Source organism: Rhizobium bangladeshense (genome assembly GCF_001662075.1).
GTDB classification, from domain to species: domain Bacteria; phylum Pseudomonadota; class Alphaproteobacteria; order Rhizobiales; family Rhizobiaceae; genus Rhizobium; species Rhizobium bangladeshense_B.
In genome coordinates this window covers 1-382822 of the sequence record NZ_LYPL01000006.1, presented here as the reverse complement: position 1 = coordinate 382822, position 382822 = coordinate 1, and the positions used below count along the sequence as shown (strand labels likewise).

Annotated in this window: 376 protein-coding genes, 10 tRNA genes and 12 pseudogenes; 157 read left to right on the top strand and 241 right to left on the bottom strand. The window is 61.2% G+C overall.

Annotation, left to right across the window (positions count from 1 at the left end; all coding sequences use genetic code 11):
- Positions 1–319: 319 nt before the first annotated feature.
- The 3 genes from A7X77_RS15395 (at position 320) to A7X77_RS15385 (ending at position 6721) form a co-directional block, all read left to right on the top strand.
- A complete protein-coding gene (locus tag A7X77_RS15395) occupies positions 320–2581 on the top strand; it encodes a bifunctional diguanylate cyclase/phosphodiesterase (protein WP_064683731.1) in 2262 nt (753 codons plus the stop codon).
- Positions 2582–2721: 140 nt separating this feature from the next.
- A complete protein-coding gene (locus A7X77_RS15390) occupies positions 2722–5967 on the top strand; it encodes an adenylate/guanylate cyclase domain-containing protein (protein WP_064683730.1) in 3246 nt (1081 codons plus the stop codon).
- A gap of 73 nt (positions 5968–6040) precedes the next feature.
- Complete coding sequence (locus A7X77_RS15385) at positions 6041–6721, top strand: peroxiredoxin-like family protein (protein ID WP_064683729.1); 681 nt, start codon at positions 6041–6043, stop codon at positions 6719–6721.
- 143 nt (positions 6722–6864) lie between these two features.
- On the opposite strand, the gene A7X77_RS15380 is transcribed toward A7X77_RS15385, so the two are convergent.
- The gene (locus tag A7X77_RS15380) at positions 6865–8373 is read right to left on the bottom strand and encodes a winged helix-turn-helix domain-containing tetratricopeptide repeat protein (protein ID WP_064683728.1); all 1509 of its coding nucleotides are present in this window, start codon (positions 8371–8373) and stop codon (positions 6865–6867) included.
- A 145-nt stretch (positions 8374–8518) separates the two neighbouring features.
- Between A7X77_RS15380 and A7X77_RS15375 the strand changes: the two genes are divergently transcribed.
- The 3 genes from A7X77_RS15375 (at position 8519) to A7X77_RS15365 (ending at position 11000) form a co-directional block, all read left to right on the top strand.
- Positions 8519–9688 (top strand): MFS transporter, encoded by a 1170-nt coding sequence (locus tag A7X77_RS15375; protein ID WP_064683727.1) that lies wholly within the window; start codon positions 8519–8521, stop codon positions 9686–9688.
- Between the two features lie 111 nt (positions 9689–9799).
- Positions 9800–10306, top strand: a complete 507-nt coding sequence (locus A7X77_RS15370; RefSeq protein WP_064683726.1) for a MarR family winged helix-turn-helix transcriptional regulator — start codon at positions 9800–9802, stop codon at positions 10304–10306.
- Between the two features lie 13 nt (positions 10307–10319).
- Positions 10320–11000: a GNAT family N-acetyltransferase gene (locus A7X77_RS15365; protein ID WP_064683725.1), complete on the top strand. Its 681-nt coding sequence runs from the start codon at positions 10320–10322 to the stop codon at positions 10998–11000.
- Positions 11001–11071: 71 nt separating this feature from the next.
- On the opposite strand, the gene A7X77_RS15360 is transcribed toward A7X77_RS15365, so the two are convergent.
- On the bottom strand, positions 11072–13918 hold the full coding sequence (locus A7X77_RS15360; protein WP_064683753.1) for a M16 family metallopeptidase: 2847 nt from the start codon (positions 13916–13918) through the stop codon (positions 11072–11074).
- Between the two features lie 302 nt (positions 13919–14220).
- On the opposite strand from A7X77_RS15360, the gene A7X77_RS15355 reads away from it, so the two are divergent.
- Positions 14221–15201: a substrate-binding domain-containing protein gene (locus tag A7X77_RS15355; protein ID WP_064683724.1), complete on the top strand. Its 981-nt coding sequence runs from the start codon at positions 14221–14223 to the stop codon at positions 15199–15201.
- Between the two features lie 67 nt (positions 15202–15268).
- Here A7X77_RS15355 and A7X77_RS15350 read toward each other — a convergent pair whose 3' ends face one another.
- The 6 genes from A7X77_RS15350 to A7X77_RS15325 all read right to left on the bottom strand — a co-directional run bounded on the left by A7X77_RS15350 (position 15269) and on the right by A7X77_RS15325 (position 20942).
- Positions 15269–16534, bottom strand: a complete 1266-nt coding sequence (locus A7X77_RS15350) for an ABC transporter substrate-binding protein (RefSeq protein ID WP_064683723.1) — start codon at positions 16532–16534, stop codon at positions 15269–15271.
- 25 nt (positions 16535–16559) lie between these two features.
- The gene (locus A7X77_RS15345; RefSeq protein ID WP_064683722.1) at positions 16560–17393 is read right to left on the bottom strand and encodes a carbohydrate ABC transporter permease; all 834 of its coding nucleotides are present in this window, start codon (positions 17391–17393) and stop codon (positions 16560–16562) included.
- Positions 17390–18313 carry a carbohydrate ABC transporter permease gene (locus A7X77_RS15340; RefSeq protein ID WP_064683721.1) on the bottom strand — a complete coding sequence of 308 codons (924 nt, stop codon included), beginning with the start codon at positions 18311–18313 and terminating at the stop codon, positions 17390–17392. The genes A7X77_RS15345 and A7X77_RS15340 overlap by 4 nt, the downstream gene beginning before the upstream one ends.
- Positions 18306–19535 carry an ABC transporter ATP-binding protein gene (locus A7X77_RS15335; protein ID WP_064683720.1) on the bottom strand — a complete coding sequence of 410 codons (1230 nt, stop codon included), beginning with the start codon at positions 19533–19535 and terminating at the stop codon, positions 18306–18308. Before A7X77_RS15335 ends, A7X77_RS15340 begins: the two co-directional genes overlap by 8 nt.
- A complete protein-coding gene (locus tag A7X77_RS15330) occupies positions 19532–20362 on the bottom strand; it encodes a metallophosphoesterase family protein (protein WP_064683719.1) in 831 nt (276 codons plus the stop codon). Before A7X77_RS15330 ends, A7X77_RS15335 begins: the two co-directional genes overlap by 4 nt.
- A 184-nt stretch (positions 20363–20546) precedes the next feature.
- Complete coding sequence (locus A7X77_RS15325; RefSeq protein WP_038688926.1) at positions 20547–20942, bottom strand: hypothetical protein; 396 nt, start codon at positions 20940–20942, stop codon at positions 20547–20549.
- 209 nt (positions 20943–21151) lie between these two features.
- On the opposite strand from A7X77_RS15325, the gene A7X77_RS15320 reads away from it, so the two are divergent.
- The 6 genes from A7X77_RS15320 (at position 21152) to A7X77_RS15295 (ending at position 25558) form a co-directional block, all read left to right on the top strand.
- The gene (locus A7X77_RS15320) at positions 21152–21340 is read left to right on the top strand and encodes a hypothetical protein (RefSeq protein ID WP_064683718.1); all 189 of its coding nucleotides are present in this window, start codon (positions 21152–21154) and stop codon (positions 21338–21340) included.
- Positions 21341–21487: 147 nt separating this feature from the next.
- Positions 21488–21994 carry a winged helix-turn-helix transcriptional regulator gene (locus A7X77_RS15315; protein WP_064683717.1) on the top strand — a complete coding sequence of 169 codons (507 nt, stop codon included), beginning with the start codon at positions 21488–21490 and terminating at the stop codon, positions 21992–21994.
- Between the two features lie 13 nt (positions 21995–22007).
- A complete protein-coding gene (gene fabF, locus A7X77_RS15310; protein ID WP_064683716.1) occupies positions 22008–23273 on the top strand; it encodes a beta-ketoacyl-ACP synthase II in 1266 nt (421 codons plus the stop codon).
- Positions 23274–23354: 81 nt separating this feature from the next.
- On the top strand, positions 23355–23783 hold the full coding sequence (locus tag A7X77_RS15305) for a DUF4864 domain-containing protein (RefSeq protein ID WP_064683715.1): 429 nt from the start codon (positions 23355–23357) through the stop codon (positions 23781–23783).
- A gap of 86 nt (positions 23784–23869) precedes the next feature.
- Complete coding sequence (locus A7X77_RS15300) at positions 23870–24253, top strand: hypothetical protein (protein ID WP_064683714.1); 384 nt, start codon at positions 23870–23872, stop codon at positions 24251–24253.
- 222 nt (positions 24254–24475) lie between these two features.
- On the top strand, positions 24476–25558 hold the full coding sequence (locus A7X77_RS15295; protein WP_082928815.1) for an acyltransferase family protein: 1083 nt from the start codon (positions 24476–24478) through the stop codon (positions 25556–25558).
- A gap of 2 nt (positions 25559–25560) precedes the next feature.
- On the opposite strand, the gene tgt is transcribed toward A7X77_RS15295, so the two are convergent.
- The 5 genes from tgt to coaD form a co-directional block, all read right to left on the bottom strand.
- The gene (gene tgt, locus A7X77_RS15290) at positions 25561–26691 is read right to left on the bottom strand and encodes a tRNA guanosine(34) transglycosylase Tgt (protein WP_064683713.1); all 1131 of its coding nucleotides are present in this window, start codon (positions 26689–26691) and stop codon (positions 25561–25563) included.
- Positions 26688–27773 (bottom strand): tRNA preQ1(34) S-adenosylmethionine ribosyltransferase-isomerase QueA, encoded by a 1086-nt coding sequence (gene queA, locus A7X77_RS15285; protein WP_064683712.1) that lies wholly within the window; start codon positions 27771–27773, stop codon positions 26688–26690. Before queA ends, tgt begins: the two co-directional genes overlap by 4 nt.
- A 69-nt stretch (positions 27774–27842) precedes the next feature.
- A complete protein-coding gene (locus tag A7X77_RS15280; protein WP_064683711.1) occupies positions 27843–28352 on the bottom strand; it encodes a peptidylprolyl isomerase in 510 nt (169 codons plus the stop codon).
- A 28-nt stretch (positions 28353–28380) separates the two neighbouring features.
- Positions 28381–28953, bottom strand: a complete 573-nt coding sequence (locus A7X77_RS15275; RefSeq protein WP_064683710.1) for a peptidylprolyl isomerase — start codon at positions 28951–28953, stop codon at positions 28381–28383.
- 58 nt (positions 28954–29011) lie between these two features.
- Entirely contained in the window at positions 29012–29506 is a 495-nt protein-coding gene (gene coaD / locus A7X77_RS15270; RefSeq protein ID WP_064683709.1) for a pantetheine-phosphate adenylyltransferase, read from the bottom strand.
- 90 nt (positions 29507–29596) lie between these two features.
- Between coaD and A7X77_RS15265 the strand changes: the two are divergent.
- The 3 genes and pseudogenes from A7X77_RS15265 to A7X77_RS34215 all read left to right on the top strand — a co-directional run bounded on the left by A7X77_RS15265 (position 29597) and on the right by A7X77_RS34215 (position 30343).
- Positions 29597–29886, top strand: a pseudogene (locus tag A7X77_RS15265) (hypothetical protein).
- A gap of 130 nt (positions 29887–30016) precedes the next feature.
- Positions 30017–30172: a hypothetical protein gene (locus A7X77_RS33520; protein WP_197486839.1), complete on the top strand. Its 156-nt coding sequence runs from the start codon at positions 30017–30019 to the stop codon at positions 30170–30172.
- A 36-nt stretch (positions 30173–30208) separates the two neighbouring features.
- Positions 30209–30343: a hypothetical protein gene (locus A7X77_RS34215; protein ID WP_280950336.1), complete on the top strand. Its 135-nt coding sequence runs from the start codon at positions 30209–30211 to the stop codon at positions 30341–30343.
- 149 nt (positions 30344–30492) lie between these two features.
- Here the strand turns inward: A7X77_RS34215 and gyrA are convergent, their stop codons facing one another.
- Positions 30493–33315, bottom strand: a complete 2823-nt coding sequence (gene gyrA, locus A7X77_RS15260; RefSeq protein WP_064683708.1) for a DNA gyrase subunit A — start codon at positions 33313–33315, stop codon at positions 30493–30495.
- Between the two features lie 237 nt (positions 33316–33552).
- On the opposite strand from gyrA, the gene A7X77_RS15255 reads away from it, so the two are divergent.
- Positions 33553–34200, top strand: a complete 648-nt coding sequence (locus A7X77_RS15255; RefSeq protein ID WP_064683707.1) for a MarC family protein — start codon at positions 33553–33555, stop codon at positions 34198–34200.
- 104 nt (positions 34201–34304) lie between these two features.
- Here A7X77_RS15255 and A7X77_RS15250 read toward each other — a convergent pair whose 3' ends face one another.
- Positions 34305–34820: a single-stranded DNA-binding protein gene (locus A7X77_RS15250; RefSeq protein ID WP_064683706.1), complete on the bottom strand. Its 516-nt coding sequence runs from the start codon at positions 34818–34820 to the stop codon at positions 34305–34307.
- Between the two features lie 285 nt (positions 34821–35105).
- Between A7X77_RS15250 and uvrA the strand changes: the two genes are divergently transcribed.
- From uvrA to A7X77_RS15235, 3 genes are all read left to right on the top strand, one after another.
- A complete protein-coding gene (uvrA, locus tag A7X77_RS15245; protein ID WP_064683705.1) occupies positions 35106–38027 on the top strand; it encodes an excinuclease ABC subunit UvrA in 2922 nt (973 codons plus the stop codon).
- Entirely contained in the window at positions 38024–38422 is a 399-nt protein-coding gene (locus tag A7X77_RS15240; protein ID WP_064683704.1) for a GNAT family N-acetyltransferase, read from the top strand. Before uvrA ends, A7X77_RS15240 begins: the two co-directional genes overlap by 4 nt.
- A gap of 117 nt (positions 38423–38539) precedes the next feature.
- Positions 38540–39346 carry a DUF72 domain-containing protein gene (locus tag A7X77_RS15235; RefSeq protein ID WP_064683703.1) on the top strand — a complete coding sequence of 269 codons (807 nt, stop codon included), beginning with the start codon at positions 38540–38542 and terminating at the stop codon, positions 39344–39346.
- 354 nt (positions 39347–39700) lie between these two features.
- Here the strand turns inward: A7X77_RS15235 and A7X77_RS15230 are convergent, their stop codons facing one another.
- Positions 39701–41173, bottom strand: coding sequence for a bifunctional ADP-dependent NAD(P)H-hydrate dehydratase/NAD(P)H-hydrate epimerase (locus A7X77_RS15230; protein WP_064683702.1), 1473 nt, complete (start codon positions 41171–41173; stop codon positions 39701–39703).
- A gap of 344 nt (positions 41174–41517) precedes the next feature.
- Here A7X77_RS15230 and A7X77_RS15225 point away from each other — a divergent pair, with 344 nt between their 5' ends.
- From A7X77_RS15225 to hspQ, 3 genes are all read left to right on the top strand, one after another.
- The gene (locus tag A7X77_RS15225) at positions 41518–41856 is read left to right on the top strand and encodes a P-II family nitrogen regulator (protein WP_003539626.1); all 339 of its coding nucleotides are present in this window, start codon (positions 41518–41520) and stop codon (positions 41854–41856) included.
- 78 nt (positions 41857–41934) lie between these two features.
- Entirely contained in the window at positions 41935–43344 is a 1410-nt protein-coding gene (glnA, locus tag A7X77_RS15220) for a type I glutamate--ammonia ligase (protein ID WP_064683701.1), read from the top strand.
- 158 nt (positions 43345–43502) lie between these two features.
- Positions 43503–43832 carry a heat shock protein HspQ gene (gene hspQ, locus A7X77_RS15215; RefSeq protein WP_008526562.1) on the top strand — a complete coding sequence of 110 codons (330 nt, stop codon included), beginning with the start codon at positions 43503–43505 and terminating at the stop codon, positions 43830–43832.
- A 299-nt stretch (positions 43833–44131) separates the two neighbouring features.
- Here hspQ and A7X77_RS15210 read toward each other — a convergent pair whose 3' ends face one another.
- Positions 44132–44785: an invasion associated locus B family protein gene (locus A7X77_RS15210; protein ID WP_010030460.1), complete on the bottom strand. Its 654-nt coding sequence runs from the start codon at positions 44783–44785 to the stop codon at positions 44132–44134.
- Between the two features lie 286 nt (positions 44786–45071).
- Here A7X77_RS15210 and A7X77_RS15205 point away from each other — a divergent pair, with 286 nt between their 5' ends.
- Entirely contained in the window at positions 45072–46874 is a 1803-nt protein-coding gene (locus A7X77_RS15205) for an extracellular solute-binding protein (RefSeq protein WP_064683700.1), read from the top strand.
- A 61-nt stretch (positions 46875–46935) separates the two neighbouring features.
- Positions 46936–47607 (top strand): DsbA family oxidoreductase, encoded by a 672-nt coding sequence (locus A7X77_RS15200; RefSeq protein ID WP_064683699.1) that lies wholly within the window; start codon positions 46936–46938, stop codon positions 47605–47607.
- Between the two features lie 30 nt (positions 47608–47637).
- Here A7X77_RS15200 and A7X77_RS15195 read toward each other — a convergent pair whose 3' ends face one another.
- From A7X77_RS15195 to A7X77_RS15185, 3 genes are read right to left on the bottom strand one after another with little or no spacing between them, the layout of a single operon-like run.
- Positions 47638–48105 (bottom strand): OsmC family protein, encoded by a 468-nt coding sequence (locus A7X77_RS15195; protein WP_064683698.1) that lies wholly within the window; start codon positions 48103–48105, stop codon positions 47638–47640.
- Between the two features lie 16 nt (positions 48106–48121).
- The gene (gene mfd, locus A7X77_RS15190) at positions 48122–51625 is read right to left on the bottom strand and encodes a transcription-repair coupling factor (RefSeq protein ID WP_064683697.1); all 3504 of its coding nucleotides are present in this window, start codon (positions 51623–51625) and stop codon (positions 48122–48124) included.
- Positions 51622–51927 (bottom strand): succinate dehydrogenase assembly factor 2, encoded by a 306-nt coding sequence (locus tag A7X77_RS15185; protein ID WP_003579224.1) that lies wholly within the window; start codon positions 51925–51927, stop codon positions 51622–51624. Before A7X77_RS15185 ends, mfd begins: the two co-directional genes overlap by 4 nt.
- A gap of 92 nt (positions 51928–52019) precedes the next feature.
- Here A7X77_RS15185 and recG point away from each other — a divergent pair, with 92 nt between their 5' ends.
- A complete protein-coding gene (gene recG / locus A7X77_RS15180) occupies positions 52020–54125 on the top strand; it encodes an ATP-dependent DNA helicase RecG (RefSeq protein ID WP_064683696.1) in 2106 nt (701 codons plus the stop codon).
- Here the strand turns inward: recG and A7X77_RS15175 are convergent.
- The 14 genes from A7X77_RS15175 to pcsA all read right to left on the bottom strand — a co-directional run bounded on the left by A7X77_RS15175 (position 54122) and on the right by pcsA (position 70402).
- Positions 54122–54829: a DUF502 domain-containing protein gene (locus A7X77_RS15175; protein WP_064683695.1), complete on the bottom strand. Its 708-nt coding sequence runs from the start codon at positions 54827–54829 to the stop codon at positions 54122–54124. The two genes, recG and A7X77_RS15175, sit on opposite strands and share 4 nt — an antisense overlap.
- 135 nt (positions 54830–54964) lie before the next feature.
- Positions 54965–56791, bottom strand: a complete 1827-nt coding sequence (glmS, locus tag A7X77_RS15170; RefSeq protein ID WP_064683694.1) for a glutamine--fructose-6-phosphate transaminase (isomerizing) — start codon at positions 56789–56791, stop codon at positions 54965–54967.
- 110 nt (positions 56792–56901) lie between these two features.
- Positions 56902–58263 carry a bifunctional UDP-N-acetylglucosamine diphosphorylase/glucosamine-1-phosphate N-acetyltransferase GlmU gene (glmU, locus tag A7X77_RS15165; RefSeq protein WP_064683693.1) on the bottom strand — a complete coding sequence of 454 codons (1362 nt, stop codon included), beginning with the start codon at positions 58261–58263 and terminating at the stop codon, positions 56902–56904.
- Positions 58264–58427: 164 nt separating this feature from the next.
- Positions 58428–59213 (bottom strand): FadR/GntR family transcriptional regulator, encoded by a 786-nt coding sequence (locus A7X77_RS15160; RefSeq protein ID WP_064683751.1) that lies wholly within the window; start codon positions 59211–59213, stop codon positions 58428–58430.
- A gap of 16 nt (positions 59214–59229) precedes the next feature.
- Positions 59230–60198, bottom strand: coding sequence for a galactofuranose ABC transporter, permease protein YjfF (gene yjfF / locus A7X77_RS15155; protein WP_064683692.1), 969 nt, complete (start codon positions 60196–60198; stop codon positions 59230–59232).
- Positions 60195–61208 (bottom strand): ABC transporter permease, encoded by a 1014-nt coding sequence (locus tag A7X77_RS15150; protein WP_064683691.1) that lies wholly within the window; start codon positions 61206–61208, stop codon positions 60195–60197. Before A7X77_RS15150 ends, yjfF begins: the two co-directional genes overlap by 4 nt.
- Complete coding sequence (ytfR, locus tag A7X77_RS15145; protein ID WP_064683690.1) at positions 61205–62728, bottom strand: galactofuranose ABC transporter, ATP-binding protein YtfR; 1524 nt, start codon at positions 62726–62728, stop codon at positions 61205–61207. Before ytfR ends, A7X77_RS15150 begins: the two co-directional genes overlap by 4 nt.
- Positions 62729–62848: 120 nt before the next feature.
- A complete protein-coding gene (gene ytfQ, locus A7X77_RS15140; protein ID WP_003559333.1) occupies positions 62849–63811 on the bottom strand; it encodes a galactofuranose ABC transporter, galactofuranose-binding protein YtfQ in 963 nt (320 codons plus the stop codon).
- A gap of 145 nt (positions 63812–63956) precedes the next feature.
- Positions 63957–65033 (bottom strand): BMP family ABC transporter substrate-binding protein, encoded by a 1077-nt coding sequence (locus A7X77_RS15135; protein WP_064683689.1) that lies wholly within the window; start codon positions 65031–65033, stop codon positions 63957–63959.
- 49 nt (positions 65034–65082) lie between these two features.
- Complete coding sequence (locus tag A7X77_RS15130; protein WP_064683688.1) at positions 65083–66003, bottom strand: ABC transporter permease; 921 nt, start codon at positions 66001–66003, stop codon at positions 65083–65085.
- Positions 66000–67085, bottom strand: a complete 1086-nt coding sequence (locus tag A7X77_RS15125) for an ABC transporter permease (RefSeq protein ID WP_064683687.1) — start codon at positions 67083–67085, stop codon at positions 66000–66002. Before A7X77_RS15125 ends, A7X77_RS15130 begins: the two co-directional genes overlap by 4 nt.
- Entirely contained in the window at positions 67075–68643 is a 1569-nt protein-coding gene (locus A7X77_RS15120) for an ABC transporter ATP-binding protein (RefSeq protein WP_064683686.1), read from the bottom strand. Before A7X77_RS15120 ends, A7X77_RS15125 begins: the two co-directional genes overlap by 11 nt.
- A 39-nt stretch (positions 68644–68682) precedes the next feature.
- Positions 68683–69663: a quinone oxidoreductase family protein gene (locus A7X77_RS15115; RefSeq protein WP_064683685.1), complete on the bottom strand. Its 981-nt coding sequence runs from the start codon at positions 69661–69663 to the stop codon at positions 68683–68685.
- A 10-nt stretch (positions 69664–69673) separates the two neighbouring features.
- Entirely contained in the window at positions 69674–70402 is a 729-nt protein-coding gene (gene pcsA / locus A7X77_RS15110; RefSeq protein ID WP_010060952.1) for a phosphatidylcholine synthase, read from the bottom strand.
- Positions 70403–70749: 347 nt separating this feature from the next.
- On the opposite strand from pcsA, the gene A7X77_RS15105 reads away from it, so the two are divergent.
- Positions 70750–71562, top strand: a complete 813-nt coding sequence (locus tag A7X77_RS15105; RefSeq protein ID WP_010060954.1) for a ferredoxin--NADP reductase — start codon at positions 70750–70752, stop codon at positions 71560–71562.
- A 50-nt stretch (positions 71563–71612) separates the two neighbouring features.
- Here the strand turns inward: A7X77_RS15105 and A7X77_RS15100 are convergent, their stop codons facing one another.
- The 7 genes from A7X77_RS15100 to A7X77_RS15070 all read right to left on the bottom strand — a co-directional run bounded on the left by A7X77_RS15100 (position 71613) and on the right by A7X77_RS15070 (position 77061).
- Entirely contained in the window at positions 71613–72227 is a 615-nt protein-coding gene (locus A7X77_RS15100; RefSeq protein WP_064683684.1) for a GntR family transcriptional regulator, read from the bottom strand.
- A gap of 342 nt (positions 72228–72569) precedes the next feature.
- Positions 72570–72929 (bottom strand): VOC family protein, encoded by a 360-nt coding sequence (locus A7X77_RS15095; RefSeq protein ID WP_064683750.1) that lies wholly within the window; start codon positions 72927–72929, stop codon positions 72570–72572.
- A 70-nt stretch (positions 72930–72999) separates the two neighbouring features.
- Entirely contained in the window at positions 73000–74202 is a 1203-nt protein-coding gene (locus A7X77_RS15090; protein ID WP_064683749.1) for an ABC transporter permease, read from the bottom strand.
- Positions 74192–74908, bottom strand: coding sequence for an ABC transporter ATP-binding protein (locus A7X77_RS15085; protein WP_064683683.1), 717 nt, complete (start codon positions 74906–74908; stop codon positions 74192–74194). The genes A7X77_RS15090 and A7X77_RS15085 overlap by 11 nt, the downstream gene beginning before the upstream one ends.
- Positions 74909–74920: 12 nt before the next feature.
- Positions 74921–76210, bottom strand: a complete 1290-nt coding sequence (locus tag A7X77_RS15080; protein WP_064683682.1) for an efflux RND transporter periplasmic adaptor subunit — start codon at positions 76208–76210, stop codon at positions 74921–74923.
- Positions 76211–76468: 258 nt separating this feature from the next.
- Positions 76469–76843, bottom strand: coding sequence for a GFA family protein (locus A7X77_RS15075; RefSeq protein ID WP_064683681.1), 375 nt, complete (start codon positions 76841–76843; stop codon positions 76469–76471).
- A gap of 8 nt (positions 76844–76851) precedes the next feature.
- Positions 76852–77061, bottom strand: a complete 210-nt coding sequence (locus A7X77_RS15070) for a hypothetical protein (RefSeq protein WP_064683680.1) — start codon at positions 77059–77061, stop codon at positions 76852–76854.
- A 376-nt stretch (positions 77062–77437) separates the two neighbouring features.
- On the opposite strand from A7X77_RS15070, the gene A7X77_RS32365 reads away from it, so the two are divergent.
- Complete coding sequence (locus A7X77_RS32365) at positions 77438–77620, top strand: hypothetical protein (protein ID WP_082928814.1); 183 nt, start codon at positions 77438–77440, stop codon at positions 77618–77620.
- A 57-nt stretch (positions 77621–77677) separates the two neighbouring features.
- Here the strand turns inward: A7X77_RS32365 and A7X77_RS15060 are convergent, their stop codons facing one another.
- The 5 genes from A7X77_RS15060 to A7X77_RS15040 form a co-directional block, all read right to left on the bottom strand.
- Entirely contained in the window at positions 77678–78757 is a 1080-nt protein-coding gene (locus A7X77_RS15060; protein ID WP_064683678.1) for an ABC transporter ATP-binding protein, read from the bottom strand.
- 18 nt (positions 78758–78775) lie between these two features.
- The gene (locus A7X77_RS15055) at positions 78776–79828 is read right to left on the bottom strand and encodes a carbohydrate ABC transporter permease (RefSeq protein WP_064683677.1); all 1053 of its coding nucleotides are present in this window, start codon (positions 79826–79828) and stop codon (positions 78776–78778) included.
- Complete coding sequence (locus A7X77_RS15050; RefSeq protein ID WP_064683676.1) at positions 79825–80862, bottom strand: carbohydrate ABC transporter permease; 1038 nt, start codon at positions 80860–80862, stop codon at positions 79825–79827. Before A7X77_RS15050 ends, A7X77_RS15055 begins: the two co-directional genes overlap by 4 nt.
- Before the next feature lie 11 nt (positions 80863–80873).
- The gene (locus tag A7X77_RS15045; RefSeq protein ID WP_064683675.1) at positions 80874–82133 is read right to left on the bottom strand and encodes an ABC transporter substrate-binding protein; all 1260 of its coding nucleotides are present in this window, start codon (positions 82131–82133) and stop codon (positions 80874–80876) included.
- A 65-nt stretch (positions 82134–82198) separates the two neighbouring features.
- Complete coding sequence (locus tag A7X77_RS15040) at positions 82199–84721, bottom strand: hypothetical protein (RefSeq protein WP_064683674.1); 2523 nt, start codon at positions 84719–84721, stop codon at positions 82199–82201.
- A gap of 186 nt (positions 84722–84907) precedes the next feature.
- On the opposite strand from A7X77_RS15040, the gene A7X77_RS15035 reads away from it, so the two are divergent.
- A complete protein-coding gene (locus tag A7X77_RS15035; protein WP_064683673.1) occupies positions 84908–85963 on the top strand; it encodes a LacI family DNA-binding transcriptional regulator in 1056 nt (351 codons plus the stop codon).
- A 214-nt stretch (positions 85964–86177) separates the two neighbouring features.
- On the opposite strand, the gene A7X77_RS15030 is transcribed toward A7X77_RS15035, so the two are convergent.
- From A7X77_RS15030 to A7X77_RS15010, 5 genes are read right to left on the bottom strand one after another with little or no spacing between them, the layout of a single operon-like run.
- A complete protein-coding gene (locus A7X77_RS15030) occupies positions 86178–86921 on the bottom strand; it encodes an ABC transporter ATP-binding protein (RefSeq protein WP_064683672.1) in 744 nt (247 codons plus the stop codon).
- Positions 86918–87763, bottom strand: coding sequence for an ABC transporter ATP-binding protein (locus A7X77_RS15025; RefSeq protein ID WP_064683748.1), 846 nt, complete (start codon positions 87761–87763; stop codon positions 86918–86920). Before A7X77_RS15025 ends, A7X77_RS15030 begins: the two co-directional genes overlap by 4 nt.
- A 16-nt stretch (positions 87764–87779) precedes the next feature.
- Positions 87780–88682: an ABC transporter permease gene (locus tag A7X77_RS15020; RefSeq protein WP_064683671.1), complete on the bottom strand. Its 903-nt coding sequence runs from the start codon at positions 88680–88682 to the stop codon at positions 87780–87782.
- On the bottom strand, positions 88679–89707 hold the full coding sequence (locus tag A7X77_RS15015) for an ABC transporter permease (RefSeq protein WP_064683670.1): 1029 nt from the start codon (positions 89705–89707) through the stop codon (positions 88679–88681). The genes A7X77_RS15020 and A7X77_RS15015 overlap by 4 nt, the downstream gene beginning before the upstream one ends.
- Before the next feature lie 20 nt (positions 89708–89727).
- Positions 89728–91323 (bottom strand): ABC transporter substrate-binding protein, encoded by a 1596-nt coding sequence (locus tag A7X77_RS15010; RefSeq protein ID WP_064683669.1) that lies wholly within the window; start codon positions 91321–91323, stop codon positions 89728–89730.
- Between the two features lie 133 nt (positions 91324–91456).
- Here A7X77_RS15010 and A7X77_RS15005 point away from each other — a divergent pair, with 133 nt between their 5' ends.
- The 3 genes from A7X77_RS15005 (at position 91457) to kdgD (ending at position 94180) form a co-directional block, all read left to right on the top strand.
- On the top strand, positions 91457–92167 hold the full coding sequence (locus A7X77_RS15005; protein ID WP_064683668.1) for a FadR/GntR family transcriptional regulator: 711 nt from the start codon (positions 91457–91459) through the stop codon (positions 92165–92167).
- A 63-nt stretch (positions 92168–92230) separates the two neighbouring features.
- Positions 92231–93205, top strand: a complete 975-nt coding sequence (locus A7X77_RS15000; protein WP_064683667.1) for a mannonate dehydratase — start codon at positions 92231–92233, stop codon at positions 93203–93205.
- 36 nt (positions 93206–93241) lie between these two features.
- The gene (kdgD, locus tag A7X77_RS14995) at positions 93242–94180 is read left to right on the top strand and encodes a 5-dehydro-4-deoxyglucarate dehydratase (RefSeq protein ID WP_064683666.1); all 939 of its coding nucleotides are present in this window, start codon (positions 93242–93244) and stop codon (positions 94178–94180) included.
- Between the two features lie 256 nt (positions 94181–94436).
- Here kdgD and A7X77_RS14990 read toward each other — a convergent pair whose 3' ends face one another.
- The 4 genes from A7X77_RS14990 to A7X77_RS14975 form a co-directional block, all read right to left on the bottom strand.
- On the bottom strand, positions 94437–95510 hold the full coding sequence (locus tag A7X77_RS14990; RefSeq protein WP_064683665.1) for an ABC transporter ATP-binding protein: 1074 nt from the start codon (positions 95508–95510) through the stop codon (positions 94437–94439).
- Between the two features lie 23 nt (positions 95511–95533).
- The gene (locus A7X77_RS14985; protein WP_064683664.1) at positions 95534–96382 is read right to left on the bottom strand and encodes a carbohydrate ABC transporter permease; all 849 of its coding nucleotides are present in this window, start codon (positions 96380–96382) and stop codon (positions 95534–95536) included.
- Positions 96375–97313, bottom strand: coding sequence for a carbohydrate ABC transporter permease (locus A7X77_RS14980; protein ID WP_064683663.1), 939 nt, complete (start codon positions 97311–97313; stop codon positions 96375–96377). The genes A7X77_RS14985 and A7X77_RS14980 overlap by 8 nt, the downstream gene beginning before the upstream one ends.
- A gap of 81 nt (positions 97314–97394) precedes the next feature.
- Positions 97395–98699, bottom strand: coding sequence for an extracellular solute-binding protein (locus A7X77_RS14975; protein WP_064683662.1), 1305 nt, complete (start codon positions 98697–98699; stop codon positions 97395–97397).
- Positions 98700–98897: 198 nt separating this feature from the next.
- Here A7X77_RS14975 and A7X77_RS14970 point away from each other — a divergent pair, with 198 nt between their 5' ends.
- The 3 genes from A7X77_RS14970 to A7X77_RS14960 are packed head-to-tail and all read left to right on the top strand — an operon-like array spanning position 98898 to position 101891.
- Entirely contained in the window at positions 98898–100097 is a 1200-nt protein-coding gene (locus tag A7X77_RS14970) for an ROK family transcriptional regulator (protein WP_064683661.1), read from the top strand.
- A 34-nt stretch (positions 100098–100131) separates the two neighbouring features.
- Positions 100132–101232 carry a Gfo/Idh/MocA family protein gene (locus tag A7X77_RS14965; RefSeq protein WP_064683747.1) on the top strand — a complete coding sequence of 367 codons (1101 nt, stop codon included), beginning with the start codon at positions 100132–100134 and terminating at the stop codon, positions 101230–101232.
- Positions 101233–101249: 17 nt separating this feature from the next.
- Positions 101250–101891, top strand: a complete 642-nt coding sequence (locus A7X77_RS14960; protein WP_064683660.1) for a ThuA domain-containing protein — start codon at positions 101250–101252, stop codon at positions 101889–101891.
- Between the two features lie 197 nt (positions 101892–102088).
- On the opposite strand, the gene A7X77_RS14955 is transcribed toward A7X77_RS14960, so the two are convergent.
- Positions 102089–102568, bottom strand: coding sequence for a DUF2938 domain-containing protein (locus A7X77_RS14955; RefSeq protein WP_064683659.1), 480 nt, complete (start codon positions 102566–102568; stop codon positions 102089–102091).
- A 539-nt stretch (positions 102569–103107) separates the two neighbouring features.
- Here A7X77_RS14955 and A7X77_RS14950 point away from each other — a divergent pair.
- The 4 genes from A7X77_RS14950 (at position 103108) to A7X77_RS14935 (ending at position 106046) form a co-directional block, all read left to right on the top strand.
- Positions 103108–103995: an AraC family transcriptional regulator gene (locus A7X77_RS14950; protein WP_064683658.1), complete on the top strand. Its 888-nt coding sequence runs from the start codon at positions 103108–103110 to the stop codon at positions 103993–103995.
- A gap of 165 nt (positions 103996–104160) precedes the next feature.
- The gene (locus tag A7X77_RS14945) at positions 104161–104559 is read left to right on the top strand and encodes a GlcG/HbpS family heme-binding protein (protein WP_064683657.1); all 399 of its coding nucleotides are present in this window, start codon (positions 104161–104163) and stop codon (positions 104557–104559) included.
- A 54-nt stretch (positions 104560–104613) separates the two neighbouring features.
- A complete protein-coding gene (locus A7X77_RS14940; RefSeq protein ID WP_064683656.1) occupies positions 104614–105417 on the top strand; it encodes an SDR family oxidoreductase in 804 nt (267 codons plus the stop codon).
- A gap of 80 nt (positions 105418–105497) precedes the next feature.
- Positions 105498–106046 (top strand): nuclear transport factor 2 family protein, encoded by a 549-nt coding sequence (locus tag A7X77_RS14935; protein WP_064683655.1) that lies wholly within the window; start codon positions 105498–105500, stop codon positions 106044–106046.
- A gap of 162 nt (positions 106047–106208) precedes the next feature.
- On the opposite strand, the gene A7X77_RS14930 is transcribed toward A7X77_RS14935, so the two are convergent.
- The 3 genes from A7X77_RS14930 to A7X77_RS14925 all read right to left on the bottom strand — a co-directional run bounded on the left by A7X77_RS14930 (position 106209) and on the right by A7X77_RS14925 (position 106988).
- The gene (locus tag A7X77_RS14930) at positions 106209–106445 is read right to left on the bottom strand and encodes a hypothetical protein (RefSeq protein WP_064683654.1); all 237 of its coding nucleotides are present in this window, start codon (positions 106443–106445) and stop codon (positions 106209–106211) included.
- Positions 106445–106615, bottom strand: a complete 171-nt coding sequence (locus tag A7X77_RS33080; RefSeq protein ID WP_164517744.1) for a hypothetical protein — start codon at positions 106613–106615, stop codon at positions 106445–106447. The genes A7X77_RS14930 and A7X77_RS33080 overlap by 1 nt, the downstream gene beginning before the upstream one ends.
- 115 nt (positions 106616–106730) lie before the next feature.
- A complete protein-coding gene (locus A7X77_RS14925; protein ID WP_064683653.1) occupies positions 106731–106988 on the bottom strand; it encodes a DUF982 domain-containing protein in 258 nt (85 codons plus the stop codon).
- Between the two features lie 416 nt (positions 106989–107404).
- Here A7X77_RS14925 and A7X77_RS14920 point away from each other — a divergent pair, with 416 nt between their 5' ends.
- The gene (locus A7X77_RS14920; RefSeq protein WP_064683652.1) at positions 107405–108241 is read left to right on the top strand and encodes a nickel-binding protein; all 837 of its coding nucleotides are present in this window, start codon (positions 107405–107407) and stop codon (positions 108239–108241) included.
- Between the two features lie 291 nt (positions 108242–108532).
- Here the strand turns inward: A7X77_RS14920 and A7X77_RS14915 are convergent, their stop codons facing one another.
- On the bottom strand, positions 108533–108826 hold the full coding sequence (locus tag A7X77_RS14915) for a DUF982 domain-containing protein (protein ID WP_064683651.1): 294 nt from the start codon (positions 108824–108826) through the stop codon (positions 108533–108535).
- 854 nt (positions 108827–109680) lie between these two features.
- Here A7X77_RS14915 and A7X77_RS14910 point away from each other — a divergent pair.
- Positions 109681–111471 carry an ABC transporter ATP-binding protein gene (locus A7X77_RS14910; protein WP_064683650.1) on the top strand — a complete coding sequence of 597 codons (1791 nt, stop codon included), beginning with the start codon at positions 109681–109683 and terminating at the stop codon, positions 111469–111471.
- 141 nt (positions 111472–111612) lie between these two features.
- Here the strand turns inward: A7X77_RS14910 and A7X77_RS14905 are convergent, their stop codons facing one another.
- Positions 111613–113019, bottom strand: a complete 1407-nt coding sequence (locus A7X77_RS14905; protein ID WP_064683649.1) for an adenylate/guanylate cyclase domain-containing protein — start codon at positions 113017–113019, stop codon at positions 111613–111615.
- A gap of 261 nt (positions 113020–113280) precedes the next feature.
- On the opposite strand from A7X77_RS14905, the gene A7X77_RS14900 reads away from it, so the two are divergent.
- Positions 113281–114018, top strand: coding sequence for a hypothetical protein (locus A7X77_RS14900; protein ID WP_064683648.1), 738 nt, complete (start codon positions 113281–113283; stop codon positions 114016–114018).
- A gap of 15 nt (positions 114019–114033) precedes the next feature.
- On the opposite strand, the gene A7X77_RS14895 is transcribed toward A7X77_RS14900, so the two are convergent.
- Together A7X77_RS14895 and A7X77_RS33515 are read right to left on the bottom strand one after the other, a co-directional pair.
- Positions 114034–115527, bottom strand: coding sequence for an FAD-dependent monooxygenase (locus A7X77_RS14895; protein ID WP_064683647.1), 1494 nt, complete (start codon positions 115525–115527; stop codon positions 114034–114036).
- Positions 115528–115869: 342 nt separating this feature from the next.
- On the bottom strand, positions 115870–116040 hold the full coding sequence (locus A7X77_RS33515) for a hypothetical protein (RefSeq protein WP_197486838.1): 171 nt from the start codon (positions 116038–116040) through the stop codon (positions 115870–115872).
- A gap of 265 nt (positions 116041–116305) precedes the next feature.
- Here A7X77_RS33515 and A7X77_RS14890 point away from each other — a divergent pair, with 265 nt between their 5' ends.
- Positions 116306–116929, top strand: coding sequence for an outer membrane protein (locus tag A7X77_RS14890; protein ID WP_064683646.1), 624 nt, complete (start codon positions 116306–116308; stop codon positions 116927–116929).
- A 578-nt stretch (positions 116930–117507) separates the two neighbouring features.
- Here A7X77_RS14890 and A7X77_RS32355 read toward each other — a convergent pair.
- Positions 117508–117756, bottom strand: coding sequence for a DUF982 domain-containing protein (locus A7X77_RS32355; protein WP_348626298.1), 249 nt, complete (start codon positions 117754–117756; stop codon positions 117508–117510).
- A 186-nt stretch (positions 117757–117942) separates the two neighbouring features.
- Between A7X77_RS32355 and A7X77_RS14885 the strand changes: the two genes are divergently transcribed.
- Both A7X77_RS14885 and A7X77_RS32350 read left to right on the top strand, forming a co-directional pair.
- Positions 117943–118209: a BON domain-containing protein gene (locus A7X77_RS14885; RefSeq protein WP_064683645.1), complete on the top strand. Its 267-nt coding sequence runs from the start codon at positions 117943–117945 to the stop codon at positions 118207–118209.
- Positions 118210–118249: 40 nt separating this feature from the next.
- Positions 118250–118572 (top strand): annotated as a pseudogene (locus A7X77_RS32350) (DUF1236 domain-containing protein); the annotation flags it as partial.
- Between the two features lie 108 nt (positions 118573–118680).
- On the opposite strand, the gene A7X77_RS14880 reads toward A7X77_RS32350, so the two are convergent.
- Positions 118681–118756, bottom strand: a tRNA-Lys gene (locus tag A7X77_RS14880).
- Positions 118757–118967: 211 nt separating this feature from the next.
- Between A7X77_RS14880 and A7X77_RS14875 the strand changes: the two genes are divergently transcribed.
- The gene (locus A7X77_RS14875; RefSeq protein ID WP_064683644.1) at positions 118968–119717 is read left to right on the top strand and encodes a cytochrome c biogenesis CcdA family protein; all 750 of its coding nucleotides are present in this window, start codon (positions 118968–118970) and stop codon (positions 119715–119717) included.
- A gap of 66 nt (positions 119718–119783) precedes the next feature.
- A pseudogene (locus A7X77_RS14870) lies at positions 119784–120032 on the top strand (AEC family transporter); the annotation flags it as partial.
- Here the strand turns inward: A7X77_RS14870 and A7X77_RS14865 are convergent.
- The 6 genes from A7X77_RS14865 to A7X77_RS14840 are packed head-to-tail and all read right to left on the bottom strand — an operon-like array spanning position 120000 to position 125487.
- Positions 120000–121211, bottom strand: coding sequence for a UbiH/UbiF family hydroxylase (locus tag A7X77_RS14865; RefSeq protein WP_064683642.1), 1212 nt, complete (start codon positions 121209–121211; stop codon positions 120000–120002). The pseudogene A7X77_RS14870 and the gene A7X77_RS14865 sit on opposite strands and share 33 nt — an antisense overlap.
- 37 nt (positions 121212–121248) lie before the next feature.
- Complete coding sequence (locus A7X77_RS14860; RefSeq protein ID WP_064683746.1) at positions 121249–121761, bottom strand: DUF934 domain-containing protein; 513 nt, start codon at positions 121759–121761, stop codon at positions 121249–121251.
- A gap of 10 nt (positions 121762–121771) precedes the next feature.
- The gene (locus A7X77_RS14855) at positions 121772–123442 is read right to left on the bottom strand and encodes a nitrite/sulfite reductase (RefSeq protein ID WP_064683641.1); all 1671 of its coding nucleotides are present in this window, start codon (positions 123440–123442) and stop codon (positions 121772–121774) included.
- Between the two features lie 8 nt (positions 123443–123450).
- Positions 123451–123765 (bottom strand): DUF2849 domain-containing protein, encoded by a 315-nt coding sequence (locus A7X77_RS14850; protein WP_010014500.1) that lies wholly within the window; start codon positions 123763–123765, stop codon positions 123451–123453.
- Between the two features lie 2 nt (positions 123766–123767).
- Entirely contained in the window at positions 123768–125204 is a 1437-nt protein-coding gene (cysG, locus tag A7X77_RS14845) for a siroheme synthase CysG (RefSeq protein ID WP_064683745.1), read from the bottom strand.
- Positions 125188–125487: a hypothetical protein gene (locus tag A7X77_RS14840; RefSeq protein ID WP_064683640.1), complete on the bottom strand. Its 300-nt coding sequence runs from the start codon at positions 125485–125487 to the stop codon at positions 125188–125190. The genes cysG and A7X77_RS14840 overlap by 17 nt, the downstream gene beginning before the upstream one ends.
- Here A7X77_RS14840 and A7X77_RS14835 point away from each other — a divergent pair.
- Both A7X77_RS14835 and mazG read left to right on the top strand, forming a co-directional pair.
- Positions 125471–126058, top strand: coding sequence for a deaminase (locus A7X77_RS14835; protein ID WP_064683639.1), 588 nt, complete (start codon positions 125471–125473; stop codon positions 126056–126058). The two genes, A7X77_RS14840 and A7X77_RS14835, sit on opposite strands and share 17 nt — an antisense overlap.
- Positions 126059–126078: 20 nt before the next feature.
- Positions 126079–126924: a nucleoside triphosphate pyrophosphohydrolase gene (mazG, locus tag A7X77_RS14830; RefSeq protein ID WP_064683638.1), complete on the top strand. Its 846-nt coding sequence runs from the start codon at positions 126079–126081 to the stop codon at positions 126922–126924.
- A gap of 322 nt (positions 126925–127246) precedes the next feature.
- Here mazG and hflX read toward each other — a convergent pair whose 3' ends face one another.
- The 8 genes and pseudogenes from hflX to A7X77_RS33075 all read right to left on the bottom strand — a co-directional run.
- Positions 127247–128572, bottom strand: a complete 1326-nt coding sequence (gene hflX, locus A7X77_RS14825; protein WP_064683637.1) for a GTPase HflX — start codon at positions 128570–128572, stop codon at positions 127247–127249.
- A 77-nt stretch (positions 128573–128649) separates the two neighbouring features.
- Positions 128650–128892 (bottom strand): RNA chaperone Hfq, encoded by a 243-nt coding sequence (gene hfq, locus A7X77_RS14820; protein WP_003539403.1) that lies wholly within the window; start codon positions 128890–128892, stop codon positions 128650–128652.
- Between the two features lie 111 nt (positions 128893–129003).
- Positions 129004–129867, bottom strand: a complete 864-nt coding sequence (locus tag A7X77_RS14815; RefSeq protein WP_064683636.1) for a D-amino-acid transaminase — start codon at positions 129865–129867, stop codon at positions 129004–129006.
- A gap of 57 nt (positions 129868–129924) precedes the next feature.
- The gene (locus tag A7X77_RS14810; RefSeq protein ID WP_064683635.1) at positions 129925–131289 is read right to left on the bottom strand and encodes a sigma-54-dependent transcriptional regulator; all 1365 of its coding nucleotides are present in this window, start codon (positions 131287–131289) and stop codon (positions 129925–129927) included.
- Entirely contained in the window at positions 131279–133549 is a 2271-nt protein-coding gene (locus tag A7X77_RS14805; RefSeq protein WP_064683634.1) for a sensor histidine kinase NtrY-like, read from the bottom strand. Before A7X77_RS14805 ends, A7X77_RS14810 begins: the two co-directional genes overlap by 11 nt.
- Before the next feature lie 298 nt (positions 133550–133847).
- On the bottom strand, positions 133848–134138 hold the full coding sequence (locus tag A7X77_RS14800; protein ID WP_064683633.1) for a hypothetical protein: 291 nt from the start codon (positions 134136–134138) through the stop codon (positions 133848–133850).
- Positions 134139–134291: 153 nt separating this feature from the next.
- Entirely contained in the window at positions 134292–135281 is a 990-nt protein-coding gene (locus tag A7X77_RS14795) for a potassium channel beta subunit family protein (protein ID WP_064683632.1), read from the bottom strand.
- Positions 135282–135845: 564 nt separating this feature from the next.
- Positions 135846–136047: pseudogene (locus A7X77_RS33075) on the bottom strand (helix-turn-helix domain-containing protein); the annotation flags it as partial.
- A gap of 99 nt (positions 136048–136146) precedes the next feature.
- Here A7X77_RS33075 and A7X77_RS14790 point away from each other — a divergent pair.
- The 4 genes from A7X77_RS14790 (at position 136147) to A7X77_RS32335 (ending at position 138121) form a co-directional block, all read left to right on the top strand.
- Positions 136147–136371 carry a hypothetical protein gene (locus tag A7X77_RS14790; protein WP_432431341.1) on the top strand — a complete coding sequence of 75 codons (225 nt, stop codon included), beginning with the start codon at positions 136147–136149 and terminating at the stop codon, positions 136369–136371.
- Positions 136320–136445, top strand: a complete 126-nt coding sequence (locus A7X77_RS34415) for a hypothetical protein (protein WP_432431343.1) — start codon at positions 136320–136322, stop codon at positions 136443–136445. The genes A7X77_RS14790 and A7X77_RS34415 overlap by 52 nt, the downstream gene beginning before the upstream one ends.
- A gap of 175 nt (positions 136446–136620) precedes the next feature.
- Positions 136621–137505, top strand: a complete 885-nt coding sequence (locus tag A7X77_RS14785) for a universal stress protein (RefSeq protein ID WP_064683631.1) — start codon at positions 136621–136623, stop codon at positions 137503–137505.
- Positions 137506–137764: 259 nt separating this feature from the next.
- Positions 137765–138121 carry a TraR/DksA family transcriptional regulator gene (locus tag A7X77_RS32335; RefSeq protein ID WP_082928811.1) on the top strand — a complete coding sequence of 119 codons (357 nt, stop codon included), beginning with the start codon at positions 137765–137767 and terminating at the stop codon, positions 138119–138121.
- 142 nt (positions 138122–138263) lie between these two features.
- Here A7X77_RS32335 and ntrC read toward each other — a convergent pair whose 3' ends face one another.
- The 3 genes from ntrC to dusB are packed head-to-tail and all read right to left on the bottom strand — an operon-like array spanning position 138264 to position 141882.
- Positions 138264–139715 carry a nitrogen regulation protein NR(I) gene (gene ntrC / locus A7X77_RS14775; RefSeq protein ID WP_064683630.1) on the bottom strand — a complete coding sequence of 484 codons (1452 nt, stop codon included), beginning with the start codon at positions 139713–139715 and terminating at the stop codon, positions 138264–138266.
- Positions 139712–140866 (bottom strand): two-component system sensor histidine kinase NtrB, encoded by a 1155-nt coding sequence (locus tag A7X77_RS14770; RefSeq protein ID WP_064683629.1) that lies wholly within the window; start codon positions 140864–140866, stop codon positions 139712–139714. The genes ntrC and A7X77_RS14770 overlap by 4 nt, the downstream gene beginning before the upstream one ends.
- The gene (gene dusB / locus A7X77_RS14765; protein WP_064683628.1) at positions 140863–141882 is read right to left on the bottom strand and encodes a tRNA dihydrouridine synthase DusB; all 1020 of its coding nucleotides are present in this window, start codon (positions 141880–141882) and stop codon (positions 140863–140865) included. Before dusB ends, A7X77_RS14770 begins: the two co-directional genes overlap by 4 nt.
- A gap of 143 nt (positions 141883–142025) precedes the next feature.
- Between dusB and A7X77_RS14760 the strand changes: the two genes are divergently transcribed.
- Positions 142026–143243 (top strand): bifunctional 2-C-methyl-D-erythritol 4-phosphate cytidylyltransferase/2-C-methyl-D-erythritol 2,4-cyclodiphosphate synthase, encoded by a 1218-nt coding sequence (locus A7X77_RS14760; RefSeq protein WP_064683627.1) that lies wholly within the window; start codon positions 142026–142028, stop codon positions 143241–143243.
- Positions 143243–143743, top strand: a complete 501-nt coding sequence (locus tag A7X77_RS14755; RefSeq protein ID WP_064683626.1) for a CinA family protein — start codon at positions 143243–143245, stop codon at positions 143741–143743. Before A7X77_RS14760 ends, A7X77_RS14755 begins: the two co-directional genes overlap by 1 nt.
- A gap of 18 nt (positions 143744–143761) precedes the next feature.
- On the opposite strand, the gene A7X77_RS14750 is transcribed toward A7X77_RS14755, so the two are convergent.
- The 3 genes from A7X77_RS14750 to A7X77_RS14740 form a co-directional block, all read right to left on the bottom strand.
- Positions 143762–144214 carry a type II toxin-antitoxin system RatA family toxin gene (locus tag A7X77_RS14750; RefSeq protein ID WP_064683625.1) on the bottom strand — a complete coding sequence of 151 codons (453 nt, stop codon included), beginning with the start codon at positions 144212–144214 and terminating at the stop codon, positions 143762–143764.
- A gap of 94 nt (positions 144215–144308) precedes the next feature.
- The gene (locus A7X77_RS14745) at positions 144309–144839 is read right to left on the bottom strand and encodes a cytochrome b (RefSeq protein WP_082928810.1); all 531 of its coding nucleotides are present in this window, start codon (positions 144837–144839) and stop codon (positions 144309–144311) included.
- The gene (locus A7X77_RS14740; protein ID WP_064683624.1) at positions 144820–145296 is read right to left on the bottom strand and encodes a MarR family winged helix-turn-helix transcriptional regulator; all 477 of its coding nucleotides are present in this window, start codon (positions 145294–145296) and stop codon (positions 144820–144822) included. Before A7X77_RS14740 ends, A7X77_RS14745 begins: the two co-directional genes overlap by 20 nt.
- A gap of 97 nt (positions 145297–145393) precedes the next feature.
- Here A7X77_RS14740 and A7X77_RS14735 point away from each other — a divergent pair, with 97 nt between their 5' ends.
- Positions 145394–145762 carry an antibiotic biosynthesis monooxygenase family protein gene (locus tag A7X77_RS14735; RefSeq protein WP_064683623.1) on the top strand — a complete coding sequence of 123 codons (369 nt, stop codon included), beginning with the start codon at positions 145394–145396 and terminating at the stop codon, positions 145760–145762.
- Between the two features lie 141 nt (positions 145763–145903).
- Here A7X77_RS14735 and A7X77_RS14730 read toward each other — a convergent pair.
- From A7X77_RS14730 to A7X77_RS14665, 14 genes and pseudogenes are all read right to left on the bottom strand, one after another.
- A pseudogene (locus tag A7X77_RS14730) lies at positions 145904–146430 on the bottom strand (AAA family ATPase).
- A 211-nt stretch (positions 146431–146641) separates the two neighbouring features.
- Positions 146642–147613: a lipoyl synthase gene (gene lipA / locus A7X77_RS14725; protein ID WP_064683622.1), complete on the bottom strand. Its 972-nt coding sequence runs from the start codon at positions 147611–147613 to the stop codon at positions 146642–146644.
- A 48-nt stretch (positions 147614–147661) separates the two neighbouring features.
- The gene (locus A7X77_RS14720) at positions 147662–147910 is read right to left on the bottom strand and encodes a GlsB/YeaQ/YmgE family stress response membrane protein (RefSeq protein WP_064683621.1); all 249 of its coding nucleotides are present in this window, start codon (positions 147908–147910) and stop codon (positions 147662–147664) included.
- A 14-nt stretch (positions 147911–147924) separates the two neighbouring features.
- The gene (locus tag A7X77_RS14715) at positions 147925–148179 is read right to left on the bottom strand and encodes a GlsB/YeaQ/YmgE family stress response membrane protein (RefSeq protein WP_064683620.1); all 255 of its coding nucleotides are present in this window, start codon (positions 148177–148179) and stop codon (positions 147925–147927) included.
- Between the two features lie 137 nt (positions 148180–148316).
- Positions 148317–149762, bottom strand: a complete 1446-nt coding sequence (gene lpdA, locus A7X77_RS14710) for a dihydrolipoyl dehydrogenase (RefSeq protein WP_064683619.1) — start codon at positions 149760–149762, stop codon at positions 148317–148319.
- Between the two features lie 16 nt (positions 149763–149778).
- Complete coding sequence (locus A7X77_RS14705) at positions 149779–150360, bottom strand: GNAT family N-acetyltransferase (RefSeq protein ID WP_064683618.1); 582 nt, start codon at positions 150358–150360, stop codon at positions 149779–149781.
- Positions 150361–150364: 4 nt separating this feature from the next.
- Positions 150365–151006, bottom strand: coding sequence for an SGNH/GDSL hydrolase family protein (locus tag A7X77_RS14700; protein ID WP_064683617.1), 642 nt, complete (start codon positions 151004–151006; stop codon positions 150365–150367).
- A 19-nt stretch (positions 151007–151025) separates the two neighbouring features.
- Positions 151026–152378 carry a pyruvate dehydrogenase complex dihydrolipoamide acetyltransferase gene (locus A7X77_RS14695; protein WP_064683616.1) on the bottom strand — a complete coding sequence of 451 codons (1353 nt, stop codon included), beginning with the start codon at positions 152376–152378 and terminating at the stop codon, positions 151026–151028.
- Between the two features lie 15 nt (positions 152379–152393).
- Positions 152394–153791: a pyruvate dehydrogenase complex E1 component subunit beta gene (locus A7X77_RS14690; protein WP_064683615.1), complete on the bottom strand. Its 1398-nt coding sequence runs from the start codon at positions 153789–153791 to the stop codon at positions 152394–152396.
- A 16-nt stretch (positions 153792–153807) separates the two neighbouring features.
- Complete coding sequence (pdhA, locus tag A7X77_RS14685) at positions 153808–154854, bottom strand: pyruvate dehydrogenase (acetyl-transferring) E1 component subunit alpha (RefSeq protein WP_064683614.1); 1047 nt, start codon at positions 154852–154854, stop codon at positions 153808–153810.
- 145 nt (positions 154855–154999) lie between these two features.
- Positions 155000–155320 (bottom strand): FtsB family cell division protein, encoded by a 321-nt coding sequence (locus A7X77_RS14680; protein ID WP_064683613.1) that lies wholly within the window; start codon positions 155318–155320, stop codon positions 155000–155002.
- A 137-nt stretch (positions 155321–155457) separates the two neighbouring features.
- Entirely contained in the window at positions 155458–156732 is a 1275-nt protein-coding gene (gene eno / locus A7X77_RS14675) for a phosphopyruvate hydratase (RefSeq protein WP_064683612.1), read from the bottom strand.
- A 138-nt stretch (positions 156733–156870) separates the two neighbouring features.
- Positions 156871–157716: a 3-deoxy-8-phosphooctulonate synthase gene (gene kdsA, locus A7X77_RS14670; protein ID WP_064683611.1), complete on the bottom strand. Its 846-nt coding sequence runs from the start codon at positions 157714–157716 to the stop codon at positions 156871–156873.
- Positions 157713–158609: a VOC family protein gene (locus A7X77_RS14665; protein WP_064683610.1), complete on the bottom strand. Its 897-nt coding sequence runs from the start codon at positions 158607–158609 to the stop codon at positions 157713–157715. Before A7X77_RS14665 ends, kdsA begins: the two co-directional genes overlap by 4 nt.
- A 194-nt stretch (positions 158610–158803) precedes the next feature.
- Between A7X77_RS14665 and lexA the strand changes: the two genes are divergently transcribed.
- Positions 158804–159523 (top strand): transcriptional repressor LexA, encoded by a 720-nt coding sequence (lexA, locus tag A7X77_RS14660; protein WP_064683609.1) that lies wholly within the window; start codon positions 158804–158806, stop codon positions 159521–159523.
- On the opposite strand, the gene A7X77_RS14655 is transcribed toward lexA, so the two are convergent.
- On the bottom strand, positions 159504–161936 hold the full coding sequence (locus A7X77_RS14655) for a ComEC/Rec2 family competence protein (RefSeq protein ID WP_064683608.1): 2433 nt from the start codon (positions 161934–161936) through the stop codon (positions 159504–159506). The genes lexA and A7X77_RS14655 overlap by 20 nt on opposite strands.
- 289 nt (positions 161937–162225) lie before the next feature.
- On the opposite strand from A7X77_RS14655, the gene gltA reads away from it, so the two are divergent.
- Positions 162226–163515: a citrate synthase gene (gene gltA, locus A7X77_RS14650; RefSeq protein ID WP_064683607.1), complete on the top strand. Its 1290-nt coding sequence runs from the start codon at positions 162226–162228 to the stop codon at positions 163513–163515.
- Between the two features lie 28 nt (positions 163516–163543).
- On the opposite strand, the gene lpxB is transcribed toward gltA, so the two are convergent.
- From lpxB to A7X77_RS14580, 14 genes are all read right to left on the bottom strand, one after another.
- Positions 163544–164713, bottom strand: coding sequence for a lipid-A-disaccharide synthase (gene lpxB, locus A7X77_RS14645; protein WP_064683606.1), 1170 nt, complete (start codon positions 164711–164713; stop codon positions 163544–163546).
- Positions 164710–165591 (bottom strand): LpxI family protein, encoded by an 882-nt coding sequence (locus A7X77_RS14640; RefSeq protein WP_064683605.1) that lies wholly within the window; start codon positions 165589–165591, stop codon positions 164710–164712. The genes lpxB and A7X77_RS14640 overlap by 4 nt, the downstream gene beginning before the upstream one ends.
- 3 nt (positions 165592–165594) lie before the next feature.
- Positions 165595–166413, bottom strand: a complete 819-nt coding sequence (lpxA, locus tag A7X77_RS14635; RefSeq protein WP_064683604.1) for an acyl-ACP--UDP-N-acetylglucosamine O-acyltransferase — start codon at positions 166411–166413, stop codon at positions 165595–165597.
- Positions 166410–166877, bottom strand: a complete 468-nt coding sequence (gene fabZ, locus A7X77_RS14630; RefSeq protein WP_064683603.1) for a 3-hydroxyacyl-ACP dehydratase FabZ — start codon at positions 166875–166877, stop codon at positions 166410–166412. Before fabZ ends, lpxA begins: the two co-directional genes overlap by 4 nt.
- Positions 166870–167937, bottom strand: coding sequence for a UDP-3-O-(3-hydroxymyristoyl)glucosamine N-acyltransferase (gene lpxD / locus A7X77_RS14625; RefSeq protein WP_064683602.1), 1068 nt, complete (start codon positions 167935–167937; stop codon positions 166870–166872). Before lpxD ends, fabZ begins: the two co-directional genes overlap by 8 nt.
- 50 nt (positions 167938–167987) lie before the next feature.
- Positions 167988–170327, bottom strand: coding sequence for an outer membrane protein assembly factor BamA (gene bamA / locus A7X77_RS14620; protein WP_064683601.1), 2340 nt, complete (start codon positions 170325–170327; stop codon positions 167988–167990).
- A 196-nt stretch (positions 170328–170523) separates the two neighbouring features.
- Positions 170524–171657 (bottom strand): RIP metalloprotease RseP, encoded by a 1134-nt coding sequence (rseP, locus tag A7X77_RS14615; protein WP_064683600.1) that lies wholly within the window; start codon positions 171655–171657, stop codon positions 170524–170526.
- 25 nt (positions 171658–171682) lie between these two features.
- Positions 171683–172516, bottom strand: coding sequence for a phosphatidate cytidylyltransferase (locus tag A7X77_RS14610; protein WP_064683599.1), 834 nt, complete (start codon positions 172514–172516; stop codon positions 171683–171685).
- Complete coding sequence (locus A7X77_RS14605) at positions 172516–173256, bottom strand: isoprenyl transferase (protein WP_064683598.1); 741 nt, start codon at positions 173254–173256, stop codon at positions 172516–172518. Before A7X77_RS14605 ends, A7X77_RS14610 begins: the two co-directional genes overlap by 1 nt.
- A 37-nt stretch (positions 173257–173293) precedes the next feature.
- Positions 173294–173854: a ribosome recycling factor gene (frr, locus tag A7X77_RS14600; protein ID WP_004678618.1), complete on the bottom strand. Its 561-nt coding sequence runs from the start codon at positions 173852–173854 to the stop codon at positions 173294–173296.
- 73 nt (positions 173855–173927) lie between these two features.
- Positions 173928–174650, bottom strand: a complete 723-nt coding sequence (gene pyrH, locus A7X77_RS14595; RefSeq protein ID WP_064683597.1) for a UMP kinase — start codon at positions 174648–174650, stop codon at positions 173928–173930.
- A 96-nt stretch (positions 174651–174746) separates the two neighbouring features.
- Positions 174747–175673, bottom strand: coding sequence for a translation elongation factor Ts (gene tsf / locus A7X77_RS14590; protein WP_064683596.1), 927 nt, complete (start codon positions 175671–175673; stop codon positions 174747–174749).
- Between the two features lie 239 nt (positions 175674–175912).
- A complete protein-coding gene (rpsB, locus tag A7X77_RS14585) occupies positions 175913–176680 on the bottom strand; it encodes a 30S ribosomal protein S2 (RefSeq protein WP_008526906.1) in 768 nt (255 codons plus the stop codon).
- A 404-nt stretch (positions 176681–177084) separates the two neighbouring features.
- Positions 177085–177921, bottom strand: a complete 837-nt coding sequence (locus A7X77_RS14580; protein WP_064683595.1) for a cell envelope integrity EipB family protein — start codon at positions 177919–177921, stop codon at positions 177085–177087.
- Between the two features lie 136 nt (positions 177922–178057).
- On the opposite strand from A7X77_RS14580, the gene A7X77_RS14575 reads away from it, so the two are divergent.
- From A7X77_RS14575 to A7X77_RS14560, 4 genes are all read left to right on the top strand, one after another.
- Entirely contained in the window at positions 178058–178528 is a 471-nt protein-coding gene (locus tag A7X77_RS14575) for a RidA family protein (protein ID WP_064683594.1), read from the top strand.
- Complete coding sequence (locus A7X77_RS14570; RefSeq protein ID WP_064683593.1) at positions 178525–179244, top strand: glycerophosphodiester phosphodiesterase; 720 nt, start codon at positions 178525–178527, stop codon at positions 179242–179244. Before A7X77_RS14575 ends, A7X77_RS14570 begins: the two co-directional genes overlap by 4 nt.
- A 78-nt stretch (positions 179245–179322) precedes the next feature.
- Positions 179323–180513 (top strand): GNAT family N-acetyltransferase, encoded by a 1191-nt coding sequence (locus tag A7X77_RS14565; protein WP_064683592.1) that lies wholly within the window; start codon positions 179323–179325, stop codon positions 180511–180513.
- A 54-nt stretch (positions 180514–180567) separates the two neighbouring features.
- On the top strand, positions 180568–180999 hold the full coding sequence (locus A7X77_RS14560) for an HIT family protein (protein ID WP_064683591.1): 432 nt from the start codon (positions 180568–180570) through the stop codon (positions 180997–180999).
- Positions 181000–181013: 14 nt separating this feature from the next.
- On the opposite strand, the gene A7X77_RS14555 is transcribed toward A7X77_RS14560, so the two are convergent.
- Genes A7X77_RS14555 through A7X77_RS14510 form a run of 10 tightly spaced genes read right to left on the bottom strand, consistent with a single transcriptional unit; the run spans position 181014 to position 188373 of the window.
- Positions 181014–182051 carry a Gfo/Idh/MocA family protein gene (locus tag A7X77_RS14555; protein WP_064683590.1) on the bottom strand — a complete coding sequence of 346 codons (1038 nt, stop codon included), beginning with the start codon at positions 182049–182051 and terminating at the stop codon, positions 181014–181016.
- A 6-nt stretch (positions 182052–182057) separates the two neighbouring features.
- On the bottom strand, positions 182058–182507 hold the full coding sequence (gene aroQ, locus A7X77_RS14550; protein ID WP_064683589.1) for a type II 3-dehydroquinate dehydratase: 450 nt from the start codon (positions 182505–182507) through the stop codon (positions 182058–182060).
- A gap of 32 nt (positions 182508–182539) precedes the next feature.
- Positions 182540–182908, bottom strand: coding sequence for a 5-carboxymethyl-2-hydroxymuconate Delta-isomerase (locus tag A7X77_RS14545; RefSeq protein WP_064683588.1), 369 nt, complete (start codon positions 182906–182908; stop codon positions 182540–182542).
- A gap of 14 nt (positions 182909–182922) precedes the next feature.
- The gene (locus tag A7X77_RS14540; protein WP_064683587.1) at positions 182923–183771 is read right to left on the bottom strand and encodes a shikimate dehydrogenase; all 849 of its coding nucleotides are present in this window, start codon (positions 183769–183771) and stop codon (positions 182923–182925) included.
- Positions 183772–183789: 18 nt separating this feature from the next.
- The gene (locus A7X77_RS14535; protein ID WP_156668114.1) at positions 183790–184551 is read right to left on the bottom strand and encodes an amino acid ABC transporter ATP-binding protein; all 762 of its coding nucleotides are present in this window, start codon (positions 184549–184551) and stop codon (positions 183790–183792) included.
- Between the two features lie 19 nt (positions 184552–184570).
- The gene (locus A7X77_RS14530) at positions 184571–185395 is read right to left on the bottom strand and encodes a transporter substrate-binding domain-containing protein (protein WP_064683585.1); all 825 of its coding nucleotides are present in this window, start codon (positions 185393–185395) and stop codon (positions 184571–184573) included.
- A 40-nt stretch (positions 185396–185435) separates the two neighbouring features.
- Positions 185436–186086 carry an amino acid ABC transporter permease gene (locus A7X77_RS14525; RefSeq protein WP_064683584.1) on the bottom strand — a complete coding sequence of 217 codons (651 nt, stop codon included), beginning with the start codon at positions 186084–186086 and terminating at the stop codon, positions 185436–185438.
- A 9-nt stretch (positions 186087–186095) separates the two neighbouring features.
- Positions 186096–186764 (bottom strand): amino acid ABC transporter permease, encoded by a 669-nt coding sequence (locus A7X77_RS14520; RefSeq protein WP_064683583.1) that lies wholly within the window; start codon positions 186762–186764, stop codon positions 186096–186098.
- Between the two features lie 47 nt (positions 186765–186811).
- Positions 186812–187636, bottom strand: coding sequence for a sugar phosphate isomerase/epimerase family protein (locus A7X77_RS14515; protein ID WP_064683743.1), 825 nt, complete (start codon positions 187634–187636; stop codon positions 186812–186814).
- Positions 187636–188373: a GntR family transcriptional regulator gene (locus A7X77_RS14510; RefSeq protein WP_064683582.1), complete on the bottom strand. Its 738-nt coding sequence runs from the start codon at positions 188371–188373 to the stop codon at positions 187636–187638. The genes A7X77_RS14515 and A7X77_RS14510 overlap by 1 nt, the downstream gene beginning before the upstream one ends.
- 247 nt (positions 188374–188620) lie before the next feature.
- Between A7X77_RS14510 and A7X77_RS14505 the strand changes: the two genes are divergently transcribed.
- From A7X77_RS14505 to A7X77_RS14490, 4 genes are read left to right on the top strand one after another with little or no spacing between them, the layout of a single operon-like run.
- Positions 188621–189514: an intradiol ring-cleavage dioxygenase gene (locus A7X77_RS14505; protein ID WP_064683581.1), complete on the top strand. Its 894-nt coding sequence runs from the start codon at positions 188621–188623 to the stop codon at positions 189512–189514.
- Between the two features lie 21 nt (positions 189515–189535).
- A complete protein-coding gene (gene hpaH / locus A7X77_RS14500; protein ID WP_064683580.1) occupies positions 189536–190318 on the top strand; it encodes a 2-oxo-hept-4-ene-1,7-dioate hydratase in 783 nt (260 codons plus the stop codon).
- Positions 190319–190325: 7 nt separating this feature from the next.
- The gene (hpaI, locus tag A7X77_RS14495) at positions 190326–191090 is read left to right on the top strand and encodes a 4-hydroxy-2-oxoheptanedioate aldolase (RefSeq protein ID WP_064683579.1); all 765 of its coding nucleotides are present in this window, start codon (positions 190326–190328) and stop codon (positions 191088–191090) included.
- 10 nt (positions 191091–191100) lie between these two features.
- Complete coding sequence (locus tag A7X77_RS14490; RefSeq protein WP_064683578.1) at positions 191101–191772, top strand: transporter substrate-binding domain-containing protein; 672 nt, start codon at positions 191101–191103, stop codon at positions 191770–191772.
- A gap of 70 nt (positions 191773–191842) precedes the next feature.
- Here the strand turns inward: A7X77_RS14490 and clpA are convergent, their stop codons facing one another.
- The 6 genes from clpA to A7X77_RS14460 all read right to left on the bottom strand — a co-directional run bounded on the left by clpA (position 191843) and on the right by A7X77_RS14460 (position 197706).
- Positions 191843–194332 carry an ATP-dependent Clp protease ATP-binding subunit ClpA gene (clpA, locus tag A7X77_RS14485; protein ID WP_064683577.1) on the bottom strand — a complete coding sequence of 830 codons (2490 nt, stop codon included), beginning with the start codon at positions 194330–194332 and terminating at the stop codon, positions 191843–191845.
- A gap of 10 nt (positions 194333–194342) precedes the next feature.
- Entirely contained in the window at positions 194343–194696 is a 354-nt protein-coding gene (gene clpS / locus A7X77_RS14480; RefSeq protein WP_008526939.1) for an ATP-dependent Clp protease adapter ClpS, read from the bottom strand.
- A gap of 276 nt (positions 194697–194972) precedes the next feature.
- On the bottom strand, positions 194973–195344 hold the full coding sequence (locus A7X77_RS14475; RefSeq protein ID WP_064683576.1) for a phasin family protein: 372 nt from the start codon (positions 195342–195344) through the stop codon (positions 194973–194975).
- A gap of 272 nt (positions 195345–195616) precedes the next feature.
- Complete coding sequence (locus A7X77_RS14470) at positions 195617–195820, bottom strand: DUF3126 family protein (protein ID WP_038688627.1); 204 nt, start codon at positions 195818–195820, stop codon at positions 195617–195619.
- 138 nt (positions 195821–195958) lie between these two features.
- Positions 195959–196792: a serine O-acetyltransferase gene (gene cysE, locus A7X77_RS14465; RefSeq protein WP_004675925.1), complete on the bottom strand. Its 834-nt coding sequence runs from the start codon at positions 196790–196792 to the stop codon at positions 195959–195961.
- Positions 196793–196920: 128 nt separating this feature from the next.
- Positions 196921–197706, bottom strand: a complete 786-nt coding sequence (locus tag A7X77_RS14460; RefSeq protein ID WP_064683575.1) for an alpha/beta fold hydrolase — start codon at positions 197704–197706, stop codon at positions 196921–196923.
- A gap of 158 nt (positions 197707–197864) precedes the next feature.
- Here A7X77_RS14460 and A7X77_RS14455 point away from each other — a divergent pair, with 158 nt between their 5' ends.
- The gene (locus A7X77_RS14455; RefSeq protein ID WP_010024961.1) at positions 197865–198110 is read left to right on the top strand and encodes a zinc-finger domain-containing protein; all 246 of its coding nucleotides are present in this window, start codon (positions 197865–197867) and stop codon (positions 198108–198110) included.
- A gap of 29 nt (positions 198111–198139) precedes the next feature.
- Positions 198140–199291: an FAD-dependent monooxygenase gene (locus A7X77_RS14450; RefSeq protein ID WP_064683574.1), complete on the top strand. Its 1152-nt coding sequence runs from the start codon at positions 198140–198142 to the stop codon at positions 199289–199291.
- Positions 199292–199326: 35 nt separating this feature from the next.
- On the opposite strand, the gene A7X77_RS14445 is transcribed toward A7X77_RS14450, so the two are convergent.
- Complete coding sequence (locus tag A7X77_RS14445) at positions 199327–200517, bottom strand: cystathionine beta-lyase (RefSeq protein WP_064683573.1); 1191 nt, start codon at positions 200515–200517, stop codon at positions 199327–199329.
- Positions 200518–200870: 353 nt separating this feature from the next.
- Here A7X77_RS14445 and A7X77_RS14440 point away from each other — a divergent pair, with 353 nt between their 5' ends.
- The 4 genes from A7X77_RS14440 to A7X77_RS14425 all read left to right on the top strand — a co-directional run bounded on the left by A7X77_RS14440 (position 200871) and on the right by A7X77_RS14425 (position 205133).
- Positions 200871–201896 carry an amino acid ABC transporter substrate-binding protein gene (locus A7X77_RS14440; protein ID WP_064683572.1) on the top strand — a complete coding sequence of 342 codons (1026 nt, stop codon included), beginning with the start codon at positions 200871–200873 and terminating at the stop codon, positions 201894–201896.
- 95 nt (positions 201897–201991) lie between these two features.
- Positions 201992–203194, top strand: coding sequence for an amino acid ABC transporter permease (locus A7X77_RS14435; RefSeq protein ID WP_064683742.1), 1203 nt, complete (start codon positions 201992–201994; stop codon positions 203192–203194).
- A gap of 1 nt (position 203195) precedes the next feature.
- Positions 203196–204341 (top strand): amino acid ABC transporter permease, encoded by a 1146-nt coding sequence (locus A7X77_RS14430; protein ID WP_064683571.1) that lies wholly within the window; start codon positions 203196–203198, stop codon positions 204339–204341.
- An 18-nt stretch (positions 204342–204359) separates the two neighbouring features.
- A complete protein-coding gene (locus A7X77_RS14425; protein ID WP_038688615.1) occupies positions 204360–205133 on the top strand; it encodes an amino acid ABC transporter ATP-binding protein in 774 nt (257 codons plus the stop codon).
- Between the two features lie 120 nt (positions 205134–205253).
- On the opposite strand, the gene A7X77_RS14420 is transcribed toward A7X77_RS14425, so the two are convergent.
- Positions 205254–205517 carry a hypothetical protein gene (locus A7X77_RS14420; RefSeq protein ID WP_156668113.1) on the bottom strand — a complete coding sequence of 88 codons (264 nt, stop codon included), beginning with the start codon at positions 205515–205517 and terminating at the stop codon, positions 205254–205256.
- Between the two features lie 259 nt (positions 205518–205776).
- On the opposite strand from A7X77_RS14420, the gene A7X77_RS14415 reads away from it, so the two are divergent.
- From A7X77_RS14415 to A7X77_RS14390, 4 genes are all read left to right on the top strand, one after another.
- A complete protein-coding gene (locus A7X77_RS14415) occupies positions 205777–206220 on the top strand; it encodes a DUF3597 domain-containing protein (RefSeq protein WP_064683569.1) in 444 nt (147 codons plus the stop codon).
- Positions 206221–206459: 239 nt separating this feature from the next.
- Complete coding sequence (locus A7X77_RS14410; RefSeq protein WP_064683568.1) at positions 206460–206771, top strand: hypothetical protein; 312 nt, start codon at positions 206460–206462, stop codon at positions 206769–206771.
- A gap of 132 nt (positions 206772–206903) precedes the next feature.
- Complete coding sequence (locus A7X77_RS14405; protein ID WP_064683567.1) at positions 206904–207236, top strand: hypothetical protein; 333 nt, start codon at positions 206904–206906, stop codon at positions 207234–207236.
- A 1388-nt stretch (positions 207237–208624) separates the two neighbouring features.
- On the top strand, positions 208625–210637 hold the full coding sequence (locus A7X77_RS14390) for a M10 family metallopeptidase C-terminal domain-containing protein (RefSeq protein ID WP_064683564.1): 2013 nt from the start codon (positions 208625–208627) through the stop codon (positions 210635–210637).
- A gap of 730 nt (positions 210638–211367) precedes the next feature.
- Here the strand turns inward: A7X77_RS14390 and A7X77_RS14385 are convergent.
- Together A7X77_RS14385 and A7X77_RS34410 are read right to left on the bottom strand one after the other, a co-directional pair.
- The gene (locus A7X77_RS14385; protein WP_064683563.1) at positions 211368–211715 is read right to left on the bottom strand and encodes a YciI family protein; all 348 of its coding nucleotides are present in this window, start codon (positions 211713–211715) and stop codon (positions 211368–211370) included.
- A gap of 78 nt (positions 211716–211793) precedes the next feature.
- A complete protein-coding gene (locus tag A7X77_RS34410) occupies positions 211794–211946 on the bottom strand; it encodes a DUF1127 domain-containing protein (protein WP_432431342.1) in 153 nt (50 codons plus the stop codon).
- A 271-nt stretch (positions 211947–212217) separates the two neighbouring features.
- Here A7X77_RS34410 and A7X77_RS14375 point away from each other — a divergent pair, with 271 nt between their 5' ends.
- On the top strand, positions 212218–212394 hold the full coding sequence (locus A7X77_RS14375; RefSeq protein ID WP_156668112.1) for a hypothetical protein: 177 nt from the start codon (positions 212218–212220) through the stop codon (positions 212392–212394).
- 316 nt (positions 212395–212710) lie between these two features.
- On the opposite strand, the gene A7X77_RS14370 is transcribed toward A7X77_RS14375, so the two are convergent.
- Together A7X77_RS14370 and A7X77_RS14365 are read right to left on the bottom strand one after the other, a co-directional pair.
- Positions 212711–212787 (bottom strand) — tRNA-Arg (locus A7X77_RS14370).
- Between the two features lie 57 nt (positions 212788–212844).
- On the bottom strand, positions 212845–213150 hold the full coding sequence (locus A7X77_RS14365) for an ETC complex I subunit (protein ID WP_064683560.1): 306 nt from the start codon (positions 213148–213150) through the stop codon (positions 212845–212847).
- A gap of 581 nt (positions 213151–213731) precedes the next feature.
- Between A7X77_RS14365 and A7X77_RS14360 the strand changes: the two genes are divergently transcribed.
- Positions 213732–213808 (top strand) — tRNA-Pro (locus A7X77_RS14360).
- A gap of 72 nt (positions 213809–213880) precedes the next feature.
- Here A7X77_RS14360 and A7X77_RS14355 read toward each other — a convergent pair.
- Both A7X77_RS14355 and A7X77_RS14350 read right to left on the bottom strand, forming a co-directional pair.
- Positions 213881–214363, bottom strand: coding sequence for a DUF192 domain-containing protein (locus tag A7X77_RS14355; protein WP_064683559.1), 483 nt, complete (start codon positions 214361–214363; stop codon positions 213881–213883).
- Position 214364: 1 nt separating this feature from the next.
- Positions 214365–214943, bottom strand: a complete 579-nt coding sequence (locus A7X77_RS14350) for a cold-shock protein (protein WP_064683558.1) — start codon at positions 214941–214943, stop codon at positions 214365–214367.
- 195 nt (positions 214944–215138) lie between these two features.
- On the opposite strand from A7X77_RS14350, the gene gloA reads away from it, so the two are divergent.
- From gloA to A7X77_RS14325, 5 genes are all read left to right on the top strand, one after another.
- Entirely contained in the window at positions 215139–215579 is a 441-nt protein-coding gene (gene gloA / locus A7X77_RS14345) for a lactoylglutathione lyase (RefSeq protein WP_064683557.1), read from the top strand.
- 166 nt (positions 215580–215745) lie between these two features.
- The gene (locus A7X77_RS14340) at positions 215746–216810 is read left to right on the top strand and encodes a D-Ala-D-Ala carboxypeptidase family metallohydrolase (RefSeq protein WP_064683741.1); all 1065 of its coding nucleotides are present in this window, start codon (positions 215746–215748) and stop codon (positions 216808–216810) included.
- Positions 216811–217008: 198 nt separating this feature from the next.
- Positions 217009–217083 (top strand) — tRNA-Glu (locus tag A7X77_RS14335).
- Positions 217084–217157: 74 nt separating this feature from the next.
- Positions 217158–217232 (top strand) — tRNA-Glu (locus tag A7X77_RS14330).
- A 298-nt stretch (positions 217233–217530) separates the two neighbouring features.
- A tRNA-Glu gene (locus tag A7X77_RS14325) sits at positions 217531–217605 on the top strand.
- A 47-nt stretch (positions 217606–217652) separates the two neighbouring features.
- Here the strand turns inward: A7X77_RS14325 and recJ are convergent.
- The 5 genes from recJ to A7X77_RS14300 all read right to left on the bottom strand — a co-directional run bounded on the left by recJ (position 217653) and on the right by A7X77_RS14300 (position 223225).
- Positions 217653–219455: a single-stranded-DNA-specific exonuclease RecJ gene (gene recJ / locus A7X77_RS14320; protein WP_064683556.1), complete on the bottom strand. Its 1803-nt coding sequence runs from the start codon at positions 219453–219455 to the stop codon at positions 217653–217655.
- An 80-nt stretch (positions 219456–219535) separates the two neighbouring features.
- Positions 219536–219781, bottom strand: a complete 246-nt coding sequence (locus A7X77_RS14315; protein WP_064683555.1) for a hypothetical protein — start codon at positions 219779–219781, stop codon at positions 219536–219538.
- 204 nt (positions 219782–219985) lie between these two features.
- Entirely contained in the window at positions 219986–221311 is a 1326-nt protein-coding gene (locus A7X77_RS14310) for a homoserine dehydrogenase (protein WP_064683554.1), read from the bottom strand.
- A gap of 62 nt (positions 221312–221373) precedes the next feature.
- A complete protein-coding gene (locus A7X77_RS14305; protein ID WP_064683553.1) occupies positions 221374–222591 on the bottom strand; it encodes an LL-diaminopimelate aminotransferase in 1218 nt (405 codons plus the stop codon).
- Between the two features lie 220 nt (positions 222592–222811).
- The gene (locus A7X77_RS14300) at positions 222812–223225 is read right to left on the bottom strand and encodes a hypothetical protein (protein ID WP_064683552.1); all 414 of its coding nucleotides are present in this window, start codon (positions 223223–223225) and stop codon (positions 222812–222814) included.
- Between the two features lie 148 nt (positions 223226–223373).
- Between A7X77_RS14300 and A7X77_RS14295 the strand changes: the two genes are divergently transcribed.
- Together A7X77_RS14295 and A7X77_RS14290 are read left to right on the top strand one after the other, a co-directional pair.
- Positions 223374–225239: a PHA/PHB synthase family protein gene (locus A7X77_RS14295; protein WP_432431340.1), complete on the top strand. Its 1866-nt coding sequence runs from the start codon at positions 223374–223376 to the stop codon at positions 225237–225239.
- Positions 225240–225447: 208 nt separating this feature from the next.
- Positions 225448–226791, top strand: a complete 1344-nt coding sequence (locus A7X77_RS14290; RefSeq protein ID WP_064683550.1) for a DUF2778 domain-containing protein — start codon at positions 225448–225450, stop codon at positions 226789–226791.
- A 33-nt stretch (positions 226792–226824) separates the two neighbouring features.
- Here the strand turns inward: A7X77_RS14290 and A7X77_RS14285 are convergent, their stop codons facing one another.
- Entirely contained in the window at positions 226825–227982 is a 1158-nt protein-coding gene (locus tag A7X77_RS14285; RefSeq protein WP_064683549.1) for a pyridoxal phosphate-dependent aminotransferase, read from the bottom strand.
- On the opposite strand from A7X77_RS14285, the gene A7X77_RS33510 reads away from it, so the two are divergent.
- The 7 genes and pseudogenes from A7X77_RS33510 to A7X77_RS14255 all read left to right on the top strand — a co-directional run bounded on the left by A7X77_RS33510 (position 227941) and on the right by A7X77_RS14255 (position 233019).
- Complete coding sequence (locus A7X77_RS33510; protein WP_197486842.1) at positions 227941–228114, top strand: hypothetical protein; 174 nt, start codon at positions 227941–227943, stop codon at positions 228112–228114. The two genes, A7X77_RS14285 and A7X77_RS33510, sit on opposite strands and share 42 nt — an antisense overlap.
- A gap of 77 nt (positions 228115–228191) precedes the next feature.
- Positions 228192–228950: a DsbA family protein gene (locus A7X77_RS14280; protein WP_064683548.1), complete on the top strand. Its 759-nt coding sequence runs from the start codon at positions 228192–228194 to the stop codon at positions 228948–228950.
- Between the two features lie 151 nt (positions 228951–229101).
- Positions 229102–229539, top strand: a complete 438-nt coding sequence (gene aroQ / locus A7X77_RS14275; RefSeq protein WP_064683547.1) for a type II 3-dehydroquinate dehydratase — start codon at positions 229102–229104, stop codon at positions 229537–229539.
- Positions 229540–229559: 20 nt separating this feature from the next.
- Positions 229560–230033 (top strand): acetyl-CoA carboxylase biotin carboxyl carrier protein, encoded by a 474-nt coding sequence (accB, locus tag A7X77_RS14270; protein WP_064683546.1) that lies wholly within the window; start codon positions 229560–229562, stop codon positions 230031–230033.
- A gap of 4 nt (positions 230034–230037) precedes the next feature.
- Entirely contained in the window at positions 230038–231393 is a 1356-nt protein-coding gene (gene accC / locus A7X77_RS14265) for an acetyl-CoA carboxylase biotin carboxylase subunit (protein WP_179363877.1), read from the top strand.
- Between the two features lie 7 nt (positions 231394–231400).
- Complete coding sequence (gene aat, locus A7X77_RS14260; protein WP_064683545.1) at positions 231401–232015, top strand: leucyl/phenylalanyl-tRNA--protein transferase; 615 nt, start codon at positions 231401–231403, stop codon at positions 232013–232015.
- A gap of 62 nt (positions 232016–232077) precedes the next feature.
- Positions 232078–233019: pseudogene (locus tag A7X77_RS14255) on the top strand (DUF2167 domain-containing protein).
- Between the two features lie 76 nt (positions 233020–233095).
- Here the strand turns inward: A7X77_RS14255 and A7X77_RS14250 are convergent.
- The 5 genes from A7X77_RS14250 to gatB all read right to left on the bottom strand — a co-directional run bounded on the left by A7X77_RS14250 (position 233096) and on the right by gatB (position 236634).
- Positions 233096–233536, bottom strand: a complete 441-nt coding sequence (locus A7X77_RS14250) for a DUF2155 domain-containing protein (protein WP_064683544.1) — start codon at positions 233534–233536, stop codon at positions 233096–233098.
- Positions 233537–233649: 113 nt separating this feature from the next.
- Positions 233650–234048 carry an NADH:ubiquinone oxidoreductase subunit NDUFA12 gene (locus tag A7X77_RS14245; protein WP_064683543.1) on the bottom strand — a complete coding sequence of 133 codons (399 nt, stop codon included), beginning with the start codon at positions 234046–234048 and terminating at the stop codon, positions 233650–233652.
- A 102-nt stretch (positions 234049–234150) separates the two neighbouring features.
- Complete coding sequence (locus A7X77_RS14240) at positions 234151–234561, bottom strand: GNAT family N-acetyltransferase (RefSeq protein ID WP_245293753.1); 411 nt, start codon at positions 234559–234561, stop codon at positions 234151–234153.
- 63 nt (positions 234562–234624) lie between these two features.
- Complete coding sequence (locus tag A7X77_RS14235) at positions 234625–235128, bottom strand: GNAT family N-acetyltransferase (RefSeq protein WP_064683541.1); 504 nt, start codon at positions 235126–235128, stop codon at positions 234625–234627.
- A gap of 3 nt (positions 235129–235131) precedes the next feature.
- A complete protein-coding gene (gene gatB / locus A7X77_RS14230) occupies positions 235132–236634 on the bottom strand; it encodes an Asp-tRNA(Asn)/Glu-tRNA(Gln) amidotransferase subunit GatB (protein ID WP_064683540.1) in 1503 nt (500 codons plus the stop codon).
- A 263-nt stretch (positions 236635–236897) separates the two neighbouring features.
- Here gatB and A7X77_RS33505 point away from each other — a divergent pair, with 263 nt between their 5' ends.
- Both A7X77_RS33505 and A7X77_RS14220 read left to right on the top strand, forming a co-directional pair.
- Positions 236898–237074: a hypothetical protein gene (locus A7X77_RS33505; RefSeq protein ID WP_197486837.1), complete on the top strand. Its 177-nt coding sequence runs from the start codon at positions 236898–236900 to the stop codon at positions 237072–237074.
- A gap of 7 nt (positions 237075–237081) precedes the next feature.
- Entirely contained in the window at positions 237082–237456 is a 375-nt protein-coding gene (locus A7X77_RS14220) for a VOC family protein (RefSeq protein ID WP_064683538.1), read from the top strand.
- Positions 237457–237534: 78 nt separating this feature from the next.
- Here the strand turns inward: A7X77_RS14220 and A7X77_RS14215 are convergent, their stop codons facing one another.
- On the bottom strand, positions 237535–238041 hold the full coding sequence (locus tag A7X77_RS14215) for a GNAT family N-acetyltransferase (RefSeq protein WP_064683537.1): 507 nt from the start codon (positions 238039–238041) through the stop codon (positions 237535–237537).
- Between the two features lie 312 nt (positions 238042–238353).
- Between A7X77_RS14215 and A7X77_RS14210 the strand changes: the two genes are divergently transcribed.
- Positions 238354–238611 carry a YjhX family toxin gene (locus A7X77_RS14210; protein WP_064683536.1) on the top strand — a complete coding sequence of 86 codons (258 nt, stop codon included), beginning with the start codon at positions 238354–238356 and terminating at the stop codon, positions 238609–238611.
- 51 nt (positions 238612–238662) lie between these two features.
- On the opposite strand, the gene A7X77_RS14205 is transcribed toward A7X77_RS14210, so the two are convergent.
- The 5 genes from A7X77_RS14205 to A7X77_RS14185 form a co-directional block, all read right to left on the bottom strand.
- Positions 238663–238938: a hypothetical protein gene (locus tag A7X77_RS14205; protein ID WP_064683535.1), complete on the bottom strand. Its 276-nt coding sequence runs from the start codon at positions 238936–238938 to the stop codon at positions 238663–238665.
- Positions 238939–238958: 20 nt separating this feature from the next.
- The gene (locus A7X77_RS14200) at positions 238959–239429 is read right to left on the bottom strand and encodes a GNAT family N-acetyltransferase (RefSeq protein WP_245293754.1); all 471 of its coding nucleotides are present in this window, start codon (positions 239427–239429) and stop codon (positions 238959–238961) included.
- 20 nt (positions 239430–239449) lie between these two features.
- Complete coding sequence (gene gatA / locus A7X77_RS14195) at positions 239450–240931, bottom strand: Asp-tRNA(Asn)/Glu-tRNA(Gln) amidotransferase subunit GatA (RefSeq protein WP_064683533.1); 1482 nt, start codon at positions 240929–240931, stop codon at positions 239450–239452.
- Positions 240932–240991: 60 nt separating this feature from the next.
- Entirely contained in the window at positions 240992–241279 is a 288-nt protein-coding gene (gene gatC, locus A7X77_RS14190) for an Asp-tRNA(Asn)/Glu-tRNA(Gln) amidotransferase subunit GatC (RefSeq protein ID WP_009992749.1), read from the bottom strand.
- Between the two features lie 69 nt (positions 241280–241348).
- Positions 241349–242053: a metal-dependent hydrolase gene (locus A7X77_RS14185; RefSeq protein WP_064683532.1), complete on the bottom strand. Its 705-nt coding sequence runs from the start codon at positions 242051–242053 to the stop codon at positions 241349–241351.
- A gap of 113 nt (positions 242054–242166) precedes the next feature.
- Here A7X77_RS14185 and ruvX point away from each other — a divergent pair, with 113 nt between their 5' ends.
- A complete protein-coding gene (gene ruvX, locus A7X77_RS14180; RefSeq protein ID WP_064683531.1) occupies positions 242167–242661 on the top strand; it encodes a Holliday junction resolvase RuvX in 495 nt (164 codons plus the stop codon).
- Here the strand turns inward: ruvX and A7X77_RS14175 are convergent.
- The 3 genes from A7X77_RS14175 to A7X77_RS14170 form a co-directional block, all read right to left on the bottom strand.
- The gene (locus A7X77_RS14175) at positions 242598–242930 is read right to left on the bottom strand and encodes a DUF6105 family protein (RefSeq protein ID WP_064683530.1); all 333 of its coding nucleotides are present in this window, start codon (positions 242928–242930) and stop codon (positions 242598–242600) included. The genes ruvX and A7X77_RS14175 overlap by 64 nt on opposite strands.
- Positions 242927–243100, bottom strand: a complete 174-nt coding sequence (locus A7X77_RS33500; RefSeq protein WP_197486836.1) for a hypothetical protein — start codon at positions 243098–243100, stop codon at positions 242927–242929. Before A7X77_RS33500 ends, A7X77_RS14175 begins: the two co-directional genes overlap by 4 nt.
- 130 nt (positions 243101–243230) lie before the next feature.
- A complete protein-coding gene (locus tag A7X77_RS14170; protein ID WP_064683529.1) occupies positions 243231–243890 on the bottom strand; it encodes a TetR/AcrR family transcriptional regulator in 660 nt (219 codons plus the stop codon).
- A 236-nt stretch (positions 243891–244126) separates the two neighbouring features.
- Between A7X77_RS14170 and map the strand changes: the two genes are divergently transcribed.
- From map to A7X77_RS14135, 8 genes and pseudogenes are all read left to right on the top strand, one after another.
- Positions 244127–244963: a type I methionyl aminopeptidase gene (map, locus tag A7X77_RS14165; protein ID WP_064683528.1), complete on the top strand. Its 837-nt coding sequence runs from the start codon at positions 244127–244129 to the stop codon at positions 244961–244963.
- Between the two features lie 7 nt (positions 244964–244970).
- Positions 244971–245795 (top strand): RadC family protein, encoded by an 825-nt coding sequence (gene radC / locus A7X77_RS14160; protein ID WP_064683527.1) that lies wholly within the window; start codon positions 244971–244973, stop codon positions 245793–245795.
- A 73-nt stretch (positions 245796–245868) separates the two neighbouring features.
- Complete coding sequence (locus A7X77_RS14155; RefSeq protein ID WP_064683526.1) at positions 245869–247230, top strand: hypothetical protein; 1362 nt, start codon at positions 245869–245871, stop codon at positions 247228–247230.
- A gap of 259 nt (positions 247231–247489) precedes the next feature.
- On the top strand, positions 247490–248677 hold the full coding sequence (locus tag A7X77_RS14150) for an alpha-hydroxy acid oxidase (protein WP_064683525.1): 1188 nt from the start codon (positions 247490–247492) through the stop codon (positions 248675–248677).
- Positions 248678–248682: 5 nt separating this feature from the next.
- A pseudogene (locus A7X77_RS34210) lies at positions 248683–248815 on the top strand (JAB domain-containing protein); the annotation flags it as partial.
- A gap of 117 nt (positions 248816–248932) precedes the next feature.
- Complete coding sequence (gene sthA, locus A7X77_RS14145) at positions 248933–250339, top strand: Si-specific NAD(P)(+) transhydrogenase (RefSeq protein ID WP_064683524.1); 1407 nt, start codon at positions 248933–248935, stop codon at positions 250337–250339.
- 55 nt (positions 250340–250394) lie between these two features.
- Positions 250395–251198 carry an endonuclease/exonuclease/phosphatase family protein gene (locus tag A7X77_RS14140; RefSeq protein ID WP_064683523.1) on the top strand — a complete coding sequence of 268 codons (804 nt, stop codon included), beginning with the start codon at positions 250395–250397 and terminating at the stop codon, positions 251196–251198.
- Between the two features lie 161 nt (positions 251199–251359).
- Entirely contained in the window at positions 251360–253129 is a 1770-nt protein-coding gene (locus A7X77_RS14135) for a B12-binding domain-containing radical SAM protein (protein WP_064683522.1), read from the top strand.
- An 81-nt stretch (positions 253130–253210) separates the two neighbouring features.
- On the opposite strand, the gene A7X77_RS14130 is transcribed toward A7X77_RS14135, so the two are convergent.
- The 5 genes from A7X77_RS14130 to A7X77_RS14110 all read right to left on the bottom strand — a co-directional run bounded on the left by A7X77_RS14130 (position 253211) and on the right by A7X77_RS14110 (position 257395).
- Positions 253211–253633, bottom strand: coding sequence for a nuclear transport factor 2 family protein (locus A7X77_RS14130; protein WP_064683521.1), 423 nt, complete (start codon positions 253631–253633; stop codon positions 253211–253213).
- Between the two features lie 154 nt (positions 253634–253787).
- Complete coding sequence (gene tig, locus A7X77_RS14125) at positions 253788–255272, bottom strand: trigger factor (RefSeq protein WP_064683520.1); 1485 nt, start codon at positions 255270–255272, stop codon at positions 253788–253790.
- Between the two features lie 203 nt (positions 255273–255475).
- Positions 255476–255560, bottom strand: a tRNA-Leu gene (locus A7X77_RS14120).
- A gap of 153 nt (positions 255561–255713) precedes the next feature.
- Entirely contained in the window at positions 255714–256304 is a 591-nt protein-coding gene (locus A7X77_RS14115; protein WP_064683519.1) for a GDYXXLXY domain-containing protein, read from the bottom strand.
- Positions 256301–257395 (bottom strand): DUF2157 domain-containing protein, encoded by a 1095-nt coding sequence (locus tag A7X77_RS14110; RefSeq protein ID WP_064683518.1) that lies wholly within the window; start codon positions 257393–257395, stop codon positions 256301–256303. The genes A7X77_RS14115 and A7X77_RS14110 overlap by 4 nt, the downstream gene beginning before the upstream one ends.
- An 893-nt stretch (positions 257396–258288) precedes the next feature.
- Between A7X77_RS14110 and A7X77_RS14105 the strand changes: the two genes are divergently transcribed.
- The 3 genes from A7X77_RS14105 to trmFO all read left to right on the top strand — a co-directional run bounded on the left by A7X77_RS14105 (position 258289) and on the right by trmFO (position 260409).
- Complete coding sequence (locus tag A7X77_RS14105) at positions 258289–258435, top strand: DUF1127 domain-containing protein (RefSeq protein ID WP_004678838.1); 147 nt, start codon at positions 258289–258291, stop codon at positions 258433–258435.
- 299 nt (positions 258436–258734) lie between these two features.
- The gene (locus A7X77_RS14100) at positions 258735–258878 is read left to right on the top strand and encodes a DUF1127 domain-containing protein (protein ID WP_004678841.1); all 144 of its coding nucleotides are present in this window, start codon (positions 258735–258737) and stop codon (positions 258876–258878) included.
- Between the two features lie 100 nt (positions 258879–258978).
- The gene (gene trmFO, locus A7X77_RS14095; protein ID WP_064683517.1) at positions 258979–260409 is read left to right on the top strand and encodes a methylenetetrahydrofolate--tRNA-(uracil(54)-C(5))-methyltransferase (FADH(2)-oxidizing) TrmFO; all 1431 of its coding nucleotides are present in this window, start codon (positions 258979–258981) and stop codon (positions 260407–260409) included.
- 9 nt (positions 260410–260418) lie between these two features.
- On the opposite strand, the gene A7X77_RS14090 is transcribed toward trmFO, so the two are convergent.
- The 5 genes from A7X77_RS14090 to yajC all read right to left on the bottom strand — a co-directional run bounded on the left by A7X77_RS14090 (position 260419) and on the right by yajC (position 265140).
- Positions 260419–260886, bottom strand: a complete 468-nt coding sequence (locus tag A7X77_RS14090) for a hypothetical protein (RefSeq protein WP_039619399.1) — start codon at positions 260884–260886, stop codon at positions 260419–260421.
- A 70-nt stretch (positions 260887–260956) separates the two neighbouring features.
- On the bottom strand, positions 260957–261814 hold the full coding sequence (locus tag A7X77_RS14085; RefSeq protein WP_064683516.1) for a phytoene/squalene synthase family protein: 858 nt from the start codon (positions 261812–261814) through the stop codon (positions 260957–260959).
- A gap of 2 nt (positions 261815–261816) precedes the next feature.
- Positions 261817–262203, bottom strand: coding sequence for an Mth938-like domain-containing protein (locus A7X77_RS14080; protein WP_039619395.1), 387 nt, complete (start codon positions 262201–262203; stop codon positions 261817–261819).
- 4 nt (positions 262204–262207) lie between these two features.
- Positions 262208–264748, bottom strand: a complete 2541-nt coding sequence (gene secDF, locus A7X77_RS14075) for a protein translocase subunit SecDF (RefSeq protein WP_064683515.1) — start codon at positions 264746–264748, stop codon at positions 262208–262210.
- Positions 264749–264792: 44 nt separating this feature from the next.
- Positions 264793–265140 carry a preprotein translocase subunit YajC gene (gene yajC, locus A7X77_RS14070; RefSeq protein ID WP_064683514.1) on the bottom strand — a complete coding sequence of 116 codons (348 nt, stop codon included), beginning with the start codon at positions 265138–265140 and terminating at the stop codon, positions 264793–264795.
- Positions 265141–265342: 202 nt separating this feature from the next.
- On the opposite strand from yajC, the gene A7X77_RS14065 reads away from it, so the two are divergent.
- Entirely contained in the window at positions 265343–266215 is an 873-nt protein-coding gene (locus A7X77_RS14065; RefSeq protein WP_064683513.1) for an ATP-binding protein, read from the top strand.
- Positions 266216–266273: 58 nt separating this feature from the next.
- Here the strand turns inward: A7X77_RS14065 and A7X77_RS14060 are convergent, their stop codons facing one another.
- From A7X77_RS14060 to A7X77_RS14000, 13 genes are all read right to left on the bottom strand, one after another.
- On the bottom strand, positions 266274–267863 hold the full coding sequence (locus A7X77_RS14060; RefSeq protein WP_064683512.1) for a LysM peptidoglycan-binding domain-containing M23 family metallopeptidase: 1590 nt from the start codon (positions 267861–267863) through the stop codon (positions 266274–266276).
- Positions 267864–268002: 139 nt separating this feature from the next.
- The gene (locus A7X77_RS14055) at positions 268003–268656 is read right to left on the bottom strand and encodes a protein-L-isoaspartate(D-aspartate) O-methyltransferase (RefSeq protein WP_039619385.1); all 654 of its coding nucleotides are present in this window, start codon (positions 268654–268656) and stop codon (positions 268003–268005) included.
- The gene (gene surE / locus A7X77_RS14050) at positions 268653–269426 is read right to left on the bottom strand and encodes a 5'/3'-nucleotidase SurE (RefSeq protein WP_064683511.1); all 774 of its coding nucleotides are present in this window, start codon (positions 269424–269426) and stop codon (positions 268653–268655) included. Before surE ends, A7X77_RS14055 begins: the two co-directional genes overlap by 4 nt.
- 4 nt (positions 269427–269430) lie before the next feature.
- Complete coding sequence (gene serS, locus A7X77_RS14045) at positions 269431–270714, bottom strand: serine--tRNA ligase (RefSeq protein WP_064683510.1); 1284 nt, start codon at positions 270712–270714, stop codon at positions 269431–269433.
- Positions 270715–270811: 97 nt separating this feature from the next.
- Positions 270812–271639, bottom strand: a complete 828-nt coding sequence (gene tatC, locus A7X77_RS14040; protein ID WP_064683509.1) for a twin-arginine translocase subunit TatC — start codon at positions 271637–271639, stop codon at positions 270812–270814.
- Positions 271636–272253 carry a Sec-independent protein translocase protein TatB gene (tatB, locus tag A7X77_RS14035; protein ID WP_064683508.1) on the bottom strand — a complete coding sequence of 206 codons (618 nt, stop codon included), beginning with the start codon at positions 272251–272253 and terminating at the stop codon, positions 271636–271638. The genes tatC and tatB overlap by 4 nt, the downstream gene beginning before the upstream one ends.
- 51 nt (positions 272254–272304) lie before the next feature.
- Positions 272305–272496 carry a twin-arginine translocase TatA/TatE family subunit gene (locus tag A7X77_RS14030; RefSeq protein ID WP_064683740.1) on the bottom strand — a complete coding sequence of 64 codons (192 nt, stop codon included), beginning with the start codon at positions 272494–272496 and terminating at the stop codon, positions 272305–272307.
- Between the two features lie 185 nt (positions 272497–272681).
- Complete coding sequence (scpB, locus tag A7X77_RS14025) at positions 272682–273386, bottom strand: SMC-Scp complex subunit ScpB (protein ID WP_064683507.1); 705 nt, start codon at positions 273384–273386, stop codon at positions 272682–272684.
- Positions 273383–274240 (bottom strand): segregation and condensation protein A, encoded by an 858-nt coding sequence (locus tag A7X77_RS14020; protein ID WP_064683506.1) that lies wholly within the window; start codon positions 274238–274240, stop codon positions 273383–273385. Before A7X77_RS14020 ends, scpB begins: the two co-directional genes overlap by 4 nt.
- An 18-nt stretch (positions 274241–274258) precedes the next feature.
- Positions 274259–275272: a beta-N-acetylhexosaminidase gene (gene nagZ, locus A7X77_RS14015; RefSeq protein ID WP_064683739.1), complete on the bottom strand. Its 1014-nt coding sequence runs from the start codon at positions 275270–275272 to the stop codon at positions 274259–274261.
- A gap of 110 nt (positions 275273–275382) precedes the next feature.
- Entirely contained in the window at positions 275383–278559 is a 3177-nt protein-coding gene (locus tag A7X77_RS14010) for an SPOR domain-containing protein (protein ID WP_064683505.1), read from the bottom strand.
- A gap of 61 nt (positions 278560–278620) precedes the next feature.
- Complete coding sequence (gene argS / locus A7X77_RS14005) at positions 278621–280378, bottom strand: arginine--tRNA ligase (RefSeq protein WP_064683504.1); 1758 nt, start codon at positions 280376–280378, stop codon at positions 278621–278623.
- Between the two features lie 63 nt (positions 280379–280441).
- Positions 280442–281659 (bottom strand): deoxyguanosinetriphosphate triphosphohydrolase, encoded by a 1218-nt coding sequence (locus A7X77_RS14000; protein WP_064683503.1) that lies wholly within the window; start codon positions 281657–281659, stop codon positions 280442–280444.
- Positions 281660–281879: 220 nt separating this feature from the next.
- On the opposite strand from A7X77_RS14000, the gene erpA reads away from it, so the two are divergent.
- Both erpA and xth (A7X77_RS13990) read left to right on the top strand, forming a co-directional pair.
- The gene (gene erpA / locus A7X77_RS13995; RefSeq protein ID WP_064683502.1) at positions 281880–282212 is read left to right on the top strand and encodes an iron-sulfur cluster insertion protein ErpA; all 333 of its coding nucleotides are present in this window, start codon (positions 281880–281882) and stop codon (positions 282210–282212) included.
- Between the two features lie 125 nt (positions 282213–282337).
- The gene (gene xth, locus A7X77_RS13990; RefSeq protein ID WP_064683501.1) at positions 282338–283129 is read left to right on the top strand and encodes an exodeoxyribonuclease III; all 792 of its coding nucleotides are present in this window, start codon (positions 282338–282340) and stop codon (positions 283127–283129) included.
- 62 nt (positions 283130–283191) lie between these two features.
- Here xth (A7X77_RS13990) and exoR read toward each other — a convergent pair whose 3' ends face one another.
- From exoR to A7X77_RS13955, 7 genes are all read right to left on the bottom strand, one after another.
- On the bottom strand, positions 283192–283989 hold the full coding sequence (gene exoR, locus A7X77_RS13985) for an exopolysaccharide production regulator ExoR (RefSeq protein WP_064683500.1): 798 nt from the start codon (positions 283987–283989) through the stop codon (positions 283192–283194).
- Positions 283990–284008: 19 nt separating this feature from the next.
- A complete protein-coding gene (locus tag A7X77_RS13980; RefSeq protein ID WP_064683499.1) occupies positions 284009–284470 on the bottom strand; it encodes a hypothetical protein in 462 nt (153 codons plus the stop codon).
- 238 nt (positions 284471–284708) lie between these two features.
- Positions 284709–285956, bottom strand: a complete 1248-nt coding sequence (locus tag A7X77_RS13975; RefSeq protein WP_064683498.1) for an OmpP1/FadL family transporter — start codon at positions 285954–285956, stop codon at positions 284709–284711.
- Positions 285957–286356: 400 nt separating this feature from the next.
- On the bottom strand, positions 286357–289200 hold the full coding sequence (locus tag A7X77_RS13970) for a valine--tRNA ligase (protein WP_064683497.1): 2844 nt from the start codon (positions 289198–289200) through the stop codon (positions 286357–286359).
- Between the two features lie 117 nt (positions 289201–289317).
- Positions 289318–290187 (bottom strand): PopZ family protein, encoded by an 870-nt coding sequence (locus tag A7X77_RS13965; RefSeq protein ID WP_064683496.1) that lies wholly within the window; start codon positions 290185–290187, stop codon positions 289318–289320.
- Positions 290188–290551: 364 nt separating this feature from the next.
- Positions 290552–291217 (bottom strand): protein-L-isoaspartate O-methyltransferase family protein, encoded by a 666-nt coding sequence (locus A7X77_RS13960; RefSeq protein ID WP_197486835.1) that lies wholly within the window; start codon positions 291215–291217, stop codon positions 290552–290554.
- 465 nt (positions 291218–291682) lie between these two features.
- Positions 291683–291756 (bottom strand) — tRNA-Cys (locus tag A7X77_RS13955).
- A 259-nt stretch (positions 291757–292015) separates the two neighbouring features.
- Between A7X77_RS13955 and A7X77_RS13950 the strand changes: the two genes are divergently transcribed.
- Complete coding sequence (locus A7X77_RS13950; protein WP_064683495.1) at positions 292016–292354, top strand: KTSC domain-containing protein; 339 nt, start codon at positions 292016–292018, stop codon at positions 292352–292354.
- A gap of 55 nt (positions 292355–292409) precedes the next feature.
- Here A7X77_RS13950 and A7X77_RS13945 read toward each other — a convergent pair whose 3' ends face one another.
- Positions 292410–292697, bottom strand: a complete 288-nt coding sequence (locus tag A7X77_RS13945) for a hypothetical protein (protein WP_064683494.1) — start codon at positions 292695–292697, stop codon at positions 292410–292412.
- Between the two features lie 95 nt (positions 292698–292792).
- Positions 292793–293110: a PGPGW domain-containing protein gene (locus A7X77_RS13940; RefSeq protein ID WP_064683737.1), complete on the bottom strand. Its 318-nt coding sequence runs from the start codon at positions 293108–293110 to the stop codon at positions 292793–292795.
- 117 nt (positions 293111–293227) lie between these two features.
- On the opposite strand from A7X77_RS13940, the gene A7X77_RS13935 reads away from it, so the two are divergent.
- Together A7X77_RS13935 and A7X77_RS13930 are read left to right on the top strand one after the other, a co-directional pair.
- A tRNA-Asn gene (locus tag A7X77_RS13935) sits at positions 293228–293302 on the top strand.
- 138 nt (positions 293303–293440) lie between these two features.
- Complete coding sequence (locus A7X77_RS13930; RefSeq protein ID WP_064683493.1) at positions 293441–294385, top strand: hypothetical protein; 945 nt, start codon at positions 293441–293443, stop codon at positions 294383–294385.
- Positions 294386–294816: 431 nt separating this feature from the next.
- Here the strand turns inward: A7X77_RS13930 and A7X77_RS13925 are convergent, their stop codons facing one another.
- Positions 294817–295326, bottom strand: coding sequence for an HNH endonuclease (locus A7X77_RS13925; protein ID WP_245293751.1), 510 nt, complete (start codon positions 295324–295326; stop codon positions 294817–294819).
- A 637-nt stretch (positions 295327–295963) separates the two neighbouring features.
- Here A7X77_RS13925 and A7X77_RS33955 point away from each other — a divergent pair.
- Entirely contained in the window at positions 295964–296149 is a 186-nt protein-coding gene (locus A7X77_RS33955; protein WP_082928809.1) for a hypothetical protein, read from the top strand.
- A 196-nt stretch (positions 296150–296345) separates the two neighbouring features.
- Here A7X77_RS33955 and A7X77_RS13915 read toward each other — a convergent pair whose 3' ends face one another.
- The 8 genes from A7X77_RS13915 to A7X77_RS13895 all read right to left on the bottom strand — a co-directional run bounded on the left by A7X77_RS13915 (position 296346) and on the right by A7X77_RS13895 (position 300176).
- Positions 296346–296669 carry a hypothetical protein gene (locus A7X77_RS13915; RefSeq protein WP_064683491.1) on the bottom strand — a complete coding sequence of 108 codons (324 nt, stop codon included), beginning with the start codon at positions 296667–296669 and terminating at the stop codon, positions 296346–296348.
- A gap of 93 nt (positions 296670–296762) precedes the next feature.
- A complete protein-coding gene (locus tag A7X77_RS13910) occupies positions 296763–296969 on the bottom strand; it encodes a helix-turn-helix transcriptional regulator (RefSeq protein WP_064683490.1) in 207 nt (68 codons plus the stop codon).
- Positions 296970–297484: 515 nt separating this feature from the next.
- The gene (locus tag A7X77_RS33950) at positions 297485–297796 is read right to left on the bottom strand and encodes a tyrosine-type recombinase/integrase (protein WP_245293750.1); all 312 of its coding nucleotides are present in this window, start codon (positions 297794–297796) and stop codon (positions 297485–297487) included.
- A complete protein-coding gene (locus tag A7X77_RS13905) occupies positions 297793–298566 on the bottom strand; it encodes a tyrosine-type recombinase/integrase (protein WP_245293749.1) in 774 nt (257 codons plus the stop codon). The genes A7X77_RS33950 and A7X77_RS13905 overlap by 4 nt, the downstream gene beginning before the upstream one ends.
- Entirely contained in the window at positions 298484–298669 is a 186-nt protein-coding gene (locus A7X77_RS34280; RefSeq protein ID WP_348626297.1) for an Arm DNA-binding domain-containing protein, read from the bottom strand. The genes A7X77_RS13905 and A7X77_RS34280 overlap by 83 nt, the downstream gene beginning before the upstream one ends.
- 280 nt (positions 298670–298949) lie before the next feature.
- A complete protein-coding gene (locus A7X77_RS32320; RefSeq protein ID WP_082928808.1) occupies positions 298950–299255 on the bottom strand; it encodes a hypothetical protein in 306 nt (101 codons plus the stop codon).
- Positions 299256–299643: 388 nt separating this feature from the next.
- Complete coding sequence (locus A7X77_RS13900; RefSeq protein ID WP_064683489.1) at positions 299644–299847, bottom strand: CsbD family protein; 204 nt, start codon at positions 299845–299847, stop codon at positions 299644–299646.
- Positions 299848–299996: 149 nt separating this feature from the next.
- Positions 299997–300176, bottom strand: coding sequence for a hypothetical protein (locus tag A7X77_RS13895; protein ID WP_064683488.1), 180 nt, complete (start codon positions 300174–300176; stop codon positions 299997–299999).
- A 286-nt stretch (positions 300177–300462) separates the two neighbouring features.
- On the opposite strand from A7X77_RS13895, the gene A7X77_RS33945 reads away from it, so the two are divergent.
- From A7X77_RS33945 to A7X77_RS13880, 3 genes are all read left to right on the top strand, one after another.
- Entirely contained in the window at positions 300463–300693 is a 231-nt protein-coding gene (locus A7X77_RS33945) for a hypothetical protein (protein ID WP_064683487.1), read from the top strand.
- Positions 300694–301154: 461 nt separating this feature from the next.
- A complete protein-coding gene (locus A7X77_RS13885; RefSeq protein WP_064683486.1) occupies positions 301155–302075 on the top strand; it encodes a hypothetical protein in 921 nt (306 codons plus the stop codon).
- Positions 302076–302314: 239 nt separating this feature from the next.
- Entirely contained in the window at positions 302315–302674 is a 360-nt protein-coding gene (locus tag A7X77_RS13880) for a low affinity iron permease family protein (RefSeq protein ID WP_064683485.1), read from the top strand.
- A gap of 12 nt (positions 302675–302686) precedes the next feature.
- On the opposite strand, the gene A7X77_RS13875 is transcribed toward A7X77_RS13880, so the two are convergent.
- The gene (locus A7X77_RS13875; RefSeq protein ID WP_064683484.1) at positions 302687–303094 is read right to left on the bottom strand and encodes a low affinity iron permease family protein; all 408 of its coding nucleotides are present in this window, start codon (positions 303092–303094) and stop codon (positions 302687–302689) included.
- 210 nt (positions 303095–303304) lie between these two features.
- Complete coding sequence (locus tag A7X77_RS13870) at positions 303305–303604, bottom strand: DUF6074 family protein (RefSeq protein WP_064683483.1); 300 nt, start codon at positions 303602–303604, stop codon at positions 303305–303307.
- A gap of 186 nt (positions 303605–303790) precedes the next feature.
- Between A7X77_RS13870 and A7X77_RS13865 the strand changes: the two genes are divergently transcribed.
- Positions 303791–305059, top strand: coding sequence for a glycerate kinase type-2 family protein (locus A7X77_RS13865; RefSeq protein WP_064683735.1), 1269 nt, complete (start codon positions 303791–303793; stop codon positions 305057–305059).
- A 12-nt stretch (positions 305060–305071) separates the two neighbouring features.
- On the opposite strand, the gene A7X77_RS13860 is transcribed toward A7X77_RS13865, so the two are convergent.
- The 3 genes from A7X77_RS13860 to A7X77_RS13850 all read right to left on the bottom strand — a co-directional run bounded on the left by A7X77_RS13860 (position 305072) and on the right by A7X77_RS13850 (position 307894).
- The gene (locus A7X77_RS13860; RefSeq protein ID WP_064683482.1) at positions 305072–306025 is read right to left on the bottom strand and encodes an NAD-dependent epimerase/dehydratase family protein; all 954 of its coding nucleotides are present in this window, start codon (positions 306023–306025) and stop codon (positions 305072–305074) included.
- A gap of 98 nt (positions 306026–306123) precedes the next feature.
- Complete coding sequence (locus tag A7X77_RS13855; RefSeq protein WP_064683481.1) at positions 306124–307080, bottom strand: lytic transglycosylase domain-containing protein; 957 nt, start codon at positions 307078–307080, stop codon at positions 306124–306126.
- A 154-nt stretch (positions 307081–307234) separates the two neighbouring features.
- Complete coding sequence (locus tag A7X77_RS13850) at positions 307235–307894, bottom strand: peroxiredoxin (RefSeq protein WP_064683480.1); 660 nt, start codon at positions 307892–307894, stop codon at positions 307235–307237.
- Positions 307895–308252: 358 nt separating this feature from the next.
- Between A7X77_RS13850 and A7X77_RS13845 the strand changes: the two genes are divergently transcribed.
- The 6 genes from A7X77_RS13845 to A7X77_RS13820 all read left to right on the top strand — a co-directional run bounded on the left by A7X77_RS13845 (position 308253) and on the right by A7X77_RS13820 (position 317259).
- A complete protein-coding gene (locus A7X77_RS13845) occupies positions 308253–308840 on the top strand; it encodes an ANTAR domain-containing response regulator (RefSeq protein ID WP_064683734.1) in 588 nt (195 codons plus the stop codon).
- Positions 308841–308874: 34 nt separating this feature from the next.
- The gene (locus tag A7X77_RS13840; protein WP_197486834.1) at positions 308875–310158 is read left to right on the top strand and encodes a CmpA/NrtA family ABC transporter substrate-binding protein; all 1284 of its coding nucleotides are present in this window, start codon (positions 308875–308877) and stop codon (positions 310156–310158) included.
- A gap of 393 nt (positions 310159–310551) precedes the next feature.
- The gene (locus tag A7X77_RS13835) at positions 310552–311793 is read left to right on the top strand and encodes an MFS transporter (protein WP_064683478.1); all 1242 of its coding nucleotides are present in this window, start codon (positions 310552–310554) and stop codon (positions 311791–311793) included.
- Between the two features lie 18 nt (positions 311794–311811).
- Positions 311812–314262 carry a nitrite reductase large subunit NirB gene (nirB, locus tag A7X77_RS13830; protein WP_064683477.1) on the top strand — a complete coding sequence of 817 codons (2451 nt, stop codon included), beginning with the start codon at positions 311812–311814 and terminating at the stop codon, positions 314260–314262.
- A 4-nt stretch (positions 314263–314266) separates the two neighbouring features.
- Entirely contained in the window at positions 314267–314602 is a 336-nt protein-coding gene (gene nirD, locus A7X77_RS13825; RefSeq protein ID WP_156668111.1) for a nitrite reductase small subunit NirD, read from the top strand.
- Complete coding sequence (locus tag A7X77_RS13820) at positions 314602–317259, top strand: nitrate reductase (RefSeq protein ID WP_064683475.1); 2658 nt, start codon at positions 314602–314604, stop codon at positions 317257–317259. Before nirD ends, A7X77_RS13820 begins: the two co-directional genes overlap by 1 nt.
- Positions 317260–317287: 28 nt before the next feature.
- On the opposite strand, the gene A7X77_RS13815 is transcribed toward A7X77_RS13820, so the two are convergent.
- Positions 317288–317965, bottom strand: a complete 678-nt coding sequence (locus A7X77_RS13815) for an HAD-IA family hydrolase (protein ID WP_064683474.1) — start codon at positions 317963–317965, stop codon at positions 317288–317290.
- Positions 317966–318079: 114 nt separating this feature from the next.
- On the bottom strand, positions 318080–318397 hold the full coding sequence (locus A7X77_RS13810; protein ID WP_064683473.1) for a hypothetical protein: 318 nt from the start codon (positions 318395–318397) through the stop codon (positions 318080–318082).
- Between the two features lie 197 nt (positions 318398–318594).
- Between A7X77_RS13810 and A7X77_RS13805 the strand changes: the two genes are divergently transcribed.
- Together A7X77_RS13805 and A7X77_RS13800 are read left to right on the top strand one after the other, a co-directional pair.
- A complete protein-coding gene (locus A7X77_RS13805; RefSeq protein WP_064683472.1) occupies positions 318595–318921 on the top strand; it encodes a hypothetical protein in 327 nt (108 codons plus the stop codon).
- A 143-nt stretch (positions 318922–319064) separates the two neighbouring features.
- Positions 319065–319853: pseudogene (locus A7X77_RS13800) on the top strand (class I SAM-dependent methyltransferase); the annotation flags it as partial.
- On the opposite strand, the gene A7X77_RS13795 reads toward A7X77_RS13800, so the two are convergent.
- Positions 319854–320687 (bottom strand): SDR family NAD(P)-dependent oxidoreductase, encoded by an 834-nt coding sequence (locus tag A7X77_RS13795; RefSeq protein WP_064683471.1) that lies wholly within the window; start codon positions 320685–320687, stop codon positions 319854–319856.
- Positions 320688–320786: 99 nt separating this feature from the next.
- Positions 320787–321443 carry a ChrR family anti-sigma-E factor gene (locus A7X77_RS13790; protein ID WP_245293748.1) on the bottom strand — a complete coding sequence of 219 codons (657 nt, stop codon included), beginning with the start codon at positions 321441–321443 and terminating at the stop codon, positions 320787–320789.
- Positions 321444–321665: 222 nt separating this feature from the next.
- On the opposite strand from A7X77_RS13790, the gene A7X77_RS13785 reads away from it, so the two are divergent.
- The 5 genes from A7X77_RS13785 (at position 321666) to A7X77_RS13765 (ending at position 325763) form a co-directional block, all read left to right on the top strand.
- A complete protein-coding gene (locus tag A7X77_RS13785; protein WP_064683470.1) occupies positions 321666–322703 on the top strand; it encodes a cysteine synthase A in 1038 nt (345 codons plus the stop codon).
- 5 nt (positions 322704–322708) lie between these two features.
- Positions 322709–323446 carry an alanyl-tRNA editing protein gene (locus A7X77_RS13780; protein ID WP_064683469.1) on the top strand — a complete coding sequence of 246 codons (738 nt, stop codon included), beginning with the start codon at positions 322709–322711 and terminating at the stop codon, positions 323444–323446.
- A gap of 14 nt (positions 323447–323460) precedes the next feature.
- A complete protein-coding gene (sseA, locus tag A7X77_RS13775; RefSeq protein WP_064683468.1) occupies positions 323461–324330 on the top strand; it encodes a 3-mercaptopyruvate sulfurtransferase in 870 nt (289 codons plus the stop codon).
- A gap of 5 nt (positions 324331–324335) precedes the next feature.
- The gene (locus A7X77_RS13770; RefSeq protein ID WP_064683467.1) at positions 324336–324896 is read left to right on the top strand and encodes a GNAT family N-acetyltransferase; all 561 of its coding nucleotides are present in this window, start codon (positions 324336–324338) and stop codon (positions 324894–324896) included.
- A 351-nt stretch (positions 324897–325247) separates the two neighbouring features.
- Complete coding sequence (locus A7X77_RS13765; RefSeq protein WP_064683466.1) at positions 325248–325763, top strand: DUF1203 domain-containing protein; 516 nt, start codon at positions 325248–325250, stop codon at positions 325761–325763.
- A gap of 9 nt (positions 325764–325772) precedes the next feature.
- On the opposite strand, the gene ald is transcribed toward A7X77_RS13765, so the two are convergent.
- Positions 325773–326891, bottom strand: a complete 1119-nt coding sequence (ald, locus tag A7X77_RS13760; protein WP_064683465.1) for an alanine dehydrogenase — start codon at positions 326889–326891, stop codon at positions 325773–325775.
- Positions 326892–327047: 156 nt separating this feature from the next.
- Between ald and A7X77_RS13755 the strand changes: the two genes are divergently transcribed.
- The 4 genes from A7X77_RS13755 to A7X77_RS13740 all read left to right on the top strand — a co-directional run bounded on the left by A7X77_RS13755 (position 327048) and on the right by A7X77_RS13740 (position 331243).
- Positions 327048–327509 (top strand): Lrp/AsnC family transcriptional regulator, encoded by a 462-nt coding sequence (locus tag A7X77_RS13755; protein WP_004672173.1) that lies wholly within the window; start codon positions 327048–327050, stop codon positions 327507–327509.
- A 72-nt stretch (positions 327510–327581) separates the two neighbouring features.
- Complete coding sequence (locus A7X77_RS13750) at positions 327582–328463, top strand: DMT family transporter (RefSeq protein ID WP_064683464.1); 882 nt, start codon at positions 327582–327584, stop codon at positions 328461–328463.
- Positions 328464–328548: 85 nt separating this feature from the next.
- Positions 328549–328950, top strand: a complete 402-nt coding sequence (locus A7X77_RS13745; protein WP_064683463.1) for a PilZ domain-containing protein — start codon at positions 328549–328551, stop codon at positions 328948–328950.
- A 304-nt stretch (positions 328951–329254) separates the two neighbouring features.
- Entirely contained in the window at positions 329255–331243 is a 1989-nt protein-coding gene (locus A7X77_RS13740; protein ID WP_064683462.1) for a bifunctional 2',3'-cyclic-nucleotide 2'-phosphodiesterase/3'-nucleotidase, read from the top strand.
- A gap of 39 nt (positions 331244–331282) precedes the next feature.
- Here the strand turns inward: A7X77_RS13740 and A7X77_RS13735 are convergent, their stop codons facing one another.
- The gene (locus tag A7X77_RS13735) at positions 331283–332251 is read right to left on the bottom strand and encodes a LysR family transcriptional regulator (protein ID WP_064683461.1); all 969 of its coding nucleotides are present in this window, start codon (positions 332249–332251) and stop codon (positions 331283–331285) included.
- 139 nt (positions 332252–332390) lie between these two features.
- On the opposite strand from A7X77_RS13735, the gene A7X77_RS13730 reads away from it, so the two are divergent.
- Positions 332391–333005, top strand: coding sequence for an FMN-dependent NADH-azoreductase (locus tag A7X77_RS13730; RefSeq protein ID WP_064683460.1), 615 nt, complete (start codon positions 332391–332393; stop codon positions 333003–333005).
- 48 nt (positions 333006–333053) lie between these two features.
- Here the strand turns inward: A7X77_RS13730 and A7X77_RS13725 are convergent, their stop codons facing one another.
- Complete coding sequence (locus A7X77_RS13725; RefSeq protein ID WP_064683459.1) at positions 333054–333629, bottom strand: TetR/AcrR family transcriptional regulator; 576 nt, start codon at positions 333627–333629, stop codon at positions 333054–333056.
- 107 nt (positions 333630–333736) lie between these two features.
- Between A7X77_RS13725 and A7X77_RS13720 the strand changes: the two genes are divergently transcribed.
- Entirely contained in the window at positions 333737–334513 is a 777-nt protein-coding gene (locus A7X77_RS13720; protein ID WP_064683458.1) for an SDR family NAD(P)-dependent oxidoreductase, read from the top strand.
- Between the two features lie 88 nt (positions 334514–334601).
- On the opposite strand, the gene A7X77_RS13715 is transcribed toward A7X77_RS13720, so the two are convergent.
- From A7X77_RS13715 to ilvA, 3 genes are all read right to left on the bottom strand, one after another.
- The gene (locus A7X77_RS13715) at positions 334602–335870 is read right to left on the bottom strand and encodes a GGDEF domain-containing protein (protein ID WP_064683457.1); all 1269 of its coding nucleotides are present in this window, start codon (positions 335868–335870) and stop codon (positions 334602–334604) included.
- 243 nt (positions 335871–336113) lie between these two features.
- A complete protein-coding gene (locus A7X77_RS13710) occupies positions 336114–336437 on the bottom strand; it encodes an HlyU family transcriptional regulator (protein WP_064683456.1) in 324 nt (107 codons plus the stop codon).
- Positions 336438–336474: 37 nt separating this feature from the next.
- The gene (gene ilvA, locus A7X77_RS13705; protein WP_064683455.1) at positions 336475–337725 is read right to left on the bottom strand and encodes a threonine ammonia-lyase; all 1251 of its coding nucleotides are present in this window, start codon (positions 337723–337725) and stop codon (positions 336475–336477) included.
- Positions 337726–337943: 218 nt separating this feature from the next.
- On the opposite strand from ilvA, the gene A7X77_RS13700 reads away from it, so the two are divergent.
- Positions 337944–338318 carry a VanZ family protein gene (locus A7X77_RS13700; RefSeq protein WP_064683454.1) on the top strand — a complete coding sequence of 125 codons (375 nt, stop codon included), beginning with the start codon at positions 337944–337946 and terminating at the stop codon, positions 338316–338318.
- Between the two features lie 460 nt (positions 338319–338778).
- On the opposite strand, the gene A7X77_RS13695 is transcribed toward A7X77_RS13700, so the two are convergent.
- A complete protein-coding gene (locus A7X77_RS13695; protein WP_064683453.1) occupies positions 338779–340773 on the bottom strand; it encodes a hypothetical protein in 1995 nt (664 codons plus the stop codon).
- Positions 340774–341087: 314 nt separating this feature from the next.
- Positions 341088–341173, bottom strand: a tRNA-Leu gene (locus tag A7X77_RS13690).
- Positions 341174–341677: 504 nt separating this feature from the next.
- Here A7X77_RS13690 and A7X77_RS13685 point away from each other — a divergent pair.
- The 7 genes and pseudogenes from A7X77_RS13685 to A7X77_RS32310 all read left to right on the top strand — a co-directional run.
- Positions 341678–342454, top strand: a complete 777-nt coding sequence (locus A7X77_RS13685; RefSeq protein WP_064683452.1) for a competence/damage-inducible protein A — start codon at positions 341678–341680, stop codon at positions 342452–342454.
- A 105-nt stretch (positions 342455–342559) separates the two neighbouring features.
- Positions 342560–343402, top strand: coding sequence for a universal stress protein (locus A7X77_RS13680; protein ID WP_064683451.1), 843 nt, complete (start codon positions 342560–342562; stop codon positions 343400–343402).
- Between the two features lie 199 nt (positions 343403–343601).
- Positions 343602–344096 carry a xanthine phosphoribosyltransferase gene (gpt, locus tag A7X77_RS13675; protein WP_038688405.1) on the top strand — a complete coding sequence of 165 codons (495 nt, stop codon included), beginning with the start codon at positions 343602–343604 and terminating at the stop codon, positions 344094–344096.
- Positions 344097–344719: 623 nt separating this feature from the next.
- Entirely contained in the window at positions 344720–348535 is a 3816-nt protein-coding gene (locus tag A7X77_RS13670) for a vitamin B12-dependent ribonucleotide reductase (protein WP_064683450.1), read from the top strand.
- Between the two features lie 317 nt (positions 348536–348852).
- A complete protein-coding gene (locus A7X77_RS13665; protein WP_064683449.1) occupies positions 348853–349386 on the top strand; it encodes a SixA phosphatase family protein in 534 nt (177 codons plus the stop codon).
- Positions 349387–349563: 177 nt separating this feature from the next.
- Positions 349564–349756 (top strand): annotated as a pseudogene (locus A7X77_RS33070) (hypothetical protein); the annotation flags it as partial.
- Positions 349757–349923: 167 nt separating this feature from the next.
- Positions 349924–350275 (top strand): annotated as a pseudogene (locus A7X77_RS32310) (TSUP family transporter); the annotation flags it as partial.
- A gap of 129 nt (positions 350276–350404) precedes the next feature.
- On the opposite strand, the gene phnE (A7X77_RS13660) reads toward A7X77_RS32310, so the two are convergent.
- The 6 genes and pseudogenes from phnE (A7X77_RS13660) to A7X77_RS13640 form a co-directional block, all read right to left on the bottom strand.
- Complete coding sequence (phnE, locus tag A7X77_RS13660; RefSeq protein WP_064683448.1) at positions 350405–351916, bottom strand: phosphonate ABC transporter, permease protein PhnE; 1512 nt, start codon at positions 351914–351916, stop codon at positions 350405–350407.
- Positions 351917–351929: 13 nt separating this feature from the next.
- The gene (phnE, locus tag A7X77_RS13655; protein ID WP_064683732.1) at positions 351930–352889 is read right to left on the bottom strand and encodes a phosphonate ABC transporter, permease protein PhnE; all 960 of its coding nucleotides are present in this window, start codon (positions 352887–352889) and stop codon (positions 351930–351932) included.
- Between the two features lie 71 nt (positions 352890–352960).
- A complete protein-coding gene (gene phnD / locus A7X77_RS13650; protein WP_064683447.1) occupies positions 352961–353866 on the bottom strand; it encodes a phosphonate ABC transporter substrate-binding protein in 906 nt (301 codons plus the stop codon).
- Between the two features lie 77 nt (positions 353867–353943).
- Positions 353944–354786, bottom strand: coding sequence for a phosphonate ABC transporter ATP-binding protein (gene phnC, locus A7X77_RS13645; RefSeq protein WP_156668109.1), 843 nt, complete (start codon positions 354784–354786; stop codon positions 353944–353946).
- A gap of 105 nt (positions 354787–354891) precedes the next feature.
- Positions 354892–355053, bottom strand: a pseudogene (locus A7X77_RS33940) (arsenical resistance protein ArsH); the annotation flags it as partial.
- Between the two features lie 48 nt (positions 355054–355101).
- Positions 355102–356370: a patatin-like phospholipase family protein gene (locus tag A7X77_RS13640; protein WP_064683445.1), complete on the bottom strand. Its 1269-nt coding sequence runs from the start codon at positions 356368–356370 to the stop codon at positions 355102–355104.
- A 212-nt stretch (positions 356371–356582) separates the two neighbouring features.
- On the opposite strand from A7X77_RS13640, the gene A7X77_RS13635 reads away from it, so the two are divergent.
- Positions 356583–357395, top strand: coding sequence for a hypothetical protein (locus A7X77_RS13635; protein WP_245293747.1), 813 nt, complete (start codon positions 356583–356585; stop codon positions 357393–357395).
- 199 nt (positions 357396–357594) lie between these two features.
- The gene (locus A7X77_RS13630; protein WP_064683444.1) at positions 357595–358065 is read left to right on the top strand and encodes an MEKHLA domain-containing protein; all 471 of its coding nucleotides are present in this window, start codon (positions 357595–357597) and stop codon (positions 358063–358065) included.
- 18 nt (positions 358066–358083) lie between these two features.
- Here A7X77_RS13630 and maiA read toward each other — a convergent pair whose 3' ends face one another.
- The 4 genes from maiA to hppD all read right to left on the bottom strand — a co-directional run bounded on the left by maiA (position 358084) and on the right by hppD (position 362337).
- Positions 358084–358746, bottom strand: a complete 663-nt coding sequence (maiA, locus tag A7X77_RS13625; protein ID WP_064683443.1) for a maleylacetoacetate isomerase — start codon at positions 358744–358746, stop codon at positions 358084–358086.
- Positions 358743–359768, bottom strand: coding sequence for a fumarylacetoacetate hydrolase family protein (locus tag A7X77_RS13620; protein ID WP_064683442.1), 1026 nt, complete (start codon positions 359766–359768; stop codon positions 358743–358745). Before A7X77_RS13620 ends, maiA begins: the two co-directional genes overlap by 4 nt.
- An 18-nt stretch (positions 359769–359786) precedes the next feature.
- Positions 359787–361148, bottom strand: a complete 1362-nt coding sequence (gene hmgA / locus A7X77_RS13615) for a homogentisate 1,2-dioxygenase (RefSeq protein ID WP_064683441.1) — start codon at positions 361146–361148, stop codon at positions 359787–359789.
- Between the two features lie 79 nt (positions 361149–361227).
- On the bottom strand, positions 361228–362337 hold the full coding sequence (hppD, locus tag A7X77_RS13610) for a 4-hydroxyphenylpyruvate dioxygenase (RefSeq protein WP_064683440.1): 1110 nt from the start codon (positions 362335–362337) through the stop codon (positions 361228–361230).
- A gap of 128 nt (positions 362338–362465) precedes the next feature.
- On the opposite strand from hppD, the gene A7X77_RS13605 reads away from it, so the two are divergent.
- Positions 362466–362966, top strand: coding sequence for an Lrp/AsnC family transcriptional regulator (locus tag A7X77_RS13605; RefSeq protein WP_064683439.1), 501 nt, complete (start codon positions 362466–362468; stop codon positions 362964–362966).
- Between the two features lie 42 nt (positions 362967–363008).
- Here A7X77_RS13605 and A7X77_RS13600 read toward each other — a convergent pair whose 3' ends face one another.
- Positions 363009–363470 (bottom strand): Lrp/AsnC family transcriptional regulator, encoded by a 462-nt coding sequence (locus tag A7X77_RS13600; RefSeq protein ID WP_064683438.1) that lies wholly within the window; start codon positions 363468–363470, stop codon positions 363009–363011.
- 122 nt (positions 363471–363592) lie between these two features.
- Here A7X77_RS13600 and A7X77_RS13595 point away from each other — a divergent pair, with 122 nt between their 5' ends.
- A complete protein-coding gene (locus tag A7X77_RS13595; RefSeq protein ID WP_064683437.1) occupies positions 363593–364384 on the top strand; it encodes a phenylalanine 4-monooxygenase in 792 nt (263 codons plus the stop codon).
- Between the two features lie 44 nt (positions 364385–364428).
- Here A7X77_RS13595 and A7X77_RS13590 read toward each other — a convergent pair whose 3' ends face one another.
- The 7 genes from A7X77_RS13590 to A7X77_RS13565 form a co-directional block, all read right to left on the bottom strand.
- On the bottom strand, positions 364429–365421 hold the full coding sequence (locus tag A7X77_RS13590; protein WP_064683436.1) for a L,D-transpeptidase family protein: 993 nt from the start codon (positions 365419–365421) through the stop codon (positions 364429–364431).
- Positions 365422–365518: 97 nt separating this feature from the next.
- On the bottom strand, positions 365519–366394 hold the full coding sequence (locus tag A7X77_RS13585; protein ID WP_064683435.1) for a hypothetical protein: 876 nt from the start codon (positions 366392–366394) through the stop codon (positions 365519–365521).
- A 103-nt stretch (positions 366395–366497) separates the two neighbouring features.
- Positions 366498–366812 (bottom strand): hypothetical protein, encoded by a 315-nt coding sequence (locus tag A7X77_RS13580; RefSeq protein ID WP_064683434.1) that lies wholly within the window; start codon positions 366810–366812, stop codon positions 366498–366500.
- A gap of 115 nt (positions 366813–366927) precedes the next feature.
- On the bottom strand, positions 366928–367509 hold the full coding sequence (locus A7X77_RS13575) for a BA14K family protein (protein ID WP_064683433.1): 582 nt from the start codon (positions 367507–367509) through the stop codon (positions 366928–366930).
- Positions 367506–367670 (bottom strand): hypothetical protein, encoded by a 165-nt coding sequence (locus A7X77_RS33490; protein ID WP_197486833.1) that lies wholly within the window; start codon positions 367668–367670, stop codon positions 367506–367508. The genes A7X77_RS13575 and A7X77_RS33490 overlap by 4 nt, the downstream gene beginning before the upstream one ends.
- A 53-nt stretch (positions 367671–367723) precedes the next feature.
- Complete coding sequence (locus tag A7X77_RS13570; RefSeq protein WP_064683432.1) at positions 367724–368590, bottom strand: DUF1236 domain-containing protein; 867 nt, start codon at positions 368588–368590, stop codon at positions 367724–367726.
- Between the two features lie 113 nt (positions 368591–368703).
- The gene (locus A7X77_RS13565) at positions 368704–369102 is read right to left on the bottom strand and encodes a DUF1236 domain-containing protein (RefSeq protein ID WP_064683431.1); all 399 of its coding nucleotides are present in this window, start codon (positions 369100–369102) and stop codon (positions 368704–368706) included.
- A 195-nt stretch (positions 369103–369297) separates the two neighbouring features.
- On the opposite strand from A7X77_RS13565, the gene A7X77_RS13560 reads away from it, so the two are divergent.
- Positions 369298–369570 (top strand): hypothetical protein, encoded by a 273-nt coding sequence (locus A7X77_RS13560; RefSeq protein ID WP_010030741.1) that lies wholly within the window; start codon positions 369298–369300, stop codon positions 369568–369570.
- Positions 369571–369629: 59 nt separating this feature from the next.
- Here A7X77_RS13560 and A7X77_RS13555 read toward each other — a convergent pair whose 3' ends face one another.
- Positions 369630–370481, bottom strand: coding sequence for a class I SAM-dependent methyltransferase (locus tag A7X77_RS13555; protein ID WP_064683430.1), 852 nt, complete (start codon positions 370479–370481; stop codon positions 369630–369632).
- Between the two features lie 161 nt (positions 370482–370642).
- On the opposite strand from A7X77_RS13555, the gene A7X77_RS33485 reads away from it, so the two are divergent.
- From A7X77_RS33485 to A7X77_RS13545, 3 genes are all read left to right on the top strand, one after another.
- Positions 370643–370819 carry a hypothetical protein gene (locus tag A7X77_RS33485; protein ID WP_183838791.1) on the top strand — a complete coding sequence of 59 codons (177 nt, stop codon included), beginning with the start codon at positions 370643–370645 and terminating at the stop codon, positions 370817–370819.
- Positions 370820–370882: 63 nt separating this feature from the next.
- A complete protein-coding gene (locus A7X77_RS13550) occupies positions 370883–372271 on the top strand; it encodes a sensor histidine kinase (RefSeq protein ID WP_064683429.1) in 1389 nt (462 codons plus the stop codon).
- 4 nt (positions 372272–372275) lie between these two features.
- Complete coding sequence (locus A7X77_RS13545; protein WP_010029651.1) at positions 372276–372899, top strand: response regulator; 624 nt, start codon at positions 372276–372278, stop codon at positions 372897–372899.
- A gap of 94 nt (positions 372900–372993) precedes the next feature.
- Here A7X77_RS13545 and A7X77_RS13540 read toward each other — a convergent pair whose 3' ends face one another.
- Positions 372994–373488 carry a hypothetical protein gene (locus A7X77_RS13540; protein WP_064683428.1) on the bottom strand — a complete coding sequence of 165 codons (495 nt, stop codon included), beginning with the start codon at positions 373486–373488 and terminating at the stop codon, positions 372994–372996.
- A 290-nt stretch (positions 373489–373778) separates the two neighbouring features.
- Here A7X77_RS13540 and A7X77_RS13535 point away from each other — a divergent pair, with 290 nt between their 5' ends.
- From A7X77_RS13535 to A7X77_RS13520, 4 genes are all read left to right on the top strand, one after another.
- Positions 373779–374246 (top strand): hypothetical protein, encoded by a 468-nt coding sequence (locus A7X77_RS13535; RefSeq protein ID WP_064683427.1) that lies wholly within the window; start codon positions 373779–373781, stop codon positions 374244–374246.
- A 10-nt stretch (positions 374247–374256) separates the two neighbouring features.
- On the top strand, positions 374257–374658 hold the full coding sequence (locus A7X77_RS13530; protein WP_064683426.1) for a GFA family protein: 402 nt from the start codon (positions 374257–374259) through the stop codon (positions 374656–374658).
- 31 nt (positions 374659–374689) lie between these two features.
- A complete protein-coding gene (xth, locus tag A7X77_RS13525) occupies positions 374690–375481 on the top strand; it encodes an exodeoxyribonuclease III (protein WP_064683425.1) in 792 nt (263 codons plus the stop codon).
- A 107-nt stretch (positions 375482–375588) separates the two neighbouring features.
- Positions 375589–375771 carry a hypothetical protein gene (locus A7X77_RS13520; protein WP_064683424.1) on the top strand — a complete coding sequence of 61 codons (183 nt, stop codon included), beginning with the start codon at positions 375589–375591 and terminating at the stop codon, positions 375769–375771.
- 18 nt (positions 375772–375789) lie between these two features.
- Here the strand turns inward: A7X77_RS13520 and A7X77_RS13515 are convergent, their stop codons facing one another.
- From A7X77_RS13515 to A7X77_RS13495, 5 genes and pseudogenes are all read right to left on the bottom strand, one after another.
- Positions 375790–377877, bottom strand: coding sequence for an FAD-dependent oxidoreductase (locus A7X77_RS13515; protein ID WP_064683423.1), 2088 nt, complete (start codon positions 377875–377877; stop codon positions 375790–375792).
- A gap of 6 nt (positions 377878–377883) precedes the next feature.
- Positions 377884–379053: a Gfo/Idh/MocA family protein gene (locus A7X77_RS13510; RefSeq protein WP_064683422.1), complete on the bottom strand. Its 1170-nt coding sequence runs from the start codon at positions 379051–379053 to the stop codon at positions 377884–377886.
- Positions 379054–379064: 11 nt separating this feature from the next.
- Positions 379065–380720, bottom strand: a complete 1656-nt coding sequence (locus A7X77_RS13505) for a GMC family oxidoreductase (protein WP_064683421.1) — start codon at positions 380718–380720, stop codon at positions 379065–379067.
- Positions 380721–380729: 9 nt separating this feature from the next.
- On the bottom strand, positions 380730–382268 hold the full coding sequence (locus A7X77_RS13500) for a GMC oxidoreductase (protein ID WP_064683420.1): 1539 nt from the start codon (positions 382266–382268) through the stop codon (positions 380730–380732).
- A gap of 15 nt (positions 382269–382283) precedes the next feature.
- A pseudogene (locus A7X77_RS13495) lies at positions 382284–382822 on the bottom strand (TOBE domain-containing protein); the annotation flags it as partial.

Below are 382822 nucleotides of genomic sequence, written 5' to 3'. Positions count from 1 at the left end.
CTTGGCTATCGAACGCCGGCAGAGGTCTTTCGAAAGAAACTGCTCGCGCAGATTCGTTATGCTGGTTAGTTTGGCCGACCCCGCAAGTCGCGCTTCAACATGAACTCACACGGCTATTTAGTAATGCGACAGTTGGGCCAGTTAGAGATGCGACAGTCTCGCCTCCTCGCCCACCTCCCGGCACCGGAAAGATGGACGCACCCGTGCGTCCCGACTGACCATATTCCCGACTGTCTTTCCGGCAATCGGATCGACGGTTTAGCGTTGCCTTAAAGAAACTGTGCAAGGATGCAAGCCTGTCATTCACACCGGCGACCTGATGAAGTTTCGAAGAAATACAAAGATAATTCGCAGACTCGCGGGCTCCCTGCTGAGCCATGCGAGCGCATTCGCTCCGGCACTATTTGCGGCCATTATCGCAGCCATCGTCGTCTGGGTGGCAACGAACTGGCGGCTTGAGCGGTCGTTGGCCGACGAACGCTCGGTTGTTGCCGGCGAGCTTGCGACGATGTCATCTCGACTGCAGACGAACCTCAATAGCAATGTGAAGCTGTTGCAAGGTTTGGCGGCGGGTATCGCGGTCGATCCGGCGATGGGCCAGAGCAGATTTTCCAAACTTGCCGCGCAGATTCTGCAGCCAGAGTCACAATTGCGAAGCTTCGCTGCAGCGCCCGACATGGTGGTCCAGTGGGTCTATCCGGAAAAAGGAAACGAAAGGGCCATCGGACTCGACTACCGTAAAAATGAGAAGCAACGGGCCGCCGCGATGCTGGCGCGTAACACACACAATATCGTCCTGACTGGCCCGGTGGAGCTTGTCCAAGGCGGAACCGCTTTCGTTGTCAGGTGCCCGGTTTATATCGACGACGGAAACAGCCAGATCTTTTGGGGTCTGCTTTCGGGAATCATCGATATTCCGAGGCTATACCGGGATAGCGGTCTCACTTCGACCGACCTGGAGATCGCTATCAGCACGACGCCGGAGCCGACTTCGGCCAAACAGGTCTTTCTTGGCAACCTGGAAACTTTTGGGAAGAAACCGGTCGTCGCCTCCGTCGATATGACGTACGGCCGGTGGTCCATCGCCGCAATTCCCAGGCATGGATGGGGCCAGAACAACGGCATCGGCACTTTTGAGCTCTATGCCAGTCTGTTGGCCTTGTGTGTCGTCGCGCCGATCGTCTGGGTCGGCATTTTGACCAAATCGCGCCAGAAGACCATCGAGAAACTTCGCCTTCACAAGAGCAAGCTTGTACGAGCGCGACAGAGGCTGGAGCACCTATCACTGCATGACGCCCTCACCGGGCTACCCAATCGGCGGTTTGTCGACCAGATGATCTCGCAGCCGCCAAGGCCCGATCCGCAAGACCGCCTGATCCTTATCCATATCGACCTTGACCGGTTTAAAGAGATCAACGACACGAAGGGGCACGCCGGCGGCGACATGGTCCTGCAAACAACGGCTTCGCGGCTTGCCGACTTGACCGGCCCAAACGACGTCGCGGCGCGCATCGGCGGAGACGAGTTCGTCTTCGCCAGCTGGAGCAGTAATCCCGAGCCTAAAGCAATCGAATTGGCCAGGCGGATTGTCGACACGCTGCAGCAGACCATCTTTATCGACGGAGCCGGTTATGTGGTCGGCGCAAGCGTCGGTGTCGCCTGGGAGACTGAACGCGCTCGCGACCGGGATCTCGGTCAGCTGCTTCTGAATGCCGACTTGGCTCTGTACGAGGCGAAGAAAGGCGGCCGCGGCCGCGCCGCCGTTTTCACCGAAGAGCTTCGCAGCGCCGCCGTTCATTCAAAAGAACTGGCGGATGAATTCAATCAAGCGCTCGACCGCGATGAACTCGTTGCATTCTTCCAGCCGCAGTTCAATGCAAACACGCTCGAGATCGCAGGCGTCGAAGCGCTCGCCCGCTGGGATCATCCGCGAAAAGGTCTGCTCGGCCCGAACGCGTTTCTCGATGCTGCGGAAAGACTGGGGCGCAGTGGCGACATGGACAGGCTGATCCTGCAAAAGGCGCTGTTCGAGCTGACACGATGGGACGGTTTGGGAATGCAAATCCCACGGGTTTCAGTCAATATTTCAGCGCGCCGGCTGGCGCAGACAAATCTGCTCGGCGAGCTTTCCGCGCTTCCCGCAGCAAAGGGTCGCCTGTGTTTCGAGCTGCTCGAAACGATCTCCTTCGATGAGCTTCAGCCTGCCCTCAATGAGGTCATTCCGGCAATCAAAGCGCTCGGCATTGAAATCGAGATCGACGATTTCGGAACGGAACATGCCAGCATCGTCAGCTTGCTTCGATTTGAGCCGCGCAGACTTAAGATCGATCGAGAAATCATCAAGCCGATCATCGCCTCCCCCTCGCAACGCCGTCTGGTCTCCTCCATCATCGAAATCGGCCGGTCGCAGAACATCGACATCGTTGCCGAGGGCGTGGAGACAATGGAGCATGCGAAGATCCTGAAAGATCTCGGTTGCCACTTGCTGCAAGGTTATGCCCTGGCCCGACCCATGACCTCGGATCAGTTGATCGAATTTTGCCGGATGAAGGGCAAGGGAACGGCAATGAAAAGCCGATAGCCTCGGCTGCATTCAAAGGGTGATCGTTATTCGCCGCGTGTTTGTGCTTGCGAGCTTTCGTTAGCAGGTTCATTCTTATCTCTTGTGAAGCCCGCCGGCTGACATGGCCGTAGCACATCGGGTTTCGTGAGATGCCAGCGATGGACTGCGCCGGCTGCGGTTTCGATATTCAAAGCGGTTTTGCTTTCTGTCCGCGATGCGGCGCAAGGCAGCCCCTCTCCTGCGCCGCCTGCGGCTATGCGTGTCAGCCCGATTTTGCCTTCTGCCCAAAATGCGGTGCATCGATCTCAGCTAAAGCCCCGCCTGCGCCGAAGCCGCTTATTGAGCTCGTGCCGACGAAATCCGACGGCGATGCCGACCGGCGGCCGGTGACGGTCCTCTTTGCCGATCTCTGCGGCTTCACCACGCTGAGCGAGCAGATCGACCCCGAAACCATGCGGGTGCTGCAGAACGAATTGTTCGAGGAGATGACCCGGGCGGTGGAAGCCTACGGCGGCTTCGTCGACAAGTTCGTCGGCGACGCGCTTCTGGCGCTGTTCGGCGCGCCGGTTGCCCATGAGGACGATCCGGTGCGGGCGCTTGGCGCCGCACTTGATATGATCGACCGGGCCGCCGCGGTCGGCACACGCTGGCAGTCGCGCGCCGGGGTACCGCTGCGGCTGCATATCGGCATCAACAGCGGCCCTGTCGTTACCGGCGGCTTCGGCGCGGTCGGCGCCAAATCCTATTCCGTGACCGGCGATACGGTGAACACGGCCCAGCGGCTGCAATCCATGGCCGGCGAAAACGATATTCTTGTCGGTCCGCTGACCTATCGCCTCACCCGTCACGCCTTTGCCTTCGACAGTCTCGGCGCGCAGACCTTGCGCGGCAAGAGCGGAAACGTTCTCGTCCATCGGCTGACCGGGCTGCTGGAAACGCCGCATACTGCGCGCGGGCTCGAAAGTTTCGGCCTTCAGGCGCCGATGATCGGACGGGATGCGGAATTGTCGCGGCTGCTCACCTGCCTGGATCTCGCCTGCGACGGTGCGGCGCAGCTTGTCCGCCTGATCGGCGAAGCGGGTATCGGCAAATCGCGGCTGGCCACCGAATTCGTCGGGCTCGCCGCGAATGCGACCCGTTTCCCCGGCCTTGCCATCCGCAAAGCCACCTGCTCGCCCCTTGGCGAACAATCATACGGCACCCTCGCCGCGGTCGTGCGCAGCGCCTACGGGATCGGCGAGCGCGACGACCGCGACAAGACACGACAGTTGTTGACGACGGGGTTTCGAGCACTCGATCTGACGCAGGACGATATCGACGGGCTCCTGCCGCTTTTTCTGCATGTGCTCGGCCTCGGTGATCCCGACGGTGCGTTGCGGCACATCGAGCCGGAGCAGTTGCGGCGGCAGATCTTCTACGCGATCCGCACCGTCTTCGAGCGGCGGCTAGCGCAAGGCCCTCTCCTGCTGGTCATCGAGGATCTGCATTGGGCGGACGCGGCTTCGCTGGAAGTGCTTCGCTTCATGATGGACCGGCTGGAGCGCAGCCGGCTGATGCTGCTTGTGATCTACCGGCCGACAGCGCAGACCGACCCGCTGAACTCCAATCGCGTCAACGTCACCGTCCAGCGTCTTGGCCCACTCGCTGCTGCCGACGGGCAGAGGCTGCTTGCCGCCTTTTTTGGCGAGGCCCATGGCAAGCTGCCGGTCGCAATGCGCAAACGCATCCTCGACCGCGCCGGCGGCAATCCGCTCTTCATCGAAGAAATCCTGCGAGGACTGATCGACATGGGCACATTGCATCATGACGGTGAGCGCTGGCATGTTGCGGCGGACGACACGGATGTCGCCATCCCGGTGACCCTGCAAGCTCTGTTGCTTGCCCGCGTCGATCGTCTGCCGCAGGAAATCAGACGGTTGGCGCAGGAGGCGGCGGTGGTCGGCCCGAAATTTGATACCGCGCTGCTCCGCGCCGTCGCCACCGATCCGGCCGCCATCGATGCCGCACTGGACTATCTCTGCGATGCCAATATCGTCGAGGAATTGCGTGGCCCCGATGCCGGCGGGTCACCTGGCTATCGCTTCAGTCAGACATTGATGCATGACGTCATCTATCAGAATCTGCTGCTGCAACGGCGCATGGAGCTCCATGGCAGGATCGGCCGAGTTCTGGAGCGCCAATATGGCCTGGCGCCCGAGCGTCCCGAGCATCTGGCGCAACTCGGCCATCACTTCAGCCTGACCACCGACAAAGCCAAGGGCGCCGCCTACCTGATGGCGGCGGGCGATCAGGCGCGCAAGACCTATGCCAATGACGATGCAATGCGCCTCTATCGTCAAGCTCTCGCAGCCTTCGCTGACGAGCCCGAGGTGACGCCGGAGCAATTGGCGCTGCTGGAACGCCTTGCCGATCTCTGCGGCCCTGCCGGCCGCCGCGACGATGCCTTGAGCCATTATCAGCAGGCACTTGCGGTCCACCGCGCTAATGACGACCGGATCGCCGCAGGAAGGATATTGCGAAAGATCGGCCGCCTGCATCTCGATGCGGGGCGCCGCGATCAGGCGGAGACGCATTGCGCCGCGGCGGAAGCGATGATCGCGACGATCGATGCGCCGGTCGAACATGCCCACCTGCTGCAGGAGCGCGGCCATCTGGCCTTCCGCATGGGTGATCAGGCCGCCGCCGCCGAGTGGGCGACACAGGCGCTGCAATGCCTGCAGACCCTGCCGATCGACGGAACGACCGAGGCCGGCCGCGAGGCAGCCCGGGCGATGGCCGAAGCGTTGAACACCAAGGGTGCGGCGCTCGCGCGCCTCGGACGCCGGCGCGATGCCGTGCAGGAAGTGGAGCGCAGCCTCTCGGTCGCCGAAAAGGCCGATCTGCAAAGCGCCGCCTGCCGCGCCTATTCCAATCTCGGCGTTCTCTACACGATCGTCGATCCCGCCAACGCCATCACCATCTGCCGCCGTGGGCTGGAGGTCGCAACCCGTATCGGCGATCTCGGCTTCCAGGCGCGCCTTCTCGCCAATCTTGCAGTATCCTGCTGCACCTTCACCGATCGCTGCGCGGCCGAAGGCGTGCCGGCGGCGGAAAAGGCAGTCGAAATCGATCGGGCGCTCGATCAGCGCGATCATCTGTCGGTGCCACTGATCGTGCTCGGCCAGATTCATCAATGCCATGGGCAGCCGAAGCTAGCTCGTAAGTATTACGAAGAAGCTCTTGAGGTTGCTAAGGAAATTGACGAGCCGCAACTGCTCTTTCCGTGTTATGATGGCCTGGCGACGCTGAGCCTCGAACATGACGATATGGACGAAGCGGAACGGTATTTCACGCTGGCGCAGGATGTTTGCATCCGCCACAACCTGGATCCAGGTACGCTCGTCGTCTTGCCGTTTCTCGACTAAAGGGTTCGCATCCGCTGATCGCCTGATATCGAATATATCAAGCGATTCAAATATATAAAGGGAGGAACGAACAATGCAGGAGAACCACGCCGATCGACCACTACAGCCTGGAGATCGCGCGCCCAACGTGGTGCTGGATGCGATCACCCGCCAGGGCAAGATCGCCATCGACGATTTTCGCGGCCAGAAGCCGGTGCTCGTCGGCATCTTCCGCGGCCTTCATTGCCCCTTCTGCCGCAGGCAGATCGCCGCCATGGCCGAACTGACCGACGCATTGCAGGAGAAAGGCATCGACAGCCTGACCGTCGTCAATACCCCGATAGAGCGCGCCCGCCTCTATTTCCGCTACCATCCGCTTCCCAACCTACTGGCGGCCTCCGACCCCGAACGGGTGTCGCACCGCGCCTTCGGCCTGCCGCGCGTTCACTTCACCGAAGCCGAAAACGAGTGGCCGCACAAGGTCAGCAAGGACACGGTGATGTCGATGCGCGTCGACATGCCGGGCGAGCTTCCCGAACCGATGAACCCGATGGCGGCGATGGAAATTCTCGACAGGGCCGACGGCTACGAAATGACAGAGGATGACAAACGGATGCTCGTCCCCGGTGAAGGCCAGCTTGTCGGCGAATTCCTGCTCGATCGCGATGGCGTCGTGCGCTGGTGCTTTACCGAAGTCGAGGAGGCCGGCCGTCATATGTTCGGCGTTCCCGCCCCTCGGGAAGTGATGTCGGCAGCGGCCAATATGGCGGTCTGAAGCGGCCGCCCTAAATCACCTGATCCGGAATGCGAAGCCGGCGCCCGCGGTCGGCGAAGGCGTGTCCGGGCGGCCTCTTGTCGAGATCCGGACATCGCCGCGCCATCCATGGCACGCTCGCCGGCCGTGAGTGCTGCGGCGGATTAATCCGGAAGACCGGCCTTGCGGTAGCCTTCTACGAAATGGTCTAGCGTGCGAGCGTCGCGAAACGGTTCGGTCGCCGCCCAATGGCGGATGGAAAAGCCGGGGTTGGCGACAAGAAAGAGTTCGGTCTCCGCCTGCGCCTCGTCGAGCCGGCCGAGCTGAGCAAGGCTTGCCGCCAGGAAACGGCGCGAGCTTGTGCGATACGTCTCGTCGCGGCGCAACGTCTCGACGGCGGCCGCATATTGCCCGGCCGCATATTGTGCCTGGCCGAGCGTGAGATAATACCAGCTTGCCGGAAACGGGTTCAGCCGGAATGCCTTGCGAATCTGCTCAAGCCCCTCCTCGACCCGCCCTGCTAGGACGGTAACGTCGGATAATGCCGCAAAGGTATCGGCCTCGTTCGGGTCAAGTTCGATCGCCTTGGCGAACTCCGCATCCGCCGCGGCAAAATAGCGTTCATAGGCAAGAAGGTAGGCCAGCACCCAGCGGCAGCCGGCATCGTTGGGGTCGATCGCAACCGCCTTGCGCGCTAAGTGTAAGGCGATGCTGCGGCTCGCTTCCGTCGGCCCGCCGCTATGAACCCACCCCATCCAGTGGTTCATGGCCAACCAGCGATAGGCCTCGGCATAGTCGGGGTCGAGGACGACTGCGCGGGTCAGCATCAGATGCGCCTCCTCAGCCGCCTGCGGGGAATCATCCATCAGCTTGCGCGCCCGCACGCAGAGATCGTAGGCCTCAAGACTTCTGGGCCGATGGCGCGGCGGCGGGGTGCGCAGCCGGCCGAGCAGCGCCTCGACGATCCTGGCGGTCACCTCGTCCTGAACGACGAAAATATCGTCCATGCTACGATCGAAGCGTTCCGCCCACAAATGAGTGCCGGTGACGGTGTCGACCAGCTTGGCGTTGACGCGCACGCGCCCCGCGGCGCGCCTCGCACTGCCCTCCAGCAGGTAGCGTACGCCGAGCTCCTCGGCGATCTCCCGTACGTCAACCGCCCTGCCCTTATAGGCGAAGGCCGAGTTGCGGGCGATGACGAACAGACCCGGCATTCTCGAAAGGTCGGTAATCAGGTCCTCGGTCAGCCCGTCCACGAAAAAGTCCTGTTCGGGATCGTTGCCGATGTTCAGGAAGGGCAGCACGGCGATCGATGGTTTGGCAGGCAGCGGCAAGGTCTTTCGCTTCACGCCGCTCAGCCGCTGCATGGCACCCGTGAAGCGGTAGCCGACGCGCGGAACCGTTGCAATCCATTCGCCGCCGTCGGCAGCGGGGCCGAGCAGCTTGCGCAGCTGCGCGATCTGGACGGTGAGGTTGCCTTCCTCGACCGACATCCCGGGCCAAGCCGCGTCCATCAGCTCGGTCTTGGCAAGGATTTCGCCGGATCGCCCGACGAGCGCCGCAAGCAGCTTCAGCCCGCGATGGCCAATGGCAACGGGTTCATCATTCCGAAGGAGCGTTCCCGCCTCCGGATCAAGCACGAACGGACCAAACGCAAATCGCAATCCCTGCATAGAGCGGATCTATAGTCCGTTTGGAAGTTTTTGAGAACTTTTTGGAGCGGCTTAATTACGCCGCTCCTACTATTCCGCAGAATTTATCCTCTTTCGGGCGGGGCTTCTGCCCCCTCACCCCATGCCGACTGACGAGGAGATCTGTATGACTGCCGCAAGCACGACAGCACAGCGAGACGATCGGGCCCCCTGGGCCGCGATGGCAGGCATCATCGCGACCGTGACCGTGTTTGCCGTGGCGCAAGGGCTGACCTATCCGCTGCTGAGCTTCATCCTGGAGCGGCAGGGAACGGCCTCTGGCCTGATCGGTCTGTCGGCAGCGATGACGCCCTTGGGCTTCATTATATCGGCACCCGTCATTCCGGTGCTCTCGCGGCGGGTGGGCGCAGCGCGGCTTGCGATCCTCTGTTCGATCCTGGCCGCCCTCACCCTGATTGCGATTGCCGGGCGGCAGGACGTTTGGGCCTGGATGCCGCTGCGCTTCCTACTCGGCTTCTTTGCCAATCCACTCTATGTCATCAGCGAGACCTGGCTGATCGCGATCACGCCGGCGTCGCGCCGGGGCCGCATCATGGGCCTCTATTCATCGATCGTTTCGGCCGGCTTTGCCGTCGGTCCGCTCTCGCTCGGCCTCAGTGGCACGGAAGGCTGGGCACCCTTCCTGATCGGCATTGGGGCCTTCCTTGGTTGCGGCCTGATCGTGCTAGTTGTCGCCTTCCGCCTGCCTGACATGCCCGGCGGAGGCGAGGCAATATCGGTCGGCGGCTTCCTTGCGCGGGCGCCGCTGCTGCTGTTTGCGGTTTTCACCGCCGCCGCCTTCGAGCAGATTCTGCTCTCCCTGCTTGCCGTCTATGGCGCGGCACTCGGCAGCACTGAAAGCCGCATCGCTTCGCTTATCACCTGTTTCGTTGCCGGCAATGCCGTGCTGCAGATTCTGCTCGGGCGCGTGGCGGAACGGTTCGGCGCGACGCGCACCATGTTATTCTGCGTCCTCACTTGTCTTTCCGGCTGCCTGCTGCTGGCGTCAACCTTCACCACCTGGTTCATCTGGCCACTCGTTTTCATCTGGGGCGGCGTCTCGTTCGGGCTCTACACCATGTCGCTGATCCAGCTCGGCGAGCGTTTCAACGGTCAAGCCCTGATCGCTGGAAATGCGGCCTTCGCCTTCGCATGGGGCATCGGCGGCATGGCGGGCTCGCCCACGGCCGGACTGGCAATGCAGCTGTTCGGAGATCAAGGGTTGCCATCGTCCCTCGCCCTACTCAGTTGTCTCCTGGCGATTTCTTTGTTGGCCGCGAGGCGGCGTGAGCAATGAAGGACCTCGCGTGCTTTCGATAAGTCCCTCGGCCGCGAGATTCCTACTCTTGAATTTCGCCCGCAAATATATAACATGTTATATAACATTCAATGCAATTGGAGAGACTGAATGGTCGAAGATGTGGTGCGAACACTTGGCCTTTTGTGTCTGGGCAGCCGGTTGCGTCGCATCGGCGAGAGACTGCAGGCCGATACGCAGCAGGTCATCGACGAAGCCGGCGTCGCCATCCAGGCAGGTCAGTATCCATTCCTCGCAGCGATCGACCGGGCCGGGCCGCTGACGATCGGCGAGCTGGCGCAGGCGGTGGGCATCACTCAGCCCGGCGCGACGCGGACCATCGGGCAGCTTCTCGAACTCGGCTTCGTCGATATGCAGCCGGCGCCGGACGATCAGCGCCGCAGATTGGTGTCGCTATCCGACAAAGGAAAGGAACTCGTCGATCATTCGAAGGCAACCATCTGGCCGCGCGTTGCGGCTGCGGTTGCGGATCTCTGCGGCGACCTCGACGGACCGATCCTGGAGCAGCTCGCCGCCATCGAAGATAGGCTTGCGGCACTGCCGCTCATACGCCGGAGCACGGTTACAGGCCCGCACGCCCTTTCCAACGCGCAATAGGGAGAGAAAGACTATGATTCACGTGCTCGACCGGCCGATCTGGAGCGCACTCAAAACCGCGCATGCCGCTCTTGCCGAAGGCAACAGCTACGCACGGCGATACCCGCCCTCCATCGTCCCTTTCGCGGCCTCTGCCGACGATAGCCCTGAGAGCCTCGATACCCTGGAGAATCTGCCGTCGGCCGAAGAGAAGATGTTTCTCGTCGAGGCCGGGCCGATTGCCATTCCACCCGGTCTTGCCGTCGTCATGGAGGCGCCGGTGACCCAGATGGTTGCCGAGCGGCCCCATGAGAGGATTTCGGATTCCCGCATTCAGCCGCTGACCGAGGCCGACGCCGCCGACATGCTTGACCTGGCTAGCTTGACCAGACCCGGGCCGTTCACCCTTCGCGCCCAGAGCCTCGGCAGCTTCTGGGGGATCAGGCACGAAGGCCGTCTGGTGGCGATGGCCGGGCAGCGTATGCGGCAGACCGGTTTCATCGAACTGAGTGGCCTTTGCACCCATCCCGAATTCCAAGGGCGTGGCCTCGGCACCCTGCTGTTCCGGTTCGTTGCCGGCGAAATCGCTGCTAGCGGCGACACGGCCTATCTGCATGTCTATGCGGGGAACACCTCCGCCATATCCCTCTACAAGGCGCAAGGCTTCACGCTTCGCTCGGATATGAACATGCGGGTGGTCAAACGCCACGCCTGAGCTGTTGCTCAACGGCTGGGACGGCGTCTCCTCCCCAGCACCGCCAATTTGAGGGGCTTCGGTTCGAGAAACTACCTTACGGCCGCCGGCAGCACTTCGTATTTCCAGAATTTTTCCGGGCTGAAATAGGTTGTGGCGAATTCGCGGATATTTGCGGCGGTAACCTCGTCGTAGCCGCTGAGATTGCTGCGTATGCGGTCCAAACGACGCGGATCGGTCTGGGCGCCGCGCAGATATTCAACCCAGTACTCGTTGCCCTGCCGCTGGTGTTTCAGTGTCTCGATGATGGGTTCGCGAGCGCGTGCGAGCTCGTCGGCAGAGACATCATGCGACCCGAGATCATTGGCGATCTCGTCGACAAGTTCATAGAAGCGCGCGAGCTTTGCCGGATCCGTCTCGACATAGAAATAGGCGTAGCCATAGCCGGGAATTTCCCTCGACAGATTGACGTCGCCGTCCAGCGCGTAGCTTGCCCCTTCTGCAATACGAAACTGGTCGGTCAGCCTATTCTGGAAGATCCGGGTGGCAATATTGGCGGTGAAGGAGCGCGAGAGATCGGAGAGCAAATCGCCGACGGGAGCCCCGACGACGGCGGCGGCGCTATCTGCCCTTCCGTTATGGGTCTGCATAACGGGCTTCTCGGTGGCCGCCGGAAAACGCACGTTACCCCAATCATTGCTCGGCGCCGCCTCCGGGCGTGGTGGCAAAGCGCCAAAGGTTTCAGCTGTCAGCCGGATGGCGTCGTCCACCGTCACGTCCCCGACGATGGTGATATCGATCGGGCCATTGGACACCACAGGCCGGAAAAGCGCCTCGAAATCGTCCGGCCTGGTGGCGGACAACTGCGCGCGATCGGGAAAGGTCCAGCGCGGATCGCCGGAGTGGACGAGACCTCCGAGGTTACGGCTGACAACGCCGCCAGGGGTCGCCTCATACTGATCGAGGCCGCTCAAAAAGGCCTGCTGCACCCGCCTGAACGCCTCGGGGCGGTATGCGGGATCGGAGGTGTATGCCGTCATGAGCTGCAATTGCGTCGCCAGATCCTCAGTCCGCGTACGACCGTCGAACTTGAAGGAGCTGTCGCCTACCGAGACGTCAAGGCCGACGATGTTGGCGGTCAGCGCCTTCTGCATATCCTGGTAGTCCATGGCCTTCACGCCGGACAGCGCGACCGCCGGCGATGCCCAGATCGGGAGGGGACGGTCATGTGGCAAGTCCAGCCGGCCCCGGCCGATATCCTCCCGCACCAGCACTTCATTGGCGCGCAGCTTGGTTGGCTTGACGGTAAGCCGTACGCCGTTGGAAAAGCGCACCATGGTCAGGCCGAGATCTTCGATGGCGCGGCGTTCGACCACAGCGCCCGGCGCGCCGAAATGGGTGTAGGGCCAGGCGACATCGGCTGCACTGGAGGGCGCCGAGACGGCAATCGCCTTGGAAGCGTGATAGACCTGCCGGAGCGCGTCGGCTCCGCCCCGCGGCGATTGGGCGGTCTGGAGCACGATCTGCGGACCATTGCCGGAGAAAGCACGCTGCAGGGCCTGATTGACCTCGGCCGCGGTGGCGCCGTTCGTCACCCTCTCGAAGAGCGAGAGGTCGTCGGCAGGCGACGTGAAGACGTGATTGTCATCGACGCTGCCAGCCAGCGCCGAAGCGATATCGGTGGTCGTGCGCGTCGTGGCTCCGGCGGCAGCAGCCTTCAGGGCCGAGCGATATTCGAGGATTTCGCGATCGAGCTCAGCCTGGGCAACGCCGAACTGTTGAATACGACGCTGTTCCTGGTCAATGGCACCGAGTGCCGTCTGCCATTTGTCCGGTTCGGAATTCGCCGTGACCAGGACGACATGAGCGGAATCGAGGAGATCCTGGGAGCCGACGCCCGCGCTGATGAAAGGCGCGTCCGCCTTGCTGGCGATGGTGCTGACCCGGCGTTTGAGCACCATCAGGCCGAGATCTTCAATAAGCTGCGTGCGCCGCTTGGCCAAGGTGTCGGGTGCGGCGTCATAAGGACGCGTCCAGGCGATCTGGACGCTGGTCATGCCGCCGGGAACGACGATGACGTCCGCGCTTTCGCCTTTCGCCTGCAGCGCGCCAGTATCCTGACTTGCAGGCGTCGGTCCTATGGCTTTCCAGTCGCCGAAGCGCTGCCGGATTTCGATTTCCATGGCAGCGGGGTCGATATCGCCCACCACGATCAGCGTCGCCCGATCGGGCCGGTAATTGGCCCGGTAGTAATCGCGGACGAGGTCTACAGGCGCATTGCTGATAATATCGGCTTTACCGATCGGCGGGCGCATGGTCACGCGCCGGCCGGCGAGCAATGAATTCAGGATTGCGAGCCCCGCGCGGTATTGCGGCGTATCGCGTAGCCGCTCTTCCGACAGGATGACGCCGCGCTCGCGATCGAGGGCGCTGGCATCGAGGGTCAGCTCGCTCGCCGTCTCTCGCATCAGCATCAGGCCCGTGGAAAGCGTGTCTGGATCGACCTCGGGGAGATCGAGCGCATAGACAGTCTCGTCATAGGAGGTATGGGCGTTGGTGTCCGGTCCAAAGGCCAGGCCCTTGCGCTGCAGGATACGGATCATCTCGCCTTCGGCGACATGCGTCGAGCCTTTGAAGGCCATGTGCTCAAGAACATGCGCCAGGCCCTGCTGGTCGTCGTTTTCCTCCAGTGAGCCGGAGCCGATGCGAAAGCGGATCGCTGCCTGTCCTGATGGCGTGGCGTTGCGCATGATTGCAAAGCGCATGCCATTGGCGAGCACGCCGAAATGGACATTGGAATCGGCTTGAATGTCGCTTTGCGTTTGCGGCCAGGCGGTGGACGGCGTGTCGGCATAGGCCGGCGATGCGAAAATTGCGACAAGGGAGACCGTCGCGAGAAACCGCCAAGCGGCGGCGCATTCCATTTGTTTGGGAGACATTCTTATCCAGGCGATGAGCATGAAGAGAGGAAACGGCTTTGACCCGTCCATTCCATAAGTTGCATATCGCTTCAACTTCCATGTGTGAATGGATAAGACACAGATAATTCGGGTTAGGGCTCGCGGGAGCTCCATAGAAATCTTAGAATTATCTAATAAGCTGTTGATATTTAAATATTATGATGGCAATGGACATCGTCATTCCCGATGGAATTCCCCACATCTCGTCAATTGTCAGATCACTGTCATCGAGCCCGACTAAAGGATTGCGCTTCGACGCTGTGAACAAAAGGACGCATTCGATGGCGACATTACAGCAAGTCGCATTCCGGGCAGGATGTTCGCTGGCGACGGCAAGCCGGGTTCTCAATCGCAACGGACCGGCCAGCGATCTGATGGTGCGCAAGGTGCGCCGTGCCGCCGCCGAACTCGGTTATCGCCCGGCTGGCCATGCTGTCGGGCGGCTCGGGCGCAGACCGGTAATCGGCGTCTTGATCCCGAGCATCACCAATCCGGTCTTTGCCTCGTCGCTGTCGAGCATCCAGAACCGCATGCTCGTCGCCGGCCATGGGGTGTTGATCGCCCAGTCGAATTACGATCCGGCACGCGAGGCCGATGCCGTCGCCGCACTTCTGAATGACCGGCCGACCGGGCTGATCCTCACCGTCTGCGACCCGTCGACGAGCGAGGCGCTGCTCCCCAAGCTGCCGCCGACCGTGCTTCTCAACAACCTCCCGACGGCTCAGTTTCCGGCGGCCGTCACCGCCGACAATCGCGGCGCCGGCCGGGAGATCACGACGTTCCTGATCGGCATGGGCCACCGCCACATTCTCTTTCTCTCCGGCAATTTCGCCGCCTCCGATCGCGCTCGTCTTCGCTACCAGGGTTACCTCGACGCCATGGCCGAGAACGGCCTGACGCCGCTCGACGCGATCCAGATCTCCTTCGTCGGCGGCTATGACCAGCTCGATCTCAGTGCGGCGATGACCTCGCTTTCGCCGACGGCGATCATCGCCTCCAACGATCTTCTGGCGCTCGGCGTCATCGGCGCGCTGAAGCGCGAGGGGCTGTCGGTGCCGGGGGATGTTTCGGTCGCCGGCTTCGACGGCATCGCCATCGGCCGGCTGATCGATCCGCCGCTGACGACCATCGAAATGCCGGATGCCAGCATGGGCGCGACGGCCGCCTCGCTACTGCTCGACATGGCGGAGAATGCCGCCCCTGCCCGCCACCTCGACGTCGCCTATACGCTGCGCCGCGGCGGCACGGTGCGCGCCATCTAAACCACCCGGAGATAAAAGGCCGCCGCGCGCTCGGCGTGGCGGCCCCTTCTTCTGACGCGGAAAACGATCAGCTGCGCGGCAGCATGCCTTCGACATCGGCGGCTGCATCGTCGAGCGCTTCCTTCGGCTCGGCCGACTGGTCGACGATGCGCGAAAGATTGTCGACGATTGTCTGGGTGACCTTGACGCCGTTCGAGCCGGGGAAGGCATACCAGGGGATCATGACCGGCATCTGGCTGAGGCCAGCCTGGAACAGCGGGTTCTGCTTGTAGAAATCGCCGAGATATTCGGGCGACTTGGCGGCAAGCTCGTTGTTCGGGACATAACCGGTGCCGGGCACAACGACCGAGGCGCCGTAAGGGCCGGCGGCGAATTTGGCGAATTTCCAGGCGGCGTCCTGCTTGGCGGCGTCATGGGTCAGGATGACGACGGCATTACCGCCTGTGGGAAGGCGGCCGTTCACCGGATCGATCAGCGGGATCTTGGCGGTGCGCAGATCGAATTTATTGCCGACATTCTTGATCGTGTTGCGCAGCGCGCCTGTGGTCTGGAATTCGAAACCGACCTTGCCGGCGGCGAAAGCCTGTTCGCCGGCGGGCTTGGTGAAGACCGGCATGCCGCCCTCGGTGACCAGACGATGCAGGACCTCGACGGCCTTCTGACCTTCCGGGCCGTTGAAGGCGACCTTGCTTTCGTCATCGCTCAGCATCTTGCCGCCGGCGCCGAAGAGCAGCGCCGAAAACATCCAGTCGTCGCCCTGCCAGCGGAAATCGATGCCGTCGACGCCGTTGCCGAGCGCCTTGATCTTGCCGCCGAGCGCAATGACCTCATCCCAGGTCTTCGGCGGATTGTCGGGATCGCCGCCGGCCGCCTTCACGAGATCGGCGTTGTAATACATGATCGGGTTGGAGGTCGCGAAAGCGAGGCCAACCTGCTTGCCTTTGACCTGGGCGAGCTTGAGGATCGTGTCGGAGAAGCCCTGCTCGGCCATGTTGCCGTCCTTCTTGACGAGCGGGCCGAGGTCGACGGCGACATCGCGTTCGTCGAGCATGCGCAGGCGGTTCAGGCCGATGAAGGTGATATCGGGCATTTCGCTGGTGCCGGCCTGGCGAAGGATCGTCTGGATGCCTTCTTCATAGGTGGCCGAGGGGCTGGCGAACTGGATCTTGATATCGGGGTTCTCAGCCATGAACTTCTTCGAGATCGTGTCCATAACGTCCTTGAAGAAACCCGGCATCGGGTAGTGAACCGTCAGCGTCGTCTCGGCATGCGCGGGAAGCGCGATTGCCATCGATACGGCCGCTGCGGCGAGAATCTGGGTGATATGTTTCATCGCTCGTTCTCCTGGTTGAAGCCGGTCAGCCTTTCAGACCGGTCATGGTGATGCCCTCGACGAAACGCTTCTGCGCAAGCAGGAAGGCGGCGACGAGGGGAAGGGTTATGATGAGGGTCGCCGCCATCAGTGCGCCGTAGTCGTCGCCGGCCTCGGCGGCGCGGAAATACATCAGCCCGAGCGGCGGCGTGGCATAGTCCTGCTTGCTGATGACGATCAACGGCCAGTAGAGATCGTTCCAGTGGGCGACGACCGAGAAGATGGCGAAGGCGGTGACGGCTGGCCAGGCATTCGGCACGATGACGCGGGCGACGATGCCGAGCTCCGACATGCCGTCGAGGCGTGCAGCATGGATGAGGTCGTCAGGCATGGCACGGAAGAACTGCAGGAACATGAAGATCGCGAAGACCGAAATCGTAAAAGGCGCGACCAGGGCGGCATAGCTGTTGAGCAGCGCGGCCCGGTCGAAGGCGACATAGAGCGTCAGCGCCGTGGCATGGATCGGCACGAGAAGTCCGAGCATGACCAGCACCATCATGGCCCGCGCCGCGCCGAAACGCAGCTTCGCCATGGCATAGGCACAGGGGATGGCCACCAGCACCTGAAAGGAGAAGATCAGCCCGCAGACGACGACGCCGTTCCACAGGAGCCGCGCCATCGGCACCCGGCTCAAGGCCTTGGTGAAATTCTCGGCATAGGCGAGATGCGCCGGGATGAGCGACAGCGACGAGGTAAAGATGTCGCTCTGCGTCTTGCCCGCCGCCGAGATCATGAAGACGTAGGGCGACAGGAAGATGATTGCGCCCAGCGAAAGCAGCGTCAGGCGGATGATCCTGCCAAGGGAAAATGCGCTCGTCATGTATAATGCACCCGGCGATCGAGAATGCGGTATTGCAGGAACATCAGCACCACGAGGATCAGCAGGAAGACCACGGTCATCGCCGAGGCATAACCGACGCGTAGGTAGACGAAACCCTCCTGGTAGATCGTGAAGAGCAGCACTTCAGACGCCTTGTTCGGGCCGCCCTCGGTCAGCGTTTTGACAGTCTCGAAGACCTTGACCGCATTGGTGATGCTAATGGTGATGACGAAGAGCGTCGTCGGCCCGAGCATCGGCCAGGTCACCAGCAGGAAGCGATCGAAGGAGGATCTGGCGCCGTCAACTTCGGCCGCGGCGTAAAGCTCGCGCGGGATCGCTGTCAGACCGGCCAGAAACAGCACCATGTTGAAGCCGGCTGATTGCCAGACGCCGATGATCGACAGGCTGTAGAGCACCGTGCCCGAGCTGCCCAGCCAATTCGGACCGGCCAGGCCGACGAATGACAGCAGCGCGTTGAGCGGGCCGATCGTCGGGTGGAACATATATTGCCAGACGGTCGCCATGGCGACGATCAGCGAGGCAACCGGCAGGAAATAGGCGGTCCGGAAAAAGCTGCGGGCCGCGGTCTCGCTCTCGATCAGCAAGGCGATGCAGAGACCGAGCAGGATCGAGACCGGCGCCACGATTGCCGTATAGACCGTCGTATTCCATAGCGACTTGCGGAAGGTGCGGTCGGTGATCAGGTGAGCGTAATTCTCGAAGCCGACGAAGCGAAACTTGCCGTAGCCGAGTTCGAAATCGGTAAAGCCGAGCACGACGACAGCCGCGACCGGCAACAGCACGAAGAGAAAAAGCAGGATCATCGCCGGCAGCACCAGCATCCAGGCGATGCGGGCCTCACTGCGGCGATGAGCAAGGGCGGAATGATCGGGGATGGCCAGTGAGGCGGTACTAGCCATGCGCCCTCTCCCGCTGGGCATCGGAAGCGCCAGCGAGCCCGGCATCAGCAGCGCTGAGCCCGGCATCAGCGGAGCTGAGCCCGGCATCGCCGCCGGCGACGAAGCCGGCCAGCCGGCTGCCGTCCTCGGCAAAGATCAGCGTCCGGCCGGGCGACAGTCGCAGTCCCACGGCATCGCCGGCCGCAAGCCCGGAGGCTTCGGACGGCTGTACCTTGGCGATGACGGTCTCGCCGATCGCATCGAGCCGGCAATGGAGGATAACCTCGGACCCCAGGAATTCGACGCGTTCGATCCGGGTGGCAAGGCCGTCATGTCGGTTCTTGGAAAGAAAGACGAATTCGGGGCGAATGGCGAGCGTAACCGGCATGTTCCCGGCGAGTGCATTTTCAAGCGTCAGCCGCAGGCCGCCGCAGAGGATGACGCCGCCTTCGGCAAAGGCCGGAAGCAGGTTGATGCGCGGCTGGCCGATGAAGCGGGCGACCTCGATATGGGCCGGATCGTCATAGATCACCTGAGGGCTCGCGATTTGCAGCAGCCGGCCGCCCATCATTACGGCGACGCGGTCGGCCATCGACAGCGCTTCTGCCTGGTCATGGGTGACATAGAGCGTCGGCACGCCGGCACGGCGATGCAGGTCGACGATTTCGCCTCGGGCGTGAACGCGCAGGTTGGCGTCGAGGTTGGACAGCGGCTCATCCATCAGGAAGATGCTCGGCTGGCGCACCATGGCCCGGGCGAGCGCCACGCGTTGGCGCTGGCCGCCCGACATCTGGCCGGGTTTGCGGTCGAGCAGATGGTCGATCTTCAGCGAGGTCGCCATATCGCGGACGTCGCGGGCGATCGCCGCACGGGTGGCGCGCTGGCCCGGGATCAGCGATCCGATGAAAGGCAGCCGCTGCGTCCTCGACAGCCGGCGCATCGCCAGCGGCACGGCGATGTTCTGAAACGCCGTCAGATGCGGATAGAGCGCGTAGGACTGAAAGACCATGGCGATGTTGCGCTCGGCGGCCGCCACACCGGACATGTCGTTCCCGCCGATCAGGATTTCGCCGCTATCGGCATGATCGAGGCCGGCAAGGACGCGCAAGAGCGTGCTCTTGCCGCAGCCCGAGGGGCCGACCAGGGCGATGAATTCACCGGCCCCGACATCGAGGCTGACGCCGTTGAGGATCGGGTTGCCGCCGAAGGCCTTGATGATGCCGCGAAGCGAGAGCGCGCTCATTCGACAGGTTCCCGCTGCTTGACCGCCTGCGGATAGACCTCGAGCACGACATCGTCGAGCACATGCGCGGTCATGCCGGGAACGGCGACGATCTGGCTTTCGACCGATATATCGAACTCGTGGACAACGGCGCCGATCAGGCGCTCGCCCGGCATCTCGCGCTCCATCTTGTCGATGATGAAGGCAGCCGACGGGCCCCACGTCAGCTGGGTGTTGTCGAAGCGACCCTGCCAGGCCCAGTGAAGGTGGCCGCTGGCAAACAGCGCCACGTCATGGGCTGCGATCAGATCATAAAGCCGCCGGCGCTGAGCCGGGCGAACGCTCCAGTAGCCGGTATCGCCTTCATCGGGTGTATCGACGAACAGAGGCTTATGCGCGAAGAGAGCCGCGCGCCGTCCTGCCCTGTCTTCAAGCGCCTGGGCGAGCCATTCGAACTGGGCCTCTTCCTCATCATCCTCATGACCGAGAAGCAGCGAATTCAAGCCGATGAAGCGCCAGCCGGCCGCATCCTCGAGCCAGCGATCGTCACCGGCAAGGCTGCGCCAGCGGGCCAGCCGCTCGGCATTGACAGGCTGCTCGGTTTCCCTGAAGTGACCGACATCGTGATTGCCGGGAACGATCAGCATCGGGATCGACACTTGGCGCATCAGATCCATCGAGAAGGTGATGTCCTCGTCCTTGTCGGCGCCGTCGACGGTGAGATCACCGGTATGGACGATCAGATCGGCGCCGGTCGCTTCGATCCAGTTTAAAAGCGGCGCCCAATTGCCGTTGAAATGCGGTTTACTCGGGCTGAAATGGGTGTCGGTGATCTGAATGATTTTCATGAGGGCGCGTCTCCGAGACCTGGAAGCGCGTCACTGACGCTCCCTTCTCGGACCCTCTCTAGAAGGCTCCCATGTCAAACAGGCATCCGCGGTTTTCAGCTGTTTTTCAGTTTTGACATCAATCCGTCATGCAGGCGCAGACCGCCCACGAGAATGGGGCGGCCAGCGGCAGGGTCCGCGGAGGTCAGTGCCGCGGCGCGGTGGCGGGAATTGACGACACGGTTGCCGAAACGGGGTCGCTTGCTGGAAAGCTATCTTCGAGGCCTTCGTTCAGCTCCTCTTCCAGCGTTTCACTGTCATGGGTCGAACGTGCGCTCGGCTGACCTTTCAAACCCTTGCTGCCTTCGTCGAAGTTGCCGTTGCTCAAGGCGTCGTAACGGTTGATGCTGCCGTCTGCGCCGCGGCCGGGAAAGGCGGTCAACTGAACCATCATCACCTTGGCGTGGTCGAGCGCCGTCGAGCTGTCGAGTTCGCCATGGGAATTATCGATTTTGACGGAAACCGATTCTCCTCCCTCGCCCAGGAATTCGACGGTGAAGAAGTCGCCGGACTGCGTCACGCGTGTATCAATCAACTGCATGGAAACCTCCTGTGTTCATGCCGGATCAACGGCGATCAACATCAGGAGTTCCCGCGGCAATACCATTTCAATCGGAGACGCATGCCGCGCCGAGGTTGCAGTGGCTTACCCTCGACCGATATTTATGGTTAATTTATTAATAATTCAGCTTCTATAGTTGGAACAATGCGGCCTTTCCGAGTGTTGATCTGCGCCGTGGAGGAACCCCGATGATCTTGAAAATCCTTGCTCCGAAGACCGACGCCGATTGCCATGATACCGGCACCTATCCTGACGGGATCTTCGCCGAAAACCGTATCGACCTTTCCTCGCGCCGCGACGACCGCCGCCGCTCGCCGCATGAGCGCGATTACGGCGCCGACAGGAAACTGGAAAACCTGCCACTCGGCTTCGCCTGAGATTCCTCTGGGAGAAGTGGGACGCCCTGCTGTTTGCCGCTCAACTGGCATGCGCATCACCCGCAACCGCGCGCTGGTTTTTGTCAAAAGCGGTACGCGACAGAAGTAACTTGCATGATGATAGTCGCTGCTGTAGTGACTATCATCATGCAACGGACGAGCTTCAGTCACTTCAAATGCCCGGCAGCACGCGCGCTCGACAGCGTCGGCGACTGGTGGAGCATTCTGATCCTGCGTGATGCCTTCCAGGGGCTGTCGCGCTTCGATGAATTCCAGAAAAGCCTTGGCGTGGCTCCGAACATCCTGACGCGGCGGCTCAAACACCTTACGGATCAGGGTCTGTTCGAACGGCGGCTCTATCAGCAGCGCCCTGCCCGCTACGAATATCTGCTGACGGAGAAGGGCCGCGATTTCTTTCCGGTGCTGATGGCGCTGTTTTCCTGGGGAAGCCGCCATATTCCGGAAGAGGATCTCGCCTTTCTTCTTAGCGATGCAGCCTCCGGCAGAACGCGCGAGACCATGCTGGTCGACGCGCAGACCGGTGAACAAGTGACACCCGAAAACACCGGCCTGATTGCAGGCCCTGCAGCCGATGACGCGGTGCGCGCGCGGATCGCCCGCATGCGCGCCTGGTATCTCGGCATTGACGCATAGAAAGGAAAATATCATGGACCGCGTTGTTGTTACCGGCATGGGACTTGTCTCGCCGCTCGGCACCGGCGTCGAGCCCGCCTGGAAACGCCTTGTCGGCGGCGCCTCCGGTCTGAGGGCACTGCCCGAGGATGTCGTCGGCGAACTCGCGGCCAAGGTCGGCGGTATCGTTCCCGGTATCACCGAGGATGTCGAGGCCGGCTTCGACCCCGACCGCTACATCACACCCAAGGACCAGAAGAAGATGGACCGCTTTATCCATTTCGCCATGGCGGCGACGGAAGAAGCGGTGAAGCAGGCAGGCTGGATGCCGACCGACGAAGGTGAGCGCGAACGCACCGCGACGATCATCGCCTCCGGCGTCGGTGGCTTTCCGGCCATTGCTGAAGCGGTGCGGATCGGTGAGGCGCGCGGCGTGCGGCGGCTGTCGCCGTTCACCGTGCCCTCCTTCCTCGTCAACCTCGCGGCCGGCCAGGTCAGCATCCGCTACGGCTTCAAGGGGCCGCTCGGCGCACCGGTAACGGCCTGCGCTGCCAGCGTCCAGGCGATCGGCGATGCGGCGCGGCTGATCCGCTCGGGCGAGGCTGATGTGGCGATCTGCGGCGGCGCCGAGGCTTGCATCGACAAGGTGAGCCTTGGCGGCTTTGCCGCTGCGCGTGCCCTTTCCAGCGGCTTCAACGAGACGCCGGAGCTGGCCTCGCGCCCCTTCGACACGGCCCGCGACGGTTTCGTCATGGGCGAAGGCGCCGGTATTTTGGTGATCGAGACGCTCCAACATGCGCTCGCCCGCGGGGCGACGCCACTTGCCGAACTCGTCGGCTACGGCACGGCGGCGGATGCCTACCACATGACCGCAGGTCCCGAGGACGGCGACGGCGCGCGCCGGGCCATGGAGGCCGCGCTCAGGCAGGCGAAGATCCCTGCTTCCGAGGTCAAACACCTGAACGCGCACGCCACTTCAACGCCGGTCGGTGACAAAGGCGAGATCGCCGCGATCGGCACCGTCTTCGGCCGCGATGGCGCCATCGCCGTCAGCGCGACGAAATCGGCGACCGGCCATCTGCTCGGGGCCGCCGGCGGGCTGGAGGCAATCTTCACCATCCTGGCGCTGCGCGACCAGATCGCGCCACCGACCCGCAACCTCGATGAAGCCGATCCTGATGCCGACGGCATCGATATCGTCGGCAAGACGGCGCGAACGCTGGCGATGGACTACGCCATCACCAACGGTTTCGGTTTTGGCGGGGTGAATGCCAGCGCCCTCTTCCGGCGCTGGTCGTAAAGTCCGCTTTCCTTGCGCTGGAAATGGCCTACACTTCCACTCCATCGGGGATCATTCCCCGATAGAGCTGGAGATCAACCAATGCGCGCCTTCTTCGCAGTTGTCATTCTGTGTGCCGCGTCCCTCCTCTCCATCGTCTCGGCCCGCGCCGAAGATCCGATCGACACGACGCGGACGATGATCGAAAACCAGATCAAAGCCTTCCTCAAGGACGATGCCGAGACCGCCTATTCCTTCGCCGCTCCCGGTATCAAGGCGATGTATCCCGACAAGAACCTGTTCTTCTCCATGGTCAAGAAGAGCTACGAGCCGGTCTATCACCCCGGCAACTACGCCTTCGGCCGCAGCCGCTCGATCGACAACGGCGCGCTGATCTACCACGAGGTGCTGATATCAGGCCGCGACGGCAAGGACTGGACGGCGGTCTACCAGATAACCCGCCAGCCGGATGGCAGCTACCGGATCAACGGCGTGCAGATCATGCCGGATGCCGACAGCAAAGGCATCTAGACTATTGCGTATTTTCTCAGATTAAAGTTGTGCTCTGCATCCCCAGCACGTAGAGAACTGATGTTTTTCTGCCAGGGTAAACCTCAATGCCTATTTCCTTCACGCGGTCGCTCGCAGCGCTCATCATCAGCCTTTCCACCGTGCCAGGTGCGGCGCAGGCGGAATCCTTTTCTAAGCTCGCACAGCAGGGCTACGCCATCGGTAAACTCACCAAAGGAAAGCACGGCGGCTACGGCTGGGTCGTCTCGAACGGCAGCAAGCAGTTCTTCTGCCGGCTGGATGCCAGCCTGGCTTATGTGAGCAAGAAGGAGATGGTGAGCATCCTTTCAAGCGGACGGCTGGTCATGCTGGACCGTGCCGCGTTTGAGGCATCGATCGGTGGCCCTGATCCGTCCATACCGCAATGGAGCGATCTTCAGGCCGGCCGCGTCAAACCGGCCGATGTCGGAAGTTGCACCCCCACCCGCTGATTGACCGAGCGCACCAAGGTGGAGGACGAAGCGGTCTTCAGCGATCGCCTTGCGGATCCTGCGTCAGTTCCGGAATAGCGGCGTGCCGATCATGCCGGATGCCAACAGCAACGGCATCTGATGTGCTGTTCTTGGCTGGATCAACAATGCAGCACTGATTCCTTGCACTAACTATTTTGAAATCGTGCTGGAGTAAAAAACCGCCAGCGGGGGATTGGCAGGTTGAATACTGGAAAGCGATATTTCACGGCTCTTGAAGCGTTGCGGGGAATCGCGGCCATCATGGTCATGTTCCTGCATACTGGCGGCACGCTCGGTCCGATACCGGGGAATATCAGCTATCTCGCCGTGGACCTCTTCTTTCTTTTGAGCGGCGTCGTTCTTGCAAATTCATACGAAAGGCAACTGGCAACGGGACAGATCTCGCCTGCCGGATTTTTGCTGCAACGTATCATTCGGCTCTATCCTGTTTATCTGCTTTCTCTTCCTGTCGGCCTTGTCAGCTATACAATTCAATTCGGCTTCGATTATCTTACCCTCGCCGGCCTTCTGCTGAGGGCGATTCTGTTCATTCCAAACGCGGGCACGGGGGGCGCCTTTCCGTTAAACGGGCCGAGTTGGTCGCTCTTCTTCGAACTCTGGGCTGGAGTGCTGTTTTCCGTTCTTCTGGTACGACTATCGTCCAGAATCTTGCTCGCCATCGCCCTCGGAGCAGCGGGTATCACCTTGTACGGAGCGCTTGGAGGCAATTTCGACATTGGCCATCAGGCGGGCTACTTCGGATTTGGCTTCTCGAGAATTTTGTTCTCGTTCTCGCTCGGGATCTGCCTTCACAGGTTGTACGAGGTACGGCCGCCGAATGCGGTCAATAGAGGAAATACCATCGGCATTCTCCTCTGTGGTTGCCTTATTGTGATCACGAATATACCCGCGAGCACATTCTACGGCCTTCCCTATTTTGATCTTCTAATATGCCTGACGATTTTCCCGGCGATTGTCTGGGTCGCAATGCGCACGAGGCAGACTGGCCTTGTCGAGCTGGCATTCCGCTGGCTGGGGATCGTTTCCTACCCGATTTATATCCTCCACGCGCCCATCTTCGAGTTGCTTCATCTACTGCGGCAAAAGGGCTTGGACCTCCCGGCCTCCCCAGGCGCCGGTATGGTCGTCGTGATCGCGATTTTCATCATGGCCGGCATCGTCGCCATTCACTTCGACGAGCCAGTGCGCAAAAAGCTCAAAACAATGGTCGTGCCGAGACCAGCATCTGAGGTTCCCGCGGAGCGCCGCGCGGGAGCGAGCTAGTCTTACACCGGGTCGAGATCGCCCCTTGCCCATTCCGCCATCGTTTCCGCCATGAAATCGGCGAAGCGGCCTTCGTCGATCGCCTTGCGAATGCCCTGCATCAGTTCCTGGTAATAGGCGAGGTTGTGCCAGGAGAGCAGCATGCCGCCGAGCGCCTCGTTGGCGCGGACGAGATGGTGCAGATAGGCACGCGAATAATCGCGCGAGGCCGGGCAGTTCGATTGCTCGTCGAGCGGGCGCATGTCCTCCGCGTGGCGGGCATTGCGGATATTGACCTTGCCGCGGCGGGTGAAGGCGAGACCGTGGCGGCCGGAACGGGTCGGCATCACGCAGTCGAACATGTCGATGCCGCGGGCGACCGATTTCAGGATGTCGTCAGGCGTGCCGACGCCCATGAGGTAACGCGGCTTTTCCGAAGGTAGCACCGGCAGCGTCGTTTCCAGCATCCGCAGCATGACGTCCTGCGGCTCGCCGACGGCAAGACCGCCGACGGCATAACCCTTGAGGTCGAGCTGGCTCAGCGCCTCGGCCGAGCGGATGCGCAGCGCCGGAATGTCACCGCCCTGGACGATGCCGAACATCGCCTTGCCTGGCTGCTCGCCGAAGGCGACCCTGCAGCGCTCGGCCCAGCGCAGCGACATCTCCATGGCGCGCTCGATCTCCTTCGGCTCGGCCGGCAGCGCCACGCATTCGTCGAGCTGCATCTGGATATCGGAGCCGAGCAGCCCTTGAATTTCGATGGAGCGCTCCGGCGACATGTGATGCAGGCTGCCGTCGACATGCGATTTGAAGGTGACGCCCTGCTCGTCGAGCTTGCGCAGGCCGGAGAGCGACATGACCTGGAAGCCGCCGGAATCCGTCAGGATCGGATGTTCCCAGCGAATGAGCTTGTGCAGGCCGCCCAGACGGGCGACGCGTTCGGCGGTCGGGCGCAGCATCAGGTGATAGGTATTGCCGAGGATGATGTCGGCGCCGGTCTCGCGCACCTGGTCGAGATACATGGCCTTGACGGTACCGACCGTTCCGACAGGCATGAAGGCCGGCGTGCGGATTTCGCCGCGCGGCATGGAGATTTCGCCGAGGCGCGCTCCGGCATCGGTCTTCTTCAAGGTGAATTGGAAGTTCTCGGTCATTTGTCTTTCCGGAAAAGAAGGCTCGCGTCGCCGTAGGAGTAGAAGCGGTAGCCTGTCGAAATGGCATATTCATAGGCGGCGTGCATGGTTTCGAAGCCTGAGAAGGCCGAGACCAGCATGAAAAGGGTCGAGCGCGGCAGGTGGAAATTGGTCATCAGAATGTCGACCGCCTTGAAACGGTAGCCGGGTGTGATGAAGATACCGGTGGCGCCGGACCAGGGCTTGATCTCTCCGCTTTCCCCGGCCGCGCTTTCGATCAGCCGCAGCGAAGTCGTGCCGACGCAGACGATACGCCCGCCCCTTGCCTTGACGGCATTCAGCCGGGCGGCGATTTCACCGCTGACATAACCACTTTCGAGATGCATCTTGTGATCGTCGGTATCGTCGGCCTTGACCGGCAGGAAGGTGCCGGCCCCGACATGCAGCGTGACGAAATGGCGCTCGATGCCGGCCTTATCCAACGCCGCAAACAGATCAGGCGTGAAATGCAGGCCGGCGGTGGGGGCGGCGACGGCGCCCTCCTCGCGAGCATAGATCGTCTGGTAATCGGCGCGGTCGCGCTCGTCCTCGGGACGTTTGGCGGCGATATAGGGCGGCAGCGGAATATGGCCGACGGCAGCGATCGCCTCGTCGAGGGCGGGGCCGGACAGATCGAATGCGAGCGTCACTTCGCCGGCCTCGCCCTTTTCCTCGACGGTGGCATCGAGCGAGCCGAGGAAGCAGCTTTCACCGGAATGGCCGAAGGCGATGCGGTCGCCCTCCTTGATGCGTTTGCCGGGCTTGGCAAAGGCCTTCCAGCGGCTGGGGCCGACGCGCATATGCAGCGTTGCCGACACCTGCTGGCTGCCGGCGCCGTCGCGATGGCGGATGCCTTCGAGCTGGGCGGGAATGACCTTGGTATCGTTGAAGACGAGCGCGTCACCGGCGCGCAGAAACGACGGCAGATCGTAAACGTGATGATCCGAGAGCGCGCTTTCCGCATGGGGATCGACGATCAGTAAGCGCGCGCTATCGCGCGGTTCGGCGGGCCGCAACGCGATGCGTTCATCGGGCAGATCGAAATCGAAAAGGTCTACGCGCATAAGAGCACTTTCAAAGCGAAACCCGCCCCCGCGCTTTCGCGCAAGGGCGGGTTCCAGCAGAAATCACAATCAGACGTCGGCGGCAACCCGCATGGAGACGATCGAGTCCGGATCGGAAACCGGTTCGCCGCGCTTGATCTTGTCGACATTGTCCATGCCTTCGATCACCTGGCCCCAGACGGAATACTGCTTATTCAGCCACGGCGCGTCGGTGAAGCAGATGAAGAACTGCGAGTTGGCCGAGTTCGGGTTCTGCGAACGGGCCATCGAGCAGGTGCCGCGAATATGCGAAGTCGCGGAGAATTCAGCCTTCAGGTCCGGCTTGGAGGAGCCGCCCATGCCGGCGCGGCCGGGATTGAAGGTTTCGGAACCCTTCTTGCCATATTCGACATCACCCGTCTGGGCCATGAAATCCTGAATGACGCGATGGAAGACGACGCCGTCATAGGCCTTCTCACGGGCGAGTTCCTTGATGCGGGCGACGTGCTCCGGGGCGACCTGCGGCAGCAGCTGAATGACAACCTTGCCCTTGGTGGTTTCCAGAATGATGGTGTTTTCGGGATCCTTGATCTCGGCCATTGCCTTCTCCTCTTGTTTGTCTCGTAACTTACTTCTTGCCCAGGGTGACCTTGATCATCCGGTCGGGATTTTTGACTTCGCCGTTCTGGCCTTCGCCGCGCTTGATCTTGTCGACATTCTCCATGCCGGAAACGACCTTGCCGACGACGGTATACTGGCCGTTCAGGAAGGAACCGTCGGCGAACATGATGAAGAACTGCGAATTGGCGGAATTCGGATCCTGGGAGCGGGCCATGCCGACCGTGCCGCGCACGAACGGGGTCCTGGAGAACTCAGCCGGAATATCGGGCAGATCGGAGGAGCCGGTGCCGGCCAGGCTGGCATCGAAGCCCTTTTCCATGTTGCCATATTTGACGTCGCCGGTCTGGGCCATGAAGCCGTCGATAACACGGTGGAAGCCGACATTGTCGTATTCGCCCTTCTTGGCCAGCGCCTCGATCTGGGCAACGTGCTTCGGCGCGACATCAGGCATCAACTGGATGACGACAGGGCCGTTCTTCAGCTGGATGGTGAGATAGTGATCGGCCGCCTGGGCAAAGGCATCCCCGGCGAAGGAGGCCAGATAGAGCACGCCGGCAAATGCGAGATAAAAGAGTTTCATATGGGCTCCGTTGCGGCGAGTTCCGCCTGGTCTTTGCGTTTGCTAGACTTTTTACTTGCTAGTTTGGGCGCTTGGATGTGAGGGCTTGCAAGACGGCGGCCGGCACGAAAGCGCTGACATCGCCGCCCATGGCGGCGATCTGGCGGACCAATGTGGCGGTAATGGGCCGCGAAGCCGTGCCCGCCGGCAAAAAGATGGTCTGGATGTCGGGCGCCATCGCCCTGTTCATGCCGGCCATCTGCATTTCGTAATCAAGGTCGGTACCGTCGCGAAGGCCGCGGATCAAAAGCGTTGCGCCATGGGCACGGGCGGCATCGACGACCAGATTGTCGAAGGCGACGACAGTGATGTCGCCGGTCTTGCCGGGCAGCGCTTGCGCCAGGGAGAGGCGGATCAGCTCGGCTCTCTCGTCGAACGAAAAGAGCGGTGCCTTGCCGGGATGGATGCCGATCGCGACGATCAGCTTTTCGGCGACGTTCAGGGCCTGGACCAGAACATCCACATGTCCGTTGGTGATTGGGTCGAAGGACCCAGGATAGAACGCTGTCGTCATCTAGCTCAGCCGTTGGTTTGACGCCTTTTGTCATGGATGCTGCCTTGCCGCAAGTGATTTGCCCCGCCGTTTCCTACGGCTGAACGGCGAATGAACGTGCCATTCAAGGCTGTTTCAGACAGAACCTGCTTAACTGGATCATCAAGGCAGCCGATGCCATTCCGACATCCGGCGTTCCCCGAAAGACCATGTTCATGCTGATCGTGCTCGTTGCGCTTGCCGTCCTTTTCTCTCTCGCCGCCGAAATGGCCTATGGCTTTTTCGCCGATCGCTACGAGGTGAGCTGGGTGCGGCCGGAGCTTGCCGAACATGCAGCGATCGTGCGCGCCCAGGGCCGGCTGCGCGAACAAAACCGGGTCTCGAATCTGAACGCCAGATGAACGAGACATTCAAGGAGGCTTCAGATCGCCATTGGTAAACACCCCTCAACATCCGACGGAACCATTTTCAAACGGATGCGTTCACTCAACCGACCCATAGATGCGATTAGCGCGGCAGGAAGGACTAAACATGCCCGGCAAGATTACGATGATTAACGTGCTCTGGATGGTAATGGTCACGGGCATGCTCACCGCAACTGTCGCTCTCTATGATCAGAAGGCCGATACGTCCAAGGTTTATGGTCCCTATGCTTCGGCCCGCGCGGCCGTGCTGGGCCAGTACTGAGGGGCGAGAACGCAACTCCCCAGGAAAGGAATGCCTATGTTCACGATCTTGACAGTACTCACCGCCCTCATCAGCGTGATGTTCATCGTGTCTGTGGCCTCGACGATTTCAGCGCTCCGGCGCGAAGACGCGGAGATGAAAGCGCTGAACGAAAAACATAGCGCATTCTGACATTCCTCCCTTCCCCACCCAAGAGCGGCACCCTTCCGCCGCCTCGGGTCCTTCAAAGCCGGATGCACCCAGCGTCCGGCTTTTTTCTTGGGGATAAGCCAGGCTAAGCCCAAAAGAAAAGGGCGGCCCGAAGCCGCCCTTTCAGCTGATCATTCCTCGGCAGGCCCGGCGGGATCACCATCGGCAACCGGCGTTTCGCCGACTGAACCTTCCTCAGCAACGGAAGCACCTTCGGCGGTCTCGACGGCTTCCTCCGTCTCATCCTCTTCCGGCTCGCTGATGCGTTCGACCGAAACGACCTTCTCGTCCTTGGCCGTCGAGAAGATAGTGACGCCCTTGGTGGCGCGGCTGGCGATACGGATGCCGCCGACCGGCACGCGGATCAGCTGGCCGCCATCCGAAACCAGCATGATCTGATCGCCGTCATCGACCGGGAAGGCCGCAACCAATTCGCCGATTTCGCCGGTTTTCGAGGTGTCGGTGGCGCGGATGCCCTTGCCGCCGCGGCCGGAGATGCGGAAGTCATAAGACGACGAGCGCTTGCCGAAGCCCTTCTCGGAGACGGTGAGCACGAACTGCTCGCGTGCCTTCAGCTCTTCATAACGCTCATCGGAGAGCTGCCCCTCCTCGGTGACTTCCTCGCCGACGAGAGCGATATCCTCTTCATCGACGCCCGTCGCGCGACGTTCGGCGGCAGAGCGCTTCAGATAGGCGGCGCGCTCCCACGGCTCGGCATCGACATGGCCGACGATGGTCATCGAGATAATGCGATCGCCCTCGCCGAGATTGATGCCGCGCACGCCGATGGAGTTGCGACCGGCGAAGACGCGAACATCGTCGACGGAGAAGCGGATGCACTGGCCGAGCGCGGTGGTCAGCAGCACGTCATCACGTTCCGTGCAGGTCTCGACGGAGAGGATTTCGTCGCCCTCCTCCTCGAGCTTCATGGCGATCTTGCCGTTGCGGTTGACCTGGACGAAGTCCGACAGCTTGTTGCGGCGAACCGTGCCGCGCGTCGTCGAGAACATGACGTCGAGATTGTCCCAGCTCGCCTCGTCCTCGGGCAAGGGCAGGATGGTGGTGATGCGCTCTCCGGGTTCGAGCGGCAGCATGTTGATCAGCGCCTTGCCGCGCGAGGTCGGTGTGCCGATCGGCAGACGCCAGACCTTCTCCTTGTAGACGATGCCTCGCGAAGAGAAGAACAAAACCGGCGTATGAGTATTGACCACGAATAGCCGGCTAACGAAATCCTCGTCGCGGGTGGTCATGCCGGAGCGGCCCTTGCCGCCACGGCGCTGAGCGCGGTAGGTGGTCAGCGGTACCCGCTTGATATAACCGAGATGCGAGACGGTGACGACCATGTCCTCGCGGGCAATGAGATCCTCATCGTCCATTTCGAGGCCGCCATCGACGATCTCGGTGCGGCGCGGTGTGCCGAACTCGTCGCGCACGGCGGTGAGTTCATCCTTGACGATGGTCTGGATGCGGACACGCGAGGACAGAATATCGAGATAATCCCGGATTTCCTCGCCGATCTTGTTGAGTTCGTCGCCGATTTCGTCACGGCCAAGGGCCGTGAGGCGGGCAAGACGCAGCTCAAGGATGGCGCGGGCCTGCTCTTCCGACAGGTTGTACGTCATGTCCTCGTTAATGCGATGGCGCGGATCGTCAATCAGACGGATCAGGCTTTCGACATCTGCCGCCGGCCAGCGGCGGGTCATCAGTTCTTCGCGGGCCGACTGCGGATCAGGCGCCTGGCGGATGACGCGGATGACTTCGTCGATGTTGGCCACCGCAATGGCAAGGCCGACCAACACATGGGCACGCTCGCGCGCCTTGCGCAGCAGGAATTTTGTTCTCCGGCTAACGACTTCTTCGCGGAAGGAGACGAAGGCGCGCAGCATGTCGAGCAGCGTCAGCTGCTCCGGCTTGCCGCCGTTCAGCGCCACCATGTTGCAGCCGAATGAGGTCTGCAGCGGCGTATAACGATAGAGCTGGTTGAGGATGACCTCGGCATTGGCGTCGCGCTTCAGCTCGATGACGACGCGATAGCCCTGCCGGTCGGATTCGTCGCGCAGGTCGGAGATGCCCTCGATGCGCTTTTCGCGCACCAGTTCGGCCATCTTTTCGATCATCGTCGCCTTGTTCACCTGATAGGGGATTTCGGTGATGATGATCTGCTCACGGTCGCCACGCATCGGCTCGATCGTCGCGACGCCGCGCATGATGACCGAGCCGCGGCCGGTCTCGTAGGCCGAGCGGATGCCGGCGCGGCCGAGGATCTTGGCGCCCGTCGGAAAATCCGGGCCGGGAATGATCTGCATCAGTTCCGGCAGTTCGATCGCCGGATCGTTGATCAGCGCGATGCAGCCGTCGATCACTTCGGAAAGATTGTGCGGCGGAATGTTGGTCGCCATGCCGACGGCGATGCCGCCGGCGCCGTTGACGAGCAGGTTCGGGAATTTCGCGGGAACCACGACCGGTTCGGACAGCGTGCCGTCGTAGTTGTCGCGGAAGTCGACGGTTTCCTTGTCGAGATCGTCGAGCAGCGAATGGGCGGCCTTTTCGAGGCGGCATTCGGTGTAACGTTCGGCCGCCGGCGGATCGCCGTCGACGGAGCCGAAATTGCCCTGACCGTCGATCAGCGGCAGCCGCAGCGACCAGGGCTGCGCCATGCGGGCGAGCGCATCATAGATCGCGGCATTGCCGTGCGGATGGTATTTACCCATCACGTCGCCGGTGACGCGGGCGCATTTGACGTATTTCTTGTTCCAGTCGATGCCGAGCTCGGACATGCCATAGAGGATGCGCCGGTGCACGGGCTTCAGGCCGTCGCGCACGTCGGGCAGCGCGCGGCTGACGATGACGCTCATGGCGTAATCGAGATACGACCGCTGCATTTCCTCCATGATGGAGATGGGCTCGATGCCTGGCGGGAGCTTCCCGCCGCCGGGGGGTGTTTGCTCAGTCAAAACAGATCACGATCTCTTCTAGAATCACTTGAAGATTTATAGCGGAAAGCCTGTTCCCGCGCCAATTTCCGAGCGCGTTTTGAACAGGCTTTTGCGGCCGAAAAAGGGTAAAGCACGGGACTTGTGCGGCCGGACCGGACAAATCCGCAACGGCCACCCGCGGCATATTTGCCAAATCCAGATCCCCGCTTCACAATTGCAGAAAATCACGCACCCATATGGGCTTTCGGAGAGACGATGGCAAGCGCCGACCAGTTGATCAACGCCTTCACGACGCTTCTCGTCACCATCGATCCGCCCGGGCTGGCACCGCTGTTCCTGGGGTTGACGACCGGCATGAGCAGGGCCCAGCGCACGCAAGTGGCGCTGCGCGGTTCGACCATCGCCTTCATCATACTCGCCGTCTTCGCTTTGTTCGGCGCCGGCGTGCTCGGCGTGCTCGGCATCTCGATCGGTGCCTTTCGCATCGCCGGTGGGCTGCTGCTCTTCTGGATCGCCTTCGAGATGGTCTTCGAGAAGCGACAGGACCGCAAGGAGAAGGCGACCGAGGTGGCGATCACCAAGGATCATATCGAAAATGTCGCCGTTTTTCCCCTCGCCCTGCCACTGATCGCCGGCCCCGGCGCGATTTCGGCGACGATCCTGCTTGCCGGGACGCTCGCGACCTCGATCGGAAAGCTGCAGCTGATCGGCGTCATCGCCGCCAACCTGCTGCTGACCTTCCTGATGCTGCTCGTCGCCGAACGGCTCGACCGCTTCCTCGGCGTCACCGGCCGGGCAATCCTGACCCGGCTCCTCGGGGTCATCCTCGCCGCGCTCGCGGCGCAATTCGTCGTCGATGGCGCGAAAGCAGCGCTCAATCTCATCAGCGCGACGCCGCACTGAAAAGGCGCCAGCGGAAGCAATCGTCGCTGGAAAACAGAGAAGAGCATGATGCCGTTCAGGACACCATGCTCTCAGCTGCTCATAAAATCAGGAACGGCAACCGATCAGAACGGGATATCGTCGTCGAGATCGCGCGAGAAGTTGCCGCCGCCGCCGCCGCGGTTCGACGATGAGGACGATGCCGGAGCGCCGTAGTCATCGCCGTAATCATTGTTGCTGCTGCCGCCGCGGCTGCCGCCGAAGCCGGAGCTCGCACCACCACCGTCGCCGCGGCCATCGAGCATGGTCAGCGTCGAGCTGAAGCCCTGCAGCACCACTTCCGTCGAATAGCGGTCCTGGCCCTGCTGATCCTGCCATTTGCGGGTCTGCAGCTGACCTTCGATATAGAGTTTGGCGCCCTTCTTCACATATTGCTCGACGACCTTGCAGAGGCCTTCGTTGAAGACGACGACAGTGTGCCATTCGGTCTTTTCCCGGCGTTCGCCGGAATTGCGATCACGCCAGGTCTCCGAGGTGGCGATACGGAGATTGGCGATCGGCCGGCCATCCTGAGTGCGGCGGATTTCGGGGTCTGCACCCACGTTTCCAACCAGAATTACCTTGTTTACGCTACCAGCCATGCTTCTCACCCTGCCTGCCGCCCTGCCCGGCGGCGTTTCAATCGATCGGCGCACCTTAAACCATCACGGACCGCCGATGCGCATGGGCGGCATTTAATCCACATGTTTATCCATCAGAAAGCCGCATGCATTCATCAGGAATTTTTGTTCTTTATTTGTTCTAGTTTATCCGTATGATCCTGTCAACAGAATCGAAAACCTTGAACCTTCCCGGATATTCAGCCTCGACTCGCCCGCCGGCATCACTAAATAAGGGCTGTTATCCAGAAAACCAAAGCAGAGACGATGAGCGAACTGAAGACGATCTCCATCCGCGGCGCGCGCGAGCACAATCTGAAGAGCATCGATCTCGATCTGCCGCGCAACAAGCTGATCGTCATGACCGGTCTTTCGGGCTCGGGCAAATCCTCGCTCGCCTTCGACACGATCTACGCCGAGGGCCAGCGGCGCTATGTCGAGAGCTTGTCAGCCTATGCCCGGCAGTTCCTCGAAATGATGCAGAAGCCCGATGTCGACCAGATCGACGGGCTGTCGCCGGCCATTTCAATCGAGCAGAAAACCACCTCGCGCAACCCGCGATCGACGGTCGGCACCGTCACCGAGATCTACGACTATATGCGCCTGCTGTTTGCCCGCGTCGGCGTTCCCTATTCGCCGGCGACCGGCCTGCCGATCGAAAGCCAGACGGTCAGCCAGATGGTCGACCGCATCCTCGCTTTCGGCGAAGGCACCCGTCTTTATATTCTCGCGCCGCTCGTGCGCGGGCGCAAGGGCGAATACAAGAAGGAACTGGCGGAGCTGATGAAGAAGGGCTTCCAGCGCGTCAAGGTCGACGGCCAGTTCTATGAGATCGCCGAGGCGCCGGTTCTCGATAAGAAATACAAGCACGACATCGACGTGGTTGTCGACCGCATCGTTGTACGCTCCGATGTTTCGGCGCGCCTGGCCGACAGCCTGGAGACCTGCCTGAAGCTCGCCGACGGGCTGGCGGTCGCCGAATTCGCCGACAAGCCGCTGCCGCCGGAGGAAACCTCGGCCGGCGGCTCGGCCAACAAGTCGCTGAACGAGACGCATGAGCGCGTGCTGTTTTCGGAGAAATTCGCCTGCCCGGTCTCGGGCTTCACCATCCCGGAGATCGAACCCCGGCTGTTTTCCTTCAACAATCCCTTCGGCGCCTGCCCGACCTGCGACGGCCTCGGCGCCCAGCAGAAGATCGACCCCGACCTGATCGTGCCCGAACCCGAGCGGACGCTACGCGACGGGGCGATCGCACCCTGGGCCAAGTCGACCTCGCCCTACTACAACCAGACGCTGGAAGCGCTCGGCAAACATTACGGCTTCAAGCTCGGCACGCGCTGGAACGACCTTTCCGATGAGGCCAAGGATGTCATTCTCAACGGCACCGACGACAAGATCGAATTCCACTACGCCGACGGCGCGCGCTCCTATACGACCCACAAGAACTTCGAGGGCATCATCACCAATCTCGAGCGCCGCTGGAAGGAGACGGATTCCGCCTGGGCGCGCGAGGATATCGAGCGTTTCATGTCGGCAGCCCCCTGCCCGGCCTGCAATGGCTATCGCCTCAAGCCGGAAGCGCTCGCCGTGAAGATCAATAGGCTCCATATCGGCGAAGTCACCGAGATGTCGATCCGCGTCGCCCGCGACTGGTTCGAGACGCTGCCTGCCAGCTTCAACGCCAAGCAGAACGAGATCGCCGTGCGCATCCTCAAGGAGATCCGCGACCGGCTGCGCTTTTTGAACGATGTCGGCCTGGAATATCTCAGCCTGTCGCGCAACTCCGGCACGCTGTCGGGCGGCGAGAGCCAGCGCATCCGGCTTGCCTCGCAGATCGGCTCCGGGCTGACGGGCGTGCTTTACGTGCTCGACGAGCCGTCGATCGGCCTGCATCAGCGCGACAATGCCCGATTGCTCGACACGCTCAAGCACCTGCGCGATATCGGCAATACGGTCATCGTCGTCGAACACGACGAGGATGCGATCCTGACGGCAGACGACGTCGTCGACATCGGCCCGGCGGCCGGCATCCATGGCGGCCAGGTCATCGCCCATGGCACGCCGCAGGACATCATGGACAATCCGAAGTCGCTGACCGGCAAATATCTCTCGGGCGAACTCGGCGTGCCGGTTCCAGACGAGCGCCGCAAGCCGAAGAAGGGTCGCGAGATCAAGGTCGTCGGCGCGCGCGGCAACAATCTGAAGAATGTCACGGCCTCAATCCCGCTCGGCGTCTTCACCGCGGTGACCGGGGTTTCCGGCGGCGGCAAGTCCACCTTCCTGATCGAGACGCTGTATAAATCGGCGGCGCGCCGGGTCATGGGTGCGCGCGAAATCCCCGCCGATCATGATCGGATCGACGGTTTCGAACATATCGACAAGGTGATCGACATCGACCAGTCGCCGATCGGTCGCACGCCGCGCTCGAACCCGGCGACCTATACCGGCGCCTTCACGCCGATCCGCGATTGGTTCGCCGGCCTGCCGGAAGCCAAGGCGCGCGGCTATCAGCCGGGCCGCTTCTCCTTCAACGTCAAGGGCGGACGCTGCGAAGCCTGCCAGGGCGACGGCGTCATCAAGATCGAGATGCACTTCCTGCCCGACGTCTACGTCACCTGCGACGTCTGTCACGGGAAACGCTATAACAGAGAGACGCTCGACGTCACCTTCAAGCAGAAGTCGATCGCCGACGTGCTCGACATGACGGTGGAGGAAGGCGTCGATTTCTTCGCGGCAGTGCCGGCGGTGCGCGACAAGCTGCAATCGCTGAAGGATGTCGGCCTCGGTTATATCAAGGTCGGCCAGCAGGCCAACACGCTTTCGGGCGGCGAGGCGCAGCGCGTCAAGCTCGCCAAGGAACTGTCGAAACGCTCGACCGGGCGCACGCTCTATATTCTCGACGAACCGACGACCGGCCTGCATTTCCACGACGTCGCCAAGCTGCTCGAAATGCTGCACGAACTCGTCAACCAGGGCAATTCGGTCGTGGTGATCGAGCACAATCTCGAAGTCATCAAGACGGCCGACTGGGTGCTCGATTTCGGGCCAGAAGGCGGCGATGGCGGCGGCGAAATCGTCGCAACCGGCACGCCCGAGGCGATCGTCAAGGAGACGCGGTCCTATACCGGACACTTCCTCAAGGAATTGCTGGAACGGCGGCCGGCCAAGAGGGCGGCTGCGGCGGAATGACGATGAGGCTGGCGTCGCGTGACGATCTCCAAACGATCACGACGCTGACGGCAGCCGCCAATCTGCCTTATACCGAACTCTTCGGCTCGCCACCGATCCCGGTGACGGAAGACTACAAACCACGGATCATGCTGTTCAGCATCGCGGTCTCGCCGGCCTTTCAAGGCGCCGGCCACGGGCTGGCGATGCTCGAATGGCTGGAGGGCAAGGCGCGGGAATTGGCACTGCCAGAGATCCGGCTCTATACCAATGCCCGGATGGAACGGAATATAGCGCTTTATCGCGCCTTCGGATTTCAGGAAACGGGTCGCCGGCCGAACCCGTATCGGCCAGGATGGACGCCAGAGCATGATGCCGAAAAGCGTGCGCGGCTTTCGGACGACATCATGCTCTAATACTTTGATTTAGAACAGGATTCAGATTTCAGGCCGGCCGGCCTAAAATCATCCTTTTCTAGGCGACATGACTACAGAGATTTATGCGGCCTGATGGCTGTCAAAAGGGGAGACGACATGACGAAATCCGGCACTATCCGCACCGGCATCGGCGGCTGGACCTTCGAGCCCTGGCGCGGGCATTTCTTTCCCGATGATCTCAAGCAGAAGGACGAGCTGCATTATGCCAGCCGCCAGCTGAAGGTCATCGAGGTCAATGGCACTTATTACAGCACCCAGAAGCCGGCCGTGTTTGCCAAATGGGCAGCCGACGTGCCCGACGGTTTCATCTTTTCGCTGAAGGCGACGCGGTTTGTCACCAATCGGCGGGTGCTGGCCGAAGCCGGTGAATCGATGGAGCGGTTCCTGTCATCTGGAATCAGCGAACTCGGCGATCATCTCGGGCCGCTGCTCTGGCAGTTCGCGCCGACGAAGAAGTTCGATCCGGAAGATTTCGAAGCCTTCCTGAAGCTGCTGCCGGCAAAACAGGACGGGCTGGCGCTTCGCCACGTTGTCGAGGTCCGGCACGATTCCTTCAAGGTGCCGGAATTCGTCGCCCTGCTTGCCAAATACGGCGTGGCACCGGTCTGCGCCGAACATTTCGAATATCCGATGATCGCCGACGTCACGGCGGATTTCGTCTATGCCAGGCTGCAGAAGGGATCCGACGATATCGCGACCTGCTATCCCGACAAGGAGTTGAAGGCCTGGGCGGACCGGCTTGAGACCTGGGCGGAAGGCAAGGTACCCGACGATCTGCCGCTGATCGATAAAGGCCGCACGGTCAAGGTCGAGCCGCGCGACGTCTTCGCCTTCATGATCCATGAGGGCAAGGTGAACGCACCGCATGGCGCGATCGCCCTGCAGAAATTGCTCGAGAAATAAATCGAGCTAAGAGCCTTTGCTGGTTAGATTGAAGCATTCTGTTGGCTCAAACGGAGTCGGATGGTCGACCGGCCGGCGCGCGTCGTAGCCACGCTCTACGGCCAAGCCGGCCGGTCGATCAGCCGGCCCGTTTCAGCCAACCCTCCCGCAGATTTGCTAGGCAAATCTGCAAGACTTGAAAAGCGCCGGACGCTCTGATCGCTTCGCCACGGCGAAGCGGTGCGGCCGGTGGGCCGGGCATCTCTAGCCAGGATCAGAGGCGATCGGCTCGGACGTACCAAGAGGCATGCCAATCGCCTCTGCCCTGATGAAAATCTGCTCCGGCAGAATGCTTCAATCTCACCAGGAAAGGCTCTATAACGGCAGTACCGCCGCTGCGAGATCTTCCGCCGTCAGCCCTTTGCCGGCGCGGCGGGCAGCCTCTCCATGCAGCCAGACGCCGGCGGCCGCAGCCTCGAAGGCCGGCAGCCCCTGGGCGAGCAATCCGCCGATAATGCCGGCGAGCACATCGCCTGAACCGGCGGTCGCAAGCCAGGCCGGCGCATTGGTATTGATCAGCGCGCGGCCGTCCGGAGAGGCGATGGTGGTATCGGCTCCCTTATAGACGATCGCGGCGTTGGCGCGGCGGGCGGCGGCGAGCGCCTTGTCGACCTTGCCCAGCGCATCGTCGCCGCCGATATCGGGAAACAGCCGCGAAAATTCGCCCTCATGCGGCGTCAGCACCAGGCGCGGCTCGCCTCGGAAAAAATAGAAGAGCTGTTGCGGATCATCCTTGAACGAGGAGATGCCGTCGGCATCGAGCACCAGCCGGCGTTCGGCAAGCGCCGAGACGAAGGCGCGCGCCCGGGCGCCAAAGCCGAAACCGGGACCGAGAACGAAGGTCTGCAGCCGACGGTCCGAGAGCCAGTCTTCGAGCTCGGCCTCGTCGTCGATCGCATGCAGCATCACGGCTGTGAGATGCGCGGCATTGGCGGCCATCGCCGCACCGGGGGCTGCGATCGTCACCAGCCCGGCGCCGGCCCTCAGGCCGGAGAGCGCCGACATGCGCGCAGCACCTGTCTTGTCGGCCTCGCCTGAGAAGACGACCAGATGGCCGCGTTTGTATTTGTGGGTCTCCAGCTGCTCGGGCGGCAGTGCGGCCTTCCAGGCATCCGGCGTGTTCTCGGCGATGAGACCGCCTGCCTTAGCCCTGATGATGCGGGCGGGAATGCCGATATCGAAGACCGCCAGCTCGCCGCATAGCTCCCTGCCCGGCATCAGCAGATGGCCGGGCTTGCGCGTCATGAAGGTGATGGTGTTGCGCGCGCGGAAGGCCGCGCCCAGCACCTTGCCGGTGCGGCCGTCGAGGCCGGAGGGCAGATCGATCGCAAGTACTGGGATATCGGCCTCGGCGACTTGCTCGATCACTGTGCCGACAGCGGCCGGCACCGCGCGACCGAGCCCGGCCCCGAACAGGCCGTCGACGACAACATCGCCACTTTCGGGCTGGTAGAGCTCAAGCCCCTGACCCTGAAATGCGCAGCCGGCCCGAGCGCGGGCGGCGTCGCCTTTCAGCCTGGAGGGATCGCCGAGATGGAAGAGCGCCACCGTCGCTCCGCCTTCCTGCAGATGCCTTGCCGCGACATAGGCGTCGCCGCCATTGTTGCCCGGGCCGCAGAGCACGACGAAGCGCAAAGCAGCCGGATGAAGCCTGAGCGCGGCAGCGGCGACCGCAGCTCCTGCCCGTTCCATCAGACCAAAGGAGTCGATGCCGGACGCGGCGGCAGCCGTATCGACGGCTGCCATTTCGGCTGGCGTAAGGAGAAGGTCGGAGAGATATTTGCTCATCAGCCTATTCAATTCAAAAAACGCTCAAAAAACAACCGCATGAACCAACAAGCGGAAGCTCTTATTTTATGCATTTGCCTATCTTTTCACCGAATCGAGATCTGCTTTGGCAATCGCTTAAAAATCTGATTTTCGCGGTTTTTGATCTGATTTTAGGCAGGAGGCGATGTTTTTTTCACTTCTCCATCACCAAAACCATATCAAATGCCCCGCAAACGGGCCGGTTTTGACAGAATCGCCGTATTTTTTCGCAAAGATGGATTTCAAACTGGCACGATATCTGCATCATATCCGGCGAGCGGGAAACATCCTGCCATAACGGGAGAAGCGGAGAGCATTTTCTCATGAAAAAGATCGAAGCGATCATTAAGCCTTTCAAGCTGGACGAAGTGAAGGAAGCCCTTCAGGAAGTCGGCTTGCAGGGTATCACAGTCACGGAAGCCAAGGGCTTCGGTCGTCAAAAGGGTCACACGGAACTCTACCGCGGCGCCGAATACGTCGTGGATTTCCTGCCGAAGGTGAAAGTGGAGGTCGTGCTGGCCGACGAGAACGCGGAGGCGGTCATCGACGCGATCCGCAAGGCGGCACAGACTGGCCGCATCGGCGACGGAAAGATCTTCGTCTCCAATGTCGAAGAGGTTATCCGCATCCGCACCGGCGAGACCGGCATCGATGCCATCTGACCACTTTGCCTACCGCACAAAGTCCGATACCGTCACCGCGCCCACCTATTGTCATTGCAAATTGGAGGAAGGTATTTAATGGCGACCGCAAGCGAAATTTTGAAGCAGATCCAGGAGAACGACGTCAAGTTCGTCGATCTGCGCTTCACCGACCCGAAGGGCAAGCTGCAGCATGTGACGATGGACGTTGCCAGCGTCGACGAGGACATGTTCGCTGACGGCGTGATGTTCGACGGCTCCTCGATCGGCGGCTGGAAGGCCATCAACGAGTCCGACATGGTGCTGATGCCCGACACCGAAACGGTGCATATGGACCCGTTCTTCGCTCAGTCGACCATGGTTATCGTCTGCGATATTCTCGATCCGGTTTCCGGCGAAGCCTATAATCGCGATCCGCGCGGCACCGCCAAGAAGGCCGAAGCCTATCTCAAGGCCTCTGGCATCGGCGACACGATTTTCGTCGGCCCGGAAGCCGAATTCTTCGTCTTCGACGACGTCAAGTACAAGGCAGATCCGTACAATACCGGCTTCAAGCTGGATTCGACCGAACTGCCCTCGAACGACGACACAGATTACGAAACCGGCAACCTTGGCCATCGTCCGCGCGTCAAGGGCGGCTATTTCCCGGTTCCACCGGTCGACAGCGCCCAGGACATGCGTTCGGAAATGCTGACGGTTCTCTCCGAAATGGGCGTCGTCGTCGAAAAGCATCACCATGAAGTGGCGGCCGCCCAGCACGAACTCGGCATCAAGTTCGACACGCTGGTGCGCAACGCCGACAAGATGCAGATCTACAAATACGTCGTGCACCAGGTGGCGAACGCCTATGGCAAGACCGCGACCTTCATGCCGAAGCCGATCTTCGGAGACAATGGCTCGGGCATGCACGTGCACCAGTCGATCTGGAAAGGCGGCAAGCCGACCTTTGCCGGCGACGAATATGCCGGCCTCTCCGAGACCTGCCTTTACTATATCGGCGGCATCATCAAGCACGCCAAGGCGATCAACGCCTTCACCAACCCGTCGACAAACTCCTACAAGCGTCTCGTTCCGGGTTATGAAGCGCCGGTGCTGCTCGCCTATTCGGCCCGCAACCGCTCGGCCTCCTGCCGCATTCCTTTCGGCTCGAACCCGAAAGCCAAGCGCGTCGAAGTCCGCTTCCCGGATCCGACCGCAAACCCCTACCTCGCCTTCGCCGCCATGCTGATGGCCGGCCTCGACGGCATCAAGAACAAGATCCATCCCGGCAAGGCCATGGACAAGGATCTCTACGACCTGCCGCCGAAGGAATTGAAGAAGATTCCGACCGTCTGCGGCTCGTTGCGCGAGGCGCTGGAAAGCCTCGATAAGGACCGCAAGTTCCTGACGGCCGGCGGCGTCTTCGACGACGACCAGATCGATGCCTTCATCGAGTTGAAGATGGCAGAGGTAATGCGTTTCGAAATGACGCCGCACCCGGTCGAATACGACATGTATTATTCGGCCTGATCAATCGAAGACCGAAAGCCCCGGCTTGCTGGGGCTTTCGCCTCCCACGTCACGAACGGCAGACGGCGAGGATATGACGTTCATGTGACGAACCGGCTCAAAAATCTTGATTTATGAGCCACCAATCACCAAATTCGGTGATGAAAGGAAGTCGTACCATGAAAGAAAGAATAGCAAAGTTCAGTATTGGCGAAGTGGTCCGGCACAAGGTATTCCCGTTTCGCGGCGTCATCTTCGACGTGGATCCGGAGTTCGCGAATACGGAGGAGTGGTGGAATTCCATTCCCGCCGAGGTGCGCCCCAGCAAGGACCAGCCCTTCTACCATCTGCTCGCCGAGAATGACGAAAGCGAATATGTCGCCTATGTCTCCGAGCAGAACCTCGTGAATGACGAAAGCGGGACTCCGCTTCGCAATCCGCAGATCTATCAGATTTTCGATCAGGCCCCGTCGGGGCAGTTCAAACCCAAGATGAGCTTCGCCCATTAAGTCAGACGTGCCGACGTTGAAACAAGGCCTCGCCTCTCCCAGCGGGGCCTTTTTCTTTTGGCTTGCGCGGAAAGCCCGGGCTGCCGCCAGCCTTTGCCCGTTCTGACGGGAGAAGGGAATAAAGCCGCGACCTCTCTTCACTCACATCTCACCTCCCCTCTCCCCGTTTACGGGAACGGGTTAGGGGCAATTCCACGGCACGAACATACAATCGAGCCCCAAAGCCCAGCGAGGCAAGCGGCTTATCCATAAAAAAACCCGGCCTGAAGCCGGGTTTCTAACTCGATACGGCGGCAGGATTACTGCGCCTTGGCTGCCTTCTGGGCGTCTTCCAGCTTCTTGCGGGCTTCGTCAGCCTTCTTCTGCATGCCTTCCTGCAGGCTGCGCTGGCTTTCAGCAAGCTTATTTTCGGTAACCGGTTCGCCGTCATAAGCGCCGGTGAAGCCTTCGAGCGAGATCTTGATCGGGTTCGGGGCGCGGCGGAAGTTGATCGACGTAAAGATCACGTCGCTGCCCTTCTTGAGGCTGGCGATCATCGCATCGGTGAGCGGGATTTCGGCGGTGCATTTGTCCGGCAGGCAGACGGCGTAATCGAGCTTCTGGCCCTTGCCACCATCGATCTGCATCATGATTCCAGGAGGAATCAGGCGCGCGGTGGGAACGGAGACCTGCAGAATCTTGCGGTTGATCTTGCCGGTGACCGAGATCAGGCCGACGGCCGTGACGAGCTGGCCGCCATTGGCGAGGATCAGGTTCTGGACGACACAGATGTCGTTGTCTTCCTGCTTGGTGCAGGTCTTGTACCAGCCGAGCTTGGGGGCGCCGACGCCCTGGGCGGGACCTGGAGCCGCCGCATCCTGGGCGAAGGAGGAGACCGGAGCCGAAGCGGCGCCGAACATCACTGCCAGAACGGACAGTGCTGCCCGCATTTTCTTTTCAGACTTGAACATCATAACGAATTCCGTCTCCTGATATCCGTTCGGGGCAGCGACGTGCCGCCCCAACCATCGGGTCGTTCGGCACTCACCTCATGGAAAAATGAGGCAAATGCATGACCCCGAAACTTCGGGTTCACCTGTTACATCGCAGCGTTCAAGATATCCAGCTTTTCTTTGGCAATTTGAGGAGCAATTTCGCCGCCACGCCAAAGAAATCGCGTCCGCGTGTTGGAATCGGTCGACCCCATGCTAATCTCCGGCGTGAATCGTGCCCATTTTCGCGGATTTCAAGGATTGCCGAATGCTCCGGATCGTCGTCCCCCTCGTCCTCTCGCTGCTCTGCGGCACCGTCGCTGCCCAACCGCTGCACGGCATTGCGATGCATGGCGAACCGACCCTGCCGCCGAATTACACGCACTTCGCTTACGTCAATCCAGACGTCAAGAAGGGCGGCAAGATCACCTATGGCGTCGTTGGTACTTTCGACAACCTCAACCCCTTCATTCTGAAGAGCATGCGCACGACGGCACGCGGCATGTGGGACCCGGACTACGGCAACCTTGTCTACGAATCGCTAATGCAGCGCTCCAGGGACGAGCCCTTCACGCTTTACGGCCTGCTTGCCCAGACCGTCGAATGGGACGACGACAGGAGCTTCATTCAGTTCAACCTCAACCCCAAAGCAAAATGGTCCGACGGCCAGCCGGTAACGCCCGAGGATGTGATGTTCAGCTTCGAGCTGTTGCGTGACAAAGGCCGCGTCCCTTTCGCCAACCGCCTCAAGGTCGTCGCCAAGATGGAGAAGGTCGGCGAACACAGCGTGCGCTTTACCTTCAATGACAAGGCCGACCGAGAGACGCCATTGATTTTCGGCCTTTTCCCGGTGCTGCCGAAACATGCGATCGATGCCGAAACCTTTGATCGCACATCGCTGACGCCGCCGGTCGGTTCCGGCCCCTATAAGGTGAAGGTGGTGAAGCCCGGCGAAAGCATCACCTACGAGCGCGACCCGAATTACTGGGGCAAGGACATTCCTGCCAAGGTCGGCTCCGACAATTACGATCAGATCACCGTCCAGTATTACCTGCAGGACACGACGCTGTTCGAAGCCTTCAAGAAGGGCGACGTCGACATCTATCCCGACGGCAATCCCGGTCACTGGGCCAATGCCTATAATTTCCCCGCCGCCACCTCCGGGGCTATCATCAAGGACGTGTTCACGCCGAAACTGCCGAGCGGCATGCTCGGCTTCGTCTTCAACACGCGCCGGCCGATCTTTGCCGATCCGAAAGTGCGTGAAGGCCTGTCGCTGGTGTTCGATTTTGAATGGGCGAACAAGAACCTCTATTCCGGCGCCTACAAGCGCACGCAAAGCTTCTGGCAGAATTCCGAGCTTTCGAGTTTCGGCGTTCCCGCCAATGCCGCGGAGATGGCGCTGCTCGGGCCTATCAAGGACAAGATCGCGCCCGCGATTCTCGATGGCACATACAAGCTGCCGGTCACCGACGGCTCCGGCCGCGACCGTAACGTACTGAAGCAGGCGGTCGCGCAGTTGAAGCAGGGCGGCTATACGATCCAGGGCGGCAAGATGGTCGACGCCTCGGGGCGCCAGCTCGCGTTCGAAATCATGACGCAGAATGCCGACCAGGAAAAGCTCGCTGTCGCTTACCAGCGTTCGCTGCAGGCGATCGGCATCGCCGCGTCGATCCGCACGGTCGATGATTCGCAGTATCAGAGCCGAACGAACAGCTTCGATTACGACATGATCATGAAGTCCTTTACCTCTTCGCTGTCACCTGGAAACGAGCAGCTTGGCCGCTGGTCCTCGGCTGCACGCACGCGCGAGGGCTCGGACAGCTTTGCCGGCGCCAACGATCCCGATCTCGACACGCTGATCGACCATCTGCTGAAGGCGCGCTCGGCGGAGGAATTCACCGCTGCGGTGCGCGCCTACGACCGGCTGCTGCTATCGAGCCACTACGTGCTGCCGCTCTATCATATGGACCAGCAATGGGTGGCGCGCAGCAAGCGCATCGGCCGTCCCGAGACGGTTCCGCTTTACGGCTATCAGCTGCCGGTTTGGTGGGATACAAGCGCCCAATAGAAGCGCCGAACGCCGCGGCCCGATGTCTCCTCCGGAGACACAGAGAATAAGGAAAATGATCATGGAGCGTATCACCATCGACGTTGTCTCGGATGTCGTCTGCCCCTGGTGCTATCTCGGCAAGGCGCGCCTCGAGCTCGCCATTGCCGAAGTGCAGGACGAAATCGGCGTCGACATCAACTGGCGGCCGTACCGGCTCAATCCCGACTATCCCAAGGAAGGCGTCGACCAGAAGAAGGCGCTGGCTGAGAAGCTCGGCGGCGAGGAGCGGGTGGCGCAAGCCCACAAGATGCTGACCGATCTCGGCCGCGAGGTCGGCATCGCCTTCGATTTCGAGGCGATCAAGATCGGCCCGAACACGCTCGATGCGCACCGGCTGATCCACTGGGCGATGATCGAAGGCCGCGAGGCGCAGGACAGGGTGGTTGACGCCCTGTTCAAGGCCAACTTCGAAGAAGGCCGCAATGTCGGCGACCATGCCGTGCTGCTCGATATCGCCGAAAAGGCCGGCCTCGACCGCTCGGTCATCGCCTCTCTGCTTGCCTCCGAAGCCGACAGCGATCTGATCGTCGCCGAAATCAAGGCTGCGCAGGAAATGGGCGTCAACGGTGTGCCCTTCTTCATCTTCGATCAGCAATATGCGGTTAGCGGCGCCCAGACGCCGGATGTGCTGGCGGGTGCACTGCGCGATATTGCCAAGGCGAAGGCCGAGGCGCGATCGGGGCTCAACTAACAGACGCCGGGGCCGGATACCGCCATAGTTTCACCCCAGAGCCGGAATGCAGCGCACCTCGGTCTTCACCGAATTGGCGATGAAGCATTCGTCGTGGGCGCGATGATGCAGCGCTTCGAGTTCGCTCAACGAGGGCTGCTTGTCGCCAGAGACGACGACATGCGGTCGGAGCGTCACGACAGTCATGGCAAGACGGCCATCGGCATTCTGCTCCATGATGCCTTCCGCAGTATCAGTGTAGCTGTCGACGCAAAAGCCCTGTTTGGCGGCAATCGACAGGAACCAGAGCATGTGACAGCTGGAGAGCGAGGCGACGAAAGCCTCTTCGGGATCGACGGCGTCTTCGGCGGAATAGGGCAGCGGAACGACATGCGCCGAGGAGGACGCCCTCACCTCGATGCCGCCGTCGAAGGTCCAGCGATGGGCGCGGCTGTAGCGGTTGTCGGTGAAGGTTTCGCCGTTGCGCTCCCAGACGATCGTTGCGCCGTATGTCGCCATGCCTGACTCCCTCGGTTTATTTCGCCATCTCGGCCAGTTGCGTCATGATAACAGCGGCGCCTTGCAGACGCTTTTCCGGGGTCGGCAGGTCGCGGGTCAGGAACAGGCTGTGGTCGGGGCGGATCTTCGCCATCGTGCCCTGCTTGCCGATATAACCGACGAGATTTGCGGGGTTCGGGAATTCCTTGTTGCGGAACTGCACGACAACGCCTTTCGGGCCGGCGTCGAGCTTTTCGACATTGGCGGTGCGGCAGAGCGACTTGATGTAGACGATCTTCAGGAGATGCTGGACTTCGATCGGCATCGGGCCGAAGCGGTCGATCATCTCCGCGCCGAAGCCGTCGATCTCCTTGAGTTCGGTGAGTTCGCCTAGACGGCGGTAAAGCGCCATGCGCAGATGCAGATCGGGAACGTAATCCTCCGGGATCATTACGGTCGTGCCGACCGAGATCTGCGGCGACCAGCCTGTGTCGTGGATCTCGTCGACGCCCTTGACCTCGGCGACCGCCTCTTCCAGCATCTGCTGATAGAGCTCGAAGCCGACTTCCTTGATATGGCCGGACTGCTCTTCGCCGAGCAGGTTGCCGGCGCCGCGGATATCGAGGTCGTGGCTTGCCAGCTGGAAGCCGGCGCCGAGCGTATCCAGGGACTGCAGCACCTTGAGGCGGCGGTCTGCCGTCGCCGTCAGCACCTTGTTCACAGGCAGGGTGAAGAGTGCGAAAGCGCGCACCTTCGAGCGGCCGACGCGGCCGCGCAGCTGATAGAGCTGGGCAAGGCCGAACATATCGGCGCGGTGGACGATCAACGTGTTGGCTGTCGGCACGTCGAGGCCGGATTCGACGATGGTGGTCGACAGCAACACGTCGTAGCGGCCTTCATAAAAGGCGTTCATGATGTCTTCGAGCTCGCCGGCCGGCATCTGGCCATGAGCAACGGCGACCTTCAGCTCCGGCACATCGGACTGCAGGAAGGCATGCACATCGGCAAGATCGGCAAGCCTCGGGCAGACATAGAAGCTCTGGCCGCCGCGATAGTGCTCGCGCATCAGCGTCTCGCGGATGACCAGGCTGTCGAAAGGCGAGATGAAGGTGCGCACCGCCATGCGATCGACCGGCGGCGTGGTGATCAGAGACAGTTCGCGCACGCCGGTCATGGCGAGCTGCAGCGTGCGCGGGATCGGTGTGGCCGACAGCGTCAGAACGTGCACGTCGCTCTTCAGCTCCTTCAGACGCTCCTTGTGCTTGACGCCGAAATGCTGCTCCTCGTCGATGACGAGCAGGCCGAGATTGGCGAATTTGATGCCGGCGCCGAGCAGCGCATGGGTACCGACAACGATATCGGTCTTGCCTTCGGAGACTTCCTTCTTGGTCAGTGCCAGTTCCTTGGCACCGACAAGCCGCGAGGCTTGCTGGATGCGCACCGGCAGGCCGCGAAAACGCTCGGAGAAAGTCTTGAAATGCTGACGCGCGAGCAAGGTCGTCGGCACCACGACGGCAACCTGGACGCCGTTCATCGCGGCGACGAAGGCGGCGCGCAAGGCCACTTCGGTCTTGCCGAAGCCGACGTCGCCGCAGACGAGACGATCCATCGGCCGGCCGGCACCCAGGTCTGAGCGTACGGCTTCGATGGCATTGTCCTGGTCCTCGGTCTCGTCATAGGGGAAGCGGGCGGAAAACTCGTCGTAAAGGCCGTCCGGGGTCGTCAGAACAGGCGCGTGGCGCGTCAGACGCTCGGCGGCGATGCGGATCAGCGCGTCCGCCATATCGAGCAACCGCTTCTTGAGCTTGGCCTTGCGCATCTGCCAAGCGCCGCCGCCGAGCTTGTCGAGTTGAGCCTCGGTGCCCTCGCCGCCGTAGCGCGAGAGAAGATCGATGTTTTCGACCGGCAGGAAGAGCTTGGCCTCGTCGGCATATTGCAGTTCGAGGCAGGCATGCGGGGCGCCTGCCGCCTCGATGGTCCTGAGACCGATAAAACGGCCGATGCCGTGTTCGGCATGGACGACGATCGAGCCCTCGTCGAGGCCGGCGACCTCGGCGATGAAATCGGCGGCGCGCTTGCGGCGCTTGGAGCGGCGCACCATGCGGTCGCCGAGAATATCCTGCTCGCCGATAACGACGAGATCGCCGGCCTCGAAGCCGGATTCGAGATTGAGCACGGCGGCGGCGGCCTCGCCTTTGCCCAGGGCCCCGAGATCCTTCAGCGCCTCGACCGGCTTCACCTTTTCCAAGCCGTGCTCGTTCAGCACCTGCAGCAGCCGCTCCAGCGAACCTTCGGTCCAGGCGGTGACCAGCACTTTCGCCCCGCTGGCGCGGCGGTCGGCGATATGCTTGACGACGACGTCGAAGATATTGACGCGCTCGGCATCACCGCCGCCCTCGGCATTCGAGCGCGCCCAGCGCTGGCCCTGGCGGGCTTCGATATTGACGACCCGCCTCGCCTCGCCCTCGATTTCATTGAAAGGGCTGACGCGGATCGCGCCGAGCGCGTCGAGAGTCTTGGCGAAAAGTTTGCTGTCCAGGTAGAGCTGACCCGGCGCCACCGGCTTGTAGGGCGTACCCTGCGCCATCTGGCCCTTGGCCGGCTGGCCGGAATTCAGGCGGGCGTCGAAATAATCGAGGACGAGCTTGGAGCGTTCTTCCGCCGCCTCCCGCACGGTGTGGTCGGTGACAAGACGGAAACCGCTGAGATAATCGAAGACGGTATCGAGCCTCTCGTAGAAGAACGGCAGCCAATGCTCCATGCCGGGGTAACGGCGGCCTTCCGAGACGGCGAGATAGAGCGCGTCATCGCGTGTCGTCGCGCCGAAAGCCGAGAGGTAATTCTTGCGGAAGCGGCTGATCGTATCCGGTGTCAGCGTCACCTCGCTCATCGGGTTGAGATCAAGCGAGCGCACCTGGCCGGTCGTGCGCTGGCTTGCCGGATCGAAGCTGCGGATCGATTCCAGCGTATCCCCGAAGAAATCGAGGCGGACCGGCTCTTCCGATCCCGGCACGAAGACGTCAAGAATGCCGCCGCGCACGGCATATTCGCCGACCTCGCGAACGGTGGCGACGCGATCGAAACCGTTGCGCTCCAGGCGGCCGGCGAGATCGTCCATGCGCAGCTGGTTGCCGGGTCGGGCCGAAAAGCTCAGACTTTCGATGACATCATGCGGCGCCACCTTCTGCAGCATGGCATTGGCGGTGACGAGGACTATGGCAGCATGCGGCTTTTTGCGGTGAGCGATGAGGCCGCCGAGTGCGGCAAGCCGACGGGCCGAGGTATCGGCGCTCGGCGAGACGCGGTCATAGGGCAGACAGTCCCAGGCCGGCAGGGTGAGAACCGGAATGTCGGGGGCGACGAAGCCCAGCATCTGCTCGAGATCGGCCATGCGGTGGCCGTCCGACATGACATAGGCGACCGGTTCCCCCGCGCGGGCGAGCTCGGCGAGCAGCAGCGGTTCGAGGCCGGCAGGCACATTGCCGATCGTCAGCGGCTCGGCAATGGCCGCAAGCTTCTTCGCATCGAAACCAGGGATCATTCCGGCGTCCTGAGGGGCTTGTCGAAATCGGGCGTGTAGGCGGCAAGGCGGGCAAACATCGGTGTCTGGAAACGCTCAGGCACCGGCCATGTTCCCATGATCCAGCGAACAAGATCATTGTCCTCTTCGGCCATGATCGTCTCGAACTCGTCGAGTTCGGCTTCCGAAAGCGTCGCGATCTCGGCCTCGGCGAACTGGCCGAAGACCAGGTCCATCTCGCGGATGCCTCGATGCCAGCAGCGGAAAAGGATGCGGCGGCGGCGCGGGTCGAGACCGGCACTCGTGAGCGTGACACCTGTCATGGCATTACCTTCCTGTTGATGCGCCTCTATAGCCCCTGGAAAGCGGCTTGTCAGCCTTGCCAAGGCCGCATTGTTCATCGCATTTTGACCGCATGCGCCCCGCCATTCTCGATCCGCTGTTTTCCCCCATTTCGGGCCTTCCGGGCGTCGGTCCGAAAATCGCCGAACTGCTGGTCAAGCTGCTCGGTCGCGAGACGCCGGAGGATTGCCGGATTATCGATCTCCTCTTCCACGCGCCCTTCTCGCTGATCGACCGGCGCAACCAGCCGGGAATCGCTCGCGCGCCGCAGGGCGCGATCGTGACGATCACCGCCCGTGTCGACCGCCACCAGGTGCCGCCGCGCGGCAAAAGCAATGTGCCCTACCGCGTCTTCCTGCATGACGAGACCGGCGAACTGACGCTGGTCTTCTTCCGCGGACAGGCGGCATGGCTGGAAAAGCAGTTGCCTGTTGATGCTGAGGTGACGGTCAGCGGCAAGGTCGACTGGTTCAACGGCCGCGCCTCGATGGTGCATCCGGACTATATCGTCAGGGCTGACGAGGTGGAGAACCTGCCGCTGGTCGAGCCGATCTATCCGCTGACGGCGGGGCTTTCGCCGAAGACATTGCGCAAGATCATCGACGCCGCCTTGCCGCGGTTTCCCGAGCTGCCGGAATGGATCGACCCGGCCCTGGCGCAGAAGCAGGGCCTGCCGCCGATCCGCGACAGTTTCCATAGGCTGCACGAGCCGCGCGATCCCGCCGATATCGATCCGCAGGCCCCAGCGCGGCGGCGGCTCGCCTATGACGAGTTCCTCGCCGGCCAGCTGTCGCTGAGCCTGGTGCGCCAGAGGCTGCGCAAGGTCGCGGGCCAGCCGGTGCAGGCGACGGGTGCGGTCAGCGGCAAGATCCTGAAGACCCTGCCCTTCTCGCTGACATCAAGCCAGAACGAGGCGATCGCCGACATTCTGAAGGACATGGCCGGCACCGACCGCATGCTGCGGCTGCTGCAGGGCGATGTCGGTTCCGGCAAGACGCTGGTGGCGCTGATGTCGATGGCGGCGGTGATCGAGAGCGGCGGCCAGGCGGTGCTGATGGCGCCGACCGAAATCCTGGCGCGCCAGCACCACGCGACGATCTCGAAATTCGCAGCCTCCGCCGGGCTCGGCATCGAGGTGTTGACCGGGCGCACCAAAGGACGCGAGCGGGAGGAGATCCTGGAGCGCATAGCCTCGGGTGCGGCGCAGGTCATCATCGGCACCCATGCGCTGTTCCAGGATACTGTATCTTACGCCAATCTCATGCTGGCCGTCGTCGACGAGCAGCACCGTTTCGGCGTGCATCAGCGGCTCAGGCTGACGGCCAAGGGCATCTCGCCGCACATGCTTGTGATGACGGCGACGCCGATTCCGCGCACCCTGGTGCTTGCCGCCTTCGGCGACATGGACGTTTCCAAGCTCACGGAAAAGCCGGCCGGCCGCAAGCCGATCCAGACGATCACCGTGCCGATGGAGCGCACCGGCGAAATCGTCGACCGATTGCAGAGCGCCCTTGCCGAGGGCAAGAAGGCCTACTGGATCTGCCCGCTGGTCGAAGAGTCCGAAGAGCTCGACCTGATGTCGGCCGAGGAGCGGCATGCGACGCTTGTTGCCGCGCTCGGCCCCGATATCGGCCTCATCCACGGCCGCATGAGCGGGCCGGAGAAGGATGCGGCGATGATCGCCTTCAAGAACGGCGAGACCCGGCTGCTCGTCGCCACCACCGTCGTCGAGGTCGGCGTCGACGTGCCGGATGCGACGATCATGGTGATCGAACATGCCGAACGCTTCGGCCTAGCGCAATTGCACCAGCTGCGCGGCCGCGTCGGGCGCGGCGACGAGGCCTCGACCTGCATCCTGCTCTACAAGGGGCCGCTCGGCGAGACCGGCCACGCCCGGCTTTCGATCATGCGGGAGACAGAGGATGGCTTCCGCATTGCAGAAGAGGATCTGAAGCTGCGCGGTGAAGGCGAATTGCTCGGCACAAGACAATCCGGCACACCGGGCTTTCGTATCGCCAGCCTCGAGGCGCATGCCGACCTGCTGGAGATCGCCCGCAAGGATGCCGCTTACCTGATCGAACGCGATCCGGAATTGACCACGGAGAGGGGAACGGCGATCCGCACCCTGCTCTATCTTTTCCGCCGCGACGAGGCGATCCGGTTCTTGAGAGCGGGTTAATCAGCCTTGGAAACCGCCACCGGCTTCGGCCGCGGCAAATGCTTCTGCTTCGGCTCCGGCTGCGGGGTTTCAGGAGCCACCAGACCGCCCGAAATCAGGAACTTGGCGGCATCTTCCGGCGACATGTCGAGCAAGACGATCTTCTCACGTGGAACGAAGACGAGGAAACCAGCCGTCGGCACCGGCGTCGGCGGCAGGAAGACCGCCACCATATCCTGGCCCATGGCATTGAACTTAGACGCGATTTCACCTTTGGCGTCGGTGGCGACGAAAACCAGTGCCCAGAGACCTGGACTTGGATATTCGATGAGGCCGACTTTCTTGAAGGAGTTCGACTGCTCCTTCAGCACGGTTTCGAAAATCTGCTTCACGCTTCTGTAGATCGTCCGCACCAGCGGCATGCGCTGGACGATCGATTCGCCGAAACCGACGATGCTCTGGCCGATGAGGTTCTTGCCGAGGAAGCCAACGACGGTGATCAGCACGACGGCAGTCAACAAGCCGAAACCGGGAATGGCGAAATTGAGATAGCTTTCCGGATTCCAGCGTGCCGGAATATAGGGCCTGACCCAGCTGTCCGACCAGTGGATGAATGTCCAGGTCAGCCAGATGGTAATCGCGATCGGCGCGCAGATGATCAGGCCTGCGAGAAAATTATTCCTCAGCCGGGTCGCGACCGGCATTCTGGGGGCGTTGTCGGCCATCGTTTCCTGATGAACTCCATCTCAGTCCTGGACGGGCCGGAATACCGGCCCTTCCCCCTTGTCCGTACACCAAAATTGCCAGAATTCGGGGCGCCGCACAATATGTTTCGGCGCGAAGATCCCAACCCTAAAGGCTTATTCCACGGTCACCGATTTCGCCAGATTGCGGGGCTGGTCGACATCGGTGCCCATGAAGACAGCGGTGTGATAGGCGAGCAGCTGGATCGGCAGCGAGAAGATCATCGGCGCGATGATTTCGTCGACCACGGGAAGGGTGATCGTCGCCATCGTCGGCAGTTTCGAGGCTGCCGCACCCGCCTCGTCGGTGATGAAGATGATACGGCCGCCGCGGGCTGCAACCTCCTGCATGTTCGAGACGGTCTTTTCGAAGAAACGATCGTAGGGGGCGATGACGATGACGGGCATGTTCTCGTCGATCAGCGCGATCGGCCCATGCTTCAATTCGCCGGCGGCATAACCTTCGGCGTGGATGTAGGAGATTTCCTTGAGCTTCAGCGCGCCTTCCATGGCGAGCGGGAAGCTGGTGCCGCGGCCAAGATAAAGCACGTCCTTACATTTCGACAGTTCGCGTGAAAGGCTTTCCATCTGCGGCTGGATGAGGTTGAGCACCCGGCTCATGATGCGCGGCATTTCGGCGAGATGACGCACCAGCGCCCTCTCCTCCTCAGCGCTCACCGTGCCACGTGCCTTGCCGGCGCCGATCGCCAGCGACGCCAGCACAGCAAGCTGGCAGGTGAAGGCCTTGGTCGAGGCGACGCCGATTTCGGGGCCAGCCATGATCGGGAAGACGGCGTCGGATTCGCGGGCGATCGTCGATTCGCGGACATTGACGACTGCGCCGATCTTCAGGCCGTTCTCCCGGCAATAGCGCAGCGATGCCAGCGTATCGGCGGTCTCGCCGGACTGGGAGATGAAGAGCGCTGCCTGCGACGGCGAAAGCGGCATTTCGCGATAGCGGAATTCCGAGGCGACGTCGATCTCCACCGGCAGTCGGGCATATCGCTCGAACCAGTATTTGCCGACGAGACCGGCAAGATAGGCGGTGCCGCAGGCAGAAATCGCCAGGCCGCTCGCCGCTTTGAAATCGATCGCCGCGGCGTTGGCGCCGATCGTGTTCTCCGCGAAATCCACATAGTGGCTGAGCGCGTGGGAGATCACCTCCGGCTGCTCGTAGATTTCCTTTTCCATGAAGTGGCGGTGGTTGCCCTTGTCGACGACATAGGCGGTCGCCTGCGAGATCTGGCGGGCGCGCTTGACCGGCTTGCCGGTGAAATCGACCACCGAGACGCTATCCCGCGTGATGACGGCGCAGTCGCCGTCGACGAGATAGGTGATTTCGTTGGTGAAGGGCGAGAGCGCGATGGCGTCCGAGCCGAGAAACATCTCGCCGCGGCCGTAGCCGACGGCAAGCGGCGGGCCGGAACGGGCGGCCATGATCGTGCCGGGATCGGCCTTGAGCATGACGGCCAGCGCATAGGCGCCGGTCACGCGGTTCAGCATCTTCAGCATGGCGGCGCGCGGATCGAAGCCCTCGCGCACATATTTTGCCATCAGCTGGGCGACGACCTCGGTGTCGGTCTGGGTTTCGAAGACCGAGCCGTCCGCGGTCAACTCGTCACGAAGCTCGGAGAAATTCTCGATGATGCCGTTATGGACGACGGCGACGCCTTCGACGAAATGCGGATGGGCATTGGTCTCGTTCGGCACGCCATGAGTGGCCCAGCGGGTATGGGCGATTCCGACCAGACCCGGCAGCGGTTCCGCATCGAGGCGTTTTTCGAGATTGAAGAGCTTGCCCTCGGCGCGGCGGCGATCCATCACGCCCTCATGGATGGTGGCGACGCCGGCGGAATCATAACCGCGATATTCGAGACGCTTCAGCGCATCGACCAGGCGCCCGGCGACAGGCTGAGTTCCGACGATCCCCACAATTCCGCACATGCAATATCCCCATAAGCCTTCGATAACGAGGCCAGTCCTAACGATTTCCGCTTATTTCTCAATGGCCTCGGCGGTCACTTTCAATTTCCGCCGGTTACGCAAAGCGTCCCTCAGGCTTTCGCCTTCTTTGCCGCCTTGATGGTGAGCGCGCGTTCGCGCAGCAAGGACGCGCGACCGGGCTTGATCTCCTGGCGGGCGCGGCCGAGGGCCAGCGCATCGGCCGGCACGTCGGCGGTGATGACGCTGCCGGAGCCGACATAGGCGCCGTCGCCGATCGTCACCGGCGCGACCAGCGAGGAGTTGGAGCCGATAAAGGCGTTCTCGCCGATCACCGTCTCGCTTTTGTTGACCCCGTCATAATTGCAGGTGATCGTGCCGGCGCCGATATTGCTGCCGGCGCCGATGACGGCATCGCCGATGTAAGTGAGATGGTTGACCTTGGCGCCCTCGCCGATCCGGCCGTTCTTCACCTCGCAGAAATTGCCGACCTTGGAACCATTGGCGAGATCGGCCCCCGGCCGCAGTCGCGCGAAGGGGCCGACGGTAGCGCCCTCACTGACATGGGCGCCTTCGATATGCGAGAAGGCGTGAATGACGGCGCCGCTGTTGATCACCGCGCCGGGACCGAAGACAACATTCGGTTCGATCAGCGCATCCTGGCCGATGACGGTATCGTAGGAGAGGAACACCGTTTCCGGTGCGATCATGGTGACGCCCGCCAGCATCATCTCGCGGCGGCGGCGCTCCTGCCAGAAGCGCTCGATGACGGCGAGTTCGGCGCGGTTGTTGCAGCCGGTCATCTCGATTTCGGGGGCGTCGACGGCAGTGACGCGGCCGCCGAGCGAGCGGGCGATCTCGACGAGATCGGTCAGATAGAATTCGCCCTTGGCATTGGCATTGCCGATGCGCGAGAGCAGATCGAGCGCCTTGCGGCCGTTGATCGCCATCAGCCCGCTGTTGCACCAGGTGACAGCGCGCTCGGCATCGGTCGCATCCTTCTCCTCGCGGATGGCGATCAATTCGCCGTCCTTGACGAGAAGCCGGCCATAGCCGGTCGGACGGTCGGTGTGAAAGCCGATGACGACGATGTCGCTGCCATCGGCAAGACCCTGGCGGGCGGCTTTCAGCGGGCCGTCGGTCTGCAGCGGCACGTCGCCATAGGTGACGAGGATATCATCATACCCCCTGGCGATCGCTTCGCGCGCCGCCAGCACCGCATGGCCGGTGCCGAGGCGCTGCTGCTGGAGATAGGATTCGACGCCGACACCATCGATGCTGGCGGCCTTTGCCACCTCCTCGGCGTCGCGGCCTACGACAAGGGCGACGGAGGAAATGCCGGCGGAAGCGACCGCCTCGACCACGTGGGCGATCATCGGCCGCCCGGCGACCGGATGCAGCACCTTCGATTTCGAGGATTTCATCCGCGTGCTGTCACCGGCAGCAAGGATGACGGCAAGGCAAGTACGTTCCATGATCTGCTCCGCGAATCCGCGCGATAAGGCGGCTTTGCTGCCTCATACTGCATAATTCCTGAAATCGGAATCGATTTTCGGCCGCCGCGATAGAAGGATCGAAGTGCGGCGGCGTACTTTGCGCGTCTCCAAAGAAGCGCAAAGCCACAGCTCAGGCAAAGCCCCTACTTAGGTGAAATTTCCGGCGAAAGCGGCTCCATGACATCAGGAGAGCCGCTGGTCGCAAAGGATTCGCGCACATGATCGCGGCCGTCCAAGATGACGACCTCCATCGCCCGGCGCGCGGCGGCGCTATCACCGGCAGCGATGGCATCGACGATGCGCATATGGGTGTCGGCAATATTGGCAAACCCATTTTCGGAAGGCGGCGTACTGATGCGGAACATGCCGACGAGAGCCGCCTCGATGAGGCTGCCGAGCGTGCGCATGAAGGGATTGTGCGAGGCTTCAGCGAGCGCCAGGTGAAAGTGCAGGTCGGCGAGCGCCAGGCTGTCGGCGGTATGGTCGCTCGCCGCCATCTCCTCCGCCAGCCCGCGCAACGTCTCGATTTCCTCGGCATTGGCCCTCTCGGCGACGAGGCCGGCGGCGAAGGGTTCGACGGCAAGCCGGATATCGTAAAGCTGCAACAGGAATTCTTCCGTCACGCCACTGTCGAAGTGCCAGGCAATGATCTCGCTGTCGAACATGTTCCAGAGGTTCTTCTCGGTCACACGCGTACCGACGCGCGCCTTGGCGACGACCATGCCCTTGGCAGCGAGCGTCTTCATCGTCTCGCGCAAGACCGTGCGCGACACCTTGAAGCGTTGCGCCAGTTCCGTATCGCCCGGCAGGATCGAGCCGACGGGATAGGTGCCGGCGACGATCGCCTTGCCGAGCTCGTCGACCACCTGTGCGTGGCTTGTCCGCGTCCGGCGCCCTGTCTTGCGAGTCTCGATCAATTTGTTGCGCAAGCGATCCGTCTCCCTCTCAGGCATACCTCTTGTTCAAACTGGAAAGGAACAGGATCGCCTTCTGCATCAGGATGAATGCAAACAGCAGAAGGCCGATCAGGATCTTCGTCCACCAGCTCGACAGCGTGCCGTCGAAGGTGATGTAGGTCTGAATGAGCCCCTGGATCAGGATACCGATCAAGGTTCCCGCAACGAATCCCGCTCCTCCGGTCAGCAGCGTCCCTCCGATGACGACTGCCGCGATGGCGTCGAGCTCGACGCCGACCGCCGCAAGAGAATATCCAGCAGAGGTGTACAGCGAAAAAACGATTCCGGATAGGCCGGCGAGAAAACCCGACAGCGCATAGATCTGGATCGTCGTGCGGCCGACCGGCACGCCCATCAGCCGCGCCGTCTGCGGACCGCCGCCGAGCGCATAGACATTGGTGCCGAAGCGGGTGCGGTGGGCGATGAAGATGCCGGCAGCGAAAACCAGAAGCATGACGGCGCCGATCAGCGTCAACCGCCCGCCTCCGGGCAGCCGCCAATAGAGGCTCGTCAGCGTCGAATAATAGTCGTGATTGATCGGAATGCTGTCGATCGAGAGCACGAAGGCGATACCGCGCGCCAGGAACATACCTGCAAGTGTGACGATAAAGGCCGGCATTTCGAGATAATGGATGATCGCGCCCATGACGGCACCGAAGGCGGTGGTGATGACGAGGACGATCGCGAAGGCGAGCAGCGGATGAATGGAACTGTTCTGCAGGATAACGGCGAGGAAGACGCCGGTAAATGCGATGATCGAGCCGATCGACAGATCGATGCCGCCGGAAATGATGACGAAGGTCATGCCGACCGCGGCAATGCCGAGGAAGGCGTTGTCGGTCAAAAGATTGCCGATGACGCGCGTCGACAGCATATTCGGATATTGCAGCGTGCAGCCGGCATAGGCGAGCACGAAGATGACGATGGTCGCAAGCAGCGGCAGGTATTTGGAGTTCATTTCGGCTGCTCCCTTCCGCCCTGCCGGCGGCTGGCAAAGATGGCGAGCGACTGCACCGCCGGCGACTGGATGACGAGGATCACGATGATGATCACCGCCTTGATGATCAGATTGAATTCGGGCGGAAAGCCGGAGGACAGGATACCCGTATTGACAGCCTGGATGATCATGGCGCCGATCAGCGATCCCACGATGCTGAAGCGACCGCCGAGCAGCGAATTGCCGCCGACGACAACGGCGAGAATGGCGTCAAGTTCCAGCCAGAGACCGGCATTGTTGGCGTCGGCGCCCTTGATGTCGGCCGCGACGATGACGCCCGCGATCGAGGCGCAGAGCCCGCTCAGCATATAGACGGCCATCAGCAGCACCGGCGTCTGGATGCCGGAGAGCGTGCTGGCGCGGCGGTTGATGCCGACGGCTTCGAGCAGCATGCCGAGCGCCGTGCGGCGGACGAGCAGGATGACGAGCAACCCGACGAGCAGCCAGATGACCACAGGCATCGGCAACAGAGCCATGGAACCGCTGCCGAAGAAGATCAGACCGTCATCGTTGAAGGTCAGGATGGCGCCCTCGGTGATGAGCTGGGCGATGCCGCGGCCGGCGACCATCAGCACCAGCGTGGCGATAATCGGCTGGATGTTGAGGATCGCCACCAGGAAACCGTTCCAGACGCCGCAGGCAAGCCCGATCGCCAGCGTCAACAGAATGGTGTAGGCAACTGAATTTCCGGACACGATCGATGATGCGGCAACGGCGCCGCAGATGGCGATGATCGCGCCGACGGACAGGTCGATGCCTTTGGTGGCAATCACTAGCGTCATGCCGATCGCCAAGAGCGCCACCGGCGCGCCGCGATTGAGCACGTCGATCAGGCTGCCATAGAGGCGTCCATTCTGAACCACCACATTAAAAAACTGCGGTGAAGTTATGAAATTTAACAAAAGAATGACAGCGAGAGCGATCAATTGCGGCGCCAGGCGGTAGGCCAGCGCGTTCCGGGAGGATTTCATGCGTCCTCCGTCTTGTGTTCGGCGGCGGCAATGGCATCGACGATACCGGCGGCGGTGATGCGCTCGCCGGTGAGTTCGGCGATATGCTGCCTGTCGCGAAGTACGATAACACGTGAACTATAGGCGACAAGCTCTTCAAGTTCTGAGGAAATTACGATCAATGACATGCCTTCGGCGCAGAGCTGTTCGATGAGCCGGATGATCTCGGCATGGGCGCCGACGTCGATGCCGCGGGTTGGCTCGTCGAGGATGAGGAACTTGGGATTGGTCGCCAGCCAGCGGGCGAGGATCGCCTTCTGCTGGTTGCCGCCGGAGAGCAGCCGGATTGGCTTTTCACGGTCGGTCGTTCTGATGTCGAGCGCCTTGATGTAGCGGTCGGCCAGCGCATTCTGCTCGGCGCGCGACAGCGGCCGGGTCCAGCCGCGGCGGGCCTGCAGTGCCAAGGCGATATTTTCCCTGATCGACAGGTCGCCGACGATGCCATCGGTCTTGCGGTCCTCGGGGCAGAAGCCGAAGCCCTTTTCGATCGCCGCGCGCGGGCTGGAGAGGGTTGCAGGCTGGCCGTCGATCGTGGCGCTGCCGCTATCGGCATGCTCGACGCCGAAGAGCAGTTCGGCGGTTTCGGTGCGCCCGGAGCCGAGCAGGCCGGCGATGCCGACCACCTCGCCCGCGCGCACATCGAGATCGAAGGGTTTGACCTTGCCGCGTTTGCCGTAGCCGGCAAATCTGTAGCGGACCTCGCCCGCCGCTATGCTGTGTTTCCTAACCGTCTCTTCGGCCTGGGCGAGCTCGCGGCCAAGCATCATAGCGATCAGGCCCTGGCGCGGCAGATCGGCGGCGTCGCGGGTGCCGACAAGCTTGCCGTTGCGCAGTACGGTGATGCGATCGCTGATCGCATAGACCTGCTCGAGGAAATGGGTGATGAAGACGATGCCGAGACCACGCTTCTTCAAATCCTCGATGATGCGGAAGAGCAGCGCCACTTCCTGGTTGTCGAGGCTTGCCGTCGGCTCATCCAGTATCAGCACCTTGCCGGAGAGATCGACGGCACGGGCGATTGCGACCACCTGCTGGACGGCGACCGAGAAGCGACTGAGTTCGGCGGTGACGTCGATATCGATGCCGTAACCGACAAGCAGTTCGCGCGCCTTGCGGTTCATCGCGCGCACGTCGGTCATGCCAAAACGCCTCGGCTGGCGGCCGAGAAAGAGATTTTCGGCGACGCTCAGATTGGAGAGGAGGTTGACCTCCTGATAGACGGTGCCGATGCCGAGATTCTGGGCAGCGAGCGTATTGGCCGGATTGATCTCCTGGCCGTCCAGCATCAGGCTGCCTTCGTCACGATGGTAGGCGCCGGTGATGCACTTGATCAGCGTCGATTTGCCGGCACCGTTCTCGCCGAGAAGGGCATGAACCTCGCCGCGGCGCAGCGTGAAATCCACCTTGTCCAATGCGATGGCGCCGGGAAAGAATTTCGATATGGCCGAGGCTGCGAGAATAGTCTCGTTATTGTGAACCATGAGGGCTGCTGTTTCCTGATATTGCGCCTTGCGCCTGCGCCAAAACCGGGCATGACGCCCGGCCCGGCACCGGCAGGTCCGTACCGGTCCATGATGGGCCGGTACGGTTCCAGGATCAAATCAGTAGCCCTGACCCTTCTTCTCTTCGTAAACCTTCATCGGCTCGTCGGCTGGCGTGTAGAGCTTGGATTCCGTTTGGATCCACTTCGCCGGAGCCTTCTTGTCCTTCAGATAGGCTTCGAGCGCATCGAAGGCCGGACCAGCCATATTCGGCGTCAGCTCGACCGTGGCATTGGCCTCGCCTTCCGACATTGCCTTGAAAATATCGGGCACGGCGTCGATCGAGACGACGAGGATGTCCTTGCCGGGCTTCAGGCCGGCTTCCTTGATCGCCTGGATGGCGCCCACCGCCATGTCGTCGTTATGGGCGTAAAGCGCGCAGATATCCTTGCCGCCATTCTCGGCCTTCAGGAAGCTTTCCATGACTTCCTTACCCTTGGTACGGGTGAAGTCGCCGGTCTGGCTGCGAACGATCTTGAGGTTGTCGTGGCCGGCGAGAGCTTCTTCGAAGCCCTTCTTGCGGGCGATGGCCGGCGACGAACCGGTCGTGCCCTGCAACTCGACGACATTGCACTTCTTGTCGCCAACGGTCTTGACCAGGAAGTCGCCGGCGACCTTGCCTTCATGGACGAGGTCCGAGGTGACAGCCGTCAGGTAGAGATCGTCAGGAGCCTTGATCGTGCGGTCGAGCAGGATGACCGGAATCTTGGCTTCCTTGGCTTCCTTGAGAACATCGTCCCAACCGGTTTCGACGACCGGAGCAATCAGGATGGCGTCGACGCCCTGGGCGATGAAGGAGCGCAGGGCCTTGATCTGGTTTTCCTGCTTCTGCTGGGCATCGGCAAACTTCAGATCGATGCCCCGCTTCTTGGCCTGCTCCTTGGTTACGGTCGTTTCAGCCGCACGCCAACCCGATTCCGAGCCGATCTGCGAGAAACCGACGGTCAGGCCGGCGGCCGAAGCCGAACCGAACATGCAGGCAGCAAGAATCGTAGCACTCAAGAGTGCAGTCTTCAATTTCATGATATCCTCCCAATGCCGCTCCTTCGCGGCGCAGGGTCAAAAAATCATATAGTATTACTTTTGTAAATCGGTTTTTTAGGATGCGCCGCAACAAAAAAAGGGCGTCCACAGGGACGCCCTTCGCATCTGCAAAATCGGCAACCGGTTATTGCGCCGGCAGCTTGTCGTCGACGCCTTCGACGTAGAAGTTCATGCCGAGCAGCGTGCCGTCATCGGCCTTCTCGCCGGCCTTCAGCCAGGGCGTACCGTCCTGCTTGTTGATCGGGCCGGTGAAGGGATGCAACTCGCCCGACTTGATCTTGGCTTCGGCTTCTTCGGCGAGTTTCTTCACGTCGTCGGGCATGTTCGTGTACGGCGCCATCGTCAGAATGCCGTCCTTGAGACCATCCCAGCTCTGTTCCGACTTCCAGGTGCCGTCGAGAAGCGCCTGGACGCGCTTGACGTAATAGTTGCCCCAAGTGTCGATGATCGCGGTGAGCTGTACGTTCGGGCCAGCCTTAATCATGTCGGAGGCCTGGCCGAATGCCTTGACGCCGCGTTGCTCGGCAACCTGCATCGGAGCGGTCGTGTCCGTGTGCTGGGTAAGAATATCAACGCCCTGGTCGAGCAGCGCCTTGGCGGCATCGGCTTCCTTGCCCGGGTCGAACCAGGTATTGACCCAGATGACCTTCATCTTGAAGTTCGGATTGACCGACTTGGCGCCGGTTTCAAAGGCGTTGATGCCCATCACGACCTCGGGGATCGGGAAGGAGGCGATATAGCCTGCCGTGCCGGTCTTCGACAGCTTGCCGGCGATAATGCCGCTGATGTAGCGGCCTTCGTAGAAGCGCGAATTGTAGGTCGCGACGTTGTCTGCGGCCTTGAAGCCCGTCGCGTGCTCGAACTTCACCTTCGGAAACTTCTTGGCGACGGCAACGGTCGCGTCCATGTAGCCGAACGATGTGGTGAAGATCAGAGCGCAGCCGGAACGGGCCATGCGCTCGATGGCGCGTTCGGCATCCGGACCCTCCGGAACACTTTCGAGGAAGGACGTTTCGACCTTATCGGCGAATTCCTTCTCGACCTGGAGGCGGCCGTTTTCATGGGCCTGCGTCCAGCCGCCATCGGTGCGGGTGCCGACATAGACGAAGCAGACCTTGGTCTTGTCGGCAGCCTCGGCAGCCGAACCGATGCTCAGGACGAGGGCAGCTGTCGCTGCGAGAGCAAGTGCAAGTTTTTTCATAGCGATCCCTGTTGGTTGGAAGTTCGAAACCCGTCTCTTTTGTTGTTGCTCACCGGTCAGGCACGAAGGCTTTGCCAAGCGAGGCCGGCGTATTGATCAACGTCGTGCGCCGATTATGCGAGATGATGATGAGGACCACAACCGTCGCCGCATAGGGCAGCATCGACAGGAACTGCGATGGAATGCCGACGCCGAAGGCCTGCGCGTGCAGTTGCAGGATCGTCACCGCCCCGAAGAGATAACCGCCAGCCAGCAGGCGCCAAGGCCGCCACGAGGAGAAGACGACAAGCGCCAGCGCAATCCAGCCCCGCCCGGCCGACATATTCTCGGTCCACTGCGGCGTGTAGATCAGCGACAGCTGTGCCCCTGCAAGGCCTGCGCATGCACCGCCGAACATCACGGCGAGATAGCGCGCGCGGATGACGTTGATGCCGAGCGCATGCGCGGAGGCGTGATTATCGCCGATGGCGCGTATCTTCAGGCCGGTCCGGCTCCTGAAGAGGAACCAGTTGACGGCGACAATGAGCAGAATCGACAGGTAGAAGATCAGATCCTGCTTGAAGAGGACAGTTCCGACATAGGGAATAGCCGAGAGCACTGGGATTTCGATCGGCAGCAGCCGGATGCCTGGAGCGCCGACGAAGGGTTCGCCGAGCATGCCGGACGCGCCAAGCCCCAGGATTGTCAGGGCAAGGCCCGTCGCCACCTGATTGGTGACGAGCGTCAGCGTCAGGAAGGCGAAGAGCAGCGAAAACAGTGCGCCGCTGACGATGCCGCCGACAATGCCGATATAGGCCGATCCGGTGAGCTGGGCTGCGGCAAAGGCACCGACGGCGCCGATGATCATCATGCCTTCGACACCGAGGTTCAGAACGCCCGAACGCTCCGTCACGAGTTCGCCGAGGGCGGCGATCACGAGCGGCGTCGAGGCAGTGATGACAGTCAGCAGAATGGCTTCGAAGATGCTCATGTCACGCCACCCCTGACCCGCGACCAGGCGATGCGGATCTTGTAATAGATCAGCGTATCGCAAGAGAGGACGAAAAAGAGCAGCAGCCCCTGAAAGCCGCGGGTGACCTTGTCGGAAACGCCGAGCGACAGCTGCGCTGCCTCGCCGCCGAGATAAGTCAGCGCCAGCACCAGACCCGAGCCGATGATGCCGAGCGGATTAAGCCGCCCCAGGAAGGCAACGATGATGGCGGTGAAGCCATAGCCCGGCGAAATCGCCGGCTGCAGGTGGCCGATCGAGCCGGAAACCTCGGATATCCCGGCAAGGCCCGCAAGAGCGCCTGAGAAGAGGAAGCTGAACCAGATCATCCTCTTCGAAGAGAAGCCGGCAAAGCGCCCTGCCCGCTCCGACTGGCCGAGCACGACGATCTCGAAGCCTTTCAGCGTATAGCGCAGCATGAACCAGGCGCCGATCGCCGCAACGATTGCGAAGATGAAGGCCCAATGGGCCCGGCCCGATTCCTCCCAGATCGCTGGCAGGACTGCTTCCGGCGCGAAATCGCGCGAGACGGGAAAGTTGAAGCCTTTCGGATCGCGCCAGGCGCCGCGGATCAGCCAATCGAGGAAGAGCTGGGCGATATAGACCAGCATCAGCGATGTCAGGATTTCATTGGTGTTGAAATGCGCTTTCAACAGCGCCGGAATGGCGGCGAAAAGCGCGCCGCCGAGCGCTCCCAGTACCAGCATCAGCGGCAGGACCAGCGGCGAATGCCAGTCGTAGAAGACGATCGGCAAATAGGAACCGGTGATGGCGCCGATGGTAAACTGGCCTTCGGCGCCGATATTCCAGTTGTTCGAGCGATAGCAGACAGCAAGGCCGACGGCGATCAGGATCAGCGGTGCGGCCTTGATCGCCAGCTCGTGCAGCGACCAGACTTCGAGCAGCGGCTCGACGAAGAAGGCGTTCAGCGCCTCGACCGGATCCTTGCCGAGCATGGCGAACATGATGGCGCCGAAGGCGAGCGTCAGGACAAGCGCCAGCAGCGGCGAGACGAAGGCAAAGAGCTTCGAGACGTCGGGGCGTCTTTCCAATTCAACGCGCATGGGCTGCCTCCGCGGCATGCTTGTCTTCGTGCAGCCCACCCATCAGCAAGCCGATTTTTTCGCGCGTCAGTTCACCCGCCGGATAGGGCCTGGAAAGGCGCCCTTCGGAAATGACGGCGATATCGGTCGCCACTTCGAAGATCTCGTCGAGATCCTGGCTGATGACGACGACGGCCGAGCCCGCCTTTGCGAGATCGACCAAGGCCTGGCGGATGCGGCTTGCGGCGCCCGCATCAACGCCCCAGGTCGGCTGGTTGACGACAAGGACGGCCGGCTGGCGGTCGAGCTCGCGGCCGACGATGAACTTCTGCAGATTGCCGCCGGACAGAGAACCGGCGGCGGGATCGTCACCGCTCTTGCGGACATCCATTGCCTCGGAGATGCGCCGCGCGGCGGATTTCACAGCGCCATGGCGGATGATGCCGAGAATGCCGAGAAAGGCTTTGCGATCCGACTGGCTGCGGGCCAGCACCAGATTGTCCGACAGTTTCATCGCGGAAACGGCGGCGTGGCCATGCCGCTCCTCCGGCACGAAGCCGGCGCCGAGCAGGCGGCGGGCGGTGATGCCCTCCGTGCCCACAGGCTTCTTGCGGATGACGATCGCCTCGGCCGAGGCGACCGGATATTCGCCGGAGAGCGCATCGAAGAGCTCGCTCTGGCCGTTGCCGGCAACACCGGCGATGGCAAGGATTTCACCGGCGCGCACCGTCATGGAGACATCACGCAGCGGCATGGCAAAGGGCGTGCGCGCGGCAACCGACAGGCTTGAAACGGCAAGCTGCACCTCCCCCTTGTCAGAACGCTCGGGATGGGTGACGGTCGCCACCTCGCTGCCGACCATCATCCGGGCAAGCGAGGCGGGCGTCTCCTGCTTCGGATCGCAGGCGCCGGTCACGCGACCGTGGCGCAACACGGTGGCGCGATCGCAGATGCGCTGCACTTCCTCCAGGCGGTGGCTGATATAGAGAACCGAGCGGCCCTCGGCGCGCAGCTTGAACAGCGTTTCGAACAGCCTGTCGGCCTCCTGCGGCGTCAGCACCGAGGTCGGCTCATCGAGAATGATGAGCTTCGGATTTTGCAGCAGCGCACGGACGATCTCGATGCGCTGGCGCTCGCCGACGGAGAGATCGGCGACATGGGCATGCGGATCGAGCGGCAGGCCATAGGCGATCGACAGCGCCCTCGCCTCCTCGGCGATTCGGTCGATCGGAATGCTGTCATCGAGGGAAAGCGCAATGTTTTCGGCGACGGTCAGCGCTTCGAACAATGAAAAATGCTGGAAGACCATGCCGATGCCGAGCCTGCGGGCTTCGCCCGGCGAACCGACCGCGACCGGGCTGCCCTGCCAGAGGATATGCCCGTGCGTCGGCTCCAGAACACCGAACAGCATTTTTACCAGCGTGGATTTGCCGGCGCCATTTTCGCCAAGAAGCGCGTGAATTTCGCCCGGCGCTATATCGAGATCGATTTCATTGCAGGCGGCAAAGCCACCGAAAAACTTCGTCAGCTTCTGGACGGATAGTAACGCACCGGAATCCGGTACATTCAATGGCGACACGTTCCCCTCATTTCTTCTGCCAACCGGTCCGTTCGGATCTCATGGAATCAGCAGCGTCGTTCCTGTTGTTTTTCTTGTTTCCAGATCCGCGTGAGCCCGCCCAACCTCACGCAACGGATAGGTTTGATTGACATTGATACGCACTTTGTTGCTTTGCACAACATCAAATAGCGCTTTCGCACTGTCGACCAATTCCTGGCGCGCGGCGATATAGGTGAAGAGCGTGGGCCGCGTTGCAAAGAGCGAGCCCTTCTGCGCCAACTGGGAAAGGCTGAAATTCTCGATCGGGCCGGAGGACTGGCCGAAAGAGGCAAAAAGGCCCCGCGGCTTCAGGCAGTCGAGCGACTGTGGAAAAGTATCGCGGCCGATCGAATCATAGACGACATCGACGCCCTTGCCGCCTGTTATGTCGCGGACCCGGCCGACGAAGTCTTCGCTCTTGTAATTGATGACATGGTCGTAGCCATGGGCAAGCGCCAGCGCGACCTTGTCTTCAGATCCCGCCGTGCCGATGACAGTGGCGCCGAGCGCCTTCGCCCATTGGCCGGCGATCAGGCCGACGCCGCCGGCGGCGGCATGAAACAGCAGGACCGTCTCAGGGCCGACTTTGAAGGTGCGGTTCAGGAGATATTCCGCGGTCATGCCCTTCAGCATCATGGCCGCCGCGGTTTCGAGCTCTATGCCGCCGGGCACATGCACCAGATGACGCGCCTCAATATTGCGCTCGACACTATAGGCGCCGTCGGCACTGGCATAGGCGACACGGTCGCCGACCTTGAAATCCTCCACACCAGGGCCGACTGCCGTCACCGTGCCGGCGCCCTCCTTGCCGGTGACAAAGGGCAGATGCGGCACCTTGTAGGAGCCATTGCGGAAATAGACATCAATAAAGTTGAGACCGACTGCAGACTGGCGGATCTGCACCTCACCTGCCGCAGGTGGCGCAAGATCGATGTCGACGTACTCGAACACATCAGGTCCGCCGGTCTTCGAGAATGAAACTGCTTGGGTCTTCGTCATGTTGCCGTCCTTAAGCTTTCCGTCCGAGGGCCGGGAAGAATTGCAGCACCGCGCCGATGACGTAAAGATAGATCCCGGTCACAATGAAGAGAATGAGCGCCCATTCGGGCGTCTGGAAATTTTTCAGCAGCGAATAGATGCCGAGCGCCGACCAGAGGAAAAAGACGCCGAGATTGAGCGGGCGCAGCCTTTGGACGCGGACCGGATGCAGGAAATTAATCGGCAGGAAGGTTAGCACCACAGAAACGATCACGACGGCAAGTGCCGTCGTCGCACTGGCGTCGATGACGAACAAGGTGAAGACGATCATGTTCCAGACGACGGGAAAGCCGGAAAAGAAATATTCTTCCGTCTTCATGCCCATATCCGCATAATAGATAGCGCTGGAGACAACAATCATGCCGGCCGCGACGAAGGACCAAGGCTCGCCAATCATGCCGCTCTGATAGAGCGCAAAGGCCGGCAGCAGCACATAGGTGACGTAATCGATAATATTATCGAGCGTGTCGCCCGACCAGTTCGGCAGCACTTCCTTGACGCGCACCTTACGGGCGATCGGCCCATCGATGCCGTCCACCAGAAGGGCAAGCCCTAGCCACCAGAACATGTCGATGAAACGATGTTCGGCGGCGGCCACAACGCCGAGGAAGGCAAGGAAGGAGCCGGAGGCCGTCAGGATGTGGACGGAAAAGGCGCGCATTTCCGCGTAAGGAACACGCTTATAATTGAAAATCTTCATATTCCCCGACCGCCCTATCGCGCTCGCCCCGGCGAGCGTCTTTTTTGCCACAGGCACCGATTCCGTCGCTGAATCGGTTCCCGTAGATCCTTGTTGTCGCACCGCTTTTGCCGAAAACCGGCGTCCACATCAGGCGCGCCGCCCTAATATGCATCCTTTGCCGGGCTTCGCCAGCAGGAAATACGAATTGCCAGCCCGCCCCCGAGATCCCATTGAATCCTGACAATGACATGCATATTTCCCTTCAGGAGCGCTGCGTGGAATGGAATGCCTTTAATTCGAGCCCGATATGTAATATCTGCCTCGCATCCGATAGTTCATCCGACGAAACGGGATCCTCTACCGCAATGAACGCGCCTGCAAAGACCGAAGACTTCGCCTCGTCCATCCCCGCCGGCGTCTACGCCGAGACGGTGCTTGCCGTGACGCATTACACCGACCGGCTCTTCCGCTTCACGATGACCCGGCCGCAGGGCTTCCGTTTCCGTTCCGGCGAATTTGCGATGATCGGCCTGATGGTCGAAGGCAAGCCGGTCTTCCGCGCCTATTCGATCGCCAGCCCCGCCTGGGCCGAAGAGCTCGAATTCTTCTCGATCAAGGTGCCGGACGGCCCGCTCACATCGCATCTGCAGGCGATCAAGCCGGGCGACCAGGTGCTGATGCGCAAGAAGCCGACGGGAACGCTGGTGCTCGATGCGCTGACCCCCGGCCGCCGTCTTTACATGTTCTCGACGGGAACGGGCGTTGCGCCGTTCGCCAGCCTTATCCGCGATCCCGAGACCTATGAGAAGTTCGAGGAGGTCATCCTCACCCATACGACCCGCGATGTCGCCGAGCTGAAATACGGCTTCGACCTCGTGCACGAGATCCAGAATGACGAGCTGCTGAAAGAAGTCGTCGGCGACAAGCTGCGCCATTATGCGACCGTCACGCGCGAAGACTTCGAATATCGCGGCCGCATCACCGACCTGATCTCGTCAGGAAAGCTGTTTACCGATCTCGGCGTGCCGCCGCTCGATCCGGCAATCGACCGCGGCATGATCTGCGGCTCCTCGGCCATGCTGAAGGACACCAAGGAACTGCTCGAAAAGGCCGGCCTCAATGAAGGCGCCAACAGCAAGCCCGCCGAGTTCGTCATAGAACGCGCCTTTGTCGGCTGATAGTTTTTCGACAAACAGATCTGACAACGGCTCCGGAAACGGGGCCGTTTCTATTTTTGGGCGAGATAGTCGATCAGCTCCGCCATGGCGGCGCGCGCCTCCTTCGGCCGGCCCTGGTGAATGGCGCGAATGACGGCGACATGCAGCGCGATGGCACGATCCATGCGCTCGGGGCTTGCGGTGGAATACCAGAGACGGCGCGAATGCGTCTGAACCGGGCCGAGCGCTGCGACGATAAAACCATTCGGGCAGGCATCCTCGAGGATTTCATCGAAAGCCTTGTCGGCGGCGAAGAAGCCGGCGAGATCGCCGGTCACCGCACATTCCTCCATCGCCCGTGTGCAGTCGCCGAGACGTTCGCGTTGCTCGTCGGTCGCATGTTCGGCGGCCAATGCGGCCGCGATCGGCTCAAGCTCACGGCGCACCTGCATGACATTGCCATGATCTTCCGCCGCGATTTCGGCCACCTGCAGCCCGACGCGCGGCTTGACGAGGATCAACCCCTGCCAGGCAAGCTTCTGGATCGCCTCGCGCACCGGCGTGCGCCCATGGCCGGCCAGATCGATCAGCTGCCTTTCGGTGACAAGCGCCCCGGGCTTCAGCGCCAGCGTGACAATCAGGTGCTCCAGCGCGAGATAGGCACGATGGCTTTGTGACGTCTGCATGCTGAAAGTCCGCTGCCCATTCTGATATATCACATAGTGGCACGGTCAAAAACCGAACACAAGTCGGCATTGAAATATCAGAATGGAGACAAATAGATAACATCGGCATGAGTTTCTGGGACTCAGGCGTCTACGCCACGAAAGAACTCATTTAGCCGCCCCCTCCGTCGTGCTCGGCCTTGAGGCGAGCATCCACATCGCATCCACCAGCGGCAGCGGGATGGATCCTCGGCTCAAGGCCGAGGAGGACAGAGAGTGGGTTTGGCGTTCTTGCTAAACTCACCCCGGTGGAAACAGCCACGCCGCGTCGGTCGCTTCATCACACCGGCCCCTAACCCTCGATCAGCTCTTGCGAAAAGCCCGGCTGGACACCGAGATCGAATTTTGACAGGGGTCTTTGGCATTGGCGAACACATAGCCGTCGGCTTGGTGGAGAGCACCGAACTCAAGGCCGTTCTCCGCGCAACGCCTGCAAAAAGCCTCGACATCCTCCACGTCGAGGATGAGCTTGACGATGGATTGGCCGCTCCGCTGCCCCTTGGCGGCCGGATGAAGCATTAAATTGGCGCCACCGTCCTGAGCGACAAGTTCAACGATCCTGTCGCCCGGCAGACGTGTCGCCGTGAAGCCGAAGTGCTTCTCATAAAACCGTGCCGTTTCCTCGACATTCCCAGCGTAGATCACCAGCCTGTTGAGCATGATGCGGACCTCCGATAGAGCTTGCATCCGATTGATAGGAGTAGCGGGACATCGCGCGTTTTACCACGCCGCGTCACTCGTGCCGCAATGCCTCGATCGGGTTCAGCTGGGCTGCCCGTCTCGCCGGGAAATAGCCGAAGATCATGCCGATAGCGGCGGAGAAGAGGAAGGCGACGGCGACCATCATCGGGCTGAAGACGAAGGGGACCTTCAGGAGGGTGACCGACACCAGGCCGAGGCTGAGCCCCAGCACGATGCCGGTGATGCCGCCGAAGAGCGACAGCGCCACCGCCTCGACGAGGAACTGGGTAAGCACTTGGCTTTCGAGCGCGCCGATGGCCAGGCGAATGCCGATTTCGCGGGTCCGTTCGGTGACGGAGACCAGCATGATGTTCATGATGCCGATGCCGCCGACGAGCAGGCTGATGGCGGCGACCGCGCCGAGCAGGCCGGTGAGAAGCGTCGTCGTGCCGGTCATCGCCTCGGCGATCTGCGTCATGTCGTTGACGTTGAAATCGTCCTGCCGGCCGGGAATGATCTTGCGGCGTTCGCGCAGCAGGTTTTCAACATCGGCCTGCACCTTGGCGGTCGACACACCGTCGCGCGCCGAGATGACGATCTGCGGCACGTTGCTGTTGCCGCTGATGCGCCGCTGGAACACCTTGACCGGCATGATGACGACATCGTCCTGATCGGTGCCCATGCCGGACTGGCCACGCCTGGCGAGCACGCCGATCACAGGACATGAGACCTTGCCGACGCGGATCTGCTGGCCGACCGGGTCGGCGGCGCCGAAGAGCTGCGAGCGCACCGTCTCGCCGATGATGCAGCGGGACTGGCCGCGCTCCTCGGCGGGCGTGAAATTGCGGCCAAGCACCAGGTTCCAGTCCTGCGCGACGAAATAGTCGTTGGTGGTGCCATAAACGCTGGTCGAATGGTTCTGGCCGCCAAAAATGACCGTCGCCGTCGACTGGTTGAGCGGCGCCACCGCCCTCAGGCCGCCGATCTGGTCGCGGATGGCGGCGACATCCTTGACGCTGAAGCGTTTGGCCTCGGAGCTGGCGCGGCCGGGTCCGAACTGGCCGGGACGAACGAACAGCATGTTGGTGCCGAGCCGCGACAATTCGGTCGAAACCTGCGCGGTGGTGCCGTTGCCGATCGTCACCAGGGCGATGACGGCGGCCACGCCGATGACGACGCCGAGCACGGTCAGGAAGGAGCGCAGCATGTTGCGGCTAATGGCGCGCAGCGCGAGTTTCAGCGTCTCAAAGAAAATGATCCGCCCTCCTTTGATGCTCGACCTCGGTCTCCAGCTTGCCGTCGACAAACCTGAGCAGCCGCTCAGCATAGGCGGCAATATCGGGCTCATGCGTGACCATGACGATGGTGATGCCCTGCTCGCGGTTCAGCCGCGTCAGCAGATCCATGATTTCGGTACTGGTCTTGGTGTCGAGATTGCCGGTGGGCTCATCGGCGAGCAGCAGCGCCGGCTCGGTGACGATGGCGCGGGCAATGGCGACGCGCTGCTGCTGGCCGCCTGACAGTTCCTGCGTCTTGTGGTGCTCGCGTCCGGACAGGCCGACCAGGGCCAGAGCTTCCCTTGCGCGTTCGCGCCGCTCGCGAACCGCGATGCCGCGATAGATCAGCGGCAGTTCGACATTTTCGACCGCCGAGGTGCGCGACAGGAGGTTGAAGCCCTGGAAGACGAACCCAAGCATGTGGCGGCGCAACAGCGTCAGCTGGGCGCGGTCGAAGCCGCTGGTTGGGGTGCCCTGGAAGATGTAGTCGCCGGATGTCGGCACGTCGAGGCAGCCGAGGATGTTCATCGCCGTCGACTTGCCGGAGCCCGACGGCCCCATGATCGCGACGAATTCATGGGCCTCAATAGCCAGGTCGACATGGTCGAGGGCGCGGATCGCCGCCTCGCCCTCGCCGTAAATTTTCGAGACCTGCCTGAATTCGATGAGCGGCGGGCTTGTCATCAATCTCTCCGCCTAGTTCGTCCGCACCGCAGCGTCGGTCACCAGCGCATCGTTTTCCTTGATTTCGCCGGAGACCACCTGGGTGAACTGGCCGTCGGACGAGCCGACCTGGATGACGACGGGCGTGGAGCGGCCGTCGCGCAGCACCCAGACGCGGCGCTCCGTTCCCGTCAATGCCTGGGCCGAACTACCGCCGCGCCGGCGTGGCGGGCCGAAAATTCCCAGAATGCCGCGGCCGCGCCGTTCAGCCTGCGGCGGCGCATAACGCAACGCCGCATTCGGCACCATCAGCGTATCCTTGACGCCCTCGACGGTGATGTCGGCGGTCGCCGTCATGCCGGGGCGCAGCAGCAGGTCGGCATTGTCGACCGAGAGAACCGCCTTATAGGTGACGACGTTATTGACCACCTCCGAGGCGAAGCGGATTTGTTCGATCTCGGCGGGGAAAGAACGGTCGGGATAGGCGTCCACCGTAAATTTGGCCTTCTGGCCGACGGCGATCTTGCCGACATCGGCCTCGTCGACATCGACCTGCAGCTCCATCTTCTTCAGATCGCCGGCGATGGTGAAGAGGATCGGCGCCGAAAGCGAGGCTGCGACGGTGGCGCCGGGATTGACCGAGCGGGTGAGGATGACGCCATCGATCGGCGAGATGATCTTCGCCTTGGCGAGATTGACCTCGGCAAGCTGCAGGTCGGCTTCCGAGGCGAGCACCTCGGCTTCGTTAATCTGTTTGGCGGCGACGGCGGAATCATATTTGTAGGTGGCATCGTCGAGGCTCTGCTGGGTGGAGACATTGCTCCTGACCAGGCTCTTCAGCCGCTCGAGCGAAGTGCTTGCCGATTCGAGATCGGCATTGGCCTTGGCGACGTTCGCCTTGGCCGAATTGACCTTGGCGCGCGAACTCTTCACATCCGCCTCGAGCTTGTTGGTATCGAGCTGCGCCAACACATCGCCCGCCTTGATCGTGCTGTTGTAATCGACATTGACGTCGCGAACGGTGCCGGAAAGTTCGCTCGATATATCCACCTGCTCGGTCGGCTGCACCGATCCGGTGGCGGTGACGAGCACCGTTAGGTCCCCGCGTTTTGCCGGCTGCGTCGTGTAGTTCACTTCGCTTTGCCCGCTGCCGGCGTAGAAATAAGCGGCAGCCGCGGCGGCAGCGGCGAGGATCAGCAGGATGATCAGGCGTCCGCGCCAGCGGCTGCGCTTGTCCCGCTTTCCCGATGCGGCAAGAACCGCTGCGAGGTCGGGCGTCGGGCCCGTCTTTGCTCCGGTTTCGTTGCCGCTCACGTTGTTCATGTCATCCTCGATCAGTCAGTGGCCGCCTCGGCCCTGCAATGAACTAATCACACTGCAGATGAACCTGGAATTAGCGTTGCCGCCGAACTGGCACGGAATTGCGGACGGGTGAAATGAAATATTGGTAAGAAAAGTCAAGTTTTTCGCCGCGACAGAGCTTATCGCCCAAAAATGGGCAGCCGCTTGAAATCACGAGATGCGGAGAAACAACGGCTGAGGCCTGGTAAGCAATCAGAAAACGGTACGCTTCAGCGCCTGTCAATCGGCGTCTTCGGCATATTGCCTCGCGCCGGGCAACTCACGCAGCCAGGTTTCGCGCCGCTTGATCCAGAGTTCATGATCCGGCCCAAGGTCTGTCGGTGGACTGTCGAGCGAACCGAGACGGATTTCCACCGCCTCCTCCTGCAGGCAGAACAGCCTGCCGCCGCAGGCGGGGCAGAAACTGCGGCCGGCATAGGTTGAGATCTCGCCACTGTGCGAAAAGGCGCCGCGCGGCCAGACCGCGAAGAAGACGAAGGCGGAACCGCTCGATTTGCGGCAATCGGCGCAATGACAGAGGCCGACGCGGAGCGGCTCGCCTTCGACGCTATAGACGACCGCCCCGCAAAGGCAGCTTCCGCTTCGCCTCCGCATCGCGACCGTCAGGAATCGAGACTGGTGGGCAGGCCCGGCGGGCGCCGCTTTGCCGCCATCAACAGATCGAGTTCGGTGGCGGAGGGGCCGAACTTCTCATAGAGACGCTTGGCCTCCTTGTCGTCCAACCGGTATTTCCTGGCGAATTCGCTGAAGCTGTAGGGGCGGCCACGCAGAACTCTTCGCGCCGGGGTCGCCATTTTCGGTGCGTCGGTCATGATTTCCTCCTTTCATCGGGTCCCTTTTAAGCTAGAGCGGCCCTTCGATTTGGAAAGAGTCGACGGGCCGTATCGGGAGGGTGAAGCGAAAGGAATGCGGCTGATTTTGCGGGAACCTTTTCGCCAATACGCGGTTTTCAAAGCGAGGTTGCGGGCCGCGCCAAGCGGACGCGGCGGTGCTGGAGAACATCTGGATTTTTCCGCTTTCTCCCGATGGCCGACGAAATGGCAGACGAGCTCCCTACCCGCCCGGTCCGCCGCCTCATCGCGTTCTCCGGCGACATCACGAAATATTAAAATGCGGAACGCACGCGCCGGAGCGCGGTTGTCAACACGAGGTCGACGTGGCCTCAGTTCGCAACCAAGGAGAAACCAAATGGCAAACCAAGGTGGAACCCACGAACAGCACGTCAAGGCCGGGCAGCAGAGTCACAAGAACGACTCCAATACCCGCAACGCCTCTTCCGGTGGCCGCGACGCGCAGTCCAGCGGATCCCGCGGCGGCAGCCATGAACAGCATGTAAAGGCTGGTCAACAAGGCCACAAGAACAGCCATTAAGCTGTCCTGATATGAAAATTCAGCCCGCGCCTCCATTTCGGCGCGGGCTTTTTCAGCTCAAGACAGGCGCCGGCCATCCTCGCCGAAGAGGTGTAGCACGGCGGGATCGAGATGGAGCGGCAGGCTGTCGCCGGATTTCATCTGCTGCTGACCGGCGAAGACCGCGATCAGTTTCTTGCCTGATGCATCGGTGTGGACGACGGTTTCGGACCCCAGTTCCTCGACAAGAGTGACGCGTGTGTCCAGCCGGCCTGCGGCGGCCGCATCGGCCAGGGTGATGTGCTGCGGACGGATGCCGATGCTGACCCTCTCGCCCGCCGGGCGGGTCTCCGCGGCAATGACCGAAAGACGATGGCCGCCGACGGTTTCGACCTCGGCAAAACCGTTTTCGTGGCCGATGATCGAGCCTTCCAGGAAATTCATGTGCGGCGCGCCGATGAAGCCGGCGACGAAGCGGTTGGCCGGCTTGTTATAGAGTTCCAGCGGTGTTCCCACCTGTTCGATCCTGCCGCCTCTGAGTACGACGATGCGGTTTGCAAGGGTCATCGCCTCGACCTGGTCGTGGGTGACGTAGATCATCGTCGCCTTCAGCCGCGCATGAAGGGCGGCGAGTTCGGCGCGCATGCTGACCCTGAGCTCGGCGTCGAGATTGGACAGCGGCTCGTCGAGCAGGAAGGCATCCGGGCGACGGACAATGGCGCGGCCGATTGCGACGCGCTGGCGCTGACCACCGGAGAGCTGGCCGGGGCGGCGCTGCAGGAAAGGTTCGATCTCCAGCATTCGGGCGGCGTCGGTGATGCGCGCTTCGATCTCGGGCTTCGCCACTTTGGTATTCTCGAGACCGAAAGCCAGATTTTCCCGCACGCTCATATGCGGATAGAGCGCATAGGACTGGAACACCATGGCAAGGCCGCGATCGGCGGCGCCAATCGCCGTCACATCCTTGCCGTCGATGGCGATGCTGCCGCCTGTGGGCTTGTCGAGGCCGGCGATCAGGCGCAGCAGCGTCGATTTCCCGCAGCCGGACGGGCCGACGAAGGCGACGAACTCGCCGTCATTGACGGCAAGCGAGACATCGCGGATGACCTCGACGGAGCCGAAATTCTTGACGATGTTCCTGAGCTCAAGGCCGCTCATGCACTCTCCTGTGTCATCTTATTTCAGTCCGGAGCCGGCGATGCCCGTGGTGATGAAGCGCTGCAGGAAGACGAAGATCAGCACGACAGGGATCATCGAGACAACGGTCATGGCGAGGATATAGTGCCACTGCACATTGAGCTCGCCGGCATAGACGTTGAGGCCGACCTGCAGCGTATAGAGTTCCTTGCGCGACAGCACGATCAGCGGCCAGAGGAAGTCGTTCCAGCGCCAGACGACCGAGAAGATCGCCAGCACCGCGAGCGCCGGCGCCGATAGCGGCAGGATGATGCGCCAATAGATCTGCCACTCGCTCGCCTTGTCCATGCGCGCCGCGTCGATCAGCTCGTCGGGGATGGTGAGCATATATTGCCGGAGCAGGAAGACCCCGGTCGGGGTGGCCACTGTCGGCAGGATCACGCCCCAGAGACTGTCGAAGAGGTTCAACGTGCCGATGACGGAATAGAGCGGCACGACGATGACCGAGAGCGGCACCATCAGAGTCGCCAGGATCATCAGCATGACGGCGGTGCGGCCGGGGAACTGGTATTTCGACAGGGCGAAGGCGGCCATCGAATTGACGAGCAGCGTGATTGCCGTCGCCGTCACGGTTACGAAGACCGAGTTGCGCAGGAACAGGAAGAAATCGAAGCGCTGGAACGGCTCGGTGTAGTTGGCGGCGGCGAATTCGACCTTACGCACCGGCGTACGATCCTTGATATTGACCTTGACGATTTCACCCGGCTGTTTCGGATCGACCATCTGGCCCATGATGCCGATGCGACGGACTTCAGCAAGCACGCGGCTGCTGCCATCCGGCATTACAACGTTATAGAGCGGCAATGGCTTATCATAGCCGGGCACGACAACCTGTTCGGTGACATAGGGCAGGACGGAGGGCGGGAATTCGGCAAGGGCGGCCGGCGTCTTAAAGGAGGAGAAGACCAGCCAGACGGCCGGGCCGAACATCAGGAAGACGCCTGAGATCAGCCAGATCCAGGTAACGACGTCAGTCCAGTGCCAGCCCCGGCCGCCGCGGCGGCGAAGCAGAAAGGCGCCGACGGCGCTCATTGGCGTTTCCCCTTCTTCTCGTTGCGGCTGCTTGCGGCGAGCTGGATCAGCGTCAGGATGACGAGCACGATGCCCATCAGGATCGAGGCGGCCGACGCAAGCCCAGGATTGCGCAGCGAACTCGCAAAGCCGGTCTCGTAAATATACTGCGTGATGTACATGGTGCTGGTGCCAGGCCCGCCGCCTGTGAGCACAAAAACCTCGTCGAAGATCTGCACGGCGCGGATCAGCGCCAGGACCAGAACGACGATGAGGTTCGGCATCAGCAACGGCAGGGTGATGCGGCGGAAGATGCGGGTGGGGCTCGCCTTGTCCATTGCCGCCGCCTCATAGAGATCCTTCGGGATCGCCTGCAGGCCGGCGAGCAGGATCAGTGCATAAAAGCCCATATGCGCCCAGACCGAGACGAAGACGGCGAAGAAGAAGGCCCAGAAACGATCGCTGAGCCAGGAGAAGGGTTCGAAGCCGAAGGGGCTCAACGCATAGTTCAACAACCCCTCGCGCTGGAGGATCCACTTCCAGATCAGGCCGACGACGACGGGCGACAGAAGTACCGGGAAGAAGAAGACGGCACGCCAGAAGCCGCGATTGGAAAGCTCGCGGTTGAGGATCAAGGCCGTTGCAAGTGCGGCGATCAGCATCGCCGTCACCTGGAACAGGACGAAGACGGCAGTGTTGCGCACCGCCGCCCAGAAGGTGTCGGCCGCGCAGGTCGCGGGATCGAGATAGGAGCCGCAATCGAAGAGAATGCGGTACTGGTCGGCGCCGACATAGGTCCTGTTCGGCAGGAAAATGGCGCCGCCGCTGGTGGTCGAATAGATGAAGTTGATGACCAGCGGCAGGAGCACGAAGACGGTGAAGATCAGCATGTTGGGCGCCAGGAAGACGCCCGCCATGCCGTTGAGGCCCGTCAGCTTCTGCCAGGCGCGCATCGGCACGTCGACGAGCCCCATGACAAGCCGAACAGGCGCCAGAAGCGCCTGCCGCAGACCGGCCTTGGCCGGTGGTACGGAAGAAACCGTCTCGTTCGCCATCCGTTTTCCCGTCAGTTGGCGCCGACCTTGGCCTTGATGTCCTCGTCGATGCGGGCATAGGCGTCGTCGAGCTTCATTTCGCCGGCGATCACCTGGCTGATGCGGGCGACGATGGCGCTGTAATAGGCGTCCGACCACTTCCAGCCCGGCAGTTTGACTGCGGGTGCGGCCGTCTGGCCGGCCGATTCGACGAAGGCCTTCAGCGCCGCCTGCACATGCGCATTGTCGGTCTTGAAGTCCATCTGGCCGGCGGCCACACCCTTATGCGCCGGAATGAATAGGCTGCGCTCGGCAAATTCCTTCTGCACGTCGGCGCCTGCCAGGTAATCCATCACCTTGGCGACGTCCTTGGGGTTCTGGGTGTATTTGACGGCGACCAGACCGGCACCGCCGAGCATGCCGGTGCAGGCGGCCGTGCCGCACGGGCTCCCCGCCATCACCCAGTCGAAACTGTCGCCGATCTTCTGGGCGAAAGCCGAGATCTGCCAGCTGCCGGAGTAATAATAGGCAAGGCCGCCGTTGATGAAGTCCTCGGCCGCGGCGCGATAGGTGGTGCCGGCCGCACTCACCCAGACATCCTTGTTGACGATGCCCTCCTCGTTCCATTTGACGAAGCGGCTGAGGAATTCCTTGGCGCCCTGATCGATCGGCGCCGGCTTGCCGTCGGCGCCGATGTAGTTGGCGCCATAGGAGATATTCGGGCCGGAGACGCGGTGGCCGGAGCGGTCGATCGCCATGGCGAAGACCTTCTGGCTGTCGGCGACCTTCTTGGCGGCCGCTGCCCAATCATCCCAGGTCGCCTTCGGGCCGGGGATTTCGACACCCGCCTGATCGAACAGCGTCTTGTTGACGAAGCCGCCGGTCAGCGTCAGCTGCGTCATGAAGCCGGTGATGGCGTTCGAGCCGTCGGGACGCATCCAATCAGCCTGAGCGCCGAAATTGTCGTCCCAGTATTTCGCATCGGCAAGGAGGGGACGAAGATCGAGCCAATGCTGCGCCTGCGCCTTCAGATTGGTGACGCGGGCGATGTCGGGCCCCTTCCCGGCTTCGAGCTGCACCGGCAGTTGCTCCTTGACGACGTCGTAGGAGACTTCGTCGAGGATGACGTTGACATCCGGGTTGGCCTTGGAGAAACGTGACAGCAAGTCCTTGATGACAGCACCTTCGCCGCCATCGGAATACCACATGATGCGCACGTCGCCGGCATGGGCGGCAACGGAACTCAAGAGAACCGCGGCAAAGGCCGCGCCGATCGATTTCATTCTGGTCATTTTCTCCTCCTCCTGACCGATGAATTCCCTTGCCCGGCCGGTCCTCCACCTGCCGGACATGTCGTCTATGAAGCGGCGCGCCGAGGCTGCCTGCCTGGTATCTCAAGATGTACCGCTTCTCCGCGCACCGACCAGTCCGAGGGACGAAGAATGCGGCCTTCGGCGCGCACCGTGCCGTTCTCGTCGAAGACGACCTCGCCATAATCAGGATCGACGGCGATCAAGGCGCCCTCGCCGTCCCGCCGGGCCGAGAGCGCGGCGAAACGCGCCCGCATGCCGTCCAGGCCGCCTTCGCGACCGAGATCGGAGAGACGGACGATCCAGCGGCCGTTGCGGCCGGAAAGCCGCAACTCGACATCCGTGGTCGGACCCTGCTTCACGGGCACCAGCGGCCCGTTTCCGATCAACATGGCAAGGCCGTCGCCGGAGCGGGCAAGCGCCAGCTTGCCGTCGAGCGCCGCTTCATCGAAGGCTTCGAGCGGGAACCAAGCATGGGTGAAATCCGGCTGGCCTTCATGAATGGCGAAATCGAGAATGGCGAGATCGCGATACTGGTGTACGCGCGGAAGCGTTCCGCAGCCGCCCCAGAAGCTCGGCCGGCCGTAGCCGAACTGGATGGTTTCGCCGGGATGGTTGATCCAGATCTGCGCTTCCGGCCGGTCGCCGAGGCGCAGATGCAGCACCGTCTCCTGATAGCCCCATGCGCCCGGGCGATAATGGGCGATGGTGCCGAGCGCGGTGTCGCGGGTCTTGTAATGATAGAGGGCAGCGAAGCGGTTTTCACCCTGGGAGAAGGTCCACTCCTGCGCGTCGTTGGACTGGTGCGCAGCAATCGCCGCGAGCTCTTCGGGAAAGCGCAGGCCATGGTCGCGGATGCAGACCGCAAGCTGTGGCAGCGCGTGAACACGCCGGCCGTACCAGCCGCGCCCCCAGAGCAGGCGGGCGATACCTGACAGTTCGACCGAGCGGCCGGGACGCAACGTATGTTCGTAAGAGCGGCCCTGGCTGCCGGTCAGCATGCCGTGATGGGCGGAGCGGGCGACGATCTCCATCAGGCGCACGATGCTGGCATTGGCGCGGGCGCGGATCGTCTCATCCGGCGCGCAGGCGGCGAGCGCCGTCAGGCCCTTGAGATCGATCGGGAAATAGGGAACGGAATTCCACTCGGCCATTTCCCAGCGCTCGAAATGATCGAGCCAGGCGCGGACCCGCTCTTCGCCGACCTTCATCTGCTCGGCGCCGGTGCGGCCTGAACGTGTGAAGACCGCATCGGGAAAAAGCCTGCCGCCGAGATAGGCGGCGGTGTGGAAGAGCAGCGCATGGTTTTCCGAAAAATACCACTGAACGTCGTTGCCCGGCTCGTCCATCCAGTAGCGGTAGTTGAGAACCGCCTGCTCGATCCTGGCGCGCAGTTCCGGTGACAGAAGATCGCTCCAACGCGTGTAGGCAAAGAGCAGCGGCACGAGCACGAAATCGGCGCAGTCGTGACAATCCTCGACGACCGGCAGCATGGCTGAAATCATCGCCTCGGTCTCCTCGCCGCCCTGCCCCAGCGCCAGACGGGCGAAAGCGCAGACGGTATCGGGCTCGGAATGGGCGGCGACCTCGGCCAGCGCCTCGGCGATGCGGTCCGCCAGCGCAGCCGGTGCTTGCCCCTGGCGTTCGGAATGACAGATCTCGACACCGAGGGTGCGGGCGACGGACAGCGTACCGGTTTTGAAGGTGATGCGGAAATGGCGGAAATCGGCGGGCATGCGCGCCGAAGTACCGAGTTCCAGCTTGGTCGCGCCTTTCTCCAGCGCGAAATCATAGTCGAAGCGCTCGGTCGACATGAAGTCGCCTTCGATCTCGACATGGCAGCTCAGCGCCAGCGGCAGCGGCGCGGGAAACAGGATCGTCACGTCCTCGCCGAGATAGGCGGTGCGGTCGAAGCGCATGCCTTCGAGGATCGCCTCCAGCCCATCGGCCTCATCGGCGGCGATCGGAACGGGAAGTGATGTTTCGACTTCCGGCCCGTCGAGATAATCCAGCTGGAAATAGAAGCGGGCGTCGCGCTCTGCGAGATCGTCGAAATAGACGCGGATCTCGTTGAGGCCGGCGACAAGCTCGACCTCGAAGGTCTGCTCGGCTTCCAGATTGCGCTCGTAAGGCGCCATGAAACCCTGTTCGCGGCCGTTGACGATGAGAATGGCGCCGCCGAAGGTCGACAGGCGGAGGTTAGCTGGCCCGGCCGCGCTGGCATCGAGGAAGGTACGTGCCCAACAGCCGATGCGTGTCGGGCGAAACCAGAAGCCGGAGAGATCGACACGCGGCGAGGCAAAAGGCAGCCACCAGCGGACCGGTTCGAATTCGGCGGTCGGCTGCGGCTTTTGCCCGGAAAAGGAAGCCTTGAACTCGGTGCGGCACGGATATTCGTGCGGGATGAAGTTCTTCGTCTTGGTGACGAAGAAAAACGGATCCATCCTGCCTTCCATCGGCCGGTCGGCGATGTCGTAGCGCGCCTGCGAGAGATGGCCGAGCTGCCAGTAGATGATCGGGCTCTGGTTTACGGTCTTGCGGCGGAGATGGGATTGCTGCTCGGCGGCCATCTCAAATCCGCTCTTGTCTTGGGATTTCCGAGAAAATGCCGACGCATGGATGCCGGTCAAGCCGCATCTTCAAAGCCTCCCTGCTCTGTCTGGTGTCACGGACTCCTCGGCGGCAATTGTGCATAGGCATTCCATTTGCGCAACGTGAAAGATTTTTGCATAAAGGGGTGGGAGCGAGGAAATGTCATGTCCGCGGAGCAGAAAAAAGGGAGGCGCACACGCCTAGACGATATCGCCGCCCGCTGCGGCGTATCGATCAGCACAGTGTCGCGGGCGCTCGCCGGCGAAAAAGGCGTCAGGCCGGAGATCCGCAAGCTGGTGCTGGAAACGGCGAGCGCGGTCAGCTACGCCCTGCCGGCGAGTGTCGCCGGCAAGAAGGTGATGCTCGTCGCCTCCGGCGCGGCGATGATCGACTATGTCCGCAACCAGTTCACTCTCTACGTCCTAGAGGGCCTGAATGCGCGCGCGGCCGCCCTTGGCATCGAGATGGCGATGCGCCCGGTCGCCGACAAGGCGGACGAAGCCCGCGTCATCGCCGAGATGCGCGACGATCCTGGCTTTGGCGGCATGCTGATCCTGACCGTCGACGATGAGGATATGCTGGCGGCGGCCGCGGGCTTGGGAAAGCCGGTCGTGCTGGTCAATACCGACGATCCCTATATGCGGCTTTCGAGCGTGACGCCCTGCAACCGCTCGGCCGCCTTCATTGCTGCCGAGCGGCTGATCAGGGCCGGGCATCGACGGATCCTTTTCATGCTGCGCCCGGGACGGCGGACGATCGAGCGACGCCTGGAGGGCTGGCGCGACGCTCTGCTGCATCACGGGCTGTCGGCCGATGCCGAGCTGGTGCTCGAGGTCGACGACTGGCTGCCGGAACTCGGCGCCGAGGCGATCGCCCGCCTCGTCCGCGACAAGGGCCTCTCCTTCACCGCCGTCCTGACGGCGGGCGACAGCCTCGCCAATGGCGCCGTGCAGGGATTGCAGGCCATGGGATACGCAGTGCCGCACGACGTCTCCGTCATGGGCATCGACGACCTGCCGCAATCGGCCTTTCTCAATCCACCGCTCTCGACGGTGCATATTCCGATGCGCGAACTCGGCGCCACCGCGCTCGATCTCCTGCGCGACATGATGCTCGGCCTTGCCGCGCCGCGCCGGCGCGTCGAGCTTGCCTGCCATATCGTCGAAAGGGGCAGTGTGGCGGCTGTCCGCCGCGTCGATGCCGCAATGGAAGATCGCTGACGATGGAGGCTCAGAGATTGGCGAGAGCAGCCCCTCATCCGTCTGCCGGCACCTTCTCCCCGCTTGCGGGGCGAAAGGGATATGTCGCAACCTCTCTGTCCCATACCGCCCTCTCGCATGGCACTTCCCCTCGCCCCGTTTACGGGGAGAGGGTTAGGGTGAGGGGCAGCCTCCAGCGCGACCCGCACAGCGATGGCGGCGCGGTCGAGAGATCTCAAGCTTCCATGAAGCTTGCCTCGAACAGCTCACGCGCATAGTCATCATGCGTCGTTCCGGCCTGCAGATCCTCCTTGGTCAGTTCGTCGACGAAGCTGCCGTTTTTCATGATCAGCACCCGGTCGCACATATGGGCGATGACTGCGAGATCGTGGCTGACGAGCAGATAGGTCAGGCCCTTCTCCTCGCGCTGGTCGGCAAGCAGGTTGAGGATTTCGGCCTGGACAGAGACGTCGAGCGCCGATGTCGGCTCATCGAGCAGCAGGATCGGCGGCGACAGGATCAGCGCTCGGGCGATCGCTACGCGTTGCCGCTGGCCGCCGGAAAGTTCGTGCGGGAAACGGTTTGCGAAGCTTGCTGGCAGGCCTACCTGGATCAACGCCCTTTCGACCTTCGACCAGATGTCGGAATGGCGCATGGCGCGCAGCGGCTCGGCGAGCGCGGTGCCGATGCGATGGCGGGGATGCAGGGAGCCGTAAGGATCCTGAAACACCATCTGGGCCGAGGTCAGCTCCTCGCGGGAGCGCTTCTTGCCGATCGGCTTGCCGCGAAGCTCGATCTGGCCGGTCCAACCAGCCTCCATGCCGGCGAGGCAGCGCAGCACCGTCGATTTGCCGCAGCCGGACTCGCCGACGATGCCGAGCGTCTCACCCTGGCCCACCTGAAAACTGATGCCCCTGACGACATGATTCCTGTTCTTGCCGGAGGAAAAGACGACATCGAGATCACGGACATCGATCATTGCGCCGCCTCCAGATTGAGTTTCGCCCGGTCGAGAACCGCAAGCCTGTGAACCGGATTCTTGGGGTCGGGCAGCGCTGCTATCAGCCCACGCGTATAGGGATGACGGGCCTCTTCAAGGCTGGTCAGCGTTTCGACGATCCGGCCGGCATACATGACGATGATGCGCTCGCAGAAGGCCGCGACCATGCGGATATCGTGGCTGATCAAAAGCAGGCCCGAATTGTTCTCGCGCACCAATTCATCGAGCAGCAGCAGCACATCCTTTCGCACGCTGACATCGAGCGCCGAGGTCGGTTCGTCGGCGATGACGAGCTTCGGCCGCGCCAGCAGCATCATGGCGATCATCACGCGCTGGCCCATACCGCCCGAGATCTGATGGGGATAAAGCGCCATGACCCGCTCGGGATCGGTGATGCGCACCCGCTCGAGCATGGCGCGCGCGGCATCCTGCGCCGGCTTGCCGCGCAAGCCGAGGTGAAGGCGGGCTGCCTCGGCGATCTGCTTGCCGATCGACAGCACCGGATTCAAGGAATAGCGCGGATCCTGCATGATCAGCGCGATGTCCTTGCCCCGCAGCGCGCCCATCTGGCGCTCGGTCTTTGCAAGCAGCGAACTGCCGGCAAGATCCAGGCGCTCGGCGGAGACGATGGCGGCCGGCGGCAGAAGACGCATGACGGCGCGACCGGTGGTCGACTTGCCGGATCCGGATTCGCCGACGATGCCGACACGTTCGCGCCCGACGTCGAAACTGACATTGGAGACGGCGGGCACGGCACCGCGCCCGAAACGGACGCTCAACTCCTTGACCGAAAGAACGGGCTGCTGATCACGATCTTGCATGTCACGATCTTTCATTTCACGATCTGGCATGGCGGGGATCCAGAATGTCGCGCAGAGCATCTCCGGCGATGTTGAAGGCAAGGCTCGTCAGCAGGATGGCGATACCGGGCATGACGGCGACCCACCAGTAATCGAGCATGAACTTGCGGCCGTTGGAAATCATCGCGCCCCATTCCGGCGCCGGCGGCTGAGCGCCGAGGCCAAGGAAGCCGAGCGAGGCAGCCGTCAGGATGATGCCGGCCATGTTGAGGGTCAGACGGACGATCACCGATGGAATGCACATGGGCGCGATATAAAGCAGCAGGATGCGCAGCGGCGAAGCGCCGTAAAGGCGGGCGGCAACCACATAATCGGCATTTCTGACGACCAGCGCTTCGGCGCGGGCAAGCCTTGCAATCGGCGGCCAGGCCGTGAGCGAGATGGCGATGATCGCCGTGCCGAGACCGGCGCCGAGCGCGGCGGCAAAGGCAAGCGCCAGGATCAGCGAGGGAAAGGAGAGCACGATATCGGTAGCGCGCATCAGCAAGGCATCGGTATTGCCGCCGAAGAAACCAGCGACGATGCCGATCAGCAGGCCGATCGGCCCGACGATCAAGGACACCGACAGCACCGTCTGGATGGTGATGCGCGTGCCGAAGATCAGCCGGCTTAGAATATCGCGGCCGAATTCGTCGGTGCCGGCGAGATGCGCGAGGCTGGGGGGCTGCAAGGCATCGCCGAGCGACTGGATGGCCGGATCGTAGGGCGCCAGAAGCGGCGCGAAAATCGCGACGATGCAGAGCAGGCCGAGAATGACGAAGCCGGCAAGACCGAGCGGCTCATCGGCCAATTTGCGGCCGGCGCGCCCGAACGAGGCGGCAACGCGGCTCGGCATGCTCGGCGGACGGATCCGGATCTCGCTGTGGACGGCGTCGCTCATCGGGTCGCCTCCCGCATGCGCGGATCGAGCACGGCGTAGGCGACGTCGGCCAGGAAGTTCAAAAACATGAAGATGAATCCCACGATGATGGTGGCTGCGACGATGGCGTTCATGTCGCCGATCATCAGCGCGTTCGTCATATATTGGCCGATGCCCGGCCAGGAGAAGACGATCTCGGTGACGACAGCACCCTCGAGCAGCCCGCCATAGGAAATGGCAAGGATGGTGATCAGCTGCACTGCGATATTCGGCAGGACATGGCGCAGCACCGTGCCGGTCGGGCTCACACCCTTGGCGCGGGCGGCGATGACATAATCCTGGCTCAGCTGCTCCAGCGTGAAGCTGCGGGTCATGCGGGTGATGTAGGCTATGGCGGCGTAAGCCAGGATGAAGGCCGGCAGGATGATATGACCGAGCGCATTCCAGAAGATTTCCGTCTCGCCCTGCAGCAGGCTGTCGACCAGCAGCAGGCCGGTCTGCGGGGTGACCAGCCCCTCATAGAACACGTCCACCCTGCCCGGCCCGCCGACCCAGTTCAGCCCGGCGTAGAAAATCACGAGCCCGACGATGCCGAACCAGAAAACCGGGATCGAATGACCAACGAGGGCGACAACCCGGACGATCTTGTCGATCAGGCTGTCGCGAAACAGCGCTGCGACCAGGCCGAGCGGCACGCCGACGAAGGTCGAAATGATCACCGCCAGCGTCGCAAGTTCGAATGTCGCGGGAAAGGCCTGAGCGAGGTCCGAAGAGACGGGATTGCCGGTGAGCACAGCCGTGCCGAAATCACCATGGGCGAGCCCGTTCAGATAGAGGAAGAACTGCTGATAGATCGGCAGATCAAGCCCCAGGCGCGTTCGCATCGCCGCATAGGCGGCGGGATCGGCGAGTTCGCCGACGATTGCGCCGACGGGATCCGTGGGCAGGACGCGGCCGATCACGAAGGTCACACAGAGGAGGATGAACAGGCTGACGAGCAGATGCGCCAGGCGTCGGCCAAATTCGGCTACGGAGAGTTCCTTCATGATCGGCTGCCTCGGGAGTATTATTGGGCTTCAGACTTCGTGACGTTCTCGAGACGCGTCAGCTGGGTCGGGTGCCCCACATATCCCTCAACCTTGCTCGACAGGACGATCGGCTCGAAGCGTTCGAACATCGGCAGCACCGCCGGCTTCTGTTCGACGAACAACTTCTGCATCTCGACATAGAGCTCGCCGCGCTTCTTGGCGTCCGGCTCCATCGATGCCTTCGCCGTCAGCGCCGTGAGTTCGGGAATGTCCCAGGCCGAGCGCCAGACGAAGTTGCCGGCATTGTTGGCTTCCTTCGAATTGTCGGGATTGGAGGAGAACTGCTCCATCGAGCCGAGCACGTTCGGCATGTAGGCGCTGGTCTGCGGGATCAGCAGATCGAAATCCCTGGCGCGATGGGCGGCGATGATTTCCGAGCCGTTGCCCTGCTGGATGTCGACCTTGATACCGACCTGGGCAAGCGACGCCTGGATGGCCGTGGCAAGGTCGATGCGCGGCGTCTGCGCGATCGTCTTCAGCGTCAGCGAGAAGCCATCCTTGAACCCGGCTTCAGCCAGCAGCTGCTTGGACTTTTCGACATCGAGATGCCAGTCGGGGTTCGGGATCGCAGATTCGAAATTCTCAGGAACGGGAACGTTTCTCGCCCGCCCGTAGGGACCCATGATCGTCTTCTCGATGCCCTTATAGTCGATGCCATAGGCAATCGCCTCGCGAACCTTCGGATTGGAGAGGTACTGGTTGCCGGCATTCATCGACAGCACGTAAAAGCCGCCTGTCGGAATGCGCTGGATGGTAAAGCCCTGCTTGTCCTTGAAGGTCGCGAGATCGGCTGCGGTCATGGCGCTGGCGATGTCGATGTCGCCGCGCTCGAGCATCAGCCGCTCGACCTGGCTTTCCGGAACATGCCGGACGATGACGCGCTTCATCTTCGGAGCGCCAGTGACGTAATCCTTATTGGCATCGAGGATCACGAGCTCGTTGGGAGACCAGCGGTTGAGGGTGAACGGACCGGAGCCGGCCGAGTGCGTTCGCATCCAGGCGTTTCCCCAGTCGTTGTCGGCGACATGCTTTTCGACCTCGACGCTGTCGACGACGCTCGTGGTCGATGCAGCGAGCCGGTAGAGCAGCATCTCGGCCGTCACCTGGCCCGAAAAGTCGATGCGCACCGTCTTGTCGTCGACTGCCGTGACGAGCTTGTCGACATTGGTCTTGTCATAGCCGATACGCTTGAGGTTGGCGGCAGCGGCCTGATCCAGCTTCAGAAGCCGCCCAATGGAATAGACGACGTCCTTCGACGTCACCGGATTGCCGGAGGCGAAATTCGCTTGGCGCAGCGTGAAGGTGATGCCCTTGTCGTCGACCTTCCAGCTTTCGGCCAGCTGCGGCACGATCTTGCCATCCGGCGTGCTGTTGACCAGCCGGTCATAGAGATTCGACATGATCTCGACGGCCTTGCCCTCGGTCGCCTGATGCGGATCGAGCGACAGAACCTGTGCCAGCGATGTCCCGATGACCAGCTGGTCCTTCGGCGTAGCGGCATGCGAGAGCGGCGCGGCAATCGCCAGAGCGCCGATGACGGCGCCGACGAACAGGCCTTTCGAAAAATGCTTCATTGTAACTCCTCCCTGGATTACTATAAGAGACATATTATGTCGTCCGTATGTCGTATTATGATTTATCGAAGTCCGATTTGATTTGCAAGACCCGTGCGGAAGACTTGAGGCAAAGGGAACTGGGGAAGCGAGAATGACGACACTCGGCCGTGGTCGGCAAAGACTGGCGCAGCAGGTCATCGATCAACTGCGAGCACAAATCGAGACAGGGAAATTGCGCGTCGGCGACCAGCTGCCGACCGAGCCGCAGCTCGAATCGACCTTCGGCGTCAGCCGCACCGTGGTGCGCGAGGCGATTGCGGATTTGAGGGCTGCAGGTTTCGTTCGGCCGATCCAGGGCAAAGGCGTGTTCGTCGCCGATCCGAAGGTTCATTCGGCCATGTCGCTGACGCCGGTGGAAATCAAAAGCATTCCGGAAACCCTTGAGTTGCTGGAGTTTCGCATGGCGACCGAGGGCGAAGCGGCGGCGATTGCCGCCTATCGCCGCACCGCCGAGCAGGAGGCCGCGATCCGCGAGGCCAACCGCAAAATGGCGCAGCTGATCGAGAGCGGACAGCAAACCGTCGAGGCGGATTATGCCTTTCACATGGCGATCGCCGCCGCCACCAACAACCGATTCTATGTCGACGTGCTGCGCCATTTCGGCCCCCGCGCCATCCCCCGCGGCCAGTTTCCGACGCTGCCCGAAGCCAATGACCGCGACTATCTGCAAAAGGTCTATGCCGAACATGTGGAAATCCTGTCGGGGATCGCCGATCAGGATCCTGACCGTGCCCGCCAGGCGATGCGCGCCCATCTGATGGCCAGCCAAAGGCGCTATCGAATGCTCGCGGAGCAGCAATAGGGCTCGACACCCTTCCGAATTCATATTATGTCATATGACATTGTTGAATTGAGAGGGTCTCTAATGTATTTGGGAACACAGGTGGCGGCGCGGGATGACGACGATTATCGCATCTTCGCGCAATTGGGCGTCAAGCATATCAGCGCCGATCCGCCGGGAAAGCCGAGCAGCTGGACGCTTGCCGACATCGAGCGCCATCGCGACAAGGTCGAAAGCTTCGGCCTGATCCTCGACATGATCCAGCTGCCACTGCCCTCGCAGCCGATCGAGAAGGCCTCTTACCCCGATATTCTGCTCGCCGGTCCCGAGCGCGACCGGCAGATCGATGCCGTCTGCACAATGATCGAGAATGTCGCGAAGGCGGGCATTCCGGCGGTGAAATACAATCTCAACCTGATCGGTATTCCCCGCACGCCGGATGAGCCGGGGCGCGGCGGCTCGATGAATGCCAGCTTCCGCTGGGACAAGACCGATCAGCAGGCAGCACCCGGTCTTGCCGGCGTGCTTTCCGAAGACGAAAACTGGGAGCGGATCGACTATTTCCTGGAACGCGTCGTGCCGGTTGCCGAAAGCAATCGCGTCCGCCTCGCCTGCCATCCGCACGATCCCTACACACCGCCCGGCTATCGCGGCGTCACCCGCGTGCTCGGCACGGTGGAAGGCCTGAAGAAGTTCGTGCTGATGCGCGAAAATCCCTATCACGGCCTCAATTTCTGCCAGGGATCGATCGGCGAGATGCTCGAAAATCCCGGCGAGGAGATCGACGACGTCATTCGCTGGTTCGGCCAGCGCAACAAGATCTTCAACGTCCACTTCCGCAATATTCGCGGCGGCAAGCTTTCCTTCATGGAGACCTTCCCCGACGAAGGCGACATGGACATGGTCCGCTCGGCCAGGATCTACAAGGAAGTCGGCTTCAAATACATGCTGATGCCGGATCATGTGCCGACAGTCAGCGGCAAGGATCCGTCCGCCACCGCATTCGCCTTCTGCTACGGCTATATCGCAGCGCTTCTGCAAATGCTCGAGAGCGCCTGACGCCGCCGATTTTCAACACCTAAGGAATAGGACTTGATGATGAACCCGATTGAATTGAAGAAGGCCGTCGGCAGTGGTCTGCTCTCGTTTCCGGTCACGCATTTCGACGATCAGTTGAAATTCGACGAGGCGAAGTACCGCCGCCATGTCGAGTGGCTTGCCGGTTACGACGCCGCCGCTTTGTTTGCTGCCGGCGGCACCGGCGAATTCTTCTCGCTCAATCCCAGCGAGATTCCGCAGGTCGTCCGAGCCGCCAAGGCTTCGGCGGGCGATACGCCGATCATCTCCGGAACCGGCTACGGCACGTCGCTTGCCATCGAGATCGCCCAGGCGGCCGAAAAGGCCGGCGCCGACGGATTGCTGCTGCTACCGCCCTATCTGATGTTTGCCGAACAGGCCGGCCTGATCGCCCATGTCAAGGCGGTCTGCCAGTCGGTGGGTATCGGCGTCATCGTCTATAATCGCGACAATGCCGTGCTGACCGCCGAAAGCATCGCGCGCCTTGCGGAGGAATGCCCGAACCTGATCGGCTTCAAGGACGGCGTCGGCGATGTCGACAAGGTCATCGAAATCACCACGCTGCTTGGCGACCGCCTCGTCTATGTCGGCGGCATGCCGACCCACGAGGTCTATGCACAAGCCTATTTCGCCGCCGGCGTGACCACCTATTCCTCGGCCGTCTTCAACTTTGTCCCGGCGCTGGCCCAGCGCTTCTATGGCGCCTTGCGCAATGGCGATCAGGCGACCGTCGACGAGATCCTGAAAAGCTTCTTCTTCCCCTTCGTCGCCCTGCGCAATCGCAAGAAGGGGTACGCCGTCTCGATCATCAAGGCCGGCCTTCGCGTCCTTGGCCAGAATCCCGGCCCGGTGCGCCCGCCGCTGACGGATCTCACGCCGGACGAGCTCGCGCAGCTGGAAAAGATCGTCCAGGCCAACGGCGCAGAACGGATTGCGGCGGAGTTAGTCGGAGATTGAGGGCGGCGCTTCGCTCTTTATTAGCTCGTTAGGTCATCCTCGGACCGGACAACCCTACTGCCGAGATGCCCTCATCCGCCTGCCGGCACCTTCTCCCCGCTCGCGGGGAGAAGGGACAAGCCGCGGCCTCTCCGTTTCTCTCCACCTCTCGCGTGGCACGTCCCCTCGCCCCGTTTACGGGGAGAGGGCTAGGGTGAGGGGCTGTTTCGGCAATCTCTTCGGCAGAGCATATTTCGCATGCGCCGGCGGCCCTTACCTACAGCGCCACACCAGTCCCGCGGTCGAAAATGTGCACCTGGTCGCTGGCGATGCTCGCTTCGAACACGGCGCCGTAGCGGGCGGGGTATTCGCCGTCGACGATCGCCGTCACCTGCTGTCCGGCGAGATCGAAGACCACATGGGTCTGGGCGCCTGTCGGTTCCACCAGCACGGTGCGGCCGGCAAGCGGGGTGCCGGCTGACAGGCCGGGGATGAGATGTTCCGGTCGCAGGCCGATGGTGACGGCCTGGCCGGGCCTGACCTTGCGGTTCGGGGCGATGCGGATCGCCGTGCCGTCGCCGAGGCGGGCGGCGGGCTCGCCGTTTTCGCCGTTCACGGTGCCGTCCAGCATGTTCATCGCCGGCGAGCCGATGAAGGCGGCGACGAAGAGATTGGCGGGCTTTTTATAGAGTTCGAGCGGCGTACCCGCCTGCTCCACCTTGCCGTGATTGAGCACGACGATGCGGTCAGCGAGCGTCATCGCCTCGATCTGGTCGTGGGTGACATAGATCGACGTCGTCCGGACCTTCTGGTGCAGTGTCTTGATCTCCGAACGCATCTGCACGCGCAGTTTCGCATCGAGGTTGGAAAGCGGCTCGTCGAACAGGAAGACGGCGGGATTGCGTACGATGGCGCGGCCCATGGCGACGCGCTGGCGCTGGCCGCCGGAGAGCTGCGCCGGCTTGCGGTCGAGCAGTTTGGCGAGATCAAGCATGCGGGCGGCCTCAGCGACGCGGGCCTCGATCTCCGCTTTGGCGACGCCGGCGAGCTTCAGATTGAAGCCCATGTTTTCGGCGACCGTCATGTGCGGATAGAGCGCATAGGACTGGAAGACCATGGCGATGTTGCGCTCGCGCGGCGTCATGCCGTTGACGACATTGCCGCCGATGGCGATCTCGCCGTCGGTGATCTCCTCAAGGCCTGCGATCATTCTGAGCAGCGTCGATTTTCCGCAGCCGGACGGCCCGACCAGGGCGACGAATTCGCCGTCCTCGATATGCAGCGAGATGCCGGGGATGACGTCGACGGTGCCATAGGCTTTGCGGATGTCGTTCAATTCAACGGATGCCATGCTTGCAACTCCAATAGTTCGGCTCAGGACTTGACGGCGCCTGCGGTCAAGCCGGCGATGATGTGCCTCTGGGCGACGAAGAAGACGATAATCGTCGGCAGGATGGTCAGCGTGATGAAGGCCAGCACCAGCTGCCATTCCGTGCCGTATTCGCCGCGATAGACCATGATGCCGAGCGGCCAGGGATATTTCGATTCCGAGTTCAGCATGATCAGCGGCAGGATGTAGCTGTTCCAGCTGCCGACGAAGGAAATGATGCTGACGGTGGCGACGATCGGCCGCGAAAGCGGCAGCGAGATATGCCAGAAGAACCTGAGATAACCGCAACCATCGACGAAGGCCGCCTGAAACAATTCCTCCGGAAGATTGCGGAAATAATTGCGGAACAAGAGGATGCTCATGCCGAGCCCGAAGGCCACCTGCGGCAGCACCACGCCCCAATAGGTGTTCAGCAGGCCGAGATCGCGGATGCGGATGAAGAGCGGCAGGATCGCGGTCGCGGCCGGAAACATCAGACCGAGCAGGAAATAATTGAGCAGGAAGGACGAGCCGAAAAAGCGGACATGGGAAAAGGCGAAGGCCGCCATCGACGAGACGATCAGCGTCAAGAGCACGGTCAGCGCCGCGATGACAAGCGAATTGCCGATCTGCAGCCAATAGCGCTCGCCGAAGAGGATGTCGGTGTAGTTCGCCCATTGCCACTCCGTCGGCAGGCCGAAGGGGTTGGTGCGCAGATCGCCCAGGGTCTTGAAACCGCCGAGCGCCGTCGTCAGCAGCGGCACCAGCACGATCGCGGCGATCAGGCTCAGCGACACGTAGAGATAGATGCGGGTGGATGTTCTCATGCGGATGGAAGAGCTCATATCAGTCATGGCGCATGAAGATCCTTTTGTAACCGAAGGCGAGCGTCACGCAGATGATGAACAGCACCACGCCGACGGCGCTGCCCAGACCCACCTGCATGCGCATGACGCCGTAGGTGTAGAGGAAGGTGACCATCGTCTGCGTGGAGTTGGACGGCCCGCCGCCGGTCAGCGGCATGATCATGTCGAAGAGCTGCAGCGAGCCGACGACAGCAAAGAAAATGGAGAGGCGCAGGGTCGATCCGAGCAGCGGCAGCGTGACGTAACGGAATTTCTGCCAGCCGGTGGCGCCGTCGATCTCGGCCGCTTCCAGCACGCTCTTGTCGACCGATTGCAGGCCGGCGATAAACAGCATCATGTGAAAGCCGAAATACTTCCAGACGATAACCCCGAGGATGGCATAGATCGCCAAGTCCTTGTCGGCGAGCACATAGGGATTGGCGAAACCGAAGAAGTTGGAAACGGCGGCAAACAGGCCATAGTCGCCATCATAGACGAAGCGCCAGATGAGGCCTGCGGCAACATCCGCCAGCACATAGGGCAGGAAGAAGATCAGGCGGTAAGCGACGACACCGGGAATGCGGTGCGCCAGCATGGTGGCGAGCCAAATGGCGAGCGGCACCTGGATGCAGATCGAGATGATGATGATCAGGCCGTTATTGACCAGCGCCTGAGTAAACGCCGCGTTGCGGAACAGGACCTGGAAATTGCGGAGCGCGATGAACTCGGTCGGGGTGCCGTAGCCGTTCCATTTGTAGAGGCTGTACCAGGCCGCCTCGCCCATCGGCATGATGACGAAGAGCGTGAAGAGCAGCAGCGCCGGCGGCAGGAAGAGCAACAGCACCGTCAGGCGGTCGTGGGCGACTGAACACTTCCGGTTTACGGCTCGTCTTGCCGGCCTTGCGGCACTCGGTGTCGATAGGACTGAGATATTGGCCATGGTTCCTGCTTTCGCATCTCGTCGGCAGCTATGCCGGCGCTCCCGATTGGCAGGAGCGCCGGAAGGTTCTGCGGGCGCTGGCTATTGTTCCAGCTCGAAAGCGTCCTGGATCATCTGGGCGCCGTCCTTGGAGTTCATCTGCCCGGAGACGATTTCCACCGAGACGTCGTTGACGACACGGCCGACGGCCGCTCCGAGATCCTGGTCGAAAAAATTCTGATGCCAAGTCGAACCGGCAAGCTGTTTGGCCGATTCGGCCAGCAGCGGATTGACCACGCCGTCATCGGCGCCGACGGCGACGGGCAGGAGCATGCCGGCCTTTGCCATCGCGCGTTCGTTGTCGGCATTCGTCAGGAAAGCGAGAAAATCAATCGCTTCCTTCGAGGCTTTCTTGGTGAGCGCCCAGCCGTTCAGGCCGCCGAGCGTATCGGTCGGCCTGCCGGCGCCGCCTTCAACCGTCGGGAAAACGAAACGGCCGATATTGTCGGACGAGAGCCCCTTGCCGTCGCCGGCGTTCTTGCGCTGGTTGGCCTCGGTCGCTTCAAAGCCGAGAATCATTGCCGCCTTGCCGTCGCCGAAAACGCCGAGCGTCTGCGGCCAGGTCGCGCCGAGATAGCCGGGCTGGAACGGTTCGAGCTTGCCGAGCTCGGCGAGATCTTCGCCGGCCTTGATGATGGCCGGATCGAGGAAGCCTTCGCCCTCGCCGTTCTTGGCCGCGTCGAAGACCTTCTGGCCGCCCTCACGCATGACGAGATAGCTCCAGTAGAAGTGGATCGGCCATTTCTCGCCGCCGCCGCCGGCGATCGGCACGATACCGGCCGCCTTGATCTTCTTCACCGCCTCAAGAAAATCGGTCCAGGTCTTGATATCCTCGGCCTTGACGCCTGCCTTGGCAAACAGCGCCTTGTTATAGAAGAAGCTCACCAGGCCGACTTTGTAGGGGATCGCCCAGGTCTTGCCGTCGAAGGTCAGGCCGTCGACCGAGGCCGGCGCATAGGCCTTGCGCAGCTTGCCGCCATCGGCATCGAGGGCTGCCGTCACATCCTGCAGCGCGCCGGTTTCGGACTGCTGCTTCAGGACACCGCCGCCCCAGCTGAAAAAGAAATCCGGCACATCGTCGGACTGCAGCAGCGTGGGAAGCTTGGCCTTGAAGGCCTCGTTTTCGAGAAACTGCATCTGGATGTCGACGTCGGGATGCTGGGCTTCGTATTTCTTGACGATGTCTTCCCAGGCGGCAACGTTCTTCGGATCGGTTTCAAGATGCAGCCACTTGACGACCGTCGTCGCCGAGGCAGCCCCGGCTCCGGCCAGCAACATGCCGGCTGCCGCGGCCATGGATACGATGCGCCTGCCGCCGAAAGCGGCGCTCTTCAGCATGAAATTCATGATTTTCCTCCCAGGGGACCTATCCTCACAATTTTTCCCCAATGCGGATTAATTCAGCGGACCTTGTGCCGGATGTCAACCCAATGCGTTAATTTTTGCCAAATTCGCTTGACAGCTCCGTGGAATTGCCTGCTATTTAATTCGTAACCCGTTATAAATATTGGCTTCAGCCAACCAAACGACTGCCGGCACATTTTCATGAAGACTGCAGATCCAGAATTGATGCGCGCGATCAATCGCTTGAACGTGCTCGACACCATCCGCCGCCATGGCCCGATCTCGCGCATCGAAATCAGCGAGCGGACGGAGCTGTCGACGACAACCGTCTCGGCCATCACCGCCTCGCTGCTCGATGACGGGCTGATCCTGCCGCGGCATGAGGGCGATATCCGCAATGAGGCGGTGCGCGGCAGGCCGCGCGTGGCGCTGGAGCTCAATCCTGATGCCGCCCGTGTCGTCGGCGGCAAGATTGCCGCCAACCGCATGGTCTTCGTCGTCACCAATTTCCGTGGCGACGTGCTGTCGAAGCTCGCCTTGCCGATCCGCATCGACCGGCAGCCGATTGGCGTCATTGCCGACCTGGTCGAGGACGGCGTGCGGCGCTGCGTCGTCGATGCCGGCCTGTCGCTGGAAGATGTCGACAGCATCTGCCTCGGCTTTCCCGGCGTCATCGAGCACCGCACCGGCTACATCAGAAGCAGCCCGATCTTTCGCGACATCAATGTCGATTTCGCCGCCGAGATGTCGACGCGGCTGTCGACGCCAACCATCGTCGAAAGCGACGCCCACGCCATCACGCTCGGCCACCACTGGTTCGGGAAGGCCCGCGATCTCGAGGACATGGTGCTGATTTCGCTGGAACAGACGCTCGGTCTCGGGGTGCTGCACGGCAACCGCCTGTTTCGTGGCGCCGGCGGCCTCAGCCACAATCTCGGCGACCTTGTGCTCGGCATGGGACCGAACGGCGTGATGCGGCTCTTCAGCCAGGCCGGCGAAAGCGCCATCCTCGGCGAACATCAGACCGACGGCCGTTTTGCCGAAGCGATCCGCCTCGGGCGCGGCATGACCCATGCCCAGGCGCTGATCAAGGCCGACGACGACCGTCTGATCGCTTCTGCCATCCGCGCCGGCGAAGCGGTGGGATTGACCATCGCCAATATCGTGACGCTCTTTGCGCCGCCGCGCGTCATCCTGGTCGGCTCCAGCCTGGCGCTCGGCGAACCCTTCTTGAACAGCCTGCGCGACGCCTATGCGCTCGCCATTCCGCCGTCGCTGAAGGGTGTCAGCGAACTCGTCTTCGATGATTCGAGCGATGATTTCTGGGCGCAGGGCGCTGCCGCAGTCGCGCTGTATGAGCTCTACGAATCGCCCTGGAGCACGACCGGGCCGGCCCTTTGACGGGCGAGACAAGCAAGATCAAATGGAGGAATTCATGGACAAAGTCGGTATCGGCATCATTGGATGCGGCAATATTTCGGGCGCCTATCTTACAGCGATGGCCTCCTTTCCCATCCTCGATATCCGCGGCGTCGCCGATCTCAACCGGGAGCTCGCAGAGGCCAAGGCGCGCGAATTCAACGTTCCCGCCAAATCAGTCGAAGAACTCTTCGCCGATCCCAAAGTCGAAATCATCGTCAATCTGACGATCCCGAGAGCCCATGTCGCCGTCGCGCTCCAGGCACTCGGGGCCGGCAAGCATACCTATTCGGAAAAGCCGCTCGGGATTAATTTCGCGGAAGGGAAAAAATTGGCCGAGGCGGCGCGCGGGCGAAATCTGCGCATCGGCGCGGCGCCCGACACCTTCCTCGGCGGCGGCCATCAAACGGCCCGTGCCCTGATCGACCAGGGCGTCATCGGCCAACCGGTCGGCGGCTCGGCCACCTTCATGTGCCCGGGCCATGAGCGCTGGCATCCGAACCCGGCCTTCTATTACGAGGTCGGCGGCGGGCCGATGCTCGACATGGGTCCCTATTACATTACCGATCTCGTCAATCTGCTCGGGCCGGTATCGCAGGTCGCGGGCTTTGCGACGACGCCACGGGCCGAACGGCTTATTACCAGCGAGCCGCGTAATGGCGAGCGTATTCCCGTGCATGTGCCGACCCATGTCGCCGGCATGATGGCTTTTGCCAATGGCGCGGTCGTGCAGATCGCCATGAGCTTCGATGTCGCCGGCCATAAGCATGTGCCGCTCGAAGTCTACGGAACCGAGGGCACGCTTATCGTCCCGGACCCCAACAAGTTTGCCGGTCCTGTCGAGTATCTGAAGAAGGGCGGCGCCTTCGAGGACCAGCCGGTCACCGCGCCCTATGCCGAAGGCAATTTCCGCTCGCTCGGCGTCGCCGACATGGCGCATGCGATCCGCTCCAACCGGCCGCATCGCGCCAATGGCGATTTGGCGCTGCATGTGCTGGAGGTCATGGAAGCTTTCCACACCGCCTCTGAAACCGGTAGGACGGTCACCATCACCACGGCGACGGAGCGCCCTGCCCCCTTGTCGGATTCCATCGTCGACGGACGGCTGGCGAAATAATTTCAGGAGGAATGACTATGCGTGAAGCACTGATCGTCTGGGGCGGCTGGAGCGGGCATGAGCCGCAGGAATGCGCCGAAATCATCAAGGGGATGCTCGAGGAGGACGGTTTCAAGGTCTATGTCGAACATGGCACCGAGGCGCTTGCCGACCCTTCCGTCCATGATCTCAGCCTCGTCGTGCCGATCATGACGATGTCGAAGATCGAGAAGGAGGAGGTCAAGAACCTCGCCGCGGCGATCGAAAGCGGCGTCGGCATTGCCGGTTATCACGGCGGCGCGGGCGACGCCTTCCGCGACTCCGTCGACTACCAATTCATCATCGGCGGCCAGTGGGTGGCCCATCCCGGCAACATAATCGACTATACCGTCAACATCACCCGGCCGGACGATCCGCTGATGGAGGGGATTTCCGATTTCCCCTACCGGTCGGAGCAATATTACATGCATGTCGACCCGTCGAACGAGGTTCTGGCGACGACCAAATTCACCGGCGAGCACGCCTACTGGATCGACGGCGTCGTCATGCCCGTCGTCTGGAAGCGCAAATACGGCAAGGGCCGCGTCTTCTATTCCTCGCTGGGCCATCAGGCCAAGGAATTCGACGTTCCCGAGATGAAGACGATCTTCCGCCGCGGCGCGAACTGGGCGGCGCGGTGAGATAGGGCCTTTCGCGGGGAACCAAAAGACCCCTCCCCAACCCCTCCCCACAAGGGGGAGGGACTAAGACGCCGCACCGATTCACATAAACTCTACCGTATCTATCCGTCGAACGGTAACAGCCAGCAAGGCCTCTGCTTTCGGTCGCCGCCGGACGCCACAGCATAGTCCCTCCCCCTTTTGGAGGGGTTTTTGGCTTAGCGAATGATCAACGCCGTCCCAAATAGCCCCAGCGCAAACACAGTATGCGCAAGCAGATTAAAGCACCGGACCTTCATCGGCTTCGGATGTCTGGAAGCCGCCCAGCCGAGGCCGAGGCCGGGCTGCAGCAGGAACCACCCTGCCCCGACGGTGATGATGCCGAAGATCCAGGCGGGGAGAAATGTCGGTGTAGCGAGCCAACCCTGCCCCATGATGATCGCGAAGATCACGCCATAGAGAATGCCGACGGCGTAGTGGCTGATCCAGCCGAGCGCCAATTCCCCAGCATAAGGTGCGGCATCGGCGATGTTGTCATGAAAGACCTTGCCGCGGCGAAGATGCCAGAACCAGCGGCCGACCGGCGCCCAGTTGGGCGGCGTCTGGCCGAAGACCTTGGTAAGCACGATCGCCCAGAGGTCCATGAGGATGGTTGCGCCGGCGCCGATCGCCAGGCCGCGCAATAGAATATCGAACATCGGGAATCACCGGAAAGCGTTGACCTGAAGAAGCGCCAGAAGATCATTGCAGCCGGTTTAGCGCAATGGCGTTGGTGCACGCTACCTGTTCTGTTGCAATCGGCATGTCAGCGTGTTGCCCTCATACCCACCATAGCTCTATCACGAGACCTGAGGGTCAATTGCAATACCATTCTACCTGAGCGAACTGACAGCCCCGATTTCGCCGGACTTTCGCGCGATGGCCGTTGCCTCCAGGCGATGCCCCTTCGGCCATCCCAAAGCATGATCAGCGGCATCCATGGCGGCCGACATGCTTGGTGGCGAAGCCGCAAGAAGGATGCGGTAGCGCCTGGCGCCAGGGGACTTGCGCTTCCCTGAATTTCAGCCAAAAATACTAATCGTAATACTCGGGCACCTCACAGCAATGCGGCGCTCCCGGAAGTTATTCATACAATTAATCAAAGTTGATTGCAGATTGCCGGCAGCGCGACGCGGCATCCGGCCTGCCGAGATCGAACAACTCGAATTTATATCTATCTTCACGGCGTGGATGCCACATGTCTTTCGGAGAATCGCAAGGGGACAGAAAGTATCGGACCAGCGAGCGAGTGGGCGGGCTTGTTGATTGCTCATCGCTGCAGGTCGAACTCAGGCATTTCGATCCGGGCTGGCAGGTTGACCTTACACTCGAGTGCACGGAAATAGCCGTCCTGCTCTCGGGTCAGTCGAAGATTAGGTGGACTGGTGATGGCCACAGGCGGGAAGCGATCGCTCGCCCCGGTGTCGCTTGGATATGTCCGGCGGGTGTCCATGAGAGCGGCGTAGAAATCATGGGTACCATGCCCGAGTCCCTCCATATCTTCCTGCCGCCGTCGCTCGTCGGTGAGAGCGCGCTTTCAAATTTCGACATCGACCCGGCCAAGGTGCAGCTCGCCTATGCCGGCGGCGTCCCCGACCCAACGGTGCTGCAGATCGGTCAGCTCTTTCGGGGCTTGTTGAACAGAAGCCTTGAGCCTACTGATCGACTCTTCCTCGACGGCCTTCAGATGGCGCTGGCGGCGCACCTGCTCGGCACCTATTCGTCTGTTCGCTGGCAACCCGCCGCACAGGCGCCGAATGTCGACCCAAAAAGGCTGCAACGCGTCTTCGATTTCATTGAAGCCCGCGTCGCGGCAGAAATCTCGCTGGATGACCTTGCCGCGGAAGCTTGCCTCAGCCCCTTTCATTTCGCCCGCATGTTTCGCAAGGCTACCGGCCTGACGCCGCATCGCTACGTCACCGAGCGACGGATCGAAGCAGCCAAGGAAAAGCTGCGGCTCGCACGGTCCTCGCTCGTGGAGATCGCGCTCGATACCGGCTTCGGCTCGCAGGCGAATTTCACCCGGGTCTTCCGTAAGATGACCGGCTTGACGCCCGGCCAATACCGGGCGCTCATCACCGGTTAGCCGCCACCGGATATAGTTCGCCGTCTGCGCATGCCGGCACGCCGGAGCGCAAGATTTGCGCATAGCGCAGCAAGAGCTGAAAATACTGCAGACCGGTTCCGCCTATATACACCTGTCTCATCGAGCGAGGAGCGCCAGCCCCCGAGCGAAAAGAGGAGACAGGAGATGATTACCATTGACGAAGCTCGCAGGGTCATCGCCGCAGGTGAGGCGCGGGCTAATGAGATCGGTGTGCGGGTCAATATCACGGTCTTGGACGCCGGAGCGCATCTCAAGGCGTTCAGCCGAATGGACGGCGCAGTGCTCGGCTCGATCGACCTCGCTATAGGCAAAGCGCGAACGGCCGTATTGTTTCAAACGACAAGCGAGGCCGTCTGGGAATATTGCAAGCCCGGCGCTCCCGCCCATGCCCTCGAACTATCCAATGGCGGCCTAACTCCCTTTGCCGGCGGCATCTCGCTCCTTGGCCGCGATGGCACGGTGATCGGCGCCGTTGGCGTTTCCGGCGGAGCGGTTCCACAGGATCTCGAAATCGCGCAGGCAGCGGCTGCGGCCGTCGCGTGATGCTGTGCCAAGACTTGATTTCCACCAACCCGAAACCATCGAAAGGAATGTCTCATGAGCAAGACCATTTTGATCACTGGCGCAGGCTCCGGCTTCGGCAAGGGCGCCGCCATCGGCATGGCCAGGAACGGCCACAGCATCATCGCGACCACGCAGGTTTCCTCGCAGGTTACGCCGCTGCGTGAGGAGGTCGCCTCCCTCGGCCTCAAGAACGTCCGTATCGAGCGGCTCGACCTCACCGATCCCTACGACATCAAGCAAGCGCAAAGCTGGGATTTTGACGTTCTTTGGAACAATGCCGGCATGGGCGAAGCCGGCCCGGTTTGGGAAATCCCGATCGAACTTGTTCGCAAGAACTACGAAGTCAACGTCTTCCTGCCGCTGGTGCTGACTCAAGGCGTCGTCCAGAGATGGGTGCGCGAAGGCAAGAGGGGCAAAGTCGTGTTCACCTCCTCGATGGGCGGCCTCTTCACTCCGGCCAACTGGGGCACTTATGTCTCCACCAAGCACGCGTTGGAATCGATCGCCGAAGCGCTGCAGCAGGAACTCGCACCTTATGGCATCAAGATCCAGACGATCAATCCGGGCGCCTACTACACCGGCTACAACGAGACGATGGCGGACAATCCGTTCCGCTGGCTGGATGACAGCAAGAACTTCACCAAGCGCGCAGATCTGCGAAAGGGTTTCGACGATTTCTTCGCAACGCCCGAAGGCAAGATGGATCCGAAGGAAATGATCGATCGGATGATCGAAGTCGTTCCGGCCGACACCGGCAGGTTCCGCAACGTCGTTCCGAAGGTCATCGAGGACATGCTGAAGGAGCATCAGCTGAGAGCCTGGGAAAACCAGATCTAAGCAGATTGCTGGCGGCGAGCGCCGCAAGCGGCACCCGGCCAGCGGGTGTCGCCCCACTCGTTTACCCTCTGGAGAAAACCATGTCCTACACTGCAACGGCAACCGTATGCCGCCCGCAATCCCTGGCCAGGCGCATCTTCAATGCAACCTTCGGCATCGCTGCCGCCATCCTTGCTCTGGGCGGGCTCGAAGCTCGCGCCGCAGCGCAGTCTCTGACTGAAACCGAACGCCGCAACAAGGCAGCCGTCGAGGCTGGATTCGAAGCCTGGGCGGCCGGTACAGGCAGTCCTTATGATCTCCTCGCCGACGACGCCCGCTGGACAATCGAGGGCTATTCGCTGGCATCGAAGACCTATCCCAGCCGCGAGGCATTCCTGCATGAGGTGATCCGCCCGTTTAACGCCCGAATGAAGACACCGCTGAAGCCGGCGATCCGCAACGTATATGTCGACGGCGACACTGTGATCGTCTTTTTCGACGCCCGCGGCGTCGCCCGCGACGGAGAGCCCTACGCAAACACCTATGCCTGGTTTCTCGACATGCGCGACGGCCGTATCGTCCGTGCCTCGGCCTTCTTCGATTCGATCGTGTTCAACGCCTTTTGGACGCGCGTGACGCCGGTCGACTAGAGTCTTCCAGGTCAGAACCAAACTCGCAGTTCCAGGGTGGCGCGGCGGACATTCTACACCCTCGGATGCCCGCCGCCTTCTCTGCGGGTTCGATCAGCCGCCCTTTTGCGCTTCCTCGGCGCCATTACCGATATCGTCACTGATATCACGGGCAGGCACGTTTTAGAGTGCGTCGCGTTCGTATCGCGGTGTCCAGCCGCGGGCCATTCCGCGGCTCATCACGCTTTCCGCCAGCGCCAGTTGCTGGCGCAGATGCCTGCAGTCGTCGAGCAGCGTGCGGATCGCCGCCTTTGCATCGTCGTCATGCCAGGCGAGCACGGCCTCCACCTCCCATGCTCGATCAGGCCAAACCGGCGTGGAGAAAGTCGGATCGGGGCTGAATGGCTTTGCCGGCTGCATCAGTTCAGTGCCAGCGGCAATTGGACCGGCCGCGGCAAAGGCGGCAGCGGCCGGCTGAGTTCGACCTTTTTCTGCCAGGCGGCGCGACGCTGCTGATCCCGTTCGCGGGCCGCGCGGGAGGCTTCGACGAGGGCCAGGGCGTTGGCAATCACCTGTTCCGTATGTGTCATGACCATCTCCAGTGTTCCTGCTTTGTTCTAATTTAGACCCTTGCACGCAGAAGTCAAGCGCGCGGGACCCTCACGTGGAAACGAGAGAAAACGGAGATCGAGATGCGGCCGCTGTTCAGTCGGCGGCTTCTATGACGGCGATGCCCGCCTCCTGCGCAGCCCTGACAAAGGCGGCCCGCACATGATCCGGTGGCAGATCGCCGATGATCGCATCCAGGCAGGATTTGACGGCTTCGAAATATTCCTCGCCATCGTCCACCGGCCAGTCATAGAGGAGCGTGCGCGCGGCATCCCACACAGAGTTAATAACGGCATAGTGCCCGAGCCCCATCGAGGCCAGGCCGACCGGTCGAAAATGTGCCGTCTGTCTCACTTTGCTACAGCTTTTCCTAATTTCGGCGAGCTAATCGATGATATGCAATTTGCGTGCCGTTGGCGGCGGCTTTTCGATCTTGGCCAATCATAGCCGCGACAGACATGTCTCTCCAACCAGGATCCGGCGGGCGAAGCCTGAGAACGGGAAACGCCTGAAGCCTCTCGAGGGGTCCGGTAACCCTGCAATCAGTCATTAAATGACAGATTATGGTAAATATCAGACTTAGCGTATCGAGCCTACTCGTTAAAACTGGCTATTTTCTTGCATATTCTACCGGATATGCAGCAACGCGTTCCCTTTCCGGAAGCAACGCAGCGCCACGATGCATCGCTGATTGTCCCGAAGGTGGACGGCGAGGCATCCAGATCGTACAATGCCGTTTCTTGCACGCGGCGGATCTGGGAGGACGCGCGATGCCCATCTTCATGGACCGGCACTATCTCGAAGGTACCTCGCCCGCCGAGGTTGCCCAGGCGCATCGCATGGATATCGACATTCAGGATCGATACGGCGTCAAGTTCCTTACCTACTGGTTCGACGAGCGGCGCGGGACGGCCTTCTGCCTGGTGGATGCGCCCGATATGGAAACCGTCCAATGCGTGCATCGCGAGGCGCACGGCTTTGTCGCCAATGAGATCGTCGAGGTGGCTCTGTCGGCGGTCGAGGCCTTTCTCGGCCGCATCAATGACCCTGATCCGGCGCCCGGCCAGTCGTCGCCGCAAATGGATCCCGGCCACCGGGCGATCCTCTTTACCGATATCGTCGGCTCGACCGAGATGACGGCGCGCCTCGGCGACCGCATGGGGACCGAGCTGGTCCGGGCCCACGACGCAATCGTGCGCCGATGCCTCGGCAAAAAATCAGGCCGCGAAGTCAAGCACACCGGCGACGGCATCATGGCGGCTTTCGCGGCGACAACGGCAGCCGTCGAATGCGCCATGGCGATCCAGCAGGAATTCCAACATTACAACGGCGGCAACAATGCCCAGCCGATCCATATCCGCATCGGGCTGGATTGCGGCGAGCCGGTCGAGGACAGCAACGACCTTTTCGGCTCGACCGTGCAACTGGCGGCCCGCCTCTGCGCGGCAGCCGCCAGCGACCAGATCCTGGTGTCGGAGAATATTTTCAGGGAATATGGCGCGACCGATGTCTTCGCCCACGCGACGCGCCGCCGGCTCAAGGGATTTTCCAAGCCGATGCTGGTTTTCCGATGCGACTGGAGCAACGCCAGCCAGCACCTGAGCTAGAGCGCGTCGGATCGAATTTGATTTATGCGACGCGCTTTAGCTCTTGTTTTATGCATATCGTTGTCCCGGAACCGCTTCACACTTTCGGGCGATATGCGTTAGCACTTTGTTTTTATGCATATCGTTATCCCGGAACCGCTTCACACTTCCGGGCGATATGCATTAGCCCTTTGTTTTTATGCATGTCGCCCGGAACCGCTGTACATTTCCGGGCGACATGCATCAGCGCACCGCCGATTATCTCGCGGCGGCCGAACCCGCCTCGTTTCGGCCGCGGCTGTGCGCTTATGGTCAGGCATTGCCGATCGGATGATCGCTCATCAGCGGCTCGAATTTCGTCGCGCCCTCGGTCTTCGCCAGCACGCCCGACATCTTCAGAAACCGCCGGAAATTCTCCCGCGCCGCGTTCAGCGGGAAACGGCCGCTCGCCGTATCCCTGCACGCCTTCAGCAGCGTGTCATATGCCAGACCTCGCTTGTCCTGCGGCCACTCCTCCAGAAAATCGAAGATTTCGTCGAGACTTGTGATCTCCGCGACGAAATGCTGACGACGAAGAAAAACTGGCTCGAACCGAGCTTCTGGCATAGTATCCTCCCATTTATATTACTTTTTTATGGGATTATATTACTGAAAAAGCTTGAGTAATTCAAGACAAATCAGGTTTGGTTCGCCAGCAAACACAGTGCAACTACTTCCATAACGACAGAATAGTACAGCCGGATCGGCCGGGCACAAAATGTGCAATCGCGTGTCATCAGATGCACGTCATCGCGTCCGGCTCTCCTCGCAATTGCATACGCCGCCATGATAGATTGCGCGCGCGGATCAACGCTGGAGGAGACGCAGATGAACCGATTTATAAGATTGGCCGCAGCCGGAGTGCTGATCGGTCTTTCCGCTATCGCATCTTCCTGCACTTCGCCTGCGCGGCATGCCAGGGAGGATTTCCAATATCAGCTGGATACATCCAGGAACCCGGCTTGCTCTGGCGGATTCAGACCTGGCAACGCGCGCTCGTGCAGCTATTGAAGGGCGCTGGGGTTGGCAGTGTCTGTGCAGCGACAGACGGGCAGACACCGCACGATGGCAAGCTCATAAGCTGTGTCGTTTCCGCATCACTGTCTGCATGGTTGTAAAAATCCGCTTGGCAATGGCGAATTGCTCCGCTACATAACGCTCACCGCTCAGATCTAACACTCCAGATCGAACACAGGGAGGCGTTGCATGACACCAGCATTCATCGACAGCTTCCCGCATGGAATGTGCCAACGCTAGGTCACTTCCATTCGCGGCCCGCCTCCAGCGCGCCCAACATGCGGTTTTTTCATCCTTCATAGCCCGATTGATCTGACGGGATCATTTTGTCTCCCGCCTGGGCTGTGGCATCTCACTCTCGATTTTGAGGACCGGTCGCCGAAATCCGGGCCGGGCAGGTTAAGATGACTCGCAAGAAGCTCGATTTTCGCGCCGATGCCTATCGCCAGGTGCTCGGCTTTGTTTTTCATCATTGGGCCCATCGGCCCGTTTTGGTGGGCGCCATCATCGCGTTGGTGGTATCAAGCACCCTGGCCGAAGTCATGGTGCCGGTGTTTTCCGGCCGGATCGTCGATGCCATTGCCGGCGGCAATGCGGCCGATGGCGCGCTCGGCGCCTTTGTCATGGTCGTGGTTCTGGGCCTGACCAGCGTCGTGCTGCGCTGGTTCATTTTCAACGGCATCATCCGGCTGACGCTGCGCATCATGGCGGATGTGGTCAACAATGGCTTCCACAAGGTGCAGCGGTTCTCCACCGACTGGCACGCCAACAGCTTTGCCGGGTCGACCGTGCGCAAGATCACCCGCGGCATGTGGGCGCTCGACTCGCTCAACGACCTGTTGCTGGTCGCGCTGCTGCCCTCCATCGTCATGCTCGTCGGCGCCAGTCTTGTGCTCGGCAGCTACTGGCCGGTCATGGGCCTGTTCGTGGCTCTGGGGTCGCTGATCTATATCGGCGCGACCGTGGCGCTTTCCATGGGCTTCGTGTCGCCGGCAGCGCGGCTCGCCAATGCCTGGGATACCAAGCTTGGCGGCGCGCTCGCCGATGCCATCAGCTGCAATTCGGTGGTCAAGGCCTTCGGCGCCGAAAACCGCGAAGAGCTGCGCCTGCACCACGTTCTGGCCAAATGGGACAGGCGCACGCGGCGCACATGGAAGCGCGGCACATTCAGCGGCACGATCCAGGGCTTCATGATGGTTTCCATGCAGGCGGGCATTCTGGGAACAGGCCTCATCATGTGGCGGCAGGGGCTGGCGACGCCGGGCGACATCACCTTCGTGCTGGCGATGTTCTTCGTTCTGCAGGGTTATCTGCGCAATGTCGGCCAGGACATTCGCAACCTGCAGCGCGCCGTCAACGACATGGAAGAGCTGGTGCTGCTCGACAAGATGCCACTGGGTGTCGAGGACAAGCCGGACGCCAAGCCGATCGCAATCGACACGGGCGAGATCGTCTTCGATCGCGTCACCTTCCAGTATGGCGCTCATCCCGATCCGCTCTATGAAGACTTTTCCGTCACCATCAAGGCGGGCGAGCGCGTCGGCCTGGTGGGGCATTCGGGCTCGGGCAAGACGACCTTCGTCAAGCTCATTCAGCGGCTCTATGACGTCAATTCGGGCGCCATCCGCATCGACGGCCAGGATATCGCACAGGTCAGGCAATCGGACCTGCGCAGCCAGATCGCCATCGTGCAGCAGGAGCCGATCCTATTCCATCGCACGCTGGCGGAAAATATCGCCTATGGCCGGCCGAACGCCTCGCGGCGCGAGATCGAGCAGGCGGCGAAACAGGCCAATGCGCACGGCTTCATCATAAGCCTTCCCAAGGGCTATGAAACGATGGTCGGCGAACGCGGCGTCAAGCTGTCGGGCGGCGAGCGGCAGCGCGTCGCCCTCGCCCGCGCCTTCCTGGCGGACGCGCCGGTGCTGATCCTCGACGAGGCGACGTCGAGCCTCGACAGCGAAAGCGAAGTGCAGATCCAGCAGGCCATGGAACGGCTGATGGACGGCCGCACGACGCTTGTCATCGCCCACCGCCTGTCGACGGTCCGCGCCCTCGACAGGCTGCTGGTCTTCGACAAGGGCAAAATCGTCGAAGAGGGCGACCACCAGGCGCTGATCCGCCTCAACGGCGGCATCTACCGCCGGCTGTTCGAACGGCAGGCACTGGAACTGACCAAGGGTCTGGTGGCGTAAACCTGAATGCCGGGGCTGACGCCCCGGCATTCAGACGGCTGACATGGTTCAACCTCGCTTTTCGTCAAGCTCGGGCTTTACCGCAAAGACAGCACAAGGCCGAGGATGACGGCGAGTTTTGCCAAACTCGCGCAAAGGCCCTCATGACAGGGCGAAGATCCTGACCTCCCTGCCGATGCCCTGGAGTTCCGCCATCCGGGACGCCGAGGTGACGCCGCTGTCACGCAGGATCTCTGAGACATTCACATCCTCGACGATCGCTTCCGTCGTCATGATCACGTTGGGGTCGGCAAGGCCTTGAACGCGGGAGGCGATGTTGACGGTCTGGCCGAAATAGTCCTGCCGGTCGTTGAGGTTGACGGCGAGGCACGGTCCCTCGTGAATGCCGATCTTCAGGAGCAGGTCTTCGCTACCGTGTTCGGCATTCAACCGGCGCATCGCCTCGCGCATTCTCAGTGCCGCCGCCACCGCACGGTCCGGGCTCGGGAAGGTCGCCATCACAGCGTCGCCGATCGTCTTGACGACGGCGCCCGCCTCGGTGGCGACGATCTCGTGAAGAACGCGGAAATGCGCCCGCACCAGGTCGAAAGCCGCAAGATCGCCGACACGCTCGTAAAGCGCGGTCGAGCCCCTCAGATCGGTGAACAGGAACGTCAGGCTGGTGATCTTCAGGCGCTGGTCGACGTCGAGCGTATCGGTCCTGTAGATGTCGCGGAAGCTCTGGTTCGTCAGCAGGCGCTTGGCCGTCAGAAAAGCCCGCCGGCGACCCAAGAGGTCATGCAGGTCATCTCCGGCGATGCAGACATTCGGCACGACCCGGCGATCAGTATGATTCTCCAGGGTGAGCCGCAGCAGACCCGGACGCAGCGTCACGGTTTCGTTCAGCGCATGCCCCCGGCTGATGACCATGGAGAGGTTCTGGCGTTCATTGGTGGGCTCGCCCTGCACATCGATGAACTGCGCGGAGTGCGTGACCGCATCGAAGATGATGACGAATTGCGCCGGCAGCTGCAGCGAGACGAATGCCTTCTCGCCAGGCGCCAGCTCGATCATCTCCAGCAGAATGCGTTGAAACTTCGCCTCCAGATCCTCCGGCAGATCGACGCCGGAGCTGAAGAAGATCTGGCGGTAATATTCGAGCGGTGGAAGCCGGTCGGGCTCGTGGGCGGCAATCCTGCGCACGCGCGGACTGACCGTGAAGGTGACCTCGACCATCTCGTCGAGCGTCGGTTCATATCCGGCCGCGCAAAGCGCGCAATGATAGGTGTCCTGAACGACGCCTTTGAGCGTTGCACCGCTGTCAAGGACGCCGCCGCAACCCGGGCAAAGCACATTCCAGGTCATCTCGAAGGCGCCTATGCGGGCGGCATGCAGAAAGGCAGCGATGGTTTTCTCTTCGTCGAGATGATGTTTTTCGGCGAAAGCGAGCGCATTGATGCGATTGAGATCGCGATCGGCGCCATGCCTGACGACGTTTTCGATGCACTCGACCGTCTGCGGGTCAGCCGCCTGTCGCAGGGTGGCAAAAAGCACGTCCATTTCACTCATTGGACAAGTCTCTGTGCAGACAACATGGGCGAACAACGCCGCTTCCGGGATCATAACACGGGACCTTGCCAATAGAAATCGACAGCCCCGGATGTCGCTTGTTTTCCGACCGATTAGAGTCGCCGCGGAACATCCGTTACTCGATTGCATCACGGCTGCGAAAAATTGATGTGAGCAGCGCACAAAAGGTGAACATCACCCCCTCGACTTCCGCTACAATCAGTCGTTTAGGCCCCTTTGGGCAGTCGCAAAGGAGAAACGATGGGTCGTCTTGTCGGCGCTGATGAAGGGGCTGGATCGGCGGAGCGGACCGAGGAATCCGGCCGTGCGAACGCGCTCGCGCGGGATATCACGGCGATCAAGATCGGCGATTGTCTGCTGGGCTACAAGGCCGTGCAGCGCCGGATGCGGGGCGGTCGCTGGAACCATTTCCGCGGCCGCATGCGCGAGATCGAGAAATTGATCCGGCACCGCCATGGAGAGATCGTGCCGGAGGCGGATGACGCCCTGATCTATCTCGAGGTGATCGCCAGCCTTGCTTTCGTCGAGTTCAAGGAAGGGTTTGTCGAGGTGGTGCTCGGCTGGGCGGCGCGGTGGGTCCCCTGGGCCGGGAAGGCCGCGATCGAGGAAATCATCTATGAGCGGACAAAGGTGCGCTTTTCCCCACTTTCCGCCGACGCGCTCGGCCATGCCCTGCATCTGAGCTACGCCGAACGCTGCGCCCTCGATATCCGCACCGTCGGCGCCTTCGACGTGCCGAAGGCGAAAAGGGCAAAACTGCAAAGGGCAAAGCGCCGCCAGCGCGAGCAGAGCCGCAAAGAGCAGCAACGCCGCGCCGCCGGCGCCGTTCCCAGGGCCGACTATCTCGCCAACTCCCTCAGCCAGTCCCGCCCCTGGGAGGCGCTCGGCATCAGCCGCCGGACGTGGGAACGGCGCGGCCGGCCGATGCCGGAACTCGAGGCGATACCGGAGGGTGGCTCGATCCCGCTCGCCGCTTAACCGGCGCTGCGGCTCTCAGCCGGGTGGTCCGAACCAGGTGATCATCGCGTCATGAAGCCCATCCTGCGTCCCCTCGCCGACCCATGCCACATATCCGTCGGGCCGGATCAGCACCGCGCTCGGCGCCGAAACCGCCCCAAGCGCCGGCAGCTCCCACGGACCGTCATGGCTCGCCTGAACCAGCCGGACGCGACCTGACCATGGCGCGATGTCGAGGCTGCCGGCTGCGCCGAGATTCAACAGCACCGGCCGCGCGTCTCTAAGCAGCGCAAAGACACGGATGGACCCGTCCGGCGTGGCGAGGTCGAGGTCGGGCATGCGGCGGCCGAGCAGCGGGTGTCCCTCGCCGAGATCGTAGCGGAGGGCAAGTCCGGACATTTCGCCGGCGATTGTCTTGCGGGCCTCCTCCAGCCCAAGCAGCTCCAGCACGATATCTCGGAGAGCTTCGGTGCGGTCATCAGTGCGCTGCAAGGCGACCTGGGCCATTGTAGTGCGCAACACGCGGGCAGCGACCGGATGCCGCTCGACATGATAGGTATCGAGCAGGGCCTCAGGCGATAGTCGCTTCACCACGTGGGCAAGCTTCCAGCCGAGATTGACGGCATCCTGAACGCCGGTATTGAGGCCCTGCCCGCCCACCGGCGAATGCACATGCGCGGCGTCCCCCGCCAGGAGAACCCTGCCCTTGCGGTAGGCCGCCGCCTGTCGCGACATGTCGGTGAATCTGGAAATCCACTTGAGATCATGAACTCCGTAATCCGTTCCGCAGGCGGCTATCAGCGCTTGCCTGAGATCGACGAGCGTCGGCTCGCCTACTGCGCCGGAATTCCTTTCCGTCACCATGATGGTGACCGGACCTTCACTGGCAAAGACGACCTTGCCGTCGCGGATTTCATAATCCTCGCGGCCGAAGGCATGCATGCCGAGTGATGTGCGATGGACGCCGAGCGGCGGCTCCTCCTCCACCTCCGCCTCGGCGAGAATATTGCTGGTCGTCGCGTCCCATCCGGGAAATTCAATGCCGGCCAGCTTGCGAACCAGGCTGCGGCCACCATCGCAGCCGACGAGATAGGCTGCCCGGATTTGCGAAGCGTCGGAGAGTTCGATGGTCACACCGGAAGCGTGCTGCACGAAGCCGGTCAGCTCGCAACCGCGATAGATCACGACCGGCAGCTCGCCGACCCATCCGGCCAGGATGCGCTCGATATGCTTCTGCCGCAGCGCCAGCCCGTAATTGTGCCGTGTCGGAAAATCGCTGATGTCCAACCGCGTGACCGCAAATCCGGTGACCTGGGCGATCTGCCCCTCCGTCAGGAACCGCTCGACGATGCCCCGCTGATCGAAAACCTCGAGCGTGCGCGCACTCAGTCCGCCGGCGCGCGAACCGACGATCTCCTGGTTCACGCGACGCTCGACAATGGCGACATCGACGCCCGCCAAGGCAAGCTCGCCCGCCAGCATCAGCCCGGTCGGCCCTCCTCCGGCAATCACGACCGTATGTTCCCTCATCTGCAAACTCCTCTGCTCCGACTGTCCGGATAACGTCTCAGCATTCCGCGCCGATACCGGCCCGGGTGGTGCTCCTGCAGCTGACCGGCTCTCTCAGGTGCCGAATTCCCCTGTCGCAGGTTGTTCCCCCTATAAATAAAGCTCTCTACTGGTGGGAAGGACTTGCGACAGGATTTCCGCCTTGCCTTCCAAAGCCCTTTTCGTTGCCGCTTGTACGGCTTCTTGGCTTGGACCCAGGCACTTCAACACGACCAAACCGGGTCAGCGCCGGATTTGGCAAAACGCCGTCCGTTTCACCATTCTTTCTCGAAGGGCGACTAAGAATAACTGGGATGGTGCCGCTCACTGCGGAGCTGTGGCCTTTTGCGGAATGGTCTCCGCAGCTGGCGGCTCAGACGGATCGGCCGGATGGCCATAGATCGTGTAGACGGCGCCCGCCAGAACGCCCAAGACGATGAGAGCGAGCACGTACAACATCATTCCACGGATGGCGGTTTTCGGTGTCTTGTCCATCGGGAACCTCCAAGATTACTCAGCGGTCAAATTCCATGCGAGCGCGTTTGGTTCCGGGTTGGACGTCTCGGAAAGGCAAATCGACGAGCCGTGTGCCCTCATCAGGACAATTTCTGACGACGCCGGCTTCGGCCCTCCCTCTCTCCCGGCGATAAAACAACTTACACGACAGCGTACATTTTCGCGAGTGTGTCCCTATTGCTACAGCCTTCTGTTGAGCAGCCGCTATATAATTCAGCTCTAATGTAATTCACGGGGTACGAAAATGAAGTTAGCTATCGCCACTACCTTTCTCGCACTTGTCGCTACGACTGCGTTCGCCGCCGATGTCGTTCCGGACGTCCCGGCTGCCCCTGTTGCGGCTGCACCCGTCTTCACCTGGTCGGGTCCGTATTTCGGTATCGATGGCGGCGCCGCTTGGCTGAACGGTGATTTCAGCGCCGGCGGTGCCTCTGCCTCTGAGGATTTCAACGGCGGCGTCTTCGGCGGGTTCGCAGGTTATAATTTCCAGTTCGATAACTTTGTCGTGGGCATCGAAGGAAACCTCGAACACAATTGGAACGAAGAGGACGCACTCGGCGCAGAAGTCGGAACGGATTGGGCTGGGGCCGTTCGCGGACGTGTTGGCTACGCCTTTGATAGGGCTCTGATCTACGGCGCCGCCGGTTGGGCCGCCACGCGCGGTTACGTCGATGCGCCTGGCCTCGATAAGGAAACCGAGACGTTCAACGGTTACACGGTTGGAGCAGGTGTCGACTTTGCCATCACCAACAACATCTTCGCCCGCGGCGAATACCGCTACAATGACTATGGCGAACAAGATATCCTGGGCGTTGACGTCGACCTCGACCAGCACGAGCTGAAGTTCGGTATCGGTGTGAAGTTCTAATAAGAATTCCTCGGATCGATACCATCAGAGCCTCGCCATGTTCGGCGGGGCTTTTTATCCTCAGAATCACGCCATGGTTCTCACGCCATAGGGATGCATCAATCCGGCCCGTTGAAGTGCTTGATTGACAATTATCGGAAGTATCGCCCTTCCCAGACGAGAAGGGCGGCCGGTTTTGCCAATACCTTGTGACGTGCGAAAACGTACAGGAACATTTGCCGCACAAAAGCCGCTATTGAACCTCGATTGCGGAGAGGGAGCTTCCTGTCTCCGCCCGCACTGCCGAACGCCGCTGCCCTCCAGTCCAAGCTCCTCCAGCCGTATCAGTCGACCCAGCGCTTTTGGCGCCAGCGTGTAATTACGTCAGGCTAATTGACCCGTCGCGAGCTTGTGTCACTCTCTCAGGTGCCGCAATCCCGCGGTACTCATACCCAACCTGCCCCGCGCGCGAGGGGCTTTTTTCTGAGTTTGTAATAGGGGGAAGAGAACGAAGCCATTCATTGAATTTCGGCTGATGTCCGCCAGAGCCGAGCGCAGGCAAACTGCGAGCATAAAGATTGAATGGCAGACCCAAACCTCTAGACAATCGCAATTGCTGTGATTCCGGCCTCCTCGGCAGCGCGCATGAGGGCGGCGCGTGCGAGCTTGGGTGAGCTGTCGCTCTGGATCGCATCCAGGCAGGTTACGGCTGCGATATATTCCCGGCCGTCGCCCGTTCGCCAGCATTTAATCAGCGCGTCGGCGACACTCCCAGCGATCGAACCAGGTGTTGTTCCTGGCCACTCATCACAAGCATCAGCGGTTCGAACCCTTCGCTCCTGCGCCAATCCACAATTCCGGCTGCCTGCATTGTCGTCGTCCTTCCTTTACCTCAACAGGATGGGGAAGCATCCAATCCAGGTGATGCCGGGGAAAGGCCGGACCTAAGTCGGACTGGCAGGGCGGCGCCCGCCCTTCATATATCAGCTTATGGTAATCTGCAGATCTTGGGAGGGGCGGATCAGGAGGAGGATATGAAGTTCGGCCCCAACAATCATGAGGAGCGCTGTCCGGAAGGCCATAGCTCGGCAGCGACCATCGCGACCATCTCGGCAGCTCTTGCCGCCGATCCTGACATTGACAGCAGCGCCGTCGAGATCAGAATGCTCGGTCCCGTCGTTCTACTCGAAGGCTATATAACGAAGGCCTCCGATCGCGACAGAATAATCTCGCTTGCGGCAATGATCGTCGGCTGGGAAAACGTCCACGACCGAATGCTGAGCCACGTACCCAGGCAATAGCGAAGGCATTAGACGGAGCAGGAATGTCAACGCTTTAGGAATTGCGACCGGTATACTGTTGGCGTCGACGTCTGCTCGCGCAGTCGTCGACCGTAACAGGCGCAACAGGTGGCGCTGCAACGGGCGCTATCGCCGGGGCATCGTCCGGCGGTGTGGCCGGCAGCGTCATCGTCGCCGCCGCCAAAGGTGGTGACCTATGTGCAGCAGGCTCCTGCCCCGACCAGACGCGTCGTGGTGAAGGAGAAGGTCGTCGGCCAGCCCCTACCGGAAACTGTGGTGGTGACACCGGTTTCCGACGATCCGACATATGCATACGCGATCGTCAACGACCAGCGTGTGATCGTCGACCCTTCCTCGCAGAGGCCTTGGTACAAGCCAGCGATCTGCAGATCGTTGCCAGCGGGCGGATCGATCCCGTGTGACTTTACGAGGCTCGCAAAGTCACAAATTTTCTTGGAAGTCTTTGATTTATGGTGAGAGCGTCGGGGTTCGAACCCGAGACCTACTGATTAAAAGTCAGTTGCTCTACCGGCTGAGCTACGCTCTCCCGTTCCGCAGGTGTGAAGCACCCCGGCTGGAAGTGGGCGGAACATAGGCAGGCGACCCATTGCGGTCAACCGAAAAATTCGGCTTTTTTCAGTGATCGGCACATTTCTTGCGCATGTAACGACACATCAGCGCCAAGCGCAAAAAGGTGATTGGCAATCGCGGCCTCGCAAAGCTAGGAACAGGGCGCAGATTGCAGCCGGAGAGAATGCGTGTCGATTGCCGATATTTCCCTGTGGAGCGCGTTGATAGCCGGGGCGCTTTCCTTTCTTTCGCCCTGCGTGCTTCCCCTCGTTCCGCCCTATCTCTGCTATATGGCCGGCATATCAGTCGAGCAGTTCCGCGGCGGCTCGGCGGTTGCCGTGGCGCCCGATATCAGGCGTGGTGTGCTGTTCTCGGCGCTGCTCTTCACGCTCGGCTTTGCCACCGTCTTCGTGGCGCTCGGTGCCGGCGCCTCCAGCATCGGCATGGCACTGCGCCAGCATCTCGACCTGCTCTCCAAGATCGGCGGGCTGATCATCATCGTCATGGGGCTGAATTTCCTCGGCCTGTTCCGAATCGGGCTGCTCGCCCGCGAGGCGCGCTTCCAGGGCGGCGGCAAGCCGGCGACACTGACGGGCGCCTATGTCATGGGCCTTGCCTTCGCCTTCGGCTGGACGCCTTGCATCGGACCGGTGCTCGGCGCGATCCTTGGTGTCGCCGCCTCGCGCGAGACGGTCGGCTCCGGCGCCGGGCTGCTGGCCATCTATTCCCTGGGCCTTGCCATTCCCTTCTGGATCGCCGCCGGTTTTTCCGGCGCCTTCATGCGCTTCCTGTCGCGCTTCCGCCGCCATCTCGGCACAGTGGAAAAGGTGATGGGCGTCTTCCTCATCCTCACCGGCCTCGCCTTCCTGTTCGGCTGGGTCAGCGATGTGGCGATCTGGTTCCAGCAGACCTTTCCGATTCTGATGCAAATCGGCTAGACCAGTCCCACTCCCCGCCGATCATTCCCGCGCACTGGAAGACCTCTTGGCCAAGCTGATCCCGCGCACCCCATCGCGGTTTTCATCGCGCTGACTGATGTCGGCGGTTTCGAGCCGGTCTGGATCCAGGCCGCCGTGCTGCTCGCCTCGCTGCCGATGGCGACCAACGTCTTCGTCATCGGCCAGCAATATGGGGTATGGCAGGAGCGCGCCTCGGCGACGATCCTGATCACGACGGTGCTTTCGGTGGCAAGCGTTTCGCTCTGGCTGATCGCGATCCGCTCAGGCCTTCTTCCGCTTCAGCTTTTCCTTTAAGGAATCGGGAATATCACGGAAGCCACGGCCGGGCTCGATGCCCTCGCGCATGACGAGGTTGCGCAGCGGCGGAATGGCCGAGAGGATATGCAGGCCCGCGGCGCGCAGCACCTGCACCGGCAGAAAATCGGAAAGCAGTGAGCGATTGAGGAGATCGACGCTCGCCGTACGCGTCATGATATCGACGCGGCGTCTGCGGTCGAAGCTGTCGCCGGCATCGGCCGGCACCGGCAATTCCGCCCTGTCGCAGAGGATGTCGACAAGCGCCATGATATCGCGCAGGCTAAGGTTAAGCCCCTGCGCCCCGATCGGCGGGAAAACATGGGCGGCCTCGCCGATCAGCGCAATGCGCCCCTTGCCGAAGCGATGCGCCATCATGCCGGACAGCGGCCAGAGCTGGACACCCTCCTCCACATCGACCTTGCCGAGCATGGACTGCATCTGTGCCTCGACAAGGCGGCCGAGTTCGGCCAGCGGCAACTCCATCCGGGCGGCGGCCTCAGAGGGATTTTGCACCCAGACGAGGCTGGAGCGGCTTCCCGGCAACGGCACCTGGGTAAAGGGGCCGTGTTTGGTGTGGAATTCGCTCGAGGTGTTCTGGTGCGGCAGGGAATGGGCGAAATTCAGCACCATGGCCGATTGCGGATAGGACCAGTTGCGCACGCCGATCCCTGATGTCTCGCGCAGCTTCGAGCCGCGGCCATCGGCGCCGACGGCAAAATCGGCCGTGACAGTCTCGCCGCCGGCGAGCATGATCGACACGCTTTCGGCGGAAATATCGATCGATTCAGCCATCTCGGTGAAACGGCTGATATTGCCCTCGGTGGCCGTCGCCGTTTCGAGAATTTCGGTCAGCGCCTTGTTGGGGAAATTATAGCCGAAGGCATCGAGGCCTACTTCGGCGGCGCGGAATGTCGTCGTCGGCGCGCGCAGCAGCCGGTCGGTGCCGTCGATGATGCGCATGCTGGTCAGCGGTGCTGCCGCCGGGCGCAGCCTGTCCCAGAGCGTCAGCCGATCGAGGAAGCGGATCGATTGATCCATCAGCGCCGTCGTGCGCCGGTCCTCCTTCGCGGCAACGGGTGCAACCAGCGCCACGCTGCGGCCACCGCGGGCGAGCGCGATTGCGGAGATCATGCCGGCGAGCCCGCCACCGATCACCGCGATTTCAAAAGTCTTCATGCTATTGTTCCGCCATCGCAAGAGGCGGACCGGCCGCTTATGCGGCCGGCTTCGCCTGACGGCGCCAACTATAGCCCTTGCCGGCTTCGGCGTCACGCACCGCCGGCTGATAATGATGGGGAATGGCGGGAAGACGATTTTGGGCAAGCCGCTTCAGCGCCGTGGCGTTGCTGACCGAGAAGCTGTCGATGCCGACGCGCAGCATCAGGGGCACCTGATCGATCAGCACGTCGCCGACGGCGCGCAGCTCGTTGGTGTAGCCTAAGCGCTGACGCAGCAGCGAGGCGTGGCTGAAGGCACGGCCGTCGTTGAAGGCCGGGAAGGCGACGGCGATGATGTCAAGGCGAGAGAGATAGGGCTCCAGCCGGCGCACGTCGTCAGCCGGCTTGATCAGCACGCCGAGGCCGACCTCATTGCTTTCGTCGGCCTTCGCGATCAGCTCGTCGAGGCCGAGCAGCGGCTTCTGCTCGCCGGTCACCTTCACCTCGTCGGTCTCGATCACCCAGGGATCGTTTTCGACAAAACCGGTTTCTCTCCAGATCTTCGTCATCATCCCCTCCTTATGCCGCTTCGGCGGCCGAGCCGTAGAGCGCAGTCTTGAAGGGCTGCGGCCCGACACGGCGGTAGGCGGCTAGGAAGGTTTCGGTCGGATCGAGGCGCAGGCCGAGATAGGTGTCGACGATCGTCTCGATCGCGTCGGTCACCCGATCCGGCTCGAAGCCGCGACCGATAATTTCGCCGATCGAGGTATGTTCGTCGCCGGAGCCGCCGAGCGTGATCTGATAGAGTTCGGCACCCTTCTTCTCCACGCCGAGCAGGCCGATATGGCCGACATGGTGATGGCCACAGGCATTGATGCAGCCGGAGATCTTGATCTTCAGTTCGCCGATCTCGGCCTGGCGTTCAGGATTGCCGAAGCGACGGGAGATTTCCTGCGCCACCGGAATGGAGCGCGCATTGGCGAGCGCGCAGTAGTCCAGCCCCGGACAGGCAATGATATCGGTGATCAGGCCAGCATTGGCTTCAGCGAGATCGATGGCGACGAGGCCGCGATAGACCGCTTCGAGATCGGCCAGCGCCACATGCGGCAGGATCAGGTTCTGCTCGTGGCTGACGCGGATTTCGTCGAATGCATATTCCTCGGCGAGATCGGCGATCGCATCCATCTGCGCGTCGGTGGCGTCGCCCGGAATGCCGCCGATCGGTTTCAGCGAAATCGTCACCATGCCGTAGTCGGGGTTCTTGTGCGGCTGCACATTCTGCTGGACCCAGCGGGCGAAAGCCGGATCGGCCTTCTTCCAGCGGGCGAGGTTTTCCCATCCCTCGGCGCGCTGCGGCAGATCAGGCAGCGCGAAATAGGCGGCGATCGCCTCGACATCCTGTTCCGGCAGTTTCAGCTCGCTATTCTTCAGGGCGGCGAATTCGGCCTCCACCTGGCGCGTCAGCTCCTCGGTGCCGGTTTCGTGCACCAGGATCTTGATGCGTGCCTTGTATTTGTTGTCGCGGCGGCCGTGCAAGTTGTACACGCGCACGATCGCCGTGGTGTAGGAGAGCAGATCCTCCTCGGGCAGGAAGTCGCGGATGAGCTTGGCGATCATCGGCGTACGGCCCTGGCCGCCGCCGACATAGACGGCAAAACCGATCTCGCCCTTGTCGTTCTTCTTCAGGTGCAGACCGATATCGTGGACCTGGATGGCGGCGCGGTCGCGTTCGGCGCCGGTCACGGCGATCTTGAACTTGCGCGGCAGGAAGGAGAATTCCGGATGGACCGACGACCACTGGCGCAGGATTTCGGCATAGGGCCTGGGGTCGGCGATCTCGTCGGCGGCGGCACCGGCGAAGTGATCGGCAGTGACGTTTCTGATGCAGTTGCCCGAGGTCTGCAGTGCGTGCATCTCGACGCTCGCAAGGTCGGCCAGCGCATCGGGGATTTCCGACAGCTTCGGCCAGTTGAACTGGAGGTTCTGCCGCGTGGTGAAGTGGCCGTAGCCGCGGTCATAGGTGCGGGCGATATGGGCGAGCATGCGCAGCTGGCGCGCGCTCAGCGTTCCATAGGGAATGGCGATGCGCAGCATATAGGCATGAAGCTGCAGGTAGACGCCGTTCATCAGGCGCAGCGGCTTGAACGCATCCTCGGCAAGCTCGCCGGAAAGGCGGCGCTGAACCTGGTCGCGGAACTGCTCGACGCGCTCGCTGACAAAGGCATGATCAAATTCGTCGTAACGGTACATCGTCTTCCTCAGACTGCAATGAATTCGGGATCGGCGGGAGCGTAGCCCGGAGCATATTCCATGGTCGGCCCTTGTGCGCGGATGCGCTCGCGAAGGCGAAGCGGCCAGAGAATGCCGTTGGTTTCCTGAACGTCGACGACGGCGACGTCAACGACTTCGTTGTCGGCATAGGATTTCTTGCCGATGGCTTCCAGCGCTTCGACGGCTTCGTTGTGACGGGCGACAAGCGCCTCCTGCAGCGAGGTCGACCATTTGCCGTTGGCATCCAGCCAGACGGCAATGCCGTCCGTCAGCCGGTTGGCGGTCAGAACCTTGTCACCCATATTCAGCTCCTTGCAAGTTCCTCGAGCCGGGCGTTCGCACGCACCAGCGGCTCGGACAGTTCGAAATTGGCGCCGGCGACCGCATCGCCGATAATCACCATGACCGGTCCGGTCAGCTCGTCGCGGTGCTGCAGATCGGGCAGATCGGCAAGCGTGCCATGCAGCAGGCGGCGCTGCGCGCGGCTGGCATTTTCGATGACGGCGACTGTCGTTTCGGCGGGAATGCCGGCCTGCATCAGCCGCTCGGCGACGGAGGCGACAACCGTGCGGCCCATATAGACGGCGATCGTCGCGCCGGAGACGGCAAGGCTCGCCCAATCTGGCAGGACATCGCCCGTCAGATCATGGCCCGTGGTGAAAACAAGCGAGGAGGCGACGCCGCGCAGCGTCAGCGGCAGCTCGAAATCGGCAGCGGCGGCGAAAGCCGAGGTGATGCCGGGCACGACCTCATAGGTGATGCCGGCAGCGCGCAGCGCGGCCATCTCTTCGCCTGCCCGGCCATAGACCAGCGGGTCACCGGACTTGAGCCGAACGACACGTTTCCCCTGACGGCCGAGCTCGACCAACAGCTCGTTGATCTCCTCCTGTGATTTCGAATGGCAGCCCTTGCGCTTGCCGACCGACAGCCGCTCGGCATCGCGGCGGCCCATATCGACGATCGCCTGCGGCACGAGCGCGTCAAAAACGATGACGTCGGCTTCCATCATCACGCGCTGTGCGCGTAGCGTCAGCAGGTCCTCGGCACCCGGACCGGCACCGACCAGCCAGACATGGCCCGCGACCCTGTCCATAGACCCCAGCAGCCGGTCGGCTTCCTGGCGGGCCTGCGGCAGGTTGCCGTTGGCGACCGCATCGGCAACGGCGCCGGAAAAGAAGCGGCGCCAGAAAACCCGGCGGGAAACGCCACGGGGGATCAGTTGATCGACGGCCTTGCGGTAGCTCGTCGCCAGCGCAGCCAGACGCCCAAGCGATGGAGAAAGAAGCTGATCGATCTGGGCGCGGATCATCTGCGCCAGAACCGGCCCCGCCCCTTCAGTGCCGATCGCGACGGCAACGGGGGCACGATTGACCAGCGCCGGCGTGAAGAAATCGCAATAATCGGGCTGATCGACGGCATTGGCAGGAATGCTTGCGGCGCGGGCGGCATCGACGATCTCGCGGTCGTCGGCTTCATTGCCGGTGGCGGCGAAGACGAGTGCCGAACCCTTGACCTGGTCGGCGGAAAAACGGCCACGCACAGTTTCGATGCGGTTGGCGATCAGGAAAGCATGATAATCGGCTTCCGGCTTCTCGGCATAAGCGATAATCCGCGCGCGTGTATTGAGCAGCAGCCGCACCTTGGCGAAGGCTTCGTCGCCATTGCCAAAGACAGCCGTTTTCTGGCCCTCCACGCGAAAGAAGGCTGGAAATACCGAAAGCTGCTCAGTCTTGGGAGACATCATCAATCCACTTCGAAGTTGCCAGAATATGCCCGTGATCGACAAGGGATTGAAGGAACAGAAATTCGAAAGCCCCAGCAAGCGCGTATTCTTTTGCTCGCACCATCGGCGATTTGAGAAAAGTCAACCGTGCTGACGAAACCCACCTGTTCCCGCCCTCTTTGTTGCGGTGCAGTATAAAGCCTGTGACAAACAGCGTCCACCGGCGTTTGGCGCATTTCGCTCGCGCCTCCAAGGCGATAGACTGGGAAAAACCGGAGACGCCAATGCCTGACAAGACCATCGCCGCTCGCCTGCTTTCGGTGATCGAGAACGATATCCTGCCGCTCACCGAACGAGGCGTTTCGCTTGGCAACAAGGTGTTCGGCGCGGCGATCCTGCGCAAATCCGATCTGTCGCTCGTCGTCGCCGAGACCAATAACGAGTTGGAGAACCCGCTCTGGCACGGCGAGGTGCATACGCTGAAGCGCTTCTACGAACTTGGGGACAAGCCGGCGACCAAGGATCTGATCTTCCTGTCGACCCACGAACCCTGCACAATGTGCATGTCGGCGATCACCTGGGCGGGCTTCGACAATTTCTACTATTTCTTCAGCCATGAGGATTCCCGCGACGCCTTCGCCATTCCGCACGACCTGAAGATCCTCAAGGAGGTCTTCGGGCTTGAACCCGGCGGCTATCGCAGGCAGAACACCTTCTGGAACAGCTTTGCGGTCGCCGATCTGGTCGAGACCGAAGAGGCTTCGCTGAAGACGGCGCTCAAGGCGCAGACCGCCCGCATCAAGGCGCGCTACGACGCATTGTCGGCCAGCTACCAGTCGTCAAAGAGCGCCAACGATATTCCCCTCAACTGAGGATGCTGAACCGAGGCACCATGGAACCTTCAAAAGACATTTCGCGGCTGATCGAAATCATGGCGGCATTGCGTCATCCCGAGACTGGCTGCCCCTGGGATATCGAGCAGAATTTTCAGACGATCAAGCCCTATACGATCGAAGAGGCCTATGAGGTTTCGGACGCGATCGAACGCGGCGATATGGACGATCTCTGCGACGAACTCGGCGACCTGCTGCTGCAGGTGGTCTTCCATGCCCGCATGGCCGAGGAGGCCGGCGAGTTCTCCTTCGGCGACGTGGTCAACGCCATCACCACCAAGATGATCCGCCGCCACCCGCACGTCTTTGCCCGCTCGGAAGCGGATACACCCGACGCGGTGAAGATACAGTGGGACGAGATCAAGCAGGCGGAAAAACGCGAGCGCGCCGAGCGCCGGTCACAGCGCGGGATTACCGAGGATCTCAAGGGCGGCTTCCTCGGTTCCGTGCAGCGCAGTTTTCCGGCTTTGACGGAAGCGCTGAAGCTGCAGGAACGCGCCGCCAAGGTCGGCTTCGACTGGTCGGCGCCCGAGCCGATCCTCGACAAGATCGAGGAGGAGATCGGCGAATTGCGGATGGCGCTCAGAGACGGTGACCGCGCAAAGGTCAGCGACGAACTCGGCGACCTGATCTTCGCCGTCGTCAATATCGGCCGCCATGTGAAGGCGGATCCGGAACAGGCGCTGCGCGGAACGAATACGAAATTCAGACGCCGGTTCAACCATATAGAACATGTTCTTGAAGCGGAAGGTGAGACGCTTGAGGATGCGACGCTCGAGCGGATGGAGGAAATCTGGCAGGCGGCCAAGGCGATTGAACGGGCGGTAACGGCTTGGGGTGAGTGAGTTGGTGGGCGATCTCGACCCCACGCTCCGTCATGCTCGGCCTTGAGCCGAGCATCCACACCGCATCCGCCAGCGCCAGTGGCATGGATCCTCGGCTCAAGACCTAGGATGACGGAGAGGTGGGATTGGCTTCTCGCAGACTAGCCGGCCTGAGGAGCTAATGCATTGCCACGAGGAGCGAGGCACTGAGCGCAAGCGAAGGGCAACATGGATGTTCTGCGGTGCAGCCCCCTCATCCAACCCTTCGGGAAACCGACCGGGGTCCGCCGCGGGTCTCGACCCGTCCTTCGGACCCCGCTGAGGAGAAGGGAAAAAGCGTGCCCTACCGCTCCCAATCTTCCTTCGGAGCCTTCGGCCCGTTGCCGATGCGGCGCTCGAGTTCGGCGGCTTCGGTTTCGGAGAGGCGCAGATCGAGGGTGATCGAGCCGTCCTCGTTGTCTTCGCGCCCGTCGACGATCGCGTGGTCGTAGAGCCAGGGCAGCAGCGCCAGCTTGTCGACGGGAAGGCGGATGGTGGTTTCGGTCATGACGCCTGAAAGTCTTCGGCTGATCTCGTCCATCAGCGTGTCGACGCCCTCGCCGCTGACGGCGGAAACCGCGACGACGTTGCTGGCGCCGGCAGCCTTTTGCACCATGGCGTCGTGGACCTCGGGCTCCAGCCGGTCGATCTTGTTCCAGACCTCGATCAGCCGCTTCTCCGCTTCAGCCTCATCGATGCCGAGATCGCCGAGGATGCGCATTACGTCGGAGCTCTGCGCCTGGTTGTCGTCATCCGACATATCGCGGACATGCAGGATAAGATCGGCTTCGAGCACCTCTTCCAGCGTCGCCCGGAAGGCAGCGACGAGATGGGTCGGCAGGTCGGAGATGAAGCCGACGGTGTCGGACAGGATGACGGTTCGCCCATGCGGCAGCTTCATGCGGCGAAGCGTCGGGTCGAGCGTGGCAAAGAGCATGTCTTCGGCCAGTACGCCGGCGCCGGTGATGCGGTTGAACAGCGTCGACTTGCCGGCATTGGTATAACCGACAAGCGCCACGATCGGATGCGGCACCTTGCGGCGCTTGGCGCGGTGAAGCTGGCGGGTGCGCACGACCTGCTCCAGCTCGCGTTCGAGCTTAATGATGCGGTCTTGCAACAACCGCCGGTCGGCTTCGATCTGAGTTTCGCCGGGGCCGCCCATGAAGCCGCCGCCGCCGCGCTGGCGTTCAAGGTGGGTCCAGCTGCGAACCAGCCGGCCCTTCTGATAATTCAGATGCGCCAGATCGACCTGCAGCGTGCCCTCCTTGGTGGAGGCGCGGCGGCCGAAGATTTCGAGGATCAGGCCGGTGCGGTCGATGACCTTGGCGTTCCATTCCTTTTCGAGATTGCGCTGCTGCACCGGGGTCAGCGGATGATCGACGATGACGAGACCGGAATCGCGCTCGTCGAGCAGCGCCTTGATCTCCTCGATCTTGCCGGTGCCGAGCAGCGTCGCCGGTCTCGGATCGTTGACCGGCACGACCTGGCCGTTGACGACATCGAGGTCGATCGCCTGGGCCAGGCCCGTCGCCTCCTCCAGCCGGCTTTCCGGCGTGCGGGTCGAGGCCGATTCGGTCTGCCCGCCGCGGCTGCGCGATTTCAGAACCGGCACGACGACGGTCGCGCGCATATCGTCCCTGTGCTTGACGGCCTCAGGGATGATTGAATCGTTCTTGGTATCGCGTGTCGAAATGACGGCTGATCCTGTTAGGACGCGGCTTCTTCGCTCTCGAACATCTGCATCGGCTGACCCGGCATGATCGTCGAGATCGCATGCTTATACACCAGCTGCGAGTGGCCGTCACGACGAAGAAGAACACAGAAATTGTCGAAAGAGGTAACAACGCCCGTGAGTTTCACGCCGTTGATCAAAAAGATTGTCAGGGAAATCTTTTGCTTGCGAACAGTATTGAGAAATAAGTCCTGCAGATTCTGAGAACGTTCCGCCATCGCGCCGCTTCTTTCTTTATTGCCGACCTGATCTGGCCGGTTGAATATTAATCAACCTCTCAATGCAAGACCGGCGGCACCCTCATTCCACCTGTCCAGCAAATCTTGGTATCAAATCGCAATCTTTTCCGCAACGTCGAAAAAGGCTTCGCGGACTTTCTGCGAGACGCTGCCAGGGTGACCGTTGGCAATGGCTTGGCCATCGACGGAAACCACCGGAAAACAAATACTTGTGGCTGCCGTCAGGAAAACCTCGCGGGCTGCGAGCATCTCTGAAACGGAGAAATTCCGCTCGGCGATCTTTAGGCCCAGCTTCGCTGCGACATCCATCAAGGTGGTACGGGTAATGCCGCGCAGAATCCCGTGTTCGGCCGGCCGCGTGACCAGCGTCCCGTCCTTATCGACGATCCAGACATTGGTTGCCGCCCCTTCCTTCACCATGCCGTCGCCGTCGACATAGATTGCCTCCTGGGCGCCGGCCTCCTTGGCCTGCTGGCGGGCCATGGCGTTCGGCAGCAGGCCGACGGACTTGATGTCGACGCGGTCCCAGCGATTGTCGGTGACGGTGATCGCCTTGATGCCGTTGGCATTCTTGACCGCGATAATCTTGGGATCGGTGCTTTTGGCGGTGATGACAAGCGACGGCGGCGTGCCTTCGGCCGGGAAGACATGATCGCGCCGCGCGACGCCGCGCGTCACCTGCATATAGAATAGCCCGTTGCGGACATGGTTGCGGCGCAGGGTCTCGCGAATGACCTGCGTCAGCGCCGCCCGGCTCATCGGCCATGCGATGCGCAATTCTCCGAGCGACCGGTCGAGACGGTTCAGATGGCGCGTGAGGTCGACGATATAGCCGTGACGCACCTCGCAGACCTCGTAGACCCCGTCGGCGAACTGATAGCCGCGATCCTCGATATGCACGCTCGCATCGGAATGCTTGACGTAACGGCCGTTCACATAGGCGATTCTCGGCATGGGAAACCCTGGTCTTCCGGGAGCAATATGAGGGATGGCGCGGCTCTGCCGCGCCTGTTAGACGCCGAGCGACTTCAGCTTGCGGTGCAGCGCCGAACGCTCCATGCCGACGAATTCGGCGGTGCGGGAGATATTGCCGCCGAAGCGGTTGATCTGGGCGATCAGGTAATCCTTCTCGAACATCTCGCGGGCTTCGCGCAGCGGCAGCGTCATGATGTGATAATCGTTCTTGGCCGAAACCTTGGGCAGCATGTCGCCGAGATCGGTCGGCAACATATCGGCGGTGATCGGCGCGTCCGGCCCGTCGGTGCGGGCGAGAATCATCAGCCGCTCGATATTGTTGCGCAGTTGGCGGATATTGCCCGGCCAGTCATGAGCCTGCAGCACGGCCATGGCGTCGTCGCCGATCCGGCGCGGGCGAATACCGGCCTGTTCGGAAATCTGGCGCATTAGCTGGTCGACGAGGAAGGGAATATCCTCGCGCCGCTCGGCCAGTGCTGGCACGCGCACCGGCACGACGGCGAGGCGATGATAGAGATCCTCGCGGAACCAGCCTTCGGCGATGCGGCTTTCGAGATTATAGGCGGTCGAAGAGATGATGCGAACATCGACCTTGACGCGCTTGGAGCCGCCGACGCGCTCGAACTGCTGGTCGACAAGCACACGCAGGATCTTGTTCTGCGTCTCGCGCGGCATCTCGCCGACCTCGTCGAGATAGAGGATGCCGCGATGGGCCTCCTCGAGCGCGCCGATCTTGCGCGCCTGGCCGGGCGTGCCCTCGGTGCCGAAGAGCGCCACTTCCATGCGATCGGGCGTGATGTTGGCGGCGTTCAGCGCCACGAAGGGGCCGTTGGCGCGCGCCGACTTCTTATGGATCATCCGCGCCACCAGCTCCTTGCCGGAGCCGGAGGCACCAAGGATCATGATGCGGCTGTTGGTCGGCGAGACCTTCTCGATCGTCTGGCGGAGTTGCGAGACGGCGACCGAGGTGCCGATCAGCTCCAGGGCATCGCCGGTGCGCCGCTTCAGCTCGGAAACCTCGCGCTTCAGCTTGGAATTTTCCAGCGCCCGCTCGGCAATTAGGATCAGCCGGTCGGCCTTGAAGGGCTTCTCGATGAAATCGAAAGCGCCGCGCTTGATGGCCGAGACGGCGGTCTCGATGTTGCCATGGCCCGAGATCATCACGACCGGCAGATCGGGATGGCGGGTCTTGATCTCGTCGAGCAGCGACAGGCCGTCGAGCTTGCTGCCCTGCATCCAGATATCGAGGAAGATCAGCCGCGGCACACGGTCGGAGATCGCCGCCAGCGCGCTGTCGCTGTCATGGGCCGTGCGTGTTTCGTGTCCCTCGTCCGAGAGAATGCCGGAAACGATCTCGCGAATATCGTGCTCGTCATCGACGACGAGAATATCAGAGGCCATAAACACTTTCCTTGTCATTGGCTGCGGGAGCGGCAGGCGTCGGATCCCGGCGCGGCAGATGCACGCGGATCATGGCCCCTCTTCCCCGGTCAAAATCGGCGGGCGCATCGTGCAGCTCCAGCTGCCCGCCATGTTCCTCGATGATCTTCTTGACGATGGCGAGGCCAAGGCCGGTGCCCTTCTCACGCATCGTCATATAGGGTTCCAGAATGCTGTGGCGGTTCTCCACCGGCAGCCCGCGGCCATTGTCGATCACGTCGACGGTGAAGCGGTCGCGGCCGGGATCGAGGGCTGCCCGGACGAGGATCTTGCGCTCGTCGCGCTCGTCGCTCGGAACCGCCTCGATCGCCTCCACGGCATTCTTGATGAGATTGCCGAAGGCCTGGCCGAGCATGCGGCTGTCGAACAGGCCCTCCAGCGGCTGGTCACCGAAATCCCGCTCGAAGGTGACGTGGTGGTTGCCCATCTCGCGCAGGAAGATCGCGTCGCGCAGGATATCGCGCAGGTCGCTCGGCTCCTTGGTCGGCTTCGGCATGCGGGCGAAGGCGGAGAATTCGTCGACCATGCGGCCTATATCGCCGACCTGGCGGATGATTGTATCGGTGCACTGGTCGAAGACAGTCCGGTCGTCCTGGTCGATCTGCTTGCCGTAGCGGCGCTGGATGCGCTCGGCCGACAGCTGGATCGGCGTCAGCGGGTTCTTGATCTCATGGGCGATGCGCCGCGCCACGTCGCCCCAGGCGGTCGAGCGCTGGGCGATGACGAGGTCGGTGATGTCGTCGAGCGTGATCACGTAGGATTCGCTCATGTCGCGCACCTCTTCGCGCGTCACCTGGACGCTCAGCGTCCTCACCGTGCCGCCGCGCACCAGCGCGATCTGCTTGCGGAAATCGCCGCGATGGCGCACTGCCGCCTCGGTCAGCACCTGATCGACCTCGGGGGCGATATCGGCCAGCTGCTTGCCTAGCATCGCCTCGGCCGACAGCGACATCAGCGTTTCAGCCGAGCTGTTGACGATGGCGATGCGGCGGTCCTGTTCGACGCCGATGACGGCGGCGGTAACACCAGACAGCACCGCCTCGATGAACCGGCGGCGGTCGTCGACCTCGTCCTTGGCCTCGAGGATTTCATCGCGCTGGGTGCGGATTTCCGAGATCATCTTGTTGAAGGTGCGCGAGAGATTGGCGACGTCGCCATCGACGGCATGCACCGGCACGACGATGTCCATGTTGCCCGAGGCGACGCTGTCGGCCGCGGTGATCAGCAGCCGGATCGGCCGCACGATGCGATCGGCAACGGCAATTGCCGTCCAGATCGCTGCCAAGAGCACGATCAGCGCGAAGCCGATGTAGAGAACCGCGAAGGCGACCTGCAGCGAGAAACGATTGGCCTCCATCGAGCGGTATTCGGTGGCGTTCTCCTCCATCATGCGCATGGCGCCCATGACCTTGGGATCGACCGCGCGCACCGTATAGAGGAAGGTGCCCGGGATGGCATCGAGCTTGATGATGGCGCCGACAAGGTTGGTGACGCCGGGTGGGATCAGCGTCGGCTGGCCGGCTGCCGCCTTTTGCAGCGCGTCCTGCGGAATGGCCGGCAACGGTTTTTCCGTGGTGATATCGGCTTGGACGACCACTGAACCGTCGCTTTCGACCAGGAAGGCCCCGAGCAGGCCGCGGCCCCTCGCCTGGCGCGTCATCAGTTCGGCAAAGCCCGTCCTGTCGAGGCTGTAGAGGGCCCGGTTGCGCTCCAGGTCGTTGGCCATGGAAACCGTCTGCCCCTGCAGGTAGCTGGCGTTCTCCATCATGTAGGCCTGGCCGATATTGCGCGACGAGCTGACGATCGACTGGGTGCGCAGCGCAAACCAGCGATCAAGGCCGGCATTCAGCGTGATACTGGCGAAGATGGCGACGAGGATCGCCGGCGTGATCGCGACGATCGAGAAGAGCACGACGATGCGGATGTGCAGGCGTGCTGCCGCCCTGCCCCGGGTGCGTGCCTTCAGCAGCCTCGCCACCTCGCGGCCGATCAGCGCCAGCAGCGTCAGAACGAAGAAGGAATTGACGATCACCGAGGTGATGACGACATGCGATGTCGGCGCAATTGGCGTCAGGCCGAGCAGCACGAAGAGCGTTACCGTGGCGCAGAGAAGCGCGCCGCCGGCGAGCACGAGGCCGGGCACGGCGAAAAGGGCGCGGCGATCGGTCACCGTCGTCACCGCCTCGCCCGCCGCCGCCGGCGCTACCCCATCCTGCGTCATTCGGCCTCTCTTCGGACGGCACTCTGCCGCCCTGCCCGCCGATCGAAACCAAACAACGCCGGCTTAAGAAAGCCAGCGTCGGAACGACTCGATCGGGAGCGAAATGTCCAAAACTCTTGCGTGACCTTTAAGCAACGCATTGTGGCGAAAATGCAACGCGCTCTGTCGCGTTGTCAAGCCGCGCCTGGCCCTCGGAGCGTCACAATGGAGTGTTCCCCACGCCTTTGCAATTCGCTTGGCAATCGTAGCTTCCGGGGTCTTGCCACTCTGCTCGTGTGAACTCCTGCCCTTCTCTAGCTCAATATCCGAAATGGGCTTTCGCAATCAGGTAGAAAACAAGAGGCATCATGAGTATTGCTATGACGAGCATCCAGGCCTGCCGATAAAGCTGGAATTGATTCTTCAAGCGCAACGGAATTAGAGGGCTTTGCAGATCGATCTGAGGGAGCCCTTTGCCGATTTTGGTCACCAGGTTAGGACCGTATTTGTTGATCTTGCTGGTAAGGCGCTCCAACACGAGAAGCATGCAAACGTGAAAGATCGCAGCCGCCAGAAGACCTCCGATCGCGAAAACTCCAAGAAAATGCAATCCCGCCTCCCCATCGTCACGGTTGCAAAAGACCTTTCGCAGCCAATCCACCTGGCCGCAGCCACCACGGTGGGCCACGGAGCCGCTAAGCTAAGCCACCCGCGCTTTGCCTCGATGGGCCTTCGTTTCGCCCGCCGAGGAATATTTGTCCAGCTAGAATCGACGTGGACCTTCCGGCTTATTTCCTGCAATCGCATCGATCCGCTCCATCACCTCCGATGTCATCTTGTGCCGGTGCGAGAGGGCCGCGAGGTTGTCCTGCAACTGGCTGGCGCGTGAGGCGCCGAGAATGACGGTGGAGACGTTGGGATTGGCGAGGCACCACAGAAGGGCGAGATGGGTGATCGACAGGCCGATCTCATCGGCGAGTTTTGCGAGCTGGCCGACCTGTTGGAGCTGGGCACGGCCAGCGTCGCTCGACCACCTCTCCTTCAGCCATTCATAGCCTGGCAGGTTCATACGGCTGTCGGCCGGCACGCCGTTATTGTATTTGCCGGTCAGAACGCCCGAGGCGAGCGGCGACCAGATGGTGGTGCCGAGGCCGACGAGGTCATAGAGCGGGAGATAATCGGATTCGACCTTCTGGCGCTCGAAGATGTTGTACTGCGGCTGCTCCATCGTCGGCGGCGTGATGCGCAGGTCCCGGGCCACGGCGTAGGCTTCCGTCAATTGCTGCGCCGACCATTCCGATGTCCCCCAATAGAGCACCTTGCCCTGGGCGACGAGATCGTGCATCGCCCGGACCGTTTCCTCGATCGGCGTATCGATGTCAGGGCGATGGCAGAAATAGAGGTCGAGATAGTCGACCTGAAGCCGCTTCAGCGCCGCATGGCAGGCATCGGTCACATGCTTGCGCGACAGGCCGCGCTGCGTCGGCTTCTCCCCTCCCCAGAAAACCTTGCTGGAGACGACGAAGCTGTCGCGGCTCCAACCGAGCGCCTTCAGCGCCTCGCCCATGACGAGCTCGGACTTGCCGCTTTCGTATCCTTCGGCATTGTCGAAGAAGTTCACCCCGTTATCGTAGGCAAGCCGCATGAGGTCGACGGCGTCGCCGCCGTTCACCTGCTTGCCGAAAGTGACCCATGAGCCGAAGGAGAACTCGCTCACCTTCAGGCCCGATTTTCCCAAACGACGATATTCCATCATGCAGCTCCCAGACGTTATGAACATGTGCGGGGCAACCGGCGTCGACGTCGCACGAGCGATCCGCGTAATCTATGGCATGAACAAAGATATGCGAGGCCTAGCCCCACCAAATCGACCGGCATGAAACCACGACGTCGCAGCTCGCGTCAGCCCCGCTCGTAAAGAAAAAGGGCGCTCCGCGACTTAAGTCGGGGCGCCCATGGCATGCGGTCGAGGACAGTTGCGGCGGAAATCGACAGCAGCAACAGCAGATGAAGAGATTCGGAACAGATAGGCAACACGGAGGAGGTTATGGCCGGTCGATCGGCACATGTCATCCACCTGTTATCCACAGCCTATCCACAGGAGCGGCGGCGACGACCTCAGCAACTTCAATGACATTCGGCCGGCGGCAAACAATAGCTCACAAATACTATGTGACCATCGAATGACACTGCGCTTTTGTTTGCGGGCGCAGATACAAACCGCGATCCGGCTCGGATAGATTTACTCTGTTCCCGACCGTGGCGGCGGATACTGGGAGGAGGAGGCGGTGAGCCAACGAGGGGCTCACCGCCTTTTTCAGGCGGTGCGGGAGCTTCTATAAACAGAGACGCCCAATTCCCTGATTTTCTTGCGCAACCGAGGAGGTCGGCCGCCTTGATCTGGTTGCCGCGCGTTGCTTTGAGCGCAGCGAGAATCAGCGGATATTCCATCTCGTTCAGCACGCGGTCATAGAGGCCGGGCGCGGCAGATTGTCCCCGAAGCCTGCGAAGTAGCACAGGCAGTTTGATCCAACGCAACGCTTGAACCCGGGATTCATCGTATCCCTAAGAGCAGCTCCATAGGCATGGAGGATAATGGCTCAAAGGGTAGATTCAGAATGTCCATGTTCAGACTGCCAACTATCACTCTGCTGGCCTTGCTCGGTGGCGTCGGTGCCATGGGCATCGCGTTCGCCCAGACGAAAAGTCCAGACCCGGCTCAGTCAGAGGCTAAGCCCGCGGCCGGAGGATCGGAAATGATGCCCGGCATGATGAGCCGCAACATGATGTCATCGTCGTCGTCGATACTGATGGGGACGGCGCAATTTCTTTCGAAGAGTTGACCGCAATCCACAAACGCGACTTCGGCGCGGTCGACGCAAACGATGACCGCAAAGTCACACCTGAACAAATGTAGGCGTTTATGCAGAACATGTGACCGGCAGCTCGGCATTTGCCACCCCATGTGAGCAGCTACCACCAACTCCAGGTGCGCAGCTCCTTCGGGGCTTGCCTTACGCGGGGGCGCCGTGCCGAGGCCAGAGAAACCGGAGCGCCGGCAATTGCGTTATATCAATGCCGACTTGCGACGAATGGAGATAGATCATTGCGATCGCGGCGGTCCGCGAGACATGGAGCAGGACATGGCGGCACAATATTTTCTCCCGCTATCAACATATCCCGATTCAAGTTCAGGACTGATCATTTCGAACGCTGTAGCGTTTGCTGGGCACTACGGTGCAAGTCTTCACGCCTGCGCGCTAAGGGTCGGGATTCCGCATATTCCCAACGCCTGGTCGTCGTTGCTGCTCGATACTCCAAAGATGATCGAGCATGCCGAGACTCTGAGCCGTGATCGTGCCGAAACGCTGATTGCAGCAGCGACCAACCTCGCAGCGAGCGCCAAGGTTGAATTATCTTCCCGAACGGTCAAGACCACCTTGCCTCTATTGCACGAGACGGCAGCCACGGAAGCACGCTTCTTCGATCTGGCCATTCTCGAATGTGTCGCGGACGTTCCAGACACCCGTATTGTCGCCGAAGCGGTCCTATTCGGCTCTGGCCGGCCGGCCGTCATCTTTCCCAACAAGACCCTTGCAGGCCCAATCGACCATCTGGTCATCGCCTGGGACGGAAGCCGAGCCGCAGCTCGGGCCGTCAGCGATGCAAACCCATTCATTCACAAGGCCAAGCGGGTTTCGGTCCTATCTCTGACGGGCGAAAAACCGCTGCCGGAAACAACCGGGGCGCATCTCGCTGAGATCTTGGTTTCGAGCGGCGTCAATGCAAGCGCAACGGTCGCTCGCTTTACGTCGTCATCGATCGGTCAGAGCATTCAACAAACAGCACTGGAACTGAGCGCCGATATGCTGGTCATGGGAGGATTTGGACACTCGAGATTGCGAGATTTCGTTCTGGGTGGAGCAACCGATGGCGTCTTGGAAAAGCCTCTGCTCCCGGTGCTCATGTCACATTGAAGGAAACTGCCCGCATGGGTCTGTGACCTGCTTCCGCCCGTTTCCGAGTCATAGCCGCCGGCGACGCCACGCTAAAACAGTATCCTGCAGTTGGCTCTTCGGACAAGGAAGCCTGGACACTCGCGGATCGAAAGCTACCTTGATTCGGATCAATGCGACGGACGCCCGACACGCCTAGCTTTGCCGTTTCCCGTCAGGGTCGAAATTCCCAGTAGAACACGGTGTCGGTCGCGAACATAAGGCCGGCTGGAGAGCGATCATGCAGAAGCAATCCTCCACGCAAACGAGGGAGCATATCGAAAAGTACAAGGCGATCCTTGACCAACGCCGGCGCGAGCTGGAAACCCGCCTGCAAGCGATCGAGCATGATTTCGAAGAGCCTCGGAACCCTGACGATGATGATCGTGCCACAGAGCGAAATAACGATGAAGTCCTGGAAGAACTCGGCGAGGCTGGACAAAAGGAGCTCCTCGCCGTCCAAGCGGCGTTGGACCGGATTGAAGCCGGAACTTTTGGCACATGTGTGAAATGCGGCAAGCCGATCGGCGAGAAGAGGCTTGACGCTGTCCCCCACACACCTTTCTGTCAGTCTTGCGCTCAGTCGTTTGAAGCCTGAGTTGCAAGGTCACCATGCTCATGAAGCGCTTGGCCAGCTCATCAGCCGGCGCGTGCCCTGATGAGCCATTCATGAGCGTTATCGCGACCGGAAGGATGCGCCTTCGACGTCCCTCCGCAGCACCGTGCAAGCCCGAACACGCTCAGGCGGTGCGGGAGCTTCTGTAAACAGATACGCCCAATTCCCTGATTTTCTTGCGCAAGGTGTTGCGGTTGAGGCCGAGAAGGTCGGCCGCCTTGATCTGATTGCCGCGCGTTGCCGTGAGCGCAGCGAGAATCAGCGGATATTCCATCTCGGTCAGCACACGGTCATAGAGGCCGGGCGGCGGCAGGTTCTCGCCGAAGGTGGCGAAATAGGTGCGCATGTTCTCCTCGACGGCTTGCGCGATCGTCATCGAGCCGTTGCGGATCGGCCCTTTGTCGATCGGGCTGTCGGGCACGTCGGAGCGCAGCTCGGCATCGATGATCTCGCGGGTGATGACATCCTGCGGATAGAGCGCCATCAGCCGGCGGATGAGGTTCTCCAGCTCGCGGACATTGCCCGGCCAGGCATAGGCCTTCATCAGTTCCAGCGCTTCCTGATCGAAGCGTTTGGAGCCGAGGCCTTCCTTTTCGGCCTGCTGGATGAAATGGCGCACGAGATCGGGAATGTCCTCGGCGCGGTCACGCAGCGGCGGCAGGCGCAGCGGCACGACATTGAGGCGGTAGTAAAGATCCTCGCGGAAGAGGCCCTGGTTGATCGCCTGCTTCAGATCCTTGTTCGTGGCGGCGACGATGCGCACGTCGGTGCGGATCGGCGTGCGACCGCCGACGGTGGTGTATTCGCCCTGCTGCAGCACGCGCAGAAGCCGCGTCTGGGCATCCATCGGCATGTCGCCGATTTCGTCGAGGAAGAGCGTGCCGCCTTCGGCCTGCTCGAAGCGGCCGGTCGAACGGGTCTGCGCGCCGGTGAAGGCGCCCTTCTCGTGGCCGAAGAGCTCGGATTCGATCAGGTCGCGCGGGATGGCCGCCATGTTGATCGCGACGAAGGGGCCGTTGCGGCGCTTGCCGTAATCATGCAGCGCGCGGGCGACAAGCTCCTTACCGGTGCCGGATTCGCCGGTGATCATCAGCGTCAGATCCGTCTGCATCAGGCGGGCGAGCACGCGGTAGATTTCCTGCATCGCCGCCGAGCGGCCGACGAGCGGCATGCCGTCCTGCATATCCTCTTCGAGCTTGGCAGGCTTGCGCTTGGGCTCTGCGAGCGCCCGACCGATGATGCCGATCAGCTCGGTCAGGTCAAAAGGCTTCGGCAGATAGTCGTATGCCCCCTTCTCGGAAGCCTTGATGGCGGTCATGAAGGTGTTCTGCGCGCTCATGACGAGAACCGGGAGATCGGGACGCGCCTTCTTGATGCGCGGCAGCAGGTCGAAGGCGTTTTCGTCAGGCATCACCACGTCGGTGACGACAAGATCGCCCTCACCCGCGGAAATCCACCGCCAGAGGGTCGCGGCATTGGAAGTGATGCGAACGTCATAGCCGGCGCGGCTCAAAGCCTGGTTGAGCACGGTGCGGATCGCCGCATCATCATCTGCAACGAGGATCGTGGCTGTCATCGAGAAGGTCCTGTCGAGCTTGCGGAAGAAGCATCCTCGAGCGAAACGTCCTTCGACGCCGGCATGAGAACGCGGAAAGTCGTGCGGCTGTTCTGGCTGTCGCATTCAATGATGCCGCCGTGATCACCGATGATCTTGGCGACCAGCGCCAGGCCGAGACCGCTGCCGTTCGTCTTGGTGGTGATGAAGGGATCGAACAGATGCGGCAGAAGATCGGCGGGAACGCCGGGGCCGTTGTCGTGAACGCAGAATTCCAAGGGCAGCGAGATCTTTTCACGGGTGCCGGCGACGGAAAGACGAATGCCCGGGCGATAGGCGGTCGTCAGCATGATCTCGCCGTCCGGCCGATCGCCAACCGCTTCGGCGGCGTTTTTCACCAGGTTGAGGAAGACCTGGACGAGTTGGTCGCGATTGGCATAGACGGCTGGCAGCGATGGGTCGTAACTTTCGGTTACCCGGATGTTGCGAGCAAAACCCGCCTTGGCGATGGCCTTCACGTGATCGAGCACGGAATGGATATTGACCGGCATGCGGTCGACCGGACGCTCGTCGGAAAAGACTTCCATGCGGTCAACCAGCGAGACGATGCGGTCGGTTTCGTCGCAGATCAGCCGGGTCAACGCCCGGTCGTCGTCGACTGCGGACTGTTCGAGCAGTTGCGCGGCGCCGCGGATGCCGGAGAGCGGGTTCTTGATCTCATGCGCCAGCATCGAGGCGAGACCGGTCACCGAGCGGGCGGCGGCGCGATGCGTCAGCTGCCGGTCGATCTTGTCGGCCATCGAGCGTTCCTGAAAGACGATGACGACGGCGCCGGGCTCGCTGAGCACCGGGGCGACGTAGAGATCGACGAGCTTGTCCTGGCCGAGACGAGGCGAACTCAGATCGACGCGATATTCATTCACCGGCGCCTTGCGCTCACGCACCTGGTCGATCAGGGCGAGCAGCGGGCTGCCGAAGGGAATGAAGGTCGAGATGCGGTAACGCGCCAGATGCGGGGCGCTGGCGCCAAAGAAGGCTTCCGCCTCCCAATTGGCGAAGGCGACGAAGCCGGATTCGTCGACCATGACGACCGGGTTCTGGATGGCGTTCAGCACGGCCATGGCGACGGTTCCGCCGGTCTGATCGGGCGGAGATATCGTATCCTTCGTCATGCCGCCTCCCGGCTTTCGACAAGAGCTGCATCAAGCGCATCGTAAAGGCGCGCGGCCACCTCGCCCGGATCGCGCGAGGTCATGATCGCAGCCTTCTCGCCGCCGGCAAGCGCGGGGGCGAAACGCTCGAGATACCAGCCGAGATGCTTGCGGGCATGGCGGATCGCCACCGCCTCGCCGTAGAAATCGAGCATCATCCGGTAATGTTCGACGGCGATATCGGCAATGTCTTCGCGCCGCGGCTCCGCCGCACCGGCAAGCACGCCGGCATGCCACGGCCGGCCCTGGCAGCCCCTGCCGATCATGACGGCATCGGCGCCGGAGCGGCCCAATATTTCCTGCGCATCCGCGGCGGTTTCGATGTCGCCATTGGCGATCAGCGGAATGGAGATAACGTCGCGAACGGAACGGATCGCATCCCAATCGGCGCGACCTTCGTAAAACTGCATGCGGGTCCGCCCATGAATGGTGACGAGCTGAATGCCGGCGGCTTCGGCGCGGCGGGCAATGTCGGGCGCGTTGATGGAATTCTCGTCCCAGCCGAGGCGCATCTTCAGCGTCACCGGAATATCGACGGCCTTGACCGTCGCCTCGATCAGGCCGAGCGCGTGATCGGGATCGCGCATCAGCGCCGAGCCGGAATAACCGCCGATCACTTTCTTTGCCGGACAGCCCATATTGATGTCGATGATATCTGCGCCATGACCGGCGGCGATCTTGGCCGCCTGCGCCATCCAGTGCGCCTCCCGGCCGGCAAGCTGCACCATGTGCGGCCGAAATCCCGCCGCCCTGAGCCGCGCCCAGGATTCGGCTGTGTCGTTGACCAGTTCGCGGCTCGCCACCATTTCGGTGACGACGAGGCCGGCGCCGAAGCGCCAGGCCAGCTCGCGGAAGGGCATGTCCGTCACACCGGACATCGGCGCCAGCACCACGCGATTCCGCACGGATACATCTCCGACTCGGAAAGGCGCTGCGAGGTCCTTGCAAATCAAATGATTATCTTTCAGGCACACCATGGGACTGCATTATTTTTAGCCACAGATCCATGGCTTTGCCAAGAGGGCTTGAATCGGAATCGATATTTTTTGGGCAGATGCTGGAAAAGGCCAAAGCAAGAGGTTAGAGCACTGCGGTCAATTCCGCATAATTTAGGGGATTTATGCTGCAAATGCCGTCCAAGCAACCGATATCGGCTGGAATTGTCATCGTTGCCGCCGGCCGCGGCGAGCGTGCCGGATCCTCCAAGGAAGGTCCCAAGCAATATCGCCTGATCGGCGGCAAGCCGGTTATCGTCCATACGCTTGAAAACTTCATGACATGGGAGCCGGCGACCGAGATCGTCGTCGTCATTCATCCCGATGACGAGGCGCTGTTTGCCAAGGCGTTCCGCCATATCATTTCGGCAACGCCGATCGAAATCGTGCATGGCGGCCCGACGCGGCAGCAATCGGTGCTGGCCGGTCTTCGATACCTCAAGGACAAGCATGTCAGCCACGTGCTGATTCACGATGCGGTACGGCCCTTCTTCGACCACGCGCTTCTCGACCGCATTGCCGAAACGCTTGGAAGCGGCGCGGCGGCGGTGCTGCCGGCCATGCCGGTGACCGATACGCTGAAACGTGCAGATAGCGCCGGCACGGTGCTGACGACGGTTTCGCGCGAGCGGCTTTACGCGGCGCAGACGCCACAATCCTTTGCCTTCGAAACGATTCTCGATGCGCATGAGAAGGCGGCGGCCAGCGGGCGGAGCGATTTCACCGACGACGCCTCGATCGCCGAATGGCTGGGCATTCCGGTAACGATCGTCGAGGGCACGACCGACAACGTCAAGCTGACGGTCAAGAGCGATATTGCCATGGCCGACGACAAGCTGTCGGCGTCGCTGCTTCCCGACGTGCGTACTGGCAATGGCTACGACGTACACCAGCTCGAAGCGGGCGACGGCGTGACGCTGTGCGGCGTATTCATTCCACACGACCAGAAGCTCAAGGGCCACTCGGATGCCGATGTCGCGCTGCATGCGCTGACCGACGCGTTGCTGGCCACCTGCGGCGCCGGCGATATCGGCGATCATTTCCCGCCATCCGATCCGCAATGGAAGGGGGCGGCTTCGCGAATCTTCATCGAGCATGCCGCGCGGATCGTGCGCGAACGCGGCGGCACGATCATGAATGCCGATGTCTCGCTGATCGCCGAGGCGCCGAAGGTCGGCCCGCATCGCGGGGCCATGCGGGCGAACCTGTCGGAATATCTCGGCATCGATCTCGAGCGCTGCTCGGTCAAGGCGACGACCAACGAGACGATCGGCTTCGTCGGCCGGCGCGAAGGCATCGCGGCGATCGCCACGGCGACCGTCGTTTATCGCGGGAGGAAGTGATGAGCCTCTTTCCCGAGGATATTCATTCGGCGGCAGCGGCGATTATCCGCGACTTCACCGCCGCAGGCCTGATGGTCTCCACGGCCGAATCCTGCACCGGCGGGCTGATATCAGGCGTGCTGACGGAGATATCCGGCTCATCAGCCGTCGTCGACCGCGGCTTTGTTACCTATACGAATAGCGCCAAGACCGAGCTGCTCGGGGTGCAGGCGAAAACGCTGCTGCGCTTCGGCGCAGTCTCCGAGGAGACCGCCCGGCAGATGGCGCACGGCGCCCTCTTCCGCTCGCGCGCCGACATCGCCGTCGCCGTCACCGGCATTGCCGGCCCCGGCGGCGGATCGGCCGAAAAACCGGTCGGCCTCGTGCATCTTGCCGCGAAATCGCGCGGCGGCGCGCTCATCCACCGCAAAATGCTCTATGGCGACATCGGCCGCAGCGAGGTTCGACTGGCAACGGTCAGGACGGCGCTCGAGATGCTGCGTTTGCTCCTCACGCACTGATGTGCCTATAACCGCCCGTCAGGCTGGAGCATAGATCTTGCTTGCGCGCGTTTCGAAGGCTTCGGTGAACATGCGGAAGGCGCGGTCGAACATCGAGCCCATAAGCGCGCCAAGGATGCGGCTTTTGAATTCGTAATCGATGAAGAAATTGATGGTGCAGCCGCCAGCCGGCGTCTCGGCGAAATGCCAGCGATTGTCGAGATATTTGAACGGGCCGTCGATATATTTGACCTCGATGACGCGCTCGGCCCGGTTCAAGAGCACCTGGGTCGTGAAGGTCTCGCGGATCGCCTTGTAGCCGACGGTCATATCGGCCACGAGCAGGATCTTGCCGTCACGCTCCTTGCGGCTTCTGACCGAGAGCGCCTCGCAAAGCGGCAGGAACTCGGGATAACGTTCGACATCGGCAACGAGATCGAACATCTGGTCGGGCGTATGCGGGACGGAACGGTGCGTTTCGAAGTGCGGCATAGGCGGCACTTAAGCGGCTGCGCCAAGAAGATCAAGAAGCTGGCGCATACGACGGCGGGATTTTAGCTGAGAACGGGGCGAAGGCGGCGCGGTCTCAGCGCCCATACCACATACGATGGAGCAACCTGTCGCTGCGGACGAACTGATGGAACAGCGCCGCTCCAACATGTGCGGAAAGCAGTGCCAGCAGGAGATTTGCCCCAAGCCCATGCGGCAGGCGCGGCGGATAGAGGTGGAAGTTCGGCAGTTCCGTGCCGGCACCGAATATGGCTTGCGCCGCGCCGCTCAGCGCGATCATGCCGACGCCGCTCGCAATCATCCCGAGGATGACCACGTAGAAGGCAAGATGGACGGCGCGGGCCAGCCACTCTTGCCATGAGGGCGCGCCCTGAACAGGCAGCGGCTTCCTGTCGAAAAGCCACCACCAGACGATGCGGCACACGGTCAGCAGAAGAACCGTGATCGCTGCTGGGATATGAACACGAAGAAGCGCCGCCTTTGCGACCGGTTCGACGATGTTGCCTGCCCGAAAGCCGGAGACGAGGGCAACGAGCAGGAATATGGCGGTCAGCCAATGCATGGTGACGGCGATGGCGCCGTAGCGATCAGTCGTGCTTTTCAACATCAATTTCTCCTTCGAGACTGTGCCGCAGCCTCGTCAGGACGCGATGTGCGGTTTGGATTTCGGCAAGTGAAAGCCCCGCGGCCATGGCGTTGACGCGCGGGTTGTAGGCTGCGATCGCAGCATCGTAGGTTTGTCGTCCTTTGTCGGTCAGCACGACGAGCTGGGCCCGCCGGTGATGCGGATTGGGTTCGAACGCGACCAGCCCCTCTCCGTGCAGATCATTGACGATCCGCTGCACGTTCTGACGGTTGGCGCCGAGGTCTCGGGCCAGCCATGCCACCGGCTGCGGCCGATCCGCATAGACGATGGCCCCGAGGATCTGCCAGCGTGCGCTGGTCAGCCCATAGGCCGCCACAAGTCTGTCTCCCCAGGTCAAGGTCAAGTTATTCACCCGAAACATTGAAAGGATCAGTTCCGTCAAGGCGTCGCCTATCGCGGTTCTCTTCGCTTCACTCATTTGTCACCATATATTGTTCTTGACATCATCATGTCAAGTCTCTATGTATCCACCATGCCAAATTGACATCATTACTCCAATACGAAAGGAGTCTGAAGTGACGCACATTCAACCACTTGATGAGAATTTTCCGATCCAGCTCCAGCTCGATGTCGATGCAGCTCCGGTCGTGCTGATCAACCTCTTCACGCTCGATCCCGCTGATGAGCCGCGTTTCCTCGAAGTCTGGAGTCGTGATGCCGAGTTTATGAAGCGACAGCCGGGCTTCATCTCGACTCAGCTCCATCGAGCACTCGGCAAGAGCATGACCTACCTGAACTATGCGATGTGGGAATCGAATGAGGCGTTCCGAGCCGCCTTCAATCATCCCGACTTTCGCGCTCAGGTCGCTGCATATCCGGCATCCGCCGTCGCTAGGCCGCACCTGTTTCAAAAGGTCGCCGTGTCCGGCATCTGCGCAGCTTGAGGGCCATGAAAGGAAAGAAATCACATGTCACTGCTGTTCAGAATGGCAATCGCCGGTCCCGCAGGGTTCGGGGGGCTCGGGGTGTGGGCTCTCAGCCGGTGAAAGGAATCGCCGTGCCCCATGCGGTCATGTTCCTAAATACTAGGAGCGGCGAGCCGCTTCGCGTGATCTTATGACGACATTGGAATTTGCGAGACCATAATCCTGGAGCGCCGTCTCAATTAATGGGACCGCATCCCGCTCGAAATTCCAGATATAAGAGAGAGCACTCAGCGAGAGGCGTTCAGGGCACCCGGCGGGCAGTTCTGGACGGTTGCGCCCAAAATAGCGAAACGCTTTCGAGATGATACCGTAGAGACATGCATATCGCGATGGGCGAAGCCAAATGACCGCATCGGCGCGTGGCAGGCGGAGATGGAAGGAGCTGAGGCCGGTTCCATCCATGATCCAGCGCTCTCCCGCCACGGCCTTGGCGATAAGGCGATCGATCTCGTCGCGCGGTCTCTTTCTCCGGCCAATAGAAGTCGCAGTCCATGGAGATGTAATCAAGGTCGAGCGCTCGCGAAAGCCGCTTTGCGAGCGAGCTCTTTGCCGCTGCCGGGGCAGCCGATCATCAGGATACGGCGGGCTTCGGCCAGCGTCGATTTCAACCCGGATGCACTCTTCATCGGCGACCGCCCAAAGAAGAACCGCGGCAGAATCGCCGCGGTCAACTTGTTCACTAACCTCGCTCTCACTGGACGTCATCCTCGGCCCTGTGCCGAGAATCTGCTGCACATCGACCAGCGGCAGATGCCCGGGACAAGCCCGAGCATGACGAAAGAGAAGTTGGCAGGCATTATCGCCAGCAGCCTGACAGCGGCGAAAGGTTGCGAAAACTTACTCGGCTGCCATCAACAGCTTCTTTTCCCGAGCCGCACGCAGCCGCGCGAAGTCGTCGCCGGCATGGTGGGAGGAGCGGGTCAGCGGGCTTGAGGCGACCATCAGGAAACCTTTGCTGTAAGCCACCGTCTCGTAGGATTTGAACTCCTCGGGGGTGACGAAGCTTTCGACCTTGTGGTGCTTGCGGGTCGGCTGCAGGTACTGGCCGATCGTCAGGAAATCGACATCGGCGGTGCGCAGATCGTCCATCAGCTGCAGCACCTCGTTGCGCTCCTCGCCGAGGCCGACCATGATGCCCGATTTGGTGAACATGGTGGGATCGAGTTCCTTCACCCGCTGCAGCAGGCGGATGGAATGGAAATAGCGGGCGCCGGGGCGGACCGTCAGATAATTGCCGGCAACCGTTTCCATGTTGTGATTGAAAACGTCGGGCTTGGCGGCGACGACGCGCTCCAGCGCACCCGGCTTCTTCAGGAAGTCGGGCGTCAGGATTTCGATCGTCGTTGCCGGCGAAGCGGCGCGGATCGCCCAGATCACCTTTTCGAAATGTTCGGCGCCGCCGTCGTCCAGATCGTCGCGGTCGACCGAGGTGATGACGACGTGGCTGAGGCCCATCTCCCTGACGGCCTTGGCGACATTCTCCGGCTCGGCCATATCGAGCGCATTCGGCTTGCCGGTGGCGACGTTGCAGAAGGCGCAGGCGCGGGTGCAGATCTCGCCCATGATCATGAAGGTGGCGTGCTTCTTGTCCCAGCACTCGCCGATATTCGGGCAGCCTGCCTCCTCGCAGACGGTGACGAGCTTATGCTCCTTCACGATCGCCCGCGTTTCGGCATAGCCTTTGGAGGTCGGCGCCTTGACGCGGATCCAATCCGGCTTGCGCATGACTTCCGTATCCGGCCGATGCGCCTTTTCGGGATGGCGCACGCGCTTGGCGTCGGGATTGATCGTATCGAGAATGGTCACCATTGCAGTTTCAGCTTTCCGCCGCCCTCAAAGCGGCATCATTTCTTCGATCTAGCGCCGCACCAGCCGCGCGAGGAATATCAGCAGGCAGGCGCCAAGGAAACCCGTCATGAAATAACCGAGCCGTCCACCGGCAAGTTGGACTTGGAACTGGGCGAGAATGGCGGTGGCGACGACCGAGCCGACGATGCCGAGCACGATGTTCAGGAAAATCCCGTATCGTGCATTCATCAGCTTGCCGGCGAGCCAGCCTGCGAGCCCGCCGATGATGATTGCCGAAATCCAGCCGACGCCTTCCATGCCTGCCCTTCCCCCTAAGCGACTGCCCTGGCAACCAGCACCACGATGATCGCGCCGACGGTGGCGTGGATGATCTGCACGACCAGCGCGTTTTCAATGCCCAGCGAAATGCCCAGCGCGCTAAACAGATAGCCGCCGACGAAGGCGCCGATGATGCCGCTGAGAAGACATCTGATCAAGCCGCCGCCACCGACAACCAGACTTGCGAGGAAGCCCGCCACCAGGCCGATCAGCAAAAACACCAGCAACGCCTGCGTCTCCAAAGACATGAGGATTTCCTTTCGTTTTTTCTACCCAGGGGCGGCTTAAGCCATCACGGGAGGACAGATTCGTCGCCTCGGAGGACGGCTTGCCGCCTGAGGGACGGCTTCGCCGCCCTGGGGATAAAGGGCGGCCCTGGAAATTATCAAGCGTTCAGCACGCGGCCATAGGCATCCAGCACCGCTTCCTTCATCGTTTCGGAGACCGTCGGATGCGGGAAGATCGTGTGCATCAGCTCTTCTTCCGTCGTCTCGAGGTTCATCGCGACGACGAAGCCCTGGATGAGCTCGGTGACTTCGGCGCCGACCATGTGGGCGCCGAGCAGCTCGCCGGTCTTCTTATCGAAGATCACCTTCACCATGCCTTGGTCTTCGCCGAGCGCTATCGCCTTGCCGTTCGCCGCAAAAGAGAAACGGCCGACGCGGATGTCGCGACCCAACTCCTTGGCTTTGGCTTCGGTAAGGCCGACGGAGGCAACCTGCGGGTTGCAATAGGTGCAGCCGGGAACCTTGCCCTTGTCGGTCGGATGGACATTCGGCAGGCCGGCGATCTTTTCGACGCAGACCACACCCTCATGCTCGGCCTTGTGCGCCAGCATCGGCGGGCCGGCGACGTCGCCGATCGCATAGATGCCGGCGACATTGGTCTTACCGTAACCGTCGGCGACGACGCAGCCGCGGTCGGTCTTGATGCCGAGCGCTTCCAGGCCGAGATTTTCGATATTGCCCTGAACGCCGACGGCGGAGATCATCCGGTCGGCGGTGATCTGCTGCACCTTGCCATCCGATGTCTCGACATGGGCAGTGATGCTGCCCGCCCCCTTCTCGACCTTCGTGACCTTGGCGCTGGTGAAGATCTTCAGGCCGCGCTTTTCCAGCTGCTTGCGGGCGATAGCGGTGATTTCGGCATCTTCGACCGGCATGATGGTCGGCATGACTTCAACAACCGTCACATCGACGCCCATCGAACGGTAGAAACTGGCGAATTCGATGCCGATCGCGCCCGAACCCATGACGATCAGCGACTTCGGCAGCGCGTCCGGCTTCAGCGCCTCGAAATAGGTCCAGATCAGCTTGCCGTCCGGCTCGATGCCGGGCAGTGCCCGCGGACGGGCGCCGGTGGCGATGATGACGTGCTTGGCGCTATAGGTGCCCTCGCCCTTGACATTCTTCGGCAGCGGATGCTGCGGCTCGACCACGGGCTTTGACGACTTGCCGACGACGATCTCGCCCGGCTTCGTCAGCCTAGCCTCGCCCCAAATGATGTCGATCTTGTTCTTCTTCATCAGGAAGCCGACGCCGGCGTTGAGACGGGCGGAGACGGCGCGCGAGCGGCCGACGACGGCCTTGGCGTCCGGCTTGACGGTACCTTCGAGAACGAGACCGAAATCCTTGAAGTGGTTGGCATGGTCGAGCACTTCGGCCGAGCGCAGCAGCGCCTTGGTCGGGATGCAGCCCCAGTTCAGGCAGATGCCGCCCATATGCTCGCGCTCGACGATCGCCGTCTTGAGGCCGAGCTGGCTGGCGCGGATGGCGGCAACATAGCCGCCCGGGCCGGAGCCGATGATGATGACGTCGTAGGATTCAGCCATGTGTTTCCTGCCTTTGTTACGCTGCGCCGCGGGTCATGAGCACCCACGCGTGCCTCTTGCTGTTTTCGAGGACCGGCACGGCATCCGCACGTGCAGCCTCCAAGAATCCGTTTCTTCCATAAAGCGACAAAGCCGCTTCATTATTGCTTGCGGTGATCAGGCTGACGGGCCGGCGATCGGCCCTTTCGATCTGATCCTCCAGCAGTCTGCGTCCGATGCCGATGCCGCGCAGATGGCGATAGACGCCGAGACTGCCGATGAACCAGCTTCCCACAACCGTTTTCTGCAAGGCGAGCATCGGCGCGGTCGCCGGGATCGTCGCCTCGATATCGCCTATGCCTTCATCCAGCGCATGGCTGATCGCCGCACCGGCAATCTCGCCATAGGCCTCGGCGATGACGGCATCCCGCCAGCCGCCGACGGCTTCCTCCTCACTCATTTTCAGCCGCCCCCGCTCCAAAGGCGTGTCGCTTGTGCCGTTCGCCACATCGGCGAACCAGAGCCAGGAGGCAAACCCATGCGATGCGATATCCGCCAGAATCGCCTGCTCCGAGGCATCCCGCCGTGAGGCCTGCCGCAGCGCAATGAAGGCGGTCAATTCCTCAGATCCCCAGCATCATCCGCACGATCGATTCCAGCCCGCGTCCGAGCGCACGGGTGTTTTCCGCATCGAGATGAATGCCGTCGATCGGTGTGGTCCTGGCAACGGAATTGCCGTCGAAGAAGCCGCAGCCAAGTTCGTCGGCAAGATCACGATAGAGCGTCGCAAGCTTGGCCGATTCCTCGATGCCGCCGGGAAAGGATGCGGCGAAGGGCACGTTGCCCGTCGCGCAGATCGCCGGCGGCGCCACGATCAGGATCTCTGGTCCGTCGAATTCGAAGGGCCAGGCATGGTTGCGGATCAACCGCACGAGGCGGCTGACGCCCTGGCAGGCGGCAAAGGCCGAACCTGCCACAACCGGCTTCATGTCGTTGGTGCCGAGCAGGAGAATGACGAGGTCGAGCGGCGCATGCGTCTGCAGGATCGTCGGCAGGACGCGCGCACCGTTGCGGTCGCAATCGGCGAGATGGTCGTCGAAGGCGGTGGTGCGACCATTCAGCCCTTCGGCGATGATGCGCGCCTCGCTGCCGAGCGCTGCCTGAAGCACGCTCGGCCAGCGATTCTTGTACTCATGACGGCCGATCGTCTCGGCGTCATAACCCCAGGTCAGCGAGTCGCCATAGCAAAGAACGGTCTTGGTCATTTCCGCCTCCGCCCAGCTATCAGACGAGCATGCCCATCGGGTTCTCGATGTAGCCCTTGAAGGCCTGGAGCAGCTCGGCGCCGAGCGCGCCGTCGACGCAGCGATGGTCGGTCGACAGCGTGACGCTCATGACCGTGGCGATAGCTATTTCGCCGTTCTTGACGACGACCCGCTGTTCGCCGGCACCGACCGCGAGGATCGTCGCATGCGGCGGATTGACGACGGCGGCGAAGTTCTTGACGCCCATCATGCCCATGTTGGAGACCGAGCTGGTGCCGCCCTGATATTCCTCGGGCTTCAGCTTGCGGTCCTTGGCCCGCTTGCCGAGATCGCGCATCTCGTTGGAGATGACAGACAGCGTCTTTTGCTCGGCCTTGCGGATGATCGGGGTGATCAGGCCGCCGGGGATCGAGACGGCGACGCCGACATCGGCGTGCTTATGCTTGACCATGTTGCTGTCGGTCCAGGAGACGTTGGCGTCGGGAACGTCGCGCAACGCCAACGCCATGGCCTTGATGACCATGTCGTTGACCGAGAGTTTATAGGCCGGAGCGTTGTCCTTGCGGGGCGCCGCATCGTTTAGCTGGGCGCGCAGCGCCATCAGAGCGTCGAGCTCGCAATCGACGCTGACGTAGAAATGCGGGATCGTCTGCTTGGATTCGACCAGGCGCCGGGCGATCGTCTTGCGCATGCCATCATGCGGCACGAGTTCGTAGGAGCCCGGCTCGAAGAGCTTGAGCACGGCGTCATCGGAAGCTCCCTTCGGGGCGACCGCGGCCGGCGCAGCAGCTGCGGCGGCCTGCTGAGCAGCGGCAGCCGGTGCGGCGGCAGGTTTGGCGCCACCGCCGGCAACGGCGGCTTCGACGTCGCTCTTGACGACGCGACCATGCGGGCCGGAGCCTGCGATCCCCGAGAGGTCGATGCCGGCTTCCCTCGCGAGTCTGCGGGCAAGCGGCGAAGAGAAGGTGCGGTTGCCACCGGCTGAAGCTGCCGCGGGTGCGGCGGCGGGCGCAGCAGCCGGAGCGGGCTCAGCCTTCGCCGGTGCAGCCTCGACCTTGGCGGCCGGAGCGGCTTCAGCCTTGGCGGGAGCGGGCGAACCCGCACCGTTTGCGGCAGCAGCCACGTCCTCGCCATCGGCGGCGAGAACGGCGATCAGCGCATTGACCTTGACACCTTCGGTGCCGGCGGGAACGACGAGCTTGGCGACCGTGCCTTCATCGACGGCTTCGACTTCCATCGTCGCCTTGTCGGTCTCGATCTCGGCGATCACATCGCCTGACTTGACCTTGTCGCCTTCCTTGACCAGCCACTTCGAAAGATTGCCTTCTTCCATGGTCGGAGAGAGGGCGGGCATCGTGATATTGATCGGCATCGAGATACCCTCCCCTTATTTGTAGCAAACAGCCTTCACCGCATCGACGACTTCGCCGACGTTCGGAAGCGCCAGCTTTTCGAGATTGGCGGCGTAAGGCATCGGCACGTCCTTGCCAGCAATCGTCAGGATCGGCGCATCGAGATAATCGAAGGCCTGCTGCATGACGCGCGTGGCGATTTCGGTGCCGACGGAGGACTGCGGATAGCCTTCCTCGACGGTGACGAGGCGGCCGGTCTTCTTGACCGATTCGATGACCGTCGGAAGGTCCATCGGGCGGATGGTGCGAAGGTCGATCAGTTCGACGTCGATGCCGATCTTCTCGAGTTCGGCAACCGCCTTCGTCGCATAGGTCATGCCGATGCCGAAGGAGACGACGGTGGCGTCCTTGCCCGAACGATGGATACGGGCCTTGCCGATCGGCAGGACGAAGTTATCGAGCTTCGGCACGTCGAAGTGCTGGCCGTAGAGAATTTCATTTTCAAGGAAAATCACCGGGTTCGGGTCGCGGATCGCCGCCTTCAGCAGGCCCTTGGCGTCGGATGCCGTGTAGGGCATGACGACCTTCAGGCCGGGGATTGCGCTGTACCAGGCCGCGTAATCCTGGCTGTGCTGGGCGCCGACGCGGGCGGCCGCACCGTTCGGGCCGCGGAAGACGATCGGAGCGCCCATCTGGCCGCCGGACATATAGAGCGTCTTGGCAGCCGAGTTGATGATGTGGTCGATCGCCTGCATGGCGAAGTTGAAGGTCATGAATTCGACGATCGGGCGAAGGCCGGCCATGGCGGCGCCGACGCCGACGCCGGCAAAGCCGTGTTCGGTGATCGGCGTATCGATGACGCGGCGGGGGCCGAATTCCTGCAGCAGCCCTTGGGTGACCTTGTAGGCGCCCTGATATTCGGCGACTTCCTCGCCCATGACGAAGACGTCGTCACTGGCGCGCATTTCTTCGGCCATGGCGTCGCGGAGCGCTTCGCGCACGGTCATCGACACCATTTCGGTGCCGGCAGGGATTTCCGGGTCGTTCGGAACGGCAGCCTTCGGCTCTGCTGGAAGCGGTGCGGAAGCAGAACCGCTATTGGTCGGCTTTTCTTCCTGGGCAACCTGCGGAGCAGCGACCGGAGCCGGCTGAGCAGCAGCAGGAGCGGTGGAAATCGCGTCGGCCGATTCGCCATCCTGCAGCAGCACGGCGATCTTGGTGTTGACCTTGACGCCTTCTGTGCCGGCATCGACGAGCAGCTTGCCGATGACGCCCTCGTCGACGGCTTCGACTTCCATCGTCGCCTTGTCGGTTTCGATTTCGGCGATCACGTCACCCGAGGTGACCTTGTCACCTTCCTGTTTCAGCCATTTGGACAGCGTGCCTTCTTCCATAGTCGGAGAGAGGGCGGGCATGAGGATATCGATAGGCATGGGTTCCCTCCCCCGATTAGAGCAGAATGTCGGTGTAGAGCTCGGATGCATCCGGCTCCGGATCGGCCTGGGCGAAATCGGCGCTGTCGGCGACGATGTCGCGGACATCCTTGTCGATCGCCTTCAGATCGTCTTCCGAGGCCCAGCCCTTTTCGATGAGGCGCGCCTTGACCTGCTCGATCGGATCCTGCTCGGAGCGCATCTTCTGCACTTCTTCCTTGGAACGATATTTCGCCGGGTCCGACATGGAGTGGCCGCGGTAGCGATAGGTCAGCATTTCGAGAATGATCGGGCCCCTGCCGGAGCGGCAATGTTCGAGCGCCTCGTCGGCCGCCGCCTTGACGGCGCGGACGTCCATGCCGTCGACCTGGATGCCGGGGATGCCGAAGCCGGAGCCGCGCAGCGAGTAGTTCGACTGCGCGGTGGCGCGGGCCGTCGACGTGCCCATGGCGTAGCGGTTGTTCTCGACGATATAGACGATCGGCAGCTTCCAGAGAGCGGCCATGTTGAAGCTCTCGTAAACCTGGCCCTGGTTGGCGGCGCCGTCGCCGAAATAGGCGATCGCGACGTTGCCGTTGTTACGGTAGCGATTTGCAAAGGCAAGACCGGTTCCGAGCGAAACCTGGGCACCGACGATGCCGTGACCGCCGTAGAAATGCTTCTCTTTCGAGAACATATGCATCGAGCCGCCCTTCCCGTGGGAATAGCCGCTGCGGCGCCCGGTCAACTCCGCCATGACGCCGCGCGCTTCCATGCCGGTTGCCAGCATATGGCCGTGGTCGCGATAGGCGGTGATGACCTGGTCGCCTTCCTTCTGCGCCATCTGCATGCCGACGACGACAGCTTCCTGACCGATGTAGAGATGGCAAAAGCCCCCGATGAAGCCCATGCCGTAAAGCTGACCTGCCTTCTCCTCGAAGCGGCGGATCAGTAGCATCTCGCGATAGGCCTTGAGTTCCTCGTCCCGATCGAAGTCGGCTACCGGGCCTCCATTCGATGCTTTGGCTGCTGGTTTTGCTGCAGTTTTGCGGCTGGAAACGGTCGCGGTCTTTCGCGGCGCCATTCAACCCTCCCTATGGGTTTGTCGTTTCTCGGTGGCGCGTACCATAGGGAAGAAATTTGACCACAGCAATGCCATAATTGCATGGCTCGTATTCGGCACTAAACTATTGGAAATAAAACATAAATTGGAATTAACCGAATTCCGGTTAATTGGAATAGTGGTTGAATATGACGATCTCGTCCGCGCGCGACATATTCAGCTGATATCGCGCCTTTTCGTCCAACATGTCCTTGTCGAGCGAACCGTCACTGAGGAGCGCGACCTGGCCTTCCAGATGTTCGCGCTTCGCCTTCAACACCGCAAGCTCTTTTTCGCGCGCGACACGCTGACGCTCGAACGTCTCCGTCGCCCGCAGGCCGTAATCGCCATGAACGCAATGATAACCGAAATAGGAGAGGAAGGCGACCGTCATGGCCGGGATGACGAACCGGCCGAACTTTCTCTTCTTATGATGCTTTGTCCACATACACGTATGCTCTTGAACGCATTACCAATTCGTTCAGCATAACGCGCAGAGATTAACCGTTGGTTGACCGTAAATATGAGCGATAAAAAACCCCGCGCCGGGAGGGCGCGGGTTAAGCCATTGACGTACAGATTCGATCAGCCGCGGATAATCGAACGTCCGGCATACTGCGCCTGCGGCCCGAGGCCTTCCTCGATGCGGATCAGCTGATTGTATTTGGCAAGACGGTCGGAACGCGACAACGAACCGGTCTTGATCTGGCCGCAGTTGGTGGCAACCGCGAGATCGGCGATGGTCGAATCCTCGGTTTCGCCGGAGCGGTGGGACATGACGGCGGTGTAGGCCGCCTTGTGCGCCGTATTGACCGCATCGAGGGTTTCCGTCAGCGAACCGATCTGGTTGACCTTGACGAGGATCGAGTTGGCGACACCCATGCGAATGCCGTCGCGAAGGCGCGCGGAGTTGGTGACGAAGAGGTCGTCGCCGACGAGCTGCGTCTTGTTGCCGATCAGGTCGGTCAGCGCCTTCCAGCCGTCCCAGTCGTCTTCGGCCATGCCGTCCTCGATTGAGATGATCGGGTACTTGCCGGCGAGCTCGGCCAGATATTCGGCCATGGCGCCCGATTCGAGCGTGCGGCCTTCACCTTCGAGAACGTATTTGCCGTCCTTGAAGAATTCGGTCGAGGCGCAGTCGAGGCCGAGGCACATGTCGTCGCCCGGCTTGTAGCCGGCTTTCTCGATCGATTTCATGATGAAGTCGAGGGCCTCAGGGGCGCTCTTCAGGCCTGGTGCGAAACCGCCTTCATCGCCGACGTTGGTGTTGTGGCCCTGGGCGGCAAGCTCCTTGCGCAGCGTGTGGAAGACCTCGGAACCCATGCGCACGGCTTCGGCGATCGTATCGGCGCCGACCGGCAGGATCATGAATTCCTGGAAGTCGATCGGGTTGTCGGCGTGGGCACCGCCGTTGATGATGTTCATCATCGGTACCGGCAGCAGGCTCGCCGAAGCGCCGCCGACATAACGATAAAGCGGCAGGCCGGAGGCCTGGGCGGCAGCCTTGGCGACGGCGAGCGACACGCCGAGGATGGCGTTGGCGCCGAGACGCGACTTGTTCGGCGTGCCGTCCAGTTCGATCATGATGTTGTCGATCTGGATCTGGTTTTCGGCGTCGATGCCGCCGATTGCGTCGAAGATCTCGGTGTTGGCGGCCTCGACCGCCTTTTCGACGCCCTTGCCGAGGTAGCGCTTGCCGCCGTCGCGCAGTTCGACCGCCTCATGGGCACCCGTCGAGGCGCCAGAGGGAACGGCCGCGCGGCCCATGCTGCCGTCTTCGAGGTAGACGTCGACTTCGACGGTGGGATTGCCACGGCTATCGAGAATCTCGCGGGCGATGATATCGGTGATTGCAGTCATGGGTTCTTCCTGCTCGGTGGGTGATCAATCGTTCGAAGCCTGTCATAATCGAAGGCGTGCAAATTACAATGCCGCAATTCCCTGCCTTCGAAGCGTTCTGACGTGGCCTAAACCACGATCATGTCAGCCTGTTGAACATCAAGCCTTGGCGACCGCGTCGAAGGCAAGCAGCTTCTCAAGCAAGCGCGGCATGTCCTTGAGATTAACCATGTTCGGGCCGTCGGACGGCGCGTTGTCAGGGTCCTGGTGGGTTTCGAGGAAGACGCCGGCAATTCCCGTCGCCACGGCTGCGCGCGCCAGCGTTTCAACGAATTCGCGCTGACCGCCCGAGGATTCGCCCTGCCCGCCCGGCTGGGCGACGGAATGGGTCGCATCGAAAATGACGGGCGCGCCCATCGCAGCCATGATCGGCAGCGAGCGCATGTCGGAAACCAGCGTATTGTAGCCGAAGGAGGCGCCGCGCTCGCACAGCAGCACGTTTGGGTTGCCGCTGGCATTGAGCTTCTTCAGGACGTTCTTCATATCCCAGGGGGCGAGGAACTGGCCTTTCTTGACGTTGACGACGCGGCCGGTCCGGGCAGCGGCGATCAGAAGATCGGTCTGGCGGCAGAGGAAGGCGGGGATCTGCAGAACGTCGATCACCTCCGCCACCTCGGCGCATTGCTCGGCGGTGTGAACGTCGGTCAGGACGGGAAAGCCGAATTCCTTCTTCAGGTCGGCGAAGACCTGCATGCCCTTTTCAAGCCCGATGCCGCGCTCTGCCGAGAGCGAGGTGCGGTTCGCCTTGTCGAAGGAACTCTTGTAGACGAGGCCGATACCGAGCTTTGCGCAGAGCTCCTTCAGCGTACCGGCGACCATGAAGGCGTGATCGCGGCTCTCCATCTGGCAGGGGCCGGCAATCAGCGACAAGCGGCCGCTATTGGAAAAGGTGACCTGGCCTTCGCCTTCGCCGATCTTGACCTCGGAATTGGTATCAGTGCTCATCGTGGTTCCTCGAAGGCAAAAAGCGCGCCCTGCCCGGGCGTGGGCTTCACCAGAATGCGATTGTTCTTGCGTGTGTATGTCACTCCGTTAGCAGCCAAATGCGCTTCTGTCACGGCAAGATCGGTGACGATGAAGAGGATTGCCTGGCCGCGCAGGCCACGATCGGCGGCGGAAACGACAAGCTCGAAATAGGCCTCCAGCCCTTCCGGCGTCATCAGGCTGATCTTGGCATTCGATGCTGCGATCTTTATGCCGAAACTGGTTTTCTCCACCACCGTCTGCCCGACCGCAAGACCAACGAAGGCGGCAAACGCAGCTGGCTCCGGGGTACAAAGCGCGATCTCGGCAATGCCCGTCACGCCATTGGCATGCGTCTCCAGGGCGGCGCGACCGGCCGGGAAAGCATTGATGCGCTGACAGGTGAAGAGAAAGAAGTCGGGCGCGCGCAGATCTCCTGAAAAGGCCAGTTTGAAGCTGCCGACGCTTTCCGAACCGTCCGGCATCCGCATCGACCGGCTGAACTGCAACATCTCGCCGGCGCTCGCGCCGTTGCCGACGAATCGCCGATGATCGAGGCCGGCATCCTCGGTGAGGAAGGCCAGCGCCGAAAGTCCCTCCTCGCCGCAGCGGAAGCGGAAGGCGCGATTGCGAGCGATGAAGACATTGCCCTGGCGGGCCGCTGTCTCGCTCTCCTCGACACTCGCCACGCCGAGCGGCTCGATATAGGTCTTGTCGGTGAAAAAAACGCAGGCATTTTCCGTTCCGAACGGATGGCGCGCATCAGCGGCGACGGTAAAGCCGAGCTTGCCGAGCCTTTCGCGCGCCAGGTCGATATTGACGACGGGCAGCACGACATGATCTAGCGGGTGCGGTTTGGCGGAATGTGCGATCATGATATCCCTCCTGACACGCCAGAGATGTGCGACAGCACCACCCCCAATGCAAGACATGTGCGCCAATCCGGCGAATGAAAATAAAAATCTCGATGAGTTGGCGCGAAGTTTTACGGAAATTTAGCTACTTGCGGAACACATATGGAACATATAGTGTCTGTTCTGGATTTGTTTCAATCAGGGGTCTGACGTCGATGCTCACGCGCAAACAACAGGAGCTTCTCCTTTTCATTCATGAGCGCATGAAGGAATCCGGCGTTCCGCCCTCTTTCGACGAGATGAAGGATGCCCTGGATCTCGCCTCGAAATCCGGCATTCATCGCCTCATCACGGCGCTGGAGGAACGTGGTTTCATTCGCCGCCTACCGAACCGGGCCCGGGCCCTGGAAGTGATCAAGCTGCCGGAGGCTTATAGCCCCAGTCTTCAGCCGCGCCGCGGTTTTTCACCGAGCGTTATCGAAGGCAGCCTCGGCAAGCCCCAGCCGGTCGCTGCACCCGCTGCCGCAAAGCCGATAGCCGACAACGGCAACACTGTGTCCGTGCCGGTCATGGGCCGGATCGCCGCTGGCGTTCCGATCTCGGCGATCCAGAACAACACGCACGACATTGTCGTTCCCTCAGACATGCTCGGCTCGGGCGAGCATTATGCGCTGGAGGTCAAGGGCGATTCGATGATCGACGCCGGCATCTTCGACGGCGACACGGTGATCATCCGCAACGGCAGCACCGCAAGTCCCGGCGATATCGTCGTTGCGCTCGTCGACGACGAGGAAGCGACGCTGAAGCGCTTTCGCCGCAAGGGTGCCTCGATCGCGCTCGAAGCCGCCAACCCGGCTTACGAGACCCGTATCTTCGGGCCCGACCGGGTCAAGGTGCAGGGCAAGCTGGTCGGCCTCATTCGCCGTTATCACTGACAGCAGACGGGCCGGATTCGGTAAAAGCGTCTTTGCGCCAGTCATAGGCGCGATGGCGCATCCATGGACGCGACAAGGCATCGAATGCGGTTGCGACCTCCAGGCCCGTTTCCGCAAAACGCAATTCGATTGAACCGGTCCTGCGCAGCGTCTCGCCGGTGAAGAGTGTCGCCCCCGAACGGCAGCGGTCGAAACGCAGGCGCACCGCGGTCACGACGATCTCGCCGGCGTCGCAAGCCGGACCGAGATAGGCGGTATTGTCGATGACCGCGACGACATGGCCATTGCCGAGCCTGGCTATGCACCAGGCTTTCTTCACGCAGGAAAACCGATTTACCTCACCGCCGGCTGCAGCGACCATCATTGCCGTCCTCGCTTCATTCTGCTGATCGCGGGACAGCCTGAGGCGGCGGTCCTCACCCTGCGGCGGGATGGCAGGGCCATCCAGAATCTTCGGCGGGTAGTGCGTCGGCAGGACCAGCGCTCTCTGCCACTGGCCGAAAATGAAGTCCGGGGGATTTTCGCGGTTGGAAGCCATGGCTGACGTCGCCACGAGCGCGACCAGACCGCCATCCTCAGAAATCACCAGATCCGGCGGCCGGGAACCCGGCAGAATCAGCAGGATGAGCGTCGAAACGGCGAGGATCGATGTGCCGGCATGGCGCAACCGGGTGCGGAGCAGCGTCAGCATCAGAAAGCCTGCCACGGCGACCGCGAAATACCAGGCGGGCAAACGGCCGAGGTCGACATCGCCGCCCCAGCCGGACACCGTCTTGGCAACCGCTATCACCAGATCGAGGCCGAAGCCGACGACCGTCCAGAGCGGAGCATCCAGACCGAACGGCATCAGCAACATCGCCAGCAGCCCGGCCGGCATGACGATGAAGGAGATGATCGGCATCGTCGCAAGGTTTGCCGGCAGGCCATAGGCTGTCAGGCGATGAAAATGCTCGACCGCAAACAGCGCCGTGGAAAAGCCGCCGATCAGCGAGGTCAGGAAGACGCCGCCGAAGAAACCGGCGACCGCAACGACCGGCCGCAGGGCCGGCAGCTTCAGCAACGCGTTTTCCCGGACGCGCCGGTCCTTCCAGAGCTGGTAGCCCGATACCAGTGCCAATGTCGCGGCAAAGGACATCTGGAAGCTCGGACCCAAGACTTCGGAGGGTGAAATGGCGATGATGATGAGCGCCGAGAGAACGACATTGCGCAGGCTGATCGACGGCCGGTCGAAGAAGACGGCAATCAGCATGATCGCCATCATGATGAAGGCGCGTTCGGCCGAAACGCCGAATCCTGAGATCAGGAAGTAGGCTGTGACGGCGACGAGTGCGCCGGCAGCGGCGATCTTCTTTGTCGGATAGGCTTGAGCGACACCCGGAACGAGGCTGAGCAGCATTCGGAAACCGACGAAGAAGATGCCGGCTGACAACGCCATGTTAAGGCCCGAGATCGCCACGATATGCGCAAGACCGGACTGACGCAGCGCCTCCGTCGTTTCCTTCGAGATGGCGCGCCGCTCGTCGGTCACCAGAGCAGCGGCAAAAGCGCCCGTGTCGCCGGGCAGAATCGAGCGTATGCGATCGCCGATGCCGCTGCGCAACTGGTATAGCCATTCGAGCAGAGCTTCGGACGTCGATCTCGCAGGCTGCGGGCCTGTCTGCGGATCGACTTTCTCAGGCGCACCGTAGAAGAAACCGTTGGCGCCGATGCCATCGAAATAGGCACTGAAGGAAAAGTCGTGGAGCGCGGGAAGCGCCGGCCCCGCCGGCGGCGTCAACCGTGCTCGACCGGTGATGACGTCACCGATGTCGGACGGCGCATCCGTGCCGCGGGCGATCACGGTTATGCGCCTCGGCGGCCGCTTCACCTGCGGCGCATCGGTGCCGGTGACGGCCAGAACATAGCGCCACCGCCCGCGATCGTCGCCTTCGCGCCGCTCGACGCGGCCGGTCACTGTCGTCGTCACGGATGAATCAAGGATGACCGTCGAGGCCCGCCAGCTTTCTAGCCGAGCGCAGAGCATGCCGCATACCACGAGGGCAAGCGCCATAAGCGTTGCCCGCAAGGCGGGCCGGCTGCGACCGGCGACGAGCACCGCAAGCATCAGCACCGACAGGCCGAGCAACAATGGACGGAGCGGAAAATCCGTTGCAGCAAGAAACCAGTATGCCGCGCCGGCGCCGAGGAAGACTGGCGAGAACAGGAGCAGGCGGCCGTGGTCGGCCTCTTCGCTGAGCAACCGGCCGCCAGCGCGTAGCAATTGTGCGACGGCGGTCGTCAGCCGGTGGCGCAATGGCACCGCCGACTGCGTTGTTGCCGGCCGCGATCCCACGGCAGGAGCTGGAAATGACGCGGGATCGGCAAGGCCGACGCCTGCTTGCGGCCGCAATTCGACTGTCGTCAATTCCTGCATGCGCCGCCCAAAATGACTTGCCCTGGCTCCAGAATGCAACCTCCGAGCTCATCCGGCAAGAATAATCGATTGAAATACGGGCGAAAATTGCGAGTGGGAAAAGATCAGTTGAATCATCGGCTTCTGATATGCGTGCTGCTCATCGCTGCAGTGCCTAAAAGGTGATGCCGCAATGCACAAAATGGCGTCACAGTAACTTGGCATTAGCCTCGCGATCATATAGCTATCGCAAAGGACGCTTAACCCCTATGGCGCTTTTGTGGCGCCACCGACATTTCGGAGGATCAGCATGACGGATCAAAGCGCAACAATAAAAATCGGTGACAAATCGGTCGACCTCGCCGTCAAAAGCGGCACGATCGGTCCGAGCGTCATCGATATCGGTGCTCTCTACAAGAACACCGGTTCCTTCACCTATGATCCGGGCTTCACCTCGACCGCATCCTGTGAATCGAAAATCACCTATATCGATGGCGACGAAGGCGTGCTGCTGCACCGCGGCTACCCGATCGAGCAGCTCGCCGAACATGGCGACTTCCTCGAGGTCTGCTACCTCCTGCTTTACGGCGAACTGCCGACGGCAGCGCAGAAGAAGGACTTCGACTATCGCGTCACGCATCACACCATGGTGCACGAGCAGATGAGCCGCTTCTTCACCGGCTTCCGCCGCGATGCGCATCCGATGGCCGTCATGTGCGGCTGCGTCGGCGCGCTTTCGGCCTTCTATCACGACTCGACCGACATCACCGATCCGCACCAGCGCATGGTCGCCAGCCTGCGGATGATCGCCAAGATGCCGACGCTGGCCGCCATGGCCTACAAATACCATATCGGCCAGCCCTTCGTTTACCCGAAGAACGACCTCGACTATGCGTCGAACTTCCTGCGCATGTGCTTTGCCGTTCCGTGCGAGGAATATGTGGTCAACCCGGTGCTTGCCCGCGCCATGGACCGCATCTTCATCCTACATGCCGATCACGAGCAGAACGCGTCGACCTCGACCGTCCGTCTCGCCGGTTCGTCGGGCGCCAACCCGTTCGCCTGCATCGCGGCCGGCATCGCCTGCCTCTGGGGTCCCGCGCATGGCGGCGCCAACGAAGCGGCGCTCAACATGCTGAACGAGATCGGCACCGTCGATCATATTCCGGAATATATCGCCCGCGCCAAGGACAAGAACGATCCGTTCCGCCTGATGGGCTTCGGCCACCGCGTCTACAAGAACTACGATCCGCGCGCCAAGATCATGCAGAAGACGACGCATGAAGTGCTCGGCGAACTCGGCATCAAGGACGATCCGTTGCTCGAAGTGGCGATGGAGCTCGAGCGCATCGCGCTCACCGACGAATATTTCATCGAGAAGAAGCTCTATCCGAACATCGACTTCTATTCCGGCATCACGCTGAAGGCATTGGGCTTCCCCACGACCATGTTCACCGTGCTCTTTGCGCTTGCCCGCACCGTCGGCTGGATCGCGCAGTGGAACGAGATGATCGAGGATCCGGAACAGCGCATCGGCCGTCCGCGCCAGCTCTATGTCGGCGAACCGAAGCGCGACTACATCCCGGTTTCGAAGCGCTGATCGCTTCTGAACTCAAAAGAAAACCCGGTCAGAAACGACCGGGTTTTTTCTCTTTCAGCACGTCGAGCAGGATTTCGGCAGCATATTCACCCGGCGGCTTTTCGGTCTGCATGCGCTGCCAGATGAGCTCATAGCCTTCCTTCATCGCCTTCAACTGGTAAGTGTCGGCTGACAGCCTTTCCATCCAGCGTGCGAGGCTTGCCCCACGAACGATATCGTTCAGATATTCCGGCACTACGGCGTAATCGGCGATCAGGTTCGGCAGCGCTCCTGTCCAGGTCTTGATGCCTGATGTCAGCAACCGCATGATCCAGTCGACCTTGTAGGCGGAGACGACGGGAACGTCGGCAAGCGCCAGCTCGAGAATGACGGTTCCGGATGCCGCCATGGCCGCATCGGCCTCGACGAAAGCCTTCCACTTTGCTTCTGCGCCGACAACGATCTCCGGCGTTACCGCCCATTTCGCCGTCAATTCGCGCACAAGTCCTTCCTTGTGTCTCATCGTCGGCAGAATGAAACGCATCGGCCCGTTGCGGGCGACTAGTTCGCTCACCGCCACCTCGAAATGCGGCAGGAGCTTCTGGATTTCCGAGGAGCGGGAGCCGGGCAGAAGCAGGATTGTGCCGTTGCCGGGCCGTCTTCCGGCGCGCAGGCGTCGGGTCTCCAGGAGCGCAGGGTCGGCGGTCAGGCGATGCCCCACATAGGTCGTTGCCGGGCCGTTGAGGCGTTGCATCGTCGCCGGTTCGAAAGGCAGGACGGCGAGCACGTGATCGACATAGGCAAGCATGCGCTCGGCGCGATATTCCTTCCAGGCCCAGACGCTCGGACAGACATAATCGACGACAGGCAAATCCGGCAGCGCCGTGCGGACGCGCTTTGCCACGCGATGGGTGAAATCCGGGCTGTCGATGATGAGCAGAATGTCAGGCCTTGCGGCGATGATTTCAGCCGTTGTCCGACGGATCAGGCCAAACAGCTTCGGCAGCCGGCTCAGCACCTGGGTGATGCCCATGATCGACAGTTCGGAAAAATCGAACAGGGATTGCAAGCCCTCCGCCTGCAGACCCTCCCCGCCAACGCCGACAAGTTCCACCGGTCCGCCATGGATGCGCTTCAGCGCGGCGATGAGGTCGGCGCCGAGGAGATCGCCCGACACCTCGCCGGCAATGACGGCAATCTTCAGCGGCGCGCCGGTCATTCCAGACCCCATTCCGCCAGGCCTCGGTCGATGCCGCAGACGAAAAGCCCGGCCTCGTCGGCGGCGCGGATGACGGCGGCACGATCGAGCATCAGCGAGCGGCCGGCTTCGACGGCGATGCCGGCAAGGCCGGCTTTACCGGCGTTCAGCACCGTTGAAACGCCGATCGCCGGCAGGTCGGCGCGAATATCCTGCTGCGGTTTGCAGAGCTTGACGAGCACGCCGCGGCGGCGCGTCGAAATGCGTCCGGCGGCTCTGAGACCGGCGACACGATCAAGCATATCATCGGTGCCCTCAAGACCTTCCAGCGCGACAACCCGCCCACCGATGCTGACGGCCCCCTGCCCGACATCCAGCCGGCCGAGCGTCTCGGCGGCTTCGGCAGCGCGGTTGATATCGCGCCGATCTTCCTCGCCGGGTGCCGCGGCGCCAAGCGGACCGACGGCAGCCAGCAGGTCGGGGGCGATCTCATGGGCGCCGACGACGCGCCGCCCGTTTCCCTCGATCAGCCGGATCACCATCTGCAGGACCGTATCGTCGCCGCCGGAGAGCAGCGTGCGGATCGCGGCCGGCACCTTCATCAGAATGCGCAGCGTCGGGCGCACCTCGCGCCATTCCGGCCGGCGGCGCACGCTGCCCGACATCACCACGCGGCCGATGCCATAACGGTTGAGAAGGCCGTCGAGGGCGGCGAAATCACCGATACCGATAACGGCGTGGTCGTAGCCTTCCCAACGCCGGTCGCTTTCGTCCTTGAGGGCGACGATAACAGGATTTTCGCCTGCTGCGCGTGCGGCTTCCGCGACGTAGGAAGGCAGAAGGCCGCCGCCGGCGATGATCGCCAGCCGGCCCGCCGCGGTGTCGCCTGATGAAGCCACGGGCTAGCCCTTCTGACCTCGGGTCGGCGAGGACAGGGCGCGGTCGCTATCGGCCGCGATGAAATCCAGGATCTGCATCACCTCTGCGCAATCGGCATATTCCTCGCGGATGGCCGCGGCGTTCTCACGCACGGAGGCCGTTCCCTCGAAGATCGCCTTGTAGGCGCGGCGCACCCGGTGGATGACGGCGCGATCGATGCCCGCGCGCGTCATGCCGACGACGTTGAGGCCGCTCAGCAGACCGGGATTTCCGTTCAGCATGCCGTAGGGAATGACGTCGTAACTCACTGCCGACAGCCCGCCGACGAAGGCCTGGCGGCCGACGCGGGTGAACTGATGAACGGCCGAGCCGCCGCCGAGAATGACGCGATCCTCGATGACGACGTGGCCGGCGAGCATGACGTTGTTCGACATGATCACGTGGTTGCCGACCCGGCAGTCATGCGCCACATGCGAATTGGCCAGGAACAAATTGTTGTCGCCGACGATCGTCTGGCCGCCGAAATCGGCGGTGCCGGTGTTCATCGTCACGCCTTCACGGATCGTGCAGTTGGCGCCGACCGAAAGCGTCGTCTCTTCGCCGGCATGATGCACGCTCTGCGGATCGCCGCCGACGACCGCCATCGGAAAAATGCGCGTGCCTTTGCCGATCACGGTCCGGCCGGTGACGATCGCATGCGCCAGGAGCTCGACATTTTCATGCAGGACGACGTGCGGCCCGACATGGCAGAAGGGACCGATCTTCACGCCCTCACCAATCGTGGCTCCGTCTTCGACGACGGCCATCGGGTGAATGCTGGCGCTTTCGGCAATCGTGCTCATGCCTGATCCTTACGAACGATCATCGCGCCGATATCGGCCTCGGCGACCAGCGTGCCGTCCACCTTGGCATCGCAATGAAATTTCCAGATATTGCCGCGCTGCTTGTGCTTCATGACGTGGAATTCGACGCGATCGCCGGGCACAACCGGCTTGCGGAAACGCGCATTCTCAATGGTCATGAAGTAGACAAGGTTGCCCGGCTGGCCTTCCTTCTTGGCGCAGATCGCACCCGCCGTCTGCGCCATTCCCTCGATCAGCAGCACGCCCGGCATGATCGGCGACTCCGGAAAATGGCCGGTAAAATGCGGCTCGTTCACCGTGACGTTTTTGATGCCGATCGCCGTGTTGTCGCCATCGATCTCAATGATCTTGTCGACCATCAGAAACGGATAGCGATGCGGCAACAGCTTCATGATCTCGATGATGTCAGCCGAAGAAAGCGTCGTCGTGGCTTCCTCAGTCATTTTCCTTGCCTCCAGGGTTCCGCCCGCGCAACTTGGACTTCGACACTTGTTGCGCCGCCTCTCTCAGATAGTCTTTCAGCGGACGAGCCGGTATGCCGCCATATTGCCCGCCGGCGGCAAGATCGGTCATGATACCGCTTTTGGCGGCGATCTGCACGCCGTCGCCGATCGTCACATGGCCCTTGATGCCGGCCTGGCCGCCGATCTGCACGCCGTTGCCGATCTTCGTGCTGCCGGCGATGCCGACCTGCGCGACAATGGCGCAATGGCGGCCCATCTGGACGTTGTGGCCGATCTGGACCTGGTTGTCGATCTTGGTGCCCTCGCCGATCACCGTATCGTCCATGGCGCCGCGGTCGATCGTCGTATTGGCGCCGATCTCGACATTATCCTGGATGATCACCCGGCCGATCTGGACGATCTTGATCATGCCGCGCGGACCGGGCGCATAGCCGAAACCGTCCTGGCCGATGCGCACGCCGTTGTGGATGATGACGCCGTTGCCAATCAGCGCGCAGAGAATGCTGGCGCCGGCTGCAATGGAACAATCCCGGCCGATTTTGACGCCTGGACCGATGATGCTGTGCGCGCCGATGCGGGTGCCCTCGCCGATTTCCGCATGCGCGCCGATAACCGCCAGCGGCTCGACGATCACGCCTTTTTCCAGCCTGGCGCTCGGATCGATCACCGCGCTCGGCGCGATCTCGCCTTCACCCGGCGAAATGGTGACCGGACGCAGTGCTGCCGGATAGAACAGGCCGCCTGCCATGGCAAAAGCCGCATGCGGATTGGACGACAGGATGATCGGGATATGCTGCGGCACGAGGTCGGCGAGCGCCTTGTCGCAGATCACCGCCGAAGCCTGGCAGGTGAGCAGCTCATCCCGGCTGCGGCGCGACAGGATGTAACAGACATCGCCCGCCCGCGCCCGGTTGATGGGAGCGACGGAGCGGACAATGACATCGGCGTGATCGGAATTGGCGAGTTCCGCCCCAAGAAACCCGGCCAGCTCAGCGAGCTTCAGACCTTCATGGGGCAGAAAAAAAACGTTTTGCTCCATCGGCAATGCTCCAGAACGGAATTGAGTCTTACAGTTCCGGACTGCCGATATCAGAATTGGTTGTTGATGCCAAACTTGAAGTTCTGCGTCTTATCGAAGTCTTCCTTGAGGACCGGGATTGCGTAATCCAGACGCAATGAACCGAAAGGAGACTGCCAGACGACGCCGACACCGACGGAAGCGCGCAGCGAGGCGTCTTCACCTTCGATGCCGTCACCCCTGAGATCGACGTCGTTGCCGAACAACGTGCCCGCATCGGCGAAGACCGCGCCGCGCAGATTGAAGTCACGCGGGAAGCCCGGCATCGGGAAGGTTGCTTCGGCCGACGCCGTGAAATACGTCGTACCGCCCAGCGGATCGTCGTTGGTGCCGGAAACGCGCGGGCCAATGCCCTTGTTTTCGAAACCGCGAATATCGCCGTTGGTCAGGGTGAACTGGTCGAAGACGTTCAGATGCTCGCCGAAGCCGACGACATAACCAGCCGAGGCAGAAACCGAGCCGATGATATCAGCATCGTCAGCGAGCAGGTGGTAGTAACGCGCCTTGCCGTAGATCTTGTAGAACTGCGAATCGCCGCCCAGACCGGCGATTTCCTGCGTCGCCGTCGCGTAGATGCCCTCGCGTGGCAGGACGGTGTCGTCGAGCGTATTGTAGGTCAGCGTCTGCGAGATGGAAGACCGCGTCCACGGGCTGTCTTCGACGAGGTGCTGATACGGAGCCGACAGATCGGAAAGATCGCCGTTATCAGCGTCATACTTCATCTGCTTGTAGTTATAACGGAAGGTCGTCGCCAGATCCTCGGTGATCGGCGCGGTGACGCGCAGGACGACGCTGGTTTCCTCGTAATCGTAGTTGTCGTTGCTCGACGTCTCGCTGTGATTGACGTCGAAGCCCGCCGCCAGACGATAGCCGAGGAAATAGGGCTCGGTGAAGCTGACGCCGTAGGCGCGCGAACCTTCCTGACCGCCACCGGCCGAGATGCGGATGTACTGGCCGCGGCCGAGGAAGTTCTTCTCTTCGATCGAAGCTTCGAGCAAGAGGCCGTCACCGCCGGCGGCATAACCCGCACCGACGCCGAACGAACCGGTGGACTGATCCTGCACGTCGACGACCACCACGACGCGATCCGGCGAGCTGCCCGGCTGGGTGGAAATATTGACGGAGGAGAAATAGCCGAGCGCTTCGAGGCGGCGCTTGGCCTTGGTGATCATCTGCTGATTGAAGGCGTCGCCTTCGCTCATGTCGAATTCGCGGCGGATGACGTAATCGCGTGTGCGGCTGTTGCCACGAATTTCGATACGCTCGACATAGGCGCGCTCGCCCTGGTCGACCAGATATTCGACACCGATCGTATTGTTGTTGAGGTCGCGGTTACCGCGCGGCGTGACGCGCGCAAATGGATAACCGGCAGAGGCCACCTGATCGGAGATCGCTTCGATCGACTTCTGCACCTCCTTGGCGCTGTAGACCTGGCCTTCCTTCGTACGCACCAGCGGCAGCAGCTGATCCGAGCCGACGCCCTCGACGGTCGACTGGACGGTCACCGGTCCGAAGTCGTAACGCTGACCTTCTTCGATGTTGAAGGTGAGCGTGTACTTGTTGGTTGCCTCGTCAAAGCTCGCATCGGAAGAGACAATGCGCATATCGGCATAGCCGCGGTTGTAATAGAACTGGCGCAGCGCTTCTTCGTCGGCGTGAAGCTTGTCTTCGTTATAGACATCCTTGCGGGTCAGGAACGAAAGGAAGTTCGAACGCTTGGTATTGATAACGGCAGCCAGACGGCCGGCGCTGTAGGCATTGTTGCCGACGAAATTGATAGAATCGATCTTGGTGCGATCGCCTTCGTTGATGACGAAGGCGAGATTGACGCGACCTTCGCCGAGCGGCACCACCTGCGTCGTCACTTCGACTTCGCTGCGGCCGGTGGCGGCGTAGGCATCCTTGATCGCCTGGATGTCGGATTGGATCTGAGTGTCGCTGTAGGGACCGGCAGCACGGGTCTGCACGATCGTCGCGAGCTTGTCGTCCTTGATCTTGCGGTTGCCGTTGAAGACGACCTGATTAACGAGCTGGGCCTCCTGGACATTGACGACAAGCGTGCCGCCGGAGACCGAAATCTTGACGTCGGAGAAGTAACCGGTGCCGTAAAGCTGCTTGACCGAGTCATCGATGTCGGTGTTCGAAAAACTCTTGCCGGGCGTGATGGTCAGGTTCGACCGGACAGCTTCCGCGCCGACGCGGCTGGCGCCGCGCACATCGATGCGCTGGATAACCGCGGCCTCCGCGGCCGTAGCGGAAACGAACATCAAAGCGCCTGCGCCCGAAGCAACAACACTAGCAGACAGCGCAACCGCCGATACTGCGTTCAAAAACTTTGAACCAGCCTTCATTTCACCTATTACCTTTTTTCCCTCGTCCCCGTCCCCGGGAGAACCCGATTCCGGTCACGTGTGTCGTTTTACCCGCTTTTGACATACAAGCAAGTGAGGGCGTTAATTTCTGTTTACTTCATTTCGAAGCGTGACCCATTCGCCACTACAGCCTTGAAACATCGTAAATAAATAGTAATTCCCTTACCTTGCGCGTTTACCCTGAGCTCAGGCTTATGTCGTTCCAGGTCGTAAAAACCATCAATGTCAGTATCATTGCCAAGCCGATGCGAAACGCAATTTCGTGAGCCTTAGGCCCCAGGGGTTTGCCCCGCACCGCCTCCACCGCATAGAGCATCAGGTGGCCGCCATCAAGTACCGGAACCGGCATCAGGTTAAGCAATCCTATCGAAACTGAAAGTGTCGCGGCAAGCTGCAGCACTGCGCCAAGCCCGAGGCTTGCCATCTGTCCGGAAGCTTGCGCCACACGGATCGGACCGCCCAATTGATCGGCCCGCATCGATCCCGCGAAGATATTTCCGATATATTTGAAGGTGCCGGTGACGATGCCTGCGCTTTCGATCACCCCTTCCCGCACCGCCTCAAGCGGGGCGTAGGTCCGCAGGCGGAAATTGCCGGCTTCCTTGTTGGTGATGATGCCGATCTGGCCGAGTTCAATCTTATTGCCGAACTGGTCGGTCGTGTCGGTGCGTTGCGGCACCATCGGCACATCGAGCTTTTGGCCGCCGCGCTCGATCGTGACGACGATCCTTTGGCTCGGACGCATGGCGACATAGCGGCGCACCTCATCGAAGGTCTCGACCTTGTCGCCGTCGATGGCAATCAGGAGATCGCCGGGAAGAATCCCGGCGACGGCGGCCGAGCTCTCCGGCTTGACCTCGGCAACAACCGGGTCAGCGATCATGCGGCCATAGACGGTGAAGAGAACAGCGAAGATCACAATCGCCAACAGGAAATTGGCGATCGGTCCTGCCGCAACCGTCGCCGCCCGTTTCCAAAGCTTGGCTCCCGCAAAGGAGCGCTCCCTGTCGTCCTCCGACATGGCGGCAAGCCTGTCGCTGTCCGGTTTGCTCGAAACATCCTCGTCGCCGAAGAATCGGACGTAACCGCCAAGCGGGATCACCGAAAGCTTCCAGCGCGTCCCATGGCGGTCGGTGAAGCCGAATATCTCCGGGCCGAAACCGACTGAAAAGGCAAGAATGCGGATGCCGCTCCAGCGCCCGACGAGGTAGTGGCCCATCTCATGAACAAAGACGAGCAGCGAGAGCACCAGGATGAAGGTGACGATGTTCCCCATCACAAATGCATATATGCCTGTCATCACGTCCATGAGTTCCTTCCGTCAGGCTGCCGCGTCATCCGAGGCCGAACAACGCCGCTCCGAGCGACGTCATGCCAGTCCCCTTTATCACGGAAAATAGTCCAGCAAGCAAGAACGCCGAAAAACAGGCGAAAATCAGTCCGTCGACACGATCCATGACGCCGCCATGACCCGGAATGAGGCGGCTTGAATCCTTGGCGCCGAATTTTCGTTTGATAAAGGATTCGAAAAGATCGCCCGCCTGGCTGCAAACCGACAGGACGAGCGCGACGCCGGCGGCGACGACTTCCGCGCCTGGAAAAAGGAAATGGGCAAGAAGAACGCCGGCGGCGACAGCAGAAACGGCGCCCCCGATTGCACCTGACCACGTCTTTCCCGGCGAGATCGACGGGGCAAGCTTCGGCCCGCGGAGCGCCCTGCCGACGAAATAGGCGAGGATATCCGTGGCCCAGACGACAGCAAAGATGAAAAGCATCGCGTAAAGGCCAGGCTGGTCGTCGCCTCTGATCCCGGCGAGCGCCACGCCGGTGGCGCCGGCATAAAACAGGCCCGCCGGGAACCAGCGGCTGGTGCCGTGCAGGATGATCAGGGCTATGCCGACGGCGGTCACGCCGGCCAGCATGCCGGCGGCAAACTCGAAATTGCCGACAAGCACCAGGAAAGCAATCGCCGCCTCGCCGATCCAGCCGACGCCATTGGCAACCCAGTCACGCGCGACGCCTGAAATTTTCGACCATTCATAATAGATCAGCAGGCCGATCACGGCCGCCAGGATGCGGAAGGCAAGGCCGCCATACCAGGTGGCGGCAAGAACGATGACTGCGAGAATCAGCCCTGAAGCGATGCGCAGTTTCAGTTCCTGCTGCATCAGGTGCCAACCGCGGCTGCCTGCGACAGGCCGCCGAAGCGCCGGTCGCGGGAGGCGAATTTTTCAAGCGCCGAGCGGAAGATTTCGGGGCTGAAATCCGGCCAGTACTCCGGAACGAAGATGAATTCCGAATAGGCGGCCTGCCACAGCAGGAAATTGGAAAGCCGCTCTTCGCCGCTGGTGCGAATGATGAGATCCGGATCGGGGATACCCGCCGTGTCGAGACGGGCGTCGATCAGCGCAGGCGTGATGTCCTGCGCCCTCAGGCGACCGGCCTCGACGTCCTTGGCCAGGCTCGCCACGGCGCGGGAAATTTCATCGCGCGAGCCGTAATTGAAGGCGATGACCAGCGTCAGCGCCGTATTGTCCTTGGTCGTCTCCTCCGCCTCGAGCAGCAGGCCGAGGATATCGCTGCGCAGGCTGTGGCGATCGCCGATCACCCTGATGCGCACATTCTGGCGATGAAGCTCGGCCAGGTCACGGCGGATGAAAGCCTTGAGCAGACCAAGCAGATCGGAGACTTCAGCCTCTGGCCGGCGCCAGTTCTCCGAGGAGAAGGCAAAAAGCGTCAGATATTTTATGCCGGCGGCGCCGGCGGCGCGCACTGTCTCGCGCACAGCCTCGACGCCCTTGCGATGGCCCATCGTGCGCGGCAGGCCACGCTGCTTGGCCCAGCGGCCATTGCCATCCATGATGATGGCAACATGCTCTGGCACAGTCAAAAATACAGATTCCGACATTTCCCGTCCGGTCTTTCCAGGCAAAGGCACAGATCCACTAGACCTGCATGATTTCCTTTTCCTTCTCGCCAAGCAAGCGGTCGATTTCGGAAATCGTCTCGTCCGTCATCTTCTGTACACGTTCCGACTGTGCACGGCTCTCGTCCTGGCCGATTACGCCATCCTTTTCGGCTTTCTTGAGACCGTCCATGCCGTCGCGGCGGACATGGCGAATCGCGACCTTGCTCTTTTCGGCATAGTCGTGAGCCACCTTGACGAGCGATTTGCGACGCTCCTCGTTCAACTCCGGCAGCGGGATGCGCAGGCTCTGGCCGTCGACGATCGGGTTGAGACCGAGGTTGGATTCGCGGATGCCGCGCTCGACGGCGCTGACCATCGACTTGTCCCAGACGGAAACCGTCAGCATGCGCGGCTCGGGCACGGTGATGTTGGCGACCTGGTTCAGCGGCACGCGCGAACCATAGGCCTCGATCGTCACCGGATCGAGGATGTTGGCCGAGGCACGGCCGGTGCGCAGCGATGCGATGTCGCTTTTGAATGCGGAAACGGCGCCATCCATGCGACGCTTCAGTTCCTTGATATCGATACCTTCACTCATGTCGATGCTCCCGTCTCAAGCATGATGCCGAAAAAGCGTCAGCGGTTTCGGACACCATCATGCTCTAACTATATCAATTGTCGGAGACGATGGTCTTGAGGCCACCGCCCGTCAAGATTTCGGCAAAACCGCCCTTCTCGTGAATCGAGAAGACGATGATCGGAATGGAATTCTCCCTGGCGAGCGCCACGGCGGCAACGTCCATCACCGCAAGCCCCCTGTCCAGCACTTCCTGATGCGTCAGGCGATCAAACCGCGTCGCATCGGGATATTTCTTCGGGTCGGCGGAATAGATGCCGTCGACCTGCGTGCCCTTGAAGATCGCCTGCGCACCCATTTCGGCAGCGCGCAGCGCCGCGGCGGAATCGGTGGTGAAGAAGGGGTTGCCGGTGCCGCCGGCGAAGATCACCACGCGTCCCATCGACAGATGGTAGAGGGTGGCGCGCTGCGAAAAGCTCTCGCAGATCTCCGGCATGGAGATGGCCGAAAGTACCACCGTGTCGATGTTGAGCTTGCGCAGCGAGGTCGCCAGCGCCAGCGCGTTGATGATTGTGCCGAGCATGCCCATATGGTCGCCGGTCACCCGGTCGCCGCCCTTGGATGCGACTGCGACACCGCGGAAGATATTGCCGCCACCGACGACGACGCCGACTTCCACGCCCATATGCCTTGCCTCGGCGATATCGGATGCAATGCGGTCCGCCACCGCGACATCGATCCCGAAACCCTGGGCACCCATGAGCGCTTCGCCGGAAGCCTTGAGCAGAACGCGTTTATAGACAGGCTCTAAAGACATCTTGGCTCCTCGTAAATTGCCGTGAATGCCCGATACACGAAGGGCACCGCGTTGTCACGCGATGCCCTTCGTGTTTTCAGGATTATGGCTGGAAGATCAACCCTTGACGGCAGCCGCAACTTCGGCTGCGAAATCCGTCTCTTCCTTCTCGACGCCTTCGCCGAGCAGAAGACGGGCCATGCCGGCAACTTCGATCGGAGCGCCGACGGCCTTTTCAGCTTCCTTGATGGCGGCTGCGACGGTCAGATCAGGATTGATGACGAAAGCCTGCGAGAGAAGGGCGACTTCCTCGAAGAACTTGCGCATGCGGCCTTCCACCATCTTCTCGATGATGTTGTCCGGCTTGCCGGAAGCCCGCGACTGCTCGATGAAGACGTTGCGCTCGCGCTCGGCGACGGCGGCATCGACTTCTTCGGGGCGGATCGCCAGCGGCGCGGTCGCGGCAATATGCATGGCGACCTGGCGGCCGATTGCGTTCAGGGCTTCCTTGTCGCCGGTCGACTTCAGCGCAACGAGAACGCCGAGCTTGCCGAGACCATCGGAAACGGCATTGTGGATATAGGTGGCAACCACGCCGTCCTCGACGGAGAGAGCGACCGAGCGGCGCAGGTTCATGTTCTCGCCGATCGTTGCGATCGCATCCTTGATCGTGTCGGAAACCGACTTGCCGGATGCCGGGTAGGTCGCGGCCGCAACGGCCTCGACGCTGCCGTTCGTGGAGACGGCGACCTTGGCAATGCCGCGGACGAGATCCTGGAAGGCGTCGTTACGGGCGACGAAGTCGGTTTCGGAGTTGACTTCGACGACGACGGCCTTGGTGCCTTCGCTCGAAACGCCGATGAGGCCTTCGGCAGCGGTACGGCCGGACTTCTTGTCGGCCTTGGCGATCCCCTTGGCGCGCAGCCAGTCGATCGCCGCTTCCATGTCGCCATTGGTTTCGGCAAGCGCCTTCTTGCAGTCCATCATGCCTGCGCCGGTCTTTTCGCGCAGTTCCTTCACCATTGCAGCCGTAATCTCGCTCATTATCTTCCTCTTGTCGGTTCAAACGGTGGACCGCAAAGCGCGGCGCGGCACCGGATTGAGGCACGAAATGTACCTGTATGTATGACAGCGTGATGAAGACGCGTCATAACGAAAACTTATCTGGCGAAGGGCTGACGCCTTCGCCCTGAAACAGGTAAGGCCGCCGAACTTCGATGAGTCGCGAGCGGCCTTCCCAGTCTATGCAAGCTTTGGCGGAGTTTTCGATCCGCCCGCTTTCATCAGCCTTCGGCTGCTTCTTCGAGAGCCGGCTCGACCGGAACTTCGGAGGATGCGCCGAGATCGCGGCCGGAAGAGCTCTGCTGACGCGCGATGCCATCGATGGCAGCGCGGGAAATCAGCTCGCAGTAAAGAGCGATTGCACGCGATGCGTCGTCGTTGCCCGGGATCGGATAGTCGATCAGGTCGGGATCGCAGTTCGAGTCGATGATGGCGACAACCGGGATGCCGAGGCGCTTGGCTTCGTCGATCGCGATCTTTTCCTTGTTGGTGTCGATGATGAACATCAGGTCGGGGGTGCCGCCCATATCGCGGATACCGCCGAGGGCCTTGTCGAGCTTTTCACGCTCGCGCTCGAGGTTCAGACGTTCCTTCTTGGTGAAGCCCTGGGCTTCGCCGCCGAGGATCTCATCGAGCTTGCGCAGGCGCTGGATCGAGTTGGAGATGGTCTTCCAGTTCGTCATCATGCCGCCGAGCCAGCGCGAGTTGACGTAGTACTGGGCCGAGCGCTTGGCGCTGTCGGCGATGATCTCGGACGCCTGGCGCTTGGTGCCGACGAAGAGAACGCGGCCGCCGCGAGCAACGGTGTCGCTGACGACCTGAAGGGCGCGCGACAGCATCGGAACGGTCTGTGCCAGGTCGATGATGTGGATGTTATTGCGGTCGCCGAAGATGTACGGCTTCATCTTCGGGTTCCAGCGATGCGTCTGGTGGCCGAAGTGGACGCCTGCCTCAAGAAGCTGGCGCATAGAGAAATCGGGCAATGCCATGCCTTTTTATCCTTTTCCGGTTGAACCCCCGCAAGGCGAACAGCATCCTCTTCGAGGATGCCACCGGGCGGAACAGCCCGGATTTCTCCCGGACGATCCCATGCCTTACGTGTGGAATGCCGGTGCCCATACATCCCGTTCGGTATAAAAGCAAGGAAAACATTCCATTCGGCATAGAAACACGAATTGCGCCGCGCATCCCGACGCTGCCCTGCCCTGCAGATGCCGCCGCTCAGCTCAGCAGCGTCGCGCGACAGCACGACACCGGCATCCGGCATCCGGCATCGGCAGAATAGCGTCGACCTCGGCCGGCAACAGGCTGCCGATCGCGCTGTCGGCATTGCCGGTCGCGGTAAATGAACTTTATGATACAGTTTTATGACAGTCGGAAAACCAGTGCAGGCTTAATTACAGATCTCGGCCTTGCGCTCGAGTAGTTCCAGCTTGGCAAGCTTGCCGGTCAGGACGAAATCGCCGTAATCCATCGTCAGGTCGCGGGTGATGCCGTTCTCATAGAGCTTGAAGGACATGCGATAGACCGGCAGCGCATCCGATTTCGCATTCTCGTTGAAATAGGCGATCGTGACCGGCCAGAACGCGGTCTTCGAGAAGGCGCCGGCATTGCCGGCATCGGCCTCCTCGGCAACCGGCGTCTGCTGCTTGCCGACGATCGTCGTCGTCACCAGCGCCTTGTCGCCGTCATCGGAGCCGTCGAAAACGCGCGCCTCGAAGAAGCGCTTGCCGTCCTTGGCGTTCTGGATCACATCAAGCATGTGTTCCGTGGGAAAGCGGCTTTCGGCCAGCTGCAGCTCGCGGTTTGCCGGCTGCTTGAGATCGACCTTGACGCCACCAGGCTGGTCCTGAGCGGCACCGTTGACCTCCTTGTCGAGCCGATCGTCGGTGAAGGATTTGGTGTCGAAGGTGAACTTGCCGTCCTTCAGGTTCTCGAAGGTCGTTGTCTGCTGGTCACTGACGCGCACGCTGTCGCCGGTATTGATCTGCGTCACGAAGCGGAAATTGGTGGTGAAGCCCTGGCAATAGCTGCCGTCGAACTCATAGACCATCCGGCCGTACATGCCGGCAATGCCGGAGCGGTCGGAAGCGTCCTTCAATTCCAGATCGTAGACGGCGCGGTGGGCGATGAGGCCGGTCGCGGCCGCAGCGCTTGCCGCAGGCGCGCCCGCCCATGCATTGGCGGATACGCTGGCAAGAAGCAGAGCGGCAAGCGACGATCGGAACATTCATTCACTCCTATTGGACTCGGCCGCAATGTTATATGAACTCTTTCGGCCAAATCGAGGCTCGAAGCTGTCATAATAAAGATTCTAGTCTTGATGCATAAATTTTGAAACATTGACAACAAAAGCGGAGACGAAAATGTCCGATGAAATTGCAGCGCGGCTGACTGAGATGGGGATAACCCTGCCCGAAGCCGCAGCCCCAGCCGCAAATTACGTTCCCTATGTCATCAGCGGCAATCTTCTCTACATCTCCGGGCAGCTACCGCTCGAAGGCGGCAAGATCGCCGTCGCCGGCCATCTCGGCGAGACGGTTGATGTTGCAAGCGGCCAACGCGGCGCCGAACTCTGCGCCATCAACATCCTCGCCCAGGCCAAGGCCGCACTTGGCGGCGATCTCGGCCGCATCCGCCGGGTGATCAAGCTGAACGGCTTCGTCGCCTCGGCGCCCGATTTTGTCGAGCAGCATCTCGTCATCAACGGCGCTTCTAACCTGATTGCCGGCGTGCTCGGCGAGACCGGCAAACATGCGCGTGCCGCCGTCGGCATGGCAGCCCTGCCGCTGAACGCCGCCGTCGAGATCGACGCTATCATGGAAATCGCAGAATGACCTATGCGGACTGGATCAAGGACGTGCCGGTCGCCCATCGCGGCTTTCACGACCTCAATAAGCTCGTCTGGGAAAATACGCTTACTGCCTTTTCTCGCGCTGTCGAAGCGGGCTTTGCGATCGAATGCGATCTGCATTACGCCTCCGACGGCGTGCCTGTCATCTTTCACGACGAGGACCTGCAGCGACTGTGCAGTCTCACCGGCGATGTCCGCGAGCGCACCTCTCGGGAGCTCGGACTGATCGCCGTCGGCGGCACCAGCGACAAGGTGCCGACGCTCAGCCAGCTTCTCGATCTCGTCCGGGGCAAGGTGCCGCTGGTACTGGAGCTGAAGGGCCGCGAGGCTGATGACGAAGGGTTTGCTGAATCTGTTCTCGAAGTGCTGGAAGGCTATGAAGGCAAGGTCGCGCTGATGAGCTTCGACCATTGGCTGCTGCGCGATCTGAAGGCGCTTGGCTCCCCTTACCCGCTCGGGCTGACCGCCAACGGCAACACACCGGAGGAGTTCGCAACGCACGCCCAGGCGATGGAGATCGGTCTCGATTTCATCTCCTATTATTACGACGACCTGCCGAATGCCTTCATATCCGGCCAACGCGAAAAGGGTATTCCCGTCATCACCTGGACGGTGCGCGATGACGAGGCGCGCCGGCGGACCTTCGCCAACGCAGACCAGATGACCTTCGAAGGCTTCGACCCGGGTGTGGCGGTTTGACGCTCGCTTTTTGGCCAAGATCATGCGCAGACTGAAGCAAAGCCGAGACCGTCTTCCCACAGGCTTCGCATCTGCTCCATGACCGATGAATTGTCCATTCGCGTAGAACGCTCCTTCACAGCGATTTCCCCGGAGAGCTGGTCCAGGCTTTCCGGGGCATCGAAGACCGGCACCACGATCGCTTACAATCCCTTCGTCTCGCACGCCTTTTTGTCGTCGCTGGAAGAATCGGGTTCGGCCACTGCCGAGACCGGCTGGCTCGGCCATCACCTGCTGCTCGAGACCGATCGCGGTGAACTGATCGGCGCCCTGCCCGCCTACCTCAAGAATCACAGCCAGGGCGAATATGTCTTCGACCATGGCTGGGCCGATGCCTTCGAGCGGGCCGGCGGGCGCTATTACCCCAAACTTCAATGCTCTATCCCATTCACTCCTGCGACGGGTCCACGGCTTCTCGTCACCGAGGGGCTGGAGCGGCTGCCGATCCAGAGTGCGATCGCCGAAAGCCTGAAGGAGGTCGTGCGCCGGCTCGGCATCTCCTCCGCCCATGTCACCTTCGTGCCTGATGAAGAGATCGGCGTCTTCGAGATGGACGGCTATCTGCACCGCACCGACCAGCAGTTCCATTTCATCAATGACGGCTATGCCAATCACGAGGAATTCCTCGAAACGCTCGCTTCGCGAAAACGCAAGGCGTTGCGCAAGGAGCGCCGTGTCGCGCTGGAGAACGGCATCAGCATCGACTGGCTGACCGGCCGCGACCTAACGGAACGCATTTGGGACCAGTTCTTCAAATTCTACATGGATACCGGTGGGCGCAAATGGGGCCGGCCCTATCTCACCCGCAAATTCTACTCGCTGATCGGCGAGCGCATGGCCGACGACATCCTGCTCGTCATGGCCAAGCGCGACGGGCGTTATATCGCCGGCGCCATCAACTTCATCGGCGGCGATACGCTCTACGGCCGTCACTGGGGCTGCATCGAGGATCATCCGTTCCTGCATTTCGAGGTCTGCTATCACCAGGCGATCGATTTTGCCCTTTCGAAAGGGTTGAACCGGGTCGAGGCCGGAGCCCAGGGCGAACACAAGCTTGCCCGCGGTTACCTGCCGGTGACGACGCATTCGGCCCATTATGTCGCCCATGCCGGCCTTCGTCGGGCGATCGGCGATTATCTCGCCCGCGAGCGCGCAGATGTCGAACAGATGGGCGAGCTGCTGGCCGAGCACAGCCCCTTCCGCAAGGGCGAGCGCCAGCAGGAGGATTGACGCCGCCCTGCCGAGCGCGCTACCCGATCAAATAGAAAGTGAGGAGATTTCGCGATGACCAAGCCGGCCGCATATGACGACAACAATATCTTCGCCAAGATCCTGCGCGGCGAAATTCCCTCGCACCGGATCTACGAAGACCAGCATACGGTCGCCTTCATGGACGTGATGCCGCAGGCGCCGGGCCATGTGCTCGTCGTCCCGAAGGCGCCTTCCCGCAATATCCTCGATGCCGATCCCGCTACTCTCGCCCATGCCATCACTGTCGTCCAGAAGGTCGCCAAGGCGCTCGAAGAGGTCTTCGATGCCGATGGTGTGTTTATCGCTCAATTCAACGAACCGGCCGCCGGGCAGACGGTGTTTCATCTGCATTTCCACGTCATTCCCCGTCATGAAGGCGTGGCGCTGAAACCGCATTCCGGCAAGATGGAGGACAGCGCGGTGCTTGCCGCCAATGCCGAAAAGATCAGGGCAGCTCTGGCATAGGCAGGTGACGTGCTTCAGGGCAGCGCAACGCGCTGGAGCGTGGCTGCGGACCGCTTAACGGCATCGACTACCTTCAGGGTTTCCCATCCCTCTCGCCCGCTGACCAGAGGCTCTTCGTGGCCTCTTATGACCTTGCAGAACTGCCGTATCTGAAGGACGAGCGGATTCTCGGTCTCGACGTCGATGCGCTCCCGGTCGAAGCGCTCCAGCCAGCTCCGCTCCCCCGGGTTGCGCCATATGTCGAGTGAAGGAACGGCGAGTGATCCGTGTGTTCCGCCAATCATGTAGCAGGCTTCTTCCGTCTTCGGATAGGCCGCGTTCTCTCCGGTCGTCATCTCCCAGCTCCATGGCGCCACAACGGAATCCGAAACCGACGCGCTGCCCAGAACTCCGCTCTTGAATTCGATGAGGATCACGGCGGTCTCCTCGACGGCGTTCCCGCGCATTGCGTTGGACTCGCGCGCCTGGACGGCCACGATATCCCCCAGCAGGTAGCGAAGATTGTCGATGTCGTGGATGAGGTTCAGGAAGACCGGCCCCGCGCCCGGCTCGCGCCGCCAGGGCGTGTCGAAATAGCTGTCCGGCTTGAACAGCCAGAACATTGCGTTGACGATCAGTATCCGACCGAGCTTTCCGCTTTCAATGATCTGCTTGGCTTTCTGCATCATTGGGGCGTGCCGGCGATGATGCCCCGTCAGAAGCGGGATACCCTTGGCATCGGCCATTTTTATCAGCTTCTCGCCGGCTGCGACATCGTCAACGAACGGCTTCTCAATCAAAGCCGGGATTCCACCTTCCACTGCCTCCATGCCGTTCCGGGCATGCATCTGGTTAGGAGTCGCGATAATGACGCCGTCCGGACTCTGGGCGGTAATCATGTCGCCAAAACTCGGGAACCATCTGACGCCGGCGTCGCGTGCGATCTCTTGTCCAAGTGACGTGGGATCCACTACGGCGACTAGCTCGGCCGCGGGTTCTTCCAAGACATGTCGAATATGACGCTTTCCAATCAGCCCCGCACCGAGGACCGCTAATTTGACCCGGTCGACCATTTTGCGTCAGTCGTTCTTCGGGGGCTTTAACATTGTCGCGACGCGGCGGATACCGAGCTGGTAGCCTTCCGTTCCAAGGCCGGCGATTACGCCGTCTGCCCGGTGGGAGACAAAGGAGTGGTGGCGGAAGCTTTCGCGCTTATGCACGTTGGAGATATGGATCTCGATGACGGGACCCTCGAACGTATTCAGAGCGTCGAGGATTGCTAGCGACGTGTGCGTGAATGCAGCTGGATTGATCACGATGCCGGCTCCGTCCTCACGCGCTTCATGGATCCAGTCAATGATTTCGTATTCGCGGTTGCTCTGGTGGAAGCGAAGCTCATGTCTGAGTTCCGATGCCAGAGTCCGGCAGGCGGCCTCGACGTCGGCCAGTGTCTCGTGGCCGTAGATGTGAGGCTGACGCTTGCCGAGCAGGTTGAGGTTTGGGCCGTTAAGAACATAGATCAGGCTCATTGCAATTACCCTTGTGAAAGCACCCGACGAGTTCAGGCGAGTGCTATTTCCTGGAATGCGAAATTCGGATCGGATTCGTAGAGATCGGCGCGAATCCCAAGCCGCCCTTCCTGCAGTGCGGGTGCTGCGACATTCTGCGCAGCGTCGAGAACCGCTTTCAGAAGTTCTCGTTTGGTCTCCGTCGGCCGTCCGGGAGCCACACGCACAATTATTTGAATGAAGTGATTATCGGCATGTTCGTCGCCGACGCAGGAGAAAGTCGCTTCCCTGGCGAATGTGCGAACTATAGTAGGCTTTACGAGGCCTCCGTCGCGGACTCGGCGATGCACTGCTTTGGTCAGCTCGTCAATAACGACGCGCTCGGCAGCGCCCCGGCTATAGTCAATGATGATATGCGGCATCGCAGTCCTCCAGCTCAGCACAACTCTTCGAAATGACGCGACATTCGTTCCGCGTCCGGCTGCACGTTCGTGAACAATTCGAACGCCGCGGCGGCCTGGAATACCGTCATTCCACCACCAGGCAGCGTTCTGCAGCCCTTCTTCTCGGCCAAAGCCAGAAGTTCGGTCACGACAGGCATGTAGACAATATCAGCGACCCAGTGACGCGACTGAAGCGCTTCCGGGTCGATCGGAATGCCAGGATGACTTCGCATACCCGTCGGCGTGGCGTGGATCAGCCCGTTGGCCGAAGCGAGCGCGGCGCTGACATCCCTGATCGGCTGAGCGCACCTTTTTGAGAAGCGCTGATTGAGCTGTTCGGCAAGCGTGGCGGCGCGATTTGCGTCCTGGTCGAAGATCGAAAGCGCCTCGATTCCGAGCTTGATGGCTGCGTGCGCGACTGCGACCCCCGCGCCGCCAGCGCCGAGCAGGACCGCATGTGTTTTGGCAACATCGGGCAATCCGCGCTCGAAATTCTTATAAAAGCCATACCAATCGGTGTTGTGCCCAATCCGCTTTCCATTGCGAAGCACGACCGTGTTGACTGCGCCCAGCATCCGGGCATCTTCCGACAGATCGGTAAGGTGAGCGATAACGGTCTGCTTGCACGGGTGAGTGATGTTGCTTCCCGCAAAGCCCCGGCGTTCGATCTCGTCGAGAAGGTCTGGCAGCGCAGATGCAGGGAGACCACGCTCGGCCAGATCGAGAAGCTCGTACCGATATTCCAGTCCAAGCTGATATGCTTCGGTCTCGTGGAGAGCCGGCGACTTCGACATCTGAATGTCCGCTCCGATCAGCCCGACATGAAATTTCCTGTTGTCCATTTTGATAGCTCTACCGGATCAGTGATGGGCGAGTATTTCGCCGAGAAACGCCTTGGTGCGCTCGTGCTGAGGAGACTTGAAGAAGACCTCGGGTCGAGCCTCTTCGATGATCTCACCGGAGGCCATGAAGATGACCCTGTCTGCTACCTGGCGAGCGAAGCCCATTTCATGGGTCACACAGATCATGGTCATGCCGTCGCGTGCGAGACCGATCATTGTATCCAGCACTTCCTTGACCATCTCAGGGTCTAGCGCGCTCGTGGGCTCATCGAACAGCATCACTTTCGGCTCCATGCAGAGCGCACGCGCGATCGCGACGCGCTGCTGCTGGCCTCCGGAAAGCTGGGCGGGATATTTTTCCGCCTGATCGAGGATACGGACACGCTCCAGATATTTTCGTGCCAGTCGTTCGGCGTCGGCGCGGCTGGCGCCGCGAACGCGCATGGGGGCCAGCGTGCAGTTCTGGAGCACGGTCATGTGAGGGAACAAATTGAAACTCTGGAAAACCATGCCCACTTCGCGTCGGATCGCGTCCACGGCCTTGGTGCTGCCATCCAGCAGCTGTCCTTCGACGACGATCCGCCCGTCCTGGATCGTCTCAAGCGCGTTGATGCAGCGGATCAAAGTCGATTTGCCAGAACCCGAAGGGCCGCAAAGGACGATCTTCTCGCCTTTGCGGACCGACAGACTGATGTTTTTCAGAGCGTGGAAGGAGCCGTACCATTTCTCCAGCTTCTCGAGTGAAATCAACGTCGACTGGTCGTTTGAAGAATTGAGCACGGCGCCCTCCATGTATGCTTTACTTGGCGGTGAACGGGATATTGGGGATGGATTCGGGGAATGTCGGAAGATCGATGCTCATCCACTTCTTGGTGATGGCCGCCAGCTCGCCGCTTGCCTTGATCTTGTCGATGAAGCTGTTGGCGGCTTCGTTCCAGTCCTTCTCGCCAAGGCGCGTTCCGACGCCGTTATAGGTCTTCAGGAAATCGATCTTACGCTCGTAAGTCCCGGCGCTGGCCGCATCGAGCCTCTGTCCGTAGAACTGGTTGCCGCCGACAGCCTTTACCTGACCGGAAATGAGAGCCTGGATGGTGGCGGCGTCATCGTCGAAGCGGCGGATCGTTGCAGTCGATCCTACGGCATCCGTCACGGCCTTATCCTGCGAGCTCGACTTCGGCACACCGATCTCCCAGCCCGCCACATCGGCCGGCGCCTTTACGGCATCGGCCTTGGCGGCATAGAGCGAGATTGTGTTCGCCGCATAGGGCTTGCTGTACTGGATCGATTTAGCGCGCTCTTCGGTCATTGCCATTGTGGAGAACAGGATATCGACCTTCCCTGTCGTCAGCGCCGGAATTCGGTTGGCGACGGCGAGCGGCTGGAACTCGACCTTCACGCCGAGTTCCTTGGCAAACAACGTCGCGATATCGGCGTCGAAGCCATCCTGCTTGCCGCTCGAATTTACAAAACCCCATGGTGCGTTATCGCCCTGGATGCCGACGACCAAGGTGCCCTTGGCTTTGATCTCGTCGACAGTGGCGGCCGATGCGGTGCCGCCGCCGATGGTGGCGAAAGCGGCCGTCGCAAAAGCGATTCCCAGAAATTTCCTACGGTTGGTCTGCATAGCTTATTCCTCCTCTATGATTTTGCTTCGAACGAAGCGGTTAGCGGACTGCTTTCGCCATCCGTTTTTCGAGGCCGCTTCCAAGGTGCGACAGCGGCCAGCAAATGATGAAATAGATCACGCCGACGATCCCGAAGACGAGGAGCGGCCGGTAGGTCTGGTTCGAGATAATCTGTCCAGCTCGGGTCAGCTCGATGAAGCCGACGATCGCGGCGAGCGACGTTCCTTTAATGAGTTGGACAAGGAAGCCGATGGTCGCAGGCATGGAGATTTTCAGGGCTTGTGGAAGGATGACGTCTTTCATCCGCGATACGTAGTGAAGGCCCAGCGCGTTGGCGGCTTCGCTCTGACCCTTCGGAACGGCTTCGATGGAGCCGCGCCAGATCTCGCCGAGAAAGGCGCTCGCATGAAGAGTGAAGGCGATAGCCACCGCGATCCAGGCATTGACATCAACGCCGAGCAGCGCCACGCCGTAATAGACGACGAAAAGCTGCATCAGAAGCGGCGTGCCCTGAAAGAGTGCGATGTAGCCCGACGTCGCGACGCGTGCGGTCCGGTTTTTTGATGTGCGCGCCAAGGCGATCACTATCCCGAACACGCCTCCACCGACAAAGCCGATAATCGCGAGCAGCACGGTCCATTTCAGGCCCTGCAAGATGAAGAGAAATTCGTTTTCGCCGATGGGACCCATGAGTGCCTCCTATCGCGTCGGGTAGTTGAAGTAGTGGCGGGAAATCAGGGCGAAGAGGCCCATCATCAGCGTCGAAATAACGAGGTAGATGGTAGTTACGGAGAAGTAGACCTCGAAGCTGCGGAACGTGTCGGATTCGATTCTCTGCGCCGCCGACGTCAGTTCGTAGGCGGCGATCGAGGTGCAGACGGAGGTGGTGAGGGTCAGTATGACGAACTGACTGGTAAGCGACGGGTAGATTGCCCGGAGAGCCGGCTTCAGCACGATCAACCGGAAGACGTCGGCCTTGTGGAGGCCAAGTGCGAAGCCTGCCTCGATCTGACCCTTGCTGACGCTCTCGACGCCGCCGCGGATGATCTCGATTGCGTATGCCCCGCCGTTGATGCCCAGAGCAATAATCGCGGTGACCGTCGGGTTGAGGCGTATCCCCATCAGGGGAAGCGCGAAGTAGATGAAGAAAATCTGTACGAGGAAGGGCGTATTCCGGACGATTTCCACGAACCCGATGACGGGAGCTCGAACGAGCCGGATCTTGGATGTTCTGGCGGCAACGCCGATAATACCGATTACCAGCGCGAGGACCATTCCGGCCAGCGCCAGCCCTATCGTACCGAGCGAACCCCAAAGCAACTCCGGGGCGCGGTCAAAGACCGCACCAAAATCGAACGTATAACCCATGTATGATTTTCCTCCTCCCGGTGCGGATAATTTGCACCCGCGCCGGACTATCGATCCGGCCTGACCATTCTTTCCGCACAGTTGAAAAGATGTTTAAGGTGGACCTCCGGCGCCACGGATCCGACCAGAGGCACCTCCACCGAGATGGAAGCGGCGGTGCCGACCGCAGCAACCAGATCGTCCAACGGCAGCTCCCCCTCGCCTGGAGGCAGTCGGCCGCTTCTTGCTTCCGCGATCATTTCCTCCGGCTTCGTCGGCGCTGGACCGGCCACGTCGCACAGTTGGACGTGCTTCACTTTGTCGAGGTTGGCCCGCAAATCTGCCAGAGCCGCGCCGTTCCTGAAGAAATGAATGCCGTCGACGAGAACGCCGGTATTCTCTATCCCCGCCTCTGTCACGAGGTCGATGCAATCCGCAAAGGCTTTGACCACCCGCCAGCCCATGTTCTCGATGTCAACCGCCAACCCGTACCGTCGCGCAAGGACGCAGAAATCCGAAAAGTTCGATAACAGTCTGGCATGATCCGGATCGTCACCGCAGACGCTGAGCCGACGCGCTCCAATATTCGCAGCGGCTGCGACGGTCGCCTCCACTGACGATGCGTCGAAAGAGGGATCGATCACGAAGAACTCTATGTCGAAGACTTCGACTTCTTCACCGGCAAGCACAGCCTTCAACTCTCCGGCTGCTGCGCTGCCGACAGGCAATTCATAGTACGGCGCACCGGGAAATGCCGGATGGAGCCTGAGGCCGATCCTGGAGAAACCTGCCCCTTTGGCAATCTTCGCGAACTCCGTGGGGGGCAGCATTATAGACGAGAAGTGCGCGACGCCGATCGGGACGGGCGACTTTGATGTAAAGGCGGCGGCCATCATACGACACCTTTCGTCGCAAGATGGTTGCGAAGATTGGTTCCGGTCCGGTGGATGTGCTGTCGCAGCTTCTCGCAGGCATATTCAACGTCGCGTGCCACGGCGCCCTGCGCAATCTCGCTGTGCTCCTGACCTACGTTGCGGTCCCCGGATGTGCGGATAAGGAAGGCGCGGCGGTATCGGTCGTTGAGATTCAGCAGAAGATTGCAGAAGTGGAGAAGCAGCGGCTTGCCACAGCCCGAGATTAAGGTGAGGTGGAATTCGCGGTGCAGCGCTTCCCAGTGTTCCAGCGTTTCGGGACGAGCGGCGTCGCGCTCGGTGCGGTTCAGGCGATGGAGCGCACGCATGATGTTGCCCTCCCACTCGACGTCGCCGACGCGAATAGATTCGCGCAGCGCGAAGACCTCGAGCTCCTCCCGAAGGGTCGTAACTTCTTCGAGATTGCCAATCGAGATCGGGGCGACGCGATAGCCTCGATTGTCCTGAAACTCAACCAAGCCGTCGGAAATGAGTCGGGCCAGGCCTTCGCGCAACGGGCTGAGGCTGACGTTGAACGTCTTTCGCGCCCTGTCGAGATTGATCTTGCTGCCAGCCTCCAATTCCCCGGAAATGATGGCCTCTCGAAGACGCGATGCGAGCTGGCTGCCGATGGTGTTTTTTCCATCATCGGCAAAAGCAGCGGACGGCGTGTCTTCTTCCGCCAGTGCGCCACGGGCGCCGTCGTCGCTCGAGTCCATCTCTCCTCCCACGCCTTCGAACTTTCGATGATCGATATAATAAACGATTATTTTCGTCAAGTCGACACCGAGAAAACGGCTGAATTTTGCTAATATACAGTAGAGAATAACAATTTTATATTGAAATTCAACATACTAGCTCAGAATCTGCAGGTCGAATGGAAAGCGTGGCGCTTGAGACCTGTTCTCTCAGCTTGACAGATAATCGATTATTCTCATATTTGAAAACCATTGAGGAGGTGGCAGCATGCCAATCAGAACTGAGAGCGAGTTGACGCCTGCCGTCCTCGCCGTGATGAACCGCACCGCGGATCCTAGGCTGCGTGAAATACTCGTCGCAATGGTGAAGCATCTCCACGCGTTCGTACGGGAGGTCAGGCTTTCCGAAGCTGAATTCCGCGAGGCCACAGCGGTCCTCAACGAAATTGGCCAGTTGCAGACTGATAGTCACAACGAGTTCGTGCTGATGGCAGGATCGCTCGGCGTCTCTTCGCTCGTCTGCCTGATCAATAACGGTGACAAGGGGCAGACGGAGACGTCGCAATCGTTGCTCGGACCATTCTGGCGGCTTAACTCTCCGCGAGTCGAGAACGGTGGAACCATCATCCGGTCAGAGACTCCAGGCACGCCTTTGTTCGTCCATGCGAAGGTCATCGATCGGGACGGCAAGCCTGTAGCAGGCGCCGAGGTCGACGTTTGGCATGCGTCGCCTGTCGGTCTTTACGAAAATCAGGATCCCGATCAGGCAGAAATGAATCTCCGTGGGAAGCTCACCACCAACGAAGAAGGCCGCTTCTGGTTCAGAACGGTCAAGATGGTTGGTTATCCGATCCCAGTCGACGGGGTCGTGGGTCGCCTTCTCAAGGCGCAAGGCCGTCACCCCTATCGCCCCGCCCACCTGCATGCACTCATCTTCAAGCACGGGTACAAGACACTCATCTCCCAGGTCTTCGACCCGAGCGATCCAAATATCGACTCCGACGTGCAATTTGGCGTGACCGCCGCGTTGACGGGCGACTTCGTCCGTCATGAAGAGCCGCACCCGTCCGACGCGGACGTCGCAGGCCCGTGGTTCTCGCTCGATTACACCTATGTCATGGAGCGGGGCGAGGCCGCCCTGCCACGCCCTCCGATCAAATAACGAAACCAGCAGAGCCAAATCATGATCACGGAAAAGGAACGCCAGGAGGCAGCCGACGCGCTGCTGAGGGCCGAAGTCGAACGCAAGCCGATCATCCAGCCAAGCAAGACATACCCGAACCTGGAGCTCGAAGACGCCTACAATATACAAGCGCTCTGGGCGCAGGCGCGGGTTGCGAAAGGTGCACGGATCGTCGGTCACAAGATCGGTCTGACGTCGCGGGCAATGCAAATGGCCTCGAAGATGACGGAGCCCGATTACGGCGTCATTCTCGACGACGCTCTCTTCAATGATGGGGCGCAGATCAAAGCAGATCTGTTCATCAAGCCTCGTCTCGAAGTCGAACTCGCATTCGTAATGGGCGAGGATCTTGAAGGTTCGGGCACCCGTATCTATGACGTGATGAGGGCGACCGAATTTGTCGTTCCCGCTCTCGAAATCATCGACTATCGCACCGAAGTGCCAAGAGCGATCACCGACACGATCGCCGACAACGCGGCTTTCGGAGCGATCGTCGTGGGTGGTCGTATCGTCCGGCCGATGGATATCGATATCCGCTGGGTCGGTGCGACGCTTTCGAAAAATGGCGTCATCGAGGAGTCGGGCGTTTCCGCAGCCATCATGGGGCATCCAGCCGCCGGAATCGCATGGCTCGTGAACAAGCTCCATGCTGTCGGAGGGGGCTTGAAGAAGGGCCAGATCGTTCTTGCCGGTTCATTCACCCGCCCCGTGGATATCGCCAAGGGCGATGTCATCCAGGCTGATTACGGGCCGGTCGGCTCCATCGGCGTTTCGTTCGTGTGAGGTAGCGATGGAACTCCCCGTCAATCACTTTAAGCGGAAGCTTATGGCTGGGCAAAGCCAGATCGGTCTATGGTGCGGGCTTCCGGGAAGCTACGCAGCGGAGATCGTGGCGCCGGCGGGCTTCGACTGGTTGCTGTTCGACACCGAGCACTCTCCCAGCGACGTCCTCACCGTCCTGCCCCAATTGCAGGCGGTCGCGCCCTACAGCGTTTCTCCCGTCGTACGCCCCGCCTTCAACGACCCTGTGCTGATCAAGCGGTTCCTGGACATCGGCGTGCAGACACTGCTCGTTCCGTATGTGCAGAATCAAGTGGAGGCGATGGCCGCAGTAGCAGCCATACGGTATCCGCCGCGCGGGATTCGCGGTGTCTCCGCCTTGACGCGTGCCACACGCTTCGGGCGCGTTTCGAACTACGCACAGATCGCGGAGCAGCAGATATGCCTGCTTCTTCAAATCGAGACCCGGGAAGCGCTCGATCATCTCGAGTCCATCGCCGCTGTCGAAGGAGTGGACGGCATCTTCATCGGCCCGGCTGATCTCGCGGCGAGCTTTGGCCATCCTGGTCAACCCGGCCACCCCGAGGTGGTTGTGGCGATCGAGGACGCGATAAGACGCTTGAAGGCGCTTGGAAAGCCGACGGGTATACTAACCCCCGACGAGAAGTTCGCAGCCCGCTGCATTTCGCTCGGGACGCTGTTTACCGCAGTCGGTGTAGATGTCGCCCTACTTGCAAGAGGATCCGAAGCGCTCGCGGCCAGGTTCGCGACTTAGGAGTTCGAAGATGTCGACGCGGAAGCAGATTTTGGCTGAGATAGCGCCGACCGGCGCTATCAGGGCCGCCATCAATATGTCAAATGCGGCGTTGGTCCGATGGGACGATGAGACGGGCGCCTTAGACGGTCCGAGCGCCCAGATAGCCTACAAGATTGCCGAACAATTCGATTGCGGCCTCTCTCTAATCCAGTACGGCTCGGCTGCCGACATACTTGCCGATGCAGACGGCGACAAATGGGACATCGCTTTCATTGCCTCGGATCCATCAAGAGCCGACCGCTTCTCCTTCTCACCTCCATACATCTCCGTCAAAGCGACTTATCTCGTACCTGACAGTTCGTCCTTCCGGCGTGTTGAAGATGTTGACGTCGAAGGAGTCCAGATCGCCTCTGCAAGGAGTGCAGCCTATACGAAGCAACTCGAACGAATTCTTCACAGAGCTTCCGTCTCCCACACCGATAGCCCTGCAACGGCCATCAATCTGCTTGTCGAATCGCAGTGCGATGCGGCTGCGGGACTGACCGAATATCTCATCCAAACTTCGGAAAGAATTTCAGGCTTCCGGCTCGTGGAAGGAACATTCTCCGAAATCCCCCAGACGATCGCCGTGCATAAAAGATCCGTTCATGCCGCAGCCTTTTTCGCAGATTTCGTACGCGATTTTACATTGCGCCCTTAGCTAGCAATACAAAGCGGAAAACCAAAAAGGCCGCGGATGACGCGGCCTTTTCCAATACCGGGGCAAGATCTCACTTCTTGCGCGGAACCTTGGGGACCGTGCTTCCCTTCTTCGGGGCGTCGCGAACTTCAGGCTCTGCCTGCGGGACCGTCTTGGCGCGGGTCTTGCGGGCCGTCTTCGTCTTCAGTTCACCATCGCCTTCGTCATCGGCCTCGGGATGCACGACTTCGGCTTCCGGCTTCGGCTTGATCGGCGCCGTATCCGGTATGGCTTCCAGCACGATGCCGGGCTTGCCGTCGTCCTTGGGACCGACGGTGACGTTGACGACGCCGCCCTTCTTCAGCTTGCCGAAGAGGATTTCGTTGGCAAGCGGCTTCTTGATGGTGTCCTGGATGACGCGGGCAAGCGGGCGGGCGCCCATCTTCTCGTCGTAACCCTTTTCCGCCAGCCAGGCGATCGCGTCCTCATGCAGGTCGAAGGTGACGTTCCGTTCGGAAAGCTGGGCCTCCAACTGCATGATGAACTTCTGCACGACCTTGTGAATGACCGCGGTCGGCAGCGCCGCGAAGGGAATGATCGCGTCGAGACGGTTGCGGAACTCCGGCGTGAACAGACGGGTCAGCGCCTCTTCGTCCTCGCCGGTGCGCTTGGACGAACCGAATCCGATCGCGGCCTTAGCCATTTCGGACGCGCCCGCATTGGTCGTCATGATCAGGATGACGTTGCGGAAGTCGATCTTCTTGCCGTTATGGTCGGTCAGCGTGCCATGATCCATGACCTGCAGCAGGATGTTGTAGATGTCAGGATGCGCCTTTTCGATTTCGTCGAGCAGGACCACGCAATGCGGATGCTGGTCGACGCCATCTGTCAGAAGACCGCCTTGATCGAAACCGACATAGCCGGGAGGTGCACCGAGCAGACGCGAGACCGTATGCCGCTCCATATATTCCGACATGTCGAAGCGCAGAAGCTCGACGCCAAGCGACGACGCCAGCTGCTTTGCGACCTCGGTCTTGCCGACGCCGGTCGGACCGGAGAAAACATAGGAGCCGATCGGCTTGTTCGGCTCGCGCAGACCGGCACGTGCCAGCTTGATCGAGGTCGAAAGGGCTTCAATGGCGATATCCTGGCCGTAGACGACCGAGCGCAGTTCCTGCTCGAGATTGGCGAGCACTGCTTCGTCATCCTTGGAGACGGTCTTCGGCGGAATGCGCGCCATCGTCGCGATCGTCGCCTCGATCTCCTTTTCGGTGATCAGCTTGCGGCGCTTCGACGGCGGCAGCAGCATCTGGGCCGCCCCGGTTTCGTCGATCACGTCGATCGCCTTGTCCGGCAGCTTGCGGTCGGAGATGTAGCGGGCCGAGAGCTCGACGGCTGATTTGATCGCGTCGTTGGAATAACGCAGGTGATGATACTCTTCGAAATAGGGCTTCAGACCCTTCATGATCTCGATTGCATCGTTGATCGACGGCTCGCTGACGTCGATCTTCTGGAAACGACGCACCAGCGCCCGGTCCTTCTCGAAGAACTGGCGATACTCCTTGTAGGTGGTCGACCCGATGCAGCGGATCGCGCCGGATGACAGCGCCGGCTTCAAAAGGTTCGATGCATCCATCGCGCCGCCCGAGGTGGCGCCGGCGCCGATCACCGTATGGATCTCATCGATGAACAGCACCGCACCCGGATATTCTTCCAGCTCCTTGACCACCTGCTTCAGGCGCTCCTCGAAATCGCCGCGGTAGCGCGTGCCGGCGAGCAGCGTGCCCATGTCGAGCGAGAAGATCGTCGCATCGGCGAGCGCCTCGGGGACCTTGCCCTCGACGATGCGCTTGGCGAGGCCTTCGGCGATCGCCGTCTTGCCGACGCCGGGATCACCGACATAGAGCGGATTGTTCTTCGAACGGCGGCACAGGATCTGGATGGTGCGGCTCACCTCGGCGTGGCGGCCGATCAGCGGATCGATCTTGCCGCCCTTGGCCTTCTCGTTGAGATTGACGCAATAGGCCTTGAGCGCATCCTGCTGCTTCTTGGGACCGCCCTCTTCCTCGCCGCCGCGTGCCGTCGGCTTGCTCTCGGCTTCCTCTTCGGCGCCGCGCGGTGGACGGGCCTCAGAGGCGCCCGGCCGCTTGCCAATGCCATGAGAGATGTAGTTGACGGCATCGTAGCGGGTCATCTCCTGCTCCTGCAGGAAATAGGCGGCATGGCTTTCGCGCTCGGCGAAAATCGCGACGAGCACGTTGGCGCCGGTCACCTCTTCGCGCCCGGAAGACTGCACATGGATGACGGCGCGCTGGATGACGCGCTGGAAGCCGGAGGTCGGCTTGGAATCCTCGTCATAGCCGGTGATCAGATTGGAAAGTTCGTTATCGACATATTCGACGAGCGTCTTGCGCAGCGCGTCGAGATCTACGTTGCAGGCACCCATGACCGCAGCCGCGTCGGCATCGTCGATCAGGGCGAGCAGCAGATGCTCGAGCGTCGCATATTCGTGATGCCGCTCGTTGGCAAAGGTCAGTGCCTGATGGAGCGCCTTCTCTAAACTAGGCGAAAATGTTGGCACGTTCAGATCCTCACTTCTTTTCCATGACGCATTGCAGCGGATGCTGGTGCTGCCGGGCGAAGTCCATCACCTGGCTGACCTTCGTTTCCGCTACCTCGTATGTGAATATTCCGCATTCGCCGACGCCGTGATTGTGGACATGGAGCATGATGCGGGTGGCACTTTCACGATCCTTCTGAAAAAAACGCTCCAGAATATGAATGACGAATTCCATGGGAGTGTAGTCGTCATTCAAAAGCAGTACGCGGTAGAGGTTGGGCTTCTTGGTCTTCGGCTTGGTGCGCGTGATGACCGAGGTTCCGCGATTTCCGTTGTCCCCGTTCCTTTCGCTGTCGTTCTGCATCCGGATCGGCTTTGCGATCATTGTCATTCATTCCTCGATCAATCCGGCGGAGCATGGGAGGGTGCTTTTCCCGCCGAATATCTGAAACACTAACTTAGTTCATAATAGGCCGATTTTAAGCCCCCTGTCAGACACTGCAATCAAGAAATGCCGGCATGCACGGGAAAGACCAAAAAAGTCCCCGGGCCGATCCAAGCGGACGCTGTGGCGAAGGTGGAAACAAAAAAGACCGGCTACAGATGCGTAGCCGGCCCCGGTTTTTCAATATGTCGCGCAGGTTGCGCCGTCGCAATCAATTCATGCGGCGGCAGGCGTTGCCGCCGGCGCCTGCCTGCTCGTCTTGGCGACGGCAGCGGCGATCGGAGCCTCGTAAGGCTTGTAGGCGGACTTGGCGAGATCGGCGTACATTTCGCCGAGCTTGGTGGCTTCGGAAACGAAGCTCTCATAGCTGGACTTGACATAGCTGGTTTGCAGCTCGAACACGGCCTCGAAGCTCTTGGCCCCGGCCAGCGTTTCGAAATGCGTCACCGCATCCTGAAAGGACTTCTTCGAATATTCAGCAGCTTCGGCGGCGATTGCCTGAAAGCCCCTCGCCGTTTCGGAATAGGTTCTCAACGCCGTATCGACGGCTTCCTTGCTCTTCCTGTTTGCATCGTCAAAGTTGAACATGACCGTCCTCCGTTGGGCTGTGGGATGGCGGCAGGGTAGCTGCGACGCACAAATAGTCAAGTAGTCTTGTGCGACGCAAAACAACTCATAGGTTGTATGACAGCAATAAAACAAAGGCCGCGCGCCGGGGCACGTGCGTCTTTAACTGATTTTGCTAATATATATCAGGTAGCCACAACCGGAGATTTTAAAAAAAAATTACTTGAGAAGCAAAAAAACAAAAAAACCGGGCGGATCGCGCCGCCCGGTCCTCTTAAAACTTTCGAGTGCGATCAAAGATCGACGTCGAGGATCGCCATCGAAAAGTTGTAGGAGCGGTCGCCGTCCTCGTCATCGATATAGACGACGCCCAGAAATTCTTCGCCGAGATAGACTTCCGCAGAATCATTCTTGCGCGGACGCGCCTTGACGATCATCTGCGGGTTGAACATGCGCTTGAAATAGGCGTCGAGCTTCTTGATTTCTTCAGGCTTCACTCTGTCATCTCCGTAAGCGGTCTTGATTGGCCGCTTCTTGCACAGGAAAAGCAGCGGTGTAAAGGCGGGCTGCCGCTTGGGCAGTGGCTGTCCCGCTCGGTTCCTGCCGGCTTTTTCTATCCTTTTTCCAACAGGCGCTCAGATGTCGGCGCCGATCACCTGGTCCATGTTGCGCGACGGTTCGGAACAACCGGCCTCGCCGACGACCTTGGCCGGCACACCGGCGACCGTCTTTTTCGGCGGCACCGCCTTGAGGACGACGGAACCGGCAGCGACGCGCGAGCAGAAGCCGATCTCGATGTTGCCGAGGATCTTCGCGCCGGCGCCGATCATGACGCCGCTGCCGATCTTCGGATGGCGGTCGGCGCCCTCCTTGCCGGTGCCGCCGAGCGTGACACCATGCAGGATCGAGACATTGTCGCCGACAACAGCCGTTTCGCCGATCACGAGGCCGGTGGCATGGTCGAGGAAAATACCCTTGCCGATACGGGCGGCCGGATTGATGTCGGTCTGGAAAACGCTGGAGGAGCGGCTTTGCAAATAGAGGGCAAAGTCACGCCTGCCGCGGTTCAGCAGCCAATGGGCCAGACGATGCGTCTGCAGCGCATGGAAACCCTTGAAATAGAGCACCGCCTCCATGAAGCGCAGGCAAGCCGGATCGCGGTCATAGACCGCCTGGATATCGACGCGCAGAATCGAGCTCCATTCCGGCCAATCGGCGAGCATTTCCTCGAAGGTCTGGCGCAGGAGGATCGCCTGCATGTCGGGGTGATCGAGGCGTTCGCAGATGCGGTGAATGACGCATTCTTCGAGCGAACGGTGGTTGATCACCGTCGAATAGAGAAAGGCGGCGAGAACAGGGTCCGTTTCGGCGGCAGTGCGGGCTTCCTCGCGCAGGCTGTCCCAGATGGGATCCATCACTTTCAATGGATGACCTGTCTCAAAAGCACGAATGTCTGTCTTGGCGACCATCGCCGCTCTCCTCGTTGCCGGCCGTAATGCCGATTTCGGAATGCCAGTATATAGTGGAAAACGCCAATAACATAAATGGGTGGCGTCACCATGGTTTTTTAGCATGGGTTTTCGGCATCACGATGATGTCAGCCCTTGGCCGTCCTTGCGTAGAAGGCCAGCACCGCCTGCTTGAAAACCTTGTCACCGACGGCGAGCATATGATCACGTCCGGGAATATCGAGCGCCTCGGCATCGGGCATCAGCGCCGCCAGCTGCTGCGGCGAGCCGGCGATATCATCCCTGGTGCCGACGCCGATCAGCGCCGGCATATCGAGTTTGGCCATATCCGAGCGGGCGACGAGATCGCGCGAGCCGCGGATGCAGGCGGCAAGCGCGGTGCGGTCGCTCTTCGTCTGTTCGGCGAAGGCGCGGAACATGCGGCCGCGGTCATGCATCACGACGTCCAGCGACGGGGCCAGCAGCGCATCGGCAATCGGGTCCCAGTCGCCGACGCCATCGGTCATGCCGATGCCGAGGCCGCCGAGCACCAGCGAGCGGACGCGATGCGGATTAGCGAGTGCGGCAAAGACGGAAATGCGCGCGCCCATCGAATAGCCCATGAGATTGGCCTCAGGGATGCCGAGATGATCGAGCAAGGCGATCGCATCGCCGGCCATCACCCATGGACGATAGGCTTCGGCATCATGCGGCTTGTCGCTCGCGCCATGGCCGCGATTGTCGATGGCGATCACCCGGTAGCCGGCATCGCCGAGCGTCTTCAACCAACCCGGATGCACCCAGTTGACGTTTGCCGTCGAGGCAAAGCCGTGAATCAACAGGACGGGTATACCGGAGGGATCGCCTTCGTCGAAAAAGGCGAGCCGCAATCCGTCATGGGTGAAGCTTGAAAAAACTGGAGTGTTCAGGTTCATCGGGTCTTCCTTTTTGGCGCGACCATAATCGAGCCGCCTGCCAGCGTGAAGCCAAAAACCGTGGCTGAAAACTGTGCCTGCCGCGGCGCATTGGCTCTACACATTTGCGGCGAAGGCTTATAAGGTTCGCGCAAATTTCAAAGCATTCGGAGAGCGACATGGCCGGCCACAACATTCCTCACTTCCAGAACGACGGCGGTCATCGCGTCATCGAAGTCGGCGTCAAGGAATTCATGTGCACGGGCGCTTCGGTTCCCTTCGATCACCCGCACATCTTCATCGACATGGGCGACGACAACGAGAAGGTCTGCTCCTACTGCTCGACGCTCTATCGCTTCAATTCTTCCCTCAAGCCGAGCCAGACCAATCCGGCCGGCTGCGTTTTCCACGTGAAGGCGGCGTAAACAGTCCAGAATCCGGATCGGACTTGATAATGCCGGTCGAACACGCCGCCATCATCGGCGCCGGCATTGCCGGGCTAACCGCCGCGCTTTCGCTTTCCCGGCGGGGCATCAGCTCGGAGATTTTCGAGCAGGCGGATGAACTCGTCGAAGTCGGCGCCGGCTTGCAGGTTTCGCCGAACGCCTCCCGCATCCTGGCAGAACTCGGCGTCCTCGAGGGACTTTCAAAAGTCTGGCTCGAACCGGACACGATCCGCCTGATATCAGGCGGTTCGCTGCGCCAGCTTGCGGCCGTGCCGGCCGGCAAATTCGCGCGGCAGCGCTGGGGAGCACCCTATGGCGTGCTGCACCGCGCCACGTTGCAGAATGCGCTTCTCACTGCGGTCGAAGCCGATCCGCTCTGCCGGCTTCATCTCGGCGTGCGAATGGAATCGAATTCGCCGCCTGTCGAGCGGGCCGCCGATGTCGTCATCGGCGCGGACGGCGTCTGGTCGAAGCTCCGGCAATCCGTGCCCGGCAGTCCCTCGCCGCGCTTTTCCGGCAATATCGCCTACCGCTTCACCATTGCCGAAGACGAGGCGCCGGGTTTTCTCGACCGAACAAGCGTTTCGGCCTTCCTGGGCGGATCGGCGCATCTCGTCTGCTACCCGCTGAGGGAGACCGCCAGTATCAACATGGTGGCGATCACCGCCGGCAATGCCGCGCCGCAGGCTTGGCGAAACGAGCCGACGGCAGAGCAGCGCGCACGGCTCAGGGCGCAGCTTTCCGGCTGGAACAGCGCGATTATGTCGCTGCTCGAAAAACAGCCGAAGCTGACGTTCTGGCCGCTCTTCGAAACCACGTCGGGCGCGTGGCAGGACGGCCGCAGGACGGTTCTGATCGGCGATGCCGCGCATGCGATGATGCCCTTTGCCGCCCAGGGAGCGGCCATGGCGATCGAAGATGCCTACGAACTTGCCGCGTTTCTTTCGGATCGTCCCGTCGCCGAAGCGCTGGTGCTCTTCGAAAGGCATCGCGCGCCGCGCATCGCCAAGCTTCGTCGGCGCGGCGCCTTCAACCGGTTTGCCTATCATGCGAGGGGGCCGATCCGGATCGGCCGCGACCTCGTGCTCGGGCTGAAGCCGCCACAAAGCCTGGCGGCGGATCTCGACTGGATCTACGGCTATCGCGCCATGCGGCCATAGAGCGCCGCAAGCGACGGCGCGCTGCACACCTGCCCTCAGACGGCGCTTGCCGCCGCGAACCCGCGCTCGATATCGGCCTTGAGGTCGGCCACATCTTCGATGCCGATCTGCAGGCGGATGACCGCGCCGTCGGTCGGCGCCTTGGCGACCCTGCGGTCGTTGAGATATGCGTGCAAAGCGAGGCTTTCGAAGCCGCCCCAGGAATAGCCGAGGCCGAAGATCCGCAGCGCATCGAGGAAGGCATGCGCCTTTGCCCTGGACTGCTCGGGACCATCGGCGGCAAGCACGAAGGAAAAGATGCCGCTCGCCCCCTTGAAATCGCGCTTCCAGAGATGATGGGAGGGAAAGCTCGGCAGCGCCGGATGCAGCACGCGCGCGACATCCTCCCTGCCCTCCAGCCATTCGGCGATAGCAAGCGCGCTTTCATAATGACGCTCGAGGCGCAGCCCCATGGTGCGCAATCCGCGCAGGATCTGATAGGCATCATCGGGTGCGCCGCAGATGCCGAGCACCCCGTTCGCCTCTTTCAGACGCTCCCAATGCTCGGCATTGGCCGACACCGTCCCGAGCAGGATGTCGGAATGGCCGGACGGATATTTCGTCGCCGCGTGGATGGAGATGTCGACGCCATGATCGAGCGGCCGGAAATAAAGCGGCGTCGCCCAGGTATTGTCCATCATGACGACGGCGCCGTGGCGGTGGGCAACCGCCGAGATCGCCGGAATATCCTGCATCTCGAAGGTGTTGGAGCCGGGAGCCTCGGTGTGCACGATCTTCGTGTTCGGCCGGAACAGCGCCTCGATGCCGGCGCCGATCGACGGGTCGTAATATTCCACCTCGACGCCGAGCCGCTTCAGCATCGTGTCGCAGAAATGGCGGGTCGGACCGTAAACCGAATCGACGACGAGAGCATGGTCGCCGGCGGCAACGAAACCCAGGAATGGAATGGTAACGGCCGCAAGCCCCGAGGGAACGAGGATAGTGCCGGCCGAACCTTCGAGCGCGTCGATCGCCTCGCAGAGCGCATCCGTCGTCGGCGTGCCGCGGGTCCCGTAGGTGTATTTCTGCGAACGCGCCTCCATCGTCCGGGCATTCGGAAACAGCACCGTCGAGGCATGCACGACCGGCGGATTGACGAAACCGTGATAGTCGAAGGGATCGTTGCCGATATGGCTCAGGCGGGTGTTGATGCCAGCATTCTGCAGCAAGCTGTCTTTGTCTTTCATGATCGGGAATAGCCTTTGGCGAAAAACGCGAAAACGAGACTTTTGGACGCCCCGCCGCCTCCGGTCAACCCCTTGTGACCCTGGAGCGGATCCCATCGAAAAGTATGATTTTCGCGTTATTTTTCCGCAATCCGACGCCCATTTCCTGACCAGCCGCCCATGAATGCGGCGCAATTGACCAAATTTCTGAATTTTGCCGCAATTATTGATGGCGACACTTGACCATAGTGACATTTGCGACTGTGATAGACCCACTCGCGCCGGGAGGGTGTCGAGACGATTGGGGAGGCCGACGCAACGTTCGGGCGCACTCCCCACAAGATAAAGATAAGACAACGGAAAAGGTTGGGAAAATGAAGAATAAGCTCCTGTCCGCCGCCATCGGCGCAGCGGTTTTGGCACTTGGCGCATCAGCAGCCTCGGCCACCACTCTCGGTGACGTCAAGGCGAAGGGTTTCGTACAATGCGGCGTCAATACCGGCCTGGCCGGCTTTGCTGCACCGGACGCTTCCGGCAATTGGGCCGGCTTCGACGTCGATTTCTGCAAGGCCGTCGCTTCAGCCGTCTTCGGCGACCCCACGAAGGTGAAGTTCACCCCGCTCAGCGCCGCCAACCGTTTCCCGGCGCTTCAGTCCGGCGAAGTCGATGTTCTGGCTCGCAACACGACCTGGTCGATCAACCGCGACACCGCTCTCGGCCTGAACTTCCGTTTCGTCAACTATTATGACGGCCAGGGCTTCATGGTCCGCAAGAGCCTGAACGTGAAGTCGGCGCTCGAGCTCTCCGGCGCATCCGTCTGCGTCCAGTCGGGCACCACCACCGAGCTCAACCTCGCCGACTACTTCAAGGCAAATAACCTTCAGTACAATCCGGTTGTTTTCGAAAAGCTGGATGAGGTCAACGCCGCCTATGACGCCGGCCGCTGCGACGTCTACACGACCGACCAGTCCGGTCTCTATTCGCTTCGCCTGACGCTGAAGAACCCCGACGAGCACGCGATCCTTCCGGAAATCATTTCCAAGGAGCCGCTGGCGCCGGCTGTTCGCCAGGGTGACGACCAGTGGTTCGACATCGTCAGCTGGGTTGGCTACGCCATGATCAATGCTGAAGAGTTCGGCATTACTCAGGCCAATGTCGACGACATGAAAAATTCGCCGAACCCTGACATCAAGCGCTTCCTCGGCGTGGAAGCAGACACCAAGATCGGCACCGATCTCGGGCTGACCAATGAATGGGCCTACAACATCGTCAAGAACGTCGGCAATTACGGCGAAGTCTTCGAGCGCAATATCGGCCAGGGCAGCCAGTTGAAGATCGATCGCGGCCTCAACGCTCTGTGGAGCAAGGGCGGCCTCCAGTACGCCCCGCCGGTTCGCTGAGGGGTATCACGCAGGAAAGCCGGAAAGGCGGGCGACCGCCTTTCCTCCTCCAATAAAAAAGCTCCGAAAAGGAGCGTAATGGGGAATTGGCCGGCATGACGCATCAGGCTGTGGATTCGACACATTTACCCAAGAGCGGCTGGAGCTTCCAGACTGCCCTCTACGACCCGAGAATTCGGGGCATTTTCTTCCAGATTCTTACCATCGTATTGCTGGTGGCCTTCGTCTGGTGGGTTGCACATAACACTGCCGTCAATCTGGCGCGCGCCAACATCGCATCGGGATTCGGCTTTCTGAACGGCCGCGCCGGCTTCGAGGTCGGTCAGTCGCTGATCGCATATTCAAGCGATTCGACCTACGGCCGCGCGCTGCTCGTCGGCCTTCTGAACACGCTGCTGATCGCGGTGACCGGCATCATCACCGCCACCATCATCGGCTTCATCATCGGCATCGGCCGTTTGTCGCGGAACTGGCTGATTGCCAAGCTGTGCACGGTCTATGTGGAAGTTTTCCGCAATATTCCGCCGCTGTTGGTGATCTTCTTCTGGTATTCGGGCGTTCTGGCGGTTCTGCCGAATGCGCGCGAATCGCTGCATCTGCCGCTCGGATCCTATCTGAACAATCGCGGCCTTGCCTTCCCCAAGCCGATTTTCGGTGAGGGTTTCTGGCTCATCGGCGTCGCCTTCGTCATCGCGATCATCGCCGTCATCGCGACGGCCCGATGGGCGCATCGCCGGCAGGCGGCCACTGGTCAGCCATTCCACACGATCTGGGCTTCGATCGGCCTGCTGATCGGCCTGCCGCTTATCGCCTTCCTGATCGCAGGCGCGCCGCTTTCCTTCGATTATCCGATCGTGGGTAAATTCAACCTCACCGGCGGCTCCGTCGTCGGGCCTGAGTTCATGTCGCTCTTCCTGGCGCTTTCCTTCTACACCGCAGCCTTCATCGCCGAGATTGTGCGCGCGGGCATTCGCGGCGTGGCGAAGGGACAAACGGAGGCGGCAGGCGCACTTGGGCTTCATCCCTCGTCGGTCACCCGGCTGGTCGTCATTCCGCAGGCCTTCCGCATCATCATTCCGCCGCTGAGCAGCCAATATCTCAATCTGACCAAGAACTCATCGCTGGCGATCGCCATCGGTTTCGCCGATCTCGTCGCCGTCGGCAGCACGACGCTGAACCAGACCGGTCAGGCCGTCGAGGTGATCCTCATCTGGATGGTCATTTACCTCGCGCTCAGTATCGTGACTTCGCTGTTCATGAACTGGTTCAATGCCAAGATGGCGCTAGTGGAGAGGTAAGATGAGCAACAGTTTCGTCAGAACCGCCATACTCGCGCCGGAGCCGCCTCCGCCGGGAGAAAGGGGCGCGGTCGCCTGGATTCGCCGCAACCTGCTTGCCACGCCGAAAGACATCGTTCTTACCATCGTGGCGCTAGTCTTTATCTCCTGGGCGATGCTCCACGCGATCGACTGGCTCTTCGTACAGGCTGTCTGGAGCGGCCCAGACCGCACCTTCTGTGCCACTGCCGTACAGGGCGGCATCCAGCCGGATAGCTGGAACGGTGCGTGCTGGGCCTTCGTCAACGCCAAATTCGACCAATTCATTTTTGGTCGTTATCCGCTTGACGAGCGCTGGCGCCCGACGCTGGTCGGCATTCTTTTCGTGCTCCTGCTGGTGCCCATGCTCATCCCTTCGGCACCACGCAAGGGCCTCAACGCCCTCCTGCTCTTCGGCGTGCTGCCGGTCATTTCCTTCTTTGTGCTTTATGGTGGATTTGGCCTGGAAATCGTCGAGACCCCGCTCTGGGGCGGCTTGCTGGTGACGCTGGTCCTCTCCTTCGTCGGCATCGCCGTCTCCTTCCCGCTCGGCATCATCCTGGCGCTCGGAAGGCGCTCGCAAATGCCGGTCATCCGCACGGTCTGCATCGTCTTCATCGAGGTCGTCCGCGGCGTGCCGCTGATTACGGTCCTCTTTATGGCGAGCGTCATGCTGCCGCTTTTCCTGCCTGCCGGCTGGACGGTGGACAAGCTCTTGCGCGCGATCATCGGGGTATCGATCTTTGCCTCCGCCTATATGGCTGAGGTCATTCGCGGCGGTCTGCAGGCAATCCCTAAGGGGCAGTTCGAAGGAGCGGATTCGCTGGGGCTCGGCTACTGGCAGAAGATGCGGTTGGTCATCATGCCGCAGGCAATCAAGCTGGTGATCCCTGGCATCGTCAACACCTTCATCGGCATGTTCAAGGACACCTCGCTGGTTTCGATCATCAGCATGTTCGACCTTCTCGGCATCGTTCGCCTCAACTTCGTCGATCCGAACTGGGCGACCGCAGTAACGCCGCTGACGGGACTGATATTTGCCGGCTTCGCCTTCTGGCTTTTCTGCTTCGGCATGTCGCGCTATTCAGCATTCGTCGAACGTCACCTCGACACCGGCCACAAACGATAAAAATGAGGGAAAACAATCATGGCTGAAGCTCCAGCTAAAAAGCTCACCGTTTCCGCAACGGAAGTGGCGATCGAAATCATCAACATGAACAAGTGGTACGGCGATTTCCACGTGTTGCGCGACATCAACCTGAAGGTCATGCGCGGCGAGCGCATCGTCATCGCCGGCCCATCCGGCTCGGGTAAATCGACCATGATCCGCTGCATCAACCGCCTGGAAGAGCATCAGAAGGGCCAGATCATCGTTGATGGCACCGAGCTCACCAACGATCTGAAGAAGATCGATGAAGTCAGGCGCGAAGTCGGCATGGTGTTCCAGCACTTCAACCTCTTCCCGCACCTGACGATCCTCGAAAACTGCACGCTGGCGCCGATCTGGGTCCGCAAAATGCCGAAGAAGCAGGCGGAAGAGATCGCCATGCACTTCCTGAAGCGCGTCAAGATTCCGGAACAGGCCAACAAATATCCCGGTCAGCTTTCCGGCGGCCAGCAGCAGCGCGTGGCGATTGCCCGGTCTTTGTGCATGAACCCGAAGATCATGCTGTTCGACGAGCCGACCTCGGCACTCGACCCCGAGATGATCAAGGAAGTGCTCGACACCATGGTGGGGCTTGCCGAGGAAGGCATGACCATGCTCTGCGTCACGCATGAAATGGGCTTTGCCCGCCAGGTCGCCAACCGCGTTATCTTCATGGATCAGGGCCAGATCGTCGAGCAGAATTCGCCCGCCGAATTCTTCGACAATCCGCAGCACGAACGCACCAAGCTGTTCCTGAGCCAGATCCTGCACTGACCGGAACGCTAAGTTTAGGACCCGCCGCGCCCTTTGGGTTCGGCGGGTCTTTCATGTTCAGCGGGAGGCCGCCGCCTGCAACAGACTGTAGAGACCGGCAAGACCGGAATCGCCACCGCTTTACGCGGAGAGATCGACCCAACGTAGGAACATCTTGCGCTGTTCTTCGCTGCGGAAGAGTTCCACGATACGCGCCTCGGAGGCGTTGAGGATGCCGTAGGCCGCGGACCTGTTGCCGCCTCGAACCTCCGCCCTGTCGAGTGCGAGGTTGGCATCGACGCGGCTGCTGCGTCCGATCAAAGCCGTGACATTGGCGTCAGTTCCGATCCGAACCGCCGAGCCGGGCATTGGCGCGTGCGTCGAGACCACTGCCGCCACCGGCATCGGCACTCACATCGGCATCGATGCCCGTCTGAGCCGCCGACGGAGGCATCGGCGTCTGCAGCGATGCCGGCTGCACTCCATATCTTTATCTTTATCCGGTCGCAGAACCTTTTCAAAAAAATCGAGCACTGCCATCCGAGGAATTTGTTTTTCTGCCGACGATTGAACCTGCGAAAATAGCTTCTCTCTTGCCTGGATAAGTCCGTCCGGAATTCCATGTTTCAGCATGTTCTCATTTAGTGAAACTGGAGATTCAAGGATGGGCATTTTCGACAAGATCAAACATGCAATCTTCGGAGAAGCGAAAGCAGCCGAACCGGCCGCGGCCGGCGCGCCAAAGGCGCCGCCCGCCCAGGCTCCCGTTTCGCCGTCGGCAGCGCCCAGTCCGGCGCCTACAGCCTCCCCCGCTCAGAGCAAACCGGCCAGCGCCCCAGCCACAGCCGCCACGGTCGATATCGTCCCTATCCTCGACGCCGCTGTCAAAAAGAGCGGCCAGAAACTCGATTGGCGTCACTCGATCGTCGACCTGATGAAATCAGTCGGGATGGATGCGAGCCTGACCGAGCGCAAGGAGCTCGCCGCCGAACTCGGCTATACCGGCGACACGAACGATTCCGCAAAAATGAATATGTGGCTGCACAAGGCGCTGATGAAGCGGCTTTCTGAAAATGGTGGCAAGGTGCCGGCCGATCTCCTCGATTGAGCCACCGAGAGGAGGGATGACTGCCGCGACGCTGCGGCGGTCGTCATTAGGCCAGGCCTAGAACAGGATGATTTGGAATCCTGTTCTAAATTAAAGAGTTAGAGCATGATGTCGACCGAAAATCGCTCACACTGTTCGGCATCATGCTCCAGCGGTGTGGCCCTCTTGCCCGCGGGCGTTGAAACAAATAACCTCCCGTTCGATTACTTCGATGATCGATCAAGGGAGAGTTAAATCCAATGAGATTGATGGCAGTCGTTGGCGTTGCACTTGGCCTGGGCTGTATTTCGGCCGCAGAATCTCCTTCAAACTATCAATCCTATAGTGGCGTTCGGATCGACACCGACCCGGTCCTTCTGACCCGATACGACAAGGCACTCCGCTGGTGCGTTCCGGAGGCAGGTTCATGGCAACGCGGCTCGCCGGATCCACAGAGCCTGCATTACAATGCGGCGCTTAGAAACTGCCTTTACAGGCGGGGCTTCGTCGACCGCGGCGTCTACGCCTACCCCATTCCCAAGGTTTACTTCGATCATTTCCTGGATCGCTGAAAAGAACATTCGGTTAATTTATTCCAGCGGCGGCGAAATCCCTAGGATTTCAGCTGTAGTCTTTCGCGCGTCGCACGAATCGAAATAGATATCCGACGCCTATCGATGGGCAATTAAGGGGATAATATTTAAATGCGTGCTCATACTGTAACAATGATGATTGCCATGGGACTTCTGACCGCCTGCGTCCCTACGCGTCAGGACTACGATGCCTACGTCACACTGCTGCAGGGCAGCGCAAGGGCAAGAAGTGAAGCGGTGAAAGACTGCGCGAAAGGGTTCGATGCAAACGGACGTCGCGGCGCCGGGCTTGTGACAAACGTTTCGGACAAGGACGCTCCGCGGGTTGCATGCGAGCGATTTGTTGCCGCCGTTGTTTCCGGCCGCATTACCTATGACGATGTCGTCGACGTCAAACAACGCCGCTTTACTCCGAAGATCATCAAAGTTTTCCAAGGTCGCTAAACAAGATCGCGGCGGCTTGCCGCCTCAAGCCCTCAAGCCGCCGACAACTCGACCGGAGCGAAACCGGCGCCCAGAAAGCGACAGACACGGTGCACTCGGGGCGGATTGTCACACCGTCTGAGATTGCTATCGTGCGGCCACCGATCTGACGTGTGAGGTCAGAGATGATCTTGAGAAAATAGAACGAGGTCTGGAACTGCTGGCCTGGTTCGGCCAGAAACCGACCTTTCATGACGCGGAAATTCTGAGCCCTCTGGCTAATCGCACTGGGGGCCAGCGAGTTGATGATTCACGGCGGGATCGACACCGATGCTGTTGACCAAGAATGATACCGCACCCTTGACAAACATGCAGTCGTCACATCCGCCTTCGAAGATATTATGGACCTGCAGTTGGACGGCTTCAGCCACCAGAACGTGATCAATAGTCTCGTCCTCCGCTAGGCAATAGATCGCGGTCGAGTTGGCAACCATCCCTTCCAAAAGGGCCGGAAGACGTCGAAATCGAGCTCCGACCCTGATACGGGCTGGACGGGTTCATCCGCGCGAAGAAAGTCCCCGTGACGTTCCGTCCGGGTTGGCCTGCTAACGACAGGCCAACTGTCGCAGCGGTCCCTTGAGGAAATTTTGTTCCTCGAATTTGTCCCAACTCCTAGCCTGTCCTGGCGCTTCTCCTGTGACATCAGTCTTCAACGGGTTGCGCGGCAAGCATTTGACCGAGTGCTGCGAGTGCTGCGGTTCGTGCTGCAATGTTAACGGTCGATCCAAAAAGATCGCCTGCTCCGCGGATAACTGGGAATGGTCAGCCACGCGAGTGAGTGCTGGGCGCGGTTCCTTGCGGCATGCCTGCAACAGCTTTCAGAATACCTCGAGGTTGTATCGGGCTCAACATGAGAGCATTGCCTTACCGCCAATTCCCTTGATCGGGACTCATTTTGAAGTTCGAAGTGTGGCCGATTCTACGATCATGCCCTCCCGTCGCATGTCGATAAGTATCACTTTTGAAGCCGAATCTGCCCAAAAAAACGCTAGATCCACAAAAAATGCAGATTCCGCCTTTGGCCGGAGGAATCCGCTTAGACCGAGCAAAGTTTTTGTAATGTTTTCAATCCGTGCACGTCGCTATAGTTGCAGAAAGAATAATTCGCGGAGTGCTAGATAGAAATACTGCCACATTTTGAGCGACTCAAAATTCCGCAAATATTTCAAAATGTAACTCCGGAGTGATCGGGACATTGTGGCAGCAATATGGCCATACTTCTCAAGTACTTACCTGCCGAGATGCTGTTGCACTTTCCCAGAATGACGTCCTATAACCCCCGCCGTAACGGCTGATTAGCTAGAAAATATTAACTGACAAACACAACGTCAGAGTTGAGGAACAGGACTATGACAACATACTACGTATCGGCGAGCAGCAGCGGCGGTAACGGCAGTGCCACTTCTCCCTTTAGCACGATCAATCAGGCGATGGCGGCGGACCTTAAGCCCGGCGACGAGGTTGTGGTGCGAGCCGGCGTCTATAATGAGTCGGTGAACATGTACAAGGATGGTTCCGCCGCCGGCTACATTACCTTGCGGTCGGAGGTACCGGGTGGAGCGGTGATACACTCAGCATCGGGCGGCGCAAATGGTATCAACATCACTGCTAACTATGTGGCGGTCGAGGGCTTCGAGGTCTACGGGAGCGATTCGCACGGCATTGTTGGTGATGGCGTCCACCATGTGAAGATCGCCAATAACGTTTCCCACGACAACGGTGCGTCCGGCATCGCCTTCGCCGGATCCGACTTCATCACGATCGAAGGGAACGAGACTTACAAAAATGCGAGTGCCGGCTGGTTTTCAGGCATCTCTCTCTACCAGAACCGGAATATCACCGGGGCACCGGACGATGGCACCTTCCGCAACATCATCCGGAACAACATCTCGCACGACAACGTCACGAAGACGGGTGCGCACACCGATGGCAACGGCATCATCATCGACGATTTCCAGAGCACGCAGACGAGCGGTCATCCGAACTACACGTTTAAGACCCTGGTCGACAACAACCTCGTCTATGAGAACGGCAGCAAAGGCATCCAAGTTACCTGGAGCGACTCCGTCACGGTGAAAAACAACACCGCATACCACAACAATCAGGACCTGCTGAACGACGGCACCTGGCGCGGCGAGCTCAGCAACGCGCAGTCGAGCAACAACACCTGGGTCAACAACGTGGCCGTAGCGGACCCATCGGTCAATCAGAACAACACTGCGGTCGATAACACGTCGTACGGCGGCTACAGCAACCAGAACGTCGTCTGGGCCAACAACATCACCTACAACGGCACGGCCGGCCAGGCATCGGTCAAGACCGACGGCGGCAACGCGATGCCGAGCACGGCGAACGGCAACAAGCTCGGCGTCGACCCGCATTTCGTGAATGCAGCGAACGGCGACTTCCACCTCGCCTCCGGCTCGGCGGCAATCGACAGCGGAACCACCAAGTACGGCGTCGACTCGGTCGATCTGGACGGCGACGCTCGCGTCGTTGGAACTATCGATATGGGTGCCTACGAATCAGGCTCCTCGCCGGTATCGGGAACGCCGACCACGCCGACGCAGCCAGCTGCGCCAACCACGCCGACAGCGCCAACCACGCCGACAGAGCCGACGGCGCCGACAGAGCCGACAGCGCCGACAGCGCCGACAGCGCCAACCACGCCGACGCAACCGACCACATCGACGAAGGTATACACCGGCACCGATGGCAACGACTACCTGCCACGCACCGGTCAGTCCAACGGCGGCAACGAGACCTTCAAGGGTCTCGGCGGTAATGACGTGCTGAAGGGCGGCGCCGGCGCGGACGTGCTCGACGGCGGTACGGGCAACGATACGGCCAGCTATCGGGGCTCGGACGCGGTCAAAGTCAACTTGGCGACTGGGGCCGCATCGGGCGGGCAAGCCACCGGTGACAAGTTCGTCAGCGTCGAAAACGTGACTGGCTCCAGCTACGGTGACGTGCTGGCCGGCAATAGCGCCCACAACGTTATCCGTGGGGGTGCCGGAAAGGACATCATGACCGGTGGCGCCAGCTCGGATACCTTCGCCTTCAAAGCACCGACGGAGACCGGGTCCGGCTGGAACCGCGACATCATCACCGACTTCCAGCATGGCGTCGATAAGATTGACGTCTCGGCGATCGATGCGAATGGCGCTGCGCTGGGCGATGCAGCCTTCCATTTCCAGGCGCAGGAGAATGCCTTGTTCGATAGGAAGGCTGGCGCGCTCGCTTGGCACTACCAGGACGACGCTACTGTTATCCAGGCCGACTTGAACGGCGACGGTGTTCATGACTTCGAGATTCAGCTGAAGGGCCACGTCCAGCTGGGGGCAGGCGATTTTCTCCTGTAATGATACACGTTGCGGCGGTCGTCCGACCGCCGCAACAATCGTGCCAACAATCCGGAAATAGGTCGACGGCGGAGTAAAATCCGCCAACGGCGCGGCAAAATTCGATTACTTTAGCTAGCGCGTGGATGAGCAAGCTGGGAGGGCATAGCCCGAGCGGCGATGCCATCCGCGCGCTGCGATCTTTCGGCGGGTGCAGCGGCCTATCTGAGGGTCCACACATGCTCACGAGGACGGCGATGTGGATGGGAGGGCTTAAGCTGCGGTTTCTTCGTAGGCTTGGTTAGGGAGCTGCGGTTTCCGAGAAGTTGAACGGCGACAGGACGTCGAGTTCAGCATCGGCAGCGCGTTGGGGCAATTCGATGGGGGCGTAGCGCAACCAGGCTAATGGAGCGATACTACAGGCCCGGCAAAGTCAGCATCCGACTGGAGATCAAGGCCATCCTGCCATCGCTGTCAAATCCGCATGACCGCAACTAATGCTGCCCATTGTCCATCCCTTCGTCCCTGATTTCGCCCCAAATAAAAAATGTCAACAATGGGTTCTTGCACACGAACTCTCTGGCTTTATCTTACGAATTCTGGCCGCGACGCTGGCGATCTGGGAACGCCTCTGCATCCGCTGACTCGGCCTCTGGACGACCATAATCGGTTCTTCCAGCAACGATCTGGACTAACTACTCGAATGGCGGTCGCTGGCGGAGCGCGCGCATAAAATAGGCCGAGTTCTAATCTAAAAGCCGGCGGTCTCGCGTACTTCGATCGCCCCCATCCGAGCGAGCGTGTCCCGCTCCGCGATCTCCATTGCCTCCGCAAGGTTCTTCGCTTCGATGAGCAGGAAGCCACCCAGATGCTCCTTGGTCTCTGCGAAGGGCCCGTCGGTCCAACTCGCCTTGCCGGCGCGAACGCGCAATGTCTTTGCGGTCTTTGGGTCGGCAAGAGCGTTGGAGGCGATATAGTGGCCTGAACGTTGCAGTTCTTCATTGGAAGCTAAGGACTCCCGGTCGATCTCGGCCCAATCCTCGTTGCTGGCGGCATCAACAAGTGTTTGGTCGATGTAGAAGAGACAAAGGTAGCGCATCCGGTTCCTCCATGGTGCTGTCGATGTTAGTCGCAGTTGAACACCGCGATTCGACAAAGAGCAAAAAATGCTGCCAGTTCAGCTTATTCGGTGAGAGTTGCTTGCTGCTCTCCGATCTTTCCAGTGGAGATCTCTGGTAGGCTCCAAGCCGATGTCACGGAGAAGGCGAGAGTCAAACCGCGAGAGCTCGCTCAAGCTTCGGCGGTGCTTTCGCTGATGCTTCAGCAACATCAAAACGGCGTGCAAAGTGCCCGCGACACTGAGGTGCAGCAACTGTAGTTCGACTTGTTCGGAATGCTTAGTGGCAGCCATACTTTCTCTCCTTTGACTGGCTCAAGGCGCTCCGCCTTAATCGAACAGGATCAGTCGAAATCGACACGCTGGTTTCAGGAGATTAATCCGCATCACGCTCATCGTAACCGACGTGCGGCTGCAGCGGCTGCGGCATTTCAGCGGTACGGACGCGATAGCAGAGAGCGACAAGGTCACCGGCGAGCTGACAATGACCGGCCCAATGGCCAAGGTTGCGCCAGGCACCTACTTTTCACCGTCGCTCAGTATCATCGTCTTTGGAACGAGATCGACGGCGCCGCCGCGGCAAGCCAATCCCTGGATCGTCGCCTACACGTCCACCGTCCATCGCCAGAACATCCACGCCATGACGAAGGAGGCCTCATGACCTTCGTCAAAGCCCACGAGCGCCGCCCGGCTGCCAAATCGGCCGAATACATCACTACTCACATGGCCCTGATTACGCGCACCGAGCAAGGCATAAGCCTCCGCCCACCGTCACGGCGTCGAACTGGTCGATGTCGACGATGAGAAGCTGAAGACACCGATCCCCGAGCCTGCCCACGGCCACGCTCGCAAGCCCCTCGTTCAAATAGCGGGCAGCTGCTCGTTTTGGCTGGCGAAGCGATTCCATGGCCGAGCATCCTGACCCCTGAGGGGTTTGCGCCTAAAAACAAAGCAAATACAGATACTTGAAAAAATGATGGCGACCCCTGCAGGAATCGAACCTGCGACAACCTGCTTAGAAGGCAGGTGCTCTATCCAGCTGAGCTAAGGGGCCGTCTGGCGGCCGCGTTTACGAAGCGCGACCGGATGCGGCATATGTGGACGAGAAACCTCAATGCGTCCAGGGCTGCGTGCGGGTATAACGGAAATTATCCGGATAGGCCACGACTTGGCGAGCCGGGTCCTTCGGCGCGATCACGCGGTATTCGATGCCGTTGCGCTGAGCATAGGCTTCCGCGAGCGCCTGCGTTTCGAAGGTAAGTTTGACCTGCTGGCGGGTGTCGCTGGAGGAGGTATATCCCATCATAGGATCGATTTTGCGGGGCGACTCCTGATCGAATTCGAGCACCCAGAGATGGGTCTTGGCCTTGCCGGACTGCATGGCGGTCTTAGCAGGACGATAGATCTTGGCAGACATGACTGCGGCATCTCCGAATATGCGGGAACAGCGCCCGCCTTTCATGGTCTCAATCCCGTCGCCGGGCTTTGCTTCGTCGTCAAGGATAACGCGAAGAGGTGATTTTGCTTATCCGCGAATCCCTGCTTTTTCAAGAAAAAAGGCGGATCAAGCGGCCACCGATCGCCCGCCGTCACAGCCAATCCAACGGATTTCCAGGCGATTGCGCAATGTAACCGACTGTCTCATGTTGTGATCACAACCTGATTGCCGCAGTCGGTGCCGGGAACTAGTTTACGGCCTAATCGACTTCAGTGGATTTGCAAGATGAGACGTTCGGCAGAGTTCAATGCCATTGTGATAGGAGCCGGCATCACCGCGTTCTTCTATGTCGCCATCAGCTATGCCCAATATATCGGCCTGCTCGCCCGCGGCTGAAGGCTGAACCATGCTGGCGGCTGATCGCACCTCGCAGGCAATCGAGGGCCGCTGAAGATTTTCCGTATTGCGTCCACAGGCCCGGTGAGAAATCTCCGGGCAGAGCGGGATTTATGGGTTGCGAGGGCGAAGTGAACCGTGTATTCCCCCTGCCAATCACGGCACGGAGTGTAGCGCAGTCTGGTAGCGCATCTGGTTTGGGACCAGAGGGTCGGGAGTTCGAATCTCTCCACTCCGACCATTCAATATCCTGATATTCTCGAGTTTCCCGATAGCCGCGCAGCAGCCTGCGGGCGCACGAGCTTGCGCACCGTCACTTCGCCTTTGTCGTCGTCGCGCTCATGATCCTGTCGCCCACCTTGATTCCAAATTTGCCGACAATGCCGGCATTGAGTTCAACGACATATTTCACCGGGCTCATCGAATCGATAATGTCGCGCGAATAGGGAGTTGCGTTTTCCTTGATGTGGCGGATCGTGCCGGTGTCGTCGGCAAAGAGCATGTCGAGCGGCAGGAAGGTGTTTTCCATCCACATGGCGACGCGCCGCGGCTCGCCGAAATCGAAGATCATGCCGGCGTCATCGGCCATCGTCTTGCGGAACATCAGTCCATGGGCGCGCTGGTCGGCGGTCACCGCGACCTCGACGGTGAAATGCAGCGTCTTGCCGGCGGCCGTCTGGATGAGCAGCGGCTCCTTGTCGAACCGCATCGGCTCCTCAGCCAGGGCCGGCAGGGCACCTAAGAAAAAAAGCGCCGTAATGGCGCTTCTGATCACATGAAGGACGATATCTCGCATCTCAGTGCGACCGGCTTGCCGGGCTCGGAATATCGGGGTGAATTTCCGCGGCCATCAGACCCTTTTCGCCATCGCCGAAGCGGACGAGAACCACCTGACCGGGGCGCAGCTCCGTCAGGCCGAAACGGCGAAGCGTCTCCATATGCACGAAGATGTCTTCCGTGCCCTCGCCGCGCGTCAGGAAGCCGAAGCCCTTGGTGCGGTTGAACCACTTGACGAGTGCACGCTCGAGACCGCTGGTGGCGGTGACTTGCACATGGGTGCGGACCGGCGGCAGCTGCGAAGGATGAACCGCGGTCGACTGATCCATCGAAAGGATCTTGAAAGCCTGGTAGCCGCGCTCGCGGCGCTGGATGAGGGCAACGATGCGCGTTCCCTCCAGGATCGTCTGGTAACCGTCGCGGCGCAGGCAGGTCACGTGCAGGAGAACATCCTGCATGCCATTGTCCGGAACAATGAAGCCGAAGCCCTTGGCGACGTCGAACCACTTGACGACCCCGGTGATTTCAACAAGATCGACCGTCTCTGACGACAGCTCGTCAAGATCGGCATATTCGTTCGATGAAATCCTATCAGCCATAGTCGCCAGCCCCTCGAATACGCGTCACACTGTTACGGTTAACTGATTCTTGAAATCAAGATTAACATCTTGGTAACGGATAAGCGCAAGTCCTAGTTTTCGGTTATTCCCAGCTGCACATTTTATCATGTTGACTTGCCCGAAGCTGACCACGGCTTGCCGATAAGGGCCAGCCCCAATAAAGGAGTAGATAGAATGCGTTATCTTCATACGATGGTTCGAGTCAGAGACCTGGACGCTTCGCTCGCCTTTTATACCACGCTGTTCGGACTGGAGGAGATTCGCCGCCACGAAAACGAAAAGGGCCGTTTCACCCTGGTTTTCCTGGCTGCCCGCGACGATCTCGAGCGTGCCCGCAGCGAAAAAGCGCCCTGCCTCGAACTTACCTACAACTGGGATACCGAGGATTACAGCGGCGGACGCAACTTCGGCCACCTCGCCTATGAAGTCGACGACATCTATGCAATCTGCCAGAAGCTGATGGACAACGGCATCACCATCAACCGGCCGCCGCGCGACGGCAACATGGCCTTCGTGCGCTCGCCCGACGGCATCTCGATCGAAATCCTGCAGAAGGGAAGCCCGCTTCCAGCCGCCGAACCCTGGGCTTCCATGGGCAATACCGGCGCCTGGTAAGGGTTTTCGCCGCAAGGCTTTTGCGAAGCTTGCGGCTTTTGCGATTTCGGATCCGGCCGGCGCCTTGGCGCTTGCCGCGACCCGGCCCCGCAGGCAATCTCCAGCTGACTCGACGCGGAAAATGGCGGTTTTCGGCCGTTCTCCGCTTCAACTGGAGACCGGTTGCTTGCGTAACAATGAGATGCGGATGCCCGTAACGGGCGCTTTGCTGATCGCCACCTCGATGCTGGCGCTGTCCGGCTGCGCGTCGGACAAGAAGACGCTCGATTCAGCCGCCGCGGTTCCGGTCGTTCCGGCAACGGCCGCCGCAGCGCCCCAGCTTACCGCGACAGCACCGGCGAAGTCAGCGCCGCGCTCGGCCTACACCGACCCGCGCCTCGTCAATGTCTCCGGCGCCCAGGGCGTGGCGGCGGATCCGAATGCCACGGTTCCGCCGGCCGATCCGGCAATGGCAGCGCCTGCCAATATCGGCGGGCTGGTCATGCAGTCGACACGGATCAACGCGCAGGCGATGAGCATCTTTTCGGATCACCAGCCGCTGCCGCAAAACAACAGCACTTCCACCATCATCCAGCCGCAAGCCTATGCGCCAACGCAGGGCGTGTCACCGACAAGAAGCAGCGTCTACAGCCAGCCTGCCGTGCCCGCACAGCCGGCGACGCCGGTGCTGCCGCAGCAATCCTCGGAGAACTCCGGCACGCAGCCTCTGCCCGTTCAAACCGCCTCGCTGGCGACAGGCGGTATTCCGGCAGCGACGACGAACGCGCTCTACGCCGCGCCGAAGCAGAACCTGCTCGGCAGCCTTTCCGGCCTCCTCCACAAGGCCGCCCTGCCCGGCATGACGCGTGTCGCGCCGAACGGGCTCCATGTCCAGAACGAGCATGTCGAGGTCGGCTGTTTCAAGCCCGACCTCTTGAAAGTGATCAAGACGGTCGAAAACCATTTCGGCCGGCCCGTCATCGTCACCTCAGGCTATCGCGACGAAGAACATAACCGCCTGGTTGGCGGCGCTGATGAATCGATGCACAAGAGCTGCGAGGCCGCCGACATCCAGATCGACGGCGTGTCGAAATGGGATATCGCCGCCTATATCCGCTCCTTGCCGGATCGCGGCGGCGTCGGCACCTATTGCCACACGGATTCCGTCCATCTCGACACCGGCAAGAGCCGCGACTGGAACTGGGGCTGCGGCGGCAAACGCGCGCCTATGACGACCGCCAAGGCGCTCTGATATCGACGGCATGGAATGGCATCACGTTACGTCAGCCTGGATCGCCGCGCTTCCGGCAAGCCATACAAGCCGTTGATTCGGCAGCGGTAATCTCTCATGCTTGAGCCGCGAAAATATCTGTCATTTTTTTGAAAAAAATCGAATTTGCCGCTTGCGGCTTTTGAAGGTGCTGACTATAAGGGCGCCACCACGAAGGAAGCGCCCTTCGTCTATCGGTTAGGACACCAGATTTTCATTCTGGGAAGAGGGGTTCGACTCCCCTAGGGCGTGCCATTCTCCTCCACATTGAAGCCAACGCATCCGCTTGCAGAAGCCGGCATGCGCTCCTATTTTAGCAAAGCTGGCCTGCGCCCTTCGTCTATCGGTTAGGACGACAGATTCTCATTCTGTAAAGAGGGGTTCGACTCCCCTAGGGCGTACCACATTTGGGCTATAGCTTGCCTTTGACGGAGGCGCGCCGAAGCAAATCTGATCATCGAGGAGGCGACCGCTCGCGGCTGTCATGGCGGCAACAGCTCCCTTGAGACGTTGCGCAGAGCCCTGGTAAAGGGTCGGGCGTGCCGCCCGAATGATCCGCCGGGCTTGGATTCTCCCGTCCGCCATACCGTTCGTCACGTTTTTCCACAGCAGCAAAAAAATCGGCGAAAACGATGATTTTTTCGCGCCTTGGCGCTTGCGGCTTTTGAAGGTGCTGACTATAAGGGCGCCACCACGAAGGAAGCGCCCTTCGTCTATCGGTTAGGACACCAGATTTTCATTCTGGGAAGAGGGGTTCGACTCCCCTAGGGCGTGCCACTTTCCTCCCTTCGAATTCCTCATTATACGCCCTTTTGTGCGGCCTTCTATATTGCCGGCGCGGCATCGCAGACGCGCAGCTGGATGCGGCGGGCGCCCTGATAATGCTCGGCGCCGAGCGTACCCGCCACATGCAGGCTGGCACCGCGTGAATTGACGAGAAGATTGCCGAGCGCCGTGTCGGCGGCGCGGAAGGCGATTCCATCGAGCCGCGATCCGTCCATTGCCTCCAGCGTCACCTTCACATGTTTCTCACCGACCAGGCGCGCGTCGCGCACGCGGTGCGCCGGCACGGCAAAGAGCGGCTGGGCGTGGCCAGAGCCATAGGGGCCGGCGGCCTCCAGGCGGTCGATGAGTTCGAGCGTGGCGCCGCTGGCGCCGATCGCCCCGTCGATCTTGAGCGTCTCGTTGGCGACGAGGTTCGCTACCGTCCTTGCCGCCTTTTCGGTGAAGAAGGTTCTGAGCCTTCCGAGATCGGCGCGCTCGACGGTCAGGCCCGCGGCCATTGCGTGACCGCCGCCCTTGACGAGCAGCCCCTCGTCGACCGCCGCCCGCACCATTTTGCCCATGTCGAAGCCGTTGATGGAGCGGCCCGAGCCGGTGCCGCGGCCGGAGGGATCGAAGGCGATCGCGAAGGCCGGCCGTTTGAACTTTTCCTTCAGCCGCGCCGCGATCAGCCCGACGATGCCGGGATGCCATTTCTCGTGGGCTGTGACGATGACGGAGGCGCCTTCGCCGTCGCCGTACTCGGCCAGCGCCTCGGCTTCCGCCTCCTGCAGCATTATGGCCTCCATTGCTTGGCGCTCGCGGTTGAGCTCGTCGAGGCGTTGAGCGATCATTTCAGCCTCGCCGGCATCGTCGAGCGTCAACAGGCGGCTTCCGAGTGCGGCATCGCCGATTCGCCCGCCGGCATTGATGCGCGGTCCGATCAGGAAACCGAAATGATAGGGCGTCACCGGGCCGGCGAGCCCGGCCTTGCGGAAGAGTGCGGCAAGCCCGGCATTGCTCTGGTGGCGGGCGGCGACCAGCCCCTTCACCACATAGGCGCGGTTGAGCCCCTTCAGCGGCACGACATCGCAGACGGTCGCAAGCGCGACGATATCCAGCCATTGCAACAGGTCGGGGGCAAGGATGCGCTTGTTGCCGGTCGCGCGCAGCAGCCTCAGCGTCGCGACCAGCACCATGAAGACGACGCCGGCCGCGCACAGATGCCCCTGCCCCGAGAGATCGTCTTCGCGGTTCGGGTTGACCAGCGCATGGCAAGGCGGCAGCTCATGTGTCACTTGGTGGTGATCGATAACGACGACATCGATATTACGCGCGGCGGCAGCCGCAAGTGCTTCGTGACTGGTGGAGCCGCAATCGACGGTGACGATCAGCTGGGCGCCATTGTCGATCAACTGGTTGATCGCCGCCGGATTGGGGCCGTAGCCTTCAAAGATCCGGTCGGGAATGTAGATGTTCGCCTTGACGCCGAAATGGCTGAGAAAGCGAAACATCAGCGCCGACGAGGCCGCGCCGTCGACATCGTAGTCGCCGAAAATCGCTACGCTCTCGCCGCGCTCGATCGCGCGCATGAGGCGGGTCGCCGCCTTCTCGCAGTCGGTCAGCGTGTGGGGATCGGGCATCAGGCTGCGGATCGTCGGATCGAGAAACTCGATCGCCTCGTCCACCGGCACGCCGCGTCCGGCGAGAACGCGAGCGATCAGATCCGGCAGCCCGTGAACCTGCGACATGGCGAGCGCCCGATTCTGGCCGGCCTGGTCGAGCCGCGCAACCCATCGATTGTCGAGCGCGGATTTCTCCACGCCGAGAAACGCGCGCTGTACCGGATCGACGAGATCTGCCATGCCAAACTCCGCTGATGTCATCTGTTCTTTTTACAGGAGCAGCGGAGATAACATAGCGATGGACTTGCAGACACGGATTTTTACCAGAAGATCGCCCAGACGATCATGGCGATACCACCGATTTGCACCAGCAGGAACGAAAAGAGCGTCAGCAGAATGGCCCAGTTGCGGCCTTCGGTGTTTTCTTCGCCGTCAACGTCATCGGGAATCTCCGCGCGAATGTCGCGATGGCCCGGCTCGAGAATCTCCTCAGGCACATCAGGACGGTTTGGCGGCCCCTCGCTCGGGCAGCCATACCCCTTCCCGGCATGGCTGTCCTTGCTCATGAAATTCTCCACGCCGACGACTCACCATCTATGGTTTTATTTATATCAATATTTGCGCATTTGTTAATATAGACTTCCGTGCGGGCGGTTACACGATCAACAGAAAAACCGCCCTGCCATCGTGAACTGCCGCAAAGGTTGATGTCCAACTTTCGCGGGTAGTTCAGGAAGACAGGGCGGCTCATGTTCCCGGGCGGGAAAGGATCAAGCTTCTTCTTTCGGTCGCTCGATGCGGATGACCTGCGGCTCGCCGAAGAGATAACCTTCCGACTTGATCGAGGCTACCGCCTTGCGCACCGACTCCTCCATCGTTGCATGGGTAACCAGTATGATCGTTTGGTGATGCGACGGCGCCAGATGCTGCTTGGAGCGCTGGACGATCGATTCGAGCGAGATGTGGTTTTCGGCCATGCGGGTTGCGACGCTTGCAAAGACGCCGGTGCGGTCGAGCACGGTCAGGCGGATGAAATAGCCGCCCTCATGGCTCTGCATCTGCGCCTTGCGATAGGGCTCCAGCGCCTTTGCGGGATGGCCGAGCACCGGCACGCGCTGGGCGCCCGGCTTGCTCTTGGCGATATCGGCGATGTCGCCGAGCACTGACGAGGCCGTCGCATTGCCGCCTGCGCCGGGACCGACCATCAGCAACTCGCCAAGCACATCGGATTCGATCGCCACGGCATTGGTGACGCCGTCGACCTGGGCAATGACCGAATCGACCGGCACCATGGTCGGGTGAACGCGCTGCTCGATGCCGGTATCGGTGCGCTGGGCGACGCCCAAGAGCTTGATGCGATAACCGAGTTCGGCGGCGGCGTGGATATCCTCGATCGAGATGTTGGTGATGCCTTCGAGATAGATGTCGTCGGCCGCGATGCGGTTGCCGAAGGCCAGCGTCGTCAGGATGGCAAGCTTGTGGGCGGTATCGTTGCCTTCGATATCGAAGGCGGGATCGGCCTCGGCATAACCAAGCCGCTGCGCTTCCTTGAGGCATTCGGCGAAGGAAAGCCCCTCCTTCTCCATCTTGGTCAGGATGTAATTGCAGGTGCCGTTCATGATGCCGTAGATGCGCGAAACGGCATTGCCCGTCAGCGATTCGCGCAGCGCCTTGATGACGGGGATACCGCCGGCGACCGCCGCTTCGAAATTCAGGAGCGAGCCCTTCTCTTCCGCGATCGTCGCAAGCTCGACGCCGTGATAGGCAAGCAGCGCCTTGTTGGCTGTCACCACGTGGAGACCACGCTGCAGTGCCGTGCGAACGGAGACGTTGGCCGCTCCCTCGGCGCCTCCGATCAGCTCGACGAAGACGTCGATGTCGCCGTTCTCGGCAAGCTCTTCTGGCCGGTCGAACCAGGTGACGGCTGAGAGATCGACGCCGCGGTCCCTCGTTTTGTCCCGCGCGGAGACCGCCGTGATGATGATCGGACGCCCGCAGGTGACGGCAAGCTCGTTGCTCTTCTGCTGAATGATGCGAACAAGCGAGGCGCCAACGGTGCCCAAGCCCGCAATGCCGATTTTGAGGGCATCTGCCATGGATCGATCCTGAAATGTCTGTGTGGCGGCAGCCGCGGGAAAGCGGCTGCCGAGAGTTGAGATTAACGGTGTGCGTTCAGCGAAATGACGTTATGCATCGTCTCATCCGCCGTCGACATGAACTTTTTGATGTTGCGCGCAGCCTGGCGGATCCGGTGTTCGTTCTCGACAAGCGCCAGACGGACGTAGTCGTCGCCCATTTCGCCGAAGCCGATGCCCGGGGCAACGGCGACGTCGGCCTTCTCGACCAAGAGCTTGGAGAATTCCAGCGAACCGAGATGACGGAACTTTTCCGGGATCTTCGCCCAGGCGAACATGGTGGCAGCCGGCGGCGGTACGTCGAAGCCGGCCTTGCCGAAGCTTTCGACCATGACGTCACGGCGACGCTTATAGACGTTGCGGACTTCGGCAATGTCGGAGCCGTCACCGTTCAGAGCGTGGGTCGCCGCGACCTGGATCGGCGTGAAGGCGCCGTAGTCGAGATAGGATTTAACGCGGGTGAGCGCCGCGATCAGCCGCTCGTTGCCGACGGCAAAGCCCATGCGCCAGCCGGGCATGGAGAAGGTCTTCGACATCGATGTGAACTCGACGGTCACATCCATCGCGCCCGGCACTTCGAGAACCGACGGCGGCGGGGCGCCGTCGAAGTAGATCTCCGAATAGGCAAGGTCGGAGAGCACGATGATGTCGTGCTTCTTGGCGAAAGCGATGACGTCCTTATAAAAATCGAGCGTCGCGACGAGAGCGGTCGGGTTCGAGGGGTAGTTGAGGATCAGCGCGAGGGGCTTCGGAATCGAATGCCGGACGGCGCGCTCGAGCGGCGGGAAAAAGCTCTCATCCGGCTCAACCGACATCGAACGGATCACCCCACCGGCCATCAGGAAGCCGAAGGCGTGGATCGGATAGGTCGGGTTCGGGCAGAGGATGACGTCGCCAGGCGCGGTGATCGCCTGCGCCATATTGGCGAAGCCTTCCTTGGAGCCCAAGGTAGCGACCACCTGCGTATCCGGGTTAAGCTTAACGCCGAAACGGCGGGCATAATAGGCGGCTTGGGCGCGGCGCAGGCCCGGAATGCCCTTGGAGGAGGAATAACGGTGAGTGCGCGGGTCCTGCACGACCTCGCACAGCTTGTCGACGATCGCCTGGGGGGTAGGAAGGTCAGGGTTTCCCATGCCGAGATCGATGATATCGGCGCCGCCCGCTCGCGCGCTTGCTTTCAAACGGTTGACCTGTTCGAAAACATAAGGCGGCAAACGCCGGACTTTGTGAAACTCTTCCATTTCATTCCCCATGGAAAGGCGGCATTTCGGCCGCGGTCGAAGTTCGTTCCGTCTCCCGGCGGCTGCGACACGAACTTCAGAATCGCAGCGCCGTATTCATCAGACCCAAGCCGCGCGGCAAATCTTTGACGAAAAGGCCGCGCAAAGCGCATTATCAGGAAAATTGCATCTTCCGTTCCTTGCCGAAGGCTTTGCGTCCAAATTGCCTGAAAGGCAAGGTCTATTTGGAGATTTCGGAGAGCGTCTGCTCGCCGTGCTCGGCGGCAAGGCGGCGCATTTCGGCGGCCTTGGCCCGATATTCGGCTTCCGAGATCGTGCCGGCCTTGCGTCGGGCGGCAAGCGCGGTCAGCTGATGTTGCAGTTCGGCCGCCTGCTCGTCGCTCATCTGGACATTGGCGGCCGTCAGCGGCGCGCCGAAATTCGGATAGCCGTCCGGCGACTTCGCAAGGCCGCCTTCGACCGCCTCGCCCTTGGTGGCCGGCATGACGACGGCGGTCGGCGCCGCTCGCTTGGCAGCGGCCGCAGCCTTCTCTTCCGCCGTCAGATTGCATCCGGCAAGGGCCATCGCCGCCGCGGCGCAAATCAATGCGGTGCGGTTGAAGGTTGCGATGCGCCGGATGCCGTTGTTCGTCATGCCTCAAATCCAGTTCTGACTGCTTCGACTGTTAAATTTGTCGCAGCCACAAAGCAATAGCACGAGCCGATGCGGGTGGAACTTGTTTTCTCGTTCGGTCACGATGTACAACGAAGAGATAAAAAGGATGCTGCCGCCGGAGGAAATGGTGACCGACAGCAAGCAGGAGAGTGGCAGCCAGAAGAATGGCGGCAAGGCCAGTTTCGACGCAACCGATCTCGATCCCTATGTGCTGAAGGATCCCGAGACCATGGCTATGAATTTCGCCCGGGCGCTCGAAAATCTCGGGCAAGCCGCTTCGGCCTGGCTTGCGCCGCGCGAACGCGGCGAGATCACCGAAACCGCCATCGATCCGATGGCCGACATGGTCAAGACTCTGTCGAAAGTCAGCGAATATTGGATTTCCGATCCCCGCCGCACCTTCGAGGCGCAGACACAGCTGATGTCTTCGTTCTTCGGCATCTGGATGCGCTCGATGCAGCGCATGCAAAGCATGAGCGGACTGCAGGGTGAGCCCCTGCCGCCCGAGCCCGACACCCGCAAGGACAAGCGCTTCTCCGACGAGGACTGGGAGAAGAATCCGTTCTTCGATTTTCTCCGCCAGGTCTATTTCGTCACCACCGACTGGGTGGAGAAACTGGTGTCGGAGACCGACGGCCTTGACGAGCACACCAAGCACAAGGCCGGCTTCTACGTGAAGCAGATCACGGCAGCGCTTTCGCCGAGCAACTTCATCCCCACCAATCCGCAGCTCTATCGCGAGACGATCGCCAGCAACGGCGAAAACCTGGTGCGCGGCATGAAGATGCTCGCCGAGGATATTGCCGCCGGCCACGGCGAGCTTCGCCTTCGCCAGACCGACATGACGAAATTCGCCGTCGGCCGCGACATGGCGCTGACGCCGGGCAAGGTGATCGCCCAGAACGACATCTGCCAGATCATCCAGTACGAGGCGTCGACCGAGACGGTGCTGAAGCGGCCGCTGCTGATCTGCCCGCCCTGGATCAACAAATTCTACATTCTCGACCTCAATCCGCAGAAATCCTTCATCAAATGGTGCGTCGACCAAGGTCAGACCGTCTTCGTGATTTCCTGGGTCAACCCGGATGCGCGCCACGCCGAAAAGGATTGGGCGGCCTATGCCCGCGAAGGCATCGATTTCGCGCTCGAGACAATCGAGAAGGCGACCGGCGAGAAGGAGGTCAATGCCGTCGGCTACTGCGTCGGCGGCACGCTGCTGGCGGCAACGCTGGCGCTGCACGCCAAGGAAAAGAACAAACGCATCAAGACCGCCACGCTCTTCACCACCCAGGTCGACTTCACCCATGCCGGCGACCTGAAGGTCTTCGTCGACGAGGAGCAGCTTGCCGCGCTCGAAGAGCATATGAAGTCGGCCGGCTATCTCGACGGCTCGAAGATGTCGATGGCCTTCAACATGCTGCGCGCTTCCGAGCTGATCTGGCCTTATTTCGTCAACAGCTACCTCAAGGGTCAGGATCCCCTACCCTTCGACCTGTTGTTCTGGAACGCCGATTCGACCCGCATGGCGGCGGCAAATCATGCCTTCTATCTGCGCAACTGCTATCTCCGCAATGCGCTGACTCAGAACGAAATGATCCTCGACGGCAAACTCGTGTCGCTGAAGGACGTGAAGATCCCGATCTATAATCTCGCCACCCGCGAGGACCACATCGCGCCTGCCAAATCCGTCTTCCTCGGCAGCCGGTTCTTCGGCGGCAAGGTGGAATTCGTCGTCACCGGTTCGGGACATATCGCCGGCGTCGTCAACCCGCCCGACAAGAAGAAATATCAATTCTGGACGGGCGGCCCGGCCAAGGGCGAGTACGAGACCTGGCTCGAGCAGGCCACCGAGACGCCGGGATCGTGGTGGCCGCATTGGCGGGCCTGGATCGAGACGCATGACGGCAGACGCGTTGCGGCGCGCAAACCCGGCGGCGATGCGCTGAATGCGATCGAGGAAGCGCCGGGAAGTTACGTGATGGAACGCGTCTGAGAAGACTCCCCGCATCTCTTTTTGAGACGTCGTGAGAAAGAGCAATCCCGCGTAAACAACTTAGAAACCATAATTCGTCATTCTTGCGAAACAGTCGGATGTCGCGAATGGTCCAAATTCGGCCCATTTGCGCCATTACCGGCCCCGGCGAAGTGTAGTCAGTCAGTGCCGCCGGCCTGCGTAGCGAGTTTTGAAAGACGAGTTTAGTATGGCGTTTGCGGTCGGGGCGTTTAATGGCGCCACCTCTCTTGGTGGATCTGCTTTTCGTTTGCGCAGATCTGGCGGCTTTCTTTACGGCGTCGTTGGCGCTGGACTTCTGGCCTCAACATGGCTGATCGCGACCTTCGCGACAATGCACTCGATCGGCGCACCCGTTTCTCCGTCCGAGAGCTTCACGTATGTCGCGTCGGCGCCGAAGCTGAAGCCGGCGACGTCGCGAGAGCGACTGATTCATGTCGGCAAAGCCGATCGGCTTAGCGCCTTCAATGCCAAGCCGGTCGTTGCCCTGACGGCTCATCTCATCCAATCGCATGCGCAAAAGACCAATGCTGCCGCAGCGGCATCGCTTGCGCTTGCAAAGAATCGCCCGGTCTCCCCTGCCGAACCGCCGGTCTCCGTTGCAGCAGCAGCGCCCTCCGACACCGCGAAATTCGTCAAGGACGACAGCATCACGCCACCGATCGAGCTTGCCCGGGCCGATACTGAAGAGAATGAGGGCGACCGCATCATCATTCCTTCCAAGGAAACCGTCGCAGCCGTTGAACTTCCTGCCCTGCTCGCCCTTGCCGATGCCGGGCCCCAGCAGATTGCGCCAGCCCCGGCCGAGCCGGCTGCACCCGCCCTCAAGACCGCGTCGCTGCCGCAGGAAAAGCCTGCGCCGGTGGAAATTTCCAAGGCCGAAGAACAGCAGCCCTTCGATCTCGTACTGGCGCCGGATGCCGGTTTCGTGCCGCTGCCGATGGCGCGTCCTGACGGCCTGATCGGCAAACCGGCCCCGGGCTCCAAGGAGGCGCAGCGTTCCGCCGCGTCCGTCCTTGCCTATGCCAAGCCGAACGCTCTGATCGAGGACGATCAGGACGACGCAGTGCGGCGTTACGACAAACCGATCTTCTCGCCGAAGCTGCGCGCAGGCGTCGCCATCTACGATATCGAAAACAGCACCGTCTATCTACCGAACGGCGAACGACTGGAGGCCCATTCCGGCCTTGGCAAGATGCGCGACAATCCGCGTTACGCAAACAAGAAGATGCGCGGACCGACGCCGCCGCACACCTATGTCCTCACCATGCGCGAGGCCCTGTTCCACGGCGTCGAGGCATTGCGGCTGACGCCGGTCGAGGGCTCGGACGCAATCTACGACCGGGTCGGCCTGCTTGCCCACACCTACATGCTCGGCAAGAACGGCGATTCCAACGGCTGCGTCTCCTTCAAGGACTACAAGCGCTTCCTGGCTGCTTACAAGCGCGGTGAGATCAAGCAGCTCGTGGTCGTGCCGCGGCTGAACAACAAGCCGGCTTCGACGCTTGCCTCGCTGTTTTCATCACGCAGCTGATCGATAAGAGAACAAGCAGCTTTGCTGTCGCGGCTACTTCAACCAGGCAGCAATTCGCTCCACCGCCTCGGCGATCTCCGTCTGCGAGCCTGCATAAGACAAACGCAGGGTTCGGTGCCCCTCCAGCGGATCGAAGTCTAGGCCGGGCGTTGCGGCGACATTGATTTCGGCGAGCATGCGCTTGGTAAAACCCATGCTGTCATTGGTGAACCGCGAGACGTCGATGTAGGCGTAGAAGGCGCCGTCCATCGGTGAAGCCGGTGCGAGGCCGATCTTCGGCAGGCGGTCGAGCAGCAGGTCGCGGTTGGCGGCATAACTTGCTTTGACTTTATCAAGTTCTTCGGCTGCGCCGAGGGCGGCCGTGGCGGCGATCTGGGAGAGTTCGGGCGGGGAGATATAGAGGCTCTGCGCCACCCGCTCGATCGGCCGCACCAGGCGTTCGGGCAGCACCATCCAGCCGATTCGCCAGCCGGTCATACAATAATATTTGGAAAAGGAGTTGATGACGATCGCCTCGTCGGTCAGTTCCAGCACGCTCGCCTCCTCGCCGGCAAAAGTCAGCCCGTGGTAGATTTCATCGGAAATGAAGGCGATGGAATGGGCCGCGCAGTAATCCGAAAGCTCCTTCAGCCCCTCGCGGCCGGTCACCGTGCCGGTCGGGTTGGCGGGACTTGCGAGCAGCACGCCCTTCAGTCTCACGCCGCTTTCCTTCTGCACCGCCTCGAGGCTCTCGGGGGTGAGCGTGAAGTGGGTCTCGGCCGTTACCGGCACCTCAACGACCTTCAGACCCAGCGCGCCGAGGATGTTGCGATAGGCTGGATAACCCGGTCTAGCGATCGCCACCGCATCGCCGGCATCGAAGAGGGAGAGAAAGGCGAGATTGAAGCCGGCCGAGGAACCTGTGGTGACGGCGATGCGCGCCGGATCGATGTCCAGGCCGTGGCGATCCCGGTAGTGCCAGGCAAGTGCCGATTTCAGTCGCGCCGTTCCCAGCGCGTCGGTGTAACCGATCCGGCCTTCGGCAAGCGCTTCGCGGGCTGCTTGGAGGGCCGCCTGGGGGGCCGGATGCGAGGGTTGACCGACCGCCATCGAGATGACGGGATGTCCGCCGGCGCGCCGCTTCGTCGCCTCCGCCAGGACGTCCATGGCATGAAAAGGCTCGACTTCACTGCGTTTGGATATGGAAAACAAGGTCGTTTCTCGCTCGGATTCTTCGATGACGGCCCGACAATTGCCGCATTAATCGGCTCATCACAATCCCGCGAGCGTTACGCGGGGATGAAAAATTCCTGTTTGAGCAGAACCGAACGGCCTCTACCTTGACGCGACGCATTCAAGTCCATTAACCCGGCGACGGTCTCCTCGATAGGAGACCACCCATCGCCGTCGACGAGGATATCATGGCCTTCTTCCCGAAAACCTTCACCGCACTGGCGCTCGCCGCATCGATCGCCCTTCCGTTTCCGGCCGCAGCGCTCGACGACCAGCAGAAGAAGGAATTCGGCGAATTCATCAAGCAATATCTGATCGAGAATCCCGAGATCATGCTCGATGTCCAGGAGGCGCTGCAGAAGAAGCAGGAAGCGCAGCGGCTGGTGAAAGCCAATATGGCGATCGAAGAAAACACTGCCGCGATATTCGATTCGAAGAACGACGTCACGCTCGGCAATCCGAAGGGCGATATCACCATCGTCGAATTCTTCGATTATAATTGCAGTTACTGCCGTCATGCGCTTTCCGACATGCAGGCGATGCTGAAGAAGGACAAGAACGTTCGATTCGTCCTCAAGGAATTTCCGATCCTCGGGCCGGATTCGGTCGCCGCCCACAAGGTGGCGGACGCCTTCCGCAAGCTGGCGCCTGAAAAATACGCCGATTTCCATGTCGCCCTGCTCAGCAGCGAGGGCCGCGCCTCGGACGAAAGCGCGATCGCGGTTGCCGCCACGCTCGGCGTCAGCGAAGACAAGATCCGCGCCGAGATGGCGAAGAACCCGAATGACGGCATCGTCCAGGCGACCTACCAGCTCGCCTCCAGCCTCGGCATCAGCGGCACGCCGTCCTACGTAATCGGCAATGAACTGGTGCCGGGCGCCGTCGGGCTCGACGATCTCGAAGCCAAGGTCAAGAATATGCGCAGCTGCGGCAAGACCGCCTGCTGAGCAAGACGGCCGTCCCATCAAATCGCCAAAATCGAAGCGTTTCAGCCATGTGGACAAATGTGGCGCGATTCCTGTCGGCCAATCCGTAAGGGCTTTCATTCAGCCTTCGCGGAGTCTATAGGTTGCCGTCGTGCATTTTACGGAACATTCGATGACGCAAACGATTTTTGTCCTGAACGGCCCCAACCTGAACATGCTGGGTAAAAGAGAACCCGGCATTTATGGCGGCAAGACGTTGAAGGACATTGAGGCGGACTGCAAGGCCGCCGGCCGCGAACTCGGCTTCGATATCGATTTCCGCCAGAGCAATCACGAAGGTACGCTTGTGGATTGGTTTCACGAGGCCGACGAAAATGCCGTCGGCGTCGCCATCAATGCAGGCGCCTACACACACACCTCGGTCGCGCTGCATGATGCGATCCGCGCTATTTCCATTCCCGTCGTCGAACTCCACATATCAAACGTCCATGCACGGGAAGAATTCCGCCACAAATCGATGATCGCGCCGGCATGCAAGGGCGTGATCTGCGGTTTCGGGCCTCACAGCTACATCCTGGCGCTGCATGCGCTGAAGAACATCACGGCATAAGAAGAAGACAGGGCAACACCATGGCTGAAAAGAAATCGGGTATCGATCAGGCACTGATCCGCGATCTCGCCAACATTCTCAACGAGACGGATCTGACGGAGATCGAGGTCGAGCAGGATGACTTGCGCATCCGCGTTTCGCGCAACGGCGCGACACAATATGTGCAGGCGCCGATCTCAGCACCGGCCTTTGCTGCGCCCGCTGCCGCCGCACCGGCAGCGGCAGGCGCCGCTCCGGCCGCTGCACCCACCCGCAATCCGGCCAATGTCGTCAACGCACCGATGGTCGGCACTGTCTATATGGCGCCGGCTCCGGGCGCACGTCCGTTCATCGAGATCGGCGCCACTGTCAAGGAAGGCCAGACGCTCATCATCATCGAAGCGATGAAGACGATGAACCAGATCCCCTCGCCGAAATCGGGCAAGGTGACCGAGATCCTCGTCGATGACGGACATCCCGTCGAATACGGCCAAGCCCTCGTCGTCATCGAATAGGCCGATGCCCATGATTTCGAAAATCCTCATCGCCAATCGCGGGGAAATCGCCCTTCGCGTGCTCCGGGCCTGCAAGGAGCTCGGCATTGCCTGCGTCGTGGTGCATTCCACCGCCGACGCCGATGCCATGCATGTGCGCCTTGCCGACGAAAGCGTCTGCATCGGTCCGCCCTCCTCGCGCGAGAGCTATCTCAATATCCACCAGATCGTCGCCGCCTGCGAGATCACCGGCGCCGACGCCGTGCATCCGGGCTACGGCTTTCTCTCCGAGAACGCCAAGTTCGCCGACATTCTCGAAGCCCACGGCATCACCTTCATCGGGCCGACGGCGGATCATATCCGCATCATGGGCGACAAGATCACCGCCAAGACGACGGCGCTGGAACTCGGCATCCCTGTCGTTCCGGGCTCGGACGGCGAAGTGAAGACCGAAGAGGATGCGCTGCGGACGGCCGCCGAAATCGGCTATCCCGTGCTGATCAAGGCAACCGCCGGCGGCGGCGGGCGCGGCATGAAGGTCGCCAGGAGCGAGGCCGATCTGATCGAGGCCTGGTCAACGGCGCGCACGGAAGCGGCAGCCGCTTTCGGCAACGATGCCGTCTACATGGAAAAATATCTCGGTAAGCCGCGCCACATCGAGATCCAGGTATTCGGCGACGGCGAAGGCAACGCCATCCATCTCGGCGAGCGCGACTGCTCGCTGCAGCGCCGCCACCAGAAGGTCTGGGAAGAGGCGAATTCGCCGGCGCTCAATGTCGAGCAGCGGATGAAGATCGGCCAGATCTGCGCCGACGCCATGAAGAAGCTGAAATATCGCGGCGCCGGCACGATCGAATTCCTCTATGAGAACGGCGAGTTCTACTTCATCGAAATGAATACCCGCCTGCAGGTGGAACATCCGATTACCGAAGCGATCACCGGTATCGACCTCGTGCACGAGCAGATCCGTGTCGCTTCCGGCGGCGGCTTGTCGGTGACGCAGGACGAAGTGCATTTTTCCGGGCACGCCATCGAATGCCGCATCAATGCCGAGGATGCGCGCACCTTCGTGCCCTCGCCCGGCACGATCACGCATTTCCATGCGCCGGGCGGCCTTGGCGTGCGCATCGATTCCGGCGCCTATCAGGGCTACAAGATCCCGCCCTATTACGACAGCCTGATCGGCAAGCTGATCGTGCACGGCCGCACCCGCGTCGAGTGCATGATGCGGTTGCGCCGCGCGCTCGATGAATTCGTCGTGGACGGCATCAAGACGACGCTGCCGCTGTTCCAGGAACTCGTCTCCAATCAGGATATCGCCAACGGCGACTATGATATCCACTGGCTGGAACACCACCTCGCCAACACACCGGCGGCATAGGACAGGAATGGCAGGATCGCGCAGGAAGTCACCAGGCATCACCCCTGACATTCTCCTGCGCGCCTATTCCATCGGGCTCTTCCCAATGGCCGAATCCGCAGACGACCCGGAGATCTTCTGGGTCGAGCCGGAACTGCGCGGCGTGTTGCCGCTCGATCGTTTCCATGTATCGAAGAGCCTCGCCAAGACGGTGCGCCGACATCCCTTCGAGATCCGTTTCGACCACGCCTTCGAGCAGGTGATTGCGGCTTGCGCCGAGGAGACATCGGGGCGCCCGAGCACCTGGATCAACCAGACAATCCGATCGCTCTATTCGACGCTCTTTGACTTGGGCCACGCCCACACCGTTGAAGCCTGGCACGGCGACGAACTGGTCGGTGGTCTCTACGGAGTCTCGCTCGGTTCGGCCTTCTTCGGCGAAAGCATGTTTTCACGCCGCACGAACGCTTCGAAGATTTGCCTCGTGCATCTGGTCGACCGGCTCAGGAACAGGGGCTTTACCCTGCTCGATACCCAGTTCACCACCGAGCATCTGAAGACGTTCGGAGCGATCGACGTTCCGAAGGCCGATTATGCCGCGCTGCTTGCCGCCGCGATGGAATCGCCACACCTGAAGTTTTAGACGCGATCGATTCATCCCTGCGTTGATTTTCCGGCCGATGTTAGTAGCTTCCGGAAAACACAATGGGGGATAGAATTTTGAGACGATTTTTGCGGCGGCGATGCTTATCGCCTTACTTGCAACTCAGGCCGAGGCACGTCCCTATCAAGAGATGTTTCCTGGCAGGACCGATTTTTCCGAGGCGGAAAAACCGTTACTGGAAAAGCTCGATTTTCAGCAGGGTGTGGTCAAGCTGCCCGAAGCGAAGGCGACGCTGAACGTGCCCGCCGACTTCTACTATCTCAGCCCGGCCGACACGAGACGGTGCTTGTCGATATCTGGGGAAACCCGCCGGCGGCGGCTGATGGAACGCTGGGAATGATCTTCCCGGCGAAATACGCGCCGACCGACCCGCAATCCTGGGGATCGATCGTGGAATACAGCGCGGACGGTTATGTCTCAGACAGCGATGCCGCCACGACGAATTACGATGAACTGCTGCAGACATCAAGGATGCGATCAGCGAACGGAATCCTGAGCGCGAAAAGCAAGGCTTCCCGAAGATCACCCTTGTCGGCTGGGCTTCGGCGCCGCGCTATGACAAGCCGGCGAATGCAATGCACTGGGCGCGAGATCTGGTTTTCGGCAACGACACGCAAGCTGAGCACACGCTGAATTATTCGGTGCGTGTGTTCGGGCGCGAAGGTGTCTTGGAATTCGACTTCGTTGCCGGACTCAGACAGCTGAAGGAGATCGAGGCGGTCATTCCGACGGTCACGCCGCTCGTGCAGTTCGACAAGGGAATGACCTATGGCGACTATGTCGACGGCGACAAGGTCGCGGCCTACGGCATGGCAGGAATGATCGCCGCAGGCGCTGGCGCCAAGATTGCCGCAAAGGTGGGACTGCTGGCCCTTGCCCTTGCCTTCTTCAAAAAGGCCGGCATCCTTGTCGTCGTCTTGGCCGGCGCTGCGCTTCGCTTTGCCAGGATCCTTTTCAAGAGGAACAAAACACCGACCGCGTAGGGGCGCGATACGCCCATCAAAGCGGCGGCGTCTCTTGCGCGTCTCAACGAGAGGCGCGCGGATGCTGCGACACGTGTTAACGGGCAGTCGCCTTGGTGCCGTCAGGAGCCGGGACGTCCGAGCTCGTCTTGCAGTCCTTCAACCAGACGTCGTAGATCGGGTGCTCGACGGCGTTGAGGCCGGGGCTGGCGGCAAACATCCAGCCGGTGAAGATGCGGCGGATCTTGCGGTCGAGGGTGATCTCGTCGACCTCGACGAAACCGTCGATCTTCTGCGCTTCGGCCTGATCGCGCGAATAGCAAACCTTCGGCGTCACCTGCAACGCACCGAACTGCACCGTCTCGTTGACATAGACGTCGAAGGTGGTGATGCGGCCGGTGATCTTGTCGAGGCCGGAGAAGACGGCAACGGGATTTTCGATCCGTGCGGCATTTGCCGCAACTGGCGGAAGCAGAGCCGAGAGCGCCAGCAGCGATCCGGCGGCACGCAGGACCATGTTCCGCGTGAAGAGCTTCATGTACCCGTCTCCAGATAATTTTTGAGTTTCATCCGCGGTCAAGCGCGGCCAACCTGCGGGTAAAGGTCAATTGTGGCCAAAAGCCGGGCTTGGGGGTCGCCCGGTCAGCCGTCTCAGTTGCCGGGCGTCCAGGCATCGTAATCGCCGGTGACGCGCGGACGCTCGCCGGGAACCGCGAGAGAGCCCGGCGGGCGGTAAGCCTGGGGCGATCCGGTGAGGTTGGGGCGGTGCGACTTCTGCCATTCCTTGGCGACGTAGTTTTCCTTGGACGGAGGGACATCGGTGCGATGGTGCATCCAGCCGTGCCAGCCCGGCGGAATGGCGGAGGCTTCGGCGTAACCCTTGTAGATCACCCAGCGCTTCGGCAGACCATAGGAGGACATGCCGCCTTCATAATAGACGTTGCCGAATTCATCCTCGCCGACGCGCTTGCCGAAACGCCAGGTCGCAAAACGCGTGCCCATCGTCTGACTGTTCCACCAGGTGAAGGTCTGAACCAGAAGATTCCACATGTCTTTTCCTTGTGCCCGCCAGTGCGGACCAAACCAGAATTCGTTTTCTCGCTTATGCCGTCGCCAAGCCGAATTGTCCAGCGATTCCACGAGAGCCAAGGGTCATTTCAAGGCCATCTTGAAGCCCAGATGCGAAGGTTTGAAGCCAAGCCTTTCATAGAAACGATGGGCGTCTTTGCGTATCGCATTCGAGGTCAATTGCACAAGGCGCACACCGCGGCCTTTTGCCTCGGCGATGGCGAATTCGATCATCCGGGCGCCGATCCCCTGCCCGCGCATATCGGAGCGCGTCTGCACCGCCTCGATGATCATCGCCGAGGAGCCGCGGCCGGTCAGCGTCGTCGTCAGCATTGTCTGGAACGTGCCGACGACCTCGCCGCCGCGCTCGGCGACATAAAGCGTCTGGTCGGGCGAAGCGTCGATGGCTGTGAAAGCCCTGACATAATCGGCAAAGGCCTCAGGATCCGTCGTATCGCCGTGACCGCCGAGCGCATCGGCGGCAAAGATTACCACGAGGGCCGGCAGATCGTCCTTCCGCGCCTGACGAGAATATCAGCCACGCCGACCTGCCATGGCTCAGTGCCCCTCGAGCGGTTTTTCGAAGATCAGCGCCGGAATACCGGATTGCCCGGGCCCGCTATACTCATTGCGGCCGACCTCGGTAAAGCCGTGCGCCTGGTAGAAGGCGATCGCCGCCGCATTCTGCGGCTCGACTTCGAGACGCATGATTTCGGCAGCGGGAAAGCAGGTTTCGAGCTCGGCGAAGATATCGCGGCCGATGCCCTGGCGCTGCAGCGCCGGGCTGACATAGAGGAGGTGCAGCATGACCGTTTTCGTCAACGCTTGCGACATCGCCGCATAACCCACGCCGCCGATCTTGCGGCCGTCGTCGGCGACGAGAAATTCGGCGTCCTTGCGCGCCAGGCGCGCCTTCAGGGCCGACGGCGTGAAGAGATGGGCGATCAGCTCATCGACCTTGGTCTTGCCATGCAGGTCGTCATAGGTGGCGTGAAAGCTCTCCACCAGCAAGGCGCGGACCTTCTCCAGGTCGCCCTCGCCGGCGGTGCGGACGAAATACACCGCTTATTCCTCGATGCCGAGCTTTGCCTTGACGAGCGCCTGGACGGCCTGCGGATTGGCTTTGCCGCCGGTCGCCTTCATCACCTGGCCGACAAACCATGCGGCCATGGTCGGCTTCGCCTTGACCTTTTCCACCTGATCGGGATTGGCAGCGATGATCTCGTCGACCGCCTTTTCGATCGCGCCGGTATCCGTCACCTGCTTCATGCCGCGCGCTTCGACGATTTCGGCGGGGTCGCCGCCTTCGGTCAGCACGATCTCGAAGAGGTCCTTGGCGATCTTGCCTGATATGGTTCCCGCCTTGATAAGGTCGATGATGGCGCCGAGCTGGGCCGGCGAGACCGGCGTCTGCTCGATGTCCTTGCCGGTGCGGTTCAGCGCGCCGAGCAGGTCGTTGATCACCCAGTTTGCCGCCGTCTTGCCGTCGCGGCCCGCAGCCACGGCCTCGAAATAATCGGCGATCGCCTTTTCGGAGACGAGCACGGAAGCATCGTAGATCGACAGGCCGAGTTCGCGCACGAAGCGCTCCTTCTTGTCGTCAGGCAGTTCCGGAAGATCGACTGCCAGCGCCGTGACAAAGGCATCGTCGAATTCGAGCGGCAGCAGGTCCGGATCGGGGAAGTAGCGATAGTCGTGCGCATCCTCCTTGGAGCGCATGGAGCGCGTCTCGCCCTTGTTCGGATCGAAGAGGCGCGTCTCCTGCTCGATCTCGCCGCCATCCTCGAGAATGCCGATCTGGCGGCGGGCTTCATATTCGATCGCCTGACCGATGAAGCGGATGGAGTTGACGTTCTTGATCTCGCAACGGGTGCCGAAAGCCTCGCCCGGGCGGCGGACGGAGACGTTGACGTCGGCGCGCATCGAGCCCTCGTCCATGTTGCCGTCGCAGGTGCCGAGATAACGGACGATCGAACGCAGCTTGGTCATATAGGCCTTGGCTTCGTCGGAGGAACGCATGTCCGGCTTGGAAACGATTTCCATCAGCGCCACGCCCGACCGGTTCAAATCGACATAGGACATGGTCGCATGCTGGTCGTGCATCGACTTGCCGGCATCCTGCTCCAGGTGCAGGCGCTCGATGCCGATCTCGATGTCCTCGAACTGGCCCTGACGGTCCGGTCCGAGCGAAATGACGATCTTGCCCTCGCCGACGATCGGATCCTTGAACTGCGAGATCTGATAGCCTTGCGGCAGGTCGGGATAGAAATAGTTCTTGCGGTCGAAGAGCGAACGCTTGTTGATCTCAGCCCTGAGGCCGAGGCCGGTGCGCACGGCCTGCTTGACGCATTCCTCGTTGATGACGGGAAGCATGCCGGGCATGGCGGCATCGACCAGCGACACGTTCGAATTCTGCGGCTTGCCGAATTCCGTCGAAGCGCCGGAGAAGAGCTTCGAATTGGACAGCACCTGGGCATGGACCTCCATACCGACGATGACTTCCCAGTCGCCGGTTGCGCCGGGGATGAAGCGTTTCGGATCGGGCGTGCGGACGTCGACAAGGGTCATCTGATACTCTTTGCAGGCTGTTCTTTTCCACTGGTGAGGTAAAGGAAATGGCGAGCCGGTGCAAGGCTTTCGCGGCGTTGCATGGCAGCTGCCGCTGGCCGTTTCCTCTAAGGTCGCAAGGCCGCTTTGCGTCGGAGGCTGTATTCCGCACCGGCCAAGCGATCGAAAAGCGTTTCGAGGTCCCAATTGTCGATAGCGCAGTCTTCTCTATCTTCGTCCAAGAACGCCGCGGCGATTTGAGGCCCTCAAGCACGGAGGCTCGATTGAAGGATTATCTGCCCTATCTTGCCGGAGCCCTGCTTGGGGTGCTGGTCGCGCTCATCATTTCCGCCTTGTTGACGCTGCAGGGAACAGCGCAGCTCATGCTTTTCGCACTGCTACCGGCCATCGGTGGCGCGATCTTCGAGCGCGTTTCCCAGCGTCGATCCCGCAAGTCGTAGAAGCGCCATGGGAAGGCTGAAGGAGATCGTCATCGACTGCGACATTCCCTCGCGTGTCGCCCGTTTCTGGGCGGCGGCGCTCGATGGCTACCAAGTGATGCCTTATGACGATGCGGAGCTCGCTCGCCTTGCCGCGATAGGGCTGACACCTGAAACGGACCCGACCGTGATGGTCGACGGCCCTGAAACACGCCTCTGCTTCCACCTTCGCCAGGGAGAGCGTCCCGCCCGCAACCGTGTCCACCTCGATATCGCCGCTTCGGATCGCAGACAAGAAGTGGACCGGCTCTTATCCCTCGGCGCGACTTTCGTGCGTGAGACGGATGCCTACACGGTCTTGAATGACCCCGAAGGCAACAACTTCTGCGTGACCTCCGAATAGCCTCGCGAACGGCGCCCGGCGGCACTTGCACATGCGCGCCGCACGCAATCATCGGCCTTCTGCGGGGCTTTTGAAACCTCAGAATTCCTGTCCGTATCCGCCACCGTCGGAGACGAGCTGCTTCGTCAGCCCGACGGAGGGCACGTCGCGGTCGAGCTTCGGATTATAGGCGACCGAGAGCCAGTGGATGCTGTAGCCGTGTTTCCGGAAAAAGCCGATCGCCTCGCTGTTGCCGGAATGGGTCTGCATCGCCGCCTTCGCGAAGCCCTGTTCGGCGATCTCCGTTTCGATGCGCTCGAGAAGCGCCGAACCCAGCCCCTGGCGGGTGAAGACTGGGTCGATCCAGAAATCCGAGATGGTTTCATCCAGGCCCTCGCGCGCCGCCCAGCCGGCGACCTGGCCGTTCTGTTCGACGACGGTGATGGTCAGCCAGTCGTTTTCCACGAAGTTGCGAAAGGCGCTGCGCGCTGCGTCGATCATCGCGTCCGATTCGCCAATCGACGCCATCGCCTTTTGCCAGGCCCTCAGCCCGATCTCACTCAAAAGTTCCGCTTCCCCGTCGCGGGCATTGCGAATGTGGATCAACGACACCTCCGCGTTACTCCTCAACTAGACCATTGAGTCGCGGATTTTACCAGTGCCCCCAAAGGGATGACGGGTGGAAACCAAAGTTTTCGACCGGTTTTGAACGGCAAAGGCGCTCTTGACCGCCTTTTGCGACCTCAATACAAGACCCCATCGAGGTGTTTTTATGTTGAACCTGTCGGAGACCTGGTAGAGGCCCTGCCCGCGAGTTTTCTTGCGCGCATGGGCCCGAAAAAAACGAAGCCCTGACGTTCGATTGAGCGTCAGACCGTTTTTGTGCGCCCTGCCGGGCGCGACACCGGATCTCAATACATGGACATCTCCCGCACGGAGCAGCGCATCCTGCATCTCATGGCCCAAGGCGGCCGCATCGAAATCATCCGCGACGACAACAGAAAGATCGAGAACGTCAGTTGCTTCACCCGCGACGGCTGGCTCTATCCCGGCGTCGATCTCGATCTTTTCCGCAGGCTGAAACGGCTGAAGGCGATCAAGTCTTCGGGCGGCCAACCCTATAGGATCAGCGAAAGAGGGCTGAGGCTGGTCAGGTCGCAGTTGGACAACAGATAATCGGGCCATCAACCTGATCGCGCCTCAAACCGGCGCGGTCAGGGCTCGGCCTCAAGCCTTCTGAGACAATATCGCTCGCATCGCCGACCATTCGTCGGCCATCGTGCCGGTTCCGCGCGTCTTGCCGGCGCGGCGATACCAGTAATCGGCATTCCAGTCGTCTCCCTCGATGCGATGACAGAGGGCATGGCCCCAGTCGAACGGCTGTTCGCCTTCGTGGCGCTGACAGATATCGTGAACCGCCTGCCAATCCGCGCCCATGATGAAACCGCCGGCCGCAAGACGATCGATTGCCTCGATCAGTCGCACAAGATCATTATTCGCCATAAGACTCATCTCCGGTTTGGCTATCGATCAGCCAATGGCTTCTCCATATGCACCTTTTCGAGCGGGACGCCCATGCTCTTGGAGAATTCGACACCATGCCAGATGATGGTGAAGCCGCAGCGTTCGTAGAGACGGATCGCCCGCTCATTCCTCGCATGTGTGTCGAGCCGGACCGTCGCCAGCCCTTCGGCCGCCATCAGCTCACATAAATGCAACAGCAGAGCCCGGCCGACACCCTTGCCCTGATAAAGCGGATGCACCCAGAGATCGGACACATAATTCCGCTCGCCTTCCCGCGCACCCCAGCCGACGATCTCGCCTGCTAGTTCGGCAACGAAAATCTCGCCCTTCGTCTCATGTGGAAAAGCGGCGAACTCTTGCTGGACCTTGGTGATCACGTGAGGATCGCGATAGCAATCCTCGAACGCCTCGCCCGCGGCCCATGCGGCAAAGCCGATGGCGCCGACCGCTTCGTGGTCGGCGGGCACTATTATTCGGATCGTAAGATCCGTTACCACCACTTGGCCGGCGTAAACTTGCCGGCAGCCTGCTCGATGACGTAAGCGGTCTTGAAGAGGGTTTCCTCGTCGAAAGCCTTGCCGATCAGCTGCAGGCCGAGCGGCAGGCCCTTCTGGTCGAGACCCGCCGGCACGGCGATGCCCGGCAGGCCCGCCATGTTGACCGTCACCGTGAAGATGTCGTTCAGATACATTTTCACCGGATCGGCGGCGAGGTTCTCGTCGGCGACGCCGAAGGCAGAGGACGGGGTGGCCGGGGTGAGGATGGCGTCGACACCGGCGTCGAAGGCGAGCTCGAAATCGCGCTTGATCAACGTGCGGACCTTCTGGGCGCGGATGTAATAGGCATCGTAATAGCCGGCCGACAGCACATAGGTGCCGATCATGATGCGGCGCTTGACTTCCTGGCCGAAGCCGGCGGCCCGTGTCTTCTCGTACATGTCGACGATATCCTTGCCGTCGACGCGCAGGCCGTAGCGCACGCCGTCGTACCGCGCCAGATTCGAGGATGCCTCGGCGGGGGCGACGATGTAATAGGCCGGAAGCGCATATTTGGTGTGCGGCAGCGAAATATCGACGATCTCGGCACCGGCATCCTTCAGCCAGGCAATGCCCTGGCGCCACAGGGTCTCGATCTCCTCGGGCATGCCGTCGACGCGATATTCGTTCGGGATGCCGATCTTCATGCCCTTCAGCGACTGGCCGAGGACGGCCTCGTAATCCGGCACCGGCAGATCGACCGAGGTCGTGTCCTTGGCGTCGACGCTTGCCATCGACTTCAAAAGGATCGCGGCATCGCGCACGTCGCGGGCGATCGGACCGGCCTGATCGAGCGAAGAGGCGAAAGCGACGGTGCCCCAGCGCGAGCAGCGGCCATAGGTCGGCTTGATGCCGACGGTACCGGTGAAGGCGGCGGGCTGGCGGATCGAGCCGCCGGTATCGGTTGCGGTGGCGCCGGCGCAAAGATGCGCGGCGACAGCGGCGGCCGAGCCGCCGGAGGAGCCGCCCGGAACGAGCTGCTGGTTGGAGCCCTCAGCCCGCCAGGGATTGATCACCGGGCCGTAATAGGAGGTTTCGTTGGACGAGCCCATGGCGAATTCGTCCATGTTCAGCTTGCCGAGCATGACGGCGCCGTCATCCCAAAGGTTCTGCGTCACGGTTGATTCATACCGCGGCTCGAACCCGTCGAGGATATGGCTGCAGGCCTGGGTGTGGACACCGACGGTGGCGAAGAGATCCTTGATGCCGAGCGGAATGCCTTCCAGCTCGCCGGCCGTGCCGGCGGCGATGCGCTCGTCCGATTTCCTGGCCATGACGCGGGCCAGATCCGGCGTGACCTTCACATAGGCGTTCAGCCGCTCATTGGCCGCGTCGATCGCCGAGATATAAGCGTCAGTGAGTTCGAGTGCGGTGATTTCCTTGGCGCGCAGCTTCCGGCGGGCTTCGGCAATGGTCAGGCTGGTGAGTTCGCTCATCGTGTTTTCGCTTCAGATCTTTAAAATGGGCAACAGGGTCGGAAAGAGGCGTTCGACGCCCTATTCGACGACTTTCGGCACCAGGAAAAAATTGTGGTCGGTGACCGGTGCGTTGGCGACGATATCGGCCGCCTTGTTGCCATCGGTCACCTCGTCGGTCCGCTTCTTCATCGCCATCGGGGTGACCGACGTCATCGCCTCGACGCCGTCGACATTGACTTCGGAGAGCTGCTCGACGAAGCCCAAGATGCCGTTCAGCTCGCCGACCATGCGATTTGCCTCGTCCTCAGAGACGGCAATACGGGCGAGTTTGGCGACGCGCTTCACGGTGGCAAGATCGACGGACATGGCATTCTCCGGATAGGATTTTTCCTACCCGCTATAAAGGCCATGTCCGCCCGGTGCAACGGGGTTTCGTCAGATCGACAGGCTCTCGGCAGGCTTCAGCGCCGTCACCCGCGTCTTCGATCCCTCCATGCCGTCAATGAACTTATCGGCCGTCTGATCGATGATTGGGAAGGTGCCGTAGTGGCAGGGGATGGCGGTCTTGAAGTTGAAGTAACGCTGGCAGGCGAGTGCCGCCACCGCGCCGCCCATGGTGAAGCGGTCGCCGACCGGCACGAAGCCGATATCGGGCTGGTGTAGTTCGTTGATCAGCCCCATATCGGAGAAGATGTCGGTGTCGCCCATGGCGAAGATCGAGGCTTCGTCGTCGAAATGCAGCATCAGGCCGTTGGCATTGCCAAGCGCATGCGAGACGCCGTCCTCGGTGATCTGTGCGGAGGAATGCAGCGCATTGGTGAAGGTCGCCGAGAAGCCGCCGAAGGTGATCGTGCCGCCGGTATTGCCCATTTCGATCCCGTCGACGCCCTTGGAAGCCAGCCAGGCGGCGAGATCGGCATTGGCGAGAACGACGGCGCCGGTTTCCTTGGCCAGCGCGATCGTATCGCCGACATGGTCGCCATGGCCGTGCGTCAGCAGGATATGGGTGATGCCTGAGGAAACATCCTTGATATCCTGGCCGGCAAAGGAAGCGTTATGATTGAGGAACGGGTCGAGCAGGATCTTCGCCTTGCCGGTTTCGATGCGAAAGGCGGAATGGCCAAGCCAGGTGATCTTCATAAAATCTCTCCTTACGTGATGCAAAATCTGATTTGGATGGTAAGGACATATCCCATGCGCCGGAGAAGAAAAGCGGCGGTGACTTCAATTTCTTTTGACGGGATGAAGCGGTAATGACGGTGTTGACGATCGAGGATATGGCCCGGATTCTTGCCCCCGGGCAGGCCATCGCCGGCCTCGATCTCGGCACCAAGACGATCGGGCTTTCGATGTCCGATCTCGGACGGCGGTTCGCCACGCCACGGCCGGTGATACGGCGTGTCAAATTCACCGTCGATGCGCAGGCGCTGCTGGATTTCGCGGCAACGGAAAAGGTCGCGGGCTTCGTGATCGGCCTGCCGATGAACATGGACGGATCGGCAGGCCCGCGCGTGCAGGCGACGCGCGCCTTCGTGCGCAACATGGAGCAGAAGACGGCGCTGCCCTTCGTCTATTGGGATGAGCGGCTTTCGACGGTCGCAGCGGAACGAACGCTGCTCGAAATGGACGTCTCGCGCGCCAAGCGCGCCGAACGGATCGATTCGGCCGCGGCCAGCTTCATTCTTCAGGGTGCGCTCGACAGGCTTTCCTTGCTGGCAAGATCTGATGGAGGTGAATTCAGCGCCTGACGCGCCTGCCACCAGGCTATGATCGACTTGCGCTTTCTGAAGCCGAGGAGGGCGAAGACGATGAGACTGTCGACAGCGATTGCCCGGGCAACGAGCGGCGGGATGGCCTCCGGCGGCATGCCGAGCGCCTCGCCGTAGAGCTGGAACGTCAGGTCATGGACCTGTCGCGTCAGCATCAGCACACCGAAATTAATGTCGTAATAGGAGAGCCAGTACCATCCGCCCAGAAAGACGATGGGGCCGGCCCAGAAGATCAGAAACCACTTCATGCGGCCTCTCCTCCATGCTTGCGCGCGACGGGCAGATCGAGGGAGACCAACCACGTCGACAATGCCATGGTGCAAAGCACCAGCGTCGGAGTTGCAATATCCAGCGCCAGGATTGCGAAGAACATCATTGCCGTCACCAGAAAGGCGGCTTTGGCGATCTTGCTTCCCATGGAAGTCAACTCGGGACTCTCACTCGTACCATCTCTGCTGATGGCACAGTGTCGGCTTAACCCGCCCCACGCAACGTAAACCATTCGTTAAGGTTAACACCGCATCCGCCTTCTGTGGATAACGCGATTGTCAGCCATAGACGCCGCGCACGAGACGCTTCAGCGCCGTCGCCGCCTTCTCCCAGTCCTTTGATGTCTTGAGCGACAGGCCGGCGCATTGGCCGCCGGCGGCCCCGGCAAGCACGAGATGCTGGATTGCAGCGATGACGACGGCGTTGACGGCGGCCGAATCCACACCCTTCGGCGGCGCCAGCGAGCCGCGCATGCGATCCAGCCACAGCGCGAGAGCCTTCGAACGCGCTTCCGAGAGCCGCCTCACCTGCTCGGTATTTTCCGAGATCTCCCAGGCGAGGATGCGGCGCATCAGAGGATCATTTTTCAAGGCGTCGAGCAGAAGCAGCGCCAGCCGCTCCATCAGATCGCCGTAGGTGAGCAGGAACATGCCGCCGGCATCTTCCGGAATGCGATCCCTCACCCATGTGCCGAGGTCGGCGCCGATCGCCTCGACCAGACCGTCAAGGCCGCCATAGTAGCGGTAGATCAGTTGCTTGTCGCAACCGGCGCGGCGGGCGACGGCATTGATGCCGAAATTCTGGAAGCCTTCTTCCGCCAGCAGGCCCTTGGCGGCGGTAAGGATGGCGCGCTCGGTGGCGCCGCGATCGCGCACCCGCCGTTCTGGAGCCGCCTCGGTACCGGGCGAACTCTCAAGACTTACCCCTTCATTCAGCATGACCGACCCTTCCCCGCTGTCACCAATCGGTGAGTAGCGGGGAGGTTTCCTCCAATCAATCCTATCCCTTTGGGAAGACTGTGGATATTTCGTTCGGCACGAATAATTCGGCGTCGAATAGCTGCTTGAGGCGGCCAAATCCCTTGAGAAATCTCGCCCCGACGGTTGATCGCGATGGACGAACCCGTCATAGCTGCATTATGAACAAAGCTAATATTCTCCGCTAAGGCCCTGCAATGGTGAACTATATCGAAGCCTCTTCCGCGCCGCCGAAGAACACCGGCGCCATTCGGCTTTATGATACTCAAGCATTCGAAGGCATGCGCAAGGCATGCCAGCTGACCGCCCGCTGCCTCGATGCGCTGGCCGATATCGTCAAACCCGGCCTGCTGACCGACGAGATCGACCGGTTCGTCTTCGATTTCGGCATGGATCACGGCGCCTATCCGGCGACGCTGAACTATCGCGGCTATACTAAGTCGACCTGCACCTCGATCAATCATGTGGTTTGTCACGGCATTCCGAACGACAAGCCGTTGCGCGAAGGCGATATCGTCAATATCGACGTCACCTTCGTACTCGATGGCTGGCATGGCGATTCCAGCCGGATGTATCCCGTCGGCACGGTCAAGCGCGCCGCCGAGCGACTGCTCGAAGTGACCTATGAATCGCTGATGCGCGGCATTGCCGCGGTCAGGCCGGGCGCCCGCACCGGCGCGATCGGCGAAGCGATCCAGACCTATGCGGAGGCTGAGCGCTGTTCGGTGGTGCGCGATTTCTGCGGCCACGGCGTCGGTCGGCTGTTCCACGATTCGCCGAATATCCTGCATTACGGCCGCGCCAACGAGGGGCCGGAGCTGCGCGAAGGCATGATCTTCACCATCGAGCCGATGATTAATCTCGGCCGGCCGCATGTGAAGGTACTGGCCGACGGCTGGACGGCGGTCACCCGCGACCGCTCGCTTTCGGCGCAATACGAACATACCGTCGGCGTCACCGCCGGCGGCTGCGAAATCTTCACGCTGTCTCCTGCTGGGCTCGACCGGCCCGGACTGCCGTCGCTTGCCAGGTGACGATCCGATGGCGAAGGGGCCCGCAGCGACATCTTCCGACGACGAGCTGCCTTTCGCGACTGAAGAGCCTGTTGCCGACGAACGTTCGTTCTTCGGCGACCGGCCGCAAAAACCGACTGCGCCGAATGCCCGGACCGCCCTGCCCGCCTCGCTCACCGCACAGGAACATTACCACGGTCATCGCGAGCGGCTGCGTGACCGCTTCCGCGAGCAGGGCGACACGGCGCTTGCCGATTACGAAATCCTCGAGCTCCTGCTTTTCCGCCTGATCCCGCGGCGCGACACCAAGCCGATCGCCAAGGCGCTGATCGAGCGCTTCGGCTCGCTTTCCGGCGTCTTCGGCGCGCCGGCAGCATTGCTGACGGAAGTCAAAGGCGTCGGCGAGAATGTCGCCCTCGACCTGAAACTGATCGCCACCGTCGCTCAGCGGACCCTAAAGAGCGAGATCAGAAGCAAGCAGGTGCTCTCCTCCTGGTCCTCGGTCATTCAGTATTGCCACGCCGCCATGGCGCACGAGACCCGCGAACAATTCCGCATCCTCTTCCTCGACAAGCGCAATGTGCTGATCGCCGACGAGGTGCAGGGCCGCGGCACGGTCGACCACACGCCGGTCTATCCGCGCGAAGTGGTCAAGCGCGCGCTCGAGCTTTCGGCAACAGCGATCATCCTCGTCCACAACCACCCCTCCGGCGACCCGACGCCGTCACGCGCCGACATCGACATGACCAAGGTGATCATCGAGGCGGCCAAGGCGCTCGACATCACCGTCCACGACCACATCATCATCGGCAAGGACGGCCATGTCAGCCTGAAGGGGCTGAAGTTAATGTAATCCGCGCGTTGAGACGTGACGACACAACCGCCGCCCAAGCTTGCCCACCCCGAAGCCCTCCACGGAGACGATCATGTCGAATGGTCCCAGCACTGTTCTCACTCCCGATGAGATAGACGCGATAGCGCGTGACGTCGTTGCAGAAGGACAAGCGGACCGCAAGTCGGCGGCATGGCAGAAGATCCAACCCTTACGAAAAGCCCAGCGCCACCAGACAGAGGCTGCCATGGCGTTGTTATGGATAGTCGACCAACAAAGCCTTACAAGAGAAGTTGCGACAGACGTTCTTTCCGAGATCGCAGATGCCCACGAAGACAATATCGATATCCTTTCGGCGCTCGGGCAATGTCTGGAAGCCGCCCGCGACATCGATGATCTGAACGCGCCACCGCCGGAACACCCGATATTTCAGTCAATGGTCGCGAGGCTGGGCCGCTTAGCCAAGCTCCATGAGGGACGGCCTGAACAGGAGCAGATACTGGGCGGGCTCGCCACGTCGGCGCGAATGATGGCGCGCCAGATGGACGCAGCCGCCGAGAACAGTCTTAGGAAACTGGCGGAAATCGATCCACGAAACAGCGCGTACCAATACAATTTGGGCCTTTTCTACAAGACACGGGGGAGATTCGCAGAGGGCGTTGCGGCGGGCCGGTCTGCGGCAAGCCTGCAACGGGAGGTTAGCGACAGCACCGAGTGGAACCTTGGAATCTGCGCCACAGGCGCAAGTGACACCGAGACCGCTTTGGACGTGTGGAAGCGGATGGGACATAAGATCGAACTTGGACGGTTCGGGTTACCAGAAGGCGGGTATTCGGCCTGCAAGGTGAGACTTGCCCAGCGGCCACTTGCTGAGCGGACGGCGGAATCGGATGATCCGGGTGAAGAGGAGACAGTATGGATCGAACGCTTAAGTCCGTGTCATGGCATTATCCGAAGCGTGCTGTTCGGCAGGCTCGGCGTCGACTATGGCGATGTCATCCTCATGGACGGCGCTCCGATTACGCACCACACCTACGGTGAACAGCAGGTGCCGGTTTTCCCGCATCTGTCAACGCTTGTGCGCCGGAACTACCAGTTCTTTGCTTTCGCAGGCTCACAAGAGGCAGCAGGGCAACTGGTTGATCTAAGTGGGGAATTGGACGGGGACGCCGTTATCTATTCACACACCGAGAACTTTAGGATCATGTGCGCAAATTGTTGGCGCAATCCCGACATCGATCACGCCGATCATGAGAAAATGGAAAAACACGTCGTCACCGGTCGCATTGCCGCGCCACCCGACATCGCACCTGCACGACTTCTGGACTTGATCGACAGGGCAATCGAAAAGCGAAGAACTTGCCAGCTCTATGCGCCCGATCTTTGCGTAGCGGCGGGGCAGTTGGCACGCGCGCGGATCGACAGACGTCGGTTTACTCTATTGACGGACAATTAGCGACATTCCTGCACGGAAAGGTCGCGGCCGAGCGCGCGCTGGACCGGCGGTCCGGTCAGCGGCGCTCTGCTGCTTCTTCCCGGCGGCATGCAGCGGACGCTCATTCTGACGTCGACCCGGAGTGGTCGCAGGCATGCATCCGAGGGAAGCGAAGACTGCAGAAAGCTTCAGTTGACAGCAGTCGCCGGCGCGGATTCTATGCAATCCTGCGCCGCCACTCTGAATAATACCCGCCCGAATACCGAGAAGATAAAGCTTCATGACGATCCGCAGCGGTAACACTGATCGATCGAACCGGCACTGCCGCGACGTGCTCTGCCTCGATGACTTTGAAATCAAGGCACGGCGACATCTGCCGAAGCCGCTATTCGGTTATATCGCCGGCGCAACCGAGACCAATGCGTCGCTGCGGCATAACGCCGAGGCCTTCCAGGCCTATGCCTTTCGGCCTCGTGTACTTCTGGACGTCTCGAGACGCAGCACCGAGACGAGCCTCTTCGGCAAGACTTATGCCGCACCGTTCGGCATCGCGCCGATGGGGATCAGCGCGCTGATGGCCTATCGGGGGGACATCGTGCTCGCGCAAGGAGCGGACCGATCGGGAATCCCGATGATTATAAGCGGTTCGTCACTCATCCCCCTGGAAGAGATAGCCGCGGTTTCGCCACAAGCGTGGTTTCAGGCCTATCTCCCCGGCGAACCCGACCGTATCGACGCTCTTATCGATCGGGTCGCTGCGGCCGGCATAAGTACACTTCTTTTGACCGTCGATACGGCCACGCTGCCCAATCGCGAAAATAATGTAAGGGCGGGGTTTTCGACGCCTTTGCGTCCCGGGCTCCGCCTGGCATGGCAGGGCATCTCGCATCCCCGATGGACAACCGGCACATTCCTGCGCACGATCGTCCGGCACGGCATTCCGCATTTTGAAAATTCCTACGCCACAAGAGGCGCGCCGATCATCTCCTCGAACGTCACGCGCGATTTCGGCAAGCGTGACCACCTCAACTGGAGCCACCTGGAGCGGATACGCAAGCGCTGGGCCGGCAAGCTCGTGGTCAAGGGGATCATGCATCCTGAAGACGCGGCACGGGCTGCAGAGACCGGGGCGGATGGAGTGATCGTCTCCAATCATGGCGGCCGCCAGCTCGACGGCACCGCATCTCCCCTTCAGGTTCTTCCGGAGATTGCGGCACGTGTTGGAGACAACATTGCCGTCATGATCGACGGCGGCATCAGGCGTGGCACTGATATCATGAAGGCACTGGCGCTCGGCGCCTGCTTCGTGTTCGTGGGCAGGCCGTTCCTTTATGCTGCAGCCGTCGCGGGGCTACCGGGCGTGCTGAAGGCAGCGGATATCCTGAAGACGGAACTGCATAGCAATATGGCGTTGCTCGGTGTTACCAAGGTGGGCGATATTTCGGCGGACTACATCATCCGCGCATGAATAAGCCGTCGCGCGCTGACATCGATATGACGAAGGTGATCATCGACGCGGCGAAGGCACTTGATATCACTGTCGACGGCTACATCATTCATCGGCAAGGACGCCCATGTGAACCTGAAAGGGCTGAAGCTGATCTGAAAAGCACAGGTCCGGCTGAATCGGCAGCTGTAAAACAATCTGTAACGTTGACCGGTTACCGATGAATAAGCGACATTTTTGTCGCAAATGATTCCATTTCCAATCCGAGGCTAGAGGATGTTTCAGTACGATCTCGTTGTGGTGGGTAGCGGTCCCGCAGGGCGCCGCGGCGCAATCCAGGCAGCGAAACTCGGCAAGAAAGTGCTTGTCATCGAACAGGGCAAGCGCGTCGGCGGCGTGTCCGTCCATACCGGCACCATACCCTCGAAAACGCTGCGCGAGACCGCACTCAATCTCTCGGGCTGGCGCGAGCGCGGCTTCTATGGTCGCAGCTACCGCGTGAAGCAGGAAATCAGCGCCGAAGACCTGCGTCGCCGCCTGCTGATTACGCTCAACCATGAAGTGGAAGTGCTCGAGCATCAGTTCGCCCGCAACCGTGTCCACCATATGCGCGGCAAGGCGAGCTTCATCGACTCCACCACCTTGCAGGTCATCAAGGATGACGGCGAAGCGCTGACGGTGAGCGGCGCCAGCATTCTGCTTGCCGTTGGCACCAAGCCTTTCCGCCCGGATTACATGCCATTCGATGGCAAGACAGTGCTCGACAGCGACGAGCTGCTTGATATCGAAGAGCTGCCGCGCACCATGGTCGTCATCGGCGCCGGCGTTATCGGCATCGAATATGCGACGATCTTCTCGGCGCTTGATACTGCCGTGACGGTGATCGATCCCAAGTCGACCATGCTCGACTTCATCGACAAGGAAATCGTCGAAGATTTCACCTACCAGCTGCGCGACCGCAATATGAAGCTGCTGCTCGGCACGAAGGCCGAGAAGGTCGAGCGGCTGGATACGGGCAAGGTCCAGCTGACGCTCGACAACGGCCGTCATCTTGTCACCGACATGGTGCTCTTTGCCGCCGGACGCATGGGAGCGACCGACGCGCTGAACCTTCCGGCCATCGGACTGGAGGCTGACAGCCGTGGCCGTCTCAAGGTCAATCCGGAGACCTTCCAGACGTCCGTGCCTAATGTCTATGCCGCCGGCGACGTGGTCGGCTTTCCAAGCCTTGCCTCGACCTCGATGGAACAGGGCCGCATCGCCGCGCGCGTGGCGATCGGCGCTGTCGCCAAGGAGCCGCAGAAATATTTCCCCTACGGTATTTATGCGGTGCCGGAGATTTCGACCTGCGGCCTGACCGAAGAGGAAATGAAGGAGCGCGGCATTCCCTACGAATGCGGCATCGCCCGCTTCCGCGAAACTTCGCGCGGCCATATTATGGGCCTCGACACCGGGCTTTTGAAGCTGATCTTCTCGCTGAAGACGCGCCGCCTGCTCGGCGTGCATATCGTCGGCGAAGGCGCCACCGAACTGGTGCATATCGGCCAGGCGGTGCTTAATCTCAAAGGCACGGTCGAATATTTCGTCGAAAACACTTTCAACTATCCGACGCTCGCCGAAGCCTACAAGATCGCCGGCCTCGACGCCTGGAACCGGATGGGCGATATCAAGTCGGAATTGTAGACGCACAGCGACAGGGCAGCCATCTCTATCCGGCCACCCAAGGGAGCCGAAGACATTGCGCATCATTTCGCTGAACGCATGGGGCGGCAGGCTGCATGAGGCGCTGATCGCCTATATCAAGCAGGCCGATCCTGACGTGCTGTGCCTGCAGGAAGTGCTGCGGGCGCCGGGTGCGAGCCCCGGATGGTCGGTCTATCGCGATGCCGGGCTGGAATTGCCGCAGCGCGCCAATCTGTTTGCGGAGATCAGCGCCGCCCTGCCCGGCCATGACGGCTTCTTCTGCCCGACATCGAGAGGCGCACTCTTCGACGGCGATGCCGCGATTGTCGCCGAATTCGGGCTGGCGACCTACGTTCGCAGATCGCATTCCGTCATCGCCCAGGCGAGCGACTTCGTCCACGGCAGTTTTTCCGCCGGCGGCTGGGGCGAACATCCCCGCCCGCGAAATGCGCATTGCATCCGGCTCTTCAGCCATGGGAACGCTTCCGCGATTACCATCGCCCATATGCATGGCCTGCGCGACCCAGCCGGCAAGGGCGATACGGCGACGCGCGAAGAGCAAGCTCTGGCGCTGGCCGGGCTCATCGAACGGGTCTGGCCCGGCGACGAAGGGCTCGTGGTCTGCGGCGATTTCAACGTGCTGCCCGACAGCAAGACCTTTAAGATCCTCGCTCGATTGGGCCTGTCCGATCTCGTTACCGGAAACGGCCTTGTCGACACACGAACCTCCTACTATCTGAAGGAGGGCCGCTTTGCCGATTACATGCTGGCCACGGCGGAGGTGAAGGTTGCCAGGTTCGAGGTGGTCAAGGAGCCCGAGGTCTCCGACCACCGCGCATTGCTGCTCGATGTCGGGTAGTATATTGAGGAATGATGGGCTGCGCGTAACTTTTGCGCGCACCCCCGATTTTTACGCCTTAGTTTAAACCCTGATCAATCGCATTGATACGCCGTGCCTGATTTGTGCTCTCAACTCCATTTTGCCTCCGGGCAGACGTTTCTAGAGAAAGATAGATACTCTTGTCCCATGCTTTGGAAGCCGCACGCAGACGTTTTCAGCTGATTCTGATCAAGCCGTCGCATTATGACGATGACGGTTACGTCATCCGCTGGTGGCGGGCGATGATCCCCTCGAATTCGCTTGCGGCTCTCTACGGCATCGCCGCCGAATGCGCCGAGCGCCAGGTACTCGGACCCGATACGGCGATCGACATCACCGTGATCGACGAGACCAATACGCGCATCGATTTCCCCCGCCTGCTCGCCCAGTTCCGGCGCCACGGCAATTTCGGCATGGTCGCACTGGTCGGCGTCCAGTCCAACCAATATCCGCGCGCGCTCGATATCGCCCGCCCCTTCCGTGATGCCAGCCTGCCGGTTTCGATGGGCGGCTTTCATGTCTCCGGCTGCTTGTCGATGCTCGACGGCAAGGCGGTCGGACTCGACGCCTGCCGCGACATGGGCATCTCGATGTTCGCCGGCGAGGCCGAGGGGCGGCTGGACATGGTGCTGCGTGACGCCGCTAGCGGCGAACTGAAGCCGCTCTATAACTTCATGAACGACCTTCCCGGCATCGGCGGCACGCCGGTTCCTTTCCTGCCGAAGGACAATATCCAGCGCACGCTCGGCCTCAGCACCAGCTTCGATGCCGGGCGCGGCTGTCCTTACCAGTGCTCGTTCTGCACGATCATCAACGTCCAGGGGCGCAAGTCGCGCTTCCGCTCGGCCGACGATGTCGAAAAGCTGGTGCGGATGAACTGGGCGCAGGGCATCCATAAATTCTTCATCACCGACGATAATTTCGCCCGCAACAAGGATTGGGAGGCGATCTTCGATCGGCTGATCGAGCTCAAGGAGCGGGACGGCATTCCGCTCGGCCTGATGATCCAGGTCGACACGCTCTGCCACAAGATCCCGAACTTCATCGAGAAATCCCGGCGCGCCGGTGTCACCCGCGTCTTCATCGGCCTCGAAAACGTCAATCCGGACAATCTGACCGCCGCCAAGAAGAACCAGAACAAGATCACCGAATACCGCAAGATGCTGCTCGCCTGGAAGGCTGAGGGCATTATGACGCTGGCCGGCTATATTCTCGGCTTCCCGGCCGACACGCCGGAATCGATCCGCCGCGATATCGCGATCATCCAGGAAGAGCTGCCGCTCGACGTCATCGAGTTCTTCATCCTGACGCCGCTGCCGGGTTCCGAGGATCATCAGGTCCTGTGGAAGAAGGGCGTCGAGATGGACGGCGATCTCAACATTTACGATGTCGAACATGTCTGCACTGCGCACCCCAAGATGAGCAAGCAGCAATGGGAAGAGATTTACCACGAGGCCTGGTCGCTCTATTATTCGCCTGATCATATGAAGACGCTGCTGCGCCGGGCAGTGGCGACGGGCGTGCCGCTGGCAAGGCTCGTCAAGGTTCTCGTCTCGTTCGCGACCACCGTGCCGCTGGAAAACGTGCATCCGCTGCAAAGCGGCCTCATGCGCCTGAAGACGCCGTCGGAGCGGCGCCCCGAACTGCCGCGTGAAAATCCGCTGGCCTTCTGGCCGCGCTTTGCCTGGGAAACCTTGAGCAAACATGTTTCGCTCGCCGGCACGATCATCGGCCTGACGATTTCTGCTTTTCTGATTTCACGGGATGCCAAGTCGAAGAGCTACACGGATCAGGCCCTCACACCCGTCGCGGACGACGAGGAAGAGACGCTCAGCCTCTTCACCAAAACCGCCGGTGGGGCCGCGGCCGTCAGCCATGTTCGGAAAGTCGCGGAGCTGACACGGCATTGAGCCACAGCTCCCGCTCAAGCGCCTCGCTTGTAGCAAGGTTGATGCGAGGCGCGCTCTGCGAATTCGGGCTCCGGCGGCAGCTTAAGCCACCTGGATTATCCGGGTTGTCTCGGCCACCTGTAGCGTGTCGACAAATTCGACGATCTTGACCGGTTTCCCGTCCCTGAAATGGATCTTGTCGACGAATTCCGTATTGAAGCTCACGCCGGACGGGATATGTGTGACCTCCCCTTCGCGGTGGGCGAAGACGATCTGCTCATCCTCGTCCACATGGATGCCGGTCGTACTGATCTTGGATAGATCCCACACCGTGATGAGCTGCGCTATCACCTGGCGAAAGGCATGGCCGCCCAATTCAGTCGAAAAAGGCGCCAGCCGTGTATTGCCAGCCATCCGGAAAGTGCAATCCTCTCCGATCAGCGCCAACGTGCCCTCGATATCGCCGCGGTCGCGCACAGCATAGATTTCCTCCACCAATTTCTTCATGTCGTGTTTTGCAGTCATTTTCAGGTCCCTCCCACCATCAACAAATCTGCATCGAATTATACTTCATTTCAACTATTTGTTGCCACGAATAAACCATGAAAGGCCGGACGGCTGAAAAAGAAAAGGCCCCGCACGATGGCGGGGCCTTCCAAATTTCGGAACCGGGAAGCGATTATTCGGCGCTGTCCTCGGAAGCCTTCTTCTTCGGAGCAGCCTTCTTTTTCGGAGCGGCTTCCTCGCCTTCGCCAGCCTCGGCGGCTTCGGTCTTGGCGGCAGCCTTCTTCTTCGGCGCGGCCTTCTTGATCTCGGCCTTGGCTTCACCTTCTTCCTCGGCGAGCAGCTCTTCCTTCGTCACCTTCTTGTCGGTGACATCGATTTCGGTCAGCAGGTGATCAATGACCTTCTCTTCGAAGATCGGCGCGCGGATCGAAGCGGCTGCACCCGGCTGGCTGCGGAAGAATTCGAGGATCTGCTTTTCCTGACCCGGATACTGACGCAGCTGATCGTAGATGGCGCGCTGCATTTCGTCTTCGGTGACTTCGACGCCGGCCTTTTCGCCGATTTCGGAGAGAACGAGGCCGAGGCGGACGCGACGCTCTGCAAGCGTCTTGTATTCCTCACGCGCCTTCTCTTCGGTCGTGTCTTCGTCCTCGAAGGTCTTGCCGGACTGAGCGAGGTCGTTGTTCACCTGGCTCCAGATGCCGTTGTATTCGGCGTCGACGAGCGAAGACGGAGTGTCGAACTTGTACATCTCGTCGAGCTGGTCGAGGATCTGACGCTTCAGCTTCTGACGGGTCAGCGAACCGTACTGCGATTCGATCTGACCGCGGACGATCTCCTTCAGGCGATCGGCGGATTCGATGCCGAGCTTGGAGGCCAGTTCGTCGTTGATCTCGACCTTGCCAGGCGCTGCAACCTCCTTGACCGTGACGTCGAAGGTCGCTTCCTTGCCGGCGAGGTTCTTGGCCGGATAGTCGGCCGGGAAAGTCACGGTGATGGTCTTCTCTTCGCCGGCCTTGACGCCAACGAGCTGGTCTTCGAAGCCCGGGATGAAGCGGCCAGAACCGATTACCAGTTCGGCGCCCTGATCGGTGCCGCCTTCGAAAGCTTCGCCGTCGACCTTGCCGACGTAATCCATGGTGATCCGGTCGCCGTTGGCGGCCTTGCCGGTCTTGCTCTCGTAGGAACGGGCGCTTTCGGCAACCTTCAGGACCTGCTCGTTGACTTCGTCATCCGAGATGTCGATGACTTCGCGCGTGACCTTGATGCCCTTGACCGACTTCAGCTCGATCGGCGGCAGCACTTCGTAGGAAAGCGTGAATTCGAAATCCTGCTGGGCGGAGAGGATCTTGTCGGCTTCGTCCTTGTCCTCCGTCATGGCTATTTCCGGCTGCGTGGCCGACTTTTCGCCGCGGCTGGACAGGATGGCGGTCGGCTGTTCGCGGACGATCTCGTTGACGAGCTCGGCCATGATCGACTTGCCATAGACCTTCTTCAGGTGAGCTGCGGGAACCTTGCCCGGACGGAAGCCGTTGATGCGGATCTTGTCCTTCACATCGGCAAGACGCTCATTCATCTTGTCTTCCATGTCCTTGGCCGGGATAACGACCTTGATTTCGCGCTTCAGCCCTTCAGCGAGCGTTTCGATAACCTGCATGTCTTCCTACCTTCATGTCGTGGCGGCCGTGCCCAGACGCCGTTCGTTTCGATGAGCACGACGCCGGCTGCGTGCCGCGCGTGGCTTTTCCCAATTCCTGTATCATTCCGCCAAAAGGGGAACGGCACTCACTTCCGAGTATTCGGAACAACCTTCGGTCATTCGGGGACAACCAAGTTCTTGGCCTCCCCCTGCAAACAGCCTGGTGCGGGTAGAGAGACTTGAACTCCCACGCCTTGCGGCACCAGAACCTAAATCTGGCGTGTCTACCAATTTCACCATACCCGCGTCCACAGAACCGCATGCCTATGCCTGCGCATGAGGCCTTCCGGAGCGCGGCGTCTCTATATCACCCGATTTGGTCGAGGCAAAGGAAAAATGAAGGGCAAATGACAAGGGATTTGCGCCTTAAAAGCGCCCCTTCCCCGAGGGCTTGCGGGATCAGTAAAGCGGCTCGTCGTAAACCGGCTTGCCATCGACGAGCAGGCTGCGGATCTGCGCGCTTCCGTCCGCTGAAACGCGCACCGCTATGGCGACGTTGCCATCATTGCGCGCCTCCTCCAGTGGTTTACCCTGACCTTCGGGGACGTAATAGCGCTCAATACCGTATTCGACGCGGACGCTGTCGCCCGCAGCCAATCCGCCACTATAGAATGGCTGGCTACGCAGGATCACCGTCTCCGGCTGCGGCGGCAGCGCGTGGAAGGACGATTCGGTCACCGTCCAGAAACCGTCCGCCTGCTTCTTCAACCGGACCCACAGCGTGCGTTCGCCCGGCTCGGCCGGAATGCCGCCGGAAACCGTCTGCCCCGGCACGGTGGAAATGTCATAGTTCAGGACGACATAATCGCCGCGCAGGAAATCGCGCGGATCGACCGGGGCCGTCTTCAGCAGCACTTCGGCGCCATTGCTGAGAATCGACGCCCGGCTCTGGATGATCGTGCCGAGGATTATGGTCTGCAGGCCGGCGACGATGACCGCCGAAAGCAGGTAGCCCTCGCCGGACTGCAGCCTTGCCATCCACGAACTCATGCGCGCGCCTCCCGCGAAAAGCGCCGCTCGAGCCGAATGACGATCCAGGCAACAAATGCGACCACAAGACCGGAAAATAGGAAGAGGCTCGACGTGCCAAGGATCGAGCCGACGGTCACGGAAGCGAGATAGAGCATCTCTGCAGCGAAGGTCGTATAGGCGAGGTAACGTACGGCGCCGTTGTTCCTGCCATGCAGCGCGATCGCCAGCACGGCGGCGGCAAGTGTCGCCAGTCCGAGCACCACCAGCCGCCATCCCTGCTCAATCTCGATATGCAGGAGCAGGAAACCGATTGCCGCGACGAGGAAGCTGTAGAAAGCCGGGGCCGCGCCGGCACTCCTGACCAGGGGCGCGATACGGGGGTGCGGCACCGCTGTCAGCACGAAGGCCGCCATGCCGCCGACGGCGAAGGCGAGCGCCACCGCCATCTGCTCATAGAGCGTGTAGAGCCATGCAAGCCAGCCGATCAGCAGCAAATAGGCGAGATGACGCGCTCGCGCAGCGCCGGTGTAACGCACCAACGCAATGACGATCACCGCCATGACCGGCGCCATCCAGGGATCAAGCCCGATCCAATGCGTGTCATGGTTCTCGAGATAAACGGCGAAGGACGCCCAGGAGAGAAAGCCCGCAACGACCACCACCGCGCCCGAACGGAACAGGATCGCCGAGATCGTCGCGATGGCGAACCAGAGATACATCACCGTCTGCTGGTCGCCGGAGAGATGATACATCTGCCCGACCAGCGAAATGGCACCCCCGAAGCTCATCGCGCCGATGACCAGCAAGCCGCCTGCGGCCGCCGCCGCACCGCGGGCGAGCATCAGGGCGGCGGCAATATGCACCGCCCAGATCAGGGCGAGGATGGCGCCGACGCGGACGAGGCGTGGAATGGCTTCCCAATTGGAGGCGACGACCAGCAGAACGGCCGCGGCAAGAAGCACGGCCGCCAGCGCCATCAGCACCCGGCCGAGGCTGAAGCTGGCCGGGCGGCTGTCATATTCGGCGAGAAGCGCGCCGGCCGTTTCCTTTGCCAGCAGACCCTTGCCCACCCAGAGCGAGAGATCCCGCTCCAATCTGCCGCGATACATGCTTCCACCCCTCAGTTCCGCGACGCTCGCGCTGCGGCCGCCGCCATTTATAGACGCAGCAGGCAGCTTCGCAAACGCCTCAGCGCTAAATATGCAAATTCCTCATTGGTCTAATTTGGGTCAGACGTTAACCGGGCGCTAACATCGGAAGTGCTAATATCAGCATATGAAGGGAGAGGTATGCACGTTCCGCATGCCTCTCATGTAATTATTGCACTGCAATATATCAATTAGTCATACTATTTACCGAGATATCGAAGCACGGGGATGGCGCCCCGGCCCGGCACTGCCGGACGCCCGCGGATATGCCTCGTCCGTGACGAGATTCGCAGCCGCGCACTCCTCCTCCCAAGCGCGCTGCGATAGACTGGCGACACTCCTCCCAGTTGCCAGTCACTATAATGCGCCCGCCGGATCCTCCCCCGGCGGGCGTTTTATTTGATGACAGCATAATGCGTAAGTTCAAGGCGTTAGCACATCCAAGGCTGGTTGCGCTGCGCCACCGGGCGAGCAACGTCCACCGAATTTTTCCTTCGCATCAAGCCGTGGCGCCCGCATTCGTGATCGCGCCGCTTTGCGGGGGCCATTGCAATCACTGACGGCTTGGTCGAACCGGCACCGGACCGCCTGCCCAGCGCACAAGCCACCGGAGGCGGGTTTTCCTCATCGCAGCCCTTCGCCACTTCAAAGCTCGGGTATTCACTCAAGTGACTTTGCCTATTCGTTGACCAGACTGCGGTAAGATTGTGTAAAGCATTGCATATGTCGCATAGGTGACTTGAAAACTTGGCTGTTTTCGTCCTTCGCGCCGCAACATATATTCTGGTCATCAAATAGAGGTCAGCGCCGATGGGTGGCTGCTGGCAGATCAAACCCTCGGAAAGGGGCTTAACATGAACATCACCCGCTCTTTCAACAATTGGCGCAAGTATCGTCAGACGGTCACCGAACTCGGCCGCATGACCAACCGCGAATTGCATGACCTCGGCATCGACCGTTCGGACATCCATCGCGTCGCCCGCGAAGCTTCTTCGCGTTAATTCAAAGATTTCTGCTTCCTCCCAAGCAGTTCCCTCCAAGATTAAAACGCCCGCTGCACCGCAGCGGGCGTTTTCGTTTGCGGCGATCGACGGTCGCCGCGGTTGCAGGATCTTCCCGGTTCCTTAGCCCGCTCAAAAAATGTTCACCGCTCAATTCTCAAGCATCATATTGCACATTTGCATGGCAGACGCCTTTTATTTGCACTGCACAATGAGGGGGTTTTCGCCTATATAAGCATCAACCGCAGAGAGACAGGCGATCCCGCCGTCCAGCGGACATTTGTTCGAGGAAGATGACAATGAACCCGATCCGCATTGCAAAAAGCTGGCTCAGCTACCGCCGTACACTCAACGAACTCGGGAGCCTGTCGAACCAGACCCTGTCCGACATCGGCGTCAGCCGCTACGACATCCGTAACATCGCATCCCGCTCGTTCCGCTAATCGCGGGAAAACCGGCACGATGCTTCAAGACGGCGCCATCAGGGCGCCGTTTTTGATTCCGGGTGTTGGATCGCATCTGCCGACATGATATCAGCCCGGAATGAACACGATCTCCTATCCTCCTATTCACGTCGTCGGCGGCGGGCTTGCCGGTTCGGAAGCCGCCTGGCAGATCGCCAGCTCCGGCGTTCCCGTCATTTTGCATGAAATGCGCGGCGTGCGCGGCACGGATGCGCACAAGACCGACGGGCTCGCCGAACTCGTCTGCTCCAATTCCTTCCGGTCCGACGATGCGACCAGCAATGCTGTCGGCGTCATTCATGCCGAGATGCGCATGGCGGGCTCGCTGATCATGGCTGCCGCCGACCGCCACCAGGTGCCGGCCGGCGGCGCGCTGGCCGTCGATCGCGACGGCTTTTCCGAAGCCGTGACCAAGGCGATCCACGACCATCCGCTGATCACCGTCGTGCGCGAGGAAATCACCGGCCTGCCACCGCACGACTGGGATCTTGCCATCGTCGCCACCGGGCCGCTGACAGCGCCGTCGCTTGCCAGCGCCATCCAGGCGCAGACGGGCGAGGATTCGCTCGCCTTCTTCGACGCCATCGCGCCGATCGTCTACCGCGACAGCATCGACATGGATATCTGCTGGTATCAGTCGCGCTACGACAAGGTTGGCCCCGGCGGCACGGGCAAGGATTACATCAACTGCCCGATGGACGAGGCGCAGTACAATGCCTTCGTCGACGCCTTGATCGCTGGCGACACTGTCGGCTTCAAGGAATGGGAAGGCACGCCTTATTTCGACGGCTGCCTGCCGATCGAGGTGATGGCCGAGCGCGGCCGCGAGACGCTGCGCCACGGGCCGATGAAACCGATGGGGCTGACGAACGCGCATAATCCGACAGTCAAGGCCTATGCCGTCGTGCAACTGCGCCAGGACAATGCGCTCGGCACGCTCTACAACATGGTCGGTTTCCAGACGAAGCTGAAATACGGCGCGCAGGCGGAAATCTTCCGGATGATCCCAGGCCTGGAGAATGCGGAGTTCGCCCGTCTCGGCGGCCTGCATCGCAACACCTACATCAACTCCCCGACCCTGCTTGATCCGTCGCTGACGCTAAAGTCGCGGCCCGGCCTGCGCTTCGCCGGCCAGATCACCGGCTGCGAGGGTTATGTGGAAAGCGCCAGCGTCGGGCTGATGGCCGGCCGTTTTGCCGCCTCCGAACGCAAGGGCGAAGCGATCTTACTGCCGCCGGCGACGACGGCGCTCGGCTCGCTGCTCGGTCATATCACCGGCGGCCACATCGTCACCGACGAAGAGCCCGGTAAACGCTCGTTCCAGCCGATGAACATCAATTTCGGGCTGTTTCCGGAGCTTGAGCCCGGCTCGATCGTCAAGCCCGAAGGCGTCAAGCGCTTCCGCGGCAAGGATAAGACGATCATGAAACGGCAGTTGATCGCGCGTCGCGCGCTTGCGGACTGCGCCGCCTGGCTCGGCCAGACACCGAGGTTTGCCGAAAGCGCCTGAGCAGCTGTCCTACTGCTTGTTGGCCGCGGATATATGGCCGGCTGGCAGGTCCTTGTCCGGCTCAGCGATGTAGTTACCGAGCAGCCACAACGCAACTTCGGAAGCCTCCTTCGGTGACGCGAACTCGAACTTGCCGTTGTGACTGGGCGCATCGAGAAATTCGATCGCCAGCCCCCTGCCCGTCTCCGAGCTTACCACGCGCACACGGCCGGGCTCGATCAGATGGCAGGAGAAGTGGCGCGCCATGTTGCGCATCAGCCCGGCCTTGTTGTCGTGGAGGCGCACGAAGATCGCCTGACCGTTTTCAGTCGCCTGCAGCTGGCGGATCGCCTCGTTGGGAAAGGCGCGGCCGAACTCGATGATGGCGAGACCGGTGTCGTGCAGACCGTCTTCCTTGTTTTGCGCAGCCATGCGTGTTGCCACGAAGGCAAAGAAAATGACGATGGCGAAAAGGACGCACCAGACGATAATGCCCACGCCGAGTCTCCGTTCAAAGGTAGCCGTGAGGACCTTGTAGCGCGCGAGACTTGCGCGAATTTGACCGATATCAGATTTTCCTGCGCGATGCAGCCAGCGCCATTGCGAGCTGGCGGCGCCATTGCGGCGGCTGTAGCGGCCGGTCGAACAGCAGGGCGCCCCGCCTCTGTGCCTTGCGAAGCACCGGTTCGGCCAGTGTGACCGGCAGGAAGGCCGGAAAGACGGCGGGCGCAATCGGCCCTGCCCCCCTTGCCTTTGCCAGATGCTCGCGGCCGAGGCCGGCGAAGGCCTCGATGGCGGCGGAGATGCGCGGTCGGTCTTCGCCGGCAAGGAAGGCATCGCGGTCGAGGCCGGTGGCCGAAAGGATCTGCAGCGGAATATAGAGCTGGCCGCGGCGGCGATGCAGCGGCATCAGCAGCAACAGGCCGGCAATCGCCTGGGCGACGCCGGCATGGCCGGCGGCATCGGCCGATCGTGGGGCATCCTCAGGCGAAAGAACAAGGCTTGCAAGCTGGATGAGCGCGGAGGCGGTTTCGCCGGCATAACCTTCGAGCGTCAGGCGCGTTTCCATCGGATCGTCATAGAGGTCGAAGGTGCGGGCCTCGATCATGTCGACGAGCGTCTTGCGCGGCAGGCGATAAGTTTCGATTGCTTCCAGAAGCGCGGCGGCGACGGGATTGGCGGCCGTCGAACCATGCGCACTGCCTTCCAGCAGGTCATGCCAATATTGCATGCGCACCTCGCCGGGCAGCGGCTCGTGCACCAGGTCGCGGATGCGGGCGAGCTCGGCATTGAATGCGTAAAGCGCCGCAAGCGCGCCGCGCTTGTCCTGCGGCGATAGAAGGCAGGCGAGATAGCGGTCGCGATCATTGTCGCGCAGCATCGCCAGGCAGACATCCTGGTTCGTCGCAATATTCGCGTCAGCCATCGTCAGACCGCAATCAAGGCCGCCGCGACGGCGCGTTGCTCAGACAGCATGATATTGAAGGTACGCACTGCGGCGCCCGTGCTCATCGGATCGGAGGAGATGCCGCGCGCTTTCAGCGCCTGCTTCAATTCGTCGGGCAGACGGCGAAGCTCGGTTCCCGTGCCGACGAGCAGAACTTCTATGTCGGCGGCCTCCTCCAGCACACGGCGAAAATTTTCAAGCGACAGCGGCTTCGACATGTCCATGTCCCAGCCATGAATGCCGGAGGGCAGGCAAAGGATCGAGCCGCGATGCGACATGTCGGCAAAACGGAAGCCGCCGTTACCGTAAGTGTCGATCGGAGCGCGCCCGGGAAAATGCGCGGCGCGGATTTCTATGCCTTTTGCCATGTTTTCAAACCACTGTGCCGGATTTTACACCGGCATCCGTCTTGTTGCTCTCTTCCCCGTCGGGGCTCTCCGGCCGCAGCCGGAAGACGATCAGCACGGGGGCGGCGATATAGATCGAAGAGAAAGTGCCGAGAGCGACGCCAAAGAGCATCGCAAAGGCGAATGATCGCATGACGTCGCCGCCGAACAGGTAGAGCGCCAGCAAGGCAAGCAGCGTCGTCGCCGCCGTCAGGACGGTGCGCGACAATGTCTGATTGATCGAGGCATCGATCAGGATCGGCAGCGGCATCCTCGTGTATCGCTTCAGGTTCTCGCGCATCCGGTCATAGACGACGACGGTGTCGTTCAGGGAATAGCCGACAATGGTCAGCACGGCGGCGATACTCGTCAGATTGAATTCGATGCCGGTCAGCACGAAAAGCCCCAGCATGATGATGACGTCGTGCAGCGTTGCGACGATGGCGCCGACGGCGAACTGCCACTCGAAGCGGATCCAGATGTAGAGCAGGATTGCCGCGAGCGCGGCAACGACACCGAGCGTCGCCATCATCGTCAACTCGCCGGAGATGGCCGGGCCGACGACTTCGACGCGGCGGAAATCATAATCCGCCTCGAGCTCGCAGCGCACCAGCGTCGCTGCCGATTGCTCGGCATTCTCGCCGCCGCCCTGGGACGCGATGCGGATCCGCGCGTTCGCCGGCCCGCCGGTGCGTTCGACCCCGACCTCGCCGAGATTGAGATCGTTGAGGCGCGATCGGAGATCGGTGATGTCGGCATTGCCCTGTTTCGCCGTCACCTCGATGAGCGAGCCACCGGTGAAGTCGATGCCGAGCTGCAGGCCGACGGTGGCAAAGGCCGCCATGGCGATCAGCGAGATCGCAGCCGACGCCGTGAAAACGTAGCGGCGGATGCCCATGAACCGGATATTGGCGTGCTCGAAGAGATGGGTCAGGACGCTCTTTGGCAAGTGCCGCGGATGGCGTCGCGCCAGCCAGGCGGCAACGATCGAGCGGGTCAGCGTGAATGCCGTGAAGACGGTCGTCAGAATGCCGACCGCCAGCGTCACGGCAAAACCACGAATGGATTCGCTGCCGAGGAAAAAGAGAATGACGGCAGCGATGAAGATCGTGACATTCGCATCGACGATCGTTGCAAAGGCACGCGAGAAGCCGCGCCCGACCGCCTGCGCAAAGGAGGGGCCGGTTTTCTCCTCCTCACGGATGCGCTCGTAGATCAGCACGTTGGAATCGACCGCCATGCCGACGATGAGCACGATGCCGGCAATACCGGGCAAGGTCAGCGTCGCGCCCACAAGGCTCAGCACGGCAATGATCAATATCAGATTGAAGAAGAGCGAGACGACAGCGACGAGGCCGAGAATCCGATAAAGCGCGATCATCAATGCTGCGACGAGCAGAACGGCGACGAGGCCGGCAATGAGGCCGGAGAAGATGGAGTCAGCGCCGAAGCTCGGGCTGACGCTGCGTTCCTCGACGCTCGTCAGCGTTGCCGGCAAGGCGCCGGCGCGCAGCATGATCGCAAGGTCGCGGACGCCATCCTCGGAGAAGTGCGCCGATATCCGGCCCTCACCGCCGGTGATCGCCGCATCGATGGTCGGCGCCGACATGACCTGGTCGTCGAAGACGATGGCAAGATGCTTGCCGATATTCTGCCCCGTCGCCTCAGCCAGCCGCCGCGTGCCTTCCGCATCCAGCCGATAGGCGATCGAGACATCCTGGGTCTGCGGATCGACGACAGGCTGGATGTCGATCATGTTGCTGCCGGTGACGAATGCCGTACGGTCGACGAGGTAGGGAACCGGCGGATCGTCCAGCGAATAGAGTACCTGCGAGGTCGCCGGCCAGCGACCGTTCAGCGCCTCCTGCCCCGACATGCTTTCATCGATCAGATGAAAGGAAAGCCTGGCCGGCTGATTGAGGAGGTTCTTCAGCCGCTCGGCATCGACCGACCCCAGCACCTGCACGGTGATCCGGTCGTCGCCATCGGGGCGAACGTGGAAATTCTCATAGCCGAATCCGGCGATGCGGCGGGCGACGATATCAAGCGACCGGGTCCGGGCGGAGGCGACGTCAGCGGTAATGCCGGCGTCGGAAATCTGCAGTGAAAGCTGCCCTTCGCCGCCCTGCTGCAGCGCGAGCCCAGGGGCGGAATGTCCGCGGGTCGTCGCCATGGATTTCAGAAGATCGACCGCTTTCTGCGTCTCAGCAGGATCGGTGATCCGGACAGTGACTGTCTGGTCGTTGCCGGTCAGCCCGGTATAGCGGATGCCGGCGCCGCGCAGCGCGGCGCGTACATTCGCGACCGCCTCTTCCAGGCGGTCCTTGACGATATCGGAACGCTCGACCTTCAGAACGATATGGGAACCGCCCTGCAGATCGAGGCCGAGCACCAGGCGATCGTTTCGCAGCCAATCCGGCAGAGAGGCGCGCTGTGCCTCGCTCACCAGATTGGGCGCAGCGATGACGACGGCCGCAAACGCAACCAGCCAAATCAGAAGTGTTTTCCAACGGGAAAAATGCAACATTCTCTCGACGATCTTCCGATCCGGCGGTTTGCCGTTATCGCCTGTTACGCCGCGTCGGCCTTGACAGGTTCACCCTTGACGCGAACTTCCGAAATGCCGCTGCGGACGATGCGGACGCGAACGCCTTCGGCAATCTCGACTTCGACTTCCTTGTCGTCGACGACCTTCGTCACCTTGCCGACGAGACCGCCGCCGGTCACGACCTGGTCGCCGCGACGGATCGCCTTCAGGGTTTCCTCACGCTTCTTGGCCTGGGCGCGCTGCGGACGGATCAGCAGGAAGTACCAAACGACCATCAGCGGCACGAACAGAATGATCATTTCGAAACCGGAGCTCCCGAAACCGGTTGCGGTGTCGGTCGCACTCTGGGCGAATGCCGGGGTGATGAACATGCTAAACTCCTCAGGCTTGGCGGCGGAACTCCGCCTCATTTTTCAGGTTGCCGGACTATAGTTGCCGCTTCGATGAATGCAACAGAAACAGCCGGAAACAGTACCGATTCCGCTGCCTCATAACCTTTCCGGCGGCAAAACGCCATGCTACCCGCATCGAAAGATAAAGCGGATTGCCGCAGCAAGAAATCAGGAGCTTGCGATGACCGAGGAAATCAACACCGCCTTGCTTGCCGAGCTGAAGCGACTCGCTGACGCCGTCCAGCGTCTTGCCGGACCGGCGCCCGCCGTCAACGACTGGAACGCGGCAGACTGTTTCGTCTGGGCGCCGCTGCGCCAGCATCTGCAGCCCGTTAAGAAACCCAACCGGGTGGCGCTGAAGCTCATCCGCGGCGTCGACCACGTGCGCGACATCCTGCACGAAAATACGGTGCGTTTCGCCGCAGGTTATGCGGCCAACAATGTGCTGCTCTGGGGTGCGCGCGGCATGGGCAAATCGTCGCTGGTCAAAGCCGTGCACGAGGATGTCAGGCGCGAAAGCGGCGTCGCGCTGAAGCTGGTCGAAGTTCACCGCGAGGATATTGCCAGCCTACCCAACCTGCTCGACCTCCTGAAGAATACGCCCTACCGCGTGATCGTCTTCTGCGACGATCTCTCCTTCGATCACGATGACACCGCCTACAAGTCGCTGAAGGCGGCGCTTGACGGCGGCGTCGAAGGACGGCCGGACAACGTGCTCTTCTATGCCACGTCGAATCGGCGCCATCTTTTGCCGCGTCACATGATGGAAAACGAACAGTCGACAGCGATCAATCCGTCCGAAGCCGTCGAGGAGAAGGTTTCGCTATCCGATCGTTTCGGCCTCTGGCTCGGATTTCATAAATGCAGCCAGGAAGACTATCTCGGCATGATCGACGGCTATGCCGATTACTTCCAGCTCGGGCTCGAACGCAACAAGATGCATGCCGAGGCGCTGGAATGGGCAACGACGCGCGGCGCGCGATCCGGCCGCGTCGCCTGGCAGTATATTCAGGATCTGGCGGGACGCATGCGCGTCCATATCGATAGAGTCTGATTTAAATGACAAAAGCCCGGCGATTGGCCGGGCTTTTGCGCTTCCTGGTACGCTCTACCTATTCCAGGAAAGTCATCGGGTTGACCGGGGACGCGTCCTTGCGCACCTCGAAATGGACCTGCGGCTGCTTGACGTCGCCGCTCATGCCGGAGACGGCGACGGTTTGACCGCGCTGGATCTTCTGGCCGCGGGCAACGCTCAGCGTGTCGGCATTGCCATAGACAGTGACGGTGCCGTCGTCGTGACGGACGAGAACCGTATTGCCGAGTTCCTTCAGGCCGTTGCCGGCATAGATGACGACGCCGTTTTCGGCGGCCTTGATCGGCGTACCCTGCGGGACCGAGATATCGATGCCGTCGTTGCGGTTGCCGTTGACGTTGGCGCCATAGGCGGCAATGACCTGGCCGCGCACCGGCCAGCGGTATTTGCCGATGCCGGTCGATTCCGGCGCGTCGGAGCTGACGTCGGCCTTCTTCTCGACCTCGTCGACGGTCTGCGTGGCGGACGGCGCCTTATAGGGCGCGGGCTGAACGGAAGCCGTCTGCTGGGCAGGCGCCGGATCAGCCGGCTTCGACTCAACCTTTTCAGCCGGGATCGAGGCGGTCTTGATCGTGTCGGCTCTGCCGTTCGGGACCTTCAGGGCCTGGCCCACACGCAGCGTGCTCGCCGAAAGATTGTTGGCCGCCTTGAGATCGTCGATATTGGCGCCGGTTGCCTTGGCGATCTTTGCCAGCGAATCCCCCTGCTTGACGACATAGGTGCCTGCAGGCGCCTTCGGGTCCTTGCCGGCGCCGGCCGGAAGCTTGCTGGTTGGATCGGCGCTCGCCATCGTCTTGTCGCGGGCGGAATTGGTGCCCGGGACGACGGCGACCTTCTGTTCAGGCGCGTTGGCCGGTCCCGGCATATTGCCCGGTTTGGAAAGGTCGGCTGCCTGCGAAGCTGCCTTGGCGGCATTGCCGCCATTGAACGTCGGGATCAGGATCGCCTGACCGGGTTGGGCGGCAGAGGCCGTCTTCAGATTATTGACTCGCAGGATTTCCTTTTCCGGAACACCGAAACGTCTCGACAGCGTGGCGATGTTTTCGCCCGGACGCAGCGTCACGGAAGGCGCATTGGTCGCCGACCAGCCGGAAACCTTCGGCGTCGTGCCGGTCGTCAGCGAATCGGGCGTCGCCTTAGGTGCTGACGGCGCCACGAGCCGCGGCTTTTCAGCCTGCGGCGAAGCCGGGAACGGCTGGGCGAGCGCCACTTGCCTTTCCCGCTGCCGGGACGGTGCGGCAGTCGTCGGCGCCGCAAGCTCGGAACGCTGTATTGCGACAGGCGAGGAAGCCAGGCGTGCGCTCGATGGACGGACCGGCTCGTAGCCCGGGTTCGCCGGATAGGGCTGGTTCAGTGCATTGTTTCCGCCGTAACCGGACTGGCTGGCGACGGCCGTACCGCCGAGATCGGCGCGCGGCACCGGATCGCCCTGGACGGCGCCCCTGCGCGGAATGGAACTTGTGGTGATCTGATCCTGCCCGGAGGAGGAAAACAAACCGCCAAACCGTGTCACATCGGAACTGCAGCCCGTTGCGGCACTCGCCAGCAGGCCCACAACCAGAAGATTACCGGCCGACTTACCGAACTTCGGCGAAAGACTGAAACGCATTGACTCGACCCACTGAGAACGCAACCATTTGTGAGTCTATTAAAGCGCGTTAGTATTACCACGCGGTTAAGACGCTGGAATCAGTGCGATATTTTTGAGAAGTTGATAACCATAGCTTACGGGTGAAAAATCGCAGTGCCTACAGCAGCGAGGCAAGACGCGGAACGATCGGCAGATAAGGGGCTTCGAACAGTTCCTCGCGTTCGAAACGACTGCCGGTTTTCGTCAGCCGCACCATGCGACACTCGTTCTCGGAAATCATCAGCGGCGCGATCATCGAGCCGCCGGAAACGAGCTGGTCTGTATAAAAACGCGGCATCGCATTGAAGGCCGCCGTCACCAGGATACGGTCGAAGGTGCCCTCGCCCTGCATGCCGGCGCTGCCGTCGGCCTGGCGGATGACGACGTTGCGCAGGCCCAGCGATTCCATGCGCCGCTGTGCAGCCGTCGTCAGCGTCTTGTAGCGATCGATCGACAGAACGCGTTCGGCCAGGCGGCCCATGACGGCGGCAGTGAAGCCGCTGCCGGTACCGATTTCGAGGACACGCTGTCCCGGTTTGAGCTTGAGGTGATGGAGGATACGGACGACAAAATCGATGCCTTCGAGGAAGGAGCCGCATTCGATCGGAATCGTCCGGCTCGAATAGGCGTCGTCGGCAAATTGCGCCGGCACGAACAGCGAGCGCTGCGTCTGCTCGACCGCCGTCAGCAGATCGAGGTCGGAGATACCTTCGGCACGCAGTCTGAGGACGAGCGCCGCAAAGCCCTCCTTCTCCGCCAGTCTTGCCGTCAAACCTGTGCTCCGTATCCCAGGGCCCGCGCCACGCGGTCCGTTACGGAATAATCGGTCAGATCCAGTTTCAAAGGTGTTACCGAAATCTTGTTATGCTTAAGGGCGTGAATATCGGTGCCTTCGATGAAGGCGCCGGCGCGTTCGCCGAACTTCAGCCAGTAATAGGGAAAGCCCCGGCCATCAGAGCGGGCATCGACCTGCAAATTGAAGGCGAGCTTGCCCTGCATGGTCACCTCCGCGCCATCGACCTCGTCGGGACGGCAGTTCGGGAAGTTGAGATTGAGGAACGTGCCCTCCGGCAGCTCCAGATCCATCAGCTTTTCCAGAAGAGCCGGGGCATGTGCCTCGCAGACTTCCCAGGGCACGATGCGTGCGCCGTCCTCATAGAGATAGGCTTGGCTGAGCGCGAAGGAGCGCACGCCCTGCATCGTGCCTTCGATGGCACCGGCGATCGTACCGGAATAGGTCACATCGTCGGCAACGTTCGAACCTGAATTGACGCCGGAGAGAACGAGGTCGGGCTTGATGTCCATCACCTGCCGGATGCCCATGATGACGCAATCGGTCGGCGTGCCGCGCAAGGCGAAATGCTTGTCGGAAATCTTGCGCAGCCGCAAAGGTTCGGAGAGGCTCAGCGAATGGGCAAGACCGCTCTGGTCCGTCTCGGGCGCCACGATCCAGACATCGTCGGACAGCGTGCGGGCGATCCGCTCCAGTGCAGCCAGGCCCTCTGCGTGAATGCCGTCGTCATTCGTGAGCAGGATGCGCATCGCCTCAGGCCGCCCGTTCGATCTTGGTCAATCCGCCCATATAAGGCAGCAAAACGTCCGGAATCGTGACCGAACCATCCTCGTTCAGATAATTTTCGAGCACGGCGATCAGGCAGCGTCCGACGGCGGTGCCGGAGCCGTTCAGCGTGTGGACGAACCTGTTGGTCTTGTCGTCCTTGCCGCGATAGCGCGCATTCATGCGACGGGCCTGGAAATCGCCGCAGACCGAGCAGGAGGAGATTTCGCGGAAGGTGTTCTGGCCGGGCAGCCAGACTTCCAGGTCGTAAGTCTTGCGCGAGCCGAAGCCCATGTCGCCGGTGCAAAGCGTCATGGTGCGGAAATGCAGACCGAGGCGCTTCAGCACTTCTTCGGCGCAGGCGGTCATTCTTTCGTGCTCGGCGATGGCGCTCTCGGCATCGGTAATCGAAACGAGCTCGCATTTCCAGAACTGGTGCTGGCGCAGCATGCCACGCGTGTCGCGGCCGGCCGAACCTGCCTCCGAGCGGAAGGAGGGTGTCAGCGCGGTAAAGCGCAGCGGCAGCTTTTCCTGGTCGAGGATTTCCTCGCGCACCAGATTTGTGAGCGTCACCTCAGCCGTTGGGATGAGGTAGCGGCCGTCCGTCGTCTTGAAGAGATCCTCTTCGAACTTCGGCAGATTGCCGGTGCCGAACAGCGCCTCGTCGCGCACCATCAGCGGCGAGCTGACTTCGGTATAGCCGTGCTCGCGCGTGTGGAGATCGATCATGAACTGCCCGAGCGCGCGCTCGAGCCTGGCGAGCGGTCCCGTCAGCACCGTGAAGCGCGAGCCGGAAAGTTTGGCGGCGCGTTCGAAGTCCATATAGCCGAGTGCCTCGCCAATTTCGAAGTGCTCTTTCGGCGTATGGTTCCAGCGCGGCTTTTCGCCGACGATGCGGGTGATGACATTGTCATGCTCGTCCTTGCCGACCGGGACGTCGTCGAAGGGTATGTTGGGGATGCGCGAGAGCGCGTCGTTGAGCTCGGCCGTCAGCTGCCGATCCTCTTCCTCGACCTTCGGCAGCAGCGTTTTCAGCTCGGCGACCTCGGCCTTCAGCTTCTCGGCGAGTTCGGCGTTCCTTTGGGACAGCGCCGCGCCGATCTCCTTGGAGGCGAGATTGCGGCGGGACAGCAGGTCCTGCGCCTTCTGCACGGCGGAGCGGCGCTTTTCATCGAGGGCAATGAGGCTTTGGGCAAGAGGCTCCGCACCGCGCTTGGCAAGGGCGGCATCGAGCGCTTGGGGGTTCTCGCGGATCCATTTGATATCGAGCATCGTCGTTCCAGGTCGTTGCAACAGAAGTGACCCGGCCAAAGCCTGATCGGGCTTCGACCGGATGGGACGGCGCATGAAGGGATTGCCGGATTGCCGCTCAGACGCTGTCCGTCTTGGCAACGTCTGCGGATCCGGTCTCCTTCTCGACCGCCTGCCGGGCACGCTGGCGCTCCACGAGTCGCGCCGCATAGATGGCAATCTCGTAGAGAAGGATCGCCGGTATCGCAAGGCCGATCTGGGATAAGGGGTCCGGTGGCGTCAGCACGGCAGCGACGACAAAGGCCAGCACGATGGCGAATTTACGCTTTTCGGCGAGCCATTCCGACGTCAGCAGGCCGACACGGGCAAGCAGTGTCGTGACAACAGGCAGTTGGAAGACGAGGCCGAAGGAGAAGACCAGCGTCATGATCAGACTCAGATATTCCGAAACCTTCGGCAGAAGTGAGATTGCTACCTCGTCCTGGCCCGGCGCCTGCTGCATCGACAGGAAGAACCACATGACCATCGGCGTGAAGAAAAAATAAACCAGCGCGGCGCCCAAGAGGAACAGAAGTGGGGAAGCGATCAGGAACGGAAGGAAGGCCGCCCGTTCATTCTTATAGAGGCCTGGAGCGACAAACTTGTAGATCTGGGCGGCGATGATCGGAAAAGCGATGACAAGGCCACCGAACATGGCGACCTTGACCTGCGTGAAGAAGAATTCCTGCGGCGCGGTGTAGATGAGCTGCGCCTTCTCGACATCGAGGTTGGCCCAGCTGACGGCGAGCTTATAGGGATAGACCAGGTAGTTGAAGATGTGCTTGGCGAAAAAGAAGCACACGACGAAGGCGATGAAGAACGCGCCGATCGACCACATCAGCCGCGTGCGGAGCTCCATCAGGTGCTCGATCAACGGCTGCGGCTTGTCTTCGATATCACCGCTCATGCCTCGTCCTTCTTCTCAGTCTGCGCCGACTTCTTCGGCGTTGCGGGCTTCCTGGCTGCCGTCGCGCGCTTCGGCTTTTCCACCGGCGCGGCAATGGCGGCAACGGCATCGGCCTTATCAGCGGCCTTGACGCGCGGCTTGCGCGGAGCCTTCGGCTTGGCGGCAATCGTGCCGGCCTGGACAGCCGCTGCGGCGACGGGTTCCGGCATCGGCGACGGTGTCGGCACGAGCGGCGGCGTTTCCGGCAGGCTCGTCGACGGCGCCGGGGCCGACACGACTGCCGGCGGCACCTCAGTCTTGTTTTCCGTGACCACTGTCGACTTCTGCAGATCGGCCTTGATCTCGTTGCCCATCTGACGAAGGGGGTTCATTGCCTCGCGCAGACTGTTGACCGGGTTGAGCTTCTGGGCGTCGCCGATTGTCTGGCGGACATCGTCAAGCTCGGCTTCACGCAAAGCCTCATCGAGCTGCGCACGGAAGTCACCCGCCACCTTGCGGGCGCGCTGCGTCATCTTGCCGAAAGCGCGCAGCATCGGCGGCAAATCCTTGGGACCGACAACGACGATCAGCACGACCGCGATCACTAAAAGCTCGGTCCAACCAATATCGAACATGCAAGGCTCCTGGACGGGAAGCGCGGGGGCGGCGCTTTTTCCCGGACTTGGTTACTTCGTTTCGTCGGCCTTGTGATCGACGGTCTTTGCCGTTTCCGGCGCGTCCTCGTCCGTCATGCCCTTCTTGAAGCTTTTGATGCCCTTGGCGACATCGCCCATCAGTTCCGGAATCTTGCCGCGACCGAACAACAACAGCACGATGACCAGAACGATCAGCCAGTGCCACACGCTAAGAGAACCAATCATTACTCTAACTCCCTGTTTCGATGTTCCCACGATGTAAGGATTTCCAACACCGTTTCCAACATCAAGCCCTTCGAACTGCGCTTAATGTCACGGTATCGCCCTTTATGACAAGCCATTGACCCGTCGAAATATCGTGAGCACCATTGTTTTCGTCATGCGTGGCAAAAGCAAGACAAAGTCCTTCAATCTTCGGAGGTAGAACGGGGGGCGAGCAACCCGAGTTCTTCGAGATCCATCTGGGTGATCGGATCCTCGTCCTCGGTCAGTTCGTCGTTCATCAATGGCGAGGGAATATTGAAGTTCGCCGGGATACGGCCGGAGAGCAGGCCCGCTCCCTTCAGTTCTTCGAGACCGGGCAGATCGCGCAATTCCTCCAAGCCGAAATGGTCGAGGAAATCGCGAGTCGTACCCAAAGTCACCGGCCGGCCCGGTGTGCGCCGGCGGCCGCGAAACCGCACCCAGCCGGCTTCCATCAGCACATCGAGCGTGCCGCGCGAGGTCTGAACGCCGCGAATGTCCTCGATTTCGGCACGCGTCACCGGCTGATGATAAGCGATGATCGACAGCACTTCGAGTGCGGCGCGCGATAGCTTCTTCACTTCATTGTCATCGCGGCGGATGACGAAGGAGAGATCGGCGGCGGTGCGGAAGGCCCAGGCACCTTCGATCTGCACGAGATTGACGCCCCGCGGCGCATATTGCTCCTTCAGGCGCAGCATGATCGCGCGAACGTTGGCATCCTTGGGGAGGCGCTCGGCGAGGAAACCTTCGGGCACCGGCTGCGAGGAGGCAAAAACCAGGGCCTCGGCGATACGCTCAGCCTCGATCTCGGCCTGCAGGTCGCGGCCGTCCTCCTCGAAATCCTCGTCGCCCTTCAGATCGATCAAGCCGGCCGCTCCTGTTCCACCACCTGCAGCGTCGCATGTTTTGGGCCGCGGCGCATATAGATCGGCTGAAAGGCGCCGTCCTGGCGGATTTCGAGCTTGCCCTCGCGCACCAGCTCCAGCGACGCGGCGAAGGCGCTGGCGATGGCCGTGACGCGTTCTTCCGGCGCTGCGAGATAACGCAGCAGATAATGCTCCATCGCCGTCCAGTCACCGACCTCGCCGATCATCTGGGTCAGCAGCTCGCGGGCATCGGTCAGCGACCAGACATTGCGCCTCTCGATCGTCACCTGAGTGACGGCATGGCGCTGGCGCAGCGCCGCATAGGCAGTCAGGAGATCGTAGAGGCTTGCGGCGTAGGCGGATTGCTGCCGGTCGGGAATATGCTCGGGCGCGCCGCGGGCGAAAATATCGCGGCCGAGGCGGTTGCGGTTGACGAGGCCCTCCGCCGCCTGGCGCATGGCTTCGAGGCGTTTCAGGCGGAAGGCAAGCGTTGCCGCCATCTCCTCGCCCGAGGGCCCATCATCCTTCACCTGTTGGGGAATGAGTAGCCGTGATTTCAAATAGGCAAGCCAGGCCGCCATGACGAGATAATCGGCCGCCAGCTCGATGCGGATCCGGCGGGCGCTTTCGACGAACTGCAAATATTGCTCGGCAAGCGCCAGCACCGAAATGCGCGACAGGTCGACCTTCTGGTTACGGGCGAGATAGAGCAACAGGTCGAGCGGACCTTCGAAGCCGGCAACGTCGATCACCAACGCCGGCTCGTGGCTGGCGCGCTCGGCGCCGTTGTCCTGCCACAGCTTGTCCATCGGCGTTGCCGACTGCGGACGTTCCGTGCCCTTGACCGTGTTCACCACCCTGCTCCTCTGCGATCACACGATCGCAAACATCGCTTCGAATTCCGCTCTCAACTCCGCCTCATCGGCGCCATCCAACGCGGCGAAGCCTGCTTCCACAGCCTTGGCGCGGGCAAGCGACACGCCGGCAAGCGGTGGAACATTTGCCACGACATCCACCATCTCGTCCATCTTGCCATTGCAATGCAGCACGATATCGCATCCGCCTGCAATGATATTTGCCGCACGTTCGCCGATCGTGCCCGATAGAGCGTTCATCGAGCTATCGTCGGAAAGCAGCAGACCGCTAAAGCCGATATGCTCGCGGATGACGCCGTCGATCACCTTGCGCGAGGTCGTCGCCGGATTGTCCGGGTCGATGGCGGTAAAGACGACATGGCAGGTCATCGCCATCAGTTCGTCCTTCATCGCGACGAAGGGCGGGAAATCATGGGTTTCGAGCTCATCGCGCGAGACGGTGACGACAGGCAGCTCCAGATGGGAATCGGCAAAACCGCGGCCGTGGCCGGGCATATGCTTCATCACAGGCAGCAGGCCGCCGGCCTTCAGTCCTTCGGCAGCCGCCCGGCCCATGGCGATGACGGTCTCGGGATCGCCGCCATAGGCGCGGTCGCCGATGACGTTGCTGCTGCCTTCGACCGGCACGTCGAGCACCGGCAGGCAGTCGACATTGATGCCGAGCTTGGAGAGGTCGAAAGCATGCAGCCGCGACATCACCCAGGCGGCGCGCAGGCCGAGTGCTGTGTCGCGGCGATAAAGATCGCCAAGCGCCTGACCCGCGGGATAACGCGGCAGGACCGGCGGGCGGATGCGCTGGACGCGGCCGCCCTCCTGGTCGATCAGCACCGGCGCATGCCAGCCGACACTGTCGCGCAGTTCGGCGACGAGATCGACAATCTGCAAGGGTTCGGAGATGTTGCGCCCGAAGAGAATGAAGCCCCAGGGCTGTTCGCCCCGAAAGAAGGCCTTCTCTTCGGCTGTGAGGGCAAGGCCGCTGCAGCCAAGGATCATCGCTTTTGATTCGGTCATATAGGAATCATAGACCGACCCGGGCCAAATGCGAGCAAGCGCGGGCGCGATGCACAAAAAAGAGCGGCGAGCCGATCGGCCCGCCGCTCTCATAATTCCGTGACCTGATTTTACTTCGAGATCAGGCAGCTTCCGCCGGCTGCGCGATACTGTTCGCAAAGTGCTGCGGCCTCATCCTTAGAGCCGACCGGGATGCGAACACGATAGAAAGTACCCTTGCCGGCGATATCGGCCCTGCGGATCTCATGAGCGCGGCCACCCAGCACCCCGGCGAATTTCTTCGAGAGGTTGGCATAGGACTTGTTGGCCTCGTCCTCCGACGGCAGTGACGCGATTTGGAGGCCGTAGCCGCCGGCGGATGCGGCCTGCTGCGGCTGGGCGGCGGGCGCGGCAGAGGCGACCTGCGTCGGCTGCTGCGCGGGCGTGCGGACATTGCCCCTTTCGGTGACGGTGCCGACGACAGTGACGGGCTGATCGGCCGGGCGGGCAATCGGAACCGGGGCCGTATCGGCGATCGTCGTGGTCTTGACCGGCCGTACCGGCGCATCGGCCGAGGCGGGATTTGCCGTCTGCGCATCGGCAGTTACGGCAGGCGATCCTTGTGCCGGGGCGGGTTCGACCGGTGCTGTGGAACGCGCGTCGGCGGAAGCAACCTCGGCGCTTGCCGGGAAGCTTGCAGCCGTTCCGCTAACCGGCGGCACGGTTGGGGTCGACGGCGCGGACTGCGCCGTGACCGGCGGTTGGGCGGACGGCATCGGCTGGGTAGACGGCGTTTTCTGGGCAGACTGTACCGGCGGCTCCGGCTGATCGACGGGCGCAGCCTCCTCGCGGGCGACCAGGGTGCCGTCAGGCTTGACGATCATCGTGCGGACCTTGCGCGGCGAAACGGACGGCGTCTTGTCGGCGCCGCTTGCGGGCGTGTCCTCGGCGTTTGCCTGGTTCGGCAGCAGACGCGGATCTTCCGTCTCACCGACCGCGGTCGGCGTGACCTGAGCGTCGGCGCCGGCGTTCTCGTCGTCCTCGGGCAGCGCTTCCGGTGTCAGTGTGCGCTGGACGACATCGACGGGCGCCTCGTCGGACGACACGAGCGCCTTCTGTTTCGGCTCCTCGGCGGAACCTGCGACGCGGTCGTAAACGGCCTTGTCCTGGTTGGGCACGGTCTTGCCGCCGGGATTTTCCGGAACGACCTTGACCGGCTCCTTGTCCGCGGTGATCACACGGGGCTCGCCGGATGCGACAATGCCAAGTCCCTCGCCGTTCCAGACGGAGGAATAGACGCCATAACCGACGCCGGCGAAGACCACCAGCACGACAGCCCCGGCAAGCAGCCGGCGCATCGAGCGGGCGCGGCTGAAATCGGCGGCCTGGCTTGCTGATTCGATGTGGACCTCGGAGGTCTGGCGGCGCTCGACCGGCTCGCGCACGCTGCGGCGGAAATCCTCCTCCAGCGCCCGTTCGAAATCATCGAGGCCGTCGGCAATGGTCGGTTTGACCGGCTTGGCCGCGGCAGCGGTATCGCGGGGCGGCGCCGGCATTTCCCGCGGCTTGGCCGGTTCAAAGAAGCTCGCGATCTCTGCGTCGAGATCGAAATCGAAGTCCGCCGTTTTCGCCACCGGCGCGGGCTGCTCGACCGGCGGCAGCGCCGGCACGTGCATGTCGTCGACGGTCTCGGGACGTTCCTCCGGATCAGAGATCATCGCCGGATCGAAAGGCAGGTCTTCGGTCGATTCTGCGACGGGCACTTCTGGGGCGGGCGCTTCTGGGGCGGGTGTCCGGTTGAAAACAGGCGCAGGAGCTACGGCCGGCGGTTCGGCCGCGAAGACCGGTGCGGACAGCGTGGGTGCCGCCGGCTGCGGCTTCGGCTGCGGTGCAGGCTCGGATGCCTCGGAAAAATCGAGATCGGCAAGTTCCAGCTCGATGCCGGCAAGATCCAGTTCGAAATCGTGGCCCGCAAAAGGATCGTCAGCCTCGGGCGCGGGCTGCGGCGTCCGGGCATATGGCGTTGCGGCAGGCTGGGGGGCGGTGACCTCGGCAGGCTGAGGCGCAACCGGCTTTGCCACTTCGGCGACAGGGGCAGGAACGATTTCGACCTGAGCGGACAGGATCGGTGCAGCGGCGGCCGGCGCCGGCTGAACCGGTGCGGCGGCTGCGGGGGCCGCCTCGGCGGCGGGCTGCGGCGCGACAGGCGCCAGATTGGCGCGCTGCAATACCGGATGCGGCACCGGATAGCGCGAGACGTCGGCCAGCAGATCGTCGAGATCGAAAGTGCCGGCGGTGTGCGGAATTTCCGGTACGACTTCGGTCAGGGCGGCATCAACCTGGATCTCGCCTTCCACAGCGGCCGCGAGATCGAAACCGACGTCGGAGCTGAACTCCTCCGGACCTTCCTCGACGTCGACGAACTCTTCGGCGTCGGCAGTCTCTTGCGGCGCAATTGCCTCATCGTGGCGATCGAGCTCGGCGGGAAACCCAAATGACGGCGAAGCGGAGACGAATTCCTCGGCAGGCTCGACAGCGGCAACGGGCGCCGCCTGCTCGACCGCAGGCTGCGGCTCTACCGCCACAGGATCGGCAAGCGATGATTCAACCACCGGTTCGTCGGCTACTTCTGCCACCGGCGCGGCGACAGTTTCGGCCGCCGGCTCAACTACATCCGCCGGCGGAGCAACAGGCTCCTCGCGTTTCGGCGCGTGGAAATTGGCAAGCGGCAGCCGGATGCTGGCGGCCGACCATTGCGGGGCTTTGGCGGACTGCGGCACGGAAGAGACGGGCGCCGCACCGATCGACAATTCGAGCTCTTCGATCAGATCGCGGGCGCCACCGAAGGCGGCTTGGACGGGCGCCTCGGAAACGGGATCGATGGAAAGCTGCTGCCGGCCCGCCGGCCAGTCGGCAGCGGCAACGTCCCAATTTCTTGCTGCAGGCTGCGCTGCTTCTTCAGCGGCGGCAGGAGCAACGGAGACAGGCTCCGGGGCCTGCGGGCTTTCGACAGCAGGGGCGACATCGAGAACGGGCTCGACATAATCTTCGGGCTCAATGCCATCGGAAATCGGCTCGGCCGGATGGTCGAGCTCTGCGAGCGGACGCGGAGAGTCGTAACGGTCGAACTCGCGGCCGAGCTCGTCCTCAAGATTGAAGGCGGGCTCGCGCCGTGCGGCTTCGCTCACCGTATTCGCTGCAACACGCGGTTCGAAGCCGACGATGCGAGCAAGCTCGGCCAACGGGTCGTCGTCAGCAAACAGATCGTCTTTTCCGCGCGTATCATACGCAAGTTGTTTCTCAGCCATGCCTATCCCACTCGCAAACGCCAACGCTCAAATGCCAGCGCATTGTGGGGAAATGGTGACGTTATCGCATTTCGTCAGGTGCGGCAGTGCCTGTAATGGCAAGTCCCGACTTCAAAACCGACGCGACGGCGTACACCAGCCCAAGTCTGGCAATACTTGATTCTCGGTTTTTATCATTAACAAATCGTAATTCCGTCTGATCTTTACCTTTGTTCCAATGCGCGTGGAAGGAACTGGCGAGGTCGTAGAGGTAAAAAGCGATGCGATGCGGCTCCTGCGACTGAGCCGCTGCTTCGACGATACGCGGGAATTCGGCAAGCTTGGCGACGAGCTGCAATTCGGCCGGATCGCCAATGCCAGCAACGGCTTTCGCAAGATCGTCAGACGAAAGATCGAGGCCGGGGAAAGCCTCCCTCGCCTGCCGGAAGACCGACATGCAGCGGGCGTGCGCATACTGCACGTAAAAAACCGGATTGTCCTTCGATTGCTCCGTCACTTTGGCGAAATCGAAGTCCAGCGGTTCGGAATTCTTGCGGTAAAGCATCATGAAGCGGACCGAATCACGGCCGACTTCCTCGACGACGTCCCGAAGCGTGACAAAATCGCCAGAGCGTTTCGACATCTTCACCGGCTCGCCGTTGCGATAGAGCTTGACCAGTTGGCAGAGCAGCACCGTCAGCTTCGCCTTACCGTCCGAAACGCCACGCGCAACCGCTTCCAGGCGCTTGACGTAACCGCCGTGGTCGGCGCCGAGCACATAGATCATCTCGTCGAAACCGCGGTCGAACTTGTTCTTGAAGTAGGCGACATCAGCGGCGAAATAGGTGTAGGAGCCGTCCGACTTGATCAGTGGCCGGTCCATGTCGTCGCCCACCTCGGTCGAGCGGAACAGCGTCTGTTCGCGATCTTCCCAATCCTCAGGCAACTGGCCCTTCGGCGGCGGCAACGTGCCCTTGTAGACGTAACCCTTGAAGGTCAGGTCGTTGATCGCCGTGCGGATCGCGGCCGCACCATTGGCATGCAAGGTGCGTTCCGAGAAGAAGATATCGTGATGGACGTTCAGCGCCGCCAGATCTTCCCGGATCATCACCATCATCGCGCTGATGGTGCGATCCTTGACGATCGGCATCCATTGCTCTTCCGGCATGTTGTGCAGCCGCACGCCGTAATCGGCGGCAAGCGACTGGCCGACGGGGACGAGATAATCGCCGGGATAGAGACCGGATGGGATTTCGCCGATCCGTTCCCCGAGCGCTTCGCGATAACGCAGGAAGACCGAGCGGGCGAGCACGTCGATCTGCGAGCCGGCGTCGTTGATGTAATATTCCTTCTCGACGCCGTAACCGGCAAAAGCGAGCAGGTTGGCGAGCGCGTCGCCGACAACGGCGCCGCGGCAATGACCGACATGCATCGGGCCGGTCGGATTGGCCGAGACATATTCGACATTGACCTTGCATCCTGCACCGAGGGTCGAGCGGCCGTAGTCGATGCCGGAGGCGATCATCGAGGCGAGCAGCCGTTGCCAGTAGCCGACGGCGAGACGGATGTTGATGAAGCCGGGACCTGCGACCGAGACATCGGCAACGTCGGCATCCTCTTTGAGCTTGGCGATGATGATGTCGGCAAGCGCGCGAGGATTGGACCCGAGCGGCTTTGCCAGCACCATCGCGGCGTTGGTCGCAACATCGCCATGGCTCGCATCACGCGGCGGCTCGACGGTGATACGGCCGAAATCGAGCTCGGATCGCTTTTCCCTGACCAGATCGATCTGTTCAAGGGCGGTTTTGATCCTGGCTTCGAAGTCGGTAAAAAGGTTCATCGCACTCTTCCATGCATAGGCTGTGCCAAAGGCGCAAATCGGCCTTCGGCGGGCGACCGCTGCCTATCGCAAATCCGGAGTGTGGTCAAACAATCGCCTGTGGGCACTGATTGCATATGTGTCGGTCATGCCGGCCAGATAGTCGCCGACATGGCGAGCCTTCGGCGCATCGGCGAGGCCGGCGATATGATCGACCCAATAATGGCTTTGCATCTCCTTGGGGCTGGCCATGTAGGCGCCGAAAAGATCGGTGACGATCTGGGCAGCGCCGGCGCGGATACGCATGATATCGGGATTGCGGTAGATGCGTTTGAAGAGCATCGCCTTGATTTGCCTGTCGGTTTCGGCCATCGCGTCGGAGAAGGTCGCGATAACCCGGTCGGCAGCGCGAATGTCGGCTGCGCTCTCGGGGCGAAGAACTGAAAGACGCTGCTGCGCGACACCGATCACGTCTTCGACCATACGGGTGATCTGCCGGCGCATGATCTCGTGAGTGAAGCGGCTCGGCTCCAGATGCGGATACCGCGCCCTCACCTCGGCCATCAGCCCGGCCAGAAACGGGATTTCCTCCAGCATGTCGAACGTCAGGTAGCCGGAGCGCAGGCCGTCATCGATATCGTGGGTATTATAGGCGATATCGTCGGCAATCGCCGCGACCTGGGCCTCAAGGCTGGCGTAGGTTGCAAGCTCGAGATCGTGCAGTTCGCAATAATCGAGGATCGGCTGCGGAACCGGGCCGCGAGTGCCGACACCATCCGGCGTCAGCAGCGGACCATTGTGCTTGACGAGGCCTTCAAGACTTTCCCACGTCAGGTTGATGCCGTCGAATTCGGCATAACGCCGTTCCAGCTTGGTCACGATGCGCAGCGATTGGGCATTGTGGTCGAAGCCGCCATAGGGCAGCAGCACCTCGTGCAATGCGTCCTCGCCGGTATGGCCGAACGGCGTGTGGCCGAAGTCGTGCACGAGCGCCACGCCCTCGGCCAGATCCTCGTCGAGTTTCAGGGCGCGGGCGAGCGCGCGGGCGATCTGCGCCACCTCGATCGTATGCGTCAGCCGGGTGCGGTAGTGATCGCCATCCTGGGCGATGAAGACCTGGGTCTTGTGCTTCAGCCGGCGGAAGGCCGTCGTGTGGACGATGCGGTCGCGGTCGCGCTGAAAATCGGATCGCGTCGGACTTTCATCCTCCTGGTAGAGACGCCCGCGCGTCGTCCAGGGGTCCGCCGCATAGACCGCCCTTTCGCTGTTGCCGAAACCCAAAGCCCGCCTGTCAACCGTCATACTTCACCGTCATTCTGCCCGTTGCCGCATCTGCCCATTGACGCCGCTCTGCCCTGTTCATACCTATAGCCCGACGAAACGGCAAAGAGGCGCCCGCCGACCGTTTCGCACATCATGGCCTTTTTGCGAAGCTCATGGTAAGTTCTTTTGATATCAGGCATTTGAACATTTCAGTGCCAAAACCCATTCTCTCCGGATCTTGACCCCGGCAGGAGGAAACATGACGGATACGAGTGTAACCCTTTCAGATGCCGCGGCAAAGCGCATCGCTGCGATCATCGGCGCGGAGGCCGGCAAGAGCGCGCTCCGCGTTTCGGTCGAAGGCGGCGGCTGTTCGGGCTTTTCCTATAAGTTCGACCTTGCCGACAGCGTGGCCGACGACGACGTCGTCGTCGAAAAGAACGACGCGAAAGTGCTGATCGACAGCCTGTCGCTCGTCTACATGGCGGGCTCGGAGATCGACTTCGTCGATAATCTGCTTGGTCAATCCTTCCAGATCAAGAACCCGAATGCGGTGGCAAGCTGCGGCTGCGGCACCAGCTTCTCGATCTGACCATCCAGAAACATTTCGCTGTGCGAACGAACCGGCCGAAGAAGCGCTTCCGGCCGGTTTATCGTCTTGTCCTGTTGTGAAAGACCGCGATAAAAGAAGCGCACGCAGAGAAACAGGACGAAGAGATGAAGATCGCGACTTGGAACATCAACGGCGTCAAGGCGCGCATCGACAATCTGACGCAATGGCTCAAGGATTCCGATCCCGATATCGTCTGCCTGCAGGAGATCAAGACGATCGACGAAGGTTTTCCCAGGCTGGAGATCGAGGCGCTCGGCTATCACGTCGAGACGCACGGCCAGAAAGGCTTCAATGGTGTGGCGATCCTCTCCAAGACTTCGCCTTCCGAAGTCAACCGCGGCCTGCCCGGTGATGCGCTGGACGAACAGTCCCGTTTCCTCGAGGCGGTGTTCACGCTGCCGGACACGCGCATTCTACGCGTCTGCTGCATCTATCTGCCGAACGGCAATCCGGTCGAAACCGAGAAATATCCCTACAAGCTCGCCTGGATGGAGCGTCTGCGGATTTTTGCGGCCGAGCGCCTCGCCTATGAGGAAATTCTGGTGCTCGCCGGCGATTACAACGTCATTCCCGAGCCGCACGACTGCTTCGACCCAAAGGTCTGGGAAAACGATGCGCTGTTTCTGCCGCAGACGCGGGAGGCATTCCGCAGGCTCGAAAACCTCGGGCTGACCGATGCGGTGCGCGCGACGACGGATGCAACGCAGCTCTATTCTTTCTGGGACTATCAGGCGGGTGCGTGGCCGAAGAACAACGGCATCCGCATCGACCACCTGCTGCTATCGCCGGAGGCTGCCGATCGAATGACGTCGGCGGCGATCGAAAAACATGTGCGGGCCTGGGAAAAGCCATCCGACCACGTGCCTGTCGTTGCCCATTTCGATTTTGCGGCCTGATATTCGCAGCCCATAGCACTGCTCATTGCAAACGCGCGACCGGGCGCTGCATATGGCAGGCTTCAGTCGTCGGAGCCGCTCGCGATGGCATGGGACAGCGATACCGCCGTGCGGCGGTCGGCCTCGTTCGCAACCGAGAAGGCCTGCTCCTGCAGCGCTTCCATCCAGCCGCAGTCTTTGGGCTTGCAGCGGTCGAGAGCGGCGGTCATCAGCGCCAGACCGCGCGCCGTCTGGCCTTCATCGAAGAGAATATTTCCGAAAACCGCCATGGCGCCGGGATGGCCACTCTTGCGCGCCTGGTTCAACCATTTCTTCGCCTGCTGCGGGCTGGCCTTGCCGCCCTCGCCGGCCAGCATCATCTGCGCCAGCTGGAACTGCGCCTCGGGAACGCCAAAGGTGGAGGCCACCTGGAAATAAAGCTGGCGGGCCTGGGTGAGATCAATCTTGACCGGGCTGCCCGATATGCCGTGCTTGTAGTAATTGGCGAGCGAGAGAAGCGCGTTGACGAAGAAGCCGGTGTCTTCCGAGCCGGGTTCGACACCCTGCTGGGCAATCTCACTGTAGATCTTGAAGGCTTCGAAATCATCCTGGGTCACGCCGTCGCCGTCGGCATACATATTGGCGAGCGCCCAGCGCGAACCGGTATGGCCTTTTTCGGCGGCGTATTTGTAAGCTTCGACCGCCTCCTCCTTCTTTCCGTTTTTATAGGCCTTGAAGCCGAACTTGAAGAGGTCGAAGGGACCGGATTCCTTGCTGACGTCGCTTTTGATGTCGAAAGCGCGAACCGGGCCGGACATTGCCAACGCGATTCCTAAACCCATCAGCATGAATTTGAACAATTTGAACTCGGACGTTACCATTTCAACCGATTTCTTTCGTTCATCGCAGGCAGCCGGCGCCGGCGCCGGGCAGACCGTGGATGTATTCATTCGAGGCGAGCGATCCCGCGGCGAGCTCCATGGCTCCTTTGCCCGCGTCGCATCCAGCCCATTGGCCTTTTCCCGGCCGAATTTTCGGCATGTCATCTAGAACCACCCGGCTCCCGGCATGGCCCGACTGCAATCTGCCTGGCATTCCTTTGGCAGGCGCGGCATCCGCCTTCCTGCCCTTATTGCTTTCGTAAACAGCAAATGTGACGAAACCAGTATCGGCTTCTCCGCCAAAGCAGCGCCGCTCAGGCGCGCGGGTCGAAAAAACCGGCATTGGATGAATCGACAACTTCATTGCAAGGTCTGATCTGCGGCCGGAACAGCCTTGTTCAAAAAGCGAAACAGCCGCAATCGAACGATTGTCGCCAATCGCGTCGCATGATCTGTTGTTGCCGGAAAAAAATCGACCCATGCTACTCTTTACACGCACCTTCAGTCTGCCGTCTCGTCGCCTGCCAATAGCGCTGCGCCCTCTTTGTGGCGGGAAATAGACAAAATCGCCCCGCCGCCACCATATGCCAACCGTCGTGAAAAAGTGTTGCTGAATCGTCACAAATTCGGCGCGGGAATAGTATGAATAAGTATGATTAACGGGCGCAAAAATAGAAGAGCCCGACAGGGCCGGGCTTTCAATTCTTCAAATCGGAGTATTAGAACTTAACCTTTAGGCTCGTCGACAGTGCAGTGACCAGATCGTTGCCAAAGGAATAGGAGACCTTATCTCCATAGGTGACGCCGTCCTGGGTCAGAACGCCGGACGAACCGCTCGTCAACAGACCCACGGCGCCGGCGATGCGCCATTCGATATGTTCGGTCGGCGTGTAGGCTGCACCGACACCCAGCGTCCAGCTGTCTGTCTGCGCACCGTAGCCATGGCTGGTGCCGCGGTCCCAGGTCAGGCTGACCGCACCGGCCCATTGATCCGTGAACTTGTGGCCGACACCACCGGAGATCGTCCAGCCATCACGATAAAGAAGGTCGAGCGAGGTCAGACCACCCGCGGGGCACGACAGGCCGTTGGTCGGGCAGAATGCTACCGACTGCAGGACGCTCCAATTCGTCCATTTAACCGATCCGAATGCAAGCCAATCCGGAGCTATACCGGTCTGAACCTTCAGCTCCAGAGAGTCCGGAGCCTCTGCGGAACCAGACACGGGCGTGATTAGGCCGCCATATATCGGCACAACCGGAACCTGACGCAGATCAACAGTTCCGGTCAAGTCGTCGTACTTGACGCGGCTGTTATAAACCAGGCTCGCACGCATAGCATATTCCGGGATCTCGTAAGCAAGACCAGCGCGCCAGCCCCAGCCGCTGTCTTCGAGGTCAAGGCGACCGACGCCGGTGCCGGTGCCGAGCAGAAGCGGAAGCGTTGAAACCAGACGTTCCTTGAAGCCCTCGACTTCCTGATAGAAGGCGCCGCCGATAAAGCGAAGCTGCCCGGGACCGACGTCAAAACGATAGGAGCAAGTGCCGCCATAGTTGCGGGTCTTGATTTCCGTTTCGATGTTGTCGTTGGCGCCAGCCCAGTTCAAACCCGGATCGGAATGGCCGCCAAAGGGTTCGGAATAATCGACAAGGCAGTCGATTGCGTCGCCGAAACCAGCCTTAAAGCCAATATAGGGGATAGTGTAATTCGAGGTCTCGTCGGCACTGTTCGGGCGGCTGTTTAGATTGCCACCGCCCGTAAATATCGACGTATTCGTGTCGCGGACGTCCTTCAGCTTGCGCTGCGGGGTGACGTAGGTAACGCCCGACTGGAACGAAAAAGGCGACGTATCAAACAGTTGATCAATATTGTAGCCGCCGCGTTCCAAGCCGCCGGCGAAGGCCGGCGATGCAAGCGACGAAAGAAGAACGAGCGACGTTACGCCCTTGGAAAACCTACGCGATGCCATTGTGTCTCCCCCACTCCAGCAATTGATGTGACGCCACTCTAGTAAGTGTTCGCCTGACATGGCAACGCAGCCCACGGCAGCGCTCCCGAGCATTGCAGTGGCCAACTTACGTAAAGAAATTGACGGACACGTCAAAAAAACTGGTTAATAAAATTTTATTCCGAAACCATTGGGTTTCAGCCTGGCTTTTGGGTTTTCATTCCAAACATTGCGGAAGCTGTATCAATCCGACAACAGTGGCAGTTTTCGCCCGCAGGATGCCTGTAGGGCCACAATCCACAGGCTGAGCGCCTGAAATCAACCCCTTTCAAGGCCGAATCACGAGGCGCCCGGAACGACAAAAGACGCGCCCGAGGCCGGGCGCGTCTTTGAAATAACTTACCAAAATGGGCGAAGAAACTTATCCGGCTTCGCTCACCCTGGAAAGGGCGATCTTCAGGCTCGCCATCTGCCCCTTCAGTTCCTCTAAACGCTCGCGCTCGGCCTCGACCACTTCGGGATTGGCGTTGGCGACGAACTTCTCGTTGGAGAGCTTGCCGTCGATGCGCGACATTTCGCCTTCCATTTTCGCAATCGCCTTTTCGAGACGCGCCTTTTCGGCGGAGAGGTCGATCAGATTGCCGAGCGGCAGGCAGACGGTGGCCTCGGCGACGACGATCTGGGCTGCTCCCTTCGGCGCATCGTCAGCCAGCGATATCGCCTCGACACGCGCGAGCCGCTTGATGGCGGCGTCGTGGCGGAACAGCCGTTCGCGCGTCAGGTTGTTGGCCTTGACGACGACGAGCGGCGCTGTCGCCGACGGCGGCACGTTCATTTCGGCGCGCACGGAACGGATGCCGGAGACGAGGTCGATCAGCCAGTTGATCTCGTCGGCAGCCGCGTCGTCGGCGTAAGACGGCGACGGCCATTCGGCATGGCAGACCAGCGTGTCGCGCTCTTTGCCTTCACCTGCCGTATGCGCCCAGAGCTCTTCTGTCATGAAGGGCATGAAGGGGTGCAGCAGCTTGTAGATCTCTTCAAGAACATAGGCGCTGCAGGCCTGGGCTTCGCCCTTGGCGCCCGCATCCTGACCGTTGAAGACCGGCTTCAGCAGCTCGAGATACCAGTCGCAGACCTCGTTCCAGACGAAGCGGTAGAGCGCGCCGGCGGCATCGTTGAAGCGGAAGGCCTCGAGCGCTTCCGTAACGTCACGTTCCGTACGGGCAAGTTCCGTCAGGATCCAACGATTGATGGTGAGTTCGGCCGCCTCCGGCACGAAATGCGGATCGCTCTTTGCACCGTTCATCTCGGCAAAACGCGTGGCGTTCCAGAGCTTGGTGCCGAAATTGCGGTAGCCGGCGATGCGGGCCGGATCGAGCTTCACGTCGCGGCCCTGTGCGGCCATGATCGCCAGGGTGAAGCGCAGCGCATCGGCACCGTATTGGTCGATCAGTTCCAAGGGGTCGATGACGTTGCCTTTAGACTTCGACATCTTCTGCCCGTTCTTGTCGCGCACCAGCGCGTGGACATAGACGGTATTGAAGGGCTCAACGGGGTTTCCGTCCTCATCCTTCATGAAGTGCAGGCCCATCATCATCATGCGGGCGACCCAGAAGAAGATGATGTCGAAGCCAGTGACGAGAACGTTGGTCGGATAATAACGGGCGAGTTCCGGCGTTTCGTCCGGCCAGCCGAGTGTCGAGAAGGGCCAGAGAGCGGAGGAGAACCACGTGTCGAGCACGTCCTCGTCCCGCGTCAGGATCTCGCCCGGCTTGAAGTTTTCGAGGAGGTCCTCGACATAGGCCTTCATCGGCCCCTCATGTGAAAGGTAATGCTGGATCGCCGCCTGCAACGCCTCTTCCTCCGTCTTTTCGACGAAGACCTGGCCGTCCGGGCCGTACCATGCGGGGATCTGGTGACCCCACCAGAGCTGACGGGAAACGCACCAGGGCTGGATGTTTTCCATCCATTCGTAATAGGTCTTGTCCCAGCTCTTCGGCACCATTCGGGTGCGGCCTTCGCGAACCGAAGCGATCGCCGGTTCGGCGAGCGTCTTGGCATCGACATACCATTGCTCGGTCAGCCGCGGCTCGATCGGCACGCCGCCGCGATCGCCGTGCGGGACCATGTGCTTGTGCGGCTCGATCTTTTCCACGAGACCGGCCTCTTCGAAAATCTCGACGATGACCTTGCGCGCAAAGAAGCGATCCTGCCCTTCCAGGCGATCCCAGGCGCCGTGCAGCGCCGCCGGATTATCGAGACCTTCGAGGAAATCCTCATTGTCCTTGATGGTGATCGTGCCGTCGCCATTCATGATATTGATGATGCGAAGGCCTGCGCGCTTGCCAACGTCGAAGTCGTTGAAATCATGCGCAGGCGTGATCTTCACCGCGCCGCTGCCAGCGGCCGGATCGGCATAGTCGTCGGCAACGATCGGAATCCTGCGGCCGACGATCGGCAGAATGACATGCTTGCCGACAATGCCCTGGTAGCGTTCGTCTTCCGGATTGACGGCAACACCGGTATCGCCAAGCATTGTCTCGGGCCGTGTTGTTGCGACAACCACATAATCGCGCGTCTCGAATTCGGTCGGTTTGCCTTCCTCATCGAAAGCGATCGGGTACTGGTAGGTGACGCCCTTTTCCAGCGGATAGCGCAGGTGCCAAAGATTGCCCTTGACCTCGTGCTGTTCGACTTCGATATCGGAAATCGCCGTCAGCAGCTTCGGATCCCAATTGACCAGGCGCTTGTCGCGGTAAATCAGGCCTTCTTTGTAGAGCGTGACGAAGACCTCGAGAACGGCCTTCGACAGGCCTTCGTCCATGGTGAAGCGTTCGCGCGACCAGTCGCATGAGGCACCCAGGCGCTTCAGCTGATTGAAGATCAGGCCGCCCGATTCAGCCTTCCACTCCCAGACCTTGTCGATGAAGGCGTCGCGGCCCATGTCGCGGCGGCCCGGCAGTTGCTGTTCCATCAGCTTGCGCTCGACGACCATCTGCGTGGCGATGCCGGCGTGATCCATGCCCGGCTGCCAGAGCACGTTCTTGCCGCGCATGCGCTCGAAACGCACCAGGATGTCCTGCAGCGTGTTGTTGAGCGCATGGCCCATATGCAGCGAACCGGTGACATTCGGCGGCGGGATGACGATGGTGAAGGTCTCGGCCCCGGGCTTGGCGTTGGTGCCGGCGCGGAAGGCGTCCTCTTCATCCCATTTCGCTGCGATTTTTGGTTCGACGGCGGCGGAATCATAGGTCTTGTCGAGCATTTTCTGACCAGTTTTCGAGGTTCGAGGGTGGCGTTTGTAAATAGGATGGCCACGGCCAAGTCAATAAAAAAGCCGCCCCGGAGACCGGAGCGGCTTTTCCAAGAAAAAGCAATCCGATCAGCGGCGCGGGCCGCGCGCCACGCGCTCGATTTCCTCGCGCACCAACCGCTCTACCAGCGTCGGCAGATTATCATCGAGCCATTCGCGCAGCATCGGGCGCAGCATGTCCTCTGCGATTTCATCCAGCGAACGGCGCTCCGCGCCGTCGATCGCCGCAGCAAGCTCCTCGAAGGAACGGCTGATCTGCAGACCGGCATCTTCGGAGAGAAGCGTCGGCTGGACCTCATCGACAACGCTCGGCAGGAAGCGCTCGGTCGACGGACCGGCGGGCTCCAAGGCAGGCAGCGCCGTTTCGACGACCGCGGCCGGCTCGGCGACGGCGACCCGTGGCGTTTCGACAGGAGCCGGCTCGGCCGGCTGCTGAACGCCATGCGGCGGAACGGGTGCGGCAGCGGCCGGGGAAACAGGCTGGACCGGCTGCGGCTGCGGCGCCGTAGCGCGCGACGGTTCCGGCGTCACGGCCGGCTGCGGTTCGGGCTGACGGAAGCCGCTCGGAATTTCCCGTAGGGCCTGACCGGCCTGCACGGCGCTGCGCTCTGAGGCGGCGCGCACGCGGGCGGCGACATCGGCAAGCGACAACGCGCGGGCCGGCGCTTCCGTCTCGGGGGCGGTCCCGGCCGAATTGGCGGCGACGAAACGCGGGTCGGAAGAGCGCATGATCGGTTCGGGAAACTCGACGCCGGCATAGGTGTCATCCACGGTCAGATGGATCTCGGAGCCGTTCACGTCCTCGTCGGAGCCGTAAACCGGCGGCAGGGATGCGGAAATCGCCTTTCCGGCGCCGGGTTCATTGCTTTCGATGATCTGGCGGATGGAGGCCAGAATTTCTTCCATGGACGGTTCACGCGCTACACTTGGCTGAGCCATATCTATCCCCGTTATCCCAAAACAACGACCGGATGGTGTGGAGCGTTCATCCGAATCACCACGACCTTAGAATACCCCAGACGTGAAAAAAATCATCGCGAATCAAATGAATGCGGCCATGCACAGTTTTGTTACCGAATGATTGCCGCCGGCATTTCGCGGCTAAGGCGTCAGGATAAATGATGTTTGTGAAGGGTTTCCGGCAGCGCGAACGAATCCGCCCGGAAATCCGAAGCGATCTTGCGGGCGGATGCGCCGATTCAAGCTGTCACGGCGTCCTTTGCACGCCTGAAAAGACACGCGGCGCGCAATAAAAACGGGCGCCATCGGCGCCCGTCGCTGAAATTCACCGCGGAGAACAGCCTCAGAAAACGAATTCGCGCGCCTTGGCAAAACCCGGCAGCGGCTTGACCGAAGCGTTGAAGAAGACATTCTCCGAAATGGCACCGCGCTCGGCGACGAAGACCTTGGCGCGGGCTGCATTGCCATGACCCTCGACCGTGACCAGACGGCCGCCATCGCGCAATTGACCGAGAAGAGCGGCCGGAACTTCCTCGACCGCGCCATTGATGAAGATCAGGTCATAGGGAGCGCCGGCAGGGTAGCCCTTTTCGAGTGGCCCGGTCACGACTTCCACCTTGCCGTAGCCGGCAAGCTTTGCCTTCGCCTCGGCGGCCAGCGCCTCGTCGCATTCGAGCGCGATGACGGAGCCGGCGATCATCGACAGCAGCGCCGATGTGTAACCGGTGCCGCAGCCGACTTCGAGAACGAAATCATCCTTGCTGATGGCCGCCAGTTGCAGCAGCTTGGCGAGCGGCGAAGCTTCCATCAGGAAGCGGGCCGGCTTGCCCGGGGCAGCAGCGGAGATCTCGACGTCGTTATCGACATAGGCCAGGAGCTTTGCCTTCTCCGGTACGAAAGCCTCACGCGGCACCGTGAGAAACGCAGTCAGCACGGAATGCGAGGTAACGTCCGTCGTGCGAACTTGGTTGTCGACCATCTTTGCGCGCGCTGCTTCGAAATCCATCATGTCCTCTCGCTCTTGAAAAGCGGTTCCTGTCCCCTGTCTCTTAATCTCCGACACGGATGCTTTCAAGGCTTGGCAGCAGTCGGCGAAAAGAATCCGGCGGACGCCTCTTTGGCGCCACGGGGGGCAAGAGGCCGCAGCCCAAACGTGGAATCCCTGGCCCCTTCATGGTATGATTTGCAGCCGAGGAAATAGGAGGAGCAGGCCATGTCTGCGATTTTCGAATATCTCACGCTGTTCGATTTCTTCATCCTCGCAGCGCTCATCGGCATCTTCTGCTGCGGGCTGCTGGACGGTGAAACGACCTGAAGAGAGCGCGCTCCGGCATGGCTCTGATGGCGCCGGCCAGAATCTGATGCGGGCGGAGGCGGGCTGCGCACGCCGCCTGAAATAAGCTGGAGCGGGCGACGCGCGATCGTCTCGAAATTATCGAGGTTTCGCAATCATTTATCAGCGGTGGGGAGAAATTGGAGGCCTCGCCCGGAATTGAACCGGGGTACAAGGATTTGCAGTCCTCTGCGTCACCACTCCGCCACGAGGCCTCACGCGCTCATCATCTGAGCCGTGGCGAGCGTTTAGAATGATCGTAAGGAAATCGCAAGAGGGCATTTTGGAAAAACGCCATTCCGCCACAGCCGAGAAGACCATTTTCCATCCCGGGACAGGCCCCGGCCCAAGCTGAACTTCATCTCGGCGATCACGTCCTGTTTCGAACCAACCACAGCATTTGAACCAGCTCTTAACTTGACTTCGAACGCCTGCCCGCCATTTTCCGCCCCGGGAGGTTATAGGAGCTGCTGTATGGAATGGGCTGCCCTCAAGTCAAATCAGGGTCGTGCGGCGTATAATGCCGAAACCGGCGATCTCCGCGTAAAGTTCTCCGGTTCCGCGGCGGTACGACATGCCGACATTCCGCCACATGTCTACCAGAACCTGCTGGAAACGAACGATCCCCATTTCTATTACCAGTACTATATCGCCCCATCGCGCGTCTCGCCGGCTCGCCGAGGGCCGATCTCGATGATCTCCTACGGACTGAAGCTCGTTCTGCTGCTGGCCGCCTGCAGCCTGTTGATGGCAACCGACCTCGATCCGGGCCATGACGTGGTTTTCGAGGAAAGCCAACTGAGATCGAATTAGAACCGCATGCGCCCTGGATCCATGCGTCTCGATCCCGACAGCCTGCAGCGCGCAATCAGGCAACGATGCTAACCGTCGCAAGAGAGGTCCTGCTCCGGGAGCGGTAGCGGCGATCATCCCGGCCACGGTCGTTCTCGCCGTCGCGCTCATTACGGCCGTTAAAATTGCGATAGTTGCGAGGCCCGCTATAGCCGCCGCCCTGGCCTTGATCGATGACGCAGCCTTCCGGACGGCGGCAGATACCGCTGGCATCAAATCCGCGGCTGTCGACGGCCTGGGCTCCCGCGGAGCCTGCCGAAAGAATCGCCGCCGCTGACAGGACGACAATCAGGAACACCTTCATTACCTCACCCCGGACTATCGTGGCGCGTTTGGAGCTCCATAAATCACGAATGCGAAATGCGATCCACAGTTCCGCGGAGCTCTGCGGCAACCGCCTCACCCGGCCGGCCCTCGCCGCCTGTGCCACCAGACGGCCAGCCGGCGCCGAAGCCGGCGCGCTATGGGAAGATCATGCGAGAGCACCAAGAGGCCGAGCGGCAGCATCCAAAAACCGAGGATCGGAAGAAAGCCCAGCAAGCCGCACAAGACGAGGGCCATGCCGATTGCCATCCGTCCGACGCGCGAACGCGGCATACCGATGCTGAAGGAGCCGAGCATAAGCCTGTGGCTTGCGTGATCAATGCCGAAGCGCCGTGCCTGCACCCTGCGCTTCTCGCTGCCCTTGCTGTCCCGGAGATCATCCCTATTTGTCATTTCCAAGAGATGGGCATAGGCCACCCAAATACAAGTTCATTTCATTTTTTTGAAAAAACCGCTTGGCAAATCGGGCAAGCATTTGTATTAGCCCACTCACACCGCGCCAAGCAGTGATCCCTGGTAGCTCAGCGGTAGAGCATTCGACTGTTAATCGACAGGTCGCCGGTTCGAATCCGGCCCGGGGAGCCATTTCTAGAAATAAGTGCCTGTTTTTGTTGAGAAATCCGAAGGCAGGCACTTACTTCCCCGCTCTCCCCCCTTTTGAAACGCGCGTTCTGCGGTTCGACTCCTGTGGATAACTTCGACCGTGCTGGATCTTCTAGCGCCATGCCATTCATCACCGTACACTCCCTCAGCGTTCGCGGTGCCATCCCGATTAATGATACGGACCGATCGAGTTTGCGTAATCTGCTGCTCGGCATGAAGTTCGGCCTTAATCGCCTAGGCCCAGAGGATGTGCTTCAGGCAGTGCCCGGTCAGAAGCCGGCAGCTTTTCAGTTTGGCTTCGAAGGCGAACGCGTCGTCGTGGTTGATCAGCCTCTTAGAACTCGAGAGCGCGATAGGGACATCGCCGCTGCAGCATTGGAAGCGGCCACCGAGAAGGGCGTCTATGTTGGTGAGCAGCTGGCTCAGTCGAACTGTTCGCCTCGCTTGAGGGAAGCGTTCAAGTCACTCCAGGACAAGCTCGAGGCCCGCTCTAACATCATTCAGGTCGGGATGTACAACCAGACATGTGGACGTGTCTTGCAAGGGGATGTCGAGGAACTGTCCCCCACGCTTTTCGAGCTACTGCGATCACACGTCGAACTGGTCTTTGCTGCGGCGTCGCAGTTTGAAGATTGGCGGGTATTCCGTGAGAATGCGGCGGACATAGATCGAGACTCCGTCGCCGCACTTGCCCAAAGCACCATCGCTTTAGTACGGGACCTTAGGGCGCAACAGGGCACAGATCCTAATGTAGCGGCCGCTCTCGATACTGTGGTGGGCTGGACGCAAGACAAAGCGGCTGACAAACGCGACGTGCTTGCTCTTACCGGCACTCTGCAAAACCTATGGTCCCTCGCAGCTAAATCTGCGCTCGCCAAGGAAGTTGCCAGCGAGGGTCGCAAGCTCGTAGCTAAAGCTATCATCGCAACTCTTCTGGCCGCCACCACGGCCGGTGCTCTCGCAGCTTTCGGCAAGGTGCCTGGAGCGGAGTGGATCGAGACGACCGTCGCGTATTTCAAATCTGCGACAGAAAGCACTCCAGCTCCGCTTGATAAGAATCCGTAGCCCCGCCCGAAGGCGAGGCCAATCCAACTACTGCTTATAATTCCCCTCCCTGTCCGATACCCTGATCCCCGCGCAGCGAAGCTGGTCAGATCCAGACAGGTAGCGGCGCAGATTGCCCCACTGCATGTTTTTATGACGCGGGCAGTTGCCGTTGGTTTTATGCGGCTTGCACAGCCCGCAGGCGGCTATGCGCGGTCGCTTTCTCTTGTGATGCATGGTGATCTCCGAACGAAGTCGGTGCGCCCCGATGGCGCACGCGTTTCTGTCGGAGATGGATGGTGGTGCTGTTCATCTTTCCTCTTTACTACAGCAGCGAGAAACGGAAAAGCCGCCGGCTGGTGAGGCCGACGGCGCGCTTGTGGTGGCATGGCAGTGAGTTCTGCCCGCCGACGATGCGGCTCGCCGACGGGCAGGCAGCCGGCCGCCACCGGCTATCTACGCGGCGCGCTCGGCGCCGCAGCTTCAATTAATTCCCAAAGTTCCCCGCGGCGGTACGTCGTATATAAGAGCCAATCCATGGCGCCACGCTCCTCGTTGCAGCGCTTGCATGCCAAGGCGATGTTGTCCCGATTGTTGCGCCCGCGGTCGGCCCGCCGGCGCAAGTGCTCCAGCGTCTCGGCATTCGGCGGCTGCTTCCACGGTGGCCGATCACTCAGAACCATCGGCTGGAGGCAGTAACAGCAGCAGCAGCAGCCCTGCTTCTGGCGTATCTTGATGCGGTTCTGCACGATTGATTTTCGCGGGTTTGCGACCGGCGTGCCTTTTTCGGAGTAGGCAACGCCGCCTTCGTCGCGCAAAAGTTTCTGCTCTCGCGTCAGGTCAGCCATGGTGCGAGCAAGCATCGCGGCGAGCTCAAGCTGGTGAGATGACCACTCCGACCGGGCGTACTCGGCGATCACATTCCGAAAGAATGGGAAGTCGTCGAGCGGCTGACCTGCCACGGGTGATGGTCCTAAAGATCAACGCCAAAGAATTGGCGATTGAGACGTTGCTGGATGCTCCTGCAGACCAGGCCAAGGTAGCAATGCGCAACTGGCGAGGAAATTTGTCTTGCCAACCAAATCCCCAACGCAGGCCGACACCTTGCCTAGGAACGACTTGCTGGTCACCAAGGAGGCCGTCGTCGGTGAGCATATTATCCGCCAGTACGAGAACGGCACTGTTCAGGTCCTGCGGAATGGCCAGATAGTCACCCCGCATTACCTCTTCTACGCGAGCTGTCGATCGAACTCGGCATAGATCATCTTAACAGCACAGGAACGCCAAAAAACACCCGTCACCTGGGCGATCAGATCATCCGCGAATTGCTTGCGCGGCAGCAAGAGGCATCAACGCAAGACGAATAGGAAAGAGGCTCGCCCGGCGAACTCGCGGGTTTGCAGCGTCCGCGCCGAGGGGGACGATTGCGCCCCCGATGATCATGGATATCGGTAGGCAGCAGCCTCTGGGGAGCGGCCATCAGGAACCGCCGAATAACTCAAGCGTTCAGTCTCCTCCAAAATCGCGCCAGCGTTGTTGTATTTAATTTACTTCTAAATTAGGATTTAGTAGTGTTCTCCCTTGGAGGGGGGAATTTCTATGGAACGCATCGAGCCGGAAAATGCAGATTCAAATATGGCAACTAAGGTCTGGTCGGTGACGGAGTTCTGCTCGCGGCATCGATTGGACGATGAAGAAGAAACGAGGCTACTCCGGCTATTTGGACCATTCGCGACCGCATGCGAACTCCTGTACAACGCCAAACGTGCGCCGAAGTTTAGATAGTTATGCCCGGCTCATCGCTGGCCGAGCGTCCGTCGCAACGATCTTCATCACCCCGCCGCCCGAATTGGCAGCAGGCGTCATGTTGGCGACTATCATGGTCAGCCAACCATCGCGTTGGTCAGCGGTCCGAAGTCTCTGGCGCCTCGGCCGCGATTCTTGGTTGCGAAGTAGCGACCCTTGATTTCGCGGGTGTCGTCTACGCGCTCCGATACGCCGCAAGCCGCGAGGAATGCGTCAAGGCGCGCTGATCGACGCTTGCCACTCGATCGGTGAGGAACGTCAATGTTGCCTCTTCCCGGTATCCGGCGCCGACGGGCTGGGCGCAGATGGTAAGGCGCACCAGTTCATCAGCGTCATCGACGACTTCGACGTCGGCAACCTGCCAGCCATACCAGCCGCGGACAGTAGCCATGCGATTGGCAGCTGTACACTCAACGATCGCGACATCTTCGGGTTTCTCGATCATGGTGAACGCGATGACTTCGGTAAGGGACGGACCTTGAATTTCAGAAATGCGCATGTGTCTCCTCTCGCCGGCGCGTGGCCGGTCGGCAGCTGGTGGTGATGTGGTGGCGGAAGCTATGTCGGCGGAGGTGGCCGTATTGTTCAGAAATCAGGCCGCCCGGGCAGCGATCTTGGACTGGATCCAATCGGCGACTTCGCTCCTGATGAAGGCTAGCCGTCGATCGCCCAGGTCAACGGCTACCGGAAAGCGACCATCGGCGCGGTATCGGTTCAGCATTGTTCTGGACATGCTGGTCAGTCGGTATGCGTCTTTTAGCGAGATGAGTGCCGGGATGTTGTCGTTTGCAGTGTTCATTGGGTTTCCTCTTCGACGCGGACGGAGTCCAAGCGTCGGCCAAAACGGTGAAATCGAAAGGGGAGGAAAGCCGGCATCAGCCGGGTTACTGTTGACCGACGCGATATAGCGCCGCGTGCCCGGCACGCTCGGCAGCGATGCTGCTAGCTATAGACGTGGGCTTATGGAGCCACGCCTCTTACAACTATGATGTTGGCGTAAACATACATGTTTGTCAATTTGGTTACTTTGGACAGATGCTTGCCCATCGCCGAGGCGTCTCGCCGGCACAGAAAAAGGCCGCCGAAGTGACGAGCTCGGCGGCCTGATTTTTCCACCAAAATTGGTGTTGCAACAATTCCACCGAAGCAATCCCTCTTCGGTAGGACTAGGGGGCACCCATGAGCGCTAAGCTCACCCTTCAAGTCCGGTTCGGCAAGTGGAGAGTGACGATCTCCATCGGCCGTTAACTGGGGGCCGGAGGGGTCTAGCCACCCCTCAGGTTCCCGGAAATATAACGAAGAAGAGGGTCGAATTCAATGTCCGTGCGGCAGGAGGAAATCCGCCCATTCCTGCATAAGGGTGCGCCGCCGCTCCAGTGCGTCCGACCGCGCATACGACCGCTCGACCGCATCGCCGACCGCGTGAGCAAGCGCAGCTTCCGCGATCTCGCGCGGAGCATGTGCGACGTCCGTCGCCCAGTCGCGGAACGCGCTCCTGAATCCATGGACGGTAAATTGTCCACCGCCTGCGGTTACCAGTGCCTTGCCGAGGCTGGCATCAGACAATTGTTTTCCATTCCTCACGCCTGGATAGACGAACTCGTTGACTGACTGCTTCTTCATCACTTCAAGGAGTTCGATCGCCTGTTCGGAAAGTGGAACACGGTGCTCTTTCCGCCCTTCATTCGAATAACTGGAATGGTCCAGATCTTCTTAGCTAAATCAAATTCGGGCCAAACCGCACCGCGCACCTCGCCGGATCTGCAGGCAGTAGGCACCGCAAGCTCGAGCGCCTTTGAGGTCACGCCGGGCACTGCTTTAAGCGCCTTCGCGAAGGCTGGCGCCTGGCTGTGCGGCATCGCGGCGTAATGTGTTCGAGTGGTCAACTCGTCGGGTTTGTGCAGCACGTGCTCAAGGTTCCCTCGCCATGCCGCCGGGTTACCGCCGCTCCTGTGCCCCTCGACCTTGGCGGCGTCCAGCACCCGTTCAACGGCCTCACGCAGCTTTTCTGCTGTTTCCTGTTTGCCGCCCCAAAGAGGTTTCAGAGTGTGTACGAGGTCCGCGTTGGTGATGTCGGCTGGCAACTTGTTCCTGATCGCCGCCGCATGGTTCTCAAGCAGGTTGCGCCACCTCGCCTCAGTTTTTGCACCACGCCACCGGCCAGCCTTAACAGCTGCATCAATGAAGGCGTCGGCATACTCTCCAAATGTAATTTTCTTCGGAGCTGCCGCCTGGGCAGACTTGCGCTCCGCAACCGGATCAATTCCTTGCCGCACCAAAGCCCGCGCCGCATCTGCCTTATCCCTTGCGGCGCTAGCCCAATCGTGTGAAGTGGCCCAAGCCCATTTCGCGCCGTCGGCCGGCGTAGCTATAATTGAAGATCCAATATCGCCCATCGCCCTTCGTCACGAGGTAAAGGCCGCCGCCGTCGCGCAGCTTCGCTGCCTTGCTAGCCGCTATGGACTTCACAGTCAGAACGTTCTTGGTATGGCTCCCCATCCTATCCTTCCCCACAATTTCCCCGCACTTGGGGTACGCGCTATAAATAGGCTTCGTGGACGCAATGGACAAGTTATCCAAGCAAAAACAATGCACTATCGAGCCGCACGTTTTCAATATGGACGTCTTGGGCCGCAAAATTTATCCGGCCCGGGGAGCCATTTTTCAAGTAAGCGCCTTTTTGTGACAATCCGAAAGCAGGGGCTTTTTTCCCAACTTTCCCTCCGTTTTAGACCGCCGGCATTCGCGCCGACGGCTCAAATGGCCCGGGCACTGCCAACTAAAAATTGAAATACACACTCACACCTGAACGGCGGCGGGGGTAATAGTCGCGATAGCCGTAATAGTCGCGATAATACCGCGGACGGTAGCACGAGTCGTAGTACCGGCAGTCGCGGTGAGCGTACCGGCGCTTCTTCCAGTGGCCGTACGCATGTCCATTGCCATGACGACGGTGTTTGACCTGCTCGACATCAGCGGTGTGCATAGCTACTGCTTTTGGCACTGCGATCGGAGTGGCGTTCAGCGGCAGAGCGAAACATGCGGCCAAGACTGTCGCTGCGACTGCGGGGAAAAGCTTGTTCATCGGGGCATCCTTTCAGCCCGCGAGTCTGGGTTAATAGGCATTAACCTAACATGAACGGCTCTCCGCCGTGGACTTTCCAGAAAGAGATCGGCCGGCGCGATGCAAGTCCTAACTATTACTTGTGCGTGTAGCGAAGATCTCAGTCCGACCGGAACTTTGCAAGCGCCCCTTCGTTAAAACAGTAGGATCGCACGGTGTTCCTCCGTGTGATTCGTTTGTCAGAACTTGCCCCGTCTCGGCGGGGCTTTTTTTGGGGTTCGGCGCTCACCGCACTCGCGGAACGAGGCGGGCCCCAAGCAAGTTTGAACGTCGAGAATAAGCATTTTGGATAGGCGCGGCAAATCACCGGACCGAAGACCGACGGAGTCCCCGCCCCGGTGCATGGCGATTACCAAGTTTGGCGACTATACCAGTCATCGATGTCTTTCTTGGCACGGTCTTTCTCGTAGCCGTAGCGCTCTTGGATCTTGCCTTCGAGCTGATCGCGCTTACCATCGATGACGTCAAGGTCATCGTCGGTCAGCTTGCCCCACTGCTCCTTGACCTTGCCTCTCATCTGCTTCCAGTTACCTTCGACGCGGTTCCAATCCATGGTTATTTCCTCCTATCGTCAGAATAGAGGAACGGAGGCGAACGATAAGTGTTCCGCTTCGTCGAGCTGCCGACCATTGCTTGATCGACATTATTGACATTCGTCCACACAGGTCAGGATCGGCACCCGATTTGGAACCTGTCCTGCCGCTAATAGCTGCACGAACGGCCGTCGCCAGGTCGGAAGCCGTCGGCGCAGGCCGGGTTCATCGAGTCTCCCGGTTGATATCCGGACGCCGAGCCATAGGAATTCGGCGGCGTCGAGCAGGCGGAGGCAATGACGGCAAGAGTGATTGCTCCGGCGACTGCAAATGCCCGAAATCTGTTCATCGATGTTCTCCCATTTCCGCTGGACCCAACCGCGAGAGCTTTTCCCCCAGGAAAATCGGGAGAGTTTTCCAGAGCTCACGCCGCGTCCGAATCATCCTGCGCCTAGAATATAGGCGCTCTGTCAACCGACGTTAGTTCCAGCCGCGCAGATTCTCTGTTCGCCAGGCATTTGCGTGCGAGCAGCCGCTATTGGCGCCTCTGTAGCATCGCGGGTCGTGCTTGACACGAAGGGCGACCGGAACATAATAGGAACATCGGTGCGGCGGCAGATAAAAACCTGGTTGGAATGCTAAAGGAGATCGAGGTCGTGCGTCCGCAGACAACTGAGAAACTGGCAGAAGAAGCGCTGAGAGGAGAAGTCGACGCAGTCGTCGCCTTTCACGATGGGGACATACGTGCCGCCATGACGACGCTGTTGCTGGATTGCCGTCATCTGCGACTTCAGCTTGCCCTTGGAGACAGGGGAATGAGCCGCAGCATGACAGCTGAGCGGACAACCGATGTCGCAGGGCTATGAAACATCGTCGCGGCATCGGGCTGGTACCCCCTGATCACTATGCGGTCGAAATCGACAAGGTAACGCTAAGAACCTTACCACAGTGGTTCGTCATTTATGCCCGTTGCCGCGCATGCCGGCGCCAAACGCTTATCGAGCGGCGGGACGTTGCCCGGCGCTGTGGCCAGGACCTGTCTCTCGCGGAGCTCTCCAAGCGCCTCAAATGCCAGCGATGCGACAACCGTTCCGGCAATCCGCTGTTCCTTCAAATGCTGCCCCGCGATTGAAGAGACGGCGCGTTTCGAAGCGACTCCGGCGTCGGCCGGGAACAAACACCGTGCAGAAAAGTTGTGTGGCATCAACCACGTAACGTCGACTTTGACAGGAGGTCTCTCATGGGTCGCGGTATTCTACTTTGGCTGCTCGGTGTCCCACTGCCTATCATCATTCTTCTAGCGTTGTTTATGAGATAGGAGCGGATCATGTCGGTCTCAATGACAGGTTCCGGAGAGGTTGCTGCTCCGGTTGAATCTTCCAAATCCGCCATGACATGGGGACCTATCTTTGGCGGCGCGGCCGCCGCCATCGGGGTGACCCTCATCCTTCTGCTTCTGGGATCTGGGCTTGGGCTGACGATGGTGTCGCCCTGGTCGGGGCAAAGCAGTTCGCTCGGCACACTTGGCATCACGGCGGCGATCTGGCTCGTGGTCGTGCAATGGCTCTCCTCCGCACTCGGGGGCTACGTTACCGGCCGCCTGCGGACAAAATGGGCGGCCGTCCGCACCGATGAGGTGTTCTTCCGTGACACAGCACATGGGTTCTTAAGCTGGGCTCTGGCGACGATCTTTGTCGCCGGGTTCCTCGCATCGTCGCTGACATCGCTCGCCGGCGCCGGCGCACAGGCGGTCGGATCGGCCGCACAGGCGGTGGGTTCCACTGCCACAGCCGCCGGTACGGCAGCCGCATCGTCAGCAACGTCGCCTCTGGATCTTTCCACCGCCTATTTCACCGACGCCTTGCTGCGTCCTGATCAGGCGCGTGCGGCGGCCACATCCAATGATGTCGCGGCGACATCGGAAGTCTCCCGCATTCTCCTCAACGGCGCCGCCGAGGGGCAAATTCCCGATGAGGACAAGGCCTATCTTGCCACCATCGTCTCTGCGCGGACCGGTCTTTCCGAAGCCGATGCGCGCGCCCGCGTCGACACGGTTCTGAAACGTGTCGATGACGCTAAGGTCGCCACCCAGAAGGCTGCCGACGAGGCACGCAAGGCCGCGTCAACCACGGCATTGCTTGGATCCCTCTCGCTTCTGGTCGGTGCTTTCATCGCAGCTGCGGCCGCGGCTCTCGGAGGATCGCAACGCGACGAAGAGGAAGATCTCATCGTCACCCCCCGGGTGTAGAGGATGAAAAATGGGGGCGCGGAAATGCTGTGCCCCCATGTGAACACCCCTGGCTCTCTCAGGTCGGATGAGCTGTCATCCAGGCGGCCGCTTTTGCCATAGGCTTCGCTCGCGCCGAACATAGGGCGGTCGCGGAGCATGAATTCGTCGGTTCCAACCTTCGTGGCTCGCCACGGTTCGGCTAGTGGACAAGGTTCCGATGTGCTCCATCTCTGATTACAGCAGCTGTGGAGAGCCGTATGCGCTGGCGCTTTCGACAGATTTCTGACCTCGCCGTGTCCTGGGCAGGACATCGTGTGCTGCCCGTCGCGCTGATCGCGCTCGTTGTCATATGGACGGCGATCGGTCTGAACTTTTCCTTTCCTCGGCGGTGGTTTTTGCTGACCAATACTTTGTGCACGCTCACCTCGTTCTTTGTAGTGCTGCTGCTGCAACACGCCCAAAATCGAGACACGAAGGCGCTCCATACCAAGCTCGACGAACTGATCCGTTCAAGCGAGGCGGGCAACCACTGGATTGCGGCCGAGAAGAAAGATGCCGACGCAATCGACGCTATGCGCCTGCAACACCAAGTCCAGGCTTCGGAAAAGCAAGCCTGAAGCGCGACGGATTTATGCGGATGTTGCCTCTGCGTCAGATTTCTCCTCCGCTTTCTCCTCGACGCACTCGGCCTTTTCAGCGAGCGTCTTGCTCATTTCCCTCAGTTCGCCCTCATCCAGCTTTTCGATGCCGACGAATTTATTGGCGGCCTGGCTCGTGAGAATGAGCTCGTCGAGCTTGGCCTGCAGAGCCTTTCCATCACGGTTCTGACTGTTCTGCAACACAAACACCATCAGGAAGGTAATGATGGTGGTCGTCGTGTTGATCACAAGCTGCCAGGTTTCGGAATAGTCGAAATAGGGTCCGGTAACCGCCCAGACGAATACGAGCGCCAGAGCGGCGACAAAGGTGTATGGCCTTCCCGAAAGCTCGGCGACGGCGGTTGCGAAAGAAGAGAAGAAGTTGGATTTGTTCGACATTTGAGAAGGCTCCCGCGTCGTCAATGCTGTCATTCGACAAATCAACTCCAGATCCTGGCGGAAGTTCCTCATGCCGTCCGGCCCTGTCTCTGGTCAATCTCCAAGGTTGCCGCTACAGCACATTGCATTAGACCAGATGCACGTGCATGGCCTTAAATCGTTGTTCTTAAAACATTGTCTTCACGGCCGCCACACATCCGACGACGCGCGTCAGCCTTTCTGAGACTTCGCAACAGCCCGCTTTTGGTGGCTTAGGACGAGCTCGATCTGGACATCTTGTTGAAACTCCAGCACCCGCCGACCGACCTCGCTCTCAGAAATCCCTGCGGCCAAAAGCTGATCAGCGAGCCTGCGGCATTCGGTCTTCCAGAATTCGATCGCCTCCGCACCATGCCGACGGCCGAGCTCTCGGGCGCAGCGTTCGATATTGGCGATTCCGGTTCCGGAGGGAAAGGCAATAACCTTGCCTTCATGAGAGGCAGCGGGGCGGCGGGTCGTTTCAGTGGCCATCGAACACAGGTTTCCTTTGATCCTCTATGTTGTCTACGGGACGATGGTTAATGCTTTCTATTCGTTTGCCTGGTTCGACGGCAAGACGTGGTACCGCGTGGTCACATCGCACTGTCTTCGACCTTGACGGCGGCAGGCCGATGCGCCGACAGTCGTGACCGACACCTCAGCCGGCAGAGACCAATGATGACAATAACCGACGCCCCCCGCGATTTCCTGAAAAGCCTGTTCGACGCGGCGGTTCGCGCCGCCGATCCGCTGACCGGCATAAAGGCCCGCCTGCCGGAGAAGCCGAAAGGCAGAACCGTGGTGATCGGCGCCGGCAAGGGCGCGGCGCAGATGGCGCAGGCGCTCGAAAGCGTCTGGGACGGGCCGCTCGAGGGACTGGTGGTCACACGATACGGCTATGGCTGCGACACGCACCATACCGAAATCATCGAGGCGGCCCACCCGGTGCCCGATGCGGCAGGGCTTGCCGCAGCAAGGCGGTTGATGGAAACGGTGAACCGGCTGACGGAAGACGATTTGGTGATTGCCTTGATCTGCGGCGGCGGCTCGGCGCTGCTCCCCGCCCCGCCGGAGGGGCTGACTCTTGAAGACGAGATTGCACTCAACGAAGTGCTGCTTGCTTCGGGCGCGCCGATCTCGGCGATGAATGTCGTGCGCAAGCATCTCTCGACCATCAAGGGCGGCAGACTTGCGGCGGCGACGAAGGCGAGGGTCGTCAGCCTGATTGTTTCCGACATTCCGGGCGACAATCCCGCCCATGTCGCCTCCGGGCCGACGGTGCCCGACGCTTCGACACGGCACGAGGCCCTCGAGATCATCAGGCAATACGGTTTGCAGCTGCCGCAAGCCGCCATTGATCATCTGAACTCGCCGAAGGCCGATGCGCCGCAGCCGGATGATCCGGTGTTTTCACGGCACGAGCACCACATCATTGCCTCGGCCGGCGTATCACTGGAGGCTGCTGCCACCTTGGCCAAATCGCAAAAGATAGAACCGGCGATCCTTTCGGATGCGATCGAAGGTGAATCGCGCGATGTGGCGCTAGTGCATGCGGCGATCGCCCGCGAGGTGCTCGGCCGGAACAGGCCTTTTTCGAAGCCGGTCGTTATCCTGTCCGGCGGCGAAACGACGGTGACGCTCCGGGCCAAGGGCGGCAAGGGCGGACGCAACGGCGAATTCGCACTGGCCATGGCGCTCGCAATCGACGGACAGAAAGGCATTCATCTCCTTGCTGCGGACACGGACGGTATCGACGGCTCGGAGGACAATGCCGGCGCCTTTGCCGATGGCGGCACGATCAAGCGCCTTCGCGCCGCCGGGCTCGATGCGCGCCGGCTGCTCGATGGCAATGACAGCTACTCAGGCTTTGCCGCCGTCGGCGATCTCTTCGAAACCGGCCCGACCGGAACCAACGTCAATGACTTCAGAGCTATCCTGATCGCATAAGACCCGGCCGGCTCAGGTCTTGATCCGCCCCTGCCCGACCAGCCAGCCGACCGATTCCTGCACCGCCTGCAGCGAGGTATATCGCGGCGTGTAGCCGAGCAGGTGTGCGGCTTTGGCGATCGAGCAATTCGGACTACGCGCGATATGCTCCCATGTCGCCTCCGCATCCTCGTCCGTCTGGCCCTCGGCCCAGGCGTCGAACGGCGCGAAGGTCAGGTTCGGCTCCCGCCCGAACCAGCGCGACATGGCTTCCGCATAACCGCGAAGGGTCAGGGCCTGCTCGGAAACCGCGTGGAAACTCTCACCGATCGACGCGTTCCAGTGGGCAATTGCATCCATGAACATCGCCGCCACGTCATCGGCATGGACGTGATGAACGGTCTCCAAGCCGAAATTAGGCAGCGCCAGGGCTTCGCCCCGCGCGAGGGTCGAGAAGACCTGCAGGTTGAAATTGCCGGCCGGATTGAGCGGCGCCCATCCGGTGCCGACAATATGGCCGGGATGGATGATGGTTGCCGGGAAGCCTTGCAGCCTTGCCTGCTGCAGCAGATAGGTTTCGATCGCCGCCTTCTGGATACCATAGTCACCGAACGGGGACTTCGGAGCTTCCTCGCGTGTCGGCACCGTCGTGGGGTACCCATGCGTCCAGATCGTGCCGGTGTGCAGGAAATGGTCGACATGCCCGGACAAGGCCGTCACCAGCTGCTCGGCACTTTCCAGCGTGAAGCAGATCATGTCGATGACGATATCGGCTTTCAATGCGCGTACGGCTTGGCCGAATTCGCCGGAACGCTCCATCCCGGCGCGATCCATCTGCCGCTGGTTGACGAAGGCCCAGGCGCGGCTTGCCGTATATGGCTTTGCCGCACCGCGGCTGATGGTGACGACGTCGTGACCCGCCTCCACCAGACGGGGAACGAGATAGGTTCCGACATGGCCCGTCGCCCCAATGACCAAAACCCGCATTTGTCGTCCCTCCTTAGCCGTGAACCCGCGAGACTATGCTGCTCCAGCCGGCGATCCCGCAAGCGGACTTTTCGTCTCAGAATGCGGAAGCCGCCCTGCTATCGATTTTTGAAAACGAGACAGGTGCCGCCGTGCCGGCGGATCTGGTTGCAGAGGTCGTTGGCTTCCAGACGCGTCTGCCGGGCGATGCGGGCGACATAACGCGGGCGGAAGCCGAAGCTGCGGTCGCGCTGGCGCAGGATCAGCGGCTGTTCCGCATCCAAAGGTGGAGGCAGATCCTGCACGGCATCGCGAAAAAGACGCCGTGCCACCGCGACATCGGCGTTCGCCGCCAGTTGAACGCCCCAGGGCGCCCAGTTGCCCTCCTGATGCCAGGGCGTGTCCTTCAACCTCCGCCTTTCGGCTAGCGCCACGCAGCCATCGAGAAAAGGCTTGTCCTTGTCGAGCGGGGCTGCCGCATTTTCCGGCGGATTATCCTTCCATTCCTCGACCGTATGGGCGGTGATCGCCATCACATAGCCGCGCGTCTCGTAAGGTAACCTTCCTGACGTAAGATAAGCGGCAAGGCCGTTTTCGCCGGCATTATAGGCGGCGGCGGCAAGGCCGAGATTGCCGAAACGATTGCGCAATTCGTCGAGATATTGCGCCGATTTCCGCAGTGCTTCCAGCACCTGGTAGCTGTCTTCGAGGCCGCGCAGTTTCGCCGTGCCGGGCATGAACTGCGCAATGCCCTGCGCTCCCTTGAAACTCACCGCATCAGGGCGAAAGGTGCTTTCCCGCCAGATGAGGCGGGCGAAATACGCCGGCGGCAACCGATTGGCCTCGGCGAAATGCTCGATCGCAGCGCAGAGGTCACGATTGAAACTGTCCTGGCGGATGCAGAGCGTCTCGCCTGAGCCCGAGGCAGCAGGCCCGGAATAGAGGCAGGCCGGTGGCGTATCACTTCCTTCCGGCTGGGCCTTTGGCGTGTCCGCCGTGGAAAACAGGAAGCAGAGCGAAAGCAGGACCTTCGCCAATCTCCTCCCCATGTCGGACTGACGTTTTCGCCCTATCATCGGATCTCGGCAGGTTCGACTTCCATCGCGACGCTGAGCCTAAATAACATCAATCGAGGCGCGAAGCTTCCCCATTTTGCGCAATGCCGGCACGAAAAAGCCGCCGAACCATATGGCCGCGGCGGCTTGCAAATAGCTTGAATAAAAACAGCGATCAGGCCGTCGGCTGCTTCGTCTTCCTGAGATAGGGCAGAACCGTATCGAAGGAGCCGAAACGCGTGATCGCGTCTTCGTTGGACACTGCCGCGGTGATGATGACATCCTCGCCCTGCTTCCAGTTTGCCGGCGTCGCCACCTGGTGCTTTGCCGTCAGCTGAATGGAATCGATGGCGCGCAGGATCTCGTTGAAATTGCGGCCGGTCGTCATCGGGTAGGTCAGGATCAGCTTGATCTTCTTGTCCGGGCCGATGATGAAGACAGAACGCACCGTCGCATTGTCGGCAGGCGTACGGCCTTCTGAGCTCTCGCCGGCGCCGGCCGGCAGCATGTCGTAGAGTTTGGCGACCTTGAGATCCTTGTCGCCGATCAGCGGATAATCAACGTCGAAGCCGGTCGCGGTCTTAATGTCGCCCTTCCATTTGGCATGGCTTTCGACCGGATCGACCGAGATGCCAATGATCTTGACGCCGCGCTTGGCAAATTCGCCCGCGAGGCCAGCCATGACGCCGAGCTCGGTCGTGCAGACGGGCGTGAAATTCTTCGGATGAGAGAACAGAACGGCCCAACCGTTGCCAATCCAGTCATGGAAGCTGACCGGTCCCTGCGTGGTGTCGGCGGTAAAGTCGGGAGCGATGTCGTTGATACGTAAGCTCATGGTCGGCCCTCCAAAGCCGTTGTTGGGTTTTCGTTATCTCAAATGGCGGTCATGGGAACTGCCTGCCGCAGTCGTGATAAAATTGCGATCGCCAGGGGGTGCACCAGCTACGAGGCAAAAACTCTCCCATCCCAAAGTTTTCGCTGCATTTCTTTAAAATATATACCACGAGAACCGAAGGCATGCTCTTTCGATTTGCAGCCTGCGCCGGCATTATTTTTCCCCGCGTGGTCGACGCGACGAAAGAACGGGCGCCCGAAAGTAAGGCACGCTGATTAATTTTTGTGCGCGTTTATTTGTGCACAGTTTTCGGGCGGATATCTTGCCAAAATTGCTGCACCGCGTCATAAATAAGAGCATGACGCATCTCGATCTGACGATTCTGGTGATCGACGAAAATGCCATTCGCGCCTCCATTATCGAAGAAGGGCTGCGCGAGGCAGGGCATAAGCGCGTCACTGTGGTGCATGAGGTCAACGGCATCGCGCGAACCATCGAAACGCTGATGCCCGATGTGATCATCATCGATATCGAGAATCCCAACCGCGACATGATGGAGCATCTGTTCCAGCTGACGCGCACAGTCAGCCGTCCGATCGCCATGTTCGTCGATCGCTCCGACACGGCCTCGATCGAGGCGGCGGTCGATGCCGGGGTCTCCGCCTATATCGTCGACGGATTGAAGAAGGAACGCGTCAAACCGATCCTCGACATGGCCGTCAGCCGCTTCAATGCCTTCAGCCGGCTGCGGCGGGAGCTTGCCGATGCCCGCTCGGCGCTGGAGGAACGCAAGCTCATCGAGCGCGCAAAGGGGATATTGATGAAGATGCGCGGTCTCTCCGAGGAAGAGGCCTTCGCCCTGCTGCGGCAGACGGCGATGAACGAAAAGAAGAAGATGTCGGAAATCGCCCAGAGTGTGGTCACCGCCGCGGGACTTTTGATGTGATGGCGGGCCGCCTAAATTTCCGGAGGAAACCGGAGTGGATATGATGACGAAGACCGTCAGTTCCAGCGGCGGGCTGCCCTCGCCCGCGCGCATCGACAATGAAGGGCCGAAAGTGCTGCGGGCCGGTTTCATTCCGCTCGTCGATGCCTCGGTGCTGATCGCGGCGGCGGAATTCGGTTTCGCCCAGAAGGAAGGCCTGACGCTCGATCTCGTCAAGGACGTCTCCTGGGCGAATGTCCGTGACCGCCTGGCATTCCGCCAATTCGATATCGCCCATATGCTGTCGCCGATGCCGGTCGCCTCCATGCTCGGTCTCGGCTCCAATCCGTCGCCGACGATCACGCCGTTTTCCCTCGGGCGCGGCGGCAATGCGATCACGCTGTCGACGCGGCTCTTCGACAGGATGCGGGATGACGCCGCATTGCCGGAAACGGCAAGCGCGCTGGAGAACGCCCATGCTTTGGCCAAGACGATCGCGGCAATGAAGGCGCGCGGCGAGCCTTTGCCGACCTTCGGGGTCACCTATCCCTTCTCCTCGCACAATTACGAATTCCGCTACTGGCTGGCGGCCGGCGGTATCGATCCCGACAGGCACGTCAAGCTCGTTGTGGTGCCGCCGCCTCTGACATCGGACGCACTGGCGGCTGGCGCAATCGACGGTTTCTGCGTCGGCGCGCCGTGGAACATGGTCGCCTCGGAGCGCGGCCTCGGACGCATTGTCGCCGCCAAACAGGATATCTGGCCGTCAGCCCCGGAAAAGGTGATCGGCATGCGCCCGGACTGGGTGGAAAGCCATCCGGAGACCGTCTCCCGGCTGATCGTCGCGCTTGACGCGGCAGCCCGCTGGTGCGACCTGCCGGACAATCACGATGCGCTGGCCGCCGCTCTCGCCGATCCGCGCTATATCGCCGCCCCCGTCGGCATCATTCGTCGCGTTCTTTCCGGCGAATTCAGCCTCGACGCCAGAGGAAACCGGCGCATCATCGCCGATTATTTCCAGTTTCATTCCGGCTTCGCCAATTATCCCCGGCCGAGCCATGCGCTGTGGATTTACAGCCAGATGATGCGCTGGGGGCAGGCCGAAGCCAGTCTCATCAAGGCGCGGGCCGCCGCCTCCGCTTACCGCCCCGATCTCTATCGCACCGCTCTCGGCGACGCCAACGCACCTGACGACGCCGATATCCGCATCGAAGGCAATGACGAGGGCGACCGCTTCATGGACGGCCACGTTTTCGATCCGACGGAACTGCCGGACTACGTGGCGCGCTTTGCCGTCAAGAGCGCCCTGCCCTTCACCCCCGACAGCGAAGAGACCTGATCCATGCCGGCCTGCACAAAACGCCAGCAGAGTTCGACGCACGCCACCACCGCAACGCACAAAAGATTTGCATGTTTTTTGGCAGACACAAAAACGTGCAGACGGAAACCCATTATAAATTCCTTTTATATTCAATAACTTAAACGAGAGAGGCGAAACTGGCACGCAGTTTGCAAGGCTATTAGCGCACAGATCAATGGCGATCAGCGCAGTATGAGAGCGCAATAGGCGCTCGCAGAAGACCAAGAATTCGACGTCCAACGGCGGGCGCCACCAGCAAAGCTGCTGATCAGGATATTTCGCGCACTTCGTGCAGCGCAGCCTGACCAGCGGCTTTTTTGTTTTTAACCCCAGCGATGGATCGGCGCGACCTTGTCGGGCCGCGGAGAAGCCATGTCTGTCTACGAAAAAGCGCAGCCCATGTCCGCCGGCGAACCAGCCAAAGCATTGTGGATCTCCACGGTTGCCTTCACCCTCTGTTTCGCCGTCTGGACGATCTTTGCGATCATCGGCGTCCGTATCAAGCAGGAGCTCAACCTCAACGAGGCTGAGTTCGGATTGTTGATCGGCACCCCGGTTCTGACCGGTTCGCTCGTGCGCATCGTGCTCGGTATCTGGACGGGGCGTTACGGCGGCCGGCTTGTTTACACACTGACGATGCTTGCCGCCGCAGTGGCGACCTTCCTGCTCTCCTACGCCCACACCTATACGCAGATGCTGATCGCCGGCCTCGGCGTCGGGCTTGCAGGTGGCTCCTTCGCGGTCGGCGTCGCCTATGTCTCGCCGTTCTTCCCGGCGGAGAAGCAGGGAACGGCGCTCGGCATCTTCGGCGCCGGCAATGTCGGCGCGGCTGTGACCAAATTCGTCGCTCCCTTCGTTCTGATCGCCTGGGGCTGGCAGGCGGTTGCGGAAATCTGGGCCGTCTGTCTGGCGCTGATGGCCATCGTCTTCTGGTTCACCACCACGGACGATCCGGCCTTCCGTCTTCGCCGCGAGCGCGGCGCCGCCTCGAAGAGCCTAGCCCAGGAATTCGCACCGCTGCAGAACGTCCAGGTCTGGCGCTTCTCGCTCTACTATTTCTTCGCCTTCGGCGGCTTCGTCGCCCTGTCGCTGTGGCTGCCGCGTTATCTGGTTGGCGTCTACGGCTTCAACCTCGAAACTGCCGGCATGATTGCGGCGGCCTACTCGATCCCGGGCAGCATCTTCCGCGCCTTCGGCGGCGTGCTGTCGGATAAGAAAGGCGCACGCAGCGTGATGTATGCGATGTTCGCCGTGTCGGCTGTGGCCACGCTCATCCTGTCGCTGCCGCCCGCGACCATCACGCCCGTGATCTTCATCGTCGTCATCTTCGTGCTCGGCTTCTTCATGAGCCTCGGCAAGGCCGCCGTCTACAAGCACATCCCGGGCTACTATCCTGACAGCGTCGGCGCCGTCGGCGGCGTCGTCGGCATGATGGGCGGTCTCGGCGGCTTCATCCTGCCGATCGCCTTCGGCCTCCTCAAGGACATGACTGGCCTCTGGTCCAGCTGCTTCCTGCTGCTCTTCGCAATCGTCGCGATCTCGCTGATCTGGATGCACCTGTCCGTCAAGCAACTGTCGCGCCAAGGGCACTCCGCGCCCGTGCCTGCAACCTAATCCAAGGGACCTGAACGTATGACCGAAAAACTCGTCATCATCGGCAATGGCATGGCGCCGGGGCGCATGCTGGAGCACCTCTTCGAACGGGCGCCCGGACGCTATGACGTCACGATCTTCAATGCCGAGCCGCGCGTCAATTACGACCGCATCATGCTGTCGCCGGTTCTCTCCGGAGAGAAGGACTACGAGCAGATCATCATTCACGGTGACGGCTGGTACATCAAGCATGGCATCATGCTCTACAAGGGCCACAAGATCGTCAATATCGATCGCGCCGCCAAGACGGTCACCTCCGACCACGGCGTCACCGAAAGCTACGACAAGCTGGTCATCGCCACCGGTTCCGTGCCCTTCATCATCCCGGTTCCCGGCAAGGATCTGCCCGGCGTCATCACCTATCGCGATCTCGACGACGTGCAGGCCATGCTGCTTGCCGCCCAGTCGCGCGAAAAGGCGGTCGTCATCGGCGGCGGTCTTCTTGGCCTCGAAGCGGCGGCCGGCCTTGCCCAGCGCGGCATGGACGTCACTGTGCTGCACGTCATGCCGACGCTGATGGAGCGCCAGCTCGATCCCGCCGCCGGCTATCTCTTGCAAAAGGCGGTCGAGGAACGCGGCATCAAGGTCATCTGCAAGGCCAATACCAAGGCGATCATCGGCAACGGCAAGGTTGAGGGCGTCGAACTCGACGACGGCCGCATCATCCCGGCGACCCTCGTCGTCATGGCCGTCGGCATTCGTCCGAGCGTCGGCCTGGCGAAGGACGCCGGTCTTGCGGTCAATCGCGGCATCGTCGTCGATGCCGGCATGCAGACTTCGGACGGCGATATCTTTGCGCTCGGCGAATGCGCCGAAGTCGGCGGCATGGTCTACGGCCTCGTCGCGCCGCTCTACGAAATGGCCCGCATCGCCGCAGCGCATCTCTCCGGCGACCGTTCGCCGGCTTTCGTGCATGCGGACACCCCGACCAAGCTCAAGGTCACCGGCATCGAACTCTATTCGCTCGGCGATTTCGCCGATGGCGACGACCGCGAGGAGATCGTGCTGCGCGATGCCAGCGCCGGCGTCTACAAGCGCCTGGTGCTGAAGGACAACAAGATCATCGGCACCGTGCTTTACGGCGAGACCGCCGATGGCGCCTGGTTCAACGATCTGAAGAAGAAGGCCACCGACATTTCGGAGATGCGCGAGACGCTGATCTTCGGTCAGGCCTATCAGGGAGGGTCGCCGCTGGACCCTATGGCGGCCGTTGCAGCCTTGCCGGATGACGCGGAAATCTGTGGCTGCAACGGCGTATGCAAGGGCAAGATCACCTCGACGATCACGAGCAAAGGACTGACGTCGCTGGACGACGTGCGCGCCCATACCAAGGCGTCCGCCTCCTGCGGCTCCTGCACCGGCCTCGTCGAACAGCTGATGGCGCTGACGCTTGGCGACGGCTACAATCCGGCCGCCGTGCAGCCGATGTGCACCTGCACAGAACTCGGCCACGACGATGTTCGCCGACTGATCAAGGCGAAAGGTCTGAAGAGCATTCCCGCCGTCATGCAGGAATTGGAATGGAAGACCTCCTGCGGCTGCGCCAAGTGTCGGCCGGCGCTCAATTATTACCTTGTCTGCGACTGGCCGGACGAATATGCCGACGACTACCAGTCGCGTTTCATCAATGAGCGCGTCCACGCCAACATCCAGAAGGACGGCACCTATTCCGTCGTGCCGCGCATGTGGGGCGGCGTCACCAACTCGAACGAGCTGCGCGCCATCGCCGATGTCGTCGACAAGTTCGAGATCCCGATGGTGAAGGTGACGGGCGGCCAGCGCATCGACCTGCTCGGCATCGAGAAGGAAGACCTCCCCGCCGTCTGGGCCGATCTCGGCAAAGCCGGTTTCGTCTCCGGCCAGGCCTATGCCAAGGGCTTGCGCACGGTGAAGACCTGCGTTGGTTCGGACTGGTGCCGCTTCGGCACGCAGGATTCGACCGGTCTCGGCATCCGCATCGAGAAATTCATGTGGGGCTCATGGACACCGGCCAAGCTGAAGATGGCCGTGTCGGGCTGCCCGCGCAATTGCGCCGAAGCGACCTGCAAGGATATCGGCGTGATCTGCGTGGATTCCGGTTTCGAGATCCATTTCGCCGGTGCCGCCGGTCTCGACATCAAGGGCACCGAAGTGCTGGGCCTGGTGAAGACCGAGGACGAGGCGCTGGAGCATATCGTGGCATTGACGCAGATGTACCGCGAGCAGGCCCGCTATCTCGAGCGCATCTACAAATGGGCCAAGCGCGTCGGCCTGGACGAAATCCGCCGCCAGATCATGGACGATGCCGAAAAGCGCAAGGCCTATTACGAGCGCTTCGTCTTCAGCCAAAAATTCGCCCAGGTCGATCCCTGGTCGGAGCGCGTCTCCGGCAAGGACAAGCATGAATTCAAGCCGATGGCGACGATCGGCTATCCGCAGGCAGCCGAGTAAGGAGATGGACATGAATTGGATCGCGATCGGTGACATCTCCGATATTCCCCTGCGCGGCGCGCGCTGCGTGAAGACGCCGCAGGGCAAGATCGCCGTATTCCGTACGGCCGAAAACGAGGTCTTCGCCATCGAGGACCACTGCCCGCACAAGGGCGGCCCGCTCTCCCAGGGCATCGTGCATGCCAAGGCCGTCACCTGCCCTCTGCACAATTGGGTGGTCTCTCTCGAAACCGGCAAAGCGCTCGGCGCCGACGAGGGCGAGGTGCGGACCATACCGGTTCGCAACGAGGACGGCGCCCTGTTCATCGCACTCGAAAGCTTGATGATGGCGGCTGAATAATGGCGGCTGAGGTCAAGACCACCTGCCCCTATTGCGGCGTCGGCTGCGGCGTTATCGCCACGGTCGACGAGGCCGGCGCCGTCAGCGTCAAGGGAGACCCGGAGCATCCGTCGAATTTCGGCCGGCTCTGCTCAAAGGGTTCGGCGCTTGCCGAAACCATCGATCTCGACGGCCGGATTCTTTATCCCGAAATCGCAGGCGAACGCTGCGACTGGGACGAGGCTCTCGATTTGGTCGCCCGGCGTTTTTCCGAAACGATCGCCGAACACGGGCCTGATTCCGTCGCCTTCTACGTCTCGGGGCAGTTGCTGACCGAAGATTATTACCTCGCCAACAAGCTGATGAAAGGCTTCATCGGTTCGGCCAATATCGACACCAATTCCAGGCTCTGCATGTCCTCGTCCGTGGCGGGGCATCGCCGCGCCTTCGGCGCCGATACCGTACCAGGGACCTATGAGGATATCGAGCTTGCGGATCTCGTGGTGCTCACCGGCTCCAACCTCGCCTGGTGTCATCCCGTCATCTACCAGCGGCTTGCCGCCGCAAAAGCGGCGCGGCCGAACATGCGCATCGTGGTCATCGATCCGCGCCGGACAATGACATGCGATATCGCCGACCTGCATCTGGCCATCCGCCCGGACGGCGACGTCGCGCTGTTCATGGGGCTGCTCGCCCATCTCGCGACAAGCCCTGCGATCGACCAGAATTATATCGCCTCCCATACGGAAGGCTTCGCCGGCGCCTTTGCGGCCGCCGCAGCACTTGATATCAACGATCTCCTTGAACGGACCGGCCTTCCGGCCATGCAGATCCGGGAATTCTTCCGACTGTTCGAGACGACGTCGAAGGTCGTCACCTGCTACAGCCAGGGCGTCAACCAATCCTCCTCCGGCACCGATAAGGTCAATGCCATCCTCAACTGCCATCTGGCGACCGGCCGCATCGGCCGCCCGGGCATGGGCCCCTTCTCGCTGACCGGCCAGCCGAACGCCATGGGCGGTCGCGAAGTCGGCGGTCTCGCCAACATGCTCGCCGCCCATATGGCGATCGAAAACCCTGAAGACCGCGACCGCGTTCAGCGCTTTTGGGAATCGCCGGTTATCGCTGCAAAGCCAGGGCTGAAGGCGGTCGACATGTTCCGTGCAGTCGCCGACGGGCGCATCAAGGCGCTCTGGATCATGGCCACCAATCCCGTCGTCTCGATGCCGGATGCCGATAGCGTCGAAAGCGCGATTGCCGCCTGTCCCTTCGTCGTCGTCTCCGACATACTGAGGGAGACGGATACGGCCCGGCACGCACAGGTGCTTCTGCCCTCGCTCGGCTGGGGCGAGAAGGACGGCACCGTCACCAATTCCGAACGGCGCATTTCCAGGCAGCGACCTTTTCTCGGCATTCCCAGCGATGCGAAGGCCGACTGGTGGCAGCTTGCCGAGGTTGGACGCCGCATGGGATTTGCCGCCGCATTCGATTTCAATGCGCCGGCCGAAATCTTCGCCGAACACGCCGCCCTTTCCGCCTTCGAAAACAACGGCAGCCGCGACTTCGACATCGGCGCCCGTGCCGGCATGACCGGCGCCGCCTATGACGAACTGTCGCCCTTCCAATGGCCGCAGGCGGAGGGGAACGCGCCCGGCGTCACCCGCTTCTTCGCCGATGGCGGTTTCTACCATGCCGATGGCAAGGCGCGCTTCGTCGCGGTCGAACCGCTGGCAACCGATCGCACCAATGCCGACTTCCCCTTCACGCTGAATACCGGACGCATCCGCGACCAGTGGCACACGATGACGCGAACCGGAAAGAGCGCAAGGCTTTCCGCCCATATTGCCGAACCCTTCGCCGAGATCCATCCGCGCGATGCGATTGAGGCCGGTATATCGAGCGCCGGCCTCGTCGAGATCGACAGCCCGCACGGCAAGGCGATCGTCCGGGCGCTGGTGACCGAGCGCCAGGCGCGCGGCGGCATTTTCGTGCCGATGCACTGGAACGACCAGTTCGCGGCAAAAGCGCGGATCGACGCCGTGGTCGCGCCGATCACGGATCCGGTTTCCGGTCAGCCGGCGTCAAAGAATGTTGCGGTAGCCGTCCGGCCCTTCCGCGCCGCGCATTACGGCTTCGCCGTCTCGGCGACCAAACCCGCCACGCCTGACGCGGCCTATTGGGCGCTGGCGAAAGCCGAGGGCGGCTGGCGACTGGAGCTTGCCTTCGAAGAAGCTGTTGAGGACTGGACGGCCTGGTGTCGCGCGGTTTTCGCCATTCCCGACGAAATCGAACCGCTGGGTTATGCCGACCGCCAAACCGGTGACCTCCGGCTCGCCTTCTTCGACGGCGAGACCTTGCTCGCCGCACTGTTCCTCGCCCGCGAGCCGGTCGCCGTGGCACGCAACTGGGCGATCTCGCAGCTCTCCGCCACGCATGGCGACCTCAGGAAACGCTTCGCGCTCGTCGCCGGCCGTCCCGGGGCCGGCAGACCGGATCCGGGCGCCACCGTCTGCTCCTGCTTCAGCGTCGGGGTCAACCAGATCGCTGCCGCCGTGCGCGGCGGATGCCACAGCGTAGAAGCGATCGGCAAGGAAACGAGCGCCGGAACCAATTGCGGCTCCTGCCGCGGCGAAATCGGCCGGATCATCGATCGCTGTCTTGCCGCGGCCGCGGAGTGAAAGGCAGCAACGGTTACGCGGCCCGAGATCAAGCCACGTTCGGGACGATAAACATCTTGTGATCGGTCGAGATGCGCACCGAAATTTCGTCGTAGGATGCGAGGGTCGGATGCAACGTCTCCATCTTCTGGTGATGGGTTGCCGTCACCACCATGACATCCGTGCCCGCCGCCTCGCCGGCGATGATGCCGGCTGCGACATCCTCGAACACCAGGCAATCCTGCGTGCTGACGCCGAGGCGTTCGGCGCCGAGAATATAACATTGCGGATCGGGTTTTCCGACCTTGACGTCCTCCGCCGTCACCATGAATTTCGGCAGCGACAGGCCTGCAGCCTCCAGCCGCCGGCGAGCAAGACGCAAGGGCGAAGAGGTAACGATCGCCCAGCGATCCGGCGGCAGCGAACTCAGGAATGCCGCCGCACCGGAAATGGCAACAACGTCGCTGACATCGGCGATTTCGGCCTCTGTCACCAGCCTCGCTTCATGTTCGGGATCGACGCCCGGCAAATTCAGCCGGGCGATCGTGTCGACGCCGCGCGAACCATGCATCTTCGGCAGAAAGTCGGCGACATCGAGCCCCTGACGCCTTGCCCAGTCGCTCCACACCCGTTCGGCCGCACGGATCGAATTGAGGATGGTGCCGTCCATATCGAACAGGAAGGCGGCATAAGGCTTCTCGAAGCCACGGGGCATCGGCTGGGACAAAAGGCTGAATCCTTCGGGAAAAGAGTCGGGTGGCGATCGCTGGGCGCGATGAAACGGCAAATCGCCATGTTTTGCAAGCTTTCGATCGTGGAGGCGACGATGTCGCAATCTGCCCTAAAAAGCGGCGATATCCGAAGCCGCGATCAGGTCGCAGGAGAGGCGAAGGCCGATCCGGTCATGGCAGAGGTCGCCGGTGCGGGCGGCAAGCTCCAGGTCGGCCGGCGCGTCGGCCCGCAGATAGGACTGTGCCTTCGGATCGACGCGCGTCGGAATGACGGTCCATAACAAGGGGCGGCTGACGTCGATCGCGGAAATGCCGGCTCTTTCGCCTCCCATAGCCGCGGAGGCGATCGCCATGCCACCTGCCGTCAAAGCAAGTGAAAGCGCAATCTGCAGACCGATATCTGCGGCCTCGCGGGGAGAAACGAACATAGTGGCCTCATGCTGCGGATTGGCGGTTCGTCATGCCCTAAGACAGGCAGTGGCAGCGATCCAGCGGCTTCGCCCGTTAAGGTTTAGCGTAACCATGCAAGGCCAGCGTGCAGGTTTTTCGCAAATATCGGAACAATGATTCCGTGACGCAGTTACACCAGAGTCATCCAAGATGAAAATCAAAGGAGGATATCCTCATGACCAAATCCCTTATCGCCGCTTCGCTGCTCGCGATCGGCATGGCATCGTCGGCCTTTGCCCAGTCGAACCCCGATCCGATCGGACCGACGAATGGCGGCTCGACCGATCCGAGTTCGGGTAATTATTCATCGGATTACACCAACAGTGACAACGGCATCCGTCCGGTGCAGGTGGCCCCGGTCGATCCGACCACGACACAGAGCATCGGCCGGCCCCAGACGATGGAATGCCCCGGCATGCCGCAGCAGATGTCGGGCGTCGACACCCGTGGCGGTCAGAGCGGCGCTTCGATCAGCGAAGCATGCCGCGAATACGACAACTGAGCAGGCCTTCGCCCGCTTTGAGAAAAGGCCGGTTTACGCCGGCCTTTTTCACGTCGCGGCGATCACCCAAAGCCCTTTCTCTTCGGATGAAGCTTCTTGATCCGACCATTCCGTAGATGCGGAGCAGCCTGAAAATCGATTCCAACGAGTTCTACAGGGAATGGCTCGACCCGAGCATGACCTATTCCTCCGCTCTCTATTCAACCGGCGCCAACGACCTGCAATCGGCGCAGAATGCCAAATACCGCGCACTTGCCGAGGCGACCGGCATCAGGGCCGGGGATCACGTGCTGGAGATCGGCTGCGGTTGGGGCGGTTTTGCCGAATTCGCAGCCGGCGAGCTGAACTGCAAGGTCACCGGGCTGACGATCAGCCGGGAGCAGTTCGCCTACGCCGAAGCGCGCATCGAAAAGGCCGGTCTTGGCGATCGCGTCGGATTCCGTTTTCAGGATTACCGTGATGAAGCCGGCCTCTACGACCGGATCGTCTCGATCGAGATGTTCGAGGCGGTCGGCGAGAAATATTGGCGGTTCTATTTCTCCAAGCTCCGGCAATGTCTGAAGCCGGGCGGCAAGGCCGGCCTGCAGATCATCACCATCCGGCCTGAAGCCTTCGACCAGTATCGCAGCAATCCCGACTCTCATTCAGAAATATGTCTTTCCCGGCGGCATGCTGCCGACGCGCGACCACCTGGCCGAGCTCGCCGGCAAGGTCGATCTATCACTGGTCAGGGACTTCAGCTTCGGGCTCGATTACGCCCGTACGCTTGCCGAATGGCGCGAGCGCTTCCGGTCGTTCTGGGAACGCATCCGTCCGATGGGCTTCGACGAGCGTTTCACAAGCGGGCTCTGGGAATTTTATCTGTTCTATTGCGAAGCCGGTTTCCGGCCCGCAATATCGATGTGCGCCAGGTGGTGTTCTGGCGCAGCTGATCATTCCGCCGGATGCGGTGTCGCCGGATGGTGACCTGCCGATGACGGCCGTTCGCGCCAGCCGGTCAAGCGGTTCACCAGCGGGAAATAAGCGCCGTAGGGAAGCAGACGCGCAAGCTTCAGCATCGTGGTGAAGCGGCCGGGGAAAGTGATCTCGAACGCCTGCGATTTCAGTCCGGCTGCGATCTGCCGGGCGGCCTCCTCGGGCGACACCAGCGCCGTCATCGGCAAGGCGCTCTTGCCTGTCGCAGGGGTATCGATGAAGCCCGGGCTGACGAGCTGGATGCGGATGCCCATCTTGTCGAGATCGAATTTCAGGCTTTCGGCCATGTTGATCAGCGCCGCCTTGGTGGCGCCATAGGCAGCGCCCATCGGCAGGCCGCCATAGCCGGTAACGGAGGAGACGATGGCGATCTGCCCCTGCCCCTTCGCCTTCATATGGCGGATCGCCGGCAAGAGACAGTTGACGACGCCGGAAAGATTGACGGCGAAGCTCTTTTCGAAGTCGGCGCGGTGCAGGTCCTCGGCATGAACAGGCAGATAGATGCCGGCGTTGAGGATCGCCATGGCGAGCGTGCCGTGCTCGTATTCGATGGAGGCCATGACATGTTCCATGTCCTCGGCATCGGTGACGTCGCCGTCGAGAACGACGATGCTGCCGTCAAGGCCGCTGGCCTCGGTCTGCAGTTCGACCAATTTTTCATGGCTTCTGGCGGTGACGGCGACCTTGTATCCCTCGCCGGCGAGCTTCAGCGCGAGCGCCCGGCCGACGCCGGAACCCGCGCCCGATATCCAGACGATTCCATGTTCGGGACGGGCGATGAAATCACGCATGACATGTTCCTCCGGCTCAGCCTGACCAGCACGAAAACAGGTCCGGAAGTTCACATCTCCTCCCGGATTTATGGCTCTATCACACCATTGTGGCTGCTTTCAGCCGATCAGGTCGCCGATCATCTGATGGAGAGATCCGACGAGCTTGATCGGCCCGTCGGAAACGGCAAAGGCGATGCAGGGCCTGTCCTTTTCGGCGACCGGCCGATGCTCGACCGTCTCGTCGGCAATGGAGATGTCACCGGGACCAAAACGGCCGCGTTCATCGTTGAACGCGCCGTCGAGGATCAGGATCAGTTCCATGCCCTTATGGGTATGGGCCGGTAAGGCCCGGCCCGGACGGATCCACATCAGACTGACCTCGCAGCCCTCCATGCCAAACGAATATTCCTTGAAGCCGGGCAAGCGCCTGCGCCAGGGCACGTCCTCGGCTTCGAAGCCGAGGAGATCGCGCAAAGCCGAGGGAAACAGCGCCCGTTCGGGCCGCTTGGAATGGGATTCGGAGGCAGGAGGCGCAGAGGCAAAGATCGCAGCAAGCCGCTGGTCGCGATCGGCAATGGCGGCTTCCGGTGTGCTTTCCAGGGCTTCCCCGGCCAAAAGCTCGAGGCTGCTCACCAGGCTTCGATTATCCGGCTTCATTTGCAGATGGGATCGTACGAGCACCCGCGCCGGCTCGGGCAAAGAACCGGCGACGTAATGTGCCATCAATGCGTCGATCGTGTCGATCTGCTCGTGAACCATGTCGATTTTGGTCACGCCCTGTTGCTGCGCTCCGTTTCGCTTTGTCGTCATCCGTACGGGTAAAGTCAATCTTCGGATCACCACGCAACCGCCGGATGGCGGGCGATGCGCCCTTTCGGGCAGGAAAGCGAAATTTTGTCGCGGCCGACAGAGGCGTGGAATAGCATTTCTTGCCAACACAGCCTTGTGAAGGGAAAAGACCGTTCTTAAAGTAAGAGTTCGAAAGAGGCAGATTCCATGACCTTCCACCCCTCCGTCCTCGAAGCCATCGGCAATACGCCCCTGATCAAACTCAAGGGCGCCTCGGCGGCAACCGGCTGCACTATTCTCGGCAAGGCGGAGTTCCTGAACCCCGGCCAGTCGGTCAAGGACCGTGCCGCGCTCTACATCATCCGCGACGCCGAACGGAAGGGGCTGCTCCGGCCCGGCGGCGTCATCGTCGAGGGCACCGCCGGCAATACCGGCATCGGGCTGACGCTGGTCGCCAAGGCGCTCGGCTACCGCACCGTCATCGTCATCCCGGAAACGCAGAGCCAGGAAAAGAAGGACGCGCTGAAACTGCTCGGCGCCGAACTCGTCGAAGTGCCCGCCGTTCCCTACAAGAACCCGAACAACTATGTGAAGGTGTCCGGGCGGCTCGCCGAGCAGATGGCAAAGAGCGAGCCGAACGGAGCGATCTGGGCGAACCAGTTCGACAATGTCGCCAACCGGCAGGCGCATGTCGAAACGACCGCGCCGGAAATCTGGAACGACACCGACGGCAAGATCGACGGCTTTATCTGCTCTGTCGGTTCCGGCGGCACGCTGGCAGGTGTCGCTGCCGGCCTCAAAGCTTTCAAAGCCGACGTCAAGATCGGCATCGCCGATCCCGATGGCGCCGCTCTCTATGAATTCTACCAGAACGGCACGCTGAAATCCGAGGGTTCATCGATCACCGAGGGCATCGGCCAGGGCCGCATCACCGCCAATCTCGAAGGCTTCACGCCGGACTTTTCCTACCGGATCTCCGATGCGGAAGCCCTTCCCTATCTTTTCGATCTCGTCGAAAACGAGGGCCTGTGCCTCGGCGGCTCGACGGCGATCAATATTGCCGGCGCCGTCAATCTCGCCCGGGATCTCGGGCCCGGTCACACGGTGGTGACAATCCTCTGCGACTACGGCAACCGCTATCAGTCGAAGCTCTTCAATCCAGATTTCCTGAGGTCGAAGGGACTGCCCGTTCCGGGCTGGATGGCTAAGTCGTCCGACATACACGTTCCCTACGAACCCGTGTGAGATCCATGCCCGTCAATGCCCTCTATCGTGACGACTTCTATCTCTCGACATGCGAGGCGATCGTCACCGCCGTTCACCACGACGGGGGCATCGAACTCGACCAGACCTGCTTCTATGCGGCTTCAGGCGGCCAGCCCGGTGACACCGGTCAGCTTGAACGGGCCGACGGCAGCAAGATCGCGCTCGGCCAGACGAAACATGGCGCGAGCAAGGATATTATCATCCATGTGCCGCTCGACAATGAGCCGCAGCCCGAGATCGGCGAGACGCTGGTGTTGCATGTCGATTGGCCGCGCCGCTACAGGCTGATGCGCATGCACACGGCTTGCCACCTGCTTTCCGTCGTCTGCTCATATCCGATCACCGGGGCCGCGGTCGGCGAAGAGGAAAGCCGCATCGACTTCGACATGAGCGAGACGATCGATAAGGACGAGGTCACCGCCAGGCTGATGGAACTCGTCGGCCAGAACCATCCGGTCTACCTGCAATGGATCACCGACGACGAGCTTGCGGCCAATCCTGATATCGTCAAATCGAAGAACGTACGCCCGCCGATCGGCCTCGGTCGTGTCAGCCTCGTCTGTATCGGCGAAAACTCCTCGATTGACAGCCAGCCCTGCGGCGGCACACATGTCTCGGAGACGCAGGAAGTCGGTCAGATCCATGTCGCCAAGATCGAAAAGAAGGGCAAGGAGAACCGGCGCTTCCGCATCCGCTTCGGCGCGCCCGGCGAAGAAGCCTGACAAGGGAGACCCTAATGACTGAGAGCAAGAGCCGTTTCGTCGTCTCCGCCGACTGGCTGCAGGCTGAGCTCGGCAAACCGGATCTGCGTGTGCTGGACGCCTCCTTCTATCTGCCGGCGCAGAAACGCGATGCCAATGCCGAATATGCGGCCGGCCATATTCCCGGCGCCATCCGTTTCGACCAGGACAAGATCGCCGACCATTCGACGTCGCTGCCGCATACGATCCCCTCGCCCGATTATTTCGCCACTGAGGCCGGCCGGCTCGGCATCAGCGAGAACGATCGCATCGTCGTCTATGACGGCATCGGCGTGTTCGCCTCGCCGCGGGTCTGGTGGCTGTTCCGGGTCATGGGGGCAAAGAACGTCTTCGTGCTCGACGGCGGTCTCGACGGCTGGAAGGCCGAGGGTCGTCCGCTCGAAACTGCGGTGCCCGGCCATGCGCCGGCGACCTTCACGCCGAACTTCGATGCGAGCCGCGTGGTGAGGCTCGATGCCATGCGCGACATCGTCTCGAGCGGCGCGATGCAGATCGCCGATGCCCGCAGCGCCGGCCGCTTCGCCGGCACCGAGCCCGAGCCGCGGGCCGGCATGCGCTCCGGCCATATGCCCGGCGCCCGCAGCCTGCCTTCCGGCGTCTTTGCCGGCCAGGGTCGGTTCAAATCACTGCCCGAACTCCGCCAGACGATCGAGGCGGCCGGTATCGATCTTTCGAAGCCGGTCGTCACCTCTTGCGGCTCGGGAATCACGGCGGCCATCATCACGCTGGCGCTGGAATCGCTCGGCCATCACGACAACAAGCTTTATGACGGTTCATGGAGCGAATGGGGCAGCCGTGACGATACGCCCGTTGTCACCGGCCCGCCAACGCCGGTCAAAGCCTGATCGCCATGGGGAAGACACCCGCTTCGCTGAAAGCTCACATCACCCGTCTCGAAATGACCGCGGCGCCGAAAACCAGCATGCCGGTGCCGGTCAATATTCAGACGGCGATCATGCGTGCGCCCGGCATACCGCTGCCCTTCTACCGCTATCTCTACCGGCAGGTCGGCGCGCGCTGGCAATGGGTGGACCGGTTGCGCATGAGCGACGAGCAGCTTACCCAGACGCTGAACGACAAGCGCAACAATATCAGCGTCCTCTATGTGAACGGCGCCCCTGCTGGCTTCTATGAATATTTCTGCGAGGACGAGGATACGATCGAACTCTGCCATTTCGGCCTGATCGAACATGCGCTCGGCCTCGGCATCGGCAAATGGTTCCTGCTGCAGGCGCTCTATGCCATCTGGTCGCTCAATCCGAAGCGGGTCACCACCACCACCAACAATCTCGACCATCCGCGCGCGCTGCAGCTCTATCAGATGTACGGCTTCTCCCCGGTCTCGACCGGCACCGGCATCGTCCGGCCGCTGAGTGACAAGGAGCTTCTGGAGCTGGCGCGGAAAGGCTGAGGGGTTGGTTTGCTTTTCCCGTGCAGGTGCCTGCCAACTATCTCAGGTACACAGCCGGTGAAATGCCCGCCTCTCATCCTCATTCATGTGCCAGTCACAGGAATGCGGCCACGGGGCGTCTGCACCGTGAATGAAGCAATATCTCAAGGAAAGAGTCTATCGCGCCCTGTGACAGGCACAGGAATGAGGAGGAGGTGGGAATTTTCCTCCAGCCGTTGAGGATTTTGCATGCCTCGACTTCAGGAAACGAGTTTGCCGCGGTGATCCAGACAGCCCACAGCATGCGCAAGAATCGGGTGGCTTGTGCGCTCGCTCGGGCGCATTTCATGGCAATCACCAAGGAGATTTGCCATGACCGCCATTCGTTTTGCCGCCATGCCGACTGCCGATGCTAGAGCCCTCTGGAGCGGCGGACGCGACGCCTATGACAGGCTGCCCGAGACAATGGTTTCCGATGGCCCGGGGCATCCCTGCCGCCATTGCCTGAGGAACATCGACGAAGGCGAGGAATTGCTGGTCTTCGCCTACCGGCCCTTTCCCGATCTGCAGCCCTACGCCGAAACCGGGCCGATTTTCCTGCACAAGCAGCCCTGCCCACGTTATGCCGCAGAGGAAATCCTGCCGCCGGTGCTGACGACCAGCCGTGACTTCATCGTGCGCGGCTACAGCGCCAATGATCGCATCGTCTATGGCACCGGCGCGGTGACCGATACCGCCGATATTCCGACCTATGCGGAGACATTGCTGGCGCGGCCCGAAATTGCCTATGTGCATGTGCGCTCAGCCCGCAACAACTGCTTTCAATGCAGGATCGACAAGGTAAAGGCGCCGGCCCTTTGGAGACCGGCGCCTTCGCCCGACCTATAGTCAGTCAGCTCACGCTACGTTAAGCACACTTTCCGGCGCGAAGACCTCATAGCCGAGCGCTTCGGCGACCGGCTTGTTGGTGATGCGGCCCTTGTGCACATTGAGGCCGTTTCTCAGGTGCTTGTCTTCGGCAATGGCGCGCAGGCCGCGATCGGCGAGCGCCAGGCCATGGACCAGTGTGGCGTTGTTCAGCGCGTGCGCCGAGGTAACAGGCACAGCGCCCGGCATGTTGGCGACGCAATAATGCACCACGCCGTCGACTTCATAGGTCGGATCGGAATGGGTCGTCGCATGCGAGGTCTCGAAGCAACCGCCCTGGTCGATGGCGACGTCGACGATGACGGAGCCCTTCTTCATGCCGGACAGCATTTCGCGCGTGACGAGCTTCGGGGCAGCCGCCCCCGGAATGAGCACGGCGCCGATGATGAGGTCGGCCGAAAAGACCTCCTCCTCCAATGCCTGGATGCTGGAATAACGGGTGTGCACACGGCCGGCAAAAATGTCGTCGAGCTGGCGAAGGCGCGGCAGCGACTTGTCGAGGATGCTGACATCGGCGCCGAGGCCGGCGGCCATCCTGGCGGCGTGCAGGCCGACAACGCCGCCGCCGATCACCGCGACCTTGGCCGGCAACACGCCGGGTACCCCGCCGAGCAGGACGCCGAGGCCGCCATTGGCTTTCTGCAGTGCGGTCGCTCCCGCCTGGATCGACAGGCGTCCTGCCACTTCCGACATCGGCGCCAGCAGCGGCAAGCCACCGCGTTCGTCGGTCACCGTCTCATAGGCGATCGCGGTGACGCCGGAGGCGATCAGACCCTTGGTCTGTTCGGGGTCGGGCGCCAGATGCAGATAGGTGTAGAGAAGCTGACCGTCCCGCAGCTGCGCCCATTCGGAGGGCTGCGGCTCCTTCACCTTGACGATCATGTCGCACTTTTCGAAGATATCCTTGGCGGAGGCGGCGATCTTAGCACCAGCCGCCGCGTAGGCGGCGTCATCGGCGCCGATGCCGGCGCCCGCCTTGGTTTCTACCAAAACCTCGTGGCCATGGGCGACGTATTCTCGCACCGAGGCCGGAGTCAGGCCGACACGATATTCATGGTTCTTGATTTCCTTCGGGCAACCGACACGCATTGGCGTTCCTCTCATTTTGTCTTCGCAGCCGCGGATCTCCCCGCACGATGAATCCAACCACCAAGACAGCGAAATGTCCTTGCAAAGACGATTTGCACGGAAGCGATTTTTCACGGATTATTGCGCCACCATTATCATTTTTCGAAAGTTCTTCGAATGACTGATCTCGACACCATCGATCTTGCGATTCTCAAGGTCCTGCAGGCCAATGCCCGCATTACCAACGCCGAGCTTGCCGAAAAGATCGGGCTGTCGCCTTCGGCCTGTTCGCGCCGGCTCGATATCCTCGAAAGAAGCGGTGTCATCGGCGGCTATCATGCGCGGCTCTCGCACAAGGCGCTCGATTACAAGATGATTGCCATCGTGCATATCTCTCTCTCCGGCCAGTTCGCCAAAACGCTGGCGGAATTCGAAGCCGCTGTGAAGCTTTGCCCGAACGTGCTCGTCTGTTACCTGATGTCGGGCGAATACGACTATATCCTCAGGGTCGCCGCCCGTGACCTCGAAGATTACGAGCGCATCCATCGCGACTGGCTGTCGGCGCTTCCCCATGTGGTCAAGATCAATTCGAGCTTCGCGCTCAGAGAAATCATCGACAGGCCGAATGTGGGACTTTGAGGCCTTGCTTATTTTGCCGAAACGCTGCCCAGACTTTCGGGGCTCGGGCACGTTTCCCCTTTACGGCACATCATGACATCGAAGACCCACGGTTATATTTTTGCCCTGCTGGCGACGACCATCTTCTCTTTGCAGGACGCCATCTCGAAACATCTGGCGTCGACTTACCCGCCGATCTTCGTGACGATGATCCGTTACTGGGCCTTCGCGCTGTTCACGATCGTGCTCGCTTCGAAGATGCGGGGTGGCCTCCAGGCGACGGCCCGCACAAAACGCCCGCTTCTTCAGGTGGTGCGCGGCGTGCTGCTTGCCGTCCAGGTGGTTCTGGCCATCACCTGCTTTGCCGTGATCGGCCTTGCCCGCTCGCAAGCGATCTTTTCCGCGACGCCGATCCTGATCGCGCTGCTGTCGATGCCGATGCTCGGCGAGCGGGTCGGATGGCGACGGTGGACGGCGATCGGCGTCGGGCTTTGCGGGGTGCTGCTGATCCTGAAGCCGGAAGGCGAGCTTTTCGACGTTAAATTGCTTCTCGCCATTCTTTCCTGCTTCAACTTCGCCTTCTACGTCATCGCCACCCGCTTCGTCAGCCGCGACGATTCGTCGATGACCAGCTTCTTCTATACCGGCGTTATCGGCGGCATCACGATGACGCTTGTCGGCCCGTTCTACTGGAGTTGGATGTCGCCGGGCGACTGGGGCTGGATGGCGCTCGTCTGCATGACCAGCATTTCCAGCCACTATTTCCTGATCCGCGCCTACGATGTTCTCGATGCCGCCGCCGTCCAGCCGCTGACCTATCTGTCACTAGTCTACGCCTCGATCATCGGTGTGACGATCTATGACGAGACGCTCAGTCTCAACACGATCATCGGCTCGGTCATCGTCGTTGCCGCCGGCATCTTCACCATCTGGCGCGAACATGTGGTGGGGCGCAGGGCGGCGGCCGCCAACTGAAGTTTCGCTGCAATTTTAGCCAAGCCCCTAAAACCATTTCAATTTTCCGGCGCTATGCTCCCCTCGCGCTTCAAAGGGAGACAGCATGACCAGCAACTTGAAAATCACGGCCCGAAAGGCCGATCGGAAGAATTGCCGAGTCTTCGGCAGTGTCAAATATCTGAACAGCGAAGTGGATGTGCGAATTCTCAACCTGTCGGCGACCGGCGCCGCCCTGGAGACCAAGACGCCGCTCCATGCCGCTTCCGGCAGCAAGGTGCGCATCGAAGTCGAAAACCTTGGACTGCTCGAAGGCATCATCCGCTGGAAGCACAATGGCCGCATCGGAATCCAGTTCGACGTGAATTCGAATGCGCGGGCGCAGATTTCGTCCTATTTCCGCTTTTTCCATAAGGAAATCCGGCCGGTTCTGGCGGCGCGTCAACTAAGAGCCATGACCAACGGCGACCGCCCGCCGCATTCGGCGACATTGACGCTGAAATCGTAGGACCGCATCGCTTTTGCACCGGCAGAGCCATTGACATTGACGTCGTGCGCAATGGCGGCCTTGCGTCTGCGCGAAGCTGGCGCCGAGACCCTCTATCGATGGCGATCAGGCGATGACGACCTCAATCGCGACCCGGCCCCCGGTGGATTTCAGCCAGAGGGCTGTGCGATAAATTGTCTTTTAAAATCATATCGCCTTTTTGCTGGCGATTGTTTTGACGTCCTGTCATTTTCGCGGTGTACTCCTCCAATTCGTCCTAATTCTGACGGGCCGGACGATTGCATGATCCCTATAGGAGAGTTCCATGTCTTCCATTTTTGATGTCGGCGTCATGAGCCGCCGTTCCCTGCTCGGCGGTCTCGCCGCGACTTCCGCCCTGGTGCTGCTGCACCCTTTCAGCGCCCGTGCCAACGCCAACCAGGCGCATCTGCGGCTGATGGAAACGACCGACATTCACGTCAACGTCTTCCCTTATGACTATTACGCCGACAAGCCGAACGACACGATGGGCCTGTCGCGCACCGGAACGATCATCGACAATATCCGCGCAGAGGCCGTCAATTCGCTGCTGATCGACAATGGCGACGTGCTGCAGGGCAATCCGATGGGCGACTACATGGCCTATCAGCACGGCATGAAGGATGGCGACGTCCATCCGGTGATCAAGGCGATGAACACGCTCGGATACACGGTCGGGACGCTCGGCAATCACGAGTTCAATTACGGCCTCGACTTCATGTTCAAGGTCCTGTCCGGCGCGAACTTCCCCTTCGTCTGTGCCAACCTAACCAAGGGCCAGCTCGCCTCGGATCCCAAGCAGGACGATCTCTTCTTCAAACCCTACATCATTGTCGAAAAGCAGATCAAAGACGGCGCCGGCAAGGAGAGCCCTGTCAAGATCGGCTTCATCGGTTTCGTACCGCCGCAGATCATGCTCTGGGACATCAAGAACCTCGATGGCAAGGCGCAGACGCGCGATATCGTCGAGGCCGCCAAGGCGTGGGTTCCCGCCATGAAGGAAGCCGGCGCCGATATCGTCATCGCGCTCTCCCACTCCGGCATCGACGGAGCAGCACCGTCCGAAAAGATGGAAAACGCCTCGCTGCATCTCGCCGCCGTCGACGGGATCGACGCGATCTTCACCGGCCACCAGCATCTCGTCTTCCCCGGGCCGAAGAGCTGGGACGGCATCGCCAATGCCGATCCCGTCAAGGGCACGCTGCACGGCAAGCCGGCCGTGATGGCCGGCTTCTGGGGTTCGCATCTCGGCCTCATCGACCTGCTGCTCGAGAAGGACGGCAACAGCTGGAAGATCGTCGATTTCACCTCGGAAGCGCGGCCGATCTACCATCGCGACGACAAGAAGAAAGTGGTCGCCGACTACGCCGACAAGAAGGACGTGGTCGAAGCCGCCAAGGCCGAGCATGAGGCGACGCTCGCCTATGTCCGCACGCCGGTCGGCAAGACGTCGGCTCCGCTCTATTCCTATTTCGCCCTGGTCGCCGATGATCCTTCCGTGCAGGTCGTCAGCCAGGCCCAGACCTGGTACATCAAGCAAATGCTCGCCGACACCGAGTACAAGGATCTGCCGGTGCTTTCGGCCGCAGCTCCCTTCAAGGCCGGCGGCCGCGGCGGCGCCGACTACTATACCGACGTCCCGGCCGGCGATATCGCCATCAAGAACGTCGCCGACCTCTATCTTTATCCGAACACGGTGCAGGCTGTCGCGATCACTGGCGCCCAGGTGAAAAACTGGCTGGAAATGTCGGCCGGCATGTTCAATCACATCGACGCCGGCGCAAAGGACGCGCCGCTGCTCAACGCCGACTTCCCGTCTTACAATTTCGACGTAATCGATGGCGTTACATATCAGATCGACCTGTCGCAGCCGCCGAAATATGATTCGTCCGGCAAGGCGATCAATCCGGATGCCAACCGTATTCAGAACCTCGCCTTCGATGGCAAGCCGATCGATCCGGCCCAGAAGTTCGTCGTCGTCACCAACAACTACCGCGCCGGCGGCGGCGGCAGTTTCCCGGAGATCGCTGCCGACAAGGTGATCTTCCAGGCGCCGGACACCAACCGCGACGTCATCGTGCGCTACGTCCACGAGCAAGGCACGATCAATCCGTCGGCCGATGCGAACTGGACCTTCAAGCCGCTGCCGGGCACGACGGCGACCTTCGAAAGCGGCCCCAAGGCGAAGCAGTTCCTCGCCGCGGTCAAGAGCGTCAAGATCGAGGAGGCCGGCGACGGGGCCGACGGCTTCTCGAAGTTCAGGCTCGTTCTTTAACCGAAGGCATATCAGAGAAGGCGCGGCTCCGCGCCTTCGTCATTCGGCCGCGAGCGGCGGCGTGGTGTCACGCAGTTCCGCCATCTCGGCATGAAAATCGGCCTGGTTCGGGCAATAGGAAAGCCGTGTGCGGAAGGCGTCGATCATCCAGCTGGCGGCCGGCCCCGGCGGGTTGGCGAGCTGGCGCATCGAATAGATGGCATATTCGCCCTGTTCATAGGCATCCAGGTCGAGATGGATCAGCGCGCCGCCGCGCAGATCGTCATGTATGATGGATGCCGGCAGACCGCCCCAGCCGAGACCGGCCTTAATGAGCTGGTGCTTTGTCGCAATATCGCTGACGCGCCACGTCTTGTAGGACAGAACGTTGAAATCTCGCCCCTTCGTCCGGCCTGACGCGTCGGTGACGACGAGCTGCACTTCCTCGCGCACGTCGCCGAGCGTGAGCGGCCGGCCGATCGCGGCAAGCGGGTGGTCGGGCGCGGCGACCGGCAGCATGAAGGAATGGCCGATCCGTTCCGTGACCATCGAATCGTCCGGCTTGAGCACCGCGCCGCCGATGCCGATCGTCGCTCGGCCGCTCAGAACGAGATCCATGACCATTCCCAGTTCACCGACATTGAGGTTCAACGAAACGGTTGGGTATCTTTCGCGGAATTCGTGCAGCACGTCCACGACGGCCTGCGATGGCACCATGACGCTGATGGCGACGGAAACCTCGGCTTCGAGGCCTTCCCTCAGGCTCTTGACGCGCGCGCGCATGACCTGCAGGTCGCCGAGAATACGGCGCGCATCCTCGAGCATCGCCTTGCCCGCCTCCGTCAGCTTCGGTTGGCGCGCGCCGGAGCGCTCGAAAAGCGGCATTTCAAGCTGGGCCTCCAGATTGGCGATCGTATAGCTGACGACCGACTGCGCACGGTTCAGCGCCCGCGATGCGGCCGAAAAGCTGCCGGTTTCGGCAACGGTCAAGAACACCTGCAACTGATCCAAAGTCGGGTTCGGAAGCATCTTCCATCCATTCCATCGATAATTTCGATCGACATTATCACCGTTTTTTCGATAGCGGGCCAGACTTATTTTCCTACTCGACACCGCGGCTCACCTCCCAGCAACGAGCCGTCACATTCAATTCGAAAGGAAATGCAGCATGTCGTCCATCCTTCTTCTGACGTCCAGCCCGCGCGCCGATTCGCTCTCGACCCCGATCGCCGTCGATCTCGCCGAAAAGCTGAAAAACCAGAAGCCGGGCAGCGTCGTCGTTCGCCGCGACCTCGCAGCCAATCCACTGCCCCATATCGATGACCTTTTCACCGGCGCCATCCGCAAGCCGGCGGAAGACCGTACCGCCGAAGAGGCCGCCGCCGTCAAGACCTCCGACGAACTCGTCGCCGAACTGTTTGCCGCCGACACGATCGTCATCAGCACCGGCCTGATCAACTTCAATATCTACTCGTCGCTGAAGACTTGGATCGACAACGTCGCCCGCGCCGGCGTGACGTTCAAGTACACGGAAAGCGGCCCGGTCGGTCTCGTCACCGGCAAGAAGGTCTATGTCGTTCTCGCCTCGGGTGGCGTCTACTCGCAGGGCCCGGCCGCCCCCCTGAACCATGCCGTGCCCTACCTGAAGTCGGTTCTCGGCTTCCTCGGCATCACCGACATCGAGACGATTTATGTCGAGGGCCTGGCTTTCGGCCCGGAAGCTGCGGAAAAGGCCATCGACGCCGCCAAGTCGCGTGTCGAGGAAATCGCGCTCGCAGCCTGATCGGCTCTTCAATATCCCGCGGAACGGCCGGCCTTTGCCGGCCGTTCGTCATTTGTCGATACCGCCGACAAAATCGCGGACCGTCTCCAGGATTTCCGCCGACAGAGCCTCGTCGGAGGAGATTCTGGCAAGACCAACGCCACCGGCCATCATCGCGAAGGCCATAATGGCCTTGCGCCGTCTTTCCCCTTCATCGGCTCCCGCGGCCTTGCTCGCCAATCCCGCGAAATTGCGCATCAGTCCGTCCGTCGCGATCGCTCGTGCCTTCTCGCCGCTGCGCGATATATCGGAGGTCAGCGCAGCAAAAGGGCAGCCCTCGCCGGGATTGTCGCGGTGACAGGTGCTCAGATAACGTTCGGCGATATCGGCAGCCGTCATCTCCGCCGGCTTGATCCCCTCGGCCTCCAGCTTGCGTCCCCATGAATCGAAAGCCGACTGGATCGCCTCGGCGACGAGATCCTCGCGAGAGGCGAAGTGCTTGTAGAAGCCGCCGACGGTCAGCCCGGCCTCCTTCATCAGGTCGGCAACGCCGATACCGTCGAGCCCCGCTTCACGCAGCCGCCTGGACGCGGTCTCGACGATCTTCTCATGCGTCTTCTGTTTTTCCAGTTGCGAACGCCCCATCGGAAATCTCCCGCCACTGCCTCTTGACTTATCAAGATTACAATCATAATCTTCTTGGATAACGATCATAATCCAGATCGTTGTCATTTCCAAGAGGAGCATGAATCATGCGTCTAAGAAACAAGATTGCTCTGATCACTGGCGGCAATAGCGGCATCGGCCTTGCGACCGCCAAGGCGTTCATCGATGAGGGCGCCAAAGTCGTGATTTCCGGCCGCAATCCGGAAACGCTGGCTGCCGCCGAACAGGCGCTTGGGGCCGACGCAGTAGCCCTGAGGCTCGACGTCACCGATGCCGCCGCCACCGAAAAGGCCGTCGCTGAAGCGGCCGGAACGGTCGGCAAGTTCGACATCGTCTTCGCCAATGCCGGCATCGGCGGGGCGACACCGCTCGGTGACACGTCGCTCGCGCAGTTCAACCAGATCATCAGCACCAATCTCACGGCGGTTTTCTTTACCGTGCAGGCGGCCCTGCCGCATCTCAACGACGGCGCTTCGATCATTCTCAACGGTTCTGTGCACGCCGTGATCGGATCTCCCGGCTGGTCAGCGTATGCTGCGAGCAAGGCGGCGGTGCGCGCGATGACGCGCAATATGGCCTCCGAGCTTGCACCGCGCGGTATCCGCGTCAATCAAGTCACGCCCGGCGGCACGAGGACGCCGATCTGGTCGCCGATGGCACCGACGGAAGACGCGATGTCGGCGCTCGAGGTCCGCCTCGGCGGCATGAGCCCCCTCGGACGCATGAGCGAAGCCGATGAAATCGCCAAGGCGGCGCTCTATCTGGCCTCTGATGACGCGTCCAACGTCACTGGTATTGAGATCATCGTCGACGGTGGCATGACGAGCGCGCCTGCGGGCGCCAAGATCTTCCGGCCCGCATGAGCCGGAGAGTGCACCGGGCAAGTCAGACTGCCCGGCCTCCCTTAAACACCTGCAGCCGACGCAGCGGGTCCTCGGAAAATCGGCCGGCTTAACCGAGTTTCAGCACGCCGGAGCGGCCGACGACGCAGTTGCGGCCGCTCTTCTTTGCCGCGTAAAGCCGGCCGTCGGCAGCCGACAGCACCGTGGTGAAACTGGTGCCGTCCTCGTCGGCGGTCGCAACGCCGATGCTGACGGTTACCGGATTGTCATCCGGCGTCTTGACGCTGGTCGCGATCGTCCAGCGCAGACGCCCGGCAAGCAACAATCCTTCCTCATGGTTCGTGCCCGGACAGACGGCGACGAACTCCTCGCCGCCGAAGCGGAAGATGCGGTCGCTGGAGCGCAGCGTCGTGCCGAGCCGGGCGGCGATAGACTTCAGCACCGCGTCACCCTGGAGATGACCATAACCATCATTGACGTCCTTGAAGTGATCGGCGTCGATAATGAGAACGGTCGCGGATAGCCCCTGCCGCAGGGCCTCGCGCAACATCAGCGGCGCCTCCAGCTCCATGCGTGTGCGGTCATAGACGCCGGTCAGCATGTCGCGGCCGGTGCGCTCCAGAAGATCGTTGTAACGCTCGCGGAATGTCAGATCGCCGAAGACGTCGCTGATGGAGCGCGCGGCGGCGTCAGCGCCGAGGCGGCGGATTCGATATTCATAGATCGCAAACATCGCCCCATAGAGACAGACCGATAACATCTTCGCCTTCCAGCCGCCCCAGAATACGGCGACCGGCACATCGAGAAAATAGTGCAGCGCGGCGAAGAAGCCGATCTGGTCGAAAGTCAGCAGCACGAAACCGGAGATCATGAAACGCAGCACGACGCGCCTGCGGAAGAAATCGCCGAGTTTTTCGTAGAGCAGGATGATGCCGAGCGAATCGACATAGAGCAGCGCCGTGCCCCAGATCATCAGCCAGCCCATCTCCTTCAAGAAATCGACGTCGGGCGTATGGTTTGACGACAGCTGCAGCGGCTGGTGCAGTTGCAGCATCCAGGCGATGCCGACGGTGAGCAAGTTGCCGAGGAATAGGCCGTAGATCGGCTGGCGCACCGTCGCGGCATCCTCCGACAGGTATAGCATCAGGATCATCATCAGCTTGCCGGAGAAGAAGACGGATGAACCCGGCGACACATCCCCGAACGGCAGCGAGACGTAAAAGACCGCGGCCAGATAGGTCTCCAAGAAATGCATGACGCCGAGCGCCGTCAGGAAGACCCCAAGACCGAGCCGATGGCGGAAGTGCAGAAGCGTCACCATCAGCACGAAATAGGCGACGGCTTCGACGACGAAGAGAACGAGGTTTAGCGCCTCCATTACGACACCTCGGCTGCAGGTCGGCGTCGCGCCGACGCGGCGATCGCGGCTGCGGATCCTTTGATCGATCGTCTGAAAAAGTCAAACACGAGGGCGCCCTGCAAATCCTGCAGGCCATAGCTTTCACCGCAATCCTTTAAGATTGCGTGAGCGCGTACTTATATTTGCGATGAACGCTCAAGGCATACGATTGAAAAGCAAGGAAATTCTGTCCGGCGCCCCGAGTCGGAACAGATCGCACCTTCAGACCTGGCGAAGCTTCTCGCCGTCGCCGAAGAGCGACGGGCCATGCTGGTCGATGATCTGCTGCGCCTTGCGCACGGTGCACTCGATCGCGTCGTCAGAGGAAGAGAAAAGATCGGCGCGAATGAAATTGCGCACCAACACCTCGTCGCCGACCTTCTTTTCGATACGGCCGGCCAGACGGTATTGGCTGCCTTCCTTGCGTGGCTCCGCATAGATCGTGCAGTCGCCGTAAAGCTGCGGCTCGCCGGAGGGGCCTGCCACCTCCGAAGCGGCCTTGCCGCCGGAGAACATCGAAAAGAGATTTGAAAGGAACGAAGCCATGATCCGTCTCTAACACGGCGGCATCGCGCTCGCCAAGTCAAATGATCAGACTGGCGAGGATCTCGTTTTCGGTAATATCCTCGTAACCCATGCCCGCGGCTTCGAAATTTGCGATCAGCCGGGGGAAATTCTCCGGCGCCTTGGTTTCGATGCCGATCAGGATCGAGCCGAAATTGCGCGCCGATTTCTTCAGATATTCGAAGCGGGCGATATCGTCGTCGGGGCCGAGCAGATTAAGGAAATCCCTGAGCGCGCCGGGGCGCTGCGCAAGCCTGAGGATGAAGTATTTCTTCAGCCCTGCGTAACGCATGGCTCTTTCCTTTACGTCAGGCAGGCGCTCGAAATCGAAGTTGCCGCCGGAGACGACGGCAACGACGGTCTTGCCGCGGATCGCCTGCGCCTCCATCGCGGCGATCGCCGTCAGCGACAGGGCGCCGGCCGGTTCCAGCACGACGCCCTCGACATTCAGCATTTCCTGGATGGTGACGCAGATGGCGTTCTCGGGCATCAGTTGTACTTGGCTTGCTGAAAAATCGCGCAGAGCGGCGAAATTGAGGTCGCCGATGCGGGCGACGGCGGCGCCGTCGACGAAGTTGTCGACCTTGGCAAGAGTCGTCACCTGGCCCGCCTCGATGCTGCGCCTGAGGCTCGGCGCACCGGCCGGCTCGGCAAAGACAAAGGCCGATTTCGGCACGATGCCTTCGAGATAACCGGTAATGCCGGCGGCAAGCCCGCCGCCGCCGACCGGCAGCACGACCATGTCAGGCACCGTCCCATCAGGCAGCTGCTGCAGGATTTCGGCGGCGACGGTCGCCTGCCCCTCGATGATATCGGCGTGATCGAAGGGCGGCACCATGACGCCGCCGATCGCCTCCACATGGTCACGCGCGGCCTGGTAGCACTGGTCGAAGAAATCGCCGAACAGTCGGATGGTGATGAATTCGGCGCCGAACATGCGGGTCTTGTCGATCTTCTGCTGCGGTGTCGTCACCGGCATGAAGACGACGCCAGGCACGCCGAAATGGCGGCAGACATAGGCGAAGCCCTGGGCGTGATTGCCGGCCGAGGCGCAGACGAAGGTCTTGCCTGATGCACCCTGACCGATCGCCTTGCGGAAGAAATTGAAGGCGCCGCGGATTTTGTACGAGCGCACCGGCGACAGATCCTCACGCTTCAGCCAGATATCGGCGCCATAGCGGGCGGAGAGATGGTCATTCAACTGCAGTGGCGTCGCCGGGAAAAGGCTGCGCATTGCCGCTTCGGCGCTTTCGACTTGAAGTCTTGTCACGGGCGTGGTCCATTCCTAAAGATTAACCGCCGCCGCTATGGCACAGGCCGGCCGGCAAAAGAAAGCCGGCTCCCGCCATTTCCGTTTCGCTGACCGAGCCGCTTATCTCCCGAGGCCGGTTCCGGCCTCGGGAAGCTTTTCTTAAGCCAATCGCAAAATCGACGGCAGATGAACTGATTTTAACTGTCAACGCAAAGGCCTGCCACTTATATGGAGCGATGATGATCGTCAAACTCGCAAGACCGCTCGCCTGGCTGCTGCTCGCCTTGATCCTCTTTGTCACGGTTTCGCCGATCGGGCTGAGACCGCATACGGTCACGAGCGTCGATACGGATCGTGGCGGTGCCTATATTCTCCTCGGTCTCGCCTTCGCGCTCGCCTATCCCAGACAATGGAAACTGGTGGCCGTGCTGCTGATAACGGGGGCGGTCGCCATCGAATATCTGCAATACTTCACGCCGACCCGCCATCCGCGCCTGCATGACGCCGGCGTCAAGGCGATGGGCGCGGCCCTCGGGCTGCTGGCCGGCTGGGTGATCAACAGGTGGCGCGAGACCAGGGCGCCGCACCCCGCTCCGGCCACAGAACGCTGACGATTACAGGGAACAGACCACAGGCAAGCCCGAAAATCCAATTCGGAATCTGTGCGGTTCGGAAGTGATAGAGTGTCCTTAGCGCGTCTTCTCCGACGCGCTAAGGACACTCTAGAAATTGGCCAGTTGCACGGCCCACAAGAACAGAGGGATTGCCGCCATAGCAGTTCCCAGAACAAGCGCAACACCGGCCTTGAAGATCCGGATGCGCCGAACCTTAGTCCCACTCCAATCGTAAACCATCGCCTTACTCCCACAAGACAACACTTACTCAACTGTCGCGGCGCAATGCTTGCACCGAAAATGCAGTTGTCAAGCGATAACTCGCCTCTATGCACAATATACATGCATGTTCAATGGAATTATGAAGGTGATGCGGACGGCGCATCTGCGCCGGGGTGGAACACCTAACGGGCTGATGCGGATGCGAGTAGATCGATTGCAGCTGGTTTGGCCGCCATTATTGCGCGGAGAGGCCGTCGAACCGATACAATTCCCATCCAAATCCGTCCTTCAGTAACAAAGTCGACTTCGGCAGCATTCGAGAAATGGTTTCCTCAGCCAACACGAACTTGGCCGCGCCGATGCGGTCAGCCAATAATTCCTTTTTTTCGGTCACCCGGATGAAATAACGAATGTTGTTGCGCGTGATAAAGGCATCCACATCGCCTTCGGATTCAGGAAATATATAGGGCGGCAACAACCATCCCTTGTCCCGTCCTCCGGTGTAGGCCGCCGCGTACAGAGTGCTACCCGTATCGAATGGTTGGAAAACGGTTCTCAAGTCATTCGCCGCGACATAGCGGTAGATGACATAGCCTTCGCGCTGGGCGCCGAGAAAATCATCCAGCCCCTGCCGGCCAACCAGGACATCCATCACCCCCTGCTCCATCCAGGAATAGGGCTGGCCACTGGGGCGGTAGACGAATTTAACGGCAGGAAGGCAGAAAACCAAGAGAGCGACGGCCGCCACTCCAAACGCAAACAAATAGCCGCTGACAGCCCTATATCCTGCCAGAAGACGTGCAGACATATCGAACACAAACCCGCCTAGCTGAGCGGTTTTGCTCAGGGCAATTTTCTCCGCAATCAGGCTCGCGCCGATATAAGCAGTCGAAAAATAAAGCAAATAAGCCGGAGTCGCCCATCGGATATGGTTGAACATGACAACATACCAGATGATGAACATCGCGGCAGTCGTTGCAATAAGCATGAATATCCGTCTCGGCGACGCGATGAGGCCGCCGATGATGAGCATGAGTGCGACGATCGCATAGAGCCTGCGATCCAGAAACCAATCACGCATGATGAAGAAAAAGTCGTGCCAGCCCTGGCGGGTTGTCAGATTGGTGACAAAAAACCGGTTTGCTGGATCGAAAGCGCGTCCGAGCTCGAGGGTATAGTCGGCCATCCATTGATCCGAAAGCCCCGGATGTCCGAACATGAAAGGGTAGATGGGGTTGCCGAGCACGATGAGATTTTTAGCGTACCAGTAGCCGGCTACAGACAAAAAGGCGACAACGCATGTCAGGAAGAGCGGCAATGGCAGCTTTCCGCGGTAGATCGAAGGCAACAGCGCCAGGCCGATCAACCCAACCATTTGAAGTTCGGTGTATTTACCGCCGACGGCCCCGCCCAGGACGAGAGCACAGGAGACAAGCTCCGAAGGCCGTGAGGTCTCGAGGTACCGCCAAAGATAAAGGACGGCGGCAACCGAAAAACACGATCTTGGAAGGTCCGTGAGAGGAACCGCAGCCCCCGGTGTAAAGAAGGGCTGGAAGGCAACCAGGAAGCAGACCAGCAATGATCCGGCCGCCCGCCAGCGCTGCGCGCAGCTTGCAAGCAACAGCAGGAATCCGAGGAAAATCGCCGCGTTGAGCAGACCCGCCGCGAGCCAATGATCGATGAACAGCAATGTGCAAGCGAAAAGCACATTGAAGAAAAGGGGTATGTTTCCGTAGAAATTACTGTCCACCTGCGGCGTCACAAACCCGTCGTGGGAAACGATGCTTTGTGCGAGCGGAATTTGAAAAGCCCAAACGTCGGCTGATGCCGCGGGGAAAAGAGCGGTAACTGATATGACGCAGGCCAAACCGATAAATGCGATGGCCGCCAGGAGAGGAAACGGATCGCCCTTGCCGGTCGCCCGCACGCCCGCCACCACCAAACCGCGCAAATCGGCGAGAATACCCAGCAGGTCATTTCGGCGCCAGATCACGAGAAGGGCGGCGATTGGCAGCACGACCTCCACGCGCAACAGATGTATCGCCCCCAGAACGGTTGCCAAACCACCGACGAGCGCAATTCCAGGCAAGATGCCGCTTAAGAGCAGGTCCGTGCCGTCACGAATAGGTGGATTGAGGCCGCGGTTCAACTGAAGCGCAAGGGCGCGATGAAAGATCAGGCCGAACAGCAAAATCAGTGCAACGACAAGCCAGGCGGCAAGGAGGGTCATGGCCTGACGCTCCTCCCACCTGATGCAGCGCCCCCGTTCGCCGGCAGCATAGATGCGAACGCACGAACCGTTTGACCGGCAACGAATCTGTGGACGGCGGACATCTGCCAGAACATAGCGAAATACTCAAAATTGTGGGAGGTCTGCACGTCGATCCAATAGCTTTGTCATCTTGAAAATCGCGATAGCTTGTAAACCAACTGGCTGCAACCCGAGAACCGCTCTGAATTATGTCGCAATCGACACGCTCCTCATTGCAAGCGGCGCGATTGACGATCGGGAGAGCCCTCGCCCTCAGCCTATTCTATCGGCATTGGTGGCCGCTGCGGGAATCGAACCCGCACGGGCGTAGCCCGAGGCATTTTAAGTGCCTTCCGTCTACCAATTTCGGCAAGCGGCCTGCTTTTGATTCATGTATGCACGCGACTCAATGGATGCCACGCGCAATCGCCTATATCAGGCTTCCTATCGCACGAACAAGGCAAGCTTCCCAAGAACCCGTCCTTCGCGATGGCGCCTGCCAAGCAGAAACGGCGCGGCAAGTCTGTGGCTGCCGCGCCTCTGCCATTTCGGCATCGAGATCAAGCGAGCATGCCAGCACCCCGCAACATGGGCGCCCTGATATTTCGCGTCTTCCAGCTCGATTTCGAAGACCGGCGCGAGCCGTCGCCGCTGGTGATGTGGAGGCGCGGTAAGGCGACCCCGCTCTTGACTGCTTCGGTGCCTATCTTGCCTTGGAGGGCCCAGGGAAGACAAACCGAATCTTGCCGGCGAACCAAAGGCCCAGAAATTGCACATCTGCGAGGCGACCGTGCCGCTCACACTTTTCCGCATCCTGCTCGAGTGTTTGCAAAGCGGCTGAAGGGCGCTACCTATTGACCAGCCTCACATCACGGAACACCCCATGAGCCATGACACCGTCGTCACCGCCGCCATGCTCGCCATCGGCGACGAACTGCTTTCCGGCCGTACCAAGGACAGGAATATCGGCCACCTCGCCGAGCTCCTCACCCTTTCCGGCATCGATCTCAAGGAGGTGCGCATCGTCGCCGACGATGAGGAGGCGATCGTCGAGGCGCTGAACGCGCTTCGCGCCCGCTATGACTATGTCTTCACCTCGGGTGGCATCGGGCCGACACATGACGACATCACCGCCGATGCGATCGCCAAGGCGTTCGACCTGCCCTGCGAGCATGACGAGGAGGCCATGACGCTGCTGGCCGAGATGTATCGCCGCCGCGAGATGGAATTCACCGAGGCGCGCCAGCGCATGGCGCGCATGCCGCGCGGGGCGGCCCATATCGCCAATCCGGTTTCGACCGCGCCCGGCTTCATCATCGGCAATGTCTATGTCATGGCTGGCGTGCCGCAGGTTTTTGAGGCGATGGTCGACAATGTGCTGCCGACGCTTCGAACCGGCACGCCGGTGCTGTCGCTCGCTATCGCCTGCCCTTACGGCGAAGGCGATATCGGCACGCCGCTTGCCGCGATTCAGAAAGCCCATCCGGACACCAGCATCGGTTCCTACCCGCGCTATATCGGCCAGAAATTCTCGACCGAGATCGTCGTGCGCGGCCGCGCGCAAGCGGCGATCGATGCGGCCGGCGCCGAGGTGCATGCGATGATCGACGCCATCCGCCGGAAAAAGGAGGTCACTGAGAACCATTCCGCCGAGGCTTGAGGACAGTACGGGAACTGGCCATCCTTGATATCTGTCAAGGAACGGGAGAGGAGACCGGTGCACTCCTTGCCTCGCGCCCGCCATTTCAGCGCAAGGAGAATTTATATGTCTTACAAAACCATTCTCGCCATTCTCGATACGAGAGACAATAGCGCCGCCGTTGCCGATTTCGCCTTTGCCATTGCCGCCGAGAGCGGCGCTCATGTGATCGGACTGCACGCCGAAATCATCTCCGCCGTGCCGCTGGTGGCGCCGATGGAAATTCCTGATCCCGTCGCGGTGCAGGCGCTGCAGGACATGGCGCATGGCGAAACGACCGCCATCGAGGCCATATTCCGCGCCAAGGCGCACGCCGCCGGCGCCTCCTCCGAATGGCGCAGCTTCGCCACATCGACCGGCTACGGCTCGGCGCCGCTGATCGACAGCGCGCGCAGCGCAGATCTCTTGATCGCTTCGCAGGCCGACCCGGCCAACCCGTCCGACAGCCATGTCGATCTCGACAGTTTCCTCTTTGAAACCGGCCGGCCGGTGCTGATGATCCCCTATATCATCCGCCAGCCGAAGCCGATCAAACGCGTGCTGATCGCCTGGAACGGCTCGAAGGAGGCGGCGCGCGCAACCTTCGACGCGCTGCCGTTCCTGAAGGCGGCCGAGGCGGTGGAGATATTTTCGGTCGATCCGGCCGAGACGGCGCCGCATTCATCGATGATCCCTGGCGCCGAGATCGCCGCGGGACTTGCCCGCCACGGTGTGAAGACGACGTTTTCGACGGCCCGAAGCGTGGACAGAAACACCTCGCATGTCATCGAAAACCGGCTTTCGGACGACAGTATTGACCTCCTGGTCATGGGCGCGCATACGCATTCATGGCTGTGGCAGATGATCTTCGGCGGCACGACGAAGAGCTTGCTGCAATCGATGACGGCGCTGACGCTGTTGTCGCGATGACCCGCCTGCCGCAAGGATCGGCGCTCTTGCGTTTTGCCGGCAAATCCCGCTAATTGCGGCGACCGATGAGGGCTTCGAGCCTCGGCCGATCTCGCGCAGTTCCGGCTTGCGCGATTTCTTGTTTTGCCGATCGCCACTGCAAGCCCGTCCGGTCGCCGGCAAACGGCGTGTCATCTCTATCATGCCGCGGAGCAGCCCGATGTCCCTTCCCGATAAAGCCTTTCCCGTTTCCTGGGATCAGTTCCACCGCGATGCGCGCGCCCTTGCCTGGCGGCTTGCCGGCCTCGACCAGACGTTCAAGGCGATCGTCTGCATCACCCGCGGCGGGCTTGTTCCGGCCGCGATCATCTCGCGCGAATTGAATATCCGCCTGATCGAAACCGTCTGCATCGCCTCCTATCATGATTATGTGAACCAGGGCGACATGGTGCTGCTCAAGGGAATTGCGTCAGAGCTTGCGGAAAACGGCGGCGAAGGCGTGCTCGTCGTCGACGATCTGACCGATACCGGCAAGACCGCCGCACAGGTGCGCACGATGTTGCCGAAGGCCCATTTCGCCTGCGTCTATGCCAAGCCGAAGGGCGTGCCGACCGTCGACACCTTCATCACCGAGGTGAGCCAGGATACATGGATCTACTTCCCCTGGGACATGGGCTTCACCTATCAGGAGCCGATCGCGAAGGGCGCGCGCTAATAGCTCCAACTGAAGTGCGCCGCCCCTCGTCGGCGCACTTTGACAGCGCTGATTTCGCCTGCGAATCGCCATGCGCAATTGCGCCGGAAAAGCCATCATAAGATTTGCCGCGGGACGCTTTTTTGCCGCTGCGGCATTTTCCCGAGCCGGCGGCGCCTGCAAGTCATTGTATTTTCAGCGCTCCCCGGCTTTCCCCAATCTCCACAGGCGCATCCACAAGATGTTGTGGTTACCATTCAATTAGAAACCAACCCTTGACGGAATCAGCAGTTTCAAACTTTACTGCTTCTGATGTTGCGGCGGCGACAGGACCGGAGGTACGAGCCCGGTTCCCTTTGAAAGACAAGACGCAGAATCAGGGCATTGCGCCGGAACCGGTTCAGGCCCGACGGGATTTATGCGCTGTTTTCAGCCTCCAAAAAAAGTGACGTCGGGACTGGCGATAATAAGCTGTTAATACTATATTTAGCGTTTGCAGCCACCATCACCACAAGATACAGGAAGGACATCTCCGGATGACACCCCTGTGACAATACGGAAACGAGACTGGCTGCACGATGACAATGTGCCGCCGGATAGGAATCTTGCGCCCTGGGGACGGGCGCCAACGCGAGGTCAAGACTATGCGCATCGAACGTCGTTTCACGAAGGCCGGCCAGGGCGCCTATGCGGATATAGAATTCCGCAAGGCGATAAGCGAGATCAAGAACCCGGACGGTTCGATCGTCTTCCGGCTGGAGAATATCGACGTTCCCGCACAGTTCTCCCAGGTCGCTACCGACGTTCTGGCGCAGAAGTATTTCCGCAAGGCCGGCGTTCCCACGCGGCTGAAGAAGGTCGAGGAAAACGATGTTCCGTCCTTTCTGTGGCGCTCCGTTGCCGACGATGCTGCACTGAAGAACCTGCCTAAGGAAGAGCAGACCGGCTCCGAGATCGATGCGCGCCAGGTCTTCGACCGTCTTGCCGGCACCTGGACCTATTGGGGCTGGAAGGGCGGCTATTTCACTTCGGAAGAAGATGCTGCCGCCTTCAAGGACGAGCTTGCCTATATGCTTGCCACCCAGCGCGTCGCACCGAACTCGCCGCAGTGGTTCAACACCGGCCTGCACTGGGCCTATGGCATCGACGGCCCCGGCCAGGGCCATTTCTACGTCGATCCTTTCACCGGCAAGCTGACCAAGTCGAAGTCGGCTTACGAACATCCGCAGCCGCATGCATGCTTTATCCAGTCCGTCGAGGACGACCTCGTCAACGAAGGCGGCATCATGGATCTCTGGGTGCGTGAAGCGCGCCTCTTCAAATACGGCTCCGGCACCGGCTCCAACTTTTCGATGCTGCGCGGCGAAGGCGAAAAGCTTTCCGGCGGCGGCCGCTCCTCCGGCCTGATGAGCTTCCTGAAGATCGGCGACCGCGCCGCCGGCGCCATCAAGTCGGGCGGCACGACGCGCCGCGCCGCCAAGATGGTCGTCGTCGATATCGACCATCCGGATATCGAGGAATATATCAACTGGAAGGTCAAGGAAGAGCAGAAGGTCGCGGCCCTCGTCACCGGCTCGAAGATCGTCGCCCGGCACCTGAAGGCGATCATGAAGGCCTGTGTCAATTGCGACGGCGGCGACAACGGCGATTGCTTCGACCCGGCCAAGAACCCTGCCCTCAAGCGCGAAATCCGCGCCGCCAAAAAGGACCAGGTTCCGGAGAATTACGTCCAGCGCGTCATCCAGTTCGCTCGCCAGGGCTACAAGGATCTCGAATTCAAAACCTATGATACGGATTGGGATTCGGAAGCCTATCTCACGGTTTCCGGCCAGAACTCCAACAACTCCGTCTCGATCAAGGACGACTTCCTGCGCGCTGTTGAAAATGACGGCGAATGGAAGCTGACCGCCCGCAAGGACGGCAAGGTCATGAAGACGCTGAAGGCGCGCGACCTCTGGGAAACGATTTCCTACGCCGCCTGGGCCTCGGCCGATCCGGGCATCCACTTCAACACGACGATGAACGACTGGCACACGTCGCCCGCCGGCGGCCCGATCCGCGGCTCGAACCCGTGCTCGGAATACATGTTCCTCGACGACACGGCCTGCAACCTTGCCTCGCTGAACCTGCTGCAGTTCAAGGACAAGGCCACCAAGCGCATCAATATCGGCGATTACGAACATGCTGTTCGCCTGTGGACCGTCGTGCTCGAAATCTCGGTCATGATGGCGCAGTTCCCGTCGAAGCGCATCGCCGAACTTTCCTACGAATACCGCACGCTCGGCCTCGGCTATGCCAATATTGGTGGCCTGCTGATGTCTTCGGGCATTCCCTATGACTCGGCCGAAGCCCGCGCCATTGCCGGTTCGCTGACGGCGATCATGACCGGCATCTGCTATGCAACCTCGGCCGAAATCGCCGGCGAACTCGGGCCGTTCCCGAATTTTGCGCCGAATCGCGAAAGCATGCTGCGGGTCATCCGCAACCATCGGCGCGCCGCTTACGGCGAAACCTCAGGCTACGAGGCCCTGTCGATCGACCCGGTCGCGCTGATCCATTCGGAAAATCCCGACCAGGATCTTGCCGCTCATGCCAAATCGGCCTGGGACAAGGCGCTCGAGCTCGGCGAACAGCACGGCTACCGCAATGCCCAGGTTTCGGTCATTGCGCCGACCGGCACGATCGGTCTCGTCATGGATTGCGACACGACCGGCATCGAGCCCGACTTCGCGCTCGTCAAGTTCAAGAAGCTCGCCGGCGGCGGCTACTTCAAGATCATCAACCGCGCCGTGCCGGAAGCGCTGCGCACGCTCGGTTATTCCGAGAGCCAGATCGCCGAGATCGAGGCCTATGCCGTCGGCCATGGCAACCTGAACCAGGCGCCGGCAATCAACCCGTCGACGCTGAGGGCCAAGGGCTTCACCGATGAGAAGGTGGAAGCTGTCAACGCGGCGCTGAAGAGCGCCTTCGACATCAAGTTCGTCTTCAACCAGTGGACGCTCGGCGCCGACTTCCTGAAGGAGACGCTGAAGGTTTCTGATGAACAGCTCGCCGACATGAGCTTCAGCCTGCTCGACCATATGGGCTTCTCGAAGAAGGACATCGAAGCCGCCAACATCCATGTCTGCGGCGCCATGACGCTGGAAGGCGCGCCCTTCCTGAAGGCCGAGCACCTGCCGGTCTTCGATTGCGCCAATCCCTGCGGCAAGATTGGCAAGCGCTACCTCTCGGTGGAAAGCCATATCCGCATGATGGCGGCCGCCCAGCCCTTTATCTCGGGCGCGATTTCCAAGACGATCAACATGCCGAACGAGGCGACCGTCGAGGATTGCAAGAACGCCTACATGCTGTCCTGGAAGCTCGGCCTCAAGGCCAACGCGCTCTATCGCGACGGCTCGAAGCTGTCGCAGCCGCTCAATGCCTCGCTGATCGAAGACGAGGACGACGAGGACGCACTGGAGGAACTGCTGCAGGCCCCCGTCGCCGCCCAGGCCGTCACCATCACCGAGAAGATCATCGAGCGGGTGATCGAACGCGTTTCGCGCGAACGCGAGAAGCTGCCGAACCGCCGCCAGGGCTATACCCAGAAGGCCGCCGTCGGCGGACACAAGGTCTATCTCCGCACCGGTGAATTCGGCGACGGCCGCCTCGGCGAGATCTTCATCGACATGCACAAGGAAGGCGCTGCCTTCCGCGCGATGATGAACAATTTCGCCATCGCCATCTCGCTCGGCCTTCAATATGGCGTGCCGCTCGAGGAATATGTCGAGGCCTTCACCTTCACCAAGTTCGAGCCGGCCGGCATGGTCATCGGCAACGACGCGATCAAGAACGCCACCTCGATCCTCGATTACGTCTTCCGCGAGCTTGCCGTCTCCTATCTCGGCCGTCATGACCTCGCCCATGTCGATACGTCGGATTTCTCCAACACCGCGCTCGGCAAGGGCATCCAGGAAGGCAAGACCAACCTGCTGTCGACCGGCTGGACCCGCGGCTACAAGCCGACGCTGGTGTCCGGCGCCGGCGGCGAACGCCAGGCGGGCGAACCCAAGGGTGCGGCGACCGCTGCCCCTGCCCGCGCCGCCTCCACCGCCACGGTCACCGCCTTTGCCGGCAGTGCTGCCCGCAAGCTGGAGCCGACGGCCGCTATCTCTACCTCCGAAATCGTTGCCTTCAAGCGCGATTACGAGGAGCGCGCCAAGGAATTGGCCGAGGAGATTGCCGAAGAGGTGATGGAAGAAATCACCAGCGACGCCACTGCCCTCTTCTCCGACAAGGCGGCAGCAGACGCGGCAACGGCCAAGACCGAAGCCAAGAAGGTGGAAGCCGAACGCCGCCAGCGCTCGATCATGCAGGGCTATACAGGCAACATGTGCTCGGAGTGCCAGAACTTCACAATGGTGCGGAACGGCACTTGCGAGAAGTGCGACACGTGTGGTGCGACGAGCGGGTGCAGCTGAGCGGGCTTGTGGTTCTTCAGCGTATGGTATGTATGTTGGAATCGAAGCTAATTCCGGCCAAAAGCCTCTGAAATTGGCCATTTCCGACAGAAGAAATAGCCGACCCGATATAGGAGGCCGTCCGGGCACTAATAGTGCCCGGAGAAGCCTTCGAGGAACAAACGGAGACAGAGTAGCCAAAGGCGGCGAGGACCGCTGTCGCCAATTCGAGTGTCCCCGCGAAGGGTTGCGTCAGAGACTGCCGATCTCCAGGCAAGACCGCTCCAGGAGTAAACACGAAACGAAGCGCTAACCGACGACATCGGCCTCGCGATGAAATGACGCCCAACCCCATGCGGAAACACCGCCTCATCCTTCTACGCCACGCCAAATCTGCCTGGCCCGCCGGTGTGGCAGACCGTGAACGGCCATTGGCGGGTCGCGGGCGCAAGGCAGCGCCCGTCATCGGCACCTATATGGCGCACGAAAAGCTGATCCCCGATCTCGCCCTCGTCTCGCCGGCCCGCCGGGCGCAGGAAACCTGGAAGCTCGTCCGCCAGGCCCTTTCGAAAAAGGTCTCCGAACGCGAGGCGGCTGATATCTACGAGGTGTCGGCCGAGCGCATCCTCGATGTGATCCGGGACGTCGAACCTGATATCCGCACGCTGCTCATCGTTGGCCACAATCCCGGCATGGAGAATGCGGCCTCGCTTATCGTTGCGGACGGCGATGCCGCCGCCGTGGGACGCATGCGGAAGAAGTTCCCGACGGCGGGACTCGCCGTCATCGCCCTCGATCTCGACGGTTGGGACGAGATTGCGGCGGGCACCGGTTATCTCGAGCGGTTCGTAACCCCGCGATCCTTGGGATAATACGACACTATCGGGCTTTGAATTTGGTGGCCATGGTGCCCGGCCCTGATTCCACCCTCGCGCGTCCGAACTGGCCATTCACGGAACAAAAGTTCGACAACTCCGACTTGGCTGGAGAGCCCGTTCTCGGCAACGAATTGGGATCGGTTCTACAAGGTAATCCATTGCGGGCATCTCTCCGACAAGGCGGCAGCCGATGCGGCAACGGCCAAGACCGAAGCCAAAAAGGTGGAAGCCGAACGCCGCCAGCGCTCGATCATGCAGGGCTATACCGGCAACATGTACTCGGAATGCCAGAACTTCACGATGGTGCGGAATGGCACTTGCGAGAAGTGCGATCACGTGTGGGGCGACGAGCGGGTGCGCCTGAGGAATCTCCTGTCGCCTCTGTGCCGCGCCTTGAGAAACTGAACGAACTATTGGCCAAAAACCGCTAGAACTGGCCATTTCGAAAGCTAGACTGGCTAACGCCATAGGTGACTATCTCCGGGGCACTGAAAAGTGCCCGGGGAATGACAAGAGGAACAAATCAGGAAAGTGGCGGCGGGATCGGTCATCGGCGTCGTTGCGGCAGTCCTGGGCGTCGCTGGAGGGGAACTGCTCATTCCCACGCTCATCCTGCTTTTCGGCGTCGATATCGAGGTCGCCGGGAGCCTCTCCCTCGCCGTCAGCCTCCCAACGATGCTAGCCGCATTCGGGCGCTACAGTCGTGACCGCAACTTCTCGGTGATCTGGAGGGAAAGGGGGCTTCGTGCTCTTGATGGCCATCGGCTCGATCTTCGGCACCTACGCCGGCGGCATGCTGCTGGGCGTCGTTCCTGGTTCTATTGTGCTTCCCGCCCTTGCAGCCATCCTCATTGTTTCGGCGATCAAGGAATGGCGCCATTGACGGCAGGTTTCAGGATCTTCCGGACGCCGTTGCTATCGAACTTGATTGCCTGTTCATCCTCGGTGCTGTCGCAAGGAATCCTGCCGTTGCGACCTGCGTGGCCAGTATTTTCTCATGGCAGCCGAGCCATCAGGGGTGGCTGTTGCGGCTGGTCCCCATCAGACGGGAGCGCAGCGCGTTGGACACGGTGTCGAAGACGTAGACGACCATGAGAATCAGCAGCACCATATAGGCCACGTTTTCCCAGTCGGAGTTAGTGCGCATCGCCTCCCACAGCTTCAGACCGATGCCGCCTGCTCCCACTGCTCCGATGATCGTGGCGGAGCGCGTGTTCGACTCCCAGAAATAGAGTGCCTGCGACAGGAAGACCGGCATGATCTGCGGAAGGACCCCGTAGCGTTGCACCGCTGCCGGGGAGCCCCCCACCGAGCGGACGCCCTCGCGCTGCTTTTCGTCGATGTTCTCAAGCGCCTCAGAATACAGCTTTCCGAGCGTCCCCGTATCGGTGAAGAAGATCGCGGCAATGCCTGCAAGCGGCCCCGGTCCGAACGCGCGGGTGAAGAACAGGGCCCAGATCAGCATGTCGACTGATCGAAGGAAATCGAAAAGCCTCTTCGTAAGCTGGTTGGCTGGTCGATTTCGGAAGATGTTACGCGCGGCGAAGAATGACAATGGAAACGCCACGACCATCGCCATGAGGGTGCCCATGAACGCCATGATCACCGTCTGCAGCAACTTCGTCCAGACGTCGAGATGTTGCCAAGAAGGGTTATAGAGGATGTCGTTTACGGCTAGTGAAAGGTTGCTCTGCTTTGGGTCGAGCCGCTCCCCCTCGGTGACCAGCCGGACGACCTCGGCTGATGACTTGCCGAAGAAGGCCGAGTTGGTGTCGAAAACAAAGTTCGCCCAGCCTAGAAACCGCCGGCGGACCCTGACCCGCTCCGCACTGATGTCGGTCCAGCCCGAGAATCCGAAATAGGCGATCACCCGTCCGCCGGGGGATCTCTGCTCCACCCAGGAAGGCAGCGTTCCCTCGGCGCGGACTTCTCCTGCGGAATGGTCGAGCGTCAAGACGACCGTCTCGCCGTCGCGCGTCAGAACGACCTTGTCCGGACTGACATCGATCCTCCGCCCTGTTCCAAGTTCAACGCGAGCTTCGGTAGTGACGTCCTCGGTGCGGGTCTGCGTCACCGCCGCTGCCTGTGCCTGCTGTGGAGCGGACGCCGCAGGCGCCATGAAGTTGAAGCTTGATTTCGGCGCCGCAGGCACCGTCGGCGCGGCCGCGGGGGCCTCGATCACGCGAGTCACCGTCTCCTTGCGTGACTGGATCCAGGACGGGTTTGGATTCGGTCCGATCGGGTCGAAGCGGGAATAGTCGACGGACATGGCGCCGTCCTTCCCGATCGATATCTCCGGTCTGATCTCGTAGGAGACCCAGTCGGCGAGGTAGTTACCGGCGATGCCCCAGTTGGCGTCGTGGACGACCTTGGACACGCCGAAATACCACCAGGCCGAAGCGAGATACAGGATGCAGGCGACTGCGAGCAGCGGGATGCGAAAATGCCGCCAGTCGAAGCGTCGAAAGATTTCCGGATGCCGGGCTTCCAGTGCGTTCATCGCGGCCGCGTCTAGTGTCTTCATAACCGCTCACGCCTCAAATGGAACTGAAGGACTGTTCGCCGACCAGCTTTCGGCGAAGCCACGCGGAAAACTGGTCGATGCTGACTATGGTCAGCAGAAGCAGCAGTACGATGGCCAGAGTCTTTGCCTGATGACCCTGGCCGATCGACAGGCGGAGGAGTTCGCCGATACCGCCGCCACCGACCGCACCAATGATCGTCGAGGCCCGGACGTTAATTTCGAACCTGAGGAGAAAGTAGCTCATGAAATTTGGCATGACCTGCGGCACGAAGCCGAACCACATGCGCTCCGCCCAGTTGGCGCCGACCGATCGCAGACCTTCGTCCGGCCTCATGTCGGCGTTTTCGACGACCTCGTAGAACATCTTGCCGAGGGCGCCGATGGTATGAATAGATACTGCGATCACCGCGGGTATCGGACCAAGGGAGAGGATTGCAAGGCAGAAGCCGGCAATTACCACCTCGGGGAAGGCGCGCAGAACTTCCATCAGCCTGCGCACGGGGCCCCTGATCCAACGACTGGGCGCCGTGTTCTTGGCGGCGAGGAAGCAGAGACCGAAGCCGAGAATCAGTCCGATCAGCGTCGAGACGAGCGCGATGTTCAGCGTCTCGATCATCTTCGCGAAATATTCCGGCATGTAAAAGCCTTGCGTCAGGTACACACGGCCTTCGGGGTAGTTGTATTTGAAGCTTCCGTCGTCGTAGGGCGACGGCAGGTCGAACAGAGCCCGCCATATCTCGGTGCCATCGCGCGGCACGAGGTCCTGCACGAAGTCGAAGAGATGGGGCAGCCGGTCGAAAAACTTTCCAGAGTTCGTCTCGTTCGCGAACCAGAGCGAACCGGAGGCCACGAACAGGAGCAGGCCGACGCAGATGATGGTGTAGAACGCCCGTTGCGACGCCAGTTGGCGGCTATGGCGCTCGATGGTGGCCCCGCCTACGCCAAGCGCGGCTCCGGAGATCGTACTTGGCATGGATTCTTCCGCTGCAGGAAAAGGAACAAGCCCGGCGACGACCGCGTCGTCACCGGGCCGGACATTCGGCATCAGCCGCCGATGGTAGCCTTGCGGGCGTCGATTATCGGCTTGTAGAAGTTGACATTGACTTCCGCGAAGCCCTGGAAGTTGCCGCCCTGGATGGCCGAGAAGCACGCGGGATCAGTCTTCGGCAGGTTCATCATGAAGTCCTTGAACTTGTGCTTCATGTCGGCGTTCAGTGACGAGCGGACGACGACAGGACCGTTCGGGATCAATGGCGACTTCCATAGCTCGACGAGATCGTCCATGTTCAGGATGCCCTTGTCGACCATCTTGCGCAGGTTCCCTGAGGTGTAGCCGTCCTTGAAATCGCCGACGCCCGATCCGAAGGTCGTGCCCGCGTCGAAGTTGCCCTTCAGCACTTCGAGGACAAGGTTCTCATGGCCGCCGCCGAAGCCGGTCGAGCCGAAAAATTCCTTGACCGGGGCGCCCGTGGCTTCGGGAAGCGTGACGAGCGGAACAAGGTAGCCGGACGTGGAGTCAGGGTCGGCAAAACCGAGCTTCTTGCCCTTCATGTCAGCGAGCTTGGCAATTCCGCTGTCCTTGCGGGCGACCATTACCGTGTAGTAGCCCATGGAACCGTCCGTCTGAATCGTTGTCAGGATCGGTTCGACGGCCTCCGGCTTGGCAAGGTAAACCTTGGCGTAGGCGGAAGCGCCGAGTTCGGCGTAATCGAGCGTACCGCCGAGAAGACCCTGGACGACGCCGTCGTAGTCGGCTGCAGGGAAGAGCGATACTTTTTCAACGCCGAGAGCGGATGGCAGCTTCTCCGTTATGCACTGGTAGTTGCGCAGCCGGTCTGCTTCGTTCTCGCCCCCGATAATGCCGATGCGGAACTCCTTCAGGTTTTCCGCCCCGGCTGCGCCCGCGAGGGTCAGAAGCGCGGTAGCGGCAAAGAGTGCTTTCTTGAACATGTGTCTCTCCAGTGGGTCGGTGATACGGAAATTGAGAGGTTGAGAAGTTCCATCGGAAGCTACCGGCGGCCGCGAGGTTAGATGCCCGCCAAAGCCACCGGCTGCAGTTCGCCTTGAGGTCTCGCAGTCGCGGAGACAGGAACATTGATGGACGTCGAAGTCATCGATTCGTCGATCCCGGAGCCGTCCCTGTCGGTGCCGTAGATTTCCGAGACGGCTGCCGCCGTAAGCTCGGAGGGCTTGCCGTCGAACACCACCCTGCCCGCAGCCATGCCGACAATCCGCTCGCAGTAGCTGCGCGCCGTGTCGAGCGTATGGAGGTTGGTGACGACAGTGATGCCTTCGCGTTCGTTGATGTCTCGAAGCGCGTCCATGACGATCTTCGCGTTCAGCGGATCGAGAGAGGCGATCGGCTCGTCCGCCAGCACCATCTTGGGCTCCTGCATGAGGGCCCGCGCGATGGCCACGCGCTGCTGCTGACCTCCCGACAGCGTTCCCGCCGCCTGGAGAGCAGTCTGCTCGATGCCGAGACGCTCGAGCGCGGCAATCGCCATGATGCGCTCCTCGCGTCCGAATATTCCAAGCAGGTTCGCGACCGTCGAACGATGGTTCAACCGGCCGAGCATGACATTCGTGAGGACGTCGAGACGCGGGACGAGATTGAACTGCTGGAAGATCATCGCGCAGTCACGCTGCCACCGGCGAAGGTCGCTCCCTCGGAGCCCTGTAACGTCGACGTCGCCGAACTGGATCTTGCCGGACGTCGGCTCCTGCAGGCGGTTGATCATTCGCAGAAGAGTCGACTTCCCCGCGCCGGAGCGTCCGATGACGCCGACCATCTGCCCCTGAGGGATGGAAAGCGTAACGGCGTCGACTGCGGTCCTGACGCCGAATTTACGCGTGAGTGCTTCCAGCCGCATCCGGTCCCCCATCATTTGGTCCGGGGCTCTGTAGCGGTCTCGCATGAAGCTACGATGTCGGCTGAATGTCAGATTTATGAAAGATGAAGAGCGGCTTCGGTAAGGTCAGATCGACTCGAGCGACACACGCTTCTCAAGCTTTTCAGCGTCTTCCTTGCGTTCGCTGTAACGGTCGGTCAGATACGAAGAGCAGTGGCGCGTCAGCAACGTGAACTTGCCCAGCTCCTCACAGATGTCGACGACGCGGTCGTAGTATGAGGATGGCGACTGATGATTTCGCAGGTCAAGACGTCCCAGCTGAACTTTTGGAGTGTGTTAGAAAGGCAGGACGTCGAACAGCCGTTTGCTTGCCCTCGCCGTCCAAGTGGGCTTCACGCTCCCGGCCGCCAGTGGCGGCCCAGACGATGGAGCCAGCGGCGATGGGTAAAACCGATTGAGCATCGCGTCGCAGACATAGTGCCCCCAATTCGCCAGACGCTCTGTCTCTCTCGCGCCGAGGAAATGAAGATGGGTGCCGACGTCGGAGGGAACGACTGACGACGGCGGCAGCGTGTAGGAGGCATATGGCTTGAGTTCGGCATCCTTGTTGTCGATCGACCAATAGACGCCATGCGTTCTCGCGCGCAGAGCCGATTTTGCGAGGTCGTCGAGGCCAAGCAGATCTGCCCGCTTTGCGGCCTTGAAGCCGCCGATCAGGTCCCGCCGCCTCAACGACCTCACCTGATTGTCCGCCGTGTCGAGCACGCGCTTGAGCTGGCTGAGATAGTTCCAATATCCGCGGTTGGAAGACCGCCAGGGCGCGCCGGCATCGCTGACGAGCAGGCAGTCGCAACGTTTCAGCGCCGGCTCGATGCCGTGATTGTCGTAAACGCCGCCATCGCTCAATATTGCCCTGCCCGGAGCGACAGGTTCGCCGACCGTCTCATCGAGCTTTTCTCTCCTCCATGAAAACTGCGACAGGTCCAAGCGCAGTGGTGACAGCACGGGCGGGAATGCGGCCGAGGCGGCAACTGCGGTCGCAAGCGGAAGCGCCGGATGAAACGAGAGGCCGATCCGGTAGTCCGCGATATAGCGATTGGACATGCGGAAGAGCGAACCGGTGCTGAGATTGCTGGCGCAGAAAACGAACCAGGGCGATCCCGGCAGGTCTTTCAGGCTTGGCGACTTTCCGTCGAACAGATGCCGCCCGTAGAGTTTGGCGGCTTCCTCCGCCGCACTCGAGAAGGGGTTGAACACGCCCTTCAGGAAGCTCGGCCCATCCGCAAAGACCTGGCTGAAGGCCAGGATACGATCCAAATACTCGGCTTTGAAATTGACAGCGACCCCGTTCTGAAAGACCAGCCTCGGCCACACATAGGCCAGCAGTCCGGAGGCGATTGATCCGCCCGATACCGAAGAGATCATATCGAGCTTCGCCAGAAGACCGGCCTCGTTCAGCCTTGCCAGCGATCCCGCATGGAAAAGCATGGCCCGATAGCCGCCGCCCGAAAGGCAGAGGCCGAGTTGATAACGCTCCGCTGACTTCTCGGGCTCGTCGGATCCAGACAAGACGCTGTCTTCCTCGGGACGCTCGTCTTCTGACATGCTCTGTCGTATCACGTTAACAAGGATGGCGACATTCGCTGTATATCAGATCGAGACCCGCGCGAAGGAATGTCATAGCGGATTTGCCAAGAGATTGGCGTCCGGCCTCCTTCATTTCGATCCACAGGCCGAGCCCTCTGCAGGGTTGCATGATCAGTCTTGCAAAACATCCCTCGCGATGTTCAATAACGCGAGCGAAGGCGGGGGAATCAATGCGTCACATCGTGGCTGGGTTGTTGTTTCTATGCGCATTTCCTCTGTCCGCAGCGGAGATTATGCGAGAGCCGTTGGAAGGTGACACGGACCTGATCTCGGTCACGGGCGTCTTAAACGAAGGTGATGAAATCGTTTTCAGAAACGTGGCCGCGGCCCCCAACAACGCGCTGGTATTTCTAAACAGCGAGGGCGGGGATCTCAAAGCCGGCATTGAGATCGGACGCGCGATCCGTCTTCGGAACTTTGCCACGGCCGTCCCTCCGGGAACCTTGTGCGCTTCAGCTTGCGCCCTCACCTGGCTTGCCGGTTCGCCGCGCATGCTTGAGGCCACATCCAATCTCGGCTTCCATGCAGCCTATCGCGTGATAGATGGCAAGGCTACCGAAAGCGGCGTCGCCAATGCCCTGGTTGGCGCCTATCTCAATCAGCTGGGACTGCCCGACACCGCGATCGCTTACGTGACGTCAGCGCCGCCTGAAGGCATCGAGTGGCTGACGCCCGCCAAGGCACAAGGCGTCGGCATCGCCTATGATACGGTTCAGCTGGACGCGGCGGATGCGGCGTCCGACGATGGCAAGACGTTTCCGTATGATCCGATGGGCACGGTGACGGCGTTCTACTCCGCGCTCGCGGTGGCCGACGGTGAAACGGCTTCGGCTCTGGTCATTCCGGAAAAGCGCGGCAAAGGCCCCTTCAACGAAGCTTCGATCCACGCTTTCTTCGGTGCGATGTCGCAGCCGCTCAAACTCACGGGCACTGCGCTGCGCGGCGATAATGATGTGCGGGTTTCGTACGAATATCACCCGTGATGGACGGCGCTGTCAGGGCCGGGCTGATGTCCAGACCACTTACGCCTTTGGCAAGACGCTGGTCTCGAAGATTACGGCACTGGACGGCTGCTAAGCAATAGCTTTCGCATGACCACAGTCGCCGCAGATGATGGCCTCGCCTTGAGGCAAGCTGCCACCATGTCGCCTGCACCGAAGCATTTGACCAGCGAGGCACTTCGTGACTTCTATCTATGACAATCACGCCCTCGACCTGACGAGCGATCCCGATTTCTTCTCCCTTCTCACCGGCAGCTACAAGCGCATCGTCGGCCGTCCTCTTGCCCAGGACGGACAGGGGCCGGACTGGCTTTACAACTCTGCTCCTTTCGTGGTCCTCGCGCACAATACCGAGCCCGATCCGCGTTTCATCTACGCGAACAGGACGGCGCAGAGCTGCTTCGAATATAGCTGGGACGAATTCATCACGCTGCCGTCGCGGCTTTCGGCCGAGCAGCCGGATCGCGCCGAGCGTCAGCGGCTGCTGGATAGCGTCACGCGCGACGGTTTTGTCGAGAATGGCCGCGGCCTCAGGATCGCGAAATCGGGGCGGCGTTTCTGGATCGAGAACGTGACCGTCTGGCAGCTTATCGACGAAAGCGGCAAACGGTTGGGCCAGGCTGCGATATTCCCTTCGTGGCGGGACGCATAGTCTCGCCGGCCAGCCGCCTCAGCCTGCTGCGTTCCTGCCCGGCGATGCGGCTTCGGCTGCACGGTCGGGATGCGCCGCCTGAAAGGCCGGCATTGCGGCGCACTTGGCGTCGATCGCGACGATGCGCTTGAAATCCGTGAGATCGACGCCCCAGCGGCGGGCGTTATAAACTTGCGGGACAAGGCAGAGGTCCGCCATTGTCGGTGCATCGCCGAAGCTGAAGGCTGCGCCAGCTGCGCCGATCATCGCTTCCAGTTTGCGCAGTCCGTCGGCGATGAAATGCTTCATCCATTCCTCGCGGGCATCCGCCTTCTCGGTCAGGGTCATGACATGCGACACGACGTGCATGTTGCAGATCGGATGGATGTCCATGGCGATTGCATAGGCAAGCGCGCGCACATGCTGGCGATCGGCACTGTCTGCGGGCAGCAATCCGCATTCCGGCCGAATCTCGGCCAGATATTCGATGATCGCCAGCGACTGCGTCAGGGGCCTTCCATCGATCACCAGGGTCGGCACGAGCCCCTGCGGGTTGAGCGCGAGATAATCAGGCTTCCTGTGCGCCCCCTCCAAGAGGTTGACCGGCACCGTCCTGTAGTCGATCCCAAGCAGGTTGAGGGCGATGCGAACGCGGTAGCTCGCCGACGATCGCCAGTAGTCGTAAAGAACGACCTCGCTCATTGCGCCCCCTCTCCTCCATAGCGTTCGACGGTCTGCTCGATCGCCCCGAAGATCGAATGGCCGGCACGATCCTTCATCTCGATGCGAACCTGGTCGCCGAACTGCATGAAGGGGGTCTTCGGCGAGCCGCTTTCGATCGTCTCGATCATCCGGATTTCGGCGATGCAGGAATAGCCGTCGCCGCCGTCTTCGACCGACCTGCCCGGGCCGCCATCCCGCTTGTTGGACACCGTTCCCGAGCCGATGATCGTTCCGGCGCTGAGATGACGGGTTTTGGCGGCATGGGCGATCAGCTGGCCGAAATCGAAGGTCATGTCGATGCCGGCATTGGCCCTGCCGAAAGCCTTGCCGTTCAGGCTGACGAGGAGCGGCAGATGCAGCTTGCCGCCATCCCAGGCGTCGCCAAGCTCGTCCGGCGTCACCGCGACCGGCGAAAATGCCGAGGCCGGCTTGGACTGGAAGAAACCGAACCCCTTGGCGAGCTCTTCGGGGATCAGGCCGCGCAGTGATACATCGTTGACAAGCATCACCAGGCGGATGGCGTCGCGCGCCGCCTGCGGGTCCGATCCCATGGCGACGTCGCCGGTAATGACGGCGACCTCGCCTTCCATGTCGATCCCATAAGCGGAGTCTGCCATCACGATCGGATCGCGCGGCGCAAGAAAACCGTCCGAGCCACCTTGATAGATCAGCGGATCGGTCCAGAAGCTTGCCGGCATTTCGGCGCCGCGCGCCTTGCGCACCAGTTCGACATGGTTGACGTAGGCGGAACCGTCGGCCCATTGATAGGCCCGCGGCAGAGGTGACGCAGCGTCATGCTCGTGAAAGCGGAGCGTCGGCTGGGCGCCGGTCTCGATGCCTTCGGCAATCCCTGCAAGTCTCGGCGCCACACGCTCCCAGTCGTCGAGGGCTGCCTGAAGCGTGCGGGCGATATGACCGACTTCCGAGCAGCGGGTCAGGTCGCGGGAAACGACGACGAGGCGGCCGTCCCGGGTGGAGTCCTTTAACGTCGCAAGTTTCATGTTCCAATTCCGATGTTATCACTTGATACCGGGGGTTCCGTCGAACTTGCGTTCCAGCCCGTCCCAGCACTCGAGATAATCGTCCTGCAGCGTTTCCAGCTCGGCGGCGTATTTCGTCAGTTGCTGCGGGTATCGGGTCTCGAACATGAAGGCCATGGTGTGATCGAGCTTCACCGGTTTGAGCTCGACATTGGCTGCCTTTTCGAAGGCGAGCGCATCCGGCCCATGCGGCAACATCATGTTGTGCAGGCTCATGCCGCCCGGCACGAAACCCTCTTCCTTGGCGTCATACTGTCCATGGATCAGTCCCATGAATTCGCTCATGATGTTGCGGTGATACCAGGGTGGGCGGAATGTATGCTCGGCCACCAGCCAGCGCGGCGGAAAGATCACGAAATCGACATTGGCGGTGCCGGCATCCTCGGTCGGCGCGGTCAGCACCGAAAAGATCGACGGATCGGGATGATCGAAGAGGATGGCGCCGACCGGGGAAAATGTTCTGAGATCGTATTTGAACGGGGCATAATTGCCGTGCCAGGCCACGACATCGAGCGGCGAATGTCCGATCTCGGTGACATAGAATTTGCCGCACCACTTCACATGAACGCGGCAAGGCTTTTCCTTGTCCTCGTAGGCGGCGACAGGCGTCTTGAAATCGCGCGGGTTCGCCAAGCAGTTGGCACCGATCGGGCCACGCTCCGGCAGCGTGAATTTGGCGCCGTAGTTCTCGCATATATAACCACGCCAGAGGGTCTGCTCGCCTGATGTGAGGATCTTGAACATCATGCCGCGGGGGATGAGGCATATTTCGGCGGGCTCGACATCCATGATGCCCATTTCGGTGAACACCCTGAGGGCGCCGAGCTGTGGCACGATCAGCAGTTCGCCATCGGCGTTGAAGAAATAGTCATCGACCATGTCCTCGTTGAAGACATAGGCGTGGGCTGACATGCCCACCTGAGTCGTGGCGTCGCCGGCCGTCGTGATCGTCCGCACCCCTTCCAGAAAATTCAGTCTTTCCTCGGGCGCAGGGATAGGGTCCCAGCGAAGCTGGCCCAGCGGCCGCGAATGCTCGTCGAGGCAGGGCGCGGTCTTCCAGAGCGGATAGGAGGCGTTCGAGAAGCGGCGCGTGTGGCGCACGCTCGGGCGAATGCGGTAGAGCCAGGACCTTTCGTTCGTCCCGCGCGGTGCGGTAAACGGCGAGCCGGAAAGCTGCTCGGCATAAAGACCGTAATTGCATTTCTGCGGGCTGTTCTGGCCCTGCGGCAAAGCGCCGGGAAGCGACTCGGTTTCGAAGTCGTTGCCGAAGCCCGGCATATATTTCACTTTTTCTGCCGCCGCTGCTTCACCGCCGGAAGCCTGGATCGATGTCTGGTCCATTGCTCAACTCCTCCCCGAAACTCAAGGCCCGAAAACTCCGGCGCCGCGCGCCTTTCAGACGCACCGGCGCCCGTAGAGTTTACTCCGCTGCGGTCCCGATGACACCACGCTTGATCTGATCGGCCTCGATCGACTCGAAAAGAGCGCGGAAATTGCCTTCGCCGAAACCCTCATCACCCTTGCGCTGGATGAATTCGAAGAAGATCGGGCCGATGACGGTTTTCGAGAAGATCTGCAGCAGGATTTTCGTCATGCCGCCATTCACCACACCTTCGCCGTCGATGAGGATGCCATGCTTCTTCATGCGCTCGATGGGTTCGCTGTGGCCATTCACACGTTCATAAGACATGTCGTAATAGGTCTCCGGAGGCCCCGGCATGAAGCGCAGCCCGTTGTCGGCAAGCCGGTCGGTGGCCCCGTAAATATCCTCGGTGCCGACGGCGATGTGCTGGATGCCCTCGCCCCGGTACTTCTTCAGATATTCCTCGATCTGGCTGGTGTCGTCCTTGGATTCATTCAGCGGAATGCGGATCTTGCCGCAGGGCGAGGTGATGGCGCGGCTGACCAGACCGGTGATGCGGCCATCAATATCGAAGAAGTGGATCTGCTTGAAGTTGAACAGCTCGCGGTAGAAATCCCACCACTTGTCCATGTTGCCGCGGAAGACGTTGTGGGTGAGGTGATCGAGATAGTAGAAGCCAATGCCTTCAGGGCGCGGGTTACGCTCACCCAACCAATCGAATTCGGCATCGTAGGCCGATCCCTTGGCGCCATAGGTCTCGACGAAATAAAGCAGCGAGCCGCCAATACCTTCAATCGCCGGGACGTCCAGCATCTTGTCATCGCCTTCATAGGGAACGGCGCCTTTCTTCACCGCATGGTCGAAGGCGTGTTTGGCGTCGACGACACGCCAGGCCATCGATGCGGCGCAGGGACCGTGCTTTTCGACGAAGCGGGCGGCGTGACTGCCGGGTTCGGCATTGACGACATAGTTGATGTCGCCCTGGCGCCAGACGGTGATGTCTTTTGTCTTGTGCCGCGCGACGGCGGCGTAGCCCATGCGTGTGAAGAGCTCGCTGAGCTTCTCCGGCTCGGGGTGCGCGAACTCGACGAATTCGAAACCGTCGGTGCCGGCCGGGTTGTCGGCGGTGATTTCGGACGGCGGTGCATCATGTGGGAAAGGACCCATTTTCTCCTCCTGAAGATTGGAGTTTGACTGTGCAAAGTGTGGCCCAAAACGCGCGCAAAGTTCTTGCATTCTTTATGCTCACAGAAGATATTATGCACGGTTCGTGAGTATTTTGGAGATTTTGCGCAATGGATGAACAGTTGGACAAATTGGATCTGCGCCTGCTCCAAGAACTGCAAAAGGATGGCAGGCTGACGAACAACGAGCTCGGCGATCGCATCGCCCTTTCACCCTCGCAATGCTCGCGCCGGCGCACGCGGCTGGAGTCCGAGGGCTATATCCGCAGCTACCGTGCCTATCTCGATCGGGAGAAGCTGGGGCTGGACATGCTGGTGGTCATTTCGGTGACGCTTGCCACCCACAACAGGGATAATGCCCGGCGGTTTTCCCAGCTGATCAACGGACTGCCGGAGGTTCTCGAAGCCTATGCGCTGACCGGCGAAATGGACTATCACCTGAAGGTCGCGACCCGCGGGCTCGCCGACCTCTCCAAATTCGTCAACGACGTTCTCCTGCCGCACGAGTCAGTGCAGCACGTGAAAACCTCGATCGTGCTCGACACACTGAAGACATTCGAAGGTTTTCCGGTACGCATGCCGGGCAGCTGGTACGGCGACGGCACACGATGATCCCCACTCATCACCAATCGGAGACTTATTTGGCGACAAGCGTCAAAGCGGCAGTTCGGTCGAGAATTTCAGCTCGCGCAGCACGAAGCTCGACACGACGGTGCGTACATGCGGGTTGCGCATGAGGTAACGCGTCATGAAGGCTTCGTAGCTTTCCACGTCACTTGCCCGGATCTTCAGCATGTAGTCGAAGGCGCCCGACAAGGCGTAACACTCCATGATCTCCGGGCGTTCCAGCACCACCGAAGCGAAGGAGGCGACCGCCTCTTCGTGGTGATCCTCCAGCGTCACATGGGCGATCACGCAGAGTTTGAGATCGAGTTTGCCGGGATCGAGCAGCGTCACGCGCTTGCGGATAATGCCGTCGGCTTCCAGTTCCTGGATCTTCCGCCAGGCGGAGCTCTGCGACATGCCGGCCTTCTCCGCCAGGTCCGCCAGCGACAGGCTGCCATCGGCCTGGATGAGTTTCAGTAGCTTGCGGCGAAAGTTCCCATTTTCTTTCATTTTCGTTCTGCGGGTCGAGAATATTTTTCATCAGTATGGCGAAGCACGGCACAAAAGAAAAGAAAATCCGCCCGGCACGGAGCATAATCGCAGAAATAGCGCCATTCCGGGAGGATCAGCCGATGACCAAAGAAAGCAGCTACACCGCCAAACTGCCCGGCCCGGACGGCCTCTACGACTACAGCCCCGAGGAGGATGCGATCTGGGGCGAACTCTACCGGCGCCAGATGAAGATATTGGCCGACACGGCCTGCCAGGAATATCTGGATGGCGTCAAACTGCTGGGCTTGAAGCCGGAGAGAGTGCCTCAGCTTCTCGATGTGAACAGACGCCTCAACGAGACCACCGGCTTCGGCGTCGAAGGCGTGCCGGCGCTCATTCCGCCCTCGCGCTTTTACGAACTTCTGTCGCAAGGCAAATTCCCGCTGGCCACCTTCCTGCGCCGTCGCGAACATATCGACTATATCGAGGAACCGGACCTGTTTCACGAGGTCTTCGGCCATTGCCCGCTGCTGACCAATCAGAGTTACGCCAATTTCGTCCGGCATTTCGGCGAAACGGCCATGCGCCTCGGCAAGGGCTATTCATGGCATTTGTTCCGCATCTTCTGGTTCACGGTTGAATTCGGCCTGATCAATACGCCGCAAGGCCGCCGCTGCTTCGGCGCCGGCATCGTCTCATCGCCGAGTGAGGCGAAGGCGGCAACCGAAGGCACGGCCTGCGAATTCCGGCCGTTCGATTTGTTGAGCGTTCTCAGGACGCCCTATCGCATCGATATCCTGCAGCCGATCTACTATGTCATCGACAGCTTCGCCGATCTGGAGGCGATCGTGGAGCAGGATATCGGCGGCACGATCCTCAAGGCGAAATCGCTGGGTGATTTTGCCCCGGCTTTCGAAGCCAAGGCATCGTAATCGCTGACACGGCGGAGCCAAGTGGATTTGCAGGCCGGCGCGGCTCACTTCGGGGCGGCCGGGCTGCGATTGACGAAATCGACAAGGACACCCGGCTTGACCATGCCGGCCAGTTCTTCGGCGTCCCAATTCGTCAGCCGCACGCAACCATGCGAGCCGACCTTGTCAATGAGCTTGGGCTCCGGCGTCCCGTGGATTCCATAGGTCGGCTCGGTCAGGTCGATCCAGACGCTGCCGACCGGCCCGTTCGGCCCCTTCGGGATCGTCAGGACCTTGTCGTTCTTTCCCTGCTTGAAGTTGCGCTTCGGGTCATATCGGTAGACCGGCATCCTCGCGACGCCCTTGACCTTGTGCTTTCCCGAGGGCGACGGGTTGTCTTTGCTGCCGATCGTCGCGGGATAGACGGCCAGCAAAGATCCGTCCTCGGCATAGGCCAGCACCTGCCCTATCTTCTTGTCGGCCTCGATCTTCTTGACCTTGCCTTCCCTTGCCGGGCCGGGGTCGACGACCCACACCGTGTCTCCAGGTGCAAACCGCGAAGCCGGGTTGAGCGCGTTCAAGAGATCGAGACCCATATGAAAGCGTTCGGACAACTTCTCCGCAACGCTGGTATAGCCGAGGCTCTGCATCTTTGCCTTCTCGCCGTAATCCTCGGGGATCGTCTCGACGAGACCCGTGGCGTCCTCGGGCGAGACGACGTAGCTCCTGATAATGGCGACATTGTCTTCCAGGCGGGAAACGACCTCGGGATCCGGCCTGCCGTCGACAGGAAGGTTGTTCATGGCCTCGAAGCCGGCCACGGCCTTATTGACATTCTCCCCGGATAGCCCGTCAATCACGCCGGGAGATGAACCCGCCCGGTCGAGCAGGACCTGAAGACGGACGATCGCTGGGTCCAGATCTGCGGGCGACGGCTTTGCCGTCTCGATGTCGGCAATCGAGGCGGCATTGATCGCTTCGGGTCGGATATCCCGCGCGGCGACGCCGCCAACGGAGATGGCCAGCGCGAGCAGCGAAATCGGCAGGGTTGTTTTCATGGACGACAAATGGCCGGCGTGGGAATTTGTTCCCACGCGGACTGCGCAGGCCCGGGACTGTCTCTGCGGCCGGTCCGGCCCCTTGCGACAACTGCGGTCACGGCGTCTTCGCGCGCTTCCTGGCCTCGCGTGATCTTGCCGCGCGGCGGGCGGGCCTCAGCTCTTCGATCGTCGGCAGCCACCATCTGGCACCTTGGAGGGGCGGTGTTTTTGCCGGCCACGTACGGACAAGCTCTTCGAATGTCGGCGCCCGCCAATATCCCCAGAGGTCATCCTCGTTGACGCCGGGATAGAAGTCCACAACGGGGTCGGGATCGACCAGTTCGCCGGTGATTTCCGTAAACACGACGATCCCATAGGAGGTGGCCACCGGACGTCCTATCGGCGGCAAGTCGCCGGCGTAAAGCGGGTGGCGATGGCGCTTTCGTTCGGCCGAGCGAAGCCTGCTGCGCAGATCCTGTTCGCTCCCCTTGCGCTCCTCGGCGCGCCGTCGTCTCTCCTCCGGCTCGTTTCTGCGAGCGGCCGCTTCAATGTCGGCCCATCTGCGTCTCAAATCCTCATAGGATCGGAAGGGGACGTGCCAGAGGCGAAGGTCGCCGTCCCACCGCGCGAACGGCACTTCGCGCAGCTCGCCGACTACGGTCTTCGAATAGGGTGTGCGGATTCGAAAGCCTGCTTTGCCGAGTTCAAGATATGGACTGTCGATAGGATCGAAGGCGAAGGCATCGCGCCCTTTCGCATCCGCATGCGCGTCGGCCTCGGCCTCCAGCTCGGCAAGCCATCGTCCGATGCGGCGGGATGCCGTGCTGCCGGGAACGAACCAGGCCTTGCGATCATCGCTCCAGCGGGCGCGCGGGAAGCGTCTTCGGAACTGCTCGACAGTCATCCTGTCGTAGGGAAATGAAACATCCGCACCGGGCTTTCGATCGTCTTCGCCGGAGGGCGCCGCGTCGGGAGATTTTGTTTCGGTCATGCGAGGAGAACGCTTGCGCACCGGGATCGGTTTCCAAGCGCAGTGGGCCGCCGTACAGGTCACATTGAAAGGGTCACCCGTCCCGTCATTGCCAGGGCCGAAGCTAGTGAACCGTCTTCGACGGCTTTTCAGGGTGGGAAATGTTATGCAGCGTCGCCATGAGCTTCTCGAACTCGTTCAGAACCCGATTGAACTCTGCGTCCTGCATGGTGACGATTTCCGATATCGTCGAGGAGACCGATGCAATAAGCTTGTCGATCCAGACACAGCGATCGGCCGGCATGTTTCCGAGAACCTCCTGACGCAGCGTCTTCAGCTCACGAAGGATGCGCATGATAAGGGCTCCCCGCTCCGCCCTGCTCAGGAACGGAAGCCTTGTCTGCGCCTGGTGGATTTCTGCTATCAGCGTCGTCGCCATCCCCACTCTCCGCCCTCAAATACAACCGGATATCACAACCGGTACGATTACAACACGGACTTTAGTCTGGCCTGCCCGCTCCGCGCGATTTCGTACGCCTCACCGCGGCCATTGGCTAGTTGCTGGTCGCGACCAGATCCGACATGTCGCAGCTTCGCCGCGGTCCGTCCCAGGGTTGAAAACTATTGTCTTCCGGCCGGTATGATCGATAGCGAGCGGCGCATCGGGCAGCTGCCTGCGCATTCACTTTGATACCGCCGCCGTCATCGCTTTCGGCGACATTCTGCTGAAACGGCGAAGAGCATTCGCGGGTCTCGCCGCTGTAGGATCGGTAGCTATTGGTCGCCGGATCGAAGGAGCGGTAGCGCTGCGCGCACCAGGCGTGATGCTGGAGGGACAATTCTGGCTTCGGCGTCTGCAGCTTGCTCGCCGGGCGAGCGGGCTGCGCCGTTGTCCTTGACGCCACGGTCGCCGGCGCTTCGGTGACATAGCTGGAATAGAGCGGGGCAATTCTTTCATAATGCTGTTGGCGAGGATCGATTTTCACCGGGCTCGCCGTCCAGAGATCACCCGCGGCCAATTCCGGGAAAGCGTGCGGTTCGGAATCCGCCACGACGTGCGAGGCAACCGATACCGCGGCCAAACAGGCGCCAACCGAACTGACGATGCCGAAGGCGACGGATGCAACGGCGTTCATTGGCCCGCCCCCTGCTGCTCTGCCTGGGGAACCCAAACGCGCGGCCCGGCACTGCTGTGGCCGCCGGTGGCGACAAGGGCGGCGAGAATGCCGGCGATTGCGAGCAGGATAGCGATCAGCGGCACGGCCAGGCCAGCGGATTTTTCTTCGGAATAGATCATAGTCCTTCTCCCTGGTCCCGGCGGCACAGATGGCCGCCGGGCATCGCGGCGCTCTACGCCGAGATGATGTAGACGATGGAGAACGACGAGGGATCGACGATGACGATCCGGCCGTCCGCCAGGATGAAGAAACGATAGGCCCTGTACTGCGGCACGATCTCGACGATCCGCGGCGGCAGCGGTTCAAGCCTGATCTTCTTCGGGATGGTGGTACCAACCGAGACAGTGAAATCGGTCTCCCGAACCGGCTCGACGTGAACCTCCTTCACGACGCTGCGGATTTCCGTCTGCTGCTCGACCGAGATGTTCACGTTGGTGGTGGTGTTCGTCTGGGACTTGCCGCTGTCGACCGAGGTGTTGCTGTTCGACTGCGTCTCGGTCGAACCGCCGGAAGGCTTCGCCTCGCCCGACTTCTGGGTTTCGCCGGCGCCAGTCGATGTGCCGGCATCCTTGCTGCCGGCAGGCTGCTGGCTTTCCGTCGAAGGTTGGCCGGGATCGGTCGTCTTCGAGCTGTCCGAAGTTCCATCCGAGCCGGCTTCGCCGGAGCCTCCGCTCTGTGTCTTCGCATCCGACTGCGTCTTGGCGCCGGGATCGGTCGCCTGGCCAGAGGATCCCTCCGTGGTGGTTCCAGAGGATGCACCCGACGAGTTTCCGCCGGAGCTGGAAGGCTGCTGCGTACCCTGATCAGTCGCTGTGCCCGGGTCAGTTGCTGTACCCGGGTCAGTTGCTGTGCCCGTGCCGCCCGGCGCGGCGGCGCCGGAATCCGGCTGCTCAGTCGTAGCGCCGCCGGACTGGCCGCCTTGAGCGGCACCCTTCTTCGGGATGATCGGCGCATCCTGCGCCGAGGCGGAGATGAGGCCAACCGGCGAAACGCCGATCGAGAGTGCTGTCATCAGGACGGCAAATGTCTTGGTCTTCATAACGATCTCTCTGCTTTTTTCGGCCGCACGACGACGCTGCCGTCCATCGTGCGGCTGGTTCTGAAAGATGATTTTCGGAAGCAAGACGCGGAAGAGCCGCGTGTACGATCAGGTCACTTGATAACCTGGATCACCTTGCGAGACGACGGTTCGACTATGACGCGCTGGTCATTGACCACCGCGTAAGCATATGTCGGGTCGTCCGGGATAGGCGTCACGACGACCGTTTCCGGCAACGGCTGGCCGACGACAACTTTTTCCTTCACCACCACGCGCGCAGACGGTGCCGGAGCTTCGCGGACATAGGTGACGACCTTTTCCGGCGGCGGATCGATCGCCGTGCCGACAACTGCGCCGGCAACGCCGCCGATAGCAGCGCCGGCGGGACCACCGACGATCGCTCCCGTGACAGCGCCGCCCGCCGCCCCGTTGACGGTCGAGGACTGGGCGAATGCGACGCCCGACATCAGGGACACGGCGGTTGCCGCGCCGGCAATAAGCTTCAAGAGCATATTTTCCTCCTTCTGTTACAACACGGCCTTCGCGACCGCTGCCAGACCAACTAGCTGCGCACCGGGTCGTTCCGGGTCTCGGACCTCAGTCTGAGGGGTCCCGGCCCTTGGTCCGAAACCCATTTCAATAATCGTCGCCGGCGCTATTTAAGGATCGCAGGGGCTCCGCGTGGGCATGGCAGGAGACTGAGGGAGATGACACGATCCAACCGCCGGGAAGCCGGACGCAGGCGCCTGGCGATGCGCCTGCCGCAGATACGGACGCTGATCATGGAGGCGCGCGAGCCCTGGCAACTCGAGCTTTTCGAGGCCTATCAGATGGCGGTCGAAGCACGCGATCGCCTTCGGCGGCGACGGTTCAATCTGAAGCTGGTGCGGGAATATGACGAGACCTGTATCGAGATCGAGCAGCACGTCATCGACGCGATGCACGAACCCTCCCGTACAAACTACTCGATGGTCCCTTAATCAAAGCCTCCGCGCCGATCAGGCGGTGCGCTCTGCATTTTGATCTGCGGCTGGAACAGTTACGGAAGGCGGCCGGCGACGATGAACGCGCTCATGTCTCCGCAAGGGCTCGCGCCGTAGCGCGACGCTACCTGCTCCGCCACCTCATCAACGATCTCGGACATGCGCTCCGGCGACCGCCCCTCGATCTCTCCTCTGAGCGGCGAACCCTTGCAGAATGCCGCCGCAACGTCGTGGGCGGTGGCCGCGACCGAGGCCAACGTCACCCGATCACAGGAAACCGTCTCGAATCCCGCCGACGAAACCTGTGGCTTGATCGCTCCGGGGTCAAAATAGGAGTATGGCAAACGTTCGAGGAAATCCGGGGGATCGGACGGAAAGAGCCTTCTCAGACATTCGTCCACACATCTTGCGAAGTCGTTGGCCGCAAGCGAATCCCATGTCGAAAACAGGAAATGGCCGCCGCTCCGCAAAACTCTTTTCGCCTCGCCATAGGCCTTCGGCTTGTCGGGAAAGAACATGACGCCGAACTGACAGATGACGAGATCGAACATTGCGTGGGCGAAGGGCAAGTTTTGCGCGTCCGCATGCATCCAATGGGTCCGCGACAGCGTCAAGGACGGGGCGCCGACGTCGATCATTGCCTGGCTGAGATCGGTGGCGACGATCTCGGCCGCCGGATCGAGCCTGGCGCGCAGAGCACGTGTCAAGGCGCCGGTCCCCGCCGCGACTTCGAGCACGCTAACGGGTTTTAGCCGTTCGGCGACGTTCGCCATCTCCAACGCATAGGGTTCGAAGAGGATCGGCACGAGAAGCGCTTGGTAAAGGTCGGCTACGCCCTCCCCGAACGGTGTTGGAGAGGTGGAAAATGCGGCATCTGCGCCGCCTTCGATGTCCGCAGAAATTGTCACGCATGCGTCTCCGAAACCAACTCCGTCGAACGGAAAATATGGCTGAATCGGCCATTGTCCACCGTAGTCGGACCATGGTCCCAACCCTCTTCGACCGAAGTCCCCGGCGTGGAACGGGGGCCTGGCGGCGTCGTTTGAAAGACACGGAAGGAGATCCGCACATGAACCGCAATAACAGATCCCATGTGAATGACGCCTGGAACGTCTCCGTCATCGCTCTCGTCGTCGTTCTGGCCGGCCTTCTCTATGCCTTCGGCGCAGCCATGTCAGGCGACGGCTTCCGGTTGACCGAGAGCATCAGAGGCGCCGAGGTCTTCGATACCAGGAATCTGCCCTGATCCTGTCTGGAAAAACTCTAAAGACGCTGTAGGTTAGTCGGCAAATCACTTGCCGGTATCAAAATGAATTGGCTTCGCCGCTGGAATGCCCGCTCACTCGCCTCCCAATTTTTCATCGCGGGCGGCTTGGTCTCGATCGCCGTCATGTTTCTGGTCGGTGTTCTCGTGACCCATCTGATCGAGGAAGCCGTCATTCATAATTCCGGCGCGGCAACGGCGCTCTACGTCGACAGCGTCGTGGCGCCGCTGCTTCCCGACATGCAAACGGAATCGCTATTGGATGAAGGCACCGCCCAGGCGCTGGACGAGACGCTCGGCCAGGGCGCGCTCGGCAGGCGCCTTATCTCGTTCAAGCTGTGGCGAAACGACGGCACCATTCTCTATTCGAACGTGAAAGAACTGGTGGGCCAGAAGTTTCCCGTAAGCGACAAGCTGCAGAAGGCATTCGCCGGGTCGCTCGTTGCGCGCTACGAGATCGCCGAAGACCCGGAAAGCGGCGTCGAGCGCGCGCTCGGCAAGCCGTTGATGGAAATCTACAACCCGGTTCTGCAGCCGTGGTCGGGCCAGGCGGTCGCCGTGCTCGAATTCTACGAGACGGCGGAGGGTCTCGCCAACAGTCTGGCACGTGCGAGGCTGCGGAGCTGGGGCGCGGTTGCAGCCCTCACGGGGGTGTTTTTCCTCGTTCTCTCCGCTCTGGTATTTCGGGGCAGCCGCACGATAGAGGCGCAGCGCAAGGATCTCAAAGAACGGGTGACGGAATTGTCGGCGCTGCTCTCCGAAAATCGCGGGCTCCAGCGGCGGCTGCAGCGCGCCTCGCAACGGGTGGCGGCACTGAACGAAACATATCTGCGCAGCATCGGCGCCGATCTGCACGACGGGCCGGCACAGCACATCGCCTATGCTTCACTGCGACTCGACAGCGATCTCTTGATCAACGCGTCTACCAAACCGGAAGCCCGGGAAAAGGAACTTGCCTGGATCCGCTCGAGCCTGGCCGAGGCGATGACGGAGATCCGCAATATCTGCAGCGGATTGGTGCTGCCGCAGATCGAAAAATCCACGATCGGCGAGATCGTGATGCGGGTCGTCGAAGCGCATCAGCACAAGACCGAAACGCTTGTCGAAACAATTATCGACGAGGATGGACCCGAACTCGCGACTGCCGTAAAGATCTGTATCTATCGCTTCATCCAGGAAGCCCTGAACAACGCCTATCGCCACGGCGGCGGTGTTGAGCAGACCGTGAAAGCCGTGTCGCACAACGGTCATGTCAGTGTCGAGGTCAGCGATCGTGGCGATGGTTTCGACCCGGCGGAAGTGAGGCCGACAAGCCTCGGCCTGGTGGGGCTTCGCGAGCGCATCGAGAGCCTGGGGGGATCCTTCGATATCAAGACAGGCGAAGGAGGAACGACCGTGACCATGACCTTCGAGCCTATGGAAGTTGGAGACTAGAGAGATGACAGCAATCACCGTCGGCGTCGTGGACGACCACCCGCTTTTTCGCGAGGGCGTAACGCGCAGCTTGTCGGAGATGAGCGACTTCGTGGTTATCGGCGAAGGCGCCAGCAGCGAAGACGCCGCCATGATCGCTTCGAACAACCGCCCCGACGTCATGCTTCTCGATGTCTCGATGCCCGGCGGCGGATTGGCTGCGATCAGCGACGTCCTGGAGCACAGTCCGGCGACGAAAGTGCTGATGTTGACCGTATCCGAAGAAGTGGACACGCTGCTTGGCGCCCTGCAACGCGGGGCGATGGGCTATGTTCTCAAAGGTGTCGGCTCCCGTGGTCTCGCCGAGGCGATCCAGACCGTCCTCAGCGGATCACGATATATCTCGCCGACGATGTCGGCAAAGGTCATGGAGAATTCGCTGAATGGCGCAGCCTCCGACAAGAACGGTCTGACGCCACGGGAACGCGAGGTGATGGATCTTGTCGCTCAAGGCCTTTCCAATAAGCATATCGGCTTGCGCCTCAACTTGCAGGAAAAGACCGTGAAGCACCATATGACCCAGATTCTGAGCAAACTCGGCGTCTCGAACAGGACCGAAGCGGCCCTGCAATGGCGCGAACGGCGGTAGCGCCGACGGCGGCGGAAAATCTGAACCCCGTTCTCAATTAAAGAGTTAGAGCATGATGGCGTCCGAATCTCTTTACACCTTTCGGCGTCATGCTCTAGCGAAGGTAGCGGCTCAGCCGGCGGGTGTCGTTGGCCGTCGCCTGACGACTTATGATCGTCCTGCCTTTCGCATCCTTCATGACATAGCGGCCGCTGCGCAGGCTCTCGGTGATGCCATTCGCGTGGCGAACGTTGATCGATCCGTCGGAACCCGCGGTTGCTCTCGCCCCCAAGTCTTTCGACGACGCGGCGGCGGAGGATGACGCGTTGCTGCCGGAGTTTCCGCCACCACTGTTGCCGGATCCACCGTTGCTGTTTCCTCCCCCGCCGCTATTCCCTCCCCCGTTGCCGTTCCCACCCCCTCCGCTATTGCCGCCGCCACCGCTGTTGCCGCCGCCATTGCCGTTATTGCCATCTTTTGCCTGCGCGTGCTTCACCGCCAGATGGGGAAGGGAGCCGCCGAGATTGATCGACAAAGGCGATGCGGCAACAACGAGGGCGACGGCAGCGCTGCCGCCCGATCTCAGAAAATCGCGTTTCGAGAAAGTCATGCCGTAGCCTCGTTCATCTGTTCTTCGCCATTCCTACCGTTATTGGACGCATGAGAATTTTCGCCTTTCCGACCATTAAATGCAACCGGACCTAGGTACTACAAAAGGCGGGACTTTGGTCCGGCGCCAGATTACCAAATGGATGGGCGCAGAAAACGCGAGCGGCCTTTGGCTGTAATATTCTCGCCTTTCTTACCAAGGTGTTGCTGCCTGAGGCGTGGACGCATTTTTCTGGAACTTCTTTCTTTGTCATCGCTTTGTTTATCAAACTGCAACAGAGGAAGCCCCCGATGCCAAACCCGAACGAATCCCCTGCCGTCCAATCCATGAAAAAAGAGCAGGCAGAGCAGCGAAAGCAGGCCCGAAGGGGCGAACTCGACAAGGCGATCGAAGACACGTTTCCCGCATCCGATCCGGTGTCGGTCACCCATACCTCCATTCCCGTCGGCCGCAGCGATGTCGAGGCGGCTGAGCGCGTGAAGCGCGAGCCTGATCCGACGGCGCTGGATCAAGATTATCCGCTGGTCGATCAAGCCCTACGCCCGACCGGCTACGACCGCGAGGAGTTGCGCGCACTGCAGAAAGAAGCCGGCCGCATGGCGGAGTCCGCCTCGGAACTGGCGTCCGGAACGGCCCGCCTGGCAAAGGCGGAAGCGAAGAGTTTCGTTCAGGACATCGAGGATCGGATACGCCGGCAGCCGCTGACCGCCGCGGCGATCGTCGCCGGCATCGCTTTTGTCTACGGCGCGACGCGTTGAGGTCTAGGTCATGGCGACGCGATGGACCGGCGGCTGCCTCTGCGGATCCTGCCGGTATGAGTTCACCGGCGACACGCCGCATTCGGGTTACTGCCATTGCGACATGTGCAAGAAGGCGACCGGTGGTCCTTTCGCGGTTCTTGTCCAGGCCAGAGTCGAAAAACTCGTGTGGACGGATGCTGCTCCCGCCGTTTACCGATCCTCGCCTATTGCAACGCGCGGTTTTTGCAGCACGTGTGGGACGCCACTTTACCTCCAGTACGACGGTGATGAGTTGATCCGCGTGACGGCCGGCTCGCTCGATCACCCCGAGCGAATTCAACCGGCGGGGCACTATGGCGTGGAGAGCCGCCTTGCCTGGGCCGATTGCGGGCGCCGGCTTCCGGAGGAAGTGTCACAGGAGCGGTTCTAGATTATGGTCGCGTCGCCTCGACATCAGATCCATGAAAATCGCGACCTATAACGTCAATGGAATAAACGGGCGGCTGGACATCCTGCTGCGCTGGCTGTCGGAGGATGTCCCCGATGTGGCCTGCCTCCAGGAGCTGAAAACCGACGACGCCAGGTTTCCGCGAAGGGAGATAGAACGGGCCGGCTACGGTGCCGTCTGGCACGGACAGAGATCCTGGAACGGTGTCGCCATCCTGGCGAAAGGCAAGACACCGATCCTGACACGGCGCGGCCTTCCCGGCGATCCCGACGATACCCATAGCCGCTATATCGAAGCCGTTGTCGACGGCCTTGTGATCGGGTGCCTGTATCTGCCGAACGGCAATCCCTTTCCCAGCGCAAAGTTCGAATACAAGCTCCGCTGGTTCCGTCGCCTGCACGCCTATGCCGCCGAACTTCTCGAAATCGAGGTGCCGTCAATCCTGGCCGGCGATTTCAACGTCATGCCGACCGAGATTGACGTCTATAAGCCGGAGCGCTGGCTGGACGATGCGCTTTTCAGGCCGGAAGTGCGCAAGGCCTATGCCCGGCTGGTGGCCCAGGGCTGGACGGACGCCGTCAGGCATCTGCATCCGAGCGAGCGCATCTACACATTCTGGAAATACTGGCGGAACAGTTTCGAACGCGACGCCGGGCTGCGGATCGACCACCTTCTGCTCAGCCCGGCAGTGGCGCCGTGGCTTCGATCGGCAAGCGTCCGGCGAAAGCCAAGGGGCTGGGAGCATACGAGCGACCATGCGCCTGTCATGATCGAGCTCGACATCCCCGAAGCTGGCGGCGTTTGAGCAGCGATATCTCGCGGAGGAGCGAGGGAACCTCACGATGCCAGCTGGCGTTAGCTTGCAAAGGAGATTGTCCATGACTGCCAATTCCATTCCCGGAAGTGATCGTGATGGGTGAAAGCAAGAATTATCTCAACACCGACGAGATCCAGGCCGACGACCAATTATCGCCGAAGCCGATCGAAGGAAAAGATCCGCCAAGGCGCGTGCGCAAAAGCGAAGAGGCCGTCGCCGAAGGCTCTGACGACACGGAGCGCATCCGGGTTCCGCCACCGGTTGCCAATCCCGATTGATTGCGATTGCGGCGCGCATTATTTGCCGGCGCCGAGATCGTAGATGCGACCCGTCAACCAGGCGGGCCAGTCTCGTTCGAAGAAGGATCTGGCGCTTTCATCGAAATTGCGGTTCGAACGGGTTGAAAGCCGGAGCTCATCGCCATCGAGCCGAACGACGATCTGCTCGTCCCGATGCGCTTCGCGTTCTTTGCGGAAGCGATATTCCTCCAAAGGGCCAGCATTTGCATATGGAAGGGATTCGCCCTCGACATCACATATTGCTCGCGCTCCGCGACTGCCGCCGCCATTGCGAATGAAAAAGTCGAGGGCGCTGAGCACGGCTTCCGAGGCGAGCGCCATGTGGCGCCATTGCACGCCGCGGACCGCTTCGGCTGCGCGGCCGTAGGCGACGCCCCCGGCACGAATGTCCGCATTCAGTTTGCGCGCTTCGATCAAGGCCCGGGCGACGCCCTCCTGATCGCAAATAATGCCGGCCTTCTCGCTCATTCGCGCCTGCACTTCCGAGCGGATCGATTTGAGGGTGAGCGAGCTCTCGCTGCGAAGTGCGGCGAGCAGCGCGGTGATACCTGCCTCTGCGACACCTGACATATCGCCCGTAGCGGCCCCCTTCGCCCTTCCGCTTGCGCTGATATGCTCGGCCGCCCGGGTGCCGAAGACCTGCCCGGCATTGAGCGCGGCGCCACCGGGCCGCGTTACGCCATGCGTGCCCGCCGCTTCGCCGACCGCGTAACAGCCGGCAAGATTGCTGCGGCCCCAGGTGTCGACCATGATGCCGCCATTCATGTGCTGGTTATTGACGGCGAACTCCAGCGGGTCGGCGGCGATGTCGATCTTGTAGCGGCGATAGAGCTCGATCGCGAGCGGGTTCATGTGCTTCAACCGATCGATCGGCATGTCCTGATCGGCACCCGCCTTGCCGAGATAGAGACGGACATCTTCGTCCAGCCTCTCCAGGCTGAACGGCAGGTCGTCGCCCGGCACCGGCAGTGGATTGCGATTGAAGTCCATGAAGACACGCCGCCCCGCGGCGGTTTCGCAATGGATGGCGAGATCCACCAGGCTCGAGCCGAAATCCAGCATGCGCGTCGCATGAAACGGCCATTGATAGCCCTTGCGGAAAACGTTCGACGCCAATTCCTGGGTGCTGCGGTAATATTGCGCCAGGAAATGATGTTCAGTACCCTCGGCATCGACCGAGTAGATATGCGGAATCGCCTGGACGTAGGTGCCCGATAGATTCCACGGGAAGCCTTCCCTGCGCGTTCCGATGCCGAACTGGCTTTCGGTCAGGTTGACGAGCTCGACGCCTGCCTCGAGCGCCAGGCCGAGGGAGCCGAAACAACCATTGGGATAGACGCTGTCGCGATAGAGTTCGCCCGGTCCACCAGCCGCGAGCACGATTACATTACTGACGAACAAGGCGATTCCGAGCGGGTTCTCCTCCATGCGATCAGCGGCGCGCATGGCAAGTATCCCAGCAACGCGGCGATCCGTTCCTTCGCCTTCGGTGAGGATTTTGACTGCGGTGGTCTGGTTGTAGAACGGCACATCGAGCCGGAGCGCCTCTTCTGCCAGCACCTTGACCATCAGGCGCGAGGTGCGCGGGCCGCAGCTGGTGGCGCGGCCGACCTCGTCATGGTCGGTCTGATATCGCAGCGTTCCACCGAGCGGATCCTGCGGCAGCGGCAGACCGAGGAACTGCAGCGACGCCATCATCCGCGACGAGCCCACGGCCTCGACATAGGCCGTGTCCTCGTCCATGGCGCCGCCGCTGCGGATGGCCCGAGCCATCGCCTTGTAATTGTCGCCCTGATCCGCCGTGTTAGCCGTGTGCAGGGTCTGCTTATCGGAACCGGAGCAGGCCGAAGTCCCGCCCCAGGCACTTTGGCTGACGATGACGACATCGTCGCCGCGCCGCTTCATTTCCACAGCTGCACGCAGACCTGCAGCACCCGATCCGACGACGACACTGCCGGCTCGATAGATCGGCACTTCGACACCGGCGAGCCGAGCCGTTGCCGAGGGACCGGCTTCAGGCGGAAGCCTGGGCATATCGACATCGGTCAGCGCGTCGAGAATTTCCTGCGGGACGTCTGTGGTCATCAGCGTTTATCCGAGCGGAATGTCCACCCAGCGCTTTTGCCGGGAAGACTCCATGCACGCATCGACGATTTGGCAGATGTGGTGCCCGGTATCGAATGTCGGCCACATCGGTCTGTTTGAGACGATCGAGCGGATCACCTCTGCCACCTCGATGATCTTGCTTTCGTTGTAGCCGATGCCGAAGTTCGGCAGAGGCAGAAAAGCTCGGAAAGTGGGGTTCTCCGGCCCCACGTCGATCTCGCGAAAACCGCGCCGTCCCGTCCGGTCATCGTTGGAGTAGAAACGCAGCCGGTTTATCTCGTCATAGGTATAGGCGATGCTGCCTTTGGTTCCATAGACCTCGTAGGTCTGCATGAACTTGCGACCGGTCGCAACTCGGCTGAAATCGACGATCCCGCCGGCGCCGTTGGCAAACCGGCATAGAAGGTTGGTCGCGTCAGGGTTGGTGATATCGGCCCAGGATTCGCCGCCTGTCAGTTTCACCTGCTCGCCATAGGCAAGCCCCTCGACGACGGGCCGGCGCGGCGTGACGATGAGATTGTCGGCGATCAGCGAACTGACGCGACCGACCAGGAAATCCATGAAGCTGAAGATGTGCGAACCCGTGTCCCCAACGATCCCGGTCGGCGCGAGCTTGCCATCGGCGCGCCACATGAAGGGCGTCATGGGATCACCGTACATGTCGACGTGCTGGCAGCCGCGAAACAGCTTGACCTCGCCGATCTCGCCTGAATCGATGATGTCTTTCGCCATGTCGTGGACGGGATTGCGTGGAAAAGCGTGTCCGACACGTGTGATCACACCCTTCTCTCTCGCGATCTCGGCCAGTTCGCGCGCTTCATCGGCGGTGTTGGCCAGTGGCTTCTCGCAGTAGACATGTTTGCCCGCCAGCAGCGCCGCCTTGGCCACCGGGTAGTGCAGATGGTCGGGCAGACAGATATCGATGAGATCAACCTGGCGATCGGCGACCGCCAGCTTCCAATCCTGATAGATCCTGGCCCCCGGCGCCCTGTTGCCAATATCCTGCGCTACGTCAGGGTTGCTGTCGACCAGCGCCACGACCCGCGCCGTTCCGTCCGACACGCCGAAGAAATGCGGAAAGGTCTGATAGGCCATCGTATGGACCTTCCCCATCCAGCCCGAGGCGCCAAGCACTGCAACTCTGACTTCAGACATCGTCGTTCTCCTTATCGGATTTCCGTGCGGGCCCGCGGCCTGGAATCGTTGCGTTCATGAGCGAAGATTGCCGAGGGCAGCGCAGGCAAACCCCTGATTAGGTCCGATCCCTTTTCGCCGACCATGATAGTAGGCGCATTGGTGTTGCAGGACGGCACGCGCGGCATAACGGAGGAATCGCAGACCCGGAGGCCTTCCAGGCCATGGACCTTGAGATCCAGCCCGACAACCGCGTCCGGTCCCGTTCCCATTTTGCAGGTGCCCACAGGATGGTGGTCGGTCTTGGCATTGGCGCAGCCATAGTCGAAAAGCTGCTCGTCGGTCATGACCTTCGGACCGGGAAGCCTTTCGGCCATGACATAGGGCTTCAGCGCCGCCTGCTGCATGATCTCGCGGGCGATCTTCAGCCCTTCCAGCGACATCTTCTTGTCGTGCGGATCGGACCAGTAGTTGGGATCGATCAAGGGTGCTGCACCCGGGTCGGCGGATGACAGACGCACCGTGCCGCGCGAGCGCGGATGCAGATAGGCGGAGTTGAGCGTCACACCCGCGTTCTTCAGCCGCTCGACGCCGGCTTCGATGCCTGATCCCAAGCCGAGGTGGAACTGGATATCGGGAGACCGCGCGTCGGGATCGGCATACCAGAAGCCGCCGGTCTCGAAGAGCGACGAGGCCACAGGACCCGTGCGGAACAGGGCATATTGAATCCCGGCCCAGAGTGTGCGGCGAAGCTTCGCGACGCCGTCATAGGTGTGATCGCCGGTGCATTCGGCGATGACGAAAAGATCCAGGTGATCCTGCAGGTTGCCGCCGACACCGGGCAGATCGTGGTTCACCTTGACGCCCACCGATGCGAGGTGATCAGCCGGCCCGATGCCGGACTGCAGAAGAAGTTTCGGCGATCCGATCGCGCCTGACGACACCAGGACTTCGCGTTCGGCTCGCACGATCTCCAAGCCGCGCGCGGTCGCGATCTCGACGCCTGCCGCCCGGCCTGCTTCGACGATGATCCGCGCGACGCGCGCGCCCGTCCGAACGGTCAGGTTCCTCCGGTCCTTGATCGGCGAGAGATAGGCGAGCGATGCCGAGGACCGTCGGCGATTGCGCTGTGTGAGCTGGTAAAATCCGACGCCGGCCTGCTGGCGGCCGTTGAAGTCGTGATTATAGGGAATGCCGAGCTCCTGGCCTGCGCGGATATAGGCGTCACAGATCGGCAGCGCTGCAGCCGGCATCGAAACACCCAGCGGACCGCCATAGGCGTGGTAGTCATCGGCGAAGCGCTGATTGTCCTCGGCACGTTTGAAATAGGGAAGGATCGAGCGATAGTCCCAGCCCTCGCAGCCGTCTTCGCTGGCCCAGAGATCGTAATCGGCCGCGTTTCCGCGCGTATAGAGCTGGGCGTTGATCGACGAGCCGCCGCCGATGACCTTCGCCTGGGTATAGCGAAGCACCCTGCCCTTCATGTGCTTCTGGGGAACGGTCTGCCATCCCCAGCTCGCCACGCCCTTGGTCATCTTGGCGAAGCCGGCAGGCATATGAAAAAGCGGATTCCAGTCGCCGCCGCCCGCTTCGAGAAGCAGCACTTTCACATCGGGATCTTCGCTGAGGCGGCTTGCCAGGACGCAGCCTGCAGGACCGGCACCGGTGATGATATAGTCGAAGCCCATTTTACTGTCCTATGTGAGGCCTGCACGCGCCAACGGATCTGCCCGCGCCTGCAAGTCCTTCGATGCGATGTGATCTGCAACTCTCAGCGCCTGACTGGCGACGGTCAGCGCCGGATTGACCGCAGCCGACGTGGGCAAGAAGCCGGCGTCGACGACGAAGAGGTTTTCGTGATCGTAGGACCGGCAATAGGGATCGAGCGGCGCCGTGGCAGGGTCGTTGCCGATGCGGATCGTCCCGCACTGATGGGACGGCGTGCGCTTATCGAAAGGTCTCGACAGCACGATTGGAAATCCGATCGACCGCAGGATCGCCTTCAGCTTGGCGACGAGCGCCAGATGGGCGTCCCAGTTGGTTCTCTGCCATTGTAGAATGATCCGATCTCCATCGACCATGACGCGGCTTTCGGGATTGGGCACGTCTTCGCTCATGGCATAGAAGTCGATGGCATGATCCGTCATCAAACGGAGAAGCCATTCCGGGCTCTGCGGCAGAGAGCCCTTCAGAACTCTTTCGGAGATACGGCCCAGGAGCTGCACATTGCCGAGCGGCGGACCGCCCTCGCCGTCGGAGAGATAGAAATCGTTGAAGGCAAAGGTCTTCTGATAGACAGCGGTGTTCCTGAACCGTGGCGAAACACCGATCACGGCGGAAGCGTTGTGGTTCATGAAGTTGCGGCCCAGCTGATCGGAAGAGTTAGCGAGGCCCCTGGGGAAGCGGTCGGTTTTCGACCGCAGCAAAAGCACCGACGATTGGACCGCCCCAGCCGAAAGGATCACGATGTCAGGCGAGACAGTCAGCATCTCACCGTCCTTGATATAGGTGACCCGGTCGATCCGGCTCCCGGCTCCGGTGTCGAGCCGCGTCACGCGCGCATTGGTTTCGAGGCGAACGTTCTTATGTTTCAGCGCCACCGCGAGCGCCGCAGTCTCGGCGTCCATCTTGCCGTCCCGTGCATTCGGATGGGCATCCCAGGGCGTGCGTGCCTTCGACAGCCAGGCGTCAAGATCGAGGCCGAGCGGCAGCGAAAACGGATGCAGGCCTTTCGCCTTGAGGCGCGCCCTGACCTCGGCGATCGGCGCCTCGTCGGGCACGGGCGGGAATTCGTAGGCAACCGAGTGATGCGGTTCGGTCGGATCGTCGCCCAGACTGCCGCGGACCTGATACATGAGCTCCGCCTTCGAATACCAAGGCTCCAGCTCTTCATAGGGGAAGGGCCAGGCCGGCGACACGCCCTCCCCATGTTCGATGACGTCGAAATCTTCCTTGCGATAGCGCGACAAGACGGCGCCGTAGAATTTCGAATTGCCGCCGACATTGTAGTAATTGCCGGGATTGAAGCCCTTGCCGTTCGCCTCGTACCAGATTTCCCTCGGTCGGAAATGCCCCCGCTGGAAGATCGCGCGCTGGTCACGATTGACGGGAAGGTCGGCAATGTGATCGCCGGCTTCGAGGATCAATATGTCAGCGCCGGTCGCGGCCAAGCCGGCGGCGACAGTGGAGCCGCCGACGCCTGAGCCGATGATGACGATGTCTGGTGAATTGCTCATCTTAGCCTCTGGCCATCACGCAATTCGCATCTGGCTGTCTGGATCGAAGAACACGGCCTTGTCGAGATTGAAGGCCAGGCGGGTGTTTTGTCCCGGCGCGATGCCGGCATCGGCGCGCAGGCGGGCGACGACGGATTTGCCGCCGAGCTTGGTGACGGCGAAGGTGTCGGAGCCGGCCGGTTCGACCACTTCGATCAGGCAATCGTCCTCGGTCAGCGAGCGCGCCTTGCGGTCGGCGCCGTCCGGATCGGTCAGCGCTTCCGGGCGGATCCCGAAGATCACCTGCTTGCCGGCATAGGCCGAGAGACCGTTGGCGCCGGCGACCACAGGCAATCGCAGCGGGGCGCCATTCGGCCGCTCCAGCGACACGGCAAGCCCGGACGCACCGGCCTCGACGGTGGCGTTTAGCAGGTTCATCGCCGGCGACCCCATGAAGTCGGCGACGAAGAGATTGGCGGGGCTGTTATAGATCTCGGCCGGCGTGCCGAACTGCTGCAGCACCCCGTCCTTCAGCACGGCGATCTTGGTCGCCAGCGTCATCGCCTCGATCTGGT

Excerpts from the sequence above, each read along its gene's own strand:
- A7X77_RS13505 (WP_064683421.1), bottom strand. The coding sequence starts at position 380,720 with ATGGGCTTCGACTATATCATCACCGGTGCCGGTCCTGCAGGCTGCGTC.
- A7X77_RS33520 (WP_197486839.1), top strand. The coding sequence starts at position 30,017 with ATGCCCGGCAAGATTACGATGATTAACGTGCTCTGGATGGTAATGGTC.
- A7X77_RS15005 (WP_064683668.1), top strand. The coding sequence starts at position 91,457 with ATGACGACACTCGGCCGTGGTCGGCAAAGACTGGCGCAGCAGGTCATC.
- A7X77_RS14530 (WP_064683585.1), bottom strand. The coding sequence starts at position 185,395 with ATGCAGACCAACCGTAGGAAATTTCTGGGAATCGCTTTTGCGACGGCC.
- A7X77_RS15075 (WP_064683681.1), bottom strand. The coding sequence starts at position 76,843 with ATGCGGAGGCGAAGCGGAAGCTGCCTTTGCGGGGCGGTCGTCTATAGC.
- A7X77_RS14080 (WP_039619395.1), bottom strand. The coding sequence starts at position 262,203 with ATGGCAAAAGGCATAGAAATCCGCGCCGCGCATTTTCCCGGGCGCGCT.
- A7X77_RS33955 (WP_082928809.1), top strand. The coding sequence starts at position 295,964 with ATGGAACGCATCGAGCCGGAAAATGCAGATTCAAATATGGCAACTAAG.
- xth (WP_064683425.1), top strand. The coding sequence starts at position 374,690 with ATGAAAATCGCGACCTATAACGTCAATGGAATAAACGGGCGGCTGGAC.
- A7X77_RS13570 (WP_064683432.1), bottom strand. The coding sequence starts at position 368,590 with ATGAAGACCAAGACATTTGCCGTCCTGATGACAGCACTCTCGATCGGC.
- hpaI (WP_064683579.1), top strand. The coding sequence starts at position 190,326 with ATGGAACTCCCCGTCAATCACTTTAAGCGGAAGCTTATGGCTGGGCAA.
- A7X77_RS13510 (WP_064683422.1), bottom strand. The coding sequence starts at position 379,053 with ATGTCTGAAGTCAGAGTTGCAGTGCTTGGCGCCTCGGGCTGGATGGGG.
- A7X77_RS33490 (WP_197486833.1), bottom strand. The coding sequence starts at position 367,670 with ATGATCTATTCCGAAGAAAAATCCGCTGGCCTGGCCGTGCCGCTGATC.
- A7X77_RS14455 (WP_010024961.1), top strand. The coding sequence starts at position 197,865 with ATGGCCGGCCACAACATTCCTCACTTCCAGAACGACGGCGGTCATCGC.
- A7X77_RS13945 (WP_064683494.1), bottom strand. The coding sequence starts at position 292,697 with ATGAAGGTGTTCCTGATTGTCGTCCTGTCAGCGGCGGCGATTCTTTCG.
- A7X77_RS34215 (WP_280950336.1), top strand. The coding sequence starts at position 30,209 with ATGTTCACGATCTTGACAGTACTCACCGCCCTCATCAGCGTGATGTTC.
- hfq (WP_003539403.1), bottom strand. The coding sequence starts at position 128,892 with ATGGCGGAACGTTCTCAGAATCTGCAGGACTTATTTCTCAATACTGTT.
- A7X77_RS15250 (WP_064683706.1), bottom strand. The coding sequence starts at position 34,820 with ATGGCTGGTAGCGTAAACAAGGTAATTCTGGTTGGAAACGTGGGTGCA.
- A7X77_RS14815 (WP_064683636.1), bottom strand. The coding sequence starts at position 129,867 with ATGCCGAGAATCGCCTATGTGAACGGCCGTTACGTCAAGCATTCCGAT.
- A7X77_RS15040 (WP_064683674.1), bottom strand. The coding sequence starts at position 84,721 with ATGGCCGCCGAGCAGCAATCCCATCTCCGCCGCAAGACCGTAAACCAG.
- A7X77_RS14690 (WP_064683615.1), bottom strand. The coding sequence starts at position 153,791 with ATGCCTATCGATATCCTCATGCCCGCCCTCTCTCCGACTATGGAAGAA.
- A7X77_RS33080 (WP_164517744.1), bottom strand. The coding sequence starts at position 106,615 with ATGACACATACGGAACAGGTGATTGCCAACGCCCTGGCCCTCGTCGAA.
- A7X77_RS14570 (WP_064683593.1), top strand. The coding sequence starts at position 178,525 with ATGACCTATGCGGACTGGATCAAGGACGTGCCGGTCGCCCATCGCGGC.
- A7X77_RS14890 (WP_064683646.1), top strand. The coding sequence starts at position 116,306 with ATGAAGTTAGCTATCGCCACTACCTTTCTCGCACTTGTCGCTACGACT.
- rpsB (WP_008526906.1), bottom strand. The coding sequence starts at position 176,680 with ATGGCATTGCCCGATTTCTCTATGCGCCAGCTTCTTGAGGCAGGCGTC.
- A7X77_RS14885 (WP_064683645.1), top strand. The coding sequence starts at position 117,943 with ATGAAGTTCGGCCCCAACAATCATGAGGAGCGCTGTCCGGAAGGCCAT.
- A7X77_RS13590 (WP_064683436.1), bottom strand. The coding sequence starts at position 365,421 with ATGAAAACAACCCTGCCGATTTCGCTGCTCGCGCTGGCCATCTCCGTT.
- A7X77_RS13740 (WP_064683462.1), top strand. The coding sequence starts at position 329,255 with ATGTCTTCCATTTTTGATGTCGGCGTCATGAGCCGCCGTTCCCTGCTC.
- phnE (WP_064683448.1), bottom strand. The coding sequence starts at position 351,916 with ATGAAGACACTAGACGCGGCCGCGATGAACGCACTGGAAGCCCGGCAT.
- A7X77_RS15235 (WP_064683703.1), top strand. The coding sequence starts at position 38,540 with ATGACGAAATCCGGCACTATCCGCACCGGCATCGGCGGCTGGACCTTC.
- aat (WP_064683545.1), top strand. The coding sequence starts at position 231,401 with ATGGCAGGATCGCGCAGGAAGTCACCAGGCATCACCCCTGACATTCTC.
- A7X77_RS14280 (WP_064683548.1), top strand. The coding sequence starts at position 228,192 with ATGGCCTTCTTCCCGAAAACCTTCACCGCACTGGCGCTCGCCGCATCG.
- A7X77_RS13960 (WP_197486835.1), bottom strand. The coding sequence starts at position 291,217 with ATGATGGATTTCGAAGCAGCGCGCGCAAAGATGGTCGACAACCAAGTT.
- map (WP_064683528.1), top strand. The coding sequence starts at position 244,127 with ATGGTGAACTATATCGAAGCCTCTTCCGCGCCGCCGAAGAACACCGGC.
- mfd (WP_064683697.1), bottom strand. The coding sequence starts at position 51,625 with ATGATCCCTGGTTTCGATGCGAAGAAGCTTGCGGCCATTGCCGAGCCG.
- A7X77_RS15330 (WP_064683719.1), bottom strand. The coding sequence starts at position 20,362 with ATGAAAATCATTCAGATCACCGACACCCATTTCAGCCCGAGTAAACCG.
- nirD (WP_156668111.1), top strand. The coding sequence starts at position 314,267 with ATGGACATGAATTGGATCGCGATCGGTGACATCTCCGATATTCCCCTG.
- A7X77_RS33510 (WP_197486842.1), top strand. The coding sequence starts at position 227,941 with ATGAAAAGGCTCGACTTCACTGCGTTTGGATATGGAAAACAAGGTCGT.
- A7X77_RS15280 (WP_064683711.1), bottom strand. The coding sequence starts at position 28,352 with ATGGCCGAGATCAAGGATCCCGAAAACACCATCATTCTGGAAACCACC.
- A7X77_RS13975 (WP_064683498.1), bottom strand. The coding sequence starts at position 285,956 with ATGGCATCGCGTAGGTTTTCCAAGGGCGTAACGTCGCTCGTTCTTCTT.
- A7X77_RS14740 (WP_064683624.1), bottom strand. The coding sequence starts at position 145,296 with ATGAGTGAAGCGAAGAGAACCGCGATAGGCGACGCCTTGACGGAACTG.
- A7X77_RS13605 (WP_064683439.1), top strand. The coding sequence starts at position 362,466 with ATGGATGAACAGTTGGACAAATTGGATCTGCGCCTGCTCCAAGAACTG.
- A7X77_RS33945 (WP_064683487.1), top strand. The coding sequence starts at position 300,463 with ATGCTAAAGGAGATCGAGGTCGTGCGTCCGCAGACAACTGAGAAACTG.
- tsf (WP_064683596.1), bottom strand. The coding sequence starts at position 175,673 with ATGAGCGAGATTACGGCTGCAATGGTGAAGGAACTGCGCGAAAAGACC.
- A7X77_RS14755 (WP_064683626.1), top strand. The coding sequence starts at position 143,243 with ATGAGCCTCTTTCCCGAGGATATTCATTCGGCGGCAGCGGCGATTATC.
- eno (WP_064683612.1), bottom strand. The coding sequence starts at position 156,732 with ATGACTGCAATCACCGATATCATCGCCCGCGAGATTCTCGATAGCCGT.
- A7X77_RS15205 (WP_064683700.1), top strand. The coding sequence starts at position 45,072 with ATGCTCCGGATCGTCGTCCCCCTCGTCCTCTCGCTGCTCTGCGGCACC.
- A7X77_RS14365 (WP_064683560.1), bottom strand. The coding sequence starts at position 213,150 with ATGTCTGCCAAGATCTATCGTCCTGCTAAGACCGCCATGCAGTCCGGC.
- A7X77_RS14960 (WP_064683660.1), top strand. The coding sequence starts at position 101,250 with ATGCGTGAAGCACTGATCGTCTGGGGCGGCTGGAGCGGGCATGAGCCG.
- xth (WP_064683501.1), top strand. The coding sequence starts at position 282,338 with ATGAAGATCGCGACTTGGAACATCAACGGCGTCAAGGCGCGCATCGAC.
- A7X77_RS32365 (WP_082928814.1), top strand. The coding sequence starts at position 77,438 with ATGGCAAACCAAGGTGGAACCCACGAACAGCACGTCAAGGCCGGGCAG.
- A7X77_RS15315 (WP_064683717.1), top strand. The coding sequence starts at position 21,488 with ATGCAACGGACGAGCTTCAGTCACTTCAAATGCCCGGCAGCACGCGCG.
- A7X77_RS14905 (WP_064683649.1), bottom strand. The coding sequence starts at position 113,019 with ATGAGTGAAATGGACGTGCTTTTTGCCACCCTGCGACAGGCGGCTGAC.
- ytfQ (WP_003559333.1), bottom strand. The coding sequence starts at position 63,811 with ATGAAATTGAAGACTGCACTCTTGAGTGCTACGATTCTTGCTGCCTGC.
- A7X77_RS14935 (WP_064683655.1), top strand. The coding sequence starts at position 105,498 with ATGTCCTACACTGCAACGGCAACCGTATGCCGCCCGCAATCCCTGGCC.
- erpA (WP_064683502.1), top strand. The coding sequence starts at position 281,880 with ATGACGGATACGAGTGTAACCCTTTCAGATGCCGCGGCAAAGCGCATC.
- phnC (WP_156668109.1), bottom strand. The coding sequence starts at position 354,786 with ATGCGGCTGGAAGCACTCACGCGTAAATTCGGCGTCAGGACCGCAGTC.
- A7X77_RS14155 (WP_064683526.1), top strand. The coding sequence starts at position 245,869 with ATGTCGAATGGTCCCAGCACTGTTCTCACTCCCGATGAGATAGACGCG.
- dusB (WP_064683628.1), bottom strand. The coding sequence starts at position 141,882 with ATGGTGTGCCTGAAAGATAATCATTTGATTTGCAAGGACCTCGCAGCG.
- A7X77_RS13750 (WP_064683464.1), top strand. The coding sequence starts at position 327,582 with ATGACATCGAAGACCCACGGTTATATTTTTGCCCTGCTGGCGACGACC.
- A7X77_RS15360 (WP_064683753.1), bottom strand. The coding sequence starts at position 13,918 with ATGTCTCCCAAACAAATGGAATGCGCCGCCGCTTGGCGGTTTCTCGCG.
- glmU (WP_064683693.1), bottom strand. The coding sequence starts at position 58,263 with ATGGAACGTACTTGCCTTGCCGTCATCCTTGCTGCCGGTGACAGCACG.
- A7X77_RS15370 (WP_064683726.1), top strand. The coding sequence starts at position 9,800 with ATGGTCGAAGATGTGGTGCGAACACTTGGCCTTTTGTGTCTGGGCAGC.
- serS (WP_064683510.1), bottom strand. The coding sequence starts at position 270,714 with ATGCTCGATATCAAATGGATCCGCGAGAACCCCCAAGCGCTCGATGCC.
- A7X77_RS13670 (WP_064683450.1), top strand. The coding sequence starts at position 344,720 with ATGCGCATCGAACGTCGTTTCACGAAGGCCGGCCAGGGCGCCTATGCG.
- A7X77_RS15365 (WP_064683725.1), top strand. The coding sequence starts at position 10,320 with ATGATTCACGTGCTCGACCGGCCGATCTGGAGCGCACTCAAAACCGCG.
- A7X77_RS13580 (WP_064683434.1), bottom strand. The coding sequence starts at position 366,812 with ATGGCGACGACGCTGATAGCAGAAATCCACCAGGCGCAGACAAGGCTT.
- A7X77_RS13910 (WP_064683490.1), bottom strand. The coding sequence starts at position 296,969 with ATGAACACTGCAAACGACAACATCCCGGCACTCATCTCGCTAAAAGAC.
- A7X77_RS14435 (WP_064683742.1), top strand. The coding sequence starts at position 201,992 with ATGACGCATCAGGCTGTGGATTCGACACATTTACCCAAGAGCGGCTGG.
- A7X77_RS15210 (WP_010030460.1), bottom strand. The coding sequence starts at position 44,785 with ATGATGTTCAAGTCTGAAAAGAAAATGCGGGCAGCACTGTCCGTTCTG.
- A7X77_RS13970 (WP_064683497.1), bottom strand. The coding sequence starts at position 289,200 with ATGCTCGACAAGACCTATGATTCCGCCGCCGTCGAACCAAAAATCGCA.
- A7X77_RS14970 (WP_064683661.1), top strand. The coding sequence starts at position 98,898 with ATGAAGACTGCAGATCCAGAATTGATGCGCGCGATCAATCGCTTGAAC.
- ruvX (WP_064683531.1), top strand. The coding sequence starts at position 242,167 with ATGACGGTGTTGACGATCGAGGATATGGCCCGGATTCTTGCCCCCGGG.
- A7X77_RS14000 (WP_064683503.1), bottom strand. The coding sequence starts at position 281,659 with ATGACGGTTGACAGGCGGGCTTTGGGTTTCGGCAACAGCGAAAGGGCG.
- A7X77_RS14430 (WP_064683571.1), top strand. The coding sequence starts at position 203,196 with ATGAGCAACAGTTTCGTCAGAACCGCCATACTCGCGCCGGAGCCGCCT.
- A7X77_RS14490 (WP_064683578.1), top strand. The coding sequence starts at position 191,101 with ATGTCGACGCGGAAGCAGATTTTGGCTGAGATAGCGCCGACCGGCGCT.
- A7X77_RS15385 (WP_064683729.1), top strand. The coding sequence starts at position 6,041 with ATGCAGGAGAACCACGCCGATCGACCACTACAGCCTGGAGATCGCGCG.
- A7X77_RS15125 (WP_064683687.1), bottom strand. The coding sequence starts at position 67,085 with ATGCGCGTTGAATTGGAAAGACGCCCCGACGTCTCGAAGCTCTTTGCC.
- A7X77_RS13900 (WP_064683489.1), bottom strand. The coding sequence starts at position 299,847 with ATGGATTGGAACCGCGTCGAAGGTAACTGGAAGCAGATGAGAGGCAAG.
- A7X77_RS14305 (WP_064683553.1), bottom strand. The coding sequence starts at position 222,591 with ATGGAAGAGTTTCACAAAGTCCGGCGTTTGCCGCCTTATGTTTTCGAA.
- A7X77_RS33500 (WP_197486836.1), bottom strand. The coding sequence starts at position 243,100 with ATGGGAAGCAAGATCGCCAAAGCCGCCTTTCTGGTGACGGCAATGATG.
- A7X77_RS15105 (WP_010060954.1), top strand. The coding sequence starts at position 70,750 with ATGAACGCGCCTGCAAAGACCGAAGACTTCGCCTCGTCCATCCCCGCC.
- A7X77_RS14445 (WP_064683573.1), bottom strand. The coding sequence starts at position 200,517 with ATGAAAGACAAAGACAGCTTGCTGCAGAATGCTGGCATCAACACCCGC.
- aroQ (WP_064683589.1), bottom strand. The coding sequence starts at position 182,507 with ATGAGCCTGATCTATGTTCTTAACGGCCCAAACCTCAACCTGCTCGGC.
- ytfR (WP_064683690.1), bottom strand. The coding sequence starts at position 62,728 with ATGGTTCACAATAACGAGACTATTCTCGCAGCCTCGGCCATATCGAAA.
- A7X77_RS13600 (WP_064683438.1), bottom strand. The coding sequence starts at position 363,470 with ATGAAAGAAAATGGGAACTTTCGCCGCAAGCTACTGAAACTCATCCAG.
- yjfF (WP_064683692.1), bottom strand. The coding sequence starts at position 60,198 with ATGAACTCCAAATACCTGCCGCTGCTTGCGACCATCGTCATCTTCGTG.
- A7X77_RS13930 (WP_064683493.1), top strand. The coding sequence starts at position 293,441 with ATGCCATTCATCACCGTACACTCCCTCAGCGTTCGCGGTGCCATCCCG.
- A7X77_RS14065 (WP_064683513.1), top strand. The coding sequence starts at position 265,343 with ATGACCGAGGAAATCAACACCGCCTTGCTTGCCGAGCTGAAGCGACTC.
- pcsA (WP_010060952.1), bottom strand. The coding sequence starts at position 70,402 with ATGAAGATTTTCAATTATAAGCGTGTTCCTTACGCGGAAATGCGCGCC.
- lpdA (WP_064683619.1), bottom strand. The coding sequence starts at position 149,762 with ATGGCTGAATCCTACGACGTCATCATCATCGGCTCCGGCCCGGGCGGC.
- A7X77_RS13875 (WP_064683484.1), bottom strand. The coding sequence starts at position 303,094 with ATGTCGAACAAATCCAACTTCTTCTCTTCTTTCGCAACCGCCGTCGCC.
- queA (WP_064683712.1), bottom strand. The coding sequence starts at position 27,773 with ATGCGCGTAGACCTTTTCGATTTCGATCTGCCCGATGAACGCATCGCG.
- A7X77_RS13860 (WP_064683482.1), bottom strand. The coding sequence starts at position 306,025 with ATGCGGGTTTTGGTCATTGGGGCGACGGGCCATGTCGGAACCTATCTC.
- A7X77_RS14205 (WP_064683535.1), bottom strand. The coding sequence starts at position 238,938 with ATGGCGAATAATGATCTTGTGCGACTGATCGAGGCAATCGATCGTCTT.
- argS (WP_064683504.1), bottom strand. The coding sequence starts at position 280,378 with ATGAACCTTTTTACCGACTTCGAAGCCAGGATCAAAACCGCCCTTGAA.
- A7X77_RS15010 (WP_064683669.1), bottom strand. The coding sequence starts at position 91,323 with ATGAAGCATTTTTCGAAAGGCCTGTTCGTCGGCGCCGTCATCGGCGCT.
- A7X77_RS14170 (WP_064683529.1), bottom strand. The coding sequence starts at position 243,890 with ATGCTGAATGAAGGGGTAAGTCTTGAGAGTTCGCCCGGTACCGAGGCG.
- A7X77_RS15325 (WP_038688926.1), bottom strand. The coding sequence starts at position 20,942 with ATGCAGTTGATTGATACACGCGTGACGCAGTCCGGCGACTTCTTCACC.
- A7X77_RS15345 (WP_064683722.1), bottom strand. The coding sequence starts at position 17,393 with ATGACGAGCGCATTTTCCCTTGGCAGGATCATCCGCCTGACGCTGCTT.
- kdgD (WP_064683666.1), top strand. The coding sequence starts at position 93,242 with ATGATGAACCCGATTGAATTGAAGAAGGCCGTCGGCAGTGGTCTGCTC.
- bamA (WP_064683601.1), bottom strand. The coding sequence starts at position 170,327 with ATGAAGGCTGGTTCAAAGTTTTTGAACGCAGTATCGGCGGTTGCGCTG.
- A7X77_RS14750 (WP_064683625.1), bottom strand. The coding sequence starts at position 144,214 with ATGCCGCACTTCGAAACGCACCGTTCCGTCCCGCATACGCCCGACCAG.
- A7X77_RS13805 (WP_064683472.1), top strand. The coding sequence starts at position 318,595 with ATGACCAAATCCCTTATCGCCGCTTCGCTGCTCGCGATCGGCATGGCA.
- A7X77_RS14795 (WP_064683632.1), bottom strand. The coding sequence starts at position 135,281 with ATGGAATATCGTCGTTTGGGAAAATCGGGCCTGAAGGTGAGCGAGTTC.
- A7X77_RS15135 (WP_064683689.1), bottom strand. The coding sequence starts at position 65,033 with ATGAAAAAACTTGCACTTGCTCTCGCAGCGACAGCTGCCCTCGTCCTG.
- A7X77_RS14290 (WP_064683550.1), top strand. The coding sequence starts at position 225,448 with ATGGCGTTTGCGGTCGGGGCGTTTAATGGCGCCACCTCTCTTGGTGGA.
- A7X77_RS13680 (WP_064683451.1), top strand. The coding sequence starts at position 342,560 with ATGTCTTACAAAACCATTCTCGCCATTCTCGATACGAGAGACAATAGC.
- A7X77_RS14175 (WP_064683530.1), bottom strand. The coding sequence starts at position 242,930 with ATGAAGTGGTTTCTGATCTTCTGGGCCGGCCCCATCGTCTTTCTGGGC.
- A7X77_RS15320 (WP_064683718.1), top strand. The coding sequence starts at position 21,152 with ATGATCTTGAAAATCCTTGCTCCGAAGACCGACGCCGATTGCCATGAT.
- A7X77_RS13720 (WP_064683458.1), top strand. The coding sequence starts at position 333,737 with ATGCGTCTAAGAAACAAGATTGCTCTGATCACTGGCGGCAATAGCGGC.
- A7X77_RS13905 (WP_245293749.1), bottom strand. The coding sequence starts at position 298,566 with ATGGGCGATATTGGATCTTCAATTATAGCTACGCCGGCCGACGGCGCG.
- A7X77_RS14915 (WP_064683651.1), bottom strand. The coding sequence starts at position 108,826 with ATGCCAGAAGCTCGGTTCGAGCCAGTTTTTCTTCGTCGTCAGCATTTC.
- A7X77_RS13795 (WP_064683471.1), bottom strand. The coding sequence starts at position 320,687 with ATGCGTGATTTCATCGCCCGTCCCGAACATGGAATCGTCTGGATATCG.
- mazG (WP_064683638.1), top strand. The coding sequence starts at position 126,079 with ATGGAACCTTCAAAAGACATTTCGCGGCTGATCGAAATCATGGCGGCA.
- A7X77_RS15080 (WP_064683682.1), bottom strand. The coding sequence starts at position 76,210 with ATGAACAACGTGAGCGGCAACGAAACCGGAGCAAAGACGGGCCCGACG.
- A7X77_RS14410 (WP_064683568.1), top strand. The coding sequence starts at position 206,460 with ATGAGATTGATGGCAGTCGTTGGCGTTGCACTTGGCCTGGGCTGTATT.
- A7X77_RS13855 (WP_064683481.1), bottom strand. The coding sequence starts at position 307,080 with ATGATAGGGCGAAAACGTCAGTCCGACATGGGGAGGAGATTGGCGAAG.
- A7X77_RS14580 (WP_064683595.1), bottom strand. The coding sequence starts at position 177,921 with ATGTTCCGATCGTCGCTTGCCGCTCTGCTTCTTGCCAGCGTATCCGCC.
- A7X77_RS14440 (WP_064683572.1), top strand. The coding sequence starts at position 200,871 with ATGAAGAATAAGCTCCTGTCCGCCGCCATCGGCGCAGCGGTTTTGGCA.
- A7X77_RS13980 (WP_064683499.1), bottom strand. The coding sequence starts at position 284,470 with ATGGGTCGATTTTTTTCCGGCAACAACAGATCATGCGACGCGATTGGC.
- A7X77_RS14310 (WP_064683554.1), bottom strand. The coding sequence starts at position 221,311 with ATGGCAGATGCCCTCAAAATCGGCATTGCGGGCTTGGGCACCGTTGGC.
- A7X77_RS14805 (WP_064683634.1), bottom strand. The coding sequence starts at position 133,549 with ATGACGCAGGATGGGGTAGCGCCGGCGGCGGCGGGCGAGGCGGTGACG.
- ntrC (WP_064683630.1), bottom strand. The coding sequence starts at position 139,715 with ATGACAGCCACGATCCTCGTTGCAGATGATGATGCGGCGATCCGCACC.
- A7X77_RS15240 (WP_064683704.1), top strand. The coding sequence starts at position 38,024 with ATGACGATGAGGCTGGCGTCGCGTGACGATCTCCAAACGATCACGACG.
- A7X77_RS13870 (WP_064683483.1), bottom strand. The coding sequence starts at position 303,604 with ATGGCCACTGAAACGACCCGCCGCCCCGCTGCCTCTCATGAAGGCAAG.
- A7X77_RS14760 (WP_064683627.1), top strand. The coding sequence starts at position 142,026 with ATGCTGCAAATGCCGTCCAAGCAACCGATATCGGCTGGAATTGTCATC.
- A7X77_RS14515 (WP_064683743.1), bottom strand. The coding sequence starts at position 187,636 with ATGGCCGCCGCCTTTACATCAAAGTCGCCCGTCCCGATCGGCGTCGCG.
- A7X77_RS13850 (WP_064683480.1), bottom strand. The coding sequence starts at position 307,894 with ATGAGCTTACGTATCAACGACATCGCTCCCGACTTTACCGCCGACACC.
- A7X77_RS33515 (WP_197486838.1), bottom strand. The coding sequence starts at position 116,040 with ATGGACAAGACACCGAAAACCGCCATCCGTGGAATGATGTTGTACGTG.
- A7X77_RS14850 (WP_010014500.1), bottom strand. The coding sequence starts at position 123,765 with ATGGGTGACAAGGTTCTGACCGCCAACCGGCTGACGGACGGCATTGCC.
- pdhA (WP_064683614.1), bottom strand. The coding sequence starts at position 154,854 with ATGGCGCCGCGAAAGACCGCGACCGTTTCCAGCCGCAAAACTGCAGCA.
- A7X77_RS15115 (WP_064683685.1), bottom strand. The coding sequence starts at position 69,663 with ATGACGAAGACCCAAGCAGTTTCATTCTCGAAGACCGGCGGACCTGAT.
- glnA (WP_064683701.1), top strand. The coding sequence starts at position 41,935 with ATGGCGACCGCAAGCGAAATTTTGAAGCAGATCCAGGAGAACGACGTC.
- A7X77_RS13595 (WP_064683437.1), top strand. The coding sequence starts at position 363,593 with ATGACCAAAGAAAGCAGCTACACCGCCAAACTGCCCGGCCCGGACGGC.
- A7X77_RS14665 (WP_064683610.1), bottom strand. The coding sequence starts at position 158,609 with ATGATCGCACATTCCGCCAAACCGCACCCGCTAGATCATGTCGTGCTG.
- A7X77_RS14405 (WP_064683567.1), top strand. The coding sequence starts at position 206,904 with ATGCGTGCTCATACTGTAACAATGATGATTGCCATGGGACTTCTGACC.
- A7X77_RS14525 (WP_064683584.1), bottom strand. The coding sequence starts at position 186,086 with ATGGGTCCCATCGGCGAAAACGAATTTCTCTTCATCTTGCAGGGCCTG.
- A7X77_RS15380 (WP_064683728.1), bottom strand. The coding sequence starts at position 8,373 with ATGCAGGGATTGCGATTTGCGTTTGGTCCGTTCGTGCTTGATCCGGAG.
- A7X77_RS14425 (WP_038688615.1), top strand. The coding sequence starts at position 204,360 with ATGGCTGAAGCTCCAGCTAAAAAGCTCACCGTTTCCGCAACGGAAGTG.
- trmFO (WP_064683517.1), top strand. The coding sequence starts at position 258,979 with ATGAACACGATCTCCTATCCTCCTATTCACGTCGTCGGCGGCGGGCTT.
- gatA (WP_064683533.1), bottom strand. The coding sequence starts at position 240,931 with ATGAGCGAACTCACCAGCCTGACCATTGCCGAAGCCCGCCGGAAGCTG.
- nirB (WP_064683477.1), top strand. The coding sequence starts at position 311,812 with ATGACCGAAAAACTCGTCATCATCGGCAATGGCATGGCGCCGGGGCGC.
- A7X77_RS14855 (WP_064683641.1), bottom strand. The coding sequence starts at position 123,442 with ATGTACCGTTACGACGAATTTGATCATGCCTTTGTCAGCGAGCGCGTC.
- sseA (WP_064683468.1), top strand. The coding sequence starts at position 323,461 with ATGACTGAGAGCAAGAGCCGTTTCGTCGTCTCCGCCGACTGGCTGCAG.
- fabZ (WP_064683603.1), bottom strand. The coding sequence starts at position 166,877 with ATGACTGAGGAAGCCACGACGACGCTTTCTTCGGCTGACATCATCGAG.
- A7X77_RS15030 (WP_064683672.1), bottom strand. The coding sequence starts at position 86,921 with ATGATCGATGTCCGTGATCTCGATGTCGTCTTTTCCTCCGGCAAGAAC.
- tgt (WP_064683713.1), bottom strand. The coding sequence starts at position 26,691 with ATGACCGAGAACTTCCAATTCACCTTGAAGAAGACCGATGCCGGAGCG.
- A7X77_RS14105 (WP_004678838.1), top strand. The coding sequence starts at position 258,289 with ATGAACATCACCCGCTCTTTCAACAATTGGCGCAAGTATCGTCAGACG.
- cysE (WP_004675925.1), bottom strand. The coding sequence starts at position 196,792 with ATGGTCGCCAAGACAGACATTCGTGCTTTTGAGACAGGTCATCCATTG.
- phnD (WP_064683447.1), bottom strand. The coding sequence starts at position 353,866 with ATGTTCAAGAAAGCACTCTTTGCCGCTACCGCGCTTCTGACCCTCGCG.
- A7X77_RS14390 (WP_064683564.1), top strand. The coding sequence starts at position 208,625 with ATGACAACATACTACGTATCGGCGAGCAGCAGCGGCGGTAACGGCAGT.
- gpt (WP_038688405.1), top strand. The coding sequence starts at position 343,602 with ATGTCCCTTCCCGATAAAGCCTTTCCCGTTTCCTGGGATCAGTTCCAC.
- A7X77_RS15275 (WP_064683710.1), bottom strand. The coding sequence starts at position 28,953 with ATGAAACTCTTTTATCTCGCATTTGCCGGCGTGCTCTATCTGGCCTCC.
- A7X77_RS15100 (WP_064683684.1), bottom strand. The coding sequence starts at position 72,227 with ATGCAGACGTCACAAAGCCATCGTGCCTATCTCGCGCTGGAGCACCTG.
- A7X77_RS14965 (WP_064683747.1), top strand. The coding sequence starts at position 100,132 with ATGGACAAAGTCGGTATCGGCATCATTGGATGCGGCAATATTTCGGGC.
- lpxB (WP_064683606.1), bottom strand. The coding sequence starts at position 164,713 with ATGACCGGCGCGCCGCTGAAGATTGCCGTCATTGCCGGCGAGGTGTCG.
- A7X77_RS14950 (WP_064683658.1), top strand. The coding sequence starts at position 103,108 with ATGTCTTTCGGAGAATCGCAAGGGGACAGAAAGTATCGGACCAGCGAG.
- A7X77_RS14975 (WP_064683662.1), bottom strand. The coding sequence starts at position 98,699 with ATGAATTTCATGCTGAAGAGCGCCGCTTTCGGCGGCAGGCGCATCGTA.
- A7X77_RS13865 (WP_064683735.1), top strand. The coding sequence starts at position 303,791 with ATGACAATAACCGACGCCCCCCGCGATTTCCTGAAAAGCCTGTTCGAC.
- A7X77_RS14810 (WP_064683635.1), bottom strand. The coding sequence starts at position 131,289 with ATGGCCTCTGATATTCTCGTCGTCGATGACGAGCACGATATTCGCGAG.
- tatC (WP_064683509.1), bottom strand. The coding sequence starts at position 271,639 with ATGAGCGGTGATATCGAAGACAAGCCGCAGCCGTTGATCGAGCACCTG.
- A7X77_RS13700 (WP_064683454.1), top strand. The coding sequence starts at position 337,944 with ATGATGATCGTCAAACTCGCAAGACCGCTCGCCTGGCTGCTGCTCGCC.
- A7X77_RS14420 (WP_156668113.1), bottom strand. The coding sequence starts at position 205,517 with ATGCCGGTGGCGGCAGTGGTCTCGACGCACGCGCCAATGCCCGGCTCG.
- A7X77_RS34410 (WP_432431342.1), bottom strand. The coding sequence starts at position 211,946 with ATGTTGCTGAAGCATCAGCGAAAGCACCGCCGAAGCTTGAGCGAGCTC.
- A7X77_RS13725 (WP_064683459.1), bottom strand. The coding sequence starts at position 333,629 with ATGGGGCGTTCGCAACTGGAAAAACAGAAGACGCATGAGAAGATCGTC.
- A7X77_RS15305 (WP_064683715.1), top strand. The coding sequence starts at position 23,355 with ATGCGCGCCTTCTTCGCAGTTGTCATTCTGTGTGCCGCGTCCCTCCTC.
- A7X77_RS14770 (WP_064683629.1), bottom strand. The coding sequence starts at position 140,866 with ATGACGAAGGATACGATATCTCCGCCCGATCAGACCGGCGGAACCGTC.
- A7X77_RS13780 (WP_064683469.1), top strand. The coding sequence starts at position 322,709 with ATGCCCGTCAATGCCCTCTATCGTGACGACTTCTATCTCTCGACATGC.
- A7X77_RS14655 (WP_064683608.1), bottom strand. The coding sequence starts at position 161,936 with ATGCAGGAATTGACGACAGTCGAATTGCGGCCGCAAGCAGGCGTCGGC.
- A7X77_RS14475 (WP_064683576.1), bottom strand. The coding sequence starts at position 195,344 with ATGTTCAACTTTGACGATGCAAACAGGAAGAGCAAGGAAGCCGTCGAT.
- tatB (WP_064683508.1), bottom strand. The coding sequence starts at position 272,253 with ATGTTCGATATTGGTTGGACCGAGCTTTTAGTGATCGCGGTCGTGCTG.
- A7X77_RS15225 (WP_003539626.1), top strand. The coding sequence starts at position 41,518 with ATGAAAAAGATCGAAGCGATCATTAAGCCTTTCAAGCTGGACGAAGTG.
- lipA (WP_064683622.1), bottom strand. The coding sequence starts at position 147,613 with ATGGTGACCATTCTCGATACGATCAATCCCGACGCCAAGCGCGTGCGC.
- A7X77_RS14910 (WP_064683650.1), top strand. The coding sequence starts at position 109,681 with ATGACTCGCAAGAAGCTCGATTTTCGCGCCGATGCCTATCGCCAGGTG.
- A7X77_RS13620 (WP_064683442.1), bottom strand. The coding sequence starts at position 359,768 with ATGAAACTTGCGACGTTAAAGGACTCCACCCGGGACGGCCGCCTCGTC.
- A7X77_RS13895 (WP_064683488.1), bottom strand. The coding sequence starts at position 300,176 with ATGAACAGATTTCGGGCATTTGCAGTCGCCGGAGCAATCACTCTTGCC.
- hpaH (WP_064683580.1), top strand. The coding sequence starts at position 189,536 with ATGATCACGGAAAAGGAACGCCAGGAGGCAGCCGACGCGCTGCTGAGG.
- A7X77_RS13520 (WP_064683424.1), top strand. The coding sequence starts at position 375,589 with ATGGGTGAAAGCAAGAATTATCTCAACACCGACGAGATCCAGGCCGAC.
- A7X77_RS14510 (WP_064683582.1), bottom strand. The coding sequence starts at position 188,373 with ATGGACTCGAGCGACGACGGCGCCCGTGGCGCACTGGCGGAAGAAGAC.
- A7X77_RS13770 (WP_064683467.1), top strand. The coding sequence starts at position 324,336 with ATGGGGAAGACACCCGCTTCGCTGAAAGCTCACATCACCCGTCTCGAA.
- yajC (WP_064683514.1), bottom strand. The coding sequence starts at position 265,140 with ATGTTCATCACCCCGGCATTCGCCCAGAGTGCGACCGACACCGCAACC.
- A7X77_RS14350 (WP_064683558.1), bottom strand. The coding sequence starts at position 214,943 with ATGGCTGATAGGATTTCATCGAACGAATATGCCGATCTTGACGAGCTG.
- A7X77_RS14460 (WP_064683575.1), bottom strand. The coding sequence starts at position 197,706 with ATGAACCTGAACACTCCAGTTTTTTCAAGCTTCACCCATGACGGATTG.
- A7X77_RS14945 (WP_064683657.1), top strand. The coding sequence starts at position 104,161 with ATGATTACCATTGACGAAGCTCGCAGGGTCATCGCCGCAGGTGAGGCG.
- A7X77_RS15375 (WP_064683727.1), top strand. The coding sequence starts at position 8,519 with ATGACTGCCGCAAGCACGACAGCACAGCGAGACGATCGGGCCCCCTGG.
- A7X77_RS13710 (WP_064683456.1), bottom strand. The coding sequence starts at position 336,437 with ATGGCTTCGTTCCTTTCAAATCTCTTTTCGATGTTCTCCGGCGGCAAG.
- A7X77_RS13560 (WP_010030741.1), top strand. The coding sequence starts at position 369,298 with ATGACACGATCCAACCGCCGGGAAGCCGGACGCAGGCGCCTGGCGATG.
- A7X77_RS13515 (WP_064683423.1), bottom strand. The coding sequence starts at position 377,877 with ATGACCACAGACGTCCCGCAGGAAATTCTCGACGCGCTGACCGATGTC.
- A7X77_RS14920 (WP_064683652.1), top strand. The coding sequence starts at position 107,405 with ATGCCCATCTTCATGGACCGGCACTATCTCGAAGGTACCTCGCCCGCC.
- A7X77_RS13950 (WP_064683495.1), top strand. The coding sequence starts at position 292,016 with ATGGAATGGGCTGCCCTCAAGTCAAATCAGGGTCGTGCGGCGTATAAT.
- sthA (WP_064683524.1), top strand. The coding sequence starts at position 248,933 with ATGTTTCAGTACGATCTCGTTGTGGTGGGTAGCGGTCCCGCAGGGCGC.
- A7X77_RS13585 (WP_064683435.1), bottom strand. The coding sequence starts at position 366,394 with ATGACCGAAACAAAATCTCCCGACGCGGCGCCCTCCGGCGAAGACGAT.
- A7X77_RS32335 (WP_082928811.1), top strand. The coding sequence starts at position 137,765 with ATGCAGAAGCAATCCTCCACGCAAACGAGGGAGCATATCGAAAAGTAC.
- A7X77_RS15255 (WP_064683707.1), top strand. The coding sequence starts at position 33,553 with ATGGCAAGCGCCGACCAGTTGATCAACGCCTTCACGACGCTTCTCGTC.
- A7X77_RS14785 (WP_064683631.1), top strand. The coding sequence starts at position 136,621 with ATGGAGATAGATCATTGCGATCGCGGCGGTCCGCGAGACATGGAGCAG.
- A7X77_RS14110 (WP_064683518.1), bottom strand. The coding sequence starts at position 257,395 with ATGTATCGCGGCAGATTGGAGCGGGATCTCTCGCTCTGGGTGGGCAAG.
- A7X77_RS13695 (WP_064683453.1), bottom strand. The coding sequence starts at position 340,773 with ATGACCCTCCTTGCCGCCTGGCTTGTCGTTGCACTGATTTTGCTGTTC.
- A7X77_RS13565 (WP_064683431.1), bottom strand. The coding sequence starts at position 369,102 with ATGCTCTTGAAGCTTATTGCCGGCGCGGCAACCGCCGTGTCCCTGATG.
- A7X77_RS13755 (WP_004672173.1), top strand. The coding sequence starts at position 327,048 with ATGACTGATCTCGACACCATCGATCTTGCGATTCTCAAGGTCCTGCAG.
- A7X77_RS14555 (WP_064683590.1), bottom strand. The coding sequence starts at position 182,051 with ATGGTCGACCGGGTCAAATTAGCGGTCCTCGGTGCGGGGCTGATTGGA.
- A7X77_RS15060 (WP_064683678.1), bottom strand. The coding sequence starts at position 78,757 with ATGAGCGGCCTTGAGCTCAGGAACATCGTCAAGAATTTCGGCTCCGTC.
- hflX (WP_064683637.1), bottom strand. The coding sequence starts at position 128,572 with ATGCGCGCGACCGTCGTCGTGCCGGTTCTGAAATCGCGCAGCCGCGGC.
- A7X77_RS13530 (WP_064683426.1), top strand. The coding sequence starts at position 374,257 with ATGGCGACGCGATGGACCGGCGGCTGCCTCTGCGGATCCTGCCGGTAT.
- A7X77_RS14250 (WP_064683544.1), bottom strand. The coding sequence starts at position 233,536 with ATGAAGCTCTTCACGCGGAACATGGTCCTGCGTGCCGCCGGATCGCTG.
- gatB (WP_064683540.1), bottom strand. The coding sequence starts at position 236,634 with ATGACCCTTGTCGACGTCCGCACGCCCGATCCGAAACGCTTCATCCCC.
- A7X77_RS14130 (WP_064683521.1), bottom strand. The coding sequence starts at position 253,633 with ATGACTGCAAAACACGACATGAAGAAATTGGTGGAGGAAATCTATGCT.
- A7X77_RS14955 (WP_064683659.1), bottom strand. The coding sequence starts at position 102,568 with ATGTTCGATATTCTATTGCGCGGCCTGGCGATCGGCGCCGGCGCAACC.
- lexA (WP_064683609.1), top strand. The coding sequence starts at position 158,804 with ATGCTCACGCGCAAACAACAGGAGCTTCTCCTTTTCATTCATGAGCGC.
- A7X77_RS14100 (WP_004678841.1), top strand. The coding sequence starts at position 258,735 with ATGAACCCGATCCGCATTGCAAAAAGCTGGCTCAGCTACCGCCGTACA.
- A7X77_RS14715 (WP_064683620.1), bottom strand. The coding sequence starts at position 148,179 with ATGTCTTTGGAGACGCAGGCGTTGCTGGTGTTTTTGCTGATCGGCCTG.
- A7X77_RS14575 (WP_064683594.1), top strand. The coding sequence starts at position 178,058 with ATGTCCGATGAAATTGCAGCGCGGCTGACTGAGATGGGGATAACCCTG.
- gatC (WP_009992749.1), bottom strand. The coding sequence starts at position 241,279 with ATGTCCGTCGATCTTGCCACCGTGAAGCGCGTCGCCAAACTCGCCCGT.
- A7X77_RS14605 (WP_064683598.1), bottom strand. The coding sequence starts at position 173,256 with ATGTCGGAATCTGTATTTTTGACTGTGCCAGAGCATGTTGCCATCATC.
- A7X77_RS13540 (WP_064683428.1), bottom strand. The coding sequence starts at position 373,488 with ATGACTTTCTCGAAACGCGATTTTCTGAGATCGGGCGGCAGCGCTGCC.
- A7X77_RS13940 (WP_064683737.1), bottom strand. The coding sequence starts at position 293,110 with ATGACAAATAGGGATGATCTCCGGGACAGCAAGGGCAGCGAGAAGCGC.
- A7X77_RS14220 (WP_064683538.1), top strand. The coding sequence starts at position 237,082 with ATGGGAAGGCTGAAGGAGATCGTCATCGACTGCGACATTCCCTCGCGT.
- A7X77_RS13575 (WP_064683433.1), bottom strand. The coding sequence starts at position 367,509 with ATGAACGCCGTTGCATCCGTCGCCTTCGGCATCGTCAGTTCGGTTGGC.
- gloA (WP_064683557.1), top strand. The coding sequence starts at position 215,139 with ATGCGTTATCTTCATACGATGGTTCGAGTCAGAGACCTGGACGCTTCG.
- A7X77_RS13785 (WP_064683470.1), top strand. The coding sequence starts at position 321,666 with ATGACCTTCCACCCCTCCGTCCTCGAAGCCATCGGCAATACGCCCCTG.
- A7X77_RS15050 (WP_064683676.1), bottom strand. The coding sequence starts at position 80,862 with ATGGCGAACGAGACGGTTTCTTCCGTACCACCGGCCAAGGCCGGTCTG.
- cysG (WP_064683745.1), bottom strand. The coding sequence starts at position 125,204 with ATGTCTCCCAAGACTGAGCAGCTTTCGGTATTTCCAGCCTTCTTTCGC.
- A7X77_RS14720 (WP_064683621.1), bottom strand. The coding sequence starts at position 147,910 with ATGGAAGGCGTCGGCTGGATTTCGGCAATCATCATCGGCGGGCTCGCA.
- accC (WP_179363877.1), top strand. The coding sequence starts at position 230,038 with ATGCCCATGATTTCGAAAATCCTCATCGCCAATCGCGGGGAAATCGCC.
- rseP (WP_064683600.1), bottom strand. The coding sequence starts at position 171,657 with ATGGACGTGATGACAGGCATATATGCATTTGTGATGGGGAACATCGTC.
- A7X77_RS14505 (WP_064683581.1), top strand. The coding sequence starts at position 188,621 with ATGCCAATCAGAACTGAGAGCGAGTTGACGCCTGCCGTCCTCGCCGTG.
- fabF (WP_064683716.1), top strand. The coding sequence starts at position 22,008 with ATGGACCGCGTTGTTGTTACCGGCATGGGACTTGTCTCGCCGCTCGGC.
- A7X77_RS14860 (WP_064683746.1), bottom strand. The coding sequence starts at position 121,761 with ATGACGAAGATCTGGAGAGAAACCGGTTTTGTCGAAAACGATCCCTGG.
- maiA (WP_064683443.1), bottom strand. The coding sequence starts at position 358,746 with ATGAGCGAGGTCGTTCTTTACGACTACTGGCGATCGTCGGCGAGCTAC.
- A7X77_RS15200 (WP_064683699.1), top strand. The coding sequence starts at position 46,936 with ATGGAGCGTATCACCATCGACGTTGTCTCGGATGTCGTCTGCCCCTGG.
- A7X77_RS14980 (WP_064683663.1), bottom strand. The coding sequence starts at position 97,313 with ATGGCCAATATCTCAGTCCTATCGACACCGAGTGCCGCAAGGCCGGCA.
- A7X77_RS14540 (WP_064683587.1), bottom strand. The coding sequence starts at position 183,771 with ATGGACAACAGGAAATTTCATGTCGGGCTGATCGGAGCGGACATTCAG.
- A7X77_RS15130 (WP_064683688.1), bottom strand. The coding sequence starts at position 66,003 with ATGAGCATCTTCGAAGCCATTCTGCTGACTGTCATCACTGCCTCGACG.
- aroQ (WP_064683547.1), top strand. The coding sequence starts at position 229,102 with ATGACGCAAACGATTTTTGTCCTGAACGGCCCCAACCTGAACATGCTG.
- A7X77_RS13715 (WP_064683457.1), bottom strand. The coding sequence starts at position 335,870 with ATGGAGGCGCTAAACCTCGTTCTCTTCGTCGTCGAAGCCGTCGCCTAT.
- A7X77_RS14610 (WP_064683599.1), bottom strand. The coding sequence starts at position 172,516 with ATGCAGCAGGAACTGAAACTGCGCATCGCTTCAGGGCTGATTCTCGCA.
- A7X77_RS15150 (WP_064683691.1), bottom strand. The coding sequence starts at position 61,208 with ATGAAATCCTCCCGGAACGCGCTGGCCTACCGCCTGGCGCCGCAATTG.
- A7X77_RS15020 (WP_064683671.1), bottom strand. The coding sequence starts at position 88,682 with ATGAGCGACGCCGTCCACAGCGAGATCCGGATCCGTCCGCCGAGCATG.
- A7X77_RS14245 (WP_064683543.1), bottom strand. The coding sequence starts at position 234,048 with ATGTGGAATCTTCTGGTTCAGACCTTCACCTGGTGGAACAGTCAGACG.
- recJ (WP_064683556.1), bottom strand. The coding sequence starts at position 219,455 with ATGGCAGATCTCGTCGATCCGGTACAGCGCGCGTTTCTCGGCGTGGAG.
- coaD (WP_064683709.1), bottom strand. The coding sequence starts at position 29,506 with ATGACGACAGCGTTCTATCCTGGGTCCTTCGACCCAATCACCAACGGA.
- A7X77_RS13965 (WP_064683496.1), bottom strand. The coding sequence starts at position 290,187 with ATGGCTCAGCCAAGTGTAGCGCGTGAACCGTCCATGGAAGAAATTCTG.
- nagZ (WP_064683739.1), bottom strand. The coding sequence starts at position 275,272 with ATGACCGAATCAAAAGCGATGATCCTTGGCTGCAGCGGCCTTGCCCTC.
- glmS (WP_064683694.1), bottom strand. The coding sequence starts at position 56,791 with ATGTGCGGAATTGTGGGGATCGTCGGAACTCAGCCTGTCGCCGGGCGC.
- A7X77_RS15055 (WP_064683677.1), bottom strand. The coding sequence starts at position 79,828 with ATGAGCGCCGTCGGCGCCTTTCTGCTTCGCCGCCGCGGCGGCCGGGGC.
- A7X77_RS14745 (WP_082928810.1), bottom strand. The coding sequence starts at position 144,839 with ATGTTGAAAAGCACGACTGATCGCTACGGCGCCATCGCCGTCACCATG.
- A7X77_RS14895 (WP_064683647.1), bottom strand. The coding sequence starts at position 115,527 with ATGAGGGAACATACGGTCGTGATTGCCGGAGGAGGGCCGACCGGGCTG.
- accB (WP_064683546.1), top strand. The coding sequence starts at position 229,560 with ATGGCTGAAAAGAAATCGGGTATCGATCAGGCACTGATCCGCGATCTC.
- A7X77_RS13500 (WP_064683420.1), bottom strand. The coding sequence starts at position 382,268 with ATGAGCAATTCACCAGACATCGTCATCATCGGCTCAGGCGTCGGCGGC.
- A7X77_RS13745 (WP_064683463.1), top strand. The coding sequence starts at position 328,549 with ATGACCAGCAACTTGAAAATCACGGCCCGAAAGGCCGATCGGAAGAAT.
- A7X77_RS15085 (WP_064683683.1), bottom strand. The coding sequence starts at position 74,908 with ATGACAAGCCCGCCGCTCATCGAATTCAGGCAGGTCTCGAAAATTTAC.
- A7X77_RS32320 (WP_082928808.1), bottom strand. The coding sequence starts at position 299,255 with ATGAACAAGCTTTTCCCCGCAGTCGCAGCGACAGTCTTGGCCGCATGT.
- pyrH (WP_064683597.1), bottom strand. The coding sequence starts at position 174,650 with ATGTCTTTAGAGCCTGTCTATAAACGCGTTCTGCTCAAGGCTTCCGGC.
- A7X77_RS14700 (WP_064683617.1), bottom strand. The coding sequence starts at position 151,006 with ATGACCAAGACCGTTCTTTGCTATGGCGACTCGCTGACCTGGGGTTAT.
- A7X77_RS15035 (WP_064683673.1), top strand. The coding sequence starts at position 84,908 with ATGTCCGCGGAGCAGAAAAAAGGGAGGCGCACACGCCTAGACGATATC.
- A7X77_RS14695 (WP_064683616.1), bottom strand. The coding sequence starts at position 152,378 with ATGCCGATCAATATCACGATGCCCGCCCTCTCTCCGACCATGGAAGAA.
- A7X77_RS13635 (WP_245293747.1), top strand. The coding sequence starts at position 356,583 with ATGCGTCACATCGTGGCTGGGTTGTTGTTTCTATGCGCATTTCCTCTG.
- recG (WP_064683696.1), top strand. The coding sequence starts at position 52,020 with ATGCGCCCCGCCATTCTCGATCCGCTGTTTTCCCCCATTTCGGGCCTT.
- secDF (WP_064683515.1), bottom strand. The coding sequence starts at position 264,748 with ATGTTGCATTTTTCCCGTTGGAAAACACTTCTGATTTGGCTGGTTGCG.
- A7X77_RS14790 (WP_432431341.1), top strand. The coding sequence starts at position 136,147 with ATGTCCATGTTCAGACTGCCAACTATCACTCTGCTGGCCTTGCTCGGT.
- gltA (WP_064683607.1), top strand. The coding sequence starts at position 162,226 with ATGACGGATCAAAGCGCAACAATAAAAATCGGTGACAAATCGGTCGAC.
- A7X77_RS14185 (WP_064683532.1), bottom strand. The coding sequence starts at position 242,053 with ATGAAGATCACCTGGCTTGGCCATTCCGCCTTTCGCATCGAAACCGGC.
- A7X77_RS15000 (WP_064683667.1), top strand. The coding sequence starts at position 92,231 with ATGTATTTGGGAACACAGGTGGCGGCGCGGGATGACGACGATTATCGC.
- hmgA (WP_064683441.1), bottom strand. The coding sequence starts at position 361,148 with ATGGACCAGACATCGATCCAGGCTTCCGGCGGTGAAGCAGCGGCGGCA.
- A7X77_RS15195 (WP_064683698.1), bottom strand. The coding sequence starts at position 48,105 with ATGGCGACATACGGCGCAACGATCGTCTGGGAGCGCAACGGCGAAACC.
- A7X77_RS14835 (WP_064683639.1), top strand. The coding sequence starts at position 125,471 with ATGCCTGACAAGACCATCGCCGCTCGCCTGCTTTCGGTGATCGAGAAC.
- A7X77_RS14115 (WP_064683519.1), bottom strand. The coding sequence starts at position 256,304 with ATGAGTTCGTGGATGGCAAGGCTGCAGTCCGGCGAGGGCTACCTGCTT.
- A7X77_RS13765 (WP_064683466.1), top strand. The coding sequence starts at position 325,248 with ATGACCGCCATTCGTTTTGCCGCCATGCCGACTGCCGATGCTAGAGCC.
- A7X77_RS15230 (WP_064683702.1), bottom strand. The coding sequence starts at position 41,173 with ATGAGCAAATATCTCTCCGACCTTCTCCTTACGCCAGCCGAAATGGCA.
- A7X77_RS15175 (WP_064683695.1), bottom strand. The coding sequence starts at position 54,829 with ATGGCCGACAACGCCCCCAGAATGCCGGTCGCGACCCGGCTGAGGAAT.
- A7X77_RS15355 (WP_064683724.1), top strand. The coding sequence starts at position 14,221 with ATGGCGACATTACAGCAAGTCGCATTCCGGGCAGGATGTTCGCTGGCG.
- A7X77_RS14385 (WP_064683563.1), bottom strand. The coding sequence starts at position 211,715 with ATGCGCTACCTTTGTCTCTTCTACATCGACCAAACACTTGTTGATGCC.
- tig (WP_064683520.1), bottom strand. The coding sequence starts at position 255,272 with ATGCAGGTTATCGAAACGCTCGCTGAAGGGCTGAAGCGCGAAATCAAG.
- A7X77_RS13880 (WP_064683485.1), top strand. The coding sequence starts at position 302,315 with ATGCGCTGGCGCTTTCGACAGATTTCTGACCTCGCCGTGTCCTGGGCA.
- lpxD (WP_064683602.1), bottom strand. The coding sequence starts at position 167,937 with ATGGAGCAAAACGTTTTTTTTCTGCCCCATGAAGGTCTGAAGCTCGCT.
- exoR (WP_064683500.1), bottom strand. The coding sequence starts at position 283,989 with ATGGTAACGTCCGAGTTCAAATTGTTCAAATTCATGCTGATGGGTTTA.
- A7X77_RS14940 (WP_064683656.1), top strand. The coding sequence starts at position 104,614 with ATGAGCAAGACCATTTTGATCACTGGCGCAGGCTCCGGCTTCGGCAAG.
- ald (WP_064683465.1), bottom strand. The coding sequence starts at position 326,891 with ATGCGTGTCGGTTGCCCGAAGGAAATCAAGAACCATGAATATCGTGTC.
- A7X77_RS14545 (WP_064683588.1), bottom strand. The coding sequence starts at position 182,908 with ATGCCGCATATCATCATTGACTATAGCCGGGGCGCTGCCGAGCGCGTC.
- A7X77_RS15045 (WP_064683675.1), bottom strand. The coding sequence starts at position 82,133 with ATGACCAGAATGAAATCGATCGGCGCGGCCTTTGCCGCGGTTCTCTTG.
- hspQ (WP_008526562.1), top strand. The coding sequence starts at position 43,503 with ATGAAAGAAAGAATAGCAAAGTTCAGTATTGGCGAAGTGGTCCGGCAC.
- A7X77_RS14560 (WP_064683591.1), top strand. The coding sequence starts at position 180,568 with ATGACCAAGCCGGCCGCATATGACGACAACAATATCTTCGCCAAGATC.
- A7X77_RS14315 (WP_064683555.1), bottom strand. The coding sequence starts at position 219,781 with ATGAGCAAGGACAGCCATGCCGGGAAGGGGTATGGCTGCCCGAGCGAG.
- A7X77_RS14680 (WP_064683613.1), bottom strand. The coding sequence starts at position 155,320 with ATGTGGACAAAGCATCATAAGAAGAGAAAGTTCGGCCGGTTCGTCATC.
- A7X77_RS14060 (WP_064683512.1), bottom strand. The coding sequence starts at position 267,863 with ATGCGTTTCAGTCTTTCGCCGAAGTTCGGTAAGTCGGCCGGTAATCTT.
- surE (WP_064683511.1), bottom strand. The coding sequence starts at position 269,426 with ATGCGCATCCTGCTCACGAATGACGACGGCATTCACGCAGAGGGCCTG.
- A7X77_RS15340 (WP_064683721.1), bottom strand. The coding sequence starts at position 18,313 with ATGGCTAGTACCGCCTCACTGGCCATCCCCGATCATTCCGCCCTTGCT.
- A7X77_RS13640 (WP_064683445.1), bottom strand. The coding sequence starts at position 356,370 with ATGTCAGAAGACGAGCGTCCCGAGGAAGACAGCGTCTTGTCTGGATCC.
- A7X77_RS13915 (WP_064683491.1), bottom strand. The coding sequence starts at position 296,669 with ATGCGCATTTCTGAAATTCAAGGTCCGTCCCTTACCGAAGTCATCGCG.
- A7X77_RS13885 (WP_064683486.1), top strand. The coding sequence starts at position 301,155 with ATGTCGGTCTCAATGACAGGTTCCGGAGAGGTTGCTGCTCCGGTTGAA.
- A7X77_RS13820 (WP_064683475.1), top strand. The coding sequence starts at position 314,602 with ATGGCGGCTGAGGTCAAGACCACCTGCCCCTATTGCGGCGTCGGCTGC.
- A7X77_RS15390 (WP_064683730.1), top strand. The coding sequence starts at position 2,722 with ATGGACTGCGCCGGCTGCGGTTTCGATATTCAAAGCGGTTTTGCTTTC.
- A7X77_RS14565 (WP_064683592.1), top strand. The coding sequence starts at position 179,323 with ATGACCGATGAATTGTCCATTCGCGTAGAACGCTCCTTCACAGCGATT.
- A7X77_RS13545 (WP_010029651.1), top strand. The coding sequence starts at position 372,276 with ATGACAGCAATCACCGTCGGCGTCGTGGACGACCACCCGCTTTTTCGC.
- A7X77_RS14990 (WP_064683665.1), bottom strand. The coding sequence starts at position 95,510 with ATGGCATCCGTTGAATTGAACGACATCCGCAAAGCCTATGGCACCGTC.
- phnE (WP_064683732.1), bottom strand. The coding sequence starts at position 352,889 with ATGCCAAGTACGATCTCCGGAGCCGCGCTTGGCGTAGGCGGGGCCACC.
- A7X77_RS14300 (WP_064683552.1), bottom strand. The coding sequence starts at position 223,225 with ATGACGAACAACGGCATCCGGCGCATCGCAACCTTCAACCGCACCGCA.
- A7X77_RS13735 (WP_064683461.1), bottom strand. The coding sequence starts at position 332,251 with ATGCTTCCGAACCCGACTTTGGATCAGTTGCAGGTGTTCTTGACCGTT.
- A7X77_RS14415 (WP_064683569.1), top strand. The coding sequence starts at position 205,777 with ATGGGCATTTTCGACAAGATCAAACATGCAATCTTCGGAGAAGCGAAA.
- A7X77_RS13550 (WP_064683429.1), top strand. The coding sequence starts at position 370,883 with ATGAATTGGCTTCGCCGCTGGAATGCCCGCTCACTCGCCTCCCAATTT.
- hppD (WP_064683440.1), bottom strand. The coding sequence starts at position 362,337 with ATGGGTCCTTTCCCACATGATGCACCGCCGTCCGAAATCACCGCCGAC.
- A7X77_RS14210 (WP_064683536.1), top strand. The coding sequence starts at position 238,354 with ATGGACATCTCCCGCACGGAGCAGCGCATCCTGCATCTCATGGCCCAA.
- A7X77_RS33485 (WP_183838791.1), top strand. The coding sequence starts at position 370,643 with ATGAACCGCAATAACAGATCCCATGTGAATGACGCCTGGAACGTCTCC.
- A7X77_RS15185 (WP_003579224.1), bottom strand. The coding sequence starts at position 51,927 with ATGACAGGTGTCACGCTCACGAGTGCCGGTCTCGACCCGCGCCGCCGC.
- lpxA (WP_064683604.1), bottom strand. The coding sequence starts at position 166,413 with ATGAGCACGATTGCCGAAAGCGCCAGCATTCACCCGATGGCCGTCGTC.
- A7X77_RS14355 (WP_064683559.1), bottom strand. The coding sequence starts at position 214,363 with ATGCGAGATATCGTCCTTCATGTGATCAGAAGCGCCATTACGGCGCTT.
- A7X77_RS15015 (WP_064683670.1), bottom strand. The coding sequence starts at position 89,707 with ATGAAGGAACTCTCCGTAGCCGAATTTGGCCGACGCCTGGCGCATCTG.
- A7X77_RS13730 (WP_064683460.1), top strand. The coding sequence starts at position 332,391 with ATGTCGTCCATCCTTCTTCTGACGTCCAGCCCGCGCGCCGATTCGCTC.
- A7X77_RS34280 (WP_348626297.1), bottom strand. The coding sequence starts at position 298,669 with ATGGGGAGCCATACCAAGAACGTTCTGACTGTGAAGTCCATAGCGGCT.
- A7X77_RS14865 (WP_064683642.1), bottom strand. The coding sequence starts at position 121,211 with ATGAAGACTTTTGAAATCGCGGTGATCGGTGGCGGGCTCGCCGGCATG.
- A7X77_RS15350 (WP_064683723.1), bottom strand. The coding sequence starts at position 16,534 with ATGAAACATATCACCCAGATTCTCGCCGCAGCGGCCGTATCGATGGCA.
- A7X77_RS13665 (WP_064683449.1), top strand. The coding sequence starts at position 348,853 with ATGACGCCCAACCCCATGCGGAAACACCGCCTCATCCTTCTACGCCAC.
- A7X77_RS14450 (WP_064683574.1), top strand. The coding sequence starts at position 198,140 with ATGCCGGTCGAACACGCCGCCATCATCGGCGCCGGCATTGCCGGGCTA.
- A7X77_RS14375 (WP_156668112.1), top strand. The coding sequence starts at position 212,218 with ATGACCGGCCCAATGGCCAAGGTTGCGCCAGGCACCTACTTTTCACCG.
- frr (WP_004678618.1), bottom strand. The coding sequence starts at position 173,854 with ATGAGTGAAGGTATCGATATCAAGGAACTGAAGCGTCGCATGGATGGC.
- A7X77_RS14520 (WP_064683583.1), bottom strand. The coding sequence starts at position 186,764 with ATGGGTTATACGTTCGATTTTGGTGCGGTCTTTGACCGCGCCCCGGAG.
- A7X77_RS15300 (WP_064683714.1), top strand. The coding sequence starts at position 23,870 with ATGCCTATTTCCTTCACGCGGTCGCTCGCAGCGCTCATCATCAGCCTT.
- A7X77_RS14930 (WP_064683654.1), bottom strand. The coding sequence starts at position 106,445 with ATGCAGCCGGCAAAGCCATTCAGCCCCGATCCGACTTTCTCCACGCCG.
- clpS (WP_008526939.1), bottom strand. The coding sequence starts at position 194,696 with ATGATCGCAAAGCCGATCCGGATGCAGAACGACAGCGAAAGGAACGGG.
- kdsA (WP_064683611.1), bottom strand. The coding sequence starts at position 157,716 with ATGAGCACTGATACCAATTCCGAGGTCAAGATCGGCGAAGGCGAAGGC.
- A7X77_RS13845 (WP_064683734.1), top strand. The coding sequence starts at position 308,253 with ATGACGCATCTCGATCTGACGATTCTGGTGATCGACGAAAATGCCATT.
- A7X77_RS14840 (WP_064683640.1), bottom strand. The coding sequence starts at position 125,487 with ATGGTCTTGTCAGGCATTGGCGTCTCCGGTTTTTCCCAGTCTATCGCC.
- A7X77_RS15070 (WP_064683680.1), bottom strand. The coding sequence starts at position 77,061 with ATGACCGACGCACCGAAAATGGCGACCCCGGCGCGAAGAGTTCTGCGT.
- A7X77_RS13810 (WP_064683473.1), bottom strand. The coding sequence starts at position 318,397 with ATGTTCGTTTCTCCCCGCGAGGCCGCAGATATCGGTCTGCAGATTGCG.
- A7X77_RS13535 (WP_064683427.1), top strand. The coding sequence starts at position 373,779 with ATGCCAAACCCGAACGAATCCCCTGCCGTCCAATCCATGAAAAAAGAG.
- A7X77_RS13685 (WP_064683452.1), top strand. The coding sequence starts at position 341,678 with ATGAGCCATGACACCGTCGTCACCGCCGCCATGCTCGCCATCGGCGAC.
- A7X77_RS15335 (WP_064683720.1), bottom strand. The coding sequence starts at position 19,535 with ATGAGCGCGCTCTCGCTTCGCGGCATCATCAAGGCCTTCGGCGGCAAC.
- A7X77_RS14150 (WP_064683525.1), top strand. The coding sequence starts at position 247,490 with ATGACGATCCGCAGCGGTAACACTGATCGATCGAACCGGCACTGCCGC.
- A7X77_RS14085 (WP_064683516.1), bottom strand. The coding sequence starts at position 261,814 with ATGGCTGACGCGAATATTGCGACGAACCAGGATGTCTGCCTGGCGATG.
- A7X77_RS15025 (WP_064683748.1), bottom strand. The coding sequence starts at position 87,763 with ATGCAAGATCGTGATCAGCAGCCCGTTCTTTCGGTCAAGGAGTTGAGC.
- A7X77_RS13835 (WP_064683478.1), top strand. The coding sequence starts at position 310,552 with ATGTCTGTCTACGAAAAAGCGCAGCCCATGTCCGCCGGCGAACCAGCC.
- A7X77_RS14985 (WP_064683664.1), bottom strand. The coding sequence starts at position 96,382 with ATGACTGATATGAGCTCTTCCATCCGCATGAGAACATCCACCCGCATC.
- A7X77_RS14900 (WP_064683648.1), top strand. The coding sequence starts at position 113,281 with ATGGGTCGTCTTGTCGGCGCTGATGAAGGGGCTGGATCGGCGGAGCGG.
- radC (WP_064683527.1), top strand. The coding sequence starts at position 244,971 with ATGGCGAAGGGGCCCGCAGCGACATCTTCCGACGACGAGCTGCCTTTC.
- A7X77_RS14010 (WP_064683505.1), bottom strand. The coding sequence starts at position 278,559 with ATGGCTGAGAAACAACTTGCGTATGATACGCGCGGAAAAGACGATCTG.
- A7X77_RS15395 (WP_064683731.1), top strand. The coding sequence starts at position 320 with ATGAAGTTTCGAAGAAATACAAAGATAATTCGCAGACTCGCGGGCTCC.
- uvrA (WP_064683705.1), top strand. The coding sequence starts at position 35,106 with ATGAGCGAACTGAAGACGATCTCCATCCGCGGCGCGCGCGAGCACAAT.